At 64.9% G+C, this 458,195-nt stretch carries 392 protein-coding genes, 3 pseudogenes, 1 CRISPR repeat array and 1 riboswitch (2 of these 397 only partly in view); of the genes and pseudogenes, 166 read left to right on the plus strand and 229 right to left on the minus strand.

Annotation, left to right across the window (positions count from 1 at the left end; all coding sequences use genetic code 11):
- Both ALVIN_RS02465 and argH read right to left on the minus strand, forming a co-directional pair.
- Positions 1-1,182, minus strand: partial view of a peptide chain release factor 3 gene (locus ALVIN_RS02465; protein WP_012969727.1) — the 5' portion only. The gene continues 399 nt to the left of window position 1, outside the view; only the first 1,182 of its 1,581 coding nucleotides appear in the window; it begins with the start codon at positions 1,180-1,182; its stop codon lies beyond the left edge, outside the window.
- Positions 1,183-1,244: 62 nt separating this feature from the next.
- On the minus strand, positions 1,245-2,651 hold the full coding sequence (gene argH / locus ALVIN_RS02470; RefSeq protein ID WP_012969728.1) for an argininosuccinate lyase: 1,407 nt from the start codon (positions 2,649-2,651) through the stop codon (positions 1,245-1,247).
- 92 nt (positions 2,652-2,743) lie between these two features.
- On the opposite strand from argH, the gene ALVIN_RS02475 reads away from it, so the two are divergent.
- The 14 genes from ALVIN_RS02475 to ALVIN_RS02540 all read left to right on the plus strand — a co-directional run bounded on the left by ALVIN_RS02475 (position 2,744) and on the right by ALVIN_RS02540 (position 18,003).
- Entirely contained in the window at positions 2,744-3,514 is a 771-nt protein-coding gene (locus tag ALVIN_RS02475; RefSeq protein ID WP_012969729.1) for a HesA/MoeB/ThiF family protein, read from the plus strand.
- A gap of 10 nt (positions 3,515-3,524) precedes the next feature.
- A complete protein-coding gene (locus ALVIN_RS02480; RefSeq protein WP_012969730.1) occupies positions 3,525-4,034 on the plus strand; it encodes a hypothetical protein in 510 nt (169 codons plus the stop codon).
- A 62-nt stretch (positions 4,035-4,096) separates the two neighbouring features.
- Positions 4,097-4,834 (plus strand): S-methyl-5'-thioinosine phosphorylase, encoded by a 738-nt coding sequence (locus tag ALVIN_RS02485; RefSeq protein ID WP_012969731.1) that lies wholly within the window; start codon positions 4,097-4,099, stop codon positions 4,832-4,834.
- A 90-nt stretch (positions 4,835-4,924) separates the two neighbouring features.
- Positions 4,925-5,758: a hypothetical protein gene (locus ALVIN_RS02490; RefSeq protein ID WP_012969732.1), complete on the plus strand. Its 834-nt coding sequence runs from the start codon at positions 4,925-4,927 to the stop codon at positions 5,756-5,758.
- A 326-nt stretch (positions 5,759-6,084) separates the two neighbouring features.
- Positions 6,085-6,540: a ribosome maturation factor RimP gene (rimP, locus tag ALVIN_RS02495; RefSeq protein WP_012969733.1), complete on the plus strand. Its 456-nt coding sequence runs from the start codon at positions 6,085-6,087 to the stop codon at positions 6,538-6,540.
- Between the two features lie 77 nt (positions 6,541-6,617).
- A complete protein-coding gene (gene nusA, locus ALVIN_RS02500; RefSeq protein ID WP_012969734.1) occupies positions 6,618-8,117 on the plus strand; it encodes a transcription termination factor NusA in 1,500 nt (499 codons plus the stop codon).
- Between the two features lie 18 nt (positions 8,118-8,135).
- On the plus strand, positions 8,136-10,907 hold the full coding sequence (infB, locus tag ALVIN_RS02505; protein ID WP_012969735.1) for a translation initiation factor IF-2: 2,772 nt from the start codon (positions 8,136-8,138) through the stop codon (positions 10,905-10,907).
- A complete protein-coding gene (gene rbfA, locus ALVIN_RS02510; protein ID WP_012969736.1) occupies positions 10,904-11,287 on the plus strand; it encodes a 30S ribosome-binding factor RbfA in 384 nt (127 codons plus the stop codon). The genes infB and rbfA overlap by 4 nt, the downstream gene beginning before the upstream one ends.
- Positions 11,288-11,291: 4 nt before the next feature.
- Positions 11,292-12,209: a tRNA pseudouridine(55) synthase TruB gene (gene truB, locus ALVIN_RS02515; RefSeq protein WP_012969737.1), complete on the plus strand. Its 918-nt coding sequence runs from the start codon at positions 11,292-11,294 to the stop codon at positions 12,207-12,209.
- A 116-nt stretch (positions 12,210-12,325) separates the two neighbouring features.
- Positions 12,326-12,595, plus strand: a complete 270-nt coding sequence (rpsO, locus tag ALVIN_RS02520) for a 30S ribosomal protein S15 (RefSeq protein ID WP_012969738.1) — start codon at positions 12,326-12,328, stop codon at positions 12,593-12,595.
- 195 nt (positions 12,596-12,790) lie between these two features.
- Entirely contained in the window at positions 12,791-14,890 is a 2,100-nt protein-coding gene (gene pnp, locus ALVIN_RS02525; RefSeq protein ID WP_012969739.1) for a polyribonucleotide nucleotidyltransferase, read from the plus strand.
- A gap of 177 nt (positions 14,891-15,067) precedes the next feature.
- Positions 15,068-15,481, plus strand: coding sequence for a nucleoside diphosphate kinase regulator (gene rnk / locus ALVIN_RS02530; RefSeq protein WP_012969740.1), 414 nt, complete (start codon positions 15,068-15,070; stop codon positions 15,479-15,481).
- 81 nt (positions 15,482-15,562) lie between these two features.
- Positions 15,563-17,038, plus strand: a complete 1,476-nt coding sequence (locus ALVIN_RS02535; RefSeq protein WP_012969741.1) for a circularly permuted type 2 ATP-grasp protein — start codon at positions 15,563-15,565, stop codon at positions 17,036-17,038.
- A 14-nt stretch (positions 17,039-17,052) separates the two neighbouring features.
- Positions 17,053-18,003: an alpha-E domain-containing protein gene (locus ALVIN_RS02540; protein ID WP_012969742.1), complete on the plus strand. Its 951-nt coding sequence runs from the start codon at positions 17,053-17,055 to the stop codon at positions 18,001-18,003.
- A gap of 37 nt (positions 18,004-18,040) precedes the next feature.
- Here ALVIN_RS02540 and nikR read toward each other — a convergent pair whose 3' ends face one another.
- Positions 18,041-18,463: a nickel-responsive transcriptional regulator NikR gene (gene nikR / locus ALVIN_RS02545; RefSeq protein ID WP_012969743.1), complete on the minus strand. Its 423-nt coding sequence runs from the start codon at positions 18,461-18,463 to the stop codon at positions 18,041-18,043.
- Positions 18,464-18,628: 165 nt separating this feature from the next.
- Here nikR and ALVIN_RS02550 point away from each other — a divergent pair, with 165 nt between their 5' ends.
- Together ALVIN_RS02550 and ALVIN_RS02555 are read left to right on the plus strand one after the other, a co-directional pair.
- Positions 18,629-20,314 (plus strand): ATP-binding protein, encoded by a 1,686-nt coding sequence (locus tag ALVIN_RS02550; RefSeq protein WP_012969744.1) that lies wholly within the window; start codon positions 18,629-18,631, stop codon positions 20,312-20,314.
- The gene (locus ALVIN_RS02555) at positions 20,311-20,793 is read left to right on the plus strand and encodes a hypothetical protein (protein WP_012969745.1); all 483 of its coding nucleotides are present in this window, start codon (positions 20,311-20,313) and stop codon (positions 20,791-20,793) included. Before ALVIN_RS02550 ends, ALVIN_RS02555 begins: the two co-directional genes overlap by 4 nt.
- Before the next feature lie 21 nt (positions 20,794-20,814).
- Here the strand turns inward: ALVIN_RS02555 and ALVIN_RS02560 are convergent, their stop codons facing one another.
- The 14 genes from ALVIN_RS02560 to bioB all read right to left on the minus strand — a co-directional run bounded on the left by ALVIN_RS02560 (position 20,815) and on the right by bioB (position 33,565).
- A complete protein-coding gene (locus ALVIN_RS02560) occupies positions 20,815-21,573 on the minus strand; it encodes an energy-coupling factor ABC transporter ATP-binding protein (RefSeq protein ID WP_012969746.1) in 759 nt (252 codons plus the stop codon).
- 43 nt (positions 21,574-21,616) lie between these two features.
- The gene (gene cbiQ / locus ALVIN_RS02565) at positions 21,617-22,390 is read right to left on the minus strand and encodes a cobalt ECF transporter T component CbiQ (RefSeq protein WP_012969747.1); all 774 of its coding nucleotides are present in this window, start codon (positions 22,388-22,390) and stop codon (positions 21,617-21,619) included.
- Positions 22,387-23,010 carry a hypothetical protein gene (locus tag ALVIN_RS02570; protein ID WP_012969748.1) on the minus strand — a complete coding sequence of 208 codons (624 nt, stop codon included), beginning with the start codon at positions 23,008-23,010 and terminating at the stop codon, positions 22,387-22,389. Before ALVIN_RS02570 ends, cbiQ begins: the two co-directional genes overlap by 4 nt.
- On the minus strand, positions 23,003-23,623 hold the full coding sequence (gene cbiM, locus ALVIN_RS02575) for a cobalt transporter CbiM (RefSeq protein ID WP_012969749.1): 621 nt from the start codon (positions 23,621-23,623) through the stop codon (positions 23,003-23,005). The genes ALVIN_RS02570 and cbiM overlap by 8 nt, the downstream gene beginning before the upstream one ends.
- A 25-nt stretch (positions 23,624-23,648) precedes the next feature.
- The gene (locus ALVIN_RS02580) at positions 23,649-24,422 is read right to left on the minus strand and encodes a DUF4198 domain-containing protein (RefSeq protein ID WP_012969750.1); all 774 of its coding nucleotides are present in this window, start codon (positions 24,420-24,422) and stop codon (positions 23,649-23,651) included.
- A 78-nt stretch (positions 24,423-24,500) separates the two neighbouring features.
- Complete coding sequence (locus ALVIN_RS02585) at positions 24,501-24,863, minus strand: hypothetical protein (RefSeq protein ID WP_012969751.1); 363 nt, start codon at positions 24,861-24,863, stop codon at positions 24,501-24,503.
- Positions 24,864-24,986: 123 nt separating this feature from the next.
- Positions 24,987-26,447 (minus strand): SPOR domain-containing protein, encoded by a 1,461-nt coding sequence (locus ALVIN_RS16440; protein ID WP_012969752.1) that lies wholly within the window; start codon positions 26,445-26,447, stop codon positions 24,987-24,989.
- Positions 26,448-26,586: 139 nt separating this feature from the next.
- A complete protein-coding gene (locus ALVIN_RS02595; RefSeq protein ID WP_012969753.1) occupies positions 26,587-27,480 on the minus strand; it encodes a trypsin-like peptidase domain-containing protein in 894 nt (297 codons plus the stop codon).
- Between the two features lie 12 nt (positions 27,481-27,492).
- Entirely contained in the window at positions 27,493-28,683 is a 1,191-nt protein-coding gene (locus ALVIN_RS02600) for a D-alanyl-D-alanine carboxypeptidase/D-alanyl-D-alanine-endopeptidase (RefSeq protein WP_148217440.1), read from the minus strand.
- Positions 28,684-28,789: 106 nt separating this feature from the next.
- Positions 28,790-29,458: a dethiobiotin synthase gene (gene bioD / locus ALVIN_RS02605; RefSeq protein ID WP_012969755.1), complete on the minus strand. Its 669-nt coding sequence runs from the start codon at positions 29,456-29,458 to the stop codon at positions 28,790-28,792.
- On the minus strand, positions 29,455-30,330 hold the full coding sequence (gene bioC / locus ALVIN_RS02610; RefSeq protein WP_012969756.1) for a malonyl-ACP O-methyltransferase BioC: 876 nt from the start codon (positions 30,328-30,330) through the stop codon (positions 29,455-29,457). The genes bioD and bioC overlap by 4 nt, the downstream gene beginning before the upstream one ends.
- Before the next feature lie 32 nt (positions 30,331-30,362).
- Positions 30,363-31,148: a pimeloyl-ACP methyl ester esterase BioH gene (gene bioH, locus ALVIN_RS02615; protein WP_012969757.1), complete on the minus strand. Its 786-nt coding sequence runs from the start codon at positions 31,146-31,148 to the stop codon at positions 30,363-30,365.
- A 184-nt stretch (positions 31,149-31,332) separates the two neighbouring features.
- Positions 31,333-32,511 carry an 8-amino-7-oxononanoate synthase gene (gene bioF / locus ALVIN_RS02620; RefSeq protein ID WP_012969758.1) on the minus strand — a complete coding sequence of 393 codons (1,179 nt, stop codon included), beginning with the start codon at positions 32,509-32,511 and terminating at the stop codon, positions 31,333-31,335.
- A gap of 10 nt (positions 32,512-32,521) precedes the next feature.
- Positions 32,522-33,565: a biotin synthase BioB gene (gene bioB / locus ALVIN_RS02625; protein ID WP_012969759.1), complete on the minus strand. Its 1,044-nt coding sequence runs from the start codon at positions 33,563-33,565 to the stop codon at positions 32,522-32,524.
- A gap of 180 nt (positions 33,566-33,745) precedes the next feature.
- On the opposite strand from bioB, the gene ALVIN_RS02630 reads away from it, so the two are divergent.
- On the plus strand, positions 33,746-34,462 hold the full coding sequence (locus ALVIN_RS02630; RefSeq protein ID WP_012969760.1) for a ComF family protein: 717 nt from the start codon (positions 33,746-33,748) through the stop codon (positions 34,460-34,462).
- 14 nt (positions 34,463-34,476) lie between these two features.
- Here the strand turns inward: ALVIN_RS02630 and ALVIN_RS02635 are convergent, their stop codons facing one another.
- Together ALVIN_RS02635 and ALVIN_RS16900 are read right to left on the minus strand one after the other, a co-directional pair.
- Positions 34,477-35,718 (minus strand): hypothetical protein, encoded by a 1,242-nt coding sequence (locus ALVIN_RS02635; protein WP_012969761.1) that lies wholly within the window; start codon positions 35,716-35,718, stop codon positions 34,477-34,479.
- Between the two features lie 28 nt (positions 35,719-35,746).
- Positions 35,747-36,162: pseudogene (locus ALVIN_RS16900) on the minus strand (hypothetical protein).
- Between the two features lie 402 nt (positions 36,163-36,564).
- On the opposite strand from ALVIN_RS16900, the gene ALVIN_RS17900 reads away from it, so the two are divergent.
- The 5 genes from ALVIN_RS17900 (at position 36,565) to ALVIN_RS17480 (ending at position 45,029) form a co-directional block, all read left to right on the plus strand.
- Complete coding sequence (locus tag ALVIN_RS17900; protein ID WP_323752963.1) at positions 36,565-37,668, plus strand: RHS repeat domain-containing protein; 1,104 nt, start codon at positions 36,565-36,567, stop codon at positions 37,666-37,668.
- 153 nt (positions 37,669-37,821) lie between these two features.
- Entirely contained in the window at positions 37,822-42,477 is a 4,656-nt protein-coding gene (locus tag ALVIN_RS18140) for a DUF6531 domain-containing protein (RefSeq protein ID WP_050750275.1), read from the plus strand.
- On the plus strand, positions 42,402-43,733 hold the full coding sequence (locus ALVIN_RS02655; protein WP_012969763.1) for an IS4 family transposase: 1,332 nt from the start codon (positions 42,402-42,404) through the stop codon (positions 43,731-43,733). The genes ALVIN_RS18140 and ALVIN_RS02655 overlap by 76 nt, the downstream gene beginning before the upstream one ends.
- Positions 43,723-44,529 carry an RHS repeat-associated core domain-containing protein gene (locus ALVIN_RS02660; protein WP_043795488.1) on the plus strand — a complete coding sequence of 269 codons (807 nt, stop codon included), beginning with the start codon at positions 43,723-43,725 and terminating at the stop codon, positions 44,527-44,529. The genes ALVIN_RS02655 and ALVIN_RS02660 overlap by 11 nt, the downstream gene beginning before the upstream one ends.
- Positions 44,526-45,029 carry a HEAT repeat domain-containing protein gene (locus ALVIN_RS17480; RefSeq protein WP_012969764.1) on the plus strand — a complete coding sequence of 168 codons (504 nt, stop codon included), beginning with the start codon at positions 44,526-44,528 and terminating at the stop codon, positions 45,027-45,029. The genes ALVIN_RS02660 and ALVIN_RS17480 overlap by 4 nt, the downstream gene beginning before the upstream one ends.
- On the opposite strand, the gene ALVIN_RS02670 is transcribed toward ALVIN_RS17480, so the two are convergent.
- Both ALVIN_RS02670 and ALVIN_RS16905 read right to left on the minus strand, forming a co-directional pair.
- Positions 45,026-45,604: a DUF4291 domain-containing protein gene (locus ALVIN_RS02670; RefSeq protein ID WP_012969765.1), complete on the minus strand. Its 579-nt coding sequence runs from the start codon at positions 45,602-45,604 to the stop codon at positions 45,026-45,028. The two genes, ALVIN_RS17480 and ALVIN_RS02670, sit on opposite strands and share 4 nt — an antisense overlap.
- Before the next feature lie 26 nt (positions 45,605-45,630).
- Positions 45,631-46,385 (minus strand): IS5 family transposase gene (locus tag ALVIN_RS16905; RefSeq protein WP_148217441.1). Its coding sequence is split into 2 segments (ribosomal slippage): positions 45,631-46,055 and positions 46,055-46,385, totalling 756 coding nucleotides; the frame shifts between segments, so codons are not numbered across the junction.
- Between the two features lie 241 nt (positions 46,386-46,626).
- Between ALVIN_RS16905 and ALVIN_RS16445 the strand changes: the two genes are divergently transcribed.
- The 5 genes and pseudogenes from ALVIN_RS16445 (at position 46,627) to ALVIN_RS16910 (ending at position 49,258) form a co-directional block, all read left to right on the plus strand.
- Complete coding sequence (locus tag ALVIN_RS16445; RefSeq protein ID WP_050750276.1) at positions 46,627-47,805, plus strand: RHS repeat-associated core domain-containing protein; 1,179 nt, start codon at positions 46,627-46,629, stop codon at positions 47,803-47,805.
- A 2-nt stretch (positions 47,806-47,807) separates the two neighbouring features.
- Positions 47,808-48,131 (plus strand): hypothetical protein, encoded by a 324-nt coding sequence (locus ALVIN_RS17485; protein ID WP_148217442.1) that lies wholly within the window; start codon positions 47,808-47,810, stop codon positions 48,129-48,131.
- A gap of 101 nt (positions 48,132-48,232) precedes the next feature.
- A pseudogene (locus ALVIN_RS18375) lies at positions 48,233-48,408 on the plus strand (IS481 family transposase); the annotation flags it as partial.
- A 17-nt stretch (positions 48,409-48,425) separates the two neighbouring features.
- Positions 48,426-48,956 (plus strand): hypothetical protein, encoded by a 531-nt coding sequence (locus tag ALVIN_RS17495; RefSeq protein WP_190275519.1) that lies wholly within the window; start codon positions 48,426-48,428, stop codon positions 48,954-48,956.
- An 11-nt stretch (positions 48,957-48,967) separates the two neighbouring features.
- Positions 48,968-49,258 (plus strand): DUF6959 family protein, encoded by a 291-nt coding sequence (locus ALVIN_RS16910; RefSeq protein ID WP_081442703.1) that lies wholly within the window; start codon positions 48,968-48,970, stop codon positions 49,256-49,258.
- Here the strand turns inward: ALVIN_RS16910 and ALVIN_RS17920 are convergent.
- From ALVIN_RS17920 to ALVIN_RS02750, 14 genes and pseudogenes are all read right to left on the minus strand, one after another.
- Positions 49,186-49,392, minus strand: a pseudogene (locus ALVIN_RS17920) (hypothetical protein); the annotation flags it as partial. The gene ALVIN_RS16910 and the pseudogene ALVIN_RS17920 sit on opposite strands and share 73 nt — an antisense overlap.
- Before the next feature lie 39 nt (positions 49,393-49,431).
- On the minus strand, positions 49,432-50,763 hold the full coding sequence (locus ALVIN_RS02690) for an IS4 family transposase (protein ID WP_012969768.1): 1,332 nt from the start codon (positions 50,761-50,763) through the stop codon (positions 49,432-49,434).
- A 181-nt stretch (positions 50,764-50,944) separates the two neighbouring features.
- Positions 50,945-51,832, minus strand: coding sequence for a transglutaminase family protein (locus ALVIN_RS02695; RefSeq protein WP_012969769.1), 888 nt, complete (start codon positions 51,830-51,832; stop codon positions 50,945-50,947).
- Positions 51,829-54,414, minus strand: a complete 2,586-nt coding sequence (locus tag ALVIN_RS02700) for a circularly permuted type 2 ATP-grasp protein (RefSeq protein ID WP_012969770.1) — start codon at positions 54,412-54,414, stop codon at positions 51,829-51,831. The genes ALVIN_RS02695 and ALVIN_RS02700 overlap by 4 nt, the downstream gene beginning before the upstream one ends.
- A 75-nt stretch (positions 54,415-54,489) precedes the next feature.
- The gene (locus ALVIN_RS02705; protein WP_012969771.1) at positions 54,490-55,392 is read right to left on the minus strand and encodes an ATP-binding protein; all 903 of its coding nucleotides are present in this window, start codon (positions 55,390-55,392) and stop codon (positions 54,490-54,492) included.
- Between the two features lie 61 nt (positions 55,393-55,453).
- Positions 55,454-61,024 carry an excinuclease ABC subunit UvrA gene (uvrA, locus tag ALVIN_RS02710; RefSeq protein ID WP_012969772.1) on the minus strand — a complete coding sequence of 1,857 codons (5,571 nt, stop codon included), beginning with the start codon at positions 61,022-61,024 and terminating at the stop codon, positions 55,454-55,456.
- A gap of 113 nt (positions 61,025-61,137) precedes the next feature.
- A complete protein-coding gene (locus ALVIN_RS02715) occupies positions 61,138-61,416 on the minus strand; it encodes a YkgJ family cysteine cluster protein (protein ID WP_012969773.1) in 279 nt (92 codons plus the stop codon).
- 1 nt (position 61,417) lies between these two features.
- The gene (gene asd, locus ALVIN_RS02720; protein ID WP_012969774.1) at positions 61,418-62,317 is read right to left on the minus strand and encodes an archaetidylserine decarboxylase; all 900 of its coding nucleotides are present in this window, start codon (positions 62,315-62,317) and stop codon (positions 61,418-61,420) included.
- Between the two features lie 97 nt (positions 62,318-62,414).
- Positions 62,415-63,017, minus strand: a complete 603-nt coding sequence (locus ALVIN_RS02725; protein ID WP_012969775.1) for an SCO family protein — start codon at positions 63,015-63,017, stop codon at positions 62,415-62,417.
- A gap of 12 nt (positions 63,018-63,029) precedes the next feature.
- Positions 63,030-64,217, minus strand: a complete 1,188-nt coding sequence (locus ALVIN_RS02730; RefSeq protein ID WP_012969776.1) for a pyridoxal-phosphate-dependent aminotransferase family protein — start codon at positions 64,215-64,217, stop codon at positions 63,030-63,032.
- A 116-nt stretch (positions 64,218-64,333) separates the two neighbouring features.
- Positions 64,334-65,131, minus strand: a complete 798-nt coding sequence (locus ALVIN_RS02735; RefSeq protein WP_012969777.1) for a metal ABC transporter permease — start codon at positions 65,129-65,131, stop codon at positions 64,334-64,336.
- Positions 65,128-65,766 carry an ABC transporter ATP-binding protein gene (locus tag ALVIN_RS02740; protein WP_012969778.1) on the minus strand — a complete coding sequence of 213 codons (639 nt, stop codon included), beginning with the start codon at positions 65,764-65,766 and terminating at the stop codon, positions 65,128-65,130. The genes ALVIN_RS02735 and ALVIN_RS02740 overlap by 4 nt, the downstream gene beginning before the upstream one ends.
- 68 nt (positions 65,767-65,834) lie before the next feature.
- Complete coding sequence (locus ALVIN_RS02745) at positions 65,835-66,728, minus strand: metal ABC transporter substrate-binding protein (protein WP_012969779.1); 894 nt, start codon at positions 66,726-66,728, stop codon at positions 65,835-65,837.
- Positions 66,729-66,753: 25 nt separating this feature from the next.
- The gene (locus ALVIN_RS02750) at positions 66,754-68,298 is read right to left on the minus strand and encodes a TonB-dependent receptor (RefSeq protein ID WP_012969780.1); all 1,545 of its coding nucleotides are present in this window, start codon (positions 68,296-68,298) and stop codon (positions 66,754-66,756) included.
- Positions 68,299-68,619: 321 nt separating this feature from the next.
- On the opposite strand from ALVIN_RS02750, the gene ALVIN_RS02755 reads away from it, so the two are divergent.
- Both ALVIN_RS02755 and ALVIN_RS02760 read left to right on the plus strand, forming a co-directional pair.
- Positions 68,620-68,904, plus strand: a complete 285-nt coding sequence (locus tag ALVIN_RS02755) for a hypothetical protein (protein WP_012969781.1) — start codon at positions 68,620-68,622, stop codon at positions 68,902-68,904.
- 55 nt (positions 68,905-68,959) lie between these two features.
- On the plus strand, positions 68,960-69,931 hold the full coding sequence (locus tag ALVIN_RS02760) for a ChuX/HutX family heme-like substrate-binding protein (RefSeq protein WP_012969782.1): 972 nt from the start codon (positions 68,960-68,962) through the stop codon (positions 69,929-69,931).
- Between the two features lie 57 nt (positions 69,932-69,988).
- Here the strand turns inward: ALVIN_RS02760 and ALVIN_RS02765 are convergent, their stop codons facing one another.
- Genes ALVIN_RS02765 through ALVIN_RS02775 form a run of 3 tightly spaced genes read right to left on the minus strand, consistent with a single transcriptional unit; the run spans position 69,989 to position 74,836 of the window.
- Positions 69,989-73,084 (minus strand): efflux RND transporter permease subunit, encoded by a 3,096-nt coding sequence (locus ALVIN_RS02765; RefSeq protein WP_012969783.1) that lies wholly within the window; start codon positions 73,082-73,084, stop codon positions 69,989-69,991.
- A gap of 5 nt (positions 73,085-73,089) precedes the next feature.
- Complete coding sequence (locus ALVIN_RS02770; protein ID WP_012969784.1) at positions 73,090-74,199, minus strand: efflux RND transporter periplasmic adaptor subunit; 1,110 nt, start codon at positions 74,197-74,199, stop codon at positions 73,090-73,092.
- Positions 74,200-74,239: 40 nt separating this feature from the next.
- Positions 74,240-74,836: a TetR/AcrR family transcriptional regulator gene (locus ALVIN_RS02775; protein ID WP_012969785.1), complete on the minus strand. Its 597-nt coding sequence runs from the start codon at positions 74,834-74,836 to the stop codon at positions 74,240-74,242.
- A 219-nt stretch (positions 74,837-75,055) separates the two neighbouring features.
- On the opposite strand from ALVIN_RS02775, the gene ALVIN_RS02780 reads away from it, so the two are divergent.
- Both ALVIN_RS02780 and recQ read left to right on the plus strand, forming a co-directional pair.
- The gene (locus ALVIN_RS02780) at positions 75,056-75,655 is read left to right on the plus strand and encodes a hypothetical protein (protein WP_012969786.1); all 600 of its coding nucleotides are present in this window, start codon (positions 75,056-75,058) and stop codon (positions 75,653-75,655) included.
- A 140-nt stretch (positions 75,656-75,795) separates the two neighbouring features.
- Positions 75,796-77,658: a DNA helicase RecQ gene (gene recQ, locus ALVIN_RS02785; protein WP_012969787.1), complete on the plus strand. Its 1,863-nt coding sequence runs from the start codon at positions 75,796-75,798 to the stop codon at positions 77,656-77,658.
- A gap of 57 nt (positions 77,659-77,715) precedes the next feature.
- Here recQ and ALVIN_RS02790 read toward each other — a convergent pair whose 3' ends face one another.
- From ALVIN_RS02790 to ubiG, 18 genes are all read right to left on the minus strand, one after another.
- A complete protein-coding gene (locus tag ALVIN_RS02790; RefSeq protein ID WP_012969788.1) occupies positions 77,716-78,606 on the minus strand; it encodes a phosphoribulokinase in 891 nt (296 codons plus the stop codon).
- 197 nt (positions 78,607-78,803) lie between these two features.
- On the minus strand, positions 78,804-80,483 hold the full coding sequence (locus ALVIN_RS16450) for a diguanylate cyclase domain-containing protein (RefSeq protein ID WP_012969789.1): 1,680 nt from the start codon (positions 80,481-80,483) through the stop codon (positions 78,804-78,806).
- Between the two features lie 149 nt (positions 80,484-80,632).
- Complete coding sequence (locus ALVIN_RS02800) at positions 80,633-81,331, minus strand: electron transport complex subunit E (protein ID WP_012969790.1); 699 nt, start codon at positions 81,329-81,331, stop codon at positions 80,633-80,635.
- Positions 81,331-81,987, minus strand: a complete 657-nt coding sequence (gene rsxG, locus ALVIN_RS02805) for an electron transport complex subunit RsxG (RefSeq protein ID WP_012969791.1) — start codon at positions 81,985-81,987, stop codon at positions 81,331-81,333. Before rsxG ends, ALVIN_RS02800 begins: the two co-directional genes overlap by 1 nt.
- Positions 81,984-83,024 carry an electron transport complex subunit RsxD gene (rsxD, locus tag ALVIN_RS02810; RefSeq protein ID WP_012969792.1) on the minus strand — a complete coding sequence of 347 codons (1,041 nt, stop codon included), beginning with the start codon at positions 83,022-83,024 and terminating at the stop codon, positions 81,984-81,986. The genes rsxG and rsxD overlap by 4 nt, the downstream gene beginning before the upstream one ends.
- Positions 83,025-83,068: 44 nt before the next feature.
- Positions 83,069-84,775 (minus strand): C4-dicarboxylic acid transporter DauA, encoded by a 1,707-nt coding sequence (dauA, locus tag ALVIN_RS02815; RefSeq protein ID WP_012969793.1) that lies wholly within the window; start codon positions 84,773-84,775, stop codon positions 83,069-83,071.
- 24 nt (positions 84,776-84,799) lie between these two features.
- Complete coding sequence (rsxC, locus tag ALVIN_RS02820; protein ID WP_012969794.1) at positions 84,800-86,386, minus strand: electron transport complex subunit RsxC; 1,587 nt, start codon at positions 86,384-86,386, stop codon at positions 84,800-84,802.
- A 14-nt stretch (positions 86,387-86,400) separates the two neighbouring features.
- Positions 86,401-86,970: an electron transport complex subunit RsxB gene (rsxB, locus tag ALVIN_RS02825; protein WP_012969795.1), complete on the minus strand. Its 570-nt coding sequence runs from the start codon at positions 86,968-86,970 to the stop codon at positions 86,401-86,403.
- Between the two features lie 88 nt (positions 86,971-87,058).
- Positions 87,059-87,640, minus strand: coding sequence for an electron transport complex subunit RsxA (rsxA, locus tag ALVIN_RS02830; RefSeq protein WP_012969796.1), 582 nt, complete (start codon positions 87,638-87,640; stop codon positions 87,059-87,061).
- A 151-nt stretch (positions 87,641-87,791) separates the two neighbouring features.
- Positions 87,792-89,132 carry an MFS transporter gene (locus ALVIN_RS02835; RefSeq protein WP_012969797.1) on the minus strand — a complete coding sequence of 447 codons (1,341 nt, stop codon included), beginning with the start codon at positions 89,130-89,132 and terminating at the stop codon, positions 87,792-87,794.
- A gap of 92 nt (positions 89,133-89,224) precedes the next feature.
- Positions 89,225-90,316 (minus strand): ACR3 family arsenite efflux transporter, encoded by a 1,092-nt coding sequence (arsB, locus tag ALVIN_RS02840; protein ID WP_012969798.1) that lies wholly within the window; start codon positions 90,314-90,316, stop codon positions 89,225-89,227.
- 162 nt (positions 90,317-90,478) lie between these two features.
- A complete protein-coding gene (locus tag ALVIN_RS02845; RefSeq protein WP_012969799.1) occupies positions 90,479-91,342 on the minus strand; it encodes a universal stress protein in 864 nt (287 codons plus the stop codon).
- Positions 91,343-91,356: 14 nt separating this feature from the next.
- Positions 91,357-92,838: a SulP family inorganic anion transporter gene (locus tag ALVIN_RS02850; RefSeq protein WP_012969800.1), complete on the minus strand. Its 1,482-nt coding sequence runs from the start codon at positions 92,836-92,838 to the stop codon at positions 91,357-91,359.
- A 304-nt stretch (positions 92,839-93,142) separates the two neighbouring features.
- A complete protein-coding gene (gene moaA / locus ALVIN_RS02855; RefSeq protein WP_012969801.1) occupies positions 93,143-94,129 on the minus strand; it encodes a GTP 3',8-cyclase MoaA in 987 nt (328 codons plus the stop codon).
- Between the two features lie 93 nt (positions 94,130-94,222).
- Positions 94,223-95,950: a potassium/proton antiporter gene (locus ALVIN_RS02860; protein WP_012969802.1), complete on the minus strand. Its 1,728-nt coding sequence runs from the start codon at positions 95,948-95,950 to the stop codon at positions 94,223-94,225.
- Positions 95,951-95,992: 42 nt separating this feature from the next.
- Positions 95,993-96,754, minus strand: coding sequence for an SDR family NAD(P)-dependent oxidoreductase (locus ALVIN_RS02865; protein WP_012969803.1), 762 nt, complete (start codon positions 96,752-96,754; stop codon positions 95,993-95,995).
- Between the two features lie 33 nt (positions 96,755-96,787).
- A complete protein-coding gene (locus tag ALVIN_RS02870; RefSeq protein WP_012969804.1) occupies positions 96,788-97,480 on the minus strand; it encodes an HAD family hydrolase in 693 nt (230 codons plus the stop codon).
- Complete coding sequence (gene ubiG, locus ALVIN_RS02875; protein ID WP_012969805.1) at positions 97,473-98,195, minus strand: bifunctional 2-polyprenyl-6-hydroxyphenol methylase/3-demethylubiquinol 3-O-methyltransferase UbiG; 723 nt, start codon at positions 98,193-98,195, stop codon at positions 97,473-97,475. The genes ALVIN_RS02870 and ubiG overlap by 8 nt, the downstream gene beginning before the upstream one ends.
- A 153-nt stretch (positions 98,196-98,348) precedes the next feature.
- Here ubiG and ALVIN_RS02880 point away from each other — a divergent pair, with 153 nt between their 5' ends.
- Complete coding sequence (locus ALVIN_RS02880) at positions 98,349-98,768, plus strand: SCP2 sterol-binding domain-containing protein (RefSeq protein ID WP_012969806.1); 420 nt, start codon at positions 98,349-98,351, stop codon at positions 98,766-98,768.
- Between the two features lie 114 nt (positions 98,769-98,882).
- On the opposite strand, the gene ALVIN_RS02885 is transcribed toward ALVIN_RS02880, so the two are convergent.
- The 15 genes from ALVIN_RS02885 to ALVIN_RS02950 all read right to left on the minus strand — a co-directional run bounded on the left by ALVIN_RS02885 (position 98,883) and on the right by ALVIN_RS02950 (position 117,185).
- On the minus strand, positions 98,883-100,262 hold the full coding sequence (locus ALVIN_RS02885) for an alginate export family protein (RefSeq protein ID WP_012969807.1): 1,380 nt from the start codon (positions 100,260-100,262) through the stop codon (positions 98,883-98,885).
- The gene (locus ALVIN_RS17755; protein ID WP_012969808.1) at positions 100,252-100,422 is read right to left on the minus strand and encodes a symporter small accessory protein; all 171 of its coding nucleotides are present in this window, start codon (positions 100,420-100,422) and stop codon (positions 100,252-100,254) included. Before ALVIN_RS17755 ends, ALVIN_RS02885 begins: the two co-directional genes overlap by 11 nt.
- A 6-nt stretch (positions 100,423-100,428) precedes the next feature.
- The gene (locus ALVIN_RS16455; protein ID WP_012969809.1) at positions 100,429-102,264 is read right to left on the minus strand and encodes a sodium:solute symporter family protein; all 1,836 of its coding nucleotides are present in this window, start codon (positions 102,262-102,264) and stop codon (positions 100,429-100,431) included.
- Positions 102,265-102,406: 142 nt separating this feature from the next.
- A complete protein-coding gene (locus ALVIN_RS16915) occupies positions 102,407-102,706 on the minus strand; it encodes a type II toxin-antitoxin system RelE family toxin (protein ID WP_012969810.1) in 300 nt (99 codons plus the stop codon).
- Entirely contained in the window at positions 102,696-102,950 is a 255-nt protein-coding gene (locus tag ALVIN_RS02900) for a type II toxin-antitoxin system Phd/YefM family antitoxin (RefSeq protein ID WP_012969811.1), read from the minus strand. Before ALVIN_RS02900 ends, ALVIN_RS16915 begins: the two co-directional genes overlap by 11 nt.
- A gap of 109 nt (positions 102,951-103,059) precedes the next feature.
- Positions 103,060-106,134, minus strand: coding sequence for an efflux RND transporter permease subunit (locus ALVIN_RS02905; RefSeq protein ID WP_012969812.1), 3,075 nt, complete (start codon positions 106,132-106,134; stop codon positions 103,060-103,062).
- Complete coding sequence (locus ALVIN_RS02910; protein WP_012969813.1) at positions 106,131-107,255, minus strand: efflux RND transporter periplasmic adaptor subunit; 1,125 nt, start codon at positions 107,253-107,255, stop codon at positions 106,131-106,133. Before ALVIN_RS02910 ends, ALVIN_RS02905 begins: the two co-directional genes overlap by 4 nt.
- A gap of 15 nt (positions 107,256-107,270) precedes the next feature.
- Positions 107,271-107,657 (minus strand): hypothetical protein, encoded by a 387-nt coding sequence (locus ALVIN_RS02915; RefSeq protein WP_012969814.1) that lies wholly within the window; start codon positions 107,655-107,657, stop codon positions 107,271-107,273.
- Positions 107,658-107,687: 30 nt separating this feature from the next.
- Positions 107,688-108,239, minus strand: a complete 552-nt coding sequence (locus ALVIN_RS02920; RefSeq protein ID WP_012969815.1) for a chemotaxis protein CheW — start codon at positions 108,237-108,239, stop codon at positions 107,688-107,690.
- 8 nt (positions 108,240-108,247) lie between these two features.
- Positions 108,248-109,927 carry a diguanylate cyclase gene (locus tag ALVIN_RS02925; RefSeq protein WP_012969816.1) on the minus strand — a complete coding sequence of 560 codons (1,680 nt, stop codon included), beginning with the start codon at positions 109,925-109,927 and terminating at the stop codon, positions 108,248-108,250.
- Between the two features lie 38 nt (positions 109,928-109,965).
- On the minus strand, positions 109,966-110,313 hold the full coding sequence (locus ALVIN_RS02930; protein ID WP_012969817.1) for a response regulator: 348 nt from the start codon (positions 110,311-110,313) through the stop codon (positions 109,966-109,968).
- Positions 110,314-110,358: 45 nt separating this feature from the next.
- Positions 110,359-112,554: a hybrid sensor histidine kinase/response regulator gene (locus ALVIN_RS02935; RefSeq protein WP_012969818.1), complete on the minus strand. Its 2,196-nt coding sequence runs from the start codon at positions 112,552-112,554 to the stop codon at positions 110,359-110,361.
- Between the two features lie 13 nt (positions 112,555-112,567).
- A complete protein-coding gene (locus ALVIN_RS16460) occupies positions 112,568-114,166 on the minus strand; it encodes a CheR family methyltransferase (RefSeq protein WP_012969819.1) in 1,599 nt (532 codons plus the stop codon).
- On the minus strand, positions 114,163-115,221 hold the full coding sequence (gene cheB, locus ALVIN_RS02945) for a chemotaxis-specific protein-glutamate methyltransferase CheB (RefSeq protein WP_012969820.1): 1,059 nt from the start codon (positions 115,219-115,221) through the stop codon (positions 114,163-114,165). The genes ALVIN_RS16460 and cheB overlap by 4 nt, the downstream gene beginning before the upstream one ends.
- Positions 115,218-117,185 carry a methyl-accepting chemotaxis protein gene (locus ALVIN_RS02950; RefSeq protein WP_012969821.1) on the minus strand — a complete coding sequence of 656 codons (1,968 nt, stop codon included), beginning with the start codon at positions 117,183-117,185 and terminating at the stop codon, positions 115,218-115,220. The genes cheB and ALVIN_RS02950 overlap by 4 nt, the downstream gene beginning before the upstream one ends.
- 132 nt (positions 117,186-117,317) lie before the next feature.
- On the opposite strand from ALVIN_RS02950, the gene ALVIN_RS02955 reads away from it, so the two are divergent.
- A complete protein-coding gene (locus ALVIN_RS02955) occupies positions 117,318-117,692 on the plus strand; it encodes an acyl-CoA thioesterase (RefSeq protein ID WP_012969822.1) in 375 nt (124 codons plus the stop codon).
- A gap of 14 nt (positions 117,693-117,706) precedes the next feature.
- On the opposite strand, the gene ALVIN_RS02960 is transcribed toward ALVIN_RS02955, so the two are convergent.
- Positions 117,707-118,147, minus strand: coding sequence for an acyl-CoA thioesterase (locus ALVIN_RS02960; protein ID WP_012969823.1), 441 nt, complete (start codon positions 118,145-118,147; stop codon positions 117,707-117,709).
- Between the two features lie 89 nt (positions 118,148-118,236).
- Entirely contained in the window at positions 118,237-118,833 is a 597-nt protein-coding gene (locus ALVIN_RS02965) for a hypothetical protein (protein ID WP_148217445.1), read from the minus strand.
- 265 nt (positions 118,834-119,098) lie between these two features.
- Between ALVIN_RS02965 and ALVIN_RS02970 the strand changes: the two genes are divergently transcribed.
- From ALVIN_RS02970 to ALVIN_RS02990, 5 genes are all read left to right on the plus strand, one after another.
- A complete protein-coding gene (locus ALVIN_RS02970) occupies positions 119,099-124,630 on the plus strand; it encodes an alpha-2-macroglobulin family protein (protein ID WP_012969825.1) in 5,532 nt (1,843 codons plus the stop codon).
- A gap of 44 nt (positions 124,631-124,674) precedes the next feature.
- Positions 124,675-126,780 (plus strand): penicillin-binding protein 1C, encoded by a 2,106-nt coding sequence (gene pbpC / locus ALVIN_RS02975; protein WP_012969826.1) that lies wholly within the window; start codon positions 124,675-124,677, stop codon positions 126,778-126,780.
- A 222-nt stretch (positions 126,781-127,002) separates the two neighbouring features.
- Complete coding sequence (locus ALVIN_RS02980) at positions 127,003-128,964, plus strand: TonB-dependent receptor plug domain-containing protein (RefSeq protein WP_043795491.1); 1,962 nt, start codon at positions 127,003-127,005, stop codon at positions 128,962-128,964.
- Positions 128,965-128,978: 14 nt separating this feature from the next.
- A complete protein-coding gene (locus tag ALVIN_RS02985) occupies positions 128,979-129,566 on the plus strand; it encodes a hypothetical protein (protein WP_012969828.1) in 588 nt (195 codons plus the stop codon).
- Entirely contained in the window at positions 129,553-131,052 is a 1,500-nt protein-coding gene (locus tag ALVIN_RS02990; protein ID WP_012969829.1) for a GGDEF domain-containing protein, read from the plus strand. The genes ALVIN_RS02985 and ALVIN_RS02990 overlap by 14 nt, the downstream gene beginning before the upstream one ends.
- 46 nt (positions 131,053-131,098) lie before the next feature.
- On the opposite strand, the gene rho is transcribed toward ALVIN_RS02990, so the two are convergent.
- Together rho and trxA (ALVIN_RS03000) are read right to left on the minus strand one after the other, a co-directional pair.
- The gene (gene rho / locus ALVIN_RS02995; RefSeq protein ID WP_012969830.1) at positions 131,099-132,355 is read right to left on the minus strand and encodes a transcription termination factor Rho; all 1,257 of its coding nucleotides are present in this window, start codon (positions 132,353-132,355) and stop codon (positions 131,099-131,101) included.
- A gap of 204 nt (positions 132,356-132,559) precedes the next feature.
- Complete coding sequence (trxA, locus tag ALVIN_RS03000) at positions 132,560-132,886, minus strand: thioredoxin TrxA (RefSeq protein WP_012969831.1); 327 nt, start codon at positions 132,884-132,886, stop codon at positions 132,560-132,562.
- A 240-nt stretch (positions 132,887-133,126) separates the two neighbouring features.
- Between trxA (ALVIN_RS03000) and ALVIN_RS16920 the strand changes: the two genes are divergently transcribed.
- The gene (locus ALVIN_RS16920) at positions 133,127-135,178 is read left to right on the plus strand and encodes a DEAD/DEAH box helicase (RefSeq protein ID WP_012969832.1); all 2,052 of its coding nucleotides are present in this window, start codon (positions 133,127-133,129) and stop codon (positions 135,176-135,178) included.
- On the opposite strand, the gene yrfG is transcribed toward ALVIN_RS16920, so the two are convergent.
- Positions 135,154-135,861 carry a GMP/IMP nucleotidase gene (gene yrfG / locus ALVIN_RS03010; protein ID WP_012969833.1) on the minus strand — a complete coding sequence of 236 codons (708 nt, stop codon included), beginning with the start codon at positions 135,859-135,861 and terminating at the stop codon, positions 135,154-135,156. The two genes, ALVIN_RS16920 and yrfG, sit on opposite strands and share 25 nt — an antisense overlap.
- Before the next feature lie 34 nt (positions 135,862-135,895).
- Between yrfG and ALVIN_RS03015 the strand changes: the two genes are divergently transcribed.
- The 7 genes from ALVIN_RS03015 to mdoH all read left to right on the plus strand — a co-directional run bounded on the left by ALVIN_RS03015 (position 135,896) and on the right by mdoH (position 146,503).
- On the plus strand, positions 135,896-136,789 hold the full coding sequence (locus ALVIN_RS03015) for a thioredoxin family protein (protein WP_012969834.1): 894 nt from the start codon (positions 135,896-135,898) through the stop codon (positions 136,787-136,789).
- Positions 136,790-136,907: 118 nt separating this feature from the next.
- Positions 136,908-139,028, plus strand: coding sequence for a phosphate acetyltransferase (gene pta, locus ALVIN_RS03020; RefSeq protein WP_012969835.1), 2,121 nt, complete (start codon positions 136,908-136,910; stop codon positions 139,026-139,028).
- A complete protein-coding gene (locus ALVIN_RS03025; RefSeq protein WP_012969836.1) occupies positions 139,025-140,239 on the plus strand; it encodes an acetate/propionate family kinase in 1,215 nt (404 codons plus the stop codon). Before pta ends, ALVIN_RS03025 begins: the two co-directional genes overlap by 4 nt.
- Before the next feature lie 80 nt (positions 140,240-140,319).
- Positions 140,320-142,146, plus strand: coding sequence for an OmpA family protein (locus ALVIN_RS16470; protein WP_012969837.1), 1,827 nt, complete (start codon positions 140,320-140,322; stop codon positions 142,144-142,146).
- A gap of 177 nt (positions 142,147-142,323) precedes the next feature.
- Positions 142,324-143,889: a glucan biosynthesis protein gene (locus tag ALVIN_RS03035; RefSeq protein WP_012969838.1), complete on the plus strand. Its 1,566-nt coding sequence runs from the start codon at positions 142,324-142,326 to the stop codon at positions 143,887-143,889.
- Positions 143,874-144,431 carry a hypothetical protein gene (locus ALVIN_RS03040; RefSeq protein ID WP_012969839.1) on the plus strand — a complete coding sequence of 186 codons (558 nt, stop codon included), beginning with the start codon at positions 143,874-143,876 and terminating at the stop codon, positions 144,429-144,431. Before ALVIN_RS03035 ends, ALVIN_RS03040 begins: the two co-directional genes overlap by 16 nt.
- A complete protein-coding gene (gene mdoH / locus ALVIN_RS03045; RefSeq protein WP_012969840.1) occupies positions 144,428-146,503 on the plus strand; it encodes a glucans biosynthesis glucosyltransferase MdoH in 2,076 nt (691 codons plus the stop codon). Before ALVIN_RS03040 ends, mdoH begins: the two co-directional genes overlap by 4 nt.
- Here the strand turns inward: mdoH and ALVIN_RS16925 are convergent.
- The gene (locus ALVIN_RS16925) at positions 146,388-147,812 is read right to left on the minus strand and encodes a GH1 family beta-glucosidase (protein ID WP_012969841.1); all 1,425 of its coding nucleotides are present in this window, start codon (positions 147,810-147,812) and stop codon (positions 146,388-146,390) included. The genes mdoH and ALVIN_RS16925 overlap by 116 nt on opposite strands.
- A 2-nt stretch (positions 147,813-147,814) precedes the next feature.
- On the minus strand, positions 147,815-149,614 hold the full coding sequence (locus tag ALVIN_RS03060) for an ABC transporter ATP-binding protein/permease (protein WP_012969842.1): 1,800 nt from the start codon (positions 149,612-149,614) through the stop codon (positions 147,815-147,817).
- Positions 149,615-149,802: 188 nt separating this feature from the next.
- Between ALVIN_RS03060 and ALVIN_RS03065 the strand changes: the two genes are divergently transcribed.
- Genes ALVIN_RS03065 through ALVIN_RS03075 form a run of 3 tightly spaced genes read left to right on the plus strand, consistent with a single transcriptional unit; the run spans position 149,803 to position 156,869 of the window.
- Positions 149,803-152,892 (plus strand): discoidin domain-containing protein, encoded by a 3,090-nt coding sequence (locus tag ALVIN_RS03065; protein ID WP_012969843.1) that lies wholly within the window; start codon positions 149,803-149,805, stop codon positions 152,890-152,892.
- Positions 152,893-152,915: 23 nt separating this feature from the next.
- Positions 152,916-156,317 (plus strand): GH36-type glycosyl hydrolase domain-containing protein, encoded by a 3,402-nt coding sequence (locus ALVIN_RS03070; RefSeq protein WP_012969844.1) that lies wholly within the window; start codon positions 152,916-152,918, stop codon positions 156,315-156,317.
- A 9-nt stretch (positions 156,318-156,326) separates the two neighbouring features.
- Complete coding sequence (locus ALVIN_RS03075) at positions 156,327-156,869, plus strand: hypothetical protein (RefSeq protein WP_012969845.1); 543 nt, start codon at positions 156,327-156,329, stop codon at positions 156,867-156,869.
- Between the two features lie 8 nt (positions 156,870-156,877).
- On the opposite strand, the gene ALVIN_RS03080 is transcribed toward ALVIN_RS03075, so the two are convergent.
- From ALVIN_RS03080 to menB, 5 genes are read right to left on the minus strand one after another with little or no spacing between them, the layout of a single operon-like run.
- The gene (locus ALVIN_RS03080) at positions 156,878-158,236 is read right to left on the minus strand and encodes an FtsW/RodA/SpoVE family cell cycle protein (protein ID WP_012969846.1); all 1,359 of its coding nucleotides are present in this window, start codon (positions 158,234-158,236) and stop codon (positions 156,878-156,880) included.
- Between the two features lie 29 nt (positions 158,237-158,265).
- The gene (locus ALVIN_RS03085) at positions 158,266-159,861 is read right to left on the minus strand and encodes a peptidoglycan D,D-transpeptidase FtsI family protein (protein WP_012969847.1); all 1,596 of its coding nucleotides are present in this window, start codon (positions 159,859-159,861) and stop codon (positions 158,266-158,268) included.
- A 12-nt stretch (positions 159,862-159,873) separates the two neighbouring features.
- Positions 159,874-161,067, minus strand: a complete 1,194-nt coding sequence (menC, locus tag ALVIN_RS03090) for an o-succinylbenzoate synthase (protein ID WP_012969848.1) — start codon at positions 161,065-161,067, stop codon at positions 159,874-159,876.
- A complete protein-coding gene (gene menA, locus ALVIN_RS03095) occupies positions 161,064-161,963 on the minus strand; it encodes a 1,4-dihydroxy-2-naphthoate octaprenyltransferase (protein WP_012969849.1) in 900 nt (299 codons plus the stop codon). The genes menC and menA overlap by 4 nt, the downstream gene beginning before the upstream one ends.
- Before the next feature lie 42 nt (positions 161,964-162,005).
- On the minus strand, positions 162,006-162,866 hold the full coding sequence (menB, locus tag ALVIN_RS03100; protein WP_043795497.1) for a 1,4-dihydroxy-2-naphthoyl-CoA synthase: 861 nt from the start codon (positions 162,864-162,866) through the stop codon (positions 162,006-162,008).
- A 147-nt stretch (positions 162,867-163,013) separates the two neighbouring features.
- Here menB and ALVIN_RS03105 point away from each other — a divergent pair, with 147 nt between their 5' ends.
- Complete coding sequence (locus ALVIN_RS03105; RefSeq protein WP_012969851.1) at positions 163,014-163,259, plus strand: AbrB/MazE/SpoVT family DNA-binding domain-containing protein; 246 nt, start codon at positions 163,014-163,016, stop codon at positions 163,257-163,259.
- Positions 163,243-163,644, plus strand: a complete 402-nt coding sequence (gene vapC, locus ALVIN_RS03110; RefSeq protein WP_012969852.1) for a type II toxin-antitoxin system tRNA(fMet)-specific endonuclease VapC — start codon at positions 163,243-163,245, stop codon at positions 163,642-163,644. The genes ALVIN_RS03105 and vapC overlap by 17 nt, the downstream gene beginning before the upstream one ends.
- A 45-nt stretch (positions 163,645-163,689) precedes the next feature.
- Here the strand turns inward: vapC and menD are convergent, their stop codons facing one another.
- The 3 genes from menD to ALVIN_RS03125 form a co-directional block, all read right to left on the minus strand.
- Positions 163,690-165,450 carry a 2-succinyl-5-enolpyruvyl-6-hydroxy-3-cyclohexene-1-carboxylic-acid synthase gene (gene menD / locus ALVIN_RS03115; RefSeq protein WP_012969853.1) on the minus strand — a complete coding sequence of 587 codons (1,761 nt, stop codon included), beginning with the start codon at positions 165,448-165,450 and terminating at the stop codon, positions 163,690-163,692.
- Complete coding sequence (locus ALVIN_RS03120) at positions 165,447-166,829, minus strand: isochorismate synthase (protein ID WP_012969854.1); 1,383 nt, start codon at positions 166,827-166,829, stop codon at positions 165,447-165,449. The genes menD and ALVIN_RS03120 overlap by 4 nt, the downstream gene beginning before the upstream one ends.
- Positions 166,830-166,948: 119 nt before the next feature.
- Complete coding sequence (locus ALVIN_RS03125) at positions 166,949-167,863, minus strand: alpha/beta fold hydrolase (RefSeq protein ID WP_012969855.1); 915 nt, start codon at positions 167,861-167,863, stop codon at positions 166,949-166,951.
- A 136-nt stretch (positions 167,864-167,999) separates the two neighbouring features.
- Here ALVIN_RS03125 and ALVIN_RS03130 point away from each other — a divergent pair, with 136 nt between their 5' ends.
- A complete protein-coding gene (locus tag ALVIN_RS03130) occupies positions 168,000-168,764 on the plus strand; it encodes an alpha/beta hydrolase family protein (RefSeq protein WP_012969856.1) in 765 nt (254 codons plus the stop codon).
- Positions 168,765-168,796: 32 nt separating this feature from the next.
- Here the strand turns inward: ALVIN_RS03130 and ALVIN_RS03135 are convergent, their stop codons facing one another.
- Positions 168,797-169,159: an EF-hand domain-containing protein gene (locus ALVIN_RS03135; protein WP_012969857.1), complete on the minus strand. Its 363-nt coding sequence runs from the start codon at positions 169,157-169,159 to the stop codon at positions 168,797-168,799.
- A 160-nt stretch (positions 169,160-169,319) separates the two neighbouring features.
- Entirely contained in the window at positions 169,320-170,987 is a 1,668-nt protein-coding gene (gene ettA, locus ALVIN_RS03140; protein ID WP_012969858.1) for an energy-dependent translational throttle protein EttA, read from the minus strand.
- A 41-nt stretch (positions 170,988-171,028) separates the two neighbouring features.
- Between ettA and ALVIN_RS03145 the strand changes: the two genes are divergently transcribed.
- On the plus strand, positions 171,029-172,267 hold the full coding sequence (locus ALVIN_RS03145) for an HDOD domain-containing protein (RefSeq protein ID WP_012969859.1): 1,239 nt from the start codon (positions 171,029-171,031) through the stop codon (positions 172,265-172,267).
- A gap of 12 nt (positions 172,268-172,279) precedes the next feature.
- Here ALVIN_RS03145 and ALVIN_RS03150 read toward each other — a convergent pair whose 3' ends face one another.
- From ALVIN_RS03150 to ALVIN_RS03160, 3 genes are all read right to left on the minus strand, one after another.
- Entirely contained in the window at positions 172,280-172,924 is a 645-nt protein-coding gene (locus tag ALVIN_RS03150; protein WP_012969860.1) for a LysM peptidoglycan-binding domain-containing protein, read from the minus strand.
- Positions 172,925-172,996: 72 nt separating this feature from the next.
- On the minus strand, positions 172,997-174,358 hold the full coding sequence (locus ALVIN_RS03155; RefSeq protein WP_012969861.1) for a TrpB-like pyridoxal phosphate-dependent enzyme: 1,362 nt from the start codon (positions 174,356-174,358) through the stop codon (positions 172,997-172,999).
- An 89-nt stretch (positions 174,359-174,447) separates the two neighbouring features.
- Entirely contained in the window at positions 174,448-175,944 is a 1,497-nt protein-coding gene (locus ALVIN_RS03160; protein ID WP_012969862.1) for a leucyl aminopeptidase, read from the minus strand.
- Positions 175,945-176,060: 116 nt separating this feature from the next.
- Here ALVIN_RS03160 and lptG point away from each other — a divergent pair, with 116 nt between their 5' ends.
- On the plus strand, positions 176,061-177,125 hold the full coding sequence (gene lptG, locus ALVIN_RS03165; protein ID WP_012969863.1) for an LPS export ABC transporter permease LptG: 1,065 nt from the start codon (positions 176,061-176,063) through the stop codon (positions 177,123-177,125).
- 37 nt (positions 177,126-177,162) lie between these two features.
- Here lptG and ALVIN_RS03170 read toward each other — a convergent pair whose 3' ends face one another.
- Complete coding sequence (locus ALVIN_RS03170; RefSeq protein ID WP_012969864.1) at positions 177,163-177,612, minus strand: RDD family protein; 450 nt, start codon at positions 177,610-177,612, stop codon at positions 177,163-177,165.
- A 162-nt stretch (positions 177,613-177,774) separates the two neighbouring features.
- Here ALVIN_RS03170 and ALVIN_RS03175 point away from each other — a divergent pair, with 162 nt between their 5' ends.
- Together ALVIN_RS03175 and ALVIN_RS03180 are read left to right on the plus strand one after the other, a co-directional pair.
- A complete protein-coding gene (locus tag ALVIN_RS03175; RefSeq protein WP_012969865.1) occupies positions 177,775-180,318 on the plus strand; it encodes a PAS domain-containing sensor histidine kinase in 2,544 nt (847 codons plus the stop codon).
- 2 nt (positions 180,319-180,320) lie between these two features.
- Positions 180,321-180,947: a response regulator transcription factor gene (locus ALVIN_RS03180; RefSeq protein ID WP_012969866.1), complete on the plus strand. Its 627-nt coding sequence runs from the start codon at positions 180,321-180,323 to the stop codon at positions 180,945-180,947.
- A gap of 23 nt (positions 180,948-180,970) precedes the next feature.
- Here the strand turns inward: ALVIN_RS03180 and ALVIN_RS03185 are convergent, their stop codons facing one another.
- Together ALVIN_RS03185 and ALVIN_RS03190 are read right to left on the minus strand one after the other, a co-directional pair.
- Positions 180,971-181,210, minus strand: a complete 240-nt coding sequence (locus tag ALVIN_RS03185; protein ID WP_043795499.1) for a TonB-dependent receptor — start codon at positions 181,208-181,210, stop codon at positions 180,971-180,973.
- Positions 181,182-182,198: a TonB-dependent receptor plug domain-containing protein gene (locus ALVIN_RS03190; protein WP_043795500.1), complete on the minus strand. Its 1,017-nt coding sequence runs from the start codon at positions 182,196-182,198 to the stop codon at positions 181,182-181,184. Before ALVIN_RS03190 ends, ALVIN_RS03185 begins: the two co-directional genes overlap by 29 nt.
- A gap of 152 nt (positions 182,199-182,350) precedes the next feature.
- Here ALVIN_RS03190 and ALVIN_RS03195 point away from each other — a divergent pair, with 152 nt between their 5' ends.
- Positions 182,351-183,787 (plus strand): transposase, encoded by a 1,437-nt coding sequence (locus ALVIN_RS03195; protein ID WP_012969867.1) that lies wholly within the window; start codon positions 182,351-182,353, stop codon positions 183,785-183,787.
- A 33-nt stretch (positions 183,788-183,820) separates the two neighbouring features.
- On the opposite strand, the gene ALVIN_RS17505 is transcribed toward ALVIN_RS03195, so the two are convergent.
- From ALVIN_RS17505 to cas3, 13 genes are all read right to left on the minus strand, one after another.
- On the minus strand, positions 183,821-184,042 hold the full coding sequence (locus ALVIN_RS17505; RefSeq protein ID WP_012969868.1) for a hypothetical protein: 222 nt from the start codon (positions 184,040-184,042) through the stop codon (positions 183,821-183,823).
- Positions 184,043-184,106: 64 nt separating this feature from the next.
- Positions 184,107-185,456 (minus strand): RNA-guided endonuclease IscB, encoded by a 1,350-nt coding sequence (iscB, locus tag ALVIN_RS03205; RefSeq protein ID WP_012969869.1) that lies wholly within the window; start codon positions 185,454-185,456, stop codon positions 184,107-184,109.
- Positions 185,457-185,687: 231 nt separating this feature from the next.
- Positions 185,688-186,404: a TonB-dependent receptor plug domain-containing protein gene (locus tag ALVIN_RS18190; RefSeq protein ID WP_012969870.1), complete on the minus strand. Its 717-nt coding sequence runs from the start codon at positions 186,402-186,404 to the stop codon at positions 185,688-185,690.
- Positions 186,405-186,509: 105 nt separating this feature from the next.
- Positions 186,510-192,092: direct repeats of the CRISPR family, unit length 29 nt; unit sequence CGGTTCATCCCCGCGAGCGCGGGGAACGG.
- A 102-nt stretch (positions 192,093-192,194) separates the two neighbouring features.
- Complete coding sequence (gene cas2e, locus ALVIN_RS03215; protein WP_012969871.1) at positions 192,195-192,485, minus strand: type I-E CRISPR-associated endoribonuclease Cas2e; 291 nt, start codon at positions 192,483-192,485, stop codon at positions 192,195-192,197.
- Positions 192,466-193,383 (minus strand): type I-E CRISPR-associated endonuclease Cas1e, encoded by a 918-nt coding sequence (gene cas1e / locus ALVIN_RS03220; protein ID WP_012969872.1) that lies wholly within the window; start codon positions 193,381-193,383, stop codon positions 192,466-192,468. The genes cas2e and cas1e overlap by 20 nt, the downstream gene beginning before the upstream one ends.
- A gap of 57 nt (positions 193,384-193,440) precedes the next feature.
- Positions 193,441-193,653, minus strand: a complete 213-nt coding sequence (locus ALVIN_RS03225; RefSeq protein WP_012969873.1) for a type II toxin-antitoxin system HicB family antitoxin — start codon at positions 193,651-193,653, stop codon at positions 193,441-193,443.
- An 82-nt stretch (positions 193,654-193,735) separates the two neighbouring features.
- The gene (gene cas6e, locus ALVIN_RS03230; protein ID WP_012969874.1) at positions 193,736-194,365 is read right to left on the minus strand and encodes a type I-E CRISPR-associated protein Cas6/Cse3/CasE; all 630 of its coding nucleotides are present in this window, start codon (positions 194,363-194,365) and stop codon (positions 193,736-193,738) included.
- Entirely contained in the window at positions 194,362-195,045 is a 684-nt protein-coding gene (gene cas5e / locus ALVIN_RS03235) for a type I-E CRISPR-associated protein Cas5/CasD (RefSeq protein ID WP_012969875.1), read from the minus strand. The genes cas6e and cas5e overlap by 4 nt, the downstream gene beginning before the upstream one ends.
- An 11-nt stretch (positions 195,046-195,056) precedes the next feature.
- Positions 195,057-196,238 (minus strand): type I-E CRISPR-associated protein Cas7/Cse4/CasC, encoded by a 1,182-nt coding sequence (gene cas7e / locus ALVIN_RS03240; protein ID WP_012969876.1) that lies wholly within the window; start codon positions 196,236-196,238, stop codon positions 195,057-195,059.
- Positions 196,239-196,697 (minus strand): type I-E CRISPR-associated protein Cse2/CasB, encoded by a 459-nt coding sequence (gene casB, locus ALVIN_RS03245; protein ID WP_012969877.1) that lies wholly within the window; start codon positions 196,695-196,697, stop codon positions 196,239-196,241.
- Between the two features lie 94 nt (positions 196,698-196,791).
- Positions 196,792-198,216: a type I-E CRISPR-associated protein Cse1/CasA gene (gene casA / locus ALVIN_RS03250; RefSeq protein ID WP_012969879.1), complete on the minus strand. Its 1,425-nt coding sequence runs from the start codon at positions 198,214-198,216 to the stop codon at positions 196,792-196,794.
- A gap of 55 nt (positions 198,217-198,271) precedes the next feature.
- Positions 198,272-198,421, minus strand: coding sequence for a hypothetical protein (locus tag ALVIN_RS17760; protein ID WP_012969880.1), 150 nt, complete (start codon positions 198,419-198,421; stop codon positions 198,272-198,274).
- Positions 198,422-198,597: 176 nt separating this feature from the next.
- Positions 198,598-201,231: a CRISPR-associated helicase/endonuclease Cas3 gene (cas3, locus tag ALVIN_RS03255; protein ID WP_012969881.1), complete on the minus strand. Its 2,634-nt coding sequence runs from the start codon at positions 201,229-201,231 to the stop codon at positions 198,598-198,600.
- A gap of 306 nt (positions 201,232-201,537) precedes the next feature.
- On the opposite strand from cas3, the gene murI reads away from it, so the two are divergent.
- The gene (gene murI, locus ALVIN_RS03260; protein ID WP_012969882.1) at positions 201,538-202,386 is read left to right on the plus strand and encodes a glutamate racemase; all 849 of its coding nucleotides are present in this window, start codon (positions 201,538-201,540) and stop codon (positions 202,384-202,386) included.
- Positions 202,387-202,414: 28 nt separating this feature from the next.
- Here the strand turns inward: murI and ALVIN_RS03265 are convergent, their stop codons facing one another.
- The 5 genes from ALVIN_RS03265 to flgA form a co-directional block, all read right to left on the minus strand.
- Entirely contained in the window at positions 202,415-202,783 is a 369-nt protein-coding gene (locus tag ALVIN_RS03265) for an EscU/YscU/HrcU family type III secretion system export apparatus switch protein (RefSeq protein WP_012969883.1), read from the minus strand.
- Positions 202,780-203,952: a flagellar hook-length control protein FliK gene (locus ALVIN_RS03270; RefSeq protein ID WP_148217449.1), complete on the minus strand. Its 1,173-nt coding sequence runs from the start codon at positions 203,950-203,952 to the stop codon at positions 202,780-202,782. The genes ALVIN_RS03265 and ALVIN_RS03270 overlap by 4 nt, the downstream gene beginning before the upstream one ends.
- A gap of 301 nt (positions 203,953-204,253) precedes the next feature.
- Complete coding sequence (locus tag ALVIN_RS03275; protein WP_012969885.1) at positions 204,254-204,718, minus strand: flagella synthesis protein FlgN; 465 nt, start codon at positions 204,716-204,718, stop codon at positions 204,254-204,256.
- 41 nt (positions 204,719-204,759) lie between these two features.
- Entirely contained in the window at positions 204,760-205,065 is a 306-nt protein-coding gene (gene flgM, locus ALVIN_RS16475; RefSeq protein ID WP_012969886.1) for a flagellar biosynthesis anti-sigma factor FlgM, read from the minus strand.
- Between the two features lie 106 nt (positions 205,066-205,171).
- Positions 205,172-205,909, minus strand: coding sequence for a flagellar basal body P-ring formation chaperone FlgA (gene flgA, locus ALVIN_RS03285; RefSeq protein WP_012969887.1), 738 nt, complete (start codon positions 205,907-205,909; stop codon positions 205,172-205,174).
- 184 nt (positions 205,910-206,093) lie between these two features.
- Here flgA and ALVIN_RS03290 point away from each other — a divergent pair, with 184 nt between their 5' ends.
- The 13 genes from ALVIN_RS03290 (at position 206,094) to flgL (ending at position 219,245) form a co-directional block, all read left to right on the plus strand.
- Positions 206,094-207,017, plus strand: coding sequence for a chemotaxis protein (locus tag ALVIN_RS03290; protein ID WP_012969888.1), 924 nt, complete (start codon positions 206,094-206,096; stop codon positions 207,015-207,017).
- Positions 207,018-207,031: 14 nt separating this feature from the next.
- Complete coding sequence (locus tag ALVIN_RS03295; RefSeq protein WP_043795503.1) at positions 207,032-207,847, plus strand: CheR family methyltransferase; 816 nt, start codon at positions 207,032-207,034, stop codon at positions 207,845-207,847.
- A gap of 143 nt (positions 207,848-207,990) precedes the next feature.
- Positions 207,991-208,398 carry a flagellar basal body rod protein FlgB gene (gene flgB / locus ALVIN_RS03300; protein WP_012969890.1) on the plus strand — a complete coding sequence of 136 codons (408 nt, stop codon included), beginning with the start codon at positions 207,991-207,993 and terminating at the stop codon, positions 208,396-208,398.
- Between the two features lie 4 nt (positions 208,399-208,402).
- Positions 208,403-208,822: a flagellar basal body rod protein FlgC gene (flgC, locus tag ALVIN_RS03305; protein WP_012969891.1), complete on the plus strand. Its 420-nt coding sequence runs from the start codon at positions 208,403-208,405 to the stop codon at positions 208,820-208,822.
- A gap of 39 nt (positions 208,823-208,861) precedes the next feature.
- Positions 208,862-209,572 carry a flagellar hook assembly protein FlgD gene (locus tag ALVIN_RS03310; protein ID WP_012969892.1) on the plus strand — a complete coding sequence of 237 codons (711 nt, stop codon included), beginning with the start codon at positions 208,862-208,864 and terminating at the stop codon, positions 209,570-209,572.
- A gap of 39 nt (positions 209,573-209,611) precedes the next feature.
- A complete protein-coding gene (gene flgE, locus ALVIN_RS03315) occupies positions 209,612-210,922 on the plus strand; it encodes a flagellar hook protein FlgE (RefSeq protein WP_012969893.1) in 1,311 nt (436 codons plus the stop codon).
- A gap of 26 nt (positions 210,923-210,948) precedes the next feature.
- Positions 210,949-211,689, plus strand: coding sequence for a flagellar basal-body rod protein FlgF (gene flgF / locus ALVIN_RS03320; protein WP_012969894.1), 741 nt, complete (start codon positions 210,949-210,951; stop codon positions 211,687-211,689).
- Positions 211,690-211,716: 27 nt separating this feature from the next.
- Entirely contained in the window at positions 211,717-212,508 is a 792-nt protein-coding gene (gene flgG, locus ALVIN_RS03325; RefSeq protein ID WP_012969895.1) for a flagellar basal-body rod protein FlgG, read from the plus strand.
- Between the two features lie 155 nt (positions 212,509-212,663).
- Entirely contained in the window at positions 212,664-213,359 is a 696-nt protein-coding gene (gene flgH / locus ALVIN_RS03330) for a flagellar basal body L-ring protein FlgH (RefSeq protein ID WP_012969896.1), read from the plus strand.
- A 17-nt stretch (positions 213,360-213,376) separates the two neighbouring features.
- Positions 213,377-214,555 carry a flagellar basal body P-ring protein FlgI gene (locus tag ALVIN_RS03335; RefSeq protein ID WP_012969897.1) on the plus strand — a complete coding sequence of 393 codons (1,179 nt, stop codon included), beginning with the start codon at positions 213,377-213,379 and terminating at the stop codon, positions 214,553-214,555.
- 59 nt (positions 214,556-214,614) lie between these two features.
- Positions 214,615-215,679, plus strand: coding sequence for a flagellar assembly peptidoglycan hydrolase FlgJ (gene flgJ / locus ALVIN_RS03340; RefSeq protein ID WP_012969898.1), 1,065 nt, complete (start codon positions 214,615-214,617; stop codon positions 215,677-215,679).
- 77 nt (positions 215,680-215,756) lie between these two features.
- Positions 215,757-217,928, plus strand: a complete 2,172-nt coding sequence (flgK, locus tag ALVIN_RS16480; RefSeq protein ID WP_012969899.1) for a flagellar hook-associated protein FlgK — start codon at positions 215,757-215,759, stop codon at positions 217,926-217,928.
- A gap of 39 nt (positions 217,929-217,967) precedes the next feature.
- Entirely contained in the window at positions 217,968-219,245 is a 1,278-nt protein-coding gene (gene flgL, locus ALVIN_RS03350; protein ID WP_012969900.1) for a flagellar hook-associated protein FlgL, read from the plus strand.
- Between the two features lie 24 nt (positions 219,246-219,269).
- Here the strand turns inward: flgL and ALVIN_RS03355 are convergent, their stop codons facing one another.
- The gene (locus tag ALVIN_RS03355; RefSeq protein WP_012969901.1) at positions 219,270-221,408 is read right to left on the minus strand and encodes a putative bifunctional diguanylate cyclase/phosphodiesterase; all 2,139 of its coding nucleotides are present in this window, start codon (positions 221,406-221,408) and stop codon (positions 219,270-219,272) included.
- Positions 221,409-221,680: 272 nt separating this feature from the next.
- On the opposite strand from ALVIN_RS03355, the gene ALVIN_RS03360 reads away from it, so the two are divergent.
- The 6 genes from ALVIN_RS03360 (at position 221,681) to ALVIN_RS03385 (ending at position 227,336) form a co-directional block, all read left to right on the plus strand.
- Positions 221,681-222,694 carry a class 1 fructose-bisphosphatase gene (locus ALVIN_RS03360; protein ID WP_012969902.1) on the plus strand — a complete coding sequence of 338 codons (1,014 nt, stop codon included), beginning with the start codon at positions 221,681-221,683 and terminating at the stop codon, positions 222,692-222,694.
- A 98-nt stretch (positions 222,695-222,792) separates the two neighbouring features.
- Complete coding sequence (locus tag ALVIN_RS03365; RefSeq protein WP_012969903.1) at positions 222,793-223,512, plus strand: Crp/Fnr family transcriptional regulator; 720 nt, start codon at positions 222,793-222,795, stop codon at positions 223,510-223,512.
- Positions 223,513-223,538: 26 nt separating this feature from the next.
- A complete protein-coding gene (locus tag ALVIN_RS03370) occupies positions 223,539-224,585 on the plus strand; it encodes a cytochrome-c peroxidase (protein WP_012969904.1) in 1,047 nt (348 codons plus the stop codon).
- A gap of 144 nt (positions 224,586-224,729) precedes the next feature.
- On the plus strand, positions 224,730-225,380 hold the full coding sequence (locus ALVIN_RS03375) for a CDGSH iron-sulfur domain-containing protein (protein ID WP_012969905.1): 651 nt from the start codon (positions 224,730-224,732) through the stop codon (positions 225,378-225,380).
- Between the two features lie 68 nt (positions 225,381-225,448).
- Positions 225,449-226,429 (plus strand): SPFH domain-containing protein, encoded by a 981-nt coding sequence (locus ALVIN_RS03380; RefSeq protein WP_012969906.1) that lies wholly within the window; start codon positions 225,449-225,451, stop codon positions 226,427-226,429.
- Positions 226,430-226,451: 22 nt separating this feature from the next.
- Entirely contained in the window at positions 226,452-227,336 is an 885-nt protein-coding gene (locus ALVIN_RS03385; RefSeq protein ID WP_012969907.1) for an SPFH domain-containing protein, read from the plus strand.
- Positions 227,337-227,406: 70 nt separating this feature from the next.
- Here ALVIN_RS03385 and ALVIN_RS03390 read toward each other — a convergent pair whose 3' ends face one another.
- Together ALVIN_RS03390 and ALVIN_RS03395 are read right to left on the minus strand one after the other, a co-directional pair.
- Positions 227,407-227,955, minus strand: coding sequence for a hypothetical protein (locus tag ALVIN_RS03390; protein WP_012969908.1), 549 nt, complete (start codon positions 227,953-227,955; stop codon positions 227,407-227,409).
- Between the two features lie 101 nt (positions 227,956-228,056).
- Positions 228,057-230,390, minus strand: a complete 2,334-nt coding sequence (locus ALVIN_RS03395; RefSeq protein ID WP_012969909.1) for a hypothetical protein — start codon at positions 230,388-230,390, stop codon at positions 228,057-228,059.
- A gap of 158 nt (positions 230,391-230,548) precedes the next feature.
- Between ALVIN_RS03395 and ALVIN_RS03400 the strand changes: the two genes are divergently transcribed.
- From ALVIN_RS03400 to ALVIN_RS03410, 3 genes are read left to right on the plus strand one after another with little or no spacing between them, the layout of a single operon-like run.
- On the plus strand, positions 230,549-230,977 hold the full coding sequence (locus ALVIN_RS03400) for a hypothetical protein (RefSeq protein ID WP_012969910.1): 429 nt from the start codon (positions 230,549-230,551) through the stop codon (positions 230,975-230,977).
- Between the two features lie 17 nt (positions 230,978-230,994).
- Entirely contained in the window at positions 230,995-231,600 is a 606-nt protein-coding gene (locus ALVIN_RS16485; protein ID WP_012969911.1) for a DUF2726 domain-containing protein, read from the plus strand.
- Between the two features lie 41 nt (positions 231,601-231,641).
- Positions 231,642-233,747 carry a TonB-dependent receptor plug domain-containing protein gene (locus ALVIN_RS03410; protein ID WP_012969912.1) on the plus strand — a complete coding sequence of 702 codons (2,106 nt, stop codon included), beginning with the start codon at positions 231,642-231,644 and terminating at the stop codon, positions 233,745-233,747.
- Here the strand turns inward: ALVIN_RS03410 and ALVIN_RS16930 are convergent.
- From ALVIN_RS16930 to ALVIN_RS03430, 4 genes are all read right to left on the minus strand, one after another.
- Positions 233,744-234,745, minus strand: a complete 1,002-nt coding sequence (locus tag ALVIN_RS16930) for a YfiR/HmsC family protein (protein WP_190275520.1) — start codon at positions 234,743-234,745, stop codon at positions 233,744-233,746. The genes ALVIN_RS03410 and ALVIN_RS16930 overlap by 4 nt on opposite strands.
- 280 nt (positions 234,746-235,025) lie before the next feature.
- A complete protein-coding gene (locus ALVIN_RS03420; RefSeq protein ID WP_012969914.1) occupies positions 235,026-235,343 on the minus strand; it encodes a non-heme iron oxygenase ferredoxin subunit in 318 nt (105 codons plus the stop codon).
- Entirely contained in the window at positions 235,343-236,452 is a 1,110-nt protein-coding gene (locus ALVIN_RS03425; RefSeq protein ID WP_012969915.1) for an anthranilate phosphoribosyltransferase, read from the minus strand. The genes ALVIN_RS03420 and ALVIN_RS03425 overlap by 1 nt, the downstream gene beginning before the upstream one ends.
- Before the next feature lie 75 nt (positions 236,453-236,527).
- Positions 236,528-237,418: a carbon-nitrogen hydrolase gene (locus ALVIN_RS03430; protein WP_012969916.1), complete on the minus strand. Its 891-nt coding sequence runs from the start codon at positions 237,416-237,418 to the stop codon at positions 236,528-236,530.
- Between the two features lie 135 nt (positions 237,419-237,553).
- On the opposite strand from ALVIN_RS03430, the gene ALVIN_RS03435 reads away from it, so the two are divergent.
- The 4 genes from ALVIN_RS03435 to ALVIN_RS16490 all read left to right on the plus strand — a co-directional run bounded on the left by ALVIN_RS03435 (position 237,554) and on the right by ALVIN_RS16490 (position 243,130).
- Positions 237,554-238,342 carry a metal-dependent hydrolase gene (locus ALVIN_RS03435; protein WP_050750280.1) on the plus strand — a complete coding sequence of 263 codons (789 nt, stop codon included), beginning with the start codon at positions 237,554-237,556 and terminating at the stop codon, positions 238,340-238,342.
- 175 nt (positions 238,343-238,517) lie between these two features.
- The gene (accA, locus tag ALVIN_RS03440; RefSeq protein WP_012969918.1) at positions 238,518-239,477 is read left to right on the plus strand and encodes an acetyl-CoA carboxylase carboxyl transferase subunit alpha; all 960 of its coding nucleotides are present in this window, start codon (positions 238,518-238,520) and stop codon (positions 239,475-239,477) included.
- Positions 239,478-239,510: 33 nt separating this feature from the next.
- Positions 239,511-240,944: a tRNA lysidine(34) synthetase TilS gene (gene tilS / locus ALVIN_RS03445; protein WP_012969919.1), complete on the plus strand. Its 1,434-nt coding sequence runs from the start codon at positions 239,511-239,513 to the stop codon at positions 240,942-240,944.
- Complete coding sequence (locus tag ALVIN_RS16490; RefSeq protein ID WP_012969920.1) at positions 240,941-243,130, plus strand: response regulator; 2,190 nt, start codon at positions 240,941-240,943, stop codon at positions 243,128-243,130. The genes tilS and ALVIN_RS16490 overlap by 4 nt, the downstream gene beginning before the upstream one ends.
- 39 nt (positions 243,131-243,169) lie before the next feature.
- Here ALVIN_RS16490 and trxA (ALVIN_RS03455) read toward each other — a convergent pair whose 3' ends face one another.
- Positions 243,170-244,033 (minus strand): thioredoxin, encoded by an 864-nt coding sequence (trxA, locus tag ALVIN_RS03455; RefSeq protein WP_012969921.1) that lies wholly within the window; start codon positions 244,031-244,033, stop codon positions 243,170-243,172.
- A gap of 232 nt (positions 244,034-244,265) precedes the next feature.
- Between trxA (ALVIN_RS03455) and trxC the strand changes: the two genes are divergently transcribed.
- Positions 244,266-244,706 (plus strand): thioredoxin TrxC, encoded by a 441-nt coding sequence (gene trxC, locus ALVIN_RS03460; protein ID WP_012969922.1) that lies wholly within the window; start codon positions 244,266-244,268, stop codon positions 244,704-244,706.
- 25 nt (positions 244,707-244,731) lie between these two features.
- Here the strand turns inward: trxC and ALVIN_RS03465 are convergent, their stop codons facing one another.
- The 13 genes from ALVIN_RS03465 to ALVIN_RS16500 form a co-directional block, all read right to left on the minus strand.
- Positions 244,732-245,376 carry a response regulator transcription factor gene (locus ALVIN_RS03465; protein ID WP_012969923.1) on the minus strand — a complete coding sequence of 215 codons (645 nt, stop codon included), beginning with the start codon at positions 245,374-245,376 and terminating at the stop codon, positions 244,732-244,734.
- 81 nt (positions 245,377-245,457) lie between these two features.
- A complete protein-coding gene (locus tag ALVIN_RS16495) occupies positions 245,458-247,554 on the minus strand; it encodes a hybrid sensor histidine kinase/response regulator (RefSeq protein ID WP_012969924.1) in 2,097 nt (698 codons plus the stop codon).
- Between the two features lie 8 nt (positions 247,555-247,562).
- Positions 247,563-247,946 (minus strand): circadian clock KaiB family protein, encoded by a 384-nt coding sequence (locus ALVIN_RS03475; protein ID WP_012969925.1) that lies wholly within the window; start codon positions 247,944-247,946, stop codon positions 247,563-247,565.
- Positions 247,947-247,972: 26 nt separating this feature from the next.
- Positions 247,973-248,299, minus strand: coding sequence for a circadian clock KaiB family protein (locus tag ALVIN_RS03480; RefSeq protein WP_012969926.1), 327 nt, complete (start codon positions 248,297-248,299; stop codon positions 247,973-247,975).
- A gap of 11 nt (positions 248,300-248,310) precedes the next feature.
- Positions 248,311-249,774 (minus strand): circadian clock protein KaiC, encoded by a 1,464-nt coding sequence (gene kaiC, locus ALVIN_RS03485; RefSeq protein ID WP_012969927.1) that lies wholly within the window; start codon positions 249,772-249,774, stop codon positions 248,311-248,313.
- Positions 249,775-250,017: 243 nt separating this feature from the next.
- The gene (gene pufA, locus ALVIN_RS16935; RefSeq protein WP_012969928.1) at positions 250,018-250,179 is read right to left on the minus strand and encodes a light-harvesting antenna LH1, alpha subunit; all 162 of its coding nucleotides are present in this window, start codon (positions 250,177-250,179) and stop codon (positions 250,018-250,020) included.
- Between the two features lie 28 nt (positions 250,180-250,207).
- Positions 250,208-250,333 (minus strand): light-harvesting antenna LH1, beta subunit, encoded by a 126-nt coding sequence (pufB, locus tag ALVIN_RS03490; protein WP_012969929.1) that lies wholly within the window; start codon positions 250,331-250,333, stop codon positions 250,208-250,210.
- Positions 250,334-250,430: 97 nt separating this feature from the next.
- The gene (pufA, locus tag ALVIN_RS03495) at positions 250,431-250,640 is read right to left on the minus strand and encodes a light-harvesting antenna LH1, alpha subunit (protein WP_012969930.1); all 210 of its coding nucleotides are present in this window, start codon (positions 250,638-250,640) and stop codon (positions 250,431-250,433) included.
- A gap of 17 nt (positions 250,641-250,657) precedes the next feature.
- A complete protein-coding gene (gene pufB, locus ALVIN_RS03500) occupies positions 250,658-250,804 on the minus strand; it encodes a light-harvesting antenna LH1, beta subunit (RefSeq protein ID WP_012969931.1) in 147 nt (48 codons plus the stop codon).
- Positions 250,805-250,971: 167 nt separating this feature from the next.
- Positions 250,972-251,520, minus strand: a complete 549-nt coding sequence (locus ALVIN_RS03505; RefSeq protein WP_012969932.1) for a helix-turn-helix domain-containing protein — start codon at positions 251,518-251,520, stop codon at positions 250,972-250,974.
- Between the two features lie 151 nt (positions 251,521-251,671).
- On the minus strand, positions 251,672-251,821 hold the full coding sequence (gene pufA, locus ALVIN_RS16940; protein ID WP_242470195.1) for a light-harvesting antenna LH1, alpha subunit: 150 nt from the start codon (positions 251,819-251,821) through the stop codon (positions 251,672-251,674).
- Positions 251,822-251,860: 39 nt separating this feature from the next.
- Entirely contained in the window at positions 251,861-252,004 is a 144-nt protein-coding gene (pufB, locus tag ALVIN_RS03510; protein ID WP_012969934.1) for a light-harvesting antenna LH1, beta subunit, read from the minus strand.
- Positions 252,005-252,289: 285 nt separating this feature from the next.
- Entirely contained in the window at positions 252,290-255,403 is a 3,114-nt protein-coding gene (locus ALVIN_RS16500; RefSeq protein ID WP_012969935.1) for an ATP-binding protein, read from the minus strand.
- Positions 255,404-255,572: 169 nt separating this feature from the next.
- On the opposite strand from ALVIN_RS16500, the gene carA reads away from it, so the two are divergent.
- From carA to greA, 3 genes are all read left to right on the plus strand, one after another.
- On the plus strand, positions 255,573-256,718 hold the full coding sequence (carA, locus tag ALVIN_RS03525; RefSeq protein ID WP_012969936.1) for a glutamine-hydrolyzing carbamoyl-phosphate synthase small subunit: 1,146 nt from the start codon (positions 255,573-255,575) through the stop codon (positions 256,716-256,718).
- Between the two features lie 138 nt (positions 256,719-256,856).
- Positions 256,857-260,066, plus strand: coding sequence for a carbamoyl-phosphate synthase large subunit (gene carB, locus ALVIN_RS03530; protein WP_012969937.1), 3,210 nt, complete (start codon positions 256,857-256,859; stop codon positions 260,064-260,066).
- A 114-nt stretch (positions 260,067-260,180) separates the two neighbouring features.
- Entirely contained in the window at positions 260,181-260,657 is a 477-nt protein-coding gene (gene greA, locus ALVIN_RS03535) for a transcription elongation factor GreA (RefSeq protein WP_012969938.1), read from the plus strand.
- Between the two features lie 19 nt (positions 260,658-260,676).
- On the opposite strand, the gene ALVIN_RS03540 is transcribed toward greA, so the two are convergent.
- Genes ALVIN_RS03540 through ALVIN_RS03555 form a run of 4 tightly spaced genes read right to left on the minus strand, consistent with a single transcriptional unit; the run spans position 260,677 to position 264,620 of the window.
- The gene (locus ALVIN_RS03540) at positions 260,677-261,462 is read right to left on the minus strand and encodes a MinD/ParA family protein (protein ID WP_012969939.1); all 786 of its coding nucleotides are present in this window, start codon (positions 261,460-261,462) and stop codon (positions 260,677-260,679) included.
- 13 nt (positions 261,463-261,475) lie between these two features.
- Positions 261,476-262,408: an SPOR domain-containing protein gene (locus ALVIN_RS03545; RefSeq protein ID WP_012969940.1), complete on the minus strand. Its 933-nt coding sequence runs from the start codon at positions 262,406-262,408 to the stop codon at positions 261,476-261,478.
- A complete protein-coding gene (locus tag ALVIN_RS03550) occupies positions 262,405-263,739 on the minus strand; it encodes a DUF6118 family protein (protein ID WP_012969941.1) in 1,335 nt (444 codons plus the stop codon). The genes ALVIN_RS03545 and ALVIN_RS03550 overlap by 4 nt, the downstream gene beginning before the upstream one ends.
- A 17-nt stretch (positions 263,740-263,756) precedes the next feature.
- Positions 263,757-264,620 carry an SDR family oxidoreductase gene (locus tag ALVIN_RS03555; RefSeq protein ID WP_012969942.1) on the minus strand — a complete coding sequence of 288 codons (864 nt, stop codon included), beginning with the start codon at positions 264,618-264,620 and terminating at the stop codon, positions 263,757-263,759.
- A gap of 200 nt (positions 264,621-264,820) precedes the next feature.
- Between ALVIN_RS03555 and ALVIN_RS03560 the strand changes: the two genes are divergently transcribed.
- Positions 264,821-265,126 (plus strand): FmdB family zinc ribbon protein, encoded by a 306-nt coding sequence (locus ALVIN_RS03560; RefSeq protein ID WP_012969943.1) that lies wholly within the window; start codon positions 264,821-264,823, stop codon positions 265,124-265,126.
- Positions 265,127-265,150: 24 nt separating this feature from the next.
- Here the strand turns inward: ALVIN_RS03560 and ALVIN_RS03565 are convergent, their stop codons facing one another.
- Positions 265,151-266,140, minus strand: coding sequence for a DUF72 domain-containing protein (locus tag ALVIN_RS03565; RefSeq protein WP_012969944.1), 990 nt, complete (start codon positions 266,138-266,140; stop codon positions 265,151-265,153).
- A 148-nt stretch (positions 266,141-266,288) separates the two neighbouring features.
- Here ALVIN_RS03565 and aspS point away from each other — a divergent pair, with 148 nt between their 5' ends.
- The 3 genes from aspS to ALVIN_RS03580 all read left to right on the plus strand — a co-directional run bounded on the left by aspS (position 266,289) and on the right by ALVIN_RS03580 (position 270,382).
- Positions 266,289-268,067, plus strand: coding sequence for an aspartate--tRNA ligase (gene aspS, locus ALVIN_RS03570; protein ID WP_012969945.1), 1,779 nt, complete (start codon positions 266,289-266,291; stop codon positions 268,065-268,067).
- The gene (nudB, locus tag ALVIN_RS03575) at positions 268,064-268,516 is read left to right on the plus strand and encodes a dihydroneopterin triphosphate diphosphatase (protein WP_012969946.1); all 453 of its coding nucleotides are present in this window, start codon (positions 268,064-268,066) and stop codon (positions 268,514-268,516) included. Before aspS ends, nudB begins: the two co-directional genes overlap by 4 nt.
- Positions 268,517-268,594: 78 nt before the next feature.
- Positions 268,595-270,382, plus strand: coding sequence for an ABC transporter transmembrane domain-containing protein (locus tag ALVIN_RS03580; protein ID WP_012969947.1), 1,788 nt, complete (start codon positions 268,595-268,597; stop codon positions 270,380-270,382).
- A 31-nt stretch (positions 270,383-270,413) separates the two neighbouring features.
- Here the strand turns inward: ALVIN_RS03580 and ALVIN_RS16505 are convergent, their stop codons facing one another.
- Positions 270,414-273,305 (minus strand): ATP-binding protein, encoded by a 2,892-nt coding sequence (locus ALVIN_RS16505; RefSeq protein WP_012969948.1) that lies wholly within the window; start codon positions 273,303-273,305, stop codon positions 270,414-270,416.
- Positions 273,302-276,868, minus strand: coding sequence for an EAL domain-containing protein (locus ALVIN_RS16510; protein WP_012969949.1), 3,567 nt, complete (start codon positions 276,866-276,868; stop codon positions 273,302-273,304). The genes ALVIN_RS16505 and ALVIN_RS16510 overlap by 4 nt, the downstream gene beginning before the upstream one ends.
- A 128-nt stretch (positions 276,869-276,996) precedes the next feature.
- Between ALVIN_RS16510 and ALVIN_RS03595 the strand changes: the two genes are divergently transcribed.
- Positions 276,997-277,485 carry a low molecular weight protein-tyrosine-phosphatase gene (locus ALVIN_RS03595; RefSeq protein ID WP_012969950.1) on the plus strand — a complete coding sequence of 163 codons (489 nt, stop codon included), beginning with the start codon at positions 276,997-276,999 and terminating at the stop codon, positions 277,483-277,485.
- A gap of 162 nt (positions 277,486-277,647) precedes the next feature.
- Here ALVIN_RS03595 and rne read toward each other — a convergent pair whose 3' ends face one another.
- Positions 277,648-280,653 carry a ribonuclease E gene (gene rne / locus ALVIN_RS03600; protein ID WP_012969951.1) on the minus strand — a complete coding sequence of 1,002 codons (3,006 nt, stop codon included), beginning with the start codon at positions 280,651-280,653 and terminating at the stop codon, positions 277,648-277,650.
- Between the two features lie 591 nt (positions 280,654-281,244).
- Here rne and ALVIN_RS03605 point away from each other — a divergent pair.
- Genes ALVIN_RS03605 through ALVIN_RS03615 form a run of 3 tightly spaced genes read left to right on the plus strand, consistent with a single transcriptional unit; the run spans position 281,245 to position 283,994 of the window.
- Positions 281,245-282,285 carry an RluA family pseudouridine synthase gene (locus tag ALVIN_RS03605; protein WP_012969952.1) on the plus strand — a complete coding sequence of 347 codons (1,041 nt, stop codon included), beginning with the start codon at positions 281,245-281,247 and terminating at the stop codon, positions 282,283-282,285.
- 4 nt (positions 282,286-282,289) lie between these two features.
- A complete protein-coding gene (locus tag ALVIN_RS03610; protein ID WP_012969953.1) occupies positions 282,290-282,949 on the plus strand; it encodes an HAD-IIIA family hydrolase in 660 nt (219 codons plus the stop codon).
- Between the two features lie 34 nt (positions 282,950-282,983).
- Positions 282,984-283,994 (plus strand): S49 family peptidase, encoded by a 1,011-nt coding sequence (locus ALVIN_RS03615; protein WP_012969954.1) that lies wholly within the window; start codon positions 282,984-282,986, stop codon positions 283,992-283,994.
- Positions 283,995-284,016: 22 nt separating this feature from the next.
- Here the strand turns inward: ALVIN_RS03615 and ALVIN_RS03620 are convergent, their stop codons facing one another.
- The 5 genes from ALVIN_RS03620 to ppk1 form a co-directional block, all read right to left on the minus strand.
- On the minus strand, positions 284,017-284,625 hold the full coding sequence (locus ALVIN_RS03620; protein WP_012969955.1) for a hypothetical protein: 609 nt from the start codon (positions 284,623-284,625) through the stop codon (positions 284,017-284,019).
- Entirely contained in the window at positions 284,622-284,777 is a 156-nt protein-coding gene (locus tag ALVIN_RS17765; protein WP_190275521.1) for a hypothetical protein, read from the minus strand. Before ALVIN_RS17765 ends, ALVIN_RS03620 begins: the two co-directional genes overlap by 4 nt.
- Before the next feature lie 115 nt (positions 284,778-284,892).
- Positions 284,893-285,264, minus strand: coding sequence for a TusE/DsrC/DsvC family sulfur relay protein (locus tag ALVIN_RS03630; RefSeq protein ID WP_012969956.1), 372 nt, complete (start codon positions 285,262-285,264; stop codon positions 284,893-284,895).
- Positions 285,265-285,406: 142 nt separating this feature from the next.
- The gene (locus ALVIN_RS03635; protein ID WP_012969957.1) at positions 285,407-286,000 is read right to left on the minus strand and encodes a thermonuclease family protein; all 594 of its coding nucleotides are present in this window, start codon (positions 285,998-286,000) and stop codon (positions 285,407-285,409) included.
- Positions 286,001-286,013: 13 nt separating this feature from the next.
- Entirely contained in the window at positions 286,014-288,236 is a 2,223-nt protein-coding gene (gene ppk1, locus ALVIN_RS03640) for a polyphosphate kinase 1 (RefSeq protein WP_012969958.1), read from the minus strand.
- Positions 288,237-288,412: 176 nt separating this feature from the next.
- Between ppk1 and cmoA the strand changes: the two genes are divergently transcribed.
- The 11 genes from cmoA to ALVIN_RS03695 all read left to right on the plus strand — a co-directional run bounded on the left by cmoA (position 288,413) and on the right by ALVIN_RS03695 (position 299,855).
- The gene (gene cmoA / locus ALVIN_RS03645) at positions 288,413-289,138 is read left to right on the plus strand and encodes a carboxy-S-adenosyl-L-methionine synthase CmoA (protein WP_223295255.1); all 726 of its coding nucleotides are present in this window, start codon (positions 288,413-288,415) and stop codon (positions 289,136-289,138) included.
- On the plus strand, positions 289,129-290,106 hold the full coding sequence (gene cmoB / locus ALVIN_RS03650; protein ID WP_012969960.1) for a tRNA 5-methoxyuridine(34)/uridine 5-oxyacetic acid(34) synthase CmoB: 978 nt from the start codon (positions 289,129-289,131) through the stop codon (positions 290,104-290,106). Before cmoA ends, cmoB begins: the two co-directional genes overlap by 10 nt.
- Positions 290,107-290,205: 99 nt before the next feature.
- Entirely contained in the window at positions 290,206-290,589 is a 384-nt protein-coding gene (gene crcB, locus ALVIN_RS03655; RefSeq protein ID WP_012969961.1) for a fluoride efflux transporter CrcB, read from the plus strand.
- A 41-nt stretch (positions 290,590-290,630) separates the two neighbouring features.
- Entirely contained in the window at positions 290,631-290,960 is a 330-nt protein-coding gene (locus ALVIN_RS03660; protein WP_012969962.1) for a DUF190 domain-containing protein, read from the plus strand.
- Positions 290,961-291,083: 123 nt separating this feature from the next.
- Positions 291,084-292,529, plus strand: a complete 1,446-nt coding sequence (sufB, locus tag ALVIN_RS03665; RefSeq protein WP_012969963.1) for a Fe-S cluster assembly protein SufB — start codon at positions 291,084-291,086, stop codon at positions 292,527-292,529.
- A gap of 93 nt (positions 292,530-292,622) precedes the next feature.
- Positions 292,623-293,375, plus strand: a complete 753-nt coding sequence (sufC, locus tag ALVIN_RS03670; RefSeq protein ID WP_012969964.1) for a Fe-S cluster assembly ATPase SufC — start codon at positions 292,623-292,625, stop codon at positions 293,373-293,375.
- Entirely contained in the window at positions 293,372-294,673 is a 1,302-nt protein-coding gene (gene sufD / locus ALVIN_RS03675) for a Fe-S cluster assembly protein SufD (RefSeq protein ID WP_012969965.1), read from the plus strand. Before sufC ends, sufD begins: the two co-directional genes overlap by 4 nt.
- A 67-nt stretch (positions 294,674-294,740) precedes the next feature.
- Positions 294,741-295,166 (plus strand): SUF system Fe-S cluster assembly protein, encoded by a 426-nt coding sequence (locus ALVIN_RS03680; RefSeq protein WP_012969966.1) that lies wholly within the window; start codon positions 294,741-294,743, stop codon positions 295,164-295,166.
- Positions 295,167-295,667: 501 nt separating this feature from the next.
- Positions 295,668-297,047 carry a sigma-54-dependent transcriptional regulator gene (locus ALVIN_RS03685; protein WP_012969967.1) on the plus strand — a complete coding sequence of 460 codons (1,380 nt, stop codon included), beginning with the start codon at positions 295,668-295,670 and terminating at the stop codon, positions 297,045-297,047.
- 72 nt (positions 297,048-297,119) lie between these two features.
- Complete coding sequence (locus ALVIN_RS03690; protein ID WP_148217451.1) at positions 297,120-298,598, plus strand: hypothetical protein; 1,479 nt, start codon at positions 297,120-297,122, stop codon at positions 298,596-298,598.
- A 111-nt stretch (positions 298,599-298,709) separates the two neighbouring features.
- A complete protein-coding gene (locus tag ALVIN_RS03695) occupies positions 298,710-299,855 on the plus strand; it encodes a transporter (protein WP_012969969.1) in 1,146 nt (381 codons plus the stop codon).
- Positions 299,856-299,888: 33 nt separating this feature from the next.
- Here ALVIN_RS03695 and ALVIN_RS03700 read toward each other — a convergent pair whose 3' ends face one another.
- The 4 genes from ALVIN_RS03700 to ALVIN_RS03715 form a co-directional block, all read right to left on the minus strand.
- Entirely contained in the window at positions 299,889-300,521 is a 633-nt protein-coding gene (locus ALVIN_RS03700; protein WP_012969970.1) for a C39 family peptidase, read from the minus strand.
- A gap of 78 nt (positions 300,522-300,599) precedes the next feature.
- A complete protein-coding gene (locus ALVIN_RS03705; RefSeq protein ID WP_012969971.1) occupies positions 300,600-301,103 on the minus strand; it encodes a hypothetical protein in 504 nt (167 codons plus the stop codon).
- Between the two features lie 123 nt (positions 301,104-301,226).
- Positions 301,227-301,712: a hypothetical protein gene (locus ALVIN_RS03710; protein WP_043795505.1), complete on the minus strand. Its 486-nt coding sequence runs from the start codon at positions 301,710-301,712 to the stop codon at positions 301,227-301,229.
- A 683-nt stretch (positions 301,713-302,395) separates the two neighbouring features.
- On the minus strand, positions 302,396-302,860 hold the full coding sequence (locus ALVIN_RS03715) for a hypothetical protein (protein ID WP_012969972.1): 465 nt from the start codon (positions 302,858-302,860) through the stop codon (positions 302,396-302,398).
- Between ALVIN_RS03715 and ALVIN_RS18150 the strand changes: the two genes are divergently transcribed.
- Positions 302,859-302,984 (plus strand): hypothetical protein, encoded by a 126-nt coding sequence (locus tag ALVIN_RS18150; RefSeq protein ID WP_263053326.1) that lies wholly within the window; start codon positions 302,859-302,861, stop codon positions 302,982-302,984. The genes ALVIN_RS03715 and ALVIN_RS18150 overlap by 2 nt on opposite strands.
- 355 nt (positions 302,985-303,339) lie before the next feature.
- Here the strand turns inward: ALVIN_RS18150 and ALVIN_RS03720 are convergent, their stop codons facing one another.
- From ALVIN_RS03720 to ALVIN_RS03735, 4 genes are all read right to left on the minus strand, one after another.
- Positions 303,340-303,966 carry a response regulator transcription factor gene (locus tag ALVIN_RS03720; RefSeq protein WP_012969973.1) on the minus strand — a complete coding sequence of 209 codons (627 nt, stop codon included), beginning with the start codon at positions 303,964-303,966 and terminating at the stop codon, positions 303,340-303,342.
- Between the two features lie 30 nt (positions 303,967-303,996).
- Complete coding sequence (locus ALVIN_RS03725) at positions 303,997-306,243, minus strand: ATP-binding protein (protein ID WP_050750282.1); 2,247 nt, start codon at positions 306,241-306,243, stop codon at positions 303,997-303,999.
- A gap of 64 nt (positions 306,244-306,307) precedes the next feature.
- Positions 306,308-308,947, minus strand: a complete 2,640-nt coding sequence (locus tag ALVIN_RS03730; protein WP_012969975.1) for a chemotaxis protein CheB — start codon at positions 308,945-308,947, stop codon at positions 306,308-306,310.
- Complete coding sequence (locus ALVIN_RS03735; RefSeq protein ID WP_012969976.1) at positions 308,929-310,122, minus strand: alkaline phosphatase family protein; 1,194 nt, start codon at positions 310,120-310,122, stop codon at positions 308,929-308,931. Before ALVIN_RS03735 ends, ALVIN_RS03730 begins: the two co-directional genes overlap by 19 nt.
- Before the next feature lie 71 nt (positions 310,123-310,193).
- On the opposite strand from ALVIN_RS03735, the gene ALVIN_RS03740 reads away from it, so the two are divergent.
- Together ALVIN_RS03740 and ALVIN_RS03745 are read left to right on the plus strand one after the other, a co-directional pair.
- Entirely contained in the window at positions 310,194-312,272 is a 2,079-nt protein-coding gene (locus ALVIN_RS03740) for a molybdopterin-containing oxidoreductase family protein (RefSeq protein ID WP_012969977.1), read from the plus strand.
- Between the two features lie 5 nt (positions 312,273-312,277).
- The gene (locus tag ALVIN_RS03745; protein WP_012969978.1) at positions 312,278-313,141 is read left to right on the plus strand and encodes a hypothetical protein; all 864 of its coding nucleotides are present in this window, start codon (positions 312,278-312,280) and stop codon (positions 313,139-313,141) included.
- A 4-nt stretch (positions 313,142-313,145) separates the two neighbouring features.
- Here the strand turns inward: ALVIN_RS03745 and amrA are convergent, their stop codons facing one another.
- The 3 genes from amrA to ALVIN_RS03760 all read right to left on the minus strand — a co-directional run bounded on the left by amrA (position 313,146) and on the right by ALVIN_RS03760 (position 314,982).
- Positions 313,146-313,775: an AmmeMemoRadiSam system protein A gene (gene amrA / locus ALVIN_RS03750; RefSeq protein WP_012969979.1), complete on the minus strand. Its 630-nt coding sequence runs from the start codon at positions 313,773-313,775 to the stop codon at positions 313,146-313,148.
- Positions 313,753-314,556 carry an AmmeMemoRadiSam system protein B gene (gene amrB / locus ALVIN_RS03755; protein WP_012969980.1) on the minus strand — a complete coding sequence of 268 codons (804 nt, stop codon included), beginning with the start codon at positions 314,554-314,556 and terminating at the stop codon, positions 313,753-313,755. The genes amrA and amrB overlap by 23 nt, the downstream gene beginning before the upstream one ends.
- Before the next feature lie 114 nt (positions 314,557-314,670).
- Positions 314,671-314,982, minus strand: a complete 312-nt coding sequence (locus tag ALVIN_RS03760) for a hypothetical protein (protein ID WP_012969981.1) — start codon at positions 314,980-314,982, stop codon at positions 314,671-314,673.
- An 80-nt stretch (positions 314,983-315,062) separates the two neighbouring features.
- Here ALVIN_RS03760 and ALVIN_RS03765 point away from each other — a divergent pair, with 80 nt between their 5' ends.
- Both ALVIN_RS03765 and ALVIN_RS03770 read left to right on the plus strand, forming a co-directional pair.
- Positions 315,063-316,982 (plus strand): transglycosylase SLT domain-containing protein, encoded by a 1,920-nt coding sequence (locus ALVIN_RS03765; RefSeq protein ID WP_148217453.1) that lies wholly within the window; start codon positions 315,063-315,065, stop codon positions 316,980-316,982.
- A 147-nt stretch (positions 316,983-317,129) separates the two neighbouring features.
- Entirely contained in the window at positions 317,130-317,624 is a 495-nt protein-coding gene (locus tag ALVIN_RS03770) for a hypothetical protein (protein WP_012969983.1), read from the plus strand.
- 12 nt (positions 317,625-317,636) lie between these two features.
- Here ALVIN_RS03770 and ALVIN_RS03775 read toward each other — a convergent pair whose 3' ends face one another.
- Positions 317,637-318,440 carry a sulfite exporter TauE/SafE family protein gene (locus tag ALVIN_RS03775; RefSeq protein ID WP_012969984.1) on the minus strand — a complete coding sequence of 268 codons (804 nt, stop codon included), beginning with the start codon at positions 318,438-318,440 and terminating at the stop codon, positions 317,637-317,639.
- An 81-nt stretch (positions 318,441-318,521) separates the two neighbouring features.
- Positions 318,522-318,953 (minus strand): phosphate-starvation-inducible protein PsiE, encoded by a 432-nt coding sequence (locus ALVIN_RS03780; protein ID WP_012969985.1) that lies wholly within the window; start codon positions 318,951-318,953, stop codon positions 318,522-318,524.
- A 108-nt stretch (positions 318,954-319,061) separates the two neighbouring features.
- Between ALVIN_RS03780 and ALVIN_RS03785 the strand changes: the two genes are divergently transcribed.
- Complete coding sequence (locus ALVIN_RS03785) at positions 319,062-319,784, plus strand: class I SAM-dependent methyltransferase (protein ID WP_012969986.1); 723 nt, start codon at positions 319,062-319,064, stop codon at positions 319,782-319,784.
- A gap of 4 nt (positions 319,785-319,788) precedes the next feature.
- Here the strand turns inward: ALVIN_RS03785 and cysZ are convergent, their stop codons facing one another.
- From cysZ to ALVIN_RS03810, 5 genes are all read right to left on the minus strand, one after another.
- Complete coding sequence (cysZ, locus tag ALVIN_RS03790) at positions 319,789-320,994, minus strand: sulfate transporter CysZ (protein ID WP_012969987.1); 1,206 nt, start codon at positions 320,992-320,994, stop codon at positions 319,789-319,791.
- Positions 320,995-321,075: 81 nt separating this feature from the next.
- Positions 321,076-321,843 (minus strand): alpha/beta fold hydrolase, encoded by a 768-nt coding sequence (locus ALVIN_RS03795; RefSeq protein WP_012969988.1) that lies wholly within the window; start codon positions 321,841-321,843, stop codon positions 321,076-321,078.
- A complete protein-coding gene (gene folE2 / locus ALVIN_RS03800; RefSeq protein ID WP_012969989.1) occupies positions 321,840-322,691 on the minus strand; it encodes a GTP cyclohydrolase FolE2 in 852 nt (283 codons plus the stop codon). Before folE2 ends, ALVIN_RS03795 begins: the two co-directional genes overlap by 4 nt.
- A gap of 156 nt (positions 322,692-322,847) precedes the next feature.
- Entirely contained in the window at positions 322,848-323,741 is an 894-nt protein-coding gene (gene ispA, locus ALVIN_RS03805) for a (2E,6E)-farnesyl diphosphate synthase (protein ID WP_012969990.1), read from the minus strand.
- Positions 323,734-323,976: an exodeoxyribonuclease VII small subunit gene (locus ALVIN_RS03810; RefSeq protein ID WP_012969991.1), complete on the minus strand. Its 243-nt coding sequence runs from the start codon at positions 323,974-323,976 to the stop codon at positions 323,734-323,736. Before ALVIN_RS03810 ends, ispA begins: the two co-directional genes overlap by 8 nt.
- A gap of 122 nt (positions 323,977-324,098) precedes the next feature.
- Here ALVIN_RS03810 and parE point away from each other — a divergent pair, with 122 nt between their 5' ends.
- From parE to ALVIN_RS03825, 3 genes are all read left to right on the plus strand, one after another.
- Positions 324,099-326,003, plus strand: a complete 1,905-nt coding sequence (gene parE, locus ALVIN_RS03815) for a DNA topoisomerase IV subunit B (protein ID WP_012969992.1) — start codon at positions 324,099-324,101, stop codon at positions 326,001-326,003.
- Positions 326,004-326,084: 81 nt separating this feature from the next.
- Positions 326,085-326,384 (plus strand): hypothetical protein, encoded by a 300-nt coding sequence (locus ALVIN_RS03820; protein ID WP_043795507.1) that lies wholly within the window; start codon positions 326,085-326,087, stop codon positions 326,382-326,384.
- Positions 326,381-326,689: a helix-turn-helix domain-containing protein gene (locus ALVIN_RS03825; RefSeq protein ID WP_012969994.1), complete on the plus strand. Its 309-nt coding sequence runs from the start codon at positions 326,381-326,383 to the stop codon at positions 326,687-326,689. The genes ALVIN_RS03820 and ALVIN_RS03825 overlap by 4 nt, the downstream gene beginning before the upstream one ends.
- A 58-nt stretch (positions 326,690-326,747) precedes the next feature.
- On the opposite strand, the gene murJ is transcribed toward ALVIN_RS03825, so the two are convergent.
- Positions 326,748-328,283, minus strand: coding sequence for a murein biosynthesis integral membrane protein MurJ (gene murJ / locus ALVIN_RS03830; protein WP_012969995.1), 1,536 nt, complete (start codon positions 328,281-328,283; stop codon positions 326,748-326,750).
- A 181-nt stretch (positions 328,284-328,464) separates the two neighbouring features.
- Between murJ and rpsT the strand changes: the two genes are divergently transcribed.
- On the plus strand, positions 328,465-328,728 hold the full coding sequence (rpsT, locus tag ALVIN_RS03835; protein ID WP_012969996.1) for a 30S ribosomal protein S20: 264 nt from the start codon (positions 328,465-328,467) through the stop codon (positions 328,726-328,728).
- A 72-nt stretch (positions 328,729-328,800) separates the two neighbouring features.
- On the opposite strand, the gene lgt is transcribed toward rpsT, so the two are convergent.
- Genes lgt through ALVIN_RS03850 form a run of 3 tightly spaced genes read right to left on the minus strand, consistent with a single transcriptional unit; the run spans position 328,801 to position 332,189 of the window.
- Positions 328,801-329,631: a prolipoprotein diacylglyceryl transferase gene (gene lgt / locus ALVIN_RS03840; RefSeq protein WP_012969997.1), complete on the minus strand. Its 831-nt coding sequence runs from the start codon at positions 329,629-329,631 to the stop codon at positions 328,801-328,803.
- A gap of 16 nt (positions 329,632-329,647) precedes the next feature.
- Positions 329,648-331,615 carry a hypothetical protein gene (locus tag ALVIN_RS03845; RefSeq protein ID WP_012969998.1) on the minus strand — a complete coding sequence of 656 codons (1,968 nt, stop codon included), beginning with the start codon at positions 331,613-331,615 and terminating at the stop codon, positions 329,648-329,650.
- Positions 331,616-331,634: 19 nt separating this feature from the next.
- Complete coding sequence (locus tag ALVIN_RS03850; RefSeq protein WP_012969999.1) at positions 331,635-332,189, minus strand: Smr/MutS family protein; 555 nt, start codon at positions 332,187-332,189, stop codon at positions 331,635-331,637.
- A gap of 137 nt (positions 332,190-332,326) precedes the next feature.
- Between ALVIN_RS03850 and surE the strand changes: the two genes are divergently transcribed.
- From surE to ALVIN_RS03935, 17 genes are all read left to right on the plus strand, one after another.
- Positions 332,327-333,076 carry a 5'/3'-nucleotidase SurE gene (gene surE, locus ALVIN_RS03855; RefSeq protein WP_012970000.1) on the plus strand — a complete coding sequence of 250 codons (750 nt, stop codon included), beginning with the start codon at positions 332,327-332,329 and terminating at the stop codon, positions 333,074-333,076.
- Positions 333,076-333,744: a protein-L-isoaspartate(D-aspartate) O-methyltransferase gene (locus ALVIN_RS03860; protein ID WP_012970001.1), complete on the plus strand. Its 669-nt coding sequence runs from the start codon at positions 333,076-333,078 to the stop codon at positions 333,742-333,744. The genes surE and ALVIN_RS03860 overlap by 1 nt, the downstream gene beginning before the upstream one ends.
- 93 nt (positions 333,745-333,837) lie before the next feature.
- Positions 333,838-334,758 (plus strand): peptidoglycan DD-metalloendopeptidase family protein, encoded by a 921-nt coding sequence (locus ALVIN_RS03865; RefSeq protein WP_012970002.1) that lies wholly within the window; start codon positions 333,838-333,840, stop codon positions 334,756-334,758.
- Positions 334,759-334,788: 30 nt separating this feature from the next.
- Entirely contained in the window at positions 334,789-335,805 is a 1,017-nt protein-coding gene (rpoS, locus tag ALVIN_RS03870) for an RNA polymerase sigma factor RpoS (protein WP_012970003.1), read from the plus strand.
- Positions 335,806-335,945: 140 nt separating this feature from the next.
- Positions 335,946-337,379, plus strand: a complete 1,434-nt coding sequence (gene ccoN, locus ALVIN_RS03875) for a cytochrome-c oxidase, cbb3-type subunit I (RefSeq protein ID WP_012970004.1) — start codon at positions 335,946-335,948, stop codon at positions 337,377-337,379.
- A 17-nt stretch (positions 337,380-337,396) separates the two neighbouring features.
- Positions 337,397-338,197: a cytochrome-c oxidase, cbb3-type subunit II gene (gene ccoO, locus ALVIN_RS03880; RefSeq protein ID WP_012970005.1), complete on the plus strand. Its 801-nt coding sequence runs from the start codon at positions 337,397-337,399 to the stop codon at positions 338,195-338,197.
- Positions 338,190-338,408, plus strand: coding sequence for a cbb3-type cytochrome c oxidase subunit 3 (locus ALVIN_RS03885; RefSeq protein WP_012970006.1), 219 nt, complete (start codon positions 338,190-338,192; stop codon positions 338,406-338,408). Before ccoO ends, ALVIN_RS03885 begins: the two co-directional genes overlap by 8 nt.
- Entirely contained in the window at positions 338,395-339,294 is a 900-nt protein-coding gene (gene ccoP / locus ALVIN_RS03890) for a cytochrome-c oxidase, cbb3-type subunit III (protein WP_012970007.1), read from the plus strand. Before ALVIN_RS03885 ends, ccoP begins: the two co-directional genes overlap by 14 nt.
- An 18-nt stretch (positions 339,295-339,312) precedes the next feature.
- On the plus strand, positions 339,313-340,752 hold the full coding sequence (gene ccoG / locus ALVIN_RS03895) for a cytochrome c oxidase accessory protein CcoG (RefSeq protein WP_012970008.1): 1,440 nt from the start codon (positions 339,313-339,315) through the stop codon (positions 340,750-340,752).
- A gap of 37 nt (positions 340,753-340,789) precedes the next feature.
- Positions 340,790-341,317 (plus strand): FixH family protein, encoded by a 528-nt coding sequence (locus ALVIN_RS03900; protein WP_012970009.1) that lies wholly within the window; start codon positions 340,790-340,792, stop codon positions 341,315-341,317.
- A gap of 3 nt (positions 341,318-341,320) precedes the next feature.
- Positions 341,321-343,813, plus strand: coding sequence for a heavy metal translocating P-type ATPase (locus ALVIN_RS03905; protein ID WP_012970010.1), 2,493 nt, complete (start codon positions 341,321-341,323; stop codon positions 343,811-343,813).
- Between the two features lie 10 nt (positions 343,814-343,823).
- The gene (gene ccoS, locus ALVIN_RS03910) at positions 343,824-344,048 is read left to right on the plus strand and encodes a cbb3-type cytochrome oxidase assembly protein CcoS (RefSeq protein WP_012970011.1); all 225 of its coding nucleotides are present in this window, start codon (positions 343,824-343,826) and stop codon (positions 344,046-344,048) included.
- Positions 344,049-344,158: 110 nt separating this feature from the next.
- Complete coding sequence (locus ALVIN_RS03915) at positions 344,159-345,814, plus strand: methyl-accepting chemotaxis protein (protein ID WP_012970012.1); 1,656 nt, start codon at positions 344,159-344,161, stop codon at positions 345,812-345,814.
- 49 nt (positions 345,815-345,863) lie between these two features.
- Positions 345,864-346,157 carry a PilZ domain-containing protein gene (locus ALVIN_RS03920; protein WP_012970013.1) on the plus strand — a complete coding sequence of 98 codons (294 nt, stop codon included), beginning with the start codon at positions 345,864-345,866 and terminating at the stop codon, positions 346,155-346,157.
- 50 nt (positions 346,158-346,207) lie between these two features.
- A complete protein-coding gene (locus ALVIN_RS03925) occupies positions 346,208-346,438 on the plus strand; it encodes a DUF2835 domain-containing protein (RefSeq protein ID WP_012970014.1) in 231 nt (76 codons plus the stop codon).
- 135 nt (positions 346,439-346,573) lie between these two features.
- Positions 346,574-348,157: an NAD+ synthase gene (locus ALVIN_RS03930; protein WP_207144907.1), complete on the plus strand. Its 1,584-nt coding sequence runs from the start codon at positions 346,574-346,576 to the stop codon at positions 348,155-348,157.
- Between the two features lie 103 nt (positions 348,158-348,260).
- Complete coding sequence (locus ALVIN_RS03935; RefSeq protein ID WP_012970016.1) at positions 348,261-348,599, plus strand: P-II family nitrogen regulator; 339 nt, start codon at positions 348,261-348,263, stop codon at positions 348,597-348,599.
- Between the two features lie 3 nt (positions 348,600-348,602).
- Here ALVIN_RS03935 and ALVIN_RS03940 read toward each other — a convergent pair whose 3' ends face one another.
- Positions 348,603-349,430: an outer membrane protein assembly factor BamD gene (locus tag ALVIN_RS03940; RefSeq protein WP_012970017.1), complete on the minus strand. Its 828-nt coding sequence runs from the start codon at positions 349,428-349,430 to the stop codon at positions 348,603-348,605.
- Between the two features lie 112 nt (positions 349,431-349,542).
- Between ALVIN_RS03940 and rluD the strand changes: the two genes are divergently transcribed.
- From rluD to ALVIN_RS03980, 8 genes are read left to right on the plus strand one after another with little or no spacing between them, the layout of a single operon-like run.
- Positions 349,543-350,523, plus strand: coding sequence for a 23S rRNA pseudouridine(1911/1915/1917) synthase RluD (gene rluD, locus ALVIN_RS03945; RefSeq protein ID WP_012970018.1), 981 nt, complete (start codon positions 349,543-349,545; stop codon positions 350,521-350,523).
- Positions 350,504-351,268, plus strand: a complete 765-nt coding sequence (pgeF, locus tag ALVIN_RS03950) for a peptidoglycan editing factor PgeF (protein ID WP_012970019.1) — start codon at positions 350,504-350,506, stop codon at positions 351,266-351,268. Before rluD ends, pgeF begins: the two co-directional genes overlap by 20 nt.
- Positions 351,269-351,273: 5 nt before the next feature.
- Complete coding sequence (locus ALVIN_RS03955) at positions 351,274-351,807, plus strand: glycine cleavage system protein R (protein WP_012970020.1); 534 nt, start codon at positions 351,274-351,276, stop codon at positions 351,805-351,807.
- A gap of 3 nt (positions 351,808-351,810) precedes the next feature.
- Positions 351,811-352,311, plus strand: coding sequence for a peptide deformylase (gene def, locus ALVIN_RS03960; protein WP_012970021.1), 501 nt, complete (start codon positions 351,811-351,813; stop codon positions 352,309-352,311).
- Positions 352,312-352,351: 40 nt separating this feature from the next.
- Positions 352,352-354,457: a carboxy terminal-processing peptidase gene (locus ALVIN_RS03965; RefSeq protein ID WP_012970022.1), complete on the plus strand. Its 2,106-nt coding sequence runs from the start codon at positions 352,352-352,354 to the stop codon at positions 354,455-354,457.
- Positions 354,458-354,474: 17 nt separating this feature from the next.
- The gene (gene gshA, locus ALVIN_RS03970) at positions 354,475-356,064 is read left to right on the plus strand and encodes a glutamate--cysteine ligase (RefSeq protein WP_012970023.1); all 1,590 of its coding nucleotides are present in this window, start codon (positions 354,475-354,477) and stop codon (positions 356,062-356,064) included.
- Positions 356,065-356,122: 58 nt separating this feature from the next.
- Positions 356,123-357,643: an exopolyphosphatase gene (ppx, locus tag ALVIN_RS03975; RefSeq protein ID WP_012970024.1), complete on the plus strand. Its 1,521-nt coding sequence runs from the start codon at positions 356,123-356,125 to the stop codon at positions 357,641-357,643.
- The gene (locus ALVIN_RS03980) at positions 357,636-358,196 is read left to right on the plus strand and encodes a protein disulfide oxidoreductase (protein WP_012970025.1); all 561 of its coding nucleotides are present in this window, start codon (positions 357,636-357,638) and stop codon (positions 358,194-358,196) included. The genes ppx and ALVIN_RS03980 overlap by 8 nt, the downstream gene beginning before the upstream one ends.
- 44 nt (positions 358,197-358,240) lie before the next feature.
- Here ALVIN_RS03980 and lpdA read toward each other — a convergent pair whose 3' ends face one another.
- The 12 genes from lpdA to lptD form a co-directional block, all read right to left on the minus strand.
- The gene (lpdA, locus tag ALVIN_RS03985; RefSeq protein ID WP_012970026.1) at positions 358,241-359,965 is read right to left on the minus strand and encodes a dihydrolipoyl dehydrogenase; all 1,725 of its coding nucleotides are present in this window, start codon (positions 359,963-359,965) and stop codon (positions 358,241-358,243) included.
- Positions 359,966-360,031: 66 nt separating this feature from the next.
- Positions 360,032-361,426, minus strand: a complete 1,395-nt coding sequence (gene aceF, locus ALVIN_RS03990) for a dihydrolipoyllysine-residue acetyltransferase (protein ID WP_012970027.1) — start codon at positions 361,424-361,426, stop codon at positions 360,032-360,034.
- Between the two features lie 35 nt (positions 361,427-361,461).
- Positions 361,462-364,116 carry a pyruvate dehydrogenase (acetyl-transferring), homodimeric type gene (gene aceE / locus ALVIN_RS03995; protein ID WP_012970028.1) on the minus strand — a complete coding sequence of 885 codons (2,655 nt, stop codon included), beginning with the start codon at positions 364,114-364,116 and terminating at the stop codon, positions 361,462-361,464.
- A 148-nt stretch (positions 364,117-364,264) separates the two neighbouring features.
- Positions 364,265-364,717 (minus strand): hydrogenase maturation protease, encoded by a 453-nt coding sequence (locus tag ALVIN_RS04000; RefSeq protein WP_012970029.1) that lies wholly within the window; start codon positions 364,715-364,717, stop codon positions 364,265-364,267.
- Positions 364,718-364,773: 56 nt separating this feature from the next.
- Positions 364,774-366,060 carry a Ni/Fe hydrogenase subunit alpha gene (locus ALVIN_RS04005; protein ID WP_012970030.1) on the minus strand — a complete coding sequence of 429 codons (1,287 nt, stop codon included), beginning with the start codon at positions 366,058-366,060 and terminating at the stop codon, positions 364,774-364,776.
- Positions 366,057-366,812, minus strand: a complete 756-nt coding sequence (locus tag ALVIN_RS04010) for an NADH-quinone oxidoreductase subunit B family protein (RefSeq protein WP_012970031.1) — start codon at positions 366,810-366,812, stop codon at positions 366,057-366,059. Before ALVIN_RS04010 ends, ALVIN_RS04005 begins: the two co-directional genes overlap by 4 nt.
- Positions 366,809-367,663 carry an FAD/NAD(P)-binding protein gene (locus tag ALVIN_RS04015; RefSeq protein ID WP_012970032.1) on the minus strand — a complete coding sequence of 285 codons (855 nt, stop codon included), beginning with the start codon at positions 367,661-367,663 and terminating at the stop codon, positions 366,809-366,811. The genes ALVIN_RS04010 and ALVIN_RS04015 overlap by 4 nt, the downstream gene beginning before the upstream one ends.
- A gap of 6 nt (positions 367,664-367,669) precedes the next feature.
- Positions 367,670-368,716, minus strand: coding sequence for a 4Fe-4S dicluster domain-containing protein (locus ALVIN_RS04020; RefSeq protein WP_012970033.1), 1,047 nt, complete (start codon positions 368,714-368,716; stop codon positions 367,670-367,672).
- 309 nt (positions 368,717-369,025) lie between these two features.
- Positions 369,026-370,126: a tRNA guanosine(34) transglycosylase Tgt gene (gene tgt, locus ALVIN_RS04025; RefSeq protein ID WP_012970034.1), complete on the minus strand. Its 1,101-nt coding sequence runs from the start codon at positions 370,124-370,126 to the stop codon at positions 369,026-369,028.
- A 55-nt stretch (positions 370,127-370,181) separates the two neighbouring features.
- Entirely contained in the window at positions 370,182-371,195 is a 1,014-nt protein-coding gene (pdxA, locus tag ALVIN_RS04030; protein WP_012970035.1) for a 4-hydroxythreonine-4-phosphate dehydrogenase PdxA, read from the minus strand.
- An 11-nt stretch (positions 371,196-371,206) separates the two neighbouring features.
- Positions 371,207-372,547: a peptidylprolyl isomerase gene (locus tag ALVIN_RS04035; RefSeq protein WP_012970036.1), complete on the minus strand. Its 1,341-nt coding sequence runs from the start codon at positions 372,545-372,547 to the stop codon at positions 371,207-371,209.
- Positions 372,528-375,074, minus strand: coding sequence for an LPS-assembly protein LptD (gene lptD / locus ALVIN_RS04040; protein ID WP_012970037.1), 2,547 nt, complete (start codon positions 375,072-375,074; stop codon positions 372,528-372,530). Before lptD ends, ALVIN_RS04035 begins: the two co-directional genes overlap by 20 nt.
- A gap of 148 nt (positions 375,075-375,222) precedes the next feature.
- On the opposite strand from lptD, the gene ALVIN_RS04045 reads away from it, so the two are divergent.
- The gene (locus ALVIN_RS04045) at positions 375,223-376,233 is read left to right on the plus strand and encodes an aminoglycoside phosphotransferase family protein (protein ID WP_148217455.1); all 1,011 of its coding nucleotides are present in this window, start codon (positions 375,223-375,225) and stop codon (positions 376,231-376,233) included.
- A 29-nt stretch (positions 376,234-376,262) separates the two neighbouring features.
- On the opposite strand, the gene ALVIN_RS04050 is transcribed toward ALVIN_RS04045, so the two are convergent.
- From ALVIN_RS04050 to dusB, 9 genes are all read right to left on the minus strand, one after another.
- Positions 376,263-377,201 carry a hypothetical protein gene (locus tag ALVIN_RS04050; RefSeq protein WP_012970039.1) on the minus strand — a complete coding sequence of 313 codons (939 nt, stop codon included), beginning with the start codon at positions 377,199-377,201 and terminating at the stop codon, positions 376,263-376,265.
- Positions 377,198-379,030 (minus strand): vWA domain-containing protein, encoded by a 1,833-nt coding sequence (locus ALVIN_RS04055; protein WP_012970040.1) that lies wholly within the window; start codon positions 379,028-379,030, stop codon positions 377,198-377,200. Before ALVIN_RS04055 ends, ALVIN_RS04050 begins: the two co-directional genes overlap by 4 nt.
- Entirely contained in the window at positions 379,018-379,692 is a 675-nt protein-coding gene (locus tag ALVIN_RS04060) for a sensor histidine kinase (RefSeq protein ID WP_050750357.1), read from the minus strand. The genes ALVIN_RS04055 and ALVIN_RS04060 overlap by 13 nt, the downstream gene beginning before the upstream one ends.
- Positions 379,693-379,705: 13 nt before the next feature.
- Positions 379,706-381,325: a tetratricopeptide repeat-containing response regulator gene (locus ALVIN_RS04065; protein ID WP_012970042.1), complete on the minus strand. Its 1,620-nt coding sequence runs from the start codon at positions 381,323-381,325 to the stop codon at positions 379,706-379,708.
- Between the two features lie 29 nt (positions 381,326-381,354).
- Entirely contained in the window at positions 381,355-382,641 is a 1,287-nt protein-coding gene (gene purD / locus ALVIN_RS04070) for a phosphoribosylamine--glycine ligase (protein WP_012970043.1), read from the minus strand.
- Positions 382,642-382,684: 43 nt separating this feature from the next.
- Positions 382,685-383,461 (minus strand): acyl-ACP--UDP-N-acetylglucosamine O-acyltransferase, encoded by a 777-nt coding sequence (gene lpxA, locus ALVIN_RS04075; protein WP_012970044.1) that lies wholly within the window; start codon positions 383,459-383,461, stop codon positions 382,685-382,687.
- Between the two features lie 6 nt (positions 383,462-383,467).
- Positions 383,468-385,027: a bifunctional phosphoribosylaminoimidazolecarboxamide formyltransferase/IMP cyclohydrolase gene (purH, locus tag ALVIN_RS04080; RefSeq protein WP_012970045.1), complete on the minus strand. Its 1,560-nt coding sequence runs from the start codon at positions 385,025-385,027 to the stop codon at positions 383,468-383,470.
- Positions 385,028-385,149: 122 nt separating this feature from the next.
- The gene (locus ALVIN_RS04085) at positions 385,150-385,458 is read right to left on the minus strand and encodes a helix-turn-helix domain-containing protein (protein ID WP_012970046.1); all 309 of its coding nucleotides are present in this window, start codon (positions 385,456-385,458) and stop codon (positions 385,150-385,152) included.
- Entirely contained in the window at positions 385,455-386,471 is a 1,017-nt protein-coding gene (gene dusB, locus ALVIN_RS04090) for a tRNA dihydrouridine synthase DusB (RefSeq protein ID WP_012970047.1), read from the minus strand. The genes ALVIN_RS04085 and dusB overlap by 4 nt, the downstream gene beginning before the upstream one ends.
- A gap of 197 nt (positions 386,472-386,668) precedes the next feature.
- Between dusB and ALVIN_RS16515 the strand changes: the two genes are divergently transcribed.
- A complete protein-coding gene (locus ALVIN_RS16515; protein ID WP_012970048.1) occupies positions 386,669-387,523 on the plus strand; it encodes a YfdX family protein in 855 nt (284 codons plus the stop codon).
- A gap of 108 nt (positions 387,524-387,631) precedes the next feature.
- Here ALVIN_RS16515 and ALVIN_RS17925 read toward each other — a convergent pair whose 3' ends face one another.
- From ALVIN_RS17925 to ALVIN_RS17510, 5 genes are all read right to left on the minus strand, one after another.
- Positions 387,632-387,841 carry a hypothetical protein gene (locus tag ALVIN_RS17925; RefSeq protein WP_223295256.1) on the minus strand — a complete coding sequence of 70 codons (210 nt, stop codon included), beginning with the start codon at positions 387,839-387,841 and terminating at the stop codon, positions 387,632-387,634.
- A 117-nt stretch (positions 387,842-387,958) separates the two neighbouring features.
- Positions 387,959-388,327 carry a phospholipase D family protein gene (locus ALVIN_RS17930; protein WP_223295257.1) on the minus strand — a complete coding sequence of 123 codons (369 nt, stop codon included), beginning with the start codon at positions 388,325-388,327 and terminating at the stop codon, positions 387,959-387,961.
- Between the two features lie 466 nt (positions 388,328-388,793).
- Positions 388,794-389,378, minus strand: a complete 585-nt coding sequence (locus ALVIN_RS16950) for an IS5 family transposase (RefSeq protein WP_223295226.1) — start codon at positions 389,376-389,378, stop codon at positions 388,794-388,796.
- The gene (locus ALVIN_RS17935; protein ID WP_223295282.1) at positions 389,269-389,634 is read right to left on the minus strand and encodes a transposase; all 366 of its coding nucleotides are present in this window, start codon (positions 389,632-389,634) and stop codon (positions 389,269-389,271) included. Before ALVIN_RS17935 ends, ALVIN_RS16950 begins: the two co-directional genes overlap by 110 nt.
- A gap of 667 nt (positions 389,635-390,301) precedes the next feature.
- Positions 390,302-390,967 carry a hypothetical protein gene (locus ALVIN_RS17510; protein WP_012970050.1) on the minus strand — a complete coding sequence of 222 codons (666 nt, stop codon included), beginning with the start codon at positions 390,965-390,967 and terminating at the stop codon, positions 390,302-390,304.
- 758 nt (positions 390,968-391,725) lie between these two features.
- Between ALVIN_RS17510 and ltrA the strand changes: the two genes are divergently transcribed.
- On the plus strand, positions 391,726-392,988 hold the full coding sequence (gene ltrA, locus ALVIN_RS04110; RefSeq protein ID WP_223295258.1) for a group II intron reverse transcriptase/maturase: 1,263 nt from the start codon (positions 391,726-391,728) through the stop codon (positions 392,986-392,988).
- A gap of 119 nt (positions 392,989-393,107) precedes the next feature.
- Here the strand turns inward: ltrA and ALVIN_RS16960 are convergent, their stop codons facing one another.
- The 3 genes from ALVIN_RS16960 to prmA all read right to left on the minus strand — a co-directional run bounded on the left by ALVIN_RS16960 (position 393,108) and on the right by prmA (position 399,687).
- Positions 393,108-397,301: a P-loop NTPase family protein gene (locus ALVIN_RS16960; protein ID WP_012970053.1), complete on the minus strand. Its 4,194-nt coding sequence runs from the start codon at positions 397,299-397,301 to the stop codon at positions 393,108-393,110.
- A gap of 380 nt (positions 397,302-397,681) precedes the next feature.
- Positions 397,682-398,764: a DUF3592 domain-containing protein gene (locus ALVIN_RS04120; RefSeq protein WP_012970054.1), complete on the minus strand. Its 1,083-nt coding sequence runs from the start codon at positions 398,762-398,764 to the stop codon at positions 397,682-397,684.
- Between the two features lie 47 nt (positions 398,765-398,811).
- Positions 398,812-399,687 carry a 50S ribosomal protein L11 methyltransferase gene (prmA, locus tag ALVIN_RS04125; protein WP_012970055.1) on the minus strand — a complete coding sequence of 292 codons (876 nt, stop codon included), beginning with the start codon at positions 399,685-399,687 and terminating at the stop codon, positions 398,812-398,814.
- Between the two features lie 244 nt (positions 399,688-399,931).
- Between prmA and ALVIN_RS04130 the strand changes: the two genes are divergently transcribed.
- The 5 genes from ALVIN_RS04130 to ALVIN_RS04150 all read left to right on the plus strand — a co-directional run bounded on the left by ALVIN_RS04130 (position 399,932) and on the right by ALVIN_RS04150 (position 405,994).
- A complete protein-coding gene (locus ALVIN_RS04130) occupies positions 399,932-401,029 on the plus strand; it encodes a Re/Si-specific NAD(P)(+) transhydrogenase subunit alpha (protein ID WP_012970056.1) in 1,098 nt (365 codons plus the stop codon).
- A 118-nt stretch (positions 401,030-401,147) separates the two neighbouring features.
- On the plus strand, positions 401,148-401,447 hold the full coding sequence (locus ALVIN_RS04135) for a proton-translocating transhydrogenase family protein (RefSeq protein WP_012970057.1): 300 nt from the start codon (positions 401,148-401,150) through the stop codon (positions 401,445-401,447).
- Between the two features lie 12 nt (positions 401,448-401,459).
- A complete protein-coding gene (locus tag ALVIN_RS04140) occupies positions 401,460-402,860 on the plus strand; it encodes an NAD(P)(+) transhydrogenase (Re/Si-specific) subunit beta (RefSeq protein WP_012970058.1) in 1,401 nt (466 codons plus the stop codon).
- A gap of 111 nt (positions 402,861-402,971) precedes the next feature.
- A complete protein-coding gene (locus ALVIN_RS04145; RefSeq protein ID WP_012970059.1) occupies positions 402,972-404,750 on the plus strand; it encodes an AAA family ATPase in 1,779 nt (592 codons plus the stop codon).
- Between the two features lie 38 nt (positions 404,751-404,788).
- A complete protein-coding gene (locus tag ALVIN_RS04150) occupies positions 404,789-405,994 on the plus strand; it encodes an AI-2E family transporter (RefSeq protein WP_012970060.1) in 1,206 nt (401 codons plus the stop codon).
- Between the two features lie 136 nt (positions 405,995-406,130).
- Here ALVIN_RS04150 and ppsA read toward each other — a convergent pair whose 3' ends face one another.
- Positions 406,131-408,506 (minus strand): phosphoenolpyruvate synthase, encoded by a 2,376-nt coding sequence (gene ppsA, locus ALVIN_RS04155; protein ID WP_012970061.1) that lies wholly within the window; start codon positions 408,504-408,506, stop codon positions 406,131-406,133.
- Between the two features lie 392 nt (positions 408,507-408,898).
- Between ppsA and ALVIN_RS17770 the strand changes: the two genes are divergently transcribed.
- A complete protein-coding gene (locus tag ALVIN_RS17770) occupies positions 408,899-409,636 on the plus strand; it encodes a hypothetical protein (protein ID WP_012970062.1) in 738 nt (245 codons plus the stop codon).
- Between the two features lie 94 nt (positions 409,637-409,730).
- Here the strand turns inward: ALVIN_RS17770 and ALVIN_RS04165 are convergent, their stop codons facing one another.
- Positions 409,731-410,252: a DUF7931 domain-containing protein gene (locus ALVIN_RS04165; RefSeq protein ID WP_012970063.1), complete on the minus strand. Its 522-nt coding sequence runs from the start codon at positions 410,250-410,252 to the stop codon at positions 409,731-409,733.
- A 445-nt stretch (positions 410,253-410,697) separates the two neighbouring features.
- Between ALVIN_RS04165 and ALVIN_RS04170 the strand changes: the two genes are divergently transcribed.
- Both ALVIN_RS04170 and ALVIN_RS04175 read left to right on the plus strand, forming a co-directional pair.
- Positions 410,698-411,279, plus strand: a complete 582-nt coding sequence (locus ALVIN_RS04170; RefSeq protein ID WP_012970064.1) for an OmpA family protein — start codon at positions 410,698-410,700, stop codon at positions 411,277-411,279.
- Positions 411,280-411,515: 236 nt separating this feature from the next.
- Positions 411,516-413,054 (plus strand): mechanosensitive ion channel family protein, encoded by a 1,539-nt coding sequence (locus tag ALVIN_RS04175; RefSeq protein WP_012970065.1) that lies wholly within the window; start codon positions 411,516-411,518, stop codon positions 413,052-413,054.
- Between the two features lie 5 nt (positions 413,055-413,059).
- Here ALVIN_RS04175 and ALVIN_RS04180 read toward each other — a convergent pair whose 3' ends face one another.
- Positions 413,060-415,513 (minus strand): glycoside hydrolase family 31 protein, encoded by a 2,454-nt coding sequence (locus tag ALVIN_RS04180; RefSeq protein WP_012970066.1) that lies wholly within the window; start codon positions 415,511-415,513, stop codon positions 413,060-413,062.
- Between the two features lie 179 nt (positions 415,514-415,692).
- Between ALVIN_RS04180 and ALVIN_RS04185 the strand changes: the two genes are divergently transcribed.
- A complete protein-coding gene (locus tag ALVIN_RS04185; protein WP_012970067.1) occupies positions 415,693-416,943 on the plus strand; it encodes a lipoprotein-releasing ABC transporter permease subunit in 1,251 nt (416 codons plus the stop codon).
- Positions 416,936-417,637: a lipoprotein-releasing ABC transporter ATP-binding protein LolD gene (gene lolD, locus ALVIN_RS04190; protein WP_012970068.1), complete on the plus strand. Its 702-nt coding sequence runs from the start codon at positions 416,936-416,938 to the stop codon at positions 417,635-417,637. Before ALVIN_RS04185 ends, lolD begins: the two co-directional genes overlap by 8 nt.
- On the opposite strand, the gene ALVIN_RS04195 is transcribed toward lolD, so the two are convergent.
- The gene (locus ALVIN_RS04195; RefSeq protein ID WP_012970069.1) at positions 417,580-418,134 is read right to left on the minus strand and encodes a DUF2062 domain-containing protein; all 555 of its coding nucleotides are present in this window, start codon (positions 418,132-418,134) and stop codon (positions 417,580-417,582) included. The two genes, lolD and ALVIN_RS04195, sit on opposite strands and share 58 nt — an antisense overlap.
- Positions 418,135-418,192: 58 nt before the next feature.
- Here ALVIN_RS04195 and ALVIN_RS04200 point away from each other — a divergent pair, with 58 nt between their 5' ends.
- Positions 418,193-420,520: a DNA internalization-related competence protein ComEC/Rec2 gene (locus ALVIN_RS04200; RefSeq protein WP_012970070.1), complete on the plus strand. Its 2,328-nt coding sequence runs from the start codon at positions 418,193-418,195 to the stop codon at positions 420,518-420,520.
- Positions 420,521-420,577: 57 nt separating this feature from the next.
- On the opposite strand, the gene ALVIN_RS04205 is transcribed toward ALVIN_RS04200, so the two are convergent.
- The 6 genes from ALVIN_RS04205 to ALVIN_RS04230 all read right to left on the minus strand — a co-directional run bounded on the left by ALVIN_RS04205 (position 420,578) and on the right by ALVIN_RS04230 (position 427,490).
- Positions 420,578-421,330 carry an adenosylcobinamide-GDP ribazoletransferase gene (locus ALVIN_RS04205; RefSeq protein ID WP_012970071.1) on the minus strand — a complete coding sequence of 251 codons (753 nt, stop codon included), beginning with the start codon at positions 421,328-421,330 and terminating at the stop codon, positions 420,578-420,580.
- The gene (locus ALVIN_RS04210; protein ID WP_012970072.1) at positions 421,327-421,917 is read right to left on the minus strand and encodes a histidine phosphatase family protein; all 591 of its coding nucleotides are present in this window, start codon (positions 421,915-421,917) and stop codon (positions 421,327-421,329) included. Before ALVIN_RS04210 ends, ALVIN_RS04205 begins: the two co-directional genes overlap by 4 nt.
- A 52-nt stretch (positions 421,918-421,969) precedes the next feature.
- The gene (cobT, locus tag ALVIN_RS04215; protein ID WP_012970073.1) at positions 421,970-423,025 is read right to left on the minus strand and encodes a nicotinate-nucleotide--dimethylbenzimidazole phosphoribosyltransferase; all 1,056 of its coding nucleotides are present in this window, start codon (positions 423,023-423,025) and stop codon (positions 421,970-421,972) included.
- A 68-nt stretch (positions 423,026-423,093) separates the two neighbouring features.
- Positions 423,094-424,965, minus strand: coding sequence for a TonB-dependent vitamin B12 receptor (gene btuB, locus ALVIN_RS04220; protein WP_012970074.1), 1,872 nt, complete (start codon positions 424,963-424,965; stop codon positions 423,094-423,096).
- 170 nt (positions 424,966-425,135) lie between these two features.
- Positions 425,136-425,369: riboswitch (cobalamin riboswitch) on the minus strand.
- Between the two features lie 141 nt (positions 425,370-425,510).
- Positions 425,511-427,142, minus strand: coding sequence for a chaperonin GroEL (gene groL, locus ALVIN_RS04225; protein WP_012970075.1), 1,632 nt, complete (start codon positions 427,140-427,142; stop codon positions 425,511-425,513).
- A 60-nt stretch (positions 427,143-427,202) separates the two neighbouring features.
- Positions 427,203-427,490: a co-chaperone GroES gene (locus ALVIN_RS04230; RefSeq protein WP_012970076.1), complete on the minus strand. Its 288-nt coding sequence runs from the start codon at positions 427,488-427,490 to the stop codon at positions 427,203-427,205.
- A gap of 208 nt (positions 427,491-427,698) precedes the next feature.
- Here ALVIN_RS04230 and recJ point away from each other — a divergent pair, with 208 nt between their 5' ends.
- The gene (gene recJ, locus ALVIN_RS04235) at positions 427,699-429,432 is read left to right on the plus strand and encodes a single-stranded-DNA-specific exonuclease RecJ (RefSeq protein ID WP_012970077.1); all 1,734 of its coding nucleotides are present in this window, start codon (positions 427,699-427,701) and stop codon (positions 429,430-429,432) included.
- Between the two features lie 18 nt (positions 429,433-429,450).
- The gene (gene yjgA, locus ALVIN_RS04240) at positions 429,451-429,972 is read left to right on the plus strand and encodes a ribosome biogenesis factor YjgA (RefSeq protein WP_012970078.1); all 522 of its coding nucleotides are present in this window, start codon (positions 429,451-429,453) and stop codon (positions 429,970-429,972) included.
- A gap of 24 nt (positions 429,973-429,996) precedes the next feature.
- Here yjgA and ALVIN_RS04245 read toward each other — a convergent pair whose 3' ends face one another.
- Complete coding sequence (locus ALVIN_RS04245) at positions 429,997-430,902, minus strand: 7TM diverse intracellular signaling domain-containing protein (RefSeq protein WP_223295259.1); 906 nt, start codon at positions 430,900-430,902, stop codon at positions 429,997-429,999.
- A 238-nt stretch (positions 430,903-431,140) separates the two neighbouring features.
- Between ALVIN_RS04245 and ALVIN_RS04250 the strand changes: the two genes are divergently transcribed.
- Positions 431,141-432,397 (plus strand): VWA domain-containing protein, encoded by a 1,257-nt coding sequence (locus ALVIN_RS04250; RefSeq protein WP_012970080.1) that lies wholly within the window; start codon positions 431,141-431,143, stop codon positions 432,395-432,397.
- Between the two features lie 68 nt (positions 432,398-432,465).
- Here ALVIN_RS04250 and ALVIN_RS04255 read toward each other — a convergent pair whose 3' ends face one another.
- The 3 genes from ALVIN_RS04255 to ALVIN_RS04265 all read right to left on the minus strand — a co-directional run bounded on the left by ALVIN_RS04255 (position 432,466) and on the right by ALVIN_RS04265 (position 435,108).
- Positions 432,466-432,954, minus strand: coding sequence for a DUF4405 domain-containing protein (locus tag ALVIN_RS04255; protein ID WP_012970081.1), 489 nt, complete (start codon positions 432,952-432,954; stop codon positions 432,466-432,468).
- Between the two features lie 197 nt (positions 432,955-433,151).
- The gene (locus ALVIN_RS04260; RefSeq protein ID WP_012970082.1) at positions 433,152-434,252 is read right to left on the minus strand and encodes an NADH:flavin oxidoreductase/NADH oxidase; all 1,101 of its coding nucleotides are present in this window, start codon (positions 434,250-434,252) and stop codon (positions 433,152-433,154) included.
- A gap of 55 nt (positions 434,253-434,307) precedes the next feature.
- Positions 434,308-435,108, minus strand: coding sequence for an inositol monophosphatase family protein (locus tag ALVIN_RS04265; protein ID WP_012970083.1), 801 nt, complete (start codon positions 435,106-435,108; stop codon positions 434,308-434,310).
- A 78-nt stretch (positions 435,109-435,186) separates the two neighbouring features.
- Here ALVIN_RS04265 and ALVIN_RS04270 point away from each other — a divergent pair, with 78 nt between their 5' ends.
- From ALVIN_RS04270 to ALVIN_RS04285, 4 genes are all read left to right on the plus strand, one after another.
- Positions 435,187-435,969: an RNA methyltransferase gene (locus ALVIN_RS04270; RefSeq protein WP_012970084.1), complete on the plus strand. Its 783-nt coding sequence runs from the start codon at positions 435,187-435,189 to the stop codon at positions 435,967-435,969.
- Between the two features lie 23 nt (positions 435,970-435,992).
- Complete coding sequence (gene cysE, locus ALVIN_RS04275; RefSeq protein WP_012970085.1) at positions 435,993-436,790, plus strand: serine O-acetyltransferase; 798 nt, start codon at positions 435,993-435,995, stop codon at positions 436,788-436,790.
- A 61-nt stretch (positions 436,791-436,851) separates the two neighbouring features.
- The gene (gene iscR / locus ALVIN_RS04280; protein ID WP_012970086.1) at positions 436,852-437,334 is read left to right on the plus strand and encodes a Fe-S cluster assembly transcriptional regulator IscR; all 483 of its coding nucleotides are present in this window, start codon (positions 436,852-436,854) and stop codon (positions 437,332-437,334) included.
- Between the two features lie 38 nt (positions 437,335-437,372).
- The gene (locus ALVIN_RS04285; protein WP_148217456.1) at positions 437,373-437,915 is read left to right on the plus strand and encodes a molecular chaperone Hsc20; all 543 of its coding nucleotides are present in this window, start codon (positions 437,373-437,375) and stop codon (positions 437,913-437,915) included.
- Positions 437,916-437,942: 27 nt separating this feature from the next.
- On the opposite strand, the gene ALVIN_RS04290 is transcribed toward ALVIN_RS04285, so the two are convergent.
- The gene (locus ALVIN_RS04290; protein WP_043795958.1) at positions 437,943-438,371 is read right to left on the minus strand and encodes a rhodanese-like domain-containing protein; all 429 of its coding nucleotides are present in this window, start codon (positions 438,369-438,371) and stop codon (positions 437,943-437,945) included.
- Positions 438,372-438,701: 330 nt separating this feature from the next.
- On the opposite strand from ALVIN_RS04290, the gene ALVIN_RS04295 reads away from it, so the two are divergent.
- Positions 438,702-439,643 carry a lysophospholipid acyltransferase family protein gene (locus ALVIN_RS04295; protein WP_148217560.1) on the plus strand — a complete coding sequence of 314 codons (942 nt, stop codon included), beginning with the start codon at positions 438,702-438,704 and terminating at the stop codon, positions 439,641-439,643.
- Here the strand turns inward: ALVIN_RS04295 and ALVIN_RS04300 are convergent.
- The 13 genes from ALVIN_RS04300 to ALVIN_RS04360 all read right to left on the minus strand — a co-directional run bounded on the left by ALVIN_RS04300 (position 439,634) and on the right by ALVIN_RS04360 (position 452,203).
- Complete coding sequence (locus ALVIN_RS04300; RefSeq protein ID WP_012970090.1) at positions 439,634-440,062, minus strand: rhodanese-like domain-containing protein; 429 nt, start codon at positions 440,060-440,062, stop codon at positions 439,634-439,636. The two genes, ALVIN_RS04295 and ALVIN_RS04300, sit on opposite strands and share 10 nt — an antisense overlap.
- 83 nt (positions 440,063-440,145) lie before the next feature.
- Complete coding sequence (locus ALVIN_RS04305; protein ID WP_012970091.1) at positions 440,146-441,204, minus strand: thioredoxin family protein; 1,059 nt, start codon at positions 441,202-441,204, stop codon at positions 440,146-440,148.
- A gap of 117 nt (positions 441,205-441,321) precedes the next feature.
- A complete protein-coding gene (locus ALVIN_RS04310) occupies positions 441,322-441,729 on the minus strand; it encodes a hypothetical protein (protein WP_012970092.1) in 408 nt (135 codons plus the stop codon).
- A 21-nt stretch (positions 441,730-441,750) separates the two neighbouring features.
- On the minus strand, positions 441,751-442,824 hold the full coding sequence (locus tag ALVIN_RS04315) for an ABC transporter ATP-binding protein (protein WP_012970093.1): 1,074 nt from the start codon (positions 442,822-442,824) through the stop codon (positions 441,751-441,753).
- Complete coding sequence (locus ALVIN_RS04320) at positions 442,821-443,489, minus strand: molybdate ABC transporter permease subunit (protein WP_012970094.1); 669 nt, start codon at positions 443,487-443,489, stop codon at positions 442,821-442,823. Before ALVIN_RS04320 ends, ALVIN_RS04315 begins: the two co-directional genes overlap by 4 nt.
- A 4-nt stretch (positions 443,490-443,493) precedes the next feature.
- A complete protein-coding gene (gene modA, locus ALVIN_RS04325) occupies positions 443,494-444,201 on the minus strand; it encodes a molybdate ABC transporter substrate-binding protein (protein WP_012970095.1) in 708 nt (235 codons plus the stop codon).
- Between the two features lie 15 nt (positions 444,202-444,216).
- Complete coding sequence (locus tag ALVIN_RS04330) at positions 444,217-446,454, minus strand: TonB-dependent receptor (protein ID WP_012970096.1); 2,238 nt, start codon at positions 446,452-446,454, stop codon at positions 444,217-444,219.
- Between the two features lie 53 nt (positions 446,455-446,507).
- Entirely contained in the window at positions 446,508-447,392 is an 885-nt protein-coding gene (locus ALVIN_RS04335) for a substrate-binding domain-containing protein (RefSeq protein ID WP_050750286.1), read from the minus strand.
- Between the two features lie 158 nt (positions 447,393-447,550).
- Positions 447,551-448,423 carry an energy transducer TonB gene (locus ALVIN_RS04340; RefSeq protein WP_012970098.1) on the minus strand — a complete coding sequence of 291 codons (873 nt, stop codon included), beginning with the start codon at positions 448,421-448,423 and terminating at the stop codon, positions 447,551-447,553.
- Positions 448,420-448,812, minus strand: coding sequence for an ExbD/TolR family protein (locus ALVIN_RS04345; RefSeq protein WP_012970099.1), 393 nt, complete (start codon positions 448,810-448,812; stop codon positions 448,420-448,422). The genes ALVIN_RS04340 and ALVIN_RS04345 overlap by 4 nt, the downstream gene beginning before the upstream one ends.
- A complete protein-coding gene (locus ALVIN_RS04350; protein WP_012970100.1) occupies positions 448,812-449,474 on the minus strand; it encodes a MotA/TolQ/ExbB proton channel family protein in 663 nt (220 codons plus the stop codon). Before ALVIN_RS04350 ends, ALVIN_RS04345 begins: the two co-directional genes overlap by 1 nt.
- 76 nt (positions 449,475-449,550) lie before the next feature.
- Positions 449,551-450,183 (minus strand): molybdopterin-dependent oxidoreductase, encoded by a 633-nt coding sequence (locus tag ALVIN_RS04355; protein ID WP_407637050.1) that lies wholly within the window; start codon positions 450,181-450,183, stop codon positions 449,551-449,553.
- A gap of 37 nt (positions 450,184-450,220) precedes the next feature.
- Positions 450,221-452,203, minus strand: coding sequence for a TonB-dependent receptor plug domain-containing protein (locus ALVIN_RS04360; protein WP_012970102.1), 1,983 nt, complete (start codon positions 452,201-452,203; stop codon positions 450,221-450,223).
- 442 nt (positions 452,204-452,645) lie between these two features.
- On the opposite strand from ALVIN_RS04360, the gene ALVIN_RS04365 reads away from it, so the two are divergent.
- Positions 452,646-453,200: a cyclin-dependent kinase inhibitor 3 family protein gene (locus ALVIN_RS04365; protein WP_012970103.1), complete on the plus strand. Its 555-nt coding sequence runs from the start codon at positions 452,646-452,648 to the stop codon at positions 453,198-453,200.
- A gap of 26 nt (positions 453,201-453,226) precedes the next feature.
- Positions 453,227-453,940, plus strand: coding sequence for a hypothetical protein (locus tag ALVIN_RS04370; RefSeq protein ID WP_223295261.1), 714 nt, complete (start codon positions 453,227-453,229; stop codon positions 453,938-453,940).
- Here ALVIN_RS04370 and ALVIN_RS04375 read toward each other — a convergent pair.
- The 3 genes from ALVIN_RS04375 to modC all read right to left on the minus strand — a co-directional run.
- Entirely contained in the window at positions 453,910-455,181 is a 1,272-nt protein-coding gene (locus ALVIN_RS04375) for a sensor domain-containing phosphodiesterase (RefSeq protein WP_012970105.1), read from the minus strand. The two genes, ALVIN_RS04370 and ALVIN_RS04375, sit on opposite strands and share 31 nt — an antisense overlap.
- Positions 455,178-457,325, minus strand: coding sequence for a methyl-accepting chemotaxis protein (locus ALVIN_RS04380; protein WP_012970106.1), 2,148 nt, complete (start codon positions 457,323-457,325; stop codon positions 455,178-455,180). Before ALVIN_RS04380 ends, ALVIN_RS04375 begins: the two co-directional genes overlap by 4 nt.
- 403 nt (positions 457,326-457,728) lie before the next feature.
- Positions 457,729-458,195 carry the 3' portion of a molybdenum ABC transporter ATP-binding protein gene (gene modC, locus ALVIN_RS04385; RefSeq protein WP_012970107.1) on the minus strand. 619 nt of this gene lie beyond the right edge of the window, so the window shows 467 of its 1,086 coding nt (coding positions 620-1,086); the start codon falls outside the window, past its right edge; its stop codon occupies positions 457,729-457,731.

The following is a 458,195-nucleotide window of genomic DNA, read 5'->3' on the forward strand; positions in this document are numbered from 1 at the left end:
GAGTTCGGGCGCGAAATAGGGGATGCCCTCGTACTTGAGATCCTCGCCCTCGGTGAAGGTGTCGCCGATCTGGATGGTGCCGTGGTTGTGCAGGCCGATGATGTCGCCCGGCCAGGCTTCCTCGACATGGCGGCGCTCGTCGGCCTGGAAGGTGATGGCATTGGCGACCTGGATGCTCTTGCCGATGCGCGCGTGACGCATCTTCATGCCCTTCTTGTAGCTGCCCGAACACACGCGCATGAAGGCGACGCGGTCGCGATGCGCCGGATCCATGTTCGCCTGGATCTTGAACACGAAGCCGGTGAAGGCCGACTCGCCCGGATCGACGGTGCGCTGGCGGGTCTCGCGCGCACGCGGCGGCGGGGCATAGCTGACGAAGGCGTCGAGCAGCTCGCGCACACCGAAGTTGTTGATCGCCGAGCCGAAGAACACCGGCGTCTGCCGGCCGGCCAGATAGGCGTCGAGATCGAGCGGATGGCTCGCACCCTCGACCAGTTCCAGTTCCTCGCGCAGTTCCTGGGCCTGATCGCCGAGCACTTCGTCCATGCGCGGATTGTAGAGTCCCTCGATGATCTCGCCCTCGACGACCTTGCCGCCGTGCTGGGCGGTGAACAGGTGGGTGCGTCCGGTGCGCAGGTCATAGACGCCCTTGAAACGCTTGCCCATGCCGATCGGCCAGGTCACGGGCGCGCACTGGATCTTGAGTACGCTCTCGATCTCGTCGAGGATCTCGATGGTGTCGCGTCCCTCACGGTCGAGCTTGTTGACGAAGGTCAGGATCGGGGTGTCGCGCAGTCGGCACACGTCCATCAGCTTGATGGTGCGCTCCTCGACGCCCTTGGCCACGTCGATCACCATCAGCGCCGAGTCGACCGCCGTCAGGGTGCGGTAGGTGTCTTCCGAGAAGTCCTCGTGACCGGGCGTGTCGAGCAGGTTGACGATAGCTTCGCCATAGGGGAACTGCATCACTGAGGACGTGACCGAGATACCGCGCTCCTTCTCCAGCTCCATCCAGTCCGAGGTGGCGTGACGCGCCGCCTTGCGTCCCTTGACCGTGCCGGCGAGCTGGATCGCGCCGCCGAACAGCAAGAGCTTTTCGGTCAGCGTGGTCTTGCCGGCGTCGGGGTGCGAGATGATGGCGAAGGTCCGCCGTTTGGAGAGCTGTTCCAGGAGTTCGGTCATGATGTCGGGATCGGTTCGGATGGATGGCGCGCTGAAAGGCGATCGATTATAGCGGTTTGCGCTCAGGACTCACCGGCGCCGTTCAGCCGCCGGCGTCCGCGCGCGATGGCCGCGCGTACCTGGGCCGGTGCGGTGCCGCCGATATGATCGCGCGCCGCGACCGAGCCTTCGAGCGTCAGCACAGCGAAGACGTCCTCGCCGATGGCATCCGAGAACTGGCGCAGTTCAGCGAGCGTCAGCTCGGCCAGATCGCGCCCCTCACGCACGCCGAGCGCGACCGCCTTGCCGACGATCTCATGGGCGTCGCGGAAGGGGATGCCCCGGCGCACCAGATAGTCGGCCAGATCGGTGGCGGTGCTGAAGCCCTGTTTGGCCGCCGCGCGCATCCGGTCGCGGTTGCAGGTGACATGCGCCATCATGTCGGCATAGACCTTGAGAGAGCCCTTGAGGTTGTCGACGGTGTCGAACAGCGGCTCCTTGTCTTCCTGGTTGTCCTTGTTGTAGGCCAGCGGCTGGGACTTCATCAGTGTCAGCAGCCCCATCAGATGACCGAAGATGCGTCCGCTCTTGCCGCGCACCAGCTCGGGCACGTCGGGGTTCTTCTTCTGCGGCATGATCGAGGAGCCGGTGCAGAAGCTGTCCGAGAGTTCGACGAAGCCGAACTGGGCCGATGACCACAGGATCAACTCTTCCGAGAAGCGCGACAGATGCATCATGAGGATGGCGGCGTCCGCCGTGAATTCGATGGCGAAGTCGCGATCCGAGACGGCGTCGAGCGAGTTTTCGGCCGGACGGTCGAAGCCGAGCAGCTCGGCCGTGTAGTGGCGGTCGATGGGGTAGGTGGTCCCGGCCAGCGCCGCTGCACCGAGCGGCAGGACGTTCATCCGGCGCCGACAGTCGGCCAGACGTTCGCGATCGCGCTCCAGCATCTCGAACCAGGCCAGCATGTGATGACCGAAGGTGATCGGCTGGGCGACCTGGAGATGGGTGAAGCCGGGCAGAATGGTGTCGGCCTCGCGCTCGGCCAGATCCAGGAGCGCGGTTTGCAGACGGACGATCTCGGTGCGGATGGTGTCGATCTCGTCGCGCAGCCACAGACGCACGTCGGTGGCGACCTGATCGTTGCGCGAGCGTCCGGTGTGGAGCTTCTTGCCCGCGTCGCCGATGTCGGCGGTCAGCGCCGACTCGACGTTCATGTGCACGTCTTCGAGCGGGATCGACCAGGCGAACTCGCCGGCGTCGATGCGCGCGCGCACCCGCTCCAGCCCAGTGACGATGGCGTCGCGCTCGGCTTCGGTCAGGATGCCCTGACGCGCGAGCATGGTAGCGTGAGCGATCGAGCCCTGGATGTCGTAGCGATAGAGCCGACGGTCGAAGTCGACCGAAGCGGTAAAGGCTTCGACGAAGGCGTCGGTCGGAGCATTGAAGCGTCCGGCCCAGGGTTTGGCGGAGGAGTTCGAGTCTGACATGAGGGGGTCCAACGGCTTAAAAGGGAATGATTTTACACTGAGGCCGGCTGCGTCCTAACATGCGTGCCATGTTTCGCACCGAGCCTATGCCCATGACCGACGACGACCTGCTGCGCTACAGCCGCCAGATCCTGCTGCCCCAGTTCGGCATCGAAGGCCAGGAGCGTCTGCGCGAGTCCAGCGTGCTCGTGGTCGGACTCGGCGGACTCGGCTCGCCGGTGGCGCTCTATCTGGCGGCGGCCGGAGTCGGGCGGCTACTCCTGGCCGATTTCGACCGCGTCGATCTGTCCAATCTGCAACGCCAGATCCTGCATACCACGGATCGTATCGGTCTGGCCAAGACCGAATCGGCGCGGCGCGCGCTCCAGGCCATCGCGCCGAACGTCGAGCTGATTCCCGTTGAAGTGCCGCTCACGTCCGAGACCCTGCCCGAACTGGTCGGCGACGTGGATCTGGTCGTCGAGTGCAGCGACAACTTCGCCACCCGCTTCGCCGTCAACGCTGCCTGCCGGGCGGCGTGCGTCCCGCTGGTCTCGGGCGCAGCCATCCGGCTGGAAGGGCAGGTGACGGCCTTCAGCGGTCAGCCGGGCGGTCCCTGTTATCGCTGTCTCTATCCGGACGAAGGCACCATCGACGAAACCTGTACCGCCAATGGCGTGCTGGCGCCGCTGGTCGGGATCATCGGCAGCGTCCAGGCCGCCGAGGCGATCAAGATCCTGACCGGACTCGGTGTCCCGCTGTTCGGGCGCCTGCTCCTGCTCGACGCGTCGCGGATGGAGTGGCGCGAGGTCCGGTTGCGTCCCGACCCTGCCTGTCCGGTCTGTGCCGAATCCGCCGGCATCAGCGCCCCCACCGCCCCCTGAGGAGCCGACCGTGTCCATCCACTGTGACGTCAGCCCGAACGAGATCAAGCAAGCCAACATCCCGCACGAATTGTTCCTCAGCAATCTGGTCGGCAACCATATCCTGATGGCGGTGGCGCTCGGCGGGATCTTCGGCAGTGCTCCCTGGGCCATGATGATCGTGCCGCTCGTCTCCTTCGGTATCCTCGGTTATACGCTCTGGCGCGCGCGCCAGTCGCGCCGACGCGATTCCTGGTATGTGATGTGTCACTGGCAGGTGTGCGCGCGCCGTAGCCGGATCTTCATGGCGATGCTCGGACTGCTGCTGGTCGTGGCGGGTCTGGGCTGGCTGGGTTACGCCAATGGCTTGATGATCAAGGAAGCCGCCATCGCACTGGTGATCGGCATCGGTATCCTGCCGATGATGGTCACGCTGCTGGTGCTGGTCATGATCGAGTCCGACGCACTCTACCATGCCAATCAGGCCAAGCTTCCGGCCTGGGTCATGGCGCGGTTTCCACGTCCGGACGCGTGCCCTTGATGCGGTTTGGTTTCGAGCGCGCTCTCCGGTAAACTTCGGGGCTTTATCATTATGGTGGGCGCATGGGTCTTCTCGCGATCATCGGTGGCTCGGGTTTCACGAGTCTGCCATCCCTGACACAGATCGAATCCAAGCCGGTCGAGACGCCCTATGGCGCGACCTCGGCTCCGGTGACGCGCGGGCGGCTCGCCGAGCGCGAAGTGCTGTTCCTGCCGCGTCATGGGCCGTCGCATCATCTGCCGCCGCATCGCATCAACTATCGGGCCAATCTCTGGGCGCTGCGTGCCTCGGGTGCCGATCGCGTCATCGGGCTGGCGGCCGTCGGCGGAATCACGCCGAGTTTCGGTCCCTGTGTGCTGGCGGTGCCCGATCAGATCATCGACTACACCCATGGTCGCGAGCACACCATTCATGACGGCATCACGGGCGGCGTCGATCACATCGACTTCACCGAGCCCTACTGCGAGTCGCTGCGTCAGGTGCTGATCTCGGCCTGCGCACGTGTGGGCGAGGCCGTGGTTCCGCGCGGAACCTATGCCGCGACCCAGGGGCCGCGCCTGGAGTCGGCCGCCGAGATCCAGCGCCACGAACGGGATGGATGCGACATGGTCGGCATGACGGGCATGCCCGAGGCGGGTCTCGCGCGTGAGCTCGACCTCTGTTATGCCAGTCTGGCTTTCGTCGTCAATTGGGCCGCCGGTAAGAGTGGCAACGTCATTACCATGAAGGAGATCGAGGAGAATCTGGCTCTGTGCGTCGAGCGGGTGCTGACGGTCCTGGAGACCGTAGCTGCGGACTGATGGGTGTCCGCGACCGGGACTCGACGGGTGGGGAACCAGGCACTGATCGAACGATATACAACATTCGCGTCTCCGCGGGAGTAATACAGAATGGCTAGCTCGGAAGAAAAATCCTCGTCTCGCTCGGGTCTCGGCTGGTTCCCGAAGCTCATCCTGTGGGCGGCGGTCATCGGCTTCGGTTACGTCTATCTCAGCTCGGTCGATCGCGAGGGCGGCGGCACCACGGCCTCGTCCATGCTCGACTCGATCGCCAAGCTGAGTCCGGTCTCGCTGTCGTCGCTGCCGGGCTTCTCCGACAAGGAGGAATCCGCTGCCGATCCGGTCGAGGTGGCCCAGGGGGATGAAGCCCTCAAGACCGAGGCGGCCAAGCCGGTCGCCCAAACCGAATCGGCTGCCTTCGCGCGTTCGCTTGCGAACGACAAGCCTGAGCCGTCGGCCGAGGCGCCCAAGTCCGTGCCTCAGCCGCCGGTCTCCTATGCCACGGCGGCCCTGAAGGTGCCCGCTGAGTCCGCGTCCGTTCCGGCCGAGGCGCCGGCACCGGCACCTGCTCCTGTCGCGCCCACGGTTTCAGCGACCGCCGAGCCACCGGCTTCGGCCCCGGTTGCCGCCGCCCCCTCGATGCCTGCGCCGTCTGCGGCCCAGCCTGCACCGATGTCGCCGTCCGTCATGCCGGCTCCGGGTGAGCGTGCACCCATGACGCGGATGCCGGCAAGCGAATGGATGGCTCAGCGCGAGCAGCAGCGTGCCGAGATGATGGCTCAATACGAGGCCATGCGTCGCGAGGCCGACGAGCGGATGCGTCAATATTGGGGTCAGATGCGTGAAGCCATGCCCATGCACGGCGTTCCCTACGCCCATCCGGGCTATGCGCCAGGCTACATGCCGGGCTATGCACCCGGTGTCTATGGTCCTCCAGTGCGCTGAGCCGACCGTTTCGCCGTGGCGCTCGTCCCGAGCGCCCGGTGCGCAATCAGGCCAGGATGGCCTGTCGAAGCAGGGCGCGTTTCCAGGTCATACTGGCTAGCGCGCCTTTTCTTGTCGTGTGCCTTGAAATCGCCAGGGTTCAGGCGTATAGTCCCACTTCTTAAGGAACAGGCGGATCCAGAACACATCCTGAATCGTCGTCATAGACCCCGTTATGGGGTTTTTTTATCGCTCGCGAAACGGCGCCGATCGGCTGTCTGGACGCTTGGGCAAGGGTTAAGAAGTTGGGCCTATGGCCCAATTTTCGTTTCTACGGGGCGCACAGTATGCAACCGGCTGACAGCCAACTCACACTCCTGGCACGACGTGTCGTCGAGCCCCTGGGCTACGAGCTGGTTGGCGTCGAGTACTTCCAGAAGGGCGGTGGGGCGACGCTGCGGGTCTACATCGATCACGAGCGCGGCATCACCCTGGACGACTGCACGGCGGTCAGCCATCAGCTGAGCGGCGTGCTGGATGTCGAGGATCCGATCTCGGATCAGTACGATCTGGAGGTCTCCTCGCCCGGCCTGGATCGGCCGCTCGTGTTCCCCGAGCATTTCGAGCGCTTCGCCGGAAGCCGGGTTCGGATTCGTCTGAGCGAGAAGATCGAAGGACGGCGCAAGCTGGAAGGCGTCCTCCTGGGGGTGGTGCCGGGCGGCGTCGCGCTGCGCGCCGATGAGCGTGACTGGGAGATCCCCTTGACGAGCATCGACTCGGCCCGTCTGATCCCCGAATTCTGAGCGCTCCCGACCTCCGGGTCGGTGCTGACGCCTGTCGTTTTTCACTCTGGCCGCGTTTCAAGCTGGATATTGGTGGAATGAGCAAAGAGATCCTGAATGTCGTTGAAGCCGTCTCCAACGAGAAGGACGTCCCCGAGGGCGTGATCTTCGAGGCGATCGAGGCGGCACTCGCCTCGGCGACCCGCAAGAAGCATGGCGGCGAGATCGACGTGCGCGTGACCATCGACCGCAAGACCGGCAGCTATCGCACCTTCCGGCGCTGGGAGATCGTATCCGATCCTGAGAGCGGCATGCTGGAAGCTCCGGCGCGTCAGATCACCGCCTCGGCGGCCGCCATCCTGGAGCCGGAGCTGAGCATCGGCGACTTCATGGAAGAGGAGATCGAGTCCGAACTCTTCGGCCGCATCGCCGCTCAGACCGCCAAGCAGGTCATCGTACAGAAAGTGCGCGACGCCGAGCGCGCCAAGATCGTCGATGCCTTCGCCTCGCGTCAGGGGCAGCTCGTCACCGGAATCGTCAAGAAGGCCGAACGCGGCACCATCCTGCTCGACCTGGGCAACAACGCCGAGGCGCTCGTGCCGCGCGATCACGTCATCCCGCGCGAGTCGGTGCGCCCGGGCGATCGTCTGCGCGGCTATCTCTACGACGTGCGCTCCGAGCAGAAGGGGCCGCAGCTCTTCGTCAGCCGCACCGCGCCCGAGCTCCTGATCGAACTCTTCAAGCTCGAGGTGCCCGAGGTCGGCGAGGGTCTGATCGAGATCCTGGGCGCCGCGCGCGATCCGGGCGTGCGGGCCAAGATCGCGGTACGCACACGCGACCCGCGCATCGATCCGGTCGGCGCCTGTGTCGGCATGCGCGGCTCGCGCGTGCAGGCCGTCTCCAACGAACTCAACGGCGAACGGGTCGACATCATCCTCTGGGACGAGAACCCGGCTCAGTTCGTCATCAACGCCATGTCACCGGCGGACGTCGTCTCCATCGTCATCGACGAGGAGGCGCGCAGCATGGATGTCGCCGTCAAGGAAGAGAATCTGGCCCAGGCCATCGGCCGTTTCGGTCAGAACGTGCGGCTCGCCACCCAGTTGAGCGGCTGGGAACTGAACGTCATGAACGAGAAGGATGCCGCGGCCAAGAGCGAGCAGGAAGCGCGGCGCTCGGCGCAGGTGTTCATGGATCAGTTGGGCATCGACGAGGGGCTGGCCACGCTCCTGGTCGAGGAAGGTTTTTCGAGCGTCGACGAGGTGGCCTATGTGCCGCTGGATGAGATGCGCGCCATCGATGAACTCGATGACGAGACCATCGAATTGTTGCGCGAGCGCGCCAATGACGTCCTGGTCACGCGCGCCATCGCTACCGAAGAAGTCGACGAGGTGGGTGGCATGAGTCTGTCGGCGCTGGAGGGCATGGACGAGGCGCTCGTCGAAGTGCTCGCCGAGCGCGGTATCGCGACCCTGGACGATCTCGCCGACCTGGCGGTCGATGACCTCATGGAAATTGAGGGGATGGACGAAGAGCGGGCCGCCCGTTTGATCATGAAGGCGCGCGAGCCAATGTTCGCGAATGCCCCAGAGGAATAGAGGTACAAAGGTCAGTCCATGAGTGAAGTCACGGTCAAGCAACTCGCCTCAACGGTCGGCATTCCGGTCGAGCGACTCCTAACCCAGTTGAAGGACGCCGGTATCAGCGCCGGCGATGCGGATTCCAAGCTGACGGAGCAGGAGAAGGTGCAACTGCTCGCCTATCTGCGCCGCAGTCACGGCAAGGACGAAGGTGAAGCCGACGGCGGTCCGGGTCAGGTCACGATCAAGCGCAAGTCGGTCAGTGAACTGCGTGTTCCTCAGGCCGCTGCGCCCCGCAGCAACACACCGAATTCACGCCCGGCACCGGCCGCGCGCGGTGGCGGCAAAACGGTGAGCGTCGAGGTGCGGCGCAAGCGCACCTATGTCAAGCGCGCCGACGAGCCGGCCACCGGCACCACGCCCGCGCCGCGTCGCCAATCCAACGATCGCAGCCGCGCCGGACGCGAGCGTGCGGCCGCCACCAGTGCCGTGATCGACGAGTCGCGGCGGCGCGCGGCGCTCGAAGCGATGCGTGCCGAGCAGGAAGCGCGTCGTCTCGCCGAGCAGGAAGAACAGGAGCGCCGCGCCCGCGAGGAAGAAGCGCGCCTGGAGGAAGAGCGCCGTCAGGCCGCCGAGGCGCGCCGTCGCGCCGAGGAAGAAGCGCGCCAGCAGGCTGAGCGTGAGGCCGCCGAGCGTCAGGCGCGTGGAGTGACCGAGGAACCCAGCGCCGAGGCGACGGCCGAAGCCGGCGAAGCCGAGACCGAGACGCCCGCGCGTCGCGCCGAAGCCGCCAAGCCGAAGAAGGCGGCCAAGAAAGCCGCTGAGCCGGTCGAAAAGGAAAAGGAGAAGGAAAAAGACCGCCCGGCCAAAAAGGTCGTCCGCAAAGAGACCGCACCGGTGCGTGTCCGCGATATCGCGGTCGCCGGACGCGGCGAGTACGAAGACATCGATGGTCCTGGCGGTGGTCGCGGTCCGCGTCGGCGCAAGAAGTCCTCCAAGCCGCAGCTCCAGGACAAGCATGCCTTCCAGAAGCCCACGGCTCCGGTCGTGCGCGAGGTCGAGATCCCCGAGGCCATCACGGTCGCCGAGCTGGCCAATCGCATGTCGGTCAAGGCGTCCGTGGTCGTCAAGGAGCTGTTCAAGCAGGGCATGATGGTCACGATCAACCAGAATCTCGATCGCGACACCGCGATCCTGGTGGTCGAAGAGATGGGCCACAAGGCCGTCGTCGCCGACGAGCGCGATGCCGAGGGCACCCTGCTCGACGAGATGCAGGAGCAGGAGGGCCAGTTCGAGGCGTTGCCGCGCCCGCCCGTCGTCACCATCATGGGCCATGTCGACCACGGCAAGACCTCGCTGCTCGACTACATCCGCCGCACCCGTGTCGCCTCCGGCGAGGCCGGCGGCATCACCCAGCACATCGGCGCCTATCACGTCGAGACCGACAAGGGCACGGTGTCCTTCCTCGACACCCCCGGTCACGCGGCCTTCTCGGCCATGCGTGCGCGTGGTGCCAAGGTGACGGACATCGTCATCCTGGTCGTCGCGGCTGACGACGGCGTCATGCCACAGACGGTCGAGGCCATCCACCATGCCCGCGCTGCCGGTGTGCCGCTGATCGTCGCCATCAACAAGATGGACAAGCCCGAGGCCAACCCCGACAAGGTGATGCAGGAGCTGACCCAGTACGAGGTGCTGACCGAGGAATGGGGCGGCGACACCATGATGGTCAAGGTTTCGGCCAAGGCCGGTCTCGGTATCGACGAGCTGCTCGACGCTATCCTGCTCCAGGCCGAAGTGCTCGAACTCAAGGCTCCGGTCGAGGGTCCGGCGCGCGGCGCCATCGTCGAGTCGAGTCTCGACAAGGGACGCGGTCCGGTGGCGACGGTGCTGGTTCAGTCCGGTACGCTCAAGCGCGGTGACATCATCGTTTCCGGTGGCGAATACGGCCGCGTGCGCGCCATGTTCGACGAGTCCGGTTCGCCGGTCGAATCGGCCGGTCCCTCGATCCCGGTCCAGGTGCTGGGTCTGTCGGGCACGCCGAACGCGGGAGACGATGTCATCACGGTCAGCGACGAGCGCCGTGCCCGCGAGGTGGCTGAGTTCCGCGCCGCCCGCTCGCGTCAGAACCGCTTCGACGAGCAGCGCGGCGTGAGTCTCGATCAGCTCTTCACCCAGCTCAAGGACGGCGAGCAGAAGGCGGTCAACCTCATCCTCAAGGCCGACGTGCAGGGCAGCCTGGAAGCGCTGCGCGAGAGTCTGCTCAAGCTCACCAACGACGAGGTCAAGGTCGCGATCGTTGCCTCGGGCGTGGGCGGGATCACCGAGTCCGACGCCAACCTGGCCGTCACCTCGAACGCCATCCTGCTCGGCTTCAACGTCCGTGCCGATGCCGCCGCGCGTCGCGTGGTCGAAGAGAAGGGCCTGGATCTGCGCTACTACAGCATCATCTACGAGCTGATCGACGAGGTGAAGCAGGCGATCTCGGGTCTGCTCAGTCCGATCGTCACCGAAGAGATCATCGGTCTGGCGGAAGTGCGCGACGTGTTCCGGTCCTCCAAGTTCGGTGCTGTGGCCGGCTGTATGGTGGTCGAGGGCGTCATCAAGCGTAACAACCCGATCCGCGTGCTGCGCAACAACGTCGTGGTCTACGAGGGCGCGCTCGAATCGCTGCGTCGCTTCAAGGACGACGTGGCCGAGGTCAAGCACGGCATGGAGTGCGGTATCGGCGTCAAGAACTACAACGACGTGCAGCCCGGCGACCAGATCGAAGTCTTCGAGCGCACCGAGAAGGCCCGCGTCCTGTGAACGAACGTGAATTCGACCGCACCGAGCGTATCGGTGCTGAGATGAAACGCGCGCTGGCGGTGCTGGTGCGCGATCAGGTCAAGGATCCGCGTCTGGCCAACATCACGGTGCACGAGGTGCGGGTGACGCGCGACCTGGCCCATGCCAAGGTCTATTTCACCTGCTTCCCCAGCGACGAGGACACGCCGGCGCAGGAGCGGCTGCTCAACAAGCAGCTCGCCGGTTTCCTGCGTCATGCACTGGCGCAGGAAGTGCGGCTGCGGGCCATGCCGCAACTGCACTTCGTCTACGACGAATCCATCGCTCAGGGCCAGCATCTGTCGGACCTGATCGAGCAGGCCGTCGCCAAGGACCGGCCCGCGACCGAAGAGGAGCACTGAGATCATGGGACGCCGCCGTAATTCGGGACGCCCCGTGACCGGGATCCTGCTGTTGGACAAGCCGCTGGGTCTGTCCTCGAACGAGGCCCTGCAACGGGTCAAGCGTTATTATCGCGCCGCCAAGGCGGGGCATACCGGGAGTCTGGACCCCTTGGCGACCGGGCTGCTGCCCTGTTGTCTGGGCGACTCGACCAAGTTCTCGGCCTTTCTGCTGGATGCCGACAAACGCTATCGCGTGCGTGTGCGTCTGGGCGAGACCACGGCCACGGGCGATGCGGAAGGTGAAGTGCTGGAGCGCGCGCCGATCGATGGCGTGACCGAAGCCCGTCTGCGTGAAGTGCTAGCCGATTTTCTTGGTCCCATCGATCAGTTGCCGCCCATGTATTCGGCGGTCAAGCATCAGGGCCAGCGGCTCTATGAGCTGGCGCGTCAGGGTCTGGAAGTCGAGCGCCAGCCGCGCCGCATCGAGATCCATGCACTCGAACTGCTGTCGATGGAGCTGCCCGAGATCGAACTCGACGTGCACTGTTCCAAGGGCACCTATGTCCGCACCCTGGCCGAGGACATCGGCCGCGAACTCGGTTGCGGCGCCCATGTGAGCGCCCTGCGCCGGACCGGCGTCGGCCCCTATGCCGAGCCGGACGTGAGCTTCGTCACCGGCGAGCAGATCGCCGCGCTGGCCGAGGCCGAGGATTTCGCCGCGCTCGACGCCCTGCTGCTGCCGCTCGACAGCGCGCTCGGACACTGCCCGGCCCTGAAACTCTCGGCCGACACCGCCTTCTATCTCGGGCAGGGACAGGCGGTGCAGGTGCCCCAGGCGCCGACCGAAGGTCTGGTCCGGCTCTATGATCCCTCGTCGCACTTCCTGGGTGTCGGCGAGATCCGCGACGACGGAAAAGTCCAACCCAAACGATTGATTTGATTCATTCGTCTCCATGTCCGACCTGAATGGAACCATCCCTGAAGTCATTGTTGGGGATGATCCATCCGATACAGGTCTTTTGTTTTCGTGCTTCAACCATTTCGAGGAGATTTCCAATGACAATGACTGCGGCTGACAAGAAGAAGGTCGTCGACGAATACGCCCGCGGCGAGCGCGACACGGGTTCGCCCGAGGTTCAGGTCGCGCTACTGACAGCGCGCATCCTGGAACTGACCGACCACTTCAAAGAGCACAAGCAGGATCATCACTCACGTCGCGGTCTGGTGCGCATGGTCAATTCCCGGCGTAAACTGCTCGACTATCTCAAGCGCAAGGATCTCGACCGCTATCGCGATCTGATCGCGCGCCTGGGTCTGCGTCGCTAACATCCGCCTCACGCCCCAGCGAACGGGTGGTCGGCTGCCGGTCGCTCGTTCGTCCGCTCTCGGTGCGTCCAACACGACGTGCCGCGAGCCGACAGCCCCCGCGCTGCCATTCCCGTTCGCGCCAGCCCGAGCCGCAGGTTTGGAGTGCACCCGGATCCGTCGCACCGGCGGCCCAAACACCCCGAGGATTTATCTGTGATTCCCACCCCTATCGTTAAAGAGTTCCAATTCGGCAATCAGACCGTCAGGCTGGAAACCGGCGAGATCGCGCGCCAGGCCGATGGTGCTGTCCTGGTCAATATGGACGACACCGTGGTCCTCGTGACGGTCGTGGTCGACAAGCGGCCGGGCGCAGAGCGCGACTTCCTGCCCTTGACGGTCGAGTATCAGGAAAAGACCTACGCCGCCGGACGCATCCCCGGCGGCTTTTTTCGGCGCGAGGGCCGTCCGAGCGAGGGCGAGATCCTCACCGCGCGTCTGATCGACCGTCCGATCCGCCCGCTGTTCGTCGAGGGCTTCTGCAACGAGGTGCAGATCATCGCGACCGTCAAGTCGCTGAACCCGGCGGTCAATCCCGAGGTTCCGGCGCTGATCGGTGCCTCGGCCGCGCTCGCGCTCTCCGGCGCGCCCTTCAACGGCCCGATCGCCGCCGCGCGCGTCGGCTACAAGAACGGTGAATACATCCTCAATCCGGCGCTGACCGGTCTGAATCCGGATTCGGATCTGGATCTGGTGGTGGCCGGCACCGACAAGGCCGTGCTCATGGTCGAGTCGGAGGCACGCGGGCTGTCGGAAGAGATCATGCTCGGCGCGGTGCTGTTCGGGCACGAGCAGATGCAGGTCGTGATCCAGGCTATCCGCGAGCTGGCCGCCGAAGCGGGCAAGCCGGCGATGGACTGGACGCCGCATGCGGTCAACCCGGTTCTGACCGAGGCCGTGCGTCTGGCCGGCGGCGACGCGATTGCCGCGGCCTACCGCATCAAGGAAAAGCAGGCGCGTTATACCGCGCTCGGTGCTGCGCGCACCGCCATCGTCGAACAACTGTGCGCCGGCGAGACGCCCGCCTGGACCGAGTCCCAGGTCAAGGCCGCCATCGAGGCGCTGGAGTCGACCACAGTGCGCGAGTCGATCCTGGCCGGCGAGCCGCGCATCGACGGGCGCGACACCAAGACCGTGCGTCCGATCACCATCCGCACCGGCGTGCTGCCGCGCACCCACGGCTCGGCGCTGTTCACGCGCGGCGAGACCCAGGCGATGGTCATCACCACGCTCGGTACCGAGCGCGACTCGCAGATCATCGATGCGCTGGAAGGCGAGCGGCGTGAGCACTTCATGCTGCATTACAACTTCCCGCCCTTCTGCGTCGGCGAGATCGGCCGTGTCGGCAGCCCCAAGCGGCGCGAGATCGGTCACGGACGTCTGGCCAAGCGCGGCGTGCTGGCGGTGATGCCGAGCATCGAGGAGTTCCCCTATTCGGTGCGCGTGGTCTCCGAGATCACCGAATCCAACGGCTCCAGCTCTATGGCCAGCGTCTGCGGCACCAGTCTGGCGCTGATGGACGCGGGCGTGCCGATCAAGGCGCCGGTCGCCGGTGTCGCCATGGGTCTGATCAAGGAAGGCGAGCGCTTCGCCGTCCTCACCGACATCATGGGTGACGAAGACCACCTGGGCGACATGGACTTCAAGGTCGCGGGTACCGCCGACGGCATCAACGCGCTCCAGATGGACATCAAGATCGAGGGCATCACGCGCGAGATCATGGAGATCGCCCTGGCGCAGGCCAAAGAAGGCCGTCTGCACATCCTCGGCGAGATGAACAAGGTCATCGACTCGCATCGCGTCGAGATGTCCGAACATGCCCCGCGCATCATCGAGATCAAGATCCATCCCGAGAAGATCCGCGACGTCATCGGCAAGGGCGGCTCGGTCATCCGCGCCATCACCGAGGAGACGGGCGCGACCATCGACATCAACGACGATGGCGTGGTCAAGATCTTCTCCGTGGTCAAGGCCGCCGGCGAGGAAGCCAAGCGCCGCATCCGTCTGATCACCGCCGATGTCGAGGTGGGCAAGGTCTACGAAGGCAAGGTCGCGCGCCTGATGGACTTCGGCGCCTTCGTCACCATCCTGCCCGGACGCGATGGCCTGGTGCACATCTCGCAGATCTGCGAGGAGCGCGTGCAGTCGGTCAGCGACAAGCTCAAGGAAGGCGACGTGGTGCGTGTGAAGGTGCTGGAAGTCGACAAGCAGGGCCGTATCCGTCTGAGCATGAAGGCGGTCGAACCGGGCGAATAAGACCCTCCGCACCAGCGCCGAGCGTCGGCCCCTTGGGTCGGCGCCGAACGATCCGAACCGCGTATCGAGGTCTTGATGCGCGGTTTGTTTTTGTGTGGGGTATCCTTGTTCCGATCCGTTGTGATGGGAACCGGGCGCGATCCCGCACGCTTCCGAATACTCTGTCGAACAGCGAACATGAGCAGCCAACCCAAGATCATCCTCTCGTCGCTCGATGCCGAGCGGTTGGAAAACCTGATCGAGTCCCTGCCCCGCAACGCCTTTCCGGGCATGGATGAGCTGGAAGCCGAGCTGGCGCGCGCCGAGGTCGTGGACCCGCGCGAGATGCCGCCGAATGTCGTGAGCATGAACTCGACCGTGCGCTTCCGGGTGATGTCCACGAACGAAGCCTTCACCCTGACCCTGGTCTATCCCAAGGACATGGACGCGAGCGGCGGCAAGATCTCGATCCTGGCCCCGGTCGGCAGTGCCCTGCTCGGTCTGTCGTCGGGCGACGAGATCGAATGGCCCAAGCCGGGCGGCGGCGTGCTGCGCGTTCGGATCGAGGAAGTCACCTACCAGCCCGAGCGCGCCGGCGAATATTTCCGTTGACCGGATCGTCCGCTATGCAGCGGTTCGCTTCTTGCTTGGTGACTTGATGCAACAGGCCATGTCCGTGGGAGCCGGGACACCATGCTGAAATCATTCCAAGCCGGTGGCACCCGCTGGTCGGACGCTCAGGCGGAGCGTCCGGCCGCGGCCTATCACGAGTTCTATCGCGACGATTTCCAGCCGCGCGAGCACTATCTCCCGCTGTGGAAGCACATCCAGCGTGCCGGTCAGCGCGGACTGGCGCTCAAGGCGCGCGAGGCCCATCTGGCGCTCCATAACGAAGGCGTCACGTTCACCCTGTATTCCGACCAGGAGTCGGGGATCGAACGGGTCTGGCCCTTCGATATCCTGCCGCGTCTGGTGACGGCCGGGGAGTGGACGCCGATCGAGGCCGGTCTCAAGCAGCGTATCCGCGCGCTCGACCGCTTCATCCACGACGTCTATCACGAGCAGTGCATCCTCAAGGATGGCGTGGTGCCGCCCGAGCTCATCTATCGCGGCCGTGATCTCTGTCGCGACATCCTCGATGTCGATCCGCCGGGCGGTGTCTACATCCATATCAGCGGGGTCGATCTGATCCGCGACGAGAGCGGGCGCTATCTGGTACTGGAGGACAATCTGCGCACCCCGTCCGGCGTCTCCTACATGATCGAGAATCGGCTGATCGAGCGCCGTATCCTGCCCGAGTTCTTCCAGCGCTATCGGGTGCGGCCGGTCGAGCACTATCCCGAGCGGCTGCTTCAGCGCCTCCGTCAGCTCTCGCCGCGCGGCGCGGCGGATGCCGTGGTGGTGGTCCTGACCCCAGGGATCTTCAACTCGGCCTATTTCGAGCACAGCTTCCTCGCCCGCGAGATGGGCGTGGAGCTGGCCGAGGGGCGGGATCTGGTCTGTCGCAACGATCGGGTCTATCTCAAGACCACGCTCGGGCTGCGTCAGGTCGACGTCATCTACCGGCGTATCGACGACGATTATCTGGACCCGCTGGTCTTCCGGCCCGACTCGCTGCTCGGGGTGCCGGGGATCATCCGCGCCTGGCGGGCCGGCCACGTCGCCCTAGTCAACGCCCCCGGCACCGGGATCGCCGACGACAAGGCGGTCTATGCCTATGTGCCCGACATCATCCGCTACTATCTGGGCGAGGAGCCGATCCTGCCGAGCGTGCCGACCTATCAGATGACCGATCCGCAGGACCGCGACTATGTGCTCGACAACCTGGAGCGCATGGTGATCAAGGCCGTCTCCGAATCGGGCGGGCGCGAGATGCTGATGGGGCCGACCTCGACGGCCGGCCAGCGCGACGACTTCACGCGCCGTATCCAGGCCGATCCGCGCCGCTATATCGCCCAGCCCGTGATCCAGCTCTCGCGCCACATCTGCTATCTGGACGGCGAGCTGGAATCGCGCCACCTGGATCTGCGCCCCTTCGTGCTCCACGGCGGCGACGAGATCGAGGTCATCCCCGGCGGTCTGACCCGCGTGGCCCTGACCAAGGGGTCACTGGTGGTCAATTCCTCGCAGGGCGGTGGCAGCAAGGACACCTGGGTACTGGCCGACTGACGGGAGCCATGCGGATGCTGAGTCGAATCGCCGAATCGCTGTACTGGATGGCCCGCCACCTGGAACGGGCCGACAACACCGCGCGGGTGCTGGACATCAATGTCGTCCACCGGCTGGCGGCCGAGGAGGGGCTGACCGAGGAGGGGCAGTGGCTGCCGTTGCTGACCATCCTGGGCGCCGACGACCGCTATGCCGAGACCTACCCGGACGGTCGGGTGAGCGTGCAGCGCGTCATCCGGTTGCTGACCCAGGCCGAGACCAATCCCGGCAGCATCCTCAACTGTCTGCGTCTGGCGCGCGAGAACGCCCGCGCGGCACGCGACCGGATCTCGACGCCGGTGTGGGAGACGATCGACGCCCTCTGTCGCACCGCCGAGGCGCGGCTCAAGGCCACGCTGCCGCCCTGGCAGGCGGCTGAGTTCCATGCCTTCGTCCATCGCGAGGTGGCCACCGTCTACGGTCTGGCACAGGGCACCATGATGCGCGGCGAAGCCCACAGCTTCACCCGCTTCGGTGCCCTGCAGGAGCGCGCCGACATGACCGCGCGCATCCTCGACGTGCGCTATCACCTGCTGCTGCCGGACCCCAGTCTGGTGGGTTCACCGCTCGATTATTATCAATGGGGCGTGCTGCTCAAATCGCTCTCGGGCTTCGATGCCTACCGGCGCCTCTATCAGGCCGGGGTGCGTCCGGTCGACGTCATCGACTTCGTGATCCTGAATCCGGACTTTCCGCGTTCGCTGGTCTATTGCGTCAGCCGCCTGGAACGCTCGCTGGAACGCATCGGCCAACGGCCCGAGGGCGAGGTGGGTGCCTGTCTGGAGCGGCTGCGCGCGCATCTCGCCGGGGTCGGAGCGGCGGACATCATGGCCCAGGGGCTGCACGAGTATCTGGATGCCTTCCTGACCGCCTTGCTGGAGTTGAGCGACGCCCTGACGCGGGATTACTTCAATCACGACGTGTGATGCACGCTCATGGTGCGCGACGCCGATGGAGCCGGAGTCAATGCTCGACTTTGGACGCGCGCGTCAATTCGGCGAAGCGCACGCCGCGCAAGCCGCCGATCTCCAGGCTGAGCCGTTCGATCTCGGCCGGCATCCCGCGGATGATGATGGTCTCCAGACAGTTGTGATGATCCAGATGGACATGGGTCGTGGCCACCACATGAACGTACTGACGATGCTGGATGTCCAGGATCTGCTGGGTCAGCTCGCGCTGATGGTGGTCGTAGACGATGGTCAGCACCCCGGCGACTTCGGCGTCGCCGCGCTCCCAGGTCTCCTCGACGATCCGCTCCCGGATCAGGTCGCGCACCAGCTCGGAGCGTGAGGCATAGCCCTTGTTCACCAGACGCCGATCGAGTTCGTCGAGCAGTGTCTTGGGGAGCGAGACGGTGAAACGGATGGTTGATTCGGTGCTCGACATCGGCGGGTCCAGGGCGTTGATCCAGCGCCAAGGATACCAATCCGGGCCGCACCCTTGAACCGCCGTGTGTTCTCCACGCCAGATCGCGTGCGAGACGTATCCGGGCCAAGCGCGCGATAATCGGCCGGGTCGTACAAGCCCAAGCCACATGGAGTCCAGTCGCCAATGTCCACGCCAGATCCCACGCTCATCGGCCGCGTCATCGACATCCAGGGCGGGCGCCTGATCGCCACGCTCTTTCCAGCCGAAGACGGTTTTCCCGCCGCCAAGACGCTGGAGGACGAATCGCTCCCGGTCGGTCAGCTGGGGACCCTGGTGGAGGTCCGGGACCGTGCCGGACACATCCTCGCCGAGATCGCGCGCAGCCATGAGGAGGCGGTCGGCACGCGCGCCGTCAAGGGTGAGGCCAACGCCGCCCCGCGTCAGGTCACGGTGCGCGAGCGGCGGCTGGAGCTGACCGCGCTCGGCGAGATCAACGGCGACGGCCGGCTCGAACCCGGCGTGAGTCGCTATCCGGTGGTCGGCGCGAGCGTGCATCTGATTCCCACCTCGCGCCTGGCCGTTCTGCTGGCACGCCGGACCCAGGTCGCGCTGGAGCTGGGGCGACTGTCGGTGCGCCCCGCACTCAAGGCCACACTGGAGCCGACGGCCCTGTTCGGGCGTCATCTGGCCATCCTTGGTCAGTCGGGTGCGGGTAAATCCTGGACGCTCTCCAGTCTGATGCAGCGCGTGGTCAAGACCATGCCGCACGCGCACATCATCCTGCTCGACCTGCATGGCGAATACGGCTGGAAGCGCCCCGACGGCACGACCGAAGGCATCTTTCCGCCCGGCACGGCGCGCTATCTCGATGCGCGCGAGCTGGAGATCCCCTATTGGCTGCTGACCTATTCGGAACTGGTCGATCTGTTCGTCGACCGTGCGGACGCCAACGCTTCGCTCCAGATCGCCTTTCTGCGCGAGACCGTCTACGCTCTGCGCAAGCAGTCCAATCAGCACGCCGGCATCGACCGGCTCTCGGTCGACTCGCCGGTCTATTTCCCGATCGACGAGCTGTATCAGCGCTTCAAGAAGGCCAACGAGGAGAAGCTGGAGTTCGGCAAGGTCAAGGGACCGCTGTTCGGCGCCTTCGACGACTTCCTGGTGCGCTTTCTCTCGCTCTACAACGACGGGCGCTACGACTTCTTCATGCACCCGCGCAAGAACAAGAGTTCGGCCAGTCTGGAAGGGCTGTTGCGCGACTTCGTCGGGCTGGGCGAGCCGAAGCGTCAGGTGACGGTGATCGACCTCAGTCCGGTCCCGGTCGATCTGCGGCCGGTGATCTCGGCCCAGATCGGCCGGCTGGCCTATGAGTTCAATTACTGGAATCCGCGTCGGCACGAATTTCCGCTGCTGCTGGTGTGCGAGGAGGCGCATCAGTACATCCCGCGCGAATCCGACACCCGCTTCGTCGGCACGCGCCGGTCGATGGAGCGCATCGCCAAGGAAGGGCGCAAGTACGGTGTCACGCTCTGCATCGTCAGCCAGCGTCCGACCGAGCTGTCGGAGACCGTGCTGGCGCAGTGCGGCAACTATCTCTGTCTGCGCATCTCCAACGCCGACGACCAGGAGTACGTGCGCCGTCTGCTGCCCGAGGGGGCCAAGAATCTGGCCGACCGGCTCGCTTCGCTGCGTCGCGGTGAAGTCCTGGCGGTGGGCGATGCCGCGCTGCTGCCCACGCGCATCCAGGTCGACCGGCCCGATCCGCCGCCGTCGAGCAGTGACGCGCCCTTCTCTCAGAGCTGGATGGAGGGGCCGGAGGATCTGGACGTCAACGACATCATCGATCGCTGGTGGCGGCAGGTGCGGTGAACGACGAAAACAGCCGTCGCCGGGTCTGGCTCTGGTTGGGGCTGGGTTCCATCCTCGGACTCGGCGCGATCCTCGTCATCGTCCAGGCTGTCTGGCCGGTGCTGTATCCGTCGGCGTCGCACGTCGCGCCGCTCGATTTGCGCTGCGATCTGCGGGCCGGACCCTGTGAATCGCGTTTCGGCGGTGGCCGGGTGCGCTTCGGGATCGAGCCGCGGACTCTTCCGGTCGCCGCGCCACTAAGGCTCGAAGTCGAGCTTTCGGGACTGACGGCCGAAGCGGTCGAGGTCGATTTCGTCGGCGTCGAGATGTACATGGGCTTCAACCGCGTGGCGCTGGAATCGCTCGGCGAGGGTCGCTATGCCGGGCACGGCATGATCCCGGTGTGCACGAGCGAACGCATGACCTGGGAGGCGCGCGTGCTGATCCACACCCCGGATGGATTGCTGGCCGCGCCCTTTCGGTTCGAGAGTGCGCCCTGAGTCGTGCGTCGAGCGCAAGGCTCAGTGCGGATGCCGGTGTTCCAGGCCGGTGTGCGTGCCAGTCAGTTCATCCGCTGCGTGCGGGTGCGGATGGCTGTGTCGATGCGCATGAGCATGGCTGTGCAGGATGGCGTCCACGAGCCGGCCCTCGACGAGCCGGACCGCCCGTGTCGCCAGCCGCGCCAGGAACGGCCAGTCGTGCGAGACCAGGATCATGGCCTGTTCCAGTCCATCCAGGTGGGCGATGAGCCGCTCGGCGGTCGCCTCGTCCAGGCCGTTGGTCGGCTCGTCGAGCAGCAGGACTTCGGGGCGCATCGCCAGCACGGTCGCGAGCGCCACCAGCCGCTTTTCGCCCGCCGACAGACGGTAGGTGATGCGCTCGGCGAAGTCGGCGAGTCCGAGATGTTCGAGCGTCTCCAGGGCATCGGCGCGCGCCTGCTCGGGCGAGCGCCCCAGGTTCAGGGGACCGAAGGCGACGTCCTCCAGCACCGTCGGGCAGAAGAGCTGATCGTCCGAGTCCTGGAACAGCAGTCCGACTCGTGCTCGTACTTGGTGGAAGTCGCGCTCGCTGGCGCGTTCGCACCCGAAGGCGAGGATCCGGCCCGCACTGGGGCGCTTGAGTCCGACCAGCAGATGCAGGAGCGTCGTCTTGCCCGCGCCGTTGGAGCCGATCAGCGCGACCCGATCGCCGGGGGCGAGCCTGAAGTCCAGTTCACGCAGGACGGTTCGGTCGTGATAGTCGAAACGGACTCGTTGCAGCTCGATCAGAGGCGTCGTCATGGAAGGCGGATGTCGGTGATGAGGGCGGTTGCGCAAGCGGTCATCATACGCCCGGCAGGCCCAAGTCGTGATCCAGCCAAGCCAAAGCGCCCAGCAGTATCATCAGACTGAGTGCAGCGAGCGTGTCGCCCGGCTGCCAGTGCGGTGTGTCGAGCCGATACAGCCGCCCCCGAAAGCCACGACAGCGCATGGCGTCCATCAGACGTTCGGCGCGCGCGAGACTGCGCACCAGCAACATTCCCATCAGCCAGCCATAGGCGCGCCAAGTGTGCCGGTCGGTACGCGGCACGAAGGCGCGTGCGCGCATGGCCTGACGCAGCCGGATGAACTCGGCGTGGATGAGATGGATCTGGCGGATCGTCATCAGCAGCAGATGCGTCAGCTTGTCCGGCACGCCGAGCCGTCCCAGCGCCTGACCGAGCGCCACGGGTTCGAGCGTGCCGACCAGGGCCATGAGCGCGAGCACCACGGCATTGGCCTTGAGCAGGATCATCAGGGCCAGATCACGCCCGGCCGTGCTCGCGCGCAGTGAGCCGAGTTCGAACCAGGACGCACCCGGCGTGGTGAAGGGCAGGGTCAGCACCAGGATGAGCATGAAGCCTTCCAGTGCCAGCAGACGCCGGACCAGATCGCGCGCCTTCAGTCCGGCGGCGAGTGCCAGACCGAGCGCCAGCCCCAGCGCCGTCGCCGTGCTGCCGGGATGATCGAGTCCGACCGTGATCAGCGCGAAGGCGAGCGCCGCACCGACACGCAGACGCGGATCGCGCGCGACGATCCAACCCGAACCGGCGAGATGGGGGATGGGCGCAGCGGTCACGCGCGCTCGCCCGCGCGGCGACAACGCCACCACAAGGCCAGTCCGGTCAGGCCCAGGATGTAGCCGATCCCGCCCAGGACATCCTGGAACCGGACACGCTCTTCGAGGGTATTCAATCGCTCGGCCAGCGGATGTGTCTGACGGGCCAGTGCCTGCTCGATGGCGCCGATCAGTGCCGGGTCGATGGTTTGGGGGGCAACCGGGGCATGGTCGAGCGGAGCCGTTGGCGCCGGGGCGTCTGCCGGCGGCTGAGTCGGAGGCGGCCCCGAGTCGTCGCGCGGATCGGCTGGCGGCGAAAACGCGCCTTGCCGTGTCTCACCCGCGATCGTCCATTGGGCGCTGTGCCCATCGCCCGTGCGCGCGACGAGCCGATGCTCGACCGGCGCGAGTGTGCGATAAGCGAAGCTCCCGTCGTCTGCCGGTGTCAATTCGGCGAGCACGCGGCCCTCGCTGTCCTGGATCTCGACCCTGGCGCCGCCCGCCCCGGCGCCGCCGACGAAATAGGCGCGACCGCGAATCCAGTCGCCCTCGGTCTGGGCGAAGACCTTGAGCTTGTGGGCCAGGGCCGGCTGGCTCATCAGCGCCAGGAGCAGCAACCAGACAGACGCCGTTCTAGACATGCGAGCGCGCTCCAGTCGACAGCATCTCGGGCGCGACCCGTTGCAGAAAACCGACGATGGTGGCCGTCACCAGTCCCTCGACCAGGGCCAGCGGCGGATAGGTCAACAGCAGCACCTGTGCCGCCGGGCGGAAGGGTTCGCCGCTCAGGACCAGAGTCGCGGCCACCAGCCCCCCCGTCAACATGACGCCCAGAAAGCCGGCCGCGAAGCCGATCCAGGCCCGTCGCGCCGGACGCACGCGCCCCAGCGCTGGAGCCAGCACCAAGGCGCAGACGAGCGCCGGCAGCGCCATGTTCAGGGTATTGACGCCCAGCACCAGTGGTCCGCCGAAACCGAAGAAGGCCGCCTGGAGCGCGAGCGCGACCAGGATCGCCGGCACCGCCGTCCAGCCGAGCAGCAGTCCCATGAGCCCATTGAGCAGCAGATGGACGCTGGTCGGCCCGAGCGGGACGCTGATGAGCGAGGAGACGAAGAGCGCCGCCGAGAGCACGGCGGCGCGGGGCAGGTGATCATAGTCGAGCCGGCGCAGCGCCACGGCCAGCAGACCGACCGACACCAGTCCGCCGGCGATCAGGACGGGGGCTGTGAGGACACCTTCGGGGATATGAGCCAAGCGTCGATCCGCCGTTCCGGTTGGCTTATTTCATGTCGCGCGCATGGACCCAGATGAGCGCGCCGGTCTCGACCGGAACCTCCTCGCCCTCCGGATTCTTCATCGGCCGCTCGCCCTCCAGCAGCGCGGCGAAGCCCCACCAGCCCGCGCGCGGCATGGCATAGGCGAAGACACCCTGCGCATCGGCTTTGACGACCTGGGTGACGAAGGCATCGGCCGGGGCCGTCACTGAGCCGTCGTTGTGCCACTCGACCTCGACCTCGGCGAAGGGTACGGGCCGGCCGTTGCGCTTGACGACACCGCTGAAGAGATTGCCGGTCCAGAGACCATAGGGCCGGGTCAGTGGGGTGATCTCGACCGGGAAACCGACCTCGGCGTCCCAGCCCTCGCCGCCGCCGAAGCCATCGACCACGACCTTGGTGTAATGCACGATCATGACGCCCTCGGCCGGCTCCCAATAGGGGGCGGGTTCGACGAAAAAGACGTGGTCGCCGGGCTGCCCGATCCGGTAGCGGGCGCTGTAGGCCGGTTGGTCGTCCTGAGTGCGCGTCGTCAGGGTCGCGAGCAGATCCTCGCGTCCGGCCGGTGTCAGCACGCCGAACTGGACCGGCCGCCCCATGGCCATGGCCGGGCCGCGTTCCATCGGATGGGTGAAGGTCAGATCCAGCCGGATCTCGCTCTCGCCGGGCTCGGTCACCAGATCCGTGGAGGGGATGAGTTCCTGGAAATGGGCCTGGGCACTCAGGGTGCCCAGGAGCGCAAGCCATGCGAAATGACGGAGCGGACGGGGATTGTGCATGAGTGATCGCTCAGAGACTGTCGATGGAGTATGAACGGATTCTGATTCTTCATACTGTCGACTGTCAAGCCAGTCGCTTCATCCGGCAGCCGAGAGCATCGATGAGTGTCCCTGGTCTCCTTCGGCCGCGATCCGCTGGTGCAAGTGATCGATCTGATTGCCGAGGTCGCGGAGCAGGCCGATCCGCTCACGCAGATAGTCGATCTCTTCCTGCATCTGCAGGAGGCGCATACTGCCCTGGGCGCGCTCACGGCGGTTGCGCAGTTCGGCGAGCGCCTCCTTCAGCTCCTTCGAGCCTTGGTCGTTGCGCGTGAATGAGGGTGGAATGGCCGCTCTGGCCGGATCGAATGTCGAGTCGGACGTCTTTCCATAGACGCGATCGAGGATGGCATCCAGATCACTGTCGAATTGAACGCTGGTCTTCTGGAACTGTTTGGCCATGGGCGCGAGATCCGTGACGCAGTGAGCCTTGCTCGTTTGCGAGCCAGTATATCCAGAAGTCGGTTCCCAAAACCGAGAGCGGGTCCACGAAATCGCCGTCGGCCTGAACCGACGCCAATGCGATCAGCTTCCGAGTCGTCTGACCTCGATGAGTTCGGTATCGGACTTGAGTCGGCGGATCCAGATGTTCAGATTGGCCAGCGCCGGGGGGAGCCGGGCGACGACGGCTTCGGCCGCTTCCTGGGTCTCGTGCAGACTATGGATCAGAACGAACCAGGGACGCCCCTGATAGGTCTCCTGACGATAGTAGTAGACGACCGGCAGCACATGATCCGCCGCGAAACCTTCGAGCGCCTCCAGGCTGTGGAAGCCGATCAGCTGCACCGTGAAGGGGCGGTCGCCGACCTGGACCGGATGGGTTGCGAGCGAGGAAGATCTCAGTCCGTCCACGGCCGTATCGGTCTGGTCGGTTTGGGCGTCGGGCGCAATCGCGGCCTCTGGCGCCGGTGTCGGTTCAGGAGCTGTGACTGGACGATCCGGGGCGGATTCGCCGGACTCGGTTTCCGGTGCGGCGGTCGGGACTGGGGATGGCTCGGCGTCGTCTGCCGAGATGTCTGGTGCTTCGAGAGCTGAGCCGGTCTCGTCGAGTGTGAGTGTGTCGGCGGTCTGTTCCAGCTCGGTCACGGATTCCGGCGCCGGGGCGCTTTCGGTCTCCGGCTCGCTTGGCGGGGTGACCGGTTCCGGTGGCGTCGGCGCGGCTTCGGCTGGCCGCTCCGATTCCGGTTCTGATGCGGGTGCCGATTCGGATTCGGACTCCGTGGACGGCGGTGTCTCCGGGTCTGAACTCGGGTCCGGGGCCGGTGCGGATTCAGGGGTCGATTCCGGCTCGGTTGCAGGCTCAGGGGCAGACTCCGGCTGGGGCTTCGGCTCCGGTGCGGGTTCCGGCTCAGATTTTGGTTCGGGCTGGAGGCGCAAGTCCAGATCCAGACCCGGCGGGGCTTCCTCGTCGAGGCGCTCGATGGACTTGGAGATCTCAGCCAGGGCGGCGGACAGCCGATCGAGCTGGGCGCGTGTCTGCGGATCGGGTTCCTGGCGCGACGAGACGTCGATCTGTTCCAGGGTCTTCTTCAGATCGGTCATCTGCGTCTCGAAGGCTTCCTGCGTGGCGTTGAGCTTGAACAGGAAGAAGACCAGTGTGCCGGCGACCAGGAGACTGAACAGCAACAGCAGCATCGCCATGAGCGAGCCATGGCGCTTCAGACGCTCGTCGAGATCGTCGCGCTGGGTCTGGAGCGTGCGCTGCAGGCGCGTGGCCGCGTGACGCCGGTCGTCGTCGACATCGCCGATACGCGCGATCAGCGAGACCTCGAGCTTCTGGACGTCCTGACGGTACTGATTGAGACTGGCCACGATCCGGGAGATCTGGGTGGCCTGCGCTTTGAGATAGCGCTGGAGCACCTCGCCGGCATTCGTGGAACGCTCGGCACCGCCCGAAGCTTGAGCTGGGCTGGTGGCGCCGTCCGTGTCGGTCGTCGCGGCGGTCTGGCTCGATGAATCCGGCTGGGCCGTCTCTGTCTTGTCCATTGGACGCTTCTCGTCGCTATGAATCCTGTCGGTGCAAGATGAACCACGGTAGCCCCGAACTCTAGAGCAGTCCGCCAAGGAGTGCAAACCAAGCCGCCGGACTGTCTCGTTCCAGGTGTCGACACTGGACCGACGGCTGTCAACGCCGGCCGGTCACAGCGCGTAGCGCCGCGCGGGCACGATTGCTGGGCACCGCGAAGCCGATGCCGACATTGCCGCCGGTCGGTCCGATCAGGGCGGTATTGATGCCGACGACCTCGCCGGCCAGATTGACGAGCGGACCGCCCGAGTTGCCCGGATTGATCGAGGCATCGGTCTGGATCAGCTTGCCGAGCCGGCTGCCGCCGACACCGCTGCGCCCGACGGCGCTGACGATCCCCAGGGTGGCGGTCTGGCCCAGTCCGAAGGGGTTGCCGATAGCGAGCACGAAATCCCCGACCTCCAGCCGGTCCGAGTCACCGAGCGGCAGCGGACGCAGGCTGACCGGCGGGATTTTCAGGATCGCCAGGTCCGAACCGCTGTCGGCGCCGAGCCGGCGGGCCTCGAAGGTGCGTCGGTCCTTGAGCGTGACCTGGATGCGCGTGGCGTCCTTGAGCAGATGGTCGTTGGTCATGACATAGCCGCGCGCGGCATCGACGATGACGCCTGAACCCTGGCTGCGGCGCCGTTCGGATGGATCGATCTCGGGGATGGGCAGCCCCATGCGGTCGAGGAAGTGGCGGAAGTCGGGATCGTCGAGAAAGGGGTGTTCCTCGCGCGGGATGCGCGAGTCGACCGTGATGTTGACGACGGCCGGTGTCACCCGGCGCAGCAGGGGCGCGAGCGTGGGATAGCCCTGGGAGCCGGGGATCGGGCCGGCCTTGATCAGGCTGGTCGGATCGAATCGGGCCGAATCCGTGCCCGTCGGCGAGGGACCGGTCACGCAGGCCGTGAGTAGCGAGCCGGCCAGAAGCAGCGTCGCCCAATGGATCTTACGCCCGATCCGGCCGGCGCTGTCGGTGGTCGGAGGCGCATGGCTTGGCGCGGCTGACATGGGCGACTCCGCTCAGCGCGCCAGTTGGCTGGCGACCCGGCGTCTGAGGTCGTAGGCCACGGGTTGCTCGATGAGTAGCGCGAACGGCTCCCAGGCACCGCCGCGCCGGACATAGCCGGCGTAGCTGCTGATGCCGCGCAGGGTGCCGGTCTTGGCGCGGACGTTGGGGTCGTCGTCCTGCTGGGGCATCAGATCGCGATAGGGCGCGAAGGCGTCGAGCAGTTCGACGAGCTGGCGCGCGCTCAGCCGGTTGGCGCGCGACAGGCCGGCACCGTCGTCGATTTTGAACGCCGTCCAGCCGAAACGGCGCTGGGCGAAATCGGTCATGGTGCGCTTGGCCTGGGTCATGCTGATCCGGCCCTGTCCGTCCGGCGCGGCCAGACGCAGGAAGAGGGCGTTGGCGACGAAGTTGCTGGAGTACTCGAGCATGGGCGCGACCATCTCGGCCAGCGTGCGGCTGTTGGCGTGGCGCAGGATTCGCTTGGCGTCGCTCGGTGTGGGCGCGATCCGTTGCGGGTCGCCGACCTCAATGTCGGCGGCCCGGAGTTTGGCGGCCAGCAGTTCGCCGAAATAGCGCAGGGCGATCTCGCGTTCGCGCAGGTTGATGCGCTGCTTGCCGGCTGCTCCCGAGCGACCGAGACGTTCGCCGGTGGCGGTCAGGGGCGTCTGCGGCTCGGCGCTGCGGATGCGTTCACCCTCGCGGATCAGGTTGAGAGTGTTGAAGTTCGCCGCCAGCGCCGTGACCGGAGCGTCGTAGGGATTGCTCGACGACGAGCGTCCGGCGATCTCGACGTCCGGATCGAAGAGGCTGTCGTCGAGGCCGATCCCGGCGACCCGGCGCACGCCCTGCCGTTTGAGCGCCGCGACCAGACGGTCGAGTTCCTCGGAGACCAGATAGGGATCGGCGGCCCCCTTGACCCAGAGCCAGCCGGAGGCGTCCTGGAAGACGTCGGTGTGGAAACGATGGTCGCGTCCCCAGGTCTCGAGCGCCGCGTAGGCGGTCAGGAGCTTCATGGTCGAGGCCGGGATGCGCGCGGTTTCGGCTTGATAGGCGATCCGGTCCTGCCCGCGCTCCTTGACCAGCAGGCTGGCCTGCGGGAGTGCGCGCACCTGGGCGACCGGGTCGTCGGCCAGGGCCGTGTGCGCGAGACCGAGCCAGAGCGCGGCGATGAGTACGAGCCGGTGGGGGCGGTGGGCAGTCATCTGAGTCAGGGGCTGTGGTTGACGGGCGCCGGACAGCATACCGCAATCCCGAACTCGAACCGTATTCAGAATGACTGGCTTCGAACGCCGCGCGTCCTTTCAGTCTTCAGCGACCCATGTGGAGACAGGCAGCGATGGTTTCGGCGTCCGGCTCAGCCATCCAGGGCGCCAGGCCGAGACAGGGGGCCTGGATCAGCGTCTGGAGCGTCTCCAGGTTGGCCTCTGGGGCCAGCATGTCCGGATCGACCTGATTGGCGATCCAGCCGGCCAGTTGCAGACCGCTCGACTGGATCGACTCGGCCGTCAGCAGGGCATGGTTGAGGCAGCCGAGCTTGAGTCCGACCACCAGAATCACCGGCAGATCCAGTACGCGCGGGATGTCGCCGACGAAGCAGTCGGGACCGAGCGGGACGCGCCAGCCGCCGACGCCCTCGACCAGCACCCAGTCGGCCTGTCGCGTCAGCTCGGTGTGCGCCGCGCGGATGCGGTCGAGTTCGATCGAGATCCCGACCTCTGCGGCAGCCACATGGGGGGCGATCGGTCGCGCGAAGGCATAGGGATTGACGAGCGCATAGGGCACTGCGTGCGTGCCCTGGGCCTGGATGCGTTCGGCATCCGCGTTGCGCAGTCCCTCGGGATGCTGATCGCAGCCGCTCGCGACCGGCTTCATGCCCAGCACCCGCTGTCCGCGTGCCTGCAGGGCGGCCATGAGTCCGAGCGTGATCTCGGTCTTGCCGCAGCCGGTATCCGTGCCTGTGATGAAGAATCCGCTCATGGTTCGACCGCCCGGCGGCGTCCGCCGATCGCTGAGAGTGGGATGGCGACTTCGCCGCCGGTTTGACGGTGTTCGGCCGGCTCGGGCGCCCAGGCATGTCCGTACAAGACCTCATAGCTGGCCGGCAGACGGCCGTCGCGCCTGTGGGTCTCGTAGGCGTCGGCGAGTGCGGCCAGTCGCGCGCGGCCGGTCAGGGCGCGTGGACGGGCGTCTGTGGCATTGCGTGCGCCGAGTGTCTTGAGATCGCGCATCAGACCCTGAACGTCGTCATAGGTCAGCGTCAGACGATCGGCGTCCATCACCGGATCGGCGAAGCGGGCGCGCACCAGGGCATCGCCGATGTCGTGCATGTCCAGGAAGGGGCTGACGTGGGTGTGTTCGTCGACCTGGCTCCAGGCGGCGCGCAGTTCCTTGAGCGTATCCGGGCCGAAGGTGGTGAAGAGCAGCAGTCCGCCCGGACGCAGCACCCGTCGGCATTCGCTGAAGGTGCGCTCCAGGTCGTTGCACCACTGGAGCGCGGCATTGGAGACGATCAGATCCACCGCGCCGTCGGCCAGCGGCAGCGACTCGGCATCGGCGCAGACGCACAGCGGCCGACGCCACCAGCTTCCGCGTCGGCGCGCCTGGAGCAGCATCCCGTGGGCGAAGTCCAGCGCCAGTACGCGCGCCTTGGGATAGCGACGGGCGAGCGGGTCGATGGCATAGCCGGTACCGGCGCCAAGGTCGAGAATGCGTTGGGGCGCGAGTCGAATGTAGTCGAGCCGCCCGAGCATCCGGTCGGCGATCTCGCGCTGGAGCACAGCAACGCTGTCATAGTCGGCGGCGGCGCGTTCGAAGCTGAGCCGGGCGCGGGTCTTGTCGATCGGGTGCATGATGGCGGCCTTGGGGTCTGGCGTCGTGATGTTCAAAGGGCGTCCAGAAAGGTGCGGATGGCCCGACCGGTTTCGTGGGGGTGCGAGATGTGGGGCGCATGGGCCGCGCCCGCGATGGTCTCGACCCGCGCTTCGGGCATCAGCAGTTCGATGCGTTCGGCGACCCGTGCCGGGACCAGGGTGTCGTGTTGGCCGAAGAGCCAGAGCGTCGGGCAGCGGATGTCGGGGAGCTGGGGGCGCAGGTCTTCCTCGCGCAGCAGATCCAGGCCCAGGGCGAGCGCGGCGGGCTTGGGTTCGGGACGTGCGGCCAGTTCCTGTTTGAGGGTGCGGAGTGTCTCGCGCGCGGTGTCGCTGCCGCGCGTTTGCAGGGCCAGGAAGCGGTTCAGGGTGCCGCTCGGGTCGGCGAGCAGGCCGTCGTGGAACTGGGCCAGGGTCGCTTCGGGCATGGCGGGCGTCCAGTCGGTCGCCTGGGTGAAGCGCGGGGTGGCGGTCAGGAGGATCAGTCCGGCGACGCGCTTGGGCGCGTGCAGGGCGGCGGCCAGGGCGATGAGTCCGCCCAGCGACCAGCCGACCCAGACGGCGCGTTCGGGGGCGGCGTCCAGGCAGGCTTCGGCCCAGCCCCAGAGGTCGTCGCGGCCGGTGGGGAAGGGGCTGTCGCCATGTCCGGGCAGGTCGATGCGGTGTTGGGTCAGGCCGTTCCAGGTCGGCTCGGGGACGCCGTTCCAGATGGCCGAGTTCATGCCCCAGCCGTGGAGGAGGACCAGGTCGGCGGTGGTTTCAGGGGTTGGAGTGTGCGGGGGGGCGGATTGGTTCGACATCGGTTGTGGTTTCGGTGTGGTTGCTTGACTCGGTAGCTGGGTGGCTCGGGGCGCCGTCGTCGGGGGGACGCCGTGAATCCATCCCTGGAGGCTTGACGACCGCATCCATGCGGTCGACACCCCCCGCCGACGGCGCCCCGAACCATCCGTTGGCCGTATCACGGGCGGCTGGGCGTTGGTTCGGTCAGGTCGGTAGTCTGGCCAGGGCCGCGAGCAGTCGGTCGATGTCGTCGGCAGTGTGCGCGGCTGAGAGTGTGATACGCAGCCGCGCCGTGCCTTCGGGAACCGTTGGGGGGCGAATGGCTGTGACCAGGAGGCCGGCGGCTTCGAGCGCGGCGCTCCAGGCCAGTGCCTGTTCGGCGCTGCCGGCCAGGATCGGCTGGATGGGTGTGGGCGAGTCCATCAGGTTCAGTCCGATTCGGGTCGCTCCGGTACGAAAGCGCTCGATCCACTCGGTGAGCCGTTCGCGCCGCCAGTGTTCGCGTCGGGTGATGGCGAGGCTGGCGAGCGTGGCTTCGGCCAGTGCCGGTGGGGTGGCCGTGGTGTAGATGTAACTGCGTGCGCTCTGGATCAGGGTCTCGATCAGTTCCTCGGAGCCGGCGACGAAAGCGCCGAAGGTGCCGAACGCCTTGCCGAGCGTGCCCATCAGGATGGGGACGTCTTCGGGGCCGAGTCCGAAGTGATCCAGTGAGCCACGTCCTTCGTGTCCCAGCACGCCCAATCCGTGCGCGTCGTCGACCATCAGCCAGGCGCCGGAGTCGCGCGCGATGGTGGCGAGTTCAGGCAATGGAGCCAGATCGCCGTCCATGCTGAAGACGCCGTCGGTGACGATGAGCCGCGCGGGGTCGCTGTCGATCAGGCGTTTGAGTGCCTGGGCGTCGGCGTGCGGATAGCGGCGCAGTCGGGCGCGTGACAGCAGGGCGCCGTCGAGCAGTGAGGCGTGATTGAGCCGGTCCTCGAACACCGTGTCGGTCCGTCCGGCCAGGGCGCTGATGACGCCCAGGTTGGCCATGTAGCCGGTCGAGAACAGCAGGGCGCGCGGGCGGCCGGTGAACGCGGCCAGCGCCTCTTCCAGTGCCTGATGCGCGCGGCTGTGGCCGTTGACCAGATGCGCCGCGCCGCTGCCCACGCCCCAGCGTTCGGCCCCGTCGCGCAGGGCGGCGATCACCTCGGGGTGATTGGCCAGACCCAGATAGTCGTTGCCGCAAAAGCTCAGCATCGGTCGGCCGTCGACCCGCGCCTGGGGCTGCTGCGGGCTGTCCTGGAGTCGGCGGCGGCGATAGAGCGACTGCGCCTTGAGCGCGTCGAGTCGCGGGCGCAGTTCGGTCTCGGGGTTGGTGCGGCTGGACGGCGGTCGCTCCATGTCTCGCGCCTCAGAGCCGGATCTTGTGCTCGGTGGTCTTGTGGCAGGCGCCCGGCTCGGTGCGTTCGGCCTCGACCTGCTCGAAAGCCAGTCCGAGACGCTCGAACAGCCGCCGGTCGCGGTCGGACTCGGCATTGGGCGCGGTCAGCAGCCGCTCGCCGTAGAAGATCGAGTTGGCGCCGGCCAGGAAGCAGAGCGCCTGCAACTCGTCGCTCATCTCACTGCGTCCGGCCGAGAGGCGCACATGCGAACGCGGCATGATGATCCGCGCCGCCGCGACCACGCGCACGAACTCGAAGGGATCGAGCGCGTCGACGCCGAACAGCGGCGTGCCCTCGACCTGGACCAGCAGATTGATGGGGACGGATTCGGGATGCGCCGGCAGATTGGTGAGCTGGCGCAGCATGGAGGCGCGGTCGCGGCGCGATTCGCCCATGCCGAGGATGCCGCCGCTACAGGTCTTGAGTCCGACCGCGCGGATGTGTTCCAGGGTGTCGAGCCGATCCTGATAGGTGCGGGTGCTGATGACCTGACCGTAGAATTCGGGCGAGGTGTCGAGGTTGTGGTTGTAATAGTCGAGTCCGGCGTCCTTGAGCCGGCGTGCCTGTTCGGCGGTCAGCATGCCGAGGGTGACGCAGGTTTCCAGCCCGAGCGCGTGGATGCCCTCGACCATGGCGATCACCTGTTCGAGATGGCGGTCGGTCGGGTTGCGCCAGGCCGCGCCCATGCAGAAGCGGGTCGCGCCCTGGGACTTGGCGGTGCGCGCCGCCTCCAGCACGGTGTCGAGCGGCAGGATGCGCTCGGGTTCGACGTCCGTTGCATGGCGCGCGCTCTGGCCGCAATAGCCGCAATCCTCGGGGCAGGCGCCGGTCTTGATGCTCAGCAGCGTGCTGACCTGAATGGTATTGGGATCGAAGTGGGCGCGGTGGACGCTCTGAGCCGTGAACAGCAGATCGTTGAACGGCTGATCGAGGATCGCTTCGATCTCGTCGAGAGACCAATCGTGACGGAGTGCGGGCGGCGACTGGAAGGCGGTGGTATGAATCTGTGACATGGGCGGAAGGAACCGGATGTGGCTTCGAAATCGGTCGTGACGAAGCGATAAAAGGCCCATTACTCTAAAGGGCTTGTTTGACTTGTCAACTGATTTTGGTTCTCAAGGTTTACAACTCGATCCGCTGACGTCGGTTCCGCTGGTGTGTGAGGGATGTCATGATCGAAGGGAGACAGCGCCGTGTGGAAACTCGGTTTTGGGGGCGATCGCAGTCTGCTCGACAGCCTGTTCCCGCCGACCTGTCTGCTCTGCGGCGCGCCCGGCGAGCAGGGCCGCGATCTCTGCGCCGGCTGCGCGCTGGATCTGCCCTACAATCTCCGTGCCTGCGCCCGGTGCGCGCGTCCCTTTCTGGTTCCACTGCCGGACGGGGCGATCTGCGGCGATTGCGAGCGCCGCCCGCCGCCGTTCGACGCCTGCCTGACGGCCTTTCGCTACGAGGGGGCGGTGCCCTTTCTGATCACGGGCGCCAAGTTCCGTGGGCGGCTCAACGCCGCGCGGCTGCTGGGTCAGTGTCTGGCCGAGCAGGCGCGCGAGTCGGCGGACGACTGGCCCGAGGCGCTGGTCCCTGTGCCGCTGCATCCGCGACGCCAGCGCACGCGCGGCTACAACCAGGCGCTGGAGATCGCGCGTGTCACAGGCCGCGCGCTGTCCCTTCCGGTCGAACCGCGTCTCGTCGCCCGCACCCGCGCCACGCCGCCCCAGACCGAACTGACGGCACGCGCCCGGCGGCGCAACATCCGGGGCGCCTTCAAGGCGGTTGAAGCTCTCACGGGGCGGCATCTGGCCATCGTCGATGATGTGATGACGACCGGCGGCACGGTCTCCGAACTGAGTCAGGTGTTGATCGACGCCGGTGCCGTGCGGGTCGATGTCTGGGCCGTGGCGCGGACGCTCTAATCTCAGGCGTGGATTCAGCCCGACGGCTGTCGGTACAGCCCGCGCGACTCGATATGACGGTCGATCTGTTCGATCAGGCGCTGGTACTCACGCCGCTTGTCCGTGCCGAGACGATCCTCGAAGCGTGCCTGACTCAGTCCCTCCGGCAGACTGTCGATACGCGGCATGACGTCGTCCTCCCGTAACCCCGCACGCGCGACGGACTGAAGCCACCGGGCGCTCGACGCGCTTTCGGTGGCCAGCCGTGCAAAGCGGATGCCGGCACGGTTGGCCGTCATGTCGGCGAAGCTGAAGCCGCTGCCGCCATTGGCGTCCGACATCTCCTTGTACCAGCCGACCAGACTGGAGAGCGTATCCGTGCCCTGGACGGCGAGCGCCGCCGAGGTCATGAAGTGCTGACTCAGGTCGACCCGACCGCGCAGTAGCACCAGACGCGGGCGCGCGCGCGGCTCGGTCGAATCGTCGTCCGGCGCACGAATGGACTGGCCGTTGACATAGGCCGCCAGCGCCAGGATGAGCGCGCGATGGCCGGCGATCGGGTCCGTGTCGTCGGCCGTCTCCTGGAGCAGATGGGTGAGCAGATCCGACAACGGGAGCGGCTTGCGCCCAGGTTGTGCGGCGGCATAGCGGATGATCGCGTCCTGAGCGGCCAGCACCCGAGGCAGTTCATCGGACGCGATCATGCCGCCGCTGAACCGCTCGACCATGTTCGGGTGCCAGTCGTAATCGAGCGTCAGCCGTTCGGGCGTGAAGCGGACCTCATGCACCATCTGCGAACGATCGAGTGCCTGGAGCGCCTGCTCGACCAGTGCCTGCGCCAGAGAGCCGGGAATCGGCAGTCCGGCGATCCGCGCCGACTCGACCCGCGGCAAGGGATCGTCCTCGGTCAGTTCCAGCTCCAGATTGAGATAGCCGTCGAGCTGATCCAGCGGCAGCTTGAGCGAGAGGGCCAGACTGGCCCGGCCTGCGCCGAGACGCACCTGCGCCTGGCCCTGTCCACTGCGTCCGAGCAAGGCATTGAGCAGCAGATTGGCCTGCGGCTCGGTGAGTTCGAGCCGGTTGCTCGAGGCCGCGCGCCCGTGATGCCGACGCTGCTTGGCGAGCCAGTCGGCCGCCCAGGTCTGCTCGGCCGGACTCGGCGGCGACGGCTCGGCGACCAGTGGGCGGCGATCCAGCGCCAGGGCCAGTCCCAGGACGAGCGCCGCGACCAGCCCAAGACCCGTGATCCACAGCAGACTTTTCAGTAACACACGCATGGTTCAATCTACGCCCGGCCAAGAGCCGCTAACAAAACCTGTCGATAAACCGCAGGCGGATCAATGAAAAAGCCAGCTTGAGCCAGGCGTAATGGGCATTCAGCCGCCGCTCGAAACGGATGCGCAACTGGTCGAAGCCGGCCAGCCACGCATTGGTACGTTTGAACACCCAGCGATGTCGGCTCGGCAGACCGGGAAGCGCCGGAATGGCATCGACCAGTGCCTCGAATACCATCGAGTCGTGACGATTGGCGCCGGTGATACAAAGCCTAGTTTTGGCGGGAGATCTTCCCGCAGGATACTGGCGCTGAGGACGAACAGGATGCCATTCAGGGCCGCCCGATCATCCAGGCCTAGATGACCGCCGCGGCTTGAACGGTGCACAGCCGGCAACAGCGATTGCAACGACTTCCAGGGCTTCTGGCTAACAATACTTCGCTTCATGCACGCCAGATGGAGCCTTGCGCCTGGGATGATCTGCCAACGAGAATTTGCGGCCGGCCGAGGCGCCCGCCAGAGACGCCGAAAAAATACTTTTCGTGCCCGCTTCCCAAACCACAATCCTTGAGAGTATTCTCCGCGCACCGTCGAGCACGGCCTGGTGACTCGCGCCCGACCCGGCAGCTTCAGGCCCTGTCTAGACTGCATTGTTGCGGTTGCGCTCGAGCACGCCTCGAGCATTGAGATGGGGCCTTTCCTGGAGTCGCGAAGATGCTGAGTACAACGATTGTACGGGCGATTATGGCACATTGCGCGCCCATTTATCCTGACTCGCGCAGCCCGCGAGTACTCTGCTCGGCGGGCCTACTCTTCGCGACCCTCACCGTCCCGGCCGAGGCTGGCTCGGTGGCCTACAGCTACGATACCCTCGGACGGCTGACCAAGGCCGGCTACGCCAACGGGGTGGTCATCACCTATAGCTACGATGCGGCGGGCAATCGTGCCTCCATGGCGGTCACGGGAGGCAGCGCCGCGGCGAGCATGGTCGCGGCGGCCGACGCGCGCGTCCCCGACACCCTGCTCGCCACCGCGAGTCCTGTGGCCGCGCCGCCCGTCGCCATCGACCTCGATGCAGGCGGCGAAGACCCCGGCCTCTACGGCTGGAACGACCTCAGCGACACCCCCGAGCAAACGGTGAGCGCGCTCTTCACGGGCGATGGCCTCGACCGGCTGCTCCATGTCCAGGGCTACGCGATCGACTCGTCGGAGACGGTGGGTCTGTGGCTCAACGGCACCCTGCTCGGATACCTGAGTTCGGCCGCCGATGGCCTGTGGAGCACGCCGAGCCTCTGGCTGTTGCCGGCCACGCTGCAACAGCCTGGGGACAACCTGATCGAGCTACGGGCCAGGACCCCGGACGTCGTCTGGGGCGTCACGCGGCTCGCCCTCGCCGCCTTCGGAAGCGCCTGGGGCAACCAGGAAGGACTCCCGGCGGGCGACCTGACCCACCCCGAGGGGATCGAGCTGCATCTCTTCAGCGCGGATCCTCAGGCGGAGGCCGGACGGCTGCTCGAGCTGGCGGGCTGGGACATCGGCCACGACGACGAAGTCGCCATCACGCTCAACGGTGCGCCGCTGGTCGACCTCCCCGCCGGCGCTGCCGGCGCCTGGGGGGCCACCTACCACCTCTGGCTCGAGCCCGCCGCACTGAGCGCTGGTGACAACCGGCTGCTGATCAGCGAGCAATACGGCCCGCTCGAGCCCTGGGGCGTGCGCTTCGAGCGCGTGCTGGCAGGCCAGGCGAGCCTTGGCACGGGGCTCCCCGATCAGACGCCCGCCGATCAGCGCCCCGACGGTATTCGGTTGCTGTTGCCCGCAGCGGCGACACAGACCTTGCAGGCTCTGCGTTTCTTCGATGTGACGCGCGACCAGGATCTCAGCCTGCGCCTCGATAGCCTCCGGCAGACGCCGATCGCCGTCACCGGCGCCCAGACCTGGGGGGCGGCGTAGCCGCTCACATTGCCGGTGGGGATGCCCGCAGTGCTCTCCATCGACCACGAAAGCCGTGCCGGCATGCCCAACGTCTGGGGCGTGCGCATCGACGCCTCCCAATGAGACGGCCGCGCTAAAGGCCCGCCCGCCCGCATCACCACTCGGACAGCCATGGCCCAGGCGCGCAGCGGCGCCACGATCACGGCCGATGCCATCCAGGGCGTCAACCGCGCCAACATCCGCAACAACCTGGCGACCTATGCCGCCACCCTCACGAATTATCTGCGCACCAATCAGCCCGCGAGCCGCCTCGAGGACGTTGTCGGCGGCCTGAGGATCATCCCGCACAGCGGCGGCAATCTGCGCCAGAGCACGCTGCCCTATCAGGACACCTCCGTCGCCCTGACCCACTGGAACGACATCCCGGCCAGCTACAAGCCGACCCTGCGCATCCAATACCAGGGGATCAACACCGTCTATACCTCGGACGCCCTCTACGGCAAGCGCCTCACGCTCACCTACAACGGCACCAATCAGCCGGTGCTCAAGCTCGATGGCGTCAGCCAAGCCACGGGCACGGCGATCTCCCCCGGCACCACTGGCCCCCTCACCTTCACGGTGACCCATGGCGCCTATGTCTCGACCTTCGCCAATCAGACCTTCACCCAAACCATCACTGCGGGCGGAACCATCCTGATCGGCAACGGCTGGGGGCCGAGCGGGCGCGGACTGGTGGCGCTGCACCGCAGCCGTCTCGATCAGGCAAAGGCGGCCGGCGGTGCCGACACCAGCGAGGCGGTGCTGGGCTCGACCCTCGCCGTGCTTTCAGCGACCTGGATCGCGCAGGTCAATCAGGCGGATGCGATCAACGACCGTCTGGCCGGCACCAACACCCTGTTCCACCACCAGATCGGGGTCGCCGGCTACACCAATGCGCCCTATGTCGATCTGCCGGGCAACATGCTGAGCGTGGTCAGCCAGAGTGCGGATACAGCCAAGGAGACGGCGGCTTTCTTCAATGCCGCGACCCATGCGAGCCTCTTCGAGTCGACCGCGGTGCGGCAGATCGCGGGCGTCAGTGCGGTCTCAACCGTCAAGCTCATCGACCTCGCCGCCGCGAGCAACGACCGCATTTACGACGCTAGGTCCAGCAACTACGCCACCGTTGTCCAGCCCAACCTGGTGTCCTGCACCGCTTGGTTGAGCCGCTTCCAGGCGGCGGTCAATGCCGGCCACCGGCTGATCCTGCCGACACGCTGCAACCTGAGCGAAAACAACTGGTCCGGCACCGGCTACTTCGACATCCTCGCCAGCGGCAGCGGCGCCTCCATCGGTGCCATCATCGGCGGTGGGCTGGCGGGCGGCTTCGCCTCGCTCACGCAGCCGCCCGCCAGCACCGTCTCCAACGGCCTGAGCGCCTCCGCCGGCCCGGATCAGTACACCCAATCCAGCGGCTACAGCTGGAACGACCCCATCGACATGGTCAAGGGGCACTACCTCTATGCGCGGGATGCCATGACGGTCGGCGTCGGCACCTTCCCCCAAGCCTTGAGACTGACGAGTCTCTACAGCTCTGGACTGCGCACCCAAAGTGGTCCCCTCGGCAAGGGGTGGACGCACAATCTCGCCGTTACCGCCAGACTGGGTTCGGACGGCTTCCAGGGACTCGGCGAGGATTCGGCGCTGGATGCGGCGAGCACGATCGTCGAGACGTTGGTGTCGCTCGATCTGCTCGGCGACCCGGCCAAGCCGCTCGACAAGCTGGTCATCGCCGCGGTCGGCCAGCGCTGGCTCGGCGATCAACTGATCGACAACACGGTGATCGTCAAGCAGGGTCTCAATGGCGAGGTCTTCGTCAAGCTGCCCGGCGGGACGTACAACGCCCCGCCTGGAAGCTCGGCGCGGCTGATCAAGAACGCCAACGGCACCTACACTTACGAGACCCTGCATCGGGACAGACTCAACTTCAACACGGCCGGCAAGCTCGCGACCTTTCTCGCCGCGAACGGCATGCAGGTGAGCTTTACCTATAGCGGCAACGACCTCACCCAGGTCAAGAACAGTCTGGGTCGGACCCTGACGCTGACCAATGCCTCCGGACGGGTCACCCAGGTGAGCGACGGCAGCCGCACCGTGAAGTTCGTCTATGACACGAGCGGCAACCTCACGACTTTCACCGATGCCACCGGCAAGAACACGACCTTCCAATACGACCTGCCGGGGCGCATCACCAAGGTCTTCTATCCGGCCAACCCGACCGTCGCCTTCGCCACCAACGTCTATGACAGCCTGGGGCGAGTAAAGACTCAGACCAACGCCCGAGGAAAGCTCTATACCTACTTCTTCGCCGGGACGCGCTCGCAGGAAGTTGGTCCGCTCAGCCTCAGCCGCACGACCTACCTCGATGGCAGCGGCAAAGTGCTCAAGTCCATCAATCCTCTGGGCCGGGTGACGACCAACACCTACGACGCCCAGGAGCGACTGATCAAGACGGTGCTTCCGGGTGGGAATGCGGTCACCTACGCTTATGACGACGCCCCCTGTGCCGGCACCGACAAGCGTTGCACCCACAACGTCAAGACGGTGACACAGATCGCCAAGAGCGGCTCCGGCCTGGCCAATCTGGTCACGAGCGCCACCTACGAGAGCGCCTTCAACCAGGTCGCAACGCAGACCGATCCGCGCGGCAAGGTCACGCGCTACACCTACACCGCCCAGGGTAATCCGTCCACGGTCACGCGCCCGGTGGACGCGGCCGGCGTGGCGCCGGTCACCACCTATGCCTATACGGGCTACACGCCCTCCGGCTTCCCGACCTTCTACCTGCCGACCTCGGTGACACAGAAGACCTCTGCCACCAACAGCGTCGTCACAACCACCGCCTACAACGCGTCCAACAAATACGTTCCACAGACGGTCACGGCCGATGCAGGGACCGGCAAGCTCAATCTGGCAACCACCTTTACCTACGACGCGGTCGGCAACCTCACCAAGGTCGACGGGCCGCGCACGGATGTGGCCGACACACTGAGCTCGACCTATGATGCCGAGCGGCGGATCACACAAACCACCAATGCGCTGAACAAAGTCACGCGGCGCGCCTATGACGCCAACGGCAATCTGGTCCGCACCGCAGCGCAGATCGGCACCCAGTGGCTGGTCACCTGTCAGAGCTACACCCCGACCAACAAGGTGCTCAAGACCTGGGGGCCGGTGCAGGGTGCCTCGGATACTGCCTGTCCCACCGCCGCCGCGCCGGTGGCCGTCACCGACTACGCCTACGATGACCTCGACCGCGCCATCCGCGTGACCGAGCGCCTGACGGCGGCCGAGGGCGGCGATCGGGTCAGCGACACCGTCTACAACCTCGATGACAGCGTGCAGATCGTCAAACGCGCCGTCGGCACCGCCCTCGCACAGAACAGCGCCACCTACACCTATACCGCCAATGGCCGCCAAGCCACGGTCAAGGATGCCAAGAGCAACCTCACGACCTATCAGTACGATGGCCATGACCGACTGGTGAAGGTCTTGTTCCCGAGCAAGACCGCCCCCGGCTCCTCCTCGACGACGGACTATGAGCAATACGCCTATGACGCCAGCGGCAATGTGACCAGCCTGCGCAAGCGCAGCGGTCAGAGCGTCACGCTCGCCTACGACAACCTCGACCGGCTACTCACGCGCACCTATCCAACCGCCGCCGACAGTTTGAGCTTCGGCTACGACCTGCTCGGGCGGCGCACCACGGCGAGCTTCGCCAACGGCAGCTACGCCATCAGCAACAGCTACGACAACGCCGGGCGCCTCACCAGCACCACGGCTGGCGGTAAGCGCTTGAGCTTCGCCTACGACGCCGCCGGCAACCGCACCCGCCTCACCTGGCCCGAGGCGACCGCCTTCTACGTCACCACCGCCTACGACGCGCTCAACCGGCCCACCGCCCTCAAGGAGAACGGCGCCGCTGCGCTGGCGAGCTACACCTATGACGACCTCTCGCGGCGCACCACCGTCACCCTCGGCAATGGCACCACCACCCGCTACGCCTACAACGCCCAGGCGGGCCTGAGCACCCTCACCCACAACCTCGCCGGTACCGCCCAGGACGTGACCTGGACCTATGCCCGCAATCAGGTCGGGGAGATCGCCGGCCACAGCTGGTCGAACGACGCCTACCAGTGGGACGGCTTGCCGAACGGCACGCGCGCCTACAGCGTCAACGGGCTCAACCAGTACACCCAGGCCGCGGGCGCCACCCTGAGCTACGACGCCAATGCGAATCTGACCGGCGACGGCACCTGGACCTACGGCTACGACCTCGACAACCGCCTCAAGAGCGCCGCCAAGACCGGGCTCTCGGCAACCCTCGCCTACGATGCCGAGGGGCGGCTGCGCCAGAGCGCGATCGGCGGGACCACCACCAACCTCGCCTACGACGGCACCGACCTCATTGCCGAGTACAATAGTGCCGGCAGCCTGCTGCGCCGCTACGTCCACGGCCCCGGGATCGACGCGCCGCTGGTCGTCTACGAGGGCAGCGCCACCACCAACAAGACCTGGCTCTACGCCGACCATCTGGGCAGCATCGTCGCCCAGGCGAGCAGCGCCGGCACCCGCACCGCGCTCTACCGCTACGGTCCCTTCGGCGAGCCCGACGTCACCACCGGCCAGCGCTTCCGCTATACCCATCCCATTACACAGAACTCTGGGTGTACGATAGAGAACTGTTTTTCTGAGACATGTTGGAGCACACGATGGGCTGGGCGTCGGAAGAATTGGCCTCGATTGATCTGGGCGACACGCGCCGCGACCGGCGTGCGATCCACTTGATCGAGCGCCTGGCCGAGCATCCGACGGCGAGTATTCCGGGGGCCTGCAACGGCTGGGCGGAGACGCAGGCGGCCTATCGGTTTCTCGGCAGTGAACGCTACGACTGGCTCGACATTCTTGAGCCGCATCGTCAGTGCACGCAGAGGCGCATGGCGGCCTATCCGGTGGTGCTGTGTCTGCAGGACACCACGGAGCTGGACTTCAACGGCCAGACGATCAAAGGACTTGGTCCCTTGAGCTACGAGGCCCAGCGCGGGATGTACCTGCATCCGACCTACGCGGTGACGCCCGAGCGCGAACCGTTGGGTGTCCTGGATGCCTGGATGTGGGCCCGCGAGCCAAAAGACGCCGACGGCCAGCGTCCGGGAGGCCCCGAGAGTGTGCGCTGGAAAGAAGGCTATGAACGGGTGGCGGACCTGGCCAGGGAGTTGCCCGACACCCGCCTGGTCTATGTGGCCGATCGTGAGGCCGACATACTGGACCTGATGGTGCGCGCTCGGGATTTGGCAACCCCCGCCGATTGGCTGTTGCGCGCCAAGCATAACCGCGCGTTGCCCGGTGGCGAGGGCCAGAAGCTGTGGGGACGTGTGCTGGACACTGAACCGCTCGGGGAGGTGCGCTTCACCGTGCCGCCTGGACGCGGGCGCACCGCCCGAACGGTGCGCCAGGAACTCTATGCGCAGCGGGTGAGCCTCTCGGACCGGCGCCAAGGTCACCTTGAGGTCACCGGCGTGATCGCGCGTGAAATTGAGGCCCCCAAGGGCGTCAAACCGATCGAATGGCGTCTGCTGACCAACCGTCGAGCCGACACGCTCGAGGCCGTCGTCGAACTGATCGAATGGTACCGGGCGCGCTGGGAAATCGAGTTGCTGTTCTTGGTGCTCAAGGAAGGCTGTCGGGTCGAGGCCCTGCAACTGGGCACTGTCGAGCGCTTGGAACGCGCTTTCGCGCTGTTTCTGGTGGTGGGATGGCGCATCGCACGATTGATGCGCCTGGGACGCACGGTGCCTGACCTGGAGGCCTCGCTGCTGCTCGAACCCGAGGAGTGGCAAGCGGCCTACATCCTGGCCAAGAAGCCCGTACCCAAGCAGCCCCCGCGACTCAACGACGTGCTGCGCTTGATCGCCCGCCAGGGCGGTTTTCTCGGACGCAAGGGCGACGGCGAACCCGGTGTAAAAACCATTTGGCTCGGTTTGCAGCGCATCAGAGACGTGGCCGCCGGAATCAAATTCGCCAGGGAATCTCATGACTTATGAAGATGTGTGTAATGAGATGCGCTATACCGGACAGCAGCTCATCGGGGCGCTCGGGCTCTATCACTACAAGGCCAGGTTCTATTCGCCAAGCCTCGGGCGGTTTCTGCAGACCGATCCGATCGGGTATGCCGATGATCTGAATCTGTATGCCTATGTTGGCAATAATCCCCTCAATACCCTCGACCCCGCCGGGCTGGCCGGCGAGGCGTTTAGCTCGGGAATGAGCACCGGCTGGAATAACGGCGATTCGGAGCAGGGACAAACTTGGCTGCACTATGCTAGAAACGGGTCTGGCATGGAGCGAATTGCCGCCTTCGTCGGTCTCTTGACTGGAGGCGCTGGACAAGTCGCGGTCGACGCTCTAGCGACGGTTGGGGTTGCCGTGGCGCCGGAGTTGCTCGGCGCTCGTGGTGCAGCAGTCAGTGCCTCAGAGACGTATTACCGTGCCATGAGTCAAGCGCACTACGATCAATTGCTGTTCACTGGCAAGCTGCCCGCCACCGCGGAGACGTTCATCTCTCCAACGAAGTCGTTCGCATCGAATTACAATGGGGTCTTGGTCGAGTTCAACATGCAAGCTGGAACAACGCAGGCGCTCCGAGCAGTCGGGGTGCGCGACACTTCAGTGCTTACTAGACAACTTTACGGAGAGTTGCCGACAGTATCCAAAGGGTGGACTTCGGAAAATGCTTTGTTTAAGGCAGAACGTAGCCAAATCAAAATCGGCCTAGGTCGCGGTGCTGGACTTGAAACATTTAACAGCAATATTCTCGATTTCGGTGTCGTACCAAGATGAACCCTGACCAACATAAATTGATTCTAAGGTTTGCCACTCACGAGGTAAGCGAAGCTGATTTCCTGCAGTCGTTCGACAATGCGAGTGATGGCTCAACTCTTGCGCTACAGCTTCTCCATGAGGCGATAGATGGCCGCGACACTGAGGAAGTTGAGCTCGCATTGATTGTTGGCTTTAGATTTGGAATAGATGAGCGCCATCTCTCCGCACTGCTCAATCTTGAACCAGCAAATTGGCACCAAAGGCACGAGGATGTAGTCTCTGCCCTCGGTGATATAAGATCTACCGAGGCTGTACCAGCACTGTATCACGCAACGCAATGGATACCGGACTATCTGGATTTCGATGAAAATAGGGCATTGGCGGTGAAGGCGATTTGGTCGCTGGGCAATATTGCTGGGAAAGAGGCTGAAGCGTGTCTTGAGAAGCTGGCTTCCGATCCGGATGCGATTTTGCGTGATACTGCAAGAGAGCAGCTCAAACGTCGGCACTGTGTTTAATCACAGCAAATGTACGCAAGGTCCGCAGGCAACGGGTAAGGGCGCTCCAATGCGCTTGGTAGGTCCGGCGGCATGATAATCGCTTGGGATGCCTTCTTGACTAGTGGTGTAACATCCTCAATTTTCACGATCCAATCTCGAGCATAGTATTTAATGGCCTCTCTTGAAAGTCCGATTTGAACGGCCCGAACGCCCCGAATTGGCTGCAGCTTCCAGTCGCGCTCCGGATCCCACTGCACCCGCACCGGTTTGGACTCAATGTCTGCTTTCCAAACCTCGTACGATGGATGAACGCTCGGTTTGAAGCTCGACAATGTTGCATGAGCGAGCGCCCATTCGAATCCGTCACGGGTGATATCAATACCCAGCACAAACTCTTGGCCAGGCTTGGAGGCGTAGCCGCTGCGATACATCATCCATCCGAACGAGGGTTTGATCCACGTCATACGATCCATTTTGAACGGAGGCACGAATCGACCGGCCGCGAGCGCAGGCAAGGCGATGTCGGCCCGGTAGGCTTGATAAACCCGGATCGTTTTGTCGTCAAAAATTGCTCGAACGCTATTCTCTGGCATTGCTTATTGAGAGTCTTAGGGTCTGTTCACAGTAACCAGATATAGGCGCATGCGAGATGCAAGAAGGCGTTGTATCGATTCGCGAGCTTGTCGTAACGGGTAGCCACGCGACGGAATGGCTTGAGGCGATTGAAGAACCGCTCCACGAGGTTGCGCGCCTTGTAGCGGTGCCAGTCGACCTGGCGCTTCGTGTGCCGGTGGCGGCGAGGCGGAATGATGGCTTGTGCGCCCGTCGCTTCGATGGCCGCCACCAGCGCGTCGCTGTCGTAGCCCTTGTCGGCGATGACCGCCTCGGTCACGAACCCCTCGATCAGCGCGGCGCCTTGGGTGATGTCGGCCTCTTGGCCCGCTGTCACGATCAGACGGACAGGATTGCTCAAGGCCTCCACGCCGGCATGGACCTTGGTGCTCAGGCCCCCGCGCGAGCGACCGATCGCCTGATCGCCACCGTTTTTTTGGGTGCACCGGCCGCGTGCTGGTGCGCGCGGACAATCGTGGCATCGATGAAGAGTTCCTCCATATCCGCCTCCCCTTGCAAAGCCTCAGCGACCCGATGCCACACGCCGTACGTCTCCCAGCGGGCGAACCGGACATACACCGAGTGCCAGTTGCCCAATTCCTTGGGCAAGTCCCGCCAGGGACAACCTGTCCGCGCCATGTACAGCACAGCCTCGACAAACCAACGGTTATCCACGGCTCGACCGCCCTTGTCAGTCGGTTTCCCAGGCAGAAAATCGGCAATCCGAGCCCACTGTTCATCACTCAGCATCCGTCGATCCATGTGCAACATCCAAATTCCAAGATGTAAACACAAATCAAATACTGTGAACAGACCCTAACAACGAAGAGAATACGGAAACGTACCGCGATGTTTCGCGCCCCATCTGAAGAATAGGCAACGCAACACAAAAAAACCAAAGACCCGGGCGTCATCCTTATACAATGGCACCACCCGCTATGTCTACAACGCCCAGGCGGGCCTGAGCACGCTCACCCACAACCTCGCCGGTACCGCCCAGGACGTGACCTGGACCTATGCCCGCAATCAGGTCGGGGAGATCGCCGGCCACAGCTGGTCGAACGACGCCTACCAGTGGAGCGGCTTGCCGAACGGCACGCGCGCCTACAGCACCAATGGGCTCAACCAGTACACCCAGGCCGCGGGCGCCACCCTGAGCTATGACGCCAATGCGAATCTGACCGGCGACGGCACCTGGACCTACGGCTACGACCTCGACAACCGCCTCAAGAGCGCCGCCAAGACCGGACTCTCGGCAACCCTCGCCTACGATGCCGAGGGGCGGCTGCGCCAGAGCGCGATCGGCGGGACCGCCACCAACCTCGCCTACGACGGCACCGACCTCATCGCCGAGTACAACAGTGCCGGCAGCCTGCTGCGCCGCTACGTCCACGGCCCCGGGATCGACGCGCCGCTGGTCGTCTACGAGGGCAGCGCCACCACCAACAAAACTTGGCTCTACGCCGACCATCTGGGCAGCATCGTCGCTCAGGCGAGCAGCGCCGGCACCCGCACCGCGCTCTACCGCTACGGTCCCTTCGGCGAGCCCGACGTCACCACCGGCCAGCGCTTCCGCTACACCGGACAGCAGCTCATCGGGGCGCTCGGGCTCTATCACTACAAGGCCAGGTTCTATTCGCCGAGCCTCGGGCGGTTTCTGCAGACCGATCCGATTGGGTACGCGGACGATTTGAATCTCTACACCTATGTACTCAACAACCCGCTCAACTTTGTTGACTCACTGGGACTTGAAGCCACTGTTGCAGCAATCCCCCTATCGACTGGCGGATATAGTTTTACCGCCACAGGCTCAGGGCTACACGGCAACATTACCGGAACTTTCAATACGGGAACGATTAACTTTAATCAAATTAGACCTGGCACTTACTTTATAACACCCAGGCCAAATCTTCCGAATACTTTTACAAACTGGCTGTTTGACCGCAATGAGTATGCTGGTCGCCCGACAATCTCCAACACGGACGACTGGAACACCATTCGCTATCCAGATGGATCAGTAACACATGGTGCGCAGATTCATCCGGGTCGCAATGGAACAAGCGGTGGTGTTTCGCGAGCATGCATGGTTACGGATCAGTCGACTTACGATTCGCTCAACAATCTATTCCAAAACAATTACAACAACGGCGGAGTAACCCTTGTCGTTAGTCCTGGCAAATAACAATGAAGAAGACTGCAGTGATAGTTCTTATAAGCGTCATATTTGCGATGACCACCTTGGCTATAGTTCGCTGGCCATGGCGCTGGCTTGTCACCCACGGCTGGCAAGCTTCCACATTGGCAGATGATTTTTTGAACAATCTGTCTCCGACCATAAATGACGAATTCATCGATTACACGATTTATACGGCGCATGGCTGCATTGTATTTGCCACACACAAAGACAATCGAGCAATGGTCTACTGTCCAAATAGCGCCCCAGCCAACGCTCCACAGATTGGCGATATGCTGCACATTATAGGGCCTTGGTATGAAGTGCAGGAGTAGCCGAATGAACTGTCATGGTCCAATAATTCTGGATACCTCGATAGGGGCCATGAGTCCCCTGAGTACAGACGAGCATGACAGACAAGAAACCCCGCAGAGCCTTTGACGCCGCCGAGACGCTGGCCCAGACCATCGAGCGCTCTGTTCAGGTCTATAATCAACACATTTCGCAGAAAGCCATCGGCCACATCGCTCCAATCCAGGCACTCAAGGACTGGCGCGACAAACGCCCTGAACGCTTCAAAAGTGCGTCCCCAATCTCCAGGGGCTTGACACTTCAACGATCCGAGCGGATTGCTCGCGGCCGAAGCCGCAAAGCTGGCGGGCAAGCTCGGAGAGGCCGTCGACGATTATGCCCAAGGAGGGTACGGTCGACAGTTTGCGCAAGCCGTGCAAGATGGCGATACTTCGGCTGCCTTGACCTATTTTGCAGCGAGCTTCTTGTCAATTGGGATGACGGTGGAGAGCGGTGGTTCAAGCTCTGCATTGAGAGGTGTTGCGCAATCTGCGGCAAAGGGGATGCCGCTTGTTGGCGGAGGGGCCAAACTGGAGAACCTGACCGCGCAAGAGATTGCGCGCATTCAGAATGCAGCGAATCGAACCGGAACGGAAATTTCGGTTGTGGGAAGTCGGGCGAAAGGGACGCCTGGGCCTCTCTCTGATTGGGACTACGTTGTACCGGAGGCTACTGGTAGCCGCACGATTCATAGTTTGCGCAGCTCGTTGCCGGAGGGACCTAGATCATTGGGTGAGCCACGTAATCAGGATTTCTTCCGCTCTCTGGTCGATCCCACCAAACCGTTTATCACCTTTACGCCTCAATGAATGGTGTTGAAATGACCAATGAAGTCCAATTGCTGAGTCGTCCGATTAATTTTGCGGTGGTTCAATTGCCAGAAAGAAAGTCGCCTGGTGTTGTTGTTCAAGGCGACACATTGCATGCGCTGAAGCAACAAATCAGTGAAATGGCTCGTCTGCTTGCATCGAAAGACTTGGAAGATTTGGAATCAGAGATCGAGGATATGCAGGAAGTGTTGACGGAAGCGTTAACGCATTACGAAAAAATCTGTTCTGAGCGGGGCATAGCCTTGCCATATACCGACTTGTCAAGTCCCCGGAGATTATAGACACGTTTCTTGAAGCGTTCAGGGCGTTTGTCGCGCCAGTCCTTGAGTGCCTGGATTGGAGCGATGTGGCCGATGGCTTTCTGCGAAATGTGTTGATTATAGACCTGAACAGAGCGCTCGATGGTCTGGGCCAGCGTCTCGGCGGCGTCAAAGGCATCTCATTACACACATGTTCATAAGTCATGAGATTCCCTGGCGTATTTGATCCCGGCGGCCACGTCTCTGATGCGCTGCAGACCGAGCCAAATGGTCTTCACACCGGGCTCGCCATCGCCCTTGCGTCCGAGAAAACCGCCCTGGCGGGCGATCAAGCGCAGCACGTCGTTGAGTCGTGGAGGCGACTTGGGTACGGGCTTCTTGGCCAGGATGTAGGTCGCTTGCCACTCTTCGGGTTCAAACAACAGCGACGCCTCCAGGTCTGGCACGGTACGCCCCAGACGCATCAGTCGGGCGATGCGCCATCCCACCACCAGAAACAGCGCGAAGGCGCGCTCCAGGCGCGCGACGGTGCCCAGTTGCAGGGCCTCGACACGACAGCCTTCCTTGAGCACCAAAAACAGCCGTTCGATTTCCCAGCGCGCCCGGTACCACTCGATCAGTTCGACGACGGTCGCGAGCGTCTCCGCCGTGCGGTTGGTCAGCAGACGCCATTCAATCGGTTTGACGCCCTTGGGAGCCTCCATTTCACGGGCGATCACACAGGTGACCTCAAGGTGACCGTGGCGCCGATCCGAGAGCGTGACGCCTCTGGCATAGAGTTGCTGACGCACCTCTCGGGCCTGACGTCCGCGACCGGGCGGCCGGGTGAAGCGCACCGTCCCAAGTGGCTTGGTCTCCAGCACATGCGCCCACAGCTTCCGGCCCTCGCCACCGGGCAACGCGCGGTTATGCTTGGCGCGCAACAGCCAATCGGCGGGGGTTGCCAAATCCCGCGCGCGCACCATCAGGTCCAGTATGTCGGCCTCACGATCGGCCACATAGACCAGGCGGGTGTCGGGCAACTCCCTGGCCAGGTCCGCGACCCGTTCATAGCCTTCTTTCCAGCGCACACTCTCGGGGCCTCCCGGACGCTGGCCGTCGGCGTCTTTTGGCTCGCGGGCCCACATCCAGGCATCCAGGACACCCAACGGTTCGCGCTCGGGCGTCACCGCGTAGGTCGGATGCAGGTACATCCCGCGCTGGGCCTCGTAGCTCAAGGGACCAAGTCCTTTGATCGTCTGGCCGTTGAAGTCCAGCTCCGTGGTGTCCTGCAGACACAGCACCACCGGATAGGCCGCCATGCGCCTCTGCGTGCACTGACGATGCGGCTCCAGAATGTCGAGCCAGTCGTAGCGTTCACTGCCGAGAAACCGATAGGCCGCCTGCGTCTCCGCCCAGCCGTTGCAGGCCCCCGGAATACTCGCCGTCGGATGCTCGGCCAGGCGCTCGATCAAGTGGATCGCACGCCGGTCGCGGCGCGTGTCGCCCAGATCAATCGAGGCCAATTCTTCCGACGCCCAGCCCATCGTGTGCTCCAACATGTCTCAGAAAAACAGTTCTCTATCGTACACCCAGAGTTCTGTGTAATGGGATGCGTCAAAGGCTCTGCGGGGTTTCTTGTCTGTCATGCTCGTCTGTACTCAGGGGACTCATGGCCCCTATCGAGGTGTCCAGAATTATTGGACCATGACAGTCCATTCGGCTACTTTAACCTACCGCCTCATCGATCCGATTGACGTCCACCGCCACGCTCAGATCATGCTGCCCGCCCCCATAGAAGATCCCGCGTAGCGGCGTGACATCCTGGAAATCGCGCCCGATGGCCGTGGTGATGTGCTGCTCGACCGGAATGCAGTCGTTGGTCGGATCGAAGTCGATCCAGCCATGATCCGGCACCAGCACCGAGAACCAGGCATGCGAGGCGTCCGCGCCCTGAAGCTTGACCTGACCCGGCGGCGGCAGGGTCTCCAGATAGCCGCTCACATAGCGCGCCGCCAGTCCCAGCCCGCGCAGTCCCGAGATGGCGATATGCGCGAAATCCTGACAGACCCCCCGACGCTGGCGCATCACCTCGGCCACCGGCGTGGCGACCGTGGTCGCGGTCGGGTCGTACTCGATCTCGCGATGGATGCGGGTCATCAGATCCAGCGTCGCCTCCAGGATCGGTCGCCCAGGCGTGAAGGAGACGGCGGCGAAGGCGCGCGCCTCGTCATCGAGCGGCACCTGAGGCGAGGGCAGGGTGAAGATGCGCGCATCGCTCATCAGCCCATCGCCGCGATCGTAGAGCCGTTCGAGCACCAGTTCCCAGGGTGTGGTGCGCTCGGGGGGCGGTGTGGGCACGGGCATGATCTCGACCTCGCTCACAGCCGTGACCTCCAGTGCGCGATGCGCCTGCTGGATCGAGAAATAACTGACCCGATTGCCGAAGAAGTCCTCGTGCTCGCGGCTGACCGCCGGCCAGGGATCGACGCGCAGACTGGTGCTCAGGCAGCGCTGGGCACGGGTGTCGATCGGCTTGAGGTGCGCGATGCTGTGACAGAGCGAGACCGGATCGGCATAGTCATAGCGGGTCACATGCTGGACCTTGTATCTCATACGGGCACCTCGGCGACGCGAGACAACAGACTGTGCGGCTGCTCCTCATGCCGGAAGTATTGGGCGGTGATGGCGTCCGACAGGGCGGCGAGCTGGAGGTTCAGGTCGGCCAGCATCTCGGCGAGCCGGGCGCGCTGCTGGCCAGTCTCGTCGACCTGGATGAGCTGATTGATCTCGGCCAGACGGATGTCGGTCAGGCTCTTGAGCGCGAGCTTCTCGGCCGGCGTGCGTCCGACGGCCAGATCACCGCGCGGCAGCTCAGTCACCAGCCGCCCGAGCATGGCGAGCTGATAGGCCAGGGCGCGTGGATTGCCTTCGTCCTGGAACACCAGATCGAGCAGGGCGCCGACGCGCGTCCCGCCCCGATAGCGGCGCCGGTAGGTGATGGTGCTGTCGGTGACGCCCAGCACCGCCTCGATCAGCATGTTTTCGTCAGCCTCGCCGGCGACCGGCACCAGGGTCGAGCGCAGCAGGCTGGCCGTGGTCGCGCCCCGCTCCAGTCGGCGTCCGGTCTCCAGGAAGTGCCAGCCCTCGTTGTGGGTCATGTTCTCCTGGGTCAGACCGGAGAAGGCCACCAGCGATGTCACCAGCGGGTCGAGTTCGTCGAGTGCCTGCGAGAGCACGCGCGGCGGATGATCGGCCAGACTGGCCTGAAGCGCCTCGATGTCGCCGATGATGCGCCAGGTGTCGGCCGAGAGCCGGTCGCGCACCGAATAGGCGGCTTGACCCAGCGCCTCCAGCGTCTGCGGCAGACTGCCGACCAGACTGCGATCCGAGATCAGTGCCAGCAGCTCCGGAACCGGATCGTTCAGGCGTTCCTCGGCGCCGGGACCGAGAAAACCGGGGAAGGTCTGGGTCTGCTGGGTCAGCGCCTCCAGCAAGGCGCGCAGACAGGACGAACTGGCCGGCGAGAGCGGATAGTCACTGCGTTCGGCGTACTTGAAGATGGTGACGCGCAGCAGGCGCACCAGCCCCTCGGCGCGCTCGGCATAGCGTCCGATCCAGAACAGATTGTCGGCCACGCGACTGGAGACGGCGCTCTCCTGGACCACGGCCGGAGTGATCTCGGAGAGCGGGAGCAGGGTCTCCTGACGCTCGGGTTCGGAGGCCAGCACCCAGACGTCCTTGCCGAGTCCGCCGAGCTGACCCGACAGGGGCAGGGCGGCTTCGGGCGTCGAATGCACCCGACCCAGTCCGCCCGGCATCACCGCATAGCCTTCTTCCTCAGCGATCAGGAAGGTGCGCAGGGTCGTCGGTCGCGGTTCGAGCTGACGGCCGATCAGGGCCGGCGCGGTCGCCGGCACGACCGGCTCCTGGGCGATGTAGCGGCGCGGATGCGTCTCGATGGCGCGCACCAGCCGCGCGCGCGCCTCCGGTGCCAGTGTGCCCGGCTGGATCGGCGTCGGATCGAGTGCCGGATGGACCGGGCGGACGATGAGCCGGTCGAGGTCGTCGAGTACGCGCACCCGCGACTCGGGGTCGCCGCACCACCAGGTCGGGGTGTCGGACAGTGCCAGTTCCTCGCCCAGCAGGTGCTGACAGAGCGCCGGCAGAAACGCCTTGAGCGCCGGATGCTCCAGCACCCCGCTGCCGAGCGCGTTGGCCAGGGTGACATTGCCCAGACGCGCCGCCTGGACCAGTCCGGGAATGCCGAGCAGCGAATCCTCGCGCAGCTCCAGCGGATCGCACCAGACGTCGTCGAGCCGGCGCAGCACGGCGTCGATGCGCTCCAGGCGTCCGAGCGTGCGCAGCCAGAGCGCGCCGTCGCGCACCGACAGATCCGCGCCCTGCACCAGGGTGTAGCCCAGATAGTTGGCCAGATAGGCGTGCTCGAAATAGGCTTCGTTGCGCGGACCGGGCGTGAGCACCACCACGCGCGGTTCTTCGCCGTGCTGGGGCGCGAGCCGTGTCAGCGTGCGGCGCATCGAACGGAAGAACCCGGCCAGCCGATGGACGTGCGAGTCGCGAAACACGCTCGGCAGCACGCGCGAGAGCACCACGCGGTTCTCCAGCGCATAGCCGGCGCCCAAGGGGGTCTGGGTGCGGTCGCTGATGACCTGCCAGCGCCCATCGGGCCGGCGGGTCAGATCGGCGGCGTAATGGACCAGGGGGCGACCGCCGATGCAGTCCACGCCCCGACAGGGCAGCAGATAGCCCGGATGACCGTCGATCAGCTCAGCCGGGATCAGCTCCAGCCGGACCAGATCACGGGGGCCATAGAGATCGCGCAGGATCAGGTTGAGCAGCTCGGCGCGCTGGATCAGACCGCGTTCCAGCTCGGCCCATTCGTCGCTGCGGATCAGCAGCGGCAGCAGATCCAGCTCCCAGGGGCGCGACATGCCGCGCGGGTCGCCGTGCGGATTGTAGGTGACGCCATTGTCGCGGATCAGGCGCCGGGACTCGCCCCAGCGCTCCTCGATCCCGGCCGGGCCGAGCGTGCGCAGTGCATCGAGCAGATACTGCCAGTGCGCACGCACCTCGCCCTCGGGCGTGCGCATCTCGTCGTAACAATCGGGCAAGGGGGCGTAGGCGTCGACCAGACCCGGTTGGTCAGGGAGCGACGCCAGCTCGGGTGGAGACATGGGATGGGACTCGTTCGGGGCGCGGAGCGACGATTAGACACGTCATCCGGGAGGCTTGCAAGGCGGGCGAGTCCGTCATCGCGTCTCAGGATGCGCCATGACGTCGAGCGCGCCGCGTCCCGCCCAGTCGCGCGCGAACTGCCAGGCGGTACGTCCGCCGCGCGCGCCCCGGCGCAGCGCCCATTGCAACGCGGCGCGTTCGATCGGCTCCCAGTCGGACTCGGTACGCGGGGTCTCCGTCGGCGCGAGACGCTCGACCCAGTGGCGCACCACCTCCAGATACTGTGCCTGACCGAAGGGATGGAAGGAGATCCACAGCCCGAACCGATCCGAGAGCGAGATCTTTTCCTCGACCGCCTCGCCGTGATGCAGCTCGCCGTCCTGGATGCGCGAATCACGGTTGTCGGCATGGAACTCGGGCAGCAGATGCCGGCGGTTGGAGGTGGCATAGATGAGCAGATTCTCGGGCGTGGACGCAATCGAACCTTCGAGCGCGGCCTTGAGCGCCTTGTAGCCTGACTCGCTGGCCTCGAACGACAGATCGTCGCAGAAGAGGATGAAACGCTCGGGTCGGTCGCGGATCAGATCCAGGATGTCCGGCAGTGCGACCAGATCGTCCTTGTCGACTTCGATCAGGCGCAGCCCCGCGTCGCGATAGGCATTGAAGATGGCCTTGACCAGCGATGACTTGCCGGTGCCGCGCGCGCCCCACAGCAGGACGTTGTTGGCGCCACGGCCGGCGAGGAACTGGCGTGTGTTGCGCTCGATCTCGGTGGCCTGACGCTCCAGACAGCGCAGATCGGTGAGCGCCAGCCGATGCGGCGCGCGCACCGGCTGCAACCAGCCGCGCCCGGCCTCGCGGCGCCAGCGAAAGGCCTGGGCCGACCAGTCCGCCGGCGCGCTCGTCGGTGGCAGCAGACGCTCCAGTTGATCGATGATTCGGTCCAGTCGGTCGGTCAAAGCGGGGGTGAGTGTCATCTAGGTATCCGAACTGATTGCAAGGTGATTCAGGGTGTCAAGGCAAAGACAGTCTGCGCGGCTACGTCGTGGGGGGCCTGGCCCCGGCCGATACGTGCTCGCGCAAGGCGCGCGCGGTCGCCCCGTCGCTGTCCTCGATCAGGCGCTCGGGTGGTCCGGCCGCCAGTATCCGCCCGCCGTCGGCGCCCCCCTCGGGACCGAGATCCAGCACCCAGTCGGATTCGGCGATCAAATCCAGGTTGTGCTCGATGACCAGCACCGAATGCCCGGCGTCGACCAGACGATGCAGGACCGCGATCAGGCGTTCGACATCGGCCATGTGCAGCCCGACCGTCGGCTCGTCGAGCACGTAGAGCGTCGGGCGACTGGTGAGGCCATCGGTGCCGGGACGCGCCTTGGCCAGTTCCGTCACCAGCTTGATCCGCTGCGCCTCGCCGCCCGACAGGGTCGGACTCGGTTGACCCAGGGTCAGATAGCCGAGACCGATATCTTGCAGCAGCCGCAACGGATGGGCGATGGCCGGATGGTTGGCGAACACCTCAACCGCTGCATCGATGCAGAGCGCCAGCACCTGACCGATGTCCAGTCCACGATAGCGGATCTCGCGCGTCTCGCGGTCGAAGCGGCTGCCGCCGCAGACCTCGCAGGTCAGACGCACGTCGGGCAGAAAGCTCATCTCCAGCTTGCGCAGACCCTGACCCTCGCAGGCCGGGCAGCGTCCGGCACCGGTGTTGAAGGAAAAGCGCGCCGGCGTCCAGCCGAGCAGACGTGACTCGGGCGTGGCGGCGAACAGCTTGCGCACCGCGTCCCAGAAGCCGACATAGGTTGCCGGACAGGAACGGGGCGTCTTGCCGATCGGGGTCTGGTCGACCTCCAGCACGCGGCTGAGTCTCTGCCAGCCGTCGAGCGCGCGACAGCCGACGAGATCGGCGCGACGGGCGCGGCGCTTGGTCGCCGGGCGGTCGCCGGCCAGGAGCGTCTTCAGGCTTCCGACCAGCACCTCGCGCACTAGGGTCGACTTGCCCGAGCCGGACACGCCGGTCACACACACCAGCCGCCCGAGCGGCAGGCGCACGTCGAGATCCCGGAGATTGTTGAGATTGGCCCCGCTGATTTGCAGCCAGTCGGTCTGATCGTCGACCGGGCGCGGCGGACGCGAGCGCCCGCGCGGGCGACCGAGAAAGCGTCCGGTGATCGACTCCGGGTTGGCGATCAGCTCGTCCGCCGTGCCCTGCGCGACGATCGCGCCGCCCTGGATGCCGGCGCCCGGCCCCAGATCGATCACATGCTCGGCGCGGCGGATGGTCTCCTCGTCGTGCTCGACCACGATCACGGTGTTGCCCTTGCCCTCCAGTCGGCTCAGGGTGTCGAGCAGCAGCCGGTTATCGCGTGGGTGCAAACCGATGGTCGGCTCGTCGAGCACATAGCAGACACCGCGCAGATTCGACCCGAGCTGGGCGGCAAGCCGGATACGCTGGGCCTCGCCGCCCGAGAGCGTCGGCGCGGCGCGGTCGAGCGAGAGATAGCCCAGCCCGACCTCGGCCAGGAACCCCAGCCGCTCGCGCACCTCGGCGATCAGGTCGCGGGCGATGGCCTGTTCGCGCGCGTCGAGCTGGAGCGCGTCGAGCCAGTCGGCGGCCGATTCGATCGTCCGCGCCGAGAGTTCGGCGATCGAGTGTTCGCGGAAACGCACCGCCAGCGCCTCGGGACGCAGACGCGCACCCCGGCAGGTCGGGCAGGGTTCGCGCGTCGTGCCGTCCGGCTGTTCGAGCCACTGGGCTTCCTCGCCGGTCTGCTCGGCATCGAATCCGGGCAGCTTCAGGCCCGTGCCCAGACAGTCCGGGCACCAGCCGTGCGGCGAGTTGTAGCTGAACAGGCGTGGATCGGGTTCGGGGAAGGCGCGTCCACAGGCGTGACAGGCACGCTCGGTGGAGTAGGGCGTCTCGGTGTCCCAGGTTTCGCCGACCAGACGTACCACGCGAACCTGACCCTTGCCGAACTCCAGCGCCTGATCGAGCCGTTCGCGCAGTTCGGATTCCGCTTCGGGCGTGATCGCGATCGGGCCGAGCGGCAGGTCGATCCTGTGCTCGCGGAAACGGTCGAGCGTCGGCCAGCGGGCCGTCTCCAGCAGCTCGCCATCGACGCGCAGGAGCGGGAAACCCAGACGCTCGAAGCGCGCCGCCAGATCCTTGTACAGCCCCTTGCGCCCGCTGACCAGCGGGACCAGGAGCATGACCTGCTCGCCGGCCCGGTCGTGCTGGAGCCGGCTCAGGATCGTCTCGCGCGTCATCGGCTCGATCGGGACGGCGCAGTCCGGGCAGTGCTGGATGCCGAGCTTGACATAGAGCAGACGCAGGTAGTGATGGATCTCGGTCAGGGTGCCGACCGTGCTCTTGGCCCCGCCACGACTGGTGCGCTGTTCAATGGCCACGGTCGGCGGCAGTCCGAGCACGGCATCGACATCGGCGCGCGCCGCCGGCTGGACGAACTGACGCGCATAGGCGTTGAGCGATTCCAGATAGCGCCGCTGCCCCTCGGCGAACAGGATGTCGAACGCCAGCGTGCTCTTGCCGCTGCCCGAAACGCCGGTGATGACCGTGAGCCGCTCGCGCGGGATCGACAGTGTCAGATCCTTCAGGTTGTGCTCGCGCGCCTGCCGAATCTCGATGTGGTTGGGGGCGGGTGAGAACGCCTGTATCTCTGTTCCCTTGGCCGGTTTGGACTCATAGCGCCCCGACGCATCGCTGATCGCCAACGACTCGGCACGATACGCCCGCAGCGCCCGCCCCGTATGGCTGCCCGGATGCTCGACGACCTGATCCGGTGTCCCGGCGCAGACGAGTTCGCCGCCCGACTCGCCCCCTTCCGGCCCCAGATCGATCAGCCAGTCGGCGGCATCGATGACATCGAGATTGTGCTCGATCACCACCAGCGAGTGCCCCTGATCGATCAGATGGCGGAACGCCCTGAGCAGCACCGCGATATCGGCGAAATGCAGTCCGGTGGTCGGCTCGTCGAGCAGGAACAACAGGCCGCCGTCGCGGGCCTTGTGACGCGCCGACTTGGCCAGATGGCCGGCGAGTTTGAGCCGCTGCGCCTCACCGCCCGAGAGTGTCGGCACCGGCTGGCCGAGCCGCAGATAGCCGAGTCCGACCGCCTGCAACGGCTCCAGCGCGCGTTTCAGTTGACCATCGTCGGCGAAGACGTCGAGCGCCTCGGTGACGGTCATCTCCAGCACATCGGCGATCGAGTACGGATGCTCACCGTCCCCGCCGATCCGCACCTCCAGCAGACTGTCGCGATAGCGCCGCCCATTGCACTCGGGACAGCGCAGATAGACATCGGCCAGGAACTGCATCTCCAGATGCTCGAAGCCGTTGCCGCCGCAGGTCGGACAGCGCCCGTTGCCGCTGTTGAAGCTGAAGCTGCCGGCGGTGTAGCCGCGTTCCTTGGCCAGCGGCGACTCGGCGAAACGCTTGCGGATGACATCGAAGGCGCCGACATAGCTCGCCGGATTGGAGCGCGAGGTCCGCCCGATGCTCGACTGGTCGAGCAGCAGCACATCGGTGATCCGCTCATGCCCCTCGATCGCCTCGTGCGCGCCGGGCGTCTCGTCCGGTCGGCCCTTGAGCTGACAGAACGCGCGATAGAGCACCTCATGCACCAGGGTCGACTTGCCCGAACCCGAGACGCCGGTGATGACCACCAGACGGTCGAGCGGGATGGCGACATCCAGCCCCTTGAGGTTGTGCGCCCGCGCCCCGCGGACCCGCAGCCAGCGCGCCGGATCGTCCGGCGGCGGGTGCGGCCGACGCGGCGGGGCGACCTGGAGCCGACCGGCCAGATAGCCGCCGGTCAGCGATTCGGGCGCGTCGAGCAGTTCGCGCGGCGTGCCCTGGAAGACGATCCGTCCGCCATGCTCTCCGGGGCCGGGACCGATGTCGATGATCCGATCGGCGGCGCGCATCACCTGTGGATCGTGCTCGACCACCACCAGCGAGTTGCCCCGGTCGCGCAGACGCTGGAGCACCGAGACGACGCGGTCCATGTCGCGCGGATGCAGCCCGATGCTCGGCTCGTCCAGGACGAAGAGGGTGTTGACCAGCGCCGTACCGAGCGCGGTGGTCAGATTGATCCGCTGCACCTCGCCGCCCGAGAGTGTGCGCGACTGCCGGTCCAGGGTCAGATAGCCGAGTCCGACCTCGCACAGATAGCCGAGTCGGGCGCGGATCTCGCCAAGAAGCTGATCGAGCGCCTGATCCAGCGCCCCATCGAGACGGAGTGCGTCGAAAAACTCACGACAGCGACTGAGCGGCAGACACAGCAGATCGTGCAGATTCAGACCCGGCAGCATCGCCCAGGCATCATCGCGCATCCGTGTGCGTGCATGGCGGAAACGCTGGGACGGTTCCAGGATTCTTTCGGCCAATGCCCAATCGCCGAGCCGCCAGTCGAGCGCCGCGTCCTTGAGCCGTGCTCCCCGACAGCTCGGACAGAGGTCATAGCTGCGATACCGCGACAGCAGCACCCGCACGTGCATCTTGTAGCTGCGTCCCTCCAGCCAGTCGAAGAAGCGGCGCAGTCCATACCAGACGCCGGCCTCCCAATCGCCGTCGCCCTCGATGATCCAGGCGCGGTCGTCGTCGGTCAGATCGCGCCAGGGCACATCGGTCGGCAGGCCGCGCTGGTGCGCAAACCGGATCAGATCCTCCTGAACTTCGGCATAGCTGTCGGACTGGATCGGCTTGATCGCCCCGTCGAGCAGCGACTTGGACGTGTCCGGGATCACCAGCCCCCAGTCGATGCCGATGGTGCGTCCGAAGCCGCGACAGGTCTCGCAGGCGCCCAGCGGCGAGTTGAACGAGAACAGATTGGGCGTCGGCTCCTGATAGGCGATGTCGCAGTGCGCGCAATGCAGATCGCTCGAAAAGCGCCAGGGGTCGAGCGCCGCGCCCTCGGCATCGACCGGATGCACCCGCACCCGGCCATGCCCTCGGGCGAGCGCCGTCTCCAGCGCCTCGATGGCGCGGCCGCGATTCTCTGGCGTGAGCCGCAGACGGTCCTGGATGACCGCAATGGCGTCAGTCCCCTCGCGCAACAGCCGCACATAGCCCTGTTGCGCCAGCATCGACTTGACCGCCTCGACCCCAAGCGCCTCGGGCACGGCCACGTCGAAGACAATCAGCGTGCGCGCGTCCAACGCCGAGGTCGCGAGCGACTCCCAGATCGACTCGGGCGTATCGCGCACGACTGGGCGTCCGCAGCCGTGACAGAACAGCCGCCCGGCCCGTGCGAACAGCAGCTTGAGGTGATCGTTGAGCTCGGTCATGGTGCCGACCGTCGAACGCGAGGTGCGTACCGGATTGACCTGATCGATCGCGATCGCCGGCGGAATGCCCTCGATCCGATCGGCGGCCGGACGGTCCATCCGGTCGAGGAACTGACGTGCGTAGGGCGAGAAGGTCTCGACATAGCGCCGCTGCCCCTCGGCATGGAGCGTATCGAACGCCAGCGACGACTTGCCCGACCCCGAGACCCCGGTGACGACGATCAGCTCGCCGAGCGGCAGGTCCAGATCCAGGTTCTTGAGGTTGTTCTGGCGCACACCGCGCAGACGGATGAAGTCGGTCAAGGGAGGGCTCGGTGATTGTGGGCTTTCAGGTTCGGGGGCGATCGGGACGCTGGACACCACCGTCCCGACCCGGAGGGCTTGAAGACGCTATGTATGGTGCGTCACGTCGTGCTTCAAACGCTCAGGGGCTGCGTCAGGCGCTCCAGCTCGGCCAGATGCGCAAGCGCGTGCAGGCGATCCGTGCCGCACATCGCCAGACTGGGCTTGAGCGAGCCGCAGACGCGCGGTCGCTCGGGCCGGCCGAAGAGCCGACAGGTCAGATCCGGGTTCAGCTGCACGCAGGCGACATCGGCCGGCTTGCCGTGGGGCATGCCGGGGATGGGACTGGTGATCGAGGCGGCGATGCAGCAGGCGGCGCAGCCGGGGCGGCAGGTGACGGTATCGGTGTCCAACTCAGTGTCCGTGCCCCGCCGCTTTGGCGTCGAGGCGCGTTCCGATCCGCTGTCCGAGTCGGACCACATCCCCCGGTGTCAGCCCGGATTCCCACTCGGCCTGACCCGGCGGCAGGAGCAGGATCACGGTCGAGCCGAGGTTGAAGCGTCCCATCTCCGCGCCGCGCTCCAGACGGATACATTGGTCGTCGACCTCATAATCCCAGCGTTGCGGCTCCAGGCCCGAATGCGGCGGCGTGACCTCGCCGGCCCAGACGGTTTCGATGCCGCCGACGAAGATGGCGCCGACCAGGATCATCGCGACCGGACCGATCTCCGTCTCGAAGCGACAGACCAGACGCTCGTTGCGCGCAAACAGGTTGGGCACACCCGCCGCTGTGACGGCATTGACGCTGAAGAGCCGACCCGGCACATGGATCATCTGATCGAGCCGTCCGTCGAGCGGCATGTGGATGCGATGATAGTCGCGTGGTGAGAGATAGATGGTCGCAAAGCGCCCGCCCTCGAAGGGGTGGAGTTCGCCGGGCGCGAGCGCGAGCAGCGACTCGACGCTGTAGTCGCGTCCCTTGGCCTGGATCAGCCGGCCGGATTCGATGGGGCCGATCTGGCTGATGGCGCCGTCGACCGGGCAGAGAATGGCGGCGGGGTCCGGATCGAGCGGACGGGCGTCGGGCCGCAGTGCGCGGGTGAAGAAGGCGTTGAAGCTCGGATAGGCGTCCAGGTCCGGCTCCTGCGCCAGACTCATGTCGATGCGATACGTCCGCGCGAACCGGCGGATGATCAGGCGCTTGAGTGGCGGCCACTGGAGGCGCGCCAGCCGGTACATGCGCTCGGACAGCCAGCGCTGGGGGATGAGGTGTTGCAGGGCGATGAAGAGCCGGTTGGCGAGCGTGCGTGACATGCGATTGTCCTGCCAGGGAAAAAGCGTCTTTGAACCACAAAGGCACAAAGAGCGCAAAGAATTTTGGACGGGGCTGTTCGCGTCTTCCTGAGCAGCGTCAGGGACGGGCCTGGGTCGCGATCAGCGTTTCGATGTCCTCGGCCATCCCGGCGCCGCTCTCGGTCTCGGGCAGGATGGCGAGCAACCGGGCGTCCGGGCCGATGACGAAGAGCGCTGGAACGACTTCGCTCGTCAGTCCCAGGGCGTCGCGCAGTGGCGCGATCGACTCGGGCGGCCCGGCGAGCGGCCGCAGTGCCGGCGAGAGTCGGGCGAAGTCGCGCGCCAGCTCCAGGCGTTCGCTGGTCTGGATCAGGATCAACCGGAGCGAGGCGATCAGCGGCGGTTGATCGGCGAGCCGATTGCGGGTCTCGATCAGGCGTTGCGCGGCGCGCTGTCCCGACGCGTCGGCGAGATCACCGAACGCCAGCAGCGTCCAGCCCTCGGCCAGATCCGCGCGCCCGACCGGCCGCCCGAAGGGGTCGCGGAGGCTGAATTCCGGGATCTCGCCCGGCGGCTGGATCAGGACGCCATGAATTCGGGCCGGCTCGGCATGGCCGAACTGCTGCTGGTTGCCCCATTGATAACCGAGCACGAAGAGCGCCATCGCCCCGAGTGCGAAGATCAGGCGAACACCGAGACCATGGCGATTGCGCAGAAACATGCCGCGCGGACCTCAAGCCGCCTGGTCGAGCACGGCGCGCGCCGCCGCGATGGCCGCGCCCGCGTCGGCGCGATAGCCCATGGTGTCCAGCTCGCTGGCCATGGCGCCCAGACAGAGCAGGATGTTGGCCGGACGGCTGCTGTAGCCCATGAGTCCGATGCGCCAGACCTTGCCGGCCAGATCGCCGAGTCCGGCGCCCAGCTCCAGGTTGTAGCGCGACAGCAGGCGTGCACGCAGGGCCGCCTCGTCGATGCCGGCCGGGACGGCGACGCTGTTGAGCTGGGGCAGACGCTCGGACTCGGGCACGATCAGTTCCAGTCCCAGGGTCTCCAGTCCGGCGCGCAGGGCCAGATGATGATGGGCGTGACGCTTCCAGGCCGCCTCGACGCCTTCTTCGGCCAGCATCACCAGCGACTCGTGCAGGGCGTAGAGGGCGTTGACCGGCGCGGTGTGGTGATAGCTGCGCTTCTGCTCGCCGCTCCAGTAGCCCATGACCAGATTCAGATCCAGGAACCAGCTCTGGACCTTGGTCTGGCGCGCGCGGATCTTGTCCAGGGCGCGTTCATTGAAGGTCACGGGGGCCAGTCCGGGCACGCAGGACAGACATTTCTGCGAGCCGGAATAGACCGCGTCCAGTCCCCAGGCGTCGACCTCCAGCGGCGAGCCGCCGAGCGCGGTCACGGCATCGACGATGGTCAGACAGTCGTGACGGCGGGCGATCTCGGCCAGGGCGCGTGCGTCGGACTGGGCGCCGGTGCTGGTCTCGGCCTGGACGAAGGCGAGCAGGCGGGCGTTGGGATGGCGCGCGAGGGTGTCGGCGACCTGATCGGGATCGACGGCGCGGCCCCAGGTGCCCTGGACCACGATCGGCACGCCGCCGGCGCGCTCGACGTTCTCTTTCATGCGCCCGCCGAAGACGCCGTTGATGCAGACCACGACCTCGTCGCCCGGCTCGACCAGATTGACGAAGCAGGTCTCCATGCCCGCCGAGCCGGGGGCCGAGACCGGCATGGTGAGGGCGTTTTGGGTGCGGAAGGCGGTGCGCAGCAGGTCTTTGACCTCGTCCATCATGCCGACGAAGGCCGGGTCGAGATGCCCGATGGTCGGGCGGGCGAGGGCGGCGAGCACGCGCGGGTGGACGTCGGCCGGGCCTGGACCCATGAGGGTGCGAACAGGAGGATTGAAGGAGCGAATGGTCATCGGCGGTACCCCAAGAATCGATCGACTGGCCGGCGAGTATAAACGCGATCCGCGATCCGCGTTCGGCGAGGAGAGGCGGGCCGGTTTCGCGCGCTGGCTTGGGGGCGACGGCGCACTCACCCGAACCGCGCCGGTCGTCCCAGCCATCCAGTGAGCAGCGCTGGCCCGAGTAGCCCGCCGACCAGCACGGGTCCGAATGGCTGATCGAGTTCGAGCGCGGCGACGAAGGCCAGCAGATAGCCGACCACGCCGGTCAGACTGGCCCCAATGAGCGTCCAGCGCCAGCTCGGAGCCAATCGGAACGCGATCCAGGCCGGAACCAGCACCAGCGCAAAAGTCCCCATCAGCCCCAGCGTCAGGGTACCAATGGCCAGCCCGCCCGCCGTCAGCAGATCCAGACCCAGATGCCAGCGCCAGGCCGCAAGCCGGTTGGCCGTCTCGTAGCGTGGAAAGAAGCGCGCACGCAGCACCGGCCGCATGAGTCGCGGCAGATACCGGATGCAGAGCGCCAACAGCAGCAGACCGGCCGCCAGCTCGGCGATTCCGGCGAAATAGAGCTGCCCCTCGACCAGCGATCGGGCCAGTTGCTCACCGAGCGCGGTATTGGCGCCGATCAGCAGCGTCGCCGACCAGCCGGCCAGGATCATGAAGCCATAGGCGATATTGCCCCGCGCGGCGAGGAACGTCTTGATCGCCCCGCCGCCGAGCGCCCCCAGGGTCGCCCCGATCAACGCCGGCACACCGAGCACCTGACCGAGCAGCGCGCTCGCCGAAGCCAGATGCGCCAACCCGAGCGCCGCCAGCCATTCATCACGCAGCATCGCCAGCGCGCCCAGCACCGGCAGCAGCCCGGCGAGCAGCAGCCCGGTCAGCAGCGGCAACTGGAACAGCGGATCGAACAGCATCTCGCTCATGACCCTGGCCCCCGAGCCGTCCGCACCTCGACGAGGCCCGTGTCACGTGCTTCGAGCAGACGCGAACAGACGCGCTCCAGAAAGTCGTGATCATGGCTGACGATCAGCACCCCGCGCCCGTCGCGCTCCCGCCCCAGGATCTCGATCAACGCAGCGCGATTGGCCGGATCGAGATTGTTGGTCGGCTCGTCGAGCAACACCAGATCGGCGCCGGTCGCGAGCGCTGACCAGACCCAGAGCAGCTGATACTGACCGCCGCTCAGCCGGTCGATGCGCCGTTTCAGAAGCGGCGCGAGCACGTCCGGCAGCCTCCCTGTCCGCTCCGGCTCCTCGGGTCGGGCACCCGCCGCCCGCAGCAGCTCGCGTCCGGTCACGGGCATGGCCGGGAGCCGCACCGGCTGCTGATCCAGATGCGCCAGCGTGGCGCCGGACTCAAGTTCGATACAGCCCGAAAAGACCCGCGCCGACCGGCCGATGGCCTTGAGCAGCGTCGACTTGCCCGTCCCGTTCGGTCCCCAGAGTCCCAGCACCTCGCCGCGCGCGAGCCACAGCGACACCGGCCCGACCACCGGTCGCGCATAGCCGGCGACCAGGGCATCGAGCTGTAACAGGGGGCGAGGGTCAGGCGCACACATGGGCAGCGTTCAGCCGGTTTGAGGGTCGGGTGAAAGGGGCGAATTCGGCGCAGGCTCGACGCTCGGACTCAGGGTCGAGCCGCCGCGATGGCCTCGACCCAGCGCTCGATGTGCTCCAGATAGCCGGTGCCGTCGGCCTCCAGCGGCGGCGCCAGCGGCAGACGCTCCAGACGCCAGCCCAGATCGCGCGCCAGCTTCGCCGGCGCCTGGGGTGACTGATAGGGCGCCTGGATCACCACGCCGGCGCGCCCCTTGAGCTTGGCCGTCAGGTCGAGCAGATCCTGTCCGCTCGGCGGCACGCCCGGCGTCGATTCGATGGTTCCGAGCAACGGCACGCCGAAGCGGTCGAGCAGATAGATCGCGTCACGATGATAGAGCAGCACGCCCGGCGCCCCGGCCAGCCGTGCGCGCCAGTCGGCGACACGCTGCTCGACCGCCTGGGCAAAGACGGCGGCGCCGCTGCGATAGATCTCGGCCCCCGCCGGATCGAGCCGCGCCAGCCGCTCGGCCAGGGCGGCGGCAATGCGCGCCATACGAACCGGGTCCAGATCGACATGCGGATTGCCGACCGGATGCACGTCGCCGAGCGCACGGTCGGCCGGTCCGCCGACATCGAGCAGTTCGACTTGGGCGGCGGCCTCGAAATAGCCGTCCCGTCCCGGCTGGATCGCCGGATTGGCCGCGCCGGCAATGGCCGCCGGCAGCCAGCCGACCTCCAGCTCCGCGCCGATGGCCACCACCAGATCCGCATCCCGCAGCGCACGCATCATGCTCGGCTTGGCCTGGAGCTGGTGCAGATCGCGCTCGGGACCGGCGAGGATGGTCGGCTCCAGACGCTCACCGGCGACGGCGCGCACCAGCGCCCCCAGGCTCGGACTGGTCGCGACCACGTCGAGCGGCGCGGCCGGTGCGTTCCCCATCAGACACAGCCCCATCAAAACGATCAGGATTCGGAATGACATGATCGGATGCTCCAGTCTTCGCGGTCTAGAACGCATGGGCGCCGTGGCTGCCCAGGCTCATCAGGAATTGCAGGTAGAAGGCGTCGAAGCGCTCACGCTCGTTCTCCGCCACCAGGATATCGTTGCGCGCATACTGGGCGCGCAGTTGCGAGAACTCCGACAGGTTCCAGGTCAGATTCAGACTCCAGCGATCCGATGAGCCATAGTCGAGCTGCGCGTCTCCGCTGACCGCGTTGGTCAGGCCCACCACGTCATAGCGTACCCCGGCCGTCCAGCGCGGCGCGAAGCCATAGAGCGCCTGAGCATAGACGCCGTCGGTGGTGAAGGTGCGCCGCGAACCGATGATCTCGGGATGCGGGCTGGATTGGATGTCGAGATCCTTGATCGAACGCAGATACTCGGTCTGGAACTTGAAGTCGCCCTGACCGTGCGGGCCTGAGCCGTCGTACTTGTAGACCAGATCCACGCCCCAGAGATCGGCCTCGCCCGCCAGGGCGTTCTCGTGGACTTCGTCCTCGCCGGCATGGGTATGCGCGTGGACTTCCTGATGCTGGGTGTTGCGCGCATAGGAGACGCCGAATTGCAGCGCGTGATCCAGACCCAGGTCCGGGGCGACTTTGGCGAAGAGCGTCCAGAGTCGCGGGCCGTCCTCGGTCGCGTCCAGCCCCAGCCGCTCCTGATCCTCATCACTGAGTGTGGCGCCGAAGCGTTCTTGATCACCCTGGAGTGCCTCGACCCCGAGCAGGGTATAGACCGGAAGCTCCGGCAACCAGGTGAGCTGGACGCCCATGTCCTGGAGACCGTGCTCGCCGAGCAGGTTCAGATAGGCCAGGTTCTGATCGACGAAGTCCCAGGCATGCGGATGCTGCTTGTTGGCGTAGCCGAAGTCGCTCAGGAACTTGCCGGCCTTGACGCGCAGCCCGTGGGGCAGGGCGCGCGTCTGCAACCAGGCTTCCTCCAGATGGACATCGCCCTCGTCCATGACGGCGAGATGGGCGGCGGCGTCGAAATAGGGATCGACCGTGGCGCTGAAGGACAGTTCGGCCTCGCTGAAGTTGAAGCCGTTGTTCAGCCCGCCGTGACTGTGGCCATGATCGGCGTCCTGTGCGTGGTCGTGGTCATGATCATGCGCCAGACCGCCCGAGGGTTGCAGCGCCTGACCGACCAGCGCCGCGCCCGAGCCGTCGATGCCATCGTTGTAATAGTTGCCGTTGAGGATCACCGAGATCTGCGGATTGAAGGCTGTGCCCGAACTGAGCGTGCCCCGGAAGTCGGGGAGGCGTGGCGCGGTGGCGGCCGGTGCGGAGGCGCCCACGCTCGGAGCGCGCATCGGCTGGGAGATCGCCGGATCGGTCGCGGCTGGAGTAGCCGGTGCAGGTGCACGCGCCGACCGGCGCTCGGCCTGGGCGAGCCGATCCTCCAGATCCTGGATGCGGCGCTCGTATTGAGTGCGCATCTGTTCGAGCATGGATTTCAGCTCGGCGATTTCAGCCGCACTGGACGCCTCAACAGCGGCGGCCGGTACGGTCAGGGCCGTGGCCAGACCAGCGGCCAGGATCGATGGGCGCATGAATGGAACTCCTGCCTGGATGGATGTCGGTCGAATGGGTATGCGTAAATGTTATGAAATAACATTTTTAGAGACAACCTGATTCCTTGAAACACCCGAACGATTCACTGGCTTCCAACGGTGTGATCCTGGTTGACAGCGCCCGAATTCGGCTCTAATCTAATCAATAATAATTCTTATTTGATGGTTGTGCCCGATGGTCACGGCACGACTCCGGCTCCGCCTCCGCCCGGAACCCACCACGCCAGCCGCTCCATCCGTTCATCCGGAGCCGCCCGCCAGATGCTTGCGATCAACCTGAGCCCACGGGAGAACCAGGCTATGCAACACCTCGACGTGCGTCCGTCCGCCGATTCGCTCGTCCATCTCGGATCCGATGTCCTACGCGACCGATTGAGCGATCTCATCCGGCGCTATGCCCACCAGGCCACAGCCGATCTGGCCGAGGCGGTCGTCGCCCATATCGATGCGCTCTATCTGCGCCCGGATTTCCGGCTCGATCCGGCCGAGCAGTGCGCTTATCGACGCTTCGCCCGTCACTGGCACTGGCTCGCCGCGCGGCATGGGCAGGGTGCCGGCCGTGCCGACGTCTGTCTTCCGGCTTGAAGGCCAGCCCAATCCAGTCACGCCCGTTGTTCACATCGACGTCCGGAGTCCATCCATGTCCGCCCCGATCCTCAGCTCGACCCTCGCATTCCGTCCGCGCCAAGCCGACGCCTGGCTCGATCTCGTGCCCGAACCCTCCAGTCCACTGCGGCTGACCGGTCACTGGACCGAACTGCTCTGGGATCTCGCCTGTCTCGATCCGCTGTGGGTCGAGACCCGGCTGTCCGGAATCCGTCTGCGACAGCGGATGCAACTCCAGGCCATCCACATTGATGAGGGTATCGGCTTGGCCCGTGGCGAGAGCTTCAGGCTCCATGTCTTGCTCAACACCTGGCATGCGCTGGTGCAGCGACCCGAGTCGGTGGAGCGCCGTTTCCAGGACTTGGCGATCGAGGCGCGCGACCGCAGCGAGCTGCTGAGTCTCTCGGTCGACGCGCAGACCCATCCATTCGCGCTGCAAACCCTGATCCGTGCCTACCGGATCGAGGAGGGGCGGGTGATGCCGCTGAGTCGGCCAGATGTCCGCCAGTCCGGTCTGAGCGCGCACATGCACACCCTGGCGCGCTGGCGTGAGCAGGGGCGTCAGGATGTGGAGATCGCCGATCTGGCCGAATGCTGCGGCTGGCTGAATCTGACTCCGGCGCGTCTGCGTGCTCAGGGCCGCGCGCGGCTGGCGGCGGCGGAATTGATTCCCTGTTTCCTGGAGACGGTCGCCGATCAGTCGCTCATGACGCGGGTGACGATGGGCACGGCCGGCGCGGTACAGCGATTCGATGGCTGTTTACATACCTATCGCCAATGCGCGGATGGCTGGATCGAGCTGTCGGGTGAGGGCGTGCGCCTGCGTCTCGATCCTGAGTCGATCGATAGTGCCTGGGTGGTAGAGCGTCTCGGGTCGGATGGCCGCCGTCATCAGCTCAGGCTCTACGACGAGTCGGGGCGTGCACTGTTGCTGATGGAGGATCTGGTGCCGGCGGGTGGGGCGCCGAGTCCGATCTGGCGTCTGCTGGTCAATGCGCTGTTCTAAACCGCGACCGGCCTGCCACGACACATGATCCGGCGTGTTCAAGACGCCGTGTCACACTCACACGAGGCAATCTGTTGCACCACCGTCGGGCGCAGGACGATCGCTCACCCCATAGAAGAGCGCAAACAGCACCGGCACCACGAACAGCGTCAACACCGTCGCGAAGCCGAGTCCGAACATGATGGTCACGGCCATCGGCTTGAAGAAGACATCGGCCAGCAGCGGCAGCATGCCAAGGATGGTGGTCAGGGCGGCCATGGTCACGGGGCGCACGCGGCTGACGGCGGCCTCGACGATGGCGGGCCGCCAGTCCTCGCCTTCTTCCTCGCGCAGGCGCTTGATCTCCTCGACCAGCACGATGCCGTTCTTGAGCTGCATGCCGATGAGGCTGATGAGCGCCAGCAGAGCCATGAAGCTGAAGGGTGCACCGGTCGAGAGCAGTCCGACGGTGACGCCGATCAGCGACAGCGGCACGGTGATCCACACCACCAGTGTCTGCTTGGCCGAGCCGAACAGCAGCACGGTGAGCACGATCATGATCAGCACGCCGAGCGGGACGAAGGCGAACACGGCAACATTGGCCTCCTGCTGGGCCTCATATTCGCCGCCCCACTCCAGCGCGTAGCCGGGCGGTAGCGGTACCGCCTCGATCGCGTTGCGGACGCTGGCGTGGAGCTTCGAGGGCATGAGTCCTGGCGCCGGGTCGGCCTGCACCACCAGGGTCCGTTTACGGTCACGACGCTTGATGAGCGCGTCCTCCCAGACCAGCTCGGCACCGAGCACCAACTGCCCAACGTTCACATAGGCCTGCTTCACCGGGCTGTAGACCAGGATATCCTCCAGTTGCTCGACCCGATCGCGCTCGGTCTCGGGGGGGCGCATGACGATGGGGAGCAGCCGGCTGCCCCAACGATAGAGACCGATGCGCACGCCGTCTGTGGTCATCGCCAGTGCCTGATCCAGGTTCTGGCGGGTGATGCCGAGCCGACGCGCCTCGGCTTCGTTCAGAACGGGCTGATAGACCTTGGTCCGCTCGCGCCAGTCGTGCCGGACGTTGATGGCCCCCGGCTCGGCCTCAAGGATGGCGATGATCGCATCGGCCCGGTCACGCAGCACCTCCGGGTCCGGGCCGATCAGGCGCGCTTCCAGCTTGGCCTTGGTACTGGGGCCGATCTCGAAGCGCTGAATGCGGGTGAAGGCCTGCGGATAACCTTCCCGAAGCCGATGATCGAGGGCTTCGATCGTCGGCGCCACTGAGTCGAAGTCGTCGACCTCGACGATCAACTGGGCGTAGCTCGGATAGCTCAGCTCCGGGGCATAGGTGAGCATGAAACGCTCGGCGCCGCGGCCGATGGTGGCGGTCACATGGCGTACCGCCGGAAACGCCAGTAGCTCCGCCTCCAGCTGGGCGACATCGGCCTCCACGGCGCGGATGTCACTGCCCTGGGGCAACCAGTAGTCAACCATGAACATCGGCAGCGAGCTGGCCGGGAAGAAGGCGTTCTTGACCTGGCCAAAGCCCAGCACGGCGGCCAGCAGTGCGGCGATCATCAGGGCCATGGTTCCCCAGCGAAAACGCAGACACAGGCGCAGGATCTTGCGGTACAGTCGATAGAAGACACCGGCGTAGGGGTCCGCCGGCGCGAACACCTCGCCGTCTTTGGCCGCCGGTTGCTCGCGAAACATCAGCACGCTGAAGAACGGCGTCAGCGTGATGGCCAGTACCCAGCTCAACAGCAGCGAGATCAGCAGCACCCAGAAGAGGCTGCCCGTGAACTCGCCGCTGACGTCCGGAGAGAGTCCGATCGGCGCAAAGGCCGTGATCGCAATCAGGGTGGCGCCCAGCAGCGGCCAGCGAGTGTGGCTCACAATCCGCATGGCGGCCTCGACTCGGGTCAGGCCGCGCTTGACCCCGATCAGGATGCCCTCGGTGATGACGATGGCGTTATCGACCAGCATGCCCAGCGCGATGATCAGTGCCCCGAGCGAGATCCTGTGCAGCTCGATGCCGGTGATACCCATCAGGATGAAGGTGCCGAGGATGGTCAGCAGCAAGACGCCGCTCATCAGGATGCCGGGGCGCAGTCCCATGGTGAACAGCAGGACCGCAACCACGATGCCCACCGCCTGCGCCAGCCCCACCAGGAAGGTATCGACCGATTGCGCCACCGCCGCCGGCTGGTTGTAGATGCTGGTGATCGCGATGCCGAGCGGGCGCTCGGGTGCGAGCGCGGCGAGACGCGCCTCAATGGCCTGGCCGACCTCGACGACATTGACCCCGGCGCGAAACGAGATGCCTACGCCGAGCGCCGGCTGGCCATCGAAGCGGTACAGATGCGAGGGCGGTTCGGTATAGCCCAGGGTCACGCGCGCCACATCGCGCAGGTAGACCACCTGACCGTCCACCTGGCCCACCAGCAGATCTCGCAGCCGCGACAACCCGTCGCCGTTGTCGCTGCGCGAGCGAGCACGCACCGATTCGGTACCGACTCGGATATCCCCGGCATCCCCGACCAGATTCTGATCGCGCAGCAGAGCCTCGATATCCGACAGGCCGAAACCGGTCGCCGCAAGCTTGGCGCGATCGACCTCGATGAAGACCTGCTCCTCGCGAGTGCCGCCGACGCTGACCTTGCTCACCCCCGGCACCACGATCAGCTCGCGGCGCAGGAAGTCGACATAGTCATCCAGTTCGTCGTAGCGATAGCCGGAGCCGGTGACGGCGAGAAAGACGCCGTAGACATCGCCGAAGTCATCGATGATCTGTGGCGCCTGAACCCCTGGAGGCAACCGGCCGGTCGCATCGTTGATCTTGCGCCGCATCTCGTCCCAGATCTGCGCCAGCGCCGCCTTGCGGTAGATGCTGCGCATCTGCACCTCGATCTGCGAGTAGCCGTCGCTAGAGGTCGAGGTGATGTGATCGACATAGGGCAGTTGTTGCAGCGCCTCTTCCAGCGGCAGCGTGACCTCTTCTTCCACCTCCAGCGACGAGGCGCCGGGATAGCTGGTCAGGATCATCGCCTCTTTGATGGTGAAGGCCGGATCTTCCAGCCGCCCGAGGCCGAGGAAGGCGGACACGCCGCCGCCGATCAGCAGCAGCACCACCATCCAGGAGACGGTGCGGTTGCGCAGGGTGTATCCGGTCAGATCCATCGCGCTCAGAGCCCCCGTTCCTTGACGAAGGGACGTACCTGCATGCCTTCGCGCACGAAGCCGACACCGGCCGCGATGACCCGGTCGCCGGATTCGAGTCCTTCGGCGATCAGCACCCGGTCCCCGGCGAGGCGCGCCGGCGTAACAGCCGTACGCCGTGCCCGCATGTCCTCATCGACACGCCAGACCCAGGTCGCTCCCTCATGCTCGAACAGGGCCTCCACCGGGATGCTCAGACCAGTGCGGGCCTCGGCACGCAGAAAGCGTGTGAAGTCGAGTTCGATGCTGACCGTCATCCCCGGCAGCACCGTGAAGGCATCGATCGGGTCCAGGGTGAACACCACCGGATAGGTGCGCGTCAGCGGGTCCGGGGTGGCCTCGAACTCCTTGTGGCAGGCACGGAAGGTTTCCTCCGGATGCCTTGCGAAGTGCACGCGACCGCAGTAGTCCTGCAACGCTTTGGGATCACGGATCCGCATCAGCTGACTGACCAGCGACTCCGGCACGCTGAAATGTACCTCCAGTCGGTCGTTGTCCTGCAATTGCAGCACGGGCGAGCGCGCCTCGACCGTCTGGTGATTCTCCACGCTCACCCGCGCGATCATGCCATCGAAGGGGGCGGTGAGGCGGGTATAGGCGACCTGATCCCGGGCGGCGTTGCGCAGGGCGCGGGCCACCTCCAGCTCGGCGCGGGACTGATCCAGCTCCAGTTGACTGGCCAGATCCTTCGCCCGCAGGGTGCGGGCCTGGTCGTAACGGACCTCGGCGAGCGCGAGCTGCGCCTCACGCTCGGCCAGCACGTTCTGGTAGACCGCCGCGTCGAGCCGCGCGAGCAGGTCGCCACGACGCACCCGCAAGCCCGGCTCCGCCGGCAGCTCTACGAGCTGACCCTGGACGCGAAAGGAGAGATCAGCCTTATTGCGCGCCTCGACGGTACCGGGATAGGTGCGGATCGCGGCAATACCGCTCGGCTCCACCGGCACGATCTTGGCCGGACGCGGGGAGGGCTCGCCGGCGGGCGCTGTGCTTGGATTTGGATCACTACAGCCGCCGAGCAGCAGCGACGCGAGCAGCGGGATGAGCGGCCAGAGGAATCGCGAGCGTCGAATCGACATGGGGCGGGTCCACATGAGCATGGAAAGAGAACCGCGCACTTCAGCGCGGCGCGGACGGCGCCGCATCCACGAGTCCAGCGCGCAATAGGGTGCAGACATGCCGGGCGAGGACTTCTGGGTCATCGTGCTCCGGCCGATAGCCCGGCAGCAGAGGCCGTAGACAGGCGAGCTCGATGTGATCGAGTACCAGGGCCATCACCGAGATCGCGAGGAGATGGGCGTCCCGCCCTGGGCCCAGCTCCTGGATCAGGTCCAACATATCCTGAAACGGCGTCTGAAAGACCTGATCGGTGAGCGTGCGCAACCGCGCGTCGTCGCCGTTGAGCACCTCGCGCTGGATGAGCCGCAGCGCGTCCGGATCCTCGGTGAAGATCCGGGCCAGACACGCGACATAGCGCTCGAGCCGAGTCCAAGCCGGGGCAGCGCCGGCGATCGCCCGCGCCAGCGCCTCGGCCTTGCCCTGTAACACGTGGGCGATGCTCTCCAGGTACAGATGCTCTTTGTCCGGGAAATGGTTATAGAGCGCCGGCGCGCGAATGCCGACCGCGCCGGCGATGTCGCGCATCGAGACCTTGTCATAGCCGTTGCGTGCGAACAGCACCGCCGCAGCGGTGAGGATGTTGTGTCGAGTGTCCATGAAGTTAATTAATGTTCGTTAATGACGATTTGTCAAATCCTTTGCGCAAGGGGGCGCGCGGCAAACTGTGGCGAAGCAGGCTGGCGTGATTGACCAATGCGCTGCCAGCGAGGTGGCGTTCGTCGCGAACCGAGCCAGGCTCCCGGTTGTGTTGCCAGTCGCTCTGCCGATGCGTAGCATCCGCGCCAGCCATGTCGTTTTTAAATCAAGAGGTTTCCAGTGGCCAGTCAGGCAGTCCGCGCGTCCATCCAGGGGCAACCCTTCAATGACGTTCTCAACGAATTGCACGCCCATACTTTTTCGGGCGCGCCCGGAGAGTCCGACCCCTTCACCCTGAGCGAACTCGATCGCGAGTTCATCGCCTATGCGCTGGCGATCTACTATCAGTGCGACCACTGCCAGCAGTACCACGGTCGCGTGATCGAGCGCCTGTTCAAAGAGAGCGACGCCAAGCCCTGGGCCTGGCAGGCCGAGTTCGTCAAGATCGTGCTCTTTCTGCGCACCAGCCGCCAGAGCGTCTCGGAGGTCGAGTGGCAGGGCTGGGTCGAAGCCTGGCGCCGCTTCGCCACCCGTCTGCACTATCGGCACCCAGGCTTTGCCTGCAACATCGCCTACGCGATCGGGATCTCGCGCGCCGATGAGAATCTGATGGAGCTGGCCTTTGAGTCGCTGACCCGGCACTATCCGGACGGCGAGACGCTGCTGGGCGTCATCCGCGACATCGACCGTGTGGTGGTCTTCATGAAGGCCGCGACCTCGAAGAATCGCACCGATCCCATCGTTCGCCGCCAGCTCAAGACGTGCGGCGTTCATATCTGAAGTACGTTCGGTTCGCAAACCGCGTCGCGCCGCCTGCATCGGGCGCCGACGCGGTTCGATCGCATTCATCCGTGTTCGCGATGGGCCGTTTTCTGCTATAAGAGACACGAAAAGTTTTTTGGCTGAATTGATCGAATTCGATGGGTGAATCAGCGCGTGAGATCCTGAGCCGTATCTTCGGCTACGACCGCTTTCGCGGCGCCCAGGCCGAGATCATCGAGCACCTGATCGGCGGCGGCGACGCCCTGGTGCTGATGCCCACCGGCGGCGGCAAGTCGCTCTGCTATCAGATCCCGGCCCTGATCCGGCCCGGAACCGCGATCGTGGTCTCGCCCCTGATTGCGCTCATGCAGGATCAGGTCGAGGCGCTGCGCCAGCTCGGCGTGCGCGCGGCCTTCCTCAATTCCTCGCTCGATCTCGACGAGGCGCGCGCCGTCGAGCGCGCACTGCGCAACGGGACGCTGGATCTGCTCTATGTCGCCCCCGAGCGCCTGCTGACCGAGCGCTGTCTGTCCCTGCTGGATTCGATCGAGATCGCGCTCTTCGCCATCGACGAGGCGCACTGTGTCTCGCAGTGGGGCCACGATTTCCGGCCCGAATACATCCAGCTCGAACAATTGCACGCGCGCTGGCCCCAGGTGCCGCGCATCGCGCTCACCGCCACCGCCGACGCCCCGACCCGCAACGAGATCGTCGCCCGGCTGCGGCTGGAGTCGGCACGCCGGTTCGTCTCCAGCTTCGATCGGCCCAACATCCGCTATCGCATCGTCGAGAAGACCAACCCGCGCCGGCAACTGCTCGACTTCCTGCGTCGCGAACACCCGGAGAGCGCCGGCATCGTCTACTGTCTCTCGCGCCGCCGGGTCGAGGAGACAGCGGTCTATCTCGAATCCGAAGGGTTCAGAGCGTTGCCCTATCACGCCGGTCTGCCGTCCGAGATGCGCCGCGAGCACCAGGCCCGCTTCCTGCGCGAGGACGGGTTGATCATGGTCGCCACCATCGCCTTCGGCATGGGCATCGACAAGCCGGACGTGCGCTTCGTCGCCCATCTGGATCTGCCCAAGAGTCTGGAGTCCTACTATCAGGAGACCGGGCGCGCCGGACGTGACGGTCTGCCGGCCGATGCCTGGATGGCCTATGGCCTGAGCGATCTGGTGACATTGCGCCGTCTGATCGAGGAATCCGAGGCCGAGGAGCGCTTCAAGCGCATCGAGCTGCACAAGCTCGACGCCATGCTCGGGCTGTGCGAGACGACCAACTGTCGGCGCCAGGTGCTGCTGAACTATTTCGGCGAGCCGCTGGAACAACCCTGCGGCAACTGCGACACCTGTCTGGAGCCGGTCGAGACCTGGGACGGCACCGAGGCGGCGCGCAAGGCGCTGTCCTGTATCTATCGCACCGGACAGCGCTTCGGTAGCGCCTATCTGGCCGACGTGCTGCTCGGTAAGTCCAATGAACGCATTCGCCGCTTCGGCCACGACCGGGTCAGCACCTTCGGCATCGGCCAGAGCGTCGACGGGCGTCCGATGACGGCCGATCAGTGGCGCTCTGTCTATCGTCAGCTGGTGGCCGCCGGGCTGGTCTCGGTGGACGTCGAGGGGCATGGCTCGCTGCGGCTGACCGAGGCCAGTCGCCCGCTGTTGCGCGGCGAGTGCGGAATCCAACTGAGGCGCGATCCGGAACGCAAGCGTACCGGCGATCGAACACGGGCGCCCCGTGCCGCCGCGCCGAGCGATCCCGAGGCCGCCGATCTCTGGCAGGCTCTGCGCGCACACCGCTTCGCGCTGGCTCAGGAGCAGGACGTGCCGGCCTATATCATCTTCAACGATGCGACGCTGCGCGCGATGCTGGAACAGCGACCACGCACGCTGATCGAGATGGGGCGTCTGCCCGGCGTCGGCGAGACCAAGCTGGCGCGGTTCGGGGAGGGCTTTCTGCGTGTGATCGCCGAACATGCGGCTCGTCAGGGCGGGCCGTCGGCGTCGCAAGCGACGGGGGAGTGAGACTGAAGCAGGAGCCGCGAGGGCCGGTTCGCCCTCGCCGCCGTCGTCGCGGGATGCTCAGACTCTACGCGCGTCCATCATGCGCTCGATGATGGGCTGGAGGATGATCTCCATCGCAAAGCCCATCTTGCCGCCCGGCACCACCATGGAATTGCGGCGCGACATGAAGGAGTCATGGATCATGGAGAGCAGATAGGGGAAGTCGATCTGGAGCTTCTTCGGATCCTTGAAACGGATGATGACGAAGCTCTCGTCCGGCGTCGGGATGTCGCGGGCGATGAACGGGTTGGAGGTGTCGACCGTGGGCACGCGCTGGAAGTTGATGTCGGTCAGCGAGAACTGCGGCGTGATGTAGCGGATGTAGTCCGGCATCCGGCGCATGATGGTGTCGACGATGGCCTCGGCCGAATAGCCGCGCTCGAGGTTGTCGCGGTGGATCTTCTGGATCCATTCCAGGTTGACGATCGGCACCACGCCGACGCCCAGGTCGACGTGCTGCGCGACATTGCTGTCCTCGGTGACGACCAGGCCGTGCAGACCTTCGTAGAAGAGCAGATCGGTGCCGGCCGGCAGATCCTCCCAGGGCGTGAACTCGCCGGGATTGAGCGAAGTACCGAGCCGGGCGTTGAGCTGGCGGGCTTCCTCGTCGCTATGGATGTAGTAACGCTTCTTGCCGCAGCCGGTCTCGCCGTATTCGCGGAAGAGTTCTTCGAGCAGGTCGAAGCGGTTGGCTACCGGGCCGAAGTGACTGAGGCTCTCGCCGCGCTTGGCAAAGGCCGCCATCTCGGCCTTCATGGTGGCTCGGTCGTAGCTGTGGAAGCTGTCGCCCTCGATCACCGCCGCGCTGATGTTGTCGCGATGGAAGATGTGCTCGAAGGCGCGCTTGACGGTCGTGGTACCGGCGCCGGACGAGCCGGTGACGGCGACGATCGGATGCTTCTTGGACATGAATTTCTCTCCCCGTTCTCTTTCGTTATTTGGATGCTTGAAGCGGTGTATCCGCCTTGGATTTCAGCGGTCAAGAGGTTTGACATGATTCGCTAATATATCACGAACATTGACGTTCGCTCGCTGTATGCGATGGCCCCGGAGGGCTGAGATATGGCGGGACTCGAATGGGATCTGGGCCGGAGGTCGCGCGTTTCTCAGCCGCGACTCGGCTTGCCCGCCTTGGCTCGATACATGGCCGCGTCGGCGTCCTTGAGCAGACGTGACGGGGTGCTGTCAGGGGTGATATGGACCAGCCCCAGGCTACAGCCGATCCGCAACTGTTGGCCTTGGATGGTCATGGGCTGACTCAGGGTCTCGTCGAGGCGCCGGGCGACCGACTCGGGTTCGAAGCCGGGTTCGAGCCGATCGAGCAGAACGGCGAATTCGTCGCCGCCGAGCCGTCCCAGATGGTCCTGCTCACGCACCACCCGACGCAGACGCTCGGCGACGATCCGCAGCACGGCGTCGCCCGCATCATGGCCATAGTGATCATTGATCGGCTTGAAGCCGTCCAGATCCAGGTAGAGCAGAGCGCCGTTGTTCGCGGGATGGCGTGTCCGGTCGAAGTGCTGGGTCAGGAGTTCCATGAAGCGGCGGCGGTTGTTGAGCCCCGTCAGTGCATCCGTGTTGGCCAGTGTCGCCAGCTCGCGCTCGGAGCGCAGACGGGCCTGGATCGCGCGTTGCAGGGAGGCGGCCGTTTCGTTGAAGGCCAGGGTCAGTCGTGACAGCTCGCCCCAACCCTGTTCCGGGATGCGGGTGTGGTAGTCGCCCTGGCTCAGGCGGTACATGCCGTTCGTGATCGCATGGATGGGGTTTGCGATGACGTGGGCGAGGATCACCGCCGCGCCCAGTGCCAGCAGGATCAGGCTGAAGGTGATATAGACCAGCAGCATGATATGTTTTCGTGCGCTCCGGGTGATCTTGTCCGGACTGGTGTGGACCAGGAGGCGGAAACAATCGAGCGCGAGCGCGCGCAGGGTGTAGATGAGCGATCCGTGGGTTGCAGTCGATGGCACGATGGACGTGCGTGCCGGATCCGCGTCTTGTGCCAGATTTCGGAGCAGATCGTTCAGTGGATCAGAGGCGGCCGTCTCCGGATTCCACACCCCGGCCCGTGCGCTCCAGGCGAATGTTTCCGGCGTGCCGCTACAGAGCAGCAACACGGTTTCCCCCCCCGGATATTGATTGTCGAAGTCCTCCAGCAACGCCAGGATGTTCTCCATCCGGACCAGCAGGTGCACGCTGCCGATGACGGATTCGTTCAGAACGAGCGGGCCGTTCAGCCAGATCTCGGGTTTTTGGGTCTCGAAGCGTCGAAACAGGATCGGGGCGGGGGCCTGGCGTGGAAGGCCGGCCATGTCGATCGCGTTTGCCAGCGTGCCGTCGCGGGTGGCCTGGGTGAGGGTTCGCCCCGATGGGTCGCGAATCCAGATTCCGCGCAGATCCGGAGTCGATCCGACGGCATCGGCGAGGCTGCGTGCGATGAGTTCCAGGTGTTTGGGGTCGCCGTCGCGAGCATAGGCCGCCAGACTCAGGCGCATCTGGGTGCGGCTCGACACCAGTCGGGTCAGATCCTCCAGTCGGCGCAGTTCGAGATTGATCCGGCGCTGCTGGACATCGGCGATCAGATTCAATGTCTGGTGCGTCAGCTCCAGAGCCTCCGCTTGGATCTGATGGCGCTCGGCCCAGTAGAGCGTCAGCAATGGCAGCAGCGCGACTGTCAACAGAACCAGGGCCAGATGCGCGCGCAGACCGAACCGACGCCGGATCGGCCCTGGGCGACCGCTGTCGGGCCCGGCGGGAGACGCATGGGCGTGATCGGACTCTGGGGGCAAGTCGGTGTCGTCCTAGACGCTTGAGTTCATCCAAGGATATACCGAAATTTCCGGTGGGCCGTGACCGTTCGTCGTATCAGGGTGCCGGGGTGGTCGCCAGGCCGATCCCTGGCGACCCTGTCTGAGCGGAGAGGCGGATCGGTCTCGGGTCAAGCCGGCGATGGGTCTGTTCGAACCGCTGGGACGGCCCGCGCCGCCGCACGGCGTTTAGCACGCTGATCGATGAGGTTCTTGAGCGCGATCATCAGGCCCAACCCGATGAAGGCGCCGGGCGGCAGGATGGCGATCAGCGCGCCCTGGAAGTCCTCGCCCAGACTCAGCGAGATGGCCTTGGCCCAGTCGCCGAGCAGCAGATCGGCCTGATGGAACAGCGTCCCCTGACCGACGAACTCGCGCAGACCGCCGAGCGTGGTCAGCACCAGGGTCGCGCCCAGCCCCACCGCCAGACCGTCGAACAGGGCACGGTCGACCCGGTTCTTGGAGGCGAAGGCTTCGGCGCGGCCGATGATCATGCAGTTGACCACGATCAGCGAGATGAACAGCCCCAGCACCTGATACAGGTCATAGAAGAACGCCTGCATGATCAGTTCGACCAGGGTCACGAAGGAGGCGATGACCAGCACGAACACCGGAATGCGGATCTCGGGGCGCACCAGATTGCGCACCAGTGAGACCGTGCCGTTGGAGCAGACGATGACCACCAGAGTCGCCAGACCCATGCCGAGTCCGTTGGTGGCCGAGGTCGTGGTCGCCAGCAGCGGACAGAGTCCGAGCAGGGCCACCAGCATCTGGTTGTTGCTCCAGACCCCACCGCTGAGGATGCTGCCGTAGGATTGGGGTGTCGACATCAGCCCTGACCTCCCTCGATCGTCGCTGTTTCAGTCTCGATCGGCTGGTAGAGCGCCTCGCCCTGTTGCTGGACGTAGAGCAGGGTGTCGCGCACGGCATTGACGATCGAGCGCGGTGTGATGGTGGCGCCCGTGAACTGGTCGAACTCACCGCCGTCGCGCTTCACCGCCCACTTCTCCAGCGGCGGATTGGTCAGCGACTTGCCGGTGAAATCCAGCACCCAGTCCGATTTGGCTTCTTCGATCTTGTCGCCCAGTCCGGGCGTCTCGTGATGCGAGACCACGCGCACCCCGCCCAGGGTGCCGTCGTGCAGCACCGAGACCAAGAGCTTGATCGGGCCGGCATAGCCGTCCGGGACCACGGGTTCGAGCACCACGGCGACCGGGGATTCATCATGGCGCGCACGATAGACCTGGGTGGCGTCGGCGCCGAGCAGGTCGCGCGCGCTGACGCGCAGGCTGTCCTGGAGCGGATCGTTGTTGATCTGCTCGGCGGGCAGGATGGTGTCGAGCTTGCGCTTCATCGCTTGATACTGGTTGTCGGCGATGCGCTCGCCGACCGAGCCGTGAGTGACGGCGACCAGCGAGACGCCGCCGATGGCGAAGGCGCCGAGCACGACGCCCGAGAGCAGGATGGATTTGGCCTTGGTGATCATGTGCGGGCGCTCCCATGTCCAAAGACGCGCGGTTGGGTGTAGTAATCGATGGTCGGGGCGGCGATGTTCATCAGCAAGACCGCGAAGGCCACCGCGTCCGGATAGCCGCCCCAGGAGCGGATCACATAGACGATGATCCCGATGCTGGCGCCGAAGACGAGCTGGCCCTTCTTGGTGGTGCAGGCCGTCACCGGATCGGTGGCGATGAAGAAGGCCCCGAGCATGGCCGCGCCGCTGAACAGATGGAACAGCGGTGTCGGGTGCGTCTGCGGATCGATGGCCCAGAACAGGGCGGCCGCTACTGTCAGACCCAGCAGCATGGACACCGGGATGTGCCAGGTGATGATGCGCCGCCACAGCAGATAGACGCCGCCGAGCAGGAAGGCCACCCCGACCCATTCCCAACCGCGTCCGCCGAGCCAGCCCCAGGTCCGGCTCTGGCCGATCTGGTCGAGGGTCTGTCCCAGGTCGAGTTTGCCGCGCATCTCGTCGAGCGGCGTGGCCGAGGACAGGGCATCCCATTCGAACCCGGTCGGCAGGGTGCCGCTCAGGATCAGACGCAGCGACTCCATGAAGCTCAGATGATGCTCGGCCAGTCCGGCGGGCGCCAGCCAGGTGGTCATGGCCACCGGATACGAGATCAGCAGGAACACATAGGCCGCCATCGCCGGATTGAAGGGGTTGTAGCCCAGGCCGCCATAGAGCTGCTTGACCAGCACGATGGCGAACAGCATCCCGAGCAGGGTCAGCCACCAGGGCAGCGTCGGCGAGACCGAGAGCGCGAACAGCACGGCCGTGACCACGGCGCTCAGGTCGCGTAGCGCGACCCAGGGCGAGCGTCCGCGCAGGAGCATCACAGCCGTTTCGGCCGCCACGGCGAAGCTGACGGCCAGCACGATGTTGATCAGCGTGCCCCAGCCGAAGAACCAGGTCATGACCAGGATGCCCGGAATGAGCGCCAGCAGCACTTCGAGCATGACCCGATCGACCCGGTTCACGCGCGGGACATGAGGCGAGGAGATGATGGACTGTGGCATGACGGTGAATCCGGCGGTTGAGGGGGTTGGCCGCGTCGATCGGGCTATGGGTCGGCAGGCGGCTGCAACATTCGGCGCGCGGCCTCGAAACTCTCGTGCAACGTCCGCGCAAAGGCTATCTGGCCCGACTGCTTGCGCACGCCGGCGCGCCTGAGCTTCATGATCATGCGCGGGTGCAGGTTGTTGATGACCAGACCGATCTGCTTGCGCTTCAAGTCTGCCACGATCGACTCCATGGCCACGATGGCGCTCATGTCGAGCAGTGTGACTTCCGACATGTCGAGCACGACCACGCGCGTATTGGGCCGCACCAGCACGATGTTTCGGAGCGCTTTTTGCGCCGAGCCGAAGAACAGCGGGCCATTGATGTCGTAGACGACGACGTTCTCCGGCACGCTCTGGTCGGCGTTATGGCTCTCGATCACGGCGGTCTGAGTCAGGCTGACGGTCCGGCGGATGAACAGCGCGGCCGCCAGTCCCATGCCCACGCCCACGGCGATCGTCATGTCCAGCAGCACCGTGAGCAGAAAGCAGCTGACCAAAACCAGCACATCGTCTCTGGGGGCGATCCTGACCGTCCGCGCAAAGTGCTTGGCCTCGCTCATGTTCCAGGCCACCATCAGCAGCAGCGCCGCCATCGAGGCCATGGGGATGTGCGACAGGATCGGCGCCAGCAGCAGGATGGCGAACAGGATGAAGAGGCCGTGCACGACCGAGGCCAGCGGCAGGCTGCCGCCCGACTTGACGTTGGCCGTGGTGCGGGCGATGGCGGCGGTGGCGGGGATGCCGCCGAACAGGGGCGCGAGGATGTTGCCGATTCCCTGGCCGATCAGCTCATCGTTGGGATCGTGCTTTTTCTCGGACATGCCGTCGGCGATGACCGCGCACAGCAGCGATTCCAGCGCGCCGAGGATGGCGATGGTGATGGCGGCCGGGAACAGCAGGCGGATGAGTTCGAAGCTCAGGCCTATGGGTGTACCGTCGGCGCCGGGCAGGTTCCAGGGCCAGTCGAAGGTCGGCAGGATGGGCGGAATGCCGCTGCCGGTCACGCCGTCAATCTCGAACGAAAAGCGGCTGCCGATGGTGTCGACCTGAAAGCCGGGTATGAACAGCGTCAGCATCCAGGCGGCCAGACTGCCGATCAGCAGCGCGACCAGATGGCCGGGGATGCGTGAGCGCACACGCGGCCAGACCAGCAGGACGGCCAGCGTCAGAATGCCGATCAGGGTCTCGCGCCAGTCGATCGAGTGTAGGGCGTGCAGGATGACCGAGACGATCTCCAGATAGTGCCCGTGCAGTGACTCGATCTCGAGGCCCAGGAAATCCTTGATCTGAAAGGTCGCGATCACCACCCCGATGCCCGAGGTGAAACCGACGATCACCGGATAGGGCACGATCTCGATCAGCTTGCCGAGCCGGCCGAACCCCATCGCGACCAGGATGAATCCGGCCATCAGACCGCTCAACAGCAGACCGCCGAGTCCGAATTCCTGCACGATCGGCAGCAGCACCACGACGAAGGCCGCCGTCGGTCCCGAGACATTGACGGCCGAACCGCCGGTCAGGGCGATGACGATACCGGCGACGATGGCGGTATAGAGACCGTACTGGGGCGGCACGCCGCTGGCGATGGCCAGGGCCATCGAGAGCGGCAGCGCAATGACGCCGACCGTCAGGCCGGCGAGGACGTTGGCCTGGATTTCCGGGCGCGAGGGTTTTTGGGCCAGTGAGTGTCTGAGCGCGGAGAACATGGCCTTATGGAACCCGATATCCGATCAGTCCTGAACGGTTTCTGAGGTCTTGCGCGCGGCGGCGCGCTGACGGGCGGCCTCGATCAGCGCCTTCTTGGGGTCTTCGCCGTCTGCCTCGGGCTTGGGCGCAGCCAGCGCCTCCTTCTGCTTGCGCAACCGCGCCTGTTTCTCCTGCTCCTGACGCTCCAGCCGCGCCTGCTTGGCGGCATGACGCGCGCGCGCCTGTTCGGACTTGCGCTTCTCCTGCTCGCGCGCCCAGATCTCTGTCTTGGCATAGCGATAGTACTGCACCAGCGGGATGTGACTGGGGCAGACCTGCGCGCAGCAGCCGCATTCGATGCAGTCGAACAGGTTGTAGTCCTGCACCCGGTCGAGATCCTTGGCGCGTGCGTTCCAGTACATCTGTTGCGGCAGGAGCCGGGTCGGGCAGACCTCGGCGCAGCGTCCGCAGCGGATGCAGGCCAGCGCCGGTCCCGGATCGGGGGCTTCCTCGGGCGCGAGCGCCAGCACGCAGTTGGTCGCCTTGGTGATGGGCGTGGCCGATTCGCGCAGTTCGAAGCCCATCATGGGGCCGCCGCAGACGAGCTTGCGTGGCGTCTCGCGATAGCCGCCGCACTGGGCGATCAGGTGCTCGATCGGGGTGCCGACCGGCACCTCCAGATTGCGCGGCTCGGCGATGGCGCGCCCCGTGACCGTCACGACCCGCGCGATCAGCGGTTTGCCTTCGAGCACGGCATCCGCGACCGCCGCCGCCGTGCCGACGTTCTGGCAGACGATGCCGATCTGGGCCGGGATGCCGCTCGTCGGCACCTCCTTGCCGGTGAGGATGCGGATGAGCTGCTTCTCACCACCGCTCGGATAGAGCGTCGGAATCGGGACGATCTCGGTATAGCCGCCCATGTCGGTCGCGGCCAGGGCCAGTTGCATGGCCGAAATCGCCTCGGGCTTGTTGTCCTCGATGCCGATCAGCACCGTCCGCACCCGCAGCAGATGATGCATGATGCGCACGCCTTCGAGGATGTGCGCCGCGCGCTCGCGCATCAGCCGATCGTCGCAGGTGATATAGGGTTCGCACTCGGCGCCGTTGATGATGAGGGTCTGGATCTCGCGGTCCGTGCCGGGCGTGAGCTTGACGCTGGTCGGGAAGGAGGCGCCGCCCATGCCGACCACGCCGGCCCAGCGGATGCGCTCGCGGATCAGGGCCGGGTCGAGTTGCGGATAGTCGGCGAGCGGCGGCGGCAGTTCGGCCCAGGTCTCCAGGCCGTCCGGTTCGATCAGGGCGCAGGGGGCCGACAGTCCGGACGGATGGGGCACCGGGTGCGGTTCGATCGCGATCACCCGACCCGAGGTCGGGGCATGGACCGGGGCGCTGATGAAGCCGGTCGGCTCGGCGATCATCTGGCCCTTGAGCACGGTGTCGCCGACGGCGACCAGCGGCCGCCCCGGCGCGCCGATGTGCTGTTGCAGCGGCACCCAGAGACGCTCGGCGAGAGGCGGACGCTCGATGGCGCGCTCGTTCGACAGCGCCTTCTGGTCCGGAATGTGGATGCCGCCGTGGAAGCGCCACAGACGACGCTGGCTGGTGGATTTGGGTTTGAGTGCGATGGCCATGCGCGCAGCGTTCCTCAGGCGGCGTCTCGGAGGGGCGCGGCGATGTCGCTCGCGACCGGCTGACGGGCCGGATAGGGCCAGCGCCAGCGTTGGATGTCCTCACGGATCGGGCGCATCGTGATGCAGGCGACCGGGCAGGGCTCGACACAGAGTTCGCAGCCGGTGCATTCGCTGTTCAGGACCGCGTGCAACTGCTTGGCCGCGCCGATGATGGCATCGACCGGACAGGCCTGGATGCAGCGCGTGCAGCCGATGCAGAGTTCGGGGTCGATGAAGGCGACCGAGGGCGCCTTCTCCTTGATGTCCATGGCCACCGGCTCGCGTCCGAGCAGGTCGGCGAGTGCCAGCACCAGCGCCTCGCCGCCGGGCAGGCACTTGTTGATCTCGTCCTCGCCCTTGGCCAGCGCCTCGGCGTAGGGACGGCAACCCGGATGACCGCACTGACCGCACTGGGTCTGGGGCAGCAATGAATCGATCTGATCGGCGATGGGGTCGCCCTCGACCCGAAAGCGGATCGCCGAATAACCGAGCAGGACACCGAAGAAGGCGGCGAGGGCGGCAAGGGCCAGGATGGCGGCTAGCATGGCGACGGATGACTCGATCGATGACTCAACGGATGACTCGATGACGGCCGATACGCGGGACGGAGGCGCGGCATTGGACGCTCCGGCCTCAGTTGGCGACCAGACCGGCGAAGCCCATGAAGGCCAGCGACATCAGTCCGGCTGTCACCAGCGCGATGGCACTGCCCTGGAACGGCTCGGGCACGTCGGCTACGGCGACCCGCTCGCGGATGGCGGCAAAGAGCGCCAGCACCAGTGAGAACCCGATGGCGGCGCCGAAGCCATAGAGTGCAGACTCGACTAGGGTATGCTCGGCCTGCTGATTGAGCAGGGCCACGCCCAGCACGGCGCAGTTGGTGGTGATGAGCGGCAGGAAGATACCCAGCAACTGATAGAGCATGGGACTGGTCTTGCGCATCACCGTCTCGGTGAACTGCACCACGGCCGCGATCACCAGGATGAAGGAGATGGTGCGCAGATAGCCGATGTCGAGCGGTTCGAGCACGAACTCATTGACGATCCAGCTGATGACCGAGGACAGGGTCATGACAAAGGTGGTCGCCAGACCCATGCCGGTGGCCGTCTCCAGCTTCTTGGACACGCCCATGAAGGGGCAGAGTCCGAGGAACTTGACCAGCACGAAGTTGTTGACCAGCACAGTGCCGACCAGGATGAGCGCGTATTCGGTCATGCGGGCGGATGAGTCGTGGACACGGGCGGATTGACGGGATGGGGTTCGGGTGGACGCCGATGGAATCGAGCGAACATGGGCGCGCAAGCATACGCCGCTCGTCGGTTCGCTACAACCGACATTCGCTAGGGTTATGCCGGGTGCGCGGTTCTCACCAGGTTCGGAGTCCCGCCTCGTGTTCGGCGGCGATCCGGCGTCCACGCGGCTCGTCGATGCCGCGCGCGACCAGTAGCGCCAGGCCAAACAGCAGGGCACAGAACAGCATTGCCTGCTGGAGTCCGAGCCAGGCTTGGAGCAGTCCGATCGCGAGCAGTCCGAAGACACTGGCCAGCTTCATCGCCAGCCCCCAGAAACCGAACAGCTCGGCCGAGCGCGAGCGCGGGGCGAAGAGTCCGACCAGGGCGCGGGTGCTCGACTGGCAGGCGCCGAGACTGGTCCCGGCAACACAGCCGACGATCAGGAAGACGTGCTGCGCCTGCCAGTCGAGTCCGAACCAGAGATGCGCCCAGTCGGCGATCCGGGGCGTGAGATAGATCAGGACGATGGCCGAAATCCAGAGGATCAGCGTCAGACTGTAGGTGCGTCGCGCTCCGAGCCGGTCCTGGACCAGCCCGAAGATGAAGGCGCCGCCGGCCGCCGTGAGCTGGACCAGCACGAACATCAGGGTGCGGGTCGACTCGTCCCACCGGATCACCTGCGCGCCATAGATGAAGGCATAGGTGATGACGATGGCGATGCCGCCCATCGAGAAGAAGACCGAAATCAGCAGCACGGCCAGATCGCGATGATCACGCAGATGGCCGAGGGTCTGACCGACCCGACTGAACCCCAGGCGCAGGTAGCCGACTCCAGACGGTAGCGGACGGGCGGTGCCGCGTTCGCGCACCCAGACGAAGGTCGGAATCGCCGCGACCAGAAAGAACAGCGCCGTCCAGGGACCGACCCAGCGGATGCGCTCGAAGTTCTCGGCGCTGACCTCGCCGAGCACCGCCAGCACGAAGATGGCCGCGACCAGACCGCCGATATAGCCGAGCGCCCAGCCGAACCCGGAGATCTTGCCCAGATCCTCGGGCGGTCCGAGATCCGGCAGGAAGCTGGCGACGAATGACTCGCCGAGCGCGAAGCCGAAATTCGACAGGATCAGCAGCAGCATCCCGACCCAGACATAGCCGGGCGCGGCCCAGTAGAGTGCGGCCGTGGTCACGACCGTCAGCAGATAGCTCGCAAACAGAAAGCGCTTCTTGCTTGCGCTGTAGTCCATGATGGCCCCGGCCACCGGCGAGACCAGCACCACCATGAGATAGCTCGCCGCGAGCGCCAGACTCCAGAGCAGATTGCCGAGCCGGTAGTCGGGCGCATCGCCGACGATGACGCGCGTGAACAGATCACCGAAGACGACCGTGATGATCAGCAGCGTATAGGCCGAGTTGGCGAAATCGAACATCGCCCAGCCGAGGATCTCGCGGCGCGGGGCACGGGGGCACGTGTGCATCCTTCGGTTCCTCCGGTGGTCGGGCGATGGGATGGGCGACGCGCCCGGTGCCGGCCGCCAGGGGCGGCGGCCCGTGCAACCTGGAACGGCGATCAGCCGTGCTGAGGCGTCGTGGCAAGACCGCCTTCATACCATCCCTTGGTCCGGTTGACTACCTGCACCACCAAGAGCATCACCGGCACCTCGATCAGCACCCCGACCACGGTGGCGAGCGCCGCGCCGGACTGGAAGCCGAACAGCGCGATCGCCGCCGCCACCGCCAGCTCGAAGAAGTTCGAGGCGCCGATCAGCGCCGAGGGACAGGCGACACTGTGCTTCTCACCGACCAGACGATTGAGCCAGTAGGCCAGGGCCGAGTTGAAGAACACCTGGATCAGGATCGGCACCGCCAGCAGCGCGATGATCACCGGCTGGGCGAGGATCTGCTCGCCCTGGAAGGCAAACAGCAGTACCAGGGTCAGCAGCAACGCGACGATCGAGGCATGACCCAGGATGTCGAGCACGGCGTCGAAACGTTCCTGACCCTGTGCCAGCAGACGCTTGCGCCAGACCTGGGCGATGATGACCGGGATGACGATATAGAGCAGCACCGAGATCAGCAGCGTGTCCCAGGGCACGACGATCGCCGACAGCCCCAGCAGCAGCCCCACGATCGGCGCGAAGGCGAAGATCATGATGGTGTCGTTGAGCGCCACCTGCGACAGGGTGAAATAGGGATCACCTCCGGTCAGCCGGCTCCAGACGAACACCATGGCGGTGCAGGGCGCGGCGGCCAGCAGGATCAGCCCGGCGACATAGGAATCGAGCTGCTCGGCCGGCAGCCAGTCGGCGAAGAGGCCACGGATGAACAGCCACGCCAGCAGCGCCATCGAGAACGGCTTGACCGCCCAGTTGACGAACAGCGTGACGCCGATGCCCTTCCAGTGATCGCGGACCTGATGCAGGGCGCCGAAATCGATCTTGATCAGCATCGGGATGATCATGATCCAGATGAGCAGGCCCACGGGCAGATTGACCTGAGCCACCTCCAGCCGGCCCAGGAACTGGACGGGCGCGGGCAGGAACTGGCCCAAGGCGATTCCAACGACGATGCAGAGCGCGACCCATAGACTCAGCCAGCGCTCGAAGACGCTCATGGCAGCGCCAGCGGACTGTTTGGCGATGATTTCACATTGAACCGACATGCGTTTACTCCGATGGGATCAGATCGAGATTCAGTGCTTCAGCCACGGACGGGATCCGGTGCACGCGAATGTCGTCGCGCACCGTGATGAAGGGCTCCATATGAAACGATCTTCGTGGCAAGGCGAGCAGCGATGGGCAGTCTGCCACAGGCGCCTCGTTCCTCAGCGCAGCAACAGTGTCGGAATCCGCGCCGAGCGCAGCAGATCCGAGGTCTTGCTGCCGAAGAGCAGGGTACGGAGCGGCGAGTGACTGTAAGCGCCCATGATCAGCAGATCGATCTCCTGCTCACACACCGCGTCGGCGATGACCCGCTCGGCATCACCCGGCACCAGCGCCGCCGACGCCTCGAAACCGGCCTTCTCCAGCGTGGTTCTGGCCCAGTCCAGTTGTTTGGCGCCATCCCTGGTCGCCTTGCCCGACATCAGCACATGCACCGGCAATCCCTGGAACAGCGGACTCCTGGACACCAGCTCGACACCGCGCCGCGCCATGCCGCCGCCGTCGAAGGCGATCAGCACCCGGCGCGGTTCCTGGAACTGTTCGGTGACGGCCAGGATGGGCTTCTTGAGCGCCCGCACCACGCGCTCGACATTGCGCCCGAGATCGCGCTGAGTGGTCTCGGCCGATTCGCCGCGACGTCCGAGCACGAACAGCCGCACGCTGGACTGCTGCCCGACCAGGGTTTCTTCCAGATCGCCGTGACGCTGGCGCACGTCGGGCGCGACCGCACCGGCGGCGATGGCACGCTCACGCAGCTGGTTGAGAAAGATCCGCCCCTGTTCACGCGCCGCCTTGCTGCGTGCGGCATCCTCCTCGGCCAGCTCGGTCAGCAGGGCCTGCTGGGCATTGAAACCGATGGCGCCGCTGTGATCCTTGCCGCTGCCGATCTCGGGATGACGGTCGAGGATGTGCAGCAACTCCAGCGGCGCCGACAGACGCCGCGCCGCCCAGGTCGCGGCATCGGTCACGGTCTCGGCGAAGTGCGAGCGATCGACACAGGCCAGGATCTTGTCTTCGTCATGCATGGTTCTGGCTCCTCTCAATGATCCGTCAGGCGTGCGACCGCGTCGGGCTTGTCGTGCACCCCGAACTTGTCGATCAGGGTGGCGCTGGCCGCGTCGAGACCGATGACCTCGACCTCGGTGCCCTCGCGCCGGAACTTGATGACCACCTTGTCGAGCGCACTCACGGCCGTGATGTCCCAGAAATGCGCGCGGCTGACGTCGATACGCACCCGCTCGATGACCTCCTTGAAGTCGAACGCAGCGACGAAGCGATCGGCCGAGGCGAAGAACACCTGCCCCGTGACCAGATAGGCGCGGGTGCGCCCCTGCTCCAGCGTGATCGAACTGACCGCCAGCACCTGACCGACCTTGTGGGCGAAGAAGAAGCCCGAGAGCAGCACGCCGACGAGCACGCCCTGCGCCAGATCATGGGTCGCGACGACGACGGCGACCGTGGAGATCATCACCACGTTGGCGCCCAGCGGATGTTCGCGCAGATTGCGGATCGAAGCCCAGTTGAAGGTGCCGATCGAGACCATGATCATCACCGCCACCAGCGCCGCCATCGGGATCTGCGCCACCCACTCGCCGGCGAAGACCACCATCAGCAGCAGACAGACACCGGCGGTCAGGGTCGAGAGCCGTCCGCGTCCGCCCGATTTCACGTTGATGACCGACTGGCCGATCATGGCGCAACCGGCCATGCCGCCGAGAAAGCCGGTCGCGACATTGGCCACGCCCTGGCCGACACACTCGCGGTTCTTGTTGCTGCTGGAGTCGGTCAGATCATCGACGATGGTCGCCGTCATCAGGGATTCGAGCAGGCCCACGACCGCCAGTGTCGCCGAGACCGGGAAGATGATCTGGAGCGTTTCGAACGTGAGCGGGATGTCCGGCAGCAGGAACACCGGCAGACTGTCGGGCAGCTCGCCCATGTCGCCGACGGTGCGCACGTCCAGCCCCAGATACAGGGTCACGCCGGTCAGCACCAGGATGGTCACGAGCGGCGAGGGGACGACCTTGGTCAGATAGGGGAACAGATAGATGATCGCCAGCCCGGCGGCCACCAGTGCATAGACCTGCCAGGTCGCGTTCGCCCCGGTCAGCTCCGGCAACTGCGCCATGAAGATCAGGATCGCCAGCGCATTGACGAAGCCGGTGACGACCGAGCGCGAGACGAAGCGCATCAGCGCGCCGAGCCTCAGCCAGCCGGCCAGGATCTGGAGCACGCCGGTCAGGACCGTGGCCGCCAGCAGATATTGCAGGCCGTGCTCCTTGACCAGCATCACCATCACCAGCGCCATGGCGCCCGTGGCCGCCGAGATCATGCCCGGACGCCCGCCGACGAAGGCGGTGACCGTGGCGATACAGAAGGAGGCATAGAGGCCGACCTTGGGGTCGACGCCGGCGATGATCGAAAACGCGATCGCCTCCGGGATCAGTGCCAGCGCGACCACCAGGCCGGCGAGCAGATCGTTGCGGACGTTGGAGAACCAGTCCTGACGGATGGAGTTCATGCGAAATGGCTACCTTCGCGGCTGGAGCCGAGCGGATCGGCGATGAATCGGGGAACGCGAAGGCCGGCGCCTGGATGGCGGATGGTTCGATCGGTGAACCGGATAGGGTCGGAGAACAGCGCGGACATCAGGGCGCGGCATCGCGTCGAGGGTCGGACGAAGCGTCTGGAGAACGCCGGTCGAGCCGAAATGTCTACACTGGCGGATGACTCCTACATCGGAAAGGGCGGTAAGGAATGGCCGGCAGGATAACGAACGCCTGTGCCGATGGCAACCGTGGCCTGTGTTATCGCTCAGCGGTCATTCACCCCCCGGTCATCGACATGAAGCGCACCACCTGCCCCGGTCGCTCATTGAACTCATGGCGCTCGGGCTTCAGGGCGATCGCCTGACGCAGATGGGCCTGGAGTTCGGCTGCACCGATGCCGGTGCGCAACAGTTCGCGCAGCGGATAGCTGTGATCCTGACCCAGACACAGATAGAGCGTCCCTTCGACGGTCAGCCGCACCCGGTTGCAGGTGGCGCAGAAGTGTTGCGACAGCGGTGTGATGAAACCGAGTCGGGTCTCGGTTCCGGCGACCCGATAGTAACGAGCCGGACCGCCGCCGGGCAGGATGTCCGGGATCAGCTCGAAACGCTGCTCCAGCCGCCGTTTGATCGGCTCCAGGTCGCCGAAGGCGCTCATGGCTGCCTGTCCGGTCGCCCCCATCGGCATGGTCTCGATCAGACGCAGGGTGAAGCCACGTGCGGCGCAGTAGTCGAGGATGTCCTCGATCTCGGTGTCGTTGACGCCGCGCATCACTACCGTATTGACGCGGATCGGCTCCATGCCGGCCTCCCGAGCCGCCGCGATGCCGCGCCGCACCCGCTCCAGATCGCCGCCCGTGATCTGGCGGAAGACCTCCGGATTCAGACTGTCGAGACTGACATTGAGCCGTCGCACACCGGCACGCGCCAGCGGCCCGGCAAGCGACTCCAGTTGCGTCGCATTGCTCGACAGCGAGAGGTCGTCGAGACCGGGCAGGGCCGACAGGCGCGCGGCCAGTTCGGTCAGGCCGCGCCGCATCAGCGGCTCGCCCCCGGTCAGACGCACGCGCCGCACGCCCAGTGCCGTGAAGGCCGCGACCACGCGCTCGATCTCTTCGAAGCTCAACCAGTGTGCCGGCTCCTCGAACCCCTTGAAGCCCTTGGGCAGACAATAGCCGCAGCGCAGATCGCAGCGATCCGTGACCGAGAGACGCAGATAGTCGATGCGCCGACCAAAGGGATCGGTCAGTGAGGCGTCGCTCATTCTCGGTGTCCTCGTTGTGTGATTGAGCCGCCATGGTCGTGTGCGCCGAGCGCATCCGCCATGAAATTTGCCGTCGAGCACCATCGGCTCGAATCAGTGGGCGCGTGGCAGCTTGAGTCCTACCTGGATGACGCGATCCTCGTCGACCGCACGCACCACCAGTTCCAGGCTGCCGAGCTGGAGCCGGTCGCCGACCACGGGGTGGGCATTGAGTTCGCGCCGGATCAGGGTATCGAGCGTGAGCTGTCCATCGCCATTCGGAACCTTCAGGCCATAGAAGGCACAGAGATCGGCCAGCCGGGCTTCGCCGGCAAGCACGAACTCACCGAAGAAGGCGCGCTCCGACAGACGCTCGGTCTCGGGCGCGGCGACGAAGAGCCGGTCCAGCTCGGCCAGATCGCCCGGATCGGCCAGCAGATAGACATGATCGCCTGCGCGCGCCGTCACCGGGCCGCACTGATCGAGCAGCCGTCCATCGCGCAGCACGGCGACCAGGCGCGAGCCGGGCGGCAGACGTGTTTGAGCCACCGAAGTTTCGACGACGATCGGGGCATTCTCCGCCAGTCGGTAGCCGACCAGTTCCAGTTCCTGCTGACCTGGGATGTCGAGTTCCACACGCTGCAGCAGATGGGTGCTGGGCGGAACCTCCAGATCCAGCCGGCGTGCCAGCCCGATGACCGTCCAGCCCTGGATCAGCAGCGAGACCAGGACCACGAAGAAGACGATGTTGAAGATCATCGGCGCCTGGGTCAGCCCGGCGAGCAGCGGGAAGAGCGCCAGGATGATGGGCACGGCCCCGCGCAGCCCGACCCAGCCGATGAAGACCTGTTCGCGCCAGGGAAAGCGGAAGGGCAGCAGACACAGCCAGACGGCCAGCGGGCGCGCCGCCAGGATCAGCACCAGCGCGAACAGCAGCGCATCGGGCGCCACCGGCAGCAGATCCGAGGGTGTGACCAGCAGTCCCAGCATCAGGAACATGCCGATCTGGGCCAGCCGGGCCAGACCGTCGTGAAAGCGCTTGATCTCCAGACGCGATTCGAGCGGGCGGTTGCCGATCACGATGCCGGCCAGATAGATGGCCAGAAAGCCGCTGCCGTTCAGTGTGGCCGTGATCCCGAACAGACAGAGTCCGCCGGCCATGATCGCCAGCGGGTGGAGTCCGGCCGACATCTTCAGTCGGTTGACGAGCCACACCAGGACGAAGCCGCCCGCCAGCCCGAACAGGGCGCCCAGCCCCATCTGGCGCGCGAACTCGCTCAGGAGCATCCAGCCAGGGTTGCCGCGATCGCTCAGGATCAGCTCGATCAGGGCGATGGTCAGAAAGATCGCCATGGGATCATTGCTGCCCGATTCGATCTCCAGGGTGGCGCCGACACGCTGTTTGAGTTCGATGCCATTGGAACGCAGCAGCGAGAACACCGCTGCCGCGTCGGTCGAGCCGACGATGGCCCCGAGCAGCAGACCCTCCAGCCAGTCCAGATCCAGCCACCAGACCGCGAACAGGCCGGTGATGGCGGTGGTGATGAGCACGCCCAGGGTCGCCAGTCCGAGCGCCGGGCGCAGACCGACGCGAAAATCCTTGTAGCAGGTGGCCAGACCGCCGTCGAACAGGATGACGGCCAGCGCCAGATTGCCGAGCAGATGCGCGAGCTGGACGTCGTCGAAGGCGATGCCGCCCGGACCGTCCTCGCCGAACAGCATCCCCATCACCAGGAACACCAGCAACAGCGGCGCCCCGACGCGCGCCGTCACCACGCTCGCCAGCACGCTGACGAAGACGACGGCCGAGCCGAGCAGGATGATGTGGTTGGTCAGTTCCATGGTGGGCGTTCCGTCGAGCGGTCGATGTCGGTCGTGAAGACTTCAGACGGCCCGGCCGTTCTCGACCCGCAGCGCGCGTCCGGTCAGTCCGCGTCCATCGGGGCCGAGCAGCTGCACATAGGCGCCGGTCACGGTCGCCGGGTCCGGGTGACTGTTGGGGTCTTCCCCCGGATAGAGGCTGGCGCGCATCGCGGTGCGCAGGACGCCGGGATCGAGACTGTTGACGCGGAGGCGGCCGGATTCGCGGGTCTCTTCGGCCAGCACCTGCATCAGACCCTCGATGCCGAACTTGGCGGCGGCGTAGGCGCCCCAGTAGGCCAGCCCCTGGCGTCCGACCCGGTCGGCGGTGAAGACGATGGAGGCGTCCTCGGCCAGACGCAGCAGCGGCAGACAGGCCTGGGTGAGCATGAAGGGCGCGTTGAGGTTGATGCGGATCACCCGCTCCCATTCGGAGGCGTCATAGTCGTCGATCCGGCTCAGGAAGGGCGCGGAGGCGGCGCAATGGACCAGACCATCGAGCCGCTCGAAGGTGTCGCCGATGACGTTGGCCGCCGCGATGAAGTCACGCTCGGTCGCGGTTTCCAGATCGAGCGGCAGGATGGCCGGTTCGGGATGACCGGCGTCGAGGATCCGGTCGTAAACCGGCTCCAGGTCGGCCTGATCGAAGGATGAGAGGATGACGGTCGCGCCCTCGGCGGCGCAGGCCAGGGCGACGGCGCGGCCCAGTCCCTCCAGGGCGCCGGTGACGAGGATGACGCGGTCCTGGAGTCGGCCGCCGGTGGTCAGTGATGGATCGGTGGACATGCTTGATTCAGTCATCGCTTCGGTGAACGGTGGTCAATGATCGCGGCCGGCTTCATAGGCAAGCCAGTCGAGCAGTTGCAGCGGATGGTCGATCATCCCATGCGCGCCCCAGGCGCGGGGATCGTCGTCCGGTCCCAGATAGCCGAAGAGCGCCGCGAGCGTGCCCATGCCGGCCGCCAGTCCGGCCTGGATGTCGCGCTCGGCATCCCCGACGTACCAGCCGCGCTCGGGGTCGACGCCCAGCAGATCGCACGCATAGAGCAGCGGATCGGGATGGGGTTTGGGATGCGGCGTGGTGTCGCCGCAGACCAGACAGGCGAGGCGCTCCAGGAAGCCGAGCCGCTCCAGCAGAGGCTCGGCGAGCGCGGTCGACTTGTTGGTGACGATGCCCCAGGGCAGACCGCGTGCCTCCAGCGCGTCGACCAGCTCGACCATGCCCGGAAGGGGCGCGGTCCGGTCGACTAGAGCGCTTTCGTAGATGCGCAGATATTCACGGCGCAGCGGCTCGTAGTCGGGATCCTCGGGTTTGAGTCCGAAGCCGACCTTGAGGATGCCGGGCGCGCCGTGCGAGGCGTAGGGCCGCACCCGTGCAAAGGGCAGGGGCGCGCGTCCGTGACGATGCAGGAGCCTGTTCAACGCGGCGGCCATGTCGGGCGCCGTATCAGCGAAGGTGCCATCGAGATCGAAGAGCACGACGCCATCGCGCGGCGGACGCGGATCAGCCATGGGTGTCGCGCACGCAGGTCACGAGATAGTTCACATCCAGGTCGTGCGGGTCGAGCCGGTAGACCTGGGTGAGCGGATTGTAGACCATGCCGGTCATGTCGGTGGTGCGCAGCGCGGTCGGACGAACCCAGGCATCGAGCTCGGACGGGCGGATGAAGCGCGCGTAGTCGTGCGTGCCGCGCGGCAGCATGCGCATGATGTATTCGGCCCCGACCACGGCCATCAGATAGGACTTGGGATTGCGGTTGAGCGTGGAGAAGAACACCCAGCCGCCGGGCCGCACCAGACGCGCGCAGGCGTCGACCACCGAGGCCGGATTGGGCACGTGTTCGAGCATCTCCATGCAGGTGACGGCATCGAAGGCGCCGGGCTGCTCCAGCGCCAGGGTCTCGACCGGCACGCGCCGGTATTCGACCTCCACGCCGCTTTCGAGCGTATGGAGTTCGGCCACGCGCAGCGGCATGTCGCCCATGTCGATGCCCATGACCTGCGCACCGCGCAGGGCCATGCCTTCCGAGAGGATGCCGCCGCCGCAGCCGACGTCGAGCACGCGCTTGCCGGCCAGTCCGCCGGCGCCGCGCTCGACATAGTCCAGACGCAGCGGATTGATGTCGTGCAACGTCTTGAATTCGCTGTGCGGATCCCACCAGCGCGAGGCCAGGGCCTCGAACTTGCTGATCTCGGCGTGATCGACGTTGTGATGCTGTTCGCTCATGGTGTCAGGGGTCCAATGCTGGCTTAGGGATGGTGACATTCTAAACTGCTTGGTCACTATTCTTGAGGTCGATCCTGTTAGAATCCTCGTTCACGCAGGTCTGAGCCTGCGTCGACAATGAACCAAGCTGCTCACACTGGAGGATCGATACACATGTCCGCACTCTTTTCCGATGGTTGGATGAAGCAACTCATGGACGCCTGGAACAACGAACCCGAGGTGTGCGACAAGCTCGCCGAGATCGACTTCAACTCGGTCATCACCTGCGGGTTCAAGGACGAAGAGAATCCGCGCGGCGTGTTCGTGGTCGAGAAGGGCGTCTGCGTGCGTGCGGGCGACTGGTCCGAGAGCGATCCGGCCCCGAACTGGGACATGCGCGCCGACCTGAAAGACTGGCTCAAATGGGTCGAGAACGGTATCGGCATGACCGGCATGGGTGCGGCCTTCATGACCGGCAAGCTCAAGTTCAAGGTGGGTGACTACAAGGCCATCATCAAGGATCCGCGCATGGCCAACCCCTTCGTCAAGAGCTTCGGTCTGATGCAGCAGCTCGACACCGACGAGATCAAGTGATCGGTTCGTTCCGATCCATACGCAAAGCCCGCCGGCCGGCGGGCTTTTTTGCATACAGCGCCAGGTGAGGGCGGAACGCCTGGCCGTCGATCGACGTGGGTTCCGCCGGCGGTCTCACCAGGTCAGAACCACTTCCGCGCGCACGAAGAACGAGTCGTTGCGGCGGTTGTCGGCATAGTAGTCACCCGGCATCAGATACTCGGCGACCAGATGCCCCGAGACGTTCTGGCTGAACTTGCTCTTGAGCCATGCCGTCAACAGATGTCCACGGAAGTCGCCGTCGCCACTCAGATTGACCATCTGCGCGGCGGTGCGGGTGCTCTGCTCATCGGCCCATAGCGCGTGGTAGTCGACCAGGAGCTGGGTCGTCGGATGCACCTGAGCGATCCAGCCGACATTGAAGCGCTGGAGGTTGGTCGCCTCGCCCACGCGCGACTCCAGCGGCCACTGATAGATCATCAGCTCGCTCCACTGCGGCCAGCGGCCCCAGAGCGGATCGAAGGCCTGATCGTCGGCGCTGTCCGGGTCGTCGCCTGACAGGTACTCGAAGTCGGCGTGGAGCTGATTCTTGAGCGAATCGTTGAAGCTGTAGGTCAGGCGGCCGTTGAAGCCGAAGGCGCTCAGATCACGGTCGTTGCGCGTGCCCCATTCATAGGCGGTCTCGGCGCGCAGCGACCAGTTGGGCGTGAGCTTGGAATCGGCACGCAGACCCGCCGCATAGATGTCGCCCGAATCACTGGGTGACGTGAAGGGCGTGCCATTGTTGATGCGCAGGTTGCGCGGCGTGAGATTCGGGTCGTTGTGCTTGTAGATGAAGTAGCCGTCGAGATCCGTGCCCTCGATCAGCGACTTGTTGCGCCCATAGACGATGACGCCGGTCTCGTGCTGCTCGGTCTGATCCTCGACCTCGCCGTTGAGCGACTGCGGGAAGCGTCCGGTGTCGGCGCTCTGGTCGATGTAGATGAGATCGAGCGTGGTGCCGAGCGACGCCAGGCTGTAGGTGGCGCGGGCGGCGTCGAGATAGATGCTGCGCGAGCCGTCGAGCGGCGTGCCCTCGAACACCAGCCAGCCGTTGCCCAGGACGATGTCCTGGCGTCCGACCTTGAGCGAGAGCGGCGAGCCGCCGATCTGCTTGGCGCCGATCGTGAGCTGATCGAACAGGATGCCGCCGCTGTACCAGTTCTCGAAGCCGGCTGCCGGCCAGTTGGAGCGGGCGGGATCCTGGTAGTGGCGCCCCTCCCACATCAGGCGCGCGCTGGCTTCCAACTGATCGCCGAACGTGTAGGAACCCCAGAGCCGTCCGCGATAGCGCTCGAAGGTGCGATCACCCGTGGCGCTGTCGGCGTCCAGGCCCACGTTGTCGATCCAGACCTGACGCAGACGCAGGTCCGCGCCCCATTTGAAGGGACCGCTGGTCTGTTCGGCCGAAACCGCCGAGCAGATGAGTGTGGCGCCGAGTCCGGCGGCCAGAAGCTTGTTCTTCTTAGAATTCATCGTCCACCTTCTTTTCTTCGAGCGCCCACTGGCGGTCTTCGTCAGTGACTTCGTCGCGCGCGGCATTGCGGCGAATCAGGCCATAGAGAATGCTCAGGACGGCCAGGGCGATGATGCCCAGGTAGGCCGTGAGCACGAAGGGATCGTCGAGACCCAGCATGATGGTTTACCTCGTCTCCGGGAAGCAGCGGTCGAGATGCTCGGCCGCCGGCGGTCGGGTGAAGGCGCTGACCAGGATCAGGGTCAGGAGCGCGGCGGGCAGGGCGACCACGATCGGATCGACCGAGGGCCAGTTCGGGTAGTCGGCCAGGAGACTGGTCTTGCCGCCGGTGACGAGCTGTACCAGACCGATGGCGCTCGCTTCCTTGGCCTTGACCAGCAGCAGCCAGAACAGCGACACCACCAGACCGACCGTCATCGAGGCCAGCGCCCCAGCCTTGGTGACGCGGCGCGAGAAGAGTCCGCCGATATAGGCCGGCAGGAACGCCGCCGCGCACAGCCCGAAGAAGATCGCCGTGAAGCGGGCGACGATGTATTCCTGACGAATGGTGTAGCTGATGGTCACGGCGATCAGCAGACCGACGACGATCGCCAGCCGCATGACCAGGAGACTCGGTTCACGCGGCTGCCCCTTGGTGCCGATGCGCTCATAGAGGTCGCGTCCGGCCGCCGTGCCGATGGTGTGGAACTGGCTCGACATGGTGCTCATGGCCGCTGCCAGCAGCGCCAGGAAGAAGATGGCGCCGAACCAGTGGGGCAGGGCGGTCGAGATGAAGGTCGGGATGATCGTGTCGGCGTCGCCCTTGACATAGGTCACAGCCGAGGAGCGCCCGCCGACCAGCTCGAAGCGCGTGCCGCTCGCCTCTTCGGCCTCCTGGCGCTCGCTGACGATCAGGGCCGCCGTGGCCGGAGCCTGGGTCTTGGGGTTGAGGATCGCCGTCCAGGCGCCGCTGTCGGTCTGTTGCATCAACTCGACCAGCGCCTGATTCTTCTCGGCGTCGAGTTCCTGGATGACCTTGCCGTTGAGGATGGGACCGTTCTGGGCGAACCAGGCGTTCGACAGACTGCCGACCAGGAAGGGTGTGCCGGTCATCAGCATGATGAAGATCGCGCCGATCGGCACCGCCCGATCCAGCTCGCGCCGGCTGCGCACCGTCATGAAGCGCACAGCCAGTTGCGGCTGGGCCAGCACGCCGATGCCCACGCCCAGGATGATGGCCGTGACCACGATCCACCACAGATCATAGGTCGGTGCGCCCCAGCCGAAGGCCGGCATCTCGGTCCAGCCCTGATGACCGATCTGGGCCAGAGGCGCAGGCACCATGGCCTCCATGTCGGTCAGATACTGGTGGGCCTCGGTCACACCGCCCAGACTCGAATAGGTGAAGACCAGGAGGAAGATCATGGCCAGCACCATGACGAAGCCCTGGAAGGTGTCGGTGTACATCACGGCCTTGATGCCGCCGGGGATGACGTAGGCGGCAGTGATGAGGGCGAAGATCAGGAGTGCGACCTCGAAATCGATGCCGAACTGGGTGGCGGCGAAGATGCTGCCGCCGGTCATGACGGCCGCCGCGTAGAGCGGCATGAAGAGAAAGATCAGGACGCCGGCGAAGATCTGGATGCCCCGGCTCTGATAGCGCTGACCCAGGAGTTCCGGGAAGGTGTGGGCGCCGAGATGGTGCCCGAGCCGGCGTGTCGGCTCACCAAGCACGATGAAGGCGATCAGGATGCCGACGCCGATGTTGAGAAAGGTCAGCCACAGCAGACTCATGCCGAAGAGTCCGGCGACCCCGCCGAACCCGACGATGGCCGCCGTGGAGATGAAGGTGGCGCCATAGGAGACCGCCATGATGACCGGATGGGCCGAACGCCCTCCGACCAGGAAGTCGGCCGCCGAGCGCGTGCCCCGGTAGCCGAGCCAGCCCAGATAGGCTGTGATGGAGAGGTAGGCGAGGATGACGACGATGTCGATCCAGCCCACCGATGCATGATCGGGCATGTTTCCCCCTGTTATTGGATGATGTGGACTCGCAGCCACGTCGCCCGCATTCGATCGTCATGGAGTCGAAATACGGGCGGGGGAAAATAACCTGATTTGCCGTGCGGGTGTTATAGGGCTGAAGGGTTCAGGTGGGCTTTTTTCAGCCGGAGACGTGCGTCTGTCGTCTGGCGGCGGCCGTGTAGACAGCGTTTCGATCGCGCCTGCCAACGGCAACGACCAGAACGATCAGCCGATCGTTCAGCACTTCGTATACGAGCCGGTAGCCGACCGTCTTCAGTTTGATCTTGTAACGGTTTTGGCGTCCAGAGAGCCTGGAAGCGGGGATATGGGGTTCTTCCAGACGTTCCAGGAGCTTCTTCTTGAGCTGTTCTCTGACGCTCTTGTCCAGTCTGTTCCACTCATCCCAGGCATCCGGATGGAACTGTAGCTCATAGCTCATCCAGGGAGACCTTGAGCGGCGCCTTTCCGTCATTCAGGCGGGCATCGGCGATGTCGTTCAGTTCAAGATCTTCGAGGCGATCCATCAGGGCCTCGTAGGCTTGCGCCGGCACGCAATAAAAGGCCGGCTCGTTGCGGTTGAGGACGGCCACCGGAAGACCGGCTCCGGCCGCGACCGTGCCCATCGGATTGCGTTTCAGCTCTGAAATGCTCGCCGTCGTTTCGGCCAGGATTCGATGCGTCATGGCAGATTGGGAGTGCTTTTAAAAGCACTTAATCTAGAGCGTTCAACAGGTTTTATCAAGCCGGCCGGATGAGCAGGATGAGTACGAAAGCCGGGTCGGTAGATTGGTGTCAGGACGCCACATGCCGTTCAGTTCGCCCCAACAGCCGCCGCATCCGCTCGATCCCATCGTCGACCAGCGTATAGACCACGGGCACCACCAGCAGACTCAGGAAGGTCGAGGTGATGAGTCCGCCGATGACCACGATCGCCATGGGCGCGCGGAAGCTCGGGTCGGTGCCGATGCCGAGCGCGATCGGCAGCATGCCGGCGCCCATGGCGAGCGTGGTCATGATGATCGGGCGCGCGCGCTTGCGGCAGCCGTCGAGCAGCGCCTCCCAGCGGTTCAGTCCATGCTCGCGCCGCGCCAGGATGATGTAGTCGATCAGCAGGATCGAGTTCTTGGTGGCGATGCCCATCAGCATGATGAGTCCGATCATCGACGGCATCGACAGCGCGCTACCGGTCACGAACAGGGCGAGAAACGCACCGGGGATCGACAGCACCAGCGCCGCCAGGATGGTCGCCGGCTGCACGAAGTCGCGAAACAGCAGCACCAGCACCGCATAGATGCAGAGCACCCCGGTCAGCATCGCCAGACCGAAGCTGGCGAAGAGTTCGCCCATGACCTCGGCATCGCCGACCGTGGTCTGGAACACGCCCGGCGGCAGTTGGCGCAGGCTCGGCAGCGCCAGCGCCTGCTTCTCGACTTCGCCCAGCGGCTGCTGATTGAGTTCGATCTCGAAGTTGACGTTGCGCAGCCGATCGTAGCGATCGATCTCGGCCGGCCCGCTGTCGAGCGTCAGCGTGGCGATGGCGCCGATCAGCACCGGACCATCGCGTCCGGGTACGGTCAGACTGCGCAGCAGATCGAGATCCTGCCGCGCCGCAGGCGGCAGCTTGACCACGATCGGCACTTGGCGCTGGGACAGATTGAGCTTGGGCAGCGATTGGTCGTAGTCGCCGCTGGTGGCGATGCGCAGGGTCTCGGCGATGGCCGCCGAGGTCACGCCCAGCTCGGCGGCGCGGGCGAAGTCGGGCCGCACCACCAGTTCGGGCCGCACCAGACTGGCGGTGTTGGTGACGCCGCCGATGCCGGGGATGGTGCGCAGTTCGCGCTCGACCCGGCGTGCGTGCTCGGCCAGGAGCTGACCGTTCTCGCTGGCCAGCACCAGGATGTACTTCTCGTTGGCTCCGGCCAGACCCACGGTGAACCGGATACCGGGAATGGCGGTCAGCGCCTCGCGCAGCTCGCGCTCGATCGATTGCTTGGTGACACCGCGCCGCTCGTTGCGCGGCGTGAGGCGGATGGTCAGGGTCGCCTTGCGCACCTCCTGCACGCCCGTGGCCACGAAGGGGTCGCCGCCCGCCGAACCGCCGCCGATGGTGGTATAGACCAGCCGCACCTGCGGGTGACGGGCGACCAGCACCCGTGCCTGCTCGGCCGCCGCCAGCGTCTGGTCGAGCGTGCTGCCGGGCGGGAGCTGGAGATTGACCTGAGTCTGGGACATGTCGTCGGGCGGCAGGAAGCCGGTCGGCAGCAGCGGCACCAGCGCGAAGGAGCCGACGAAGAACCCGGCCGCGCCCAGGAGCGTCAGCCAGCGATGGCGCACACAGAACCCGCTCAGGCGCACCACGGTATCGAGCCAGCGCGGCCGGTCGTGGAGCCGGCGCGGCGGGTGCAGCAGATAGGCCGCCATCATCGGCGTGAGCAGCCGCGCCACCACCAGCGACACGAACACCGCAATGGCCGCCGTCCAGCCGAACTGCACGAAGAACTTGCCCGCCACCCCGCTCATGAAAGCCGTCGGCAGAAACACGGCGATCAGTGTGAAGGTGGTGGCGATGACCGCCAGCCCGATCTCGTCGGCCGCCTCCATCGCCGCCTGATAAGGCGTCTTGCCCATCCGCAGATGGCGCATGATGTTCTCGATCTCGACGATGGCGTCGTCGACCAGGACACCGATCACCAGCGACAGCGACAGCAGGGTCACGACATTGAGCGTGAACCCGAGCAGATACATGGCCGCAAAGGTCGGCAGGATCGACAGCGGCAGCGCCGTGGCCGAGACCAGGGTCGCGCGCCAGTCGCGCAGGAAGGCCCAGACCACCAGCACCGCCAGCACCGCGCCCTCCAGCAGCAGCGACATCGAGCCTTCGAAGTTCTCCACCACCGGGTCGACGAAATTGAAGGACTCGACGACCTCGATATCGGGGTGCTCGGCGTGCAGTCGAGCCAGTTCGGCCCGTACCCCCTCGGCCACCTCCAGTTCGCCAGCGCCACGACTGCGCACCACCTCGAAGCCGACCACCGGGCGCCCGTCGAGCAGCGCGGCCGAACGCCGTTCGGCAATGGTGTCGGTCACGGTGGCGACCTGACCGAGCCGGATGCGCCGGCCATCGGACAGACTGATGTCCAGTTCGGCCAGCTCGGCGGCGGTCCGGACCGTGGCCAGGGTGCGCACCGACTGCTCGGCTCCGCCCAGATCGGCGCGTCCGCCCGAGTCCTCGCGCTGGATCCGGCGCAACTGGCGCGAGATGTCGGCGGCCGTGACCCGCAGCGCCAGCAGCCGGTCCGGGTCCAGTTCGATCCGCACCTCGCGGTCCACGCCGCCGACCCGGCTCACCGCGCCGACGCCCGGCACGCTGAGCAGACGCCGCGCCAGGGTGTTGTCGACGAACCAGGACAGCGCCTCCTCGTCCAGACGCGGCGAATCGACCGTGTAGCTCAGGATCGGCAGTCCGGTCAGGTCGATCTTGGCGACGATCGGCTCTTCCAGATCGCCGGGCAGGTCGGAGCGGATGCGCGAGACGGCATCGCGCACGTCGTCGACGGCCTCCTGGGTCGGTTTCTCCAGCCGGAATTCGGCGGTGACGGTCGCGGTGCCGTCCTGAACCTTGGTGTAGATGTGCTTGATGCCCTGGAGACTGGCGATGGCGTTCTCGATCTTGCGCGCCACCTCGGTTTCCAGCAGCGCCGGCGCCGCGCCGGGCAGACTGGCCGAGACCCGCACGCTCGGCAGATCGATGTCCATGAACTGCTGGACCTTCATCGCCATGAACGACAGCGTGCCCATGAAGGCCAGCAGGGCGAACAGCAGGATCGCCGGGATGGGGTTGCGGATCGACCAGGCGGAGACGTTCATTCGGCGAGGCGCACCAGATCGCCGTCGGCGAGGAAGCCGACGCCGCTGTCGACCACCTCGGCCGTGGCCTCCAGTCCGGCGGTGATCTCGACCCGATCGCCCAGACGCCGGTCGACCCCGACCTTGGTCTGGATCACGGTGCCGCCCGGCTCCAGCCGGAACACATAGGCGAAGCCCTCGCGCGCCAGCACCGCCGACTGGGGCAGCGTCAGGGCCGGACTCTCGCCGAGATCCAGCTCGCCGCGAACGAACATCCCGGCGCGCAGCGGCCGGCCGGTCGCCTCGGCGGGCAGGTCGACATAGACCAGTCCGGTGAGTGTGCGCGCATCGATGGTCGGGGCAACGCGCCGAATCTGGCCGTTCACCGGCGTGCCGTCTGGCGCGAGAATCCGGGCCGGTCCGCCCGGTTGCAGCCGCGCCAGCTCGGTCGCCGGCACCTCGGCGCGCCACTCCAGCCGGCTGTCACGGATGAGGCGCAGCAGCTCGTCTCCGGGCTGGACGAGTGAGCCCTGGGTGGCGCTCAGCGAGGCGACGATGCCGGCGACCGGCGCCAGCACGCTGGTCCGCGACAGCCGTAGTTCCTCGCTGCGCACCCGAGCGCGGGCGGCATCGAGCCGGGCCAGCGCGGTCCGTTCGGCGCTCAGGTATTGATCGGCCTGCTGCGCACTGAGCGCGGCCGTGCCGCGTGACTCACGTGCACGGTCGGCGTCGGCGCGGGCCTCGGCGAGCAGTGCCTCGGCTTCGGCTACGGCGGCGCGTGCCTGTTGGAACGCCGCCGTCACGCTGTCGCTGTCGATGCGCGCGAGCAACTGGCCGCGCTCGACCCGGTCGCCGATCTCGACCAGCACCTCGACGAGCCGATCGCCGCCGATCTCGGCGCCGACGACCACCTCACGCCAGGCGGCGATATTCCCGGTGGCGGCGATGGTGCGCGGCCAGTCGCGGATCTCGGGACGGGTGGTGGTGACGGTCAGGGCCGGCTTGGTCGGCCGGGCGGGGGCGTCATCGTCTGCCTGGAGCCAGCCCGCCTGGCCGCCCAGGCCGAATACCAGGGCCAGCCCCAGGCCGAGACGATGGATTCCACTGAGTCGTCGTGGATGTGTGTTGTCGAGCGCATGCATGTCGATGTCGTTCGTTCAGTGCGTCAAACGCCAGGCGTCGAGGAGGATCAGGAGGCGCTCGGCGGGTGGTTCGCCGAGCAGGGCCAGGGCACGCACGCCGTTGGGGCGCAGGCGCGCGGCCAGCAGTGGAGGGAGCGGCTGGATCGCACGTACCGGAAGCTCGAAGTGCACGACGGGTTCACCGACGCGGATCAGTCGCCGCCAGTCCGGATGGACGATCTCGAGCAGACGCTGGCGCGACGGCTCGGACGCGGTTGAATCGGGCCATTCGATGAGTTCGGCCAGACTGGGCGCGGCGGTTTCAGCCGGGTTGCGCATGGCGCCGATCTTGGTCGCCTCCAGCGCCAGACAGTGCCCGGCGCTCTCGAACCGAACGAGCGCAAGGGTCTCCGGTGGTGCCACGGGGCCGTGTTCGACTCCAGTCCGAACCACTCAGCCTGCCCCGCTCAGGTAGTCCTGGAACAGCGCATCGAGATCCAGCAGGAACACGCTGTGTTCGTCGAGTTGGAAGACTCCGCGCGCGGTCCGGCGCAGTGGCTCAGCCAGCGTGTCGGGCACGGCCTGGATCGCGTCCTCGGCGACATCCAGCACATCGACGACGCGATCGACCCGCAGTCCGCTGCGCATCGGTTCACCGCCGACTTCGTGCGACCCCTGGGCCAGCAGGATCGCCCCCTGCCGGCCGGGCGCGCCGTGCCCGATCCCCAGCAGATCGCCCAGCCGGATGACCGAGGTGATGTCGCCGCGCACACTGATGACACCCTCGAGCGCCGGCGGACAGCCGGGCACGAAATGGATGGTCGACAGTGGCAGGATCTCGCTGACCTGACGCCCCGGCAGGGCCTGGAGCCGCTCGCCGATGGCGAAGACCACGAGCTTGACGGTGGGCGCGTCGACTTCGACCAGCTCCGCCTCGCCGCGGCGGCGTCGGTCCAGGATCTCGCTCAGTGGGTCCGGATTCGGGTGCAGGCTGTCGGAGGCCATCGCCGTGATCACTGTCTGCTGTTGGAGTGGGCGATCAGGATGCGATTGCGCCCCGCACGCTTGGCGCGATAGAGCGCGGCGTCGGCCGCCTCGATCAGCGCCGAGGGATCGCTGTATTCGGGGAAGGCGGCCAGCCCGCCGCTGAAGGTGCAGTGGAACTCCGTCCCGTCGGCGATGAAGGTCACGGCTGCGAAGCTCTCGCGCAGTGAATCCATGATGGTCTTGGCCTGATCGGCGTCCAGGCCGGTCATGATGACGGCGAACTCCTCGCCGCCATAACGCCCGACGATGTCGGACTCGCGCAGCCGCAGTCGCAGGGTGCGCCCGAGGGCCATCAGCACCTGATCGCCGGTCGGGTGCCCGTGAGTGTCGTTGACGGCCTTGAAATGATCGACGTCGATCATGGCCAGACAGAGCAGACGCCCGGAGCGCTGGCAGGAGGCCATGGCGACTTTGAGCAGTTGCAGGATGGTGTTGTGGTTGAACAGTCCGGTGAGGCTGTCGCGGATCATCAGCGAGCGCAGGGTGCGCATGCGTTCGGCGCGCAGATGGACCTCGGTCACGAGGCGTTCGGGTTCGATCGGCTTGGTGAGAAAGCCGTCGGCGCCGACTTCCAGCGCCTTGAACTGCCGCCGCGCGTCGGTCTCGGAGGAGACATAGATGATCGGCAGCCCCAGATAGCCGGGGATCTGGCGCAGCACGCGCGCCAGCTCGGGACCGGAGCAGTGGGGCATGTAGAGATCCATCAGCACCAGATCGGCGTCGAACTCTTCCAGGATGGCGGGCACGCGCTCGGGTTCATTCGCGACACGCGTGACCATGCCGGCCGCGTCCAGCACCATGGCATAGAACTGGCCCACGTCCGGATCATCGTCGACGATCAGGATGTGATAGGGATCGGGCGTGCCGCGACTGGTGAGCTGATCGAGCAGCTCGGCCAGTTCGACGGCCTTGACCGGCTTGCGGCAGTAAGCGTACCCGCCGGCCTTGACCGCGCGCAGACGGGCCTGGAAGTCGTCGCGCATCGAAATGAACAGGCAGGGAACGTGGGTATCCAGCCGGGCGTTCAGTTCGGCGACGGCCGCCGGTCCGGCGTCCCGCCCCTCCGGGAACATGATGTCCATGATGATGGCCGCCGGCAGCCGTTTCAGGGCAGCCAGGCGCAGCGCCTCCAGAGACGCGTAGGGTTCGACCTCGTAGCCGAAGCAGCCGAGCTGGTCGGACAGATCGCGTGCCAGTATCGGGTCGTCGTCACAGAGATAGATGAGACGCTGGTTCGATCCGGCTTCATCGGCACGTTGAGCCGGCAGGGTGAAACGCGGCTGACTGTCGGCCGCCATGGCGCTGTCGACGCTCAGCTTGAGCTCTTCGAGTGTTTGGACGTGCCGGCGCAGATCGGCGAGCAGGTGCGGCGAGAGCCGCCGGTCGCCGTCGAGCACCTCTCGCAGGGTCTGCTCGGCCTCTTTGGCCGAAGCGTTGATGGCGTCGAAGCCAAAGGAGGCGCCCGACCCCTTGAGCGTGTGGAAGATGAGATGGAGCTGACTGAGCGGCTCGTCCTGGCGCTCGCTGGTCGTGAGCGCGGCCAGCAGCTCGCGCGCCTGACGCAGACGGTCGGGAAGCTGCTCGATGAAGGACGCACGCAGACGCCGCTTGCGTTCCTGGAAGGAGTCCTGGGGGCCGGCCGGCATGTCGATGGTGCCTCGTTCGCGTCTCCGGTCGTTGCGGTTCAGAGTCGGTCGAGCAGTTCGGGCAACCGCTGCTCCAGTGAATCGTCCTTGGCGAGACAGGCGCGGAGTCCGGGTTCGCGCTCCAGCAGTGGCGTGGGGTCGTCTCCGGTCAGGAGCACGAATGGCTGGTCCAGGCCGCGTTCGCGCAGCTCCTGGAACAACTCCAGTCCATCGAGCAGCGGCATGTGCAGGTCCGAGACCACCAATTCGAAGGTCGCATCCTCGGTGAGTCGCTCCAGAGCCTCCAGGCCATGTTCGGCGAGCTGGCAGCTGTGTCCGGCCTCTTCGAGAACGGCCAGGGTCATCTCGCCGGCCAGCGGGTCATCGTCGACGATCAGTATGCGCATGGGGGTCTCAGATCCTCGAAATCGGGTGCGGGCGCGAGTCAGGGGCTAACCTAACAGATTCATGAGTGTATCGACCAGACTCGATTGATTGAAGTCGCCCTTGACGATATAAGCATCGGCACCGACCTGGATGCCGCGCTGCTTGTCCTCGGGCTTCTGGCGCGAGGTGACGATCACGATCGGCGTGGAGCGGTACTGATCGTGACCGCGCAGACGCGCCGTCAGCGAGAAGCCGTCCAGGCCCGGCATGTCGACGTCGGTGATCACGGCGTCGAAGTGTCCGCCGAGCGCCTTCTGCCAGCCGTCGAGTCCGTCCTCGGCCAGGGTGACGCGGTAGCCGTGGGCCTCCAGGATCTCGCGCTCGATCTCGCGCGTGTTGAGCGAGTCGTCGACGACCAGGATGCGCTGTCCGCCGGGCGTCTGATGGGACACGCGCCGGTCGGCGATCACCAGCGGCGCCTCGCCGCGCAGTCGGCGCGCCATCTCCAGGAGTGCGGGCGCCTGGAGGATGCTGACCAGGGCGTTGTCGCCGGTGACGACCATTCCGGCCACCAGACCGCTGGCGTGCAGGTGCACCGGCAGTGGCTTGATGACCATGTCGCGCTCGTCGAGCAGCCGGTCCACGACCAGACCCAGCTTGGTCTGGCGCGACTGGATGACCACCACCAGCCAGCCGTGCCCGGCCGTGTCGCCGGCGGTGGTCTGGAGCGCGGGCAGATCGCCGGCCTGGACCAGCGGCAGAAATTCGTTGCGCAGCACCATGGCCGGGCGGTCGCCGACCAGCAGGGTCTGGTCGCGCGGCACCCGGATCAGTTCGGCGACCTGATGCGCGGTCAGCCCGAAGGCGCGTCCGCCGGCCTCGAACAGCAGCACCCGCATCACGGCGAGCGAAGCCGGGAGTTGGAGACCGAAGCGGGTGCCGAGGCCGGGACGGCTGGAGATCGACAGCGAGCCGCGCAGATCCTCGACGATGGCGCGTTTGACCACGTCCAGGCCGACACCGCGCCCGGAGATGTCGGTGATGATGGCGCTGGTACTGAATCCGGGCAGGAAGATGAGCTCGTTGACGGCTTCGTCATCGAGACCGGCGGCGCGGGCCGGATCGATCAGGCCCTTCTGGATCGCCTTGGCGAGGATGCGCTCGCGGTCCAGGCCGCGACCGTCGTCCTCGATCTCGATGAGCACGCCGACGCCTTCCTGGCGCGCCGAGAGTCGCAGTCGCCCGAGGCGCGGCTTGCCGGCGGCCTGGCGTTCGTCCGGGGATTCGAGTCCATGGTCGATGGCATTGCGCAGCAGATGCACCAGGGCATCGCTGAGATGATCGATGAGCTGGCGGTCCAGCTCGATCTCGCCGCCGCTGATCTCGCAGTTGACCTCCTTGCCCAGCTCGCGTCCGAGCTGGCGCGCCAGGGGGGCGATCGGCTCGAAGACGATGGCCAGCGGCAGCATCCGCATCACCAGGGCGCGATCGTTGAGTTCGGTCGTCAGGCGTTCCTGTTCCTGGACCAGATCGCGCAGGGCGAGCGTGAAGCCGTGCATGGCGTGCGACTGGGCCGTCAGTCGCTCGCGCTCGGGTTCGGCCTCCATAGAGGCCAGCGCGGCCAGGGATTTGTCGAGCGTGCGGGCCTCCAGCAGCTTGTGACGCAGCTTGGCCTGATTGGAGACGACCTCGCCCATGAGCTTGATGAGTTCGTCGAGCTTGTCCATGCGCACCCGCACGCTGTCGGGGGCGCGCAGGACGGTCAGGGTCGAACGCGTCGCCTCATCAGGCGGTGCTTCGGTCGGTGTGGGCCGGGACGCATCGTTTGGCGCGGGCGCCGCTTCGGGGGCGGGCGCGGATGGAGCCGTCTCACCCTGGGCCGCCGCCGCGAGGGCCGCGCAGAGCGACTCGTCCGGGGGCGCGAGCTGGCCCGCGCTCGATTCCACCTGCTCGACCAGGGCGCTGATGGCGTCCAGGGCGCGTATCAGGAGTGCGCCGAGTTCGGGACTCGGTTGTGTCCGGCCCTCGCGCAGCGCGCCCAGTACCTCTTCGAGCTGATGCGCGGTCTCGGCGATGCTCGTCAGCTTGAGCATGCGCGCCGAACCCTTGATGGTATGGGCGGCGCGGAAGAGCTCGTTGATCGTCTCGCCGTCCAGGCCGGCGCCCGAGGCCAGCGGCGCCAATCCGGCTGCGAGCCGCCCCAGGTGATCGCGGGCCTCGCCGGTGAAACGGGGTAGGAATTTCTTGATGTCCAGGGCCATGATGGATAGCGGGTCAGTCGCTCGCTTCGAGTCGGGTCAGGCGGATCTGGCACAGTTGACGCAGGTCGCCGAGTGCCAGGTCCGGCGCGCCGATCAGCGCCGCCATGGGATCGGGTGGACCGGCCTCGCGTTCGAGCTGACGCAGGACGACGCGGTATTCGCGCTGCGCCAGTTGGGCCTGTCCGGTCGCGTGATAGACCTCGGCGAGCTGGAAGTGCGCCGGCCAGGACTCGGGTCGATGATAGATGGCGCGTCGCAGAAAACCGATGGCCTCGGTCGTGCGTCCCTGACGCTGGGCGCTGCGCCCCAGGAGCAGCAGGGCCTCCAGATTCCAGTGATCGATCTCGAGCACGCGGTGCGCCAGCGCCATGGCGTTCGGGGTCCGGTTCATCTCGAACAGCAGATGGGCCTTGAGCACCAGATCCCTGGGCCTCGGCTGGGGGGCGACGCAGAGCGGTTCGAGACGTTCGAGCGCCGCCTGATGGCGCTCGCTCTGGGCGAGGGCGAGCGCCTCGTCATGGATGGCGTCCGCCGCTGGGCCGTCGGGCGCGTCCTGAGCCGGTGGCTGGGCGCGCGTGGCCGGTATCAAAGCGTATTCGGTGCGAGACCTCTCTGGATCGGAGCGACGCCGGATAGTCTGTGGATGACTGGACATATCCGGCGGCGGTCGTCTGGAGTCGCCGGACGCCGGGACGCCGGGGCGCGACTCACGCGGGCGTGCCGGTGGTGTTCGTCCAGCGTCCCGAGCCCGATCGGTGCGCTCCGTCCCGGCTAGCGTTCTTGCCACGGGCGGCGCACCCATGACCGGCGATTCATTGATGAACAGGAAGACCCCGTCGCACTCGCGCAGCGCCAGGATGCCGAAGTCGTTGGCCAGGGTCTCGGAGATGCCGACGATCAGATAACCGCCGGGCACCAGCAGCGTCTTGAGCCGCTCCAGCACGCGCCGGCGGGTCGGGGCATCGAAATAGATCGAGACGTTGCGAAAGAAGATCACGTCCTGACCGGCGAGTGCCGGAGGATAGTCGGCGGCGAGCAGGTTGAGCGGCTGGAAGCACACCTGTCGGCGCAGACGCTCGTCGATCTGGAAATGATTGGTGTCGACGGCGCTGAAATAGCGCTCCTGGAGCTGCGGACTCAGGGCGCGGAAAGAGAAGCGGCCGTAGACGCCGGCGCGTGCGTGTTCCAGGGCCGCGCGATCGACGTCTCTTGCCTGGATCTCGAAGAGTTGGTCGGCCAGCTCGCCATAGCGCTCGCGCAGGGCCATCAGGATCGAATAGGGTTCCTCGCCCGTCGAGCAGCCGACCGACAGCAGGCGCACCGGCCCGTCGGCAGCGCGATGTGCCAACCGCTCGGGACAGAGCCGTTCGGTCAGCAGCTTCAGATGCTGGGACTCGCGGTAGAAGTAGGTCTCGTTGATGGTGATGAGACTGGTGAGGGTGTGCAGCTCGGTCTCGTCGTTGTGCAGCCGCGCCAGATAGTCCTCGGGCGAGCGGTCGCCGACGGTGCTGATGCGCTTGGCGAGCAGTTCGCGCCAGAGATCGTTGCCATAGGTGCCGGCATTGAGTCCCAGGTGTTGGCGGATGAAGTCCTGGATGGATTCGAGACTCATGGCGCCGTGCCCACCAGACGGCACAGGGCGCCGGCGATCTCTTCGAGGGGCAGCACGCGGCCGATGGCACCGGCGTGGATGGCCTCGCGATTCATGCCGAAGATGAGCGAGCTGGGTTCGTCCTGGGCCAGGGTCTGACCGCCGGCGGCGCGGATGTCGAGCAGTCCCCGCACGCCGTCGCGGCCCATGCCGGTGAGGATCACGCCCAGCGCCTGATCGCCATGGCGTTCGGCCACGGAAGACAGCAGCCGGTCGCAGCTCGGATGATAGATGTCGCGTGCCTCCGGTTCGACGTAATGCAGACGCCGGCCAGCGCTCAGGACCAGATGCCGGGCCGGGTCGGCCAGATAGATACGCCCCGGTCGCGGGATCTCGCCGGCCTGGGCCACCACGACCTCCAGTGCACAGAGATCGTTGAGCCAACCGGCCATGGCCTCGGCGAAGCCGACCGACAGATGCTGGGCGATCAGGACCGGGGCGGCGAGCGTCGCCGGTAGCCGGGGCAGCAGGGCCGCCAGTGCCTGGGGTCCGCCGGTGGACGAAGCGATGGCGATCAAACGCTCGCCCTGGGTGTCCGGGCCGTTGGGGACGGGGGGTGGCGTCGCGTGTGGGTGCAACGTCGGCCCGGCCTGGGACACGAGCGCGGCGCCGCCCGACTGACGCCGGATGTGCCGGATCACGGGTACCCCGGCGAGCATCCGCAGCCGCCGTGCCAGGGCGCCGCCATCATCGATCCCCGGCTTGGCGGTGGCTTCCAGCGCCCCGCGCGCCACGGCCGACATGGCATTGTGCGAGTCGGCCAGATCCGAGAGCACCAGGATGGGCGTGGCCCGCACAGCCATGATCTCTTCGATGGCGGTCAGTCCGTCCATCACCGGCATCTGCAAGTCCAGGGTGATGATGTCGGGTTTGAGCTGGAGCGTCAGCTCCAGTGCCTCGCGTCCGTTGGTTGCCTCGCCACAGACGCTCAGTCCAGGCTCGGACTCCAGCAGGGCGCGGATGAGCGCACGCGCCGTGCCGCTGTCGTCGACCACCAGGACGCGGATCGGCTTCATGCGTCGCCCAGGGGCCGGGCTTCGGTGACGGTCGGCCGTGACTCCAGGGTCCGTTCATCGAGCACGAAGCGATCGACCTGACCTTTGAGCATCGCCGAGAGCTGGGTCATGCTCTGGGCCACCTGCGAGATGCGGCGCACCGACTCGGCCGTCTCGGCGCTGGCGGTCACGATCTCCTTGAGTGCGACCACCACCTGATTGCTGGCGGTGCGCTGCTGCTGGGTCGAGAGACTGATCTGCTGGGCCGAGCTGGTGGTCTCGCTCGCGGTCTGCACCAGTTCGCGCAGGAAGTCGGCGGTGCGCGCCGAGGCGTCCAGCCCCTGGTCGATGCCGACCGAGCCTTTTTCCGAGGTGATGACCAGCCGGCCGATGGTCTCCTGGATCTCGCCGATCTTGTGCGCGATCTCGGCGGTCGACTCGCTGACCGAGTCGGCCAGACGCCGGATCTCGGCCGCCACCACGCCGAAACGCTTGCCGGCCTCGCCCGCCGAGGACGCCTCCAGCGCGGCATTGAAGGCGATCAGCTTGGTCTGATCGGCCACGGTGTCGATGATCTCCATGATGCGCGTGATCTCCTTGGACTTGCCGCCCAGATCGACGATCTCCTTGAGCGAGACCTGATTGTCGTGGCGGATCTCCTCCATCTTGTCGACCAGCTGGCGCATGGCCTGCTCGCCGTGGAGACTGCCGTCGTAGGTGCGGCGTGCGATCTCGACCACCGAGCCCGAGTATTCGGCGATCTGCGCCGAGGACGAGGACAGTTCCTCCATGGTCGAGGTGATCTCGGCCACCGAGCTGGACATCTGACTGGAGGTGGCCGCCTGTCCGTCGACGGCCTGGGCGATCTGGCGCGCGGCCTCGTGGACCGAGATCGCGTTGCGCTCGACCTCGGCGACCAGATCGCGCAGATGACGGCGCATGCGGTCGGTCGCGCCCGCCAGCCCGGCCAGCTCGTCGCGTCCGTCCAGAGTGACCGCACGCGCCAGATCGCCGGCGGCCACGCGGTCGACGCCCTGGGTGAGGCGCTCGATGCGTCGCGCCAGCACCCGCGCCGAGACGAGCGCGAGCACCAGACCGATCGCCAGCACCAGACCGCCGAGCATCCAGGTTCGCTCGATCGCCCGTGCCCGGATCTGGCTGTAGACCTGACGATCCTTGGCGACCTCGATCACCCCGAGCGGCTGGCCGGCATAGTCCCGGATCGCTTCGGCATAGACGGCCATGGGCACGCCGCCGATCGTCAGTTGGGCGTACTGGGGCGTGCCGGCAGCGGCCGCCGCGATGGTCGCCTCGTCGAGGAGCGGGCGCTCGCCGGCGGTGCTGGCGAAGGTCTCGATCTGGCCGTCGCGGGTCAGGTGGAGCGCGGCCTCGACGCCGTGGCGTGCCTTGAAGCCCTCGAAGAAGGCCGGCCCGAACGACATGCCGAACTCGACCGAGCCGAGATGACGACGGCCCTGATCGAAGACCGGGACAATGCCGCGCGCACCCAGACCGGCGACACCGGATTCCAAGCCGCGCTGGGGTTTGCGCTGGGTGTTGGTGTCGACGACCGAATGCCGGAAGCCGGCGAGATCGTCGCCATATTTCTCGATCTGGTGCAGTCGCAGGAAGGAGGTCGCGGGCGGGGTGTGGAACTGGAACTGGACCGCGCCATAGTCCTTGCTCAGCACCTCGTAGGGCGCGAGGAGCTGCTCGCGCAGCCAGTCGCGATCACCGGCGGCGAAGTGCTGCCGGACCTCGGGGATGTTGGCGACCAGGGCGCTCATGGCTTCGGCCAGCCGGGTTTCGGCCTCGACGTCGAGCCGGATGCGTTCGGCATACTGGCGCAACTCGGTGCGCTCCGCCTCCAGGGCCAGACCGTCCAGGGCGCGCAGATTGAAAAAGGACAACACCGAGACGGCGAGCAGGATCGCTGTCCCGGCGCCGATCATGTAGTTGACCCAGAGACGGAGGTTGGTGAACATCAGTCGCTCTCGTGCAGGCCGCGTCTGGCGCGGACGTTGAAACCGCGGATCGAGAACCGGATGCTAGCCTAACCCGAGTCGCCAAAGAAGACTCCCCAGTCTTGAATCACTCTGGATCGTCCTGGAGCCGTCATGGAAAGTTACACCGTCGTCCGACCCGAACATCTCAACCACTACGGCCATCTGTTCGGTGGCTGTCTGCTCAAATGGGTCGACGAGATCGCCTGGATCGCCGCCAGTCGCGACAATCCGGGCTGCCGCTTCGTCACCATCGGCATGGACCGCGTCGAATTCCATCGCGGCGTCGAGCTGGGCACCGTACTGCGTTTCGTCGCCGGCGAGAGCTGTCGGGGACGCACTTCGCTGACTTATGGCGTGAGCGTCTATGCCGATGATCTGGAGACCGGACGCGAGGAGTCGATCTTCTCGACCTGCATCACCTTCGTGCGGCTCGACGAGCAGGGGCGCAAGCTTCCCCTGCCCACCGCCGAACCGGCCCTGGTCTGACGGTCGGCGAGGCGTCATTCCGTGGGTTGGGTTCGAGCCGCCATGACGTGGCCGGCCAGCCCGGCGCGCAGTGCCTCCGGCAGCGACTCGCCGACATGGATCTCGTCTGTTACCAGGACATGGATGGTTCTGGCCGTGGCCATCTCTTCGCCGGCTTCGTTCAGGAAGCGATAACCGATCGCGAACGAACGTCGGCGCAGATCCTCGACCCGCACCTCGACCCGGATGCGGTCGCCATGGCGCATCGGGCGCCGGTAGTCGGCCTCGGCATGGGTCAGGGGCAGCAGGATCTCGCCATCGCGGAGCATGGCGTCGATCGGATAGCCGATGTGCTCCATGAAGGCTTCGAGCGCGTCCTGCGCGTGCCGGAACAGATGGGCGAAGAACAGGCGTCCGGCCGCGTCTGTGTCGTGCAGCCGGATATGCAGTTCGTATCGAAACGTTTTGTCTGTCATCAAGTTGCCGTCGAAGACACATCCCTGTGTCGAGGTGGCGCGTCGGGCGAGTCCTGATTCGGACCGTGCCCGGCGCGCCCGATCGCGCTTCAGGACGAGCGCTTGGAGGCCGCCGAGCCACGGGTGCTCAGCAGGAAGAACGCGGCCACGAGGAAGGCGACGATGGCTACGGCGATGACCATGGTCACGGGCTTGTTGGCCGGGTCGACGACCTTGAAGGGCTCGCCGATCTTGACCAGGATGGCCGAGTGGCCCGGATCGGCCAGCAGATAGCCGCAGAAGCCGAGGAAGGCGCCATAGACGACCATTTTGGTGTCCAGGTAGAGGCCGACCAGCAAGGCGACCAGAGCGGTCATCATGATCAGGGTGACGGCCGCCTTCTGCCCACCGAGGGCCGAGTCGACGCCCATCTTGTGCAGGATGGTCAGCACCCAGGCCAGGGCGCCCCAGATGATGATCTGCTTGGCCAGATAGAACAGACGCGAGTCGCCCCGCACATAGGCATTGCCCCAGGCGGTGACCAGCGAGATGAGTCCGATGACCGGAACGAAATAGCCCCAGTAGACGGCGATGCCGCTCGCGTTCTCGCGGGTGAGCGCGAAGAGCGCGACGGTGCCGGCATAGAGGATGATGAGCGGGAACAGGGCGAGCATCAACGAGCCTTGCGATTTTGCGGATGTTGTCACGACGGACCCTCCTAACATTTTGGGTTGCTGTGGTTGATAGCCGATAGCCTGTGTGAAACTGCAAGCGAGACCACCGAATCGGTCAAGCCCGCCGATAGTAACCTCACTGAAACTGCGTGTTAAGGGTCGAACGCGAACTCGATGGAGCGCCCTCGCCCCGGCATTGGGCGAAAAGTGTTCGAGCAATCCATGTCGCGCATTGCTCGGACGCCGTCGGAGGACTAGAGTTCACCCCATCCGGTCCACCGTCGATGGGGTCGTCGCCATGCCCGCTTACGTGTCTGTCTCCTTGCTCGGTCGTCTGTCACTGCTGCTCTGTGTGTGGCTTGCCTTGCCAACCGATCGGGCTTTGGCCGCCGAGCGCGCGATCGAACTCACGCCCGGCATCGACTACTTCGGGCGCGATTACTCGACCCTCAAATCCGTCACACTGGAGGATTGTCAGGCGGCCTGTCTGAACGACAGCCGCTGCCGCGCCTTCACCTACAACACCAAGGCCGAATGGTGTTTCCTCAAGGAGAATCACGAGGAGGCCCGTCCCTTCGCCGGTGCGGTCTCCGGGCATGTCGTCGAGCAGGCCGGACAAGCCGCAGGTACGGACAACACGACACCACGCCCCGTCTCGTCGACTGTGCGATTGGCCGATCTCGGTTTTCTGCCGCCGCGTGAACTGGGAGAGGCACGCCGTCTGGCCGCCAAGCTGGCGAGCGCGCCCGTGCCAGAGGTCAAGCTCGCGACCCTGACGGCTCAGGCGCGCACGGCGCTGCAATCCAAGCAGCCGGCTCAGGCGGCTGCGCTCCAGTCCCAGGCGCTGCGTCTGGCGCCTGATGATCGGGGTCTCTGGACATCGCTGGCCGAATCCTCGCTCGCAGCCGCTCAGAGTGGTGATTGGGACGAGCGTCAGCGTCATCGCCAGCAGGCGACGGCGGCGGCCATCAATGCCTATCCGCAGGCGCGATCGGTTGACGAACGGGCGGCCACCCTGGCGCTCATCGCCCGCACTCTGGCTCAGCGTGAGGAATGGCGCGCCGCAATCCGCGCCAATCGGGCTTCGCTCGCCCTGGTCGAGTCGCCCGAACTGCGCCGGATCCTCGACCAGCAGATCGCCGAGCATGGCTTCCGCATCACGGGGCACGAGGTCGAATCGGACGCCGCCAGCCCACGGATCTGTATCCAGTTCAGCGACCCGCTCGACCCAAGCCGGCCCAATCTCACCGATTTCGTGCGCGTCGTCGCCCGCACCGACCTGCCGATCGAGGCCGAGTCCAAGCAGATCTGTATCGACGGCGTGCGCCACGGTGAGCGTTATCAGGTGCTGGTGCGTCCCGGATTGCCCGCCGCCGACGGCGAGACGCTGAGCAAAGGCTCTGAACTCGACATCTATGTCCGCGATCGTGCACCCATGGCCCGTTTCCTCGGTCGTGCCTATGTGTTGCCCAAGGGCGGCGAGGCGGCGATCCCGGTGGTCTCGGTCAATACCGATACCCTGGAGGCCGAGGTCCATCGGCTCGGTGATCGCGTCCTGACCCAGGCGCTGGAAGAAGGGCTGCTGGAGCAACAGCTCGGGCGCTGGAACCTGGAGCGCATCCAGGAACGCACCGGCGAGTCGATCTGGAAGGGCGCCATCGAGGTCAAGCCCGAACTCAACCGCGAGGTGACGACGGCGGTTCCGGTCGGCGCCCTGGTGTCCGAACTCAAGCCCGGCATCCATGTCCTGACCGTGCGTCCGCGCAATGCGCCCGACGACGGCAGTTCGCTCGCGACCCAGTGGTTCCTGGTCTCGGATCTGGGGCTGACCACGCTCGCGGGCAATGACGGACTCCATGCCCTGGTGCGCTCGCTCTCCAGTGCCAAGCCGCTCGGACGGGTCGAGGTGCGGCTGGTCGCCGTCAACAACGAGATCCTGGGCCGCGCGACCACGGACAACGAAGGCCATGCCCGCTTCGATCCCGGTCTGCTGCGCGGCACCGGCGGCAATGCTCCGGCGCTGCTGGTGGCCGAGTCGTCGGCCGGGGACTATGCCTTTCTCGATCTGACCCAGTCGCCCTTCGATCTGAGCGACCGGGGTGTCGAGGGCCGGTTGCCGCCCAAGCCGCTCGATGTCTATCTGGTCAGCGAGCGCGGTGCCTATCGTCCGGGCGAGACCGTGCATCTCACGGCGCTGGTACGCGACTCGCGCGCGCGGGCGGTGACGGATCTGCCGATCACGCTCATCGTCAAACGTCCGGATGGGATGGAATATCTGCGCACCCTGACCCAGGATCAGGGGCAGGGCGGTCATGCGGCCGATGTCCAGCTCACCAAGACCGCGCCGCGCGGCACCTGGCGCGCGGCCGTCCATGCCGATCCCAAGGGGCCGGCGCTGGCCGAGCTGGCGTTTCTGGTCGAGGACTTCCTGCCCGAGCGGCTGACCTTCGAGCTGGATTCGTCCAGTCCGGCGATCGATCCGGCCGATCCGCCGTTGCTCACGCTCGACGCCCGCTTCCTCTACGGCGCACCGGCCGGCGGGCTGGCGCTGGAAGGTGAGGTCCAGGTGAAGCCGACCGATACTCTGGCCGCCTTCCCCGGCTATCGCTTCGGTCTGGAAAGCGAGGAACTCGAACCGCTCGGTGCGCCGCTGTCGGGCGGGCGCACGGATGCCGCCGGTCATGCCGAGGTGCCTCTGGATCTGCCCGAGATCCCGCCGACCACCAAGCTGCTGGAGGCCGACATCCAGGTGCGAGTGCTGGAGGAGGGCGGACGGCCGGTCGAGCGCCAGCTCAAGCGTCCGGTCGCGTCCAAACAGACGCGGATCGGACTCAAGCCGCTGTTCGAAGGCTCTGTGGAGGAGGGCGGCAACGCCCGATTCGAAGCCATCGCCATCGATCCCGATGGCCGGCGCCAGTCGCTGTCCGGCGTGCGCTGGACCCTGGTGCGCCTCAAGACCAGCTTCCAGTGGTACGCCTCCGACGGCAACTGGAACTATGAACCCATCACCACCACCGAGCGCGTGGCCGACGGCACCCTGGATCTGGACGCGCTCAATGCCGGGCGGATCGAGGCGGCGGTCGACTGGGGCACATATCGTCTGACGCTCTCGACCCAGGACGGCGCGGTGCTGCCGGTCGATCTGGAGTTCGAGGCCGGTTGGTACGTCGAACCCAAGACGCAGGACACGCCCGATCTGCTCAAGGTCTCGCTCGACAAGCCGAGCTATCGGGTCGGCGAGACGGCGCGGGTGCGGCTCGAACCGCGCTTCGCGGGACTGGCCTTGGTGATGGTGGTCGACGACCGGCTCATCGGCATGAAAGCGGTCGAGGTGCCCGAGAACGGCACGACTGTCGAACTGCCTGTGACCGCCGAGTGGGGACCAGGCGCCTATGTCACAGCCGCGCTCTATCGTCCGATGGATCTGGAGGCACGCCGGATGCCGGGCCGCGCGCTCGGTCTGACCTGGGCCGGTGTCGATCCGGGGGCGCGCAAGCTGGTGCTGGCGTTGCCTGAGACGCCGCAACTCACAGGCACGGTGCGTCCGCGCCAGACCCTCGAGATCCCGGTCCAGGTCGAGGGCGTCAAGTCCGGACAGCCGGTTTATGTCACGGTTTCGGCGGTCGATCTCGGGATTCTGAACCTCACGCGCTATCAGCCGCCCGCGCCGGACGACTGGTATTTCGCCCAGCGTCGGCTGGGGATGGAGATCCGCGATCTCTATGGCCGGCTCATCGACCGCATGCAGGGCGTGCCGGGTGTGGTGCGCACGGGCGGCGACGGACTGAGTCTGGCGATCGAAGGCCCGCCGCCGACCGAGGAACTGCTCGCCTATCACTCGGGCATCATCAAGCTCGATGATCGCGGCCAGGCCAGCGTCTCGGTCGAGCTGCCCGACTTCAACGGCGCGGTGCGCGTCATGGCGATGGCCTGGAGCGCCGAGGGCGTGGGTCACGCGGTGCGCGATCTGACGGTGCGCGATCCGATCGTGGTGACGCCGACGCTGCCGCGCTTCCTGGCGCCGGGCGACCGCTCGCGATTGCTGCTGGGTCTGGACGCGGTCGAGGGACCGGGCGGCGAGGTCGGATTGGCGATCACGGCTGAAGGCGATCCGATCCAGGTTGCGCCCGAGTCGGCCCGCTCCAGTCTGACCCTGGCCGAGGGCGAGCGCGCACAGACCAGCGTCGCGTTTCAGGCCGAATCGGTCGGCGATGCGCGGTTGAACATCGATCTGCTGACCCCGGACGGTCAAACCCTGCGCAAGACGCTGCGCGTACCGGTGCGCTCCAATGCGCCGCGTACCAGCCGCACCGAAGTGGTGACGCTTCAGCCGGGCGCTGAACTGACTCTGGATGCCGGGCGGCTCGCCGACCGTGTGACCGGAACCGGCTCGCTGCTTGTCTCGATCGGCGGGGCCGGACGGCTGGATGTCGCCGGACTGCTGATGGCGCTCGACCGCTATCCCTATGGCTGTGCCGAACAGCTCACCAGCCGCGCGTTGCCGCTGCTCTATCTCAACGAGGTTGCCCAGACCGCCGGACTCGCCGGCGAGGGCGGGGCGAACGAACGGGTCCGCACGACCATTGCCGAGATCCTGGCCAAGCAGGACAGCAGCGGCAGCTTCGGTCTTTGGGGCAACGACGGCGGCGGCGACACCTGGCTCGATGCTTATGTCACAGACTTCCTCACCCGTGCGCGTGAGAAGGGCTACGCCGTACCGGATGCGCCCTTCCAGATGGCGCTCGACAACCTGCGCAACACCCTCAGCTATGCCCCGGACTTCAGCTCCGGCGGCGAGGACATCGCCTATGCGCTCTATGTGCTCGCCCGCAACGGACGCGCCGCCATCGGCGATCTGCGCTATTACGCCGACACCAAACTCGACGCCTTCGCCACGCCGTTGGCCGTGTCTCAGCTTGCCGCCGCGCTCGCCATCCAGGGCGACCGTCCGCGCGCCGACGGGCTGTTCCGCAGCGCGCTCGGCAAGCTGGCACAGAGCCATGACGATCGGCGCTGGCGCTCGGACTATGGTTCGCTGTTGCGCGATGGCGCCGGGCTGCTGACGCTGGCCGCCGAGAGCGAATCCTCTACGGTGAATCTCCAGTCGCTCGCGCAGCGGCTCCCGGCGCTGTGGGTGGGCGAGTCCTACACCAGCACCCAGGAACAGGCGTGGCTGCTGCTCGCGGCCCATGCCCTGATGCAGTCGAGCGAACAGCCGGTCTTGAGTGTCGATGGGGCGGCGCAGGCGAGTGTCTTTCATCGTCGTGTCGATGACACTCAACTGGCCGCGCGTCCGCTGTCGATCGTCAATCGCGGCGCGAGTCCGGTCGAGGCGCTGGTGACGGTGACGGGCGTCCCGCGCGTGCCTGAGCCGGCGGGCGGTCAGGGCTATCGGATCGAGCGTGCCTACTATGATCTGGAGGGACGGCGGGTCCGGTTGACGGAGGTCGAGCAGGGCGAGCGTCTGATCGCCGTGCTCACGGTCGAGGCGACCGAGCCGCGTCAGGCGCGTCTGATCCTCGACGATCCGCTACCAGCCGGGCTGGAGATCGACAATCCCAACCTGATCCGTGCCGGCGACGTCTCGGGCATTCCCTGGCTGGGGTTGGAGAACGAGGCCAAGCACACCGAGTTCCGCGCCGATCGCTTCATCGCCGCCATCGATCGCGATGCCGACGACTCGGCGCAGTTCCAGCTCGCCTATCGGTTGCGTGCGGTCTCGCCCGGTGTGTTCGCGCATCCGGCCGCGACGGTGGAGGACATGTACCGGCCCGGTCTGCGCGCCTGGACCGAAACCGGTACGGTCGCGGTGCGCGAGGCGGGGCCATGAGTGCAAGGCGGCGGTAGACCACGGTCGAGTCGCCTGGACGCCTCATGATGCGGCGATATCGTATCGGCCTGCTGCTGGCGGTCGGTCTGGTCATCGGTGCCGGAGCCGGTGTCTGGCTGTGGTTCGACGACTGGATCGACACCGCCCCGCTGCCTGAGATCGCACTCGCCACTTCGCCGCAGATCCTCGACCGCGAGGGGCGGCTGTTGCGCGCCTTCCCGGTGGCCGACGGGCGCTGGCGGCTACCGGTCGCGCTCGATGCGGTCGATCCGCGCTATCTGGACCGGCTCCTGGCCATCGAGGACCGGCGCTTTCGCGACCATGCCGGCGTCGATCCGCTGGCGCTCATGCGCGCGGCCTGGCAATGGCTCAGATACGGTCGCATCGTCTCCGGCGGCTCGACGATCACCATGCAACTGGCGCGGCTGCTCGACGGACGCTCGACCCGCGATCTCGCCGGCAAGCTGCATCAGATGCGTCTGGCTCTGGCGCTGGAGCGACAGCTGGACAAGGACGCTATCCTCAGCGCCTATCTCAATCTGACGCCCCAGGGCGGCAACCTCGAAGGCGTGCGCGCCGGAGCACTCGCCTGGTTCGGCCATGAACCGCACCGGCTGACGGCGACGGAATCGGCGCTCCTGATCGCCTTGCCCCAGGCCCCCGAGGCGCGTCGTCCCGACCGCGACCCTGAGACCCTGCGCCGCGCCTGCGCGGCCATCCTCCAGCGTCTCCATGCAGCCGGTCTGATCGACACCATCGAACTGGCCGGCGCCTTGCGCGAGCCGGTACCGAGCGCGCGCCGCCCCTTTCCCATGCTCGCCGCCCATCTGGCCTGGCGCGCGCATCGCGCCCACCCCGAACGCTCGATCCAGCGCCTGACCCTCGATGCCCGGCTCCAGGAGCGCCTCGAAACACTGGCGGCCGAGCGCGCCCGCGCCCTGGGCGAACGGGTCTCGCTCGCCATCCTGGTCGCCGATCACACCACGGGCGAGATTCACGCCGCGGTCGGTTCGCCCGATCCGCTCGACGAGGCGCGCCGGGGCCATGTCGACATGACCCGCGCCATCCGCTCGCCCGGCTCGACCCTCAAGCCCCTGATCTATGGTCTGGCCTTCGAGGACGGCATCGCCCATCCCGAGAGTCTGATCGAGGATCGCCCGACCGGCTTCGACGGCTATGCCCCGACCAACTTCGACCGCGCGTTCCAGGGCACGGTCTCGGTACGCCATGCCCTGCAAGCCTCGCTCAACATCCCGGCCGTGCGACTGCTGGAGGCGGTGGGACCGGCACGGCTGACCGCGCGTCTGCGCCGTGCCGGAGTCGAACCCGTGCTGCCCGACGGCTCCGCGCCCGGTCTGGCGATCGGTCTGGGCGGCGTCGGGGTGACGCTGACCGATCTGGTCCGGCTCTATGCCGCGATCGCGCGCGGCGGGTCGCCGGTCGTGCTGCGCGTGTCGCTCGAACGTGAAACGACGGACGATGATCCCATTCGCCGCCACGGCTCCCGGATTGCACGTCCGTCGCGGCCCGTGCTGGACGAGCGCGCCGCCTGGCTGGTCGGCTCCATCCTCGCGGGAGTCCCGGCCCCGGATCGCGCCACGGCCGAGCGCATCGCCTTCAAGACCGGCACTTCCTATGGCTATCGCGATGCCTGGGCCATCGGCTTCGACGGGCGCTGGGTGGTGGGCGTCTGGACCGGGCGGGCCGATGGTGCGCCCGTTCCGGGTCTGGCCGGGATCGAGGCCGCTGCCCCGATCCTGATCGATGTCTTCGCCCAGCTCGGCCGGCGTGCGCCGTTGCCGCCGCCACCGCCCGGCGTGCGCCCGATGACTCATGCCCAGTTGCCCGAAATCCTGCGGCACGTCCCGGCGGCGAGCCGTGCGAGCGCTTCGGTCACCGCGCTGGAGATCGCCTATCCGCCGCCGGGGGCGCGCATCGATCTGGGATTCGGCTCGGCGCGTACCGAATCGCTGGTGCTCAGGGTTCGGGGCGGCACACCGCCCTTCACCTGGTTTGCCGACAGCGGACCCATCGCCCGCGAACCCTTTTCCAGAGCCGCGCGCTGGATACCGACAGGGCCGGGCTATGTGACGCTGGTCGTCGTCGATGGGCGTGGCGAATCGGCGCGGGTGCGTGTTCGGCTCGACTGAGGGTTGATTTGCATGGCGTGGATTTTTGTCAATGCTTTGAATTGATTTTTCTGTATTCAATCCGACGAACGGCATCGGTGCATGGTGATGTATGTGTATAAACTACCTGCCTGATTGCCTGTCGATCGTTGCGGATCGTATTGTTAGGGATTGCACGAAATGAGAACACTTGGATGCTCGATCATCGCTATGCGTCGCTTGTCGACGGCTTTGGTATTGTCAGTGTGTTTTCAATCGGTCGTCAGTGCCGGCAGCGACGAGCGTGAAGATCTGCTGGCCCTGCTGGACAGGGCGACCGAGTTGGCCACCAAAAGTGGTATGAACGCCAATTTCGTCCCCGGCATGGCGACCATCCTCAGCGGCGACGATCTCCTGCAGCGCGGTGCGCGCACGGTCTGGGAGTCGCTGGCTCTGGTGCCGGGCCTGAGTCTGGGGCTGGAGATGACCGGCGAGCGTCAGGTGCTCAGTCGCGGTGTCGGGCACGGCTATGCCTCGGGCAACATCAAGATCATGCTCGACGGCATCTCCATGAACTCCTCGCTGCTGGCGACCGCCAACAGCGTGCTCGACATCCCGATCGAACAGGTCGAGCGCATCGAAGTCATCCGTGGTCCCGGTTCTTCGGTGCATGGCGAGTATGCCTACGCCGGTGTCATCAACGTCATCACCCGCAAGCGTGAACGTCAGGTCCGTCTCCAGGCCGGCGAGGACATGGGGTCGGGTCTGGGCGCGATCTGGTACTGGGACGATCCGCAGCGCGATCTGAGCCTGTCGCTGAATCTGGCCGGACTCGAGAGCGATGATGCCGGTGTCCGGATCAGTGAGGACGCACTCGCCGCACTCGGTGAGTCCAGCCTCTCCAACGCTCCTGGTCACTCCAACGAAGCCCAGCGTTACAAGGCGGCCTTCACCAACCTCCAGTGGCGTGACTTCTTCCTCGATCTCAAGCTGATCGAGGACGACTACGGCGACCATTTCGGCATCAATCACTTCCTGCCGCCCGCCGACGGCAATCTGGCCACGCGCCAGGAGCTGGTCTCGGCCCAGGCCGGCTTCGATCCGCGTCTGTCCGAGACGCTCAGCGCCAAACTGCGCCTGGAGTTCCTGCGCCAGCAACGCGATCGCCGTCGGCTCTATGTCTTCCCGGCCAGCTATCTGGCCGACGAACCCATCTACATGAACCAGGACTATCAGGAGACGCGCCATCGCGGTTCGGCGGATGTCTTCTGGCGTCCGAATGACGAGCATACGGCCCTGTTCGGTCTGGAGCTGAGCCGGATCACCATCGAGCAGGCCAAGTGGGAGTGGACCAATCTCCCGTTCGAGATCCCCTCGACCTGGCTCGACACCGACCACGACCGCACCATCGTCGGGCTGGTCGCGCAGGACGAATACCGCGCCAGCGACCGGCTCACCCTGACCGCGACCCTGCGCTACGACGACTACAGCGATGCCGGGTCCATGCTCAGTCCGCGCGCGGCGGCCGTATGGCGGTTCGACGCGTCCAATATCCTCAAAGCGCAGTATGCACGTGCCTTCCGCCCGCCGACCTTCTATGAACTCGAATACGCCGCCCAGACCGACCTGGAGGCCAGCGAGATCGATACCTTCGAACTCGGCTACATCCTGACCCGGCCGCGCTGGGAGGCCCGCGCCACGCTCTTTCATTCGGACCTGACCGATCCCATCCTCTTCGCCGAATCGGACGACGAAGGCTATGTCAACAGTGAAGACGTCCGGCTGCGCGGCGTCGAACTCGAATACGTCCAGCGGCTCGGCACACGCTGGAAGATCGACGCCAACCTGTCCTATGTCGACGCGGTGCGCCCGGACAGCGACACGGCGGTGCCGGGCGGGGCGCGCTGGCTGGGCAATCTGGCCCTGCTCTGGCGTCCGCACGAACGCTGGACGGCCGCGCTGCAACTGAACTATATCGGTGAGCGCAGCCGCGTCGATTACGAATCGCGTCAGGATCTGGACGACTCGACCACGCTCGACCTCACGCTCAACTATCAGACGGCCGCCAAGGGCGTGTCGCTGCACGCCGGTGTGAAGAACCTGGGGGATACACGCGTCTATTATCCCGACATCCTCACCAGTTACGGAGGTGTCGAACTCATCTATCCCGACGGCTATCCCAGGGCGGGACGTCGTTGGTGGGTGTCCCTGGCCTACGCCTTCTGAGCGGGCGCCCGCCGATGAATACCGCCGACACACGCTCACTGTTCCTGGGGCTGCTGTTGGGGGTCATGCCGTTGATCGTCCTGCACAGCGCGCCCGGCGAGGGCCAGACGCTCTGGCGCGAGGATGAACAACGGGTGCGCGTTGGACTCAAGCTCTTCCCGGCCTGTGTCGGCGCACTCGAATCGATCGAAGACTGGCTGACGCCCAGGGGGGTGCTGCTGGTGCTGGTGGTCCACACCGGATCGGGCGCGAGCGCCCGCCCGGTCGTCGCGAATCTGGAGTCCGTGGACCGGATTCGCGACTATCCGCTGGAGGTCCGGCTCGTGTCGGCGGCCGAGTTCGACGACTATTCGGGAGCACGGCCGGTGGGTGTCTTCGTCGCCAGCGCCGACCTGGAGCCGCGACGCTTGCGCGGCTGGTCCGAGCGCCATCGAACGCTCGTCTTCTCGCCCTTCGCGGGTGCGGTCGAAGGTGGAGCCATCGCCGGTGTCCATGTCGCCGATCGCGTCCTGCCCTTCGTCAGCCCGACACGGGCGCGTCGGGCCGGACTGCGCTTCAAGCCCTTCTTTCTCGACGTGGCCCGTCTCTATGATGGTGACTGAGCCGCTGCGCGGAGTCGCGCGCCATCTGTCGTCACGGCTCGAGGGCTATCTGGCTCTGGTCTTCGGTCTGCTCGGTCTGATGCTGATGCTGCTGATCGCCTCGCACTGGTTCCTGGTGCTGGAGCCGACGCTGCGCGCCGAGGCCGAGAGTCGGGCCACCGTGCTGGCGCAGTCGCAGATCCAGGGTCTCGAACGTCTGCTCGATGAGGATCGCGATCCGGAGCAGCTGCGACGCGACCTGTTGGCGGCGCTCGGGTCGATCCTGCTGTTCAAGGATGGATCGACGCAGGAGCACTTCATCCAGCGCATCAGTCTGATGTTCGACTATGATATTTTCCGTGTACGGCGTGGAAGTCTGGATCTGGATCTCGGCAGTACCGTCTGCGAGCGCTGTTTCGTGGCGCGCATCCCGCTCTATCATCCCGAGGATCGGGTGCTCGTCGGGGTGGCGACCTGTTATTCAAGTCCCAGGTTCCTGCATGATCTGACCGGCAATCTGGGCACGACGCTGGTGTGGGTGGTGGGATTCATCCTGCTGTCGACCGGCTATGCCTGGTTCCAGACCCAGCGTTTTCTGCGCCGTCTGCGCGAGAGCGAGAACAATCTGCGCGCCGTCTTCGAGGCGGCCCCCTTCCCGATGCTGCTCCAGGCCGAGGACGCGTCGCGACCGCACCGCGCCAATGTCGCCGCCAAGCGCTATCTGGAGTTGCGCGAGACGCCCGATGGCGCCCTCGACAGTGCGGCCTGGCGTGACTTGGCCAGTGTGGCGCTACCGAGCCGGGACGGCGAGACGCGCGAGGTGCGTTTCGACGGACTGGAGCAGGACCGGAAACACTGGGCCCTGGTGTCCTCGACTCCGATGAATTTCTCGGGCATTCCGAGCCGGCTCATCGGTCTGGCCGATATCAGCGAGCTGAAGGCGATCCAGGACGAGTTGCGTGCCGCCTCCTTCACCGATCCGCTGACCGGACTCTACAACAGGCGCTATCTCTATCAGCGTCTCGCCCACGAGATCGATCTGGCCAATCGCTACAAGCACCCGCTTGCGGTCATCCTCTTCGATCTGGATCTCTTCAAGCGCATCAACGACACCTTCGGACATGGCGTGGGTGACGACGTGCTGGTGTGCGTCAGCGGTACGCTCAAATCCTGTATCCGGGAGGTCGACGTGGCCGGGCGCCATGGTGGTGAGGAGTTTCTGGTGATCCTGCCGCATGCCGATCTGACCGAGGCCACCGAGGTCGCCGAGCGCATCCGGGCCTCGGTCGCCCAGATCAGCTGGTCCGTGGAAGGCCTCGCCGCCACCATCAGCGGTGGCGTGGCCCAGCATTGCGGTGAGAGCCTCGATGCCTTTCTGGACGTCGCCGATCGCCGGCTCTACATGGCCAAGGACTCCGGGCGCAACCGCATCCTGGCCGCGCCGGTGGGCATTGTACCGGATCGGACCGTTGCTCCAGCCACCGCCACGCGGATCGCCGCTCGTTAGAGAGAGACGGCGCGCGCGTCGGGTCCGGAGCACGGCCGAGGTCCGGTCAGCCCTTCATCGACGAGAAGAACTCATCGTTGGTCTTGGTTGCCTTGAGCTTGTCGTGCAGGAATTCCATCGCGGCCAGCTCGTCCATCGGGTGCAGGATCTTGCGCAGAATCCACATCTTTTGCAGCTCGGCCTGCCCCATAAGCAGTTCCTCGCGCCGGGTGCCCGAGCGGTTGATGTTGATCGCGGGGAAGATGCGCTTCTCGGCGATACGCCGATCCATGTGGATCTCCATGTTGCCGGTGCCCTTGAACTCCTCGTAGATCACGTCGTCCATGCGCGAGCCGGTGTCGACCAGGGCGGTGGCCAGAATGGTCAGCGAGCCGCCTTCCTCGACGTTGCGCGCCGCGCCGAAGAAGCGCTTGGGCCGTTGCAGGGCGTTGGCGTCGACACCGCCGGTGAGCACCTTGCCGGAGGAGGGCACGACCGTGTTGTAGGCACGCGCCAGACGGGTGATGGAGTCGAGCAGGATGACCACGTCGCGCTTGTGCTCGACCAGCCGCTTGGCCTTCTCGATCACCATCTCGGCGACCTGGACGTGACGGGTGGCCGGCTCGTCGAAGGTCGAGGAGATGACCTCGCCGCGCACCGAGCGCGCCATCTCGGTCACTTCCTCGGGACGCTCGTCGATCAGGAGCACGATCAGATAGCAGTCGGGATGATTGTGGCCGATGGACTGGGCGATGTTCTGGAGCATCATGGTCTTACCGGCCTTGGGCGGCGAGACGATCAGCCCGCGCTGCCCTTTGCCGATGGGCGCGACCAGATCGATGGTACGGGCCGTGATGTCCTCGGTGCTGCCGTTGCCGATCTCCAGCGTCAGCCGCTTCTGGGCGAACAGCGGCGTGAAGTTCTCGAACAGGATCTTCGACTTGGCGTTCTCGGGGCGGTCGAAGTTGATGTCGTTGACCTTGAGCAGCGCAAAATAGCGCTCGCCGTCCTTGGGCGGACGGATCTTGCCCGAGATGGTATCGCCGGTGCGCAGCGCGAAGCGCCGGATCTGACTCGGCGAGACATAGATGTCGTCCGGCCCGGCCAGATAGGAGGCATCGGCCGAGCGCAGGAAACCGAACCCATCCGAGAGGATCTCCAGCACGCCGTCGCCGTAGATGTCCTCGCCCTTCTTGGCCTGAGCCTTGAGGATGGCGAAGATCAGATCCTGCTTGCGCGAGCGGCCGACGCCTTCGATGTCCATGGATTGCGCCAGAGCCACCAGGTTGGGCACCGGCATCTTCTTGAGTTCAGTTAGATTCATCACGGTTGTGTTCGTCAGGACGGATGTCAGGGTTGGCGGCCGTGCCTCGCTGTGGAGGCGATGTCGTTGGGGCGTGCGGCGAGGGCGGCGGGCCGGCTGGATGATGAGGGCGTCCGGATGGACGCCCCGCGTGGATTCGGTTCCTGGATTGAGTGTCCTCGATGGCGCGGGGGTCGCGCCTGGGGTCTCGATCGAGCGCGCGGCTCAGAGATTGCTGTCGATGAAGGCCGTCAGCTGGGACTTGGAGACGGCGCCGACCTTGGTGGCCTCGACTTCGCCGCCGCGGAAGAGCATCAGGGTCGGGATGCCGCGGATGCCGTAGCGGGGCGGGGTGTTGGGGTTCTCGTCGATGTTGAGCTTGGCGATCTTGACCCGTCCGGCGTATTCGTCGGCGATCTCGTCGAGCACGGGAGCGATCATCTTGCAGGGTCCGCACCAGTCGGCCCAGTAGTCGACCAGCACCGGATCGGGGGATTTCAGAACCTCTTCTTCGAAAGAGTCATCGGTCACATGGACGATGCTATCGCTCACTGAAGTCGTCTCCCATTGTATTTATATTGACGTGGATGGATTGGCGAAGGGCGTGAAGGCTCGCCGGAGCGGCGTCGCGCGTGGATCTGCAACGAGGATGGGGGCCTGTGAATTGGCGTTGGTATCGGCCCTTGAGTAAGATGCTATTTGATCCAAAGCGAAGGTAATTTGCAAGCCTTGCCGTCCGCGAGGCTTCGAAACCGCTCAGCAGGCCAACCCGGACGTTCACCGATAGCTTCAATGACCGACACACATCTGACCTCGACCCGCTTCGACAGTCTCGCGCTCGATCCCCGGATCCTTGCCGGTCTCGCCGAGGCCGGCTTCACCCAATGCACGCCCATCCAGGCCGAGACCCTGCCGATCGCCCTCCAGGGCCATGACATCGCCGGACAGGCCCAGACCGGCACCGGCAAGACAGCGGCCTTCCTGGTGGCGCTGATGCAGCGTCTGCTGCATGAGCCGCCTGAAGCCATGCCTGAATCGGCGGCGGCGCCTGAGACGCCCGTCTCGGCGGACGGCTCGCCGGAAACCGAATCGCTCGATCCGGCGAACGCGCTGGAAGCCGAGTCCGAACCTGAGTCCGCGCCCGCGCCCGCCCGGCGTCGCCGTGGCCCACGGGCGCTGGTGCTGGCGCCGACGCGCGAGTTGGCGGTGCAGATCCACAAGGACACGCTGGCGCTGGCCAAGCATACGGGCTTGCGTTCGACCGTGGTCTATGGCGGCACCGGCTATCAGCAGCAGCGCGACGAGCTGGCCGCCGGGGTCGACATCCTGATCGGTACGCCCGGACGCCTGATCGACTACTACAAGCAGCATGTCTTCGACCTCAAGCGCATCGAGGTGGTGGTGCTCGACGAGGCCGATCGCATGTTCGATCTCGGTTTCATCAAGGACATCCGCTATCTGTTCCGCCAGATGCCGCCGGTCGAACAGCGGCTGGGGATGCTGTTCTCGGCGACGCTCTCCTATCGGGTCACGGAGCTGGCCTATGAGCACATGAACCATCCGCGTCTGGTCAAGATCGAGACCGAGCAGGTGACGGCCGACCGGGTGCGTCAGGTCTGCTACATGACGGCTAACGAAGAGAAGATCCCGTTGCTGCTGGGGCTGATCCGCGGCTGGCCGGACGGGCGCATCATCGTCTTCGTCAACACCAAGCGCGAGGCCGATCGCGTCTGGGGCTATCTCCAGGGCAACGGCATCGACACTGCCGTGCTCTCGGGCGATGTGCCCCAGCCCAAGCGGTTGAAGCTGTTGCGCGACTTCACCAACGGCACCTTGCCGGTGCTGGTCGGCACCGATGTGGCCGCGCGCGGTCTGCACATCCCGGATGTGACCCATGTGGTCAACTACGACCTGCCCGAAGACCCCGAGGACTATGTGCACCGCATCGGACGCACGGCGCGCGCCGGGGCGGCGGGGGACGCGGTCAGCTTCGTCTGCGAGACCTATGCCTTCTGTCTGCTCGACATCGAGCAGTACATCGGGATCAAGGTGCCGGTCGAGCCGGTCGATCCGGCGCTGCTCGCCGAGGTCGATCCGCGCAGCCGCATCCGGCCGGATCGCGCCGATCGTGAGGAACGGCGCGATGGACGCGACAAGCGTGGCGGACGCGAGCGCGGTGAGGGGCGTGGTGTGCAAGGTCGCTCGTCGGAGCGCGACGGGGCGAGCGGGCGTGATCGGCGGCCGGGGCGTGAGCGTCCGGCGCCGCGCTCAGAGATGTCGGCCAGTGCGATCGAAGTATCCGCCACGGTCGAGACCCCGGCTTCGAGTCCGGCGCGCGAGACCGTCGCGGCCATGCAGGAGACGCCCGCTGTTCCGGCCGTCCAGTCCGAGCCGGTCGCGCGCCCGCGTCAGGAGCGTCCGGACACCAGCCCGCCGACCCGCTTCAAGACGCTCGACGAGAGCTTCCTCGACCAGCTCGTCGACGAGTGGCCGGAGCGCACCGGGCCGGAGCTGGAGATCCCGGACATGCCGATCATCCGCCGGATCAAGCGTGCGCGCGGTCAACTCGAACCGGCGGCCCTGACCAGTCCGCCGGTCAAGCCGCGCGAGCCGGCCGAGAAGGCGCCGGCCAAGGCCAGATCCGCCGAGGCGCCGCGTCCGGTCAGCGCAGGTCCGAACGCCGAACCGGTCGTGGCGGCCTCAGCGCCCAAGACCGACTCGGAAACCGCCGAAGCCCGATCCGCCAAGCGGCGTCGGCGGCGGCGCAAACCGACCGGGGAAGGGCGTGGCGTCCAGGCTGAAACGGAGACGGTTTCGGATCAAGCGCCCGAGACCGTGGACTGAGCCGCTGCGGCGAGTCCAGGCAACAGCGCCGAGAAGTCACTGATCGCTGGAAACTCGTCGGTTTGGCGCGGCGGTTGCCTGGAGTCGGGCGCCAGCACGGCCAGCAGTCGGCGAAAGCCATACGCACGCGCCGTGCGCAGGACATCCAGGTTGTCGTCGACGAAGAGCGAGCGCTCGGGGTCGAACGGCTCGATCGCCTGGAACGCCGGCCAGAACGCGGGCGACTCCTTGGCGATCCCGAGATCGTGCGCCGAGACCACGCGCTCCAGATGACCGGCGAGCGGCGTGCGTTCGAGCTTGAGCGCGAGCGTCTTCTGATGGGCGTTGGTGACGAGGACGCGCCGCTTGCCGAGCGCGGCCAGGGCTTCCAGGAAGTCCGGCACATGCGGATGGACCGCGATCAGGTGCTCGACCTCGCGTTTGAGCAGCAGGATGTCCAGGCCCAGCTCGCGGCTCCAGTGGTCGACGCAGTACCAGTCGAGCGTGCCCGCGATGTCGCGATACCGGGCGTGCAGTTCGGCGCGGGCCGCCTCGAATGACAGGCCGCGCGCCTCGCCATAGCGGCGCGGGACGTGTTCGAGCCAGAAGTGATTGTCGAAATGCAGATCGAGCAGAGTGCCGTCCATGTCGAGGAAGACAGTATCGATCCGGGGCCAGTCGATGGGGGCATTGGTTGTGGTCATGGGGTATCGAGTGCGAACTGGGATCAGGAGGTTGATGCTCGTGACGGCGATCTGGCTTGCCGTCGGGACTCAGGTGTGGGCGCTCGACATCCGCGCCGACCTGGAGGCCGCCGTCGCCGCCGGCAAGCGTGGGCTCATGGTCTATTTCGATCAGGAGGACTGTGCGTATTGCGAGCGTTTCAAACAGGTGAACCTCGCCGACCCGGATATCCTCGCCTATCTCCAGCGTCATTTCGACCTGATATCCGTCGACATCCATGGACGCGCCGAGGTCAGGACGCTCGACGGCGAGCGACTCGACGTGCAGACCTGGGCACGGCGCGAGCAGACCGACTTCACGCCCTCGATCCTGTTCTACGACGCCGATGGGCGGCTCGCGCTCTGGCTGCGCGGCTATCATCCGCCCTATGCGTTCCGGGCCGCGCTCGAATACGTCGCCGATGGGCACGACCGGCGCGAGTCCTTCGACGATTATCTGGCGCGCGGCGACGAGCGTCTCGTCTTCGATAGCGAGGATCTCAACGATCAGCCCTTCTTCAGCCCGCCGCCCCATGTGCTCGACCGCCGGATTCCGGCCGAGCGCCCGCTGGCGGTGTTCTTCGAGCGCGGCGACTGCCATCCCTGCGACGTGCTCCACGATCAGGTGCGGCGCTCGCCCGAGATCCGGCGTCGGTTCGAGGCGCTCGATACGGTTCAGCTCGACCGGCGCTCCGAGACGCCTGTCATCACGCCCGCCGGCGAGCGCACCACGGCCCGCGCCTGGGCCGATGCGCTCGGTCTCCAGCACGCCCCGGCGATCCTGTTCTTCGACGGACGGGGGCGCGAGTTGCAGCGGCTCGATTCGGTCGCCGGCTTCCGGCGTCTGAGTCAGCGGCTCGACGACATCCTGGCGTCCGACCGAGCGTCGTGTCAGGTCGAGTCGCCCTGAGCCGCGGCCCAATCCCGGCCACCCCTCGCCGGAGAGAATCTGATATTTTTGCACAATGCAGTATTTCATCGGCCATGCTCCGAGCATGGCCCCTTTCTGACTTCGATAGAGTAAGACCATGCAGAGTATCTACATCGCCGGCGCCGGGGCTGGCAGCGGCAAGTCGGTTGTCGTCCTGGGCTTCATGGAGATGTTGTCGGCGATTGGCCGCCGGATCGGTTTCTTTCGGCCCTTTGCGCCCCGGGGAGCCGAACTCGACAATCTAACGGCCCTGATCCGCGAACGTTACGCGCTGCCGTTCCCGCCCGAGATGCTCTACGGCTGCACCGTGGAGACGGCACGCCAGTTCATCGGCAGCGGGCGCTATGACGAGCTGCTCAAGCTCATCATGAACAAATTCAAGATGCTCGAAGAGCAGTGCGATCTGGTCGTCTGCGCCGGCACCGACTACAACGGACTCATCCCTTCGCTGGAATTCGGCTTCAACGTCGATCTGGCCAACAACTTCGGCTGTAGCCTGGTGGCCGTGGTCAAGGGCTTCGGACGTACCCCGCAGGAAGCCTGGGACGCCCTGCACATCACCCATGAGCTGATGCGCGAGCGCGGCGGCGACTTCCTGGCCACCGTGGTCAATGGTGTGGCGCCGCAGGATCTGGAGACCGTGCGCGGCCGGGTCCAGCATCTGCTCACCGAGACCGAGACCATCTATGTGCTCCCGGAGCAGCAGGCGCTCGGCATGCCGACCGTGGGCGAGATCCGGCAGGCGCTTGGCGCCGAGTGTCTCTATGGCGAGGGCGACGCCCTGCATCAGGTCGTCACCAACTACAAGATCGCCGCCATGGAGATCCCGGATTTCCTGCGCTATGTCGAGGACGGCTGTCTCATCATCACGCCAGGCGACCGCTCCGACATCATCCTGGCGAGTCTGGCCGCCGATGCCTCCTCGGCCTTTCCGCGCGTGGCCGGACTGCTGCTCACCGGCGGTCTGCGACCGGCCGACAAGGTCCGCGATCTGATCGAGGGCCTGCGTCGCACCAAGGTCGCCATCCTCCAGGTGCCGACCGACACCTTCACCACGGCCATGCATGTGAGCCGGATCGAATCGAGCCTGCTGCCGGGCGACGATCGCAAGATCGCCGCCGCGCTCGGCGTCTTCGAGGCGAACGTCGATCTCGACGAGTTGCGCGGACGCATCGCCGTGCATCATACCGAGCGCGTCACGCCGCTGATGTTCGAGTACGAGCTGATCCGCCGCGCCAAGTCGCGCCGCCAGCGCATCGTGCTGCCCGAGGGCGGGGACGAGCGCATCCTGCGTGCCGCCGAGATCCTGTCGCTGCGCCAGGTCGCCGACCTGATACTGCTCGGCAATCCCGAGCGCATCCAGCGCCGTGCGGCGGAGTTGGGCCTGGATCTCGGTGACATCCGCATCATCGATCCGATCGACTCGCCCGATCGCGACCGCTATGCCCGGACTTATTACGAGCTGCGCAAGCACAAGGGCATCTCCGAGCAGATGGCGCACGACGTGCTGGCCGACGTCAGCTACTTCGGCACCCTCATGGTCTACCACGGCGATGCCGACGGCATGGTCTCGGGCGCGACCCACACCACCCAGCACACCATCCGGCCCTCGTTCGAGACGGTCAAGACCAAACCGGGCGTGAAGCTCGTCTCCAGCGTGTTCTTCATGTGTCTGCCGGACCAGGTGCTGGTCTATGGCGACTGTGCCGTCAATCCCAATCCCGACTCCGAGGAGCTGGCCGACATCGCCATCAGCTCGGCGCAGACGGCGACGGCCTTCGGCATCGAGCCGCGCATCGCCATGCTGTCGTATTCGAGCGGCAGCTCCGGCAAGGGCGAGGATGTCGACCGGGTGCGCGAGGCGGTGCGACTGGTGCGCGAGCGCCGGCCCGATCTCAAGGTCGAGGGGCCGATCCAGTACGATGCGGCGGTCGACATCGAGGTCGGACGTTCCAAGATGCCCGACAGCGAGGTCGCGGGTCATGCCACGGTGCTGATCTTCCCCGACCTCAACACCGGCAACAACACCTACAAGGCCGTGCAGCGCAGCGCCGGTGCCGTGGCCATCGGCCCGGTACTCCAGGGGCTGAACAAGCCGGTCAACGACCTCAGTCGCGGCTGTACCGTGACCGATATCGTCAACACCGTGGCCATCACGGCCATCCAAGCCCAAGGCGAGTCCATCGCGGCCGCCGCCAACGAGGAGTGCGCGCGATGAAGGTGCTGGTTCTGAACTCGGGCAGTTCCTCGATCAAATATCAGCTCTTCCGCGTCCAGGACTGGCAGGCGCTGGCGTCGGGGCTGGTCGCGCGCATCGGCGAGCCGGAGGGCGAGGTCAAACTCAACTGGCTCGACAGCGATGAGGTGTCGCATTCCAGCCAGGAATCGCTGCCGATCTCGAGCCATGAGCAGGGCATCGATTACATCATCCGTGCGCTGCGTGACAGCGGGGTGCTGGTCGAGGTCGGCGAACTGGCGGCCATCGGGCATCGCGTCGTCCATGGCGGCGTGCGTTTCAAGCAGCCGGCGCGTATCGACGACTCGGTGATCGAGGCCATCCGCGAGGTCGTCCCGCTCGCCCCGCTGCACAATCCCGGTCATCTGGCCGGCATCGAGGCGGCCTGCTCGCACTTTCCGGGGGTACCCTCGGTCGCCGTCTTCGACACGGCCTTTCATCAGACCATGCCGCCGGCGGCTTATCGCTATGCCATCCCCGAGGCGCTCTATACCGAGCATCGCATCCGCCGTTACGGCTTCCACGGCACCTCGCATCACTATGTCGCCAAGCGTGCCGCCGAACTGCTCGGCAAACCGCTCGATCAGTGCAACCTGATCTCCCTGCATCTGGGCAATGGCGCGAGCGCCACGGCGATCCGCGCCGGGCAGTGCGTCGACACCTCCATGGGCCTGACCCCGCTCGAAGGGCTGGTCATGGGCACGCGCAGCGGCGACATCGATCCGGCGGTCGTCATCTATCTGTGCAAGCATCTGGGTCTGGACGCCGACGGACTCGACCGGCTGCTCAACCGTCAGAGCGGACTGCTGGGACTGTGCGGCGTCAACGACATGCGCGAGATCGACCAGCTGGCCGCCGCCGGCGACGAGCGCGCCGAGCTGGCCATCGCCATCACCACCCACAGGCTCAAGAAATATATCGGCGCCTATTACGCCGAGCTGGGCCGGGTCGATGCCCTCGTTTTCACCGGCGGTATCGGCGAGAACGCCGCCGAGATCCGCCGCCGTGCCTGCGAAGGGCTGGAGCGGCTGGGCATCCGGCTCGACACCGAGCTCAACGCGTCGCGCGCCCAGCGTGGCGAGCGCTGCATCAGTCTGCCCGAGTCTGAGGTCCGGGTGCTGGTCGTCCCGACCAACGAAGAGCTGGAGATCGCCCAGCAGGCGCTGCGGACGGTTGCGGACATCGACCGATGACCGCGCGCCGGACGTGCCGTGCTGGGATCAGCCACGCCAGTACGCGATAATCGCCGGATCAAACCATACAGGAGACGACGATGTCCGAACCCAGCCCCCCTCAGTCCGGTAGTCAATCCTTCTGGAAGCTGATCGCCTTTGCCCTGATGTTCGCCCTGGTCGGCGTCTACATCCTCTACAACTGGTACGACGACAGACTCAAGGCTCAGATCTCTGAAAAAGATGGGCTCATCGTGCAACTGAGCGATCGAGTCAAGGAGACCGAGGCACGGCGTCTGGCCGCCGAGGAGGGCTGGAATGCCAGTCGCGCCGAGATCGACGCGCTCAAGGAGCGGTTCGAGTCCGAAAAGCAGGATCTGAACGACCAGATCCGCATGCTCGAGGAGATCAAGGTCGGCCTGGGGCAGGACATGGAGGGCATCAAGGCCGCACACGCGGCGGTGCTGGCCGATGAGCGTCAAAAGACCGCCCAGGCCGTGGCCGAGCAGGAGCGTCTGGCGGCGGCGCGCGACGAGGTCCAGGCACGGCTGGAGACCGAACGCGACAAGGTCCAGGCGCTGAAGGCCGATCTGGGCCGGGTCAACGTGGCCATCGCCGAGGCCGCGACCAGTCATCAGCAGCGGATCGCCGAGCTGGAGCGCCATCTCAATGAGCGCGTGTCCCTGGCACGCACGACGCCGGAGGACGCCGAACTGCTCAGGACTGTCCAGGAGCTGGGTCTGCTGGGCACGCCCGAGGGCCGCACCGCCGAGGCTCAGGCGCTCGCCGACGAACTGGCCACGGCCAAGGCCGAGTTCGAGACGCTCTACAAGGAGCACGAAGCCGTGCGCACGCGTCTGGCCGAGTCCCAGACGGCGTTGCAGAAGGTCCGCATGGATCTCGAGCTGAGCCACCGCGATGCCGCTCAGGCCGGACAGGCGCGTGAGGCACTGGGCAGGGTTGCGGCAATCGAGGCTGATCTGAACGCCGAGCGCGAGGCGCGCGCCGCCCTGCAACAGCAGTACGACGACGCCATCGCCGCGCATGAGGCCGCGCTGGCCGAGCGCGACCAGCGCCTGACCGAGCTGCAAACGGTGCTGGAGACAGCGCGTGCCGAAGCCGGTGACGAGGCGCGGAAGACCGAACGGCTCGCCGCCGCCGAGTCGCGCATCCAGGAGCTGGAGTCCAGCCTGGAGACGGTACGCGCCGAGGCCGAGGAGGCCCGGACGACTTTGAACGCGGCGCTGGAGCAGGCACGCGCTCGACTGGCTGAACTGCAACAGGCGGCCGAGACGACGGCTCAGGACGAAAACCAGGCCTTGACCGAGGCGACGGCGCGCATCGCCGCGCTCGAAGCCGAGCTGGAGCAGGCGCGTGCCCAGGATGGGGACGCTGAGGCGCTGAGCGCGGCTCAGGCACGGATCGACGCGCTCGAAGCCGAGCTGGAGACAGCGCGCCAGTCGGTTCAGCCCGAAGCGCCGTCAGCCGATCAGAGCGAGGCCGCCGCCGAGCTGGCTCGTCTGCGCGCATTGCAGACCCGTTTCGCCCAGCTCAACGGCACCTTCACCGAGCGCGGACTCCTCCTGAGTCTCGCCGAGTCCGAGCTGAGCTTCCCCACCGGCCGGGCGACCCTGCCGACCGGCGAGCTGGCGAGTCTGGAGCGTATCGCCGAGCTGCTGAAGGCGCATCCCGAGCTGACCGCGCGTATCGAGGGCCATACCGACAGCCTCGGTAGCGCGGCGCTCAACCAGAGCCTGTCGCTCCAGCGCGCCGAGGCCGTGCGTCAGGCGCTCGTCGAGCGCGGTGTGGACGGCGGGCGTCTGAGTGCAGAAGGACTCGGGCCGACGCGCCCGATCGCCGACAACGCGACCGCCGAGGGACGCGGCAAGAACCGCCGTGTCGAGGTCTATATTCTCGACCGCGACTGATGCCGTCGGCGCGGATTCGAGCTAGAATCCGCGCGATTCCGTTTTCCGTCCTCCCATGACCAGCGGCTCGTTGCTTTGGCGCGAGCCGCTGGTGCTTGCGCGTCTGGACCGGGTGCCACGGATTCGGCCATCATCACAGGCACTTTTGGCGTTCAATCACACTCCATCGAGAACATCATGACGCTCGCTCGACTGTTCGGAATCCTGGTTATTGGATCGACGTTGGTTTCTGGCATACCACTGCGGGCGGACGACACCCCGGGTCTGGTCGAGCCGGCGCCGAGCGAGGGCGCTCCCGGCGCCTTCACCTTCGCCGCCGTGGTCCGGCGCGCCCAGGAACTGGCGACCACTGATTACCAGCCCGACCGCCCGGCGCTCCCGGACTATCTCGCCGATCTGGACTACGACCAATATCGCGATATCCGTTTCGACCGCGACGAGAGTCTGTGGAAGGCCGAGGGGCTGCCATTCCAGATGCAGTTCTTTCCGCGCGGTTTCCTGTTCAAGGACCGGGTGACGGTCAACGTCGTCGAGGAGGGCGTCTCGCAGGTCGTACCCTTCCAGCACGATCTCTTCGACTATGGCCGCAATCAGGTTCCCGAGGAGATGCCGGCGGATCTCGGTTTCGCCGGGTTGCGTCTGCTCTATCCGGTCAACCGAGACGACATGTTCGATGAGGTGGTGGTCTTTCTGGGCGCGAGCTATTTTCGCGGTGTCTCCAAGGGCCTGAACTACGGCATCACGGCACGCGGGCTGGCGATCGACACCGGGCTTCCGACTCAGGAGGAATTCCCGATCTTCCGTGAGTTCTGGGTGTTCAAGCCCGCACCCGATGCGGTCGACATCACGGTGTTCGCCCTGCTCGACAGCGAGAGCGTCACGGGCGCCTACAGCTTCGTGATCCGTCCGGGCATCGAGACGGTGATGGACGTCAAGGCGCGGCTGTTCATGCGTCAGTCGGTCCAGAAGCTCGGGATCGCGCCGCTGACGAGCATGTTCCTCCATGGCGAGAACACCGACCGTTTCATGGATGATTTCCGGCCCGAGGTCCACGACTCCGACGGTCTGCTGGTCGTGAACGGCACCGGCGAGCGCATCTGGCGTCCGCTGACCAATCCGCTCGGTCTGCGCGTGAGCGGTTTCGTCGCCGAGAACCCCCGGTCCTTCGGGCTGTTCCAGCGCGATCGCACCTTCGGTCATTACGAAGACCTGGAGGCGCACTATCAGAACCGCCCGAGTGCGCTCGTCGAGCCGATCGGCGACTGGGGCCGGGGTACGGTCGAACTGGTCGAGATCCCGAGTGATGCCGAGCGTTACGACAACATCGTCGCCTACTGGATGCCTGAGCGCAAACCCGAGCCGGGCGATGAGCTGAAGCTCGAATACCGCCTGCGTTTCGGTCTGGACCCCGAGGCCGGTCTGCTGGGCGGGCGCGCGGTTTCGACCCGTATCGGCGCTGCCGGCGCCGATGTCCCGGACTCCAGTCGGCGCAAGTTCGTGGTCGACTTCGCCGGCCAGTCCCTGGCCCAGATGTCGCCCGAGACCGAGGTCGAGGCCGTAGTCACCAGCACCTCGGGCGAGCTGTCCCAGCCGGTCGTGCAGTGGAATCCCAACACCCAGGGCTGGAGGCTGTTTTTCGAACTGAGACCGGATGGCCGCGAGCCGGCGGATCTGCGTGCCTTCCTGCGTCAAGGCCATGACGTGCTCAGCGAGACCTGGAGCTACAGATGGGTTCAGGAGTGATCGACCGGCTCGACGTACTCGACGCGCCCGCGCCGGCCTCCTGGTCCACCCCCGAGGACCATGCGGTGGTCGATCGGCGTGTGCGGCTCTATCTCAATGCTCTGGGCGTGCAGGATCCGCACGAGACCGAGGTGCTGGTGCGCCGCGTGATCGAGCGGGTCGAGTTCCGGGCCACGCTCGGTCAACTGGGCGAGCCGCTGGAGGTCGCGATCGAGGAGACGCACCGGCTGCTCGATCGCTGGCTGATCGCCGAACTGGGGCTGGACGCCGAGCCGGACCAGCTCTCGGCGGCCCGCGCCGCCGTGCTCGGCGGTCATCTGCCGGGCTGGACGCGGCGTTGGGCCGGTCTGAGCGAGGTGTCGCTGGCTGAATCCATCCGGGCGGTCCGCTTCCAGGCGGTCCCCGAACGCGCGCCTCTGAATATGGAACCCAATCCCATTCGGCTCTGTTGCCATCGCCTGATGCGGCGTCTGCTGGCCAGAGTCGGGCGTTGGTTGGGGATTTCGGGACGGCGCCATGCTGTGCCGGAGGTTCACCCATGAACCGCTACGGCGTCTCGACCTTTGCGGCCCGCTATCTACCGCGTCCGCTCTATTTCACGCTGGTTCTGCTCACCACCGTCTTCTGCCTGTCGCTGCTGTCGTCGGCGATCCAGGACGGCGGACTCTCGACGCTCGAAATCGTGCTGCTGATCCTCTATACCATCCTGATGTTGTGGATCAGCGCCTCGTTCTGGACGGCGGCCATCGGTTTCATGGTGCTGGCGTTGCAGGGACGCTGGGGCGAGCGCGCGGCGCCCGAGCCGGCCGCATCCGCCGAGACCGGCGCCTTCAAGACCGCGCTGGTGATGCCGGTGTACAACGAAGACCCGGAGCGGGTCTTCGCCGGACTGCGCGCCATGTTCGACTCGCTGGTCGCGACCGGACACTCCGACGGGTTCGAGTTCTTCGTCCTGAGCGACACGCGCGAGCCGGACATCTGGCTCCAGGAAGAACAGCACTGGCGGCGCTGGTCCGAGGAGCTCGGCGATCGGGTGCCGCTCTTTTACCGCAATCGGGTCGAGAACACCGCGCGCAAGAGCGGCAATCTGGCCGATTTCTGCCGCGACTGGGGCGGTCGCTATCGCTACATGATCGTGCTGGACGCCGACAGCATCATGAGCGGCGAGACCCTGGTCGAGATGGTGCGCCGCATGGAGGCCGATCGACGACTCGCCTTGATCCAGGTGCCGCCGGTGCCGGTCAACCGCTCGTCCTTCTTCGCACGCATGCTCCAGTTCGCCGGCAGTCTCTATGGACGGCTGTTCGTCGCCGGGCTTGCGTTCTGGCAACGCGACACGGCGAATTTCTGGGGCCACAACGCCATCATCCGGGTGCGTCCCTTCGCCGATCACTGCGGTCTGCCCAAGCTGCCGGGACGCGAACCCTTCGGCGGCGACATCCTCAGTCATGACTTCGTCGAGGCGGCGCTGCTGGCGCGCGCGGGCTGGAAGGTGCGGCTCGCACCCGATCTCGGCGGCAGTTACGAGGAGATCCCGCCGACCCTGATCGACTACGCCAAGCGCGACCGGCGCTGGTGTCAGGGCAATCTGCAACATGCGCGGCTGATCCTGGCGCAGGGCTTCAAGCCGCTGAGCCGGCTGCATTTCGCCATGGGCGTCATGTCCTATGCCGCCTCGCCGCTGTGGCTTCTGTTCCTGATCGCGACCGGGGCCGAAGCCTATTTCAAGAGTCTGCAACAGACGGTGTATTTCTTCGGCTACAACGTCATGCCGATCTGGCCCGAGTCCTATGTGGTCGAGATGACCACGGTGCTGTGGGTGACGCTCGTGCTGCTGTTTCTGCCCAAGATCCTGGCGCTGGTTCTGCTGGCGCTCGATCGCGACGAGGCGCAGCGTTTCGGCGGTCTGCTCAAGGCGAGTCTCAGCGTGCTGATCGAGAGTCTGCTGTCGGTGCTGCTCGCGCCCGTGCTGATGCTGTTCCAGAGCAAGTTCGTGGCGGCGATCCTGTTGCGCACCAGCGTCGGCTGGCCGGCTCAGCAGCGTGGCGATCATCAGACCGGCGTGCTGGAGGCGCTGGGCGCGCATGGCGTCCATACGCTGATCGCGTTCGCGGTCGGCTATGTCGCCTATGTGCATGTGCCGGATTTCTTCTGGTGGTTCACGCCGGTGCTCGCGGGGCTGGTGCTCTCGGTTCCGGTCTCCATCCTCACCAGCCGTACCTCGCTCGGATTGCGTTTGAAAGAGGCCGGACTCTTCCTGACGCCGGCCGAGACCGAGGAGCCGCCGGTGCTGCGTCGGCTGGAGGAACGGCTGGCCGAGTCGTCGCCTCCGATCGAGGCGCCTGCGGGGGAGCGGGCGTTCTGGACGCGGGCCATGATGAATCCAGGCGTCTACGCCCTGCACGACGCGCTGCTGCACGACGAGCCGCAGACCCGGCGGCGGCGGCACATCCTCGAAGGTCTGACCCTGCAACTCCAGGACGAGGGTGAGGATTCGCTCAGTCTGCGCGAGCAGCGGGCGTTGCTGTCGCATCGTGACGGGCTGCATTTGTTGCACACCCGGCTGTGGGCGGCGCCGACGCTGGACGCACCGCCGCCCCTCGCGAACGGATGACCTCGCGATAGAAGCATGCGCTGGTCTTGGGCCGGCGCGTCCGGTCGCCGGGATCGACCTGATAGAGACCGAAGCGCTTGGAATAGCCCTCGGCCCACTCGAAGTTGTCGAGCAGCGACCAGACGCAGTAACCGCGCAGGTCGACGCCCTGTTCGAGCGCTGTCGCGGCGGCCCGGATGTGGGCACGCAGATAGGCGACACGCCTGGGGTCTTCGACCAGCCCGTCGCGTGGCGGCGGATCGTCGAAGGCCGCGCCGTTCTCAGTGATATAGAGCGGCGGATTGGCGTAGCGGTCGCGCAGCCACAGCAGGGTTTCGGTCAGGCCCTCGGGATAGACCTCCCAGTCCATGGCCGTCAGTTCGGCGTCCGTCGGCGTGATGCGGATCGCGTCGAGCGGCGGCGCCTCGGGCGCGGCCCGGACCAGACCTCGCGAATAGTAGTTGACCCCGATGAAATCGCCCGGACAGCGGATCTTTGCCAGGGATTCGGCTGAAAACTCCGGCCAGGCCGGACCGAAGATGTCGGCCAGTTCCTCTGGATAGCGTCCGAACACGAGCGCATCCAGGAACCAGCGGTTGATGAAGGCGTCGCGCCGCCGGGCGGCCTCCAGATCCGCCGGGGACGGCGAGGCCGGATGCTGGGGTTCGAGATTGACCGCCAGCCCGATCCGGTGCCGTCCCAGGGCGCGATAGGCGGCGACAGCTTCCGCATGGGCCAGCAGCAGATGGTTCGCCACGCGCGGCGGCTCGAACAGATCCCGGTGTCCGGGGGCGAGCTGACCGTCCAGATAGCCGGGCACTGTGACCACCCAGGGTTCGTTGAGTGTGATCCAGAGCGGTACGCGATCGTCCAGGGCTCGAAAGACCGTCCCGGCATACTCGGCGAACCAGTGTGGACTGTCCGGATTGAGCCAGCCGCCGCGCTCGTGCAGGGCCACGGGCAGATCCCAGTGATAGAGCGTGGCCATCGGCTGGATGCCGTGCTCCAACAGGGCATCGACCAGACGCTCGTAGAAATCCAGTCCGCGGCTGTTGACCGCGCCCCGCCCCTCGGGCAGCACCCGTCCCCAGGCCAGGCTGAAACGGTAGGCGCTCAGCCCCAGCTCGGCCATGAGCGCCACGTCTTCCAGAGAGCGATGATAGTGATCGCAGGCTAGATCGCCGGTGTCATGGCCGGCGACCCGCCCCGGTGTGTGCGCGAAACGGTGCCAGATGCTGGGTCCGGCACCATCGGCGAGCGGAGACCCCTCGATCTGATAGGCCGAGGTCGCCGCGCCCCAGAGGAAGTCGTCCGGAAAGGGTGCGGCCATGGTCAATCCTCCACGTCATCCGAACGATTCGCCCTGTCGGTGCGTCGACGGCCACCATGGGGCGGGGATGGTTCGCGGCCCGGATCGTCGTCGGATACCGGCAGGCGCAGACGCCAGGAACCATCGGCGGCGATTTCGAGCAGCCGGTCGTAGAAGCGCGGGTCGTCGCCCGGATCGCCCAGCGTGAAATAAGTGATCCCCTGCTGGCGTAGCAGGTTGAGCAGCTCGCCGAGCGGACATTCGCTCAGGCTGCGGCTGGGATGGTCGAGGAAGACGAAGCGCGGTGCGGCCAGCAGTACGCGCGCGAAGCTCAGTCGCTGCTGCTCGCCCAGTGACAGCAGATCGCTCCAGTTGCGCTCGGTGTCCAGACCGCCGGCCTTGTTCAGGGCCGGCGTCAGACTCAACGATTCCAGGCTGGCCAGGATCTTCCAGTCCGGCAGCCAGCGCTCCTGACAGGGACGCAGCAGCACCTCGCGCAGGGTGCCGGGCGGCACATAGGGGCGCTCCGGCAGGAAGAAGATGACATCGTGTCCGGGATGCAGGATGCGCCCCGTGCCATGCGGCCACAGATCTGCCGTAGCCCGGAACAGCGCCTTCTCGGCCGCTTCGCTGGTCGAGCGCACCAGCAGGCTCACGCCCGCCGGCAGCGACAGACTCAGATCCTCGATCAGGACGCGGCCATCGCGCGGCGAGTGCAGCGTCAGATGCTCGAAGGCGACGCTGCCGCACTCCTCGCAGAACTCCACGCGCGGCGCCTGTTCCGGGCGCTCCTGATCCATGGCCTCACGCAGGGCATTGAGCCGCGCGACCACGGCCGTGTAGTTCGAGATCGACTGGAACTGGGTGACGATCAGCGAGAAGGCGCCGAGCAGATGCGCGAAGGCGACCGCTGACTGAGTGATGACCCCGAACTGGGCCTCGCCCTGGATGAACAGCGGCGCGACCAGCAGCGCCGGGATGATCTGGATCAGATAGTTGTAGCCGGTGGTGAAGAAACCGAGATTGCGATTGACCTCGATGATGCGCTGGAAGTTGGCCGTCAACTGGTTCAGGCGGTCGCGCAGCCGGGCGTTCAACCGTTCCTCGCGCCGCAGCAGGGCCACGGATTCGGCGTTCTCGCGTACATGGACCAGACGCGCGCGGAAGTTGGCCTCGCGGTCGAGCTGATCGTAATTGAGCCTGACCAGCGGTTTGCCGAGATAGATGGTCAGGATCGAGCCAAGGATGGAGTAGGCGACCGCGACCACGAACAACAGCGGGCTGATGGTCCAGAGCACGCCGGAGAAGGCGACCACCGTGAAGCTTGCATTGAGGAACATCAGGGTGAAGGAGAGGGTGGTCGCCGTGAGCGCGCGGATGTCCTCGGAGATGCGCTGATCGGGGTTGGGCAGCTCGCCGGCTGAATGCAGTCTGAAATAGGTCCGCTCGTCGAGATAGCGGTCGATGGCGCGCTCGGTGAGCCACTTGCGCCACAGCAGCCCCAGGCGTTCCTCGGTGTAGCGGTAGATGACGGCGACCACGGTCGAGATGCCCAGGACGAAGATGAACAGCAGGGCGTAATGGACGAATCCGCCCATGTCCTGGTTCTCGATCGCGGTCATGAAGTCGCGGTTGACGTAGCTGTTGATGACGTTCAGTCCATTGATCGCGAACAGGAACAGGATGAGCAGCACGAACAGCGCCTTGGCCCTGCCGCCGACCTCTGAGGCGCCGAGCTGTTGCAGCATGCGCACGAAGCGGTTCCAGATGGCCGGTGTGATCGGCACCTTGAGGGCGTTCAGGAGAGACCAGGGGAAGCGCATCGCGGCGGTCGGTCTTGACAGGGGTTGAGGTGGGTTTGGGCATCGGTCGGAGCGATGCGTCCATCGGATGACTTTGGGCCGCGCGCAGTATAGCCTAGCGCCCGTATTGCCGAGAGTCATTCTGCCGCCCCCCGGAGCGCGGTGCGGGCGGGTTTCGGGCTCGTGCCCCTTCGCCGAGGAGCGACCGCATGCACATCCTGGATCTGGACGATTTCAGCGACCTCTCTGTCTGGTCCAGCGTCGTTTCGGGGCAGGCGCGTCTCGATCTGGCCGCCGACGCCGGGCCGGAAGGCGAGGGCGGGGCCATGCGGCTGGACTTCGATTTCGGCGAGGGCGGCGGCTTCGTGGTCGCGCGCCGGACAGTGCGTCTGACACTACCGGACAGCTTCGCGATTCTGCTCCGGGTACGCGCCGAAGCGCCTGCCAATGCCTTCGAGTTCAAACTGATCGACCCGAGCGGCGAGAACGTCTGGCGCTTTCGCGATGAATCCTTCGACTTCGATTCGGACTGGCGCGCGCTGCGGATCGGCAGCCGTGCGATGGCCTTTGGCTGGGGGCCGGCCGGTGGCGGCGCACCGACACAGGTCGGCGCTGTCGAGATCGCCATCACGGCTGGGCCGGGTGGGCGCGGGTGTCTGTGGATCGCTGATCTGCGGATCGAGGATCGCACGCCATCCCAACCGCCCGCGATCCGCGCTTCCAGCGAACGGCCGGGGCAGGGCGCGGCCTGTATCCTGGACGGCCGATCCGACACGGCCTGGCGTCCCGCGCAACGGCCGGCCTGGGTCGAGCTGGATTGCCATGAACCGTGCGATTACAGCGCCCTGATGCTGCACTGGGACTCGCCTGAGCCGCGCACCTTCGAGATCCTGGCGGGCGACGACGGTGCGCACTGGACCCGTCTTCAGGCCGTCTCCAGTGCGCGCGGCCAGCGCAACACGGTCTATCTGCCCGAGGGGTGCTCGCGCTTCCTGCGGCTCGCTCTGGCGGGCGGGGAGGGCGATCCGGTTCCGGGTCTGGTCGGCCTGGAACTGAAGCCCGAGACCTTTGCCCGCTCCATTGAGGACTTCGTTCACCGTCTGGCCGAGCAGGCACCGCGCGGCCGGTATCCGCGCTGGCTCTATCGCGAACAGACCTACTGGACGCCGATCGATATCCCCGACGGCACGGTGCCGGCGCTGTTCAACGAAGAGGGGCTGATCGAGGTCTGGCGTGCCGGTCCGGCGATCGAGCCGTTGCTGAGCGTCCAGGGCGAGCGGCTGACCTGGGCCGACTGCACCGTCGAGCCGTCGCTGCTCCAGCCGCCGCTGCCGATTCCACGCTCGACCTGGAGTACGGAGGGACGGCGCTTCGAGACGCTCGCCTTTGCCCACGGAGCGCCGGGGCGGGTCTGGCTCTTCATCCGCTATCGGCTGGAGAACCTGGGTACGGCTCCGCTGAACGCGACGCTCCAGATCGCGATCCGTCCCGTGCAGGTTTCACCGCCCTGGCAGGGTTACAGGGACATCGGCGGTGTGGCGCGGATCGACCGGATCGCCTGGGAGCAGGGCGACGTGCGGGTCGATGGCCGGCTGGCTCTGGTTCCGCTCTCGACGCCGACCGGCTTCGGGGCCATGGCCTTCGACACCGAGGCGATCGATGAACCCGTTGCCGCCGTCGCTTCGTCCAAGACCGCTGCGGTCGAGGATGGACTCGGTCTGGCCTCGGCGGCGCTGCGCTTCGATCTGGACGTGGCGCCGGGTGCGCATCGGGAGATCTGGCTCGCCGCTCCGCTCGGTGAGCACGAGGACGCCCATCCCCGCGAGCTGGCCGGTGCGGCCGGTGCGGTCGAGTCGCACCTGAAGGCGGCGCTCGACCAATGGTCGCAGCGACTCGGGGCCGTCGAGCTGCACCTGCCGGAGATCGCGCGCGACGCTTGGGAGGGCTGCCAGGGGGCGCTCGCCCATATCCTGATCAATCGCGACGGTCCCGCGCTCCAGCCCGGACCGCGCCGTTATACGCGCTCCTGGATACGCGATGGCGCGACCATGGGAGCGGCGCTGCGGCGATTCGGTCTCAAGGGCGAGGCCGTCGACTTCATCGACTGGTATGCCGGGTTCCAGGCCGAGGACGGCAAGGTGCCCTGCTGCGTCGACCGTCAGGGCGTCGACTGGCTGCCCGAGCACGACAGCCCTGGTCAGTTCATCTTCGCCGTCGCCGATGCCTGGCGTTTCGGGGCGGATCGGGCGCGTCTGGAGGCGCTGTGGCCGGCGGTGTGTCGGGCCGTCGATTATCTGGAACGATTGCGGACCGAGCGGCTGACGCCGCCCTATCAGGAACCCGAGCGTCGCGCCTGTCTGGGGCTGCTGCCGGAGTCGGTGAGTCATGAGGGCTATCTGGCCCATCCGGTCCATGCCTATTGGGACGACTTCTGGGCGCTGCGCGGACTCAAGGATGCCGCTGAGCTGGCCGAGGCGCTGGGCGACGGCGAGCGTGCCGGGCACTTCGCCCGTCTGCGCGATGCGTTCAGTGCGGCCCTCTATGTCTCCCTGGATCGGGTCATGGAGGAACGCGGCATCGATTTCCTGCCCGGATCGGTCGAATGGGCCGACCACGACCCCACGGCGACCGCCAATGCCCTGACCCTGATCGACGAGTCCCACCGGTTGCCGGTAGCGGCCATGCAGCGCACTTTCGATCAGTTCATGCAGCGATTCCGCGCTGTCCATGGGTCGGACCCTGTGCCCTGGACCAACTACAGTGCCTATGAAATCCGCATCGCGGGCGCCCTGATCCGGCTCGGACGGCGCGCGGAGGCGCATGAGCTGCTGCGGTGCTATCTGGCCGAGCGCCGGCCGGCAGTCTGGAACCAGTGGCCCGAGATCACCTGGCGCGATCCCAGGTCGCCCGGTCATCAGGGCGATCTGCCGCATGCCTGGATCGGGGCCGAATACTGTCTGGTGTTCCGCGATCTCTTCGTTTACGAGCGCGGGGCGGATCGCTCGCTGGTGATCGGCGCCGGTCTGCCGGTCGAGTGGCTGGCGGCGGGTGAGATCCGGGTGCGTCGCCTGCCGACGTCCTACGGCCGGCTCGATCTGGACATCGCGCGCTTCGACGGCGGCGCGGTGCAGATGCGGGTTGGCGGTGAGTTGCGGCTTCCGCCCGGTGGTCTGTGGGTGGCACCGCCGCTGCCGGGTCCGCTGACGCGCGTCGAGATCGACGGCGAGCCGAGCCGCGACTTCAATGCCACCGAGGCGCATCTAACGACGCTTCCGGCTGAGATCGTACTGGTCGGTTGAGCCACGAGAACAGAGACATCGACATGCAACAGTTTTTCGATCCGCACGGCCCCGAGTCGAGTCTGCATCGACTGAGCAACGGTTCGCTCGAAGCCCTGATCTCGGAGTCAGGCGCCGGTCAACTGCGCTGGAACGGACTGGCGCTCACGCGCTGGCATGCCGATCCGGTCGAGGACGATCTTGGGAGTCTGCTCTATGTCCGGGATCTGGATTCGGGCGCGGTCTGGTCGCTTGGCTATCAGCCGACGCGCGTCGAGCCGCGTGTCTATCGCGTCGGCTGTCAGGATGACCGTTTCCGGCTCGAACGCGAGGATCAGGGCATCGCCCTGCGGCTCGATCTGAGTCTGGATGCGACCAGGGATCTGGAGCGGCGATGTGTGCGGCTGACCAATGTCTCGGACCGGGCGCGCCGGATCGAGCTGACCAGCTATCTGGAGGTGGTGCTCTTTCCCTCCGAGGCCGATGCGGCCCATCCGGCGTTCGCCAAACTCTTCGTTCAGACCGAGCGGGATGCGTCTACGGGGGCGCTGCTCGCCCGCCGTCGTCCGCGCGGTCAGGGTGAGTCCTGGCCCTGGATGATCCATGCGCTGCTCGGCGCCGAGGCCGTGCAATGGGAGACCGATCGCGCCCGTTTCATCGGACGAGGCCGGAATCGAACGCGTCCGGCCGCACTGTTCGGTTCGGCCCCGGAGGCCGGTTCGCTGTCCGGCCGTCTGGGGAATGTGCTCGACCCCATCCTCTCACTGCGTACAGTGATTGAGTTGCAACCCGGTGCCGGTAGCGAGCTGACCTGGATCACGGGCGCGGCGCCCGACCGCGCGGCGGCGCTGGCGCTTCTGGATGGCGAGTCGCTGAAGACATCCGTATCGGCCTCATCGCTGTCCACTGACGATGAGGCGCCGGCCAGTCGCGACGCCGACGACGAACTGGCCGAATCGACTCAGGATCTACGCTTCTTCAACGGCTACGGCGGTTTCTCCGCAGACGGGCGTCGCTATGAAATCCAGTTGCCGTATCAAGGATCAGCCGGCCATCGCCGCCCGCCCCAGCCCTGGATCAATGTCATCGCCAATCCGGATTTCGGCTGTCTGGTGAGTGAGTCCGGCGCGGGCTATACCTGGTCGCGCAACAGTCAGGCCAACCGGCTCACCCCCTGGTTCAACGATCCGGTCGGCGATCCGCACGGCGAGGCGCTCTATGTGCGCGACGAGGCGACCGGCGAATCCTGGTCGCCGCTGCCCGGACCGCGTCCGGCGCCCGCCGGCTATCGGGTGACGCATGGGCTGGGCTTCACGCGCTTTGCGCTCCAGTACGCCGGGCTGGAGCAGGAAACGACCCTCTTCGTGCCGCGCCATGATCCGCTGCGTGTCCTCAGGCTGCGCCTGACCAACCCCGGCGCCGGCACACGGCGCCTGTCGCTGTTGGGCTATCAGCGTCTGGTCATGGGCCAGCAGCCGTCGTCGGGCAGCGCCATCGTCACGGCGATCGAGCCTGCGTCGGGGCTGTTGCGCGCGATCAATCCAGAAGCGGGCGATTTTGCCGGCGGCATCGTCTTCGCCACGGCGATCGTCTCGGGCGGCGCGGTCATCGAGCGCGATTTCACCACCGACCGCCTGTCGGTCATCGGCCGTCATCGCGATCTCGCCGACCCCGTGGCGCTGGAGCCGGGCCGACGGCTCGACGGGCGTCAGGGCGAAGTGCGTGATCCCTGTTTCGCGCAGCGGCTTCGGGTGAGTCTCGAACCGGGCGCGACCCTGGTCTGCGACTGGCTGCTCGGCGAGGCGATGAGCGAGACGCAACTGGGCGATCTGCTGCAAGGCTACGCCGATCCGGCGGCCATCGGCGCGGCCTTCGATGAAGCCGTCGCATTCTGGGACGATCTGGTCTCGCACGTCCAGGTCGAGACGCCCGAACCGGCCATCGATCTGATGCTCAACGGCTGGTTGCTCTATCAGAACCTCGGCTGTCGGATCTGGGCGCGTTCGGCTTTCTATCAGTCCGGCGGGGCTTACGGCTATCGTGACCAACTTCAGGACGCCGCCGCGCTCGCCGCCATCCGCCCGGACATCACGCGCGCCCAGATCCTGCTGCACGCGGCGCATCAGTTCGTCGAGGGCGACGTGCTGCACTGGTGGCATCCGGCGCCGCTCGAACGCGGACTGCGCACCCGCTTCTCGGACGATCTGCTCTGGTTGCCCTTTGTCCTCGCACACTATGTCCGGATGACGGGCGATGTCGGCCTGCTGGACGAGATTCAGCCCTATCTGGCCGCGCCCGAGCTGGCGCCGGGGCAGGATGAAAACTATCTGACCCCAGTGCTCAGCGGCGAGTCGGGCGATCTCTACGACCATGGCTGTCGCGCCATCGACCGTTCGCTGACGCGCGGTGTGCATGGTCTGCCGCTCATGGGCACGGGCGACTGGAACGACGGCATGAACCGGATCGGGCGTGCCGGACACGGCGAGAGCGTCTGGATGGGGTTTTTTCTGTACCGGGTGCTGAGCGACTTTCTGCCGTTGTGCGAGCGGCGCGGCGATCAGGCGCGCCTCGACCGCTATCGTGCCTGTCAAGCCGAGCTGGAACGCGCCCTGGAGACCAGCGGTTGGGATGGCGACTGGTACCGTCGCGCCTACTATGACGACGGCACGCCGCTCGGCTCGGCGGCCGACGCGGAATGCCGCATCGACGCCCTGGCGCAGGCCTGGGCGGCACTCTCAGGCGCGGTGCCGCGCGCGCGCGCCGAGCAGGCGCTGGATAGCCTGGAACGCCATCTGGCCAGCGAGCCGGACCGGCTGATCCGACTGCTGACACCGCCCTTCGTCGACACCCCGCACGATCCCGGTTACATCAAGGGCTATGTCGCCGGTGTGCGCGAGAACGGCGGCCAATACACCCATGCCGCCTGCTGGGCGGTCGCGGCCATGGCCGAACTGGGACGGCACGAGCAGGCCGCGCCCTGGCTGGCGCGGCTCAGTCCGGTCAGCCATACCCGCACATCCGCAGACGTCCGGCGCTACCGGCTCGAACCCTATGTGGTGGCCGCCGACGTCTATGGCGAACCGCCGCACGTTGGGCGCGGCGGCTGGAGCTGGTATACGGGTTCGGCGGGCTGGTGGTATCGGGTCGCGCTCGAATCCGTCCTGGGTCTGCGGATCGAGAACGGCCGCGAGCTGGTCATCCGGCCCTGCATCCCGGCGAGCTGGCCGGGCTTTCGGCTCCGTTACCGTCTGCCGGACGGCGTGACCGAATGTGAGATCCAGGTGGATAATGGCGACGGCGGCGGGGTCGTCATCGCGGCCAGCCTCGACGACAGGCCTCTGACCATCCAGTCGGGCGCGGCGCGTGCCGTGCTGCCCGTCGGTCCCGGCCGCCATTCCATCCGGGTGAAGCTCGGTGCCTCGCCCGTTTCCGCTCCAACTCCATAAGGATCGACCATGTCCCTGACTGCCACACGTGCGCGCCCACTGATTGCCGCTGTCCTCCTGGGCGCGCTGGCTCCAGCCACCACGCTGCGCGCCGATGACATCGAACCCCTGAGCGTGGCGGTCATCAAGGCCACCACCGGCCTGTGCAAGCGCGGCGAGACCTGCCACACGGATCGCGCCGGCTCCTGGACGCCGAAGAAAGCCATCGCCATCCTCGCCGTCTCGGTCGCCGAGCAGGCCGATATCGACCTCTATGCCGACATCGAGGTGAGCACCCGGCCCGAGATGTATCAGTGCTCCGGGGACGATTCCAGAGGCTGCATCTTCCGTGCGAAATACGCCGGACCCGGACTGGTCGACTATGCCGCGACCTCGGGCAGCACCTATGTCGGCTCCAACATCACCAACACCACCATCACCTTCCCGTCCGGCTACGGCCTCATGGTCCAGGCCGGCGAACCGATCTACGTCCATCTCGATGTGCGCAACGGCAGCCTCATCGATCTCCAGGTCGATCAGGATGCCTGGATCTACTACGTCGAGGCCGACTGACCCGGCGCTCAGTCCGATGGCGGTCGCGGCGGCTTGGGCGTGCGGCGCCGGGCCGGCATCCCATCGGACACGGCCAGGATCAGGCCGAGCATGACGAAGCTCGTCATCAGACTGCTTCCGCCGTGGCTTATGAAGGGCAGCGTCACCCCGGTCAGGGGGATGGACTTGGTGACGCCGCCCAGATTCAACAGGGTCTGGGTGGCGAGTTCCGTGGTCAGCCCCAGGCACAGGAGCCGCCCGAATCCCTGGCGCGTCTGGTCGGCGATCGTCAGTCCGCGACCGAACAGCACCAGGAACACCAAGACCAGCAGTACGGCGCCGACGAAGCCCAGCTCTTCGCCGATCACCGCATAGATGAAATCCGACTGGGCGATCGGCGTATATTCCGGATTGCCCGCACCGAAACCTTCGCCCCAGAGTCCGCCCGAATACATCCCCGAGAGTCCCTGGAGGATCTGCCAACTGTTGCCGGTCGGATCCTGGAAGGGATCGAGCCAGGCGGCGAGACGGCGCTGGCCGTGACTGAAGACGGTCAGGAGCAGCGCCCCGGCGAGAGCCGCCAGCACGCCGCCCAGCACCAGATAGGCCGTGCGCCCCGTGCCGAAGAAGAGCATGACCAGCAGCGCGACGCTCAGGATGACGACCATCCCCAGATCGCGCTGGGTGAGCAGCAAGGCCGACAGTCCCAGACAGAACAGCAGCAGCGGCCACAGATGACGCATGGGCGGAAGCGGAAAGCCCTTGCCCCAGTTGGCCAACCGTTTGGCATGGCGGTCGATGAATCCGGCCAGGAACACCACCACGGTCACTTTGAGCAGTTCGGTCGGTGTCACCAGTCCGACGCCATAGACCGCGCCGCGATAACGCTGACCGAACAGGAGCACGACGGCGACCAGTACCAGTGACCCGGCGGCCCAGACCCAGAGCCAGTGCCCTTCGGTGAGCCGCGCATAACGGCCATGACTCAGGCCGATCGCCACCAGCAGCATCAGCACGATTCCGGCCGGCACCAGATAGAGACCCGGATCGAGCGGATTGGCGACATCGAACGTTCCGAGCCGCACTTGCGCCAGCAATCCGAAACCGGCCAGGAAGGCCAGGGCGCCGATCAGGATCTGATCGCCCTGGAAGTGCACCGACACCAGCGTCAGATGCAGCACGACCAGGGTGCCGGCATAGAGCGTCCAGGGCAGCGGATCGGTCAGCGCGAAAGCGCGTCCCTCGGCATAGCCGGATCCGAGCATCATCCCGAAGCCGATGCCGATCCCGAGCACGCTCAGCCACAGCAAGCGCCGCTCCGGCCAGCGCCGTGACCAGGCCTGGACGAAGGGATGCGTGTTCATGTCGGGGCGTTGGCGCGGCTTCATGGTTCGGTTCGACACGGCTCGTCTGTCGCTCAGGGCTTGGAGGCCGACGGCATCAATCCCAGCGCATGCGCGCGCTGTAGCAGGTCGCGGGCGATGGGGGCGGCGGTCGCCGAGCCATAGCCGCCATGCTCGACCAGCACGGCCACGGCCAGCGCCGGTCGCTCGGCGGGCGCGAAGCCGACGAACCAACTGTGCGCGTCGCCCTGGGGATTCTCGGCGGTGCCGGTCTTGCCGGCGATCGCCAGTTCGGGGATGTCGATCGCACGCGCCGTGCCCTCGGTGACGACACGCCGCAGCATGGCGGCGAGGCGGTTGGCCACGTCCGGGTGCATGAAGCGAGCGAGCACCTCGGGCCGAGCGGTGGCGATCAGGCGCGGCCGGACCGCCACACCCTGATTGGCCAGGGCGCCGGTCAGCAGCGCCATGTAGGCCGGACTGACCAGGAGACGTCCCTGACCGATGGCGGCCTGTGCCAGGCCATATTGATCGTTGGCGGCGAGTGCGGGCCAGTGCCCGGTGCGCATCGCAAAACGGCCATACGTGCTCTGGTGCAGCAGGATCTGGCCATTGAATCCGAGCCGCTCGGTCAGTTCCTGAAAGGCGTCGTGTCCCTGGAGCACGCCGAGTTGGGCGAAGAAGACGTTGGAGGAGACCGCCAGGGCGCGCTCCAGCCCCAGACGTCCGTAGCCCTCCCAGACATGGCCGGTCCGGCGTGCGCTGTAGTATTCGTGATCTCGGATCTTGCGATAGTGCGACGCGGTGGTGAAACCATCGCCCGGACAGGCCAGGGTGCCGTTGAAACCGCGTTCCAGCGCCAGCGCCGCCACCGCGATCTTGAAGGTCGACCCCGGCGGATAGAGTCCCTGGGTCGCGCGGTTGAGCAGCGGGGTGGCCGGGTCCGATCCGCTGAAGAGTTCGGCGTCGATCCGGTTGGGGTCATGGGCCGGTACGCTCGCCAGGACGCGCACCGCGCCGTCGCGCGGATCGAGCATCACCACAGCGCCACGCCGCGCACCGAGCCGTTCGACCGCCAGACGTTGCAGCTCGGCGTCGATGGTCAAGACCACATCCCGCCCGCGTGGCCGCTTGTCGCCACCGAGGATCCGGCGCCCCAACTCGCCGAGATCCTTGAGGCTGTTGGGGTCGCCGCCATCGAGCTGGCGGCTGACCACGGCCTCCATCCCGCTCGCCCCGAAGCGCGGATGGGTGTAGCCGACCACGGGCGCGAAGACGGGACCGTCGGGATAGTGGCGTTGGACCCGTCCCTCGCGTTCGAGGCTCTCGGCCAGTACCTCGCCGCGCCGGTCGAGCAGACGTCCGCGCTGGATCCAGTGGGCCGGATTGAACTCGCGTCGATCGTGCGACTGCATGAAGGCGACGAACTGGGGGCGATAGAGTCCGGTCAGTTGCCAGGTCGCCTGATAGAGCAGCACGGCGCCGAAGAGCGCCATGAGTCCGGTCATGGGCGTGCGAAAGGCCCCCTTGGGTCGGCTCAGATGCTTGAGCCGTGCGGCGTCGCGCAGATCGAACAGTTGCTTGACCAGCAGGAACAGGGTCAGGAAGAAGGCCGCCTGGAGTGCGAGCCGCGCGGCGGACCAGGGATCGATGTCGAGCGAGACGTTCATCGGACGATTCCGTCAGCCAAGCGAGGGGTTGGCCCCAGGGTTCGGGTCGTCGCCGGACACGGGTTCGACAGCGCGGGCCTCCTGCGTGCCGGAGTCCGTCGAGGCGGGCGGCCAGGGCACGAACCCCGATCCGGATCGATCCGGGAGTTCGAGCCGGCCGGCGCAGGGTCGAGGCGCCCGACCCAGGTCGGCGGCGAGCCAATCAGCGGTCGCCAGTCCTTGAGGGATCGGGCTGGCGATGGCCCCAGCCAGTTGTGCCGTGGGCCAGAGTCCGGCGGCGCTCTCGACCAGGCTGGTTACGACCACTTCGATACCCGCCGCTTGGGCGCGGCGCGCCAGTTCCAGCGTGCGGCGCAGACCGCCGAGCGCGGCCGGCTTGAGTACCAGACGCCGCACACCGAACTGTGCCGGATCGGTCCCGGCCAGTCGGCTGGTATCGTGCGTTGCGAATCGGGCTGGTAACGATTCGTCCAGGGCCAGCGGGAAGGGGGCGAGGGCTTGCAGTGCGGCCAGCCGCTCGGGTGTCGGCTCGGTCAGCGGTTCCTCGATCGACTCGATCGGTAGCCGGAGTTGGATCAGGCGTTCGATGAGCCGGCGTGCCTGATCGAAGCTCCAGGCGCCATTGGCGTCCAGGCGCAGGCCGACATCCAGTCCTGCGCCAACCAATGGGGGCCGCATGAGCGCGATCAGGGCGTCCAGGTCGGACGCCGGTGTCTCGACGCCGACCTTGAGTTTGAGCACGCGGAAGCCTTGTGCATGGCGTGTCACGAGATCCTCGCCGCGCACTGTGCCAAGCGGTCCGAGCATGGCGTTGACGCTGATCCGGGCGATGGGGGCTGAGTCGGGCGCGAGCCAATCACGCAGACTCAATCCCTGATGACGGCTGGCCAGATCGGTCAGGGCGCACTCCAGGGCGAAGCGCGCGGCCGGGGTCTCGGATGTATCGCCATCTGCATCCAGAGCGGCCAGGCCTGTCGCGACATCCTGTCCGGGCAGGCTCGCCGTGAGTCGGGCGAGCGCGGCGCCGGCGGCTTCGTGCGTCTCGGTGCCCGCCGCCGGCAGCGGAGCGCAATCACCGTAGCCGGTCAGTCCATCGGCCTCGACCCAGACCAGCCAGCCGCACCGCTGTGCAAATCCGCCGCGCGCGCTGTTCCAGGCGTGGCGTAGCGGCAGTTCATAGGGCCGGAATCCGGCGTGTTCGATCACGCCGTGCCGGGCAGCAGCAGGCTCAGGATCAGCAACCCGACGAGCAGTGCCTGATACTGCGCCGTGCGCGCCAGTTGCGCGTTGAGCGCCGGACCCAGAGCGCCGCGCCACAGCCGCCAGATCAGCAAGGCTGCCGGCGGCAGGGCAGCGAGCAGGGGCCAGAACGCCTGGAGCGGATCGAGCCGCATCAGCAGCGGGATGGGCACGAGCAGCAGCAGGGCATAGAGCACCCTGGCCCGCCCGCGTCCGATCAGGCGGCAGAGCGTGCGCCGCCCGGCCGCCGTGTCGGTTTCGAGATCACGATAGTTGTTGATCAGCAGCACCGCCGAGGCCAGACAGCCGAGCGCCGCTCCGGCGACCAGCACCGAGCCGTCGAGCGTCAGGGTTTGCAGATAGTAGGTGCCGCCGACTGCTGCCACGCCGAAGAAGAGCAGCGCATAGACCTCTCCGAAGGGGCCATAGGCGATCGGACGCGGACCACTGGTATAGGCATAGCCGGCCGCCAAGGACGCCAGCCCGACCAGCAGGATCGGCCAGCCGCCGCGCACCAGCAGCGCCAGGCCGAGCACGAAGGCGAGCGCGAACATGCCATGCGCGGCGTTCTTGACCTGGCGTGCAGTCAGCCAGCCTTGCGCCGTAGCGCGCGGCGGACCGAGCCGTTCGTCCGTGTCGGTGCCGCGCTCGAAGTCGGCGGCGTCGTTATGCAGATTGGTGCCGATCTGGATCGCGACCGCCGCCAGCAGGGTGGCGAGCGCGGTCCAGACGGCCAGGGTGCCGGTCGCGGCGCCGGCCAGCGCGAGACCGGCGATCACAGGCGACAGCGTCAGTGGCAGCGTCTTGGGGCGCGCGGCCAGGAGCCAGCGGACCAGCGGGGAGGGTGTCTGTCGTTCGGGCATGGAGTCAGGGGTCGAGGCGTGAAGCACTGGCATCCGCACTACTCAAGGCCGACGCGGAAAACGGCCGAAGTCGGGTGCGCGCTTTTCGAGGAAGGCATTGCGTCCTTCCTGGCCTTCCTCGGTGGTGTAGAACAGCGCTGTGGCATTGCCGGCCAGTTCCTGGATGCCGGCCAGACCGTCGGTGTCGGCATTGAAGGCGGACTTGAGCACGCGCAGTGCGGTCGGCGACAGGCGGTTCATCTGGCGGCACCAGTCGACCGTCACCGCTTCCAGCTCGGCGAGCGGCACGACCGTGTTGACCAGCCCCATGTCGAGCGCCTCCTGTGCATCGTACTGACGGCACAGGAACCAGATCTCCTTGGCCTTCTTCAGACCCACGGTGCGCGCCATGAGTCCGGCGCCGAAACCGGCGTCGAAGCTGCCCACGCGCGGTCCGGTCTGGCCGAAGCGGGCGTTGTCGGCGGCGATGGTCAGGTCGCAGATCAGATGCAGCACATGGCCGCCGCCGATCGCATAACCCGCGATCATAGCCACCACCGGCTTGGGCAGGGTGCGGATCTGGCGTTGCAGCTCCAGCACGTTCAGATGCTCGACGCCGGCCTCATCCTTGTAGCCCTCGTGGCCACGGATGCGCTGATCGCCGCCCGAGCAGAAGGCCAGCTCGCCCGCGCCCGTGAGGATGATGACGCCGATCTCGGGGTCCATGTGGGCGCGGTGGAAGGCGTCGATCAGCTCGCGCACCGTCTGCGGGCGGAAGGCGTTGCGCACCTCGGGCCGGTTGATGGTGATCTTGGCGATGTGCTCGGCCTGATGGTAGAGGATGTCCTGATAGCGGGCGTCTGCGGGCGCCTCCCAGTGGATGGGACGCGAGTCGGTCTCGGGTCGATTCGCGGTCGATTGCATGGTCTCTGACGCCACCTGGGATGCCTCGCTGTGCATGGAAACTGGGGGCGTCATTTTAGCCGCAAATGGTCCGGGATCGGTGACGGGTTGACGGAAATGGATGCGGGTATAGACTGATGGTATGTATCATCAGGCCGGAGTCGTCCCATGCGTCAAACCGCCAAACTGTTCATGAACGGCCGCAGTCAGGCCGTGCGCCTGCCCGCCGAATTCCGCTTCGATGGCAAGGAGGTCTACATCGAACGGCAGGGGGAGGCTGTCATCCTCAGGCCCAAGGCCAAGGATTGGGGGGAATTCTTTGCTCGCGATCCGGTGATGCCGTCGGATTTCATGTTGGATCGTAAAGACGAACCGCCGCAAGACCGGGAGTTTTTCCATGATCTGGATGCTTGACACCAACATCTGTAGCTATGTGATGCGCGAGCTGCCCGCCAGTGTCAAAGCGTGTTTCTATCAGGTCGGCCCGGAAAATCTCGCCATCTCCACGGTCGTGCTGGCCGAATTGCGTTATGGCGCTGCACGTCATCCGACGCGATCAGCGCTGTATTGCGCTGAAATCGACAATTTCATCAGCCGGCTGGAGGTTTTGCCCTGGACGACGGGAGCAGCCGCGCATTACGCCGAACTACGCACGGTACTGGAACGCCAGGGCCAGCCCATCGGCAACATGGACATGCTCATCGCGGCCCACGCGCTGGCAGAGAACGCGGTGCTGGTCACGCACAACACTCGTGAGTTCGAGCGCGTGCCGGGATTGAAGGTAGAGAACTGGGTGTGATAGGCGCAGCACATGGCGTGCTGTCAGCCGACTTGCGATGATGCGTCAGGCATCGTCACGCCGCACACTGACGGCCCGCCAGAAATCGCGATGGATCTGTCGACTCAGATCGGCGTCGATGACGACCTCGATCAGTCCTGACGGACGGTCCGTCTGCATGGATTCGGTCAAGGCCTGGCGGAACCCGTCGCGATCGGAAACCGAGCGATGGGCCAGCCCGAAGGTTCCTGCCAGGGCTCGCAGGTCGACCGCGACCGGCGTGCGCCACAGCGTCTCGAAGCCGGGCAGCCCATGCTGGGGCAGATAGTCGAAGATGCGCCCGCCGCCGTTGTTGATGACGATGCAGGGCCGTGAGAGCGTGCGCAGTGCCGGCAGTCCGCTGAGATCGTGCAGGAAGGACAGATCACCGAGCAGCCCGGTGGTCGGGAGTCCTCCGGCGTTGAGTCCGGCCAGCGTCGAGGTCTGACCGTCGATGCCGCTCGCGCCGCGATGGCCAAAGACCCTGAGTGGCCGAACGCGACTGCCCGACCAGGTGTCGAGCTGGCGGATCGGCATGGAATTGGCGCACAGCAATCCTTCGCCCTCGGGCACCTGGGCGATGAGATCGCGGATCAGGTGTCCCTCGCACCAGGGCGCCTGATCGAGATACTCGGCGGCGAAGCGCTCCAGACGGCGTTCGGCCTGGAGCCAGCGCGCGAACCAATCCGGGTCCGGTGTGCCGGGTTCCGGATCCGCGTCAGCAAGCCAGACGCAAAAGGCGGCTGGATCGGCGTCGATCTTGAGTCGGACGTCATGATTGGGATCGCTCCAGCCGCGCCCGGCGTCGACCAAAATCGTCGGGACATCCGCCAGCCAGCCCAGCAGTGTTTTGGAGACCGGCGCGCGTCCGAAGCGCAGCACCCAATCCGGCTTGAGTGCGGCAGCGGTCGCTGGATGGCGGAGCAGACTGTCGTAACGGGTGAGACGATGTTCCGAGGCGCAACCGAACCGCAAACCCGACAGCGGATCGCACAGCACGGGTACTTCGAGCCGCATCGCCAGATGCCAGAGCGCCTCCGCGCCATCCGCCGTCCAGTCGCCCGGCCCGCAGCAGATCACACCGCGCCCAGAGCCGTGCGAAATCCGCGCCGACATCCAGTCTGACCGGGGCGGAGTCTGAGGCAGACCCCAGCCCGCCGGACGGGCCGGGCGTCGCGTGCCCATGGTGTCGGACACGGCCGACTCCGTCTGAATCGGTGCGGCCTCGATCCGGCAATCCGGCCCCGGAACCAGCGGTTCACGAAAAGGCAGATTCAGATGCACAGGCCCCGGCCAGTCGCCCTGGCTCTCGACCGCCGCGCGCCGACCCAGTGCCCGCATCAGTTTGACTGCGCCGGGCGAATCCTCGGGCGTACCCGGATCATGGAAAGCGCGCACATGCACGCCGAAGAAACGGGTCTGGTCGATGGTCTGGTTCGCCCCCCAGCCGCGCAGTTCGGGCGGACGATCGGCCGAGAGCAGCACCAGCGGAATCCCGGACTCCGAGGCTTCGATGACCGCCGGAAACCAGTGGGCGAGCGCGCTCCCCGAGGTGCAGACCAGCCCCACCGGACGCCCCGAGGCCCGCGCCACGCCCAGCGCGAAAAAGGCCGCACTGCGCTCGTCGAGGATCGGCGTGACGGTCAGTGCCGGTTGACGCTGAGCCGCCAGCACCAGCGGCGTGGAGCGCGATCCGGGCGAAAGCACCAGATGACGCATTCCACCCTCGACCAGTCCATCGAACAGGGCCAGCGCCCAGCGCAGATTCAGACAGCCCTGATCGGTCATGCGAACTGCAACGCCGTCGACATGGCCGCGAGCTTGTGTTCGGTCTCCTGCCATTCGCTCGCCGGGTCCGAGCCGGCGACGATACCGGCCCCGGCATAGAGATCGGCCGTGCGGTCGAGGATGTGCGCACAGCGCAGCAGTACCCAGAGTTCGCCGGTCAGATCCGGCTCGACGAGGCCGGCCGCGCCCGTATACCAGCCGCGTTCGAGCGGTTCGTTGTGGTTCAGCCAGTCGCGCGCCTCGCGGCGGGGCTGACCATTGGTCGCGGGCGTGGGATGCAGCCGTTCGGCCAGCTCGAACACGTCGACGCCCGGATTCAGCTCGCCGCGCAGGCGGGTCCACAGGTGCTGGGCGTTGTTGAGCTGGAGAATGCTCGGCCCCTCGGCCGGCTCCAGACGGCGACAGCACTGAACGAGCGCCTCGCGGACGGCCTCGACCACCACCCGATGCTCGCGCAGGTTCTTCTCGCAGCTCTGGAGACCGAGCGTGATGGCCGCATCGCGCTCGCTGTCCTCGGCACGGCAGGCGGTGCCGGCGATGGCATCGGCCTCGACCCGGTCGCGGCGCTGGGTGAAGAGTCGTTCGGGCGTGGCCGCGACGAAGCTGGCGGCATGGCGCCGGATGTTGATCACCTGACAGGACGGGAACAGATAGCTCAGCGCCGCATTGAGCCGGTCGAGATCGAAACGCCTGTGGCCCTGGAGCCGTTGCCGGCGGCAGACGACGACCTTTTCGAGCCGCTCCCGATCGATCTCGTCGAGCGCGTTCAGCACCAGCGTGCGCCAGTCGTCGCGATCCGGCGTGCTGCCCAGTGCGTCGAGATGCGCCGGGGTGAGCGGATCGAGCGCCGGACGTCCGAGCAGGGGCACCAGACGGTCGAGCCAGGCGTCCCAGCGTGCCAGCACGTCATCGCGTTCGGCTGGACGCTGGGTGGTCAGCACCAGCGCCGACTGACCGCCATGTGAGATCAACGCCAGCTCTGGCAACCACAGGAGCGCATTGGGCAGATCGTCGCTCGCGGCGGACGTCTCCGGCGTGGCCGCGAAGCCCAGCATCCCGAACCCGTTGAAGCCGGTCTCGTCCGGATCGCACTGCACCCAGTCGGCGCGTAGCCCCTGAGCGATGCGCCGCAGTTCGCTCAGGCGCTCTGGCCCCTGCGCCTGCCATTCGCCGGCGATGCCGTAGCCCGCGCGCAGGTCGCCGCGATGGTTGTGCGCGAAATGAAAGCGCGGTCCGTCGAGATCGGGCGCACTGGTCAGGGGATGCGGCAGTTCGAGGATCAGCGAGACGGGGCCGGTACCCTGGACGAGCGGTAGCAGAGCGAAGGTCTCGCGCAGTCGGGCCTTGAGCTGATCGAGGACTTGGAGCGGTTGCAGCATGAGTCGAGTCGTGGCGGGGCAGGGAATGGGACGAACCCTCTAGGACGCACGGACACCCGCTGGGGTTCCCGCACGTCCAGGGTCGAGACATGAAGCGCGACATCAGGCGGCGCGGTGCGCTACGCGCCGAGCGAACCCCAGAAGCGCTCGATGGCCGCGATGGTTTCGGCCGGCTTCTCCCACTGCGGCATCCCGTTGGTCGGTGTGAGGCGTTCGGCGCGCCAGTTGGACTGACGGGCGAGCAGTCCCGGCAGCTCCTGGAAATCGATATTGGGATCCTTGTCGTAGAGCGCCAGTACCGGCTGGGTCACGCGAGGGTAGAGGCTGTCGCAGGCGCGCGGCGTGAAGAGCTGCCCGGAGAGGAAATAGAGCGGAGCGATCTTGGCCCCCGGCTGATGCGTGGTGGCGTAGGCATAGTCGATCAGCTCGGGCGGGGTCGTGCCGGCAAAGACCTGATTGTAGAAATACTTGATGCTGGAGCGCGTGGTCAGCAGGCCATAGAGCCCGTCGCTGAGTCCGGGGATGCTCAGGAATCGATGGGCACGCTCGGCGGCGGCGCCGGTCGGCAGCCCACGGGTGTTGAAGCCGGTCGGCGAGAGCAGCGCCAGCGAGTTCACGCGCTCCGGCGCATCCGCCGCCGCGATGGCGGCAAACTCACAGCCGAGCGAGTAGGCGATCAGATCGGCCGGTTCCCGCACCACCTCGGCCAGGAACTCGCCGATGACCTGGGCGTAGAGTTCGGGCGAATAGCGGCGCTTGGCCCGCTCGGAGTGTCCGAAGCCGGGCAGGTCGAGCGCATAGACCGCGCGGCTGGCGCGGAAGTGCTCGAACAGGGGTTTCATCTCCATCGCGCTGGGCGCGGCGTTGATGCTGTGGATCAGCACCAGCGGGCGGCCGCCGGCGCTGGTGTCGGCGTAGTAATGGACACGTCCGCCGGCACGGGTCTGGAGATCGTGGCGTGGGGCGTCGACGGCGGCAGGCAGCGGCCGGCCGCGCGTCGCGTGCTTGTCTGGAGGGTTGATCGCGGAGTCCATCGGCTCAATACCTTTGCTCAATCAATCGCGAGATCGGTCAGGGTGGGGCGGCATCGATGGGCGAACCGCCTGGAGCGCTCCAGCGCATCGGGCTGGAGGGACTGGACGGTCGCGCCACTGTCAAACGGGTTGGACGATGCCTTGTCAATCGAAGTTTACAGCGGTCTGGGTCGCTTGTCTGGTGCTGGCCGGCTGTTTCGGCGGTGTCATGCACGAGGCGCCGGGTGTGACTCCAGGCGTGCGGATCGAATGGGGGCAGGCTCGGTCGGCGACCGGCTGTGCCCTGGACTACGCCTGGTATCGTCCGGTCGCGAGTACGCCGGGCGAACTGGTGGTGCTGGCACACGGCTTTCTGCGCGACAAGGCGCGGCTGGCTGGTTTGGCGCGTGCGTTGGCCGAGGCCGGAATTTCGGTGGTGACGGTCGATTTCTGCAATACCCGACCCTGGCGCGGCAACCATGCGCGCAACGGCTTCGATCTGATCGCGGTTGCCGATCGGCTGGAGGCGCGGCGTCTGGTCTATGCCGGTTTCTCGGCGGGCGGACTGGCGGCGCTGGTGGCTGCGCGCAACGATCCGCGCACGCTCGGGGTGCTGACCCTGGATCTGGTCGATGCCCGCGAGCTGGGGCGTCTCATGGTCCAGGGACTCGACCGGCCGGTCATTGGGCTGTTCGGTGAGCCGGCGTCCTGCAATGCCGACAACAATGGCCTGACCACACTGGCGGCGGCGCGACAGGCGCGTATCGAGCGTATCGACGGGGCTAGTCACTGCGACTTCGAGTCTCCGACCGACTGGCTCTGCCGCGCGCTGTGCGAGCCGGATCGCGCGGGGGCGGAGCAGCGCCGCGCCGAGATCCTGGCGCGCTCGGTGACGGCTGTTCGTTCATTGCTGATGGAGTGAACCTGAATGGCCACCGAGCCGATGGTCAGTGCTCAGGGCGTCTGAAACCGCTGCTGACGGTGCTGAGCCTGAGCCGTGGCGAACTCGGTCGCATCGACCTGACCATCGCCGTTGCGGTCGATCGCGCTGAACTCGGGCGCATTGGATAGACCGCGCATGGCATAGCCCTGTTGCGAGCGTTCGGCGATGCGTTGTGCGCGGGCCTGGTAGAACTCGGTTTCGGTCAGGACGCCATTGCCATCCAGATCGAACTCGGTGAATGCGGGAGCCTGCCAGCCCATGCCGCCACCCGGACCCCAGCCACCGCCCGGTGGTTGAGCCGCGACGAGCGGGACGAGACAGGCGCTGAGCGTCAAGGCACCCAGCCAACGAACGAGAGCGGATCGACTGTTCATCGCAACCTCCAAGGTCCAGGCCGACAGGCGGTGTTTGTTGGATCTGAGGCAATTATCGATGCGAATACCCGCGTAAGCGTGCAGTAATTGTGGAATCACGTGGCATTGAAAAGCACGCGCCCAACCCCGTGTCCGTTGCCATGGGTTGGGCGCACCCGGATCAGGCCGACAAGCGCCGATACTTCAGCCGATGCGGCTGATCGGCCTCGTTGCCGAGCCGGCGATGACGGTCGGCCTCGTAGTCGGCATAGTTGCCCTCGAACCAGACCACCTGCGAGTCACCCTCAAACGCCAGGATATGGGTCGCGACACGATCCAGGAACCAGCGATCGTGGCTGATGACCACCGCGCAGCCGGGGAACACCAGCAGCGCCTCTTCCAGCGCGCGCAGCGTCTCGACGTCCAGATCGTTGGTCGGCTCGTCCAGGAGCAGCAGATTGCCGCCGCGCTTGAGCACCTTGGCCAGATGCACCCGGTTGCGTTCACCGCCCGACAGATCGCCGATGCGCTTTTGCTGATCCGTACCCTTGAAGTTGAAGCGCCCGCAGTAGGCGCGCGAGGGCATCTCGTAGCGCCCGACCGTGATGATGTCCGACCCGCCCGAGATCTCTTCCCAAATGGTCTTGTTGTCGTCGAGCGCGTCGCGGCTCTGATCGACATAGGCGATCTCGACCGTCTCGCCGATGCGCAGCTCGCCGGCATCCGGCTGCTCGCGTCCGGTCAGGAGCCGGAACAGCGTGGTCTTGCCCGCGCCGTTGGGACCGATGATGCCGACGATGCCGCCCTTGGGCAGATTGAACGACAGATTCTCGTAGAGCAGATTGTCGCCATAGGCTTTCTTGAGTCCCACCGCCTCGATGACCAGATCACCGAGACGCGGCCCCGGCGGGATATAGATTTCGTTGGTCTCGTTGCGGGCCTGGAATTCCTGCGATTGCAGCTCGTCGAAGCGGGCCAGACGCGCCTTGCTCTTGGCGTGACGGCCCTTGGGGTTGGTGCGCACCCACTCCAATTCCTGCTTCATCGCCTTGATGCGCGCCTGCTCCTGCTTCTGCTCCAGCTCCAGACGCTGTTCCTTCTGATCCAGCCAGGACGAATAATTGCCCTCCCAGGGAATGCCGTGACCACGGTCGAGTTCCAGGATCCAGCCGGCGACATTGTCGAGGAAGTAGCGGTCATGGGTGACGGCCACCACGGTGCCCGGATACTCGTGCAGGAAGCGCTCTAGCCAGGCCACCGATTCGGCGTCGAGATGGTTGGTCGGCTCGTCGAGCAGCAGCATGTCGGGCTTGGACAGCAACAGCCGGCACAGGGCCACGCGCCGCCGCTCGCCACCCGAGAGCTTGGTGACATCCGCGTCCCAGGGCGGCAGACGCAGCGCTTCGGCGGCGACCTCGAGCGTGCGATCCAGATTGTGCCCGTCGGTGGCCTCGATCAGATTCTCGAGTTCGCCCTGCTCTTTGGCCAGTGCGTCGAAGTCGGCGTCCGGCTCCGCGTAAGCGGCATAGACGGCATCGAGCCGATCCAGCGCGGCCTTGATGTGACCGAGTGCTTCCTCGACGTTGCCGCGCACGTCCTTGGTCGGATCGAGCTGCGGCTCCTGGGGCAGATAACCGACCTTGATGCCGGGCTGCGGGCGCGCCTCGCCCTCGATCTCGGTGTCGATCCCGGCCATGATGCGCAGGAGCGAGGACTTGCCCGAACCGTTGAGACCCAGCACGCCGATCTTGGCTCCGGGGAAAAACGACAGTGAGATATCGCGCAGAATGACACGTTTGGGCGGCACGACCTTGCCGACCCGGTTCATCGTGTAGATATATTGAGCCATGGATTCCGTATGAATGTGGTAAACGGCGAAGAGAGACCATTATGCCCCAGATCCTGACCAACTCGACCCTGGACGATCTCAGTCCGGTCCATGACCTGGACAAGGATCAGCGCGCGCGCCTCGCCGCCGGCGGTCAGATCGCCGCCATACCGGCCGGCAAACGGATCACCGCCGTCCAGGAGCATCCCTGGATCGGTTATCTGCTCGCCGGGCAGGTCTGTCTCATTCGCGGCGAGACCAAGGAGATGATCCAGGCCGGCAGTCGTCGCGCCTGCCGGCCGATCTTCTCCGAACACCAGTTGCTCGATCAGGCCGTATTCACGGCCGATTCCGAGCTGTTGCGGCTCGATCGTCAGCTCTACGACAGTCTCAGCGGTCAACAGCGTTGCGCCGTGCCGGGTTCGTTGGAGGAGCTGGATCTGAGCGACGCCGAGGGCGCGCTGCTCGGCACGCTTTATCACGCCTGCAAGCAGGACAAGCTGGCACTGCCCACCTTACCCAAGGTGGCGCGCGCGATCCAGGAGGCCATGCAGGATCCTGACATCACTTCAGCCAGGCTGGCACGCATCGTTCAGGTCGATCTGGCCATCACGGGCGGGCTGATCCGATTGGCCAACAGTGTCGTCTATCGTGGCGTGAAGACCATCCCGGACGTGCGCAACGCCATCATCCGGCTCGGCATGGAGATCACGCGCTCGGCGGTCATGAGCCTGTCGATGCAGCAGTTGTTCCGCACCAAGTCGCCGCTGATGAAACACCGCATGAAGGCCGCCTGGAACCGTAGCGTCCATGTTTCGGCCCTGAGCTATGTGATCGCGCGCCACTGTCCGAAATTCAATCCCGAGCATGCGATGCTCGCCGGACTGGTCCATGACGTGGGTGTGATCCCGATCCTCGACTATGTCAGCCGCAACGAGATTCAGGTCGGCGAGGACGAACTGGAGGCGGCCATCATCAAGCTGCACCGTCTGGTCGGTGAGCTGGTGGTCGGTTACTGGGGGCTGGGGCCTGAGATCACCGAGATCGTGCGCTATTCGGGCGACTGGTATCGCGACGACCAGGACACGCCCAATTACGGCGATATCGTGCGGGTCGCACGGCTCTATCGGCTCAATCAGTCCGAGTCGCGCGGTCCGCTGCCGCGCTATGACGAGGTGCCGGCCTACTACAAGCTCGGGCTGGGCTTCCCGGCCACCGACGGCACGGTCGACGTGATCGCCGAAGCCGGCGAGGAACTGTCGGCCGTCATGGCCATGCTCAAGGGCGACAGGGAGCCCTGAGCCGGCCGCGCCTCACGGGATGACGAGCGTCATGCCCGGCGTCAGCCGATCGGGGTCGTCGAGCCGCGCACGATTGGCCTCGAAGATCGCGCGCCACTGATCGGCGCGACCATAGAAGCGCAGACTGATCGAAGCCAGATTGTCGCTGGGACGGACTTGGTAGAGCGTCCTGTTGGACGTGCCTGACGACTGCAACGTCTCAACGAGCTGAGTCCGGGCCGACTCGCAGTCGCTCAGACGCTGCGCAAGCTCGGTGTGGGCGATGCGCAACGCCTCCAGTGCCTGCAGGCTCTCGGCGAGCCGGCGCTCGGCCTCCATCCGTGCCTGATCGGCACTCTTGCGCGCCAGCGCCGATTCGCGCAGTTTGCCCTCCATGCCCTGAATGCGGTGCTGGAGTTCGTCGAGCTGTTGGCGTGACGGCTCGGGGGCCGTCTCGGCCTCTGCCTCGTGCGTCGGCTGTGACCTCGGCGTCTCCAGCTCAAGCGTGGATGCGGCGTCTTCCGTCGCCGTCATGGGGTCAGATTCGGACTCGGGCACGGACGCCGGCTCCAAGGCCGGCGCCGACCCGACCGCCCCCCCGACCAGAGCGATCAGGAGTATCCAGCGTCCCGGATTCCGTTTCAATATGGATTCGCGTCCAGATGATCGAGTCGGCATCCGGGAGGCTCCTCGCTCCAAGTCGATGACACAGGCGTTCCGGTCGGGGGGGCTTCAGGCGCCGGACTTCACTCAGCCGATCGACGGCAATCCGGCGAGCGCCATGGCGACCTCGTTCTCGGCATAGTCCAGATCCTTGAGCTTGCCGCCCAGATAGTCGGTATAGGCCTGCATGTCGAAGTTGCCGTGACCGCTGAGGTTGAACAGGATGGTCTTGGCCTCGCCGGTCTCGCGGCACTTCTCGGCCTCATGGATGGCCGCGCGCACTGCGTGGTTGGCCTCGGGCGCCGGGATGATGCCCTCGGCCTTGGCGAACTGGAGACCGGCGGCGAAGCATTCGAGCTGGTTGTAGGAGCGCGGCGCGATGAGGCCGAGTTCAGCCAGATGACTGACCTGCGGGGCCATGCCGTGATAGCGCAGGCCGCCGGCGTGGAAACCGGGCGGCACGAAGCTCGATCCCAGCGTGAACATCTTGCACAGCGGGGTGAGATGCGCCGTGTCGCCGAAGTCGTAGGCGAAGCGTCCCTTGGTGAGCGTCGGACAGGCCGATGGTTCGACCGCGATGCACTCGACCTGACGCCCGCCGCGCAGCTGCTCGCCGAGGAAGGGGAAGGCGATGCCGGCGAAGTTGCTGCCGCCGCCGGTGCAGCCGATGACCATGTCCGGATAGGCGTCGGCCATCTCCAGTTGCTTCATGGCCTCCAGACCGATCACGGTCTGGTGCAGGAGCACATGGTTGAGCACGCTGCCGAGGGCGTATTTGGTGTCTTCGCGCTGCGCGGCCAGCTCCACCGCCTCGCTGATGGCGATGCCCAGACTGCCGGTGCTGTCCGGATGCTCGGCGAGCACGGCGCGACCGGACTCGGTGGTGTTACTGGGGCTGGCGATGCACTGGGCGCCAAAGGCCTCCATGAAGGCGCGCCGATAGGGCTTCTGGTTGTAGCTGACCTTGACCATGTAGACCAGGATCTCGATCCCGAACATGGAGCCGGCGAGCGAGAGCGACGAACCCCACTGACCGGCGCCGGTCTCGGTGGTGATGCGCTTGACACCCTCGACCTTGTTGTAGAACGCCTGAGCGATGGCCGAATTGGCCTTGTGGCTGCCGGAGGGGCTGACGCCCTCGTATTTGTAGAAGATCTTGGCCGGGGTCTTGAGCGCCTGCTCCAGACGGCGCGCGCGATAGAGCGGGGATGGACGCCACTGACGCCAGACCTCGCGCACCGGCTCCGGAATCTCGATCTCGCGCTCGGTGCTCATCTCCTGCTCGATGACGCCGCGCGGGAAGATGACTTCCAGCTCCTCGGGCGAGATCGGCTGCTGGGTGCCCGGATGCAGCACCGGATCGAGCGGCTTGGGCAGATCGGCGTTGATGTTGTACCAGAAGCGGGGCAGGTGCTGCTCGTCGAGCAGATATTTGACGGTGTCGTTCATGCGATCGGGTCGTCTCAGATGAGTTGCGATGACGGCCGGCGGTCAACAGGGCCGCCGGTCAGGGTCGACGATGGCCAGTCTGCCAGGGGCTAGCCTTGTCCGGCGCGCTCCAGCAACCAGTGCGTGAGCAGCGCCACCGGGCGTCCGGTGCCACCCTTCTCCTTGCCGGTCAACCAGGTGATACCGGCGATGTCCAGATGCGCCCACCGATATTTCTTGGTGAAGCGCGCGAGGAAGCAGGCGGCGGTGATGGCCCCGCCGTCGCGTCCGCCGACATTGGCCATGTCGGCGAAATTGCTGTCGAGCTGGCTCTGATACTCGTCCCACAGCGGCAGACGCCAGGCGCGATCGCCCGCCGCCTCGCCGGCGGCCAGGAGTTCGGCGGCGAGCCGGTCGTCGGTGGTGAAGAGTCCGGCCGGATGCTTGCCGAGCGCGACCACGCAGGCGCCGGTCAGGGTCGCCAGATCGACGACGATCTCGGGGTCGAAGCGCTCGCAATAGGTCAGGGCATCACAGAGGATGAGCCGCCCCTCGGCGTCGGTGTTGAGGATCTCGATGGTCTGGCCCGAGAGACTGGTGACGATGTCGCCCGGCTTGTTGGCCGCGCCGTCGGGCAGGTTCTCGGAAGCCGGCACCACGCCGATCAGATGGATGGGCAGCTCCAGCTCGCAGGCGGCGCGCAGGGCGCCGATGACCGCCGCGCCGCCGGCCATGTCGTACTTCATCTCGTCCATTTCGGCGGCAGGCTTGAGCGAGATGCCGCCTGCATCGAAGGTCAGTCCCTTGCCGACCAGCACCAGCGGTTTGGTCTCTTTGGACGCGCCGCGATAGTGCATGACGATCAGCTTGGCCGGCTGACGGCTGCCGCGCGAGACCGAGAGCAGGGCGCCCATGCCCAGCTCGGCCATCTGGTCTTCTTCCAGCACCTCGACCTCGAGCTTGGGATACTGCTCACCGAGCGCGCGGGCCTGATCGGCCAGATAGCTCGGGGTGCAGAGGTTGCCGGGCAGGTTGCCGAGTTCGCGCGCCAGCCGGATGCCCTCGGCCATCGCCTGACCATGATGCGCGGCGCGCTCGGCCTGGGCGGCTTCGGACTTCTTGCCGATCCAGAGGTTCAGGCGCTTGAGCGGGGTCTTGGGCGCGCGCGTGTCGTCCTTGGTGCGGCTGTAACGGTAGACTTTGTCCTCGACCGTCACCACGGCATCGCGCACGCTGGTGTAGAGATCGAGCGTATTCGGCAGGGTCTCCGGGAGAGCCAGGGTCGCCTCGCCGGCGCCGCTCTGTTGCAGCAGGGTGGTGGCCGCCGCCAGCGCCTTGCGATAGTTGGCGCGGGTGAAGTCTTTCTTCTTGCCCAGCCCGATCAGGAGCACGCGCTCGGCGGTCACGCCGGGCAGGTCGTAGAGCATCAGCGTCTGGCCGGCCTCGCCCTCGATGTCGCCCTTCTTGAGCAGCCGGCTCAGATGACCGTCGCTGGCCTCGTCGATCCGCTCGGCCGGCCCTGAGAGCTTGCGTTTCTCGAAGATCCCGAGTACCAGACAGGGGGTCTTGTGGGTGGCGAGAGCGCCGGTCTTGATCTTGAACTCCATCATCGGCTCCTGAGGATCGGTCGCGAGGCGAAAGCCCGAAGTTTACAGAAAATAGCCAAGTCGCGCCGGTCGTGGTATGCAATGCCGCCCGAAACAATCAACCTGGACAGGATTTCATGCGGATTCTGGATCGTTATCTGGCCTGGGCGGTGATGAGCGGCACGCTGCTGACGCTCGCCGGACTGCTGCCGCTGATGGGCGTCTTCATCCTGTCGGACGAACTCGACGCCATCGGCACCGAGCGCTACGGTCTGGCCGAGGCCATGCTGTTCACGCTCCTGAGCCTGCCGCGCTATCTCTATCAACTCTTTCCGATCGCGACCCTGATCGGCGCGCTCATCGGCCTGGGCACACTGGCCAGCCGCTCGGAGCTGGTCGCCATGCGCGCGGCCGGAATCTCGGTCGGGCGTCTGGTGCGCGCGGCCCTGCTCGGCGGGCTGGTGCTGGCGACTATCGCCGTGGTGCTCGGCGAACTGGTCGCGCCCATCGCCGAACAGCGTGCCGTCGAACTGCGGCGTCTGGCGCTCTCGGGCGAGGCGGCGCAACTGACGCCCTATGGCTTCTGGGCCATCGACGATGGCGCCTATGTCAACATCCGCGAGATCCGCTCCGGGACCAGTCTGCGTGACATCGACATCTATCGGGTGGATGCCGCCGCCGGCACACTGGAAGCGAGTCACGCCGAGGGCGCGCGCTACGAAGATGGGCGCTGGGTGCTGGAGGGGATCGCCCTCAGCCGTGTCGATGGCGAAGGCGTGCAGGTCGAGCGCGTCGAGCACGCCGAGTGGGATTCGATGCTCGATCCGGGTCTGCTCAAGGTGGTGGTGGCCGACCCGCGCGCGTTGCCGGTGTGGGGACTCTACAAGTACATCCGCTTCATGTCGGTCAACAAGCAGGATGCCAGCGCCTACGAGATCGCCTTCTGGAGCAAGGTGCTGCATCCGGTGCTGACGCTGTCGATGATCCTGATCGCCATCCCGATGCTGCTCGGTTCCTCGCGCAGCACCGGGATGGGCCGGCGGATGCTGGCCGGCATCCTGGTCGGTCTGGTCTACTATCTGGTCAGCCGCACCTTCGCCTATCTGGCGCTGCTGTTCGGGATGAACGCCTTCCTGGCCGCCATCGCCCCGCCCGTGCTCTTCATCGGCGCGGCCATGCTCCTGCTCAGGCGGGTGGGCTGACGTAGGGCACGTCGTGCGTCCCCTACGGCACGCGAACTCAGGCGCTCTTCGGCAGCAGCACGACGCGGGTATTGGACCGGCTGTCGTGCCAGGCCAGGCCCTGACGGTTGAACAGGCTCCACCACAGTCCCAGGCCCGCCGGGATCAGGCTCAGGATCGACCAGACGAAGCGCTTGACGGCGGCATTGACACCGACCGCCTCGCCATCCTGCGCCACGACCTGGAGGCGCCACGCCTTCATGCCCAGCGTCTGACCGCCGTGGGTCCAGAAATAGACATAGAACGCGCCGGTGACCAGCAGCAGATAGAGCTGCTCCAACAGCAGGTAGTGCTTGTGCAACTCTTCACCCGTGATGACGCCATAGGGGACGACGACGAGGCCGACGGCGACCATCAATACGGCGATGAGCAGCAGCACGTCATAGAGGAAAGCGCCGATACGGCGGAAAATAGAAGGCTTCTGAGCTTTCGAGAGGTCGAATGACATGGTCTTCAGTGTTGGTCCACAAGGTTTGAGTGAATTGGCCTCGGATGAGACCGCCAGGGCTGATCGAACCGCGCCCGGACAGCGTCTGACGCACGCCACCCGCGACGCGGTTCAAAGATGAGTATTAAACCATTTCTCTTCAGGCTTTTGCGACGGGTACCGATGCCCTGGATCGCAATCGTCGTCGGTTTGGCGACCGGAATCGCCATCTGGACCGTGCTCGATCAGATTCAGACACGTCAGGTCGACAAGATCTTCGACCAGGAGCTCCAGATTCAGCTCGACTTGCGCGCGAGAGAGAGCCTGATCCGCTTCGATCGCTATCTGTCCAGCTACGGCGCCACGACCCGATTGCTGGCCAACTACCGCAAGCTCTCGGAATATCTCGAACCCCTGTTCTGGTCCGACGACGAGGCGATCGATCCGGTCATCTATAAGGACTTTCGTCCGCAGTGGCTGCCTGACTTCTTCGAGCGCGATGCACTCGCGCCGCCCAGTCATGTGCTCTTGACCGATCCTCATGGGCGCGTGCGCGAGATCTTCCAAGCGGGTTCGGACCCCGTACCGGCGGAGATGGCCATCCAGGTACCGACCCAGTTGCTCGACCGTCACGACATCCGTACCGTGATCGACCGTCTCGGCGAGCGGCTCTATCTGATCACGAGCGATGCGGCCGAGGATGCCGGCGGTTATCACATGGGCTATCTGCTGGTCCTGGTGCCGGTCGACGCGACCTTCCTGGCGGCCTCGCAACGCGGCGTCGATGTCGGGCGCGCCTCGGTGGCCCTGGTCGACAGCGACGAGCAACGCATCCTGGCCAGTCTCGATCCGAGCCTCATCCCCATCGACTCGTTCCTGAGCGACTGGAGCGCGACCCATGTCATCACCTCGCAGTCGCTGCCCGAATACGAGGGTTCGGACTCCAATCTGCTGTTCGCCACCTTCGTGCCCCAGTCGCGCGTGGAACGGATGTCACGGCATGTGCGCATCTTCGAGCGCCGTCAGCGTTTCTATGCCGCCGCCGTGTTCGTGATCGTGTTCACGGGGCTGATCTATCTGGTCTCATCGCGCCTGAACAAGGTGCTCAAGCGCATGACTCGCTTTTCGCAGCGCGCGCTCGGCATCCCGGAACCCGGTTTTCAGCGTGGCGGCAATCAGCTGGTGCTGCTGGAGGACTGGATCCAGCACTTCACTCAGCTGGTGCTCAAGGCGCGTGAGGAGATGAGCCGGCGCCATCAGGCGGCGATGCGCGAGAGCGAGGCGCTCAAGGCGGCCATGATGGAGGCGTCGCTCGACGCCATCGTCACCCTCGATCACAGCGGGCGGGTGATCGAATACAATCCGGCCGCCGAGCGGCTGTTCGGGGTCGGGCGGCCCTTTGCGCTCGGCGCGGTCTTCGTCGAGCGCTTCCTGCCCGATGTCGCCCGACCGGCGTTCAAGCGGCTGCTCGATCGCTCGCGCCATCGTCATCGCGAACCGCTCGGGCGGGGTGAGTTGATCGCGTTGCACGCCGATGGCGCCGAGATTCCGGTCGAGATCTCGATCGCGCCCATCGAGCGGGTCGGCGAGCGGTTCTTCACCCTCTACATCCACGATATCAGCAGCCGCAAGCAGGCCGAGCAGGAGATCAAGAGTCTGGCCCGCTTCGCCAGCGAGAGTCCGCATCCGATCCTGCGCGTCAACGCCGCCGGGCTGATCGTCTATGCCAACAATGCCAGCCGTCCGCTGTTGCGCGCCTGGAACGCCGATCCGGGCGAGCCGTTGCCCGAGGACTGGGGCACGGCGGTCGCCGCTGCCCTGGAGACCGCCCAGCCGCTGGAGCGCGAACTGGAGGCCGGCGGGCAGGTCTATTCACTGTTGCTGGCGCCGATCCGCGATCTCGGGTATGTCAACCTCTATGCGCGCGACATCACGGCCGTGCGCCGCGCCGAGCAGGAGTCGCGTCAGCATCAGGCCGAACTGGTCCATGTCTGTCGGCTGAGCACCATGGGCGAAGTGGCCACCGGCATGGCGCACGAGCTCAACCAGCCGCTCTCGGCGATCGTCAACTATGCCAACGGTTGTGTGCGGCGGTTGCAGGGCGGCCAGGGACAGCCCGAGGAACTGGTCGGGGCCATGAACCAGATCACCGCTCAGGCCAAGCGTGCCAGCGAGATCATCAAGCGTCTGCGCGCCCTGGTCGGCAAGCAGCCGCCGGCGCGCGCCGAGGCCGATCTCAACCATCTGGTGCGTGAGGTGTGCTCCTTCCTGGAGTTCGAGACCAGCCGGGTCGGGGTCGCGATCGAGCTGGAGTTGAGTGCCGAGGCGATTCCGGTCTGTGTCGATCTGGTCCAGGTCGAGCAGGTGCTGCTCAATCTGGTCGGCAACGCGCTCGATGCGCTGGAGGAGCGGCCTGAGTCCGAGCGTCGGCTCCGGATTTGCACCGAGCTGGAAGACGACTGGGCGCAGGTGGCTGTCGCCGACAGCGGGCCTGGGATCGAACCCGAGCACCTGAAGCGTCTCTTCGACCCCTTCGTCACCACCAAGGAGGGCGGCATGGGGATGGGGCTGGCCATCAGCCAGACCATCGTCGAGAATCACGAGGGACGTATCTGGGCCGAGTCCGTGCTGGGGCATGGCTCGACCTTTCATCTGCGCCTGCCGCTTGCGCTACCCGTCCAGGAGGGCGCGGGCACGCGGGCGAACGTGCTGGAACCCATTGATTGAACATGACTGCCGAAGCCAACGCCATTGTATTCATCGTCGACGACGACCAGGCCATGCGCACCTCGCTGCAATGGCTGATCGAGTCGACCGGGATGTCGGTCAAGACCTATGACTCGGCCGATGCCTTCCTGGCCGACTATTATCCCGGCCGTGCCGGCTGCCTGCTGCTGGACGTGCGCATGCCGGGCATGAGCGGTCTGGAGCTGCAAGCCTATCTGGCGCGCGAGGGGTTCCGGATCCCGGTCATCCTCATCACCGGGCATGGCGACGTGGCCATGGCGGTGCGCGCCATGAAAGCCGGAGCCATGGACTTCATCGAAAAGCCCTTCCATGACGAGGATCTGTTGCGCAGCCTCCGCAACGCGCTCGACCATGATCAGAAGACGCGGGCCAATCGTCTGGCGCGTGCCGACATCGCCATGCGTCTGGCCGAGCTGACGCCGCGCGAGCACGAGGTCATGGCCATGGTCACGGACGGCAAGTCGAACAAGGAGATCGCCGCCGCGCTCGGGGTGAGCGCCAAGACGGTCGAGGCGCATCGCGCGCGGGTGATGGAGAAGATGCGCGCCGAGTCGCTGGCCGAGCTGGTGCGCATGGCGCTGATCGCCGCGCCTGAGGCGTTGGTCTGAGTGCCGGGCCGGCGCGCGATCGGTTAGGGTAGCGCATACGAGAGCTGCACCCACAGGGTGCGCTCGTCCACCAGCGGGTAGTCCTCGTCGTAGGTCAGCGCCGGCGCGGGCGATCGGACCGTCTCGCCCAGCAGATTGGTCAACCCGAGGCGCAGATCTAGCCCCTGGGCGCCGACGTTGAACCAGCTGAGCGTGAGCGTCACAGTGTCGTAGCCGGCCAGATCGCTTCGGGAGTCATCGCTCGCGCGCGCGGTCCCCGACATGATTCCAGCGTCCGGCCAGCAACACGTCAGGAGCCAGGTAATAGAACAGGCTCAGGTTGCCCAGCCAGTTCGCGGCCCCCGGAATCGGTCCGCCGGTCTCGTAATTCAGGGTGTCGGCGTAGCTCAGGTTGGCTTGCAGCTTGAACCGGCGTCCAAACGCTTGTAGCCACTCGAGCTCGACGCCTTGCGTGCGCGCTTCGCCGAGGTTCACCCAGCTGCTTCCGCTCGCGGTGATCAGGTCGTACAGCCTGGAGTAGTAGGCCGAAGCGCGCCCGACCGTATCGGCACGCCGGAAGATGTAGGCGAGTTCCGCCGTGCGGGTGGTTTCCGGATCGCGAGCCGTCTCGATCACAGGCAGAAAACTCTGGATATGGCGCTGGAGCAGGGAGGGCGGGAAAAAGGCGCTCGCGACTTGCGCCTTGAGCACATGCTGATCCGTTACGCGCCAGACGGCGGCCAGACGGGGGGAGACATTGTCGCCCACGTCGCTATAGGCGTCATAGCGCACGCCCAGGGTCAGGTCGAGATCGGGGCGGGCAGACCATTGATCCTGGAAAACGACACTCCGGATGGTGCGCGACGCCTCCGGGTCGATGAAGCCGAGTTCGCCTGAGTAACGGCGCATGAACGGCAGCGGTTCCAGGGTGAGCAGGTCTATATTGAAAGCCCACCAGGCATCGAGCATTTTGTCTTCGGCGACACTGACTTCGAAGCGCATCCGGTGATCCGTCCAGCCCTCCCAATCGAGCGCGGCGTCCAGCTGGATGCGGTTCGAATGGGTATGGAGCTTTTGGCGCGAATCCTCCGGCATGATGGCACCGATGCCCAGAGCCGGCAAACCGGCCGGAGCCAGGCGCTGATCGGAATCCAGCCAACCCTCATGCCAATGCACCTTCAACTCGGCACGCGATTGATCGCTCAACGAGAACGCATAGCCGGCCTGAATGACCGACTTCGTCTGTGCGATTCCTTCGTCTCCCCATTGCATGGGACCGGGCAAGATATCGATCGCGCCGAAGAAGGGGTCTTTTTGCGTCGTCTGATATTTTGGACTTTGGACAAAGCATCCTGCCAGCCAGCAAAAATCGTTCGCTCACATACAGTTGGAGTAGACAAGTCCCCTGCAGAGGAGAGCGAACGATGACCACTTCCATGTTGAAAGATAGCCTGGAATCGCTCCAGCATTTCCGTCAACGCCTCTACGAGCACCTTGGCGCGCGCCGTGACGCCAGCCTCAATCTACTCGATAGCCTGTGCGCCAACACTCAGGCGCGTTCGGTGGTCGAGCTGAGTTTGAACCCGGCCTTCGAGCGCGATTACACCAGCCTCTACGCCGCGATCGAGGCGTTCACGCCGGAGCCGACGGCGCGCGATCCGTCCCCGTCGACGGGGTTGTCGGCCTTGGTGTCTGAACAGATTCCGGCGCCTTCGCCAGCGCGTCCATTCTGGCTGTTGGGGGTGGACACCACGCCGAATCCACGCCCGTTCGCCGCGACCTTGGCCGATCGTGGGGTGGTCTACCAGCCCAATCCGGCTCCGGGCAACAAACCGATCGCTGTTGGGCATCACTATTCGGTGGTGGCCGCCTTGCCGGAACGCTCCCGCTGCCATCCTCCGTGGGTCGTACCGCTCCAGGCGCGGCGCGTGGCCAGCAACACCACCGCCACCGCCGTGGCGGCCTCACAGATGGCCGCTGTGCTGGCCGATCCCGCCCAACCCTATGCGACGGCGTTGAGCGTGCAGGTGGCCGACTCCCACTACAGCCACGCGGCGTATCTGCATGCGCTCAGTGCCTTCTCCAATCATGTCGTCATCGCCCGTAGCGCCGGCAACCGCGTCTACTCTCGCGCCCCGCCCGCCACCGACGGCGCGTGCGGGCATCCGATCTGGTATGGCGAGGCCTTTCGCCTCGCCGACCCCGAGACCTGGGGGAGTCCCTGCCAGAGCGCCGAATGGCCTGATCAGACCGCCTCCGGACGGGCCATTCGCCTCACACTGGAGCGCTGGGACGACCTGTTGATGCGCGGACATCGTGACAGCCCGATGCAGGACCACCCCTTCGATGTGGTCCGTTGCCGTGTCTTCGACGCCCAGACCGGGCGCGCGCTCTTCAAGCGCCCACTCTGGCTGATCGTGATGGGCCAACGCCGCGCCGAACTGTCCCTGCAACAGATTGAACAGGCCTACCGCCAACGCTTCGATCTGGAGCACTTCTTCCGCTTCGGCAAACACCCCCTGCTCCTCGATCGCTTTCAAACCCCCGACCTCACCCACGAAGAGCACTGGTGGCCGCTCGTCTGCCTGGCCTATGTCCAGTTATGGCTCGCCGCCCCGCTGGCCAGCGATCTGCCCAGACCTTGGGAGCGTTTCCTCCCCAAACCGCTCGCCGACACCCGCCTCTCACCCGCGCGTGTGCAGCGCGACTTCGCACGCCTTATTCGTCAGATCGGCACACCGGCCCGCGCCACCAAACGCCGGGGTATCTCCCCAGGCCGGGTCACAGGGACGCCAGGCCAGAGACGGGCACGACTCCCGATCGTCTTCAAGCGCCAACCGAGGCTCACCGCGACGGCTTGATCGGATGCATACCACGACACGTTTCAAGAAAGCCTACTGGGCGTCGGGAAGGAGCGTGTTTTTGTCCAAAATCCAGTGATATTGGGCCAGTAAGGAAAAGTCGCCCGCGTTGAAGCGCAGTTGGCCGAAACGATAGCTCTGTCCGTCATCGACGGTTCCGGGTGCGTTCGAGAAGGCGCCGAGACCGAGCGGATACAGACTGTCGGGTCCGGCCTCGATGCCAAGGCCGTGGCTGTCCCAGCCGGCCAGATTCATCAGTCTTGCGCGAGAAACCCCGTCCTTCAGGGCGGGGAGGGATAGCGCACCGCGCGTAGCGCGGCTAGGCCGCCCGTCTCGCCTTCTCCGCGTCTGGTTTAGATTGAAAGGCGTAACCATAGCCGTCAGCGCGTTGAAGGACGCGGCAATGGCGATAGGAAATCCCCTGAACGGTGGCGTCCTGGGTCTGAATGTTGAACGCTCCGGTTCGGCGCACCGCCACGCGCCCGACATGCACGCCGGCCCTCTTCCCGGCGGGCACTTCGGCACGCACCCAATCGCCGGTCTGGAAGCCGTGGACGCGCTTTTCACGGATGAGGTAGCCGCGCGGAAAGCCGAAGCGATCGAGACGCGTGCGACTGTAGGTGCCACGTCCGGTGGCCCGGATGGCCAGGACCGGGCGGTTCCAGTCGCGCACCTGATCGACGGCGCCAACACAGCTGGCATCCAAGGCGTGGGTCTTGGGGAGGTTCAAGCGGGAGCGGTTGAACTTGGTCCGTCCGCCGGAGCCGGTCTCGACGGGAAGCCCCTGAGCTTTCAGGGCCGCGAACAGCGCCCAGCGCGTGGCATTGACGGCGGCGGCGTCCTGGAGCGGCGCTTGGGCCTGCGCCTGGATCTGGCGCAGGAGCGCCGGTTGGCGTTTCAGAAAGTCCTCGATGGACTGGTTCCCCTTGCGCTGATTGCAGGCTCGGCAGGCGAGCGTCAGATTCGAGACCCGGTCCGAGCCGCCACGCGAGCGCGGCACGATGTGCTCGATCTCCAGCGGTACGCCCGTTGCGCTGCAATAGGCACAGGTGCGGTGCCACTTCTCTAGCAGATATTCGCGCACTTCGTAACCGGCCAGTTCGCCCTGCTGATATTCGACCCCGCTGATCTCCGGGTTCTGCAGGGCTTGGGTGTCGAACCGCACCAATTCCTGACTGAGGGCGGTGATCGGCGCCAGCCGCCGCAGACGCTTCACCCAGTTGACGGTGCTCTCGACTCGATGCTGTACCGAGGGTGGGAGCCAGCCCGTGCGGCGGGTGCGATTCAGGAAGCGCGCGGCTCGGTAGCGGGTCTTGCGAGACCGACGCGCCCGGCGCAAGTGACGCCGTTGCCCCAGGGTCTCCCGGATCGCCTGACCGCGATGCGCCAGTTCCCCGAACCACAGTCCATGCTCCAGGCGCTCGACCGCGCCCGTGTCCGCATCACAGGTCTCGGATTCGCGCACCAGCGCCAGCCCCGTGACGCGACTGCCCGGATCGAGCTTCAGGCGCAGTGGTTGAAGCGCCCCGCCGATCCGATCCTTCAGGCGAATCGTGAAGGGGGCCAGACGCACCACCACCGCGCGTCCGCGCTCCAGCAACAGCCGCGCGCGTTTCTCCGTGCACGGCATCAGCGGATGTTTCTGTTTGTCGAGTACGAATACCGCCATTGGTCTGTTCCAAACGTCTGCCCTTACGGGCCTGGTGACGGAGCCTTGCGGCTCGCTCCCCTCGGGAATGTCTGCAACCGGCTCCCGCCTCGCGGCGGCGATCGGAACCTTCGGCGCTTTGCCTTTCGCCTGCATGACTCCGACCTTCCAGGGTCCGGGACTGAGGAAGCATCCCGGAGTGGGTCTCAACGACCTGTTGCAAACGCAGCGGATGTTCACCGCTGTCCCTGGTCAACCCGGCTCGTGAGTCGCCTCACAAGCCCCCGCCTTCAGGCGGGGGTAGTTGACCGTCATCGACAGGCTCCGCTCGGGGTCTTCGAGTGAATACACGCCACCCACCTGCGTGGTATTGGCGTCACCATAACGCACATGCACGCGGCGTGCCTGTTGCAGTGTGACGATGTTCACGACGCCCGAGAAGGCAAACTCGCCGTAGAGCGCCGAGCCTGGTCCGCGAATCACCTCGATCCGCTCCACCTGTTCGACCGGCATCTCATCGAATATGAGCACGGCACCGTCGCTGGTGTTCATCGACACTGAGTCGATCAGAACCTTGACAGTGCCGGTACTGTTTCCCTGTCCTCTGATCGACAGCGTCATCTCCCCGGTCCCGTTTCGCTCGACCAGGACGCCGGGGATCAGCGTCAGGGCATCCGCCACCGTGCGCACTCCCAGCGCGAGCATCTCGGCGCGATCCAGCACGGTCATGATGCCGGGGACATAGTCGACATTGATACGGTTTTTGGTGGCCAGCTCCGTGGCCTCATCCAGGATGGCCAGCAGCTCGGCCTGTTGTCGATCGGATTGGTCGTCTTCCTGAGGCGTGAGGGTGGCATCGGCGGCTCGTAGGTTGGCGCCGGTCGCAACGCCGGCGCAGAGCGCGCTGACGGCGAGCGAGCGTCGCCAGCGGCCGACAAACGTGTCGATACTGAAGGGGATCGAAACCATAGCAACCTACGCTCTAAGGCGTTCCAGACAGTTGAACCCCAAGGCCCAAGCGGACTCAGGCAATCTTAGCAGTTTCCGCGTATCGGCAATCGCTGCGCATAAGAACGGCTCGTCCCCGCGAGCGCGGGGAACGGGATTCCTGGATGAGCCTTGTTTCGGTCCCAATCGGTTCATCCCCGCGAGCGCGGGGAACGGTGGGCGTCGACGCGATCGCGCCATTCGGTGTCCGGTTCATCCCCGCGAGCGCGGGGAACGGCGCACCCAGCCGAGGATGTATCGAGAAAAATCCGGTTCATCCCCGCGAGCGCGGGGAACGGCGCCAAGCGCCCACGGTCGGCCACATCTGGAACGGTTCATCCCCGCGAGCGCGGGGAACGGGGAACCAAGATCCTCCGTGACGCGGACCCCGAAGGTTCATCCCCGCGAGCGCGGGGAACGGCCGGCGCGGGACTCGGCTCCACATCGATGGGGCGGTTCATCCCCGCGAGCGCGGGGAACGGTCGGTGCTGGACTCGGGAATATTCAGCGCGGTCGGTTCATCCCCGCGAGCGCGGGGAACGGTGCAGAGCGGTCACTGATTCTGGAACAGAGGGCGGTTCATCCCCGCGAGCGCGGGGAACGGTTCAGCGCGGTCTTGAACGCCTCGAATGTGATCGGTTCATCCCCGCGAGCGCGGGGAACGGGTGTACACCACCTTTTCTAAGTAAAACAAGCACGGTTCATCCCCGCGAGCGCGGGGAACGGTATTGTCAGACCCATCAGAAATAGACCATAGCCGGTTCATCCCCGCGAGCGCGGGGAACGGCTCGACAGCAAGCGCTTCCTCTTCCAGCAGGACGGTTCATCCCCGCGAGCGCGGGGAACGGGACGGCAGGATAGTACGATGCGCGATTTCGTCCGGTTCATCCCCGCGAGCGCGGGGAACGGCTGTGATGCGTCGTTTTTTATTCCTGATTTTACGGTTCATCCCCGCGAGCGCGGGGAACGGAGGTCAGAGCCGCGCAGGGCCAAATACGCGCGCGGTTCATCCCCGCGAGCGCGGGGAACGGGCGGCATCGGTGCCGTAGCCGGCCTCCAGCGCCGGTTCATCCCCGCGAGCGCGGGGAACGGGACATCACGCCGCCGATCTGCGTGCCGTCGAGCGGTTCATCCCCGCGAGCGCGGGGAACGGGGTCTGACGAATGGTTTGAGGCCCGCTGCGGACGGTTCATCCCCGCGAGCGCGGGGAACGGCGCGCCAATTTGCACCGCGCAACGCCGGACGCCGGTTCATCCCCGCGAGCGCGGGGAACGGCCCCTTACGCGGCTTGGACGTATCCTCACAGCCGGTTCATCCCCGCGAGCGCGGGGAACGGTTATAGCGCGATGTGGCTCCAACGGCATCGAGCGGTTCATCCCCGCGAGCGCGGGGAACGGTCGGACTGGGATTTGGGGATAAGGTCAAGAGGCGGTTCATCCCCGCGAGCGCGGGGAACGGAAGAGCCAGAAATCAAGGCCTAAATGCCGGTGCGGTTCATCCCCGCGAGCGCGGGGAACGGCAACCTGCGTCTAATCCTGGAGAATGACCCCGCGGTTCATCCCCGCGAGCGCGGGGAACGGGCGCCCTGGCCCGATTCCGGAGCCAGGCACCGACGGTTCATCCCCGCGAGCGCGGGGAACGGGTCATGCGCCGTCGGCACAGACGAGAACGCTACGGTTCATCCCCGCGAGCGCGGGGAACGGGCGAGCGGTGCGCGGGTGCCGGTCTTGGTCGCCGGTTCATCCCCGCGAGCGCGGGGAACGGCAACTCTACGTTTGCAATTCGATTGCGCAATTCGGTTCATCCCCGCGAGCGCGGGGAACGGTATCTGTGAGGCCACTAGTCAACGACTAATCGCGGTTCATCCCCGCGAGCGCGGGGAACGGGAGGTATTCATTCATTTTTGAATCGATCTGACCGGTTCATCCCCGCGAGCGCGGGGAACGGTTTTCTCGCTCATTGGTCGCCTCGTGACGCATCGGTTCATCCCCGCGAGCGCGGGGAACGGTTGTTCGCGGCCCTGCTCAAGAATGCGGGCCACGGTTCATCCCCGCGAGCGCGGGGAACGGTCTACATCGCCATGAAGGGCGCTAACATCCTGCGGTTCATCCCCGCGAGCGCGGGGAACGGCCGGACATGGATTACAGCGCACGGCGCAGCCACGGTTCATCCCCGCGAGCGCGGGGAACGGAGCCGTCTGCTGGGCCTGGGCGGTCTCAGGGGCGGTTCATCCCCGCGAGCGCGGGGAACGGTGAGCGGGAAATTGGGTCACGGTGTCGCCGGACGGTTCATCCCCGCGAGCGCGGGGAACGGATTCGCGATCGGGCGCAAGAGGAGGCTGAGACCGGTTCATCCCCGCGAGCGCGGGGAACGGGCCCCGGATCTGGCCATGCAGCCGTATGCCTACGGTTCATCCCCGCGAGCGCGGGGAACGGATCACCTGCTCGGGTTCTGCGATTCCCCCACCCGGTTCATCCCCGCGAGCGCGGGGAACGGCAGCCGCCCGCCGAAGGATTGATACAGGATAACGGTTCATCCCCGCGAGCGCGGGGAACGGTCCTGTTCCTCGTGGCTGGCGATGGCTGTGGCCGGTTCATCCCCGCGAGCGCGGGGAACGGAACGCCCTACAGCTCGCGCGGCAGAACGAGATCGGTTCATCCCCGCGAGCGCGGGGAACGGGAGGCCCTGCCTGCGTATCACGGTGGGCAGGGCGGTTCATCCCCGCGAGCGCGGGGAACGGGTGCCTTCGCCCGTCCAGCCGGTCCAGCCATGCGGTTCATCCCCGCGAGCGCGGGGAACGGAGCCGGGATCTTGACACCGCATTTGAGCAGATCGGTTCATCCCCGCGAGCGCGGGGAACGGGCGATAAAGCGCTTGTTCGCGCTGTTCGATACCGGTTCATCCCCGCGAGCGCGGGGAACGGTCACCCTGCGCTTCCTGATCCTGGAGTAAGGCCGGTTCATCCCCGCGAGCGCGGGGAACGGACAAACGAGGGCGCGGATACCGACCGCTGGATCGGTTCATCCCCGCGAGCGCGGGGAACGGCCGGGTCTTCAAACGTAGTGGAGCCAATAACACGGTTCATCCCCGCGAGCGCGGGGAACGGTCAGCCATGTCGGTCGTCAGATCCTGCAAATTCGGTTCATCCCCGCGAGCGCGGGGAACGGCCGGGTCTTCAAACGTAGTGGAGCCAATAACACGGTTCATCCCCGCGAGCGCGGGGAACGGGTATTTGATGCGGTCGAATACCTATTCAATAAAGGTTCATCCCCGCGAGCGCGGGGAACGGACCTCTGAGCCGGGGTTAATGGTGCTCATGGCCGGTTCATCCCCGCGAGCGCGGGGAACGGACGGCACGCAGCGAGACATCTGCCTCCAGCACCGGTTCATCCCCGCGAGCGCGGGGAACGGCGGTAGGTCTCGTCGTCGAGACCCAGATCCTTCGGTTCATCCCCGCGAGCGCGGGGAACGGCCACGTATAGGAAGCGCGAAAATCAGGGCGCGCGGTTCATCCCCGCGAGCGCGGGGAACGGATGTTCGTGGTTTAGTGGGTAGGCATATTCACCGGTTCATCCCCGCGAGCGCGGGGAACGGACCGTGGATCCGGTCGGACGCTGGCGATAGACCGGTTCATCCCCGCGAGCGCGGGGAACGGCCGCCCAGACCGTCCAGGAGGCTCCTGGCGGCCGGTTCATCCCCGCGAGCGCGGGGAACGGGCTGAATCCCCGGATGATGGGGCGCGGGTCGCCGGTTCATCCCCGCGAGCGCGGGGAACGGACGCCGAACGGCTCTGGGCGTGCTCGGGTCGCCGGTTCATCCCCGCGAGCGCGGGGAACGGTTCACCGGAATCGGGAAAACGTCGGGATCGACCGGTTCATCCCCGCGAGCGCGGGGAACGGGATCAGAGTAATCATGCGAGTGACGCCAACCGCGGTTCATCCCCGCGAGCGCGGGGAACGGTGTCTTATATCTCTAATTCGCAGTCCATTATGCGGTTCATCCCCGCGAGCGCGGGGAACGGACTTTGATATCCTGTCTTTATCATTAAAGAACCGGTTCATCCCCGCGAGCGCGGGGAACGGACGGCACGCAGCGAGACATCTGCCTCCAGCACCGGTTCATCCCCGCGAGCGCGGGGAACGGCGAGGACTGCAAGTCCTGGCTGCGCTCGCCGACGGTTCATCCCCGCGAGCGCGGGGAACGGGCAAGGTCCAGAGCACGAAAGAAATTAGGCGGCGGTTCATCCCCGCGAGCGCGGGGAACGGGAAATCCATTTCGGGCGAATCCAACGGGGCGTCGGTTCATCCCCGCGAGCGCGGGGAACGGAGCGATTTTTTCGATTCACTGCCGACTGTTTACGGTTCATCCCCGCGAGCGCGGGGAACGGGGCAGCGAGTTCCTCGACGAGATGGTGCGCACCGGTTCATCCCCGCGAGCGCGGGGAACGGAACAAGGCTGATGCGACCCGCGCGAAAGCGTTCGGTTCATCCCCGCGAGCGCGGGGAACGGTCGAGCAACCGCAGCGCGTTCGGGAACTGCGTCGGTTCATCCCCGCGAGCGCGGGGAACGGGGTGGCGCTGCTGTGCTATGACGAGCTGACGCACGGTTCATCCCCGCGAGCGCGGGGAACGGTGTCATTCCTCCCGCCCGGCGCAGTCATAAAGCGGTTCATCCCCGCGAGCGCGGGGAACGGCGGAGCAAGGCCGCAGTAGCCGCGACGGCGAGCGGTTCATCCCCGCGAGCGCGGGGAACGGACCGAATCCCCGACGACCCCAGGATCCCAAGACGGTTCATCCCCGCGAGCGCGGGGAACGGCGGCTGTCATCGCATTTATGGGTCTCAAGCGGCGGTTCATCCCCGCGAGCGCGGGGAACGGGTACGGACGCAGCGACTCTTGGTGGCGCTGTGCGGTTCATCCCCGCGAGCGCGGGGAACGGTTGTATCTATCTGAGTAGGTGTTCCAATGAACCGGTTCATCCCCGCGAGCGCGGGGAACGGCTGTCCTGATGTCGGCGACTCGGGACTCTGAACGGTTCATCCCCGCGAGCGCGGGGAACGGCTAAAAGCATCCCGAGGGAGCGTATAAGGCCGCGGTTCATCCCCGCGAGCGCGGGGAACGGAGCGTCAGCCGCTCCGCGATGGCTAGTCCAGGCGGTTCATCCCCGCGAGCGCGGGGAACGGGCGCCGGGCGTGCGATCGATCTCGTCAAATATCGGTTCATCCCCGCGAGCGCGGGGAACGGCTCCCCAAACCACCGCCAGAAGTTCCTCACCCCGGTTCATCCCCGCGAGCGCGGGGAACGGGCCAACAATCCAGCCACCATCACTAGCGCTCGCGGTTCATCCCCGCGAGCGCGGGGAACGGTTCCCAGGTTTGGCGTGTTTTTCCCTGGCTTTCGGTTCATCCCCGCGAGCGCGGGGAACGGGGGGCGGGCGTCTGTAGATTGGGCCGCGTCAGCGGTTCATCCCCGCGAGCGCGGGGAACGGGTTTACCGACAAGCCCCCGGACATGCGAATCAACGGTTCATCCCCGCGAGCGCGGGGAACGGGCGTGTTTTTCCCCGGCTCTCTTCGGCGTGCACGGTTCATCCCCGCGAGCGCGGGGAACGGGGAGTTCTGCCAATAATTGTGGTGGAACCTGTCGGTTCATCCCCGCGAGCGCGGGGAACGGACTTCCCATACTTGCCTGATCTAGAAAAAGAAATCAGACGCTGAGAAATCTACCAACAAAATGCCTCTTTTCAAAGGGGCACGATTTTGATTGTCAAAGAACTCAGTTTGGCTCATCGAGCGGCTTGAAACTGACCAACCGCAAACCGTCGAAATCGACTGGAACACGCCGGTTCTTGCCGACGGTGAGAAAATCGTAGCCCGACTCCGTGTTGGTGTTCCAAGCCATGACCGCATTGCCATCTTCGACGCCCTCCAGCACTTGATTCCAGATGAACTCGCGCAGCCGCTTCGACGGATTGCCGATATAGACCCCGGCGCGGATCTCCAGCAGCCAGACCGCAAGCCGTCCGCGCAGACGCGGCGGAACGTTCTCAGTGACGATGACCAGCATCGCCCAAGGGTTTCCCATCGTCGATAGCCGGCGCGACCGCCTCGGGGGCCGGCTTTGGCGGTTCGATCTCGCCAGCGGACAATACGTCTTCGATCATCGGGATGATTTTGCCCAGGAGCTTGCTCTCCCGGAACACATCTCGGCAGGCTAGCCGAACCAGGCGCTCGGCGTGCGATTGCGGCGGATTCTTGGCCGCGATCTGGAACGCCACCGGCACCACGGTCTCGAATTTGACGATATCGGCGATGTCGTAAACGAACGATTGCGGCTTGCCGGTGTGGATGAACCCAACCGCCGGCGCATAGCCGGCCGCCAGAATCGCCGCCTCGGTAATGCCATAAAGACAGGCCGTCGCCGCCGACAGACAGGTGTTGGGAACATCACTGGTGTCCCATTCGCTGGGGTCATAGCGCCGACCGCGCCACTGGACGCCATACCGCTTGGCGAGGTTTTCGTAAGTTTTCTTGACCCGCGCCCCTTCGATTCCGCGCAACTGCTCGACACTGCGTCGTTCGGGCGGTTTCTCCCCAAAGCGCAGCTCGTACATTTTGCGCACCACCTTGAGCCGGGCCTGATCGTCAAGGGCCAGTTTGGCCTGATACAACAGCCGATCCGACCGCGCGCCACCCGGCTGGCCGGACGCATAGAGCCGCACACCCGCTTCACCGACCCAGACCAGCAGGGTGCCGACCCGCGCCGCAAGCGCCGCCGCCCGGTGCGAGACGCGCGTCCCCGGCTCCAGCATGATGCAGGCGATGCTGCCAATCGGAATGTGGGTGCGCACGCCGGTCTTGTCGATCACGACGAAGGCCCCATCGAGCACGTCGATTTCGCCGTACTCGATGAAGATCAGGCTGATCCGTTCCTTCATGGCAATGGGCTTGAGTGGTGGAAGCATGGCATTCGGCCGTGTTGGTACCTCTCGCGTTATGGAGTAGCTCGACTGGAGAAAGGATCAGGCCGCGATCTCGATGTAGTCGACCTGACTGGTCGGCGTTGGCACCGGCAAGCCATCTTCTCGCAGACCTTCCAGATGAAACGCGATCGCTTCCCGAATCTCCCGCTCGGTCTCCTCCAGGGTGCGCCCGGTAGCGATGCACCCTGGCAGATCGGGGACATAGGCCGAGTAGTTATGCTCTGCTCGTTCGATCACGATGGCGTAACGCATTGTCGCGGCCCTCATTTCCAACCGGCTTGTTTGTAATACTGCTCACCGTGCCTGGAGCCAAGTCGTCGCTCGACTTGCCCGGTCATGAGGTAGCACGACGCACCAGCAGCAGTCCGCAGCCGAACGCCTTAGCGGGACCAAGGCCGTTTTCCAGTAATGCGACTAGCGCATTCGGATCAAGGACGGTCAAGAGACCCTCGAAGGTAGCGCACAGGATCTTTCCGCCTCGGTTGGCCTTACGAAAGTAGAGAGGCGGATGCGGTGTGACAGCGACAGCCTCGACTTCGGCGACATCCTTGAGCCGCTGTATCAGCCAGGATTTTTGGGTTTCCTCAGTGATCAGCGGAACACGGCAGGTATCGCGTGTCTTCCGTGGTTTGGTGTCTGCCTGTCGATCTTTGATGGTCTTGATCGGGTTCGCCGTCAGGATAAAGGCGAGCCGTTGGCCTTGCGAGGGTTGCGGGTTGATCTCTCGGCTACCGATGAGGTTCAGGGTGGCCTCGGGTTGTGGCATACACCTGGATTGAATCAGAACCTGGGCCGGTCGGCCGGGCCGATGGTCCTCCACCCGGAACAGGAATCCCCGACGCGGCTGATCCGGCGTTCGGCGTGATTCCGCCGCTTCGCCGGGAAAGAGTCGCCATATGGCGCGGTGCATGTCATAGGGGTTGCGGGCCTCGGACCAAGGAATCTCAGCGCGACTCAGGATCATGAAGATTCCTCCTCGCGATGCAGATAGAGGCGGCGAGTAGCAAATTGGCGATGGCGACCGTAGCGGGGAACGTCGCGAATCCAGGTTGGTTGATCCGAGACGAGTTCGTCTTCGCTGTAGATGAGTCCGCCATGGGGCGGAAACTGCGCTAATGCCGCTTTCGCGTCATCGGCTTCAATGCAATCCGGGCGTTCGAGCAGGGGGCGGCCCAGGGGGCAGGAGCGTCGTCCCAAAACGGGCGTGAAGCGCGGTTGCCGCAGAGATTCGGCGATCCGCGCCAGACTGAAACTTGCGTCTGGTCTGGAGCCGATAGCCACGGCGAAGGCGGCATCGAATAGATATTCCCTATGCGACTGGATCGGGAATTTATTCGTCGATCCGTCGACCTTCCGGGCATCGAGCACGGTGTGATAGTCAGACAGCTTGGTATGGCGCTTGGGCATCAGGCGATCGACGCCGGGACGCGGAGCGCCCGTGTCGAGGCGGACTGTGAATGCGACGCTCTCGGCGAGTGCATCGAGACTCGGGGTGTCGGATCGGTCCAGCCCGAGACAGGCGCCCAGGAGTCCAAGCAGACCGCTACGGGTTGGAAACGGGTTGCTGGGACGATAGTCCTCGAAGGTGTGTGTGCCCCAAGCCTGCATGGGGCCATCGAGTCGAAGGATCAGGTAGCTCGGCATGTCGGTACGCCTCACGCCCGACCATCGTTGGCAAGCCACTGTTCGAGGTCTGCGATCGAGGTCAGAACCTCTTGATCACCCAGCTTGATTCCTCCCCGGAGTGCAAAGGCGCGCGCCTGTTCGTCGAGTCCGTAGGCGCTGTTGACCCGTGACCAATAGTCGGCGAGCGCGGTGATGGATGGCTGGAGAAAACCTCCAATCTTGCGCTCACGTTCGATGGGTTCCTCGAAGGCGTTGGCAAGAGAGACGGGCTGATCGGCGAGGCTGACGATCACGAAGTCAGCCAGGTTGTGTGCCGCGAATGACTGCTGCTTGGCGGAAGGCACCACGGTGGCCAGCAGATGCAAGACATGGCGAGCGATATCGAGCGCGCGCGCGCGCGACTCCGTCGTTTGCTCGGCATTTATGTTGGCCAGCAAGCCAAGATTAAACTGAAGCTGACGCAGATTGAGGCTGGCATAGCGGTAGAAGACGCCCGCCGAGAATTGCTGGGTATTCAGGTGTCCGGCGCCGGTTTCGCCGGCATCCAGGGTCAGATCGTCGACAGCAGTGAACCAGTCGATGTCCTGAGGCTCCACCGTGTGGGTCGTGATGGCGTGAGCAACAGCGAGCGCCCCATCGACCGGATAGATGAGTTCGGAATTGGCCATGCGTCCGGAGAGCGCGACATCCAGGTCGATGCGGGTGCGTTGCTCGCGCTCCAGACGCTGGATTTCGGCCTTCATGTACTCGATACGGCCTTTCTCCGGTTTGCCGGCGGCTTCGAGCAGGATCTGTTTGATTCCCTCGATTTCAGCGCAACTGAATGGAATGATCTGGGTTTCGATATGATCGCTTTTCTTGTCGCGTTCATACTTACCAATCTCGTCGATCTTGGTCTTTCCCTCGAAAATAGCCGCCGCATACAGCGCGCACTTCTCGATGGCCGTGGTCTGCTCAGCCGATTCGGCCGATGCGCTCAACTCGTCGGCCATTTTATCGAACAGCCGGCGCGTGCGCTGCGACTTACTAATAAAGTACCTGGCGTAATAGTCGCTATATCTGATCGCGCGCTTGAGTGATTGACTGGAAATGCGCACCCGAGTCTTACCGCCGAAGATGGCGGTTTTCTGCATGTTCATGTCGTCCCGGTTGAGGCAGGACGGACTGTGTGAAATGAGGACGTGGAAATTGACGAAATTCCTGGTGTTCATTCACTTGTCTCCCTGGTCGATCTTGTGGAGGGCGATGTAGTAGCCTTCGACGAGGCGGCGTTTGCTGGATCCTGTCTTTTTACTGCCCCAGTACCAAAGGAGCGGAGCCAGATCTAGCCAGCCGACGGCTGGATGCAGTTGCATCACGAGCCGTCTCAAGGCGATGAGATCGTCCGGCGGATTGGCGCGGGCAATTTGCATGATCCGCTCTTCGGAAATGCTGTTGGCGCATAGAGTCATGAAGCCGGTGTTGCTGTTCAGTTCTGGGCACCAGGGCAGAAAAAACGCGAGCAGTGTTTCCTGATTCGAAGGTCTGCTTCCTGGAAACAGATGGTAGAGTCCAGGCAGATCCCTCAAGTCGTCCGGCTCGGCGGCTCGGCGCAGTCCGGCCTTCGCTCCGTTGGGTAGCCGTTCGAAGCGAGCATGGTATTCGGCGAAATCCGGCGCTTCGGTGCTCATTGGCTCTCCTTGAGTTTCTTGAGATCAGCATTCAGGCTGCGGCGTGCCCAAGCGATGATTGGGATCAACTCAGGTTTCATTGTGTAAGGTTCGGTCATAGCATCGAAGATATCGCGGCAGTCAGCAGCAAGCGCATCGATATAAGCCGCGCGATTCTCTTTCCATTGCATGAACGTAGTCGGTCTGGACAAAGTTTCAATGATTTTGCCTTCGGTCCGAGAGTAGAAGATTCGTTCTCCGACGTCCTGTATAGGAGATCCAATTCCTGGAAGCATTTTTTCTTATGCCCTTTGGACGCGAAAGAGAGCTTGTCCTTTAGACTCTCTTTGGCTTTTATGCCCAGCGCTACCAAATCTTTTAATCGACTGCCGTCTTCTTCGCTCCAGCCCGCTGCCAGAGAAAGCATCTCATGACGGCGCTCTGTGACCGATGCTTTGTTATTGCGGTAGCCGCCTATGATCAAAGTAAGTGGTTGGGGCTTTTCGAGCGCTGTTACTGCCATTGATTTAGCTTGAGCGACCGGAGTCGCTGGCCGACTGCCTTCTCCTTTCGGGCCATTGATGCGTAGGACCATCTCTGTGAGGCGTGTCCAGGCCGGAGCCTCTGTGGTGAAGGAGGCAAATTTCATCTCCAACGCACCCTTCTTGAGGCTCGACTGGAGTACGCCATGCGGATGCGGCCAAGTGCCTTCCAGCGTGAAGTTGAATTTCTCCTTCCGAAAGCCTGTGTAGAGCGGGCCAGCCTCAATGCCGAGCAGGTCGCAAGGTCCGGATTCGCGGCTACCAACCAGCTCGACATGGGCCGGCTGCCAGAACAGTCCGCGAGCGAGTCCGATTTGGTGAGCATGGATCGTCTCTTTTGACCGAATCGGTTCGATCCAGGTCGGCAGATCCTGACTCAGGTCGTGCTGCCAATCCGGGAAATCCGTGCGGATGAACTCCGGGGTCAGCACATTGCACCAGATCCGTTTGCGCAGATTGCGGCCATCGACGAGTGTCGTGATAGGAGCGATACCACGCAGACTGCCCTTAAAACCGCCGCCGAAGCTGGGGCAATTGGTCGCTTGATGGAAGAGCGCGATGGCGGCAACCGGCGCTGAAAGCACCGAGACCTCACCAGGCGCGTTGAAAAAGGCATGATTGGTCCCCTCCGGCAGGCCGATCAGGAGTTTTTGGATGGGCGTGACGTCTTTGGCAACGACTCCGCGTGTTTGCATGAAAGGCTGCGTCGGGTGATCCAGGTCGAACCATTCCAGGCAGGGCGAAATGCCCTCGGTGAATTCGTCTGGTGTGAGCGGTATATCGATGCGGTCCAGCAGGACATCATCCTCCGGGGGCAGGAACATGATCTGCGTCATGCAGATCAGGAGTTGCAGACAGGCCAGTTCCAGGTCGTCTCGGGGAAGACTGATCTGCCAGTCTTCGTCTTCGCAGAGCAGTTCCTGATAGGTGAGCAACCGAAACGTGCCACTTCCGCCGTGGGCTCGCACCGGGATCCAGGGTGTCTTCAACAGATCCATAATCCTCATCCTGAACACGACTGGCGCCGCAGTTGGTGCAGACGCCTTGGTTTTTCTAGAGTCGAAGCAGGAACAGTGTTGCTATAAAGAACAGGAAAATCAGCAACATCAGCATCGCAATCAGTTTGAGTGCGACTATCCCATCCGGGCCCAGTTTGCCGAGTTCGACCACCAGATCTTTCAAGGCTTTGATCGTCTCAAACATTCTGAGCTCCACCAAATCGAGTACGAATGTCGCTGAGTATAGTCGGCGCGTTTCAACTTGCAAGAGTTAAAGTGTTAATCTCATCGTGTGCTATTCTTTGACAGAATTCCCGGCTTAGCTTGGGATGACCCAAGTTACAGTGTCCTGTGACATCGAAATTGGGTTCGTTCCCCGCATTAGCGGGGTGCCTCCGTCGGCGGGTCCATGAGGCCCGCCGTTTCTGCTTTGGCCAAGCCAAGCTCAGTCGTGTAGCAGACTCCTCCATCAAGGCTACTCCAGCGTTGTTGGCCGTCGTCATGCATCTTGAGCCGAATGCGGCCATCCTCATCGCGGACGTGGCCCGCAAGCTGCCTGTCGCCCCAACTGTGCGGTGCGGGAACCGTGTTCAACATGAGCGTTTCAGCTTGGGTGTATTCGTCCATCTGGTCAGGATCTTCGCCGTCCAGCAGGCGACCATCCTCTCGAGTCAGCAGAACGGATAAGCTCATTTCGCCATCTCGTGTGAGCGAGGTCAGGCGCTCTTCGTCGTCGCGAAATTTGCTCAGGTTCATGGTCGTGAGACGATGTGCTTTCTTTTCTGCCTCGCTTTGGTCGTCCCGCCACGCCAGATGTTTGCCATAGACGGTCCCAGGCTCATCATCCCAGGGAGCTTCTCCATAGACAGGCTCGATCCATTCCCGATAGGCTGCTGGAAAATGGATCTGCTTGTGCCGGGCCAGCAGGAACTCGGTTCGCCACAGCAGGCGTGCATCGCCGTAGATCAGTTCATGCAGACCGTAATCGTCCGTTTCGACCGACAGGACGGTGCAGGTGGGAACCTGGAAATCATCGGGACGTTTGCGCGAGTGTCTGTGCAAGCGTCCGAGACGCTGGAATAGGAGGTCGACCGGGCAGAGCTGAGTGATGAGCCAATCGAAGTCCAGATCGAGGCTCTGCTCGATGACCTGGGTCGCGACCAGGATGCGTCCTTGAGTCCGTTCGGCGTCACGTCCGTAGTGCTCGATCACCCGCTGCTCGATACGCTGTCGGTCCTGGAGCCTGAAGCGGGCATGGAAGAGATCGACGGGCACCTGGGCATTCTTGTGGAGCTGAATCCAGAGTTGCTGAGCATCGTCGACCGTGTTCATCACGATGCCAACCAGGGCACCGGATTCGGCTGCGTCGATGATACGTTGGATGAGCGGCTCGTCGGGGCAAGCACCGCCCAGTTTGGAGAGGCTGACTTCGATGGTGCGTTGGGCCGGGCGCTCGGTGTCCGGCAAGCTCAAGGGTGAGTCGGATTCGGATAGCGCGGCCGTATTCCAGATGGCCGGATAATTGGCGACATCCGCGACTGGTTCGTGCCCCCATGATTCCAAAAGCTTGCCGCGAATGCTGGCGGGCAAGGTCGCCGACAGCAGGATGGCGCTTCCCCCAACCGCCTTCTGGCGCTTGAGCACCTCGATCAGCAGCCCATTCATGTAGGCATCATAGGCATGCACCTCGTCGACGATCAGAACGGAGCGGTGCAGCCCGAAAGCCCGGACGAAATTGTGTCTGACCGGCAGGACGGACAGCAAGACCTGATCGACCGTGCAGACGCCGATCTGTCCCAGGAAGACACGCTTGCGGCTGCTGGCCAGCCAGGCGGCACACTGGACGCCGGCCTCGGTCTCGCCCTGAGCCGTGCGTTTGGATCCGGCCTCGATAAGCCGTTGGTACGCCTGATTCAGCCGACTATGCCCATGAGCCAGAACCAGATTCGCGCGACCAAAGGCGCTCTTGGAGAAGGTTTCACAACGTCCAAGCATCGCGTTTGCCGTGGCCTGAGTGGGAAGCGCGAAGACGATCGACTCGGCCAGTCCGGCATCGATCAGGCGCCAGGCGTAGGCCAATGCCGCTTCGGTCTTGCCGCTGCCCGTGGGAGCTTCAACGATCGTCAGTCCTGGAACAAGCGGCAGATCGTCGATCATGACCTGAGTGCCGCGCGGATGCTCGTCGGTTTTGAGCAGAGCCGGGATTCCCTGATAGGCCAGCGGCGTGGCGATCAGCCCGAAGTGCCTCAAGATATCGTCGCGTCTGATCTGCTCCAAGCGTGAATGCAAATAGTCGTTTGGAGAGAGTGCAGGCGGGGCGTAGGCAAAGACGTCGACATTGGAGCCTATCCAGTCGCACAGACTACAGAATCCCGCCAGCAGGTTTCGGGCTTCGGTTACGCATGGCGGTGGTGGATCTTCGAGGCTCAACCCAGCCGGGTGGAGGAAGAGATCGGCCGCTTCCTGGATCCATGCACGGCGCGCATTGGCGTCTTGCTCCAATATAGTCGCTTCGGCATAAGCAGGAAGAGGATCGTCGTTATCCGGGATCTCTCCGTGATGCCCCGTCACGGCGGCAAGCCACGAGGACCAAGCTTTCAATGCGTGACGGCTTGCGGGTTTGAACCAACCGCGAAGCTCGGCCATCGACAGACGGTATCCTTCACGGCCATGATCGTAGTGTCCGCCCGAGGTATCGATCAGCTTCGTCGAGGCTAGATCGGGCCAGATCTGAGGCAGGATATGGGGGGCTTTGATCTGAAACAGCGCGTGCAGCTTTCCGATGTCATGGAGTGCGACGAAAAACAGGATCCACGCCAGAAGCCGCTGAATTTCCGCCTCTTCCACGTCAAAGGCAGCCATGAGAGTACGGCGGACTGCCGACGAATCTCGCCAAAACGTTGCTGCAATTACTGCTGCATCGAGGGAATGGTAAGCGAAGGGATGCCATTTGTTGGCCCCTTCGACTCCCGTATCTGCCTTCGCCCAATAACGCCAATAGTCCTTGGATAACATGACGGGACTCCGCTTTTCCGTGTCATCAGGAGTCCTGATCATAGACGAAGTGACGGGCGTTCCGCCAAACCTGGGATGGCGTATTTCGTGTATTGTTTGGGCTTTGTCGCCGTTAGAGTGAAGATGGGCAGTCGGTCAAGGCGCGCTTGATATCGATGGATTGTCAGCCGGACGCCCGACTCCTACACTGTGACGCATTCGTGACCCTTCCTGCCTCCGTGCCGAGGCCATGGTTTCTGTCGCGCCTCCCTCACCGTCGGCCCGACCGGGCCGCAGATCAACCCTCAACGATCAAAACGATCAACCATGAACCCTCATCATCCGATCGGCGTCTTCGATTCAGGCCTGGGCGGACTGACCGTACTGCGCGAGATCCGCCGCCTGCTGCCGGGCGAAGATCTGCTCTATGTGGCCGACTCGGCCCACGCGCCCTATGGCGACAAGTCCATGGCCTTCATCGAGTCGCGCTCCATCGCCATCACCGAATTCCTGCTCGAACGCGGCGCCAAGGCGATCGTGGTGGCCTGCAACACCGCCACCGGCGCCGCCGCGAAGCTGTTGCGCACTCAGTACAATGTCCCCCTGATCGCCATGGAGCCGGCCGTCAAGCCGGCGGTCGAACGCACGCGTTCGGGCGTGGTGGCGGTGCTGGCCACGCGCCGGACGCTGGCCAGTCACAACTTCTCGGTGCTGCTCGGGCGGCTCGAAACCGACGCCGAGATCCTGTTGCAACCCTGTCCGGGGCTGGTCGAGCGGGTCGAGGCTGGTGATCTGGCAGGGGAGGGGACACGCGAACTGCTGCGCGGTTATCTGGAACCGTTGCTCGCGCGCGGGGCCGATACCCTGGTCCTGGGCTGCACCCACTATCCGCTGCTGACCCCCTTGATCCAGGAACTGGCCGGACCGGACGTGCTCATTCTGGACTCGGGCATCGGGGTCGCGCGTCAGGTGCGCCGCCGACTGAGCGAAGCCGAGCTACTGGCCCCGGAAGAGCGGACCGGACGCGAGCGCTTCTGGACCAGCGCGCCCCCGGCCAGGATGCACGCCCTCATGGCACGGCTCTGGGCGGGAGAGGTCGAACTCGCGCGCTGGGTCGAGTCGGAGGCCGAGGATGACCGGAGATCCCCCGGCGATCTGGCGCTGGAGCCGACCTGAACCAAGGCGCCGTGTCCCGATCAGCGCATCACTCCGCGCTTCGCTCGTTCCGCTCGTTCCGCTCGTTCCGCTCGTTCCGCTCGTTCCGCTCGTTCCGCTCGGCCGGAATGAGTGTCGGGACACGCGGATCGATCCCCTCCAGCATGAACACGAACGCCAGCACCTCGGCGACGGCCACATAGAGCGCGCGCGGGATCTCAGCCCCGAGCGGGATCTGCGCCAGAGCCTCCACGAGCACCGGATCGGCGCGCAGCGGGATGTCGTGCTCCTCGGCGATCTTGAGGATCTGTTCGGCGGTCAGGCCGGTTCCGGTGGCTGTGATGCGGGGAGCGTGTTCGCGGTCCCAGTGGAGCGCGACCGCCTTGGTGGTCTTGGGACGTTGAGGGGGGGCGCTCACGCTTGCTCACGCACCAGCGGATCAGCGAAGGGCGGGGGCGGCCGTTCGAGCGGACGGTGCCCGGCATGGAGGCTGGCGACCTGGATCTCGCGTGCTTCGAGTCGAGCGCGCAAATCGCCCAGGTGCTGCTTGATTTGCTCAGCGCCATCCGGGTCCCCGGCTTGAAGGCTGGCATTGAGTCGCTCATTGCACAGTGTCAGCACAACATTCAGCGGACCGAGCTTGGGCAGGTCGAGCCGCAGGCGCATGCTCCAGGTGTCGTGCTGCGTGTCCCCGCGCGCCTGTTCACGCCGGATGTCGGCCTCCAGCGCCTGGAGTCCTGAGGGGGTTCTGAAGGGCAGTTCCAGCAGCCACTGGGTTTGTCCGGGGGTGTTGTCGAGCGACTGGAGCTGCTTGGTGACGACCTGTTTGAGCATGCCTTCCACGTCGCGCGCCAGACTGGCGGTGCGATGAGTGTCCTGTGCGGGGCGATGCGCCGCCTCGGTCGGCTTGTCCCCGGTCGTCACGGGTGGAGCCGGTTCCGGCGGCGCTCCCGGCCGTGGGGCGGCGGGCGCGCCCACGGGCGTTGGCGGTGCGCCGGTTTGAGGTGGGCTGGGTTGAGGCGCAGCACTCATATCGGGACGGCGACCAGCCGCCGCCGGCACACCGGGAGGCGGCAGGCCGGGAGTGCGCGTTTCCTGGACCCGCAGGCGTTGTGCGAGCGTGAGCAGTTGTGCCTTGAGATCGAGCCGCAGTCCGTTCGAGTGGGCCGGGTCGATCGCCGCTTGCGCCAAGAACGATTCCAGCCAGACTCCGGAGCGGCTGACGGCGGTTGCCAGTTGCTCGGGGTCCGTCAGCTCGGTGACGGTGGCGAGTTGAGCGATCAATGTGGTGACGGCGCGTTGGAGCTGGAGACGGCCGTTGGTCTCAGTGTTGGTGGCGCTCGTCGGGGCCGTGATGGGCGTGCCGGCGATCTCATCGGCCAGTTGCACCGCGATTCGATCCAGCGTGGCCGCGACCGGACGTGACTCGGGCCAGTGCTGCCGGAACTGCTGTCCCAGCCACTCACGCGAGCCGGCCCCCGAGGCGGTTGGCGGACCCGGCATGGGCATGGGGCGATCCGCTACCGAAACGAGCTTCAACACCAGTGTCGGACTGGTGGCGACGACCTCGGCGCGCAATGTCGGCATCGCGCCCGATCCCGGGCGTTCATTGGCTGTGGCTTGAAGTCCGTTTGCCGGCAGGGCTGTGGTCAATTGCGCCCGGACACTGTTCGTCCAGCCGCCTGTCCCTCCGACTGGCCGCAGTCGCGTTTCGATCAGTTCGGGAGTGATCGAGCGGGCCGGCATGAGTTCGACCTGCATTCCGACCTGGAGTCGGCCGGTCAGCGCGTTCGCTGTCGAGTCGAGCGCCCGGCCTCCGATCGGAGGATTCGCGCCGGAGCCGGAGGGCGGGAGGCGCGTCGGCTCGCTCATGGATGCTCCGAGCGCCTCACGCCTGGCTGATGGTGCGTCCGCGCTGACCGCTGGAAGCGGCCCGGCCCCGTGGGTCATAGGTGGCGCCGGTGTCCTCGCCCTTGAGCAGTCGCAGGGTCATGGCGACACGTCGCTGGTCTCGCTCGATCAGACGGGCGTTGTCACTATTGAGCCGATCGCAGCGGCGTGTGTGGTCGAGCAGGGTCGACCAGCGGGTTCCGAGTTGGTCGGCCTGATCGTGGGCCTGGATGAATCGCTCCAGGCCATCGGGCGTGAAGCCGAAACCAGCGGCCTCGATCCAGCGTTTCTGCTGCGCGGTCTCGTTCTCCAGGCGGGCCAGGAGACCTCGCTTGGCATCGACGATCTGCTGGAGTCCATCGGGATCCCTGGACTCGATCGCCCGCAGTTCATCCAGCATCAGTTCCGCGAGTCGGCGCATGTCCTCGATGGACCTGTCGAGTGACGCGACGAATGCCCCCATATCATTCGCGCCTGATGCCTGACTCGGATCGTTCCGGGCGTTCAAGTGAACACGCCCTCAAAGTCGAGAATGCTCTTGGCCAGACGCTGATTGTCGATCGTGTAACGACCCTCGGCGATGGCCGACTTGATCTCGGCCACGCGGGTCTTGTCGATGGGGGCATCCTGCGCGCCTCCACGTAAAGAACTCAGGGTCTTGGCCGTATCTGTGAGTGTGACGGATTCGCCCGCCGCCTCCTTGGGCGTGACCGGAGTTTGATCGGCTTGCAAGGGACTGCCACGCGGCTTGCCCCCTGCCGCCGGTCCATCGGTGCGCAGGTTGTTTCCAATGGGAAGCTTGATATCCATGGGCTGAGTCCAGAGTCGATTGGGGTACGCCTATGAATATCGGCGATGGGTTGGAAAACTGTAGAGCATGATTGGATCTTCGTCGTTCATTGACGCTGGTTTACCATCATAATGCGACGCGCACGGCACCGGAAGGTTCGACATAGCCTTCGACGATCCGTTTCGACGACGTGTTGCGCACCCGGATGCGCTCACCTTCGACGCCATTCTCCAGGGCGGTTCCCTTCATCCGCACGACCAGACCGGGGCGTGCCGAGAAGAGTGTCACCTCCTGGCCGCGTTCGACGATCCGACGCTGGGTGACGTGGGCGCTGGTGAGCACCTGGCCGGGCATCAGACGACGGCGCGAGGCCAGACCGACGACGTCACTGGCCTCGGTGAAGTAGCCGTTGGTCAGGGTCGAGACGGCCTGACGCTCGATTCGGATGTCGTCGGGACCGATGACCTGTTGACGACTGATCGGACGTTCGAGTACCACGACCGGCAGATGACGCTCGATGCGTGCCGGGACGAACAGTGACCAGCTCACAGGGTCGGAGCAGCGAACATTGATGGTGGTATGGCCATCGGTGCGTGCCCCTGGGGCGAGTTGAGCGGTCGGTGGGTGGGCGCAGCGTGTCAGTTGCAATCGGCTGTCGAGTTGCCCGATCTCGATCAGGGTCTCCTGATCGGGGGACGTGCCGGCCGTTGCGGCGGCGAAGGCGCGCGCGGTGTTCAGGATGCGTTCCACGGGTTCGATGTCCGACCCCAGGGCGGGCTGGAGCAGTCCGGCCGCGATCAGGGCGCATCCGATGGTGCGCGCTCGAAGGCGGGACTGGAACGTCTGGGTCGTCGTCACTGTCATGATGCGGCTCCTCGCGTGGCTGACTTGGCTGAAATCATGCATGAACCGCGCCGGCTCACAGCGGGTGCTTGGCGGACGAACGGTCGATGTCGAGCGCGTCGAGCCGCTTCGTGGCTGCTACACTGGCCATCGGTGGTTGTGAGGCGGGCCTTTAGCGAATGACATCAATGAGGGTGTGGGTGAGATGAGTCAATTTATCGAGGATATCGATCAGCGAACCCGCCTGGTCGGACAGAACCGCATGGAACTGCTGCTGTTCTATCTCGGTGGTCGGCAGATCTTCGGCATCAATGTCTTCAAGGTCCGCGAGGTCATCGCCAAGCCGACCCTGAGACATCTGCCAGGCTCCAGCCCCATGGTCTGCGGTGTGGCCAACATCCGCGGACGCACGGTCTCGGTGGTCGATCTGGCGCGCGCCATCGGTTTCGATCCGCTCCCGGTCGATCAGAACAACGACGCCAAGGTGATCGTGACCGAGTTCAACCGTTCGGTACAGGGTTTCTGGGTCTCGGCGGTCGACCGTATCGTCAACGTCAACTGGGAGACGGTCAAGCCGCCCCCGCGCGGCACCGAGCGCGAGAGCTATCTGGTGGCCGTCACCGAGGTCGATGGTCAACTGGTCGAGATCATCGATGTCGAGCGTGTCTTCGCCCAGATCAACAATCTCTCGACGGACGTCTCGGCCGAGGTGCAGAAGTTGGCCGAGGAGGTTCCGCACGACAGGCGCATCCTGGTCGTCGACGACTCGCTGGTGGCCCGCAAGCAGATCGAGCGCGCCATCACGGCGCTGGGGTTCCGCACCGAGAGCCGCTCCGACGGCAAGGCGGCGCTGGAGTATCTGGAGGAACTGGCGGAGGCCGATATGGTCGATGCCTCGATCGAGCTGGTGATCGCCGATATCGAGATGCCGCGCATGGATGGCTATACCCTGACACGCAAGATCCGCGAACATGCCAAGCTCAAGCATCTGTGCGTGATCCTGCATTCTTCGCTGAGCGGTCAATTCAATGTCGATATGGTCAAGCGGGCCGGGGCCGACGATTTTCTGGCCAAATTCGATCCGAACGAACTGGGGGCGACCGTGCTCAAGTATGCGCGGCATGATTGATATGGGGCGGGTTCGTGATTGACGCGCAGGATTACGCCGAGTTCGCTCGGTTTCTGTCAGAGTGCTGCGGCCTGGTGCTGGGCGAGAACCGTCAGTATCTCGTCGCCAGCCGTCTGTCGCGTCTGCTCGGCGAGTTCGGCTATCAGAAGGTCGAGGATCTGTTGCGGGCGCTGCGCCAGTCGGGCAATCCGACGCTCAAGTCGCGCGTCATCGACGCCATGACGACCAACGAGACCTCCTGGTTTCGCGACGGCTATCCATTCGAGATCCTGCGACAGGTGGTGCTGCCCGAGCTGGAGGCGCGCAAGAAACCCATCCGCATCTGGTCGGCGGCCTGTTCCAGCGGCCAGGAGCCCTACAGCATCGCCATGGTGGTCGCCGAGTGGGAGTCGAGCTTTCCGCCCAAATCCTCGCCGGTCAGCATCCTGGCCACGGATCTGTCCGAGAGCGTGCTGGCCGAGGCCCGCAGCGGTCTCTATGACGGGCTGAGCATCGTGCGTGGCCTGACACCGGAGCGGCGTCAGAAATATTTCGACACGCTCGAGAACGGCCATCGCATCAAGCCCGACATCCAGCGCCGGGTGCGCTTCCAGAAGCTCAATCTGATGGATTCCTTCAGCCTGCTGGGCAAGTTCGATGTCGTCTTCTGTCGCAATGTCCTGATCTATTTCTCGGCCGACACCAAGCGTCGGATCTTTGACGGTATGGCGCGGCAGATGGATCCGGGTGGCTATCTCTTCGTCGGTGCCTCGGAGTCGGTGAGTTCCTACACCGAGGCCTTCGAGATCGTGCGCACACCTCAGGGCAGCCTGCTGCGGCGCCGGCCGTAGACTCCAGGGTGCCACGATTCGCGCCGAGCCTACCGGAGGTTCGGCCTCTCTCCTCCGGGATGTCCGTCCCGGCGTCCTGACTGTCATTGTCTGGCATGTTGTTTGCAATTCAGCAGACAACCCTCGTTGCGGATGCCAGTGCCATGAGTCTCTCGCTCGACAAAGCCTTTGGAGTCCTGCCCTCGGCGGTGCTCATCAAAGCCCGTCGGGCAGAGCTGTTGGCTTCCAATCTCGCCAACGTCGACACGCCGAATTACAAGTCGCGCGATTTCCATTTCACCGAAGTGCTCGCCGAAGTCGAGGGAATGAGCAATCGGATGAAGCTGGCGACGACCCGCGCCAATCATTTGACCAACGAGATCGACAAATCCAGGGCGCTGGAGCCGGAGTTGCTCTATCGCATCCCGGCGCAACCCTCGCTCGACGGTAACACCGTCGATCCGCAGCTCGAACGCGCTGCTTTCACCGAAAACACCACGCACTATCAAAGTACGCTCGAATTCCTCGATCGTCGCGTGTCGAGTCTGCGCAAGGCGCTGAGTAAGGAGTGATGTCATGAGCGATCTGTTCCGTATCTTCAATACATCAGCCTCGGCACTGACGGCACAGTCCGTGCGGCTCAATACCGTAGCCTCGAATATGGCGAATGCCGCCATGACGGCGTCGACAGCCGAGGATACCTATCGTGCGAAACACGTTCTTTTTCAGACCGTGATCGATCAGGAAGATCCCAATGGCGTGGCCATGCCGGTGCGGGTCGCGGGCATCGTCGATGACGAATGTGAGCCGATCCCGACCTATGAACCCAATCACCCCCATGCCAATGAAGAAGGCTATGTCTTTCGGCCTGCGATCAACGTGGTCGAAGAGATGGCCAACATGATGTCGGCCTCGCGTAGCTACGAAGCCAATGTCGAGGTGCTGACGACTGCGCGCTCTCTGTTGCAGCGCACACTGCAAGTCGGTCAGAGCTGATCGGGATAACACACGAATGATGGCCCAGGAGCCTTCACCATGACTGCATTGACCACGGATTATTTGAACAGCCTCGGGTTGACCGGCTATAACACCACGAATTCGACCACCGGAACCGCTGCTGGCACGGCTTCCACCGGGAGCGGCAACAACGCGCTGGGTCAATCGGATTTTCTCAAATTGATGATCACCCAATTGACCAATCAGGATCCGACCAACCCGGTCGAGAACGAAGATTTCGCCTCTCAAATGGCGCAATTTTCGACCCTGACAGGCATCGAGGAGCTGACGAGTTCATTCGAAACGCTTTCCAAGACCCTCTTGCAGGGTCAAACCGTTGAGGCGGCAACACTGGTCGGTCAAAGCGTTCTGGTTCCGGCAAGCAAAGCGGACGTTTCGGCGGGGCAGAAAGTAAGTGGAGCGGTCGATCTGACGGCTTCGGCGACTCAGGTTTCGGTGAACATCCAGGATGCGACCGGCCAACTGGTTCAAACCCTGGATCTGGGCAACCAGAGTGCCGGTCTGATCGATTTCGAGTGGGATGGGTTGCTGGCGAACGGTTCGGCGGCGCCGGCTGGCACCTATTCGTTCAGTGTCACCGCTCAGCGCAATGGTCAGACCGAAGCACTCGAAACACTACTCGATGGTCAGGTCAAGAGTGTCTCCCTGGACAGCGGTACGGGCGCACTCATGCTCGATGTGCAGGGTCTGGGTTCAGTTGGTTTTTCAAGCCTCAAACGTGTCGGTTAGTGATCTGGTCCTTCAGGCATCACAGCAGGAGATAATCTCATGTCTTTTAGTATCGGGTTGAGTGGCCTGCAAGCCGCTGCAAAAGATCTCGAAGTCACCGGCAACAATGTCGCCAACTCCGGCACCATTGGTTTCAAAAAGTCGCGCGCAGAGTTTGCCGATATCTACGCCTCTTCTTTCTACACCTGCGTCAATAAATCGGCTGTCGGTGTCCGATTGGATGCGGTGACTCAGCAGTTTTCTCAGGGGAATGTCGAGCTGACTGACAATACACTCGATCTAGCCATCAATGGTGAAGGTTTTTTCGTTTTGAACAGTGAAGCTGGCCAGGATGGAAAGGTGTATACGCGCAATGGCGCCTTTCAGGTCGATCGAGATGGCTATGTCGTCAACTCTTCAGGACAGCGCTTGCAAGCCTATCCGCCGACGACGCCCAATAGCGCTGTATCCGCATTCGATACCGGAAAGCTGGAAGACATTCAGTTGCCGTTGGACAATATGGCGCCGAAGGCCACGACGGAGGTCGAGTTACAGGTCAATCTCAATTCCGATGAAACAGTTATAACCGGAACGACTCCTCCAGGGCCGGCATTTGCATTTCCAACGGCCCCGGCTACTGATGTTGATCCCACGAGTTATAACTGGTCGACAACTTATCAGGTCTACGACTCTCTGGGCAAACCCCGAGATGTGACTATGTATTTTGTCAAAACCGCTCCAGACAACTGGGCGGTCCATGTTGGCATGCGTGATTCGGCTGGCGTCATGCAGGACGTAGGCGGCGGCACAAATACAGCTATCTTCACGGCCGCCGGTGTATTTGATACCGCCACCTCGACTCCAAATCCAATTGCTGTCTCAGTGGGGCCATTTTTGACTCCACCGGATGACAATGGGGCTGGGGCTTTGGCGTTCTCCATCGATATGTCGAATTCGACCCAATATCACAATTCCAGGAACAACCTCAATGATGTGACTCAGGATGGTTATACCAGCGGCACGCTCAGCGGATTCGATGTCGATGCCGACGGGGCCATCTTTTCTCGCTACTCGAATGGTAAGTCCTATGTTTTAGGGCAGGTGGCGATGGCGAATTTCAAGAACCCTCAGGGTCTACAGCAACTCGGCGATAACAATTGGGGCGAAAGCTACAATTCTGGCGAGCCTATCTATGCGGCGGCTGGGGACGGGCGGTTGGGCAGCATCCAGTCCTGTGCGCTCGAAAATTCCAATGTCGATCTCAGTCAGGAACTGGTCAATATGATCACGGCTCAGCGCAATTATGAAGCCAACGCCAAAACCATTTCGACATCTGATCAGATGACCCAGACCATTCTCAATATCCGTTGATATAGCGATCGTGCGGAGGCTGAACCATGGACCGTTTTCTCTATCTCGCAATGTCCGGCGCCAAAGAGACGGCCTATGCGCAGTCGATCAACAACCACAACCTGGCCAATGCCAACACGACGGGTTTTCGTCAGGCACTGGCCTACGCCTACACCGCACCGGTGCGCGGTCCCGTCTACGACTCGCGCGACTATGTGCAGGTCGGCAATCAGGTTCTCGATTTCTGTCCGGGAACGCTCCAGTCGACGGAACGGGATCTCGATGTCGCCATCCAGGGCGAGGGCTTTCTCGTGGTCCAGACCGAGGATGGCGGCGAGGCCTATACCCGAGCCGGCAATCTGCAGATCGACGCTACGGGGGTGCTGCGCAATGAACGCGGGCTGGCGGTGCTCGGCGATGGCGGCCCGATCACTATTCCGGAGTACGAGAGCCTGAGCATCGGTACGGATGGCACCATCACCATCCGGCCCGCAGGGGCCGCGCCCAACGCGCTGGCGGCCGTCGATCGGTTGCGATTGGTCAATCCGGATACCCAGAATCTGCTGCGCGGTGAAGATGGCCTGATCCGTGCTCAAGATGGAGAGCCGGCCGTGGCGGACGCCGGTGTTCGCGTCATCAGCGGCATGCTGGAGACGAGCAATGTCAACACCGTAGCCTCGCTGACCCGAATGATCGAGCTGTCGCGTGCCTTCGAGACCCATATCAAGATGATGGAAACCGCCAGTAGCAACGAGAAGAATCACAACCGCCTCCTGGCGATCAGTTGAATCTGGCGGAGCCTTTGGGAGCAGATCATGAATCAAGCGCTTTGGATCGCCAAGACCGGGCTCGACGCTCAGCAGACCCGGATGTCCGTGGTCTCCAACAATCTGGCCAACGTCAACACCACAGGTTTCAAGAAGGGGCGCGCCGTCTTCGAGGATCTGATCTATCACAGCTGCCGCCAGCATGGCGCCCAGGCCACTCAGGAGACGCAGCTTCCATCCGGGTTGACGATCGGCACGGGCGTGCGCACCGTGGCGACTCAGAAGCTGTTTGCACAGGGCAATTACATTCAGACTGGCAACTCGCTCGATATGGCCATCGAGGGTCAAGGCTTCTTTCAGATCCTGATGCCGGGTGGCGAGATTGGTTACACCCGCGATGGGAGCTTTCAGCTCAATGCCGATGGCGAGGTGGTGATGTCCAATGGCTATGCCTTGCAGCCGGCTCTCGTTATCCCGGCAGATGCCGAGAGCATCACGATCGGCAAGGACGGCACCGTCTCGATCAAGCAGCCGAATCAGGTCGGCGAGGTTCAGATAGGCCAGATCCAGCTGGCCAACTTCATCAACCCGGCCGGCCTGCAACCGATCGGCGAGAACCTCTTTCGCGAAACGACGGCCTCCGGGGCTCCTCAACAGTCCAACCCGGGTGAGAATGGCTTCGGAAGTCTGGTGCAGTGCTCGCTCGAGACCAGCAACGTCAACATGGCTGAAGAGCTGGTCAATATGATCGAGACCCAGCGCGCCTATGAGGTCAACTCCAAGGCGATCTCCGCCGCTGACTCGATGCTCCAGTTCGTCAATAACAATCTGGCGCGTTGATCCTGGCTGATTGGTGCGATTGCTGCTTGTCTGATACTGAGCCAGCCATCAAGGCGTCGGATCATCGACGCGGTCTGGTGTCGATCATCCGGCTGACCAACTGTCGTCGCGATCATGATCGGGCCCCAAGGTTCAACACGAGTCGCTGGAAACCCATGAACCCTTACTCGAAAACACTGAGTAGCCTGCTGGTCGCTTTCGCGCTCTCCGGCTGCGCTACCCTCAATCCGCCCAAACCAGGCGATTCAGCGGAATATCGCCCGGTCGCGCCGCTCGAGCCGCGTCCGGCGTCCGCCAACAATGGCGCGATCTTTCAGCCGGCGCTCGGTGCGGCCCTGTTCGAAGATCGCAAGGCTCTGCGCGTCGGCGATCTGGTGACGGTGATGCTCAACGAGAAGACAAACGCCAAGAAATCGTCAGCGACTTCGACCGCCAAGGATTCGAACGCCACGATGGATGTCGGCAATGTCACGATCGCGGGCAGAACCGTGCTCGCGGCGGACGCTCAGCTGCTCGGACTCTCGTCCAAAGCTGGACGTACCTTCGACGGCTCGGGAGATTCCAGTCAGAGCAACCAGTTCAGCGGCGAGATCACGGTCACGGTCGCCGAGGTGCTGCCCAACGGCAATCTGGTCATCCAGGGCGAGAAGTGGCTCGGTATCAACCAGGGCAACGAGTTCGTGCGCCTGCGCGGCATCGTCCGTCCGGTCGACATCACGAAAGACAACAAGGTCAATTCGACTCAGATCGCCAATGCCCAACTCTACTATGGCGGCACGGGCGCCCTGCAGGACAGCAATGCTCAAGGCTGGCTGACGCGCTTCTTCAACAGTCCGATCTTGCCCATTTAATCAACCGGGAGATATCGATGAACAGCCTCCTGACGTGCACTGGCCTGGCCCTCGTGGTGGCTGGATCGCTACTCGGCACGGCCGTGGTACTGGCCGGCAACGAAGCCGATGTGGCCGATCTCGGTCGTTTCGGCAACTGGAACGCCGGTGGTGCGGAACGGATCAAGGATCTGGCCACCATCGCCGGTGTGCGCGACAACCAGCTGATCGGCTATGGCCTGGTGGTGGGATTGGACGGTACGGGCGATCAGACGACCCAGGCGCCCTTCAGCACCCAGAGTCTCAAGAACATGCTCAGTCAACTGGGTGTAACCATTCCCGAGGGCGTCAACCCCCAGACCAAGAACATGGCGGCGGTCATGATCACGGCCGATCTGCCGCCCTTCGCCAAGCCGGGGCAGCGCATGGACATCACCGTCTCCTCGCTCGGTAACGCCAAGAGCCTGCGCGGCGGCACTCTGCTGATGACGCCGCTCAAGGGGGCCGACGGTCAGGTCTATGCCATCGCCCAGGGCAATCTCACCGTGGGCGGCTTCGGGGCCGGCGGGGCCGACGGCAGCCGGATCACGGTCAATGTGCCGAGCGTGGGGCGGGTGCCGAATGGGGCCACGGTCGAGCGCGAGGTGCCGACCAGCTTTTCCCAGGGCGATCACCTGACACTCAATCTGCGCCGACCCGACTTCACCACCGCCTACCGCATGGTCGATGTCATCAATTCGCGCTTCGGCGATGATGTCGCCCAGTCGATCGATGGCTCATCGGTGCAGGTCCGTGCGCCGCGCGATCCGAATCAGCGCGTGGCCTTCGTCTCCATGCTCGAGAACCTCACGCTCGAAGCGGCTGAGCCGCCGGCACGGGTCGTCATCAATGCGCGTACGGGCACCATCGTGATGGGGGCCGGCGTCACCGTGCGTCCGGCAGCCATCTCGCACGGCAATCTCACGGTCACCATCAGCGAAAATCCAGCCGTTTCGCAGCCCGGCGCGCTGGCCGGCGGCCAGACCGCCGTAGTTCCGCAAACCGATGTCGCCATCGAGCAGGACAAGAATCGCATGTTCCTGTTCGAGCCGGGGACGGCACTCGGCGACATCGTCGAGGCCGTCAACGAGGTCGGGGCGGCGCCCGGCGATCTGGTCGCCATCCTGGAAGCGCTGCGCGAGGCCGGTGCCCTGCGCGCCGAACTGGTCGTGATCTGAGGCGGGCATGATCGGCAGCGGCGCCATGTCCGGTCTGGGAGCGGGTCAATCGCTGACCAATGGGCTGGTCGTCGATCCGGCCGCCTATCAAGGGACTGTCGCGCCTTGCGCGCGACAGTGGCACCGAGGGGCTGGAAGCCGCCGCGCGCGCCTTCGAGTCACTGCTGATCGGGCAGATGCTCAAGCAGATGCGCTCGACCGCCTTTGGCGGCGGACTCTTCGACTCGGCCCAAACCCAACTCTATCAGGATCTCTACGATCAACAGATCGCGGCGGCGCTGAGCGAGGGCGAGGGGCTGGGCATCCGCAAGGCGTTGCTGCGTCAGCTGGCGCCCGAATTGACCGAGGAAGGGCGTGCCGGGCGTGATCCCGCGACTCTGGCGGTCCCGGAGCGCAATCCGCTGCTCAAGAGCTTCAAACAGCGCCAGGTCGAAGCGGCGGTGGAGAGCGCCGACGCCAAGCCGGCGAGCGCTCTGCCCGGTCAACCGCAGAGCACGGCCAGTGGCTCAGCCGTCACATCCGGTGCTTCGGGCACCGCCGGCCTTGCAGTCACAGGCAGCCGTCAGGGACGCTGGCCGCCACGCAATGCCGAAGAGTTCGTCGCCTATCTCAAGCCCTATGCCGAGCAGGCGGCCGAGATCCTGGGGATGGACACCAGTGTGCTGCTGGCGCAGAGCGCACTGGAGACCGGCTGGGGGCGTCACATCCCACGCCGGGCCGATGGGCGCAGCAGCTTCAACCTCTTCGGCATCAAGGCCGATCGCAGCTGGACGGGCGACAGCGTCGGTGTGGGCACGCTCGAATATCGCAACGGTGTGGCACAGCGCGAACAGGCGCGTTTTCGTGCCTACGAGACTCCGGCCGAATCCTTCGTCGATTATGTCGCCTTTCTCAACCGCAATCCACGTTATGGCGATGCACTCAAGAGCCGTACTGGCGAAGAGTTCATCCGCGGGCTGCAAAAAGCCGGCTATGCCACGGATCCGCGCTATGCTAACAAGGTCTTGGGTATTCGCGATCGGGTTCTCGCGATCAGCGCCGCTGTCGACGTACAGTCCACGCCTCAAACCAAGAGCGACACTCAAGTTTCCGCCGCTCCAGCCGATAATCCGGCAAAGGGCTGAGTCGGGTGCTCGTGCCGATCACGGCGTGTCGAGACCATGACGGGCCATCATGAATCAACGACGAACGGGGTGCAGCCATGAGCGTCTTGGGTACCGGGATCACCGGTCTGCTGGCCTTCCAGCGCGCCCTGGCGACGACCAGCCACAACATCTCCAACGCGGCGACCGAGGGTTACAGCCGTCAGCGTGTCGATCTGGCGACCAATATCCCACAGCGTCTCGGGAGCGGCTATATCGGGCAAGGTGTCAACGTCGATGGCATCCGGCGCCTCCAGAACGACTGGATCGATGCTCAGCTGCGCACCAGCCTCAGTGACAATGCCAGCGCTACGACACGCGCCGACTTCGCCGAGCGCGTCGACAATCTGCTGGCCGATCAGAGTACCGGACTGGCGCCGACACTGGAGAGTTTCTTTGCCGCCGGGCAGGACGTCGCCAGTGACCCGACGGCGTTGCCGGCGCGCATGGTGCTGCTCAACGAGGCTGAGACGCTGACCGGCCGATTCGAAGCGATCAATGGTCGGCTCGATGAACAACGGCGCTTGGCCAATGGCCAGATCGAGACCTCGATCGAGGAAATCAATCAATACGCCGAATCGGTTGCCGATCTCAACAAGCAGATCATTGCCCGATCCACGGCGGGGTCTCCGCCCAACGATCTGCTCGACCGGCGCGACACCATTCTGCGCAAGCTCTCCGAAAAGGTCGATGTCTCGCTCAGCACGCAGGACGATGGGGCGGTCAATGTCTTCATCGGCAGTGGTCAGGGACTGGTGGTCGGTACCAACGCCAGTGAGCTGACCTTCTCGAATCTGTCCGGCGATCCCGTCAATTGGGATATCGGTCTGAGGGCGGCTCAAGGCAATGAGCCGATCAACATCACCCGTTTCGTGACGGGCGGCGAGATCGGCGGCCTGCTGGAGACCCGTTCCAATCTGCTCGACAAGGCGCAGAACGAACTCGGTCTCACGGCGCTGAATCTGGCAGATCGGTTCAACGAGCAGAACCGGCTTGGTCTCGATCTGGACGGTGAACTCGGCGGCGACATCTTCGAGCTGCCCGAAGTCGTGGTCAATCCGGCGCTCAACAATAGCATCAATGCTGAACCGGCTGTGACGTTCTCGGATGTCAGCCAGCTTACACCCAGCGATTATCGGCTGCGTTACGACGGCGCCAACTTTCAATTGACACGGCTGCCCGAAAACACATCTGTAACCCTCGTGCCGGATGCGGCCGACCCCAATGTCCGGTTTGCCGATGGTCTGCGCATCGATACCACAGCCATTGCAGGTTCCGCCTCGGGTGATTCCTGGCTGATCCAGCCGACACGCTTTGCTGCCAGCGGTCTGGACATGACGATGACCGATCCGGCCAAGATCGCGGCGACCTCCGGCGCGCTGGCCGAGGCGAGCAATACGGGTGAGGCGCGACCCGTGGCACTGCGCATGAGCAGCGATCCGCTCAATCCCGCCTCCCCCGACACCTATCTGCCGGCGGCCATAGTGGCTGGCACGGATGCCGTGACAGGGGCCGATGTGTTCAATCGGTTGGCGCCGCGCTATGGCACCGAGGCCGGATCGGCCACGGTCGAGTCTTTCCGCGTGCTCGATACCCAACATGCCGACCTGTCCACGCCTGTGTCCGTGACCTTCGATGCCGCCAACAATCAGTTCGTGGTCGGCCAGGAACGCTTCGCACTCGACCCGACCGGAACCACCACCATCCAGGCCAACGGTTGGGAGCTGAAGATCCAGGGTACGCCCAACACCGGCACGACAGGTTCGGTGATCGACATCCAGGTCGACACGACTCCAGTCGCGACGCCACAGCCGGCGGACACCACCATTACAGGCCCCGGCTGGGAGCTGGACATCCGCGGCACGCCGGCAGCGGGCGATCTGTTCACGGTCGAACTCGGCAAGGATCGTCCGGGCGACAACCGCAACATGCTGGAGATGACGGGTATCCAGGGTGAGCGTCTCATTCAGGGACGCACCACCCTCCAGGGTGGCTACAACACCCTCATCGCCGATGTCGGCACCCAGACACGCCGTGCCCAGATAAGCCGTGATTCGAGTGCGGTCCAGCTGGAGTCGGCGCAACAGCAGCGCGAGTCACTCTCGGGCGTCAATCTCGATGAAGAGGCCGCGAACATGATTCGGTTCCAGCAAGCCTATCGGGCGGCCGCTCAGGTGATCACGACCTCGGGTGAGATGTTTGATACCCTGCTCAATGCTGTGCGTCGCTGAGCGCCGCGTCGTATCAGGGTTCCAAGAGGATGTGAGCCGATGAGAATCTCAACCAGCCAGATCTTCCAGTCGGGTCTGTCGGCCATGCAGGGCGCGCAGTCGAAGTTCAACAAGACCGGCCTGCAACTAGCCACGGGCCAGCGCATTCTGACGCCCGCCGACGATCCGGGCGGGGCGACCCAGTCCGTGCAGTTCAAGGCCGCCATCAAAGCCACCGAGCAGTATCAGCGCAACGCCGACTACGCCCAGCCAAAACTCGAATACGAGGAAGCGCAGCTCATCGCCCTGGGTAATGTCTTGCAGCGCGCGCGCGAACTGGTCGTCGCCGGCAACAACGACACCTACAACCCGGAGAACCGCAAGATCATCGCCAGCGAGATCCGCCAGTTGCGTGAGGACATCCTCGGTCTGGCCAACAGCGAGGACGCCAATGGCGAGTATCTCTTCGCGGGTACGCGCTCGCAGCATCAGCCGTTCGTCGTCGGTGATGATGGTCGGATCAGCTATGTCGGGGCCGATGGACCGGGGTCCATCCGCGAGGTCGACATCACCAGCAATCGCCGTGTCGCTACCGGGGACACGGGGGCGCATGTCTTCATGGACATCCCGGAGCGCAGCGGCCTGCTGACCGAGGCGGTGTTGAAACCGGGCAACAGTCTCAATGGCGTGGCCGGAGTCGAACTCAAGACCGAGGTCGCCGATCTGCAGCGGTCCCTCAATAGCGCCGGGCAGACTTTCCGTATCCGCTTCGAGGACGACGGTGGAACCCTGATGTACAAGGTGCTCGACCCCGATGGCAACGCGGTCAAGGACCAGAACGGCGCGCTCATCGGCGGCCCCTATGTCGCCAATCAGCCGATCGAGTTCGCAGGGCGTCGCGTCACCCTGACGGTTCCGACCACCACCCCGCCGACCGTGCCGGCCGATGGTGACGAGATCCTCTCGCGCCCAATCACCCAGGTCGATATCTTCAAGACACTCGACGACATCGCCACCGCCTTCGAGACGCCCGCAACCGACGAGACGACCCGCGAGAGTCTGTCACAGGCCACCAGCATGGCCCTGAGCAATCTCGACTCGGGTCTGGATCGCGTCAACGAGGTCCGGACCTCGGTCGGTCTGCGGCTCGATGCGCTCGACACCCAGGCCGGGCTCAACGACGAGCGTCTGGTCGACCTCAACAGCACCCTCTCCGATATCCAGGACCTCGACTATGCCGAGGCCATCAGCCGCTTCATGCTCCAGCGGACCGTCCTGCAGGCCGCGCAGCAGACCTACACCCAGGTCAGCCGACTCTCACTGTTCGATTTCCTCTGACACCGTCGCATCCGGTGCCGGCGCTCAGTTGCCGAGCGGCGTCTGTTTGGCCGCCCAGGACGTCTGTGGCGTCATCCGGGACTCGAACTGAGCCGCTCTCAGCGGCTCGCCGAATAGATCTCCCTGCGCCTTGAGACAGCCGATGCTGAGCAGCTGATACTGCTGTTCCTTGGTCCGCACGCCATCGGCACGGATCTCCAGTCCCAGTGCCTGCGCCATGGCGATCAGCGCCTCGACCACGGCCAGTTCGTGATGGGCGTCGGGCAGGGCCTCGATGAAATTCGAGTGGATCTTGAGCGCACGGATCGGAAGTCGTTGCAACAGAGCCGGTGCCGTCCAGCCGATGCCGACCTCGCCCAGACAGATGCCGACACCCAGTTCGTTCAGCCCCTGAAAGACCTCGGCGATCTGTTCGCGGTGTTTGACCAGGAGCCGCTCACTGAACTCCAGATCCAGGCGCGTGGCGGCGGCTGGATAGTCCTCCAGGCGCTGGGCCACCGTCCGGGCCAGATCTCCGCGTGTGAGTTGCGCCTCACTGATCTCGACGACCAGACGCTTGATCGACAGACCGCGGTCGATCCAGTCTTGCAGCTGCCGGCAGGCGCCAGTGAGTATCCAGTCGCCCAACTCCAGGATCAGGCCGCTCTCCTCGGCCAGTGGGAGCAGCCGTTCCTGCGAGATCATACCCAGTTCGGGCGGCTCCCAGTGGATGGACACCGCGACCGAGTCGAGGGTCTCCGTCGCCATGTCCATGCCGGGGCGATAATGGAGCTGGAACTCGGACGTGCCCAGGGCCGCGCGCAGTCGATCGAGCAGACGCCGATGTTCGCGCGCGACCTGATCCGGTGCGCTCGACAGGATCTGGAAGCCGTTGCGTCCCTGACGCTTGACCTGCCGCAACGCGGATTCGGCATTGGCCATGAGCGCCCGGCGATCCTCGCGCAGTTCGGTACTCACGGCGATGCCGATACTGAGACTGACATGCAACTGATGGCCCCGAATCCAAATGGGCGCGCTCATGAGTGTCTTGAGCCGGTTGGCGATGAACACGATCTCGTCGAGGTCATCGACCTCTTCGAACAGGAGCGCGAATTGATCGGCGTGCAAGCGGGCCAGGGTGTCGGATGGACGGATCGCCTCGCGCAGCTTGAGTCCGATGGCACGCAACAGGTCGTCGCCGATCTGATAGCCGAGACTGGCGTTGATGTGCGAGAAATGATCCAGGTCGGCGATGAAGAGTGCCAGGGGCGATTCCTTGCGCCGACCGAGTTCGATGGCATGATCCAGACGCGACTCCAACAGCAGGCGGTTGGGCAGCTTGGTCAGGGCATCGTAATGGATGAGGTGTTCGGCCAGCCGTGGTGTGCCCGGGGAGGCCGTGCGCTCGGCGAAGAGACCGACGAAGTTGATCAGTCTGCCGCGCGGGTCGAGTACGCGCCGGATGGTCAGGCGCTGGCGGTAGATCTCGCCGTTCTTGCGCCGGTTCCAGATCTCGCCCTGCCAGGAGCCCTGTCTGAGCAGGCGTCGCCACAGGTTGATGAAAAAAACCCGGCTGTGCCATTGCGCGTTGAGCAGCGTCGGTTTCTGCCCCAGGATCTCGGACTCGGCATAGCCGGTGATCTGCGTGAAGGCGGCGTTGACCGCGACCACGATACCCTCGGAGTCCGTGATCAGGACGCCTTCGGAGGTCGCGGCATAGACGGCCGCCGATTGCAGCATCCGGCGCTCGGCTTCGCGCATGGCCGTCACGTCACACATTTCTATGACGATCCCTGTGATCTCGCCCTGAAGATCACGGCACGGCAGCAGCCTGACCTCATGCTCGTGCCGGACGCCACTGTCCGTGGTTTCGAGCCAGTCCGTGACGATGGATCGTCCCTGATCCAGGCAGGTTCCGAGATGGCGGTAGACCAGGGTCGTCAGGGTGCTCGCGCCGCACAGCGTCATGAAGGATTGGCCGATCGACTCGTCCTGTTCGCGGCCGATAGCGGCGAGGAAGGCCGGATTGGCCGCCAGCAGCCGGCAGCCGCGATCGATCAGGGCGATGCGACCGGACAGGGCCGCGAAGATAGCGGCGTAGAGCGTCTGGCCGCGCTCGCCGCCATGCCAGACCTCGAGACCGACTGCATCGTTTCGCGCATGGTGTTCGTCGTGATCGGGCATCGTGGCGGACAGTGACGTGGATTGGAAAGTAGGGCGCACCCATCACCCATGGCAAGACGTGGAGGACGACCGGCGATCGGGTGCTCGTCTCGTTCACGCCAAACGGGCGTCTAGTATAGCCATACGGCTCGGCTTGGTAAGTACACAGATTTATGCGCTGAGGGGCGCTGTCGGCGGAGCGCCCCTCCTGGGTTTCTGTCTGGCCGCCAAGGGCCTTATACTGCGTCACCGACAAAACAATACTTCGGATTGAATTCGAGACGAGGAGCAGTATGCACAACGGTACCAGCATCACCCAGTTCATCATTGAGGAGCAGCGCCACATCGCCGGCGCCACCGGCGACTTCACCTCGCTGCTCAACGATGTGGTCACGGCCTGCAAGGTCATCAGTCACCTGGTCAACCACGGCGCCCTGGTCGGCGTCCTGGGCAGCGCTGACACCGAGAACGTCCAGGGCGAGACGCAGAAGAAGCTCGATGTACTCTCCAACGAGGTCTTCATCAAGTCCAACGAATGGGCCGGGCACCTGGCGGCCATGGCCTCCGAGGAGATGGACGACATCTATCCCATCCCCAGGCAGTATCCGCGCGGCAAGTATCTGCTGACCTTCGATCCGCTCGATGGCTCGTCGAACATCGACGTCAATGTCTCGGTCGGCACCATCTTCTCGATCCTGCGCTGTCCGGGCGGCGGGGCGGAGCCGAGCGAGCGTGACTTCCTCCAGGCCGGCACCCAGCAGGTCGCGGCCGGTTATGCCCTCTACGGGCCCTCGACCATGATGGTCCTGACCACCGGCAATGGCGTCAACGGCTTCACGCTCGATCAGAACATCGGCGAGTTCATCCTCACTCATCCCAGGATGCAGATCCCGGCCGACACGCGCGAGTTCGCGATCAACATGTCCAATATGCGTTTCTGGGAACCGCCGGTAAGGCGCTATGTCCAGGAGTGTCTGGACGGCAAGGAAGGTCCGCGCGGCGAGGACTTCAACATGCGCTGGATCGCGTCCATGGTCGCCGAGGTGCATCGCATCCTGACCCGTGGCGGCGTCTTCATGTATCCGATGGACTCGAAGATGCAGGCCAAGGGGCAGGGCGGCAAACTGCGGTTGCTCTACGAGGCCAACCCCATGTCCTTCATCGTCGAGCAGGCAGGCGGCGGCTCGATCACCGGCCGCGAGCGCATCCTCGAACTCCAGCCCGAATCCCTGCATCAGCGCGTGCCCGTGATCCTCGGCTCCAAGAACGAGGTCGAGCGTATCCTGGGGTATCATCAGCCGGATTGAGGCGAGGGTCTGCGAGCGGCGTTTGGTGTCGATCGTCATGGGCGGTTCGGTCGTCCGGCCATCGTCCCCCAGACACTCCAGCGATTGGAGCCGCTCGTATGATCGATGAACTGCGCTGTGCGCCCCTGCTCTCGCGTCTTGAAGCGACCCAGCTCCAGCGGGTCGCCCGGCACGCGAGCCGGGTCAAGCTGAACGCCGAGCAACTGCTCTTCAGTCAGGGCGACCCGGCCACCCGCTTCTATCTCCTGCTCTCGGGCCGGATGCGGCTGTTCCGGCTCTCGCCCGAAGGCGCCGAGAAGGTCATCGAGATCGTCAGTCCGGGCCAGACCTTCGCCGAGGCGCTGATGTTCCTCAATGCACCCCGTTATCCGGTCTGCTCGGCGGCGCTCGCCGACTCCGAGCTGATCGCCATCGATTCGTCGGATTTCGCCGCCATGCTGCGCGAGTCGGTCGACACCTGCTTCGTGCTGCTCGGCGCCCTGAGTCAGCGTCTGCGCGGTCTCATCGGCGAGATCGATGATCTCACGCTCCACACCGCGACCAGTCGCGTCGCCCGTTATCTGGCCTCGCGCCTGCCGCCGGGCGCCCAGTCGCTCGAACTCGAGGTGCGCAAGGGGGTGCTGGCCTCGCGTCTGTCGGTGCAGCCCGAGACCTTCTCGCGCGTCATCAAGTCGCTCAGCGAGCAGGGTATCATCCGTATGGATGGCACTCTGGTGAGCGTGCTCGATCAGCGGGCGTTGCTGGAGATCGCCGAGTTGACCGATGCGCTCGAACCCGGACCCGTCTCGATCGGTACCCTGGGGTCGCAGCGTCCCTGAATCTGCCCAAGCCTAAGGAGACCTGCATGAAACGCTCGACCTTGACGACCTTCGTCTCTCTGGCGCTGTTGCTGTCCGGCAGTGCCCTGGCCGACGACCAGACCCTGCGCGAAAAGGCCGCGCGCGCCGGACTCGCTCCGCTGCCGGAGACCGTGCCCGATCCGGCCGGCAATCCGGTCACACCCGAGAAGGTCCAGCTCGGCAAGAAGCTGTTCTTCGAGCCGCGTCTGTCGGCCAGTGGACTCATCAGCTGCAATACCTGCCACAACCTCGGCATGGGCGGCGATGACAATCTGCCGACCTCGGTCGGTCACGGCTGGCAGAAGGGACCACGCAACGCCCCGACCGTCTACAACGCCGTCTTCAACCGGGCGCAGTTCTGGGACGGTCGCGCCGCGGATCTGAAGGAGCAGGCCAAGGGACCGATCCAGGCCGGGGTCGAGATGGCCAACAGGCCCGATCAGGTCGTGGCCACGCTCAAGAGCCTGCCGGAGTACGTAACCTGGTTCGGCGAGGTCTTCCCCGGCGAGGACGATCCGGTCAATTTCGAGAACGTGGTCAAGGCGATCGAAGCCTTCGAGGTCAAGCTGGTCACGCCGGGCGCGCCCTTCGACCGCTTCATGAACGGCGCCGACCGCGCCATGAGCGACGAACAGAAAGCCGGGCTGGTGCTCTTCGTCGATCGTGGCTGCACGGCCTGTCACAACGGCGTCAACGTCGGCGGGCAGAATTATTTCCCGTTCGGACTCATCAAGCGCCCCGGTGCCGACATCCTGCCGCCGGAGGACAAGGGCCGCTTCGAGGTCACGCACTCGGCCTCGGATGAATACGTCTTCCGTGCCGCGCCGCTGCGCAACGTCGCCCTGACCGCGCCCTATTTCCACTCCGGGCAGGTGTGGGATCTCAAGCAGGCGGTGTCCGTGATGGGCACGGCGCAGCTCGGCGCCGAACTCGGCGATGCGGAAGCGAGCCAGATCGCCGCCTTCCTCAGGTCACTCACGGGTGTCGCGCCCCAGATCCTGTATCCGGAGCTGCCGGTCGAGACGGCCGCCACACCGCGTCCGCAACTCTGAGCGCACGCTCGGCCCCGCCGGCTTGGATTCCTGGGAGACTCCATCCATATCCAGCCTGGGCCGGGCGACTCGCCACACGGCCTGCCGGTCGCGAACTCACGGCCTTCCATCCATCGTCATCGCTGAATCATCAGGGGATAGCCAATGAGCAATGAGCCAGTCACCCTCTTCGAGGGCCAGGAGATCGACGTCAGTTGGGATGGGCGACTCTGTATCCATCTCGGTGAGTGCGGCAAGGCCGAGGGCGATCTGTTCGTCGGCGGGCGCGAGCCCTGGTGCCGGCCCGATGCGGTTTCGCGCGCCGAGGTGCGCGAAGTGGTCGAACGCTGCCCGACCGGCGCCCTGAGTTATCGCGACAAGACCGGCGAGCCGGAACCGGCGCCGGGCGAGAATCGGGCCATGGTCGCCAACAATGGTCCGCTCTATCTCAGCGGCGATCTGGAGATCGAGGGCGCACCGGACGACATGCCGGGTGTGCGCCGGCGTGTTGCGCTCTGTCGCTGCGGGGCGTCCAAGAACAAGCCGTTCTGCGACAACAGCCACGCCGAGGCACGGTTCGAGGACGGTGGTGCGGTCGGGTCACGCGGCCCCGGACTGAGCGAGCACGGCGGCCCGCTGAAGGTGCGGTTGATGCCTGACGGCCCGCTCAAGCTCGAAGGCAATCTGACCATCCAGGCCGGCTCCGGGCGTCTGGCCTGGGAGGGGACGCAGACCGCGCTCTGTCGCTGCGGGGCGTCGAAGAACAAGCCCTTCTGCGACGGCAGCCATCGCGCCGCCGGGTTCAAGTCGGACTGACGCGCCAAGACAGGACGTGCGCCAATGGCCTATGCTGACTCCCGCCAACCACACAACGGGAGTCAGCGATGCAAGTGACAGCCTTTCTGCTCGGCATGCTCGTCTTCGTCGTCTACACGGTCCTCATCCGCGCCTTCTACACCGTCAAGCCCGATGAACGGGCCATCCTCACTTCCTTTGGACGCGCCCGGCGGATCGGGCGTCTCATGGTCGAGGACGCCTCGCTCAACGAGGAGGAGAAGCAACGCTACCGCTTTCCGCGTCTCCAGGTCATCGGTCCCGGCGGACCCTACTTCAAATGGCCCTGGCAGGAGGTTCACAAGGTCCGGGTCGTCACCGAAGCCATCGACCTGACCTGGGATCCGACCAAGTCCCAGCACACCATCGAGGCCGTCACCAAGGACAACCTCACCACGGGCGTCGGCGGTCAGATCCGCTTCCGTGTCTCCGAAAACAACCTCTATGCCTATTTCTTCGGCGTCGACAAGCCGCTGGAGCACGTCATGGGCTATTTCATCTCGGTGCTGCGCGAGCGCATCGCCAACTTCGTCGATCCCAAGGGCGAGAGCCTGGTCGGCGACACCGAACTGAGCACCGGCAGCGCCGCCGCCGAACTCTCAGAAGGCGTCTCCATCAACGACCTGCGCAAGAACCTGCCGCTCCTCAACGACTACATGGAACAGCAGTGCCGCTCGACCGGCGCACGCTACGGCATCGAACTCGACGCCGCCCTCATCACTCAGATCGACCCGCCGCCCGAGGTCGATCGCGCCCTCTCGGCCATCAACACCACGCGCAATCAGGTCGCCGCCGACATCTCGACCGCGCGCGCCGATGCCGAACAGCAGATCACCATGAGCAAACGTGCCGTCGACATCGCGCGCAACAATGCTCAGGCCGAGGTCGCCCCCCTGAAGGAGCTGGCCAACACCCTGGCCCAGATCAAGACCACCGGCGGACCGGGCGCGCTACGGACCTATATCCGCAATCTGCGCGTGCCCCTGCTGAAACGCGCCACGCGCATCGTGCAGACTGCCGCGCCGAAGTAACGCGACCCCGGAGGCCATCCTCATGTTCTTCGATTCCGATTTCTCGCTTGGTCCCATCGTCGCCTTCGTGATCGGCGTGCTCTATATCCCGATCCTGCTCGCCATCGCGCGCGCGCTCGGACTCTATGCCATCGTGCGCGAGCGCGAGGCCCAGGTGTTCACGCTTTTCGGTAAGGTGATCGGCACGCTCGACGAACCGGGGCTGCGCTTTCCGCTCGGCTATTTCGGTCTGAAGGCCCTGCTGGTGCCCTTCTTCGGCAAGCTCTACCGGGTGCCGACCTGTCTGCGTCAGCATTATCTGCGCGATCAGATGGTCAACTCGGAGGAGGGTACGCCCATGGGCGTGGGCATCTGGTACGAGATGCAGGTCAGCGATCCGGTTTCGTATCTGTTCAGCAACGCCAATCCCGAAGGCTCGCTCCAGGCCAATGTCGCCAGCTCGACCATCTCGACCCTGAGCAATCTGGAGATGGACAAGATGCTGGAGGACCGCCATCAGCTCAGCCGTCGGGTGCGCGCGGCCGTCTCGCCGCTCTCGGAGCAGTGGGGTTATGCGCTCGGCTCGGTCTATATCCGCAAGGTCGCCTTCACCGACCGCCAGATGGTCGACAACATCACCGACAAGGTGGTCAAGCGGCTGGTGCAGGTCACGAGCGCCATGAAGCAGGACGGCGAGAACCGCGTCGGTCTGATCAAGAGCGAGACGGCCTACAAGGTGTCGCAGAAGATGGCTGAAGCGGCCGCCGCGCGTCCGGCGATCGTCGGCGAGGCGCTCAACGCCATCGCCCAGCAGGACCCCGAAGTGCTCAACGCCGTGATGGAGGTCATGGAGACCGAGCAGCTCATCGCTTCTGGGGCACAGGTCGACGTCTTGCCGGTCGACTCCGAGATCCTGGTGCAGCTGTAATTTGGCCGTGTGCGCCTCGGGGGGCGATCACGCTGAAAGTCACGCGTGTCGCCGAGGATGTCGACCTGCTCTATTGATCTGACGGTGCACTGGGGTCGAATACCCCGTGCAGCCGATCGAGATAGGGTCGTATCGACTCGATATGTGCATCAGGCACATTCGAAAGCTGCTGGCGGGTCTCTTGCAGCGATTGGGCAAAGGGCATGGCAGCCAAGTTTTCGCGTTCTTCCGGCGTCATGTTCTGCAGGGACGCCTCGAATTCATCGAGGTTGAGCAGTGCCGTATGCGCGATATAGGCACGTGTGATATAGGCTGCCTGTTCGGCGAAAACGTCCGGGGAGGCATAGCCGTTTTGTTCGATGATGCTCAGCGCCTCTGTCTCGCCGGCGAGTGATTTCAGGATCTCCTCCTGGAGGGAGGCGAGATCGAGGAAGTCGTCTTCGTTGTCTGCGACGTCCAATTCATCGTCTTCGTCTTCTTCCAGGCCATCGAGATACGGCATGAGTTGTGTGTAGGTCGTCATGAATCGTTCGATATCCGGGGCTGTCAGATCAGCGGCCAGAGCGTTCCCCGCCAGCCATGACAACAGACAGACGAGAATGGCGGTCCATTTGAGCATGATGATTACCTGGTGTTTTTAGATTCGCGGCAAAGATTCGACGTGTTCGCGAGAGAGCGCTCTATGGGTTCGAGTGTCAGCTCGCGCCTTGCGCCATGGATTCAGACATCGGTGACGAGCGTTGGCTTGAGCAGTGTGCTCAGGCTGTCCTCGTGGAATTGGAGGCGGGCCTCGGTCGAGATCAGGCGCATCTCGGCCTCGCGCTGCTCGCTGACAGTGGCCTCCAGATGCCGCTCGAGCCGATTCAGTTCGTCCTTGAGCTTGGCGAGTTGCTCGGCCTCGGCGCGTTCGGATTTCTCCAGCGCCTTGAGTTCGCGCTCGATGTCACGGGGGCCGTGGTTGTCGCCGCGCCCCGCGAGCGGCCAAATGTGGAACCTGTGCGGTTCCTCGGTCTTGGCTTCGGACTGGCACCAGCGCAACTGCTCGCGCAGTGTCGCGATCCGCTGACGCCGCTGGTCCAGCTCGACTTCGCAGACGGCGATGCTCGAGCGCGTCGCGGCGATTTCGTCCTCCAGCTTGCGTCCGTTCTCGCGCAGCGTCTGGCGTTCGGCACGCTGCTTGGTCTCGAGTGCGCGCAGGCGCGTGAGTTCCTCGCGTGCGGCCGTCACCAGGGCTTTCTGGGTCTCACGCTGACGGCGCTGATCGAGTTCGGTGAGCTTGCGCTGATGGGCCAGTTGTTCGGCGACCTCGGCCTGACGAACGCGCGCCTGACTGCGCTCACGCACATGCTCGATCTCCTGCTCGCGCAGGCGGATGGCTTCGAGCGCCTGCTGATGCTCGCGATCCAGACGTTCGCGCTCGCGTTGCAGCTCCTCCTCCTCGTGCAGCCGGCGCAGGTTCCAGTCCTGACGCGCTTTCTGGAGCTCGACGGCGAGTTGGATGCGCCGCTGGTCCTTGAGCGCCTTGGTCTCGGTGGCCAGTTGCGCCTGGAGCTGAGTGGTGCGCATCTCCAGTTCGCGCTCGAAGGCCGCCAGTTCGCGCTCGCGTCGCCGGCGTGCGAACAGTAGTTCGTCGACCAGATTTTCGCGCCGATGGGCGAAACGGTCGCGCTCCAGTTCGCGCTCGGCCAGATAGCGCAGCAGCGGCTCGCGCACCTCGACGATGGCCTGACGCTCGGCGAAAAAGGCCGTGGGGTCTTTCTCATAGGCCAGCCACAGTCGGGTGAACTCGACCGGATTGAGCCGGTGTCCACTGTCGCCGAGTGGCGCGAATCCGGGGATGTCGTCGAGGCCGCCGTCCAGATATTTGCGGTACTGCATCTGGATGGTCTCGCTGTAATAGGCGCGCACCGACCCCGGCTCGAACAGCTTGAGCGCGATCAGCGACAGGAAGAGCACGCCGAGCGTGGCCTGGGCGAATCCCTCGACCGTCTCGAAGTGCGGCACGCCCTGTTCCTCCGGACTGTCCTGAAGCGCCTGGAGCGCCTTGGAGCGGGCAGCGAAGGTCAGGCGCGGCGGATTGGGTTCGAGCTGCTGGGCCGCCAGTTCGGCGGCGATGCCGTCGATGCGTCGCTGGTGCTCCCCGGTGAGTCGTTGCAGGAGCTCGGTGCGTTCGCGCAGAGTGCGCTCCCAGTCGTTGAGGTGTTGATCGATTTCGCCTACGCGGGTATCCAGCTCGGACTGCTTGGCCTCCAGTTGGCCGGCGAGCAACTGGGCGTTGGCCTCCCATTTGCGCGCCTCGGGTCCGCGCCCCGACGGGCGGCCGTCGCGCCCCAGGATCTCGTCGCCGACGCGCGCCTGGGTCGCCGCCAGATCACGGCGCAGGATCTCCAGCTCGGGCGCGAACTCGGCCTCGATTTCGTTGCGGCGCTGACGTTCGCGCGCGATCGATTCGGTCAAACGCTCGATCTCGTGCGTCAGCGGCTCGACGCGCGCGCGGTGATTCTCCTCGATCTGAGCCGTGCGTTCGGCGACCTGAGTGGCGAGCTGAGCGTCGCGCTCGGCGTAATACTGCTCGACCTGGCGCTGATGATAGGTGGCGATGTCGTCGGCACGGATGAGCTTGCCGAGGAAGGGGGCGGTGACATACAGCGAGAGTGCGACGATGGCCAGTCGGGCCAGAAAGCCGAACAGCCAGCGCACCAGGGCGAAGAAGCCTTGGTTGGCGCCCGGATTCCAGCGGCGCGCGCGCAGCAGGGGACGCTCGGACATCACCAGCGAGGCGTCGATGATCCAGACGACCGCGAAGATCAGTACGAACAGCAGCAACCCGGCGAAGGGCTTCAGCCAGACGCTGTCCTGGGGCACGATGCTCGCCCCGACCAGCCCCCAGACGAGCCCCTCCAGGGTGGCCATCAGCAGGATGATGACCCAGGCGAAGCCCAGCCAGACCCGCACGGCCGGCGTCAAGAGGCTGTCGCCATAGGGTTTCAGGCGCAGATGGTCCCAGACCCGGCGCACGGGGAAGGGCTGGCTGGCTTGGTTCTCGTTCGTCATGACCTGTGTTGCAAGCGGATGGGACGTCTGAAGATAGTTTAACGCGCCGGATTGGGCCGCACCCACTACGATACCAGTCTGACGCACGGCTTGCGTCGCCCCGTGCCTCGCACGCATCATGTCGGGCTTCGTAACGCACCCAGAGGCCGCCATTCCCAATGGATCGATTGACCCTGACTTCCATCATCGCTTCCGCCGCGTTCCTGATCTTCCTGATCGTGAGCCTGACCTGGCACAACGACGAGCTGCGCCCGCGCATCTGGCAGCTCAACGAGGTGCTGGAGCAGGATCCGGAGCTTGCGGAATACCCTTATGACTTCAAAGTGCTGCTCTTTCTCAACGGTGTCGTCACCCTGACCAGCCCCCAGGCCTCGGACGTGCCGCTACGGCCCTTCCTGAACCGGATCGATCCGTCGCTGGCCGACAAGTCCGCCGACGCCCCCGAGGTGGTCGAGGCCGAGCGCCGCTTCCGCGCCATCGAAATGCAGGCGATCCGGGTCATGCTCAGTCAGTCCGACGTGGAATCGGTGGTCTGGTCGCTGGATCGGGCCTGGTATCACAAGAATCGTGTGCCGCTGGCCAAATGAAGCTCTACGGGTGGTGAATGGGGCATTTCCATGTCTTGATCGGTCTCGGCGGATGCGTTCTGCTGGCCATGTCGATCGACCTGGCGCGGACGCTTGGCTGGCGCCGGCCGCGACCCTATGTCTTGCGTGCGCCACTGCTCGACGTGCCCGAACGCGCTCTGCTGGCGGTCCTGGAGCACGTCCTGGGCGCGGACTACCGTCTGCTGGTCCGCGTGCGCGTGTCCGAGGTGCTGGACATCGCGCCGCGTCTGCGGCGGCGCGAGCGTGAGCGGGCCGCCGAGCGGCTGGAACGCTATCGTTTCGACATCCTGGTCTGCGAGCGTGAGACCCTGACCCCGCGCTGCGCCCTGAATCTGACGCCGCGTCGGCTCTGGCGCAAGACGCCGGGCAGGGATGGGTTGGACCGGATCTGTGCCTCGGTCGGCCTGCCCCTGGTGCGCCTGATCGAGCAGCCGCATTACGCCATCGCCGAAGTCGAGGCGCGGATGCGGGAGGCGCTGTCGGCTTCGGCGCCGCCGGCCCAATCCGTGCCGGGGCTGACAGTCGAACTCACGAAGTCGCCGGCGTTTGATGATGAACCGAGGTTCAGGATCGACCCCGATCTCGACCTCGACGACCCGTGACAGCTTGCAGTGTGGGCTTTTACCGTGGAGGGACCACATTCATGGCAACGGCACGGCGCTTGCGGCTCAGGTCCATTCTGATCGCCGCGCTCTTCGGCCCGCTGCCGGCGATCGCCGGACCGTTGAGCAAACCGGCCGGCTCGGACCAGGGGGCGGCCGTGGGCGACCAGGCCGCGAGAGCGGATCTGTTGTCCGTGCTCGGTGACGTGTCGGCCCTGGCGACCAAGACCCGCCTGAATGCCGACTATGTCCCCGGCATCCTGAGCGTCCTGGACGGCGACGAGCTGGTCGCGCTGGGGGTGCGGACTGTCTGGGAGGCTCTGGAGCTGGTTCCCGGCGTGCAGATCGACCGCAATCGCAATGGTGCGCTGCGTGTGGCCATCCGCGGCTTCCAGCACAGCAATGGCAACGTCAAGCTGCTGCTCAACTCAGTGGCGATGAACAATGCCTTCGCCGGCTATTCCAACATCCTCTACATCCCGATCGAGCAGGTGGAACGCATCGAGGTGATTCGCGGCCCCGGCTCGGCGGTGCATGGCGAGTTCGCCTTCGCGGGCGTCATCAACGTCCTCACCCGCCAGAACGAAAATCGCGCCTATGTGGAGGCCGGAAGCGGTGAAACCTATGGGACGGGCGCCGTGCTCTCGGCGCAATCGCCTGACGGGGACTGGCGTCTCAACCTGAACGCCTCGGGCTGGAGCCGGCAGGGCACAGAGATCACGGCCGGTCCCGACCGGCTCTACACCCTGGGCCTGAGCGAACGCTCCCAGGCTCCAGGCCGGATCAACAATGCCGAGAACTACCGGCTGGCCGTCTTCGCCCTGGATTACAGGAAACTCTCCGTACTCGCGCAGTACAGCCGCAGTCAGGGCGGCACCTTTTTCGGGCCGCTGGACGTACTGCCTGAGGCGAACACGGGCGCGGATGCCTCCCTGGCCGAACAGAGCCTGATCCAGCTGCGTCACAGCTTCGAGCCGACCCAGACACTCAGCGCCGAGCTCAGGCTCACCTGGTCGGAGTACATCGGCAACTGGGCCGTGGATGTACTGCCCTCGGGCGTGGCCTACCCGCTGGGATCGCGGAACATCTATCCCGACGGCGTCTTCATCGAGGACTATGTGCGCATCGGCCGCCAGGAGGCCGAACTCGATCTCGACTGGCACGGCTGGAGCGGGCATCGCTGGCAGTTGAGCCTCTCGGCGGCCGAGGCGCGCATCGACGAAGCCTGGTGGGCCTTCAACGGCGATGCCGAGACCCTGGAACCACTCCCGAGCGTGCGTCGCTACAGTGGCGACCAGAACTACCTCGACGAAGGGGCGCGCCGCTCGATCCACAGCATCGCCGTTCAGGATCAGTTCCACCTCCTGGAGCCATTGGCGGTGACGGCCGGTCTGCGCTATGACAACTACAGCGACGTCGGTGAGAACCTCTCGCCACGCCTAGGCGCCGTCTGGACGCTCAGTGACAAACACCTCGTCAAGGCGCAATATGCCGAGGCCTTCTTTCCGCCAACCCTGTATCAGGTCTACGGCAACTCCGAAAGTCGCGTGCGCGACAGCTTCACACTCGATCCCGAGACCGTGTCCACCACGGAACTCGGATACATTTTCCGGCATGGAACCCGTGTCGCGCGCGCCACGCTCTATCACTCCAGGGTCAGAGATCTGATCGTCCTCGAGAACAACCGCTATCAGAACCGCGGTCGGGTGCGCCTTCAGGGCTTCGAGGCGGAATGGGAACAGCGCCTGAGTCCAGCCTGGAAACTGACGGCCAACCTCAGTTACAGCGACACCCTGGACGAGGAGACGGGCGATGCGCTGACCGGCGCGGCCGATTGGCTGGGCAACCTCAGTCTGCTCTATCGCCCGCGTCCCGACATCCTGCTGAGCGGCCACTGGCGTGCCGTCGGCGACCGTCATCGCGCGGCCGACGATCCGCGTCGCGGCCGGCTCCCCGGCTATCAGGATCTGTCACTGACGCTGAACTGGTTCGACTTCGGCACCCCCGGCCTCACCCTGCGCGCAGGCGTCGACAATCTCCTGGGGCAGCAGATCAAATCGCCCGCCGCGGCCTACACCTACGCGGAAGATTATCTGCGGCTGGATGAGCGCATCTGGTGGATACAGCTCTCCTACGAATGGCGTTAGCGCGTCCTCGATTCCGGGACTAGGGTTGCCAGACGCAGCAGCTTGGAGCTGATCTGGATACCGGCGCGCGCGGCCGTCTCGCGATTGATCATGGGGTGCAGTCGCCCGTTCTCGCGCACCAGCGACACCATGCCACCTGCCTGTACCAGATCCTGCGTATCGCCGACGGTGAGCACGGGCGCTTCCCGGACCTCGGCGAGCACCCTGGACATGGACTCAGCCACCCGATGATCGAGATAGAGCACATGACAGCGGCGCCACGGCGTTTGCTCCTGGACGCTGGCGAGCTGCAATGGCCGGCCCGCAGCCCGTTCACCGGCCAGGGTCCGTTGCAGACTGGCGGACAGCTCCGGGTTGCCGAGCACACAGTAGCGCAGCGGCGCGGACGCCGAGTCGAACGCCGAGGCCGGCCACTGGATGAAGAAGGCGAAGTTGAGCAGAAAGTTCGCGCGCCGGTCGATCTCGTCGAAGGACTCATAGTGGCGCGCCTCGGCGAGGAAATAGGGCTTGAACCGGACGCCGGCGCGCTCGGCCTGGGTCAGGTTGACGATGGGCAGGATACGATCGGTCACATGCAGACCGACCACGGCGCCATCCTCGACGGCGCCGTCGAACGGCGAAAAGACGAGCGTGCGTTGACGCTCCGACCAGGCGCGCAGACGATTGGGGGCCAGACCGACACTGGCGATGAAGATACCGCCCGGACGCGGGCCGGTATAGGCGTCCAGGTCCGCCGCCGAGAGCACCTCGACCCGCAATCCATGACCGCGGACCTTCGCGGCCGTCTCGAAATGGGCCGCGACCTGGAGCGCCGGATTCCGGGGGCCTTCGTAGGCCACCAGCACCAGCAGCCGGCCGTCCGGGCCGAGCGCGCTCTCGAACGCTTCCAGCGCGCCGATACTGACGGGGAAGAGCTTCAGCCCCAGCCGCATCCGCTGCTCGTCCTCGTGCCACAGGGTTTGGGGATTGCCGAATGCGTTCAGGGGGACGAGCAACACCGGGACACAGAGGGCGAGACACAGGAGTACGCCGCGAACGAGGCTGAGGCTGAATTCACTCCGAGTCGATACGGCGTGTCCTGTCGCTGTCATCGGTGTCGAATGGCCGATCCGGTCTCGGTCCAGCCCTCTCCTCATGCAGCCTGTATCCCCTGTTGTTTGACATCCTCCCGTCCTGAAGAACGGGGCTCCCAGCGCACCTGCCGCGCGATCCTAGAGCCTATCCAGGGCACAGACTACCGCATTCCGGGGCAGATACGCGACGTTCGCTGGAAGAGGGTCAAGCGGTCGGATCGATCCACACCCGGCCGTCCATCACCTTGACTGGAAAGACCCGGATCGGGCAGTCGGCCGGTTCGTCGAGCGGCTCGCCGGTTTCCAGGCTGAAGCGGCTGCCGTGCAGCGAGCACTTGATCCGGTCGCCATCGAGACAGCCGAAGGAGAGCGGATAGTCCTCGTGGCTGCAATTGTCCTCGACGGCATGATAGCGCCCGGCGACGTGCGCGAGAATGACAGCTCTCCCGGCGACACTGACCTTGATGAACTTGCCCTCCGCAATGTCGCCGCAGGCGGCGACGACGACGAAGTGGTCCGACATCAGCGTACCCTCCGTGCCGCCCGGCCCGAATCCAGCACGTCGCGGACGCGATCGGCGGCCACTTCCAGCGAGCGCGCACGTCCCAGATGCCAGAGGATGAGCGCGCCGGTGCAGACCAGGCTGTCATAGGTCGGCCCCTTGGCCCCGTCGAGCGCCGCCAGTCCGGCCTCAGCCGCCGCCTGAGCGGTGGCCTCCACATCCACCGCCACCGCGATCTCATCGCCCGGCCGGGTGGTCTGGGGCAGATCCTCGGGCAGGGGCACCGAGCGCACCGTCTGTTCGATGCCGAGCGCGGTCGGGTCGATCTCGAAGGACTGTTCCTCGGAATGGTGCTGATAGCTGAAACAGACGCCCTGCTGACGCAGCGAGGGGATGACGCCGCCCTCGACGCCGCGAATCAGCAACGCCGAATCAAACCCGGCATGACGCGCGAGCATGGCATAGATGCGCGGATAGGGCTTGTGGACATAGCCGGTGACGAGATGGGTGTGCCGGCGTCCGTGGATGGGGCGCGCCAGCACCTCAGTCGTCGTGATGACCTGACGCTTGACGATGGTCGAGCGCAGGTCGACCAAATGGTGCAGCGGGGCGCAGAAGGCGCGCTGGTCGACATAGCTCCAGCCGAGTTCGGGGTCGGCGAGGCGCTCGGCGGCCTCGACCGGGGTCAGATCGACCGGCGCCCCAGCGGCCTCCAGTACATGCCGATGGGTGACGCCGAACTTGGGTCCGACGGCGTGCGCGCCATGGCTGATGCTCGTCACGCTGCACTCGGCCAGCACCGGCATCAGGAAGGGCGCGGCCGGCAGACAGCGGTTGTAGCCGTCATAGGGATCGGCGATGTCGACCACCTCGTCGACCCCGGCGACCACGTGCCCCGTGGCCTCACGGATGGCGTCCAGCACACCCTTCATCTCGTCGTCGGTCTCGCGCTTCATGCGCAGCGCGATCAGGAAGATGCCGGCCTGGACCGGATCGACCGCGTTGTCGAGGATGGCGCGCATTCCGGCGCGCGCCTCGTCGAGCGAAATGTCCTTGGAGAGTTCGGGGCCGGTGGCGATGCGCTGGATGATCGAGCGCATCAGGAGCTTGGGATCATCGGTCTGGGTCATGGCTGTCCTCGGGGATGTCGGTTGTCGTCGTTGGTTCACTCAAAGCAAACCATATGGCGAATCCGGGCGGCATTCTCAATCACGGAAGCGCCGCGCCAGATCGCCATAGGCTTCGATGCGCCGGTCACGCAGAAAGGGCCAGAGCCGGCGCACCGGCTCGGTGCGTGCCAGATCGACCTCGGCGACCAGCAGCTTGGGCGCCTGATCGTCGGCCTGGGCGAGGATCTCGCCCTGCGGGCCGCAGACGAAGGAGCTGCCCCAGAAGCGCGTGCCCGGCGCGGCCCCGCTCGGGTCCGGCTCATAGCCGACGCGGTTGCAGGCAGCCAGGCTCAGGCCATTGGCGATCGCCTGTCCGCGCTGGACGGTGATCCAGGACTGGATCTGACGCTGCTGCTCCTCGGGCGTGTCGTTGGGATTGGAGCCGATGGTGCTCGGTGCGAGCAGGATCTGGGCGCCGCCGAGCGCCATGGCGCGCGCGGCCTCTGGAAACCACTGATCCCAGCCCATGAGCACGCCCAGCCGTCCCACGGCGGTGTCGATCGGATTGAAGCCCAGATCGCCCGGTGTGAAATAGAATTTCTCGTAGCCGCCGGGCACGTCCGGAATGTGCATCTTGCGATAGATCCCGGCCAGCGCGCCGTCGGTGTCCAGGACCACGGCGGTGCTGTGATAGAGACCGGGGGCGCGCTGCTCGAACAGCGAGCCGACGATCACCAGTTCCAGCTCGCGCGCCAGCGCGCTCAGACGCTCGGTGGTCGGACCCGGGATGGACTCGGCCAGATCGAACAGATCCGGGTTCTCGGTCTGGCAGAAATAAGGGCCGTTGTGCAGCTCCTGGAGCAGCACCAGATCGCAGCCACGGATCGAGGCGGCGCGGATGGCCGCCTCGCAGTCCTCCAGATTGGCGGCAGTACTGCCTTGATCGGATTGCTGGACGAGCGCGAGTGTCAGTGACGAGCGGGGCATGGGGCTGAGACTCCAAAATGTTTTGCTTCGGGGCGAAGCCTTGTTTATAACATCGCGCTCGTCATTCGGTGACAGGCAGGGCGGACGCAAGGCTGAGGTTGGCCGGGGCGCGACGTTTGCATGGGGCGCGATAACATGGCCAATTTCCAGACTCATCTCAATGTCGGCATCCTCGTCAGTGCTGCCGCCGCGCTCTCGCTGCACATGGGCGGTCTGGTCGCGCGCTCCGAGACCCCGGCGCTGTTCGTGCTCGGCGTGGCCGGCAGTCTGCTGCCGGACATCGATTCGGATCGGTCCAAGCCGATCGGCCTGCTGTTCAACGTCCTGGGCGCCTCGCTGGCCTTTGCCGTCACGCTGCCGCTGACGGCGCGTCTTCTGCCGCTGGAGCTGGTGGCGCTCTGGATCGGCGTCTTTCTGGGCGTGCGCTATGGCCTGCTCAAGCTCTTCACCCGCTTTACGGTCCATCGCGGTGTCTGGCACTCCTGGCTGGCGATCGCCGCCGTGTCGCTGGCGGCGACCAATCTCGCCTACTGGTTGTGGGAGCACTCACCCGAGGGCGCCTGGATCGCCGGCCTGATGGTCGGGATCGGCTATCTGACCCATCTGACGCTCGACGAGTTTTCGAGCGTCGACCTCTTCAATTCCAGGATCAAGCGTTCCTTCGGCACTGCACTCAAGCCGGCGAGCCTGAAATACCCGTGCAGCAGCCTGGGCATGGCGGCGATGGTCGTCGCCCTGGCCTGGTTCGCGCCTCCGGCCGATGGTCTGATGCAGCGGCTCGACGTCGATCCACAGCACACCCTGGCGGTTCTGGAGACGCAGCTTCGCGATGGGGTGCACTGGGTGGCCGATTCCGTGCGCGACTGGTGGACGCAGCTCAGCCGGTCGCTTCAGGCCGGACTGCCTCCGGAGTCGCGTGGCTGAGCGGCGCGTACCGGGATCGACCAGCGGCGGTGAGTCCGCGATGACGTCGGGCGCTGTACTCAGAGGCCGGGGTGCGCTAGATTAACGACCCTTTGCCTCGCGGCACTCGGTCGCGGGCCGACGACGCTAACACCAGCCTCCAGCAGGCGCGATTCAGACAAACGATCTCGGGGCCATGGATCTCAATTTTCTCGATTTTGAACAACCCATCGCTGAACTCGAGGCGAAGATCGAAGAGCTTCGGCTGGTGGGGCACGACAATGCACTCAACATCCAGGAGGAGATCGAGCGGTTGCAGTCCAAGTGTCGGACGCTGACCGAGTCGATCTTCACCTCGCTCACGCCCTGGCAGATCTCGCAGCTGTCGCGTCATCCGCAGCGTCCCTATCTGCTCGACTATGTGCGGCGGATCTTCGACGAATTCCACGAGCTGCACGGCGATCGCGCCTTTGCCGACGATCACGCCATCGTCGGCGGACTGGCCCGGCTCGATGGGCGTCCGGTGATGGCCATCGGGCATCAGAAGGGGCGCGACACCAAGGAAAAGATCCTGCGCAACTTCGGCATGCCGCGTCCCGAGGGCTATCGCAAGGCGCTGCGGTTGATGGAGACGGCCGAACGCTTCCGGATGCCGATCCTGACCTTCATCGACACGCCGGGCGCCTATCCGGGCGTCGGCGCCGAGGAGCGCGGCCAGAGCGAGGCCATCGCGCGCAATCTGCGCGAGATGTCGCGTCTGCGCACGCCCATCCTCAGCACCGTGGTCGGGGAGGGCGGTTCGGGCGGCGCGCTGGCCATCGGCGTGGGCGACTGGCTCGGCATGTTGCAGTTCAGCACCTATTCGGTGATCTCGCCCGAGGGTTGTGCCTCGATCCTGTGGAAGAGCGCCGACAAGGCGCAGCTGGCCGCCGAGGCCATGGCCATCACCTCCGACAAGCTGATGGAACAGGGGTTGGTCGACGAGATCATCGAGGAACCGCTGGGCGGTGCGCACCGCAACCCGGATGCCATGGCCAGGACGCTGAAACAGGCGCTACTGGCGCGTCTGGAGACGCTGGACAAGATCGACATGGATGCACTGATCGCAGCGCGTTACAAGCGTCTGATGGGCTTCGGGCGCTTCAAGGAGGCCTGACCCAGGCGACCTGATCCGGCTGGCCGCGCTGGTGTGACGAGTCCGTTCTCGCCCGAAGCGCTGCTGGAACGCCTCGTTCCCCTGGGGGCGGTCCGGCGCTACTGGATCGCCTACAGCGGGGGGCTGGATTCCAGCGTCCTGCTCGCGGCGGCCGCCGTCATCCGCGCGCGGCTGCCAGGCGAAGATTCATCCGGGAGGCTCAGGGCCGTGCATGTCGATCACGGACTGCAAACGGCCTCGGCCGACTGGGCCAGACACTGTGCCGCGCGTTGCGCCGCGCTGCGCCTCCCGCTATCCATCGAACGTCCGACCTCGACTCCCGGCCCCGGCGAGAGCCTGGAAGCCTGGGCGCGCGAGGCGCGTTACGCGATCTTTCGTCGTCTGCTCGCGCCGGGCGACCTTCTGCTCACCGCCCAGCATCGCGACGATCAGGCCGAGACCCTGCTGCTGGCGCTGCTGCGCGGCAGCGGCCCCCATGGATTGGCCGCCATGCCGGTCGTCGCGCCGCTCGGTGCCGGACGGCTCGTCAGACCCCTGCTCGACTTCGGCCGCCAGTCGCTCGCCGACTATGCGTGCCGCCAGGGTCTCGACTGGCTCCAAGACCCCAGCAACGATCACACCGCGTTCGATCGCAACTATCTGCGCCACCGCGTGCTGCCGCTCCTGCGCGCGCGCTGGCCGTCGGCGTCGGCGACCCTGGCGCGCAGTGCGCGCCATTGCGCCGAGGCGGCCGAACTGGTCGACCAGTATGCCGAGCGAGCGCTCGCCGAGGTGCGCGGTGTCCAGCCAGGCGCGCTCTCACTGGCCGCGCTCGGGCGTCTCGATCGGCCATTGCGCAAGGCCGTGGTCCGGCACTGGCTGGTCCAACGTGGTTTCAGACCGCCGGACACCCGGCATCTCGACCGTCTGCTCGACGAGCTGCCGGCCGCCCGTGCCGATGCCAATCCAGTCGTTGTCTGGGAGGGGTGCCAGGTGCGGCGTTATCGTGGCGCGCTGCTGGCTTTGCGTCCGCTGCCGCCACCGCCATCGAGCGGGACGCGTCTCATCTGGCGTATCAGCGGAGAGCATGGTGTCCTGGAGCTGCCGGATGGATTCGGGCGGCTGGAGTGGCGCCGATACCCTGACTCGGACACGTTGCCGTCAGCCAAGGCGGCGAAGGTGATCGAGCTTCAGGTTCGCTTCGGTCATGTCGGTCATGTCTGCCGTGCTGGAGCGAACCGGCCGCACCGAACTTTGAAAAATCTGTTCCAGGAATCGGGTGTCCCGGCCTGGCTCCGAGGTCATGTGCCCCTGATATTCCGGGACGAACGGCTCATCGCGGTCGCCGGGGTGGCGGCGTGTCATGGTCAGTGCGACGATACGGGACTAAGCTTTCAACTTCTGTGGTCCGGATTTGCCTGGGAGTCCGACTGGTCGTGGCTCGGTCGCCTTCTGGAGTGCAAACGGGATAAGAGTATTCATCCATGAGCGTTCTGGCTGGATTGATCCACAATGCCACGCTGCTGCTGGCGCTGGTGGCGGCCTACAGCCTCTTCATCGCCCGCTTTCCGCGCGAGCGTCTGGCCGTCCGGCTCTTCAATGGCCTGGTCTTCGGCCTTGTCGCCCTGATCGGCATGCTCTATCCCCTGACCCTGATGCCCGAGCTGATCTTCGACGGGCGCACCGTGGTCGTGGGACTGGCCGGGCTGTTCGGCGGGGCGCCGACCGCCGCCGTAGCCGCCGTGATCGCGGCGGCCTATCGGGTCTGGATGGGTGGTCCCGGTGTCTACATGGGCGTCGGCACCATCCTCACCGCCGCCGTGCTCGGCAGTCTGTTCCATGCCCTGCGCCGAGCCGGGCGCGTGCGGATCGACGTCTGGACACTGGCGCTCTTCGGGTTGCTGGTCCATGTTCTGGCCCTGGCCTGGATACCGCTGCTGCCCAGCGACTGGCGCCAGAATGTTCTGGAACAGATCGCCGTTCCCTATCTCACCGTGTTGCCGCTGCTCATGGTCGTGCTCGGTCTGTTGCTCCAGTCCCAAGAGCAGCGCGTCGACGGCGAGCGGGCGCTGGCGCATGAGCGAGCCTTTCTCGCGACCCTGGTCCGGACCATCCCGGATCTCGTCTGGCTCAAGGATCCCAAGGGCGTCTATCTGGCCTGCAATCAGCGTTTCGAACGCTTTTTTGGGGTCACGCAAACCGAGATCATCGGACGCACGGATCGGGATTTCCTGCCTGAACACGAGGCGGATTTCTTCCGCCAATACGATCTCAAGGCAATCGAGGCCGGTGGTCCCTGTACCAACGAAGAGACCATCACCTTCGCCGACGATGGCCATCAGGAGCGTCTGGAGACCATCAAGACGCCCATGTATGACGATAGCGGGCGCCTCGTCGGCGTGCTTGGTATTGCGCGCGACATCACGGCACTGCGCCAGGCCGAGACCGAACTGCAACGGCGTCGGGATCATCTGGAGGCGCTGGTCGAGGCGCGCACGGCTGAACTCGCCGCCGCCCGCGACGCCGCCGAGGCGGCCAATCGGGCCAAGAGCGAGTTCCTGGCCAACATGAGCCACGAGATCCGCACCCCGCTCAATGCCATCAGCGGCATGGCGCATCTGATACGTCAAGCCGGTCTCGCGCCCGATCAGACCGCGCGGCTCGACAAGCTGGAAGCGGCCAGCACGCATCTGTTGAATCTGATCAATGCCATTCTCGAGTTCTCCAAGATCGAGGCCGGTAAGCTCACGCTCGAATCCGCGCCACTCCAGGTCGAGCGGCTGGTCGAACGGGTCGTGGCGATGCTGCACGAGCGTGCCGCCGCCAAGGGGCTGGAGTTTGTCAGCGAGGTCGGCGTCCTGCCGCCCTATCTGCTCGGCGATGCCACATGCTTGCAGCAGGCACTCATCAATTATGCCGCCAACGCCATCAAATTCACCCGCCAGGGCCGGATCACACTCCGGGTTGCGCTGGTCGAGGAGGATGCGGGTAGCGTCCTGCTGCGCTTCGAGGTCGAAGACACCGGGACCGGGATCGAGCCTGAGGTGCTGCCGCGCCTGTTCACCGCCTTCGAGCAGGGCGACAACTCCATCACCCGCCAGCATGGCGGCACGGGGCTGGGGCTGGCGATCACCCAGCGGCTGGCGCGGCTCATGGGTGGTGAGGCCGGCGCCGACAGCACGCCGGGCGTCGGCAGTCGTTTCTGGTTCAGCGCCCGTCTGACCAAGGGCGAATCGGCCGAGCCGGAAGCGCCGGTCTCCGAAAACGCTGGAACGCGACTCCGACGCGACCAGGCCGGTCGTCGCGTCCTGCTGGTCGAGGACGAGCCGATCAACCAGGAGATCGCCCGCGAGATGCTCAAAGACGTGGGGCTGTGCGTGGACACGGCCGATGACGGTCGCGAGGCGGTGCGCCTGAGCGCCGAGCGCGATTATGCTCTGATCCTGATGGACATGCAGATGCCGAACATGGATGGACTGGAGGCTACCCGCTGCATCCGTCAGACCCCCCGTGGCGCCCGGATACCGATCGTCGCCATGACCGCCAATGTCTTCGCCGAGGATCGGGAACATTGCCTGGAGGCGGGCATGGATGACTTTCTCGCCAAGCCCGTGATGCCCGAGACGCTCTATGGCGTGGTGGAGCGTTGGCTGTCGGCGGTGCCTGAGGCGTAGAGCCGGTATGGGATGTCTGGGCCGCCGTTCCCGAGACGATCAATACAACGCCGTCATCATCTTGGCCCGATAGCGCGCGACCAGATCGTTGCCGCCGCCGAGCAAGTCGAACACGGCCAGCATCCCCTTGCGACCGGCATCCTCGCCATAGGCGCGATCGCGTTTCATGAGTTCGAGCAGATGTTCGAGCGCGCGCTCGTAATCACCGCGCAGGACGCGATGAGCCGCGATCTGGTAGCGTGCCTCGCTGTCGCGCGGATCGGCGTCGAGACGCGCGTTCAGTTCGGTCTCGCCCGGCGCGCCCTCGATGGCGGCGGCGAAGTTCAATTGACCGCGCAACGCGGCGACCTCGGGATCGCTGACGAATTCGAGCGGCAGACCGTCGATCGCCTCCAGTGCTTTGGCGATCTCGCCTGAGCTGGCCAGGAGCCTGACTTCGATCAGCGGCAGACGCTTGTTGTCCGGATCCTCGGCGCGCGCCCGGTCGATCAGCGCCCGCGCGCCTGCCGGATCACCGCCCGCCATGGCGGCTTCGGCCTGCTGGAGCAGTCCATCGGAAGCACGCGGCAGATGACGGTCGAGGAATTCACGTACCTGCGGTTCGGGCAGCGCACCCATGAATTGGTCCACGACCTGGCCGTTGCGGAAGAGCTGCACCGTCGGCAGGCTGCGGATACCGAACTGGGCGGCGAGCGCCTGCTCGGCCTCGGTGTCGACCTTGGCCAGGAGGAAGCGTCCGCCGTACTGTTCGGCCAGTTTGGCCAGCATCGGCATCAGCATCCGGCAGGGTGCGCACCAGTCGGCCCAGAAGTCGACCAGCACGGGGCGCTCATAGGAACCCTCGATGACGACGGCGTGAAAATTGGCGGCGGTGACGGTGACGACGTGCGGTGAATGGCTCATAAGGATTCTTGGAATTTGGGATTCGGTAGCGGATCTTGAGAGCGCGCGCTCCGGCTCGCCCTGGTTCAGGGTGACTGGCATGAAACGCGCATACGAGTACTCAACATAGCCATCGACCCGGTTCGATTCAAGTGCGCGGCTTGCCGGTGAGGCGCGCACTCTGGGATGATTTCAGCCTTCTGGCGAATCCATCTGTCGGGGCGATGTCCGGCATCGCCCGGAGTGTCGAAGCATGTCCCAATCCCTGCATGTCGTTTGTCCACAATGTGATGCAATCAATCGGCTGCCCGCCGAGCGTCTCGGGTCCGACCCCAAGTGCGGCAAGTGCCGTGCACCGCTGTTTGCCAGTCATCCGCTGGCGCTCGACGCCGCGCGCTTCGAGCGGCATCTCACGCGCAGCGATCTGCCGCTCCTGGTCGATTTCTGGGCGCCCTGGTGCGGACCCTGCCGGATGATGGCGCCGGCCTTCGAGTCGGCGGCAGGGCGTTTGGAGCCGGCCGTGCGGCTGATCAAGGTCAATACCGAGGAGGAACAGGTCTTGGCCGGGCGGTTGGGCATCCGGAGCATCCCGACCCTGATTCTGTTCCGCAACGGGGCCGAGGTCGCCCGTCAGGCCGGCGCCATGGATGCCGCCGGTATCGAGACTTGGGCGCGGCGCCAGATCGGTCGCTAGTGGCGCCGGTCGATCACGGCGGAACTCATGCTCCGCGCTGACCCAGGCGGCTCTCGATGGTCACCCGGGCCAGCGTGAGATCGGCGAGGTTGTGGGCGTCCATCTTCTTCATGATGCGCGCGCGATGGAACTCGGCTGTGCGCACACTGATGCCGAGTGCGTCGGCGACCTCCTTGTTGGACTGTCCGGCCGTGATGGAGCGAAAGACCTGCTGTTGGCGCGGCGTGAGCTCGTTGAAGCGTTTGAGCAGATCGTCCGCTTCCTCGTCGTCGACCGCGAGGCCAGGCGTCACGGCGTTGGCGCGCAGGGTGTCCTGCACCAGATCGATGAGCGCCTGATGATTGACCGGCTTGGTGATGAAGTCGATCGCGCCGAGCTTCATGGCGCGCACTGCCATGGGGATGTCGCCATAGCCCGTGATGAGGATGGTCGGTATCCGGATACCATCCTCGCGCAGACGCTCCAGCAGAGCGATGCCGCTGATGCCGGGCATGCGCACGTCGGCGAGCAGACAGGCCGGGCGCGGCGCGTGCAGCAGGCCCGATTGCAGCAAATCCTCCGCGCGGGCGAACGCCTTGGATTCGATCTCGACCGATTCGAGCAGCAGACTCAGCGCGTCGCGCAGGGCGGGGTCGTCATCGACGATATAGGCGATCGGGGTGGTGTTCATCAGTTCAACTTCGAGTCCTGGGGCACACATCGAACAGAGCCGGCGCTGAGCGAGGATCGCGCATCCTCCAGGTCATTGTCGTCATGATGGGCGATTCTTTGCAACCTTCGTGTCATCTTGGCACGTCTGGCGCTTGGTCTCGTGCAGGAAACCCCTGAGCCGATCCAGACCGGCCCCGGCGATCCGGATCTGCTGTTCGATGCCGCACAATGCATTGTACAGGGGGCCGGACTCATGGCCGGACTTCGCCAACAGATTGCGCGCCGCGACCGCGTAGCAGCCGACAGTGTTCAGGGGTTGCGCCAGATCATGCACGAGTGAGGCGGCCGCCGGCGTAAGTGTGGCCCCGTTGACGGCGTCTCCTGAATCCAGGGTATCTCCAGGGTCGCGCGCCCTGAGCTGAGCCGCTGGATCGCCTGCCCGGTCCAGCAGCCGATCGAGCACATCGAGCGCCACCGGCTTGACCAGATGATCGTCGAACCCGGCCTGGAGCGAGCGATGCCGATCCGAAGCCTGCCCCAGCCCGCTCATGGCAATGAGTCGGGTGTGCGCGAGTTCCGGTTGCCGGCGGATGCGCCGCGCGACCTCGTGGCCGTCCATGCCCGGCATCCCGATGTCCAGGATCACCAGATCCGCACCGTCCTCGGCGAGCTGCGCGAGCGCCGAGGGACCATCGAAGGCTGTGCGTGTCGTCGCTCCCTTGCGCCTGAGCAGCGCGGCGAGACTGTTGGCGGCGTCCCGGTTGTCGTCGACGATCAGCACGCGCCGACGTCCGGACGGATCGATCGCCGGCTCCACCCGATGCACTGGGGGTCGGACCTCGCATGCTGGCGGCGCGGCCGTCGCCGGCAGGAACACGCGAATCTCGCTGCCCTGTCCCGGCCCCGCGCTCCGGGCCTCGACCCAGCCGCCGTGCAGCTCGGTCAGCCGCTTGACCAGCGAGAGACCGATGCCGAGTCCGCCCGCCCCCGGCGACTGTCCCGGATCGCCCTGACGAAAGAGCTCGAACAGATGCGGCAGCAGGTCGGCGGGGATGCCGATCCCGGTGTCGATCACCCGGACCAGTACGCCGCCGTCGCGCGGCTCGGCCTCCAGGCGGATCTCGCCCTGGGGTTCGCTGTACTTGATGGCATTGTCGAGCAGATTGCCGAAGACCTGAGTCAGGCGTACCGGATCGGCTTCGAGCCACAGCGGCTCGGGAGGCAGCCGGATCGCCAGATGCAGATCGGCGGCCGCGATCTGGGGCCGGATCGTCTCCAGCGCGCCCCGGATGACGCCGGACAGTTCCACCGGCTGCGTGCGCAGGTCGATCTTGCCGCAGGTGATGCGCGAGACCTCCAGCAGATCGTCGAGCAGCCGCACCAGATGCGCGAACTGCCGCTCGATGATCGCCAGGGCCTCCAGGGCCTCGCTTCCATCCTCGCCGCCGAAGAGCCGCAGGGCGCCCAGCGCATGACCGATCGAGGCGAGCGGATTGCGCAGTTCATGTGACAGGGTGGCGAGAAAGGCATCCTTGCGCCTGTCCATCTCCAGGAGTTCCTGGGCCGAGCGGGCCGCGCGTTCCTGGGCCGCGAGCGCCTGTTCGGCCATGGCCAGGGCTTCGGCGCGCGAGGCGCTCAGGGCCTGTTGCTGCTCTTCGAGTTGCGCGATCAGGGCGCGCTCGGCCTCCAGACGGGTCAGATCAGTGCCGACCAGACAGATCATGGATCCCTCTGGCCGCACGAGCCGGCTGGCCCAGAGATGCAGCGGCACGGCCCCTCCATCCGGGGTACAGAAAACGATCCGGTCGTCGGCCCGCCCCCGGCCGGAGGCGCCGAGCAGCGCCTCGAAGCGCTGGTGATCCTGGGGCGCCACGAATTCACCGAGCCGATATCCCAGCAGCGCGGCGCGCGGTCGACGCAGCAGGGTGGCGGCGCGCTCGTTGCAATAGAGCAGCAGACCGTCCGGTGAGATGGCCAGACCGGCCTCGTTCATGGTCTCGACCATCTGACGATGGAGGTTCTCGGTCTCGGTCAGCGAGAAGACTCGGTCGCCCTGACTGCCGCTGACGATGATGGCGTCGACCTCGCCCTCGCGGATCGCCCGCAGAGTGTCCTCGGCCTCCTCCAGGCGAGCGCTCAGTTCGGCGTTCTCGGCACGCAGTCGGTCAATGGATGACGGATGACGGCGGTGTGACATGAAGGCGCTCAGGTCGGCGGCCGGCCTCCGGCGTCCTTGAGCCTGAGATCCAGGCCGACCAGGACGCGCTCCTGATCGGCCATGTCGCCGATGAGACGTCGCAGCGGCAGCGGCAGTTGCTTGATCAGGGTCGGGGCGGCGACGATCTGCTGATCCCTGGCCAGGCTGGGATGCTCGTAGATGTCGATGATCTCCAGCTCATAGCGCCCCTGGAGATGGCGCTCGCAGATGTCCTTGACCGAGCGCAGGGCCGTGGTGGAGCGCGGCGTCAGTCCGGCGACATAGAGCTTGAGTACATAGCGGGCGCGCGTGCCGGATTCGCGGTTCTCGGTCGTCTCCCAGGGCGTATCCGGTGACGGGTGATCCTCGGGCGGAAATTCAGGGGTGCTCATGGTCGATCGACTCGCGGCTCGCGGGTTCAGGTACGGCGTCTGGGGCGCAGATCCAGACCGACAAGGACGCGGTCCGAATCGGAGAGATCGCCGATGATCTTGCGCACGGGTTCCGGCAGCTTGCGCACCAGGGTGGGCACGGCCACGATCTGATCGCCGCGCGCCAGCTTGGGGTTCTCCATGAGATCGATGATCTCGATCTGATAGCGTCCGGCCAGATGGGTCTCGCACAGTTCCTTGAGGTTCTCGAAGGCCCGCAGCGAGCGCGGACTCTGGCCGGCGACATAGAGCCGCAGACACCAGGATTCAGCGCCCGGATCGGCGATCGATCCGTCCCTGTTCGAGTCGATCATGGATGGCTCCCTCATGCCGGACCGGGCTCCCGGTCGCCGTCCGCCGGCGGGTCGGTCAATTCGATCCCGGCCTCGCTCAGTTGCAGGATCCGCACCTCGGTCGAATGGGCCATGCCGCGGCTCTTGAGCACCGAGAGCAGGCGTCGGCGACGGCCGGCGACTTCCACCTGACGCACCGACAGCCAGGTGTCGATGAGCGTCCCGATACCCTCGTCGGTCCGTTCCAGGTCGGTCCCCGAGGACAGGCTGGTGAAGATCGCCGTGATCTCGGACTTCTTCAGGAAATCGATCATCCGTGTCAGCATCAGCTTGACCTCGGACGGATCGCCGATCGTGGTGAAGTTGGTGATGGGATCCAGGATCAGGGCCTGTGGTCGCCAGGTCTCCACCAGCTTGTGGAGACTCATCAGATGGCTCTCCAGTCCGTGCAGCGTCGGGCGCACCGCGTGACAATGGAGTCGGCCGCCGGCGAAGTGCGGCTCCAGGTCGAAGCCGATCGACCCCATGTTGCGCAGGATCTGGTCGCTCGACTCTTCCGAAGCCCAGTACAGACAACGCTCGCCGCGCCGGCAGAGACTGTCGGCGAAGGCGACCGCCAGACTGCTCTTGCCCGCGCCGGCGGTCCCCGAGATCAGGATGCTGCTGCCCTTGAAATAGCCGCGACCGCCGAGCATGGCGTCCAGCGTCGGGACGCCGGTGGAGATACGCTCGCGCGAGACCCGGTGTTCGAGCGTGACCGAGCTGATCGGTAGCACGCTGAGGCCGTGTTCGTCGATGAGCGCCGGATATTCGTTGGTGCCGTGGCGCGAACCACGATACTTGACGACCCGCAGACGGCGTGTGGCGACCTGACCGTGCACGCGATGATCGAGAAAGAGCACACAGTCGCTGACGTATTCTTCAAGCCCGTGCCGGGTGAGCGTCTTCTCGCCCTGTTCGCCGGTGATGACGGCGGTGACGCCCTGTTCCTTGAGCCAGCGGAACAGCCGGCGCAGTTCGGCGCGCAGGATGCCCTCGCTGGGCAGGGCGGCGAAGAGCGCCTCGATGCCGTCGAGCGCGACGCGGCGGGCGCCGGTCTCCTCGATCATGCTGCCGAGCCGCACGAAGAGTCCGTCGAGACCATAGTCGCCGGTCTCCTCGATCTCACTGCGTTCGAGATAGACATAGTCGAGCGCGACCCGGCCCTGATCGACCAGGGCGTCGAGCGCAAAGCCCAGCGAGCCGACGTTCTCGATCAGCTCGCCCTCGGTCTCTTCGAAGGCCATGAACACGCCAGGCTCATCGAATTCACGCGCCCCGCGCACGATGAACTCCATGGCCAGCAGCGTCTTGCCGCAACCGGCCGCGCCGCAGATCAGAGTCGGCCGACCGCGCGGCAGGCCGCCTTCGGTGATCTCGTCGAGTCCGCGAACGCCGGTGGGGCATTTCGCGATGCGTGGCAGGTCGACATGGGGGGCTTGGGAAGCGACTGGCATCCGAGGGTTGCATCCAAGTCGATGAGTGGAACCAGGGATCGTTCGGAGGGACGCGCTCTTTCTCAAGGCTGAGGTGAGCCGGCGTGCATCCTCGTCGCCATACTAACACTGATGCGTAGAGAAACGCGTGGATTCCAGCGGGCGCGGGAGGCGTGATCGGAAGTCGAGGCGGGACGTTCACCGTGAGAGGCGCTCGGAGGCGCCTCTCTCGGAAGCCAGGTCGGGCCTAGCCAGGGTTGGATCTCAACCCCAGGTGAACCAGCCGAGCTGCAGCACGGTGATGTGCACGGTCAGCACGATGGCCAGCACGGCGAACAGGATCGGCATCAGCCAGGTGGAAGGATTGACGACCAGCCAAATCTTCCAATCGTCGGCGGGGTTGCTGGGCTTGTTGATGTCGCTCATTGTCTTCGTCTCTCGTGTTGGGCCGGTCTTAGAACCAGGGGTTGTTCGCCAGAACCATCAGGTGCGCAAGCGCGGCCAGGCCGACGAATGCGGTGTAAGTCACCTTGAACTGTGCGTGGAATTCTTTCGCCTGCTGTTCGGTCAAGCCATTCATGTGCCGTTTACTCCCAAGTGGGGCTAGGTTTTCGCGTCATGCGTCGCATGAGGCGATTCGAAGTGTCATGACGCCATCGTCATGACCCATGGATTCATCATTCGGCCGGAGCGGCTGCCGCAGGCGCGGCTTCAGCCGGAGCGGCGCTGAAACCCTGGCCGGGCAGCGAGAAGGCATAGAAATGCACCAGGACCGCCACCAGGGCCACGGCGATCAGGATCGGCATCAACCAAGTAGCCGGATTGACGACCATCCAGAAGCGATGATCCTGCTCGAGTGGCTTGTAGCCCATGAATTCGATGTTCATTTGATCAGCCTCTCGTATTACCACCAGGGGTTGGCGGCGATGACCATCATGTGCGCAAGCGCGGCCAGGCCGACGAATGCGGTGTAGGTCACTTTGAACTGCTCGTGGAATTCCTTCGCTTGCTGCTCGGTCAGTCCGGACAGACTCTTCTGCTGCTCAGCCATGATTGGCCTCCAGTTGCGTGGATGATGGTCCCAGACGTCCCGCCGCCAGGGAGATCGCGTCTCTCTCGGTGAGTCCGGCTGGTCTCCTCGGGCTAGTCGACTCAGGGCCGTCTAGCGTTTTTGTTAGCATCAACCAGTGATACTACGTGTCAGTATGACTTGACACTCTAGAATGTCAAGTGAATTTTACAGTCGCCGTACGCATTCGACCCTGAACGCTGGAATCCGGCCCGATGGGACGGCGCGCCTGCGCCCTGACGGGCCTCTTTCCAGTCCATGCCCAAGCGTTTGACGACCTGTCGAATCGTCTCCTCACTGACCTCGCGGTCGGTCAGCCCCTGCTCGAAGGCGACCCGCGCGAGCACGGCCAGGGTCCAGCGGCCCCGGGCCTTGCCGAATTCACTCGGACAGCGCCGCAGCATCGAACGGATCTGCTCGGCCGAAAAACCGCCGATCAGGGCGCGCGTGTTCTTCGGACGGTGCGATTTCGCGATCAGACACCCCAGTCCATCGGTCGCGAAGGCGTTGAGCGCGTTGAGTACCGTCTGTTGAGCACAGCCGAGCGAAGTCGCGATGTGCGTGGCGGTCCGGCCCTCGGCGCTGGCGAGTAGGATCTGACAACGGCGCTGGGTGAAGGCATCCAGTGAATGCAACCCGCCGCGCAGGATCTGAAGTTCCTTGAGGCTCAGGGGGCGGACGAATAGAGGCGCTTTCATGGTGATTCGACAACCGCTATAAGTCTGATTTTCTAGATAAAAACCATCCGGCTAGCCGAGTTCGCGGAGCTTGGGTCGCGCCGGCCCGCGATGGTGGCGGTCCCTATGCACGCCGGGGTTCGCCCTGGAGCGAATCCCGGCGGGTTGGGGATCAACCCCAGGTGAACCAGCCGAGCGACAGCACGGCCACATGGACCGTGAGCACGATCAGCAGGACGGCGAACAGGATCGGCATCAGCCAGGTGGCCGGATTGACGACCAGCCAGAAACGATAGTCCTGCTCTTGCGGTTTGTAGCCCATGACTTCCATCTGCTTGACCTCTTTAGAAAAATGGATCGATTAGAACCATGGATTGGTGGCGAGCACGAACAGGTGGACCACCGCCGCCAGACCGACGAAAGCGGTATAGGTCACCTTGAACTGTGCGTGGAATTCCTGGGCCTGCTGGTCGGTGAGACCCGAGATGTTTTTCAGTTCAGCCATGATTGGCCTCCAGTGTGGATGACATCGCCGTGAACGTTGCGCGCCTTCGCCGGGGGAGGCAGGCACGTCGAATACCAGTGTTGGAGCGAATTTTCTGACTAAAGAACCTGTGGCTCTCTAGTGTTAATTACTGTATCAGCGCGTAAAAATACGTGTCAACCTGGCGCGACAAATATTTGTGTCAAATTGAATTGACACTTGTGGCCGTCGTGGGAATGCGTCCGAGTGGCGGGTGATCTGCGCGACGCGGTCGGGTCGTCGCCCGTCGCGACCAATCGACGAGGTTCAGGCGTGGTCGGCGAGCAGAGCGAGCAGGGCGGCGAAATCGACGGGTTTGACCAGATGGACGTCGATGCCGGCCTCCCTGGATCGGGCGCGGCTCTCCGGCTGGCTATAGCCGGTGATGGCGATGATCCGGGGCGGCGGCAGTCCGGGCTGTCGGCGCAGTGCACGCGCAACCGCGTAGCCATCCATGCCGGGCAGACCGATGTCGAGCAGGACGACCTGGGGTTGTTCGGCGATGGCCAGACGCAGGGCGGTCTCGCCGTCATAGGCCACGAGCACCTCGTAGCCCTCGCCGCCGAGCAGCAGTTCGAGACTGTCGATGGCGTCTCGATTGTCGTCCACGACCAGGATGCGCCTGTCCCTGGACGGTGTCGGCGCGGGTTCGAGCGAAGCCGGCGTTGAGCCGGCGACGGGAGCCGTATCCGCCGTCGCGGGCAGGCCGGGCAGTCGAACGCGCAGTTCGGCGCCCTGTCCGAGTCCGGGACTCAGGGCCTCGACGCTTCCGCCATGCATCTCGACCAGACGCTTGACGAGCGACAGGCCGATGCCCAAGCCGCCCTCGGTGCGGGCGATGCCGCGATCGACCTGATAGAACAGATCGAAGAGCTGCGGCAGGCGCTCGGGCTCGATGCCGAGACCATTGTCGCGCACCCGAATCAGCACTGTTGTCGCCTCGCGCTCGACGTCGATCGCGATGCAGCCGCCCTCGTCGGTGAACTTGGCGGCATTGGCGAGCAGATTCGAGACGACCTGCGTCAAGCGGACCAGATCGCCCATGAGCCGGATCGGTTCGGTCGGCGTCCGGATCCGGAGTTCGTGCCGGCGCGCCTCGATCAGGGCGCGACTGGTCTCCACCGCCCGGTCGATGATCTCGGTGACGTCCAGCGGCTCCGGACGCAGCTCGATCACGCCCCGGGTGATGCGCGAGACATCGAGCAGATCGTCGACGAGTCGCTGCAAATGGGCGGCCTGACGGTCGATGACCGCTAGACACCAGGCCTCCTGACCGGCGAACCTGGACTGTTTGAGCAGTTGCAGGGCGTTGGAGATGGGTGCGAGCGGATTGCGCAGCTCATGGGCGAGCATGGCGAGGAATTCGTCCTTGCGCCAGTCGGCCTCGCGCAGTTGGCGCGCCTGTTCGGCGAGCTTGGCCTCGTTGCGCTTGCGCTCGGTGATGTCGTAGTAGAACCCGAACACCTGATAGACCTCGCCATGCTCCAGCATGGGCACATAGGTGACCACCAGATCGTAATGGCTGGTCGCCAGTTCCAGGGCGCACTCGAAGCTAACGACCGAGCGGTTCGCATAGGCCCGACACAAGTGGGGCAGATAGACGTCGCAGACCTCGGGTGGGTGGATCTCCTCGTCACGGCGCCCGAGATACGCGCTCATGGGGCGACCGGCGCGTTTCAGGCTCACGGCATTGAGAAAGCTGTAGCGCCGCGTCTGATCGTAGATTACCAGGGCGTCCGGCATGTGGTCGACCGCCAGGCGGAAGCTCTCCTTGCTCAGCCGCAGGGCATTCTCGGCGGCCTGGCGCAGACGTTCCTCGCTCGCGCGCAGGGCCTCTTCGGCCATCTTGCGCCATTCGATGTCGATGAGCGCGCCGAGCTTGCGCGCCGACTCCAGTTCCTCCGGTCGCCAGCGCCGACCGTGCCGCTCGACGATCTCGCGCCAGGCGTCGAAGGATCGCCGTGGGCTCAGGCGTCCATCCGCCGCGACGCTCATCGACTTGTCCGGATTGCCGCCCCATGTCACCTGCCGGAGCTGTTCGCCGCGGAACCAGATCAGCTTGATCGATTGACCGGCGTCGAGCGGAAAGAGCGCGACACCGGCGGCCGTCTCCGCCAGTTCGGCCGTCTGTTCCAGATGCGCGCTCAAACAATCGGTCGCGAACAGTTGCGAGGGGCTGTTGGGATTCTGGGCGCTCAGTGCTCGGGCGATGTCCCGGACGTGGGGCGCGCTCGGAGTCACGCCGCCCGTGAAGACCTCATCGCCGCGGATCAACGCCACGCCATCGGCACCGATGGCCCCCAGCACGTCGTCCAGCTCCCGGCCATGGATCAGGTCGGACAGACGTTTGCCCTGGCGCATGGCCAAGAGCGTGCGCTCGCGGCAATCGCGCAGACTGGACTCGTAGCGCCGGCGGTCGACCTCTTCGGCCAGGGCGATCTGGGTCGCGAGATCCTGTGCCATCCAGCGCGCGATCTCGCGTCGCTCCCAGTTCAGCCAATGGCGGTCGAGATGATGGCAGGCGATCAGGCCCCAGAGACGCCCCTCGCGCAGAAGCGACAGGGTGAGCGTCGAGCGCACACCCATGTTGCTCAGATATTCCAGATGGACCGGCGAGACGCTGCGCAGCAGGCTCTGTGACAGATCGAGCGGTGGACCGTTGCTCGCGTCGTCGACCGGCACCAGCGGACAGGGCCTGTAGTCGACGTCGACGATGAGCCGCAGTGGATTGGTCAGAAAGATCCGGCGTGCCTGGGCCGGGATGTCCGAGGCCGGAAAGTGCAGTCCCAGATAGGGCTCCAGGTCGGGGCGGCACGACTCGGCGACGACCTCGCCGTGCCAGTCCGGGTCGAAGCGATAGACCATGACCCGGTCGTGTCCAGTCAGCGACCGGAACAGTTCGGTGGCGTTCTGGAGTTTGACGCCCAGGTCCAGATGCGCGCGTAGGGCGTGCAGACCACGCAGGGCATCGGCTAGGGCCGCGCTCAGGTCGGCTCGCGGCATGGCGTTGGGGGAGGGTTCCAGTTCGAGGATCTGGAGGCTCCCGGAGGAGTGGAGATGACCGGCAAATCTGTCCCCGCCGGTCGCCGGCGTCCATTCGAATGGGCGCGTCGTCTCATACTCGTGGCTGGCGCTCGGTTGGGCCAGAGCCGCGTTGACCGCGTCCGCCAGTTCCGGGCCAAGGGCCGTGACCAGATCGCGACCCAGCAGACGGTCCGCTGGGATGCCCAACCAATCCATCGTGCTCAGCGAGGCGTGCAGGATGCGCCGTGCTGGTCCACTCAGGGCCAGCAGGACACCGTGCGGCTGGATCGCGCCTGGGATGTGGATGGGTTCGGCCTCGCACAGGAGCGGATCGGCGATGATGGAGGGCGGTTGCATCGATGTTCCTGGGGGCAGGGTTCATGAAGTCGGCGCGCGTGGACAGTCTAGCGGCGATTCTCTAAAATACCGAAGATTTAGCGCGTCGCGGCCAAAGCGACCTTGAAACGTGCCAGCGTCGTCGATCCAGGACGATCGCGCGTCCTCGCCCCCCGATTCGGAGACACCCTTGAGAAAACCCGCGATTTTGGTTCTGGAAGACGGCTCAGTCTTTCGCGGAACGTCGATCGGCGCCGACGGTTCCAGCGTCGGCGAGGTCGTCTTCAATACGTCCATGTCCGGCTACCAGGAGATCCTGACCGATCCATCCTATCTGCGCCAGCTCGTCACCCTGACCTATCCGCACATCGGCAACGTCGGTGCCAACCCTGAGGACGAGGAGTCGGGCGCCATCCAGGCGGCTGGACTCATCGTGCGCGATCTGCCGGCACGGGCGAGCAACTTCCGCCTGACCGAGTCGCTCGACGCCTATCTGACCCGTCACAACGTGGTCGGGATCGCCGATATCGACACCCGCCGTCTCACCCGTATCCTGCGTGAGAAAGGCGCCCAGAACGGCTGCATCCAGGCCGGAGACGCCATCGACGAGGCCGCTGCGCTCGCCGAGGCGCGCGCCTTCCCCGGACTCAAGGGCATGGATCTGGCTCAGCACGCCTCGACCCAGGAAGCCTATCCCTGGACCCAGGGTTCCTGGACGCTCGACGGCGGACTGCCCGAGCCGCTCAAGCCGGTCGACGGCAAGCTGCCCTATCATGTCGTCGCCTACGACTACGGCATCAAGCGCAACATCCTGCGGATGCTGGTCGATCGCGGCTGCCATGTCACCGTGGTCCCGGCGCACATGCCGGCGGCGACCGTGCTGGCGCTCGAACCCGATGGCGTCTTTCTGTCCAATGGGCCGGGCGACCCGGAGCCGTGTGATTACGCCATCGCCGCCATCCGCGAGCTGCTGGAGACCGACATCCCGATCTTTGGCATTTGTCTCGGTCATCAACTGCTCGGTCTGGCCTGCGGCGCCCGGACGCTCAAGATGAAGTTCGGCCATCACGGCGCCAACCATCCGGTACAGGATCTCAAGACCGGTGTGGTCATGATCAGCAGCCAGAACCACGGCTTCGCCGTCGACGAGTCGAGCCTGCCCGAGACGCTGGAGGCGACCCATCGCTCGCTGTTCGACGGCTCGCTCCAGGGTATTCATCATCGTCAGCGTCCGGCCTTCAGCTTCCAGGGGCATCCCGAGGCCAGTCCGGGGCCGCACGACGTGGCGCCCGTCTTCGATCATTTCATCGACCTGATGCGGGAGCGCAAGTCGTAGAGTACGCAGGCGTACCCTAATGCTCAGGGCGTCCCATGACCGACCATCGACCGACAGCCCTGAGTCGACCCGCTCCCGAATGCCCGACCGCCCGTGTGCCCGACATCGCCCACCTTTTCGAACCCCGCGTGAGACCCCATGCCCAAGCGTACCGACATCCATAGCATCCTGATCATCGGCTCCGGCCCCATCGTCATCGGTCAAGCGTGCGAATTCGACTACTCCGGCGCGCAGGCCTGCAAGGCGCTGCGCGAGGAGGGCTATCGGGTCATCCTGGTCAACTCCAACCCGGCCACCATCATGACCGACCCCGAGATGGCCGACGCGACCTATATCGAGCCCGTCACCTGGCGCGCGCTCGCCTCCATCATCGAGCAGGAGCGCCCGGACGCGCTCTTGCCGACCATGGGCGGTCAGACCGCGCTCAACTGCGCGCTCGATCTGGTGCGCGAAGGGGTGCTGGAGAAGTTCGGCGTCGAGCTGATCGGCGCCTCGCGCGAGGCCATCGACAAGGCCGAAGACCGCGACCTGTTCCGTCAGGCGATGCGCAAGATCGGGCTCGACATGCCGCGTTCGGCCATCGCCCACAGTCTGGAAGAGGCGATCCAGGTCCAGGCGCCGATCGGCTTCCCGACCATCATCCGTCCGTCCTTCACCATGGGCGGCAGCGGCGGCGGCATCGCCTACAACCAGGAAGAGTTCGAGGAGATCTGCCGGCGCGGTCTGGATCTGTCGCCGACCAAGGAGCTGCTGATCGAAGAATCCGTACTCGGCTGGAAGGAGTACGAGATGGAGGTGGTCCGCGACCATGCGGACAACTGCATCATCATCTGCTCGATCGAGAACCTCGATCCGATGGGCGTTCACACCGGCGACTCGATCACGGTCGCGCCGGCGCAGACGCTGACCGACAAGGAATATCAGATCATGCGCAACGCCTCGATTGCGGTGCTGCGCGAGATCGGGGTCGACACGGGCGGCTCGAACGTCCAGTTCGCGATCAACCCCGAGAACGGGCGCATGATCGTCATCGAGATGAACCCGCGCGTCTCACGCTCCTCGGCGCTCGCCTCCAAGGCCACCGGCTTCCCGATCGCCAAGGTCGCAGCCAAGCTCGCCGTCGGTTATACCCTCGACGAGCTGCGCAACGAGATCACCGGCGGCGCGACGCCGGCCTCGTTCGAGCCGACCATCGACTATGTCGTCACCAAGATTCCGCGCTTCGCCTTTGAAAAATTCCCGCTGGCCGACGCGCGTCTGACGACTCAGATGAAGTCGGTCGGCGAGGTCATGGCCATCGGCCGCACCTTCCAGGAATCCTTGCAGAAGGCGCTGCGCGGACTGGAGATCGACCGTTACGGACTCGACGAGATCGTGGACCTCAACGACCCGGACGCACTCGACACCATCCGGCTCGAAGTGCGCCAGACCGGCGCCGAGCGGCTGTTCTATGTCGCCGAGGCCTTCCGCTTCGGCATGAGTCTCGACGAAATCCATGAACTGAGCCGCATCGATCCCTGGTTCCTGGCCCAGATCGAGGATCTGATCCGCGCCGAGTCCGAGACGCGCGCCGCCGGCCGCGCCGGACTGACCCTGGATCGCCTGCGTGCGCTCAAGCGCCAGGGCTTCGCCGACCGGCGCATCGCGCGTCTGGTCGGCGCTCAGGAATCCGAGATCCGCGCCCTGCGTCATGAGATGGGGCTGCATCCGGTCTACAAGCGGGTCGACACCTGCGCGGCCGAGTTCGCCTCCAGCACCGCCTACATGTATTCGACCTACGAGGAAGAGTGCGAAGCCGAACCCACTGACCGCGAGAAGATCATGGTCCTGGGCGGCGGACCCAACCGCATCGGCCAGGGTATCGAGTTCGACTACTGCTGTGTCCATGCCGCTTTCGCCATGCGCGAGGACGGCTACGAGACCATCATGGTCAACTGCAACCCCGAGACGGTCTCGACCGACTACGACACCTCGGATCGACTCTATTTCGAGCCGCTGACCCTCGAAGACGTGCTGGAGATCGTCGAGAAGGAAAAACCGAAGGGTGTCATCGTCCAGTACGGCGGTCAGACCCCGTTGAAGCTGGCCCGTGCGCTCGAAGCCGCCGGCGTGCCCATCATCGGCACCACGCCCGACAGCATCGACCTGGCCGAGGACCGCGAGCGCTTCCAGCAGCTCATCCAGGAGCTGGGGCTGCGTCAGCCGCCCAACGCCACCGCGCGCAGCGAGGACGAGGCCGTCGAGCGTGCCGCCGCCATCGGCTATCCGCTGGTGGTGCGACCGTCCTATGTGCTCGGCGGACGAGCGATGGAGATCGTCTACGACGAGACCGATCTCAAGCGCTACATGCGCGAGGCGGTGCGTGTCTCCAACGAGTCCCCGGTGCTGCTCGACCGCTTCCTCGACGACGCCATCGAGGTCGACGTCGACGCCATCTGCGACGGCAACGAGGTGCTGATCGGCGGCATCATGGAGCACATCGAGCAGGCCGGCGTGCACTCGGGCGACTCGGCCTGTTCGCTGCCGCCCTACACCCTGTCACCCGCGATCCAGGACCGGATGCGCGAACAGATGGTCAAGATGGCGCGCGCGCTCAATGTGGTCGGCCTGATGAACGCCCAGTTCGCGATCAAGGGCGACGAGATCTTCATCCTCGAAGTCAACCCGCGCGCCTCGCGCACCGTGCCCTTCGTCTCCAAGGCGATCGGCGTACCGCTGGCCAAGGTCGCCGCGCGCTGCATGGCCGGGCGCTCGCTGGAGGAGCAGGGCTGTCGGCGCGAAGTCCGGCCCAAGCACTATTTCGTCAAGGAAGCCGTGTTCCCCTTCGTCAAGTTCCCCGGCGTCGACACCCTGCTCGGGCCGGAGATGAAGTCCACCGGCGAGGTGATGGGCGTGGGCGAAACCTTCGGTGAAGCCTATGCCAAGGCGCAGGAGGGCGCCGGGAGCCTGCTGCCGCGCAAGGGCGGCAAGGCGCTGCTGAGCGTGCGCGAGGGCGACAAGGCGCGCCTGATCGAGGTTGCGCGTGATCTGCTCGAGTTCGGCTTCACGCTCTACGGTACCCATGGCACGGCCGCCGCCGTGCGCGCGGCCGGACTGCCCTGTACTGGGGTGAACAAGGTCGCCGAGGGTCGCCCGCACATCGTCGACATGATCAAGAACAACGAGATCGGCTTCATCGTCAACACGACCGAAGGGGCCAAGGCGATTGCGGATTCAGCCGCCATCCGTCGCGCCGCGCTCCAGTACAAGGTGCCCTATACCACCACCATCGCCGGGGCCGAGGCCACCTGCATGGCGCTCAAGCAACTGGACATCCTGAGCGTCAATCGGTTACAAGATCTTTACTGAACCCGCCTTGCGCCGCGCCATTGAGGTGCGGCGTGAAGCCAACAGACCCGCAAGAGGTCAGCGCCGCCTGGGGAGTCCCTTCCCGGCGGCGCTTTCACATACGAGGAAAACACAATGAACAAAGTCCCTCTGACCGCCAGGGGTGCCGAGAAATTGCGTGAAGAGTTGGAGCAGCTCAAGCGTGTCGAGCGTCCACGGATCATCGAAGCCATCGCTGAGGCGCGCGCGCACGGCGATCTGAAGGAGAACGCCGAATATCACGCCGCGCGCGAACAGCAGGGCTTCGTCGAGGGTCGCATCAAGGACATCGAAGGCAAGCTCTCCCACGCTCAGATCATCGACGTGACCACGATGCCGCACAACGGCAAGGTGATCTTCGGGGCCACGGTCAAGGTGCTCGAACTGGAGACCGACGAGGAACACTGCTACCAGATCGTCGGCGAGGACGAGGCGGATCTGAAGCAGGGCCTGATCTCGGTCGGTTCGCCTCTGGCGCGCTGTCTGATCGGCAAGGCCGAGGGTGACGTCGCCTCGCTCCAGGCGCCGGGCGGGCTGCGCGAGTTCGAGATCCTGGAAGTCCAGTACGTCTGAGTCCGCGCCCGATCTGGCCTCAGTGCCCGATCAGGCGTTTCAGGAAGCGTCCGAGACTGCTGGTGAGATTGGGTGTCTGGCCGTTGACCAGCCGGGTCGCGGCCTGCTCGATGCACCGGGCGCTCGTCGAGCCGGGGTTGAGGATCAGATGCGGTTTCTGCGCCAGGATGCTCTTCTCGATGAGACTGTCGACCGGGACATGGCCGACGAACTCGAGCGTGCCGTTCATGAACCTGTCGGTCACGCCCGCCAGCCGGGTGGCCACCCGCTTGGCATCGGCGGGCGAGGGCGCGCAGTTGACCAACAGCTTGAGCGGCTTGGCCTCCTGCGCCAGGATGGTCTTGATGATGCCGTAAGCGTCGGTCAGCGAGGTCGGATGTGGCGTGGTGACGATCAGCACGTCATCGGCCGCCAGCACGAAACGCACGACGTTGTCGCCGATGCCGGCGCCGGTGTCGATGATGAGAAAGTCATACCCATTGAGCGCCTCCAGATCCCGCATGACCTGCACGCGCTCGCGTTCCCCCAGGTCGGCCAGCTCGGCGATGCCGTTGGCCCCGGCGATGAGATCCAGTCCATAGGGCGTCGGGATCACGATCTGGGCCAAAGTCTTGTGGCCACGGATGACGTCATGGATGGTGTGCTTGGGGATGATCCCCAGCATCACGTTGAGATTGGCCAGCCCCAGATCGCCGTCGAGCAGCAGCACCTTGCGGCCCGCGCGCGCGAGTGCGATGCCCAGATTGATCGAGAGCGTGGTCTTGCCGACCCCGCCCTTGCCGGATGTGACACAGAGGGTACGCATGAAACCTGCTTGACTATCTCGTCGCTGGGGATGGGGATGTGTCGACGGGTGCTGACCCCGGCTCCGGCGATTCATCACCACGCACGACCAGACACTTCAGTCCGGTCGCCGCGCGCAGATCTTTGCACCAGACGCCGGCCTCCGCCCGGCTCGGCCAGTCGAGCGCCCGCAGTCGATAGAGGCCATTGGGACTCGCTTGGCTGATTGTCAGGGTCAGACCCGCGACCCTGTCGCCATGGAAGCGCCGGAGGTCGTCGCGGTCGCGCTCGACCCTGGACAGCGAGCGGCCGGCCAGGAGCTGTACCTGCCAGCGTCCGCCGCTCGCCGACGGTGCAGCGGGGCCGGCGATCGTTTCCGATGCCGTCTCCAGGGGCGCGCGTCCCGTGTCTTCGCGCGACTCTTCACGGCTTGGAACAGGCGGTGCCACGGACACCGCTGGTGGCGTTTCCGGCATCGAGGATGGAGCGTCCTCGATGGTTCGGGTGTTCGGTGATGGGCTGTCCGGCATTCTCTCGGGCGCGGCATCGAAGGATGTCGGCACCGGCTCGATCGACTCCGGCGCGACGGGCAGAGCTGGCGCGACCGGAATACTGGACTCATCGGGCGGCTCTACGGCTTGCGCTGATTGCCGTGTCTGTGGCGCATCGTTCTCGACAGTGCTCGGAGCGGATTCGAAAGCGCCGGACTCGACGCGCGATTCCAGCAGTTTCAGCGCCTCCTGGAGTGAACAGGTGTCTGACTGCGCCACCTCGATGGGGCGGGGCAGCGGCTGAGTCGCCGGCGGCAGACGCTCCAGCCAGCGCGCCTCATCGCCGGTGGACGCCGCCGCCGGGCGTGGGAGCGGCTGAACCACATCGGCCCGGATCGATGTCAGGGGGACGCCGGACGCCAGGGTCAGTGCCAGGCTGGCCATGACGCCTCGGCTCAGTATGCCGTCGTGTGTCATGGGGCAACCTCCATCGATGGCAGTACGACCAGACACTCGGCCGATCCGCTTGACGCGGTGCGCTCGGCGCAGGCGATCAGGCGCGCGCGATTGGTCTCCAGCAGCCGTGCCGCCAGGAGCAGTTCGCGGTAGGCGCGTTCGTCGGCGCGCGCCAGGAGCCGGCTGCCGGCGTCCCACTGCCGTTCAGAGCCGATGAGACGCGCCGCCAGTTCTAGGCGTCGCTGTTCGTCGAGCCGCCAGGGCTGGAGCCAGACCGCCAGCGCCCCGACCAGCAGGATCAGCGTCAGCATCAACCACATCGCACGGCCCGGACGCCAGTCGAGCGGGAAACGCTGCCGTGGCGCGGCGGCCTCGAACAGAACGCCGAGCGCCTCGGTATCCTGATGACGCATGGCCTGCTCCGGATCATAGAGCCGTGACAGCGGGTCGAGCCGCCAGTTCTCGATGCCCTGAGCCAGACGTGCGCGATGGCGTTCCAGACGCTCGGCGCGCGCATGAGGGCGCCAGCCTCCGTCCGGGCGATCGCCCCGTTCACCCAGCATCAGCCACTCGGCGGTCAGGTTCAGATAGGCCTGACTGATCTCACGGGTCAGGGCGGACATCAGCAGCGGCTGGGTCGGTGTCTCGGCCTTGCTGAGTCGCGAGTCGAACGGGATCTCGGTGGACAGCGCCATGCGCCCATGTTCGAGTCGTACCTGAGTGATCAGATTCCTGGAGTTCAGGGTCGCGGTACGCAGGCCGATCAGCAGATAGAACCCGTACAGCGGCTGCCGGCGACCGGCTCGCCACGCGTTGACCTGCTGGAGTAGTCTGGGGAGAGTGTCGAGTGTCGGGACATCGGCGGCGAGCGGCAGCAGGATGCGGTGCGCGGCGGTCAGGGCATTGCCGGTCAGGATGTCGAGCGACGGCGGGCAGTCCAGGATCACATGGTCGAAGTCGAGCGACAGATCGGGCAGGGTCGACAGCGCCTGACAGAGGCGCGTCAGCGAATCCTCATCCGTGCCGGGATCTGTGTCGAGCGCCGCCAGTTCAGGGCCGGCCGGGGCCAGATAGAGCTGGGGGATCTTGGTGGCGGCGATCATGTCGCGCCTGACGGCCCGTTCGCGCAGCACGCGCTCGGTACCGCCGCGCTCGTGTCCCGCCACGCCCATGGTCCGGCTGGCGCCGCCCTCCGGGTCGAGATCCAGCAACAGCACCGAGCGTCCGGCGGCGGCCAGTCCCATGGCGAGATTGACGGCGGTCGTGGTGGCACCTACGCCCGCGCGCTGACCGAAGACGGCGACGATCTCGGGCGTGGGGTCTGTTGATTCGGATCTCTGCGTGCGTGTCATGCTCTGGCGCTCCTGGCTCAGCCTTCTCCACCGCGCGACACCCGCGCGAGGAACCAGTCCAGCCCGCTGGTCGGCAGCAGACGCTTGAGCGTGCCGAGCAGATGGGTGGGGAAGGTGACATAATACCGCGCCCGCGGGCGCGGACTCTCCAGGGCATGGATGAGCTTGGCGCAGACCGCTTCCGGCCCGAGGGTGAAGGGCTGGGCCGGACCCTCCTTGGTCAGACGCGACTCGGCCCGGCGGTAGGCGTCGCGATGGACGCTCGCCTCGCGGTCGATGTTGGACCGGAAGGCGCGATGCGCGTTGTCGCGGAAGCGGCTGAGGATCGGCCCCGGCTCGATCAGTGAGACCGAGATCCCCGAACCGCGCAGCTCCAGCCGCAGGGTGTCGGTCAGACCTTCGAGCGCGTACTTGCTGGCGACATAGGCACCGCGATAGGGCAGGGGAATGAAACCGAGGATGGAGCTGTTCTGCACGATTCGTCCCCGACCCTGGCGGCGCATGAGCGGGATGACGCGACAGGTCAGGTCGTGCCAGCCGAGCAGGTTGGTTTCGAGCTGGGCGCGCAGCACATCGCGGCTCAGATCCTCGACCGCGCCCGGCTGGCCGTAGGCGCCGTTGTTGAACAGCGCGTCGAGCCGTCCGCCGGTCAGCTCCAGCGCGCGTTCCAGTGCCGCGCCGATGCTCGCCGGGTCGTCCAGATCCAGTCGCACCGCGCTCAGTCCCTCCGCTTCGAGTCGGGCGACGTCCTCGGGCCGGCGCGCCGAAGCGATCACCTGCCAGCCGCGCCGTGCCAGTTCATGCGCGCAATGGTGGCCGATCCCGCTGGAGCAGCCGGTGATGAGGATGGAACGGGGGCGGGTGGTCGCGTTCGGGGGCATCGGAGCGTCTGAACCTTGAGTGACGAGGGGCCGGGTGGCGCACGAACGAGCGTCGAGCGCAGCGGAAGCCTTCAGGGGAGAGCATTAACGCCAATCTGGCCCTGTCACGCAACCGGATTTGATTTTGCCGGCGCGATCCGCATCTGGGGCGCCGTCGAAAACGTCATGTCATCATTCATTGCGAATTGTGAGGAAAAACGATGCCAATCTACGAATATCGCTGCGAACACTGTGGTCATGAGCTGGAGAAGATGCAGAAGATCAGCGACGCGCCGCTGACCGACTGCCCGGAGTGCGGCCAGCCTGCCCTCAAGAAGCTGATCTCGGCGGCCGGTTTCCGCCTCAAGGGCGGCGGCTGGTACGAGACCGACTTCAAGAAGTCCGGCGACAAAAAGAAGAATCTGCACGACGGCGGCGGCGAGAAGAAGGACTCGGCGTCCAAGCCGGACAGCTCCAGCGGTAGCGGCGCGGCCAAGAGCGATACGGCCGCCAAGAGCGCCGCCTGAGCCGGAGATGGCCGGGTACGGCATTCAGGATTCGACCAGGGTCTCAGCCAGTCCGCTCAGGCTCAGCGGCGCACAGCCCTCGGCCTTGTTGTTGGCGATGACATAGACCTCGCGTCCGGCGCTCAGCGCGGCGGAGACGAGCCGGGCAATCCGGTCGCGTGCGGTCGGATCCGGCTCGCGCAGTCGGTCGAAGGGTTGATAGAGCGTGCGGGCCTCGGTGTAACCGCGATTGGCGCGCAGCATCCAGCGCAACACCAATGGACCGGGTGGAAGATCGGCGAACAGCGCCTGCTGCCGATCGAGCGCGGGCAGGCGCGGATGCAGACTGAGTGCGGCCTGGGCGCCGCCGTGACGCAGGGCCTCGACCAGATCGCGCGTCAGCAACTCCCGATCGCGCACCTCGACGGCATAACAGGGTCCGGTCGGCAGACGACGCAGGAAGCGGTAGAGATCCTCGGCAAAGCGGCGCGGGTTGGTGGTGATCGTCTCGCCGAGCGGCGGAAACTGGAGCAGCAGCACACCGCCAAGCATCCCCAGCCCCTCGATGAAGGGCCGGACCGACTGCTCGGTCGCCCGCCCAGGGTCGAGAAAACCGGGATTCGCTTCGACCGGACGCCCGCCGTCGGCACGCACGACGGCATCGGTGATCGCCGCCGGCATCTTGACCAGAAAGCGGAAATCTTCCGGAACCTGCCCGGCATAGGCGCGCAGGCGTTCGGTCGGCACAGGCGCGTGGTAGGCGCTGTCGACGCCGACGGTGCGCAGCAGCGGATGCTGGGCATAGGCGTGCAGCCCATGCCGCGACAGGGCGCGCGGATTGGCCGTCGGCGCATAGATCAGCCCGAGCCAGCCCGGAAACGACCAGGACGAGGTGCCGAGCCTCAGCCGATCGGGCAGGACATCCGCGAGTGCACGCGCCTGGGTCCAGGCGTCGCGCGCCGGCTCGACGGATACCGGCTCGGGAGCGGCGTCCGGCGTGCCCGCGAACAGATCCAGTTGGTTCGATGACTTCATGCGTTCATGATCCCATACAGATGGTCGATTCCGGTCCGCCCTTGCGCTAAACCGTTGCGACCAGTAATCTTTCACGCTTTTTCATGATGGTTCCGGCCCTGTTCGCGCCGGGTCCGTCCACCTTAGAACAAGACGGGGCGATAGAGCGATGCGCACGCAGTATTGTGGGGATTTGAACAGCCAGCATACAGGCCAGGAGGTCGTCCTCTGCGGCTGGGTGCAGCGCCGGCGCGACCACGGCGGGGTTATCTTCATCGACCTGCGCGACCGCGAGGGTCTGGTCCAGGTGGTGTTCGACCCGGATCGTGCCGAGGTGTTTGCGCGCGCCGAACAGGTGCGCAGCGAATACGTGCTCAAGATCACCGGACGGGTGCGTCCGCGTCCCGAGGGGACGATCAACCCGGATCTCTCGACCGGCGAGATCGAGATCCTGGGACTCGACCTGGAGATCCTGAACGCTGCCGAGACCCCGCCGATCCAGCTCGACAGCCATGCGGCGGACGCCTCCGAGGAACTGCGTCTGCGCTATCGCTATCTGGATCTGCGCCGTCCCGAGATGCAGGCGCGTCTGCGCACCCGCAGCCGTGTCACCCAGGCGATGCGCCGTTTCCTCGACGAGCGCGGCTTCCTCGACATCGAGACGCCCATTCTGACCAAGTCCACGCCCGAGGGCGCGCGCGACTATCTGGTGCCCAGCCGCACCCATCCCGGCGAGTTCTTCGCCCTGCCGCAGTCGCCCCAGCTCTTCAAGCAGTTGCTGATGATGTCGGGCCTGGATCGCTACTATCAGATCGCCCGTTGCTTCCGCGACGAGGATCTGCGCGCCGATCGTCAGCCCGAGTTCACCCAGCTCGACATCGAGGTCTCGTTCATGAGCGAGGACGAGCTGATGGGGCTGATGGAGGGCATGATCCGTAGCCTGTTCAGCGAGGTGATCGGCGTCGAACTGCCCGATCCCTTCCCGCGCCTGACCTATGCCGAGGCCATGCGCCGCTTCGGCTCCGACCGGCCCGATCTGCGCGTGCCGCTGGAGCTGATCGATGTCGCCGATCTCATGGACGGTGTCGACTTCCAGGTCTTCGCCGGTCCGGCCAAGGATCCCGAGGGGCGCGTGGTCGCGCTGCGTCTGCCCAAGGGCGGCGAACTCTCGCGCAAGGAGATCGACGGCTACACCCAGTTCGTCGGCATCTATGGCGCCAAGGGTCTGGCCTATATCAAGGTCAACGAGTGGGCGGCCAAGGGGCGCGAGGGGCTGCAATCGCCGATCCTCAAGTTCCTGCCCGATGCGACGGTCGAAGGCATCATGGCCCGCACTGGAGCCGTGGACGGCGATCTGATCTTCTTCGGCGCCGACAAGGCGCGTGTGGTCAACGAGTCGATCGGCGCCCTGCGCGTCAAGCTCGGCCAGGATCGCGGCTTGCTGGAAGGCGAGTGGCGTCCGCTGTGGGTGGTCGACTTCCCGATGTTCGAGCACGACCCGGCCAACGGGCGCTGGGTGGCGCTGCATCATCCCTTCACCGCGCCCAAGGACGAGCACCTCGGCCTGCTGGAGAGCGATCCGGGCGCCTGTCTCTCGCGCGCCTATGACATGGTCTTGAACGGCACGGAGCTTGGCGGCGGCTCGATCCGTATCCATCGCGATGCGGTGCAGCGTCAGGTGTTCAAGCTCCTGAACATCAGCGACGAGCAGGCCGAGGAGCGCTTCGGCTTCCTGCTCAAGGCGCTGCGCTTCGGCTGCCCGCCGCACGGTGGTCTGGCCTTCGGTCTGGACCGGCTGGTGATGCTGATGACGGGCGCCGGCTCCATCCGCGACGTCATGGCCTTCCCCAAGACCCAGACGGCGGCCTGTCTGCTCACCGACGCCCCCTCGACCGTCGACGAGGCCCAGCTCAAGGAACTGTCGCTGCGGCTGCGGACACGCGCTTGAGCCGCACCGAACGCAAGCGGGCGCAGTCGGCGCTGGTCGTCGTCTGCACCCGTGGCGGCGAGTTCCTGCTGATGCGCCGCACGCGCCCGGCCGGGTTCTGGCAGTCGGTCACGGGCAGTCTCGCGCCCGGCGAGACGCCCCGGCACGCGGCCGTGCGCGAGGTCTGGGAAGAGACCGGACTGCGTGCCGGCGGGGCGCTGATCGATCTGCGTCAGTCGGTGCTGTTTCCGATCATCCCCGCCTGGCGTCATCGCTACGCGCCCAACGTCTGCTTCAACCGCGAATATCGCTTCGCCCTGGTGCTGGACTCACGGCGGCTGGTGCGGCTCAACCCGCGCGAGCATCTCGAATACCGCTGGCTCCCGGCCCGCGAGGCCGCCGAGCTGACCGGCTCCTGGACCAACCGCGAGACCATCGAAGCGGTCGAGGCGCGTCGGGCGTGGCTTTGAGCCTTCGGGCGGTCGCCCCCATCTCCCGTCGACCGCCCGGAGCCTGACCCAACAACCCGCGAACCTCTCGACCCATCCATGCGCGACATCAAAGCCAACCTCGTCGACCGACCCGCCACCCGCAATCTGGCCGCGCTCAAGCGGCTGCTCCAGTTCGCCTGGCCCTATCGGCGTCGGCTGGCGCTGGCGCTGGTCGCGCTGCTGATCGCGGCCGGTTCGGTGCTCGCCTTCGGTCAGGTGATCCGGGTCGTGGTCGATTCGGGACTCGGCACCGGCTCGGTCGAGGCGCTCGATCGGTCGCTGATGCTGTTTCTGTTCGTGGTCGTGCTCACGGCGGCGGCGATGATGGTTCGCAGCTATCTGCTCAACTGGCTCGGCGAGCGGGTGGTGGCCGACATCCGTCAGGCCGTCTTCGAGCGGGTGCTGGCACTGGATGTGGCCTTCTTCGAGACCACGCGCACTGGCGAGGTCATTTCGCGGTTGACCAGCGACACGGCCATTCTGCAAGTGGTGGTCGGCTCGACCCTGGCGATGGCGATCCGCACGACGCTGCTGATCATCGGCGGCGTGCTGATGCTGGCGATCACCAGCCCCGGACTCACCGGGCTGGTGCTGGCCGGACTGCCGGTCGTCATCGTTCCGGTCTGGATCTTCGGGCGGCGCGTGCGGCGGCTCTCGCGCGCCAGTCAGGACCGGGTCGCCGATGTGGGCGCCTATGTCGATGAGGTCATCCACGGCATCCGCACCGTGCAGGCGTTCTGTCACGAGCCGATCGACAGTCGCCGCTACGGCGATCAGGTCGAGGCGGCGTTCGATGTGGCCATGAGCCGCTCGCTGTCGAGCGCGGCGCTGTCGGGGATCGCGACCCTGCTGACCTTCGGGGCCATCGGCGTGGTGCTCTGGGTCGGCGGACATCGGGTGCTGGAAGGTACTCTGAGCGGCGGTGAACTCTCGGCGTTTCTGTTCTATGCCATCGTGGTCGCCGGGGCCGTGGGGTCGCTGAGCGATCTGACCGGGCAACTGTTGCGCGGTGCTGGAGCCAGCGAACGGTTGATGGAGCTGTTGGAGATCCAGCCGGCGATCCTGCCGCCCGCCGCGCCCGAGCCGCTGCCCGAGCCGTCGCGCGGTCGGATCGAGTTGCGCGGGGTGCGTTTCGTCTATCCCTCGCGACCGGATACGCCGGCGCTTGATGGGCTGGATCTGACGGTCGAGCCGGGCGAGCGGCTGGCGCTGGTCGGCCCCTCGGGGGCGGGCAAGTCGACGCTGTTCCAGTTGCTGCTGCGTTTCTATGATCCGGCGGCGGGGAGTCTGCTGTTCGATGGGGTCGACATTCGTCGGCTCGATCCGCGCGATCTGCGCAGTCGCATCGCGCTGGTGCCGCAGGAACCGGTGATCTTCGGCGCCAGCGCCTGGGAGAACATCCGCTATGGTCTGGAGAGCGCGAGCGATGAGGACGTGCGCCGTGCGGCTGAAGCCGCTCATGCGCTCGAGTTCATCGAACGGCTACCGCAGGGTTTCGACACCCATCTGGGCGAGCGCGGCGTGCGGCTCTCGGGCGGCGAGCGTCAGCGCATCGCCATCGCCCGCACGCTCCTGCGCGATCCGGCGCTGCTGCTGCTCGACGAGGCCACCAGCGCGCTCGATGCCGAGAGCGAGCGTCTGGTGCAGGAGGCGCTCGAAACCCTCATGCACGGCCGGACCAGCATCGTCATCGCTCATCGGCTTGCCACGGTGCGCAATGCCGATCGGATTCTGGTGATCGATCAGGGCCGGATCGTGGCCGCAGGGCGGCATGATGAGCTCATGGCTCAAGGTGAGCTTTATGCGCGATTGGCGGCGCTTCAGTTTCAGGAGCCGTGCGGCTGAATCCCTGCCGCGCGACGATCCGGTACGGGCTTCAATCCGGACGCGGCGCGCCGAGATACGCTCTCAGCTGCGCCAGCAACTGATCGACTCCGAACGGCTTGGTGATGTAAGCCTGGAAATCGGCCTCCAGACTGGCCTGGATCGTCTCGGGTATCGCGTTGGCACTGACGGCGATGACCGGGATGTCGCGTAAATGTGCGTGATCGCGCATCCATCGCAGAATCTCGATGCCGCTCATCCCAGGCAGATTGATGTCCATCAGCACCAGATCGGGCCGCCTCTCGGTCAGGAGAGCCATGGCCGTTTCACCGTCGATGGCGCTCAGGAATTCGACGCCGGGCAGCCGTTCGAACAGGTGCTCCATGACCGCCAGATTCACCGGATTGTCCTCGACATAGAGCACGCATCCGTGGAGCTGTCCATCCAGGCCATCCTGGAGCGTTGTGACAGTCGGTCGGCGTGCGGTCGGTTCGGGGTGTACCGGCCTCAGCTCGAACCAAAAACGGCTCCCCTGGCCAGGGACCGAGTCGAAATCGATGCTCCCTCCCATGACCTCGATCAGATGTTTACAGATGATCAGGCCGATCCCCGTCCCCTCGATCGCGGTCTTCTCGGCACCCAGGCGCTGGAACGGTTGAAAGATCTCTTCGCGCAGCGACTCATCGATGCCCGCGCCCGTGTCGCTGACACGAATCCGCACCCATTCGCCTGCCGGTTCGACGTCGATCGTGACCCGACCGCCCAGGCGGTTGTATTTGATGGCGTTGGAGGTCAGATTGAGCAGCACCTGACGCAAACGGGTGCGGTCGGCGTAGACATGCAAACCGGCCTCCCCGCCGCGATCGATGCAGATCCGGCGACCGTCGGCGGCGGGACGCGACAGGGCCATGACCTCGTCGATCAGCGGGTCGAGTGGTATGGCGTCGAGGTTCAACTCGCTCTGTCCCGACTCGATGCGTGCCAGATCCAGGATATCGTTGATCAGCTCGAGCAGATGCCGGCCACTGTCCCGGATGTGACTGACGGCGGTCTGCTGTTGGGCGGTGAGCGGGTCGAGCGCCCCCATGTCGAGCATCTGCGAAAAACCGATGATGGCGTTGAGCGGAGTGCGTAGCTCATGGCTCATGTGCGCCAGGAAGCGGCTCTTGGCCTCGCTCGCCTGCAACGCGGCATTGCGCGCCTCCTCCAGCTCGGTCAGCACGGTGTGCTGGCTGGTGATGTCGCGTGCGATCCCCAGGACGCCCAGCAGCCGTCCATCCTCGGCGCGCACGGCGGACTTCACCGTTGCCCACAGCACCCGGCGTGCGTCGCTGACGTAATCGATCCATTCCTCGCACCGGATGGGTGTGGTGCTCTCGGCGGCGCGCCGGTCGTCGGCGCGGAAGGCTTCGGCGACCTCCGGTGGAAAATAGTCGTCGTCGGATGTGCCGATGATCCTGTCGACATCCTGGCCGAGCATCTGTGCGAACTCGGGGTTGCAGGAGAGAAAGACGCCTTGCGGATCTTTCATCCAGACGGCATCCGGTATGGCGCTCAACAGACACTGGAGCAGGTAGCGTTGCTGTTCCGAGCGCTCCAGCTCTTCACTGAGCTGCCTGGACAGCTCGCGCACGTTCTGTTCGGCGCGCGTCTGGTCGGTGACATCGAGAAAGCTCCAGACACGCCCGACCACGGCGGAACCCACCCGTTGCGGATGAGAGAAGCGGGCGAACACGCGCCCATCGCGAAACAGCAGGGTGTCGCGCGAACTGGCGTCGGGATGCTCGTAGAGCTCGCGGACCTTGCGCACGAACGGCTCGGGGTCGGCGAGCTGATCGATGACATGGGTCAGGATCTGCGCGTCATCGCCGGTTTCGAGCAGCGCGTGCGGGATGCGCCACATGTCGATGACACGTTGATTGGACGAGACCACCCGTCCAGCGAGGTCGATGACCAGGATGCCGTTGTCGGTGGCCTCCAGTGTGGCCTCGGTCAGCGAGAGCGCTTCGGCGGTGCGTTGCGAGAGCGCGCGTGTCGTGCTCGCGGTGCGGGCCAGTGCCATGGCGGGCAGCAGCACCAGCAGCAGCACGATCAGCAGCGCCAGACGCAATGTCCAGACATTGGCGGCATGCGCCGGCCAGCCGCCATGCGGTATGGCCGCGATGCGCCAGGAGCCGTGGGGGAGCGGGAGTTCGATCAGGACCGGATCCTCGTCGAAGATCCCGGCGCGCCCGAAAAAGACATCGCTGTCCGGATCGCCATCGCGGCCACGCATGGCGACTTCGAGTGTCGTCCCGGTCTCCAGCAATCCGCTGTCGCGATAGAGCTGCTCGCAATCGATGAGTGCCGAGACCAGCCCCCAAAACCGCTCCTCGGCACCCGGCCGTTCCACATGGACCGGAAACCTGGCGGCAAAGCCGCAGCCGCCCTGGACGAGCTGGATCGGTCCGTTCAGCACCGCCCGGCGGTCACGGCGTGCCTGATCGGCCGCCGACGCTTGATCGGGGCGCGAACGCAGGTCGAGACCGAGCGCGGCCGTATTGCCTTCGAGTGGATAGATCAGACGAATGACCATGTCCGGCGCGGCGGCGACGTTGCGCAAACGGGTGCGGCCCGCGAGGATGGCCCGAGCAGCGTGCGCAAAACGCGCCGCATCCAGCTCCGGCTCGGCGGCGATCAGGGCCACCAGCCCCTGCACGAGCTGGATGTCGCCTCCCAGGTTGATGGCCAGACGATCGCGCAGCACAGTGGCTTGAGCCGCGACCGTCTGACGCTGCAACTCCGCCGAATACCGATCGTTGAGCCGCTCGGCCAGGAGCGCCGCCAGAAACAGACCGAGGGCCAGCAGCAGGACGGCGAATCGGCCCCATCGATCCAGCGGGATCCCGCCCAGTCTGCGAACGGCCGAGGGTTGCACCCGGCCGGACTGGGAGTCTGGGGTCATCTCGGTGTCGTCTCGTGCAGGCGCAGCCAGTCGATCAAGTCCGCGATCGGCATCGCCCGGGCGATCAGCCAACCCTGCACCAGGTCACAGCCCAGTCCGCGCACCAGATCCAGCTCGGTCTGGGTTTCGACGCCCTCGGCCACGCTGGTGAGTCCGAGCTTGCGGGCCATGTCGAGGCTGGAGGACAGGATGGCGCGGCTCTTGGACTGCTCGGCGGCGCCCTGCACGAAACTGCGATCGATCTTCAGTTCACTGAAGGGGATGCGCTGCAACTGATCCATCGACGAATAGCCGGTGCCGAAATCGTCGATGGACAGCTTGAAGCCTTTGAGCCGCAGCCGGGTCAGAACGTCCAGCGAGACCGACAGGTCGGACATGAGGCGGCTTTCGGTGATCTCCAGGATCAGATGTTCCGGTGCCAGACCGGCACTCATGAGACGCTGCTCGATGGTTTCCGGCAGTTCGATGTCCGTCAGCCAGTCGGCCGAGAGGTTGAAGGCGATGGGCAGCGGAAAACCCGCCGCGATCAGCATCGCGCTGGCGCTGAGCGCCTTGTCGAGGAGCCGCTGCGACAGGGGGACGATGAGTCCATGCCGCTCGGCGGCGTCGATGAAGCGATCGGGACGAACCGGCCGGCCCTGGCGCTGCCAGCGCGCCAGAGCCTCCAGGCCGACCGCACGCAGGCTGTTGGCGCTCACCTTGGGCTGGAAATGGAGGCTGAATTCGTCGTGCTGGAGACCCTGGATGATGTCTTCGGACGAGATCTCAGGTGCCGTCGTCTGGGCCGGCGTCTGGCGTGGTCGTTCACTGGCCGTCGTCAGCAGCTTGGTCAGGATGGCGCGCGTCAGCGGTTTCCTGACCGCTCCGCGCAGATGCAGTCCCTTGGCCCGCACCAGGTTGGCGGCCGTGTAGAGCACCTGCTCATCGACACCGCTGACAATGATCAGGCTACCCGGATACGCGTCTGCGGCGAGTCGGCGCAGAAAGGCGATCCCGTCCATGCCGGGCATCTTGAGGTCGGTGATCAGCAGGTCGATGGCGCGGTTTCCCAAACGGGCGATCTCCGTCAGAGCGTCCTCGCCGTTGTCGACCGTCAGGATCTCGGGCACGCCCATGGCGGTGAGCAGCAGACCGATCTGACGGCGGGCCATGGCATCGTCGTCGACCACCAGCGCCAGCCGAGGCGGAGGCGGAGCGGGCGGCGTCTCCGGCTCAGACTCCGGCTGACGCGATGGCTGAGGCAGGCGGATATGCCGCGTGGCTGTCTCCACGTCGCCGAGAGCCTGTTCGAGTTCGGCGAGCAGAGCGGGCGCCGGCTCCAATCGGCGGCTTCGGGCAGTCTCTTCCAGCCGTTCGGCCAGACCGGCGAAACGCAGGGCACCGACCATGCGTGCCGAAGACTTGAGCTTGTGCATCGCCTGCATCAGGCGCGTGGCCTCCTCGTCTCGGTGCAGCCCCTGGCAGGCGATGAGTTCGGCGCGCGCGGTCGCGGTGAAGAGATCGACGAGATCGCGCATCTGCCGTGGCTGGATGTCGTAACCGAACAGGTGAGTGATATAGTCCAGATTCAGGATCGAGCTGTCCGGTTCCGGCTCCGGCGCGGTAGCGAGCGGCGGCGCCACGCCGGCTGGAGACAGCCAGCGGTCGAGCCTCAGGCGCAGATCGTCGAGTCCGATCGGTTTGGTCAGGATCTCGTCCATGCCGCAGGCGCGACAGGCGTCGAGTTCCTCGGGCTGATGCGAGGCGGTGATGCCGATGATCGGGATATGACCGCCGCTGTCGGCCTCGGCGGCGCGGATGGAGCGGGTGAGTGCCAGCCCATCCATCTGGGGCATGTGACGATCGATCAGGATGAGCGCGTATCCGCCACGCTTCCAGTTGAGCAGGGCGGCGGCCCCATCGGCGGTGACATCGACCGCAAAACCCAGGGTTTCGAGCTGAATGCGCAACAGCGCCTGATTGGCCTCGTTGTCCTCGGCCACCAGGATGCGGAGGCGCCGGGCCGGCTGTTCGTCCGCGATTCGCGGCGGAGTCTGGATCTGGGGGCGTTGCGTGGTGATCGGAGCGAGGCCGAGCCGGTTCGACAGGGTCGTCATCTGTTCGCCGATCCGGTCGACCAGCGGCCGGATGGAGTCGATCCCCGGCGACGGCGCCTGCATATGGGCACGCAAGCGATCGAGCGTGGCGTTCAGATCCTCCGACCAGACTTGCAGGAATTCATCCTTGGCCTGGTTGGTACGTTCGGCCATGTCGCGGGCCTGTTGCAGCTCCTCGATGACCAGTTGCTGGAATCCGCGCAGGCGCTTGGCCTCGATCAGACTGGCATAGGTCGTCGTGAGGGTCTGGAGGAAGTCGATCGTGGAGGCATCGTAACCGCCAGGGCGGTTGATCAGCCCGACCAGGCCGAACAGCGTTTGGTCGAATCGGATCGGCAGACCCAGAAACGTCTGAATGGGCGCCTGTCCAGGAAGCGGTTCCCCGTCGCCCGGTTCCAGGACGAGGGCGTTGCAGATCAGGGGTTCGCCCGAGTTCAGAACAGTACCGATCAGGCTGTGTGGATCCTGAGACGCCAGTCCCTGGGCGGACGGCCGGCGCGGCCCCTGTGTTCTGACCAGCGCCGGACTGCTCATGGCATGGGCCTTGAAATAGGGCGAGCCATCGGCTTCGTAGAGCACTTCGCCGATGAAGCCATCGGCGCTGTTGGTGAGGGTCAGCATGCCGTCGAGCAGCCGCGCCGAGGTGGACGCGAGATCCTGGGTGGCGATGAAATGCTGGAGTGCCTGACGCTGCAATTCGAGCAGGCGCAGCTGATGTTCACGCTGCGCCAGAAGCTGCTTGTGCTCGGTGATGTCGGTGCGGATCGAGACATAGCGCTCCGGTCGGCCCTGTTCGTCCAGGATGGGGGCGATGGTGGCCCGCACCCAGTACGGGCGTCCATTCTTGCGCCGGTTCTGGAGTTCGCCCTGCCAGATGCGACCGCCGCTGATCGTCGCCCACAGCTCATCGAACAGGGCCGGCGGATGGTGGCCGGATTTGATGAGACGGTGATTGCGGCCGATCAGCTCCTCGCGGCTGTAACCGCTGATCTCGATGAATTTGTCGTTGGCTTCGAGAATGGCGCCATCGGCATCGGTGACGGAGACGATGGCATGTCGGTCCAGCGCCTGTTTGATGTCGATCAGCTCGCGCCATGCTCGCCAGTGCCGCGCGTGCTCGTTGGCCTGAACCGGCCATGTCCAGTCCTGGAGGCGGGTTGGGACACGGCCCCAGTCCACCGGGTCGGGGAGTGGAGCCGATTCCAGGTGTTGGGCCAGGCTCACGGCCGCCCGCAGCACAGGCGCCAACCGTTGGGTTCCGGGTGTTTCGAGCATGAACTCGCCCAATACCTGCGTCAGCGCCTCGGCGCGTCCGAGGGTGTCGATCCGGACGGAGGCCGCCTCGCTCTCCAGGATCTGCCTGACGAGTGTGAGCAGCTGCGCTCCTGCTGGACGATCCCAGCCATCGACCAGCAAACGCTCGGCTAGAATTCGCAGTTGTTTGGCCAGTGACGCTGTGAGATGCATTGTGTGCCGTGTCCTGACGGCTTGGGCCGCATTTTTTGCCTGTCGACGACGTTCGCGATGCCTGACCGCTCAGGCGACAATACCGATAATACCGCCAGTGCTACATCCATTGTTGAGAACAGCTTGTCATGAATGCTGAAGACCCGGTCAGAATCCTGTTCGTTTGCATGGGGAATATCTGCCGATCACCGACGGCGCACGGCGTGTTCCGTCGGCTGGTCATCGACGAGGGCCTGTCACACCGCATCGAGATCGACTCGGCCGGCACCCATGCCTATCACATCGGCGAACCGCCGGATCGACGCGCGCGCGACACGGCACGGATGCGCGGCATCGATATCGGCGATCTGCGCGCGCGTCTGGCCAAGCCGGACGACTTCGTCCGCTTTCACTATGTACTGGCGATGGATCGCGACAACTACGGGCATCTGACGCGACTCTGTCCCAACGGCCTGGAGGACAGACTCAGACTGTTCATGGAGTTCGCGCCCGAGCTGGGGCTTCACGAGGTGCCTGACCCCTACTATGGCGGTCAGCGCGGTTTCGAGCAGGTGTTCGACATGGTTGAGTCGGCTGCGCGCGGTCTGCTGCTGGACATCAGGAACCGCTATCTCTGAACTACGGCGGTCTTGAACGACGGGCAGGCAGAGGTCAAGTCGTCTCCGGCTCCCGCGCTCCAGCCCCACCTGATCCACCCGAGGGTCGAGCAGCATTCCCACGCTTTCGCGTGGGAATGCGCCGATGGATGGCCGCGCGGCTGGGCGCGGTGCGGAGTCGCTTCAGGCGTCCTGGCCGGTTCGGTCCGATTCGGTGCGGCGCTCCGATGCAGGCTCGGAGACCGTATCGGTGGTTCGCGGCCGTGGTTCGCTGGGAGCCGTCGATGCAGTCGCTTCGGCCACGGGCGCGGGCCTGGGCTCGGCCGGTGTCGCTGGAGCCGATGCCGCCACGGGTGCGGGCTTGGGTTCGGGCGGTGTCACGGGAGCAATCGCGGTCATGGGCGCCGGCGGCGAAAGCGGCGGACGCTCAGCCAGAGCCTGGACCGGCGCTGGCGTGGCCGGGGCTGACTCGGCCGATGCCGGTGCCGAAGACGCTGGAGCGGGCGCCGTTCCAGGCGTGACGCTGGGCGACGGCGTCGGTGCAGCGTCAGTCGTCGCGGTCGTCGTCGACACTGGAGCCGCAGCGACTGACTCCGGAGTGTTCGACCGCTCGGAGCCGGGGCGACGGCTGGAGGTCTCGTGTGGGCTGTCCTGACGCTCGACACGCGGTTCCGTCACTTCAGGTTTGATCGAGCGTTCGGCCGCCGAGTCCGTGCGGCTGTCGCTCTCCTGCCAGTTCTCGTCCGTGCGCGGCGTCGCGGGGCGGCGTCGGTTGCGCCCGCCGCGACGTCGACGCGATGAACGTGGACGCTCGGTACCGGAGACGGTCGTCTCGCTATCGGTCTCTTCGTCGAGTTGGACGTTCTCGGCATCGATCTCGGTCGTGTCGATGGGACGGCGCTCGCGCGTACCGTTCGACTCGGGTGCGGGCCGTGCCGGACGCTCGTCGTTCCGGGCGTCGCGCCGCTTGGGCATCGCGGTCGGGTCGCCGGCCGCGTCGGCCGACTCGCGCGCCGCCGCGTTCGTTTCGGCGGTCCGCTCCTGACGCGCCTGAGCATTGGCATTGGAACCGCGCGACTCATCGGGGCGCGTTGCAGCGCCGTTCGGATTCGAGCCGCGCCGACCGCGTCCGCGCGCACTGTTGTTGCGGCGTCGATCCTCGCGCCCGTTCTCGTCGCCACTGGTCTCGTCGCCCGCGCCCGCGTCGTCGCGCGGCTGGCGCCGGTCACTCGTCGGCTGCGACTGACCACGCCGACGCTCGTCGCGCGCCTGACGTGAACGCCCCGACTCATCGCCGGAACTGGCCGTGCCGGTAGCGTTCGTCGCGCGTTCCTGCGGCCTGGATGCCGCCGACGGCTCGGAACCGGCCTTGGAACCGGAGCGCCCGCCGGCCACGGCGCGCTTGTCGGCGGCCTGTGGCTGGGCGCTGCCTGCCTCGTTCGAGCGCGAGAGGAAGAGTCCGGTCCAGATGCGCTTGAGCAGACTCTCGGACTCGGCGCGCTCGGTCTCCTTGCGGCTGACCGTGGTCGGCGGAGTCGGGCGCGGGCGTTCGGTCTGACGCGGCGCGGGCACACTCGGGGCGATGAGCTTGACGGCGGGTTCCTCGATCCGGGCCGGCTGACCGAGCTTGGCGTAATGCGGCGCGGCGGCGCTCGGCTCGGGAACGGCCTTGATGGTGTAGCTCGGCGTTTCCTCCGGCGCCTTGCCGGCGATGTCCTGAGCGCGGATGCGTTCGATCCTGTACTCGGGCGTCTGGATGTGCTCATTGGGGATGAGCAGGATCTCGACTTCCTGACGCTGCTCGATGTCGAGAATGGCGCGGCGCTTCTCGTTGAGCAGGAAGGTCGCCACACTCACCGGCAGCTGAGCCTGGAGACGCTGAGTGCTCTCCTTCATCGCCTCCTCTTCCAGGATGCGCAGGATCGAGAGCGCGAGCGATTCGACACCGCGAATGGTGCCCTGGCCCTTGCAGCGCGGACAGATCTGCTGGCTCGACTCGCCGAGCGAGGGACGCAGACGCTGGCGCGACATCTCCAGCAATCCGAAGCGCGAGATGCGCGCCACCTGCACCCGCGCGCGATCCTGCTTGAGCGCCTCGCGCAGCCGGTCCTCGACCGCGCGCTGATTCTTCGGCGGCCCCATGTCGATGAAGTCGATGACGAACAGTCCGCCGAGGTCGCGCAGACGCAACTGGCGCGCGATCTCGTCGGCGGCCTCCAGGTTGGTGTTGAGCGCGGTCTCCTCGATGTCGGCGCCCTTGGTGGCGCGCGCCGAGTTGATGTCGATCGAGGTCAGGGCCTCAGTGTGGTCGATGACGATCGAGCCGCCCGAGGGCAGGCGCACCTCGCGCTGGAAGGCCGACTCGATCTGGGTCTCGATCTGGTAGCGCGTGAACAGCGGCACCTCGTCCTGGTAGAGCCGTAGCTTCTTGAGATTCTGCGGCATCACCTGGCGGATGAAGTTCTCGGCGCGCTCATAGACGGTGCGGTCGTCGATCACGATCTCGCCGATGTCGACGCGCAGATAGTCACGGATCGAGCGGATGATGACGTCGCTCTCCTGATAGATCAGGAACGGCGCCTTGCGGCTCTCACCCGAGCTGACGATCGCCTGCCAGAGCTGGAGCAGATAGTCCAGATCCCATTGCAGTTCCTCGACGTTCTTGCCGACGCCGGCGGTGCGCACGATCATCCCCATGTCCTCGGGGAGCTGGAGCTGGCTCATGGCGTCGCGCAGTTCGGTGCGGTCCTGACCCTCGATGCGTCGCGACACGCCGCCGGCGCGCGGGTTGTTGGGCATCAGGACCAGATAGCGTCCGGCCAGCGAGATGAAGGTGGTCAGCGCCGCGCCCTTGTTGCCGCGCTCCTCCTTGTCGATCTGGACCACGACCTCGCGGCCTTCCCGGACCGACTCCTTGATGCTGACGCGCGAGCCGGGTTTGACGCTGTCCGGCTCGAAATAGGACCGTGCGATCTCTTTCAGCGGCAGGAAGCCGTGGCGCTCGGCGCCATAGTCGACGAAGGCGGCTTCCAGACTCGGCTCGACGCGGGTGATGACACCCTTGTAGATATTGGCTTTCTTCTGTTCGCGTCCCGGTGATTCGATATCGAGGTTATAGAGCAACTGCCCGTCGACAGTCGCTACGCGCAACTCTTCCGGCTGAGTCGCGTTGATGAGCATTCGTTTCATGTTGTTCCTGTCCTGCGCACCACGGCGCGTGTCCCGTGGTTGGGCGCCGCGCCCCAGGGGTCTCGATCGGAGACCCGAGCGGGCGGATCGGCGCGTCGCCGTTCGACGCTCGAGTGGTGCGAGCACGGCGTCGGCACAGTCCGTTCCGTCGACCACCTCGGGTCGGGCTGGAACGGGCACGCGCGTATGAACCATCGTTATACGGGGCCGCTTGAGGCTCCCGCGTTTGTTTGGGCGGTCTAGGTCGATAGACGGCCCGCTTCGGAGCGGCGGATGTGACACCGGCGGCGCTGGCGGCCTCGACAGGCTACTCGGGGACGGCGCTGGGTGTAGAATTCGGCCTCGCTCGACGTCGCGAGCGGGCTGGACGCACGGCGCGGCCCCTCGAAGTGGCCTGGTCAGGTGTCGGATGCCGGTCTTGGGTCCGTGGGTCGGACTGGCGCCTCTTGGATGGGCGTTGGGTGCGAACCCCTGGATGCACTTGCCGCTCCGGAAAAATTCCGCATTTCACTTGGCCAGCGCAAGGCGTCAATGGTATCAGCGAACCCCACTTAGCAGCAATTGAGCCAAACGCTCAGGTTCAGACTCAAATTGAAATCTTCAGCCTCCGTCACGAAATCCAAGACCGTCGATCGTCCAGCGCGCGATGCCAATCGACCACTCGCGTCCCCTCAAGGTGGGGATGCCGCGAAAGCACCACAATATGTCCAGGTCGATACCCAGGCCGATGGTCAGCGTATCGACAATTTTCTGTTGCGCATCCTCAAGGGTGTGCCGCGCAGTCATCTCTACCGGCTGCTGCGGCGTGGTGAGGTCCGGGTCAACAAGGGGCGCGTGAAGGCCGAGTATCGGCTGTGCGCCGGGGATGTGGTGCGTATTCCGCCGATCCGCCTCGGCGAATCGGCGCCGCCCGCGCGTGCGCCCGAGGCGCAGTTGGCGCGGCTGGAGGGCGCGATCATCCATGAGGACGAGCGACTGCTGGTGATCGACAAGCCCTCGGGGCTGGCGGTGCATGGCGGCAGTGGTCTGAGCTATGGCCTGATCGAGTCGCTGCGCCAATTGCGTCCCGGGCGCGAGCTGGAGCTGGTGCATCGGCTCGACCGCGACACCTCTGGCTGTCTGGTCGTCTGCAAGCGGCGTAGCGCGCTGCGTGAGCTGCATGCCCTGATCCGCGAAGGCGGCCTGGACAAGCGCTATCTGGCCCTGATCCTGGGCGAGCTGCCGCGCGCCGAGCTACTGGTCGACGCGCCGCTCAAGAAGAACGTCCTGAGTAGCGGCGAGCGTCTGGTGCGGGTCGATGCGCAGGGGGGCAAGGAGGCGCGCACCCGCTTTCGGCGTCTGAAGCGCTTTGCCATCGACGGTCAGGCGCTGACTCTGGTCGAGGCGGAACTCATCACCGGCCGCACCCATCAAATCCGCGTCCATGCCGCCCATCTCGGAACGCCGCTGGCCGGCGACGACAAATACGGCGACGAAGCGGCCAACCAGCGGCTCAAGGGCTATGGCCTGAAACGACTGTTTCTGCATGCCTCGGCGCTGAGTTTCAAACTCGAGTGCATGGCCCGTCCTCTGCGTCTGGAGTGCCCCCTGCCGGACGAACTGCAACAGGTGCTCGATGCCCTGGAGAACTGATAGCGTGAATTTCGAACTGATCGTTTTCGACTGGGATGGAACCCTGATGGATTCCGAGGCGCGGATCGTCACCTGCATCCAGGCGGCCTTCCGCGACCTGGGACTGCCCGAGCCGGTGCCTGAAGTCGCGCGCGACGTCATCGGACTCGGTCTGGACGAGGCGATGGAGCGTCTGTTGCCGACCGGGGAGGAGGAACTGCGCGCCAAGGTGGTTGTGCAATATCGCCGTCATTTTCTGGGCGGCGACCAGAGTCCCTCGGAGCTCTTTCCAGGTGCACGTGAGACGCTCGACTGGATGACGGAGCAGGGCTATCGGCTGGCGGTGGCCACCGGCAAGAGTCGAGCGGGTCTGAACAAGGCGCTCGACGAGACTGGATTGCACGGCGTTTTCCATGCCACGCGCACGGCCGACGAGACCTTCTCCAAGCCGCATCCGCAGATGCTGCTGGAACTCATGGACGAGCTGGGCGCACGCGCCGGGGAGACACTCATGATCGGCGACACGGAATACGACTTACAGATGGCCAACAATGCCGGGGTGCGTTCGCTGGCGGTCTGTTACGGCGTCCATGAGCCGGGTCGGCTGCTGGCCTGCGAGCCGCTGGCCTGTCTCGATTCGCTGTGGGCGATCCGCGACTGGTTGAGCGCCAGACAGGCCAACTGAATTTCAGCCGTATCCACTGTGTCCGAGGACCGTCATGAACTGGAAATTTTGGAAGAAACGCCGTGAGCCGATGCCCGCGCCCGGTCAGCCGGACTGGGAGCGTGCCCTGATCAACCGGCTCGCCGCCGAGTATCTGGACGACCAGCGCAAGCGCCGGCGTTGGGCGACAGCCTTCAAGCTGCTGATCCTGGTCTATCTGATCGGCGTGCTGATCGCGGCCAACAGCACCGGGCTGTCCGATGCCGTCAAGGTCGGCGAGGACCACACCGCGCTCATCGAGATCAAGGGGGTCATCGCTTCGGATTCCGATGCCAGCGCCGATCGCGTCATCACCGCGCTACGCGCCGCCTTCGAGGCCAAGCACGTCAAGGGCATCGTCCTGCGCATCAACAGCCCCGGCGGCAGTCCGGTCCAGGCCGGCTATATCAACGACGAGATCAAGCGTCTCAAGGCGAAGTACAAGAAGGACCATGATGGCAAGGACATGCCGGTCTATGCCGTAGCCGTCGATCTCTGTGCCTCGGGCGGCTATTACGTCGCCGTCGGTGCCGACGCCATCTATGTCGACAAGGCCAGTCTGGTGGGCTCCATCGGGGTGCGTATCGACAGTTTCGGCTTCCAGGAAGCGATGCAGGAGCTGGGCATCGAGCGCCGTCTGCTGACAGCCGGTGCGAACAAAGGCATCCTCGATCCCTTCTCACCGCTCGGCGATTCGCAGCGCGCCTTCATCCAGAGCGTGCTCGACCGGCTGCATGGCCAGTTCATCGATGCAGTGAAGCAGGGGCGTGGGGACAAGCTCAAGGGCGGTGACGAACTCTTCAGCGGGCTGTTCTGGAGCGGTCAGGAAGCCGTCGAACTGGGATTGGCCGATGGCCTCGGCAGTTCGAGTCAGGTGGCACGTGAGCTGATCAAGGCCGAGAAGATCGTCGAATACACCGAGAAGCGCGATCTGCTCGAATCCATCGCCAAACGCTTCGGCGCACTGGTCGGGGCCGGGATGCTGGAAGGGCTGGGTGTCTCGACCGGTTTGAGCCTGCCGCATTGAGCAGCCGGTCGAGTCGTCGGGATCAATGTGTCAGGGCGTTCTGGATGGCTTCCAGGTCCAGCTTCTCGAAATACGCTTCGATCGGTTGGCTGTCGGCCAGTTGACTGCCCTGACCCTGGACGATCAGCCGGCTGCCGACCATGAACGTGATCTCATAGTTCTTGCTGTCGGCGGCATGTTCCAGCGTCCCGCGATAGCCCTTGAACGAATAGGTCTTCATGTCCTGGTTGTTCTGCATCACGAGAGGCATGGACATGGCCATCGTCAGCATGGGCATCAGCGGTGAGTCGGCCATCAGGTTGAGGGTGATCTCGGCGCCATCCTCGCGCTGATAGCGCCGGCTCAGTGTGGTACCCGTGATCATGGCGGCCATGCCGCCGGACTGCGATTCGGCGGCATCGGCCGTCCAGCCGGGGAGCGGCTCGGGCAGGAGCTTCACCAGATTGGCCGTCATCTGTTCCTGGATCTTGGCGACGGCGAAGTTGAGTGTCTCGATGGCGGTTCTCAGCTCACCGGACGCATACGCTTTACGGGCGCTCTCCATCTGGTCGATCACTTCGTCGGCCTGGATCGAGCCGGCCAGACAGAGACCGGCGGCGAGCGATAGGATCTGAGTGCGTCGAATCCTCATGCAATTGTGCTCCAAAGAATTGAAAAGAAAAACAAACCAGACGCCGGGGCGGTGGTTCGGCCGTCGAGCGGCTGACGCACCCGGGTCTGGGCGAGAGCGGGGTCCGAGCGGATCGACGCCAGCACAGAGAAGCCGTCGATCTTGAGCATCATCACATCCAGCACCACCAGATCCGGCCGTTGGTCGCGGACAGCGACCGGCCCCGCCCCCGCCTCACCGTCGCGAGTGACGTGGACTTCAGGGGCGGGCCGGCGCTGGTTTCAGCGCTTATTGGACACTGCCGAATGATTTGTCGGCGGCGCCCGAGGGAGCTGTCAGGCCAGCGAAACGACAGCCCTGGGCGACCGGACCACCCGGAAAGAGACCATAGAGATATTTGAGGCCACCCTGGATGTGGAAGGCTTCGTCGAGCGCGTCATGGAGTTCGCGCACATTGGGCCGTTCGTGGCGCGCGAAATAGGCTTGCAGCGCCTGGAGTGTGCGCCAGTGATCCGCCGTCAGTTCGAGTCCGTCGTGCCTGGCTATCTCCTCGGCGATCGATCGATTCCAGTCGACCGGAGCCTGTGGAAAATCCGGGTCGATGGCGCTGATCGCGCCCGGATTCAGAATCTCGCCCATTGTCTGGGTCTTGGTCGCCATGTTCGTCCTCCCGTGGATGTGGTTCTCGTACTTGTCGGGCCGGCCCGGAGGCCGGGAATGGACGCTGGATCTCGTCCATGACGTCATCCAGTCGTCATCCTGGAGTGTCGAGCCTTTCACCGGTGAGTTCAAGGTGAACCGGCTATCCTCGGGTGCGACGTCTGTAGTCCCAGGGTTTCTGATGCTCGCCGCGACGGTTCCAGATGCCGCGTCTGGCGGCGCGTGCTTCGCGCTCGGCACTGAAATAGCGCGGACTGTCGCAGAACTGCTCGTAGACGGCGGCCTGACCGGCTTCGACCTGCTCCAGGTTGAGCAGGCGCGGCTCGGCGTCCGTGGTGTAGATCTCGCCGACCGTGCGGCCGTACTGATCCTGATCGATCTTGAGCAGTCTGACCGTCGGCGGCGTGATCGACTGGAGATGCTCGCGCGAGCGCGTGCCCCAGGGTTTCTGGGCCATCTCGGGCGCGTCGATGCAGTAGAGGCGCACCTTCACCAGCTGGGTGCCGCAGCGCAGGTTCATGGTATCGCCGTCGCTGATCTTTTCGACGCGGCAGTCCTTCCCGCTGAAAGGCAGCTTCCAGGCGTTCGGGATCAGATCGCCGCTCCAGTGGTCGACGGCCCAGAGCGCCGCTGCGATCACGGCGATGGCGAGCGCCGAGCGCGGCGTGAGCGGACTTCGGCCATGGCCCCGGAGCTTCGCGCGCAGATACTGTTTCAGAAAGGTTTGTGGCCGCATGTCGAATCCGGTCTCAAGCCTGTCCCTTCTCGCGCAGCCGCCACTGGAAATGACTCAGCAGCCTGGAACGCACCTTTTTCTCCTTGTGCTTGGCGGCGGCGGCCAGACGCTTCTCGGCCACGCCGATCAGGGTCTCCTGGGCGCCCTTCTTGGTGTCGTCCTCGGGCGTGCGCTGGGTGTAACGGCCGCCGGCGTCCATGTCCCAGGCCGAGCGGCTGTCGGCGAACTGCACGTCCAGGATCAGACGCAGCTCCTGACGCAGCTCGGGATTCTCGACCGGGGCATGGACCTCGACCCGGCTTTCGAGATTGCGCCGCATCATGTCGGCCGAGCCGATGTAGTACTCCTCCTCGCCGCCGTTGCGGAAATAGAGGATGCGGGCGTGCTCCAGGAAGCGCCCGACGATCGAGACCACGCGCGCCCGTTCGCTCAGTCCCGGAATGCCGGGGCGGAAGCGGCAGGTGTCGCGCACGATCAGATCGACCTGCACCCCGGCGCGGCTGGCCTTGTAGAGGGCACGGGTGATGTCGGGGTCTTCGAGCGCGTTCATCTTCATCTGGATGCAGCCGCCGCCGTCGCGATTGTGGTGGTCGATCTCGCGGTTGATCTTGTCGAGGATGGCGCGCTTGAGGTTGTAGGGTGCGGCCAGGATCTTGCGGTAGCTCGGCGGGGGCGAGTAGCCGGTGAGATAGTTGAAGAGTTCGGTCAGATCCTGCCCGATCTCCTCGTCGCAGCCGAGCATCCCGAGGTCGGTGTAGAGCTTGGCGGTGCCGGGGTGATAGTTGCCGGTACCGATGTGGTAGTAGCGGCGCAGTTGCGAATAGTCGCGCCGGACGACGAAGATCAGCTTGCTGTGGGTCTTGAGACCCATGACGCCATAGTTGACGTGGATGCCCTCGGCCTCCAGCCGCCGCGCCCACTGGATGTTGGCCGCCTCGTCGAAACGCGCCTTGAGCTCGACCAGCACCGCGACCTGCTTGCCGTTGCGCGCGGCCTGGATCAGCGAGTCGAGGATGGCGCCGGCCGAGGTGCGGTAGAGCGTCATCTTGATTGCCAGCACCTTGGGGTCGTCGGCGGCGGTGCGCAGGAAGCGCTCGACCGAGGTGCTGAAGGGCTGATAGGGGTGCTGGAGCAGGATCGGGCCGCTCTCACGGATGATGTGGAAGATGTTGCGTCGATCGTTGGCCAGCAGCGGATGATCGACCGGGCGATGCGGTTTGTCGTGCAGCTCGGGGATGTCGATGGCGGCGATCTCGAACAGATCGCGCAGGGCGAACAGGCCCTCGACCTCGATGACGTCCTCGGCCTCGTTCAGACCCAGCTCGGCGGCGAGCATGCCGCGATGGGTCGACTCCATGCCGGGCTGGACTTCCAGGCGCACGATGGGCGCGAAATGGCGCTCGCGCAGTTCGCTCTCGATCATCTCCAGCAGGTCGTTGGCCGCCTCCACGTCCGGCTCGACGATGGCGTTGCGGGTGACGCGGAACAGCGCGCAGGAGACGAACTCCATGCCCGGAAACAGCATGTCGAGGTTGTTGACGATCAGGTCTTCGAGCGTGACATAGGTGTGGGTGCCGTCGACCGCGACCAGACGCTTGGAAACGTCCTTGTGCACCGGCACCTTGACGCGCGCCATGTAGACCTCGTTGCCGCCGGGGTAGCGCAGAGTGACGAGCAGGTTGAGCGCGAGGTTGGAGATGAAGGGGAAGGGGTGCGCCGGGTCCATCGCTAGGGGCGTGAGCATCGGGAAGATGTTGGCGCGGAAGTGTTCGCGCAGGCGCTCGCGGGCGTCGACGGGGAGATCCTTGTACAGGCAGATGCGGATGTCGTAGGCGTCGAGTTCGGCCATGAGGTCGACATGGATGCGGCGCAGATCGGACTGGAACGCGCGCACAGCCGTCTGGCACTCCTTGAGCTGCTGGGCCGGGGTGCGTCCGTCGAGTCCGGCGGTGTGGACGCCGGCGGCGATCTGCTGTTTGAGACCGCCGATGCGCTTCATGAAGAACTCGTCGAGATTGCTGCTGACGATGGCGAGGAACTTGACGCGCTCCAGGAGTGGGGTGCGCGGATCCTCGGCCTCGTGGAGCACGCGGCGGTTGAAGGCGAGCCAGGTCAGTTCGCGACTCAGGTAAAGGCTGGGGTCGTCGAGGTCGACTTCGGGCGGCGGGAGCGGGATCTCTTCGGCGGTCGACTCGCTATAGGTCGCGTCTTCAGTCAGGGCTTGGCTCGTGCTCATGGGGGTCTCGATCCTCGTCGGCATGGATTCCCGGATTCTAACCCAACGCCTGTCGATGTTCTGTTACCGCGCGTGGAAAGCGTTTTGCAGGACTGAGGCGGTGCGGTGTGAAGCTGGCGGGCTGGAACCGAACAGGTCGGCCTGTTCGGTATACAATCTCACCGATGAAAGACACCGTGATTGATGACCTGTTCGACCGCGCCGCCGGCCCGGTCCGTCCCTTCGAGTTCGATGCCGATGTGGCGCGCGTCTTCCCGGACATGGTGCGCCGCTCGGTGCCCGGCTATGCCGAACTGGTCGGCCTGAGCGGTCTGATCGCGCGGCGTGTGGCCGGGCCTGGAGCGCGCTGTTATGACCTGGGTTGTTCACTGGGCGCTGTGACGCGCTCGATCCTGCGCCAGACGGACTCCGATGTCTCGGTGGTCGCGGTCGACAATGCGCCAGCGATGATCGAGGGTTTGCAGGCGCGTCTGGCCGCCGAAGCCGAAACCGACGTCACGCGGGTCGAGACGCTGTGCGCCGACATCCAGTCGATCGCCATCGAAGAGGCGAGCCTCGTGGTCCTCAATCTGACGCTCCAGTTCGTCCCGATCGAGGCGCGGCTCGGACTGCTGCAACGCATCCGCGCTGGACTGGTTCCCGGTGGCGTACTGATTCTGGCCGAGAAATTCGCCAGCCCCGAAGGGCGCGCAGGCGACTGGCTGACCACCCTGCACGCGGATTTCAAGCGCGCCAACGGTTACAGCGAACTGGCCATTGCGCGCAAGCGGGCCGCGCTGGAGCGGGTGCTGATTCCGGAAAGTCTTGAAGAACACGAGCGACGGCTCGCCGAAGCCGGTTTCACCGGCTCGGTGCGCTGGTTCCAGAGTCTCAACTTCGTGGCCTGGCTGGCATGGACCTGACGCCCTTCCGACCTTTTCTGGAGCATCTGACTCAGACAAGGCTCGCGCCCTGGGCCGAGCCGTTGTCGGATGCCGTGCGCGAACGGCTTGGACCGCGCGCACATGGCGATCTGGCACGCTGGGAAGCGTCACTGGCCGCACTGCCCGAGCTACCGCCCGGCCGCATCGCGCTCGATCAGTCCGGCGTTGGTCTGCACTCCGATCAACCGCTCCCGCCCGAGATCGCTTCCCGCCTGCGCGCGACCCTGATGGAACTGCATCCCTGGCGCAAGGGGCCGTTCCGTCTGCATGATCTGCACATCGATACCGAATGGCGCTCGGACTGGAAGTGGGACCGGCTCGCCGACGCCATCGACCCGCTGGACGGACGGCTGGTGCTGGACGTCGGCTGCGGCAACGGCTATCACGCCTGGCGGATGCTGGGTGCGGGCGCGCGGCTGGTCATGGGCATCGACCCGACCCAGGTGTTCCTGTGCCAGTTCCTCGCCATCAACCGCTATCTGGTGCGCGACCAACTGGCCGTGCTGCCGCTCGGCATCGAGGATCTGCCTTCAGGGCTGACCGGCTTCGACACCGTCTTTTCGATGGGCGTGCTCTATCATCGCCGCTCGCCGATCGATCATCTGGCCGACCTGCGCGCCCTGCTGCGACCGGGCGGCCAGCTCGTCCTGGAGACCCTGGTGCTGGAGGGCGAGGCGCAACAGGTGCTGGTTCCGCCCGATCGCTATGCCGGCATGCGCAACGTCTGGTTCATCCCCAGCGTCGAAGCGCTCGCCGTCTGGATGGGGCGGGTCGGCTTCAAGGACATCGCAGTCGTCGACGTCAGCCGCACCACGATCGAAGAGCAGCGCCCGACCGACTGGATGCGTTTTCAGTCCCTGCCGGACCATCTCGACCCAACAGACCCGAGCCGCACCATCGAAGGCCATCCGACCCCGGTGCGGTCGATCCTCATCGGCCGAGCCTGAGCGCGCATGAACGCCACTCCAGCGGTGAGTCGAAAAGGGTCGGGTGACGGCGTCCCCCGCCCGCCGTCACCCGACCCTGGCACAACCGAGAATCCATAGATGAACGCTGTCCTAGCCGTCTTCACCGGCGCCGGTCTCGGCGCGCTGCTTCGCTGGTCCCTCGGCCTGCGGCTCAACGCCATCATCCCGAGTCTGCCGTTGGGCACAGTCGCCGCCAACCTGCTCGGCGGCCTGCTGATCGGCCTGGCGATCGCCTGGACCGGACGTCACCCCGGTCTGCCGCCCGAGATCCGTCTGTTCGTCATCACCGGCTTTCTCGGCGGACTGACCACCTTCTCGACCTTCTCGGCCGAAGTCGTCACGCTGCTGTCCAAGGGTGAACTGCTCTGGGGCCTGGTCGCGATCGGAACACATCTGATCGGTTCTCTGACCATGACCGCCCTGGGTATCTGGCTCGTGCATCTGCTACTGGCGCGCGCTTGAATAGCGACGCCTCGATCGCAACCCCCTGGAGACCTCGAACCATGTCGAACTGCTTCCTGAAATTCTACGTCGCCGAAAGCCGCCGCCATCATCACAAGCTGATCTACGAATGGCTGCTGGAAGAGGCCAAGTCGTTCGGACTCCAGGGCGGCTCGGCCTTCCGCGCCCTGGCCGGTTTCGGCCGCCACGGACGACTGCACGAGGAACGCTTCTTCGAACTCTCGGGCGACCTGCCGGTCGAGGTCGGCTTCGTGGTCAGCGAGGACGAAGCCGACCGCTTTCTCGATCACCTCGGCCAGGAAGGACTGGATCTCTTCTATATCAAGATGCCGGTCGAAGCCGGTGTGACCGGCCCACGTCGCCAGTCTTAGGCAAAGCGAAAAAGTCAGAATATAATCGAGCATTCATCGAGCCGTTCAGGGGAGTTGATTCCAAATCCTAGCGGTCGCATATCAAAAACCTAGAGAATCACTCAAGAACGCGGAGCCAGGAGCATGACCGGAGCCTCAGCCGTCGAAGACATCGTCAAGTCGGAATACGAGCACGGCTTCACGACCGAGATCGAGTCCGATACCCTGCCGCCGGGGTTGGACGAAGAGGTCGTGCGGGCCATCTCCAAACGCAAGGGCGAGCCGGAATTCATGACCGAACAGCGCCTCAAGGCGTATCGGCACTGGCTGACCATGCGCGAACCCGAATGGGCGGCGGTCGACTATCCCCGAATCGACTTCCAGGCCATCTCCTATTATTCAGCGCCCAAGCGTCCCGAGGACATGCCCAAGAGCCTCGACGAGATCGACCCGGCGCTGCTCGAAACCTACAACAAGCTCGGCATCCCGATCGAGGAGCAGAAGGCATTGGCCGGCATCGCCGTCGACGCGGTGTTCGACAGCGTTTCGGTCGCCACCACCTTCCGCGCCACACTCGCCGAGGCCGGCGTCATCTTCTGCTCCATCTCCGAGGCGCTGCACGAGTACCCCGAGCTGGTCAAACCCTATCTGGGCACGGTCGTGCCCTATACCGACAACTTCTACGCCTGCCTCAACGCGGCCGTGTTCAGCGACGGCACCTTCGTCTATGTGCCCAAGGGTGTGCGCTGCCCGATGGAGTTGAGCACCTACTTCCGCATCAACGCCCGCAACACCGGCCAGTTCGAGCGCACCCTGATCGTGGCCGAGGCCGGCAGCTATGTCAGCTATCTGGAAGGCTGCACCGCGCCCCAGCGCGACGAGAACCAGCTCCATGCCGCCGTGGTTGAGCTGATCGCGATGGAAGACGCCGAGATCAAATACTCGACGGTGCAGAACTGGTATCCGGGCGATGCCGAGGGGCGCGGCGGCATCTACAACTTTGTCACCAAGCGCGGCGACTGTCGCGGCGCGCGCTCCAAGATCTCCTGGACCCAGGTCGAGACCGGCTCGGCCATCACCTGGAAGTATCCGAGCTGCATCCTGCGCGGCGACGGCTCGATCGGCGAGTTTTACTCGGTCGCCGTCACCAAGGGCCGTCAGCAGGCCGACACCGGCACCAAGATGATCCACATCGGCCGGAACACCAGCTCCACCATCGTCTCCAAGGGCATCTCGGCGGGCGAGGGGAGCCAGACCTATCGTGGGCTGGTGCGCATCGGTCAGCGCGCCGAGGGAGCGCGCAACCACACCCAGTGCGACTCGCTCCTGATCGGCGACCGTTGCGCCGCCAACACCGTGCCCTATATCGAGGTCAAGAACCCCTCGGCCAAGATGGAGCACGAGGCGACCACCTCCAAGATCAGCGACGATCAGCTCTTCTACTGCCGCTCGCGCGGTCTGACCGAGGAAGACGCGGTGTCGATGATCGTCAACGGCTTCTGCAAGGAAGTCTTCAACGAGCTGCCGATGGAGTTCGCGGTCGAGGCCCAGAAGCTGCTGAGCATCAGCCTGGAGGGCGCGGTCGGCTGATCGCGCCTCCCGTTCAATCCAATTTCAGCCGAACCGCGTCATCGCCGACGCCGGGAGAACCTGGTGCCAGACGCGGTTCAGGAGTCACGAAAGATGTTGTCTGTCAAGGGCCTGCGGGCCAACGTGGGTGATAAAGAGATCCTCAAGGGACTAGATCTGGAGGTCGGACCGGGCGAGGTCCATGCCATCATGGGACCGAACGGCTCGGGCAAGAGCACGCTCTCGCATGTCCTGTCGGGACGCGACGGCTACAGCGTCACCGCCGGTTCAGCGACCTTTGCGGGACGCGACCTGCTCGAACTCGAACCCGAGGAACGCGCCCAGCTCGGACTCTTCCTTGCCTTCCAGTACCCGGTCGAGCTGCCGGGCGTGAACAACACCTATTTCCTCAAGGCCGCGCTCAACAGTATCCGCAAGGCGCGCGGCGAGTCGGAACTCGATGCCGTCTCCTTCCTGCGTCTGATCAAGGAGAAGCTCAAGATCCTGCATCTCGACGACTCGCTCCTGAAGCGCGCAGTCAACGCCGGCTTCTCGGGCGGCGAGAAGAAGCGCAACGAGATCTTCCAGATGGCGTTGCTGGAACCCAAGCTCGCCATCCTCGACGAGACCGACTCCGGACTCGACATCGATGCGCTGCGCGTGGTGGCCGAGGGCGTCAACGCCCTGCGCTCACCCGAGCGTTCCATGATCGTCGTCACCCACTATCAGCGGCTGCTCGACTACATCCAGCCGGATTACGTGCACGTCCTGGCGCGCGGGCGCATCATCCGCTCGGGCGGCAAGGAACTGGCGCTGGAGCTGGAGGAGAAGGGTTACGGCTGGATCGACGCGGAGCTGGCGGCATGAACGCGCCACTGCACAGCGGTCTCGAACACTGGTTGAGCGCGCCGGACGACAGCCCGGCGCCCGACTGGCTCCTGGAACATCGCCGCGCGGCCCGTGCGCGCCTGAGCACCCAGCCGCTGCCGCACTCCAAACAGGAAGCCTGGCGCTACACCAATCTCAAGGGCTTGCTCGAACAGGATTTCACCGCCATCGAGGAGCCGCTGAGCGCGCTCCAGCCCGAGGATCTCGACACGGTTCTGATCCCCGGCTTCGACGCCCATCGCGTGGTGTTGGTCAACGGCCGTTTCGCGCCCGAACTCTCGACGCTGGGCGAGCTGCCGGCCGGGGCGCGCATCGGCGGACTGCGCGACTGGCTCGACCATGATCCCGAGTCGTTGCGCGGTCGGCTCGATGCCGCGCGTGGCGAATCGGGGGCCTTCTTCGCCCTGCTCAACACGGCCGGGCTGGACGACGGTCTGGTGGTGTGGCTGGCGCGCGGCGTGATACTCGAACGTCCGCTCGAACTCATCCATCTCTCGGTTGGACTCGACGAGCCGCGTGTGGCCCAGCCGCGCCATCTGGTGCATCTGGAGGCCGGTGCACAGGCGACCCTGGTCGAGCGCTATGTCAGCCTGGGCGAGTCGCTCTACTGCACCAACGCGGTCATGGAGGTCGTGCTGGAGCGCGATGCCGTGCTCAAGCACGAGCGGTTGCAGATGGAGAGCCGCAACGCTTTCCATCTCACCGGCTTCTATCTGGTCCAGGACGAAAACAGCCACTACGCGGGCGTCAACATCGGCCTGGGCGCACGCTGGGCGCGGACCGATCTCAACACCCGTTTCCGGGGCGAGCAGGCCGAGTGCGTGCTTCATGGACTCTATCTGGCCGGCGACGGACAGTTGCTCGACTACCATCTCGACGTCGAGCACGCGGTTCCAAACTGCCGCAGTGAGGAGAACTTCAAGGGTCTGCTGACCGGGCAGGGGCGGGCGGTGTTCGACGGTCGGGTGCTGGTTTCCAAGGACGCGCAGAAGAGCGACGCGGCCATGTCCAACCGCAATCTGATGCTCTCCGAGCAGGCCGAGATCGATACCAAGCCGCAGCTCGAAATCTATGCCGATGACGTCAAGTGCAGTCACGGCACCACGGTCGGCCAGATCGAACCCGAGATGCTGTTCTACCTGCGCTCGCGCGGTATCGACGCGGCACAGGCGCGGCGGATGCTCTGTCTCGGGTTTGCCGGCGAGATCATCGACCGGCTCAGCGACGAGGCGGTGCGTGAGTGTGTGGCCGAAGCGGTCGGTCAGCGGCTGGCCTGACGGTGGCGGCTGAAATGAATACGACGATGTTGATTCAACCCGCGCCTGGTGTTTCGCGGAGGACGTGATGAACAGACTGGCCCGCTTTGCCGGTTTCGGCCGGCGCAAGCAAGAACCGGACGCACAGGATGGGGACACGGCCGTCCTCCACGAGGAAGAGGTCGAGGTCACCGTGGAGCGCATGGACCCCGAAGAGCTGCGCGAGCCGATCATCGCCTCGCTGCGCGGTGTCCATGACCCCGAGATCCCGGTCAACATCTACGACCTGGGACTGATCTATCGCATCGACATCGCCGGCAATGGCGACGTTTCGGTCGACATGACGCTGACCGCGCCCGGCTGTCCGGTCGCCGGCATGATGCCGCTGATGGTCAAGAGCGCGGTGGAGCGGGTCGAGGGCGTCGGGCAGGTCAGCGTGCAACTGGTGTGGGATCCGCCCTGGAGCGCCGACAACATGAGCGACGAGGCACGCTTGCAGCTCGGGCTGATGTGATACGCCTTGGCCGTTAGGCGATCCGATCCTCTAAAGCCTGGAACAGGGGAACAGATTCGTCGAAATGGTCGCGAATGGTCTCGGTTTTTCGGAGGGCGAGCGCGTTGCCCGCCCTCCAGTCCGCTTGTATTGAAGCACTCCCCACACATCACTCGATCACATCACACGCGACGCGCGGCTCTCTGCCGCCAAGCCGTTCAGGATGATCCGCCTTGTTGTCGCCGCCGGCCCGGAGTGTCATCGTCGCTCAGCATACGTGACGGGACTCCGGGTCGCTCCCACACCCTCGCTGAAGCGAAAATCTTCTGACCCCTGGCTGTTGGTCCCGCTGTGAGAGAAACAGCGGATAACGCCTGCGCGGCATATGGTTACACGTAACGCAAAAAATGGTCAGGAGTTTAAAATCAGTAATTTTACGTATATTTGAATGCGGATCTCTCGTTTATTCTGCCGCAGACAACAGTATTTTTGACTGGAAATAGAAAAGGAGCCTGATTGCGAATGAATGTTGAAAAAAAAGCTCATTCGAATTGCAGGCGCAGCTTGGTTTACATCGCCACTAAATCTCAGCCCGAGATGGTGCGGCGCCTTGATGAATTGGGCTGGAATACTTTTATTGCAGAGAATCTCCGCCAGGCAAACGACATCTGTTGCAACCAAAACATCTCAGTCGGGTTGGTAGAGATCACTGATCCGGAGATGGCCGCAAAGTTTCTCCCTCAATTAGTTAATGTTGTCGAGAGCGATCTCAACTGGATTGCGCTGATTTCTCCGCTCCAATTGCAGCATTCGGAAACTCTCCATACCATCTCTCAATTCTGCTACGACTTTGTGACGACGCCAATCCCCTTTGATCGGCTGGCCGTGACTATTGGGCGTGCTCATGGAATGAGAATGCTCGCCAAAAAGAAAAATGAAATCGATTGCGCCGCATCAGCGCAATTCGGCATCATTGGCAGCAGTAATGCGATCAAAGCTGTCAGGCGCAGCATTGCCACCTTTGCGGCATCGGATGCGCCGGTACTCATCGTTGGTGAGACGGGGACTGGCAAAGAGTTGGCCGCCTCGGCAATTCACGCCTTGTCAAGGCGCGGAAAATCCCCTCTCGTGGCGGTGAACTGTGGAGCGTTACAGGCATCGCTGATCCAATCGGAATTGTTTGGTTATGAGAAGGGCGCATTTACCGGTGCTGACCGGCGAGTAATCGGAAAGCTTGAAGCAGCCAATACAGGAACCATCTTTCTCGACGAAATCGGAGAGCTACCGCCCGAACAACAGGTCAATTTACTGCGCGTTCTGCAGGAACATCGCGTGCAGCGCGTCGGTGGGCATGTCGAGGTCAAGCTGGATCTGAGAGTGATTGCGGCTACCAATGCCGATCTCGAGCAGGCCGTCCAGGACGGTCGATTCCGCGAAGATCTTTACTATCGGCTGAATGTTCTGCTCTTGTCCCTTCCCCCTCTACGGGATCGGATCGAAGATATCGAGATTCTCGCTCACTACACCTTTAAAATCTATTTCCACGAGCGGATCAAAAACGTTAGAGATTTCAGTCAGGATGCCTTGACCGCCATGCGGTTGCACACTTGGCCGGGGAATGTCCGAGAACTCATCAACCGCGTGCGTCGAGCCCTGATTACCTGCGAACGGCCGCTGATTGGCGTCGATGACCTTGGGCTTGACAGTCTTGTCGTCAATGGCACTGCCCGATCACTGAACGATGCTCGGTCCCGTGCCGAGTATGAATTGGCATGCCAAATTCTGCGGCAAACCGGCGGTAATGTTTCTGAAGCTGCACGACGTCTGAATGTAACCCGCGCAACACTATATCGGTTGATCCGAAAATATGATATCAGCCCTGGCGCCGCAGTGCTGCACTAGGCATTGCTGACAAATCCCTTGTGGGCTGTAATAAAGTACGTTGGGGGTGTCATGGTATGGAATCGTACTCTCGTGACTGTTTTTTTGTACAGTTTGTTTGGCAATACAGCAGCCAGTGTAATTTCATTCATACCAAGTGCGCAGACAGCAAGCGACATCACAACCATCGTAACGGTTTCCGGTGGGCAACCCATTTTCATCGCGAACCCTGACGCTTATGTGGGCACGGCCGCCAGTAGTGTGGCCGTGTCCATGTCGACAACGGTGCACGCTATCCAGGAAGCTCTCGGTTTTCCGGTTTCAGCGACCAATGGCATAAGCCTCTACAATGCCGGAGCAAGCGTGGATTTGTTTGCGACTGTTGCCAATCAGGTTGTCATCGGTGGGGGGATTGCAATGGATGAGCCAATCGTTTCCTTTCACGGCAGCAGCGAAACTTGGGCTGTTGCGGGTTTTTCAGAACCACTGTTCGCGCGCGCCGCAGCACTCAGCCAAGGCGTACTGGACGGAGCCATTTTGGGAGGATTGGGTAATAATTCTTCGCTGAATCTGAGCTGGAACTTGAAGCGGTTGGCCCTGGAGGTCGAACCGTCCGCAGGATTGGCATTGCTGAGTCAGCGCATCCAGTTCTTTCAGGTCTCTGCTGACGAATTGAAAAAAAATCTTGGCGAAGTGAATCTTCTCATTTGGCTCGAAGATGGCAAGGCCAGCCTGCGGATTTTTGATGGCAGCAATTCAAGCGTCTTGCAGGGACAGGTCGGCAAAAATTTGACTCTTGACTTAGACGCACCAATTCAGACATCTATCGCCCTGCCCGAAACTAAAGACCCCATCGCCTTGAGAATCGTAGACACACGCACTGAAATTTCAATGGCGGCAGCACCGAGGGCGAGCATCCCGATTCTGACTGGCGTTGGCTCCAGTTTTGCGTTCGAACGCGACGATACTCCACGGATGCAATGGAACCCGGATACCGGGATCCTCAGCTTTTCCCCCCTGCCGATCAATTGGCGCGGTGGTGTTCTTTCCGGTAAAGATGACGATGAATTATTTTTGGGCGGTAAAATAAATATAAGCGACTTTCATTACATCGGAGAGTCAGATGGTCGACGCTATTTTGCGGGCGGCACAATCACACTAACGGACAGTCAAGGGCGGGTAATGTTTAGCGCCAGCCTGCCGGCGCTGGTTCTTGAAAACAGTCTTTTTCAGCTCCATGGATTCAATTTTTTCGCGCCAATCCTCAATATCATGGAGGTGAAGCCAAACAGTTCTCGCTGGCTCGATGGATTCATGGATCTCTTGGCGCTAGACGCGCCTTATCTGCCGGAGATTTTTCTCGGGGTCGATGATCTCGCCTTGACAGATCAATCCTGGCAGACAGGATTCAGCGCGCCTGTCAAGGGTATGCTTTCTTTCGCCGGCTTGACCCATCCCCCTCTCGACCTTGAGGCATTTCGCCGACCTGTTTCTCTGCCGGAAACATTTGCACTCATCGTGCTTGGGTTGATTCTGATGAGTTGTGTTTCAGTGCGGCCGAAAAAATACTGATGGCTTTTTGAAGCGATTGCAATTCTAGATAAAACGCCGGTTTGGATCTGAGTGCAGGTTTATGAAATGACTTTTTGAGAGTAAATCTCAATCAATGACCAGGAAATTCATATGGAAGGCAAAATGCGGAAGTATCCACGCCCCCTGACGGTCACGTCAGTCATCGTTTTGGTTATGGCGCTTGGGAGCCCAATGGCTTTTGGAGCCACCTCTCCAGACATTGACGCCGAAATTGAATCACTGCGCCGCGCTACCGATGAACTGCTCCATCGCGTCAAGGAGCTGGAGAAAAAACGTGCCCGTCAGTCACTGTCAAACAGTGAGGTGCAGGCAGCAAAAACGCCCGCAGTGCCAATAGGCTCCTCCAAATCCGCCACCGTCGCAACAAAATCTACCGGTCCCGGCACGATAGCTATCGATGAGTTGGCAGCGGAGCGTGCACTCGAACGGACATTGACTGCTGAGGGTGCACTCCTGATTGGTCCTAAGCAGTTCGATGTGGAACCTTATTTTAATTATGTCAGGCGTGAATCGGATCAATGGGTATTAGCCGCTGAGAGCGACCTGATTGGCATACGACAAGGAAGAACGCGCCGCAACGAGTTCGATCTGGGGGTACGGCTACGCGCCGGTCTGCCTTTTTCATCTCAGTTTGAGCTGGATCTTCCCTATCGCTGGGTGGATCAGTCCGTGGTGCGGCCGGTCGGTCTGACAGGAATCAATGAGGCAAGCAATCAAGGGAGTTCTGTGGGAGACATCAAAGTCGGTTTTGCAACCACCTTGTTGCGCGAGCGCGGCTGGCGTCCTGATTTGATCGGGCGTGTGACATGGGACACGGATACCGGCGATCAGGTAGATGGGATCGTCCCCATGGGGATCGGCTACAACGAGTTGCGTTTTGGATTGACCGCGCTCAAACGGCAGGATCCGCTGGCTTTCACCGCATCCCTGTCCTACACGACTACCTTTGAAAAAGACAATATCAAGCCAGGTGATGAGTTGGGGTTGTTGCTCGGGGTCTCGCTGGCGGCCAGCCCGGAGACATCATTGAGTCTCGCACTGGTGCAAAGCTTTAAAAAAGAGCTGGAAATCAATGGAGATCGCATTGCGGGTAGCGACCAGGTCAGCAGCGTACTGGCGCTGGGTGCTTCCTCGATCCTTGGGCGTCGCACTCTGTTCTCCGTCAGCCTGGGGGTCGGCTTGACCGAGGATGCACCAGACTATTCATTGAATCTGTCGTTGCCAATGCGATTTTGAGCCCCCCGATGGGATCGGGATCGTAGACGTGAATTAATTGAAAGTCACGAAATCACTTGGTCTGGGTTTGAGTGTGCCTGGGGTATGGGTGTTTTCGGTATGGCTATCCACGACGAACCCAACCTGACCGATCTGTGGATAATCGATCCAGGCGCGATTGAACTGCTCGATCGTCATGGTTCGATTGCCCCAGGCCGGGTCCGCCAGCAAAACCCGGTTTCCCAGACGGCCGCGAAACACGACAAAATGGTTGTAGCCTCTGGTATGAATGGGGATCAGGATTGGTGCTCGACGCTCCAGGTCACTCAGACTCATTTTGCCTAATCCAATACCCGTGTAACCGCGCGAATCGACATAGCGCTTCAGATCCAGTAATGAAAAACCTTCGCGGACCTGAACTAATTGCGGGTTTTCAATGTACTCGGCACGGTTGATGAGAGCCGTAGCGACCTCTTTTTCAGAGACCGGATCATTGTATTGATAATGCAGCAGAGTGGTCAGGGCAGCGGCTCCGCAGCTCAGATCCCATTCCTGAATCACTACGTTCTCGCGGCGTATTTCCAGTAGGGATTTCACTGGATCGGCTTCGGCGCCGTCACAGGCCAAGATAAGCGCGATGGCAGCGGCTGGAGCTAGGCGTTTCGCGACAATGCAGCGGAGCAGCATGTCAGAAATTTCCTCGCGCAATGTTTGTACCCACACGCGATAGCGCGTGGGTACTCTGATCAGGGATTAGCTGTCTGATTAGTTCGTGATTGCCGCGGCGGCAGTGGATTGACTAACCGCCGATGCCGCGCCGAAGTAGGATACTGCTGTCGAAACATTGATTGCGTTCGCCTGCGCGACGGGGAGAGCAATGGACATATCAGCGCCGGCAAAGGAATCGCTGCCAGTGTCGGATGTCCAGTCACCAACGGTCTGACCAAGAGCGACCGCGCCTGCCGCACTGACGCCCGAACCAACGGCATTGGCTTCAGATCCCGCTTCGACCGTGGAGGTCATCAAGCCAACGGTCCCAAACTGCGGCACGATCAAATCAGTGGTTGTGACATTGGCGTTCAAATAAGTCCCCGCAAAAGCAGAACTCGGACCAGAGGCAGTGGCCATGGCACCGGTCGTCCATGGACCGGCAAAGCCGCCGGCACTGACGCCATCCATCTCCGCGAACGATAAAGTTTGCTCCGCCAGTACGGAAGCTGACAGCGCCAGGAAGGAAGCGGCGGCGACCGTTGTGATGATGGTCTTCATAAGATTTACCTCGGTTTATTTTTGATGATAAAGGACTTGCAGGAAAACCCCGCGTTTTGCGGGATTATAGTTCTAGGGGATCGCCCTAGGCCTATAATGCGTAGCGAGCCGAGCTGCTCTCACTCAAGGCCCGAATAATCCATTGAAAAGCACGCTGCCGGCATACAGGCTCGATTCGACCGAAATCTCCAAAAATCGGCCGCTGAATGTGCTATTGATCGAACCGCCGGTGATACTTGTTTGCGGCTGTTGTGCGGAGCTGGTGGCAGTGGTTCCCTTGGATGGACTGTCTCCACCCGAAGCCCAAGAGATCGCGAGACCGGATGTCGCCGTCACGGAGGTGCCAAACTGCGATGAAGCCCCTTCAGGCACCAGCAACTCGACAGAGGATTTGCTACTCGTTGCCGTCGAGGTCACGGCGCCGTTCGCATTTGCGGAGGACTCCGATATGGCGAATGCCCCTCCCGGTCCAAACGTCAGCGTCCCCGCTGTCACCTTGTCCATGTCGGACAGGCTGAGTGCGAACTCTCCATGTCGTGCGTCCGCTGCAAAACACGTGGCTGAAACGCCGAGCACCGCAAGGCCGATAAATTGCAAGCTCTTATTCATTGAAATTGACTCCTTGAATTTGCCCGTCAGAAGATTGATCCGGTGCGCTTTGAATGTTGCCCTAGCGGTACTCGGCAGGAAGCGTTCACCAGTTTGCGCATGTTCAGTCCAGAATCGATTGGCCGGCAACACCCTCTATGTTTGCAATCACAGTGCCAATAATTAAAAAATTGATTTGATTGATATTTTTTGTTTCAGCTGGCGTGAAGTTGTGTCTTTCGGTAAACAGCTCAACTCTGGTTTTTAATAAAAATAAAAATAACAACAACTTAAGATTTATTTTTACTGTATCGATTCGAATACACGTCAGCACGCAGCGAAATCTGCTGTTGAGTCGTCGGCGGCAAGCGTGGATGAAGCTCTGCCTGATAGGCATGCTGATGACCAATACGGTATGCTGAAAGTCGGCCGAGCAGGTGGGTTCGAAAAGCTATGAATGCACGGCGCTGTCGTGGATGTTTCACCACAACAAGATTGATTTGGAGGGAGACGGGAGAGGCGAGTATTGTGTCGGTGAAGTGGCTCCCAAAATTTGGAGCCACATAGGAAGTAAAGTTTCGGGAGCTATCCTCGGCTGAAATGAGAAGGGTCTTCCCATATCCCGAGGGTCAAGGTCAATGAGTCAGCGCCGATCTCAAAATCTGGGTGATCCTTGCTTGACATCGCGAGCGGCTGCAAAACGGTCAGTGAGCTGGCCCGGGAATATCAGGCCCATCCGGACCGGATCGCCTCCAGTCACTGGCGGCTGATGCCGGCATCCACCTCGAATTCATGAGTGGCGGCCGAGTAGAGATCCAAGCGCGCGCTTGTTCGAGTGAGGTGAAGAGGGCCACGCGTCCAGGAGTGATATGGATCGAGGCCCAGTATTCGAGCAGTGTCAGAATTCTTTTGTCCTTGGCGACGCTGATGCTGTAGTAGCGTGGATTGGAATAGCTTTGCGCGATATCGATAGCCACGATCTCGTCGATGTGGGGCGGGGTCAGTGACAGTTGAGTTACGTCGAGATAGTCGTTGAGCACATAGTGGATGTCGTCGAAGCGTTCATCCGCTCCGATGATGTCCATCATGCGTCTGATCTGTCCAATGTCTACGCTGTCCCAGAGTTTGTTGTAGACACCCTGTTTTTCCCAGGTGATGCGATACGGCATGGCTTACTCCTTGATCGAATGTCCATTCCAGTTACAGCACCGCATTGCGACGTTCGTCAACGATGTCGGCGGCGATATCCTGGCCATCCCGATCCGCCATGTCGACATGCTGCGTGGTTACTGATTGTGTGAGCAATTTGTCCGGATGAGGGAGCGTGATCGGAGGTGTCTCCTGCAAGTTCACGCCCTGAAGCAGCGGCAATACCCTGTTCATGCCCCCAGCTTTCGTTCGTCATCTCTATTTTCGCCTGGAGACCTGGTTTCGGTCAGACACCCACATTGGCGAATCGAACACCAATGTATTATCTCGATTTGCGAGTGACTATCAGGAATGACCGTAGGGATCTAAGCAGAACTACGTAGAAGATGCTGATGCATCCACTTTAAAGACGAGTCGGCACGACAGAGATCACTTCCCTGCTCGAGCAGGCGGCACGGCTACAGTGAGGCGGTCGCCGCTGGCCCATGGCGGGTTCGATTCAGGATGCGAATGGGTTGGTATTCGAGAGATAGAGCTTGAGTTGCACCAGCCCCGGCAGCGATCTGACGCCGAGTTTGTGCATGAGGTTCGCGCGATGGCTTTCGATGGTGCGGATACTGGCGCCGAGGTCGGCGGCGATGACCTTGTTCGCTTTGCCCTGGACCAGGGCCTCCATGACTTCCCGCTCCCGCGGGGTCAGGCTGGCCAGGCGCTCGGCCAGTTGCCGAGGACTGCCGAAGACGCGGCGAAACTCCAGGTTCGCCTCCAGGGCGGCGCGGACGCGCTCCAGTAGCCGCTGATGGTTGACGGGTTTCTCCAGGAAGTCGATGGCGCCGAGATGCAGGCTGCGGACCGCCGTAGGGATCTCGCCATGGGCGCTGACCACGATCACGGGCAGCAGCATCCAGCGTGAACGCAGGGTCTCCAGGAGCGCCAGACCATCCATGTCGGGCATGCGCAGGTCCAGGATGAGGCATCCACACTCCAGGGTGTCGAGCTTGGCCAGGAAGTCCTGGGCCGAGCCGAACTCCTGCATCCGAATAGCGACCGACTCGAACAGCCAGCCTAGCATCTGGCGGAAGTTTGGGTCATCGTCGATGACATAGACAACGGGTTCCGGCGTCACGCTGCGTTGCCTCCAATAAACATCATGATTTTATGATTTCAGCCAGTGTGCGCTGGCTTCAATGAGATCTCGCAACTGCTGATTCAACCCATCCAAGTCCGCGTCGAGGTCTTTTTCACCGCGATCGATGGCCTCTTCCAAGCGTTTGGCCAAGTCCTGGATGGCTAGAGCGCCCAGGCTGCCGGCATGGCTCTTGAGATTGTGCAGCCGCGCGGCGGCCTCCTGCCGCTGCCCCCGAGCCAGGTCTTGATGCACGCGACCGACCAGATTGCGACCGTCCACCGCCAGGAGTCCGAGCAGATTCCGAAACATCGTCTGGTTGCCGCAGAGAATCTCGGCGGCCTGCTGCCGATCGATGCCGGGGATCACGGGAAAGGTCTCCATCCAGGCGTCCGTCGGCGCGATCGAGCCTGTTGCTGGCGGCGTCACGTCCGTGCCCGCAGTCGACCAGTGGAGCAGGGTGGCGATGATCTGTTTCAACCGGATGGGCTTGTTCAGCACAGCATTCATCCCAGCGTCCAGGGCGGCCTGTCGTTCATGGAGCAGCACGCCGGCACTGAGTCCGATGATCGGCAGATCGTGCAGACCCAACTCCTCGCGGATCCGGCGCGTGGCTGTGAGACCGTCCATCACCGGCATCTGGACGTCCATCAGTACCGCCTGGTAGGCGCCGGGATCGGATCTGAGCCGTTGCAACGCTTGGACGCCGTCGTCGGCCAGGGTGACAGCCGCTCCTGCCAGGCTCAGAGCCTGCTCGACGACTTCCTGGTTCATCGGACTGTCATCGACCACGAGTACATGCCAACCCGACAGGGCACTCGTGGCTATCTTGACGGTGCTTGGGGTGGGCAGCGTGCGATTGTGCCGTCGGCGCTCCATGTGTTCGAGCGGCAAGTCGAACCAAAAGGTCGAGCCTCGTCCGGGCTGGCTGACGGCGCCAATTTTACCGCCCATGAGTTCGACCAGATGCTTGCTGATGGCCAGTCCGAGTCCGGTGCCGCCACGGCTGCGAGTGAGGTTCGCATCGGCCTGGACGAAGGGCTGGAAGAGATCTTCGAGTATCTGGGGTTCGATGCCGATGCCCGTATCCTCCACCTCGAAATGCAGGTAGGGCGTGTCGGTTTCGGCTTCCCGTACCTGGATGCGCAGTGTGATGCCACCCGTGTTGGTGAATTTGATGGCGTTACCGATGAGGTTGTTGAGCACCTGTTCCAGTCGCAGCGGATCACCCAGGAAGGCGCCGGCCGGTAGCGGCGGGATATCGAGATCTAGCGATAACCCTTTGGCGCGGGCGCAGCGTCCCTGGAAGCTTTCGATCCGGGCGAGGAGTTTGTGGAGTTCGAAGGGCTGGCGGGCGATGCCGAGCTTTCCGGCCTCGATCCTGGAGAGATCCAGGATGTCGTCGAGGATACCGAGCAGGCTCTCGCCGGCCTCCTGGATACGCCGGACCTGATGCTGTTGCTGGGCATTCAGTTCACCCTGTTCGAGCAGCTCGGCCAGGCCGGTGATGACGTTCAGCGGTGTGCGGATCTCGTGGCTCATGTGAGCCAGTAAATGGCTCTTGGCCGCGTTGGCGGCGTTGACCTCGGCGATCCGGACGGCGCCCCTGGCTTCGAGTTCGGCATTGAGGGAGCAAAGTCGCTCCTCGCTGTCCCACAGTGCTTCACCCTGGCGGAGCTGCTCTTCCAGCGCCTTGCGCTCGCTGATGTCGGTCAACGCCAGTCGGATCTCGCGCGCAACCGTGGGTTTGACGAGGGTGGTCTCGGCCAGCACCCAGCAGGCGGGGCGATGCTGGATCACAAGTCTCAACTCAAGGCGCCGTCGGCACTCGCCCGACAGGACATCAGCCAGCAGCGTGTTGAAGGCCGGGCGCCTGTCCTCGCTGATCCAGAGACCCAGGCGCCGGCCGATGAGCGCAGACCGGGGTTCATCCAGCAGGGTGGCCGCCGACTGGTTGGCCTCGCGGATGGTGCCGTCCTCGCTCAGCGTCAGCAGTGCGACCGGCGCCTCCTGATAGAGGTCTTCATACCGTTGCAGGCTTTGCTCGAGCAGATTGCGGGTAGCGCGCAGGCTTTCGTTCTGTAACTCCAGCTCGATCTGGTGGAGCCGCAGCTCTTCGATGAGGCTCTCCAGGTCATGGATGGAGAGGTCGGCCGCCGTGTTCTTCGGTCGATGGCCGCGTCGCTGCTCGTAGAGCGCCTCGGCGGCGCGACGGAGCACATAGAACCCGTCCGGACTCAGGATGTCCTGGAGGTTGGGTGGCGGATGTTGGCTCATCGGGGCGTCTGGATCCTTATGTTCGGGGGCGTCACTCGACATCGGGCTTGTCAGCTCAGCCGATTCAAGCATCAGCGACGGCTGATGGGTCATCGTGTTTGGGCGGATTGGTTGCCGCATCCCCGCCCTGGTCCGTCGCTGACACACCGGCCAGACGGCTGAGCTCCTTCAGAGCCTGACGCAACTCGTTCTCCAGCCGCTTGGCCTTGGTCATGTCGACCAGGGTGACGACCACGCCGTCGATACGGTTGTCCAGCGTGCTGTAGGGCAGGATGCGCGCGTTGAACCAGCGTCCGTCCTGGGTGCCGATGAGCTTTTCGCTGAAGACCAGGGTGCGCAGCACCTCGGCCACGTCCTGGGCCAGTTCGGGATAGAGCAGTTCGGAGGCGATCTGGGTGACCGGTCGTCCGACGTCGCCGGGGATCAGGTTGATGAGCTTGGCCGCCTGGGAGGTGAAGCGCCGGATACGCAGATCCTCCTCCAGGAACAGGGTGGCGATCTCGGTGCTGTCGAGGAGATTCTTCATGTCGTCGTTGACTCTGGAGAGATCGTCCACCTTGGCTTGCAGCTCGATGTTGACGGTCTGTAGCTCCTCGTTGAGCGACTGCATCTCCTCCTTGGAGGTGGTGAGTTCCTCGTTGGTCGATTGCAGCTCCTCGTTGGTGGACTGCAACTCCTCATTGGCCGACTTCAGCTCCTCCTGAGAGGTCTGCATCTGCTCGCGGGTGCTTTGCAGCGCCTCGCGTAGACGCTGGATCTCGCGTTCCTCCGGTGCGGATGGCTGGGCCGTGCCGCTCCTGTGGGTACGCCGCCGCTTGGTGGCCGGCTCGGGCGCCTCGTTGAAGACCACGAGCAGCATGCCGCGCAGTGGCGCGGGGTCGCGCAGATCATGTACGGCAACGTCGACCCACTGGAAGCTGCCGTTGGTCCTGACATGCACACTCCGCTGAAGGACCGGCTCGCCCTCGGGCTGCTTTTGTGCCTGCCGGCAGAGGCCGGGCAGGACTTCGCGCAGACCCTCGCGCGCCATGACGAAGAGATTCAGGCTGGCATGACCGACGGGCGGCTCCAGATACTGGCCCGTGCGTCCGGTGGTGTAGAGGATCTCGCCATGCGGGTTGGCGAGGATGGTTACTGGGGTCACGCGCTCCAGCAGCACTTGATTGAGGAGTGCCTTCAAGTCGATGGGTTGTGTCCCCTCGGTCATCGTCGCCGTGTTCGCGGGCAGTGCCTTGAGTGTCGGGAAGTTGAAATGCATCGGGGCTTGACCAAGGCTCGGGGTCTCGCGGCGGAAGAAACGCCACTTGCTGTCCAGGGTGTGAAAACACTCGCCCGAGCCGCTGACCGTCTCGGCCGAACCCAGGAACAGGACCGCGCCGGGGTTGAGACTGTAATGAAACAACGATAGCAGTTGGCGCTGCAACTCCATCTTCATGTAGATGAGCAGATTGCGGCAGATGATCAGGTCGATCCGTGTGAAGGGCGGATCCTGGATGACGTTCTGCTCGGCGAAGATCACCAGCTCGCGCACCTCCTTGCCGATGCGATAACCGCTGCCGTTCTCCTGGGTGAAGAACCGCTGCAACCGCTCCGGCGAGACGTCGGCGGCGATGCTCAGCGGGTAGAAACCCTGTCGTGCTCTGGCGATGGCCACCGGGTCGAGATCCGTGGCGAAGATCTGGAGCGAATGGGACTGGGGCGGGGACAGCCGTTCGATCGCCTCGCGAAAGACGATGCCCAGTGAATAGGCTTCCTCGCCGGTGGAACAGCCGGCGACCCAGGCGCGGATCTGGGCGCCGCTGGGCCGGCGCTCCAGGAGTTCGGGGATCACGACGTCGCGCAGATGGTCCCAGGCGGCGGGATCGCGAAAGAAGCTGGTGACGCCGATCAGGAATTCCTTGAACAGTTGTTCGCGCTCCAGTGGGTTGTCCTGGAGATAGCGGACATAGTGCGCGATCTCGTCGAGCTGGTGCAGACGCTGGCGCCGTTCGACGCGACGCTGGAGGGTGCTCCGCTTGTACAGCGAGAAGTCATGTCCGGTGTGATTGCGTAGCAGGATGATCACCGTATCCAGATCATCGGGCATCGCAGACGGAGGCGGAACGGCCCGTTGCGGTCTTGGCGGTCTGGCTTGGCGCAGACAGGCCTGGAGTTGGCCGTACAGGTCTTCGGCCGGTGCCACGATGTCGGCGAGACCGGCAGCGATGGCGCTGCGCGGCATGTCGTCGAATCGGGCCTCTGCAGGATCCTGGACCAGGGTGAGACCGCCGGCGTCCTTGATCGCGCACAATCCCAGGGTGCCGTCGCGGCCCATACCCGAGAGAACGAGGCCGATACTGTGTTCCTGCCGATCCTGCGCGAGCGAGCGAAAGAAGACATCGATGGGTAGGTGCTGGCCGTGCATGGGGGCCGGCCCGACACGATGCAGCACACCCTGCCGGAGTGACAGACCCGTGTTGGGTGCGATCAGATAGACATGATCGGGACTGACCCGGACGGACTCGTCGACCTGCTCCACCTGAAGTGTCGTGCAGCGTTGCAGGCGTTCGGCCAGATGGCCCTTGTGTGCCGGATCGAGGTGCAGGACGACGACGAAGGACAGTCCGCTGTCGGGTGGAACCTGACCGAAGAATCGATCCAGGTCTTCCAGACCGCCGGCCGAAGCGCCGATGCCGACGATGGGTGCTACAGCTCGAACAGACACAGCGGCACCCTGAGTTCGGATTCACTCAGCCCCCCATGGACGCCGACATGGATGTGCGGCTCCTCGAAGGGCAGAGTCTGGCGCAGGACGTGCCGCGCGCGCGGCAGCAGACAGTAATCACCCACCCGATCGCGGATGCGCGGATGCGCTGGTCCGGGTCCGAGCAGACCGTCCGCGATCACCTGCCGGCTCGGTATCAGTTCGACCATATCGCCCAGCTCGCCGGCGCAATAGTCTTCGAAACGCCGCGCACTGTCGGCACGTACCGTGGCCCATGCCGCGCGCGGCTCGCCGCACAGCGGCAGCGTCAGACACTCGACTAGATTGGGGTGCTGCGTGAGATCGATGACATCCTCGGGCCGGGTGTCGATCTGGCCATGATCGGCGCACACCAGCAGCACCGTATCCGTCCCTGCCGCCGCGCTCAGAAACGCCTCCAGCGCCTGTTCGATCTCGGCCAGATGGGCGAGGGCGGCCGCACCCTCCATGCCGTGCTCATGCCCGATGCGGTCGAGTTCCGGCCAGTAGAGATAGAGATAGCGCCGCTCGGGCGTTGCCGACGAACGCCCCCAATGTCGCCGCGGCCGGAGTACGCGCAGCGTCTGCTGGAACATCTCCGGCAGCGACTCGAACGGCCGCACCTCGCCGCGCCCGAGATGCGCGCGATTGAAGTCCGAATAGGCGATGAAGCGCGGCGAGACGGCGATACCGCGCGTGCCGATACGGTCGAAGATCGAGCGATGGGGGAAGAGCCGGCGCGGATCGATCCCGGCCGCACGATACGACACCCCGCCATAGCGCGGCCGACCGGGCAGGACTGCCATCACTGATCCCAGCTCGCCGAAATAGGTGAACCAGCCGGTCAGCCCATGCTGGAGCGGCGACAGCCCGGTGAGAAAGGTCGGGATCGCCGAGGCCGTGGTCGATGGAAACACGGAACTGATCGCCCCCCAGCGTGCCCGGCTCAGCAACCCATCCGGTGCGTGCCGCGCCAGCCAGTCCGCGCCCAGTCCGTCGACGACCAGCAGCACCAGATTGGTCGCGCGCGTCAGATCGTCCAGCGCCAGTCCGGCCAGCGGCGGATGCTCGCCGCGTCCGCCGCGCGCCTGGATCAGGCTGCTCATCAGATTCAGCAGGCCGCCGCCGCTGTAGTCGGGTGTGTGCTTGGTTTCCATGAATCGGGCGTCATGTTGAGGACCATCCGGCATGAAACCACGAACACCCATCGTCGCGCGAGACCATCGACATGTCCACCAAGCCCAGCACCTGCTACGAATGCGATGCCAACTGCCCGATTCAGGTCGAGTTCGACGACGGCGGCGAACCCGTCGCGGTTAAGGGGCCGGACTGTCCGCGCTGTTACGCCCAGCTCGACCGGCGCAATCACCCCGATCGTCTGCTCTATCCGCTCAAGCGGGTCGGGCCGCGCGGCAGCGGTCAGTTCGAGCGCATCTCCTGGGACGAGGCGCTCGGCACCATCGCCGAACGGCTCAGCGCCACCCGTGATGAGCACGGCGCACCTTCAGTCGCCTTCTTCGCCGGCTACACCAAGGAAGCGCGTCCCCAGCTCCAACGGTTGGCGCACGCCTTCGGCTCGCCCAACTATCTGACCGAGAGCGGTTGCTGCTTCTCGGCGACCATGGTGGCCGAGAAAGTCACTTTCGGCTACAAGATCAAGACCACCTCGACCGTGGTCTCGCCCAAGACCCGCTGTCATCTGATCTGGTCGACCAATCCGCGCGGCTCGATCCCGCCGTTCGACACCCATGGTCTGGTGACGCTCAAGCCGGGGCGGCGCATGATCGTCGTCGACCCGCGCCGCACGCCCATGGTCGATCAGGCCGATATCCACCTCCAGATCCGTCCCGGCACCGATGGCGCGCTGGCGCTCGGCTTCCATCATCTGATCTTCGCCAATGGCTGGCAGGATCAGACCTTCCTGGATCAATGGTGCTCGGGCGTCGACGCCTTCAGGGACTATGTGGCTGAGTTCACGCCCGAGCGGGTCGCGTCCATCTGCGGCATCTCGGCGTCCGACCTGCGCGCGGCGGTCGCACTCTTCGCCACCACGCAGCCGGCCCAGATCACCCTGTCGCCGACCGCGACCGTTCAGCACAGCAACGGCTTCCAGAACCACCGCGCGCTCATCCTGCTCTCGGCCGTCACCGGCAATCTGGATCGTGAGGGCGGCAACCGCTTCTTCAACGACAAGGTGATGCCCAAGCCGATCGAGCTGTTCGATCATTGTCGCAACAACCTGCCGCCGCGCATCGGCGACGAGGTCTATCCGGTCTGGACCAAGTATTGGCCGGCGGGGCAGAGCATGCTGCTGCCCGACTGCATCCTCGACGGGCGTCCGCAGCGGGTGCGTTCCTTGCTGGCCATGGGCATCAACACCGCCATGTGGCCCAACTCCAAGCGCATGGAACAGGCGCTCGGATCGCTCGACTTCTTCGCCGCGACCGATTTCTTCCATAACCCGGCCACGCTTCAGGCCGACATCGTGCTGCCGGCGGCGACCAGTCTGGAACGCCCGGCGCTGATCGCCTATCCGGGCTGTGCCTATCAGGGCGAACTGCGCTATCGGCGGCCGGTGGTCGCGCCGCGCGGCGAGGCGCGTCCGGACGGACAGATCTTCCTGGAACTCGGCGTGCGGCTGGGCATGGGGGATCAGTTCTGGAACGGCGATCTGGAGGCCAGTTGGGCCGAGGCCGCCGAGGGCATTCCAGATGAGATCCGCGAGGAGGTCTACAGCAATCCCGATGGCGTCACCGTCTATGCCGGCGCCATCGAGGATCTGGTCGAGCATGGCTTTCTCGACGCCGACCGGCTCTATCGGCTGCGCGGCTTCCCGACCGCGAGCGGCAAGGTCGAGTTCGATTCGGCTGAACTGCGCGCCGCCGGTCACGACGGACTGCCGATCTATCGCGAACCGGCCGAGAGTCCGGTCTCGACGCCTGAGATCGCCCGCGACTATCCGCTGGTCCTGACCAGCGGGGCGCGAACCAAGTTCGATACCCATTCACAGCATCAGTACATTCAGCGGATGCGCCGGGCTATCCCTAATCCCCTGGTCGAGATCCATCCCAGCGATGCCGAGCCGCGCGGCATCCGGGATGGTCAATCGGTCGAGATCCGCTCGCCGCGCGGGGCCGTGTGTTTCGTCGCGCGCGTGACCAAGCGTATCAAGCCCGGCGTGGTCCACTGCACCCACGGCTGGAACAGCGCCAACGTCAACGAGCTGACCGACGACCGGCACCTCGACCCGATCAGCGGTTTTCCGCCGTTCAAGTCGAGCCTGTGCGAAGTCGCGCCCGTGGCCTGAATCCCATGTTCATCGGTGTCCTGCCCGAACGTGCGCACCTCTTTCAACCCGAGCCGAGATCCGAGGTCGCGGTCAACGATGCCGCCGCCTGGCGGCTCAATCCGGCCCATCGCTCCGTCTACGACAAGCTCGGCGTGGCACTCGCCGCCGGATTGCGCGCCGCGCCCTGCGGGGTCGATCCGCTCGTCTGCGGCCTGTCGCCGGATGACTGGGTGTTCGTCAAGCCGATCGTCAATCTGGCCGGTATGGCGCTCCGGGCGCGCGCGGTGCATGCCGACGCCGTCCCCAACGAACCAGGGCTGTTCTGGTGCGAGCGGCTGGAGGGCGAGCACACCAGCACCGACTGTCTGGTGCGCGCGGGCGAAGTCGTCTGGCTGGCTCACACCAGCGCCTCGGAGCGCAAGGATCGCGCGCGTCCGCTCTACTGGGATGTGGGCGTCGAACGGCCCGAACTCGACGCGCGCGTCCGCGACTGGATCGGGCGCCATCTGGCCGGCTATACCGGACTCTGCAATCTGGAGATGATCGGCGGACGACCGATCGAAGCCCATCTGCGCGGCTCCAACGGCTTTCTCGAACTCTATGGCCCGGCGTTCGTGCCGGCCTGGGTCGCGCTCATGGACGGTCAGCCGTTCGAGGCGCCGCCCCCGGTGCCGGGCGGGCTGGTGATCTCGCTCTTCGGTACGGGATCGCTCACCGACGCACAGACGGCGTTGATCGCGCGGTCCGGCGCCATCAGTCGCCCCGATCCGCACACTCCTGACCGTATGGCCGTGATCCTCTGTCCCGACAGGGCGCGCGGCCTGGAACTGCTCGACCGCCTCGCTCCTCCGAACCGGGCGGATTCGTTCGCGCCGGACGCCGCGTGATGGCTCAAGCCGGCCGTTGGATCTGGTCGATCGGTCCGCCGAACGACTCGGTACCATAGCGCGAGACGCGCAGGCTGTCGGACCAGTGGCCCATCGGCAGACCGGCCTTGCGCTTGAGGTGGTCGAGAAAGTCGCGCGGGTTGGGCAGTTGCTCCCAGACCGAGGGCAGGAAGGTGCCGCGCCGGCCCCGATCGCTGAGGATGAGTCCGTCGACGCCCGGCCGGATCTGGGCCAGCAGTTCGACCTCGGAGCCGAAGGTCAGCGGCTCGGCTGGTGTCAGGACCGAGAGTTTGAGCGTCAACTCGGGATACTCGGCTGCGCGCAGCGGCGGGAAGCGCGGATCCTCGAAGGCGGCGGCGAAGGCGTTCCGGGTCACGTCCGTGACCAGCGGGCGGAAGGCGTCCAGCACGCCGATGCAGCCGCGCAGATCGGCGTGGCGCTCCAGGGTGACGAAGGTGGCGCGGATGGCGCGCAGCGATTCGGGATACTCGGCCGGGTCGAGATCCAGCGGGCGCTGGTGCGCCAACCCATGCGCGATCGAGCGCGCGGCGATGTCGAGCAGGATCGCGCGCTCGGTCGCGTCATAGATGACCGGCCGCTCGCCGGCCGTCTCAATGGATGGCATAGGCGCCATAGCCCACCACCTGATCGCGTGATCCGGCCGTATCCCCCGAGTTGCGCCGATCCAGGGTCTCGGCCTGGAGTCCGCGCCGTCGCGCCAGGGTCAGCAGTCCGTTCAACGGAGCACGGCCGCAGGCCTGATCAGAGCCGATCGCCTCGGGACGCAGCGCCTCGATGGCCTCGGAGGTCGCGGCATCGATGCGCTGAGCGGTGCGGTAGTCCAGATAGTGCGTCAGGTCCGAGCTGACCAGGATCAGGGTCTCGGGTCCGCCCCAGAGCAGATCCAGCACCTCGGCCACCGATTCGGGTGCGGCCTCACCGACCACGAGCGGCACCAGACTGAAGTCGTCGAGCACCCGTTGCAGGAAGGGCAACTGGACCTCCAGACTGTGCTCCTGGGCGTGCGCGGCATCGAGCAGCCGGACCTGCGGCAGCGTCAGGGTGCGCTCGACGGCCGCACGGTCGATGGGAACCGGGCCGAGCGGGGTGGCGAAGACATCGGCGCTGGTCGCCGCCAGTCCCATGAAGGGCAACCGATGCGATGGACCCAGCAGCACGACCCGATGGATCTGATCGTGCACCGGCGCCAGCGTGGCATAGGCGGTGGCGGCGATGGGACCGGAGTAGATGTAACCGGCATGAGGCACGATCAGTGCCTTGGGCGGCGCCGTGCCGGGGCGGGATGCGGCCGACGCAGGCGAATCGGCGAGCAGGGCATCGAGCATCCTGCCCAGCTCGACGGGATCGCCTGGATAGAATCGATCGGCCACGGCGGGCTGTCGAATCGTTGGCATGGGGCACCTCCTCACGCCTCGCGGTTTGGAGCTTGAGCGTCAGTCCCTACGATTCAAGAGTATAGCCCCATGCGGTGTCGGCAACCTCGAACGGCTACCGACACGCCCCGGGCCTCATTTGTCGAGCTGTTCGACCAGCTTGGTGCAGCCGGCAGCGTTCTGGACCCACTCGATCTCGGCTTGCAGCGGTACCGAGGACCCCTTGGAACGGATGTGCTCGACGCTGGCGGCGACCAGGGCATCCAGCTTGGCCTCGTCCATCCCGCCCTGGCGGCGCGCGGTCTCGACGGCGAGACAGACCCCGGCCTGGGTTCCCATCAGCATCCCGCTCGCCGCGCCCATGCCCCAGCCGAAGCCGAGTGTCATGATGCCGCCGAAGGAGGCACCGACCAGGAGTGAAATGATGACTACAATGGTCGTTCGCATGTCTGAGGTTCCCCAATAGGCCAAATCCGATGAGTCTGTCACTGTCGAAGCGGTCACGGCGTTCGGCCGCTTTCCCGGTCATGCTAACCGTTGTGCTGCTCGCCGTCTCCTGCGGTGTGGTCCTGGAGGCCCGCGCCGACTCCCGTGCGGACTTCCTCGCCGCCGAGTCGGCGCTCGAACGCGGCGATCCGGCGACCTTTCAGACACTGGCGGACGGTCTGCGCGATGACCCGCTCTATCCCTATCTGCTGTTCGCGGAGCTGACGCGCGATCTGGATCACGCACCGGAGGCGCGCATCGAGTCCTTTCTCGACGACTATTCCGACACCCCACTGGCCGAGCGGCTGCGTCCGGCTTATCTGCGCCGTCTGGCCGACGCCGGGCGCTGGGGCGATTACGTGCGTGTCTATCAGCCGGACGACTCGGTCGAGCGCCGCTGTCTCCAGCTGCGCGCCCTGATCGAGACCGGGCGCGTCGAGGAGGCGCTGCCCGAGGTCGAGCCGATCTGGCTGTCGGGTCAGTCGCGGCCGGATGCCTGTGACCCGGTGTTCGAGCGCTGGAGCGCCGAGGGACATCTGACGACCGAACGGGTCTGGGCGCGCATCCGGCTGGCGCTGGAGGCTGGAAGGACTGGGCTGGCGCGTTATCTCGGTCGGCGGCTGCCCGAGTCCGAGCGGCCCTGGCTCAGGCTCTGGCTGTCGGTTGATCAGATGCCTGAGCGCATTCTGGAGGCCGGTCTGTTCCAGACGCCACATCCCATGCGTGCGGCGATTCTGGCGCATGGCATCACGCATCTGGCGCGGCGCGATCCCGATCGGGCCGCGCTGGCGCTGCGGCGTCTGGAGCCGGCCCTGGCGGACGACCAGCATGCACATGAACGGGCGCAGGTGGCCGTCGGACGGGCGTTGGCCGAGGCCGGCGATCGCCTGGGGCTGCTCTATTGGGACGCCATCGAGCCGAACGCGGACAATCTGCCCGAGCAGGAACGCCGTCTGCGCGCGGCCATCACGCTGCGCGCCTGGGACTGGCTGGCCAAATGGATCGAACGGATGCCCGAGGGCGAGATCAAGCGCGAGCGCTGGCTCTATTGGCTGGGCGTGGCCCAGGCCTTCCTTGGCCAGTCGGAGGCCGCACAGGCGACACTCGGCGCGGCGGCGCGCGAACGCAGCTTCTGGGGCTTCATGGCCGCCGATCGTCTGGATCGGCCCTACAACCTGGAGCATCGCCCGGTGCCGGTCGCGCCGGAGCGACTCCGGACGCTGGCCCAGGAGCCGGCCTACCGGCGCATCCTCGCGCTCGACCAGCTCGGCCGCGAGGTCGATGTGCGGCGCGAATGGCGCACACTCGCCAGCCGGCTGGGCACCGAGGGACTCATGGCCGCCGCGCGGCTCGCCCACGATCGCGGCTGGCACGATCAGGCCATCGTCATGCTCGTCCGCGCAGGCTACTGGGACGATCTGGAGATCCGCTTTCCGCTCGCCTATCGTGATCTGGCCGCCGAACAGGCATGGCAGATCGGCATCGAGCCGGACTGGATTCAGGCCGTGATGCGCCAGGAGAGTGTCTTTGCGCGCACCATCGCCTCACCGGCCGGCGCCGTCGGTCTGATGCAGCTCATGCCGGCGACTGCCGGCGAAGTCGCCGCCGAGCTGGGGCGGCCCCAACCCTCGCGCTGGGATCTGCTCGACGCCGAGCGCAACATCACGCTCGGCAGTGCCTATCTGACGCGGATGCGCGACCGCTTCGGCCATGCGGCGCTGGCCACGGCGGCCTACAACGCCGGTCCCGCGCGTGTCGAGCGCTGGCTGCCGGAGACCTGTATGGACGCCGATCTCTGGATCGCGCGCATCCCCTTCGCCGAGACGCGCGGCTATGTCGAGCGCGTCCTGAGCTATCGGATCATCTATGCCGACCGTCTGGGGCTGGAGTCGCGCCGCCTGCGTGAGTTCCTGCCGCCGGTGCCCGGACGCGATTTTCGGGGCCAGTCCCCGGCGCAATGAGCGCGACAGGATTTTCAATCCGGATTCCCGGCTCTGTTACACTGCGCCGCTCGTGGAACATTCCGCCCAGTCTTCACCTATCGGCCCGACCTCGTGTCGTGCAGCCAGCAGCGCCTCATGCCAGCCATTCGAGTCCGATCGTCCATCATGCGTCCGCGCGCGCGCCAAGCGCTCATTCTGACCCTGATCCTCGCTGGACTACCGCTTCAGCCCGCCACCGCCCAGCAGACGGCGGCCGAGGCCATGGCGCATGCCATCGCGCGCATGATGGAGAGCATGGGCTTCACGGCCAATGTCGATCCGGGGAGCACCATGGCCGATTCGGCCTGGCGCGCCATGCAGGGGGCGAGCGGCGGCGCCATGCCCTGGACCGGCACGTCGCTGGACGGACTCTGGGAGGACAACCAGGGCGGCCTCCTGATCGTTCAGGGCGGGTTCTATCGTCTCTATTCAGCCTGTCGGGGCTACATCGAAGGCCAGATCCGGGTTCAGACCGATCGGGTCGAGCTGAGCAATCGTACCGAGAACTTCACCCAGACCTTCGAGTTCGCCCTGGATCAGGGCCGGCTGGCACTGCGCGACCAGAACGGTCAGCTCTATCTCTATCGTCGGCTGATCCTGAATCCGGACACGGCCAGGTAGCGTCCGGACCTCTCAGGAAAACGCCAGACGCGCGGCGATCAGCAGCAACAGCCCGCCGAAGAGCCGCTTGAGCAGGGGCACGGGCAGGGTGTGGGCCAGTCGGGCGCCGAGCGGGGCGATCGGCATGCTGGCGGCCAGCATGGCCGCCACCGCCGGCCAGTAGACGAAACCCGTGCTGAACGCGGGCAATCCAGGGCGACCCCAACCGACCAGCATGAACCCCAGCGCGCCGGCCACGGCGATCGGCAGCCCGCAGGCCGCCGAGGTCGCCACGGCCTGACGCATCCCCAGACCATGACGGCTCAGAAAGGGCACCGTGAGCGTCCCGCCGCCGATTCCGACCAGTGACGAGAGCAGCCCGATCCCGCCGCCCACAGTCGTCAGCCCCACGCGCCCCGGCAGCGAGTGCGACGCGGTGATGGACGTGGCGGGAGCCGCCAGCAGGCGTATGCCGACATAGGTCAGAAAAACCGCGAAGATCCGTTGCAGCCAGAGGCTCGGAATCCAGCCGGCCAGAGCCGCTCCGGCCAGGGCGCCGATGACGATGCCGGGCGCCAGTGGCCAGACGATATCCCAGCGCACGCCCCGGTGTCTGTGGTGTGCGAGCGTGGAGGCCGCGCCCGTACCGATGATGGTCGCCAGCGAGGTTCCGACCGCCAGATGGGCCAGCCAGTCGCCGCCGACGCCGCCGAGCGCGCCGAAGAGCAGCATCAGGGCCGGAACCATGATGGCGCCGCCACCGACACCGAAGAGTCCGGCCATGACACCCGAGAGCGCGCCGATGGCGAGATAGGCGAGGAGTTCGATCACGATCACGAGCGTAGGGAGCCGGGTCTATTCAACAAGGCGGCTATAATACGCCATTCCATCCGGAGTGCCCGCCGGACCATCGTCGTCTCATTCGTGACGATCCTCGTGGGCCTCGCGCCGTTCCAGGATGCCGGTGCTGAACTGCTGACTGAAACGGATGACGAGAATGGCGAGACTGATGAGCAGGATGGCGCCGCTCTCGTAGATCAAGCCTGCGGCACTGTGCTCCTTGCCCTGGAGCACGATCAGACGCGAGAGCGCGGTGACGGCGATGAACATGGGGTAGGTGAAGGGCACGCTGCGCCGCATGAAGTAGACATTGGCCATCGCCATGATCTCGATGAAGATGAACATCATCAGCAGATCCTCCAGGCGGATCGCGCGTAGCTGATAGATGCTCCAGATCAACTCCCCGATGCCGAGGAGCGCGAGTCCGCCGATGACGACGAGCACCAGCTTTTCGGTGTAGAGAAAGAGGATCGAGAGCCATTTGTCCAAGCGGGTATACGGTTCATTCATGCGTTTCGGCTCCTGGGCGCGATGATGGAAGTGGGCGTCTCGCCGTCGACCTTAGGCTCGAACGCCATGAACACAACTCTGAACGTTGAAATCCGAGATGAGGCTATCATGCCGAGACAGATGATCCAGACCGACCCTGTCGGTTACCGGACGTGCGACGAGATCCGGATCGTTGAGGAACTGGTCGAGGTCGCGGGACGCCAGGTGCTGGAACTGGGCTGCGGCGCGGCCTGGATGACCCGGCTGCTCGCCACGCACCTGGGCGCACGCCGGGTGACGGCGACCGAGGTCGATCGTATCCAGCATGCGAAGAATCTGGCCGTTCAGGATCTGCCCACTGTCGAGTTCCGGTTCGGCGGTGCCGAGTCGATCGACGATGCAGACGCGACCTATGACGGCGTCTTTCTGTTCAAGTCGCTTCATCATGTGCCGGTCGAGTTCATGGACCGCGCACTCGCCGAGATCCGGCGCGTACTGGCGCCGGGCGGTTACGTCTATGTCTCGGAACCCGTCTACTGGGGGGCGTTCAACGCGGTCATGCGACTGATCCATGACGAGCGCCTCGTGCGCACGGCGGCCTATGCCGCCATCGAGCGCGCGGTCGACTCGGGGCGCTTCGCCTGGGAGCGTCAGGTGTTCTACCAGTCGGAAGGCGTCTATCCGAACTGGGACGCCTTCGCCGAGCGCTTCATCCAGGTCACGCATACCGAGCGTGACCTCGACGCGGCGCGGCTCGCTGAGATCCGCGCCGCCTTCGAGCGTCATTTGACTCCCGAGGGTGCGCGTTTCCTCAAGCCGCATCGGGTCGATCTGCTGCGCGCCGTGGTCTGAGCGTTCAGACTTGGGACGCCAGCAGCACCCGCTTGGCCTCGTTGACCTTGGCGGCCAGATAGTCCGAACCGCCGCGATCCGGATGCAGGCGCTGGATCAGGCGTCGATGGGCGGCCTGGATCGCATCGGCGCCGGCATCGGGCGCGAGACCCAGGATGGCGCGTGCCTCGTTCTCGTCCAGGCCGGGTCGGTCGGTTGGCGGTGGCGGTGGCGGTGCGCGTTCGGTGTCCGGGCGCGGCGGCGGTTCCTGGAAACGCTGACCGCGCTCGTGGGTCAGATAGGCTTCCAGCGCCTCGGCCGACTCGGCGTCGGTGCGATAACAGAGATCGAGCAGACCGAGCAGCTCGCCGGTCTCGGTCGCGTCGAGCGTGCGTCCGGTGAGCGGCCCGGCGAGGATCTCGCCATCCATGCGTCCCGAGAGATGGTCAATGGTCAGCAGGATGTAGTGCGTGGCCACGCGCGACTGATGCGGCCCCTGATAGCCGTTGGACGAACGGAATTCACGCACCCACATCGCCGTCGCCCCGGCCACTGCGACCGGCATCAGCAGAAAGTTGAGTACCGGCACCATCGCCATCCCGGCCGCCGCCGCGCCAAAGCCGAAGCTCAGCGTACGCCGTTCGCGCAGTCGGCGCCGGATCTCGGCGAAGCGCAGACCGTGATTGCCCATCGGATAGTCGCTGTATTCGACCGCCAGCATCCAGGCCGTATAGAGAAACCAGAGCACCGGCCCGACCAGCGGCACGAACAGCAGCAACAGAAAGGGAATCGCCCACAGCAGGGCATAGGCGAGCTTGCGCAGTTCGTCGAGCAGGGTCGGCCCCAGTTCGGCCAAGAGCCGGGCGTAATCGCCCTCCTGCTCGATGGGGCGGCCGGTCAGCAGCAGCTCGACCTTCTCGGCCAGCAGTCCATTGAAGGGCGCGGCGATCAGGTTGGCGAGCAGACCGAAGGTGTAGAAGACGAAGACGAACAGCAGCAGGACGAACAGCGGCCAGATGAGCCATTCGAGCCAACCCAGCCAGGTCGGCAGTCTGGATTCCATGAGCTGCATCAGTCCCTCGAACTGGCTGATGCCGGCATAGATGGCCGCCGAGAAGATCAGCAGATTCAGCAGTAAGGGAATGGCCACGAAACGCTTGATTCCGGGGCGGGTGATGAGCCTCAGGCCCTGTAATAGATAACCGGCCCCGGAGATGGGATGGCTGAACATAGGAGCGGGAGCGAGCAGGATTGGAATGGGTTGGGGATTTGAACCACAAAGACGCGAAGAGCGCAAAGAGATTCGGCGATTCTAGGCGATCGAAATCCTGAGCGCATTGGAAGGCGACGTCTTCGCGTGCTCCAAACAGGTGCGTAGCCGCTCGGGCGCCTCCAGCAGCGGATTGTGACCCACGTCCTCCAGGACATGCAGCCGGGTCGCCGGACGATGCGCCAAGACTTCGTGCGCGATCGCCTGGAAGCGCGTGTCCTCGCCGCCGATGATCCAGTCGAGCCGACCCTGGTAGCGCGCGAGCGCCTCCCAGGTGCTGGGCATCTCGCCCAGTCCAAGCCGTTCGAGCGCCCTGGCCAGTCCCTCCGGACGCTGACTCAGACGCTGCGCGCGCTGACGTGCCAGGATCTCGGGTGCGAGCCGTGCCTGGGTTCTGAACAGGGGCTGATGCTCCCAGGCCGCGACGAAGGCGTCGATTCCCTGATCGCGCAGCAGGTCGATCCAGACCTGATCGGCCAGCCGGCGCTGTTCGCGCAAAGCCGGGTCGAGCAGTCCGGGATGGGCCGAGATGATCGCGGCGGAACGAAAACGCTCGGGCGCGAGCTGGATGAGGCTGAGCGCGATCCGACCGCCGAGCGAATAGCCGATGATCCGGTCGATGCTCGCCGGCAGCGTGTCGAGCAACGCGCGGATCTCATCGAGATAATCGCCCGTCGGATCCGGGCTGGTCAGATGCCCCGGCAGGTCGAGCGCCAGCCGCTCCGGATCCTCGGGAAAGACGCTCGACCAGTCGGCCCCGCTGCCCGTGAAACCGTGCAGCAGCAGACAGCGGGGTTCGACCGGACTCAGAGCGCGCTCTCCGCCAAACGGGACTCAGCGGCCTTGTCGCGCTCGATCAGGGCATAGGCCGAATGGTTGTGGATCGACTCGAAGTTCTCGGCCTCGACCGTGTAGGCGAGGATGCGCGGGTCGTCATTGAGCCGCTTGGCCACGTCGCGCACCAGATCCTCGACGAACTTGGGATTGGTGTAGGCGCGCTCGGTGACGAACTTCTCGTCCGGGCGCTTGAGCAGGCCATAGAGTTCGGACGACGCTTCACGCTCGACCAGCTCGATCAGTTCCTCCAGCCACATGAAGCGCTCCATGCGCACCTGGACCGTGACGTGCGAGCGCTGATTGTGCGCACCGAAGGCCGAGATCTCCTTGGAGCAGGGACAGAGGCTGGTGACGGGCACCATGACCTTGAGTTCCAGGCGCGGCTGTCCGTTGCGGATCTCGCCGATGAAGGTGACTTCGTAGTCGAGCAGGCTCTCGACCCCGGAGACCGGCGCCTTCTTGTTGATGAAGAAGGGGAAGCGCATCTCGATGTGGCCGGCCTCGGATTCCAGACGCTCGGACATCTCGCTGAGCATGGTCTTGAAGGACGAGACGCTGATCTCGCGCTCGTGGCGGTTGAGGATCTCCACGAAGCGCGACATGTGCGTGCCCTTGAAGTCGTGCGGGAGATAGACGTACATGTTGAAATTCGCCACCGTGTGCTGCTCGGTGCCGCTGCGGTCGAGTACCCGCACTGGATGACGGATGTCCTTGATGCCGACCTTGTCGATGGCGATGCGGCGGGTGTCGGCGCTCCCCTGGACGTCGGCGATCTCGCAGGTGGCGTTGGTCGAGCAGGGGGATGGGGTCGATGGCTCCATGGGAATAGTGTCGTCGTCGGAATGGATGGCTGGAAGATGGGGGCGGCTGGCGGCTCGGCCAAGTCGGATGGGGCGACCGGGCCGAGTGCTGGGGTTAGTGTGGTTCGAGGGGCGGCGGTTCAATGTCGCCGTGCGTCCCCTCTCCCGCGTATTCGGTCAGTTCTTGCGTCCCAGGAGGGCGTTGGCGATCCAGACCAGCGGCTGGGCGCGCTCGCCGAAGATCGACACGGATTCGATGGCCTCGTTGATGAGCTGATTGGCCATGGCCTTGGCCTCAGCCAGACCGACCAGCGCCGGATAGGTGGCCTTGTTGAGTTCCTGGTCGCGTCCGGCGGTCTTGCCGATCTGAGCGGTGTCGCCCTCGACATCCAGCACGTCGTCCTGGATCTGGAACGCCAGACCCAGACACTTGGCGTAATGGTCGAGCCGCTCGGCCTTGTCCGCGTCGAGTCCGCCATGGGCCAGCACGCCCATCTGCACCGAGACGCGAATCAGGGCGCCGGTCTTGTGGATGTGGATGTTCTCCAGCTGCACCAGATCGAGCGGCGTGCCCTCGGCCTCCAGATCCATCGCCTGACCGCCGACCATGCCGCGCGCCCCACTGGCGCGGGCGAGTGCCGACACCATGGCCACGCGCGACTCGGCGCTCAGCCCCGGCGCTTCGGCCAGCGCCTGGAAGGCCAGCGTCTGGAGCGCATCGCCGGCCAGGATCGCCGTGGCCTCGTCGAAGGCGCGATGGCAGGTCGGACGCCCGCGACGCAGGTCGTCGTCGTCCATCGCCGGCAGATCGTCGTGGATCAGCGAATAGGCGTGGATCATCTCGACGGCGCAGGCCGGGTGGTCGAGCAGGGCGGCGTCGAGTCCGAGCGCCTCGCCGGCGGCATAGGCCAGCAGCGGACGGATACGCTTGCCCCCGGCCAGCACCGTGTAGCGCATGGCCTCGTGCAGTCGCGACGGCTGCACGCTCACGGGCGGCAGGATCTGGTCGAGCGCAGTCTCAACACGCGCAGCACAGCGCGCGCGGAAGTCATCCAGGGTGTGATCAGTCATGGGCGTCGAATGGCTCTGGCTCGGCGTCCGGCCGGGCGTCGGTGAGGATCCGCACCCGCTGCTCGGCCGTTTCCAGCGCCTGCTGACAGGCGCGGGTCAGGCCGATGCCGCGTTCGAAGGCCGCGAGCGAGTCTTCGAGCGTCATCTCGCCCTGTTCCAGGGCGTCGACGACGGCTTCCAGTTCGGTCAGGGATTGCTCGAACGCGGGTGGGGGCGGGGTCTTGGGTTGTTTCATCTGGGTTTGAATCCGGGTTTGCAGGTACGGTACCGTAGCTCGGTTGAGCGGTCAAACCAGCGCGACCGCTCCGGCGACTCTCAGATTCAACCCTTTCAGCCTTCAGGAAGATCCGCCCGTCCATGACCGGCCATTACGACGCCTCAGCCATCGAAGTCCTCCAGGGCCTCGATCCGGTGCGCAAGCGCCCCGGAATGTACACCGACACCACTCGTCCCAACCATCTGGCCCAGGAGGTCATCGACAACAGTGTCGACGAAGCCCTCGCCGGTCATGCCAAGCGCATTTCAGTCACGCTCCATGCCGACGGCTCGCTGGAGGTCGAGGACGACGGGCGCGGGATGCCGGTCGACATCCATCCGCAGGAGGGACGGCCTGGAGTCGAGGTCATCCTCACCAAGCTCCACGCGGGCGGCAAGTTCAACTCGGACAACTACCGCTTCTCGGGCGGTCTGCACGGCGTGGGCGTGTCCGTGGTCAATGCGCTCTCGCGGCATCTGGAGGTCTGGGTCAAGCGCGGCGGCCAGGAATACAACATGGCCTTCAAGGACGGCAACAAGGTCAGCGATCTGGACGTGGTCGGTACGGTCAAGCGCAACGACAGAGGGACGCGACTGCGCTTCTGGCCCGATCCCGGCTATTTCGACTCACCCAAGTTCGCCGTGCGTCCGCTGACCCATCTGCTCCAGGCCAAGGCCGTGCTCTGTCCGGGGCTGGAGGTGCGCTTTCGCGATGAGACCAGCGGCGAGGAGCAGGTCTGGTGCTATCAGGACGGGCTTCAGGACTATCTGCTCCAGTCGTTGAGCGGCGTCGAGACGTTGCCGTCCGAACCCTTCGTCGGCGACATGGAAGGGCGCACCGAGGCGGCGAGCTGGGCGCTGGTCTGGCTGCCGGAGCCGATTCGAGCGGGTGGCGGCGAGCCGATCGCCGAGAGCTATGTCAACCTCATCCCGACCGTTCAGGGCGGCACCCACGTCAATGGTCTGCGCACCGGGCTGACCGAGGCGGTGCGCGAGTTCTGCGAGTTCCGCAATCTGCTGCCGCGCGGCGTCAAGCTGGCGCCGGAAGATGTCTGGAACCGCGTCAGTTACATCCTGTCGGTCAAGCTGCTCGATCCGCAGTTCTCGGGCCAGACCAAGGAACGGCTGTCCTCGCGCGAGTGCGCGGCCTTCGTCTCGGGCGTGGTCAAGGATTCGTTCAGCCTCTGGCTCAATCAGCATGTGGCCGAGGGCGAGCGCATCGCCGAGCTGGCGATCGGCGCGGCTCAGGCGCGATTGCGTGCCGGGCGGACGGTCACGCGCAAGAAGATCACCCAGGGTCCGGCGCTACCCGGCAAGCTCGCCGACTGCACCGCGACCGATCCCGAGCGCGGCGAGCTGTTCCTGGTCGAGGGCGACTCGGCCGGCGGCTCGGCCAAGCAGGCGCGCGACCGCGAGTTCCAGGCCATCCTGCCGTTGCGCGGCAAGATCCTCAACACCTGGGAGGTCGCGCCGGAGGAGGTGCTGGCCTCGCAGGAAGTGCATGACATCGCCGTGGCCATCGGCGTCGATCCGGGCAGCGATGATTTGAGCCGGCTGCGCTTCGGCAAGATCTGCATCCTGGCCGACGCCGACTCGGACGGTGCCCATATCGCCACTCTGCTGTGCGCGCTCTTCCTCAAGCACTTCCGGCGTCTGGTGGCCGAGGGGCATGTCTATGTCGCCATGCCGCCGCTCTATCGCATCGACGTCGGCAAGCAGGTCTATTACGCGCTCGACGACGACGAAAAGAAGGGTATCCTCGACCGCATCGCCGCCGAGAAGATCAAGGGCAAGGTCAATGTGCAGCGCTTCAAGGGCTTAGGCGAGATGAACCCGGCGCAACTGCGCGAGACCACCATCCATCCCGACACGCGCCGCCTGGTGCAGCTCACCATCGACGACGACCGTGAGACCGACGAACTGCTAGACCGCCTGCTGGCCAAGAAGCGCGCGGCGGACCGGCGGGCCTGGTTGCAGGAGAAGGGGGATCTGGCCGAGGTGTCCTGATCGGGGCAATCTGGTGGATCTGCGCCGGTGTCGTGTGTCAGGGGATTGTTCGCGATACGGGATTCCCGTACCATGCGGCCCATGCAAACCGTCATCGAAACTCCGACCTTTCAGAAACAGGCCGACGCCATCTGGTCGGAAGACGAGCGGCTCGATTTCGTGACCTGGATCGCCCGGAACCCACTGGCCGGCGACGTGATCCCAGGCGCCGATGGCGCGCGGAAAGTGCGCTGGGTGGCTCAAGCGAAAGGTAAGCGCGGCGGCGTGCGCGTGATCTACTTCAACTTCATGGCGCAAGGCGTGGTCTGTTTGGTCGCGATCTATGCGAAGTCGGATCAGTCCAGCATCCAACCCAACGACATATTGAGGGCCGCCCGATGAACATCGACCAGATCGCCGACGCCATCGAACAGGACGCGGGTGAAGCCTTGCCGGGTCTGCGCGAGAGCCTCGCCGAGATGCGCGACGGCCTCGTCGCGCGCACCACGACCCCGGAGCAGATGCTCGTCAGATCCGCGCGTCAGGCGCTGGGGCTTTCGCAGCCTCAGTTCGCCGACCTGATTCAGACGCCCGTGGCAACTTTGCGTGACTGGGAGCAGGGTCGATTCACGCCGCCGGGCGCGGTGCTGTGTCTTCTGAAGATCGTCGCCAAGCATCCCGAGGTATTGACTGAACTGGCGGCCTGAGCGCCTTCGTAGGGACTTCAAGCCGGCAAGTCGCCGTCTGGTGAGGCGGAAATGCCCATCAACGACACTCGCGCAGATCACGCGGTCTCAGTCCGGCGACGAGCAAGAGTGTTACATAAACCAATCCGCCCGCCAGAATCCAGCCCGTCAGCTCCAGGATCCGCGTCCAGGCGTCCGCAAGCATCCAGTCGGCACGCTCTCCAAGACCCCAGTGCAGCACAAGCCCCATCGCCAAACTGGCCGGCAACGTCTGAGCGAGCAGTCGCGTCCAGCCGGGGGGGGGGCGATAGATGCCCGATCGCCTCAGTCCGCGCAGCAGCAGGACGGCGTTGAGCGCGGCCGTGAACGCTGTTGCGAGCGCCAGGCCGGCATGTCCCAGCGGCACCATGAGTAGCAGATGCAGCACCAGCCCGACACCGAGCGCGATCAGCGCCAGCCGAACCGGCGTGCGTACGTCCTGCCGGGCGTAATAGCCGGGTACCAGCACCTTGATCGCCAGAAAGGCCGGGATCCCGAGCGCATAGGCCATGAGCGAGTACGCCGCCTGGGTGACGTCGTCGGCGCCGAACTCGGACGACAGAAAGAGTGTGGCCATCACCGGCTCGGCCAGCACCAGCAGTCCGACCGCCGCCGGCAGACCGAGCAGCAGTGCCAGCCGCAAGGCCCAGTCGAGCGTATCTGAGAAGCGCTCGGAATCCTGCGCGGCCTGACGTTGCGACAGACGCGGCAGGATCACCGTGCCCAGCGCCACGCCCAGCAGGCCGAGCGGCAGTTCCATGAGCCGATCCGAGTAATAGAGCCAGGAGATGCTGCCGGTCACGAGCACCGAGGCCAGCAGGGTGTCGAGCAGCAGGCTGATCTGGCCCACGGACACGCCCAGCACCGCCGGCCCCAGACGCCTGAAAACAGCGATCACGCCCGGATCGCGCGGTTTGAAGCGCGGTCGCGGCAACAGCCCGAGCCGTGCCAGAAAGGGCAGTTGAAACGCCAGTTGCACCAGCCCGGCGACGAGCACGCCCCAGGCCAGCGCCAGGATCGGCGTCTCCAGCAACGGTGCCAGCCACAACGCACAGCCGATCAGGACGATGTTGAGCAGCGCCGGAGTGAAAGCCGGCACCCCGAAACGTTCATAGGTGTTGAGCAGGGCGCCGGCCAGCGCCGTGAGCGTGATGAAGAACAGATAGGGCAGGGTGAGCCGCAGCAGCATCGTGGCCAGCGCGAGTTGATCGGCGTCCGCGCCGAAGCCGGGCGCGAAGACCAGGATCAGCAGCGGTGCGGCCAGAATGCCGAGTCCGGTGATCAGGAGTAGCGCAGCAGCCAGTGTGCCTGTCAGGTCATCGACGAAGGACTTGAGCGCCGGCAGCCCCTGTCGCTCGCGATAGTCGTTGAGTACCGGCACCAGCGCCATCGAGAAGGCGCCCTCGGCGAACAGCCGGCGCGCGAAATTGGGGATCTTGAAGGCGACGAAGAAGGCATCGGTCGCCGCATCGGCGCCGAACACGCGCGCGATGGTCAGATCCCGCACGAATCCCAGAATACGCGACAACAGCGTTCCGCCGCCCACCTTGGCGAACGAGGCAACCAGCGAGGCCATGGATCGGAGGCGGCTCCAGACAGGAAAAGGCGCTGATTATAATTGACAATCGTGCTCCGATCCGAAATACTGCGTCGTCTAAAACCGCGTTCGGTGTGGCCCAAGCTGCTGGCCGACCCTCCACGCGGTTTCATCGTTTTTACCTCGACCGCGTCAGACATCGAATTCTCGGGAGACTCAGTTGGCTAATTCACCTCAAGCGCGCAAGCGCGCCCGTCAGGCGGAAGACCGTCGTCAGCGTAACATGGCTCAGCGCAGCACCCTGCGCACCTTCATCAAGAAGGTGATCAAGGCGATCCGCGCCGAAGACAAGGAAGCGGCCGTGCAGGCGTTCAAAGACGCCGTGCCGCGTATCGACCGCGCCGCGCGCAAGGGCCTGATCCACGCCAACAAGGCGGCGCGTCACAAGAGCCGTCTGAACGCCCACATCAAGGCCATGGCCTGATCGCGAAGACGCTCGTACTGAAGACACGAAAAACCGGCCTTGAGCCGGTTTTTTGTTGCCTGCAAATCGTGCTCAGGCCGTCTTTCGCGGACGATAAGCCAGGGCGAGCAGCAATGCACCCGCGAGCATCATCGGCAGCGACAGGATCTGCCCCATGGTCAGCCAGTCGAAGGCCAGATAGCCGATGTGGGCATCGGGTTCGCGCACGAATTCGACCAGGAAGCGGAAACCGCCGTAGCCCAGCAGGAACAGCCCCGAGACCGCCATCATCGGACGCGGACGGCTGGAGAAGATCCAGAGCACGGCGAACAGTACCAGTCCTTCGAGTGCAGCCTCGTAGAGCTGAGAGGCGTGCACGGCCGGACTCAGCAGGGCGTCGGCCGGCTGGTCGAGACACTGACGCGGAAAGCGCTCGCAGGAAAGTTGAAAACCCCAGGGCCACTCGGTGCGATGCCCCCAGAGTTCGCCATTGATGAAGTTGCCGATGCGCCCGGCCAGCAGTCCGGTCGGCACCAGGGGTGCGAGGAAGTCGCCGACCTGGAAGAAGTGCAGCCGATGACGGCGCGCAAACAGCCAGATCGCGACCATCACACCGATCAGCCCGCCATGGAAGGACATGCCGCCTTCCCAGACCTTGAGCAGATTCAGCGGATTGGTCAGGATCTGATCGAATCCGTAGAACAGCATGTAGCCGAGCCGTCCGCCGACGATGACGCCGAGGACGCCGTAGAAGATGAGGTCGTCGACCATCTCGGTCGTCCAGCCGGACTCGGGGCGGCGCGCGCGCCAGCGCCCGAGCCACCAGGCCAGCGCGAAGCCGATCAGATACATGAGGCCATACCAATGGACCTTGAGCGGGCCAAGGGCGAGGGCGACGGGGTCGATGTCGGGATAGGTCAGCATATGGTCGCGGATGGTATCACGGTGTCGTGGTGGTGAAGGAGTGGGCCAGGGCGGCGAAATCGAGGTCCGGCCGCTTGGGGAAGAACTGTCCTTCGAAGGCTCCGTTCCAGCGCACGCCGTCAGGCAGCTGGGGTGCGAGCCGGGAGCCGGGCGCGATCCCGGTGGGGTGCTGCGATGGCGGTCGTAGCCCTGAGACGCCACTGTAGCCGAAGAGTCCGTAGTTGGCTTCGGCGCCATAGGGACCGGAGCGGCCGAGGAGGGTGCGCCTGGTCGCCAGCTCATCAGCTGGAAGGTTCGGCGAGGATTTCCAGGGTTCGTCGAAGGCTTCGAACAGATGGATCTGCACGCCCGTGGTCCGCGACCAGGCGACGGCCTCGCGCACGAAGGCGCTCGCCAGGGCCGGGCTGAAATAGCGCCGAGCGATGGCCAGACCGCCGGCGTCGAGCCGCGCCCCGGAGGTATCGAGCCGGTCGGCGATCGCGGCGAAGGCCGTGTCCGGACGGATCGGCGCCCCATCCTCGACATAGCCGGGCAGATTGAAGGCGATGCCATCGGTGGGGTGGCCGATCTCGCCGATCATGATCTCGATCGGTCGCTCGCCGGCCAGTGTCCGGATCGTTCGTTCGAGCTGGCACCACTTCCGGCTGAGTTCGCCCTTATCGGGATCGAAATAGACCGACCACTGACCGCTTTGGGCAGCCGCTTCGACTGCCTCTGGACTGGGATAGAGGTTCTCCATCACGTAATCCGACTCCGCGAGCAGGGCGGCGACCTCGCGACCGAAGCGGGCGAGTGCCGGATCGTCCGCGTTCGGGTCGGCCAGCCGAAAGCGGTGTCCGCGCGCACCGAGCCGCAGATCGAGTCCGGCGAAAGCTGCGTTCGGCGCCATCTGCGCTCTGGCGTACTTCAGCATGGCGGTGATCTGTTCGGTCGGACTCGGCTGGCCGTCCGGCCCGCTCCAGGGCTGGGCGTATTCGTTGGAGAGGATCAGATGGGTGACGGTCCCCGGAAAGCGGGCGTTGGCGACCTGGGCCTGAGCGAGCGCGGACAGGATCGCGAAACGCATCCGGTCGTTCACCAGGGTGCCGGCGACCTGGATGTTGTCCACGCCGAGCTTGAGCGTCAGCAGACGCCGACCGGCCTGGGCGTTGATCTCAGCGGCGGCGAGTGCGATCTGAGCATTGGCGTCGCCGGCGAAGAACCCGGGATTGAGCCGCGCCTCCGGGTCGGTCGGACTCGTCGGTTCGAACAATGTCTGATGGATGGCGACCACGCGCAGATCCTGTCCGGGCGTGCCGGCTGTCTCGACCTGGAGGCGCTCAGGCGCGGGTCTGACATGGACGGCCGTCGGCGGAAAGAGAAAGACCACATCGGTGGTCTCGCATCTCTGATAGGGCATGGTCTCGCCGGGACGGAGTTCGAGGAGGCGGCGATCGGTCCAGAACGGCAGGGCGACATAGTCCTGCCCGTCGACCTGACGCCAGTAGCCGGCCTGAAAGCCCGTGCCATAGGTTGCGAGTGTCAGCGGCGCTCCGCCGGCGGCCCGTCGCAGGGCATCGAGCTGTCGATAGACCGAGGCCGCGTGATCGACGCCGCTGACGGTCTGGGGTGTGCGATCCTCGAAGAAACGTGTCTTGGTGTGGCTCCAGGCGACAGCGTCCTGTCCGCGCAGCGCCTCGGGCAGGAAGTCCAGCGAACCGGTCGCTGAGACGTCCTGAAGCCGTCCCGCCTCGTCGAAGGTCAGGCGCAGGGTCTGGGTCGCCGCCCACAGCGAGCGATCCGGGTTCTCGACGTCGATGCCGCCGACATAGCTGTTGAAGGCCGGCACATGGACGTCTCCTGGCGCATAGGGATTGTCCGTCCGCGCGCTCCAGTGTCCGACATAGGGCTGATAGGCCAGTCCCAGGATCGGCGTGTCCGCCGGCACGCCTCCGGTTGCAGCGAGACTCAGGGTAAGCAGCGCCATCGAGCGTCGAAGCCACATGCCGAGCCGCCGTCCCCGCTCAGTCCATGCGCGCCCTGGACGCCTTGTTGGGATTGCGCAGCAGCACATAGACCGCTCCGGTTCCGCCATCACGACGGGTCGCTGAACAGAAGGCCAGAACCTGATCATAGAGTCTGAGCCAGTAGTTGACCTTGCTCTTGAGCACGGGCGCCCGTCCGCTGGAACCATAACCCTTGCCGTGGATGATGCGCGCGCAACGCACCCGCCGATGCGTGCACTCGGTGAGGAATTCGGCCAGGATCTGACGCGCGTGCTCAGCCTGGATTCCATGCAGATCGACCTCCAGCCCGACCGGAAAGGCCCCACGCTGGAGATCGGCGAGCACCCGGTTCTGGACGCCGGGGCGCGCGAAGAGCAGATAGTCGTGGGTTGTGACTTCGGACTCGGCGAGTGCGACCCGCTCGTCACCCTCCGGCGCTTCGATCGGACGTGGACGCGGCACTGGCGGCGGGCGGCGGCGGAAGGGTTCGGCGCTCTCGAACGACAAAGGCTCGGCATCCTCGACCTGTTCGCGGAAGAGCTGACGGTCGGCGTCCTGGAGTGTGGGTTTCATCGGCTGGATTGGGGCTGTCTGGGCAGGCTTTGGGGGGCGAGTATAGCCGCCCCACGATCGGTCGACGATGTCGGGATGCCCGATCAGCGTCCGTAGAGTATGATCCTCGGCGATACCAAGAGACTCGCGAAAAAACGATGAAAATCCTTGTCAGTAACGACGACGGCTATCAGTCACCCGGTTTGATCGTATTGGCCGAGGCCCTGACGGCCCTGGGCGAGGTGGTCGTCGTGGCCCCGGAACGCGACCGCAGCGGAGCGAGCAACTCGCTCACGCTCGACCGACCGCTACGCGCCAAGCGCATGCCCAACGGTTTCATCCAGGTCGACGGCACACCGACCGACTGTGTGCATCTGGCGCTCACCGGATTGCCCTCGATCGAGCCGGACATCGTAGTCTCCGGCATCAATCATGGCCAGAATCTGGGTGACGACGTGCTCTACTCGGGCACGGTCGCCGCCGCCACCGAGGGGCGCTTCCTGGGACTGCCCTCGATCGCCGTCTCCATGGCTTCGAGTGCGCCCCGGCACCTCGACACCGCCGCGCGCGTGGCGGTCCAGTTGGTCGAGCGTCTGCGTCAGAACCCGCTCGAATCCAGCATCATCCTCAACGTCAATGTTCCCGATCGCCCTTATGCCGAACTCGCGGGCTTCAAGGCCACGCGGCTGGGCCATCGGCACAAGGCCGAACCGATCGTCGAGGCGCGCGACCCGCGCGGTCAGCCGATCTACTGGATCGGGCCGGCCGGCCCCGAACAGGATGCCGGACCCGGCACGGACTTCGACGCCGTGCGCTCGGGCTTCGTCTCGATCACGCCGCTACAGGTCGACCTGACCCGGCATTCCGCCCTGGAGTCGCTCGGTTCCTGGCTGACCGGATGCGTGTAATGACCGAGACCCTGCTCGATCCGGGGATCGGCATGACCTCCAGACGCACGCGCGAGCGCCTGATCCAGCGTTTGATGGACGCCGGCATCGACTCGCCCGAGGTGCTGCGCGTGATGCGCGCGCTGCCGCGTCATCTGTTCGTCGACGAGGCGCTCGCCAGTCGTGCCTACGAGGATTCGGCGTTGCCGATCGGACATGGCCAGACCCTCTCCCAGCCCTATACCGTTGCGCGCATGACCCAGGCGCTGCTGGAGCACGGCACACCCGACACCGTGCTGGAGATCGGCACCGGCTCAGGGTTCCAGACCGCCGTTCTGGCTTCGCTGGTGCGGCGCGTCTACACCGTCGAGCGTGTCGGCGAGCTGTTCGAGCGCGCCCAGGAGCGGCTCGGCGCGCTGAAGATGCGCAATGTCCGCTATCGCCACGGCGACGGCGCCCAGGGCTGGCCCGAGTACGCGCCCTATCAGGCCATCATGGTGACCGCCGCACCGCGCGGCATACCACGCTTGCTCGCCGAGCAGCTCGCCCCGGGCGGCATCATGGTGCTGCCGATCGGCGAGGGGCCGCGTCAGAGCCTGGTGCGGCTGGTGCGTCACGCACGCGGCGGCTTCGGTCACGAGATCCTGGAACCGGCCAGCTTCGTGCCCTTGCTGGCTGGAGTCGCCTGAAGCCGGGGCGCACCGACCGATACGCTTGGGAGTCCCGATTGGGATGATGGGAGTCTTGATCTGACCTTGTTCCAGCTGCGATCGACCCCAACCATGAAGCGTGACGCGCTGGACGACACGCGGATGCCGGTCGTCTCGTCGCTGCTGGGTCTGGCCCTGACGCTGCTGATCGCCGGTTGTGCCTCCAAATCATCGGAGTCGCTCCATGGCCGGTACTGGTCCGGTCCGGTGCCCGATGGCTACTATCTGATCCGAAGCGGCGACAGCCTCGGTCTGATCGCCCAGCGACTCGGTGTCAGTCAGCGTCGACTCGTGCGCTGGAATCGGCTGGAACCGCCTTACACCATCTATGCCGATACCCTGTTGCGGATCGCGCCGCCGGATGTTCGTTCGTCTAAGGGGGTGCGCAAGCCGCCGGCACCGCTCCTCGCGGAAGCGCCGCAGCCGGCCGCCCCGAGCGAGGCGTCCACGCCGACCGACAGGCCTGAAGCGGGTCGGACTCCCGTGAACCGGACCGTCGAGCAGACGACCAAGACCGAACCGCCTCAGGCGACCAAGGCCGCCAAACCGCGGGCCGGATCGCGTCCCGCCGCCAGGACGCCGACACGCGAGGGGCCGGGTAGCCGGCGCGGACCCTCGGGCGTGGACTGGGAATGGCCGCTCACCGGCCCGCTGGTGCAGACCTACAGCGAGCGCGATCGTACCCGACATGCGATCCGCATCGGCGGTCGGTCGGGAGATCAGGTCAAGGCCGCTGCTGAGGGGCAGGTCGTCTACAGCGGGAGTGGACTCAAGGGATACGGCAACCTTATCATCATCAAACACAGTGAAAAGTATCTGAGCGCGTATGGCTTCAACCGCCGGCTGTTGGTCACGGAGGGCGAGCGTGTGAATCAGGGGCAGGTCGTGGCCGAGGTCGGGCAGGGCGCGGATGGCGCCTATCTGCTGCATTTCGAGGTTCGTCGTCATGGTCAGGCCGTTGACCCGATCCTCTATCTGCCCGCGCGCCCTTGAACAGTTCGTCCCGCGCGCCGGAGGATGTGGATGTCGAGCGCCAAAGACCGCGAGACCCCTGACAATCTGTCTGAGATCGATAGCGAATCCTTGCCGCTGTTGGATGGGGATTCGGACTCCGTCGCTTCCGATGACTCCGACTCGGAGGATCTCAAGCTGCTCGACGGCGACTCGTCGAGCGTTACTGGGGAGCGCCCTATCGAGGCATCCGAGGCCGATTTCGATGCCACCCGGATCTATCTCAACGAGATCGGTGAGTCCAGGCTCCTGACCGCCGAGGAGGAGATCCGGTTCGCCCGCCTCGCCCAGGCCGGCGACAACGCGGCGCGTCAGCGCATGATCGTGTGCAACCTGCGGCTGGTGGTCAAGATCGCGCGCCGCTATCTCAATCGCGGTCTGCCGCTGCTGGATCTGATCGAGGAAGGCAATCTCGGGCTGATCCGGGCGGTCGAGAAGTTCGACCCTGAGCGCGGCTTTCGCTTCTCGACCTATGCGACCTGGTGGATCCGCCAGACCATCGAGCGCGCCATCATGAACCAGACGCGCACGGTGCGCCTGCCCATCCATGTGGTCAAGGAGATCAACATCTATCTCAAGGCCTCGCGCCAGCTCGCGCAGAGCCTGGACCACGACCCGACCTCCGAGGACATCGCCCAGCTGCTCGACCGTCCGATCAACGAGGTCAAACGGATGCTGGGTCTCAACGAGCGCATCACCTCGGTCGACACGCCCTACAGCAAGGACGCCGACAAGCCCCTGGTCGACATGCTCCAGGACGACGGTTCCAGCGACCCCACCGAGCGCATCCAGGACGACGACATCCACGTCAACATCGAGCACTGGCTCGGTCTGCTCAACGACAAGCAGCGCGAGGTGGTCGAGCGCCGTTTCGGTCTGCACGGCCATGAGAACTCGACGCTCGAAAGTGTCGCGCGCGAGCTGGGCGTCACCCGCGAACGTGTGCGTCAGATCCAGATGGACGCGCTGCGCCGGCTGCGTGATATCCTCGAAAGCGAAGGGTTTTCGGTCGAGTCTTTCTTCAAATAAGCATTGACGATTCGCGGGTTGACTTTCGATACGCGATCCATTGAGATTCGTCAATCGACGCCGCCGGATCGCGGTCGACTCGGTCCGGGCCGGATGGCCTCCTTGCCTTCATGTTGTGTCCAACGGTTTCGGGAGGGTCCATGCAAGCCAGTCTGGAGCAGAAGTACAACTTCGAGATCGTGCGCTGGTTCACGATCATGGCTGTGGTCTATCTGGTGCTGGGCGCGGCCTTCGGCGTCTACATCGCCTCGGAGCTGGCCTGGCCGTTCCTGAACTTCGACAGTCCCTATCTCTCCTTCGGGCGGCTGCGGCCGCTGCACACCAACACCGTCATCTTCGCCTTCGGCGGCTGTACTCTGATGGCCACCGCTTTCTACTCGGTCCAGCGCACCTGCGGGGTGCGGCTCTGGAGCGACAAGCTGGCGCGCTTCACCTTCTGGGGTTGGAACGCGGTCATCGTGCTGGCGGTGCTGACGCTCCCCCTGGGGCTGACCCAGTCGAAGGAATACGCCGAGCTGGAATGGCCGATCGATATCCTGATCGCCGTCGTCTGGCTGGCCTTCACCTTCAACTTCATCATGACCATCGCCAACCGGAAGTCCTCGCACATCTATGTGTCGAACTGGTTCTTCCTCGGCATGATGATCATGATCGTCTATCTGCATGTCGTGAACAGCCTGGCGATCCCGGTCGGACTCTTCAAGTCCTACTCGATCTTCTCCGGGGTGCAGGACGCCATGATCCAGTGGTGGTGGGGTCACAATGCGGTCGGCTTCTATCTGACCGCCGGCTTCCTCGGCATCATGTATTACTTCGTGCCCAAGCAGGCGGGGCGTCCGGTCTATTCCTACCGGCTGTCGGTGATCCACTTCTGGGCGCTGATGTTCGGCTATGTCTGGCTCGGCGCGCATCATCTGCAATACACGGCGCTACCGGACTGGACCGGCTCGCTGGGAGCGGCGATCTCGCTGGCAATGATCATCCCGTCCTGGGGCGGCGCGGTGAACGGCATGATGACGCTGTCCGGCGCCTGGGACCGGCTGCGCACCGACTATGTGCTGCGCTTCCTGATCATGGCGCTGGCCTTCTATGCCATGTCGACCTTCGAGGGGCCGGTGATGGCGCTCAAGAGCGTCAACGCGCTCTCGCATTACACCGACTGGACCATCGGCCATGTGCACTCGGGCGCGCTCGGCTGGGTGGCCGGGATCTCGATCGGCGCCATCTACCATCTGATGACGCGGCTCTATCACACCGAGATGTTCTCCGAGCGCCTGATCAACCTGCATTTCTGGACCGCGACCATCGGCACCGTGATCTACATCGTCGCCATGTGGGTGTCCGGGATCATGCAGGGGTTGATGTGGCGCGCCTATGACGAGTACGGCACCCTGGCCTATACCTTCGTCGAGTCGGTCGATGCCATGCATCCCTATTACGCCATGCGCGCCGTCGGCGGCATGCTGTTCCTGTTCGGCGCGGCGGTGATGCTGTTCAACGTGCTCATGACCGTGCGCAAATCCGTCGTCGAGGGTCGCCTGCAACAGGCGCGCGCCCTCCCGGCCATGGCCTGAAGCGGGAGACCGAACACATGAGCAATAGACCCAAGGTTCGTGTCAAGAGCATTCAGGAATGGATGGAGGTCAACATCTGGGCCCTGCTGATCGCCACCGCGCTGGTGCTTTCGGTGGGCGGACTGGTCGAGATCGTGCCCCTGTTCTATCTGAAGGGCACGATGGAGCACAACGCTTTCCCCGAGATCGTCTGGGACAAAGCGGGCAAGGAACCCATCGTCACGTTCGATGAGACCGGCAAGGAGCAGTGGAACTGGCAGCCGGGCGACGGGGTGCGTCCCTACACGGCGCTGGAGCTGGCCGGACGCGACATCTATCAGCGCGAGGGCTGCTATCTCTGTCATTCGCAGATGATCCGGCCCTTCCGCGACGAGAAGGAGCGCTACGGGCATTATTCGCTTGCCTCCGAATCCATGTTCGACCATCCCTTCCAATGGGGCTCGAAGCGGACCGGCCCGGATCTGGCGCGCGTCGGCGGCAAGTATTCCGACGACTGGCAGCGCCGGCATCTGTACGATCCGCGTTCGTTGGTGCCTGAGTCGGTGATGCCCAGCTATCCCTGGCTCGACGAGACGGCGGCTGATCCGGACATGTCGCTGCGGGTGTTCGGCTTCACGCTCTGGCCGGCCGGCACCGGCTCGCGGATGCAGCGTCACATGCGGGGAATGCAACAGGTCGGCGTGCCCTATACGGAGGCCGACATCGCCGCCGCCGAGTTCCTGCTCGACGGCAAGACCGAGATGGACGCCCTGGTGGCCTATCTCCAGGTGCTCGGCACCATGGTCAAGCTCGATGACGCCAAGGCCTATCGTGAATAGCCTCATCGAGTATTTCGCGACCGACTGGGAGGCGATGACGGTCAACGACTGGATCGGCACCATCCTGACCGTCGTTATCTTCCTGCTGATGATCCTGGCCTATTTTCAGGTCTTTCGTCCCAAGAACCGGGAGTCGCTCGAATCCAGGAAGCACATCCCGTTCGAGGACGAGGACGACGCGCCCTCCGGAGATCACGATGGCCGACCATAATCCCTTTCCAGGCGAGAACAACACTGGGCATGTCTGGGACGACAACATCCGCGAGCTGAAAAATCCGCCGCCGCGCTGGTGGATGCAGGGGTTCTGGCTGTCGATCCTGTGGGTCATCGGCTATTCGATCCTCTATCCGACCTGGCCGGTCGGTGACGAGCCGACGCCCGGCGTCCTCGGCTGGAGCCAGATCAAAGAATACGAACAGGGCGTCGAGCGTATCGAGGCCAAGCGCGCTCAGTTCGAGGATCGGATTCGCGATATGACAGCCGATCAGATCCTGGCCGATCCGGGGTTGAAGCAATACACATTAGCCTCGGCCAAGGTGCTGTTCGGCGACAACTGCGCGGCCTGTCACGGCAGCGGCGGGCAGGGCAATCCGGGCTATCCGGTGCTCGCCGACGACGACTGGCTCTATGGCGGCACCACGGCCAAGCTCACCGAGACCATCACGGGCGGGCGTCAGTCGCTGATGCCGGCGCACAAGACCATGCTCACCGAGCCGGAGGTCGATACGCTCGCGCACTGGGCGGTCGCGATGGCGGAGACCGGCGGCGAGGGCGGCAGCGAGGCCGGCTGGAACCTGTTCCGGACCAAGGGGTGCGTGGCCTGTCATGGTCAGACCGCGAATGGGCATGTGGTCGACCTGCCCAATGGCGATTTCATCGGCGTGGGGGCGGCGAATCTGCGCGACGGCATCTGGCGTTTCGAGCCGGGCGGCTATGAGAGCGCGCGTCACACCATCCTGTATGGCGTCAATCAGAAAGACGCCCCCGAAAGCCGAAGCGCCGTGATGCCCGCTTTTGCCGAGCCGGCAGGCAAACTCAGCGCGCAGGACATCAAAAAGCTGGTCGTCTATGTCCATTCGCTCGGTGGCGGGATGTGACGTCTGGATGTGACCCAATTGAATACCGATCCTGAATCGACCGCGCCGGTCTCGGTCGACGCGCTCTATGCCGAGGCCGACGATTGGCATGTCAATGCCGGCGGCCAGACCATCCATGCCAAGCGGATACCCGGTCGCTGGCGCACCATCAAGTGGGCCATGGCCTCGGTGTGGCTGATCTATCTGCTCGGTCCCTATCTGCGCTGGGACGACCGGCAGGCGGTGCTGTTCGACATCCCGAATCGCCAATACCATCTGTTCTCGGTCACGGTGCTGCCGCAGGACTTCTGGATGCTGTCGCTGCTGCTGCTGTTCTTCGCCATCCTGCTGGCGGTGATGACGGCGCTCGTCGGGCGCGTCTGGTGCGGGTTCTTCTGCTTCCAGACCGTTTGGACCGATGTCTTCACCTGGATCGAGGAGCGGCTGGAGGGTCCGCCGGCGGCGCGTCGCAAGCTCGACGCGGCGCCGATGAGTCGCGAAAAGCTCAAACTGCGCGCGATCAAGCATGGTCTGTGGCTCCTGATCGGCTTTCTGACCGGATTCAGCTTCGTGGCCTGGTTCACCGACGCGCCGACGCTGTGGTGGACTTTCTTCACCGGTCAGGCCAATGGCGCGGCCTATGTCACGGTCGCGCTCTTCACGGCCGGTACCTATGTCCTGGCCGGATTCCTGCGCGAGCAGACCTGTTTCTGGCTCTGTCCCTATGCGCGCATCCAGGGCGTGATGCTCGACCGCTCGACCATCGTGCCGACCTATGACGAGCGGCGCGGCGAGCCGCGCGGTCGGGTCAAGCGCGAGGATGAAGGCGAGCGAACGACGGGCGATTGCGTCGACTGCAATCAGTGTGTGGCGGTCTGTCCGACCGGGGTCGACATCCGGCGCGGTCAGCAGGAGGGCTGCATCACCTGTGCGCTCTGTCTCGATGCCTGCGATCAGGTCATGGACAAGGTCGGTCGGCCGCGCGGGCTCATCCGCTATGCCTCGCTGGATGAACTCGAAGGACGTCGCACCAGCCCGTTGTGGCTCAGGCCGCGGGTCTGGGTCTATGTCCTCATCCTGGGGCTGTCGCTGTCCGGCATCCTCTATGGCCTGACTTCGCTCGACCCGCTCGAACTGCGGGTGCTGCACGAACGCGCGCCGCTGTTTGTGCTCCAGAGCGATGGCTCGATCCAGAACAAATACACCCTCAAGATTCTCAACAAGACCCATGAGCCGCTGGCCGTGACGATCCGCGCTACGGGGCATGAGTCACTGACGCTCGCCGGTGCCGAACAACCGATCGCGACGGCACCGGGCGGCGTGACGCCGGCGACCGTTTTCGTCCGCATTCCGCGCCAGGCGCTCGAGGCCGAACAGCAGCCGATCGTCTTTCGAATCGAGGCCGAGCGAACGACGGGCGAGCCGGCCGTGACCGAGCGTGAGAGCGTCTTCGTCGGCCCCAGACCGCGCTCCGATTGAGCGGCGGAAACTCTCAGCCACACGAGGCCCAGCACCGATGATGACCCACATCCAAGCCCGTCTCCAGGCTCATCTCCAGCCCAACGCGGCCCTGCGCAATCCCTGGGTGCTCGGCTGGATCGGGCTCATCGTCGCGGTGCTGGCCGTCAATCTGGTCATGGTCTATCTGGCCTTCGCGACCAATCCGGGGCTGGTCAACGCCGATTACTACGAGCGTGGGCGGAACTATGAGCGCACCGTCCTGACCCGTCAGGCACGCGATCCGGGCTGGCTGATCCGGGCCGACATCCCGGCGTCGCTGCACGCCGGTCAGACCGAGTTCATCCGCGTCTTCTTCGTCGACAAAGCCGGTCAGCCGGTCGATCCCGAGGCCGTGACCTTCCACGCCTACCGGCCCTCGGATGCCGCGCGCGACTTCACCCTGACCATGAACCGTGAGGATCGCGGGCGCTATGTGGTGGAGACCGCCTTTCCGCTGAAAGGCGTGTGGGACACGCTCATCAGTGCACGTCTGGGTGAGGACGAGTTCAGCGTCAGCGAGCGTCTCACGGTCGGGGCGCGCTAGCGGGTGGAGGAAGAGCACTGTTTTCACTGCGGTCTGCCGATCGCCGCCGGTGCGCGCGAGACGGCTGAGATCGCCGGCACCGAGTGCGCCTTCTGCTGCACCGGCTGCAAGTCGGTCTGTCTGGCCATCCATGCGGCGGGGCTGGAAGGCTTCTACCGCCGCACGCCTGAAGGCGCCCTGCTCGGTCCGCCGCCCGAGCCGCCCAAGAATCTCACCCTCTTCGATCTGGACGCGGTGCAGGAGGAATTCACCGACGTCGCTGCCGAGGACCGCGAGATCAATCTGCTGGTCGAGGGTATCCACTGCGCGGCCTGTGTCTGGCTGATCGAGCGCGGACTTCAGTCGCTCCCCGGCGTCGAGGAGGCACGGGTCAATCTCACCGGACGCCGGTTGCGGGTACGCTGGGACAACGGACGGCTCCAGCTTTCGCGCATCCTGCGTCGGCTGGCCGATCTGGGCTATGCCGCCACGCCCTTCGATCCGGATGCCTCCGAAGGCGCCATCGCGCGCGAAAATCGCGCCCTGTTGTTCCGGCTCGCCTGGGCCGGATTCGCCATGATGAACCTGCTGTGGATCTCGATCGCGCTCTACAGCGGGGCGGACCAGGGCGAGTTCCGCGAACTCTTCCACTGGCTCGGCTTCCTGCTCGCTACGCCGACCATCCTCTATTCGGGCGCGCCCTTCTACCGGGGCGCCTGGTCGGGGCTACGTTCGGGCCATCTGAGCATGGATCTGCCGATCGCTATCGGGGTCAGTGTCACCTATGGCTATTCGCTCTATGTGACGCTCGGCGGCTCCGAGATCGGCGCGGTCTACTGGGACACAGTGGTCAACTTTCTGTTCGTGATCCTGGTCGGGCGCTATCTGGAGGCGATCTCGCGCCGACGCGCGGTGGCGGCCACCCAACGGCTGTTCGATCTTCAACCCAGGGTCGCGACCCGACTCCAGGACGACGGCGGCGAGACGGTCGTGCCGATCCGCTCGCTCGTCGTCGGTGAACGGGTGCTGGTGCGTCCCGGCGAGCGCATCCCGGTCGATGGCGAGATCCTGGACGGAGGCAGCGGTGTGGACGAGTCGATGCTGACCGGCGAGTCGCGCCCGGTCCCCAAAACGGCGGGCGATCGGGTCTCGGCCGGCACCATCAATGGGGCAGGGGTGCTCCGGGTCCGGGTCACGGGGCTGCTCGCCGAGACCACGCTCGGGCGCATCATCCGGCTGGTCGAGGAGGCGCAGGCGAGTCGTGCGCCCATCCAGCGTCTGGCCGATCGCATCGTGCCCTGGTTCGTCGCCGCGACCCTGGGGCTGGCGGCGCTGACCTTCGTGCTCTGGGTCCAGGTCGATCTGGAGCGCGCACTGACCGCGGCCACCGCCGTGCTCATCATCACCTGTCCCTGCGCCTTTGGACTGGCCACGCCGATGGCGATCGCGGTCGCTTCCGGCGTGGGCGCGGCACGCGGCATCCTGATCAAGAACGGGGCGGTGCTGGAGCGGCTGTCGAGCATCCGCCATCTGGTCTTCGACAAGACCGGCACCCTGACCGAGGGGCGCCCGGCCGTGGTGGCGATCGCCGGGGCTGGAGCCGATTGGCGCCCGCTCGACCCCGAATCGCCGGTGCTGACCGACGAACAGCGCGCCGACCTGCGTCTGATCGGCGCGCTGGAGCGACTGTCTGAGCATCCGGCGGCGACGGCGGTGCTGGATCTATGCGAACGAGCCGGGATCGATCCGGGTGGCCTGACGGTGGAAGCGGTCGAGGTCGAACCGGGCCTGGGCATCGCCGGGCGGGTCGCGGGCCGCGCCTTGGTCATCGGCCGCGCGGAATGGCTCACGTGTCAGGGGATCGCGCTGCCATCCGATCCCGAGTCGAACACGGAACCGGACAGCCGGATTCTCTGCGCCATCGACGGCCGTCTGACCCTGCGGTTGGGGGTGGCGGATCAGCTGCGTCCAGGCGCTGAATCAGTCGTTGCGCGTCTGCGCGCTCAGGGACTTCGCGTCACACTGCTGACCGGCGACCGGCGTACGGCCGCCGAACGCATCGCCGGACGGCTCGGTTCGATCGAACTGATCGCTGAGGTATTACCTGAGGACAAGGATCGCGTCATCGACGACCTCCAGCGTGCCGGCGAGCCTGTCGCCATGGTCGGCGACGGCGTCAACGACGCCCCGGCCCTGGTGCGCGCCGATGTCGGTATCGCCATGGGCAGCGGCACCGATGTCTCCATCGCCAGCGCCGATATCGTGCTCATGTCGAGCGAGCTGGAGCGGGTGCTGGAAGCGTCCGAGCTCTCGCGCCGCACCCTGACCACCATCCGCCAGAACATCGCGCTATCGATCCTCTACAATCTGGTCATGGTGCCGCTGGCCATGGCCGGCGTCGTCACACCGCTGATCGCGGCCGTCTCCATGCCGCTGAGCAGTCTGGCCGTGATCGGCAACTCGGCGCGTCTCGGCGCGCGCTTCAAGTCCTCCGATTCGCATCATCCAACACGCTGAGCGTCTCACGATGGAAGTCATCTATGGTCTGATCCCCGGAATGCTGGTTCTGGGGCTCGCGGCGGTCGCCGTGCTGTTCTGGGCGGCGCGTAGCGGTCAGTTCGACGATCTGGAAGGCGACGGGCAGCGTCTCCTGCTCGATGAAGACGAGGTCCAGGATCGCGACTCGAGCGACTCTCATCGCCAGTCCGGCGCCGGGTCCGAGACCCGCCCCGATGGCCAGTCGCCCGATTGAAGCCAATCAGATGCACGCCTGCAACGGGGCGGCTACAATCATAAGTGTCATAACAGGGAGCGCATTGAACCAGGAACCCCATTTTGTTTCCAATCAAGCCGGTGGCTCCCATGTGGAAGAATCTCACCATCCGCGCCCGGCTCGCCGTCACAGCCATCCCGGGTATCCTGCTGATCGGTGCCGCGCTGGTCCTGATCGCCTATCTCACGGCGTCTTCCATGGTCGAAACGCTCGTACATCAGACGTTGCTCACCAAGGTCGATGGCGATCTGCGCGCCACCAGGCTCTATCTCTCGCGTGACTTCGGTCAACTGAGTCTCCAGAGCGGCAAGCTGGTCGACGCCCAGGGTCGCTCGGTCGAGGGAAACACAGCGATGCCCGATGCCATCAGCCGTGACCTGGGTCTGCTCTTCAGTCTCTTTGCCCGTGATGGCGCGAACTTCGTCCGGGTTGCCACCAGTGTGCGCACTGCTGACGGGCAGCGTCAGCTCGGTACCCGGCTCGGCGCGTCGAGCGCGGCCCATGATCCACTGATGCAGGGCGAGCGCTATGTGGGCGAATCCGATGTGTTGGGTGAGCCGCACCTGACGGCCTATGAACCCGTGTTCGATGCAGCCGGTCAGGTGGTCGGCGCCTTCGGACTCGGCATCCCCAAGACACAGGCTGTAGCCATCGTCGCCAGGGGCATGGCCGAGATGGTGCTTGGGATGAGCGTGGCGCTCCTGGTAGTGGTCGCCGTCGGTATCCTGGGTATCCTTGGAATAGCGCGTATGATCACCGGCCCTATCCGTCAGGTCACAGCCAGCTTGCGTGAAATCGCCGAAGGCGAGGGTGATCTCAGGCAGCGACTGAACGCCGAGGGCAACAACGAGCTGGCCGAGTTGGCGCGAACCTTCAACCGCTTCGTCGAACGCATCCACGAGATGGTCAAGGAGAGCGCCGGTGTCTCGACGCATCTGGCCTCGGCGGCCGAGGAGCTGTCGCTTACCAGTGGCGAGACCAGCGAACAGGTGCGCATGCAGCTCTCCGAGACCGATCAGGTCGCCACCGCCATCCATGAGATGACGGCCACGGTCGAGGAGGTCGCGCGCCATGCCGCCGATGCCGCACGCGCCGCCCAGGAAACCGACCGCGAGGCTGAGGCCGGTTCCCAGGTCGTCGAGCAGGCTATCGTCGCCATCGAGGCGCTCGCCAGTGAAGTCGAGTCCGCCGGCCAGGTCATCGCCCGCCTGTCGGACGACAGCCGCGAAATCGGTGCCGTGCTCGACGTGATCCGCGGCGTGGCGGCCCAGACCAATCTGCTGGCCCTGAACGCCGCGATCGAGGCCGCGCGCGCCGGTGAGCAGGGGCGCGGCTTCGCCGTGGTCGCCGACGAGGTGCGGACGTTGGCCAGTCGCACTCAGGATTCGATCCAGGACATCCAGGGCAAGATCGAGCGCGTACAGTCCGGTTCGGCCGGGGCGGTGGCCGTCATGGATCAGGGGCGCGTCCGGGCCGGCGAGGGCGTGGCCCAGGCGCGTCAGGCCGGTGCGTCACTGCGGGCCATCGCCGCCGCCATCGCCCGCATCAATGACATGAACACCCAGATCGCGAGTGCGGCCGAGGAACAATCGGCCGTGGCCGAAGAGATCAACCGCAACATCCAGTCGCTGTCCCAGAGTGTTGGGCAGATCGCGGATGGGGCGACACAGGCGGCCGCCGCCAGCGGCGAACTGGCCAGGCTTGCGGCGAGTCTTCAGAATAGCTCGGGGCGATTCAAGATATGATTTCAACTCAGCTGTCGCGAATGATCGCTCGTACAGGAGGATGCCATCCATGCTGACCAATGACGAACGCCGGGGATTCCGGCGTCTGGAGACCGAGACCGATGTCACCATCACCCGCCTCACGACGGGTGAGTCCATGACCGCCAGCCTGATCAACCTGAGTGCCTCGGGATGCGCCTTTCGCTCCGATCGGCCGATCGCGCCGGATGAAGACCTGGAGATCCTGGTCCTCAGTCCGAACCCGAAGATCGAGCCGTTGCGTCGGCGCGCGCGCGTGGCCCGCGTGACCCAGGATGATGAGGGGCGGCTGATCGCGGTCGAGTTCGTGCTCGATCAGGATTGAGGACTCGCGCGCGTTCGTGCCTGTCGTGTCCGCTTGCAACCAGTCCTGCCATGCGTCACTTCTATTTCAGCCTGAACATTTCGCGCACCGAGTATCTGCGTTATTACCAGGGTTCGGCGGCGCGCGTGGTCGTGCGCGCCCATGACGGGCGCACACTGTCCATTCCGGCGATCAACCTGCGTCAGTTCGTCACCCATGCCGGTATCCAGGGTCGGTTCCGCGCCACGATCGATCAGAACAATCGACTGGTCTCACTGGAGCACCAAGTGGGTATTGTATGAACTCAACCCGGATGGAGTAGGCGTCCCATCCATCGGTCGGTCACTCGGAGAGTCTGGCTAGATCCGGCTCCATTGATCAACCTCCATCGCATTACTGGAGCCGCGAACGTGTCCTGTCGCATCGAAATCCTGCAAATGAACCCCCTGGTCGGTGACGTGGCCGGCAATGCCGAGCGTCTGATCGCGGCGGCCCGGCGCGCGCACGCATCGGGCATCGATCTGCTGGTCTGCCCCGAACTGGCCCTGACCGGCTATCCGCCCGAGGATCTGCTGCTGCGACCCGAGTTCATCGCACGGGTCGAGACGGCGCTGGAGCGCCTCCAGTCGGAGATCCGGGGAATCACCCTGGTGTTCGGCTATCCGCGCGCCTCGGTCGGCGGACTGTTCAACGTCGCCGGCGTGATCCGCGACGGCACCCTGATCGCCGAGTACGCCAAACAGCATCTGCCCAACTACAGCGTCTTCGACGAAAAGCGTTACTTCCAGCCCGGAACGGGCGCGACTGTGTTCGAGCAGTGCGGGCTGCGTTTCGGTCTGAGCGTCTGCGAGGATATCTGGTGGGAGGAACCGACCCGCGAGGCCGCCGAGGCCGGCGCTCAGGTGCTGCTCAATCTCAACGCCTCGCCCTTCCACGGCGGCAAGATCGCCGAGCGTGAGGCGCTGGTGGCGCGGCGCGCGCGCGCCCATGGCCTGACCATCCTCTATGCCAATCTGGTCGGCGGTCAGGATGAACTGGTGTTCGATGGAGCCTCCTTCGTCGTCGATCCCGATGGCCGGATCACGCACCGCGCGGGCCTGTTCACCGAAACGACGCTCGCCCTCAAGCTCGATGCCGATGGGGTTCCAGTCAGGGCGGGCACCGAACCACTCACAGACTGGCCCGGCGAGGAGGAAACGATCTACGAGGCTCTGGTGCTGGGCGTGCGCGACTATGTGCGCAAGAACGGTTTCGAGGGTGCGGTGCTGGGACTCTCCGGCGGGATCGACTCGGCCCTGACCCTGGCCATCGCCGTGGACGCACTCGGCGCCGATCGGGTCGAGGCCGTGCTCATGCCCTCACGTTACACGGCTGACATGAGCAACGAGGATGCGCTCGAACAGGCCCGACGGCTGGGTGTTTCGACCCGCGTCATCCCGATCGAGCCGGCCTTCCACGCCTTTCTCGACATGCTCGAACCCGTCTTCGCCGGTCAGCCGGTGGACGTCACCGAGGAGAACATCCAGGCGCGCTGTCGCGGCATCATCCTCATGGCCATCAGCAACAAATCCGGGCGCATCCTGCTGACCACGGGCAACAAGAGCGAGATGGCCGTCGGCTATGCCACGCTCTATGGTGACATGGCCGGCGGTTTCGCGCCGATCAAGGACGTGCCCAAGATGCTGGTCTACCGGCTGGCGCGCTATCGCAACGGCCGCTCGCCCGTGATCCCGGAGCGGGTGATCGAGCGCGCACCCTCGGCCGAGCTGCGCCCCGATCAGACCGATCAGGACAGTCTGCCGCCCTATGATCTGCTCGATGCCATCCTCAAGCGCTATATCGAGGACGACGAGAGTGTGGAGGACATCGTGGCTCAAGGCTATCCGGCCGATGTCGTCCGGCGCGTGGCGCGGCTGGTCGATCGCAACGAATACAAGCGCCGTCAGGCGCCGCCCGGCGTGCGCATCTCACGCCGGGCCTTCGGGCGTGACCGGCGCTATCCGATCACCAGCGGTTTTTAGGGGGCGGCGGCGTCGCATGTCCCCCGGCGCTGTTCATCCCTCCAAGGTCCACTTATACTGATCCGTGATTGATTCAGCGGATACGGCTTAACGGGAGAGCTGCATGAAAAAGGTCGAAGCGATCATCAAACCCTTCAAGCTGGACGACGTGCGCGAGGCGCTGTCGGCGGCCGGCATCACGGGCATGACGGCGATCGAGGTCAAGGGCTTCGGCCGTCAAAAGGGCCACACCGAACTCTATCGGGGCGCGGAGTACGTGGTCGACTTTCTGCCCAAGGTCAAGATCGAGCTGGTGCTGGCCGACGATCAGGTCGAGGAGTGCATCAATGCCATCACCACAGCCGCGCGCACCGGCAAGATCGGTGATGGCAAGATCTTCGTCTCGGATGTGACGCGCGTGGTGCGCATCCGCACCGGCGAGGAGAACGAGGCGGCGATCTGAGCCTCAGTTCTCGTCGAGCTGGAGATAGTCCCAGAGCCGGCGCGCCAGATCCACCTTTTCGGGTCGGACCTCGTCGGCGATGAAGCGCCCTTCCTGGCGGTTGAGGTCGAGCACCCGCTTGGCGTCGGCCGCCAGATCGTCCTTGCCGAGTGCGCGATAGGCGTCGATCAGCACTTCGAGCGCATCGTCCACGGCGCTGGTGCGCTGATAGTGCTGGATGACGTGGTTGGCGCGATTGGCCGCGGCCAGATAGGCGCCGCGCTTCATGTAGTAGCGCGCGACATGGACCTCGTTCATGGCCAGATTGCTGCGCAGATAGACCATGCGCTGGCGCGCGTCCTCGGCGTACTTGCTGTTCGGGAAGCGCTCGACCAGGATCGCGAAATCCTTGAAGGCGTCGAGCGCCGAGCCCGGATCGCGCTGCGAGGCGTCGGTCGGGATGAAGCGGTCGAGGAAGCCGATGCTGCGGTTGTAGTTGACGATGCCCTTCAGATAGTAGGCATAGTCGACATAGGGGTTCTGAGGATAGAGTTTGATGAAACGGTCGGCGGCGGCGAGCGCGTCCTCGGGTTCCTCGGCCCGATAATGGGCGTAGGCGACATCCAGCTGCGCCTGCATGGCATAGCGCCCGAAGGGATAGCGAGCCTCGAGCTTCTGATAGAGTTCGATGGCGTGCTCGTAGGAACCGGCGTCGAGTTCGGTCGCGGCCTCGGAATAGAGCTTGGAGGCGCTCCAACCCTCGGTTTCATCGATCTCTTTGCCGAAGATCCCGCATCCGGTGAGCGTCACGGCGAGCAGGAGCGCGGTCAATCGTGTTAACGTTCGTGACATGTCGCATGAGTATCTGTTTCGAATCGCTCCCAGTATACCCGAAGCCCCGTCTTGGCGAAGGTCTGACCGTGCGTCTTCGATACGCGCACGGGCCTGTCTGGATGTCCGCTGAATGAAGTCTCTGTCTACCGAAATCATCCGGCGCTCGCTCAGAGTCGAACCGGATCTCGCCGGTGGCCGGCTCGACCGCGTGCTGGCCCAGCTGCTGCCGGAGTTCTCGCGCGGGCGTCTTCAGCAATGGATCGAGGCCGGGCAGGTGCTGGTCGACGATCGGCCATGCCGCGTGCGCGACAAGGTCTGGGGCGGCGAGTCGATCCGCATCGAGGCCGAATTGGCCGTGGTCGACGAACACCGGCCGCAGGCAATTGCGCTGGATCTGGTCTACGAGGACGAGCACCTGCTGGTGATCGACAAGCCCGCCGGGCTGGTCGTGCATCCGGCCGCCGGTAATCCGGACGGCACGCTCCTGAATGCGCTGCTGCACCATGCGCCCGAGCTGGCGACCCTGCCGCGTGCCGGGATCGTGCATCGGCTCGACAAGGACACCACGGGCCTGATGGTGGTCGCGCGCACGCTCCAGGCGCACTGCGCGCTGGTCGAGCAGCTCCAGCGGCGGATCGTTCATCGCGAATATCGGGCGCTGGTGCTGGGCACGCTGGTCGCGGGCGGGCGGGTCGAGGCGCCCATCGGCCGTCATCCGACCCAGCGCGTCAAGATGGCCGTGGTCGGCAACGGGCGCGAGGCCATCACGCACTATCGCGTGCTGGAATCCTATCCGGGGCATACGCTGCTGGCCGTCGAGCTGGAGACCGGACGCACCCATCAGATTCGCGTGCACATGACGCACATCCATCATCCGCTGGTCGGCGACACGACCTATGGTGGTCGTCCACGGCCGCCGCGCGGCTGTCGTCCCGAGTTGGCTGCCGCGCTCCAGAGCTTTCCGCGTCAGGCGTTGCACGCCATCCGTCTGGGCCTCATCCATCCGGCAACCGGCGCCGAGATGCACTGGGAGGTGCCGATGGCATCCGATCTCGAGGCCCTGTTGGATCTGTTTCGCCGGGAGGTGGCCGATGGAGCTGATCGAGCCTGACTGGCCGGCACCCGCGTCCGTTCGCGCCTGTGCGACCACCCGTCTCGGCGGCGTCAGCCAGGGGCCGTTCGCCAGTCTCAACCTCGGCGACCACGTCGGCGACGACCCGGAGCATGTCGCCCGCAATCGCGAGATCCTGTGTTCGCATCTGGGGCTGCCCGCCGAACCGCTGTGGCTGCGACAGGTCCATGGTTGCGAAGTGGTGCGGGCCGAATGCCCGGCGGCGCCCATTCCTGAAGCCGATGCGGCGATCGCGACCACGCCCGGAGCCGTGTGTGCGGTCATGACGGCCGACTGTCTGCCGTTATTGCTCTGTGACGACCAGGGGACGCGCGTCTCGGCGGTCCATGCCGGCTGGCGCGGGCTGGCCGGCGGGGTGCTGGAGAGCGCGGTGGCGGCCATGGCGGTCGCGCCCGAACGGCTGCTGGTCTGGATGGGGCCGGCGATCGGACCCGATGCCTTCGAGGTCGGTTCCGAGGTGCGCGCGGCCTTCGTCGCCGAGCATCCCGAGACCGCCGCCGCCTTTCGCCCCAGCCCGAATACGGCTCAGGGCGAGCGCTGGCTGGCCGATCTCTTCGAACTCGCCCGGCTCCGACTCGCGCGACTCGGTGTCGAGCGGGTCTATGGGGGAGGGGACTGCACCCACTCCCAGCCGGGACGTTTCTTTTCCTACCGGCGCGACGGCACCACGGGCCGTCTGGCCAGCCTGATCTGGCTCGCGCCGAACGACAGCCATGGGAGCTGAAGACCGTGACGGACACTCTGTCTGACTGGAACCTCTTGACCCTGGTCGGTGCCGACCGGCCGGGAATCGTCTCGCGCGTCACGCGCGTCCTGTATGAATGTGGCTGCAATCTGGGCGAAGCCTCGATGATCCGGCTCGGCGGCAACTTCACCATCATGCTGATGGTCAGCGACGCACGCCCGGAGACTGAGATCCTGGACGCTCTGGCGCCTGTGGCCGAAGAACTCGGTCTGCGTATCCATCTCGATCCGTTGAGCGGCGGGCTGCACCAGCACCTGATGCCCAACGTCCAGGTCCGGGTGACGGGCGCCGACCGCGCCGGGATCGTCGCCGATGTGACCGAGATCCTGGCCGAACAGGGCTTCAACATCCTGGAGCTGGAGTCGGACGTGGCCGGCGAGCGCGAGCGTCCGGTCTACATCATGAACATCCAGGGCTACAGCGATCGCACCATCGAGGCGCTGGCTGACGCGCTGGTGCCGATGGCCGCGCGCGGCGTGTCGGTGGACGTCTCCCCGGTCGATGTGCTGATCGGTTGAGTCATGGCGATCCTCGATATCCTCAAACTGCCCGATCAGCGTCTCAAGCAGGTCTCGGAACCCGTCGACTCCTTCGACCAGTCCCTGCGCGACTTCATCGCCGATCTGGAAGAGACCCGCCTGGCCGGCCCCGGTGCCGTCGGCATCGCCGCGCCCCAGGTCGCCCACTTTCGGCGCATCGTCATCCTCGACCTCTCATCGCGGCCCAAGACGCCCAATCACGGCCATCTGGTCCTCATCAATCCAGAGATCACGCACTGGGAAGGCTTCGCCATGGGCCGCGAGGGCTGTCTCTCGGTCCCGGACTACACGGGCAACGTGATCCGCGCCACCCAGATCCGGCTCAAGGCCCAGGATGCCGACGGCGTCGAGCACCAGTACGAGATGGAAGGATTCGAAGCGCGCGCGGTCCAACACGAACTCGATCATCTCGACGGCCTGCTGTTCGTCGACCGTGTGGTCAGCCGCCGAACCGATCTCTATCGGCGCAAGGTCTACAAATAGCGTCCTCGAACCGGCGATTCCCCAACAGAGTACAACGCCAATGAAACAGCGCCTCTTCCGGTTTCCACTCCTGCTCGTCGCCCTGCTGATCGTGGCGACGACGACCCTGGCGGCGCCGTCTTCGGTCCCGCTGTCGGACCTCTTCCCGACCCCGACCCAGACCAAGTCCGCCATCGTCATCAACAAGGTGCTGGAGCGTTATCACTACCGCAAGGTCGCGCTCGACCGCGACTTCGCCGCCTCGGTGCTGGAACGCTATCTCAAGGCGCTCGATCCGAATCGGACCTTTTTCCTGGCGCGCGACGTGGAGCGGTTCCGGAACGGAGCGCGCCAGCTCGACGAAAGCCTGCGCCGGGGTGAGTTGGATATCGCCTTCGACATCTTCCGCGTCTACCGGATGCGCGTCGATGAGCGCGTCGCCCATGCGCTCAAGCTGCTCGACGGTCGTTTCACGCTCGACACCGCCGAGACCTTCACCTTCGAGTCCGATGAGACGCCCTGGGCGCGCGATGCCGCCGAACTCGACGAGCGCTGGCGCAAGCGCGTCAAGCACGATTACCTCTCGCTGCGTCTGGCCGACAAGTCAGACGCGGAAATCCGTGACCGGCTGCGCAAGCGCTACGAGGGGCTGGCACGGCGCATCCATCAGTTCAAGGGCGATGACGTCTTCCAGGCGTTCATGAACGCCTATACCGAGACCATCGAGCCGCATACCAGCTATATGTCGCCGAGCACCTCGGAGAATTTCGACATCAGCATGAAGCTGTCGCTGGAAGGCATCGGCGCGGTGCTGCGCTCGGACAACGAATACACGCTCGTGCAGAGCACGGTCCCCGGCGGTCCGGCGCGCGAGTCCGGTCAGGTTCATGCCGGCGACCAGATCCTCGGTGTGGCCCAGGGACTCGACGGCCCGATGGAGGATGTCGTCGGCTGGCGCCTGGAGGACGTGGTCGACAAGATCCGTGGTCCCAAGGGGTCGGTGGTGCGCTTGCAGATTCAGCCCAAGGCCACGGGTTCGTCCAAGCCGGTGCGCGAGGTCGCTCTGGTGCGCAACGAGATCAAGCTCGAGGATCAGGCGGCCAAGAGCTATGTCGTCGATGATCTCGGCAACGCCCCTGGACTCAAGGTCGGCGTGATCGAGATTCCGGCCTTCTATCGCGACTTCGAGGCCGAGGGCAGCGGCACGGCCGATTTCCGCAGCACCACGCGCGACGTGCGCCGACTCATCAATGATCTGGTGATGCGCGGCATCGACGGGCTGCTGATCGACCTGCGTTCCAACGGCGGTGGTTCGCTCGCCGAGGCCACCTCGCTGACCGGGCTGTTCATCGATACCGGCCCCGTGGTCCAGGTCAAGGACGCCTTCGGCAAGGTCGAGGTCGAGGCCGACCGTGATCCGGGAGTCGCTTATAACGGTCCACTGGCGGTGCTGGTCGACCGCGAGAGCGCCTCGGCCTCCGAGATCTTCGCCGCCGCCATCCAGGACTACGGTCGCGGGCTGATCATCGGCGAGCCGACCTTCGGCAAGGGCACGGTGCAGACGCTCATCGATCTCAACCGCTATGTACCGGGCGAAAAGAGCGACCTGGGGCGCCTGCGTCTGACCATGGCCGAGTTCTTCCGCATCAGCGGCGGCAGCACCCAGTTGCGCGGCGTGGAGCCGGACATCCGCTTCCCGAGCGCCGACTACATCAGCGAACATGGCGAGCGTTCGCTCGACAACGCCCTGCCCTGGACCCAGATCGATCCGGCCGGCTTCAGGAAGGTCGGCGAGCTGCGTTTCGACGCGCTGGCGCGCCGCTCTGCCGAGCGCGTGGCCCGGGACGAGGGTTTCAGGATGCTCACCGAACGCAGTCGTCTGGTACGCGAGGTCGAGGAGCAGAAGCAGGTCTCGCTGCGTGAGTCCGAACGGCGCGCCGAGGACGAGCGGCGCAACCAGCGCTTCAAGGCCGATCAGGAGCGATTCCTGCGCGCGCGCGGCCTCACGCCGGTCGACGAGGAAGCCGATCAGGTCGACGAGGAAGCGCTGGAGAAGCAACGCGAGGTCATCGCGCGTATCGAGGCCGAGGAGGCCGCGCGCATCCTGGCCGACGGCATCCTGATGCAGCGGACCGACAACGGGCCGCGCGCGGTGATGAGGAATTGAGCTTGAGCGAGACTGCGATGGATCTGGAGCCGGTGCTCGACCGGCTCCATCGGGCCGGCGCGAGCGCGGCACTGCGCGACAACCGGATCGGCTTGGAAAAAGAGAGTCTGCGCGTCGCGCCGGACGGATGCCTGGCACAAACACCGCATCCGCCGGCGCTCGGCTCGGCGCTCACTCACCCGCACATCACGACCGACTTCTCCGAGGCCCTGATCGAGCTGGTCACGCCGGCGCTGACCGACCCGCGCGCGGTGCTCGACTTTTTGAGCGACATCCATGTCGTCGTCAACCGCCATCTGGGCGACGAACGGCTCTGGGCGACCAGCATGCCCTGTGTCATCGAGGGCGGCTCCGCCATCCCGCTCGCCCGCTACGGCACCTCCAATGCCGCGACCATGAAGACGGTCTATCGGCGTGGACTCGGCAACCGCTATGGACGGGTGATGCAGGTCATCGCCGGGGTGCATTTCAACTTCTCCTTCGCTGACGCCTTCTGGACGCTGTATCAGGCCGAGCGCGACGACCGGGCCGAGCCGGGGTTCTTCCGCTCCGAGGCCCAGATGGGCATGATCCGCAACCTGCAACGGATCGGTTGGCTGGTTCCCTATCTGTTCGGCGCCTCGCCGGCGGTTTGCGGCAGCTTCGTTCAGGGACAGGAAACCGACCTGGAGCGTTTCGACCCGCACACGCTCTACTATCCCTATGCCACGTCCCTGCGCATGGGCGACATCGGCTATCAGAACAAGCAGGAAGAGGGGACGGGCATGAAGGCCTGCTATGACAGCCTCGATGCCTATGTGCGCAGTCTGACCTGGGCCATCGAGACGCCCTGTCCGCAGTACGAGACCATCGGGGTCAAGGTCGGCGATCGCTACGAGCAGCTCAACGCCAATGTGCTCCAGATCGAGAACGAGTACTACAGCACGGTGCGGCCCAAACAGATCACCGAGTGGCTGGAGAAACCGACCCACGCCCTGCGCCGGCGCGGCGTCCGCTATATCGAGCTGCGCTCACTCGACGTCAATCTGTTCGAACCGCTCGGCGTCGGTCTGGAGCAGTTGGAGTTTCTGGAGACCCTGATGCTCTATTGCCTGCTCCAGGACAGTCCCCGGATCGCGACACGTGAGCGGCGTAACATCGACGAAAATCAGGTACTGGTCGCCCATCGCGGGCGCGAACCTGGGTTGCGTTTGGCGCGCGATCGCGAGGCCGTCGAGTTGCGCGTCTGGGCGCACGAGATCCTCGACGGCATGATCGGGATCGCCGAATTGCTCGATGGCGGTTCGGATGGGCCGCATGTGGCGAGCCTGAGACGCCAGCGCGAGAAGATCGATCATCCGGACCTGACCCCATCGGCGCGGATGCTCGCCGAAATGCGAGACCGGGGCGAGGGCTTCTTCGCCCTGGCCTGGCGCTGGTCGGAGACACATCGGCAGGCATTCCAGGCGACCGAACTCGCCCCTGAACAGCTCGCACTCTTCGAGCGGCTGGCCGCCGAGTCGATCGCGCGTCAGCAGGCGATCGAGGCAGCGGACCAGGTGGATTTCGACACCTTCCTGAACGACTATTTCGCCGCTCGTGTTCCAGCTCAGCCGCCGATGCACTGAACGTCCGCTGACGCCCTTTGCTATCATTCGCGCCCTGTCCATCCGCCGGATTTAGCCCATGCCCGAAGACGTCGTACAGGCTGCCGATACAGCCTCGACACGCACCGTCGCGGCCGTCGATCTCGGTTCCAACAGTTTTCACATGGTCGTCGCCCGCATCGACGACGGTCATGTCCAGATCACCGACCGTCTCAAGGAGATGGTGCGACTCGGTGAGGGGCTGACCGAGGATCACAGCATCACGCCAGAGGTCGCCGAGCGCGCACTCGCCTGTCTGGAACGTTTCGGGCAGCGTCTGCGCGGCTTTGCGCCCGAGGACGTGCGCGCCGTCGGCACCAACACGCTGCGCCAGCTCGATCCGGGCGCCGATTTCATTCAGCGCGCCGAGTCTGCGCTCGGACACAGTATCGACGTCATCGCCGGGCGCGAGGAGGCGCGTCTGATCTATCTGGGCGTGGCCTATGGGCTGGCCTCCGGGGGCGAACGGCGGCTGGTGGTCGACATCGGCGGCGGCAGTACCGAGATGATCGTCGGGCGCGCCTTCTCGCCGCGTCTGCGCGAGAGCCTGCACATGGGCTGTGTGAGCATGACGCGCCGTCACTTCGCCGATGGACGGATCACGGCCAAGGCCATGCAGCGCGCCGAGCTGACGGGCGCCCTGGAGGTCCGTCCGGTGCGCGAACTCTTCCGCCGCACCTGCTGGGAGCGGGCGGTCGGGAGTTCCGGGACCATCCGCGCCATCGCCACCGTGGTCCAGGCCGAGGGCTGGTGCGAGGACGGCATCTCGGCCGAATCGCTGATGCGACTGCGCGAAGCCTTGATCGACGCCGGCAAGGTCTCGGCGCTCGATCTCAAGGGCCTGAGCGAGGAGCGCCGGCCGGTGTTCGCCGGTGGTGTGGCCGTGTTGCGCTCGGTGTTCGACTCGCTCGGTATCGCGCACATGCAGGTCTCGGACTATGCCCTGCGCGAGGGCGTGCTCTACGAGATGATGGGCCGCCATCAGCAGGGCGACGTGCGTGATCGGACCGTCGCCACGCTCTGCCGGCAGTTCCATGTCGATCAGGAGCATGGCCGGCGTGTCGAGGCCACGGCCCTGAGTCTCTATCGTCAATTGGTCAAGCCCTGGTCGCTCGACGATCTCGACTATCCGCGTATGCTCGCCTGGGCCGCGCGCGTGCATGAGATCGGCGTCATGGTCGCCCACAGCCAATATCAGAAGCATGGCGCCTATCTGTTGCGCAACGCCGATCTGCCCGGCTTCACGCGCCAGGAGCAGACCATGCTCGCGGCGCTGGTGTTCGGACATCGGCGCAAGTTCCCGGTGCAGGAATTCGCCGCGCTGCCCCAGACCGTCCAGCTCGCGGTGCGGCGGCTGTGCGTCATCCTGCGTCTGGCGGTGCTGCTGCATCGTGGCCGCTCGGTCGACAGCAAGCCGAATCCGATCCTTCAGGTCGAGGGCGAGAACCTGACGCTGAGTTTTCCGGACGACTGGCTCGCCGGCCATCCGCTGACCCAGTTGGAGCTGGAGCAGGAGGCCGAGCGGTTGGCGGCAACCGGGATGGTGTTGCGCTTTGGCTGACGACAGTGAGCCGACTCCCGATTCAGCGTGCGCTCCCCCGGCGCCGACGGCTCGGCAACGCTGGCGTCGACGTCTGGGCGGCTGGCTGGTCAACCTCGTCCTGATCGCGGCGATCGTCGTCGGTGTTCAGTGGTGGAAGGGACGGACCCTGGTCACGGGCGAGGCTCCGCCGCTGGTTGGCCGCACGGTGGATGGCACATCGATCGATCTCGCCGACTGGCGCGGGCGGCCGGTGCTGGTGCATTTCTGGGCGACCTGGTGTCCGGTGTGCCGGATCACCGACGGCACCATCGACGCCATCGCCGACGATCACGCCGTCGTCACGGTTGCGCTGCAATCGGGGACGGAGGATGAGATCCGCGCCTACATGCACGAGGCCGGGCAGGATTTCCGGGTCGTCTCGGACCCTGATGGTCGTTTGGCTCGGACCTGGGGCGTGGCGGGTGTGCCGACCAGCTTTGTGATCGATGGCGATGGACGTATTCGCTCGTCGATCGTTGGGGTCGGAACTGGACTGGGGTTACGGCTGCGTCTCTGGCTGGCGGGGCGGTAGTTTCCCCCCTCTCCCGCGAGGGGAGAGGGGCGTTCGGTCGCCTCTCAGCGCTTCTTCGGCGGCATCAGGTCCGTGATGGAGCCATGCGCCATCTCGGCGGCGAGTCCGATGGTCTCGCACAGGGTCGGATGCGGGTGGATGGTCAGACCGATGTCTTCCATGTCGGCGCCCATCTCCAGCGCCAGCACCGCCTCGCCGATCAGCTCACCGGCGTTGGGGCCGACGATGCCGGCGCCTAGGATGCGCTTGGTCTCGGGATCGAACAGCAGCTTGGTCATACCCTCGTCGCGATGGATGCCGAGCGCGCGTCCGCTCGCCGCCCAGGGGAAGACGCCCTTCTCGTAGGGGATGCCGTCGGCCTTGGCCTGGGTCTCGGTCAGGCCCATCCAGGCGACCTCGGGATCGGTGTAGGCGACCGAAGGGATGGTCAGCGGGTCGAACAGCGACGGCTGTCCGGCGATGACCTCGGCGGCGACCTTGGCCTCGTGCGTGGCCTTGTGCGCGAGCATCGGGCCGCCGACCACGTCACCGATGGCGAAGATGTGCGGGACATTGGTGCGCTGGTGCTGGTCGACCTTGATGAAACCGTGCTGGTCGACCGTCACGCCCGCCGCCTCGGCGTCGATGAGCTTGCCGTTTGGCAGGCGACCGACCGCGACCAGCACCTTGTCGTAGAGTTCGGTGCCCGGATGCTTGCCCTCGAACACGACCTTGATGCCCTCGGGTCCGGCGCTCATGCTGGCGACCTTGGTTTCGAGCCAGATGTTCTCGTAGCGCTTCTTGATGATCTTCTCGACCGCCTTGACCAGATCCGGGTCGCAGCCGGGCATGAGCTGATTCTTCAGCTCGACCACGTCGATACGCGAACCGAGGGCGCTGTAGACGCTCGCCATCTCCAGACCGATGATGCCGCCGCCGACGATCAGCAGCCGATCCGGCACGTCGGCCAGGGCCAGGGCGTCGGTCGAGTCCATGACGCGCGAATCCTCGTGCGGGAAGCCGGGGATCTTCATCGGCGAGGAACCGCAGGCGATGATGGCCTGATCGAAGCGCACCCGTACACGCCCTTCCTTGGTCTCGACGCCGATCCGGTTGGGCGACTCGAAGCGCCCGGCGCCCTGGACGACCTGGACGTTGCGCTGCTTGGCGAGCGCCGTCAGCCCGCCGGTGAGCTTGGCGACCACCTTGTCCTTGCCGGCACGCATCTTGGCCAGGTCGACCTCCGGCTCGCCGTAGGTCACGCCCATGACGCCGAGCGTCTTGACCTCTTCCATGATGGCGGCCGTGTGCAGCAGTGCCTTCGACGGGATGCAGCCGACGTTGAGACAGACGCCGCCGAGCGTCGGATAGCGCTCGATCAGGACGACCTTCTTGCCCAGATCGGCGGCGCGGAAGGCGGCCGTGTATCCGCCGGGGCCGGCGCCGAGCACCACGACCTCGGTCACGATCTCCTGGACGGCTGTGGTCTCGGCGGCCAGTTCGGCGTCGTCATCGGACGCCCTGTCGTCGCTCTCGTCAACCGACGCGGAGGCGACGTCGAGCGTCAGGATCGGATCGCCCTGCGAGATCAGATCGCCGATCTTGACGTTCACGGCCTTCACGACTCCGGCCCGGGGCGATGGAATCTCCATGCTGGCCTTGTCGCTCTCGACTGTTACCAGTGACGTCTCCGGCTCGATCCGATCACCGGGGACGACCAGGATCTCGACGATCTGCACGTCCTTGAAATCTCCGATGTCCGGAACCTTGACCTCGATGATGGTGCTCATGGTGGGGCTTCTCTCACGGGCGCCACAGGCGCTGACAATCGTTATGGGATAAGACCCGCCATCCTATCAGATCAGCAAGCGTCGGATGTCACCGAGCAGTTCGCGCAGCAGGCTGGTGAAGCGTGCCCCGTCGGCGCCGTCGACCACGCGATGGTCGTAGGACAGCGACAGCGGCAGCATCCGGCGCGGCACGAACTCGCGCCCGTTCCACACCGGCTTCATCTCGGCACGCGAGACGCCGAGGATGGCGACCTCGGGCGCGTTGACGATGGGGGTGAAGGCGGTTCCGCCGACGCCGCCGAGACTGGAGATCGAGAAGCAGCCGCCCTGCATGTCGCCCGGCAGCAGCTTGCCGTCGCGCGCCTTGGCGCTGAGATCCGCCAGTTCGGTGGCGAGCTGGTGCAGACCCTTCCGGTCGACATCGCGCACCACCGGGACGACCAGACCGTTCGGCGTGTCGACCGCGACGCCGATATGGGTGTAGTGCTTGTGGACCAGGCTCTCGCCATCCGGCGTCAGGGACGCCTTGAGCACGGGCATCCGGGCCAGTGCCGTTGCCACGGCCTTGAGCAGGAAGGGCAGGAGGGTCAGCTTGACGCCCGCCTTGGCCGAGTCATCCTTCTGGGTCTGGCGGAAGGCTTCCAGATCGGTGATATCGGCTTCGTCGAACTGGGTGACATGCGGAATACCGATCCAGCAGCGGTGCAGATGCCGACCGCTGAGCTTGCGGATGCGCGGCAGTTCCCGGATCTCGGTCGGGCCGAAGCGGCTGAAATCGACCTCGGGCGTGCTCGGGAGCTGGAAGACGCCCGCCGTGCCCGGCTCGATCGCCGCACTGCCGCCCTGGGCCAGGGTCTGCTTGACATAGCCCTGGACGTCGTCCTTGACGATGCGACCCTTGGGGCCGGAGCCTTTCACCCGCGCCAGATCCACGCCCAGCTCACGCGCAAAGCGGCGCACGGCAGGACTCGCATGAGCCTTGCGGCCGCGGGCGATGGCGGTCATGTCCTCGGGGCGCGGGCGCACCGGAGCCTGACGGCGCTCGGTCTCGCCGGGGGCGCGGCGCGGTGGTTCCGATTCGGCCGCCGGTTCGGATCGCGACTCGGGTTCGGGGGTAGCCCCGGTCATGTTCGTAGGTGCGGCTTCAGCCGCACTCTCCGCCGATGCGGCTGAAGCCACACCTACGACCGGACTCGTCTCGTTCCGGGTTTGGTTCGACCCAGAGGTCTCGACCCGCATCAGCCGATCACCCTGACTGACGCGATCGCCGGTCTTGACCAGAACCTCCTGAACCAGCCCGCCAAGGGGGGCCGGAACCTCGATGGTCGCCTTGTCGCTTTCGAGGGTCAGAATGGATTGTTCGGCTTCGATCCGGTCGCCGGGAGCGACCAGGATCTCGATGATCTCGACACCGGAAAAATCGCCGATGTCGGGCAAGAGGATTTCTTCGAGGCTTGACACGCGCAATACTCCTTAAAACCTGTTGACCAGTCGGCTCAGACGTTCACGGGGTTGGGCTTGTCCGGATCGATGCGGTATTTGGCGATGGCGTCCGTCACCATCGATACTGGCACCGTGCCCTCGTCGGCGAGCGCCTTGAGTGCGGCGAGCGCGACCTGATGACGGTCGACCTCGAAGAACTTTCTGAGCTGACGGCGCATGTCGCTGCGCCCGAAGCCGTCGGTGCCGAGCGTCACATAGCGGCGCGGCACATAGGGCCGGATCTGATCGGCCTGGAGCCGCATGTAGTCGGTCGCGGCGACGATGGGACCGTGCGTGTCGCCGAGCTGGGATTCGACCCAGGTGACGCGCGCGGTCCGGTCGGGATGGAGCCGGTTCCAGCGCTCGATCTCGATGCCCTCGCGGCGCAGTTCGTTGAAGCTGGTGACGCTCCAGACGGTCGAACCGATGCCGAAATCCTGCTCCAGCAACTCGGCCGCCGCCAGCACCTCGCGCAGGATGCTGCCCGAGCCGAGCAACTGGACCCGAGGCTCGCCGTCGGTGCCGTGCCGGACCGGATGCATCCCCTTGAGGATGCCCTCCGCACAGCCCTCGGGCATCGGCGGCTGGACGTAGTTCTCGTTCATCGCGGTGATGTAGTAGAAGACGTTCTCCTTGTCCTCATACATCCGCCGCAGACCGTCCTGGACGATCACCGCCAGCTCATAGGCATAGGCCGGGTCGTAGGCCACACAGTTCGGAATGGTCGAGGCCAGCAGCAGACTGTGGCCGTCCTGATGCTGCAAGCCTTCGCCCGCCAGCGTGGTGCGCCCGGCCGTGCCGCCGATCAGGAAGCCGCGCGCACGCATGTCGCCCGCCGCCCAGGCCAGATCGCCGATGCGCTGGAAGCCGAACATCGAGTAATAGATATAGAAGGGGATCATGCTCTGGCCATGATTGGCGTAAGCCGTGGCCGCCGCGATCCAGGACGACATGGCTCCGGCCTCGTTGATGCCCTCTTGCAGGATCTGGCCCTTCTTGTCCTCGCGGTAGTACATCACCTGATCGGAATCGACCGGCTCATAGAGCTGGCCCTGCGAGGCATAGATCCCGAGCTGACGGAACATGCCCTCCATCCCGAAGGTGCGCGCCTCGTCCGGGACGATGGGCACCACGTACTGGCCGATCTGCTTGTCGCGCACCAGGAGCGTGAGCAGACGCACGAAGGCCATGGTGGTCGACATCTCCTTGTCGCCGCTACCCTCCAGCAACGACTTGAAGACATCGAGCGCCGGTACCTGAAGCGCCGGGGCCTCGTCGCGCCGCGCCGGCAGGAAACCGCCGAGCCGTTCGCGCCGTGCGTGCAGATACTGACTCTCGGCGCTGTCCGGCGCCGGCTTGTAGAAGGGCGTGGCGTCGATCTGATCGTCCGAGATCGGGATGTTGAAGCGGTCGCGGAAGGCCCGCAGCGCCGTCTCGCCCATCTTCTTCTGCGAGTGGGTGATGTTCATGCCCTCGCCGGCCACACCCATGCCATAGCCCTTGACCGTCTTGGCCAGGATTACGGTCGGCTTGCCGGTGCAGTTCATGGCGGCGGCATAGGCATTGAAGACCTTGATCGGATCATGGCCGCCGCGATTGAGCCGCCAGATGTCCTCGTCCGACATGTTGGCGACCATCGCCTTGAGTTCATCGTACTTGCCGAAGAAGTGCTCGCGGGTGTAGGCGCCGCCCTTGGCCTTGTACGCCTGATAGTCGCCGTCGAGACATTCCTCCATGCGCTTGAGCATCAGGCCGAGCTTGTCGCGCGCGAACAGCGGATCCCAGTAACGCCCCCAGACCACCTTGATGACGTTCCAGCCCGCGCCCCGGAACACGGCTTCCAGCTCCTGGATGATCTTGCCGTTGCCGCGCACCGGCCCGTCGAGCCGTTGCAGGTTACAGTTGACCACGAAGACGAGGTTGTCGAGCCGCTCACGCGCCGCCAGCGAGATCGCGCCCAGGGATTCCGGCTCGTCCATCTCGCCGTCGCCGAGGAAGGCCCAGACCTTGCGCCCGCTGGTATTCACCAGTCCGCAATCGCGCAGATAGTGCATGAAGCGCGCCTGGTAGATGGCCATCAGCGGTCCGAGTCCCATCGAGACCGTGGGGAACTGCCAGAAACCGGGCATCAGCCAGGGATGCGGATAGGACGACAGGCCATGGCCATCGACCTCCTGGCGGAAATGATGGAGCTGTTCCTCGCTGATCCGGCCTTCGAGAAAGGCGCGGGCATAGATACCGGGCGCGCTGTGACCCTGGAAGAACACCAGATCCCCGCCATGATCCTTGGTACGCGCGTGCAGGAAGTGGTTGTAGGCGACATCGATCAGGGTCGCCGAGGAGGCGAAGCTGGAGATGTGTCCGCCCAGCTCGGTCGAGAGCCGATTGGCCTGGACCACCATCGCCATGGCATTCCAGCGCACCAGCGAGCGGATGCGCCGCTCCAGCGCCAGATCGCCCGGAAAGGGCTGCTCGGCCTGGACCGGGATGGTGTTCAGATAGGCGGTGTTGGCGCTGTAGGGCAGATAGGCGCCCGAGCGCCGGGCCTTGTCGATCAGGCGTTCGAGCAGGAAATGAGCGCGCTCGACGCCCTCGTTCTCCAGTACGGCCTCGAGCGAGTCGAGCCATTCCTGAGTCTCTTGCGGATCGATATCGGGCTTATGGGTCATGTCGCTTCCAGGGAGACGTTAGAGACGATGTCGGTTGGACAAGGTCGCGAGTATACCTGGATCGACAATTTATTAAATACTCAGGATTCGATTGCGCAATGCACGAGTGGCATGACCGGCATCCACGGCCCACCGAATCGGCCGCGACTCAGCCCGTTGGACGCAGTAGCCTCAGAACCGCCTCGCACACCTCGGGGATGACTCGGGCGACTTCCGGACTCAGTCCGGGCGACCAGTCGATCGCCGCCGGCTGGATGCCCAGGATGAGGATCTCGGGTGGCAGGAGGCCCAGCGCCTCGCCCAGCGTCAGCGCTTCGGCCAGACCGGCCGCATGCAGATTGCCGCGAAGCTGGGGGTCGAGTCCGCGCACGGACTCCGGGGTCAGACAGCGCCAGACGCCGGGCGGCTCGCCCATGTCGGCGGCATCCAGGATGATGACCCGGTCGTGCCCCTGGAGTCTGAGGACGAGATCAAGACCAGGGGTGCCACCGTCCAGCAGGGTCACGTCGGGCGGCAGGTTTGGCAGGGCTTCGAGGACAGCGGCCCCGATGCCGTCGTCGCCGCGCAACGGATTGCCCAGCGCCAGGATGAGGGTTGTCATGTGAGGGGTCTCGACCGCGCGCCCCGGACGAACCGGGGAACGCGGATCGGGGTGGATCAGACGAAGCGGACGTTCAGCATGTGGGTCGAGCAGGAGATGCAGGGGTCATAGGCCCGCACCAGCATCTCGAGGGCCAGCGTGATGTCTTCCTGACTGCGGTCCAGAATGGTCGGCACCAGCGCCCGCATGTCCAGCTCGATGTTGGCCAGATTCTGGCCGGTCGGGATGACGCAGTTGGCGCCGACGATCGCCCCGTCCTCGATCTGGTAGTGGTGGAAGAGGGTGCCGCGCGGCACCTCGGCGGCCCCCACGCCCTCGCCGGTCAGCCGGGTCGGCGCGGCCGGCTCCTCGTGCCGGATGCCCATCTCAAGCAACTGGTCGATGAGCAGGATCGCGTCCTCGGTGCAGTGCACCACCTCGACGGCCTGTGCCGCCGCGATCAGATAGGGGTTGATGACCTTGGGCGCGAGACCGAGCGCCTCGGCCGCCGCCCGCGCGCGCGGATGCAGCTTGTCGTGGTTGATGTTGAAGCGCGCCAGCGCCCCGACCATGTAGGAGTCGCGCTGGTGGCGGGTGTGCTTGGCCGAGGAATGCGGGACGATGGTCTCGTTGGTGATGAGGCGGTAGTCCTCCAGATCCCAGCGTCCGCCGTCACTGCTGTCGATGACGCCGTCGATGAAGCAGTATTCCTCGCCCTTGTGCAGCGCGACGTACTCGGTGTCGCGCTCGAAGCGGGGGAAGTCCAGCCCAGCCAGCAGCTCGATGGTCGCGTCGCAGTCGGCGCGCGAGGCCACCAGCCGCGCCCGCAGCTCGCGCAGCGTCTCCAGGCTCGGGAAGTGCGTGAAGCCGCCGACCGTCATCGAGATCGGATGGGTGTGACGCCCGCAGATGGCCGCGCACAGATCCCCGGCGAGCTGCTTCATGCGTAGCGCACGCAGCACCACGTCCGGCGCGCTCTGCGCCAGCGGGATGACGCTGCCGACGCCCAGATAATCCGGCGCCACCAGCATGTAGATGTGCAGGATGTGGCTGTCGAGGATCTCGCCGTGGAAGTTGAGCTTGCGCAGCAGCGTCGTCTGCGGGCTGGGCGTCACCCCGAGCGCCTGCTCGGTGGCACGCAGCGAAGCGGTCGCGTGCCCGACGGCGCAGATGCCGCAGATGCGCGAGGTCAGGTGCGAGGCGTCCAGGTAGGGACGCCCGCGCAGCATGGCCTCGAAGAAACGCGGCGTCTCGACGATCTGCAGATCGCACTGCTTGAGCACGCCGTTCTGGACATCCACGACGATGTTGCCGTGGCCCTCGACGCGCGTCACATGATGGACATCGACTTTCAGCGTGGTCATGCGGGCGTCACCCCTTCCAGTTGCATCGTTTGGTAGGTGAGAAAGAGCGACAGCTTGGCCGCGATCTGGTCTTCGGTCATGCCGTGCTCGCGCAGCGCCTGCTTGATCGAGTGCATGTTGGGGGACGGAATGAGACCGCGACAGCCCTCGCAGCCCTGACCCTGGGCCGGGCAGATGGCCTCGCAGCCGGCACGGGTGACGGGACCGAGACAGGTCTGACCGCGCAGGAACATGCAGACGTTCTCGGTGAGCTTGCAGTCGATGCACAGCGGATAGTCCGGGATCGCCGGCTTGCGCCCCTGCAGCAGATGCGTCACCGCCGTGGCGAACTCCTTGCGGTCGATCGGACAGCCGGGGATGACGGCATCGACCTCGATCACGGCGCTCAGCGGCCGCGCCGGATAGGTCTCGAACCAGTCTTTCTTGTCGCCGTAGACGTATTCGCGGGTCTGCTCCAGCGGCATCCGGTTGCGGATGGCATTGATGCCGCCCAGATGCGCGCAGGCGCCCAGGGCGACGACGATCTGGGCCTGTTCGCGGATCTCACGGATCTTGGCTTCATCGGACGGGCGCGTGCAGGAGCCTTCGATGAAGGCGATCTGATAGTCCTCGCCGCGCTCGCTCATGGCCTCGCGGAACTGGACGATCTCGATCACTTCCAGCAACTCGGGATGGCGCTGGAGCGTATCCAGGACCGTCAGCTGACAGCCCTCGCAACTGGTGAACTCGAAGAAGGCGACCTTGGGTTTCATGATAGCGCCTCCTCAAGATCCTTGACCTCGGCGTAGGACAGGACCGGTCCTGTCTGACAGGTGTAGATGTGGTGCATCTGGCAGTGGCCGCACTTGCCGACGCCGCACTTCATCTGACGCTCGAACGAGAGCCAGATGTTGCCCTCGGCGATGCCCTTGGCGAGCAGATCCTGGAGGACGAACTTGTACATGACCGGCGGACCGACCACGGTGGCGATGGTGTTGCGCGCCGGGAAGTCGATCTTGGGCAGCAGGGTGGTGATGACGCCGACGTGGCCGTCCCAGCCGTCTGTCGGCCGGTCGACGGTGACGTGACACTCGATGTCGCCGCGCTCGGCCCAGGCCTTGAGATCGGCCGGGAACAGGAAGTCGTTGGGCGTGCGCGCGCCATAGAGCAGCGCGACGCGCCCGTACTTGCCGCGCTCGTCCAGTACTTCGGTGATGAGCGAGCGCAGCGGCGCCAGACCCAGACCGCCGGCGACGAAGACGATGTCCTTGCCCTGGAAGCGGTCGATCGGGAAGCCGTGACCGAAGGGTCCGCGCACGCCGATCATGCTGCCCGGCTCCAGACGATGCAGCGCCTCGGTCAGCTTGCCGACGCGGCGCACGCACAGCTCGAAGGCCCCGTTGCTGCGCGCCGGTGAGGAACAGATGCTGATCGGCGCCTCACCGATGCCGAGCACCGAGACCTCGACGAATTGTCCCGGTTGGTGGGCGATAGTGAAGCCGCTCGGCAGTTCGAGATGGAACCACTTCTCGAGTTCGGTGAACTGTTCGACCGCGACGATGCGCGCCGGGGTCGGCATGTAGATGGACGAATGGTCCAGGGTTTCGCGTAGCAGTGTGGTCATAGTCTTCTAGGCCGACTCCCCTGGGGACGCCTGGCGACGTTCGTTGAGCGTGTTGAGGGTGGCGATGGGCGTGATGTGCGCGGGACAGGAGAGGGCGCAGCGTCCGCAGCCGACACAGCCGAGCAGGCCGTAGGCTTCCAGCTGATACTTGCCCTTGCGCATGAAACGATGACGCAGCCGGTTGGCGCGCGAGTTGCGGAAGTCGTGTCCGCCGGCGACCACGGCGAACTTCTCCAGCAGGCAGGAATCCCACACCCGCACCCGCTTGCCTTTTTCCAGCTTCAGATCGATCTCGTCGACGACATCGAAGCAATAGCAGGTCGGACAGACCTTGGTGCACTGGCCGCAGGAGAGACAGCGTTCGCCGATCTCGTCCCAGAGCGTGCTGTCGTGGCTGGCGCCGAGCAGATTGGGCAGGTCGGTGACGTCGCAGTCGAGCCGGTAGTCGAAGTTGGGCCACTTGCCGGCCATCACTTCATTGAAGCGATCGTAGTCGGTGTCCGACGGCTTCCAGAAGAAGCCCATGCCGCGAATCAGCGCCTCGCCCGCATCGGAACCGACATCGACGGCATAGCGGTCCCCGAGATCGGTCAGATGCACATCGAACTGTTCCGGGACCGACAGGGTGCCCAGGCTCTTGCAGAAGGCCTGGTCCATGCAGGGCTGCATGCACTCGATGCTGACCAGGGCCGTCTTGCGGCGCCGCGCCTGATAGTGCTGGTCGACATGCCCCGTACCCTGGATGCGGTCGAGCAGCTGGATGGCGTGCAGGTCGCAGGTGTGCAGCGCCATGATGACCGTGGGCTCGATCTCCTCGATGACCGGCGACATCTCCATCGTCTTGGCGTTGAAGGTGAAGAGATCCTCGCGCGGGGGCAGGAAGTACTTCTTGGGCGGCAGGACGCTGCTGTGGTAGTCGAGGACGAGTTCGTCGGCGCTGGTGATCTCGTCGAAGATGTACTGGCCGTGGGATTCCCTCGGAGCCACCACACGATGGTCGATACGCAGACGCTCGACCCAGGCATTGAGCAGGTGCTTGGGGAGTATTCTCAAACCGGGAAACCTCTGTATCGAGGCCCACGCGCGCGGGATGCTGTGAGCGCGCGGGCGAAGCTGACGCCAACCTGATTCGGTGATCCAGGCCGATCCGATTGGCTTGGGGGCCGTGCGTTGGAGGCGCTCGCGAGCGCCGACCAGCGCACGTGACGGCATGACTCCTGCCGCCCGAGAATCAGAATATGACGATAAGATTAATGGCCCTATCAAAAATGGGACTAATGCTTTGGGTCAATCGTTTGTATTGAGATATCGGCTGTGTTCGGGGCCGGACGCCCGGTTCTGAGTCGGCCAACCGCCGATCGATCAGGCCGAGGCGCGTTGCCGTTTGAAATCCGAGACGAAATGATCGAGCCGGCCTCCGGCGATCGCCTCGCGCAGTCCGCGCATCAGGGTCTGGTAATAATGCAGATTGTGGATGGTCGCCAGCCGTGCGCCCAGGATCTCCTTGCAGCGGTCGAGATGATGCAGATAGGCGCGGCTGTAGTGACGGCAGGTGTAGCAGTCGCACAGCGGGTCGAGCGGTCCCTCGTCGGTGCGGTGGACGGCGTTGCGGATGCGCACCACGCCCTGATGGGTGAACAGATGACCGTTGCGTGCATTGCGGGTCGGCATCACGCAGTCGAACATGTCGATGCCGCGCTGGACGGCGGCGACGATGTCCTCGGGCGTGCCGACGCCCATCAGATAGCGCGGCCGATCGGTCGGCAGCTTGTCGGAGAGGAAATCGAGCACCCGCAGCCGGTCTTCCTCCGGCTCACCGACCGAGAGTCCGCCGACCGCATAGCCATCGAAACCGATGCGCATCAGACCTTCCAGCGACTCGGCGCGCGGACGCTCGTGCATCCCGCCCTGGACGATGCCGAACAGCGCCGCCGGGTTGTCGCCATGCGCCTCGCGCGAGCGCGCCGCCCAGCGCAGCGACAGCTCCATCGAGACGCGCGCCTGTTCCTCGCTGGCCGGGTAGGGCGTGCATTCGTCGAAGATCATCACGATGTCGGAACCGAGTTCGCGCTGCACCTGCATCGAGATCTCGGGGCTGAGGAACACCGGACTGCCGTCGACCGGCGATTGGAACTTGACGCCGTCTTCCGTGATCTTGCGCAGTTCACCCAGACTGAAGACCTGGAAACCACCCGAGTCGGTGAGGATGGGTTTGTCCCAGTGCATGAAGCCGTGCAGATCCCCGAGCCGGCGGATGACCTCGGTGCCGGGGCGCAGCATCAGATGGAAGGTGTTGCCGAGCACGATCTCGGCGCCGACCTCCAGCAGTTCCTCCGGGGTCATGGCCTTGACCGTGCCATAGGTGCCCACGGGCATGAAGGCGGGCGTCTCGACGGTCCCGCGTGCAAAGGTCAGACGGCCGCGACGGGCGAGACCGTCACGTTCAAGCAGATCGAAATGCATCGAATGAGATTCCTGACCGGCTCGGAGCGAGCCGGATCCTAGAGAGGGTCGAAGTTCAGTGTCGAGCGGCGCCGGCCGCCGTCATCGTCAGCGCCGTCTGGAGCGCCAGACGCAGACTGCCGAGATCGGCGCGATCGGTCCCGGCCAGATCCAGCGCTGTGCCGTGGTCGACCGAGGTGCGGATGATCGGCAGGCCCAGGGTGACGTTGACCGCCTGACCGAAGCCCAGATGCTTGAGCACCGGCAGCCCCTGATCGTGATACATGGCCAGCACCGCATCGGCGTCCTTCAGGCGTGTCGGCACGAACAGCGTATCGGCGGGCAGCGGGCCGACCAGATCCCAGCCGCGCGTGCGCCGCTCATCGAGCACTGGCGTGATGACCTCGATCTCCTCGCGTCCCATGTGTCCGCCCTCGCCGGCGTGCGGATTGAGTCCGCACACCAGGATGCGCGGCTGCTCCAGGCCGAAGCGCGCGACCAGATCCTGATGCAGGATGTCAACCACGCGCCCGAGCGAGGCGCGCGTGATGGCTGCGCTGACTGCCGACAGCGGCAGATGCGTGGTCGCCAGCGCCACGCGCAGACCGGGCGTGGCCAGCATCATCACCGGCTCGGCCCCGCAGCGCTCGGCCAGGAACTCAGTGTGCCCGGTGAAGGGGATGCCGGCCTCGTTGATGACGCCCTTGTGCACCGGCCCCGTGACCAGGGCATCGAAGGTGCGGTCGAGACAGCCGTCACAGGCGCATCTGAGCGTCTCCAGCACATAGCCTGCATTGGCTGGGTCGAGCCGACCGGGTGTCGCCGCCTGTTCGAGCGCCACCGGCCAGACGTTGAGCCGACCGGGTTCGCTCGGACAGGCCGCCTGAGCCGGATCGAAGGGCGCGATCGTCAGCGACAGACCGAGACGCGCCGCACGCTCGGCCAGCAGGTCCGGGTCGGCGATAGCCACCAGCTCGGCGGCCGAGTGCCCGGCCGCCGCCAGACGTACGATCAGATCGGGACCGATGCCGGCCGGCTCGCCGGGCGTCAAGGCCAAACGCGGCACGCGAGATTCGCTTGGGTGTGTCATGGATGCTGAGATCATGATTCCTGGTCGAGCCGGATCTCGACATAGGCTTCGTCACGCAACTGGCGCAACCATTCCTCCGTCGCTTCCTCGGCCTTGCGCCGTTGCAGCGCCTCGCGTGCCTTCAGACGCAGGATGTCCTCGTTGGCACTCTGCTGGCGCCGTTCCTCGACCTGGAGGATGTGCCAGCCGAAGGGGCTCTTGAAGGGTTCGCTGGTCGCTCCGACGGCCAGGGCGTTCATTTGCTCCTCGAACTCGGGCACGGTTTTTCCCGGATCGACCCAGCCCAGCTCACCGCCCTTGAGCGCCGAGCCGGTATCGTCGGAGTGCGCGCGCGCCAGACCGGCGAAGTCCTCACCGCCGATGATGCGCTCGCGCAGTTGCAGTAGCCGCTGGCGCGCATCGGCGTCCGAGACGATCTCGTTGGTGCGGATCAGGATGTGGCGCGCCCGGGTCTGGGTGACGTCTTCTGGAGCCGCCGCCTTGATCTCGCGCATCCGGATGATGTGGAAACCGCTCGGGCTGCGCAATGGTTCACTGACCTCGCCCTCGGCCAGGGTATAGGCCAGGTCCGACACCAGACTCGGCACCGCGCCCATCTCGAACCAGCCCAGATCGCCGCCCTCCAGGGCGTTGCGTCCATCCGACTCGCGCACCGCCACGGCGGCGAAGTCGGCCCCGCTACGCAGCCGTTCCACCAGTCCCTTGGCTTTGTCCTCGGCGCGTTTGACCTGCTCCGGGGTCGGGTTTTCGGGCAGGGCGATCAGGATGTGCTGCAAGCGCACCTGCTCGCGCTCGATCAGCCGGCTGGCCTCGCGCGCGAGGAAACGATCGACTTCGGGTTCGCTGACCTGGATCTTGCGCACCACCTCCTGATTCTGCAAACGGCTGCTCAGAATCTGCGAGCGCGTGTCCTCACGGAAGTCCTCGAAGCGGATGCCGCCGGCCTCCAGCGTTGCCTTGAGTTCGTCGAGCGACAGGCCATTGCGGCCGGCGATCCCCTGAAGCGCTTCTTCCAGCGTGGCCTCGTCGACCTTGAGACCGAGTTCCTTGGCCCGCTGCTGCTGCAAGTGCTTGAGGATGAGACGGTCGAGCACCTGTTTGCGCAACTGCTCGGGGGGCGGTATGGCCGTTCCGCGCTGGTTGAGTTGCGGGATCACCAGCGCGATCTCGCGTTCCAGCTCACTCTGCACCACCACATCGTCGTTGACCACCGCGACGATGGCATCCAATGCCTGGGCCGAGACCAGCGCCGGCCCCATTCCGAGCGCCAGCGCAAGTCCCAGCAGTTTCCCCCGCGGGGACCGGCGCGGCGTCATCCGCGCCGGCGCGTCTCTATTCGGGCTGATAGCCATAGATTCCTCGTTGCAGAACCTTATCGATCGAATTGCCGAAGGAGCCGAGACCGGCCAGCTCCAGCTGCAGCATGACACTGGTGCTCGCCGGCTGATCGGCATCGCGCTTGAGATGCTGGCCCAGCACGCGCAGGCGCCAGCAGCACTGGCCGAACTCCAGCCCGGCGAAGGCTTCGACCGTCTGGTCGTTGAGCAGTGAGTAGAGCCAGCGTCCGACCACCCGTACCCGTGGGCCGATGGGCATCTGGAACGCGAGGTCCGTGTCCTCGTATTCCTCCGACGCCTGGGTGCCGAGATTGTAGCGGTAGGCGAGATTGATCAGGCGGTCGCGGTCGGGGGCGTAGCGTAGCTGGAGGATCTGCTTCTCCCACGCGTTCCCGTCGTCATGCGGATTCCATTGCAGCCCCACCTGGGCGGTCCAGTCCTTGTGCAGTCGTGCCGCCAGCTCGCCCGCCAGGGACGAACTCACATCGTCCTCGGGCGTCGCATCGTCGAGCTGGACCCGGCGCTCGTCGAAGTAATAGACCTGACCGAGACTGGCACGAAAGAGCTCGTCGCCATCGCGGTTGGCGATGGTGCGCGAGGTCAGGCCCAGGGTGAGACGGTTCTCGTCGCTGATGCGGTCGTAGCCGGTGAAACGGTTGGAGCGAAACAGACTCGCGAAGCTGAAGTCGAGCGCCGTGGTGTCGAACCGGGGATTGTCGGACTGATCCTCATGAGCGGTGAGGACGTAATAGAGCCGGGGTTCGAGCGTCTGCAAGGTCTCGTGGCCGAACCAGTCGGCCTCGCGCTCGAAGATCAGCTTGCCGTCGAGGTCGACACTCGGGATCAGATGGCTCGGTTGACTGTCGGCGCCCTCCACCTGATCGACGAGATCGTACTGGGTGTAATAGAGCCGGGCGCGCGGGATGAGATGACCGAAGCTGCGCCGCAGCGGCCAGCGCAGCGAGGGAATGGCGACCAGCCGGCTGCCATGGACGGCTGCATTGTGGTCGAAATAGTCGTACTGCGCCTTGAAGTCGTATTCCAGACCGCCGACCTGGGGTGCGGGCGAGAGGTTCAGCTCGATGTGCGGGAGCTGCCCATAGGGCCGGTTGGCCGGTGCGATGCTGGTGTCGACCGTCTGGAACTGCTGCACGCGCCCCAGTGCCCACCAGCCATCGCCGCTGTACAGGACGTCCGCGCGCTGGCTGAGGTTGCGCAGACTCGTCACATCGAGCCGGTTGCCGAAATCGACCAGATAGCGATCGTCGGAGACCGAGGCGTAATCGATCGCGGTCGACCAGCGCGTGCCGAGCCAGGCGGACTGGGTGACGCGCAGTGCACCACGCGCGCCCTCGTCTTCGTTCTTCTGATCGCTCGGCAGGAGTTCGCCGTCGATCTCGATGCGTTGCCAGGGCGAGAGATGGCGGAACTCGGCCCCGAGCATCAGCCCGCGCGAACTCATCAGACGCGGCGTCAGGGTCGCGTCCATGTTGGGCGCGATGTTCCAGTAGTAGGGAATCGTGAGATCGAATCCGGTTTCCTCGGAGGTGCCGACGGTCGGGATCAGAAAACCGCTGCGCCGACGCCCATCGATCGGAAAGGCCAGATAGGGGGTGTAGAGCACGGGCACGTCCCAGAGGCGCAGGCGCGCGTGGCGCGCCACACCCAGACCCGTGCCCTGATTCAGCTCCAGATCGCGCGCGCGCAGCGACCAGGCCGAGCTGCCGGGCGGGCAGGTGGTATAGAGGACGTCGCGATAGCGGCTGCGCTCGGCGTCGAGCAGCCAGGCTTCGGTGGCGGCGCCGCGCAGATTGGCCCGGCCGTGCATCCGGTAGCCGGCCTGCTCCAGGTGCCCGCGCTTGGTCTCCAGGTTGTAGTCGGCGCGTTCGCCGATCACCCGAAGTTCCGGATAATCCAGCGCGACGCTGCCGCCGGCGCTGACGTCTCCGGTACGCCGGTCGTAGCGCGAACGCTCGGCGCGCAAGCGGCGCGATTCCTGAATGATATCGACCTCGCCCTGCAACTGGATCAGGTCGCGTTCACGGTCGTAGTCGACCAGATCGGCCGTGATCTCGATCGGCAGGCGCTGCGTCTCAGGTGGCGGGGACGCCGGCGTGATGTTGGTGACGCCGGGCGCGGGTCCGCAATACTCCCAGCCGAGATCCAGGTGCAGACGGCGGTCATCGGCGCGCTGTTCGACGGGGGTGACGACCGGGGCGAGCGGTGTCTCATCCGGTGGGGCGAGGGTGACGCCCTGCGCGCCCTGCTGTTCCAGCGTCGCGAGCGCGGCATCGCGTTCGGCCGGCCGGCTGGGGGTCAGGGATGCACCGTCCGTGGGTGTGTGCTCGGGCGTGGCGGGCAAGAACGCGGTCCGGGATGCGCGCGGCGGCTGGCCCGTGTCGGGCAGGCTGGTGGACGGCCCGCTCGCCGGGTCGGCGGCGTTCGGGGCCGATTCTGTCGCCCCGCCTGGCGCCGAGGCGGCCGCGAGCACGAGCAACGCAGCCGCGCGTGCACTGTATTTGAGTTCGGCCAGGGTCGGCATCGGTCGGAGGGGCGTGTAATGAATGAGTGGACGCTAGGGATTGAACCTGTAACCATGGCACATCCAGGGCGCGCCATCAATCGCCGATGACTCCATCGAGGTTCGCCGACCCTGATTTTTCTTAAGATTCTATGGCCATTTGGAGTGAATGGGTGTGTCGGATCGAACTGCCGTCTTGCGTTCCTGGTTGAGCGAGGTCTTGGGTTCGGAGTCGCTGGAGTTGACCCCGGCGTCCTCGGATGCGAGCTTCCGTCGCTACTGGCGTGTCCGGCGCGACGGCGAGACCTGGATCGCCATGGACGCCCCGCCCGAGTTCGAGGACTGCGGACGCTATGCCGATCTGGCCCGGCGCTTTCGCGCCTGCGGACTCAATACCCCCGAGATCCATGCCGAGTTTCGCGAGCAGGGGTTCCTGCTGATCTCCGATCTCGGCGATCGAGTCTATCTCGGCGAGCTGAACGCGCAGAGCGCCGACCGGCTCTACGGCGATGCGCTCGACGCCCTGGAGACGCTCCAGACACGCGCTCCGGTCGAGGGGCTGCCCCAGTACGACACGGCGCTACTGACGCGCGAGCTGGGCCTGTTTCGCGAATGGCTGCTGCACGGATTCCTGGAGCTACCGCTCGACGAACGCGACCGCGAACGCCTCGATCGCGTCGAGTCCATCCTGATCGACAGCGCCCTGGAGCAGCCGCGCGTCTGTGTCCATCGTGATTATCACTCGCGCAATCTGATGCTGACCGAGGCGGGCAATCCCGGCGTGCTCGACTTCCAGGACGCTGTGGTCGGCCCCATCACCTATGATCTGGTCTCGCTGCTGCGGGATTGCTATATCTCCTGGCCCGAAGCGCGGGTCCGGGACTGGGCGCTCGGTTACTTCCAGCGTGCCGGCGCCTCGGGGCTGCTCAACGCGGTCGAAGCCGAGCGTTTCGAACGCTGGTTCGATCTCATGGGGATGCAGCGTCACCTCAAGGCCAGCGGCATCTTCGCCCGGCTGAGTCTGCGCGACGGCAAGCATGGCTATCTGGCCGACATTCCTCGGACCCTGGGCTATGTGCTCGACGTGGCCGGCCGCTACCCCGAATTGCGCGAATTCGGCGACTGGCTCGGCGGTCCGGTCACGGCCGCACTGGAGTCGCGTCTGGCGATGGCGGCCTGATGGCGTGCCGTCGCGTGCGACAGCGCGCATCAGGGTTTCTTGACCGGCTCTTCGTCCTCGGACGGCGGATCGAAGAGATCGGCGAGTCCTTCCAGCTCGTCACGGGCGCGCGCTTCCTCGATCTCCTCCGGACTCAGCGGGCGCTCGGGCGCCTCATCGGGCTTGGCGGGTGGCGGCCCCGGCTCGCTGACGGCCTCTTTCGCCAGCGCTTCCAGCATGGCATCGATGTCACTGGGGTCGAGTGTCTCATCGAGTGACGACTCGGGCGGTGTGGCAGGTGGCGGCTTGACGGACTCGTCTTCGGGTGGATTCTCGACCGGCTGGATGTCGAAATCACCGGCGTCCATGTCGAGATCCCCAAGGTCGGCCTCTTCGTCCGGTTCGGCCTCTTCGTCCGGTTCGGGCGCTTGCGCCGCAGGTTCCTGGGCGGGCGGGGGTTCCTGCAGCGAATCGGCCTGCTGTTGCTCGGCTTTCTTGAAGGCGGCCATGTACTCTTCCATGAGCTGTTCGAGGGTTTCCTTGGTGTTCTCCAGTTCAGTCGAGAGTTGTGCCTTCTCGTTCTCCAGACCTGTAACGTCACTGGCATTGATCATGCCGCTCGGGGTGATCTCGGCCCAGGGCTTGATCACCTTGGCCAGTTCCGACGGGATCTCCTTGAGCTTGTCCCCGTCACGGTTGAGATAGAGATTCAGCATGACGTTGTAGAAGGCCCGCTCGCGCTCCATGTACTCGTCGACCTTGGCCGCGAGTTCGTCGCCTTCCAGGTTGTAGGTCGTCTCGAACAGATTCGCCAAGGCATCACGGTGGCTGGGTTCGCGGGCTTCAAGATGCTGCATGACGGCCCCGGCATGGACCTGATCGTCCTGTTCCTGGTGGCGTTGGCGTCTGAGCATCAGAAACAGGATGACCCAGGCGAGCAGGGCGAACTCACCGGCCAGGATCAGAGCGGCCAGTTGGAATGTGCTCATGCGCGCGTCCTCTTGGCGGTGTTCCGGCTGGACCTGGAGCGCGTCATGAGCCACCAGGTCAGCGCCAGCAACCCCCCGAGCAGCACATTGCCCCCGAGCACATAGACCAGCAGCCAGAGCCAGGAGACGGGTTGCGTGGCCTCCACGGCCGGCTCAGCCGGCGGTACCGCGAAATCGAGCGTCAGGGCACCGGGTTCGGGCTGGATCTCGGTGAGATCTCCGGTCAGGGTCCGGCCCATGAAATGACTGCTGATCCGGTACTCTCCAGGGTGCTGGACGGGGATCTTGACGGTCAGCGGAAAGCGTTTGCCCTTGGGGATCTCGACGACCTCGGTCCAGCCGTCCGGGCCACGCGCGAGCAGATAGCCGGACAGGCTCGTCTGGTCGACCAGATCCGGTTCGGCGGTGAGCCGCACCAGCAGCGCGGCGAAGGGATCGGTCTCGCTCGGCTGTTGTCCCTCATAGTCGACCGTCAGCGGCGCGCCCTTGATCTTGAGGCGCCGGGTGAGCTGGCGCTGGAAGGTGCCGCCATCGATGACGAAGTCCAGACGATAGACGCCCGGTGTGAGCGTGCGGGTTTGCAGGCTGGTCGAGAACCGCTTCGTCGCCTGATCGAGCGCCATGGCCTGCTCAGCGGGTGCGGCCGGCGGCACGGCGAGCGGGGGCTGCCCCTCTTCGGTGGCGGGTGGCGTCACATTCTCCCCGACGACCGGCGGTGTAGGGACGGCGGCGCCTTGAATCTGTCCCAACGCGGGCGTCGCGGATTCAGGGGTGACGATGACCCTGGAGGCCAGCACTTGCAGCAGTTCGGTGCGCTCGACCGGCTGACCATGGTCGGTGAGCCAGCTCTCGAGCTGGGGCAACTCCCCGAGTCCGACCGCGTTGGGGACTGGGGCGACCTCGATGTCCATGTCGGTCACGATGACGACCCGGTTGTCCGGGTCTTCCACCCCGCGAATACGCCACTGACCGGGCTTGGGATTGGACAGCGTGACCAGATCGTACCCGACCTCGGCGCGCCACTTCACACCGGGCGTGAGCTGATCGGCGCGGATGCGCTCGCCGTCGGGAGCCGTCAACTGGCTCTGTCCACCTTCGGGTCGAAAGGCCAGGAGCGTGAATTCGCGCACCTGATCGTCGATCTCGAAGCGATTGCCCTGGATCGGCACGGTCGTCGGCGGAGCGCTCTGTTCGAGCACGCGCAGAAAGAGCCGCTGGAGCGTCTCGGCGTCCTGGGCGACTTCCAGCCAGCCATCGGTCTGAGTGGCGAGCAGACGCATGAGCGGTTCGTCGATCTGGTCGGAGAGACCGATGGCATGGACCTTGACGCCCTCCGACTTGAGCGACTCGATCTGTTCGGACAGGATGCGCTCGCGCGAGGCCGCGCTCTCGGCCTCATCCTTCGAGACATCGACCAGTCCGTCGGTGAAGAGGATCAGATGCCGCTCGCCCTCGGGCGGTGTCTTGGTCCAGTCCTCGGTCGCGGTGCGGATGGCACGCTCGATATCGGTGAAGAGTCCGCGCGAGTGGATGCGTGCGAGACGTCCGGCGAGACGCTTCTTCCAGGCGTCGTCGACCGGCGCCGGCGGGATCAAGACCTCGGTCTGCTCGGCGAACAGCCAGACGCCGGCGATGGCGCCAGCCGGTATGAGTTCGTTGACCAGTTGCAGCGCCGGCGCGCGCAGATTCCGGGGATCGTTCTGACGCATGCTCCCGGAGACGTCGATGAGCAGCCGGACATCGGCCGGAGCCGCCAGCGGCGCCTGGACCGCGATCAGCCACAGCAGGACGATCGACGAGAGAAGCCGCGCGCGCCTCAGGGAAGCCACAGCTCGAAACAGCCTCCAGTCAGATGATGGGCGTTGACCAGATGGATCCGCCCCTGGAGGTCACCGTTGCGATGCAATTGGGCGATACGGGTCGCGAAATAGAGACCGAGCTGGGTGCGCCCTGGGTTGGCGGCCTCGGCGAACTCGCCGGGCTGGTACTCCAGCAGGCCGATCAGGGCCGGTGGAAAACCGCCGCCATCATCCTCGACGCGGATCACCAGGAAGCCGTCTTCCTGAGCGGCGCTGAGTTCGATGCGTGAGCGGGCATAGCGTCTGGCATTGCCGATGGTGCTGTCGAGCACGCTGCGCACCAGTTCCAGATCGAAATAACCCTCGAGATCCGGCGCACAACGATGGCTCAACTCCAGTTCGAGTGCCCGGCACACCGAATGATTCTCGGCGACGACCTCATCGAGGAAGTCATCGAGGTTGTTGGCGGTCACGCGCATCGAGAGCTGCTCGTGACCGATCTTGTAGAGCGTCAGCAACTGGATGAGATTGCTGTTGGCGCGGCGCGCCTCGTGTTGCAGCAGACTGGCCTGACGGGGATTGGCGATATGGTTGTCGGGATTGGCGATCAGATCCTCGAGGTTGTTCAGGATCAGGCCGAGCGAATTCTTGATGTCGTGGATCGACGAGGCGAGGATGTCGGAAAAATCCATGCTGTCCATCGGCTCAATCCCCTTGGCTGGTGATTTTGCGCAGGCGCGCGGTCACGTCGCCCAGCCGCCAGTCGTCCGGGGCCAGGGTCTGGACGCGGTCGATGTAGCGGCGCACGGCTTGCAGATCATCGTTGGTGACGCCCCGGCGTTCCATATACATGATGATGGCCTTGGCCGCGTTGAGATTGATGGTCTTGTTGCCCGGCATCTCGTCGGCCGCCTGACTGAGCAGACGGATGGCGGCCTCGAACTCGCCCTGTTTGATGAGCCGTACGCCTTCGTTATTGGTCTTGACCAGATCGCGCTGAACTTCGCGGATCGCGGCCTCGGCATCATAGTTCAAACCGGATTCCTGACACAGATGCACGATCTGGGTCAGGGTCGCGTCGTCATCGTGATTGTTGGCGATGGCCTGACGCAAGAGCGTGGCTGCCTTGTCTTCGCGTCCGAGTCCGGCATAGGTCTTGGCCATCTCGAGGGCGTGCTCGGCGGTGTGAGCCGTCTCGTTGAGCCGGGCGAGGGCTTCCTCGGCCTCGGCGAGCGCGGCCTCGGCACCGGCCTTGTCACCCTGGCGGGTCTTGATGAGCGCGCTGGTACTGGCCGCGTAGAAGACGGCCTCCTCTCGGTCGGGGAAGACCTTGTGGATCTCGTTGGCGACCTTGAGTGCCTCGTCGTGCTTGTTGTTGGCCGATTTGCTTTTGGCCAGTCCGGCGAAGATCGCCGGGTGATTGAGCACTGAGTATTTCGCCAGCCCGACGGCGCGCTCATAAGCCGCCTCGGCGATCTCGGGGTGTCCGTTGTTCAGCGCGATGTCGCCGAGCGTATGCTGGCGCCCAATACCGCGCGGCGAGAGCCTGACGGCGGTGCGCAGTGTCTCTTCGGCCTCGGCGAAACGGCGCTGGGCCGTCTGGGTCTTGGCCAGCCAGTCGTAGGCGCCGATGAAATTGGCATCCTGCTCGATCAGCTGCCTGAACGTCTCGGCCGCCTGATCGAAGTTCTTTTTCAAAAACTGGATCTTGCCGATCCCGAGCCGTGCCCAGGGCATTTCGCGGATGGCGAGTACCTGTTCGAGCGTGGCCGTGGCCTCGTCGAGTCGGTTGGAGTCGATGCAGATCTCGCTCTTGAGCTTGAGCAGTTCACCGAGGTTGCGCGGCTTGGCGGCGATCAGGGTATCGATCGCACGGATGGCCGCCGAGGGATCCTTGGCCACGAGCGCTTCGCTGACCTTGGTCAGATGGGCCTTGCGCTCGAAGAGCTTGACCAGACGGGTGCGCAGCAGATCCTTGGTGAACGGCTTGGAGAGATAGCTGTCGGGAGCGTATTCGACGGCCCCCATCACCATCTCGCGCGCATTCTCGGCCGTGATCATGATGAAGATGCTGTCGACGCCGATGAGCTGGCGATGACGCGCTTCCTCGAGTACCTGCTGGCCATCCTTGCCGGGGCCGAGATTGTAGTCGCAGAGGATGACCTCGAAGCGCTTGTTCTGCATCTTCGAGATGGCGTCGCTGCCGTTGCGGGCCTGATCGATGCGCGTGACCCCGAGCGAGATCAGGATGCCCTTGATCGCCGAACGCATGTCGGCGAAATCGTCGACGACCAGGAAGCTCTTGGTGGCAAAGGCGTCAGCCATCTCGCTCTACTCGTTGTCCCAGCCCAGGATCAGGATCGCTCGCGCGCGATGGCGCGATGCCCGATGTCGCGGCGACAGAAGGCGTCCGTCCACTGGATGCGGTCGACCGCCTGATAAGCCAAGTGCTGCGCCTCGGCCACGTTGGCGCCGAGCGCGGTGACGCACAGCACACGCCCGCCGTTGGTCAGGATGGCGTCGCCCTCGCACCGGGTGCCGGCCTGGAAGACCTTGGCCTCGCTGGAGGGTACCGCATCCAGGCCGCTGATGACATGCCCCGTTTCATAGTCGTCCGGATAGCCGCCGGCGGCCATGACCACGCCGAGTGCCGGACGCGCGTCCCAGTCGGCCGTGACCTGATCGAGCCGTCCGTCGAGCGCGGCCAGACAGAGTTCGACCAGATCGGACTGGAGGCGCATCAGCAGCGGCTGGGTCTCGGGGTCGCCGAGCCGGCAGTTGAACTCCAACACCTTGGGCGTGCCGTCGGCGCCGATCATGAGGCCGGCATAGAGGAAGCCCAGATAGGGCAGTCCCTCGGCGGCCAGACCCGCGACCGTCGGCTCCATCACTTCGCGCATGATGCGGTCGTGGATCTCGGGCGTGACGATGGGGGCGGGCGAGTAGGCGCCCATGCCGCCGGTGTTCGGACCGCGATCGCCGTCGTCGCGCGCCTTGTGGTCCTGAGACGAGGCCAGCGGCAGGATGTGCCGGCCATCGACCATGGCGATGAAGCTCGCTTCCTCGCCGGTGAGGAATTCCTCGATCACGACGCGCGCTCCGGCGCGGCCGAAGCGTCCGCCGCCGAGCATGTCGTGCACGGCGGCCTCGGCCGTGGCCAGATCATCGGCCAGGATCACGCCCTTGCCGGCGGCCAGACCATCGGCCTTGACCACCACGGGCGCGCCGACCTGACGCAGATAGGCGAGCGCCGGCTCCAGCTCGGTGAAGACGCCATAGGCAGCGGTCGGGATGCCGTGACGGTGCAGGAAGTCCTTGGCGAACGCCTTGGAGCCTTCCAGTTGGGCCGACGCCTGACGCGGCCCGAAGCAGGGTAGCCCCGCCTCGGCGAAGGCATCGACCAGACCCAGCACCAGCGGCGCCTCGGGGCCGACGATGGTCAGCCCGATCGACTCGCGGCGTGCGAACTCGACCAGTCCGGCGATGTCGTCGGCGGCGATGGCCACGTTCTCCACGCCCGGCTCGCTCGCCGTGCCGCCATTGCCGGGGGCCACGAACACCTGTTCGACCTGGGGGGATTGGGCCGCTTTCCAGGCCAGGGCGTGCTCGCGCCCGCCACTGCCTACGATCAAGATCTTCATCGGTATTTCAAATCTCTGGTTTTGGGTTCGGATCGCGTCCGCTTCAACCGAACGACACGATACCGCGCCGGCTGGCACGAATGAAGGCGACGATCCGCTTGGTCTCGGGTCCGGGATACTCGTCCTCGGCGCGCTGGAGTGCATCGTCCAGGCGCAGACCGGAGCGCAGGATCAAACGATAGACCTGCTTGATGCGCGTGCGCTGTTCCTGACCGAAGCCGTTGCGTCTCAGCCCCACCACGTTGAGTCCGATCAGGCGCGCGCGATGGCCGTCGGCGAGCATGTAGGGCGGTACGTCCTGGGGCACGCCCGTCACGCCCGCGATCATGACATAGGAGCCGATGCGGCAGAACTGATGCACCGCCACCTGACCGGAGAGAAAGCAGTGGTCGTCGATCTCGACATGCCCGGCCAGGGTCGCGGTGTTGGCGAAGACATTGTGATCGCCGACGACGCAGTCGTGTCCGGCGTGGCTGAAGGCCATCCAATAATTGTGGCTGCCGATCCGGGTGCCGCCCTCGGACTTGATCCCGCCGCTGATATTGACGCACTCCTTGAAGTGGTTGTGATCGCCGATGATCAGCGGCCGGGCCTTCTCGGGCGTGAAGCTCAGATCCTGCGGTTCGGAACCCAGGGTCGCGCCATGACAGACTCGGTTGTGCGCACCCATCCGGGTGACGCCGAAGATGCGCACGTTGCTCTCGATGCGGCAGCCCTCGCCGATGACGGCCCCGGATTCGATGATCGAATAGGGACCGACCGTCACGCTGTCGTGCAGTTGGGCGCCGTCCTCGACGATGGCCGTTGGATGGATGCGCATGGGTTTTCAGTGCCTGAAGTGACGCATGCCGGTGAACACCATGGCCATGCCATGCTCGTTGGCCGCCGCGATGACCTCGGCGTCGCGCATCGAGCCGCCGGGCTGGATGACGGCCTTGATGCCGGCGGCGGCCGCTTGATCGATGCCGTCGCGGAAGGGGAAGAAGGCATCCGAGGCCATCACCGATCCGGCGACGGTCAGTCCGGCGTGCTCGGCCTTGATGGCGGCGATGCGCGCGGAATTCACCCGGCTCATCTGCCCGGCGCCGACGCCGATGGTCATGCGCTCGCGGCCATAGACGATGGCGTTGGACTTGACGAACTTGGCCACGCGCCAGGTGAAGAGCAGGTCGGCCAGCTCGGCCTCGGTCGGGGTGCGCTCGGTGACGGTGCGGATCTGGTCGGTCAGACGCAGATCGGCGTCCTGGACCAGCAGACCGCCGTTGACGCGCTTGAAGTCGAGCCGGTCGCCCGGTTCGCGGGACCAGTCGCCGCATTCGAGCAGACGCACGTTCGGCTTGGACGCGACCGCCGCGCGGGCGGCGTCCGAGACGCGCGGGGCGATGATGACCTCGACGAACTGACGCTCGACGATGGCGTGCGCGGTCTCGGCGTCGAGTTCGCGGTTGAAGGCGATGATGCCGCCGAAGGCCGATTCGGGATCGGTCTGATAGGCGCGATCATAGGCTTCCAGCAGGGTCGCGCCGAAGGCCACGCCGCAGGGGTTGGCGTGCTTGACGATGACACAGGCCGGCGCCTCGTCGAACTGCTTGACGCATTCGAGCGCGGCATCGGTGTCGGCGATGTTGTTGTAGGACAGTTCCTTGCCCTGAATCTGGGTCGCGGTCGAGATGCCGGCCTCTGCGACCTGATGCTCGACATAGAAGGCCGCGTTCTGATGCGGATTCTCGCCATAGCGCATCGACTGCCGGCGCTTGAATTGCAGCGTCAGGGTGCGCGGGAAGCTGGCGCCGGCCTCGGACTCGGCGCGCGCCGACAGATAGTTGGCGATCGCGCCGTCATAGCGCGCGGTGTGCTCGAACACCTTGGCCGCCAGATCGAAGCGGGTCGCCTCGCTCACCCCGCCGCTGGACTGGATCTCCTCGGCCACGCGCTCGTAGTCGGCGGCGTCCACCACCACGGTGACGCTGGCGTGGTTCTTGGCCGCCGCGCGCAGCAGGGTCGGGCCGCCGATGTCGATGTTCTCGATCGCGGTCTCCAGATCACAGTCGGGATTGGCGACCGTCTGCTCGAAGGGATAGAGGTTGACCACCACCAGATCGATCGGCGGGATGCCGTGTTCGGTCATGACCGCGTCGTCGAGGCCGCGACGGCCGAGGATGCCGCCGTGGATGCGCGGATGCAGGGTCTTGACGCGCCCGTCCATCATCTCGGGGAAGCCGGTGTGGTCTGAGACCTCGACGACGGTCAGGCCGTTGTCGGCCAGCAGGCGGGCGGTGCCGCCGGTGGAGAGGATCTCGACGCCGCGTGCGGCGAGCACGCGGGCGAAGTCGAGCAGACCGGTCTTGTCGGAGACACTGATCAGGGCGCGTTGAATGGGTTGCATTGGATGGTCCAAAGTCTGGATGGGCGTATGGATTCGCACAGTGTTCGGGATCGAGGTGTCGACGGCTTGGGCGCGATTGTGCAACATCCGCGTCTTCGATCCCACGGATTTTAGGACAGACCTCAGCGGTCGATGCCGTGGGCCTTGAGCCGTTTGCGCAGCGTATTGCGCGTCAGGCCGAGGAGGCGTGCCGCCTGACTGAGGTTGCCCTGTGTGTGGTGCAGCACCAGCTCGAACAGTGGGCGTTCGACCTCCTGCATGACCAGATCGTAGAGATCCTCGATCTCGTGTCCGGCCATGTTGGTGAGATAGGCCTCGACGGCGGCGCGCACGCACTGGCTCAGTGGCGCAGCGTGCCGGTGATCGTCGGGGGCGAGTCCAGTCGCTGGCGGTGGCGGTTCGGATGTGGTGGGCGCGGCCTCACTCGTCATGGTCGGGCGTAATCGTCGTGGTCTCGATCGAGGAAAGCGAGTGCAAGCCGGAGTTGCTCGCTCGCTGACTCGGTAGTGTTGATGGTGTCCCGGAAGCTCGCCGCGCCGGGCAGATGCCGGCAGTACCAGGCGATGTGCTTGCGCGCGATCCGCACCCCGGCGTAATCGCCATGGAAAGCATAGAGCGATTCGAGATGTTCTCTCAGGATGTCTTTGATCCAGTGGCGTGGCGCGTTCGGCGATTCAGACGGATGCGCAGGCTCGGAGGCCAGCCCAGCGGCGATGTCGCCGAAGATCCAGGGGCGTCCCTGGGCCGCGCGACCGATCATGATAGCATCCGCGCCCGTGTAGTCCAGAACGCGGCGGGCGTCTTGCGCCGAGGCGATGTCGCCGTTGGCGATGAGCGGGATGTCCACTGAGGCGCGGATAGCGCGGATGGTGTCGTATTCGGCCGGGGCGCCGTAGGTGCAGGCGCGCGTGCGTCCGTGCACGGTCAGGGCGGCGATGCCCGACTCGCGCGCGATCCGGGCGATGCGCACAGCGTTGCGTTCCTCGGGCGACCAGCCGGTGCGGATCTTGAGCGTCACCGGCGCCTCGACGGCGGCGACCACGGCCTCCAGGATGCGCGCCACGCGCGTCTCGTCGCGCAGCAGGGCCGAGCCGGCGGCGACCTTGCACACCTTCTTGGCCGGACAGCCCATGTTGATGTCGACGATGTGCGCGCCCAGCTCGACGTTGAGCCGCGCGGCCTCGGCCATCTCGGCGGGGTCGGAGCCGACGATCTGCGCCGAGATCGGTCCCGGTTCGTCGCGATAGTCGAGCCGGCGCAGCGACTTGCGGCTGCCCCAGAGCGCGGTGTTGGCGGCGACCATTTCGGCCACGGCCAGTCCGGCGCCGAGTCGCCGGCACAGGGTGCGGAACGGGCGGTCGGTGATCCCGGCCATGGGGGCCAGGATCAGGTTGTTGGCGAGCCGATGGGGGCCGATCTGGAAGGGGCGGATCAAAGCGGGCAAGGATGTTTCTCTCTCGTGGACGTGGCCGCACGCATCGACGTATCAGAATTTGAACAATGGCGGTTCTTTTCAAGGTTACACGGATTTAACCCGTTCTTCAGCCTCGGGTAAGGTGGCGTGTCCGATACTCTCTCCATCGGCGGAAGCAACCGCCGCCGACAGATGCAACCTGTCAATCATCCTGAGGGTGTAGCGTCATGAACCGTATCTATCCGATCACCGCCGTCACGATCCTCGCTCTGTCCTTCGTGGCCATCGGTCGCAACCACGCCGCTGATCTCCGTCCGGCCGCCGCCAATACCGACACGACCATCACGCAGATCGTGACGGGCGGCCCGAGTCCCAAACAGGAGATGGAACTCTCGAAGCTGGGCTTGATGGCCGTCGAGCATGCTCAGTTGGCACGACTGGCGATCAACGATGGCTATGTCGACAACGCCAAGAAGCTGCTGGCCGAAAGCCATAAGCTGCTCGACCAAGCCGAGAAGCAAGACCGACCGATCACCGTGACGACCAAGGTCCGGGAAGGTCAGCAGGTGAAGCACGAACGTGAGCGCGAGAAGATGGATCTGATCCCGATCGCTTCGGAGTTGCAGGTCATCGAGGCATTCGACGCTCAGCCGACTCAAGGCGCGACGGACGAGCCGAAGTCCACGGCGGCCGCTGACCAGCCTGTCGCGGCTCAGGCCAAGGCCACCGGAGATGAGACGGCCAAGCCTCAGTCCATGGTCGAGCGCGCCAAGGTACGCGATGCGGCCATCGCTCAAGCCAAGGAGCATCTGCAACGTGGCGACCGACAGGCGGCGGCTCAGTCGCTGAAGCTCGCCGATCTGACGTTGATCGCGCATGAGATCAGTCTGCCGTTGGCCGAGACCAGTGCCGAGGTCGATCAGGCGATCAAGCTGCTCGATGCGGGCAAGCCCTACGAAGCCAATCTCGAACTCAAGAAGGTGCGTGACGGTCTGGTCGTCACCACGGCCGTGGTTGGCGGACCGACTGATCCCGTCTCGCCAGCCGGCTCGGGTTCTGAACCGTCTGATGGGCAGTCTTGATCCAGTGCTTCAGGGCTGGGAAGGATAGCGCGCGGCGCGGGAGTCTCGCCTTGCCGGGACTCCCGCAAAGCGCCGCTAGACAATCTCCAGGGGCTTGGCGGTTAGCCTTCATGGCTGCATGTTTTCAGGCCAAAGGAAGTATGGGCCAAACTTTGGACTCATGCGGAACTCGCCTCCAGCGTCCTTGCCCTTGTTGGTGATGTAGTGCTTGCCTTCACGCGATTCCAAGAATCCGGATTGCACGAGCTTTTCCGTGAGGTCGTTGGTTTTCATACCCAGCTTTTTGGCAAGTTTTGAAGTTGTCAACTTGTCAGGCAAGGTTTCCTCGGTTTCGGATTTGCTCTCGGGCTCGTTTGATATGCGCTCAAGAGAGATTCGGGCTTCCTCGCTAATGCGAATGATGCGTTGTGACTCTTCGTAAGCGTCTTTGTAAAGCTAGGCGTCGTCCGTGCGCCGGATTAACACGCCCATTTCGTTGTTGTTGATTTGACTGAATTCATAAAGATTAAGGCTAGTGATAATGCAGAACTCTTCATTCATGTAGCACTTGGCATGAAGGTTCTTGCAAAAGCTTGTGCGAATGTACGTAAGCTCTTTTAGCCAGTTGATCTTCTCGGGTTGAAGCTCGCTTTTGCCGTAAACGATGCGCACGTCAATCTTTAAACGATTCTTGTCGGCTAGAAGTTCCTTGATTCGATCGTTGAGCTTGAGGAACGGACTGATCAGGATGAGTCGGTCTTTTGCGTCCTTGATGAGTTCTTCGAGAAAGTAATTTGTAGCGCTGGTGTTCAGGAATTTTGCCATTGGGCGATCTCAAAAGAGCAGGTGATAGGTGGTCTATAGGAAGAGAGCAGCACGGCATTTGCCTTGTTGGCCAATTGTCGATTTTTAAGGCATGCGGCTTTTGCGTTTATGCTGAGCCGCTTTTTCGCTTGCCAGAGACTTTTTTGGATCAGAGATGCAGATGCCGCCTTGGAGCTGAAAAGATAGTGGCTATGATTTTGATGGATGTGGTTTTTTTAGCTGTTTTAGGTTTCAGGCGTTTTCCTGCAAATTATTAAATTGTTTGCAAGTCGGTTGGTTTGGTCGCTCGTTTCTCTGGTTTTTGTTCTTTCTCTTCTTGCGAGTTGTGTCAAGAATTAAGCTGGCCAGGAATTGTCGCGGCAGGAAAAGCTTATAGTGCTTGGCGAATTCGCCATATACTGCGGTTTTGTTTTCGAGCTTTTTGTGCGGCTGAGAGGCTGTCTAGAAACTGGAAAAACAGTCTTTTCTAGCTAGTAGCCAATTTATAGTGAATTTGATTATTGCAAATTTGGCGAAGCAACAACCGACTAGACGCCAAGTAAACTTGAGACTCACTTGAGGTTGGCTTACGCTCGTAATCTTTACTCAATCGACGCGAACGACCAAGCCAAGCGAATGTTCTTTCAACGACCCAACGACGTGGCAAGACATGAAAACCTTGGCGACCGGTCTGCTTCTTAACAATAGTGAGCGTACAGGCAAACTGCTTAAATACCCACTCAATCAGCTCTGCCCCGGCGTAGGCTCCATCCGCCCAAATAATTTTGACGGATTGGATGAGTAGAAATAAGCGTGCGATCACTTCGCGTGCAGCTGTGCCATCAAACATGTTGGCGGCATGCACCCACACGACAAGCACGCAACCCATTGTATCTACAACGATATGCCGCTTGCGACCTTTGACTAACTTACCGCCATCGAACCCAGAGGCCCGTCTAGACTCAGGGGTTCCCTTGACACTTTGGCTGTCGATGATCGCGCCTGTTGGATCTGGTTTTCGGTCTTTTTTTTTCGCGTAATTGCTCGCGTAAAGCGGTATTAAGATTTTCAAGCAATTTGTTATCTGTCCACTTATTGTAGTAATAGTTAACCAGTTTGTAGGATGGAAAATCATTTGGCAAATAACGCCACGGACAACCTGTTTTGTTTAAATAAAAAATAGCGTTCAAGATTTCACGTAGATCACTTGATCTTGGTCGGCCTGTTGTATAAGGCTCAAGTTCTTCGAAAATGCTTTCAACAATCTCCCATTCTTCATCGGAGATATCGCTTGGGTATTTTTGCGAAGATTCTTTTTTTGAAGTCATATTCACGACATGAGTGAAGTTAATTGACTCGTGAACCTTGCCATATTTTCCAAAAAATATACATAAAAATCAATTTCTTAGTTTTTAGACAGCCTCTGATTTGAGCATTAGGAGTCAATTCCGGGTGCGGCCGAATTATTGCCCATTTTACGCATCAGTTGTTGTTGAAGCAAAGCTTTGTCTAATATGGTCAAGTAGCGTTTTAAGAGTAATTCCAAGTTCTTGATTTGCTGTTATGCTTCTGGTCCTGATCTTGGGGTGGTGGCGATATTAATAGATATTTTCTGAACTGTTTCTGATATTTTCGCAAGCGCGTCATTTCTTATTTTTGCTTCTTCTAATGCGACTTGTTTGCCGAAAATGCCTGTCCTGGAAGTAAACATACTGATTGCTGATTGCATTATGTCGTTTTGTCAACCATTTGTTGTTTCGCGTATTTCTTCCAGTGTCTTTTTACATCTGCCGCGCTCGCTCTTCAGCTAAGCCAGAAGATAACTGAAAATGCAATTGCGACAGCTGGAATAACGTAGCCTGTGAGTATTTGGAATGGGCGGGTCCATCATGACTTTATCTCTCTCTTAACGTCAAGCATCAGCCGACCGCAAAAGCAGAGCAAGGAACGAGTAGCGCTTTTTGCGGTCGGCTGTATGTGGTTGTTGGACATTTCTTACCAAGATGCTTTCTCTATCGAGGACTTGGCCTCGCCTTCTTGTCTTCCTATGCCGCTTATTATCTCGTGTTTCCATTTGTCGTTCTTGGCATCATATCGAGAGAAGTGGAATGGCTCGCTGAACAGGCGACTAAGATTCCGTATTTGTCGCGTAATCGGCTCCGCCTTCATGAATTTGGAGTCCAGGTCAAACATCAGAATGTAGAAAGCCGTCCAAATCGCGGCTGCTCTATCAAATCGAATATCTTGCGCTGGCCCCACAATTGAATACATCCCCTTATTGCGACCCGAAACGATCGATGAAAACAATTCGTTCCCCATTTCACAAGCGGAGACGAATAGCCTTCTATTTTTCAGTTGGTTCTCGAATATTTCGGCGAACCGTTGATAGGAAATTTTATCAAATGTTGTGTAGAGGGAGTCTAGGGATCCATGCGCCGAAATATGCAGAAATCGGTAGCTAGATTTTCGATATTCTTTTACGAGCTCGACGAGTTCTTTTTCAGTGCGAAAATAATAGTACTTTGGTTTTTTTCCTGATAGCCTGAGAATGTCCCGGATTATTCGGCCTTCAAAACGTTCTTTTTCCTCATCTTCCAGGGATAGCGACTCCAGAATAAACACTTGCGGTTCTGTTTCGGAGATAGGGCGCAAATCCGTCATGATCTAGTTCCTGTAGAGAATTTGCGTATCAGAAGCCAAACAGTTAAACGGTTCAACGCCTAAATCAGCGGGCCGCAAAGCCGTAGGCTTTGTGGTTCCGCTGCATTTTCTTGTGTACGCCCGGCATGGGCATGAACTGATGGGGTGAAAGTCCCCTGTAGGAGTACCTGAGATGTCCGCGCAGCGGACGGATATAACTACTAGTCGACGGCAAGGGCAGCCCCGCGAGGGTCTGTCCGGAGGAAGCCTGAGCGCAAAGGTGCGAGCCGACGAACAGAAATCGCATAGAAGGCTCAGTCCCCGGGCGAGTCAGCACAAGGTGACGAAGCCCGCCAGGTGCAGGGGATAGGGTAAATGCGGCGGTTGTGCACTGAAAGTTCATGTCCTTATCCGGGGAGGTCTGTCTCGCGAGCGGTCCGTGTGTCTATGGGAGTCGCACTGAGGTCTAGTTCGAAAGGGCTGGAATCGCCATCGAACCCTACGGGTGCTGTGGTCGCCAGGGGAGCCGGACTGAGGGCCAGCGCGAAAGCGCCGGAATCACCACCGGACCCTACCGTGACTCGGACAGCGCGTCGGGCGGCAACGCTCGGCGTGACGGGACAGAAGTCAGCAGAGGCCATAGTAGCCGAGCGAGCGTGGAGCGCTCGCCCGACGAAGGGCCGAACATGAGAAGCCAAGGCGGAGCCGTGGATTGCTCGCATGCGTTGCTGAACCCGCCCGGGGGAGACGTGAGGCGGCGTGATGCCACGCAGCCAGCCTTGCACGATGACCTGATGGAGCGGGTGCTGGAGAGCGAGAACATGCGACAGGCATGGAGGCGCGTGAAGTCCAATCAGGGTGCGCCTGGGATCGATGGGATGTGCATCGAGGACTTTCCCGAGTTTGCACGTTCGAGCTTGCCGGCGATCCGCCAAGCCCTGCGTGAGGGTACCTACCGGCCACAGCCGGTCAGACGGGTGACGATTCCCAAGCCGAACGGTGGCGAGCGACTGCTCGGCATCCCGACGGTGATGGACCGCGTCATCCAACAAGCCATTGCGCAAGTTCTGGGACCGATCTTCGATCCAGGGTTCTCGGATGCGAGTTTCGGCTTTCGACCAGGACGCTCTGCCCATGGAGCATTGAGGCGGGTACAAACCTACATTGGTGAAGGCTACCGCATCGCGGTTGACTTGGACCTGGCGAAATTTTTCGACACGGTTCAGCACGACGTCCTGATGGCCCGCGTGGGTCGGAAGGTGCGCGACAAGCGGCTGCTGGCCTTGATCGGCGACTATCTGCGGGCGGGTGTCTTGGTTGGAGGAACCCTTGAAGCAACGGAGATCGGCACGCCGCAGGGTGGGCCGCTGTCGCCGTTGTTGGCCAATATCCTCTTGGATGATCTGGACAAGGAATTGGAGAGACGGGGGCACCGGTTCGTGCGCTACGCGGACGACCTGCTGATCCTCGTGCGCAGCCACCGCGCGGGTGAGCGGGTGATGGCGAGCGTGTCTCGCTATTTGACCGGAACGCTCAAGCTGGTGGTCAACGAGCAGAAGAGCCGTGTGGTCAAGACTGACGCGTGCAAATTCCTGGGATTCACCTTCCGGGGTAAGAAGCGGCGTTGGTCCAAGCGCGCCTACCAAGACTTTCGCCACCGTCTGCGCAAGCTGACCGGACGGAGGTGGGGCGTGTCCATGGACTACCGGCTCCAGAAGCTCTCCGCATACGTCCGCGGTTGGATGGGCTACTTCGGCCTCTCGGACTATTACCGGCCCATCCCCGAGCTGGATCACTGGCTGCGGCGGCGTGTCCGCCTGTGCTACTGGAAACAGTGGCGCGGGGTGCGCAATCGTATTCGCCACCTGCTGGCCCTGGGCACACGGGCACGGACCGCGATCTGGACGGGCATGAGTTCCAAGAGCTACTGGCATCTGTCTTGCTCGTTGGGCACGCAAACCGGGATGACCAATGACTGGCTGAAACGCCAGGGCTTGATCAGCATTCGCGATCAGTGGATGAACGCGCATGGCTATGCCTGAAATCGTCGTGTGCTCCCTTCGTGTGAACCGCCTAGTGCGGACCCGCATGCTAGGTGGTGTGGGGAGGGCGGGCTAAATACCCGCCCTTACCCGATTATGTGTTTTCATGACGCTAACTTCTACTGGATGCCTTTAATAATAGGTCTAATTTCGCCTTTTATATGACCATTTTTTAAAGTATAGACCCCAGAAAGTTCAAGCCATTGCGAAAAATGCATTCCACTAAATGATGTTCCATAAATATTCTTTTCACCTAGGCAAGTCCAAAATATTGACAACTTATTTTCCTTTAGAAATCTCTGTAAAGCGTCTTTCTTAACAATCAAGTTTGAAGGTCCACCGTCTATGACGGATAGATCCAACACAATCACTTCGCCAGTTTCACTCAACCATTCGCCAATATTATTTGAATACTGCAAATTCATTTCTAAAAACATTAACCTTCGAGGTGATAGATACGATGGTTGGTTTTCATAATCCGCACCCGATTCCCAGATATGCCTTTCTGCTGTAGGCAAAACATGCGCAATCACATTATCTCTATTTTCGTCAAGAACATCTTCCCAGCCATAACCGCCGTAATATGGCTTATCAAAATATTGGTAAGCTGGTGACCAATAATATTCACGACTAAATACCTGATAACGATCATGGCTTTCAGGGAACCAGCGCCCCATGAAATGTTGAGCATTCAAATAAGCAAGCAATTCTGCCTCATCCTCTTCTTTTACAAAGTAGCTTCTTATCTGATACCAAAGATGTTTTCGAGGATAGTTGTATTTATCTTGGCCTATGGGCACAGGCTCTTCCCACGAAAGATCATTCTCTAAAACTATCCATTCATGAGCCTTTGAATCAGTTAATGGAATTATATCTTCTGGATTGAGCAAATCACTGTCGCGGACTAACCACTCTTCATTCTTATAGTTCCAATCACTATATTTATGCTTAACCGTTATAGGACTGCATGCATTATCTAAAGGACGAATTATTACGGTTGGATCAATATTTCTTACAAACGGATTCCAAGGACCTTGAAACCATACATATTGTTTGTCATCACCCCAGCGTGTTGATTCATCGATCATCTTATGATTATCAGAAATACGTGCTAAAACCTCATATAGAGCAATCCATTGGTATTTTTTTCCGATCCTTTCTGTTTTATTTTTATGTCGGTCACCACTACTCGCACGCCTGTCAAATTTTCCGTGTTTCTCAACATCATATCCATATTCTTCAAAAATTATTTTACAAGCATAATTACTTAAATCATTTGGGTCGAAGTCACCCCAAGCATGTAAAGCACTTTGAAATGTGTAGCGACCAAAATCTCCGTAACTACACATCCCACGGCCATATTCAGTGACCATTGAACTTAATATTGAATTTTGTCCCCAATAATAATCTTTGAATTCTTTGGAGTTATAGTCGTATCGATAAGCGTCGATTTCTTCATTAGCTGGAAAGGTCGTAGGGAATGAACTCTTATATGGTGGACGAACTATTGAAATATCATCAAGCGAAAACCGTTCTTTGTAGATTCCAAACTCAACAATGTTTCTTGCATAATCCCTCACCAATACATTCACATATACTTCTTCAGCCCTAAAAATGGTTTTTACAATATACTGAGAGAGTGTATCAATATCGCCAAGTTCGTCTGAGCGCAAAACTGCCCCATATGCTGCAGCAAAGATGCGTTCATAGACATATGGATCATTAACTTTTTCAAATTCTGACAAAAGGCTAGTTATTATTTTTATATTATTTTCGAGTAAGACGATAAGAGCCTTTGTAGCTGAATCTCTAAAGGAAATATTTGTACTTGTAAAAATCCATGCCAATGCTTTAGCTGCTAATAAGCGTGATTTATCTGATAAATACGATTTGTCCTCATCAAGCGCGGCCCAGTCAATAAGCCTAAACATTGAGGTTTCACGGTTATCTTGATTATGAATATAGGTTGTCCAAAAACTATCTCTGTCAGGCAATGAAAACTGCATTAAATACTTATGCAACCTGTCTGCATTGTAAAAGTGTTCTGGATCTAATGCGACGGAATAAACCATCTGGAAGAATTGGTCAAAAGATTCTACATAACGCAAAACATGCTCATTGACATATGTAATTGTCTTATCTTTTATGGTTCCTGGGTCTCTCCAAATCAGACTATATATAAATGAGTTAATAATATTTAGATTGTCTTTACGCTCATCATCAATCAATTCATACAGCTCATAACCAGTTCTTTCTGGTATTTGAATAGCAAAGGCTTCCACAATTCCCTGGCTGGCGGATGATTTTTCAACATAGTGATAGAGTCCACCACCTACCTTAAAGAGTGATTGCAGGTCGTCTTCCGAGTATTTATCGAGCAGATACGACACGGTAAGATGATCATCAAGTCGTTCATACGTCAAGTAAACACCTTCTTCATACTCGTTATTTTCTTTCCAGAATAAGTTTTTTGAAAGAACACCTTCAGAAATAAGTGCGTCAAGAAAGCGGCGTTTACTACTATATTTTGACAATGTATTGTCTGCAATCTCGAAGGCATTCTCGTAATTGATATGGTCTAAACTTTGTTCAAGTTTATATGCAATGATTTTATGAACGACCTTTTTGATAAGGTTTTGCGTGGACGGAAAATCAAAATAATTTGGATGGGATAGTTTTTCATTAATGCTATTAATAAAAAACTCAATGACGCTGCTGATTCCGCCATATCCTTTAGGGATTTTTGTTAAATTAGATCGGTTTAATCCTTCACAAAATAATCTAAGAAATAACGGATTACTAAACTCAGGGTTAAGTAATGGTACGCTTGGCTGCTCGATACCATATTGGGCAAAGAAAAAACTGGATGCTTGATATTCAATGCTTTCAAACCCATTATGCCTCAATATGGTCATTTTCTCGTTAGTGAGAATTTCTTTTGGTATCAATAACTCTTTGTAGGAAGAGCGAATACTCAGAATCAGCCCTATCCATGGATAGTTTTTGAAAGCAGATACAAAACCATTAATATGGTCACGCCAAAAATATTTACCCCTTCCTTCATTAATCGCATCTATGATAAATAGCAGCCTTTCTCCTTGTGCTTCAGCTTTGGCATTTAGCGCGCCCAGAAGTTGTTTTTCATTACAATCAAGCCGGAGTAAACTTCTTAGGATTTGTGTCCATGGAGGCTCTTCAGATGTGAAATGCTGACCTAAAAGCAGAATGCAGGATTTGTTGGAATTGGTTCTGTTTAAAGCAATATCAGCCAACAAATGCGATTTACCGATCCCCGCCGTGCCAGAAAGAAGGGCAAAAGGATTATTCGATAGCTTTAATATTGGGCTGTGGATAAAGTCAATGAAGTCATATATAGCTCCCCATGCTTCATTGATGTGGTGTTTTGTGTAGTCACGGGAATCATTTTTTTCTACATTTTTATTTGTTTGATCGTCGCAATTTGCTAAAGACCTCTTTATAGTATCTATACCTCTTTCCAATGAATTAATATCAATTAAAGACAACTCTTTATTCTGAGACAGCGCGAATTGATACTCAATATCCGATATGGACTGCTTTATTTCTTTGATTTCATTATCAACTCCCAAGCTACTTAAACTACTTGCTGCTTTGTTTATACTTAGTATCAATTCATGAAATTTGTGTTTAACAGCTTCTCGGTAGATATCATTTTTAGAAATTGCATCAAAATACTTTGCAATCTCTAACTCAATGTTAAGCTCAGGTGTATATCGTTTACCTAGATTCTCAATGCTTGTATTTACCTGGCTTTTAAACCAACTGTCTGAAAAATCATCTTGAGAGAACCAAAATAATTTTCTGCCAGCGTGTTTTTCTTGTGAGAGTCGATAAATTAGTTCAGAACTACCCCAGTATTCAAAGATAATATCTCTGCCTTGTGATTTGACGTAATCTGCCCATGCTTTTGTTTTTTCATTCCATCGATCCATAAACCAAGTTTGCTGCTCTCGTCTTGGATCTTGTCTATCTAATGGAATACAAATGAAATATTTTTTGAGCCTTGGGTGTGTACTTAGTGCTGTTTTAAAGGAATCTTCTACCTGATTCCATTGGGAAGTACCCATTGAAGAAAAATATTTTGCTTGCCAACCATACTCATCACCATTTCCTAATACACAATAAGCTTCCACCCCTCCATCAGGAGCCGCTACACGATAAAATTCTTTTCTACCTTCAATAGACTCTTCTCGTGCTAATTGGCAGACCAACTCCTCAAAAGCATTATTCTGAGAGTTATTGAATGATTTGATATCCTGCCATCTCAATGTCATATAACTCCATAAGGTATTTTTTCACATAACCAGTGATTGGATAGTTTCGGGCTAACCTACCACACGAAACGCAGCCTTGGCAATGCAGCCGTGGATACTGGCAACTCTGCGGGATAGTATCCTCAAAACACATGTTATCCCGCAGAGTGCTGCCCATACGGGAGATCCCTATAGCCAAAATAGCAGATTTTTCTTCGAGTTTATCGCTCGGATAGATCGAGTAAAAGCCTTGATATGAACACGGCGACGCTATTCAGGATCGGTCATTGCAAGCGGCAAGCCTCGAATAGCAGTCGACGTCGAAGCGTCGCCGGTAATGGACCGAAAAACCACTGCAATGACGCCGTGTAGTTTGTAGCAACCAGCCGAAATCTGCGGATTCACCGCGCAGCGGCAAGTATCGGTTCGATCAAATAGACCGACCCAAAACGCTCAGGATGCGCTAAGACCTTGATCGTCCGATGCCGCTGTCGACGATTGTGCAGCGTGGCGTAGAGGCTCGGGTCGGCAGGTACGGCGAGCCGTTTGCGTTCGACGAGACCCCGGAAACGATATTCGACCTTGCAGAACACCGCGCCCCGCCCGCCGCGCCGCAGCGACTCGATCGCCGCATCGACCAACACACCCTCGGTGAGCAACACGCGGGCAAATCGCCGCCGCCACCAGACATAAACGCCAAACGAGGGCAGGAACACGAGCGTGATCGCCCCAACGGGGAGAAGGATCGCGTTGGGATCGATGGGGGTCGTTCGCATCCCCACCAGCCGATTCAGGGACGGGTCGCGGGCCATGTACTCGACCGGGGCGAGATCACCGGGTCGAAGCTCAGTGTGGTCCGCGAAGCTCATGGAATGCAGATCGGTGGTGCCGGCGACCGCCTTGAACCGATAGCGCGTCTCGAAATAGCGACCGTTGTTGCGGTCGTGCTTCTCCTCGACGGACGTGACCGTGGCCAGGGTCGTGTTCACCGGCCCCTGATCGATGATCCGATCGGCCTCGGCGGCACTGAGTACCATGTAGCTCAACAGCGCCAACATGATCAGCATGAGCGGCAGCAGGAGCGCGATCGCCACGCGGGCCGCAGGCGGAAACAGACCGTTCCAGATCGGGGCCAGACAGGCCGACTCGAAAGGGCGCGGCGGCGGCCGCTCCAGATAGGCCGCCAGTCGCCCGCCGCCGTCGCTGAAGGATTCGGACAGGGCCGGAAAATCGATCTGTTCCGGATCGATGTATTCGAGCACCCGGCTGAGCTTGAATGCCGCCACACCCAGCGCGACGACGAGCAACACGACCAGGAGCGTCGCCGCCATCTCCGCCGGACTCCCCCAGCCGCCGCCGAGCCTGTCGCGCTCGGCCGCCAGCAGCGCCAGCCAGACAACGGCCGGCATCAAGGCCGCCACGGCCAGAATCAATCCGAGGATGTAGCGTTGTTTGTCGCCGGGCTTGGGTGCCTGTTCAGCCATCGCCGTCTATCCTCGGAGTGCGCCTCAACCTGGGGCCGGATTCGCGATCATCGCCGTCCCGAGATCAAGGCCCAATCGTCGCGGATGCGCGGCGCCGCCAGCCTCACGCGCTCAACATAGGCGGCACTGACCGACTCGACCTGCTCGGTGAGCACGCCCGAGAGCACCAGATCGCCGCCCGGAACCAGCATCGCACTCAGACGCGGCGCCAGCGCGATCAGCGGGCCGGCGAGGATGTTGGCCAGCACGATATCGACGCTCGGATCGGTGAACGACTCGGGCGCGAAGATCTCCAGCCGATCCAGCACGCCATTGGCCTGCGCATTGTCGTGCGTGGCCGTGAGCGCCTGGGGATCGTGATCGACCGCGATGGCGCGCGCGGCGCCGAGCTTGAGCGCAGCGATGGCCAGGATGCCCGAGCCGCAGCCGAAGTCGAGCACGGTCTTGCCGGCCAGATCCGCGCCGTCGAGCCATTCCAGACAGAGCGCCGTGGTCGCATGATGCCCTGTGCCGAAGGCCAGCCCCGGATCGAGCGCCACGACCACGCCCTCGGGATCGCCGGGCGGCTGACCATGCGGACAGACCCATAGCCGCCGACCGAAGCGGGTCGGCTTGAAGGTGTCGAGCCAGACGCGCTCCCAGACCTGATCCTCGATGCGATGAATGCGCGGGCGCTCACCGAGACGCGCGGTCAGATCCAGCGCCAGTCGCTCGACCAGGGCGGCGCTCTCCGGATCGCTCTCGAACAGCGCCGTGAGCGTGACCACCGACCACAGCGGCGTCTCGCCGGGACCGGGTTCGAGCTGCGGCTCGTCGCCCGCGTCGCCGAGCGTGACCGAGAGTGCTCCGGCCAGTTCCAGATAGTGTTCAAAGTCGTCCGCCTGATCGCGCGGAACATCAAAGGCAAGTTGTAGCCAGGGCATGGAGTCGGACCGGGGTTGAGGGGCAGCGGTGAAGAGGCTGGATTGTAGCCTGTTCGGCTATCGGTGTTCAGTGCCGCGTCGATCGCCCGGCCGATGCCATGCCATCGACAGGCATCGCGACCGTCAACGAAACACCGCGAAGACTTCGGTATATTAACAAGTTGCGATCGACCAAGGCGCTCGGGATAATGCGCGAATTTTGCCGCCCAGGGGGTGGCGCACCACAACAGGGGCGAATCGATTGATGAAGATTGGAATCCCGTTGGAGACACGCCCTGGTGAGACGCGCGTAGCGTCGACCCCGGATGTCGTGAAGAAGCTCGTCGGTCAGGGCTTCGAGGTCGTGATCGAGGCCGGCGCCGGGGTGCGTGCGGGCTATCCGGACGCCGACTACGAGGCGGCCGGCGCCCGCCTGAGCGACCGGGCCGGCGCCTATGACGTCGACCTGCTGCTCAAGGTCCGCCGGCCGGATGAGGCCGACGTCGAGGCCATGCGTGCGGGCGGACTCTACATCGGTCTGCTCGAATCCTGCGGCGAGGATGCGATCCTCCCGAGCCTGCTGGCGAAGGGGATGCGCGTCCTGGCGCTGGAGCGGATGCCCCGTACCTCGCGCGCCCAGTCGATGGACGTGCTGTCCTCGCAGAGCAACATCGCCGGCTATCGCGCCGTGATCGAGGCCGCCGCGCGCTATGGGCGCTTCCTGCCGATGATGATGACCTCGGCCGGTTCGGCCAAGCCGGCGCGGGTGGTGGTGCTGGGCGCGGGCGTGGCCGGACTCCAGGCGATCGCCACCGCGCGTCGCCTGGGCGCGGATGTCTACGCCTATGACGTGCGCCCCGAGACGCGCGAACAGATCCTCTCGCTCGGCGCCAAGCCGATCGATCTCGATCTCGGCGAGAGCGGCGCGGGGGAGGGCGGCTATGCCAAGGAACTCTCCGACGAGGCCAAGGCGCGCCAGCAGGCCGCGCTCGCCGACGAGCTGGCCAAGGCGCATGTCATCGTCACCACGGCGCTCATTCCCTGCCGCCGCGCGCCCGTGCTGGTGACGGAGGATGTCGTCCAGCGCATGCGTCACGGCTCGGTCATCGTCGATCTGGCGGCGGCCAGCGGCGGCAACTGCCCGCTCACCGTCGCCGATGAGATCGTTGAGCGCCACGGCGTCACCCTGGTCGGTCTGACCAACTTCCCGGCCCTGGTCCCGGCGGATGCGAGCGCCTTCTATGCGCGCAATCTGTTCAATCTGATCGAGATCATGGTCGAGCGCGGCGAGTCCGGCCCCCAGCTCAAGGATCTGAGCGCCGACGACATCACGGCCGCCATGCTGATCCAGGCGGCGTCCTGAACGAGTCTCGTCCCCCAAACCCTTCTCCTGCGAGGGGAGCGGGGCTAACAGCATTCCGGCAGGCCGCGCGCCTCTCGTTCTCCCGATGCGCGCCCTGCCTCATACAGGAGTCACACACATGCCCGAGGCACTCGATCCCTCGTTGATCGCCCTCTATGTCTTCGTCCTGGCCTGCTTCATCGGCTACTGGGTGATCTGGGGCGTCACGCCCTCGCTGCACACGCCCCTGGTGGCGCTCACCAACGCCATCTCCGGCATCGTGCTGGTCGGCGCGCTACTGGTCGCGGGCGATCCGCAGGCCGGTCTGCTGGTCCAGTTCATCGGCTTCGTCGCCGTGCTGCTGGCCTCGATCAACGTCTTCGGCGGCTTTCTGGTCACGCACCGGATGCTGTCGATGTTCAAGAAGAAAAAGAAGTAAGGACGGACAGCGATGGAATTCACGGTCAACCATCAGGCGCTGGCCTATCTGGTCGCAGCGATCCTGTTCATTCTCGGCCTCAAGGGGCTGACCCATCCGGCGAGCGCGCGGCGCGGCAATCTCTACGCCATGTTCGGCATGGTCATCGCCATCGTCGCCACGCTGCTGGCGCGCGAGGTGCAGTCCTACGGCTTCATCATCGCCGGGATCGCGGGCGGCGCGATCATCGGGGCCGTCGTCGCCCTGCGCATCCAGATGACGGCCATGCCGCAACTGGTCGCGGCCCTGCACAGCTTCGTGGGTCTGGCGGCGGTGCTGGTCGGCATCGGCACCTTTCTGCATCATCAGCACCTGGGGCTGCTCAACGCGGTGCTGATGGGCGAGATCTCGGCCGGAGTCGTGATCGGCGCCATCACCTTCACCGGCTCGGTCATCGCCTTCGGCAAGCTCCAGGGGCTGCTCTCGGGCGCGCCGGTCAAGTTCGCCGGCCAGCATCTGCTCAATGCCGTCATCGGCGCGCTGACCATTGCGCTGGCGGTGCATTTCGCCATGACCGGGAGTCTGCTGTCGCTGGCACTGATGACGGTGCTGGCGCTCGTCATCGGCGTGACCCTGATCATCCCGATCGGCGGGGCGGACATGCCGGTCATCATCTCGATGCTCAACAGCTACTCGGGCTGGGCGGCGGCGGCGACCGGCTTCACACTGCACAACAATCTGCTGATCATCGTCGGCGCCATCGTCGGCTGCTCGGGCGCGATCCTGTCCTTCATCATGTGCAAGGCGATGAACCGCTCGATCATCAATGTCGTCTTCGGCGGTTTCGGCTCCGACAGCAGCGCGGGTGAGAGCGCCGGCGCTCAGGCGGCGGAGCAGGGCATCAAGTCGGCGGCGGTCGAGGACGCGGTCTACTGGATGGAGGACGCGGGCAAGGTCATCATCGTGCCCGGTTACGGCATGGCGGTCTCGCAGGCGCAACATGCGCTCAAGGAACTGGCCGAGCTGCTCGGGGCGCGCGGGGTCGAGGTCAAGTTCGCCATCCATCCGGTCGCCGGACGCATGCCGGGGCACATGAACGTGCTGCTGGCCGAGGCCGACATCCCCTACGATCAGGTGCTGGAGATGGACGAGATCAACCCCGAGTTCCCCGGCACCGATGTGGTGCTGGTGGTCGGGGCCAACGATGTCGTCAACCCGGCGGCCAAGGAGGACAAGTCGAGTCCCATCTACGGCATGCCGATCCTGGAGGCCGGACGCGCGCGTCAGGTCTATTTCCTCAAGCGCTCGATGCGTCCGGGGTATTCGGGCGTCGACAATCTGCTGTTTTATCAGGACAACACCTATCTGGTGTTCGGCGACGCCAAGGACACCATCGAGGGCATGAATACGGCGCTCAAGGGCGGCGGGCATTAGCCGGTAGCGGTGCGTTCGCCGGTCACGGGGCGAGGCTTCGTGACCGGCGACTCGCCTCGGCGCGCCATCGGCTATAGTGTGCCGAGTGCAAGGCGCGTGGAGGCTTCCAGTATGCGATTTCCCTATGGTCTGAGCGATTTCGGCACCCTGATCGAGGGTGGGTATTGGTATCAGGATCGCACCGATCGCCTCGCTGACCTGGAGTCCACCGGGCGGCAGTTGATCTTCCTGCGCCCGCGGCGCTTCGGCAAAAGCCTGCTGTTGTCGATGCTGGAGCACTATTACGATCTCAACCGCGCCGAGCGGTTCGAGGCGCTGTTCGGCACGCTGGCCGTCGGGCGGAATCCCACTCCGCTGCGCAATCAATATTTTGTGCTCAAATGGGATTTCTCGCTGATCCCAGCCTATGGCGAGATCGCCGACATCGAAGCGGCCGTGCATCAGCACATCAATGATCGTCTCCGCGACTTCGAGCGGCGCTATCGCGACCGGCTACCCGAGCCGATCGCCATTCATCCCGACAACGCGCTCTCCTCCTGGGAGTCGGCGTTGAGCCTCCTCTCCCAAACCCCGCACAAGCTCTATCTGTTGATCGACGAGTATGACAACTTCGCCAATGAGGTGTTGATGGCGGATCGTCCCGGCAGTCAAGACCGTTACCAGACGCTGTTGCAGGGCGAGGGGCTGTTCAAGAGCGTGTTCAAGGCGGTCAAGGCCGCCGCAGGTGGGTTGGGGCTGGATCGGGTGTTCATCACCGGGGTTTCGCCGATCGCGCTCAGTGACATGACGAGCGGCTACAACGTCGGCGAAGACATCTATCTGTTGCCCCGGTTCAATGATCTGTGCGGTTTCACCGAGTCCGAGGTGGCGGCCGTGCTGCGGCAACTGGCGGAGAAGGGCGGCGATTGGTCGGCCGATGAAGTGCTGGCGACCATGCGCACCTTCTACAACGGCTATCGTTTCAGCGAGGGAGCTTCGGAGAGCCTCTACAACCCGACCCTGAGCCTGTATTTTCTCAAGTCGCTGGAACAACAGGGCCAGTATCCACGCCGGATGCTGGATGAGAATCTGGCGATGGATCGCAATAAGCTGGTCTATATCGCTCAGTTGTCTGGCGGCGAGGAGCTGCTGGTCGAGGCATTGAGCGGTGAGGACCGGGTGCTGGTGCCGGAACTGGTGCAGCGCTTTGGTGTCGCCGATGTGCTGGCGGCGGTGAAGGATCAGCCGTTCATGGCGTCCTTGCTCTATTTCTTCGGCATTCTGACGCTGGCGGGTCTGACACCTTTCGATGAATGTCGTCTGCGCATCCCCAATCTGGTGGCGCGCGGACTCTATGTCGAGCGGCTGCGCGAGCGCTGGCTGCCGCTGACCGATGGTGCACGCGAGCGACCGGAGGCCGTGCGCGCGCTCGGTCAGCACGGCGACCTGACCCCGCTGGCTGAACTGATCGAGCAGCGTTATTTCCGGGTGCTCTCCAACCGCGACTATCGCTGGACCAATGAGCTACTGGTCAAGTTCGCCTTTCTGACTCTGCTGTTCGACGATCGGCTCTACATGGCGGTGTCGGAACTGGAGACCGAGCGCGGGTATGTCGATCTGGCGCTGATCGTGCGACCGGATAAGCGCCGTTTCGAGGTGCTGGATCTGCTGCTGGAGTTCAAGTATCTGAGCCTGAAGGAGCTGGGGCTGAGTGGCGAGCAGGTACGCGAACGGTCGCGTGAGGCGCTCGCTGAACTGGCGCCCGTGGTCAAGAAGCTTGACGAGGCCGAAGCCCAGGCGCGTGTCTATGGGGCCACCTTGAAGGCACGGTATGGATTTCGGGAGCTGCACGCCTTTGCCGTGGTCGCCTTGGGCGTCGAGCGGCTGGTGTGGCGTGCCTCGACACTTTGAATCCACCGTAGAACAAGTGTTAGCGAGTACGCCTCCCAATGACCCAGGACACCCTGACCAAAGCCACCGTCATCCTGATGACGCTCGCGATCTCGGCGCTCTTCCTCGCCATGATCCAGCCGTTTCTGATGACGCTCCTGCTCGCCGGGATCTTCAGCGCTCTGGCGCGTCCGCTCTATCTGCGACTGCAAGCCCGGCTCGGCTGTAGCGAGTCGATCGCCTCGCTCCTGACGCTGCTGCTGATCGCGGTCATGGTGCTGATCCCGTCAGTGTTCCTGATCACGATTCTGATCGGTCAGGCGCTGGATGTCAGTGAGCTGATCTCGATCTGGGTCCGGGGTGTCATCGAGGATCCGACCGACTTCCTGGCCGCACTCCAACATCTGCCCTTCTATGACGAGGTCATCGAGCATCGCGGCCTGATACTGGAACAGGCCGGGCAGGCGGCGACCCTGGTCAGCAAGTTGCTGGTCGACTGGGTGTCGTCGGTGACGCTCAAGACCGTCAACTTCGTCTTCCTGACCTTCGTCTTGCTCTACAGCCTGTTCTTCCTGCTGATGGACGGACCGAAGTTCATCCTCAAGCTGCTCTACTATCTGCCGCTCCATACGCGCGACGAGCGCCTGATGCTCGACAAGTTCACCTCGGTGACGCGCGCCACACTCAAAGGGTCGTTTCTCATCGGCGTCCTGCAGGGCGGTTTGGCGGGGATCGCCTTCGCCGTCGCCGGGATCGACAATGCCGTCTTCTGGGGCACGCTGATGGCGTTGCTTTCGATCATTCCGAATGTCGGTGCAGCGCTGGTCTGGATTCCGGCGGTGATCATTCTCATCGCCCAGGGCGCGGTGCTGACCGCAATTCTGCTCGCGCTCTTCTGCGGTCTGATCGTCGGCAGCCTGGACAATGTGTTGCGCCCGATCCTGGTCGGCAAGGACACCCGGATGCACGAGCTGATGATCTTCTTCAGCACGCTTGGCGGTCTGCTCATGTTCGGTCTGCCGGGACTGTTCATCGGGCCGGTGATCGCCTCGCTCCTGATCTCGATCTGGGAGATCTATGGCGTCGAGTTCGCCGATGTGCTGCCTGAGGTGGACGAGTCGCTGGTCGGGCCGACCGCGCCGAGCCGGCCAGAGCACGCGGCTGGTTGCGATGAGGAGGCGGCGCCCGACGAACCGGCACAGGCGCCGGCATGTGAATCGGATTCCAGCGTGTCGAGTGAATCGAATTCGCCGCCCGACACCTGACTCCGGGCGCTTGGCGCGTTACCGTCGTCTCCTCGGATCAGGTCGAGGCAACCATAAAAAATCCCCCGTGAGGGGGATTTTTCGTTTAGCCGATGCCGCGTCGACCGGGAAAACCGGGGCGGCGCGGGGCGCCGGCTCAGAGCGTCTTGGCCTGCTCGGCCAGATAGAGCCAGGTGTCGATCACGGTGTCGGGGTTGAGCGAGATGCTGCTGATGCCCTGCTTGAGCAGCCAGTCGGCGAAGTCCTTGTGGTCCGACGGACCCTGACCGCAGATGCCGACATACTTGCCCTGAGCGCGGCAGGCGGCGATCGACATCGACAACATCTTCTTGACCGCCGGATCACGCTCGTCGAAGTGCTCGGCCACCAGGCTCGAATCGCGGTCCAGACCGAGCGTGAGCTGGGTCATGTCGTTGGAGCCGATCGAGAAGCCGTCGAAATACTCCAGGAACTCTTCAGCCAGCACAGCGTTGGACGGCAGTTCGCACATCATGATCAGGCGCAGTCCGTCCTTGCCGCGCTCCAGACCCTGTTCGGCCAGCGCCTCGGTGACGGCCTTGGCCTGACCCAGGGTACGCACGAAGGGGATCATGATCTCGACATTGGTCAGACCCATGTCGTTGCGCACGCGCTTGAGGGCCTCGCATTCCATCTCGAAGCAGTCGCGGAAGTTCTCGGCCACGTAGCGTCCGGCGCCACGGAAGCCGATCATCGGGTTCTCTTCCTCCGGCTCGTAGCGCGGACCGCCGATCAGGTTCGCGTATTCGTTGGACTTGAAGTCCGACATGCGCACGATGACGGCGCTTGGCGCGAAGGCGGCGGCGAGTGTGGCGATGCCCTCGGCCAGCTTGGCGACATAGAACTCGCGCGGGCTGGCATAGGCGGCGATGCGCGGGGCGATCTGCGCCTTGAGATCCGCCGGCAACTGGTCGAATTCGAGCAGCGCCTTGGGGTGGATGCCGATCATGTTGTTGATGATGAACTCCAGCCGCGCCAGACCAATGCCCGCGTTGGGCGTGGCCGCGAAGGCGAAGGCGCGGTCGGGATTGCCGACGTTCATCATGATCTTGACCGGGATCTCGGGCATGGCCGACAGTTCCACGGTCTTGTACTCGAAGTCGAGCTGGCCGTCGTAGATGAAGCCGGTGTCGCCCTCGGCGCAGCTCACGGTGACGGGCTGACCGTCGACGATCTTGTCGGTGGCGTCGTTACAGCCGACCACGGCCGGCACGCCCAGCTCGCGGGCGATGATGGCCGCGTGACAGGTGCGACCGCCCCGGTTGGTGACGATCGCCGCCGCGCGCTTCATGATCGGCTCCCAGTCGGGATCGGTCATGTCGGTGACGAGCACGTCGCCCGGCTGGACCTTGCTCATGTCGGCGATGCTCTCGACGATGCGTGCGACACCGGCGCCGATGCGATTGCCGATACTGCGCCCGGTCGTCAGCACCGGTCCCTTGCCCTTGAGGATGTAGCGCTCGATGACGTTGCCGGTGCGGCTCTGGACCGTCTCGGGACGCGCCTGGACAATGTAGAGCTTGCCGTCGGTGCCGTCCTTCGCCCACTCGATGTCCATCGGGCGGCCATAGTGCTGCTCGATCAGGATCGCCTGCTTGGCCAGTTCATGCACCTCGTCGTCGGTGATGCTGAAACGTGGACGCAGTTCCTCGGGCACCGGCTCGGTCTTGACATGCGCATCGTGCTCGGGATCGCTGTAGACCATGCGGATGGCCTTGTCGCCGACGGTTCGGCGCAGGATCGACGGACGACCGGCCGCGAGCGTCGGCTTGTGGACATAGAACTCGTCCGGGTTGACCGCGCCCTGGACCACCATCTCGCCCAGACCATAGCTGGCGGTGATGAAGACCGCATCGCGGAAGCCCGACTCGGTGTCGAGCGTGAACATGACGCCCGAGGCCGCCAGATCACTGCGCACCATGCGCTGGATGCCGGCCGACAGGGCGACATGACGGTGCTCGAAGCCCTGATGCACGCGATAGGCGATGGCGCGGTCGTTGAACAGCGAGGCGAAGACTTCCTTGATCCGGTGCTTGATGTTGTCGAGCCCGTGGACGTTGAGGAAGGTCTCCTGCTGACCGGCGAAGGAGGCGTCCGGCAGATCCTCGGCGGTCGCCGAGGAACGCACCGCCCAGGACACGTCGTCGGTTCCGGCCTCGGCGGTCAGTTTGGCGTAGGCTTCATCGATGGCCGCTTCCAGGCCGGCCGGGAAGGGCTGTTCCATCACCCAGCCGCGAATGCGCGGGCCGGCCTCTGCCAGTGCGGCGACATCGTCCACGTCCAGCTCATCGAGTACGGTCTGAATGCGCTCGTCGAGTCCATCCTTGGCCAGGAACTCGCGATAGGCGTCAGCGGTGGTGGCGAAGCCGCCGGGAACGCTCACTCCGAGATGGGTCAGGTTCTGGATCATCTCGCCGAGAGAGGCGTTCTTGCCTCCGACGACGGGGACATCGTCCATCCCGAGGTCGCTCAGCCAGCGGACGTAGTCGGTCATCGTTGTGCTACTCCAATCTTTGGAAAAGTCTGTATTTCAAAGGTATCCGGGCGGTGCGGTCCAGCGGAGTCTGGACCCATCCAGGCGGGCGGGTCGGCGTGGGCCACGGTGGGGGATCGGGTCGAGCCGCCCCGAACGGGTGATCGTCGGTTGCAATGACCGCATAATAATCTAGAAAATATACCCCAGCCAGACAGGGTGCGTCCCGAGAGTCCATCAATCCTGAGCATTGAACCGCACTGGATTGGCGGTTGCCGTTGCGCGCCTGGAGTCGCTTCTGGCGCGGACACCACATTCTTGTCTTGAACCAGCGGGTCCATTCAGGCAGCCTAGGCGCGCCTAGCCGTATCCAAACCGATCCAGTCGATACTCGAACCGAGAGGAAGATCCAAATGAGTGAAGAATTGCCTGGCCTCGCGCAATTGCGAGCCATGCTGGGGGCCAGCGACAACAGCCAGCTCATCGTGCGTGGCGTGGCGATCGTCGTCGCGGTCGGAACCTTCTATGTCGTTTCCACCGAAGCGCTCTATGGCGATGCACCGCCGCTACCGCAGTCTCAGGTTGAAGCCAATATCGCTCCGATCGGCACTGTGGCGCTGACTGCGCCGCCGGCCGCGCCGGCACCCGCCGTCGAGGCGGCCCCAGCGGCTGAAGCGGCGCCGGCAGTCGAGGAAGCCGCTCCGGTCGCTGAAGAAGCCCCGGCAGTCGAGGAGGCCGCTCCGGTCGCTGAAGAAGCCCCGGCAGTCGAGGAGGCCGCTCCGGTCGCTGAGGAAGCCCCGGCAGTCGAGGAAGTTGCTCCGGTCGCTGAGGAAGCTCCGGCAGTCGAGGAAGCTGCTCCGGTCGCTGAGGAAGCCCCGGCAGTCGAGGAGGCTGCTCCGGTCGCTGAGGAAGCCCCGGCAGTCGAGGAGGCCGCTCCGGTCGCTGAGGAAGCCCCGGCAGTCGAGGAAGTTGCTCCGGTCGCTGAGGAAGCCCCGGCAGTCGAGGAGGCTGCTCCGGTCGCTGAGGAAGCCCCGGCAGTCGAGGAGGCTGCTCCGGTCGCTGAGGAAGCCCCGGCAGTCGAGGAGACCGCTCCGGCTCCCGTCAAGCGTCCGATGCCGGCTTGGATGCTGCACATGACTCCCCGTTCCTAAGCGAGTCCGCTCCGCTATGCAGGCCGCGCGCTCCAGGCGGGCGCGCGGCCTGTTCATCCCTCCCGATGCTGTCAGCTCCATCGGGCGCCAAGCCTCAGATGAACAGCTGGCGCAACTCGGTGTCGGCACTGCTGCGTTCCCAGCGTTCCTCGAACTCCAGTCGCCAGCGCCGCGCAGACGGTGAGTCGTCGTAGTCGGCGATCGCCTCCATTCCATCGGCCAAACGACGACGGACATAGCCGGTGGCATCGACGATGAGCAGGGCGTCGAGCGACCCCTGATCCTCGTCCGCCACGCGCTGGATGGCGATGCGCGAGGTCAGGCGACGCGCCAGCTCGATCAGCCGATGCCCGTCCTGAGCCGCCGCACGTGGATCGGACAGCAAGATGCGCACACACAGTCCAGGGCGAGCGAGCGCAAGCTGCTTCACGGCTTGCAAAAAAAGTGTCTGGTCATAGATGGCTGGTTCGAGCCTGGGATCATGGATCAACAGTTCACGCCGCGCTTGAGCCGCCAGATGGGCACTGACCCCGGCGATCTCCTGACTCCGCGCGAGTCTCAGACGCCCGCTATCGACCCCCAGGGTTCTCGTGAATGTTTCGTTCTCGTTGGACATGGCCGCTCCAGGTCAGCCGAGCCGGGACGATGCCGGATACATACAGATCTTGCTCATGCCGCTCAGACCCGACTGGCTGGCCACTACGCTTGTTGCAGATATGTAACGCATTTGATTTGAATCGAACCCGGCTCTCACATTGATTTTTGCACCCTTAGTCAGCGATGCATGTTGCGTTTGCACAGAAATCGTTGTAAATATGTCGCGACTTTATAAAAAAGTTGCACTTTTGCTCCTCTTGTGGGCTAAAATGTCTGTGTCAAAACGACCGGCCCCGATTTGGGCCGCGTCTGCGCTCCGACCATTTCGCCAGTGAGATTCCCGAGGCGGAAAGATGGCTTAGCGTTAGGGATCATGAGCGTTTTTTGCAACTGACCTGTATTTCGGCTAAACCACGGGTTCTCCGATTCGATCATCTCCACCACCTCAACAGGAAGCCAAGAAGATGCGCAAACAACCTCTTTTCAAACGTCTTGCCGCCCTGGCCGCTCCGCTCGCAGTGGCCGCTGCCCTGTCGGCTCCCGTGGCCGTGAGCGCCAACGACTACAACATGGAGCACTTCTGGTCGGCTCAGCCCGAAGGCACGGCTTGGGTGACGGGTTATGGCGAGTGCTGGCAGAGCCTGCATGGCGCCGGCGATCTGGAGCCCTGTGTCGCCGCCGCCGCGCCTCCGGCTCCCAAGGAGTTCACCGTGCGTCTGAACTTCGAGTTCGACAAGTACCGCATGGAGAACGTCGTCAATGATGGCGAGCTGGCTCGTCTCGATGACTACATCGCCCAGGTCAAGAACTCCGAAGTGCAGGAGCGCATCTCGCTGACCGGCCATACCGATGCCAAGGGTTCGGATGCCTATAACTACCAGCTCGGTCTGCGTCGCGCCCAGGCCGTTCAGGATTACATGATCAGCCGTGGCATCTCGCCTCAGGACATCGTCTCGGTCGAGAGCCGTGGCAAGTCCGACATGCTGCCCGGCGTCGACATCTACTCTGTCGAGCAGCGTCGCGTGCGGATCAACGCAGATTATTGATCATTGATCCAGTCCCGATCGGGCGCGCTTTCGCCGATAGCGCTGACGGCGCGCTCGATCCTCCAGGCATCCGCCGCGCTGTTTGACGGCCCGATGCCGAGTCCTCTCCCCGAGTTTGCAAGTCCAATGAGCCTCATCCCCCCCGACTGGGGCTTATGGCGGGGCCGGTCACGCCTGCGCGTGATCGGCCTTTTTTACATCCGCGCTCATCTCCTGACTATCCGCCGATCTGAACGATGTCTTTCGAGTCCCTGGTCGAGCCGAACTGGTGGATCTGGCTGGCGGCCATGCTGCTGTTCACGCTCTGGCGTCTCGGCTCCGGCCTGCTCCAGGGGCGCTGGCTCGCCGAGCGGCTGCCGATCGTCGCGGCGGCGCTGGATCTGGTGCTGTTTCCGCTGGTGCTGCTGGGGCTGGGTGTCCTGACCGGTCTGGCGGCGCGCACCCTGGGGCTGGATGGCGCGACGGCGTCGATCCGCACCGCGACCCTGGCGCTGGTCTATGTCGCCGGCGGCTGGCTGGTCGCGCGTCTGATCGAGTCCATCCTGGCGGCCCGGACCGAGGCGTTGTCCGAGCGCATCCCCAAGCTGATGATGGGGCTGATCCATGGCGCCTTCATGTTCGTCGGGTTGGCGCTGTTTCTCTGGAGCCAGGATGTCTCCTTCACCGGCGTCTGGCTGTCGACCGGCGTGGCGGCGGCCGTGCTCGGTCTGGCCCTGCAGCGTACCCTGGGCGATCTGTTCTCCGGCATCGCGCTCGGCATCGAGCGTCCGTTCAGTCTGGGTGACTGGATCGAACTGTCGGACGGCACCGTCGGTCAGGTCATCGATCTGAACTGGCGCGCCACGCGGCTGCGCGGCTGGGACAATGCCACCCATGTCATCCCCAACTCGCGCATGGCCAGCGAGTCGCTCAAGAACCTCCACGACGACCAGCATCTGTTCGCGCCCTGGTATTTCGTCAAGATCCCGGCCGAGGTCGATCCGCGTTTCGCCAGTGCGCTGATCCTCGATGCGGCCATGCGCTGCGAGTCGGTCCTGAAGTTTCCGCATCCCATCGTGCGTCTGGCCGATGCGACCACGGTGCCCTACAGCTATATGGTCTGGGTGCATCTGCGCAACTATCCGGCGATGTTTCGCGGGCGCGAGGAGCTGTTCCGCGAGATTCACTGGGCCTTGCAGCGCGCCGGGATCGGTCTGGCGCCCGAGGTGCGCGAGATGCGCACCCGGCGTGCCCCAGAAGTCCAGACCGAGCCGCCGACCATCCTGCTGGCGCTCAAGGGACTCGACATGGCCGGCCTGCTGACCTATGAGGAACTCGAACAGATCGCGGCGCGTGCCGTCTATGCCTACTTCGACAGCGGGCATGTGATCCTGGCCGAGGGTGCGATGAGCGATGCCTTCTATGTCATCGTCGGCGGACTGGTCGAGGCGGCGATCACGCTTCCCGATCGCACCCGTACCGTGACTGAGGTGCTGGCGCCCGGCAGCCATTTCGGCATCACCACCATGCTGGCCAACGAGCCGTCGTTCCTGGAACTGCGCGCGCGCAGTGACGTCAGCCTGATCCGCATCGATCTGGAGGTGGTGCGCACACTGCTGGCCAATCGGCCCGAGCTGGCCGAGCGGTTGGCGCGCATCGTCAAGGAGCGCGTCGACGCCGCCGATGCCGCACGCGCGGCCAGTCGTCAGCCGGTCGGGCGTCTGAGTCTGCGCGACATCCGGCAGCGCATCGAGGGTCTGCGCCTGCGTCACCCGCGCGCGCCGCGCCGGCTCTGAACGGTTCAGACCGGAACCAGACGATGCCCCTGACCATCATCGTCGATCCGCACCTCAGCCGCCTGGAGCTCCGCATCCCAGCGCCAGTCCTCGACCGGCGTCTCGTCGAGCATCAAACCGGCCGGCGCCTCGGGCAGATGCAGCCGCAGGATCAGAGTCCGCGGCGCCGGCTGATAGTCGCCACGCCGTGCCGCCAGCGCGAACACCGCCCCCCGTGACAGCGGCGCGATGCGGCAATCGGTCTCGGCGAGCGCGCCGTCCTGATACTCGAAGCTCTCGCCATCGTCCTCGATCAGCGTCCAGAACCCTTCGGCCTCATCGTCCGGGTAGATCTCCAGCATGAGTTCGCCGAGCGGCTCGGCGGTCGACTGACGGACGTTGCCCAGGGTGATGACCGAGCCGCCGCGCACCAGGACCGGCATGGCTCCGAGCGGGGCGTCCATCACCAGCGCCGCAGGACCGACACCGATCCGCGCTCCAGAGCGGAAGTCGTACCAGCAACCGGGCGGCAGCTCGACCAGGCGTCGTTTGAGTCCGGGCGCACGGATCGGAGCGATCATCAGCTGCGGTCCGATCATGATCTGATCTTCGATCGCATAGAGATCGGCCTGATCGGGGAAGTCGAACAGTAGCGGACGCCACCAGGGTTCGCCGCGGCGATGAGCACGATGGGCGAGGGTGTAGAGATAGGGCAGCAGCCGATAGCGCAGTTCGATGGCTTGGCGGGCGACGGATTCGATCTCGGGGCCGAACGACCAGGGTTCCTGCGGTCGGCTGTCGCGATGGGCATGCGCACGCATGAAGGGATGGAAGGCGCCCAGCTCGATCCAGCGGCCATAGAGCTCGCCGAAGCTGTGGCCGTAGAAGCCGCCGATGTCGACGCCCACATGCGGCGCGCCGCACAGACCCAGACTGGCCAGTTGCGGCAGGCTGGTCTCCAGATCCTCCCAGCGCGCGCTGTTGTCGCCCATCCAGCTCGCCGCCCAGCGCTGGGTGCCGACGAAGGCCGAGCGCGTCAGCACCCAGGGGCGGCGCGCGGGGCGCAACCGCTCCAATCCTTCCCAGGTCGCGCGGGCCATCAGGTGTCCATAGAGGTTGTGGGTCTCGGCATGGAGCGCCTCGCCCTCGTCGCCCTGACGGACCGCGAGCGGGATCGGGAACTCGGTCACGCCCGGCTCGCGATAGGGACGGTCGACGATCGACGGCTCGTTCATGTCGCACCAGAGTCCGTCGACGCCGAGCTCGATCAGCGAGCCGTGCAGATCGCCCCACCAGTGGCGGGTGCGCTCGCTGCAGAAATCCGGAAACAGCGACTCGTCGGGCCAGACCCAGCCGCTGAAGCGCTCGCCATCCGGCCTGCGCAGGAAATAGTCGCCTGCCACGCCGGACTCGGCCACGCTGTAACCCGCGCTCAGATCGTGCTTCACGCCCGGATCGACGATGGTGACGGTACGGATGCAGAGCGCCTGGAGCGCCGTGACGGTCGCTGCCGGCTCGGGAAAGCGCTCGCGATCCCAGGTGAAGACCCGATAGCCGTCCATGTAGTCGATATCGAGATGGATCGCGTCGAGCGGGATGGCGCGCTCGCGGAACCCCTCGGCGATTGCGCGCACGTCACGGTCGGTGCCATAGCTCCAGCGCGACTGATGGAAGCCGAGCGCCCACAGTGGCGGCAGCAGCGGGCGGCCGGTGAGGCGCGTGAGCTGTTCGACGACCGCCGCCGGAGTCGGTCCGGCGAGGATGTAATAGTCCAGCTCGCCGCCCAGCGTGAAGAGCGTGAGCACGTCTTCGTATTCGCGCCCGACGTCGAAGCCGCTGAACCAGGTCGAGTTCAGCAGCAGACCCCAGGTCAGCCCCGGACGCACGGCCATGAAGGTCGGCTGGGCCTGATAGAGATTGTCCTCGCCCAGACCATGACCGGGCGCGGCACGATCGACCGTCCAGTGGGTCAGGCGTCGATGACGGCGGTCGAGCCGTCCGTCACGCTGGCCGAAGCCGAAATAGCCCTCGTCCGGGGCCATGCGCTTGCGCACCCCGACCCCGATGCGCGCTTCGCCGGGGGGCAGTTCGGTATCGGGCAGATGTTGCAGGCCGGTCTCTTCCAGGGCGACCTCACGCCAGCCGGGTGCACAGAGATCTTCGGCGAAGGGGCGTCCGTCGGGTGTCGCGAAGCTGACGGCTCCGGAACTTAGATCGAGTCGGGCGCTCAGACGCTCGGTCTCCATCCACAGCCGGCCGTCCTCCTCGTGCACCGAGAGCCCGGCCGGCGGCAGCTCCAGGACCGGACTCCAGGGACGGGGCGCGGCGAACCGTCCGCTGGGCGCGAAACGCAGACGCAGGATGTCGGGCGCGACCGCCTCCAGACGCAGGAGGCCGTGTTCATGACGGGTGACGCAGGCCGTGGCCTCGCTGACCCAGTCCAGGGCAGGCATGGGCGGTGCGAGCAGTGGATCGTCCATCGCGGGTTCCTCATCGAGTATGGGTCGACGGCTGTCCGGAGACGGGCACCGACTGTAAAGACCGATAGGATGTGATCGATTATTCAGTATCATGCCGCGCGATCCAAGCGTAGATGTACGCCCGGATCGCAACGGCGGATCGTCTTTCCACTTCGTGCCTGTGGTTAAATGCCAACCCTATGTTCCATCCCTTGTCACTCTATATCGGCCTGCGCTACACCCGCGCCAAGCGCCGAAATCACTTCATCTCCTTCATCTCGGGCACCTCGATGGTCGGGATCGCGCTGGGGATCGTCGCCCTCATCGTCGTGCTGTCGGTGATGAACGGTTTCCACAAGGAGATCCAGCAGCGCATCCTGGCCATGGCCTCGCATGCGACCCTGTCCGATCCCTATGGCGGCGGCATCGCCGACTGGCCGCAGGTGCTGGAGCAGGTACGCGCCCATCCGCGCGTGGTCGGTGCCGCGCCCTTCATCGAGATCCAGGGGATGCTGGCCAGCGGCGCGCAGGTGAGCGGGGCGGTGGTGCGTGCCATCGAGCCGGTCGAGGAGGACGAGGTCGCGGATCTGCGCCGGCACATGGTCAGCGGCTCGGTCGACGCGTTGGTCAACGGAGCGTTCAACATCATTCTGGGCCAGGATCTGGCCAACTATCTCGGCGTGGGGCCGGGCGACAAGGTGACGGTGGTCACGCCCCAGGTCAGCTCGACGCCGGTCGGGGTCATGCCGCGTCTGAAGCGCTTCACGGTCAGCGGGATCTTCGCCGTCGGCATGGCCGACTACGACCGCAACGCCGCCTTCATCCACCTGGCCGATGGCGCACGCCTGATGAGCCTGGGCGAGGCCGTCGGCGGGGTGCGGCTCAAGCTCGACGACATGTGGCAGGCGCCGCGTCTGGCACGCGAGATCGCCTATGAACTCGGCGGCGTCTATCGTCTGGTCGACTGGACCCAGGTCCACAGCAATTTCTTCAGCGCGCTGGCCATGGAGAAGCGGATGATGAGCATCATCCTGTTTCTGATCGTCGCCGTGGCCGCGTTCAACATCGTCTCGACCCTGGTGATGGTCGTCACCGACAAGCAGTCCGACATCGCGGTGATGCGCACGCTCGGTATCTCGCCGGCGCGGGTGATGGGCATCTTCATGGTCCAGGGGACGGCGATCGGCCTGATCGGCACCCTGGTCGGTGTGGTCGCCGGTGTGATCCTCGCGTTCAATGTCGAGTCCGTGGTGGCCGGGATCGAGAGCCTGTTCGGTATCCATTTCCTCGATCCGGACATCTACTACATCAGCGAGCTGCCCTCGGACGTGCATCTGGCGGACGTGCTCAGCATCGGCGGCGGCGCCTTCCTGATGTCGGTCCTGGCGACCCTCTATCCGGCCTGGCGCGCGGCCAAGACCCAACCGGCGGAGGCGCTGCGTTATGAATGAGTCGACGTCAGTGCTGGAGGTCCGGGATCTGGTCCAGACCTTCCGTCAGGGGCCGCAGGAGGTCCAGGTGCTCAAAGGCGTGAGCTTCCGCATCCAGGCCGGGGAGCGCATCGCCATCGTCGGCGCGTCCGGCTCGGGCAAGAGCACGCTGCTGCATGCGGTCGGCGGGCTGGAGCGTCCCACGTCGGGGAGCATCCATTGGGGCGGCGAGGACATCGGCCGGCTCGGCGAGGCCAAGCTCGGACGGCTGCGCAACCGGCATCTCGGTTTCGTCTACCAGTTCCATCATCTGCTGCCGGAGTTCACGGCGCTGGAGAACGTGGCCATGCCGCTGCTGATCGGCGGCGCCGCGCCGGCCGAGGCGCGCGAGCGGGCGACACAACTGCTGGAGCGCGTTGGATTAGGCCATCGCGTCACGCACAAGCCGGGCGAACTCTCGGGCGGCGAGCGCCAGCGCGCGGCCGTGGCCCGTGCTCTGGTGACGCGTCCGGCCTGTCTCCTGGCCGACGAACCGACCGGCAACCTCGACCGGCACACGGCGGCCGGGGTCTACGAGCTCATGCTCGAACTCAACCGCGAGATCGGCACCAGTCTGGTCATCGTCACCCATGATCCAGAGCTGGCCGGGCGTCTGGATCAGATCTGGCGGCTCGACGACGGGGTCTTGTCCAGCGCCTCGAACAGCGCACGATAGCGCGCCCGGCGGCGTTCGAGCTGGCGCGCTACGCGCCAGCGCCAGAGGATTCGGATCGTCACATAGCCGACGAGTGCGCAGACGCTCGCACAGATCAGACAGCCGACCAGCATGGGTTCGAGTATTTCGAGCCAATGATGCCAGTCCAGCCAGAAGGCCGCCTCGAAACCGCCCGGCTGGAGGCCGAGCACCCGGCAGCCAAGGATATAGGCGAGGTAGTACATGGCCGGCATGGTCAGTGGATTGGAGATCCAGACCAGGGCGACGGCAATCGGCAGATTGACCCTCAGCCAGATGGCCAGCGCGGCGGCGATGAAGGTGTGGCCCAGTGGCGGCAGGTACATCACGAACAGGCCGACCGCCGTCGCGTTGGCCACTGAGCGCCGATTGAGGTGCCAGAGGTTGGGATCGTGCAGCAGGGTGCCGAAGATCCCCACGAAGCGATTGCCATGCATCTGCGCCTGGGTTGGCATGACCCGTTTGAGCCACTTTCTCACGCGTTGTACTCTCTCGATTGGAATCGCGGCGCGAGTATAAGGCCAGAGGCGGCTTGGGATGCGGTTTGATGTCGGATTGGGCTTCGTGCTGGGTGTCATCGGACTGTATCGGCTGTCGGCGCTGCCGCCGTGGTGGGCCGTGGTGCTGGGGCTGTCGGCGTCGGCCGTGCTGGCCTGGGTCTGGCCCCGGACGCGCTGGATGCTCTTCCTGTGTCTCGGCTTCGGCTGGGCCTGGTTCCACGCCTGCCAGTTGCTGTGCGCTCCCTTCCCGGAGGGGCTGGCACGCGCGCCGCTGGTCGTCGAGGGGCGTGTGACCTCGATCCCCGGCGTCGAGGCGCATCGAACGCGCTTTCTGCTCGACGTCGAGCGCACCTGGGATGCACGGGGAGCCGAGCTGGACGTCAGCGGCCGGGTGCGGATCTCCTGCTATCGCGACTGTCCGACGCTGTCGGCCGGTGAGCGCTGGCGTATCGATGTCCGTCTCAAACCGCGTCATGGTTCGCTGAATCCGGGCGGTTTCGACTATGAGCGCTGGCTGTTCGAGCAGGGGCTCGTCGCGACCGGCTATCCGCGTGGACGGGATGCCTTCGCGCGCCTGGACACGGGACCGGGGGGGTATTGGCTGACCCGCCTGCGTCAGCGTCTGGCCGAGCATCTGGCCCGAATGCTGGACGGTTCGCCGCAACTCGGGCTGATCCAGGCGCTGACCCTGGGCGAGCGTAGCGCACTGGAGCGCGAGACCTGGGAGACCTTCAGCCGCACCGGCACCAGTCACCTGGTCGCCATCTCGGGGCTGCATGTGGGGCTGGTGGCCGGCGGTGTCTTCTGGCTGGCCCGCCGGCTGTGGGCGCGGAGCACGCGTCTGACCCTGCTCCTGGCGGCTCCACGCGCGGCGGCGGTCTTCAGTCTGCTGGCCGGGTTCGGCTACGCGGCGCTGGCCGGATTCGCCATCTCGACCCAGCGGGCACTCATCATGCTGGCCGTGGTGCTGGGAGCGCTGTTCTGGCAGCGCACGCTGCGGCCTTATCAGGCGCTGAGGCTGGCCCTGGTCGGGGTGCTGGTCTGGGATCCGGGGGCCGTGCTGTCCTACGGCTTCTGGCTGTCGTTCGGGGCTGTGGCCTTTCTGCTGCTGCACCTGGGGCAGCGGTTGCCGGGCCGCGATCTCTGGACGCGCTGGGGACGGGCGCAATGGGCGGTCGGTCTGGGGCTGCTGCCGCTACTCTTTCTCTTCTTCGGTCAGGCATCGCTGATCGCGCCACTGGTCAATCTGGTGGCGGTTCCGCTGTTCAGTGCGCCGATCCTGCCGCTGGTGCTGATCGCCAGTCTCCTGAGCCTCGTTCCGGTCACTGGATTCGCTGTGCCGCTGCGTCTGGTCGCCGATGGTCTCGGCTGGTGCCTGAACGGGCTGGACTGGCTGGCCGCTCAGCCCTGGTCGGCGGTTCACCTGCCTGCGCAACCGCTGTGGGCCTGGGGATCGGCCCTGTTGGGGGCGGTGTTGCTCCTTGCGCCGCGCGGTCTGCCGGGGCGCTGGCTGGGCTGGATTCTGATGTTGCCGCTGGTGGCCGCCCGTCCGGCGACACCGGGTTGGGGCGAGGTCTGGTTCAGTCTGCTCGATGTCGGTCAGGGACAGGCGGCCGTGGTCGAGACCCTGGACGGCATTCTGGTCTATGACGCGGGACCGGCCTATCCGGGCGGATTCGACACGGGCGCGATGATGGTGGCGCCCTTTCTGCGCTCACGCGGAATCGAGCGTATCGATCGGCTCGTCGTCAGTCATGCCGATCGGGATCATGCGGGGGGTGCGGCGGGTCTGTTGGCGCTCGTGCCCGCCGATGACATTCTCACCGGCGAGCCGGCGCGGCTGAAGCTGGCCGGTGCCCAACCCTGTCTGGCTGGAGAGACCTGGGTTTGGTCGGGCGTAGCCTTTCGTCTGCTGCATCCGAAGCCTGCCGAACTCGCGGCTGGTCTCAAAGGCAACGAGGCGTCCTGTGTCCTGGAGATCCGCACGGCGGATCAGGCCATTCTGCTGACTGGCGATGTGGGCGCCCGAACCGAGGAACGACTGGCCGAGCATCTGGGGGCGGATTGGCGCGTGACGGTGCTGATCGCCGGCCATCACGGGAGCGCCACCTCGACCTCGGCGCGTCTACTGGACGCGGCTCGGCCGGAGTGGGTGCTGTTCTCGTCCGGCTATGCCAATCAGTTCGGTTTTCCGGCACGCGCGGTGCGCGAGCGTCTGGCCGCGCGCGGCATTCCCACCCTGAACACGGCGCTCGACGGTGCCATCCGGTTCAGGTTGGGGCCGAACGGCTGGATTGAGGCGCCGCAGGGATGGCGCACGCACGCCGGACGGCTGTGGACTCATCGTCCGGCGCGGCCGCCCTGAGGCGATCGAGCGTCTGGTGGTGGCGTGTGTGTGCCGACAGTGGCTCGAATGTTCCGATCACTCGATGAGGATCGCGCACAGCAGCAGCGCCAGGGTCTCGGTCAGTTCGACCAGGGCGCCGGCGGTGTCGCCGGTGAAGCCGGAGATCCGCGCCAGCATGGCACGTCGCGCGATCCGGTAGAGCGCCAGCGCCGCCAGGATCAGCGCCAGCCCCGGCCAGCCGCCGAGCGCCAGCATCACGACGCCGGATGCCGAAACGCTCAACCAGGCCGCCCGCTTGGGCAGATGGTTGAATTGATCGGTGGCCATGCCCTGCCGGCGCGCATAGGGCGTGGTCAGCAGCAGTAGCGGCAACTGCGCCCGTGCCAACATGGGCGCGGCGAGCAGCGGCCAGACGACCCCGGCCAGGATCAATGTCTTCAGTGCCGCCCATTTGGCGAGCAGCACCAGCCCGATGAGCGTGACGGCCGCCGGGCCGCTACGCGGATCCTTCATGATCTCCAGCGTGCGCTCGCGGCTGCCGAGTCCGCCGATCCAGGCGTCCGCGCTGTCGGCCAGTCCATCCAGATGCAGCGCGCCGCTCGACCAGACCCAGAGCATCAGCACCAGAGCCGCCGCGACATCGGGCGGCGCATCCCCCTGCACGAACAGGAAGGCGGCGAACGCCGCCGGCGCGCCCATCGCCAGGCCGACGAACGGATACCAGGGCACCGAACGCCCGGTCTCGTGCGGTTGCGTCTCACCGGGGTCGGGGAAGGGGAGCCGGGAGAGGAAACGTCCGGCGATCCAGAGTGGGCGGAGTCGTGTCATTCGATCGTACCGTGAGCAATCAGACTCGGACATCCCGGTGGCGGGTAGATCCGCAGTCGGGTGAGACAGGCATGGGGGACTTCGAGCCGCAACAATCCGGCATCGGCCATGCACAACACCTCAGCGACCAGTACGCGGATGACGCCACCGTGGGTGATCAGGAGCGTATGGGCGTCGCACTGGCCGAGCAGGGTTTGCCAGGCCGCCAGCACCCTGGCGCGAAAGTCGGCGAACGGCTCGGCGCGCGGCGGGGTGTAGCCGGCCGGATCGTCCCAGAATCGCTGGAGCTGATCGCTCGGGATCGCATCGAGTGGAACGCCCTCCCAGTCGCCGAAGGCGCGCTCGCGCCAGTCGTCCGCCAGGGTCAGGGGCAAGCCGCGCGCGGCGGACAGTTCACGGGCGAAGTCGGCACACCGGCGCGCGGGCGAGGCGATGATCCGCGTCCAGCCGGGCGAGCCGATGCCGGCCGTTGCGTGCCGCATCTGCTCCCAGCCGAGTGGACTCAAGGGATCGTCGCGTTCGCCGCGAAAACAGGCGCCGCCCTCGACATCGCCATGACGCAAGAGGTCGACGAAGCACTCAGGCATGGCCCGGCTCACGTGCAGACCGAGCCAAACAGCGTGGCCGACTCGCCGTCACTCACGCCTCGCTCACGCCCGCTTCGTCGAAGGTGGCCATCTTCCGGTGCACGACACAGGCCATGCGCAGCAGGGGCACCAGAGCCGCGCCGCCCGTGGCCTCGCCGAGCCGCAGCCGCAGATGCAGGTAGGGGTCGGCGTCGAGCGCCTCCATCATGTGCCGATGCCCAGGCTCGGCCGAGCCGTGCGAGAACAGCATCCAGTCACGCACGCCGGGATTGATCCGGGTGGCCACCAGGGCCGCCGAGCTGATGATGAAGCCATCGACCAGGATCGGCAGTCCGAGCTGCGCGGCGCGGATGAAGGCGCCCGTGCTGGCGGCGATGTCGAAACCGCCGAGACGCCGCAGCAACTCCAGCGGTCCATGTTCGGAGCGGGCATGAAGCTCCAGGGCTGCGGCGATCACCTGAGCCTTGCGCGAGACGCCCTGGCTGTCGAGTCCGGTGCCGGGGCCGGTCAGGATCGACGGCTCCAGATCCAGCAGGGCGCAGGCCAGCGCGGTCGCCGGGGTGGTGTTGCCGATGCCCATTTCGCCGCAGATCAGGAGTCGCGCGCCCTCGTCGACGGCGCGTTCGACCGCCGTGCGGCCGATGTCGAGTGCGCGCGCGAGCTGGTCATCGGTCATGGCCGGTTCACGGGCGATGTTGCCGGTGCCCGCACCGAGCCGTTCGGAACGCACGCCGGCGACCGGGCCGGGGTCGGTGGCGATGCCCAGATCGAAGATCTCCATCACGGCGTCGATCGCCTCGGCCATCACCGAGACGGCCGCGCCGCCGCGCGCGATGTTGTGCAGCATCTGGAGCGTGACTTCGCGCGGGAAGCAGGACACGCCCTCGGTGGCCACGCCGTGATCGGAGACGAATTGCAGGATGCGCACCGGGTCGGGCGTGGGCGCGTCCGTACCCTGCATCCCGGCGAGCCGGATCGCCATCTCTTCCAGGCGACCGAGCGAACCGCGCGGTTTGGTGAGCTGATCCTGACGTGCCTGGGCCGCCGCGGCGGCCTGATGATCGATGGAGCGGCAGGGGTGTTGAATCCAGTCGAGCGTCATGTTCATGGGACTTTGATGTCAGGCTGTCGATGGGCATCGCTAGACTCTGCCCATCCTACGAAGGGTTATTGGAGTTACGGCTGATACCGGAGCGTCAAATAGAACGAGCGCCCGAGCTGATTGTATAGATAGGCGGTCTCGTACTCTTCGTCGAGCGCGTTTTCGAGACTCGCCTGCAAGCGTAGCGCTGGATTGATCCGGTATTCGGCGCGCAGGTCGAGCAGCGCATAGCCGTCGAGCCGGTTCTTGTTGGCCAGATCGTCGTAACGTCGGCCGGCGACGAAGACCGTGCCCCCGAGCGACCAGCGGTCGAAGCGCCGTTCCAGGTCGATCTCCAGACTCTGTTCGGGACGCCGTGGCAGGAGATTGCCCTGGTTGGCGTCAGGTGAGCGGTTCTCGGGATCGAGCAGGGTCAGGCTGGTCTTGAGGCTCCAGTCGCGATAGTCGGCACGGGTCGTCGCTTCCAGGCCGCGAATGCGCGCGCGCCGGACGTTGGCCGCCGCCGACAGTGCCGCATCATAGGCGATCAGATCGTCGATGTCGGTCTCGTAGAGGCTCAGATCCCAGCGTCCGTCGATCCCGGGGCCGACCGGCAGCTCACCGGCGATTCCCAGCTCCCAGCTGCGCGAGCGCTCCGGGTCCAGGTCCGGGTTGCCGTAGCTGGGGTAATAGAGATCGTTGAAGCTCGGCGCCTTGAAGGCGGTGCCATAGGCCAGCGAGACGCGCAGGCCGGTGTCGAACACATAGCCGAGCGCGGCATTGCCGGTGCCGTGCCCGCCCAGATCGCCGTCCTCGTCCTGGCGCAGGCTGAGCTTGAGATCCGCCGCGCCGAGGCTGGCCTGATATTCGCCGAAGACGCCCAGGTTGTCGCGGGTGTCGCGACTGTAGTCGACGGTGCCGTCGACGTGGTCGACGCGATAATCCAGACCCAGTGTGGCCAGCTGGGCCTTGGTAAGACGCCAGTCGTTCTGCAACGAGAGACTGTCGCGCGTGGTCTCGAAGCGATCGACGAAACGCTCGCCGTCGTCCGTGTCCGGATCGTCGAAGAAGGAGCGATAACTGTCCAGGCTCTGTCCGGCGGCCAGCGTCAGGGTCCAGGGCGTGAGCGGCTTGAGGATCGCCTTGGCGCCCAGCACCTGCTGTTCGGAGCGCGAGACGTTGCCGGCGAAGGCCGAGCCGTCGAAGTCGAGTCGGCCCTCGGTGCGCAGGGCGTTGAACTCCAGCTCGGCCTGCTCGCTGAAGCTGTAACCGGCGCGCAGACTCAGGCCCAGATTGCGATAGGGATCGCGGTCGTCCTGCTCGACACCGCAGCCGGCGAAAGGCTTGGAGCGTCCGGAGCAGGCGTCGATGCCATGGGTGCGGTCGAGGCTCGCGCCCAGATCGACCCAGCCGCGCTCGCCGCCGCCCGAGAGTCCGGCGGCAACGCGGGTGGTGTGGAGGGTGCCGGCCCCCAGCGTCAGGCGTGGCGACCAGTCACCGCCGCCGCGGCGGGTGAAGATCTGGATCACGCCGCCGATGGCCTCCGATCCATAGAGACTGGAGCGCGGCCCGCGCACCACCTCGATGCGTTCGATCTGCTCGATCGGCAGATCCTCCAGCGAGGCCGTGCCCGAGGTCGCCGAGCCGATCTTGATGCCGTCGACCAGCACCAGCACATGGTTTGAGTTGGTGCCGCGCAGAAAGAGCGAGGATTGATGACCGGGGCCGCCGGTGCGCACGAGGCTGACGCCGGGCAGACCGCGCAGCAGATCCGGCACCGAGCGCGCCTGACGGCGTTCGATCTCGGGGCGGTCGATGACTGTGACCGAGGCCAGCGTCGTGCTCTCGGGTTCAGCGGTCCGGGTGGCCGTGACCACCACGGATTCGAGTTGAGTGGGCGTCTCGTCGGCCAGGACGAGACCGGCCAGCGGCAGGCTCAGCGCCGCCAGCATCCAGGGATGGGACATGGTTCTTCGACTCCGTGCAGTGAGTCAGGCACACCCGCCTGACTCGACAGGGGAGGGCCGCGATGGGGAGCCGAATGGACGCGCGCCGAATCGCCGGACGAGCCGGGGCACGGGTGCACGGTCGTCGCCCCACGCGACCCCGTTCATGGAGCCGGCCTCTGTAGTGTTGGCACGGCTCCGATCCCCTGGCCGGTCTCCGGACTCACGAGCGAGGTGCTTGGGACACTCCGACGCGACGCCTTCCCATGAGCCTGTGCTCACAGTGGCCGTCTGTCGCGTCTTGACTCGTCTACCGTTGCGGGGGCAGTGCCGGCTTTCCTCGGTCACACTGGACGAGGGCACCGGCTTCCCGTTCAACCGCTGGGTGAAGACCACCAAGCGGCACCGGGGGATCAAGGGCGGCTATTAAACAGTGTTTGTGGGGAAATGACGAATTTTTCGAGGGGCGTTTGCCGTTGACTGAAGCGGCAAGACCCGGCCGAGCAAGAACTCGACCGGGTCTTGGACATCAGCCCGCTCGGGGCGATTCAGCGGGAGGCGGCGCCTCAGTAGTCCATGTCGTCCATGCCGCCGGCGGGCGCGGCCGATGCCTTCTCCTTCTTCGGCTCGTCGGCGACCATGGCCTCGGTGGTGATCATCAGACCCGCGACCGAGCAGGCGTTCTGCAACGCCGAGCGCGTGACCTTGGTCGGATCGATGACGCCCATCTCCATCATGTCGCCGAACTCGCCGTTGGCGGCGTTGTAGCCGAAGCTGCCGGAGCCGTCGGCGACCGTGTTGAGGATGACAGACGGCTCTTCACCCGCGTTGGCGACGATCTGACGCAGCGGCTCTTCCATCGCACGCCGGGCGATGGTGATGCCGACGGTCTGGTCGTCGTTCGCGCCCTTCAGATCCTTGATCGCGGTGAGTGCACGCACCAGGGCGACACCGCCGCCGGGCACGATGCCTTCCTCGACCGCCGCGCGGGTCGCGTGCAGGGCATCCTCGACGCGCATCTTCTTTTCCTTCATCTCGATCTCGGTGGCCGCGCCGACCTTGATCACGGCCACGCCACCGGCCAGCTTGGCCAGACGCTCCTGGAGCTTCTCGCGATCGTAGTCGGAGCTGGTCTCCTCGACCTGAGCGCGGATCTGCTCGCAACGGGCCTTGATGTCGTCGTGCGAGCCGGCGCCGTCGATGATGGTGGTGTCGTCCTTGCCGACCTGGACGCGCTTGGCGGTACCCAGATCGTTCAGGGTCGCCTTCTCCAGCGACAGGCCGACTTCCTCGGAGATCACGGTCGCGCCGGTCAGGATGGCGATGTCCTGGAGCATGGCCTTGCGACGATCACCGAAGCCGGGCGCCTTGACCGCACAGACCTTGAGAATGCCGCGCAGGGTGTTGACCACCAGGGTCGCCAGCGCCTCGCCCTCGATGTCCTCGGCGAGGATCAGCAGCGGCTTGCCGGCCTTGGCGACACCTTCCAGCACGGGGAGAAGATCACGGATGTTGGAGATCTTCTTGTCGTACAGCAGGATGAAGGGATCGTCCAGCTCGGTCTTCTGGCTCTGCTGGTTGTTGATGAAGTAGGGCGACAGATAGCCGCGGTCGAACTGCATGCCTTCGACCAGATCCAGCTCGTTGTGCAGCGACTTGCCTTCCTCAACCGTGATGACGCCTTCCTTGCCGACCTTCTCCATCGCCTCGGCGATGATGTTGCCGATCGAGTCGTCGGAGTTGGCCGAGATGGTGCCGACTTGGGCGATCTCCTTGTTGGTCGAGCAGGGACGCGACAGGGCTTGCAGCTCCTTGATCGCGGCCTCGACGGCCTGATCCATGCCGCGCTTGATGTCCATCGGGTTCATGCCGGCGGCAACCGACTTCAGGCCCTCGCGGACCATGGCCTGCGCCAGCACGGTCGCGGTGGTGGTGCCGTCGCCGGCGATGTCGGAGGTCTTGGAGGCGACCTCTTTCACCATCTGCGCACCCATGTTCTCGAACTTGTCCTTGAGTTCGATCGCCTTGGCGACCGAGACGCCGTCCTTGGTGACGGTCGGCGCGCCCCAGGACTTCTCGATCACGACGTTGCGGCCCTTCGGACCCAGCGTGACCTTGACCGCATTGGCCAGGACGTCGACGCCGCGCAACATGCGGACACGGGCGTTTTCACTGAAGAAGATCTGCTTGGCAGCCATTGCTCGATGAGCCTCTCGACTTGGATTCGGGATGTTGCGGTATCAGATGCGCTCAGGGGCTTATTCGATGACGCCCATCAGGTCGTCTTCGCGCATCACCAGCAGCTTCTCGTCGCCGACCTTGACCTCGGTGCCGGAATACTTGCCGAACAGCACCCGGTCGCCGACCTTGACGTCGAGTGCGCGCACATCGCCGTTGTCGAGGATCTTGCCCTTGCCGACGGCGACGACTTCGCCCTGGCTCGGCTTCTCGGTCGCGCTGTCGGGGATGAGGATGCCGCCGGCGGAGGTGCGCTCCTCTTCACTGCGACGGATGACGACACGATCATGCAAAGGACGGAGGTTCATGGATCTTGGATCTCCCTTGAGGAAGGTCAGTGTGGATCGATCGGGTTGAGGTTGTTAGCACTCTTTCGGTGCGAGTGCTAACAATGTAATCGCAAAAATGGCCGTGTCAAGGGGGATGCACGCGGCTTGATGGCGACGCCGTTTCCCGACACACTGCGCCGCTTGTCTCATCGATACGCGCTCGACTTCAGGAATCCCAGCTACCGCCGTGACCGCCATCCGCATTCGCCGCATCCCCGACCAGGATGCCCCCATCCCAGCCCGCCATCCGGATGAACTTCTGAGCGTCCTCTATGCCCATCGCGGTCTGAGTGATCCGGCCGAGGCCGCGCCCGGACTCGGGACGCTCGCGCCCGTGACGGCCCTGTATGGAATGGAGGCCGCCGTGAACCGGCTGGTCGCGGCGATCCGGTCCGAGCAGTCCATCCTGGTGGTCGGCGACTATGACGCCGACGGTGCCACCGGCAGCGCGCTCGCGGTGCGCGGGCTGCGCGATCTGGGCGCACGCCGGGTGTCGTTCCTGGTGCCGAGCCGCTTCTCCAACGGCTATGGGCTGAGTCCCGCCGTGGTCGAGGCGGCGTGCGGGCAGGGCGCGGATGTCATCCTGACGGTCGACAACGGCATCTCCAGTCATGCGGCCATGGCGCGCGCCCGCGAGCTGGGGTTGAGCGTGGTCGTGACCGATCATCATCTGCCCGGCGACGCGCTGCCCGAGGCCGATGCCATCGTCAATCCCAATCAGCCGGGCTGCGGCTTCCCGAGCAAGCATCTGGCCGGGGTCGGCGTGGTCTTCTATCTGCTCGCCGCATTGCGCGGGCGGCTACGCGAGAGCGGCTGGTTCGGCGCCGACCGGCCCGAACCCAATCTGGCCGAGCGGCTCGATCTGGTCGCGCTCGGCACGGTCGCCGATGTGGTCAGCCTGGATCGCAACAACCGCATCCTGGTCGAGCAGGGACTCAGACGAGTGCGCGCCGGGCGCGCCTGTGCCGGGGTGCTGGCCCTGCTCCAGGTGGCCGGACGCGATCCGGCACGCGCGACGGCGGCCGATTTCGGCTTCTTCGTCGCCCCCCGGCTCAATGCCGCCGGACGCCTGACCGAGATGTCGCTCGGTGTCGAGTGTCTGCTGACCGACGACCCGGACCGGGCGCTCGCGATGGCCCAGCAGCTCGATGCGCTCAACCGCGAACGCCGGGCGATCGAGGGCGCCATGAAAGAGGCCGCCGAGGCCGTGCTCGACGCCCTGATCCTCGATGGCGACTCACTGCCGCCCGGACTCTGTCTGTTCGGCGAGGACTGGCATCAGGGCGTGTCGGGAATCGTCGCCGCGCGTCTGCGCGAGCGCTATCATCGCCCGACGATTGCTTTCGCCGACGCCGGTGATGGCCGGTTGCGCGGCTCGGGACGTTCGATCGAGGGGCTGCATCTGCGCGATGCCATCGACTGGGTCGATCGCCGGCATCCGGAGCTGATCGAGTATTTCGGCGGACATGCCATGGCGGCGGGGCTGACGTTGCGTCCTGGGTGTCTGGAGCCGTTTCGCGACGCCTTCGTCGAGGCCGTCAGAGTACAGCTCGGCGACATTCCGCCGACACCCGAGATCCGTTCCGACGGCGCCCTGCCGGCCGAACTCCTGACGCTGGAGACCGCCGAGGCGCTGCGTTTCGCCGGTCCCTGGGGTAAGGATTTCCCCGAGCCGCGTTTCGATGACGTGTTCGAGGTCGTCGAGGCGCGCCTCGTCGGCGATGACCGACGACATCTGAAACTCAGGGTCGCGCCGCCGGGTGGGGCCGTGATCGAGGCGATCGGCTTCGGTCTCGGTGAGCGGATCGAGGCTGCGCGCGGTGCGGTGCGTCTGGTCTATCGGCTGGACGTGAACAGTTATCGCGGGCGGCAATCGCTGCAACTGCTGGTCGATCATCTGGCCGACCCAGTGGAGATGTGACAAGACAGGTTGAATTGAATGCAATTACATGATGATGAGTTGGAATACGACGACGAGGACGATCAGCCGCAAGGCCCGAGCAAGAGCCAGATCAAGCGCGACAAGCTAGTGCTCCAGGCGCTCGCCGAGCGGATGGCGTCGATGCCGCACCATGAGCTGGAGCGGCTCAATCTCAGTGAGGCGACCTGGGTCGCACTCGACGAGACGCCGCGCATCAAGGATCTGCGCGCCCGCAAGCGCCACTGGAAGCGCATCGCCAATCTGCTCGAACGCGAGGACATGGAAGCTGTCCATGTGCTGATCGACGGTGCCGAGGAGCGCGAGCGTGCCGCCACCGCGCACCATCATGCGCTGGAGCGTTGGCGCGAGCGTCTGATCACCGAGGGTGATGGGGCGGTGACCGAATTCATCGAAGCCTGCCCGGAAGTCGACCGCCAGCAATTGCGCGCCCTGGTCCGCGCCGCTCAGCGCGATACCGAGCGCGGCAAGCCGGATGCGCCGCGCAAGCTGTTCCGGTTCCTGCGCGACTCCCTGGACTGATCGACCCAAGGACGCGCCGCAGGGTCAGCCGGTGGCTGGAGGCTCGACCGGGTGGCCATGGTGGTCGCCGCCGTAATGCCAGCGGTTGCGGCCGTCCTGCTTCGATCGATACATGGCCTGGTCGGCGACTTGCAACAGGCGGGCGAAGTGATGCCCATCCCTGGGTGCCAGGGCGATGCCGATACTCGCGCCGATGCGGGCCTCACCAGCTGGCGTCAGTATGGCGGCGGCCAGACTCGTCAGCAGTTTCGACGCCACGGCTCCGGCGTCGGTCGGCTGGGTGACGAGCGCGTCGGCCAGCGGGGCAAACTGGGCGAGCAGAAACAATCGCGCTGGCCGATAACCGCGCCGCAGAACGCGCAGCGTCGCAACGAAGACCAGGAGCGTCATGGTGGTGCCGACCCAGAATGCCAGCTGGTTCCCCAGCGTGTATTGGCCGGCGATCGCCAGGGCGATCATGCCCAGCGCAGCCAGCATGATCGCGCGCAGTGCAAGATCGAGCCACGGCGTCTGTCCGGGCGTGTCGAGAAAGCGACGCGCCCACCAGGACAGAGCGATGAAATGCAGCGCGGGTATCAGGACATGCTGGTAATCGGCCAGCCAGAGATTCGTCGGCCAGAGGTACTGGTAGGCGTGGCCGTCGCCCCGCTTCAAGGTGCCGGCGTTCTCATGCACGTCAAGCTTCAGCCAGATCACATCACGGGTTAATCCAAAGCCGGCTTGTCCCGCGAGCGGTGTGAAGGGGCGTTCGCGTATCGGGTCGAAGTCCGGTCGACCGCCGGGGTCGCGCAACACGGAGAGATAGCCCTCGGTGCGCTGGCCTTGGGGGCGATCCTCCAGCACCAGGGGGGCGGACAGGGCATCACTCAGCCAGAGTGTCGTCAGCACCAGCACGGTCGCGATTTTGTATAACACATGGTTTTTCATCATTCTTTCGGTCTGTGCGCGACAGGGGTGGCGAGCGTGACGCAGGTACATCGATGATAGGGGATGTGGCGTCCTTTGTGGCAAGCGGCTGTTGTCTTCAGGTGTCCGCTGCGTCAGGTCGGCTTTACACCGGCGTATCAGCAGAACCGTCGGGCGGCGCCTGATTCTCGGGGTTGTTCGGTGGCGATGGTCTGATCGATACTCGATCCCCATCAGGCTCAACATCGACTGGAGAATCGAGATGCAGTTGAACCGTGGTCAGCGCGTGGCCCTGCCGGATGTGGTGTCCTCGATGAACCTTGAGGTTGGCATCGACCTTCAGGGGATCGCCGTCGACGTCTCCTGCTTTGGTGTCGATGCCGATGGTCGACTCGCCGATGAGCGCTACATGACCTTCTTCAACCAGGCGCAGACTCCATGCGGCGGCGTGCAGCTTGGGAGTCCGGCCGGTTTCGGGGCCGGCTTCCGGCTTGCACTGGATCGGCTACCGCCGAGCATCGACCGGCTGGTCTTCGTGGCCGCGATCGACGGAGCCGGGACCATGCGGCAACTCACCGCCGGGCGCGTGTGTCTCGTCGAGCAAGGGCAGATCAAGGCTACCTTCACACTGCGCGGGAGCGACTTCGCCGATGAGCGCGCCCTGATGCTCACCGAGATCTACCGCAAGGACGGGGTCTGGCGTCTGAGTGCCACAGGGCAGGGCTTCAACGGCGGTCTGGATGCTCTGGTGCGTCACTTCGGTGGTGAGGTCGCCGAGCCGACACCGGCCACGCCCCCACCGGCACCAGAACCGGCGCGGCTGTCGCTGGAGAAGCGCGTCGAGCAGCAGGCGCCGCGACTGGTCAGTCTGGTCAAGACCGCGCGGGTGAGTCTGGAGAAGCAGGGTCTACAGGGACTGCGCGCGCGGGTCGGTCTGGTGCTCGATGCAAGCGGCTCGATGGGGCGTCAGTACAAAAGCGGGCGCGTTCAGGAACTGCTCGACCGGGTGTTGCCGCTGGCCCTGCACTTCGACGATGACGGCAGTCTCGATGTCTGGGCTTTCGACACCACGCCCAAGCCGCTCGATCCCGCGACCCTGGACAACATCGGCGACTACATCAACACCGTCCGGGGCGGTTGGAAGAAGTGGTACGGCGGCGCCAACGACGAACCGCGCGTGATGCGTGAGGTCATCGACCATTACCGCCGCGATCCCCAGGCACCGCCTGCCTATGTGCTGTTCGTCAGCGATGGCGGCGTCCACCAGAACCGCGAGATCACCAACCTCATGCGCGAAGCGGCGCCGTATCCGATCTTTTGGCAGTTCATGGGACTCGGGGGCCGCAACTACGGCATCCTGGAGAAGCTCGACACCCTGAGCGGGCGCGTGGTGGACAACTGCGGATTCTTCGCCATCGACGATCTGCGTGACCTGACCGAAGCGCAGCTGTATGACCGGCTGCTTCAGGAGTTCCCTGACTGGCTGAAGGCGGCGCGGGGTAAGGGGATCATCCGCTGAACACTCACCGCCGGTAGACCTCGCGGCGATTGCTCATAGATGGAAACGGGTCTCCGTTCAGCGGGATCTCACTCGAACAAGAGCGGCATCAACTCAGGCGGACGGGTGCCGTTGTTCGACGCGATTTCCGCGACCGACTGTGTCGGGCCTTCAACCGCGAAGCCGCCGGATTGCAGTTTGGCGACCAGACTTTCAGCCGTCTCGTCGAGCAGCGGCGCAAGTTCGACCAAAGGAGCACGCTCGAAAGCCTGGAACATCCGGAGCTTCGCGTTGCTGCCGGCTTGACTGGCCGATACGCCGATGAGCGATGTCGTCGCCATCAGCACGACCGCCATGATGCCGAGACCTATTCGCCGCGAGAAATAGCCCGCGAACACTCGCCAGTGTGTGGCGGTGTGGAAACCAATGAAGACGACGAAGGCCAAGCCGATCCATTCGTGAGCCAGTGTCACCGGCTGACGCATCCCGAAGAACATCAGGACACCGGAGACGGACACGAAGACGCCGGCCGCGATGACGGCGGGGGTCGACCATTGGCGGGTATTCAGGCTGGCCATCAGTGAGGCTCCTCTTGCGATTGGGTGGGCGGTACGGTCGGAGACGGTCAGCGAACGCATGGCGAATGTGCGGCGCCATCTTCCGTCGTGGACCATTTCACGCCGCCGCTGTGTCGCAAGTGGGGCAGGAAGTGACAAACTTTGTGGTTTTCGATGAGGCGGACAGTCCGTGTCGCCTGCCTCACCCGCCGCGCGGCTCAAGCACTCGGCCGATACTTCTCCAGCCAGTGCGCATAGGGAGCCGGCAAGACCCAGGACGCCCTGTCTTCGTTCAGCGCCAGGGCCGCCTGATAGGGCCAGTGCGGGTTGGCCAGATGGGCGCGCCCGACCATCACCAGATCCATCTGCTGCTGCTCGATGACACGATTGCAGGTGGCGGGGGCATCGATGCCCCAGGCCGAAGCGACCGGCAGCTCGGCTTCGCGGCGAACGCGCTCGGCGATGGGGGCCAGAAACGCCGGTCCCCAGGGAATCTGGGCGGTCGGCGTGGAAAACCCGACGCTGACGCTCAGCAGATCCAGACCGCCACGCCGCCAGTCTCGCACCAGCTCAATCGACTCGGCCAGCGTCTCCTCGTCGTGGCCATCGAACTCGATGACGCCGAAGCGGGCCGTCAGCGGCAGACGTTCCGGCCAGACCTCGCGCACGGCCGCCAGGGTCTCGCGCAGGAAACGGCCGCGTCCGGCGGCGTCGCCGCCGTAGTCGTCGGTACGCTGGTTGGAGTGGACGGAGAAGAAGCTTTGTCCCAGATAGCCATGAGCGAAGTGCAGTTCGAGCCATTCGAAACCGGCCTCGCGGGCACGGTTGGCGGCGGCCACGAAGTCGCCGCGAACGCGGGCGATCTCCTCTAGGCTCATGGCCTTGGGGACGCGCGGCAGATTGGCGCCGAAGGCGATCGCCGAGGGAGCGAGCGGTGTCCAGCCGCGCGGGTCGCCTTCGGGAATGTGGTCGTCACCCTCCCAAGGGCGGTTGGCGCTGGCCTTGCGGCCGGCATGGCCGATCTGGATACCCGGAACCGCGCCACCGGCCTTGATCGCGGCCGCGATGCGCGCCAGACCTTCGGCCTGGGTCTCGTTCCAGAGTCCGAGACAGGCCGGGGTGATGCGACCCTCCGGGGCCACGGCGGTGGCCTCGACGATCACCAGTCCGGCCCCACCGCGCGCCAAGCTTGCGTAATGGGCCTGGTGCCAAGCGTTGGTGAGGCCGTTTTCGGCACTGTACTGGCACATCGGCGGGACGGCGATGCGGTTACGCAGCGTGATGTCCTTGAGCCTGAAGCTGGAGAAGAGTGCGGACATGGTGAGTTCCTGCGTGGTGTATGAACGGGCGCAAGACGAAGCTGGAGTGTCTGGCTCAAGCCTTGAGCTGATCGTTCAGACACGGCTGGATCAGGTCCAGCATGGCGCGATGCACCCGCAGATTGCCGGCGACCAGATTGCCGGTGTCGAGGAAGCGCTCACCGCCGGCCAGATCGGTCACGGTGCCGCCCGCCTCCTTGATCAGGAGCGCGCCCGCCGCGCAATCCCAGGGCGAGAGTCCCAGCTCCCAGAAGCCGTCGGTGCGTCCGGCCGCGACATAGGCCAGATCGAGCGAGGCCGAACCGGGACGACGCACGCCGGCCGTGGCCAGGGTCATGGCCTTGAACATGCCGAGATAGGCGTCGATGTGACGCTGATCGCGGAACGGAAAGCCGGTGCCGATCAGCGCTCCGTCGAGCGACTGGCGATTGGCCACGCGGATCTTGCGATCGTTGAGCTGGGCGCCCTGGCCGCGCGCGGCGGTGAACAGCTCCTCGCGCAGCGGATCATAGACCACGCCGCATTCGAGCTGTCCCTTGTGCAGCAGGGCGATGGAGACGGCGAACTGCGGAAAGCCGTGCAGATAGTTGGTGGTGCCATCGAGCGGATCGATGATCCACTGGAAGTCGCCCTTGCCCGCCTGCTCGCCGCTCTCCTCGGCCAGGATGGCATGATTGGGGAAGCGCCCGCGCAGCTCCTGGACGATGGCCGCCTCGGCGGCGCGGTCGACGTCGCTGACGAAGTCGTTGCGGCTCTTGGTCTCGACCTTGAGCTGATCGACCCGGTCGGAGAAGCGCAGGATGATCTTGCCGGCACTGCGGGCGGCACGGATGGCGATATTGAGGCTTGGGTGCATCGGTTGCGGGATATCCAGGACGGTCGCTGTATCATAGTGGTCTTGAAACAGCGAAAAGACTTGATGATTGAGTCGCCCATGATAGACCAAATGACCGAGTCGCTGGCGCGAATCCGTTTCGTGCTGGTCGAGACGACACACAGCGGCAACATCGGCGCGGTGGCACGCGCCATGAAGACCATGGGGCTGTCGCGCCTGGATCTGGTCGCCCCGCGCCAGCGGCCCGACGCCGAAGCCCTGGCGCGTGCCTCCGGGGCCGATGATCTGCTCGCGCGCGCCGGGGTCCACGAGAATCTGACCGACGCCCTGGCCGGCTGTCGGCTGGTGGTCGGCGCCAGCGCGCGGCTGCGCTCGATCGAGTGGCCGCTGCTGGAACCGCCCGAGTGCGCGGAGCGTCTGCTCGCCGAGGCCGGTGAGGGCGAGGTGGCCCTGATGCTGGGACGCGAGAGTTCCGGCCTGACCAACGACGAGCTGGCGCGCTGTCACTTCCTGGTCCATATTCCGACCAATCCCGACTTCAGCTCGCTCAACGTCGCCGCCGCCGCCCAGGTGCTCGCCTACGAGATCCGCCGTGCGGCCCGTGCAGTAGCCGGCGAGCGGTTGACCGAGACCCCGCGCGATCTGGCCACCGCCGAGGCGATGGAAGGCTTCTACGCCCATCTGACCGAGACCCTGGTCCGGATCGGCTTCAGCGATCCCGAGCAGTCGCGCACGCTCACCCGCCGCCTGCGCCGTCTCTTCAACCGCGCCCAGCCGGATCGGGTCGAACTCAACATCCTGCGCGGCATCCTCAGCGCCGCCCAGGGGCGCAAGACGCCCGAACGCTTCGCGCGCCCGGACGAGGCGCCGCAACCGGATTGAACCCACGAGGTATCGGGACATCCATGTTCAACCGCATCCGAGAAGACATCCTGTGCGTCTTCGACCGCGACCCGGCGGCACGCAACGCCTTCGAGATCCTCAGCACCTATCCGGGTCTGCACGCCGTCATGGTGCATCGGATCGCTCATCGGCTCTGGCGGCGCGATTTCAAATGGTCGGCGCGCGTGCTGTCGAACATCGCGCGCCTGTTCACCGGCATCGAGATCCATCCGGGGGCGGTGATCGGTCGGCGCTTCTTCATCGACCACGGCATGGGCGTGGTCATCGGCGAGACGGCCGTCATCGGCGACGACTGCACCCTCTATCACGGCGTGACCCTGGGCGGGACGAGCTGGCAGAAGGGCAAGCGTCACCCGACGCTCGGACGCGACGTGGTGGTCGGCGCCGGGGCCAAGGTACTCGGCCCGATCGAGATCGGCGACGGCGCGCGCATCGGCTCCAACGCGGTGGTGGTCAAAGCGGTCCCGCCCGGCGCCACCGCCGTCGGCGTGCCCGGACGCATCATCGAACCCGAGCGCGACGCCACCACCCGCCGCCGCGCCGACACCGCCAAGCGCATCGGCTTCGATGCCTATGGCGCCACGCGCGACGCGCCCGACCCGGTCGCCAACGCCATCAACCGAATGCTCGATCACATCCATCACATGGATCAGCGGCTCGAATCCATGTCGCGCATTCTGGAGCAGCATGGACTCATGGAGCACTTCGAGCACGATGGCGATCTGGACACCGTGGCGATCGAACCCGCGACCCAGCCCGACGCCGCCCGGCCGGATGACCCGACGCGCGCTAGGGGATAATTGATCGTCATGCTTGGGTAACGTATGATGCCGGACGTACGTCACGCAAGAGAGGTTGCCCGTGAGACTGACGACCAAAGGCCGCTATGCCGTCACCGCGATGCTGGATCTGGCCATCCATCAGGGGCAGGGTCCGATCGCCCTGGCCGACATCGCCCAGCGGCAGGGCATCTCGCTGTCCTATCTCGAACAGCTCTTCGCCAAGCTGCGCAAGCGTGGTCTCGTGACCAGTGTGCGGGGTCCGGGCGGCGGCTACAATCTGGCGCGTAAACCGGTCGAGATCCATGTCGCCGAGGTGATTGCCGCCGTCGACGAGAGCGTGGACACCACCCGCTGCGGCGGCGCGCACAACTGTCAGAACAACGGCCCCTGTCTGACTCATGATCTCTGGCATGATCTGAGCGATCGTATCTACGACTATCTCAACCAGATCGATCTTCAGACGCTGGTCGATCAGCGCGACAGCCTGGGTCAGCGTCCGCCGACCACCTGCGCGGCGGTCGATGTCAAGCTCGACGTCCAGCGGATTCGCCTCGGCGCCTGAGCACTTTTGGCCTGGATGGTCCGGCGACGGCACGAGCCGTGTTGAATTCACAGAAAAACTACTTCGAACTCTTCGACCTGCCGGTCGGCTTCGCGCTCGACTCCGGCGTGCTGGCCGAGCGCTATCGCGCCCTGGTGCGCGCGGTACGGGCCGATTTCCTCAGCGACGAGGAAGACGAGACCGCCCGTTCGCTGGCGCGCATCGATCTGGCCTATCAGACGTTGACCGAGCCGCTGGCGCGTGCCGAATATCTCTTCCGGCTCTATGGCGTGGAAGGGACCGAGACCGGCGGTGACGACGATTCGGCGAGCACCACGCTCGTCGATGAGATGGAGCGCCAGGAGGCGCTGGTCGCGGCCACCAACCGTTCCGATCCAGGCGCGGCCCTGTCCGAGGTGCTGACGCGCCTGGCCGAGCGCGGGGCGGCGCTCGACAAAGAACTGCACCAACTCTTCGCCGATCCCTCACCGCACAATCTGGGCGCCGCGCGCGAGGTCGTGCGTCAGCTCCAGGGACTCGCCCGCTGCCAGCGCGAGACCGAGGAGCGGCAGGCCGAACTGCTCCGGCCACGTCCGGCCTGAGCCTGACCCGGATCGAACGCGGTCAGGCTAGCACTGTTCCCAGGGCAGTCCGTGGAAACGCCAGCCGCCGAGGGTACTGCGATGGTGCTGCTCGTCGAGTTCGCCCTCGAATCCCTCGTCGACGTGGAACACCGACTTGAAGCCCTCGCGGATCAAGGCCCGGCCGGCCTCCAGCGAGCGCTTGCCGCTGCGGCAGATGAGGATGATCGGTGCGCAGCCCTGGCGCTGCTCGCAAACCGCGCCGCCGAGCACCAGCTTGCGGATCTCGGTGACGAAGTCGGGGTTGACCACCCAGTCGGGTTCGTCGATCCAGGGGACGTGGACCGCGCCCTTGGGGTGTCCGACGAACAGGAACTCCATGGACGAGCGGATATCGACCAGGATGGCCTGTGGATGGGATTCGAGCATTTCGAGCGCTTCTCGGGGCGAGAGGCCTGTCGGCAGCTCTTCGGTCATGGTGCTCATATGGTGTGAGGCCTCGTTTGGGTGGTTGGTGATCGTCTGGTTGTTATCGTGCCGTGCCGGCTCATGCCGGTCGGTGGACCGCCTGGAGCCGAGTCTTCAGTGTAACCATTGCACGCCGTCTGTCATCACGAGCACCCCGGCGGGTGACTTGAATTTATCTATTGAATCGATGAAAACAAACCGCGCCACTCGGATTTCGAGGGGGCGGTGGGAGCGATTGCCTTGACTCGCCAAGCGAAGCGGGACTCCAACCAGGGTAAGGGGGCCGGGGATGTGTCACGTCCCGGACAGGCGCTCAAGGAGCGTGGATTGCGGGGGCTGATGCGGATGATGGCGCATCTGCCGTTGCCGCTGATCCACCGGCTGGGCGCCGTCGTGGGCTGGATCGTGGCGCGCTGGCCGAATCGGCAGCGGCGCAATGCGCTGCTCAACATTGCGCTCTGTTTCCCGGAACTGACCTCCGCCGAACAACGACGTCTGCGCGACCGCAATCTCGGCGAGTTCGGCAAGACCTATCTGGAGATCGCCTATCTCTGGCTGCGGCCGGTCGATCATGTGCTGTCGCTGGTGCGTGAGGTGCGCGGGGCCGAATGGCTCGAACGCCGGCCGGGGCAGGGACTGATCGTGCTCTCGCCGCATCATGGCGCCTGGGAGCTGGCCGGACTCTATCTGGCGGCCCAGGGACGCACGGCCATCTTCTACAAGCCGCAGCGCTATCTCGACGACCTGATCCGCGAGTCGCGCGCGCGCACCGGCGCGGATCTGGCGCCTATCACGGCGCGCGGAATCCGGGTGCTGGTCGAGGCGCTGGAGCGGGGGGATTTCGTCGGCATCCTGCCCGATCAAGAGCCGAAAGCGGACAAGGGAGCGGTCTTTGCGCCCTTCTTCGGGATGCCGGCCTTCAGCATGCTGCTGGTCAACCGGCTGGCGCGGCGCACCGGCGCGCCCGTGATCTTCCTGTTCGCCGAACGGCTGGCCGATGGGAGCGGGTTCGTCATTCACTGTCTGCCGGCTCCCGAGGGGATCGACAGCGAGGATGATGGCGTAGCGGCAACGGCACTCAATCGCGGCATCGAGCAGTGCGTGCGCGTCTGCCCCGAGCAGTATCTCTGGCCCTACAAGCGCTTTCGCCGCCGCCCGGAGGGTCTGCCCAAGGTCTATACCGGATCGCTCGACGATGGGCACGCGCTCGAACAGGCGCGCCGCGTGCGCGAGGCCCTGAAGACGCCTCAGGACATCGCGCCCGCGCCGGATCAGACGTAGCGCGCCTCGCGCTTGACGGGCAGGCCGGCGGCCTCCCAGCCGGCGAAACCGCCGGCCAGACTCAGGACATCCTTGTAGCCCATCATTTGCAGGACGGCAGCGCCCATGGCCGAGCGTCCGCCCGTGGCGCAATAGAGCACGACCGGGCGCTCACGCGCCGCTGCCAGTTCCGGCATGTGCTTGGGGTAGGCGGGATCGGCCGCAGCCTCCAGGATGCCGCGCGGCACGAGCAGGGCGCCTTCGATATGTCCCTGCTCGTGTTCGGAGGACTCGCGCACGTCGACGATCAGAGGATCCGACCGCCGCGCGTCGAGCGTCTGGCTCAACGCCTCGGGCGCGATCTCCTGAATGCGCGATTTGGCCGAGGCCACGAAATCCATGAGGCCCACGGGTCGCTCCGGGTTGAAACTGCTGTACATCGATACCTCGTTTATCCGAAATGTATATTAGCGTTGGCTAACGGATTGTTTCAGATCATGAGGGGCGTTGTCAAAAGCTGACTTCAATCGTCGGCGATATGGACGTCCTGGCCGGCCGCGAGCCGTTCGGCGGTCTTGGCGTTGATGTAATCGAAGGGGCTGTCCGGGTACGTTTGATAGTGCCGCTGGCCGACGTATTCCAGAATTCCGATGAAGTGATAGCGGTAGAGCTCGTTGGCGATACGGGTGATCTCGCGACCCCGATCGTAGAGCACCAGGGTCGGACGGTAGTCGATGTCCAGCTCTTCGGCGAAGGCGCGCGCAGTGGTCTGGCGTCCGTCGGGCGTGGTGATGGGCGTGTCGGCCTGTGCGTCGAGCCGGACCAGGACGAAAGGCGCCAGGGCGGCATCGACCTCGGGGGCGGCCAGATGACCGTCGTGCAGGGCGTTGCAGGCCGCCGCGCACTGGGCATCCTCGAACAGCACGGCGAGCGGCTGATCCTTGACCGTGCTCAGGTCCGTGATGGACTGGAGGCGCGGATGCGGGCGGAAACCGTAATCGCTCGTGCTTTCAGCGGCGATGAACTCGGCCAGGGTCTGCTTCGCGTAGGCGCGCGTGGCCACATAATCGAGCACGCGCTTGAAGTCCGTGGCGTTGCGATAGCCATCGACCCGCGCGACCGGCTCGCCGCCGGCGTTCAGGAAGATGACGGTTGGGGTGTAGCGCACCCCGAGCTGACGGGCGACCTCCTTTTCGGGCAGGCTGGTCTCGGCATCCAGTGCCACCTCGCGATCGCCCTGGACATTGAGCACGATGACGTCGAACTTCTCCTGGATGAAGTCGCGATAGGACGCCTGAGCGAAGTTCTCCTCGACCATCCGTGCGCAATAGGGGCAGCCGTTCATCTCCAGCAGCAGGATCACATGCTTGCCGTGCTGTGTCGCCTCGTCGATGTCCTCGTCGATGTCGAGGAAGCTGTCCTTGAACCAGTCCGGGTGGACCGATTGGCGCGTGCCGAGGATCTTGCCGGTGGATGTGGCCTGTTCGGTCTGCGCCGTGTTCTCACCCTCCTGAGCCGGCAGCGGCAGGGAGAGCAGGGCGCCCAGCGACAGGGCGAGGATTCGGGATCTGTGTGTGGTCATGGCGCGTGCACTCCTCCATCGGATGTCGTTGTTATTGGATGCCATTCGATCGAGGTCGGATTCTGCGCGATCGGCGCCCCGGCTGGCAATGCTGGGGGCGGCGCCCGAGAAACGCACTCAGCGCGGGCTGTGCGACTCCAGGGTAAAGCCGTCGATCCGTTCCGCTTCCTCGCCGAGCGGTTCCTGCTGACGATGGACCAGCCAGCGACCGTCCGTGAGTCGCCAGGCGGTCACGGATTCGCCATAGGTCAGCGCGGGATAGAAGTCTTCGTCGTCGTCTGAGCGCGGATCGAACAACTGATAGTCGTGAGCGCTGTAGCAGAGCTGTCCGCTCGCGTCGTAGCCGAGCACCCGCCTGGCCTGGACCTCGAATTCACGAAAGACGCGAAACGCACTGGGCGGCACGACCCGGTCGTGCCATTCGAGCGGAAGCCGGGTGGACCAGCAGGGCCGGCAACGGTCGGCCGGATGAGAACGAACGGGTCTGGGGCGTTTGCCGTAGCGGCATTGATCGCTGTTCTGCATGGCGATGATCTCGGTGGCGGTTCAGAGTAAACAGGGGTTGCAGCGCGTCGCCTCGGCGTCCGTGGCGCGTCCCGACAAGGGGATGATCGCCGCGTGTGGGATTCCGAGTCGGGTGCGACTGCCGGGCCTCGGTGTCGGGGTCCGGCGGTCGAGCCGGATCTGGATGGCCGTGTGATCGGGCAGGCGGCCCAGCAGTGTCCGGTCGTCGTCCAGTGCGATGACGCGGGTGATCTCGATCTCCAGTCCCAGCGCGTCGCCGAGACGCAGTCCATCGGGCCGGATGGCGATGACCTCGGCGCGTGGCTCATCCGGACTCGCCGCAACCCGAACCCGGCCCCAGCCTCCGTGCGCGACGTCTCCCTCCCAGTGGTCGACCGGGAGCAGGTTGGGCCAACCGAGTATCCGCGCGACCTCGGCATCGACCGGGCGAGCAAAGACCTCCGCCGTGGGACCGAACTGGCGCAGTCCGCCGTCGATGACGACTCCGACCCAGTCGGCGAGCTGGCGCACGTCATCCAGGTCATGCGTGACCAGCAGCGTCGGGGTCGGCTGCTCCAGCATCAGCTCCAGGAATGCAAGACGCAGCGACTGACGCAGATCGGGGTCCACGGCCGAGAAGGGCTCGTCGAGCAGCAGGACGCTGGGCCGGGGTGCCAGGGCACGGGCCAGAGCCACGCGCTGGCGCTGACCGCCGGAGAGTGAGTCCGGTCGCCGCGCGGCGAATCCGGCGAGTTGCAGGCGTGCCAGCCAGCGGGCGACCTCGCGTTCGCGATCGACGCCGGACGGCAATCCATAGGCGATGTTGCCGGCGACGCTCAGATGCGGGAAGAGCGCGGCCTGCTGGAACAGAAATCCCAGCCGACGGCGACCGGGCGCCAGATCGATCCGACGGGCGCTGTCGAACCAGATCCGCTCGCCATGCCGGATGTGTCCGGCCTGCGGGCGTTCCAGTCCGGCCAGGAGTCTGAGCAGGGTCGTCTTGCCGCCGCCGGATGGGCCGATGAGGGCGGTGATGCCGGTGGCGGGCGTCCGGATCGCCAGTCGCAGATCAAAGCCGGGCCGGGAGAAAGCGAGATCGGCGATCAGTGGATTCATCGGCCGCGCCCCAGTCGGCCCAGCCAGAAAAAGAGCGTCAGCGACACCAGACCGAGCAGGAGCGACAGCCGGGTGGCGCACTCAAAATCGCCATCGAGCACCTGATTGTAGATGGCCAGCGACAGGGTCTCGGTCGAACCCAGGATGTTGCCGCCGAGCATCAGGGTGATACCGACCTCACCGAACGAGCGTCCGACCCCCAGGATCAGTCCGGCGGCGATGTGGCGTCGGATCACCGGGATCACGACCAGGAACAGGGTCGCCAGACGGCCCTTGCCGAGCGTGTAGGACACCTCGATCAGCTCGCGCGCGCTGCCCTCGATCGCAGACTGGATCGGTTTGACCACCAGCGGCAGGCCGGCGATGAAGGCGGCCAGCACCAGCGCCGGAAAGGAGAACACCAGATTCCAGCCGAGCCAGTCATGCAGCGGTCCGCCGATGGCGCCGTGCCGCCCGAACAGCATCAGCAGCAGGAAGCCGATGGCGATCGGCGGGAACACCAGCGGCACCGACACCAGCGCATCGAGCAGACCACGCAGCGGAATCGGCCGGCTGAGCGTATAGCCCAGGGCGATGCCGGCGATCAGGAAGAGCACCAGCACCACGCCGGCCACGTGCAGGCTGAGCAGCAAGGCCGCCGGAGAGCAGTCGAGCCAGGGTGTCATCGGCTCAGAGTCCGTACAGCCTCAGAATCGTCTTTGCCGCGTCCGAGCCGAGGAAGTCGGCAAAGGCGTTGGCGGCCTCGGATGCCGGTCGCTCATTCGGGAAGGCCAGGACGATCAGCGGCGGGTCATAGAGATCGGCGGGGATCTCGTCGAAGCCGGCGATCCTGTCCTGTAGGCCCAGGGCGTCGGTGATGTTGATGAAGCCGGCATCGACCGTCCCGGCGACCAGATAGGCCGAGACCTGGGGCACGGTCGCCAGGGTCATCAGCTTGGGCTGTATCTGGGGCAGCAATCCGCTGCGCTCCAGGAACTGCGTCGCCGCGCGGCCGTAGATGGCCTTCTTGGGGTCGGGTAGAGCGATGCGCTCGACCTCGGGCGCGGTCAGGGCCGCATAGCCGCTCAGCCGCTTGGGACCATAGGCCAGTACCAGCCGCCCTTGACCCAGGTCGAGATAACGCTCGAAGAGTTCGGTCTTGGACAGAAAACCCTGTTCGCCGATGACCAGATCGACCCGACCGCTGTCGCGCGTCTGAGCCAATACCTGCTGCATGTTGCCGAAGGTCGCCTCGACCTTGAGGCCGGTCGCTTGGGTGAAGGCGGCATAGATCTCGGTCAACGGCTTCTTGTAGCCCGCACCGGCGGCGATCAACAGCGAGTCGGCCGAAGCCGGGCAGGACAACATCAGTGTCAAGATGAGTGTGAAGAGGCGCATGGTCGTTTCCAGGGATCAGAAGTTAGCGGAGAGCGACAGCGCCAGCGTGCGTGGCGTGCCGGGGTAGTAGTCGATGCTGCCCGGACGCGCGTCGTCCTGGCCGACATCGATGGTGCCGATGTAGTCGGCGTCGAAGAGATTGATGAGCGAGAGATCGACCTCCAGCGATTGGAGTGCTCCGACCCGGCCAACGCGGTAGGCGGCGCTGAGATCGACCGTGGCATAGGCGTCGACCGACTCCTGGTTGGCCGCATCGCCATAGCGGCGGCCGACGTAGCGGGCGATCGGAGTCAGACTCCAGTTGCCGGCGCGGTACTCGACGCCGAGCTTGGCGAGCCACTCGGGCGCATCCGGCACCTGATTGCCGTCCGTTTCCAGCACAGCGGAGCCGGCGGTGCGGATGTCGTCATTCAGCCGATTGATGTTCCAGGAGAGACTGCCGACCAGGGTCCAGTGGGCGTCGATGCCCCAGCTCGCTTCCAGCTCAGCACCATAGGCCGTGGCCTCGACACCACTCTGGAGGTAGGAGACGCCGACCGTCGGGTCGTAGGCCGTGACCTGCTTGTCGCGTAGCTGGCTGTAGAACAGGGTCGGAGTCAGCATCAGGTCGCCCCGGCGCCATTGGAGACCCAGCTCGACGGTATCCGATGTTTCCAGCGCCAGGTCATCCCAGAGCGTCTGCAAGGTAATCCCGGCCTTCTGGAACGCCTTTTGATTGCTCATGTAGACACTGTAGAGCGGCCCCATCCAGGGATTGCCGACGGTTCGGCCATAGGCGCCCTTGAGGTCGAGCGACGGGGTCAGGGCGAAGCGGGTGCTCAGCGTCGGCAGCCATGCCGTCAGCGTCGTGGCCTCTGTGCTGAGGCTGGACTTGACGGCCGGATTCAGATCCAGCGCCGCGTCGTGGCTGACGTCCGGGAGTCCTGTCCCGTCATAGCTGGTGATGCCGGGGAGGCGGAAGCTCAGATAGCGCAAGCCCAGGCTGTAGCGCCAGCGGCCCTGCTCACCCTGGAGCTGGAAATAAGGACTTTCGTAGGCACGCGCGCCCATGTCCGAGAGAATGCCCCATTTGGAGAATACCGGCCGCCCTTGCTTGTCGAGGCTGTAGACCTTCTGGCTCATGGGCGGCGGCATACTGGTGACGCGGTGGCTCCAGTAGCCGAATGTCAGACTCTGATCGGGGGCGATCTGCGCGACCAGCTCGGCGGTGGCGCCGTACTGCTCCTGGTCGATGTCGACGACGGTGACGGTATTGGTCTTGCCCACACGGCGTTGCCCCTCGCTCGATAACCAATAGGGATTGAAGCGCAGTCGCAGGGTCTCGCTCAGATCCCAATGCAGGCGGGCGAGCAGGTTGTCTTCTTCGAAGTGCTGGGTGTTGTAGGCGTAGTAGTTGGCGTCCTGCGTCGCCACGCCGGTCAGTTCGGCGTTGTAGCCCAGGTCGCCGTAGGTGCCGAGATCCTGGCTCTGGGCATAGGTCAGGGGGCGGTATTCGTCGCGATGGAAACGGTTGTGCGCGGCATAGAGCTCCAGGCCGCCGCGCTCGCCGAGCGTTTGGGTGAAGCCGGCATTGACGGTGTCGCGTGACTGATCGCCCGGCCCGCGCCACTGGTCGCTCTCGGCGGTGGAGCCGGAGAGAAAGAGGCGCGATCCGCCGTTGAAGGTTCCGGTGTCCAGACGGGCGAAGAGTTTGTGAAAGTCATCGCCGCCGACGGCGACACGGGTGCGGACACCGGGCTCTGCCGTCGGTGCCAGGATGTTCAGATTCAGGCTGCCGGCCAGGTTGCCCAGGCCAAAGCCGACATTGGCCGGCTGCGGACCGCGCCAGAGGGTCACGCCTTCCAGGTTCTCCAGGTCGAAGAGATTGCCCACACCACCGCGTCCAGTGCTGACCGACGACGGTGTGCCATTCACCGTGACGGCCAGATTGCTGTAGCTGTAGGCGGAGATGCCGCGCACCCGCATGAAATTCTGATCGACACTCAGGCCGTAGGCGTCCAGTCCCGAGAGGTTGACCGAGGGCATGAGGTCGAGGGCGCGGTAGGGATTGGCCTGGGCGGCGCCGCCCAGCGTTGCCAGTCCGTTGCGGTCGACGTGCGAGGCCGAGTAGTCCTGCTCCGCCAGTGGCGCGACCGACGGAGTTGGAGCGGCTGTGACCTCGATGACGGGCAGTTGGGTCTCCGCACTGGCCGCGCCTGGAATCAGCGTCAGCGCCGGACAGAGGAGCAGGAGCAAAGAGCGATCGCGATGCATGATGACGACTTCCGTGAAGAATCGAAGTGAAGGCGGATGACTCGGGTGGTCCCTCAGTCGACAGCGGCGCCGGATGCCGGCGATTGAGGCAGTGGAAAGATCCAGGGGCCAGGCCGTTCCGGTGTCGCCACAGCCTGGTTCGCGGCGCTGAGCGCCGCTTGGCCGTTCGGGCTCACCAGATAGTCCGCAAGCTGATTGGCCGATGCCCGGCGCGCTGCATCCGCCGGGTGACGCGGCCCAGGCTCGACCACCACATAGGTGCGACGCATCGCCGGGTCGCCTGCGAGCAACACCTGATAGCCGGGATTGGGCTGGCGGCCGAAAACGATCGGGATGTGACCGACGACCACATAGGCCCGCTGTCGAGCGGCGGCCTCCAGCACGCGCTGGCGTGGCCAGGCATCGTCCGGGAGCTGCTGTTGCGGTCCCGGTCGCACGCCGGCCACGCGCCACAGCCGCTGGACGATGGCGAAGCTGCCGGGATCGCGAAAGCTCAGTAAGGGCGCATTCGCCAGTGCAATGCGACGCAGGGCGTCGGCGCCGTCGCCGGCCTGACGGACACCGGCTGGATCGTCAGGCGGGCCGGCGATGACATGGGCGTTCTGCGCCCAGGCGCGCAGCGGTGCAGCGATGCCACGGGCCAGCAGATCGAAGGTTTCGTCGCTGCCATGGATCAGCAGCAGGTCGGCCTCGCCGCGCTCGAACAGCGGCAGGATGTCCTGCTTGGGCGCGGTGGCGACAGTGTCGATGCGCAACCCGGTGGCCAGTTCAGCGCGCCGGGCCAGCTCAGGCCAGACACCGCACAGCGTCAGACCACCGACCGCCGCGACACGAATCGCTGTGGTGGACGCCGGAGGTTCGCCGCCGACCGCACCCCCGGCGAGTGCAGCGAGCCACAGTGCCGCAGTCAGCCGGCTCAAGAGCTGTTGCAGTCTCATCGTCGGAACTGTGCCGCCAAGCCAAGGTGGAACGTTCGCGGTGCCCCGTACTGATCGCTCGAATATCGGTCTCGATTTGTGGTCGGCACATAGCATGAAAACTCTCCTTTTGAGGCTGGGGTCTGGGTAATCAGTAGGCTTGGAGGCGTGCTTTCCGGCTAACGATCGAGCTTGAAGCGAACCGGGACACGCACCCAGGCGCTGATCGGTCGGCCGTTCTGGTGCGCCGGCTTGAAGCGCCAGCGCCGTACCGCACGCTGCGCCGCTTCGTCCAGACTGGACACGCCCGAGGAGCCGGCGATGAGCACCTGACTCGCCTGACCGCTCGCGCTGACCAGCACCCGCAGATAGACGGTGCCCTCCTGACGCTGACGACGTGCCGCGTCGGGATAGCCGGGGGCCGGATTGTTCAGATAGGCGGCTGGTGACTGATCGCCTGTGCCGGCGCGGCCTTTGGCGGCCGATGCGCTACCTCCGCCGACGCCTGTGTCCGATCCGCCTCCGGCGGTGGCCGACTTGCCCGACGGTTGAGCGCGGCCAAGGTTGGCGAGCTTGGCGGATACCTTGGGCGGTGCAGCGCGCGACGGCGGACTGGATTTCGGTTTGGGCGGCTTCGCCTTGGCCGGTGGCTTGGGTTTCGGTTTCGGCGTGGTCTTGGGTTTGGGCTGTGCCGCCGCGACCGGCACAGGCGTTGGATCCGGCGGCTGTGCCAGCCTGGGTGTCGGCGGGTCAGGCTTGGACTCGGGTTCGGCCTCGGGTTCAGCGGGTTCAGACTCGGCAGGCGGCGTCACGACCGGCTCGGAGTCGGCCGACTCGGGATCACGAGGGCCGTCCACCGTGCCGGCCGCAGCGGAATCGGCCAACGCGGCGATGGACACCAAACTCACTTCGATGGGCGCTTCGGCTGACGGCGGATCAGGACGCGCCGGCCAATGAGCGAGTCCCGCGACCATCGCCGCCTCGGCACCCAACGCCACCAGTGTCGCCAGCCACAGCGGCAGATTCGGCAGTGGATCCTCTGCACGGATCATGCGCGTGGCTCGCGGGTGGCGATGCCGATGCGGGTGACACCCGCGAGACGGCACACGTCCATGACGGCGACCAGATCGCTCAGCGCGGCGGCCTCGGCGCCGGCGATGACCACACGGGTCTCGGTACCACGCTCACGCAGGAGGAGGCCGAGCTGTTCCAGAGTCAGGGTCTGTCGGTCGATGCTGATCATCCCGGCTGCGTCCAGACTGATGACGACCTGCGGCGACTCCAGGCGCTCGGCGCTGGCGCTCGCCGGCAGTCGGCTGCCGATGCCGGTGGCTGGGATCATGTTGAGCGTGACCATGATGAAGAACACCAGCAGAAAGAACATGATGTCGATCATGGGCACGATCTCGATGCGCGCCTTGCGCCGTTGCAGATAACGCATCAGTCCGCGCTCCTGTCCCGCCCCGGCACGGAGGCGCCCGCCACCGGCCCCGAGCGTCCGAAGCGGTTGACCAGCATCACCTTGAGCGTGTCGAGCTGATGCACCGCGAGACGCACCCGCTCGTTGAGTCCGTTGAAGCACACCAGCCCGATGACGGCGATCAGCAGCCCGGCGGCGGTCGCGACCAGCGCCTCGGCCACACCGCCGGTCACGGCGTTGGGCGCCGCGCCCGGTTCGGCCAGCACCTGGAAGGCGTGGAACATGCCGATGATGGTTCCGAGCAGTCCCAGCAACGGGGCCAGTGTCACCGTGGTATCCAGCACCCACAGCCGCCGATCCAGGAGCGGGACATGGCGCAGGATCACCTCGTCGAGCCGGCTGGCGAGATCCGGATCGGCCTCGGCGGACGCGGCCAGTGTGGTCTCCAGGAGCGCGCCGTGCAGATGGCGCGCCTGCGTCTCGCGAAGCGAGGTCAGACCGTTGCGATCCTGCGCGGCCAGAGGCGTCAGGGCCTGTGTGAGCGCCGCGCCGTGGCGTGTCACGCGGCGCAGCACCCAGGTGCGCTCGACGATGACCGTCAGCGCCAGCGTCAGCAGAATCACCATCAGGTAGAGGATTCCGCCCGACTGATTGGCCAGTTGGAGCAGGTAGGCTGGATCCATCGGCGATCTCCGGTCGTGTTGCGTTCTATCTTTCGAGCCATAACGCTAGGCGCGCTCAGGTCGTCGTTCCGGTCGCTCAATGTCCGAGCGGCCGCACCTCGATCTCGTTCAGCCAGCGCACGTGACGCGGCCCGGTGCGGGTGTCCGTGGTGGAGACGAGCGCGATGCGGCCCTCGGCGTCATCGAGCGGCCGACCGTCCTTGCTGAAGTAGACGATCACCTGATCGCCGACGGCCGAGTTGAAGAGTTCGGCCCAGGAGAAGACGGCGATATAGCCGTCGGTTGCGCGGGCGATGATGGCCATCTGGCGGAAATGCTTGGGCGTGAGCGCCTTGAGCTCCGCGTCCAGGAGGATGTCGCGCAGCCGCACGCCGCGCAGGTTCTCGCGTTTGCCGAGGTTGGCGCCGGACTCGCAGATCATGTCGAACTCACCGATCCGGTGCGGCGGAAACCGCTCCAGATCGGCGACGCTGAGCGTCTTGGGATGGACCACGGCGCCGGTGAGTGTGAGCGTCTCGGATACCGCTGAATGTCCGGGTGTGCGCATCGCCTGTAGGGGATTCGTCGTCGCGGACGCTGAGACCGGCGTGCCGGCTTGGGTCTCGACCGGGTGCGAGGTCTGCGGGGACGTGACCGCCTTCTGGCTCAGTGCGGCCAGGGACAAGCCAGCCAAGGCGATGACGAAGAGTGGTTGTTTCAAGCGTGACATCATCGGTCGTTCCTCTGTCAGGACGTTGGGAGTGGGTTCAGAATTCATACCTGGCGTTCAGCATCCAGGTGCGCCCAGCCGCCGGATAACCATCCGCCAGCGCATAGTCGGCGTCGGCGAGGTTGTCGAGTCGAGCTTCGAGGAGGAGTGCCTCGACCGGACGATAAGAGAGCTTGAAGTTGGCGGTGGTGTAGCGGTCGAGTTCGACGGTCTGGGAATCCCAGCGCGGGCCTTCGTACTGGAGATAGAGCAACGCCTCCAGACGGTCGATCGGCCGAAAGAGGACGTGCGCCGTGAGCTTGTGATCGGGGACGCCGGTCAGACGGGTGTCCGGGTCGCTGCGGTTCTCGCGATCGAGCAGGGTCAGGTTCCCGCCCAGCTCCCAGTGGGTGCCGATCGGCGCCTTGGCGCCCAGCTCCAGACCGGCGAGGCGGACCTCGCCGACGTTCTGCATCTGATACTTGTCGTCCTCGACATCATTGACCTGCTGGATGAGATCCGTCACGTCACTGAGGAACAGGGCCGCTTCGAGGCTGAGACGGCCCCAGGGCGTCCCCTGGTAGCCGATCTCATAGTTGATGGAGTGCTCGGCCTCTAGGTCGGGGTTGGGGATGGCGGTGCCGAGCCGCAGCGAATAGCGGTCCTTGAGGGTCGGGAAGCGGGTCTTGGTGGCGACCGTCGCATAGAGTCGCCCGACCTGAGCCACATCCCAGAAGAGACCGGCCTGACCATTGGCGGCGGACTGCGTGTCCGGTTTCGGGACCGGGTCGGTCAGCTTGTCGACGGTCTCCGGCCGCAGCTCGCTCCAGGTGGCGCCGAGCGCCAGGGTCAGATCCTCGCGCAGACGGATGTTGTCCTCCAGGCCGACCGAGGTCTGGGTGTCCTCGAAGTGCTCGGTCTGCTTGAGGGTGTCGTCGCCCTTGTGCTCGTCCTGCTTGAGCTGGACGCTCAGCCCCAGGTCATGACGCGCGAAGCGGGTCGAGCGTAGTTCGATCGCGCCACCGAGGGTGCGGTCGTCATAGACGCTCTTGCCGGCCGCACCGAGGCTGCCGCGTCCCGAGGTCTTGAGCCGGGTATAGGTATCGTCCGTATAGGATTCGACCGCATTGTCATAGCTGTCGTGATAGAAGCGCAGCTTGACCGACTCGGTTGCGCCGAGCGCGGTGCGCGAGATGAAATACAGGCTCTCCTTGTCCCAATAGGGCCACTGCCAGTAGCGCGCGGCGCTCGGATCGGTCGAAGGCGGCTGTCCCTTCTCGCCGTGCTGACGGTAGTAGCTCAGGGCGTACTCGTCGGTCGCGTTGGGCGTCAGGCCGAGCTTGAACGAGAGCTTGTCGTCGCGGTGGTAGGCGTTCTCGCGTGCGCCGCCGTCCTCGGTCGCCGTCGGCTCGAAGTCCGAGGACAGCCTGAACCCATCGCTGTCGGTCCAGGCGGCGCCGGCCTGCACGTACCAAAGCCCCTGATTGCTGCCGACGTTGGCCGACGCCTGACGGGTAGTGCCCTCGCCGAAGCCAAGACTGACATCGCCCTCGAGTTCCCGGGTCGGCTTGCGCGAGATGAGATTGATCGCGCCGCCCAGGGTGTTGGGACCATAGGTGACGGAGCTGAACCCCTTGGCGACCTGGATCGCCGAGAGATCGGCCGTGGTGAAGCGGCCGAAGTCGACATAGCCGTCGTAGGGAACATAGACCGGGATGCCGTCGATGAAGAGCGGCACCTGGCGCGAGTCGAAGCCGCGCACGAAGACCACCTGCTCGTTGCGCGAGTTGGTGGCGACGGTCACGCCTGGAAGCAGATCCAGGGCCGCGCCGACGGTGTCGCGGTTGTAGCGGCGCATCGCGTCGAGCGTGACGACCGAGGCAACCTGATCCGCACCCATGGTGCCCAGTGGGGCTTCGGGCGTGGCGGTGACCGTGACGGTGCCGAGATCATAGACGGGCGGCGTTGACTCGGCCTGGACGTTCAGGGCGAGTCCGAGGAGCGTCAGCGTCAGGGTGGGGCGATGGCGTTCATTGGGCATCAGGGGCGGGTCTCTCTAAAGCAGGGATTGGGCGGACGCACAACGGCGGGTGTCTGTCGTTATATTTATTTTTTTATAACGCAAGGCGAAACCAGCAACCGCGTGCACTCAGATGGCTTACTCAGATTAAGCATAGGGCATGCCAATCATCATTGGCGGCGATCGAAACGCGCCGGAGCGCCTGTTTCATGAGCGGCCAGGCCAATGGTCGGTGACGAGGGTCCGGGACCAGAAAAAGACGCCTGGAGCAAATATCACATGCCGCTATCCTTTTTGTATATAACGCAACATCGCCCACAACCGGGGGGAGTGTTGTTCGGGAAATGGTGCTTCGCCCGCAGGCGAGCGATCACGACGGCATCGCTCGGTAGCCGGAGGTCGACAGCGCGAGGTGTGCTGCCGGATACTGCGACCTGCAACCTTTCTCGTCGGCCAGACCCGTATGCCAACACCCCGGACCAGCCAGACCCATCCTCTACAGATTGCGGAAGTCCGCGCAACGCCGTCGCACGGGCGGATCGGGATCACCTTCTGTCCAGGCAAGCATGACCCCTTTGCCCACACGGGAGCCTGGGAGCGCGATCTCGGCAGCGATTTGGATGCCATCGCAGCCTGGGGCGCGCGGCTGGTGCTGACCCTGCTGGAGCCGGCCGAACTCGTGGCGCTCAAGGTTCCGTCTCTCGGGCAGGAGATTCAGCGCCGAGGCATCGCGTGGCTGCATCTGCCCATTGCCGACTACTCCGTTCCAACCGAGGCGTTCGAGCACCAATGGGTCACACAAGGCTGTGCGATCCGCGAGCGACTGCGCCACGGCGATGACGTACTCGTGCATTGCCGGGGCGGACTGGGGCGGGCGGGGATGATCGCGGCGCGGCTGCTCGTCGAGCTGGGCGTGGACACCGAAGAGGCGATTCGCTCCGTGCGCGGCGCGCGCCGGGGCGCCATCGAAACGCCCGCGCAACTCGCCCTGGTGCGCCGGATCGTTCCGCTTCCCTGAGCCGAGTCGCCGTGATGAGCGTTGGAATGCCCGTGATCGATACGGCCGCCATGCAGCGCGTCGGCGGACAGCTGGGCACCAATCCCGCCGGCATTTACCAGGACGCGCGCGGGCGACGCTACTATGTGAAGACGCTGGAGTCTGCCGCGCATGCGCGCAATGAAACCATCGCCGCCCGGCTCTACCGCCTGGCGGGCGCCCCGACCCTGACGTATGTGCACACCACGGCTCCCGACCAGATCGCCACGCAATGGGTTCAGCTCGACAAGACATGCGTGGCGCACTTCACCGAGCACGAGCGCCGGCAGGCGCAGCGGTGGTTCGGCGTGCATGCCTGGACGGCCAATTGGGACGCGGCGGGTTTCGTGGGCGACAATCAGGGCGTCCTCGCTGGAACCGTGTTGACGCTCGATGTGGGGGGCGCGCTGGCGTTCCGGGCTCACGGCGATCCCAAAGGGCGAGCGTTCGGCGCCCGCGTGGACGAACTCGATGTCCTGCGGAGCGACCAGGACAACCCGCATGCCATCAAACTCTTCGCGGATATGGGTCCGGATGACATCGAGCGGGCTATCCGGATCGTGGTCGGCATCCCCGACGCATGGATTCGCCGGGTCATCCTCGACAGTGGCGGCAGCGGCAAGCTGGTCGAAAAGATGATTGCGCGTAAGGCGGATATGGCAGGGCGTTTGACGGCTCTCACTCGGTCTGGTCAGGCCGGCCAGTCCAGATCGACGCAATAGACCCGAGGCCCCGTGGCCGTGGGCAGCTGGATCGATAGGGTGACGCACATGTTGGCGCCGGTCAGTGAGAGGTACGGGCGGGTGACTTGCACCCGGTCCGGTTCCGCGATGGCCCGGCGAAAATACGGCTTGCGTGACCAGACAGCCCCTCGCGCCTCTGCCAGGGGTTGAAAGCGGGGGTCCGGCGTGCGCTTGGCCATCAGATTGTCGCCCAGTTGATGACCGTCGCCATCCAGGATGAAGCAGCGCTCCACGCGCGGCAGGCACAACAGTTCCTGGCAGGCCGCCTGCGGTGGCTGGCCGGCGGCGATGCGGCGGGCCGCCGTCTCGAAGACCTGTTCGTAGTGACGCAGCTCGCGCCGATAGCGCAGTGCCTCGCCGGTGGCGAAGGCGCGAAAGCGATCGCACAGACCGTCAGGGAAGCTGGCGTCCGCCTCGGTCGGTACCGATGTCGGACGGCCGAAGTAGTAGCCCTGCACGAAATCGATGCCGGCATCCATCGCGATCAGGGCCTGTTCCTCGGTCTCGATGCCCTCCATGACCACCAGGCTGCCCGATTCGTGCAACAGACTGACCAGATTGGGCAGCAGCCGCCGCACCTGCCGCTGCTGCGCCGCCTGCTCGATGGTGTTGCGGTCCATCTTGACGATGTGGGGTTGCAGACGCCAGATGCGATCGAAATTCGAGTGGCCGGCTCCGAAGTCATCGATGGCGACGAGGCAGCCCAGATCCCGGTAATAGTCGGCGGCCGGGACGAGTTGCTCCCGGTCATCAATGGCGCTCTCCAGGATCTCGATCACCACCCGATTGGGCGATAGGTCGTGTTCGGCCAGCAACTCGGCAAAATAGGAACCATGGTCACGTCCGTGGATGGACACCAGGGGACTGACATTGAGAAACAGCCAGCCCGTGTCCTCACCGGCGTCCAGGACGTTGCGGATATGCACCAGACGGCAGAGGCGATCCAGGAACACGCATTCCGGCACGTCCCGCGCGCGGCGAAAGGCGTCCGGGGGCGACACCGGCGCGCCTGTGTCGGTCTGCGCCCGCATCAGTCCTTCGTACCCCACCGGCCGCCGGTGGGTGATGCTGAAGATGGGCTGGAAGGCGCTGGTGATCTTCAGGTCGCCAAAGCGTCCCCACCACCGTCCGGTCTCCCGGAAGGAGTGGGCGGCGATGGCATGGCAGGCGGACGGCGGCACCATGGCCGTGTCCGCCGCCGCAGGCCGCTCCTGGCTCATGTGGACGACCTGCTGACCTGGAACTGACCCACCAGGGTCTGCAACCGCCCGGCCGTGGCTCTGACGCGCTCGACACTGCGGCTCAGGGTCTCCACCGTGGCGCGCATGATCCCCGTCACCTCGGCCACGGTATGAACGTCCTGCCCCTGCGACTCGCTGCTGTCGGCGACGGCCTGGATCAGCTGGAACAGATTCTCGACGATGTCGTGGATGCCGCTGTTGTCTGCGGCGGTGGCCTCGGCCAGACGCAGACCGTCCTCCACCCCCTGCATGCCGCCCTCCATGATGTTCACCGCCCGGCGCGCTTCGCCCTGCACGCTCTCGATCATGCGGCGGATGTCAGCGGTGGCGCTGGCGGTGCGTTCGGCCAGCTTGCGCACCTCGTCGGCCACCACCGAGAACCCCCGTCCCTGGTCGCCCGCGCGCGCCGCCTCGATGGCGGCGTTCAGCGCCAGCAGGTTGGTCTGGCCGGCGATCTCCTTGATCACCTCGACGATCTGGGTGATCTCCTCGGTGCGGGCGCTGAGGCTGCGGATGGTCTGGGCCGAGGCGTCGATGGTTTCGCGGATGCCGGCGGTCTTGCCCCGAACCAGCTCGAACTGGGCGCGGGTGTTGTCGACCACCTCGTCCATGGCCTGCCGCATGGCCTGTGCCGTCTCGGCCGCCTCACGGATGCGCAGCGTCTCCTCTTCCAGCGAGACCAGCATCCGTGCCACGGCCTGCGTGGCTGTCTCCGAGGTGGCCAGGGTGCTCTGGTTGTCGCCCAGCATCCGGGCGTTGGTCTCGCGTACCTGATGGGACGCGCTGATCACCTCGCCCACGGTGCCGTCCAGGTTGTCGATGAAACTGTTGATCCAGCGCCCCAGGTCGCCGGTCTCATCGCTGCGCAGCTGATCGGGTTGCAGGCGCTGGCGCAGATTGCCGCCACCTTCGGCGATGGCGCGGATCATCTCGGTCATGCCGTCCAGCTGTCGGCTCAGCTTGCGCGGGCCGGCGCGATGGAACGCGACCAGGCCCAACAGCACCATGGCCCCGGTGAGCGCCTGGGTGACGGCGAAAGGCAGCGCCAGCCACCCCAGCAGCAGATGACCGGCCCACAGGGTGCAGACGATGAGCAGGAACAGGCGCGTCAACCGAAAACCGATGGAGCGGCGCCGATAGACCTCCTCCAGGTCGCCCTCGCACATCATCCCCCACAGGTCCGGCGAACCCGGCAGTTGCAGGGTCACGCCCTTGCCGATGACCGGCACATGGCGGTAATCGGAATACCCCGGATAGGTGACGAAGAGGTTTTCACCCTTGGCGATGGTCTCCCGAACGCCTGGATGCAGGTGGCCGGTGGCCGGATCGGTGAAGCGCAGCTCCAGTTCGGTGTGCCGCGCGACCCGCACCGTACCCCAGTCGGTGCGCACCCCGTCCTTGAGGTTGTCGCCCAGGCTGAAGGTGCGGTCCTCGAAGCGCGAGCGCGACAGGGCGGTTCCCGGCGCAATGGCGGGATCGAAACGGGACTGCACCATGAACAGGTAGTTGTCGCCGGATTCGCGGTAGATGTGCCCGGCTTCGCGCTGGATCAGATCGCCCAGGACATCGTTGGGCACCCGGCCGCACACGCATCCCAGGCGCTGCCCCGCCTGTACGATGGGTTGATAGAACATCAGCGTCACTTCATCGTGGAAGCGCGACGAGGACGGTCCGATGCGCAGCGTGGTCTCGTCACGGTAGGGTCCATGCAGGAACGGCGCCTGCAGACCGGCCTGGACGGCTTTCGGGTCCAGATCGCGCTGGCCCTGACGATTTGGCTGGGTGGACGCCAGTACCCGACCCTCGGCATCGATGACGAACAGCTCCGAAAAATCCGGCATCTGGGCTTTCTTGGCCGCCAGCTCGCCGGGTTCGAGGCTGGGGAAGCCGTCTGCCAGGCGTTCGCTCAGCGCCGCCAGTTCCGCCCACTGGTGATTCGTCCATAAAGTCAGGATGCGCTTGCGGGTCTGCGCGATTCCTTCAAAGGACTTTTCCACCGCTGGATAGTGATCTCGGTTGAGCCAGCACGACCAGCCCATGGCCAGTTTTCCGGTCTTGCCAAACCAGGGCAGCCAGCGGCGCTCGCCGGCGCTCAGATTCATCTGTTCGCTTTTCAGGGTCATGAGAGAGTTTCGGCTTTTAGCCCTTATTGAGTGCACATACTTTTTTATGCACTATTAAAGCAATATTAAAGCCATAAATTAAATAATTGTTTGAGAAAACAATTTTTTTCAAGCCAGATCTGGGGTGCACTATTCGAAGGCGCGGCAAGGACTGCATGATGCAGGCGCTTCGCAAGCGCACTGTTTCGGTGCGTGCATTCGTGCACGTCAGCGCTGGTGGGCGGAAAGTGGTGCGCGCCTCCTGATTGAGGGTCCCCCTGAATTGCGTCCCTCAAGGATTGACGTAGACTGACGATCAAATCTTGGAAAGCACGATGCAGAAGATCCCGAAGCGGGCATATATGTTGCCTATGGCCTGATCCGTGGCCGGCATTCTTGCGTTGGGAGCGTCGGTCTTCCGACGTCAATCCATCAAGGCCACCGCCTTGACCTGAGCGAAGACGCTCTGGCCCTCATGCAGCCGTAGCCGGTCGCGCGAGTGGCGGGTGATGCGGGCCAGCAGCGGTGTTTTCTCGCCAGCTCCCGTGCAGAGCTTGACCAGCACCTGTGCCTGTTCGATCTCGCGCATCTCCAGGATGCGCGCGGGCAGGATGTTGAGGATGCTGGACGCTCCCGGTTCGTCCAGGGCCAGACTGACATCGCGCGCATGGATACGCACCCGCACCAGTTCATGGATGTCGCGATTGAGTCGCGCCACGCTCAGATGGCCGCCCTGGATCTCCAGCCGCGTCAGGGCATAGTCGTCGTCATGACTCAGAACCACGCCCTCGATGATGGCGCTCGCCTCCTGATCCTGAGCGAACGCGAGATCGAGCCGGCTGAACAGCTCGTTCACCGCCCCCTGGGCGCGCACGCGCCCCTGCTCCATCA

The sequence above is a fragment of the Allochromatium vinosum DSM 180 genome, assembly GCF_000025485.1.
GTDB lineage: Bacteria > Pseudomonadota > Gammaproteobacteria > Chromatiales > Chromatiaceae > Thermochromatium > Thermochromatium vinosum.

What these genes read in the sequence shown, in the direction of transcription:
- argH (WP_012969728.1), bottom strand. Translation starts at nt 2,651, where the DNA reads ATGTCAGACTCGAACTCCTCCGCCAAACCCTGGGCCGGACGCTTCAAT.
- ALVIN_RS02475 (WP_012969729.1), top strand. Translation starts at nt 2,744, where the DNA reads ATGACCGACGACGACCTGCTGCGCTACAGCCGCCAGATCCTGCTGCCC.
- ALVIN_RS02485 (WP_012969731.1), top strand. Translation starts at nt 4,097, where the DNA reads ATGGGTCTTCTCGCGATCATCGGTGGCTCGGGTTTCACGAGTCTGCCA.
- ALVIN_RS02490 (WP_012969732.1), top strand. Translation starts at nt 4,925, where the DNA reads ATGGCTAGCTCGGAAGAAAAATCCTCGTCTCGCTCGGGTCTCGGCTGG.
- rimP (WP_012969733.1), top strand. Translation starts at nt 6,085, where the DNA reads ATGCAACCGGCTGACAGCCAACTCACACTCCTGGCACGACGTGTCGTC.
- nusA (WP_012969734.1), top strand. Translation starts at nt 6,618, where the DNA reads ATGAGCAAAGAGATCCTGAATGTCGTTGAAGCCGTCTCCAACGAGAAG.
- infB (WP_012969735.1), top strand. Translation starts at nt 8,136, where the DNA reads ATGAGTGAAGTCACGGTCAAGCAACTCGCCTCAACGGTCGGCATTCCG.
- truB (WP_012969737.1), top strand. Translation starts at nt 11,292, where the DNA reads ATGGGACGCCGCCGTAATTCGGGACGCCCCGTGACCGGGATCCTGCTG.
- rpsO (WP_012969738.1), top strand. Translation starts at nt 12,326, where the DNA reads ATGACAATGACTGCGGCTGACAAGAAGAAGGTCGTCGACGAATACGCC.
- rnk (WP_012969740.1), top strand. Translation starts at nt 15,068, where the DNA reads ATGAGCAGCCAACCCAAGATCATCCTCTCGTCGCTCGATGCCGAGCGG.
- ALVIN_RS02535 (WP_012969741.1), top strand. Translation starts at nt 15,563, where the DNA reads ATGCTGAAATCATTCCAAGCCGGTGGCACCCGCTGGTCGGACGCTCAG.
- ALVIN_RS02540 (WP_012969742.1), top strand. Translation starts at nt 17,053, where the DNA reads ATGCTGAGTCGAATCGCCGAATCGCTGTACTGGATGGCCCGCCACCTG.
- nikR (WP_012969743.1), bottom strand. Translation starts at nt 18,463, where the DNA reads ATGTCGAGCACCGAATCAACCATCCGTTTCACCGTCTCGCTCCCCAAG.
- ALVIN_RS02550 (WP_012969744.1), top strand. Translation starts at nt 18,629, where the DNA reads ATGTCCACGCCAGATCCCACGCTCATCGGCCGCGTCATCGACATCCAG.
- ALVIN_RS02560 (WP_012969746.1), bottom strand. Translation starts at nt 21,573, where the DNA reads ATGACGACGCCTCTGATCGAGCTGCAACGAGTCCGTTTCGACTATCAC.
- ALVIN_RS02570 (WP_012969748.1), bottom strand. Translation starts at nt 23,010, where the DNA reads ATGTCTAGAACGGCGTCTGTCTGGTTGCTGCTCCTGGCGCTGATGAGC.
- ALVIN_RS02580 (WP_012969750.1), bottom strand. Translation starts at nt 24,422, where the DNA reads ATGCACAATCCCCGTCCGCTCCGTCATTTCGCATGGCTTGCGCTCCTG.
- ALVIN_RS02585 (WP_012969751.1), bottom strand. Translation starts at nt 24,863, where the DNA reads ATGGCCAAACAGTTCCAGAAGACCAGCGTTCAATTCGACAGTGATCTG.
- ALVIN_RS16440 (WP_012969752.1), bottom strand. Translation starts at nt 26,447, where the DNA reads ATGGACAAGACAGAGACGGCCCAGCCGGATTCATCGAGCCAGACCGCC.
- ALVIN_RS02595 (WP_012969753.1), bottom strand. Translation starts at nt 27,480, where the DNA reads ATGTCAGCCGCGCCAAGCCATGCGCCTCCGACCACCGACAGCGCCGGC.
- ALVIN_RS02600 (WP_148217440.1), bottom strand. Translation starts at nt 28,683, where the DNA reads ATGACTGCCCACCGCCCCCACCGGCTCGTACTCATCGCCGCGCTCTGG.
- bioD (WP_012969755.1), bottom strand. Translation starts at nt 29,458, where the DNA reads ATGAGCGGATTCTTCATCACAGGCACGGATACCGGCTGCGGCAAGACC.
- bioC (WP_012969756.1), bottom strand. Translation starts at nt 30,330, where the DNA reads ATGCACCCGATCGACAAGACCCGCGCCCGGCTCAGCTTCGAACGCGCC.
- bioH (WP_012969757.1), bottom strand. Translation starts at nt 31,148, where the DNA reads ATGTCGAACCAATCCGCCCCCCCGCACACTCCAACCCCTGAAACCACC.
- bioF (WP_012969758.1), bottom strand. Translation starts at nt 32,511, where the DNA reads ATGGAGCGACCGCCGTCCAGCCGCACCAACCCCGAGACCGAACTGCGC.
- bioB (WP_012969759.1), bottom strand. Translation starts at nt 33,565, where the DNA reads ATGTCACAGATTCATACCACCGCCTTCCAGTCGCCGCCCGCACTCCGT.
- ALVIN_RS02635 (WP_012969761.1), bottom strand. Translation starts at nt 35,718, where the DNA reads ATGCGTGTGTTACTGAAAAGTCTGCTGTGGATCACGGGTCTTGGGCTG.
- ALVIN_RS18140 (WP_050750275.1), top strand. Translation starts at nt 37,822, where the DNA reads ATGGCCCAGGCGCGCAGCGGCGCCACGATCACGGCCGATGCCATCCAG.
- ALVIN_RS02655 (WP_012969763.1), top strand. Translation starts at nt 42,402, where the DNA reads ATGGGCTGGGCGTCGGAAGAATTGGCCTCGATTGATCTGGGCGACACG.
- ALVIN_RS02660 (WP_043795488.1), top strand. Translation starts at nt 43,723, where the DNA reads ATGACTTATGAAGATGTGTGTAATGAGATGCGCTATACCGGACAGCAG.
- ALVIN_RS17480 (WP_012969764.1), top strand. Translation starts at nt 44,526, where the DNA reads ATGAACCCTGACCAACATAAATTGATTCTAAGGTTTGCCACTCACGAG.
- ALVIN_RS02670 (WP_012969765.1), bottom strand. Translation starts at nt 45,604, where the DNA reads ATGCCAGAGAATAGCGTTCGAGCAATTTTTGACGACAAAACGATCCGG.
- ALVIN_RS17485 (WP_148217442.1), top strand. Translation starts at nt 47,808, where the DNA reads ATGAAGAAGACTGCAGTGATAGTTCTTATAAGCGTCATATTTGCGATG.
- ALVIN_RS16910 (WP_081442703.1), top strand. Translation starts at nt 48,968, where the DNA reads ATGACCAATGAAGTCCAATTGCTGAGTCGTCCGATTAATTTTGCGGTG.
- ALVIN_RS02690 (WP_012969768.1), bottom strand. Translation starts at nt 50,763, where the DNA reads ATGGGCTGGGCGTCGGAAGAATTGGCCTCGATTGATCTGGGCGACACG.
- ALVIN_RS02695 (WP_012969769.1), bottom strand. Translation starts at nt 51,832, where the DNA reads ATGAGATACAAGGTCCAGCATGTGACCCGCTATGACTATGCCGATCCG.
- ALVIN_RS02700 (WP_012969770.1), bottom strand. Translation starts at nt 54,414, where the DNA reads ATGTCTCCACCCGAGCTGGCGTCGCTCCCTGACCAACCGGGTCTGGTC.
- ALVIN_RS02705 (WP_012969771.1), bottom strand. Translation starts at nt 55,392, where the DNA reads ATGACACTCACCCCCGCTTTGACCGACCGACTGGACCGAATCATCGAT.
- asd (WP_012969774.1), bottom strand. Translation starts at nt 62,317, where the DNA reads ATGTCACGCACGCTCGCCAACCGGCTCTTCATCGCCCTGCAACACCTC.
- ALVIN_RS02725 (WP_012969775.1), bottom strand. Translation starts at nt 63,017, where the DNA reads ATGTTTCTGCGCAATCGCCATGGTCTCGGTGTTCGCCTGATCTTCGCA.
- ALVIN_RS02730 (WP_012969776.1), bottom strand. Translation starts at nt 64,217, where the DNA reads ATGACCATTCGCTCCTTCAATCCTCCTGTTCGCACCCTCATGGGTCCA.
- ALVIN_RS02735 (WP_012969777.1), bottom strand. Translation starts at nt 65,131, where the DNA reads ATGAGCGAGATGCTGTTCGATCCGCTGTTCCAGTTGCCGCTGCTGACC.
- ALVIN_RS02740 (WP_012969778.1), bottom strand. Translation starts at nt 65,766, where the DNA reads ATGTGTGCGCCTGACCCTCGCCCCCTGTTACAGCTCGATGCCCTGGTC.
- ALVIN_RS02745 (WP_012969779.1), bottom strand. Translation starts at nt 66,728, where the DNA reads ATGTCATTCCGAATCCTGATCGTTTTGATGGGGCTGTGTCTGATGGGG.
- ALVIN_RS02750 (WP_012969780.1), bottom strand. Translation starts at nt 68,298, where the DNA reads ATGCGCCCATCGATCCTGGCCGCTGGTCTGGCCACGGCCCTGACCGTA.
- ALVIN_RS02755 (WP_012969781.1), top strand. Translation starts at nt 68,620, where the DNA reads ATGCAACACCTCGACGTGCGTCCGTCCGCCGATTCGCTCGTCCATCTC.
- ALVIN_RS02760 (WP_012969782.1), top strand. Translation starts at nt 68,960, where the DNA reads ATGTCCGCCCCGATCCTCAGCTCGACCCTCGCATTCCGTCCGCGCCAA.
- ALVIN_RS02765 (WP_012969783.1), bottom strand. Translation starts at nt 73,084, where the DNA reads ATGGATCTGACCGGATACACCCTGCGCAACCGCACCGTCTCCTGGATG.
- ALVIN_RS02770 (WP_012969784.1), bottom strand. Translation starts at nt 74,199, where the DNA reads ATGTCGATTCGACGCTCGCGATTCCTCTGGCCGCTCATCCCGCTGCTC.
- ALVIN_RS02775 (WP_012969785.1), bottom strand. Translation starts at nt 74,836, where the DNA reads ATGGACACTCGACACAACATCCTCACCGCTGCGGCGGTGCTGTTCGCA.
- recQ (WP_012969787.1), top strand. Translation starts at nt 75,796, where the DNA reads ATGGGTGAATCAGCGCGTGAGATCCTGAGCCGTATCTTCGGCTACGAC.
- ALVIN_RS02790 (WP_012969788.1), bottom strand. Translation starts at nt 78,606, where the DNA reads ATGTCCAAGAAGCATCCGATCGTCGCCGTCACCGGCTCGTCCGGCGCC.
- ALVIN_RS02800 (WP_012969790.1), bottom strand. Translation starts at nt 81,331, where the DNA reads ATGTCGACACCCCAATCCTACGGCAGCATCCTCAGCGGTGGGGTCTGG.
- rsxG (WP_012969791.1), bottom strand. Translation starts at nt 81,987, where the DNA reads ATGATCACCAAGGCCAAATCCATCCTGCTCTCGGGCGTCGTGCTCGGC.
- rsxD (WP_012969792.1), bottom strand. Translation starts at nt 83,024, where the DNA reads ATGCCACAGTCCATCATCTCCTCGCCTCATGTCCCGCGCGTGAACCGG.
- dauA (WP_012969793.1), bottom strand. Translation starts at nt 84,775, where the DNA reads ATGTTCTCCGCGCTCAGACACTCACTGGCCCAAAAACCCTCGCGCCCG.
- rsxC (WP_012969794.1), bottom strand. Translation starts at nt 86,386, where the DNA reads ATGGCCATCGCACTCAAACCCAAATCCACCAGCCAGCGTCGTCTGTGG.
- rsxB (WP_012969795.1), bottom strand. Translation starts at nt 86,970, where the DNA reads ATGCTAGCCGCCATCCTGGCCCTTGCCGCCCTCGCCGCCTTCTTCGGT.
- rsxA (WP_012969796.1), bottom strand. Translation starts at nt 87,640, where the DNA reads ATGACCGAATACGCGCTCATCCTGGTCGGCACTGTGCTGGTCAACAAC.
- ALVIN_RS02835 (WP_012969797.1), bottom strand. Translation starts at nt 89,132, where the DNA reads ATGCACACGTGCCCCCGTGCCCCGCGCCGCGAGATCCTCGGCTGGGCG.
- arsB (WP_012969798.1), bottom strand. Translation starts at nt 90,316, where the DNA reads ATGTCGGTTCAATGTGAAATCATCGCCAAACAGTCCGCTGGCGCTGCC.
- ALVIN_RS02845 (WP_012969799.1), bottom strand. Translation starts at nt 91,342, where the DNA reads ATGCATGACGAAGACAAGATCCTGGCCTGTGTCGATCGCTCGCACTTC.
- ALVIN_RS02850 (WP_012969800.1), bottom strand. Translation starts at nt 92,838, where the DNA reads ATGAACTCCATCCGTCAGGACTGGTTCTCCAACGTCCGCAACGATCTG.
- moaA (WP_012969801.1), bottom strand. Translation starts at nt 94,129, where the DNA reads ATGAGCGACGCCTCACTGACCGATCCCTTTGGTCGGCGCATCGACTAT.
- ALVIN_RS02860 (WP_012969802.1), bottom strand. Translation starts at nt 95,950, where the DNA reads ATGGAACTGACCAACCACATCATCCTGCTCGGCTCGGCCGTCGTCTTC.
- ALVIN_RS02865 (WP_012969803.1), bottom strand. Translation starts at nt 96,754, where the DNA reads ATGTCCACCGATCCATCACTGACCACCGGCGGCCGACTCCAGGACCGC.
- ALVIN_RS02870 (WP_012969804.1), bottom strand. Translation starts at nt 97,480, where the DNA reads ATGGCTGATCCGCGTCCGCCGCGCGATGGCGTCGTGCTCTTCGATCTC.
- ubiG (WP_012969805.1), bottom strand. Translation starts at nt 98,195, where the DNA reads ATGAGCGAACAGCATCACAACGTCGATCACGCCGAGATCAGCAAGTTC.
- ALVIN_RS02880 (WP_012969806.1), top strand. Translation starts at nt 98,349, where the DNA reads ATGTCCGCACTCTTTTCCGATGGTTGGATGAAGCAACTCATGGACGCC.
- ALVIN_RS02885 (WP_012969807.1), bottom strand. Translation starts at nt 100,262, where the DNA reads ATGAATTCTAAGAAGAACAAGCTTCTGGCCGCCGGACTCGGCGCCACA.
- ALVIN_RS17755 (WP_012969808.1), bottom strand. Translation starts at nt 100,422, where the DNA reads ATGCTGGGTCTCGACGATCCCTTCGTGCTCACGGCCTACCTGGGCATC.
- ALVIN_RS16455 (WP_012969809.1), bottom strand. Translation starts at nt 102,264, where the DNA reads ATGCCCGATCATGCATCGGTGGGCTGGATCGACATCGTCGTCATCCTC.
- ALVIN_RS16915 (WP_012969810.1), bottom strand. Translation starts at nt 102,706, where the DNA reads ATGAGCTATGAGCTACAGTTCCATCCGGATGCCTGGGATGAGTGGAAC.
- ALVIN_RS02900 (WP_012969811.1), bottom strand. Translation starts at nt 102,950, where the DNA reads ATGACGCATCGAATCCTGGCCGAAACGACGGCGAGCATTTCAGAGCTG.
- ALVIN_RS02905 (WP_012969812.1), bottom strand. Translation starts at nt 106,134, where the DNA reads ATGAACGTCTCCGCCTGGTCGATCCGCAACCCCATCCCGGCGATCCTG.
- ALVIN_RS02910 (WP_012969813.1), bottom strand. Translation starts at nt 107,255, where the DNA reads ATGCATGCGCTCGACAACACACATCCACGACGACTCAGTGGAATCCAT.
- ALVIN_RS02920 (WP_012969815.1), bottom strand. Translation starts at nt 108,239, where the DNA reads ATGGCCTCCGACAGCCTGCACCCGAATCCGGACCCACTGAGCGAGATC.
- ALVIN_RS02925 (WP_012969816.1), bottom strand. Translation starts at nt 109,927, where the DNA reads ATGCCGGCCGGCCCCCAGGACTCCTTCCAGGAACGCAAGCGGCGTCTG.
- ALVIN_RS02930 (WP_012969817.1), bottom strand. Translation starts at nt 110,313, where the DNA reads ATGCGCATACTGATCGTCGACGATGACCCGCTGGCCGGCGAGATGACC.
- ALVIN_RS02935 (WP_012969818.1), bottom strand. Translation starts at nt 112,554, where the DNA reads ATGGCCCTGGACATCAAGAAATTCCTACCCCGTTTCACCGGCGAGGCC.
- ALVIN_RS16460 (WP_012969819.1), bottom strand. Translation starts at nt 114,166, where the DNA reads ATGAGTCTCGAATCCATCCAGGACTTCATCCGCCAACACCTGGGACTC.
- cheB (WP_012969820.1), bottom strand. Translation starts at nt 115,221, where the DNA reads ATGAAGCCGATCCGCGTCCTGGTGGTCGACGACAGCGGCACGGCGCGT.
- ALVIN_RS02950 (WP_012969821.1), bottom strand. Translation starts at nt 117,185, where the DNA reads ATGTTCACCAACCTCCGTCTCTGGGTCAACTACATGATCGGCGCCGGG.
- ALVIN_RS02955 (WP_012969822.1), top strand. Translation starts at nt 117,318, where the DNA reads ATGGAAAGTTACACCGTCGTCCGACCCGAACATCTCAACCACTACGGC.
- ALVIN_RS02960 (WP_012969823.1), bottom strand. Translation starts at nt 118,147, where the DNA reads ATGACAGACAAAACGTTTCGATACGAACTGCATATCCGGCTGCACGAC.
- ALVIN_RS02970 (WP_012969825.1), top strand. Translation starts at nt 119,099, where the DNA reads ATGCCCGCTTACGTGTCTGTCTCCTTGCTCGGTCGTCTGTCACTGCTG.
- pbpC (WP_012969826.1), top strand. Translation starts at nt 124,675, where the DNA reads ATGATGCGGCGATATCGTATCGGCCTGCTGCTGGCGGTCGGTCTGGTC.
- ALVIN_RS02985 (WP_012969828.1), top strand. Translation starts at nt 128,979, where the DNA reads ATGAATACCGCCGACACACGCTCACTGTTCCTGGGGCTGCTGTTGGGG.
- ALVIN_RS02990 (WP_012969829.1), top strand. Translation starts at nt 129,553, where the DNA reads ATGATGGTGACTGAGCCGCTGCGCGGAGTCGCGCGCCATCTGTCGTCA.
- rho (WP_012969830.1), bottom strand. Translation starts at nt 132,355, where the DNA reads ATGAATCTAACTGAACTCAAGAAGATGCCGGTGCCCAACCTGGTGGCT.
- ALVIN_RS16920 (WP_012969832.1), top strand. Translation starts at nt 133,127, where the DNA reads ATGACCGACACACATCTGACCTCGACCCGCTTCGACAGTCTCGCGCTC.
- yrfG (WP_012969833.1), bottom strand. Translation starts at nt 135,861, where the DNA reads ATGACCACAACCAATGCCCCCATCGACTGGCCCCGGATCGATACTGTC.
- ALVIN_RS03015 (WP_012969834.1), top strand. Translation starts at nt 135,896, where the DNA reads ATGCTCGTGACGGCGATCTGGCTTGCCGTCGGGACTCAGGTGTGGGCG.
- pta (WP_012969835.1), top strand. Translation starts at nt 136,908, where the DNA reads ATGCAGAGTATCTACATCGCCGGCGCCGGGGCTGGCAGCGGCAAGTCG.
- ALVIN_RS03025 (WP_012969836.1), top strand. Translation starts at nt 139,025, where the DNA reads ATGAAGGTGCTGGTTCTGAACTCGGGCAGTTCCTCGATCAAATATCAG.
- ALVIN_RS16470 (WP_012969837.1), top strand. Translation starts at nt 140,320, where the DNA reads ATGTCCGAACCCAGCCCCCCTCAGTCCGGTAGTCAATCCTTCTGGAAG.
- ALVIN_RS03035 (WP_012969838.1), top strand. Translation starts at nt 142,324, where the DNA reads ATGACGCTCGCTCGACTGTTCGGAATCCTGGTTATTGGATCGACGTTG.
- ALVIN_RS03040 (WP_012969839.1), top strand. Translation starts at nt 143,874, where the DNA reads ATGGGTTCAGGAGTGATCGACCGGCTCGACGTACTCGACGCGCCCGCG.
- mdoH (WP_012969840.1), top strand. Translation starts at nt 144,428, where the DNA reads ATGAACCGCTACGGCGTCTCGACCTTTGCGGCCCGCTATCTACCGCGT.
- ALVIN_RS16925 (WP_012969841.1), bottom strand. Translation starts at nt 147,812, where the DNA reads ATGGCCGCACCCTTTCCGGACGACTTCCTCTGGGGCGCGGCGACCTCG.
- ALVIN_RS03060 (WP_012969842.1), bottom strand. Translation starts at nt 149,614, where the DNA reads ATGCGCTTCCCCTGGTCTCTCCTGAACGCCCTCAAGGTGCCGATCACA.
- ALVIN_RS03065 (WP_012969843.1), top strand. Translation starts at nt 149,803, where the DNA reads ATGCACATCCTGGATCTGGACGATTTCAGCGACCTCTCTGTCTGGTCC.
- ALVIN_RS03070 (WP_012969844.1), top strand. Translation starts at nt 152,916, where the DNA reads ATGCAACAGTTTTTCGATCCGCACGGCCCCGAGTCGAGTCTGCATCGA.
- ALVIN_RS03075 (WP_012969845.1), top strand. Translation starts at nt 156,327, where the DNA reads ATGTCCCTGACTGCCACACGTGCGCGCCCACTGATTGCCGCTGTCCTC.
- ALVIN_RS03080 (WP_012969846.1), bottom strand. Translation starts at nt 158,236, where the DNA reads ATGAAGCCGCGCCAACGCCCCGACATGAACACGCATCCCTTCGTCCAG.
- ALVIN_RS03085 (WP_012969847.1), bottom strand. Translation starts at nt 159,861, where the DNA reads ATGAACGTCTCGCTCGACATCGATCCCTGGTCCGCCGCGCGGCTCGCA.
- menA (WP_012969849.1), bottom strand. Translation starts at nt 161,963, where the DNA reads ATGCCCGAACGACAGACACCCTCCCCGCTGGTCCGCTGGCTCCTGGCC.
- menB (WP_043795497.1), bottom strand. Translation starts at nt 162,866, where the DNA reads ATGCAATCGACCGCGAATCGACCCGAGACCGACTCGCGTCCCATCCAC.
- ALVIN_RS03105 (WP_012969851.1), top strand. Translation starts at nt 163,014, where the DNA reads ATGCGTCAAACCGCCAAACTGTTCATGAACGGCCGCAGTCAGGCCGTG.
- vapC (WP_012969852.1), top strand. Translation starts at nt 163,243, where the DNA reads ATGATCTGGATGCTTGACACCAACATCTGTAGCTATGTGATGCGCGAG.
- menD (WP_012969853.1), bottom strand. Translation starts at nt 165,450, where the DNA reads ATGACCGATCAGGGCTGTCTGAATCTGCGCTGGGCGCTGGCCCTGTTC.
- ALVIN_RS03120 (WP_012969854.1), bottom strand. Translation starts at nt 166,829, where the DNA reads ATGCTGCAACCGCTCCAAGTCCTCGATCAGCTCAAGGCCCGACTGCGC.
- ALVIN_RS03125 (WP_012969855.1), bottom strand. Translation starts at nt 167,863, where the DNA reads ATGGACTCCGCGATCAACCCTCCAGACAAGCACGCGACGCGCGGCCGG.
- ALVIN_RS03130 (WP_012969856.1), top strand. Translation starts at nt 168,000, where the DNA reads ATGCCTTGTCAATCGAAGTTTACAGCGGTCTGGGTCGCTTGTCTGGTG.
- ALVIN_RS03135 (WP_012969857.1), bottom strand. Translation starts at nt 169,159, where the DNA reads ATGAACAGTCGATCCGCTCTCGTTCGTTGGCTGGGTGCCTTGACGCTC.
- ettA (WP_012969858.1), bottom strand. Translation starts at nt 170,987, where the DNA reads ATGGCTCAATATATCTACACGATGAACCGGGTCGGCAAGGTCGTGCCG.
- ALVIN_RS03145 (WP_012969859.1), top strand. Translation starts at nt 171,029, where the DNA reads ATGCCCCAGATCCTGACCAACTCGACCCTGGACGATCTCAGTCCGGTC.
- ALVIN_RS03150 (WP_012969860.1), bottom strand. Translation starts at nt 172,924, where the DNA reads ATGCCGACTCGATCATCTGGACGCGAATCCATATTGAAACGGAATCCG.
- ALVIN_RS03155 (WP_012969861.1), bottom strand. Translation starts at nt 174,358, where the DNA reads ATGAACGACACCGTCAAATATCTGCTCGACGAGCAGCACCTGCCCCGC.
- ALVIN_RS03160 (WP_012969862.1), bottom strand. Translation starts at nt 175,944, where the DNA reads ATGGAGTTCAAGATCAAGACCGGCGCTCTCGCCACCCACAAGACCCCC.
- lptG (WP_012969863.1), top strand. Translation starts at nt 176,061, where the DNA reads ATGCGGATTCTGGATCGTTATCTGGCCTGGGCGGTGATGAGCGGCACG.
- ALVIN_RS03170 (WP_012969864.1), bottom strand. Translation starts at nt 177,612, where the DNA reads ATGTCATTCGACCTCTCGAAAGCTCAGAAGCCTTCTATTTTCCGCCGT.
- ALVIN_RS03175 (WP_012969865.1), top strand. Translation starts at nt 177,775, where the DNA reads ATGCCCTGGATCGCAATCGTCGTCGGTTTGGCGACCGGAATCGCCATC.
- ALVIN_RS03180 (WP_012969866.1), top strand. Translation starts at nt 180,321, where the DNA reads ATGACTGCCGAAGCCAACGCCATTGTATTCATCGTCGACGACGACCAG.
- ALVIN_RS03185 (WP_043795499.1), bottom strand. Translation starts at nt 181,210, where the DNA reads ATGTCGGGGACCGCGCGCGCGAGCGATGACTCCCGAAGCGATCTGGCC.
- ALVIN_RS03190 (WP_043795500.1), bottom strand. Translation starts at nt 182,198, where the DNA reads ATGCAATGGGGAGACGAAGGAATCGCACAGACGAAGTCGGTCATTCAG.
- ALVIN_RS03195 (WP_012969867.1), top strand. Translation starts at nt 182,351, where the DNA reads ATGACCACTTCCATGTTGAAAGATAGCCTGGAATCGCTCCAGCATTTC.
- ALVIN_RS17505 (WP_012969868.1), bottom strand. Translation starts at nt 184,042, where the DNA reads ATGAATCTGGCCGGCTGGGACAGCCACGGCCTTGGCATCGAGGCCGGA.
- iscB (WP_012969869.1), bottom strand. Translation starts at nt 185,456, where the DNA reads ATGGCGGTATTCGTACTCGACAAACAGAAACATCCGCTGATGCCGTGC.
- ALVIN_RS18190 (WP_012969870.1), bottom strand. Translation starts at nt 186,404, where the DNA reads ATGGTTTCGATCCCCTTCAGTATCGACACGTTTGTCGGCCGCTGGCGA.
- cas2e (WP_012969871.1), bottom strand. Translation starts at nt 192,485, where the DNA reads ATGCTGGTCATCGTCACTGAGAACGTTCCGCCGCGTCTGCGCGGACGG.
- cas1e (WP_012969872.1), bottom strand. Translation starts at nt 193,383, where the DNA reads ATGCTTCCACCACTCAAGCCCATTGCCATGAAGGAACGGATCAGCCTG.
- ALVIN_RS03225 (WP_012969873.1), bottom strand. Translation starts at nt 193,653, where the DNA reads ATGCGTTACGCCATCGTGATCGAACGAGCAGAGCATAACTACTCGGCC.
- cas6e (WP_012969874.1), bottom strand. Translation starts at nt 194,365, where the DNA reads ATGATCCTGAGTCGCGCTGAGATTCCTTGGTCCGAGGCCCGCAACCCC.
- cas5e (WP_012969875.1), bottom strand. Translation starts at nt 195,045, where the DNA reads ATGCCGAGCTACCTGATCCTTCGACTCGATGGCCCCATGCAGGCTTGG.
- cas7e (WP_012969876.1), bottom strand. Translation starts at nt 196,238, where the DNA reads ATGAACACCAGGAATTTCGTCAATTTCCACGTCCTCATTTCACACAGT.
- casB (WP_012969877.1), bottom strand. Translation starts at nt 196,697, where the DNA reads ATGAGCACCGAAGCGCCGGATTTCGCCGAATACCATGCTCGCTTCGAA.
- casA (WP_012969879.1), bottom strand. Translation starts at nt 198,216, where the DNA reads ATGGATCTGTTGAAGACACCCTGGATCCCGGTGCGAGCCCACGGCGGA.
- ALVIN_RS17760 (WP_012969880.1), bottom strand. Translation starts at nt 198,421, where the DNA reads ATGTTTGAGACGATCAAAGCCTTGAAAGATCTGGTGGTCGAACTCGGC.
- cas3 (WP_012969881.1), bottom strand. Translation starts at nt 201,231, where the DNA reads ATGTTATCCAAGGACTATTGGCGTTATTGGGCGAAGGCAGATACGGGA.
- murI (WP_012969882.1), top strand. Translation starts at nt 201,538, where the DNA reads ATGAACCCTCATCATCCGATCGGCGTCTTCGATTCAGGCCTGGGCGGA.
- ALVIN_RS03270 (WP_148217449.1), bottom strand. Translation starts at nt 203,952, where the DNA reads ATGCCGACATTGCGCGCCGAGGTCGTCGCCACCAGTCCGACACTGGTG.
- ALVIN_RS03275 (WP_012969885.1), bottom strand. Translation starts at nt 204,718, where the DNA reads ATGGGGGCATTCGTCGCGTCACTCGACAGGTCCATCGAGGACATGCGC.
- flgM (WP_012969886.1), bottom strand. Translation starts at nt 205,065, where the DNA reads ATGGATATCAAGCTTCCCATTGGAAACAACCTGCGCACCGATGGACCG.
- flgA (WP_012969887.1), bottom strand. Translation starts at nt 205,909, where the DNA reads ATGACAGTGACGACGACCCAGACGTTCCAGTCCCGCCTTCGAGCGCGC.
- ALVIN_RS03290 (WP_012969888.1), top strand. Translation starts at nt 206,094, where the DNA reads ATGAGTCAATTTATCGAGGATATCGATCAGCGAACCCGCCTGGTCGGA.
- flgB (WP_012969890.1), top strand. Translation starts at nt 207,991, where the DNA reads ATGAGTCTCTCGCTCGACAAAGCCTTTGGAGTCCTGCCCTCGGCGGTG.
- flgC (WP_012969891.1), top strand. Translation starts at nt 208,403, where the DNA reads ATGAGCGATCTGTTCCGTATCTTCAATACATCAGCCTCGGCACTGACG.
- ALVIN_RS03310 (WP_012969892.1), top strand. Translation starts at nt 208,862, where the DNA reads ATGACTGCATTGACCACGGATTATTTGAACAGCCTCGGGTTGACCGGC.
- flgE (WP_012969893.1), top strand. Translation starts at nt 209,612, where the DNA reads ATGTCTTTTAGTATCGGGTTGAGTGGCCTGCAAGCCGCTGCAAAAGAT.
- flgF (WP_012969894.1), top strand. Translation starts at nt 210,949, where the DNA reads ATGGACCGTTTTCTCTATCTCGCAATGTCCGGCGCCAAAGAGACGGCC.
- flgG (WP_012969895.1), top strand. Translation starts at nt 211,717, where the DNA reads ATGAATCAAGCGCTTTGGATCGCCAAGACCGGGCTCGACGCTCAGCAG.
- flgH (WP_012969896.1), top strand. Translation starts at nt 212,664, where the DNA reads ATGAACCCTTACTCGAAAACACTGAGTAGCCTGCTGGTCGCTTTCGCG.
- ALVIN_RS03335 (WP_012969897.1), top strand. Translation starts at nt 213,377, where the DNA reads ATGAACAGCCTCCTGACGTGCACTGGCCTGGCCCTCGTGGTGGCTGGA.
- flgJ (WP_012969898.1), top strand. Translation starts at nt 214,615, where the DNA reads ATGGGCTGGTCGTCGATCCGGCCGCCTATCAAGGGACTGTCGCGCCTT.
- flgK (WP_012969899.1), top strand. Translation starts at nt 215,757, where the DNA reads ATGAGCGTCTTGGGTACCGGGATCACCGGTCTGCTGGCCTTCCAGCGC.
- flgL (WP_012969900.1), top strand. Translation starts at nt 217,968, where the DNA reads ATGAGAATCTCAACCAGCCAGATCTTCCAGTCGGGTCTGTCGGCCATG.
- ALVIN_RS03355 (WP_012969901.1), bottom strand. Translation starts at nt 221,408, where the DNA reads ATGCCCGATCACGACGAACACCATGCGCGAAACGATGCAGTCGGTCTC.
- ALVIN_RS03360 (WP_012969902.1), top strand. Translation starts at nt 221,681, where the DNA reads ATGCACAACGGTACCAGCATCACCCAGTTCATCATTGAGGAGCAGCGC.
- ALVIN_RS03365 (WP_012969903.1), top strand. Translation starts at nt 222,793, where the DNA reads ATGATCGATGAACTGCGCTGTGCGCCCCTGCTCTCGCGTCTTGAAGCG.
- ALVIN_RS03370 (WP_012969904.1), top strand. Translation starts at nt 223,539, where the DNA reads ATGAAACGCTCGACCTTGACGACCTTCGTCTCTCTGGCGCTGTTGCTG.
- ALVIN_RS03375 (WP_012969905.1), top strand. Translation starts at nt 224,730, where the DNA reads ATGAGCAATGAGCCAGTCACCCTCTTCGAGGGCCAGGAGATCGACGTC.
- ALVIN_RS03380 (WP_012969906.1), top strand. Translation starts at nt 225,449, where the DNA reads ATGCAAGTGACAGCCTTTCTGCTCGGCATGCTCGTCTTCGTCGTCTAC.
- ALVIN_RS03385 (WP_012969907.1), top strand. Translation starts at nt 226,452, where the DNA reads ATGTTCTTCGATTCCGATTTCTCGCTTGGTCCCATCGTCGCCTTCGTG.
- ALVIN_RS03390 (WP_012969908.1), bottom strand. Translation starts at nt 227,955, where the DNA reads ATGCTCAAATGGACCGCCATTCTCGTCTGTCTGTTGTCATGGCTGGCG.
- ALVIN_RS03395 (WP_012969909.1), bottom strand. Translation starts at nt 230,390, where the DNA reads ATGACGAACGAGAACCAAGCCAGCCAGCCCTTCCCCGTGCGCCGGGTC.
- ALVIN_RS03400 (WP_012969910.1), top strand. Translation starts at nt 230,549, where the DNA reads ATGGATCGATTGACCCTGACTTCCATCATCGCTTCCGCCGCGTTCCTG.
- ALVIN_RS16485 (WP_012969911.1), top strand. Translation starts at nt 230,995, where the DNA reads ATGGGGCATTTCCATGTCTTGATCGGTCTCGGCGGATGCGTTCTGCTG.
- ALVIN_RS03410 (WP_012969912.1), top strand. Translation starts at nt 231,642, where the DNA reads ATGGCAACGGCACGGCGCTTGCGGCTCAGGTCCATTCTGATCGCCGCG.
- ALVIN_RS03420 (WP_012969914.1), bottom strand. Translation starts at nt 235,343, where the DNA reads ATGTCGGACCACTTCGTCGTCGTCGCCGCCTGCGGCGACATTGCGGAG.
- ALVIN_RS03425 (WP_012969915.1), bottom strand. Translation starts at nt 236,452, where the DNA reads ATGACCCAGACCGATGATCCCAAGCTCCTGATGCGCTCGATCATCCAG.
- ALVIN_RS03430 (WP_012969916.1), bottom strand. Translation starts at nt 237,418, where the DNA reads ATGCCCCGCTCGTCACTGACACTCGCGCTCGTCCAGCAATCCGATCAA.
- ALVIN_RS03435 (WP_050750280.1), top strand. Translation starts at nt 237,554, where the DNA reads ATGGCCAATTTCCAGACTCATCTCAATGTCGGCATCCTCGTCAGTGCT.
- accA (WP_012969918.1), top strand. Translation starts at nt 238,518, where the DNA reads ATGGATCTCAATTTTCTCGATTTTGAACAACCCATCGCTGAACTCGAG.
- ALVIN_RS16490 (WP_012969920.1), top strand. Translation starts at nt 240,941, where the DNA reads ATGAGCGTTCTGGCTGGATTGATCCACAATGCCACGCTGCTGCTGGCG.
- trxA (WP_012969921.1), bottom strand. Translation starts at nt 244,033, where the DNA reads ATGAGCCATTCACCGCACGTCGTCACCGTCACCGCCGCCAATTTTCAC.
- trxC (WP_012969922.1), top strand. Translation starts at nt 244,266, where the DNA reads ATGTCCCAATCCCTGCATGTCGTTTGTCCACAATGTGATGCAATCAAT.
- ALVIN_RS03465 (WP_012969923.1), bottom strand. Translation starts at nt 245,376, where the DNA reads ATGAACACCACCCCGATCGCCTATATCGTCGATGACGACCCCGCCCTG.
- ALVIN_RS16495 (WP_012969924.1), bottom strand. Translation starts at nt 247,554, where the DNA reads ATGTCACACCGCCGTCATCCGTCATCCATTGACCGACTGCGTGCCGAG.
- ALVIN_RS03475 (WP_012969925.1), bottom strand. Translation starts at nt 247,946, where the DNA reads ATGAGCACCCCTGAATTTCCGCCCGAGGATCACCCGTCACCGGATACG.
- ALVIN_RS03480 (WP_012969926.1), bottom strand. Translation starts at nt 248,299, where the DNA reads ATGATCGACTCGAACAGGGACGGATCGATCGCCGATCCGGGCGCTGAA.
- kaiC (WP_012969927.1), bottom strand. Translation starts at nt 249,774, where the DNA reads ATGCCAGTCGCTTCCCAAGCCCCCCATGTCGACCTGCCACGCATCGCG.
- pufA (WP_012969928.1), bottom strand. Translation starts at nt 250,179, where the DNA reads ATGAGCGACATCAACAAGCCCAGCAACCCCGCCGACGATTGGAAGATT.
- pufB (WP_012969929.1), bottom strand. Translation starts at nt 250,333, where the DNA reads ATGAATGGCTTGACCGAACAGCAGGCGAAAGAATTCCACGCACAGTTC.
- pufA (WP_012969930.1), bottom strand. Translation starts at nt 250,640, where the DNA reads ATGAACATCGAATTCATGGGCTACAAGCCACTCGAGCAGGATCATCGC.
- pufB (WP_012969931.1), bottom strand. Translation starts at nt 250,804, where the DNA reads ATGGCTGAGCAGCAGAAGAGTCTGTCCGGACTGACCGAGCAGCAAGCG.
- ALVIN_RS03505 (WP_012969932.1), bottom strand. Translation starts at nt 251,520, where the DNA reads ATGAAAGCGCCTCTATTCGTCCGCCCCCTGAGCCTCAAGGAACTTCAG.
- pufA (WP_242470195.1), bottom strand. Translation starts at nt 251,821, where the DNA reads ATGGGCTACAAACCGCAAGAGCAGGACTATCGTTTCTGGCTGGTCGTC.
- pufB (WP_012969934.1), bottom strand. Translation starts at nt 252,004, where the DNA reads ATGGCTGAACTGAAAAACATCTCGGGTCTCACCGACCAGCAGGCCCAG.
- ALVIN_RS16500 (WP_012969935.1), bottom strand. Translation starts at nt 255,403, where the DNA reads ATGCAACCGCCCTCCATCATCGCCGATCCGCTCCTGTGCGAGGCCGAA.
- carB (WP_012969937.1), top strand. Translation starts at nt 256,857, where the DNA reads ATGCCCAAGCGTACCGACATCCATAGCATCCTGATCATCGGCTCCGGC.
- greA (WP_012969938.1), top strand. Translation starts at nt 260,181, where the DNA reads ATGAACAAAGTCCCTCTGACCGCCAGGGGTGCCGAGAAATTGCGTGAA.
- ALVIN_RS03540 (WP_012969939.1), bottom strand. Translation starts at nt 261,462, where the DNA reads ATGCGTACCCTCTGTGTCACATCCGGCAAGGGCGGGGTCGGCAAGACC.
- ALVIN_RS03545 (WP_012969940.1), bottom strand. Translation starts at nt 262,408, where the DNA reads ATGACACACGACGGCATACTGAGCCGAGGCGTCATGGCCAGCCTGGCA.
- ALVIN_RS03550 (WP_012969941.1), bottom strand. Translation starts at nt 263,739, where the DNA reads ATGACACGCACGCAGAGATCCGAATCAACAGACCCCACGCCCGAGATC.
- ALVIN_RS03555 (WP_012969942.1), bottom strand. Translation starts at nt 264,620, where the DNA reads ATGCCCCCGAACGCGACCACCCGCCCCCGTTCCATCCTCATCACCGGC.
- ALVIN_RS03560 (WP_012969943.1), top strand. Translation starts at nt 264,821, where the DNA reads ATGCCAATCTACGAATATCGCTGCGAACACTGTGGTCATGAGCTGGAG.
- ALVIN_RS03565 (WP_012969944.1), bottom strand. Translation starts at nt 266,140, where the DNA reads ATGAAGTCATCGAACCAACTGGATCTGTTCGCGGGCACGCCGGACGCC.
- aspS (WP_012969945.1), top strand. Translation starts at nt 266,289, where the DNA reads ATGCGCACGCAGTATTGTGGGGATTTGAACAGCCAGCATACAGGCCAG.
- ALVIN_RS03580 (WP_012969947.1), top strand. Translation starts at nt 268,595, where the DNA reads ATGCGCGACATCAAAGCCAACCTCGTCGACCGACCCGCCACCCGCAAT.
- ALVIN_RS16505 (WP_012969948.1), bottom strand. Translation starts at nt 273,305, where the DNA reads ATGACCCCAGACTCCCAGTCCGGCCGGGTGCAACCCTCGGCCGTTCGC.
- ALVIN_RS16510 (WP_012969949.1), bottom strand. Translation starts at nt 276,868, where the DNA reads ATGCATCTCACAGCGTCACTGGCCAAACAACTGCGAATTCTAGCCGAG.
- ALVIN_RS03595 (WP_012969950.1), top strand. Translation starts at nt 276,997, where the DNA reads ATGAATGCTGAAGACCCGGTCAGAATCCTGTTCGTTTGCATGGGGAAT.
- rne (WP_012969951.1), bottom strand. Translation starts at nt 280,653, where the DNA reads ATGAAACGAATGCTCATCAACGCGACTCAGCCGGAAGAGTTGCGCGTA.
- ALVIN_RS03615 (WP_012969954.1), top strand. Translation starts at nt 282,984, where the DNA reads ATGAACTGGAAATTTTGGAAGAAACGCCGTGAGCCGATGCCCGCGCCC.
- ALVIN_RS03620 (WP_012969955.1), bottom strand. Translation starts at nt 284,625, where the DNA reads ATGAGGATTCGACGCACTCAGATCCTATCGCTCGCCGCCGGTCTCTGT.
- ALVIN_RS17765 (WP_190275521.1), bottom strand. Translation starts at nt 284,777, where the DNA reads ATGATGCTCAAGATCGACGGCTTCTCTGTGCTGGCGTCGATCCGCTCG.
- ALVIN_RS03630 (WP_012969956.1), bottom strand. Translation starts at nt 285,264, where the DNA reads ATGGCGACCAAGACCCAGACAATGGGCGAGATTCTGAATCCGGGCGCG.
- ALVIN_RS03635 (WP_012969957.1), bottom strand. Translation starts at nt 286,000, where the DNA reads ATGCGGCCACAAACCTTTCTGAAACAGTATCTGCGCGCGAAGCTCCGG.
- ppk1 (WP_012969958.1), bottom strand. Translation starts at nt 288,236, where the DNA reads ATGAGCACGAGCCAAGCCCTGACTGAAGACGCGACCTATAGCGAGTCG.
- cmoB (WP_012969960.1), top strand. Translation starts at nt 289,129, where the DNA reads ATGGACCTGACGCCCTTCCGACCTTTTCTGGAGCATCTGACTCAGACA.
- crcB (WP_012969961.1), top strand. Translation starts at nt 290,206, where the DNA reads ATGAACGCTGTCCTAGCCGTCTTCACCGGCGCCGGTCTCGGCGCGCTG.
- ALVIN_RS03660 (WP_012969962.1), top strand. Translation starts at nt 290,631, where the DNA reads ATGTCGAACTGCTTCCTGAAATTCTACGTCGCCGAAAGCCGCCGCCAT.
- sufB (WP_012969963.1), top strand. Translation starts at nt 291,084, where the DNA reads ATGACCGGAGCCTCAGCCGTCGAAGACATCGTCAAGTCGGAATACGAG.
- sufC (WP_012969964.1), top strand. Translation starts at nt 292,623, where the DNA reads ATGTTGTCTGTCAAGGGCCTGCGGGCCAACGTGGGTGATAAAGAGATC.
- sufD (WP_012969965.1), top strand. Translation starts at nt 293,372, where the DNA reads ATGAACGCGCCACTGCACAGCGGTCTCGAACACTGGTTGAGCGCGCCG.
- ALVIN_RS03680 (WP_012969966.1), top strand. Translation starts at nt 294,741, where the DNA reads ATGAACAGACTGGCCCGCTTTGCCGGTTTCGGCCGGCGCAAGCAAGAA.
- ALVIN_RS03685 (WP_012969967.1), top strand. Translation starts at nt 295,668, where the DNA reads ATGAATGTTGAAAAAAAAGCTCATTCGAATTGCAGGCGCAGCTTGGTT.
- ALVIN_RS03695 (WP_012969969.1), top strand. Translation starts at nt 298,710, where the DNA reads ATGGAAGGCAAAATGCGGAAGTATCCACGCCCCCTGACGGTCACGTCA.
- ALVIN_RS03700 (WP_012969970.1), bottom strand. Translation starts at nt 300,521, where the DNA reads ATGCTGCTCCGCTGCATTGTCGCGAAACGCCTAGCTCCAGCCGCTGCC.
- ALVIN_RS03705 (WP_012969971.1), bottom strand. Translation starts at nt 301,103, where the DNA reads ATGAAGACCATCATCACAACGGTCGCCGCCGCTTCCTTCCTGGCGCTG.
- ALVIN_RS03710 (WP_043795505.1), bottom strand. Translation starts at nt 301,712, where the DNA reads ATGAATAAGAGCTTGCAATTTATCGGCCTTGCGGTGCTCGGCGTTTCA.
- ALVIN_RS18150 (WP_263053326.1), top strand. Translation starts at nt 302,859, where the DNA reads ATGGCTTACTCCTTGATCGAATGTCCATTCCAGTTACAGCACCGCATT.
- ALVIN_RS03715 (WP_012969972.1), bottom strand. Translation starts at nt 302,860, where the DNA reads ATGCCGTATCGCATCACCTGGGAAAAACAGGGTGTCTACAACAAACTC.
- ALVIN_RS03725 (WP_050750282.1), bottom strand. Translation starts at nt 306,243, where the DNA reads ATGAGCCAACATCCGCCACCCAACCTCCAGGACATCCTGAGTCCGGAC.
- ALVIN_RS03735 (WP_012969976.1), bottom strand. Translation starts at nt 310,122, where the DNA reads ATGGAAACCAAGCACACACCCGACTACAGCGGCGGCGGCCTGCTGAAT.
- ALVIN_RS03740 (WP_012969977.1), top strand. Translation starts at nt 310,194, where the DNA reads ATGTCCACCAAGCCCAGCACCTGCTACGAATGCGATGCCAACTGCCCG.
- ALVIN_RS03745 (WP_012969978.1), top strand. Translation starts at nt 312,278, where the DNA reads ATGTTCATCGGTGTCCTGCCCGAACGTGCGCACCTCTTTCAACCCGAG.
- amrA (WP_012969979.1), bottom strand. Translation starts at nt 313,775, where the DNA reads ATGGCGCCTATGCCATCCATTGAGACGGCCGGCGAGCGGCCGGTCATC.
- amrB (WP_012969980.1), bottom strand. Translation starts at nt 314,556, where the DNA reads ATGCCAACGATTCGACAGCCCGCCGTGGCCGATCGATTCTATCCAGGC.
- ALVIN_RS03760 (WP_012969981.1), bottom strand. Translation starts at nt 314,982, where the DNA reads ATGCGAACGACCATTGTAGTCATCATTTCACTCCTGGTCGGTGCCTCC.
- ALVIN_RS03765 (WP_148217453.1), top strand. Translation starts at nt 315,063, where the DNA reads ATGCTAACCGTTGTGCTGCTCGCCGTCTCCTGCGGTGTGGTCCTGGAG.
- ALVIN_RS03770 (WP_012969983.1), top strand. Translation starts at nt 317,130, where the DNA reads ATGCGTCCGCGCGCGCGCCAAGCGCTCATTCTGACCCTGATCCTCGCT.
- ALVIN_RS03780 (WP_012969985.1), bottom strand. Translation starts at nt 318,953, where the DNA reads ATGAATGAACCGTATACCCGCTTGGACAAATGGCTCTCGATCCTCTTT.
- ALVIN_RS03785 (WP_012969986.1), top strand. Translation starts at nt 319,062, where the DNA reads ATGCCGAGACAGATGATCCAGACCGACCCTGTCGGTTACCGGACGTGC.
- cysZ (WP_012969987.1), bottom strand. Translation starts at nt 320,994, where the DNA reads ATGTTCAGCCATCCCATCTCCGGGGCCGGTTATCTATTACAGGGCCTG.
- folE2 (WP_012969989.1), bottom strand. Translation starts at nt 322,691, where the DNA reads ATGGAGCCATCGACCCCATCCCCCTGCTCGACCAACGCCACCTGCGAG.
- ispA (WP_012969990.1), bottom strand. Translation starts at nt 323,741, where the DNA reads ATGACTGATCACACCCTGGATGACTTCCGCGCGCGCTGTGCTGCGCGT.
- ALVIN_RS03810 (WP_012969991.1), bottom strand. Translation starts at nt 323,976, where the DNA reads ATGAAACAACCCAAGACCCCGCCCCCACCCGCGTTCGAGCAATCCCTG.
- parE (WP_012969992.1), top strand. Translation starts at nt 324,099, where the DNA reads ATGACCGGCCATTACGACGCCTCAGCCATCGAAGTCCTCCAGGGCCTC.
- ALVIN_RS03820 (WP_043795507.1), top strand. Translation starts at nt 326,085, where the DNA reads ATGCAAACCGTCATCGAAACTCCGACCTTTCAGAAACAGGCCGACGCC.
- ALVIN_RS03825 (WP_012969994.1), top strand. Translation starts at nt 326,381, where the DNA reads ATGAACATCGACCAGATCGCCGACGCCATCGAACAGGACGCGGGTGAA.
- murJ (WP_012969995.1), bottom strand. Translation starts at nt 328,283, where the DNA reads ATGGCCTCGCTGGTTGCCTCGTTCGCCAAGGTGGGCGGCGGAACGCTG.
- lgt (WP_012969997.1), bottom strand. Translation starts at nt 329,631, where the DNA reads ATGCTGACCTATCCCGACATCGACCCCGTCGCCCTCGCCCTTGGCCCG.
- ALVIN_RS03845 (WP_012969998.1), bottom strand. Translation starts at nt 331,615, where the DNA reads ATGTGGCTTCGACGCTCGATGGCGCTGCTTACCCTGAGTCTCGCTGCA.
- ALVIN_RS03850 (WP_012969999.1), bottom strand. Translation starts at nt 332,189, where the DNA reads ATGAAACCCACACTCCAGGACGCCGACCGTCAGCTCTTCCGCGAACAG.
- surE (WP_012970000.1), top strand. Translation starts at nt 332,327, where the DNA reads ATGAAAATCCTTGTCAGTAACGACGACGGCTATCAGTCACCCGGTTTG.
- ALVIN_RS03860 (WP_012970001.1), top strand. Translation starts at nt 333,076, where the DNA reads ATGACCGAGACCCTGCTCGATCCGGGGATCGGCATGACCTCCAGACGC.
- ALVIN_RS03865 (WP_012970002.1), top strand. Translation starts at nt 333,838, where the DNA reads ATGAAGCGTGACGCGCTGGACGACACGCGGATGCCGGTCGTCTCGTCG.
- rpoS (WP_012970003.1), top strand. Translation starts at nt 334,789, where the DNA reads ATGTCGAGCGCCAAAGACCGCGAGACCCCTGACAATCTGTCTGAGATC.
- ccoN (WP_012970004.1), top strand. Translation starts at nt 335,946, where the DNA reads ATGCAAGCCAGTCTGGAGCAGAAGTACAACTTCGAGATCGTGCGCTGG.
- ccoO (WP_012970005.1), top strand. Translation starts at nt 337,397, where the DNA reads ATGAGCAATAGACCCAAGGTTCGTGTCAAGAGCATTCAGGAATGGATG.
- ccoP (WP_012970007.1), top strand. Translation starts at nt 338,395, where the DNA reads ATGGCCGACCATAATCCCTTTCCAGGCGAGAACAACACTGGGCATGTC.
- ALVIN_RS03900 (WP_012970009.1), top strand. Translation starts at nt 340,790, where the DNA reads ATGATGACCCACATCCAAGCCCGTCTCCAGGCTCATCTCCAGCCCAAC.
- ccoS (WP_012970011.1), top strand. Translation starts at nt 343,824, where the DNA reads ATGGAAGTCATCTATGGTCTGATCCCCGGAATGCTGGTTCTGGGGCTC.
- ALVIN_RS03915 (WP_012970012.1), top strand. Translation starts at nt 344,159, where the DNA reads ATGTGGAAGAATCTCACCATCCGCGCCCGGCTCGCCGTCACAGCCATC.
- ALVIN_RS03920 (WP_012970013.1), top strand. Translation starts at nt 345,864, where the DNA reads ATGCTGACCAATGACGAACGCCGGGGATTCCGGCGTCTGGAGACCGAG.
- ALVIN_RS03925 (WP_012970014.1), top strand. Translation starts at nt 346,208, where the DNA reads ATGCGTCACTTCTATTTCAGCCTGAACATTTCGCGCACCGAGTATCTG.
- ALVIN_RS03930 (WP_207144907.1), top strand. Translation starts at nt 346,574, where the DNA reads ATGAACCCCCTGGTCGGTGACGTGGCCGGCAATGCCGAGCGTCTGATC.
- ALVIN_RS03935 (WP_012970016.1), top strand. Translation starts at nt 348,261, where the DNA reads ATGAAAAAGGTCGAAGCGATCATCAAACCCTTCAAGCTGGACGACGTG.
- ALVIN_RS03940 (WP_012970017.1), bottom strand. Translation starts at nt 349,430, where the DNA reads ATGTCACGAACGTTAACACGATTGACCGCGCTCCTGCTCGCCGTGACG.
- rluD (WP_012970018.1), top strand. Translation starts at nt 349,543, where the DNA reads ATGAAGTCTCTGTCTACCGAAATCATCCGGCGCTCGCTCAGAGTCGAA.
- pgeF (WP_012970019.1), top strand. Translation starts at nt 350,504, where the DNA reads ATGGAGCTGATCGAGCCTGACTGGCCGGCACCCGCGTCCGTTCGCGCC.
- def (WP_012970021.1), top strand. Translation starts at nt 351,811, where the DNA reads ATGGCGATCCTCGATATCCTCAAACTGCCCGATCAGCGTCTCAAGCAG.
- ALVIN_RS03965 (WP_012970022.1), top strand. Translation starts at nt 352,352, where the DNA reads ATGAAACAGCGCCTCTTCCGGTTTCCACTCCTGCTCGTCGCCCTGCTG.
- gshA (WP_012970023.1), top strand. Translation starts at nt 354,475, where the DNA reads ATGGATCTGGAGCCGGTGCTCGACCGGCTCCATCGGGCCGGCGCGAGC.
- ppx (WP_012970024.1), top strand. Translation starts at nt 356,123, where the DNA reads ATGCCCGAAGACGTCGTACAGGCTGCCGATACAGCCTCGACACGCACC.
- lpdA (WP_012970026.1), bottom strand. Translation starts at nt 359,965, where the DNA reads ATGAGCACCATCATCGAGGTCAAGGTTCCGGACATCGGAGATTTCAAG.
- aceE (WP_012970028.1), bottom strand. Translation starts at nt 364,116, where the DNA reads ATGACCCATAAGCCCGATATCGATCCGCAAGAGACTCAGGAATGGCTC.
- ALVIN_RS04000 (WP_012970029.1), bottom strand. Translation starts at nt 364,717, where the DNA reads ATGACAACCCTCATCCTGGCGCTGGGCAATCCGTTGCGCGGCGACGAC.
- ALVIN_RS04005 (WP_012970030.1), bottom strand. Translation starts at nt 366,060, where the DNA reads ATGACCACGCTGAAAGTCGATGTCCATCATGTGACGCGCGTCGAGGGC.
- ALVIN_RS04010 (WP_012970031.1), bottom strand. Translation starts at nt 366,812, where the DNA reads ATGAAACCCAAGGTCGCCTTCTTCGAGTTCACCAGTTGCGAGGGCTGT.
- ALVIN_RS04015 (WP_012970032.1), bottom strand. Translation starts at nt 367,663, where the DNA reads ATGACCACACTGCTACGCGAAACCCTGGACCATTCGTCCATCTACATG.
- tgt (WP_012970034.1), bottom strand. Translation starts at nt 370,126, where the DNA reads ATGCATTTCGATCTGCTTGAACGTGACGGTCTCGCCCGTCGCGGCCGT.
- pdxA (WP_012970035.1), bottom strand. Translation starts at nt 371,195, where the DNA reads ATGACACACCCAAGCGAATCTCGCGTGCCGCGTTTGGCCTTGACGCCC.
- ALVIN_RS04035 (WP_012970036.1), bottom strand. Translation starts at nt 372,547, where the DNA reads ATGGCTATCAGCCCGAATAGAGACGCGCCGGCGCGGATGACGCCGCGC.
- lptD (WP_012970037.1), bottom strand. Translation starts at nt 375,074, where the DNA reads ATGCCGACCCTGGCCGAACTCAAATACAGTGCACGCGCGGCTGCGTTG.
- ALVIN_RS04045 (WP_148217455.1), top strand. Translation starts at nt 375,223, where the DNA reads ATGGGTGTGTCGGATCGAACTGCCGTCTTGCGTTCCTGGTTGAGCGAG.
- ALVIN_RS04050 (WP_012970039.1), bottom strand. Translation starts at nt 377,201, where the DNA reads ATGAGCACATTCCAACTGGCCGCTCTGATCCTGGCCGGTGAGTTCGCC.
- ALVIN_RS04060 (WP_050750357.1), bottom strand. Translation starts at nt 379,692, where the DNA reads ATGGATTTTTCCGACATCCTCGCCTCGTCGATCCACGACATCAAGAAT.
- ALVIN_RS04065 (WP_012970042.1), bottom strand. Translation starts at nt 381,325, where the DNA reads ATGGCTGACGCCTTTGCCACCAAGAGCTTCCTGGTCGTCGACGATTTC.
- purD (WP_012970043.1), bottom strand. Translation starts at nt 382,641, where the DNA reads ATGAAGATCTTGATCGTAGGCAGTGGCGGGCGCGAGCACGCCCTGGCC.
- lpxA (WP_012970044.1), bottom strand. Translation starts at nt 383,461, where the DNA reads ATGCGCATCCATCCAACGGCCATCGTCGAGGACGGCGCCCAACTGCAC.
- purH (WP_012970045.1), bottom strand. Translation starts at nt 385,027, where the DNA reads ATGCAACCCATTCAACGCGCCCTGATCAGTGTCTCCGACAAGACCGGT.
- ALVIN_RS04085 (WP_012970046.1), bottom strand. Translation starts at nt 385,458, where the DNA reads ATGACGAGTGAGGCCGCGCCCACCACATCCGAACCGCCACCGCCAGCG.
- ALVIN_RS16515 (WP_012970048.1), top strand. Translation starts at nt 386,669, where the DNA reads ATGAACCGTATCTATCCGATCACCGCCGTCACGATCCTCGCTCTGTCC.
- ALVIN_RS17930 (WP_223295257.1), bottom strand. Translation starts at nt 388,327, where the DNA reads ATGGCAAAATTCCTGAACACCAGCGCTACAAATTACTTTCTCGAAGAA.
- ALVIN_RS17935 (WP_223295282.1), bottom strand. Translation starts at nt 389,634, where the DNA reads ATGACTTCAAAAAAAGAATCTTCGCAAAAATACCCAAGCGATATCTCC.
- ALVIN_RS17510 (WP_012970050.1), bottom strand. Translation starts at nt 390,967, where the DNA reads ATGACGGATTTGCGCCCTATCTCCGAAACAGAACCGCAAGTGTTTATT.
- ALVIN_RS16960 (WP_012970053.1), bottom strand. Translation starts at nt 397,301, where the DNA reads ATGACATTGAGATGGCAGGATATCAAATCATTCAATAACTCTCAGAAT.
- ALVIN_RS04120 (WP_012970054.1), bottom strand. Translation starts at nt 398,764, where the DNA reads ATGGCTGAACAGGCACCCAAGCCCGGCGACAAACAACGCTACATCCTC.
- prmA (WP_012970055.1), bottom strand. Translation starts at nt 399,687, where the DNA reads ATGCCCTGGCTACAACTTGCCTTTGATGTTCCGCGCGATCAGGCGGAC.
- ALVIN_RS04130 (WP_012970056.1), top strand. Translation starts at nt 399,932, where the DNA reads ATGAAGATTGGAATCCCGTTGGAGACACGCCCTGGTGAGACGCGCGTA.
- ALVIN_RS04135 (WP_012970057.1), top strand. Translation starts at nt 401,148, where the DNA reads ATGCCCGAGGCACTCGATCCCTCGTTGATCGCCCTCTATGTCTTCGTC.
- ALVIN_RS04140 (WP_012970058.1), top strand. Translation starts at nt 401,460, where the DNA reads ATGGAATTCACGGTCAACCATCAGGCGCTGGCCTATCTGGTCGCAGCG.
- ALVIN_RS04145 (WP_012970059.1), top strand. Translation starts at nt 402,972, where the DNA reads ATGCGATTTCCCTATGGTCTGAGCGATTTCGGCACCCTGATCGAGGGT.
- ALVIN_RS04150 (WP_012970060.1), top strand. Translation starts at nt 404,789, where the DNA reads ATGACCCAGGACACCCTGACCAAAGCCACCGTCATCCTGATGACGCTC.
- ppsA (WP_012970061.1), bottom strand. Translation starts at nt 408,506, where the DNA reads ATGACCGACTACGTCCGCTGGCTGAGCGACCTCGGGATGGACGATGTC.
- ALVIN_RS17770 (WP_012970062.1), top strand. Translation starts at nt 408,899, where the DNA reads ATGAGTGAAGAATTGCCTGGCCTCGCGCAATTGCGAGCCATGCTGGGG.
- ALVIN_RS04165 (WP_012970063.1), bottom strand. Translation starts at nt 410,252, where the DNA reads ATGTCCAACGAGAACGAAACATTCACGAGAACCCTGGGGGTCGATAGC.
- ALVIN_RS04170 (WP_012970064.1), top strand. Translation starts at nt 410,698, where the DNA reads ATGCGCAAACAACCTCTTTTCAAACGTCTTGCCGCCCTGGCCGCTCCG.
- ALVIN_RS04175 (WP_012970065.1), top strand. Translation starts at nt 411,516, where the DNA reads ATGTCTTTCGAGTCCCTGGTCGAGCCGAACTGGTGGATCTGGCTGGCG.
- ALVIN_RS04180 (WP_012970066.1), bottom strand. Translation starts at nt 415,513, where the DNA reads ATGGACGATCCACTGCTCGCACCGCCCATGCCTGCCCTGGACTGGGTC.
- ALVIN_RS04185 (WP_012970067.1), top strand. Translation starts at nt 415,693, where the DNA reads ATGTTCCATCCCTTGTCACTCTATATCGGCCTGCGCTACACCCGCGCC.
- lolD (WP_012970068.1), top strand. Translation starts at nt 416,936, where the DNA reads ATGAATGAGTCGACGTCAGTGCTGGAGGTCCGGGATCTGGTCCAGACC.
- ALVIN_RS04200 (WP_012970070.1), top strand. Translation starts at nt 418,193, where the DNA reads ATGCGGTTTGATGTCGGATTGGGCTTCGTGCTGGGTGTCATCGGACTG.
- ALVIN_RS04205 (WP_012970071.1), bottom strand. Translation starts at nt 421,330, where the DNA reads ATGACACGACTCCGCCCACTCTGGATCGCCGGACGTTTCCTCTCCCGG.
- ALVIN_RS04210 (WP_012970072.1), bottom strand. Translation starts at nt 421,917, where the DNA reads ATGCCTGAGTGCTTCGTCGACCTCTTGCGTCATGGCGATGTCGAGGGC.
- cobT (WP_012970073.1), bottom strand. Translation starts at nt 423,025, where the DNA reads ATGAACATGACGCTCGACTGGATTCAACACCCCTGCCGCTCCATCGAT.
- btuB (WP_012970074.1), bottom strand. Translation starts at nt 424,965, where the DNA reads ATGTCCCATCCCTGGATGCTGGCGGCGCTGAGCCTGCCGCTGGCCGGT.
- groL (WP_012970075.1), bottom strand. Translation starts at nt 427,142, where the DNA reads ATGGCTGCCAAGCAGATCTTCTTCAGTGAAAACGCCCGTGTCCGCATG.
- ALVIN_RS04230 (WP_012970076.1), bottom strand. Translation starts at nt 427,490, where the DNA reads ATGAACCTCCGTCCTTTGCATGATCGTGTCGTCATCCGTCGCAGTGAA.
- yjgA (WP_012970078.1), top strand. Translation starts at nt 429,451, where the DNA reads ATGCAATTACATGATGATGAGTTGGAATACGACGACGAGGACGATCAG.
- ALVIN_RS04245 (WP_223295259.1), bottom strand. Translation starts at nt 430,902, where the DNA reads ATGATGAAAAACCATGTGTTATACAAAATCGCGACCGTGCTGGTGCTG.
- ALVIN_RS04250 (WP_012970080.1), top strand. Translation starts at nt 431,141, where the DNA reads ATGCAGTTGAACCGTGGTCAGCGCGTGGCCCTGCCGGATGTGGTGTCC.
- ALVIN_RS04255 (WP_012970081.1), bottom strand. Translation starts at nt 432,954, where the DNA reads ATGGCCAGCCTGAATACCCGCCAATGGTCGACCCCCGCCGTCATCGCG.
- ALVIN_RS04260 (WP_012970082.1), bottom strand. Translation starts at nt 434,252, where the DNA reads ATGTCCGCACTCTTCTCCAGCTTCAGGCTCAAGGACATCACGCTGCGT.
- ALVIN_RS04265 (WP_012970083.1), bottom strand. Translation starts at nt 435,108, where the DNA reads ATGCACCCAAGCCTCAATATCGCCATCCGTGCCGCCCGCAGTGCCGGC.
- ALVIN_RS04270 (WP_012970084.1), top strand. Translation starts at nt 435,187, where the DNA reads ATGATAGACCAAATGACCGAGTCGCTGGCGCGAATCCGTTTCGTGCTG.
- cysE (WP_012970085.1), top strand. Translation starts at nt 435,993, where the DNA reads ATGTTCAACCGCATCCGAGAAGACATCCTGTGCGTCTTCGACCGCGAC.
- ALVIN_RS04290 (WP_043795958.1), bottom strand. Translation starts at nt 438,371, where the DNA reads ATGACCGAAGAGCTGCCGACAGGCCTCTCGCCCCGAGAAGCGCTCGAA.
- ALVIN_RS04295 (WP_148217560.1), top strand. Translation starts at nt 438,702, where the DNA reads ATGCGGATGATGGCGCATCTGCCGTTGCCGCTGATCCACCGGCTGGGC.
- ALVIN_RS04300 (WP_012970090.1), bottom strand. Translation starts at nt 440,062, where the DNA reads ATGTACAGCAGTTTCAACCCGGAGCGACCCGTGGGCCTCATGGATTTC.
- ALVIN_RS04305 (WP_012970091.1), bottom strand. Translation starts at nt 441,204, where the DNA reads ATGACCACACACAGATCCCGAATCCTCGCCCTGTCGCTGGGCGCCCTG.
- ALVIN_RS04310 (WP_012970092.1), bottom strand. Translation starts at nt 441,729, where the DNA reads ATGCAGAACAGCGATCAATGCCGCTACGGCAAACGCCCCAGACCCGTT.
- ALVIN_RS04315 (WP_012970093.1), bottom strand. Translation starts at nt 442,824, where the DNA reads ATGAATCCACTGATCGCCGATCTCGCTTTCTCCCGGCCCGGCTTTGAT.
- ALVIN_RS04320 (WP_012970094.1), bottom strand. Translation starts at nt 443,489, where the DNA reads ATGACACCCTGGCTCGACTGCTCTCCGGCGGCCTTGCTGCTCAGCCTG.
- modA (WP_012970095.1), bottom strand. Translation starts at nt 444,201, where the DNA reads ATGCGCCTCTTCACACTCATCTTGACACTGATGTTGTCCTGCCCGGCT.
- ALVIN_RS04330 (WP_012970096.1), bottom strand. Translation starts at nt 446,454, where the DNA reads ATGCATCGCGATCGCTCTTTGCTCCTGCTCCTCTGTCCGGCGCTGACG.
- ALVIN_RS04335 (WP_050750286.1), bottom strand. Translation starts at nt 447,392, where the DNA reads ATGAGACTGCAACAGCTCTTGAGCCGGCTGACTGCGGCACTGTGGCTC.
- ALVIN_RS04340 (WP_012970098.1), bottom strand. Translation starts at nt 448,423, where the DNA reads ATGATCCGTGCAGAGGATCCACTGCCGAATCTGCCGCTGTGGCTGGCG.
- ALVIN_RS04345 (WP_012970099.1), bottom strand. Translation starts at nt 448,812, where the DNA reads ATGCGTTATCTGCAACGGCGCAAGGCGCGCATCGAGATCGTGCCCATG.
- ALVIN_RS04350 (WP_012970100.1), bottom strand. Translation starts at nt 449,474, where the DNA reads ATGGATCCAGCCTACCTGCTCCAACTGGCCAATCAGTCGGGCGGAATC.
- ALVIN_RS04355 (WP_407637050.1), bottom strand. Translation starts at nt 450,183, where the DNA reads ATGTCACGCTTGAAACAACCACTCTTCGTCATCGCCTTGGCTGGCTTG.
- ALVIN_RS04360 (WP_012970102.1), bottom strand. Translation starts at nt 452,203, where the DNA reads ATGCCCAATGAACGCCATCGCCCCACCCTGACGCTGACGCTCCTCGGA.
- ALVIN_RS04365 (WP_012970103.1), top strand. Translation starts at nt 452,646, where the DNA reads ATGCCAACACCCCGGACCAGCCAGACCCATCCTCTACAGATTGCGGAA.
- ALVIN_RS04370 (WP_223295261.1), top strand. Translation starts at nt 453,227, where the DNA reads ATGCCCGTGATCGATACGGCCGCCATGCAGCGCGTCGGCGGACAGCTG.
- ALVIN_RS04375 (WP_012970105.1), bottom strand. Translation starts at nt 455,181, where the DNA reads ATGAGCCAGGAGCGGCCTGCGGCGGCGGACACGGCCATGGTGCCGCCG.
- ALVIN_RS04380 (WP_012970106.1), bottom strand. Translation starts at nt 457,325, where the DNA reads ATGACCCTGAAAAGCGAACAGATGAATCTGAGCGCCGGCGAGCGCCGC.